This is a genomic window from Prevotella bivia DSM 20514 (assembly GCF_000262545.1).
GTDB classification, from domain to species: domain Bacteria; phylum Bacteroidota; class Bacteroidia; order Bacteroidales; family Bacteroidaceae; genus Prevotella; species Prevotella bivia.
In genome coordinates this window covers 1644482-1982184 of sequence record NZ_JH660660.1, presented here as the reverse complement: position 1 = coordinate 1982184, position 337703 = coordinate 1644482, and the positions used below count along the sequence as shown (strand labels likewise).

Annotated in this window: 260 protein-coding genes, 5 tRNA genes, 3 rRNA genes, 1 other RNA gene and 4 pseudogenes; 150 read left to right on the top strand and 123 right to left on the bottom strand. The window is 39.9% G+C overall.

What is annotated here, in order from left to right; genetic code table 11:
- Nucleotides 1-240 precede the first annotated feature (240 nt).
- On the bottom strand, nt 241-2511 hold the full coding sequence (gene tamL, locus PREBIDRAFT_RS10740) for a translocation and assembly module lipoprotein TamL (RefSeq protein ID WP_004337672.1): 2271 nt from the start codon (nt 2509-2511) through the stop codon (nt 241-243).
- A gap of 85 nt (nt 2512-2596) precedes the next feature.
- Between tamL (PREBIDRAFT_RS10740) and PREBIDRAFT_RS10735 the strand changes: the two genes are divergently transcribed.
- From PREBIDRAFT_RS10735 to PREBIDRAFT_RS10715, 5 genes are all read left to right on the top strand, one after another.
- Nucleotides 2597-3313 (top strand): RNA methyltransferase, encoded by a 717-nt coding sequence (locus PREBIDRAFT_RS10735; RefSeq protein WP_174299190.1) that lies wholly within the window; start codon nt 2597-2599, stop codon nt 3311-3313.
- A gap of 78 nt (nt 3314-3391) precedes the next feature.
- Nucleotides 3392-4417, top strand: coding sequence for a histidinol-phosphate transaminase (gene hisC, locus PREBIDRAFT_RS10730; protein WP_004337667.1), 1026 nt, complete (start codon nt 3392-3394; stop codon nt 4415-4417).
- A 223-nt stretch (nt 4418-4640) separates the two neighbouring features.
- Entirely contained in the window at nt 4641-5399 is a 759-nt protein-coding gene (gene kdsA / locus PREBIDRAFT_RS10725) for a 3-deoxy-8-phosphooctulonate synthase (RefSeq protein ID WP_004337664.1), read from the top strand.
- Complete coding sequence (locus PREBIDRAFT_RS10720) at nt 5396-6370, top strand: KpsF/GutQ family sugar-phosphate isomerase (RefSeq protein ID WP_004337663.1); 975 nt, start codon at nt 5396-5398, stop codon at nt 6368-6370. The genes kdsA and PREBIDRAFT_RS10720 overlap by 4 nt, the downstream gene beginning before the upstream one ends.
- Nucleotides 6371-6420: 50 nt before the next feature.
- Nucleotides 6421-7719 carry a phospholipase D-like domain-containing protein gene (locus PREBIDRAFT_RS10715; RefSeq protein ID WP_004337661.1) on the top strand — a complete coding sequence of 433 codons (1299 nt, stop codon included), beginning with the start codon at nt 6421-6423 and terminating at the stop codon, nt 7717-7719.
- A gap of 156 nt (nt 7720-7875) precedes the next feature.
- On the opposite strand, the gene PREBIDRAFT_RS10710 is transcribed toward PREBIDRAFT_RS10715, so the two are convergent.
- Nucleotides 7876-8478 (bottom strand): response regulator transcription factor, encoded by a 603-nt coding sequence (locus tag PREBIDRAFT_RS10710; RefSeq protein ID WP_004337660.1) that lies wholly within the window; start codon nt 8476-8478, stop codon nt 7876-7878.
- A gap of 33 nt (nt 8479-8511) precedes the next feature.
- A complete protein-coding gene (locus tag PREBIDRAFT_RS10705; RefSeq protein ID WP_004337659.1) occupies nt 8512-9468 on the bottom strand; it encodes a LuxR C-terminal-related transcriptional regulator in 957 nt (318 codons plus the stop codon).
- Between the two features lie 550 nt (nt 9469-10018).
- Here PREBIDRAFT_RS10705 and PREBIDRAFT_RS10700 point away from each other — a divergent pair.
- Nucleotides 10019-11479, top strand: coding sequence for a DUF3843 family protein (locus PREBIDRAFT_RS10700; RefSeq protein WP_004339917.1), 1461 nt, complete (start codon nt 10019-10021; stop codon nt 11477-11479).
- Nucleotides 11480-11683: 204 nt separating this feature from the next.
- Here the strand turns inward: PREBIDRAFT_RS10700 and PREBIDRAFT_RS10695 are convergent, their stop codons facing one another.
- The 6 genes from PREBIDRAFT_RS10695 to PREBIDRAFT_RS10670 form a co-directional block, all read right to left on the bottom strand.
- Nucleotides 11684-12241, bottom strand: coding sequence for a hypothetical protein (locus PREBIDRAFT_RS10695; RefSeq protein ID WP_004337657.1), 558 nt, complete (start codon nt 12239-12241; stop codon nt 11684-11686).
- A 6-nt stretch (nt 12242-12247) separates the two neighbouring features.
- A complete protein-coding gene (gene carB, locus PREBIDRAFT_RS10690) occupies nt 12248-15472 on the bottom strand; it encodes a carbamoyl-phosphate synthase (glutamine-hydrolyzing) large subunit (protein WP_004337656.1) in 3225 nt (1074 codons plus the stop codon).
- Nucleotides 15472-16548 carry a glutamine-hydrolyzing carbamoyl-phosphate synthase small subunit gene (gene carA / locus PREBIDRAFT_RS10685; protein WP_004337655.1) on the bottom strand — a complete coding sequence of 359 codons (1077 nt, stop codon included), beginning with the start codon at nt 16546-16548 and terminating at the stop codon, nt 15472-15474. Before carA ends, carB begins: the two co-directional genes overlap by 1 nt.
- Nucleotides 16549-16598: 50 nt before the next feature.
- A complete protein-coding gene (locus PREBIDRAFT_RS10680; protein ID WP_004337654.1) occupies nt 16599-18488 on the bottom strand; it encodes an amidophosphoribosyltransferase in 1890 nt (629 codons plus the stop codon).
- A gap of 62 nt (nt 18489-18550) precedes the next feature.
- The gene (gene glmS / locus PREBIDRAFT_RS10675; RefSeq protein WP_004337653.1) at nt 18551-20398 is read right to left on the bottom strand and encodes a glutamine--fructose-6-phosphate transaminase (isomerizing); all 1848 of its coding nucleotides are present in this window, start codon (nt 20396-20398) and stop codon (nt 18551-18553) included.
- Between the two features lie 25 nt (nt 20399-20423).
- The gene (locus tag PREBIDRAFT_RS10670; RefSeq protein WP_036861137.1) at nt 20424-21209 is read right to left on the bottom strand and encodes a polysaccharide biosynthesis/export family protein; all 786 of its coding nucleotides are present in this window, start codon (nt 21207-21209) and stop codon (nt 20424-20426) included.
- A gap of 155 nt (nt 21210-21364) precedes the next feature.
- Here PREBIDRAFT_RS10670 and PREBIDRAFT_RS10665 point away from each other — a divergent pair, with 155 nt between their 5' ends.
- Nucleotides 21365-22408, top strand: a complete 1044-nt coding sequence (locus tag PREBIDRAFT_RS10665) for an asparaginase (RefSeq protein ID WP_004337651.1) — start codon at nt 21365-21367, stop codon at nt 22406-22408.
- A gap of 334 nt (nt 22409-22742) precedes the next feature.
- On the opposite strand, the gene PREBIDRAFT_RS10660 is transcribed toward PREBIDRAFT_RS10665, so the two are convergent.
- The 5 genes from PREBIDRAFT_RS10660 to PREBIDRAFT_RS10640 all read right to left on the bottom strand — a co-directional run bounded on the left by PREBIDRAFT_RS10660 (nt 22743) and on the right by PREBIDRAFT_RS10640 (nt 30901).
- Entirely contained in the window at nt 22743-23849 is a 1107-nt protein-coding gene (locus PREBIDRAFT_RS10660; protein WP_004337650.1) for a DUF4876 domain-containing protein, read from the bottom strand.
- A 58-nt stretch (nt 23850-23907) separates the two neighbouring features.
- Nucleotides 23908-25293, bottom strand: coding sequence for a hypothetical protein (locus PREBIDRAFT_RS10655; RefSeq protein ID WP_004337649.1), 1386 nt, complete (start codon nt 25291-25293; stop codon nt 23908-23910).
- 57 nt (nt 25294-25350) lie between these two features.
- Complete coding sequence (locus PREBIDRAFT_RS10650) at nt 25351-26805, bottom strand: hypothetical protein (RefSeq protein WP_004337648.1); 1455 nt, start codon at nt 26803-26805, stop codon at nt 25351-25353.
- 165 nt (nt 26806-26970) lie between these two features.
- Complete coding sequence (locus PREBIDRAFT_RS10645; RefSeq protein ID WP_004337647.1) at nt 26971-28416, bottom strand: hypothetical protein; 1446 nt, start codon at nt 28414-28416, stop codon at nt 26971-26973.
- 64 nt (nt 28417-28480) lie between these two features.
- Nucleotides 28481-30901, bottom strand: coding sequence for a TonB-dependent receptor (locus PREBIDRAFT_RS10640; protein WP_004337646.1), 2421 nt, complete (start codon nt 30899-30901; stop codon nt 28481-28483).
- 788 nt (nt 30902-31689) lie between these two features.
- On the opposite strand from PREBIDRAFT_RS10640, the gene PREBIDRAFT_RS10630 reads away from it, so the two are divergent.
- Together PREBIDRAFT_RS10630 and PREBIDRAFT_RS10625 are read left to right on the top strand one after the other, a co-directional pair.
- A complete protein-coding gene (locus PREBIDRAFT_RS10630) occupies nt 31690-32472 on the top strand; it encodes a hypothetical protein (RefSeq protein ID WP_004337644.1) in 783 nt (260 codons plus the stop codon).
- A gap of 205 nt (nt 32473-32677) precedes the next feature.
- Nucleotides 32678-32962, top strand: coding sequence for a hypothetical protein (locus PREBIDRAFT_RS10625; protein WP_238295903.1), 285 nt, complete (start codon nt 32678-32680; stop codon nt 32960-32962).
- Nucleotides 32963-33133: 171 nt separating this feature from the next.
- Here PREBIDRAFT_RS10625 and PREBIDRAFT_RS10620 read toward each other — a convergent pair whose 3' ends face one another.
- On the bottom strand, nt 33134-35290 hold the full coding sequence (locus PREBIDRAFT_RS10620; RefSeq protein ID WP_004337642.1) for an elongation factor G: 2157 nt from the start codon (nt 35288-35290) through the stop codon (nt 33134-33136).
- Nucleotides 35291-35505: 215 nt separating this feature from the next.
- Here PREBIDRAFT_RS10620 and hemW point away from each other — a divergent pair, with 215 nt between their 5' ends.
- The gene (hemW, locus tag PREBIDRAFT_RS10615; RefSeq protein ID WP_004337641.1) at nt 35506-36657 is read left to right on the top strand and encodes a radical SAM family heme chaperone HemW; all 1152 of its coding nucleotides are present in this window, start codon (nt 35506-35508) and stop codon (nt 36655-36657) included.
- Nucleotides 36658-36691: 34 nt separating this feature from the next.
- On the top strand, nt 36692-37018 hold the full coding sequence (locus PREBIDRAFT_RS10610) for a hypothetical protein (protein WP_004337640.1): 327 nt from the start codon (nt 36692-36694) through the stop codon (nt 37016-37018).
- 55 nt (nt 37019-37073) lie between these two features.
- Here the strand turns inward: PREBIDRAFT_RS10610 and PREBIDRAFT_RS10605 are convergent, their stop codons facing one another.
- From PREBIDRAFT_RS10605 to PREBIDRAFT_RS10595, 3 genes are all read right to left on the bottom strand, one after another.
- The gene (locus PREBIDRAFT_RS10605; RefSeq protein ID WP_004337639.1) at nt 37074-38282 is read right to left on the bottom strand and encodes a uracil-xanthine permease family protein; all 1209 of its coding nucleotides are present in this window, start codon (nt 38280-38282) and stop codon (nt 37074-37076) included.
- A 122-nt stretch (nt 38283-38404) separates the two neighbouring features.
- Nucleotides 38405-39421 (bottom strand): iron ABC transporter permease, encoded by a 1017-nt coding sequence (locus PREBIDRAFT_RS10600; protein WP_004337638.1) that lies wholly within the window; start codon nt 39419-39421, stop codon nt 38405-38407.
- An 18-nt stretch (nt 39422-39439) separates the two neighbouring features.
- Nucleotides 39440-40570: an ABC transporter substrate-binding protein gene (locus tag PREBIDRAFT_RS10595; protein ID WP_004339906.1), complete on the bottom strand. Its 1131-nt coding sequence runs from the start codon at nt 40568-40570 to the stop codon at nt 39440-39442.
- Nucleotides 40571-40684: 114 nt separating this feature from the next.
- Here PREBIDRAFT_RS10595 and PREBIDRAFT_RS10590 point away from each other — a divergent pair, with 114 nt between their 5' ends.
- Both PREBIDRAFT_RS10590 and PREBIDRAFT_RS10585 read left to right on the top strand, forming a co-directional pair.
- Nucleotides 40685-42148 carry an SLC13 family permease gene (locus tag PREBIDRAFT_RS10590; RefSeq protein WP_004337636.1) on the top strand — a complete coding sequence of 488 codons (1464 nt, stop codon included), beginning with the start codon at nt 40685-40687 and terminating at the stop codon, nt 42146-42148.
- Between the two features lie 234 nt (nt 42149-42382).
- Nucleotides 42383-42829 carry a YhcH/YjgK/YiaL family protein gene (locus tag PREBIDRAFT_RS10585; protein WP_004337635.1) on the top strand — a complete coding sequence of 149 codons (447 nt, stop codon included), beginning with the start codon at nt 42383-42385 and terminating at the stop codon, nt 42827-42829.
- A 274-nt stretch (nt 42830-43103) separates the two neighbouring features.
- Here PREBIDRAFT_RS10585 and mnmE read toward each other — a convergent pair whose 3' ends face one another.
- From mnmE to PREBIDRAFT_RS10550, 7 genes are all read right to left on the bottom strand, one after another.
- Nucleotides 43104-44444, bottom strand: coding sequence for a tRNA uridine-5-carboxymethylaminomethyl(34) synthesis GTPase MnmE (gene mnmE, locus PREBIDRAFT_RS10580; protein ID WP_004337634.1), 1341 nt, complete (start codon nt 44442-44444; stop codon nt 43104-43106).
- Nucleotides 44445-44593: 149 nt separating this feature from the next.
- Nucleotides 44594-45469 carry a nucleoside phosphorylase gene (locus PREBIDRAFT_RS10575; protein ID WP_004339904.1) on the bottom strand — a complete coding sequence of 292 codons (876 nt, stop codon included), beginning with the start codon at nt 45467-45469 and terminating at the stop codon, nt 44594-44596.
- Between the two features lie 194 nt (nt 45470-45663).
- Entirely contained in the window at nt 45664-47970 is a 2307-nt protein-coding gene (gltA, locus tag PREBIDRAFT_RS10570; RefSeq protein ID WP_004337632.1) for an NADPH-dependent glutamate synthase, read from the bottom strand.
- 100 nt (nt 47971-48070) lie between these two features.
- On the bottom strand, nt 48071-49360 hold the full coding sequence (gene serS, locus PREBIDRAFT_RS10565) for a serine--tRNA ligase (RefSeq protein WP_004337631.1): 1290 nt from the start codon (nt 49358-49360) through the stop codon (nt 48071-48073).
- A gap of 191 nt (nt 49361-49551) precedes the next feature.
- On the bottom strand, nt 49552-49842 hold the full coding sequence (gene rpmA, locus PREBIDRAFT_RS10560; protein ID WP_004337630.1) for a 50S ribosomal protein L27: 291 nt from the start codon (nt 49840-49842) through the stop codon (nt 49552-49554).
- Nucleotides 49843-49861: 19 nt separating this feature from the next.
- Complete coding sequence (gene rplU, locus PREBIDRAFT_RS10555; RefSeq protein ID WP_004337629.1) at nt 49862-50179, bottom strand: 50S ribosomal protein L21; 318 nt, start codon at nt 50177-50179, stop codon at nt 49862-49864.
- A gap of 743 nt (nt 50180-50922) precedes the next feature.
- Nucleotides 50923-51747, bottom strand: coding sequence for a DUF5715 family protein (locus tag PREBIDRAFT_RS10550; protein ID WP_004337628.1), 825 nt, complete (start codon nt 51745-51747; stop codon nt 50923-50925).
- Nucleotides 51748-51859: 112 nt separating this feature from the next.
- Between PREBIDRAFT_RS10550 and PREBIDRAFT_RS10545 the strand changes: the two genes are divergently transcribed.
- The 22 genes from PREBIDRAFT_RS10545 to PREBIDRAFT_RS10440 all read left to right on the top strand — a co-directional run bounded on the left by PREBIDRAFT_RS10545 (nt 51860) and on the right by PREBIDRAFT_RS10440 (nt 79027).
- A complete protein-coding gene (locus tag PREBIDRAFT_RS10545; protein WP_004337627.1) occupies nt 51860-52813 on the top strand; it encodes a PhoH family protein in 954 nt (317 codons plus the stop codon).
- Nucleotides 52814-52906: 93 nt separating this feature from the next.
- Nucleotides 52907-53857, top strand: a complete 951-nt coding sequence (locus PREBIDRAFT_RS10540; RefSeq protein WP_036861076.1) for a phosphoribosylaminoimidazolesuccinocarboxamide synthase — start codon at nt 52907-52909, stop codon at nt 53855-53857.
- 108 nt (nt 53858-53965) lie between these two features.
- The gene (ubiE, locus tag PREBIDRAFT_RS10535) at nt 53966-54700 is read left to right on the top strand and encodes a bifunctional demethylmenaquinone methyltransferase/2-methoxy-6-polyprenyl-1,4-benzoquinol methylase UbiE (protein ID WP_004337625.1); all 735 of its coding nucleotides are present in this window, start codon (nt 53966-53968) and stop codon (nt 54698-54700) included.
- A gap of 24 nt (nt 54701-54724) precedes the next feature.
- The gene (locus tag PREBIDRAFT_RS10530; protein WP_004337624.1) at nt 54725-55474 is read left to right on the top strand and encodes a shikimate dehydrogenase family protein; all 750 of its coding nucleotides are present in this window, start codon (nt 54725-54727) and stop codon (nt 55472-55474) included.
- Nucleotides 55475-55518: 44 nt separating this feature from the next.
- On the top strand, nt 55519-56682 hold the full coding sequence (locus tag PREBIDRAFT_RS10525) for an AIR synthase-related protein (protein WP_004339898.1): 1164 nt from the start codon (nt 55519-55521) through the stop codon (nt 56680-56682).
- A gap of 59 nt (nt 56683-56741) precedes the next feature.
- The gene (gene prfA, locus PREBIDRAFT_RS10520; RefSeq protein WP_004337622.1) at nt 56742-57854 is read left to right on the top strand and encodes a peptide chain release factor 1; all 1113 of its coding nucleotides are present in this window, start codon (nt 56742-56744) and stop codon (nt 57852-57854) included.
- 40 nt (nt 57855-57894) lie between these two features.
- Nucleotides 57895-58719 carry an orotidine-5'-phosphate decarboxylase gene (gene pyrF, locus PREBIDRAFT_RS10515; protein WP_004337621.1) on the top strand — a complete coding sequence of 275 codons (825 nt, stop codon included), beginning with the start codon at nt 57895-57897 and terminating at the stop codon, nt 58717-58719.
- 168 nt (nt 58720-58887) lie between these two features.
- A complete protein-coding gene (locus tag PREBIDRAFT_RS10510) occupies nt 58888-60111 on the top strand; it encodes an HD domain-containing protein (protein WP_004339897.1) in 1224 nt (407 codons plus the stop codon).
- Between the two features lie 43 nt (nt 60112-60154).
- A complete protein-coding gene (lpxD, locus tag PREBIDRAFT_RS10505) occupies nt 60155-61195 on the top strand; it encodes a UDP-3-O-(3-hydroxymyristoyl)glucosamine N-acyltransferase (RefSeq protein WP_004337619.1) in 1041 nt (346 codons plus the stop codon).
- 9 nt (nt 61196-61204) lie between these two features.
- Nucleotides 61205-62590, top strand: coding sequence for a bifunctional UDP-3-O-[3-hydroxymyristoyl] N-acetylglucosamine deacetylase/3-hydroxyacyl-ACP dehydratase (locus PREBIDRAFT_RS10500; RefSeq protein WP_004337618.1), 1386 nt, complete (start codon nt 61205-61207; stop codon nt 62588-62590).
- 16 nt (nt 62591-62606) lie between these two features.
- Nucleotides 62607-63380 (top strand): acyl-ACP--UDP-N-acetylglucosamine O-acyltransferase, encoded by a 774-nt coding sequence (lpxA, locus tag PREBIDRAFT_RS10495; protein WP_004337617.1) that lies wholly within the window; start codon nt 62607-62609, stop codon nt 63378-63380.
- A 4-nt stretch (nt 63381-63384) separates the two neighbouring features.
- Nucleotides 63385-64293 carry a tRNA (adenosine(37)-N6)-dimethylallyltransferase MiaA gene (gene miaA / locus PREBIDRAFT_RS10490; protein ID WP_004339895.1) on the top strand — a complete coding sequence of 303 codons (909 nt, stop codon included), beginning with the start codon at nt 63385-63387 and terminating at the stop codon, nt 64291-64293.
- A gap of 51 nt (nt 64294-64344) precedes the next feature.
- The gene (locus tag PREBIDRAFT_RS10485; protein WP_004339894.1) at nt 64345-66882 is read left to right on the top strand and encodes a transglycosylase domain-containing protein; all 2538 of its coding nucleotides are present in this window, start codon (nt 64345-64347) and stop codon (nt 66880-66882) included.
- A gap of 17 nt (nt 66883-66899) precedes the next feature.
- Nucleotides 66900-68666, top strand: a complete 1767-nt coding sequence (locus PREBIDRAFT_RS10480) for an AAA family ATPase (protein ID WP_004337614.1) — start codon at nt 66900-66902, stop codon at nt 68664-68666.
- Between the two features lie 68 nt (nt 68667-68734).
- Entirely contained in the window at nt 68735-69214 is a 480-nt protein-coding gene (locus PREBIDRAFT_RS10475) for a hypothetical protein (RefSeq protein WP_004337613.1), read from the top strand.
- Between the two features lie 380 nt (nt 69215-69594).
- Nucleotides 69595-70089, top strand: a complete 495-nt coding sequence (locus tag PREBIDRAFT_RS10470; protein ID WP_004337612.1) for a DUF4112 domain-containing protein — start codon at nt 69595-69597, stop codon at nt 70087-70089.
- A 105-nt stretch (nt 70090-70194) separates the two neighbouring features.
- On the top strand, nt 70195-70581 hold the full coding sequence (locus tag PREBIDRAFT_RS10465; RefSeq protein ID WP_004339892.1) for a DUF1573 domain-containing protein: 387 nt from the start codon (nt 70195-70197) through the stop codon (nt 70579-70581).
- Between the two features lie 366 nt (nt 70582-70947).
- Complete coding sequence (locus tag PREBIDRAFT_RS10460; protein ID WP_004337610.1) at nt 70948-74061, top strand: SusC/RagA family TonB-linked outer membrane protein; 3114 nt, start codon at nt 70948-70950, stop codon at nt 74059-74061.
- Between the two features lie 25 nt (nt 74062-74086).
- Nucleotides 74087-75637 carry a SusD/RagB family nutrient-binding outer membrane lipoprotein gene (locus PREBIDRAFT_RS10455; protein ID WP_004337609.1) on the top strand — a complete coding sequence of 517 codons (1551 nt, stop codon included), beginning with the start codon at nt 74087-74089 and terminating at the stop codon, nt 75635-75637.
- 36 nt (nt 75638-75673) lie between these two features.
- On the top strand, nt 75674-76792 hold the full coding sequence (locus tag PREBIDRAFT_RS10450) for a glycoside hydrolase family 18 (RefSeq protein ID WP_004337608.1): 1119 nt from the start codon (nt 75674-75676) through the stop codon (nt 76790-76792).
- A gap of 20 nt (nt 76793-76812) precedes the next feature.
- Nucleotides 76813-77988, top strand: coding sequence for a DUF1735 and LamG domain-containing protein (locus PREBIDRAFT_RS10445; protein ID WP_004337607.1), 1176 nt, complete (start codon nt 76813-76815; stop codon nt 77986-77988).
- 25 nt (nt 77989-78013) lie between these two features.
- Nucleotides 78014-79027: a hypothetical protein gene (locus PREBIDRAFT_RS10440; protein ID WP_004337606.1), complete on the top strand. Its 1014-nt coding sequence runs from the start codon at nt 78014-78016 to the stop codon at nt 79025-79027.
- Between the two features lie 225 nt (nt 79028-79252).
- Here PREBIDRAFT_RS10440 and PREBIDRAFT_RS10435 read toward each other — a convergent pair whose 3' ends face one another.
- Nucleotides 79253-80758 carry an alpha-L-fucosidase gene (locus PREBIDRAFT_RS10435; protein WP_004337605.1) on the bottom strand — a complete coding sequence of 502 codons (1506 nt, stop codon included), beginning with the start codon at nt 80756-80758 and terminating at the stop codon, nt 79253-79255.
- A gap of 109 nt (nt 80759-80867) precedes the next feature.
- Here PREBIDRAFT_RS10435 and PREBIDRAFT_RS10430 point away from each other — a divergent pair, with 109 nt between their 5' ends.
- Together PREBIDRAFT_RS10430 and PREBIDRAFT_RS10425 are read left to right on the top strand one after the other, a co-directional pair.
- A complete protein-coding gene (locus tag PREBIDRAFT_RS10430) occupies nt 80868-82154 on the top strand; it encodes an MFS transporter (protein ID WP_004337604.1) in 1287 nt (428 codons plus the stop codon).
- Between the two features lie 45 nt (nt 82155-82199).
- Nucleotides 82200-83831, top strand: a complete 1632-nt coding sequence (locus tag PREBIDRAFT_RS10425) for a beta-N-acetylhexosaminidase (protein ID WP_004337603.1) — start codon at nt 82200-82202, stop codon at nt 83829-83831.
- A 161-nt stretch (nt 83832-83992) separates the two neighbouring features.
- Here PREBIDRAFT_RS10425 and PREBIDRAFT_RS10420 read toward each other — a convergent pair whose 3' ends face one another.
- Nucleotides 83993-84655 (bottom strand): tetratricopeptide repeat protein, encoded by a 663-nt coding sequence (locus PREBIDRAFT_RS10420; protein WP_036875615.1) that lies wholly within the window; start codon nt 84653-84655, stop codon nt 83993-83995.
- A gap of 360 nt (nt 84656-85015) precedes the next feature.
- Here PREBIDRAFT_RS10420 and PREBIDRAFT_RS10415 point away from each other — a divergent pair, with 360 nt between their 5' ends.
- From PREBIDRAFT_RS10415 to PREBIDRAFT_RS10405, 3 genes are all read left to right on the top strand, one after another.
- The gene (locus PREBIDRAFT_RS10415; protein ID WP_004337601.1) at nt 85016-85399 is read left to right on the top strand and encodes a hypothetical protein; all 384 of its coding nucleotides are present in this window, start codon (nt 85016-85018) and stop codon (nt 85397-85399) included.
- 35 nt (nt 85400-85434) lie between these two features.
- Complete coding sequence (locus PREBIDRAFT_RS10410; protein ID WP_004337600.1) at nt 85435-86526, top strand: zinc-dependent metalloproteinase lipoprotein; 1092 nt, start codon at nt 85435-85437, stop codon at nt 86524-86526.
- Between the two features lie 119 nt (nt 86527-86645).
- Complete coding sequence (locus PREBIDRAFT_RS10405) at nt 86646-88076, top strand: SecDF P1 head subdomain-containing protein (RefSeq protein WP_004337599.1); 1431 nt, start codon at nt 86646-86648, stop codon at nt 88074-88076.
- Nucleotides 88077-88114: 38 nt separating this feature from the next.
- Here the strand turns inward: PREBIDRAFT_RS10405 and PREBIDRAFT_RS10400 are convergent, their stop codons facing one another.
- Nucleotides 88115-89815 carry a glycoside hydrolase family 10 protein gene (locus tag PREBIDRAFT_RS10400; RefSeq protein ID WP_004339887.1) on the bottom strand — a complete coding sequence of 567 codons (1701 nt, stop codon included), beginning with the start codon at nt 89813-89815 and terminating at the stop codon, nt 88115-88117.
- A gap of 214 nt (nt 89816-90029) precedes the next feature.
- On the opposite strand from PREBIDRAFT_RS10400, the gene PREBIDRAFT_RS10395 reads away from it, so the two are divergent.
- The 6 genes from PREBIDRAFT_RS10395 to PREBIDRAFT_RS10370 all read left to right on the top strand — a co-directional run bounded on the left by PREBIDRAFT_RS10395 (nt 90030) and on the right by PREBIDRAFT_RS10370 (nt 92401).
- Nucleotides 90030-90524 (top strand): outer membrane beta-barrel protein, encoded by a 495-nt coding sequence (locus PREBIDRAFT_RS10395; RefSeq protein WP_004337596.1) that lies wholly within the window; start codon nt 90030-90032, stop codon nt 90522-90524.
- 19 nt (nt 90525-90543) lie between these two features.
- Nucleotides 90544-91152, top strand: coding sequence for a recombination mediator RecR (gene recR, locus PREBIDRAFT_RS10390; RefSeq protein WP_004337595.1), 609 nt, complete (start codon nt 90544-90546; stop codon nt 91150-91152).
- Between the two features lie 10 nt (nt 91153-91162).
- Nucleotides 91163-91612: a hypothetical protein gene (locus tag PREBIDRAFT_RS10385; RefSeq protein WP_004337594.1), complete on the top strand. Its 450-nt coding sequence runs from the start codon at nt 91163-91165 to the stop codon at nt 91610-91612.
- Nucleotides 91613-91620: 8 nt separating this feature from the next.
- Nucleotides 91621-92142, top strand: a complete 522-nt coding sequence (locus PREBIDRAFT_RS10380) for a GNAT family N-acetyltransferase (protein WP_004337593.1) — start codon at nt 91621-91623, stop codon at nt 92140-92142.
- 87 nt (nt 92143-92229) lie between these two features.
- Nucleotides 92230-92303, top strand: a tRNA-Asp gene (locus tag PREBIDRAFT_RS10375).
- Nucleotides 92304-92327: 24 nt separating this feature from the next.
- Nucleotides 92328-92401 (top strand) — tRNA-Asp (locus PREBIDRAFT_RS10370).
- 276 nt (nt 92402-92677) lie between these two features.
- Here PREBIDRAFT_RS10370 and PREBIDRAFT_RS10365 read toward each other — a convergent pair.
- Together PREBIDRAFT_RS10365 and ffs are read right to left on the bottom strand one after the other, a co-directional pair.
- Nucleotides 92678-92751: transfer RNA gene (locus PREBIDRAFT_RS10365), tRNA-Thr, on the bottom strand.
- 4 nt (nt 92752-92755) lie between these two features.
- An RNA gene (gene ffs, locus PREBIDRAFT_RS10835) (signal recognition particle sRNA small type) lies at nt 92756-92852 on the bottom strand.
- A 159-nt stretch (nt 92853-93011) separates the two neighbouring features.
- Here ffs and PREBIDRAFT_RS10360 point away from each other — a divergent pair.
- The 10 genes from PREBIDRAFT_RS10360 (at nt 93012) to PREBIDRAFT_RS10315 (ending at nt 102415) form a co-directional block, all read left to right on the top strand.
- Complete coding sequence (locus PREBIDRAFT_RS10360; protein WP_004337592.1) at nt 93012-93548, top strand: DUF4199 domain-containing protein; 537 nt, start codon at nt 93012-93014, stop codon at nt 93546-93548.
- A 22-nt stretch (nt 93549-93570) separates the two neighbouring features.
- Complete coding sequence (locus PREBIDRAFT_RS10355; RefSeq protein WP_004337591.1) at nt 93571-94527, top strand: glycosyltransferase family 2 protein; 957 nt, start codon at nt 93571-93573, stop codon at nt 94525-94527.
- Nucleotides 94528-94538: 11 nt separating this feature from the next.
- Nucleotides 94539-95027 (top strand): DUF6452 family protein, encoded by a 489-nt coding sequence (locus PREBIDRAFT_RS10350; protein ID WP_004337590.1) that lies wholly within the window; start codon nt 94539-94541, stop codon nt 95025-95027.
- Complete coding sequence (locus PREBIDRAFT_RS10345; RefSeq protein WP_004337589.1) at nt 94984-95670, top strand: DUF6048 family protein; 687 nt, start codon at nt 94984-94986, stop codon at nt 95668-95670. The genes PREBIDRAFT_RS10350 and PREBIDRAFT_RS10345 overlap by 44 nt, the downstream gene beginning before the upstream one ends.
- 17 nt (nt 95671-95687) lie before the next feature.
- Complete coding sequence (locus PREBIDRAFT_RS10340; RefSeq protein ID WP_004337588.1) at nt 95688-96704, top strand: FAD:protein FMN transferase; 1017 nt, start codon at nt 95688-95690, stop codon at nt 96702-96704.
- 4 nt (nt 96705-96708) lie between these two features.
- Nucleotides 96709-97371, top strand: a complete 663-nt coding sequence (locus PREBIDRAFT_RS10335) for a Crp/Fnr family transcriptional regulator (RefSeq protein ID WP_004337587.1) — start codon at nt 96709-96711, stop codon at nt 97369-97371.
- A 75-nt stretch (nt 97372-97446) separates the two neighbouring features.
- Nucleotides 97447-99537 (top strand): M3 family metallopeptidase, encoded by a 2091-nt coding sequence (locus PREBIDRAFT_RS10330; protein ID WP_004339882.1) that lies wholly within the window; start codon nt 97447-97449, stop codon nt 99535-99537.
- Between the two features lie 61 nt (nt 99538-99598).
- Nucleotides 99599-100033 (top strand): deoxycytidylate deaminase, encoded by a 435-nt coding sequence (locus PREBIDRAFT_RS10325; protein ID WP_004337585.1) that lies wholly within the window; start codon nt 99599-99601, stop codon nt 100031-100033.
- Nucleotides 100034-100059: 26 nt separating this feature from the next.
- Nucleotides 100060-101787, top strand: a complete 1728-nt coding sequence (locus tag PREBIDRAFT_RS10320; protein WP_004337584.1) for a S41 family peptidase — start codon at nt 100060-100062, stop codon at nt 101785-101787.
- A gap of 73 nt (nt 101788-101860) precedes the next feature.
- A complete protein-coding gene (locus PREBIDRAFT_RS10315) occupies nt 101861-102415 on the top strand; it encodes a 5-formyltetrahydrofolate cyclo-ligase (RefSeq protein WP_004337583.1) in 555 nt (184 codons plus the stop codon).
- Nucleotides 102416-102458: 43 nt separating this feature from the next.
- Here the strand turns inward: PREBIDRAFT_RS10315 and PREBIDRAFT_RS10310 are convergent, their stop codons facing one another.
- The gene (locus PREBIDRAFT_RS10310; RefSeq protein ID WP_004337582.1) at nt 102459-103121 is read right to left on the bottom strand and encodes an HAD family hydrolase; all 663 of its coding nucleotides are present in this window, start codon (nt 103119-103121) and stop codon (nt 102459-102461) included.
- Between the two features lie 36 nt (nt 103122-103157).
- Nucleotides 103158-103571, bottom strand: a complete 414-nt coding sequence (locus PREBIDRAFT_RS10305; RefSeq protein WP_004337581.1) for a hypothetical protein — start codon at nt 103569-103571, stop codon at nt 103158-103160.
- Between the two features lie 652 nt (nt 103572-104223).
- On the opposite strand from PREBIDRAFT_RS10305, the gene PREBIDRAFT_RS10300 reads away from it, so the two are divergent.
- Complete coding sequence (locus tag PREBIDRAFT_RS10300; RefSeq protein ID WP_004337580.1) at nt 104224-105684, top strand: glycoside hydrolase family 125 protein; 1461 nt, start codon at nt 104224-104226, stop codon at nt 105682-105684.
- A gap of 199 nt (nt 105685-105883) precedes the next feature.
- On the opposite strand, the gene purT is transcribed toward PREBIDRAFT_RS10300, so the two are convergent.
- The 4 genes from purT to PREBIDRAFT_RS10280 form a co-directional block, all read right to left on the bottom strand.
- Nucleotides 105884-107065, bottom strand: coding sequence for a formate-dependent phosphoribosylglycinamide formyltransferase (gene purT / locus PREBIDRAFT_RS10295; RefSeq protein ID WP_004337579.1), 1182 nt, complete (start codon nt 107063-107065; stop codon nt 105884-105886).
- An 80-nt stretch (nt 107066-107145) separates the two neighbouring features.
- Nucleotides 107146-108300: a dTDP-glucose 4,6-dehydratase gene (gene rfbB, locus PREBIDRAFT_RS10290; RefSeq protein ID WP_004337578.1), complete on the bottom strand. Its 1155-nt coding sequence runs from the start codon at nt 108298-108300 to the stop codon at nt 107146-107148.
- Between the two features lie 260 nt (nt 108301-108560).
- A complete protein-coding gene (locus PREBIDRAFT_RS10285; RefSeq protein ID WP_004337577.1) occupies nt 108561-109184 on the bottom strand; it encodes a cytidylate kinase-like family protein in 624 nt (207 codons plus the stop codon).
- On the bottom strand, nt 109169-110563 hold the full coding sequence (locus PREBIDRAFT_RS10280) for an MATE family efflux transporter (protein ID WP_004337576.1): 1395 nt from the start codon (nt 110561-110563) through the stop codon (nt 109169-109171). Before PREBIDRAFT_RS10280 ends, PREBIDRAFT_RS10285 begins: the two co-directional genes overlap by 16 nt.
- A gap of 143 nt (nt 110564-110706) precedes the next feature.
- On the opposite strand from PREBIDRAFT_RS10280, the gene xseA reads away from it, so the two are divergent.
- The 6 genes from xseA (at nt 110707) to dapA (ending at nt 116732) form a co-directional block, all read left to right on the top strand.
- Nucleotides 110707-112008, top strand: coding sequence for an exodeoxyribonuclease VII large subunit (gene xseA, locus PREBIDRAFT_RS10275; RefSeq protein ID WP_004337574.1), 1302 nt, complete (start codon nt 110707-110709; stop codon nt 112006-112008).
- A 4-nt stretch (nt 112009-112012) separates the two neighbouring features.
- Nucleotides 112013-112201 carry an exodeoxyribonuclease VII small subunit gene (gene xseB, locus PREBIDRAFT_RS10270; RefSeq protein ID WP_004337572.1) on the top strand — a complete coding sequence of 63 codons (189 nt, stop codon included), beginning with the start codon at nt 112013-112015 and terminating at the stop codon, nt 112199-112201.
- A gap of 48 nt (nt 112202-112249) precedes the next feature.
- Entirely contained in the window at nt 112250-113821 is a 1572-nt protein-coding gene (locus PREBIDRAFT_RS10265; RefSeq protein WP_004337570.1) for a ComEC/Rec2 family competence protein, read from the top strand.
- 23 nt (nt 113822-113844) lie between these two features.
- Nucleotides 113845-114612: a tRNA pseudouridine(38-40) synthase TruA gene (truA, locus tag PREBIDRAFT_RS10260; RefSeq protein WP_004337568.1), complete on the top strand. Its 768-nt coding sequence runs from the start codon at nt 113845-113847 to the stop codon at nt 114610-114612.
- Between the two features lie 118 nt (nt 114613-114730).
- Complete coding sequence (locus tag PREBIDRAFT_RS10255; RefSeq protein WP_004339873.1) at nt 114731-115675, top strand: DMT family transporter; 945 nt, start codon at nt 114731-114733, stop codon at nt 115673-115675.
- 172 nt (nt 115676-115847) lie between these two features.
- Complete coding sequence (gene dapA / locus PREBIDRAFT_RS10250) at nt 115848-116732, top strand: 4-hydroxy-tetrahydrodipicolinate synthase (protein ID WP_004337564.1); 885 nt, start codon at nt 115848-115850, stop codon at nt 116730-116732.
- Between the two features lie 450 nt (nt 116733-117182).
- On the opposite strand, the gene rlmD is transcribed toward dapA, so the two are convergent.
- Nucleotides 117183-118613 carry a 23S rRNA (uracil(1939)-C(5))-methyltransferase RlmD gene (rlmD, locus tag PREBIDRAFT_RS10245; RefSeq protein WP_004337562.1) on the bottom strand — a complete coding sequence of 477 codons (1431 nt, stop codon included), beginning with the start codon at nt 118611-118613 and terminating at the stop codon, nt 117183-117185.
- A 358-nt stretch (nt 118614-118971) separates the two neighbouring features.
- Between rlmD and ppdK the strand changes: the two genes are divergently transcribed.
- The 8 genes from ppdK to PREBIDRAFT_RS10205 all read left to right on the top strand — a co-directional run bounded on the left by ppdK (nt 118972) and on the right by PREBIDRAFT_RS10205 (nt 130176).
- Nucleotides 118972-121695 (top strand): pyruvate, phosphate dikinase, encoded by a 2724-nt coding sequence (ppdK, locus tag PREBIDRAFT_RS10240; protein ID WP_004337560.1) that lies wholly within the window; start codon nt 118972-118974, stop codon nt 121693-121695.
- A gap of 338 nt (nt 121696-122033) precedes the next feature.
- Nucleotides 122034-124079 carry an excinuclease ABC subunit UvrB gene (uvrB, locus tag PREBIDRAFT_RS10235; RefSeq protein WP_004337558.1) on the top strand — a complete coding sequence of 682 codons (2046 nt, stop codon included), beginning with the start codon at nt 122034-122036 and terminating at the stop codon, nt 124077-124079.
- 90 nt (nt 124080-124169) lie between these two features.
- On the top strand, nt 124170-125183 hold the full coding sequence (locus PREBIDRAFT_RS10230; protein WP_004337556.1) for a DUF4468 domain-containing protein: 1014 nt from the start codon (nt 124170-124172) through the stop codon (nt 125181-125183).
- Between the two features lie 27 nt (nt 125184-125210).
- Complete coding sequence (locus PREBIDRAFT_RS10225) at nt 125211-125441, top strand: hypothetical protein (protein ID WP_004337554.1); 231 nt, start codon at nt 125211-125213, stop codon at nt 125439-125441.
- Nucleotides 125442-127820, top strand: a complete 2379-nt coding sequence (locus PREBIDRAFT_RS10220) for a putative porin (RefSeq protein WP_004337552.1) — start codon at nt 125442-125444, stop codon at nt 127818-127820.
- Between the two features lie 145 nt (nt 127821-127965).
- Nucleotides 127966-128925, top strand: coding sequence for a 1,4-dihydroxy-2-naphthoate octaprenyltransferase (gene menA / locus PREBIDRAFT_RS10215; RefSeq protein ID WP_004337550.1), 960 nt, complete (start codon nt 127966-127968; stop codon nt 128923-128925).
- Nucleotides 128926-128927: 2 nt separating this feature from the next.
- A complete protein-coding gene (locus PREBIDRAFT_RS10210) occupies nt 128928-129572 on the top strand; it encodes an HD domain-containing protein (RefSeq protein WP_004337548.1) in 645 nt (214 codons plus the stop codon).
- Between the two features lie 136 nt (nt 129573-129708).
- Entirely contained in the window at nt 129709-130176 is a 468-nt protein-coding gene (locus PREBIDRAFT_RS10205) for a nucleoside deaminase (protein ID WP_004339871.1), read from the top strand.
- Nucleotides 130177-130378: 202 nt separating this feature from the next.
- On the opposite strand, the gene PREBIDRAFT_RS10200 is transcribed toward PREBIDRAFT_RS10205, so the two are convergent.
- Entirely contained in the window at nt 130379-133075 is a 2697-nt protein-coding gene (locus PREBIDRAFT_RS10200) for a valine--tRNA ligase (protein WP_004337544.1), read from the bottom strand.
- Between the two features lie 148 nt (nt 133076-133223).
- Between PREBIDRAFT_RS10200 and mazG the strand changes: the two genes are divergently transcribed.
- The 7 genes from mazG (at nt 133224) to PREBIDRAFT_RS10165 (ending at nt 138781) form a co-directional block, all read left to right on the top strand.
- Complete coding sequence (gene mazG, locus PREBIDRAFT_RS10195) at nt 133224-134114, top strand: nucleoside triphosphate pyrophosphohydrolase (RefSeq protein WP_004339869.1); 891 nt, start codon at nt 133224-133226, stop codon at nt 134112-134114.
- A gap of 31 nt (nt 134115-134145) precedes the next feature.
- On the top strand, nt 134146-134703 hold the full coding sequence (locus tag PREBIDRAFT_RS10190) for a lipocalin family protein (protein WP_004337540.1): 558 nt from the start codon (nt 134146-134148) through the stop codon (nt 134701-134703).
- Nucleotides 134704-134708: 5 nt separating this feature from the next.
- Nucleotides 134709-135623: a ribonuclease Z gene (locus tag PREBIDRAFT_RS10185; RefSeq protein ID WP_004337537.1), complete on the top strand. Its 915-nt coding sequence runs from the start codon at nt 134709-134711 to the stop codon at nt 135621-135623.
- Between the two features lie 66 nt (nt 135624-135689).
- Nucleotides 135690-136238 (top strand): RNA polymerase sigma factor, encoded by a 549-nt coding sequence (locus PREBIDRAFT_RS10180; RefSeq protein WP_004337535.1) that lies wholly within the window; start codon nt 135690-135692, stop codon nt 136236-136238.
- A gap of 67 nt (nt 136239-136305) precedes the next feature.
- The gene (locus PREBIDRAFT_RS10175; protein WP_004337533.1) at nt 136306-136695 is read left to right on the top strand and encodes a hypothetical protein; all 390 of its coding nucleotides are present in this window, start codon (nt 136306-136308) and stop codon (nt 136693-136695) included.
- A gap of 17 nt (nt 136696-136712) precedes the next feature.
- The gene (locus PREBIDRAFT_RS10170) at nt 136713-137132 is read left to right on the top strand and encodes a hypothetical protein (RefSeq protein ID WP_004339867.1); all 420 of its coding nucleotides are present in this window, start codon (nt 136713-136715) and stop codon (nt 137130-137132) included.
- A gap of 101 nt (nt 137133-137233) precedes the next feature.
- Nucleotides 137234-138781: a glycoside hydrolase family 10 protein gene (locus PREBIDRAFT_RS10165; protein ID WP_004337529.1), complete on the top strand. Its 1548-nt coding sequence runs from the start codon at nt 137234-137236 to the stop codon at nt 138779-138781.
- An 81-nt stretch (nt 138782-138862) separates the two neighbouring features.
- Here the strand turns inward: PREBIDRAFT_RS10165 and PREBIDRAFT_RS10160 are convergent, their stop codons facing one another.
- The 6 genes from PREBIDRAFT_RS10160 to PREBIDRAFT_RS10130 form a co-directional block, all read right to left on the bottom strand.
- On the bottom strand, nt 138863-139201 hold the full coding sequence (locus PREBIDRAFT_RS10160; protein WP_004337527.1) for a TM2 domain-containing protein: 339 nt from the start codon (nt 139199-139201) through the stop codon (nt 138863-138865).
- Nucleotides 139202-139216: 15 nt separating this feature from the next.
- Nucleotides 139217-139600, bottom strand: coding sequence for a DUF2752 domain-containing protein (locus PREBIDRAFT_RS10155; protein WP_004337526.1), 384 nt, complete (start codon nt 139598-139600; stop codon nt 139217-139219).
- Nucleotides 139601-139603: 3 nt separating this feature from the next.
- Nucleotides 139604-139918, bottom strand: a complete 315-nt coding sequence (locus PREBIDRAFT_RS10150; protein WP_004337524.1) for a CD225/dispanin family protein — start codon at nt 139916-139918, stop codon at nt 139604-139606.
- Between the two features lie 88 nt (nt 139919-140006).
- Nucleotides 140007-141608: a dipeptidase gene (locus PREBIDRAFT_RS10145; RefSeq protein WP_004337522.1), complete on the bottom strand. Its 1602-nt coding sequence runs from the start codon at nt 141606-141608 to the stop codon at nt 140007-140009.
- A 789-nt stretch (nt 141609-142397) separates the two neighbouring features.
- Nucleotides 142398-144167, bottom strand: a complete 1770-nt coding sequence (gene rpsA / locus PREBIDRAFT_RS10135; RefSeq protein ID WP_004337520.1) for a 30S ribosomal protein S1 — start codon at nt 144165-144167, stop codon at nt 142398-142400.
- Between the two features lie 113 nt (nt 144168-144280).
- Entirely contained in the window at nt 144281-148747 is a 4467-nt protein-coding gene (locus tag PREBIDRAFT_RS10130; RefSeq protein ID WP_004337518.1) for a translocation/assembly module TamB domain-containing protein, read from the bottom strand.
- A 137-nt stretch (nt 148748-148884) separates the two neighbouring features.
- On the opposite strand from PREBIDRAFT_RS10130, the gene PREBIDRAFT_RS10125 reads away from it, so the two are divergent.
- From PREBIDRAFT_RS10125 to PREBIDRAFT_RS10085, 9 genes are all read left to right on the top strand, one after another.
- The gene (locus tag PREBIDRAFT_RS10125; protein WP_004337516.1) at nt 148885-150243 is read left to right on the top strand and encodes a Na(+)-translocating NADH-quinone reductase subunit A; all 1359 of its coding nucleotides are present in this window, start codon (nt 148885-148887) and stop codon (nt 150241-150243) included.
- A gap of 39 nt (nt 150244-150282) precedes the next feature.
- A complete protein-coding gene (locus PREBIDRAFT_RS10120; protein WP_004337514.1) occupies nt 150283-151443 on the top strand; it encodes an NADH:ubiquinone reductase (Na(+)-transporting) subunit B in 1161 nt (386 codons plus the stop codon).
- Between the two features lie 13 nt (nt 151444-151456).
- Entirely contained in the window at nt 151457-152170 is a 714-nt protein-coding gene (gene nqrC, locus PREBIDRAFT_RS10115; protein ID WP_004337513.1) for an NADH:ubiquinone reductase (Na(+)-transporting) subunit C, read from the top strand.
- Between the two features lie 28 nt (nt 152171-152198).
- Nucleotides 152199-152831: an NADH:ubiquinone reductase (Na(+)-transporting) subunit D gene (locus PREBIDRAFT_RS10110; protein WP_004337511.1), complete on the top strand. Its 633-nt coding sequence runs from the start codon at nt 152199-152201 to the stop codon at nt 152829-152831.
- 2 nt (nt 152832-152833) lie between these two features.
- On the top strand, nt 152834-153460 hold the full coding sequence (gene nqrE, locus PREBIDRAFT_RS10105) for an NADH:ubiquinone reductase (Na(+)-transporting) subunit E (RefSeq protein ID WP_004337509.1): 627 nt from the start codon (nt 152834-152836) through the stop codon (nt 153458-153460).
- Nucleotides 153461-153465: 5 nt separating this feature from the next.
- Nucleotides 153466-154728 (top strand): NADH:ubiquinone reductase (Na(+)-transporting) subunit F, encoded by a 1263-nt coding sequence (gene nqrF / locus PREBIDRAFT_RS10100; protein ID WP_004337507.1) that lies wholly within the window; start codon nt 153466-153468, stop codon nt 154726-154728.
- Nucleotides 154729-154951: 223 nt separating this feature from the next.
- Complete coding sequence (locus tag PREBIDRAFT_RS10095) at nt 154952-155644, top strand: response regulator transcription factor (protein WP_004337505.1); 693 nt, start codon at nt 154952-154954, stop codon at nt 155642-155644.
- A 7-nt stretch (nt 155645-155651) separates the two neighbouring features.
- Nucleotides 155652-157082: a sensor histidine kinase gene (locus tag PREBIDRAFT_RS10090; RefSeq protein WP_004337503.1), complete on the top strand. Its 1431-nt coding sequence runs from the start codon at nt 155652-155654 to the stop codon at nt 157080-157082.
- A gap of 48 nt (nt 157083-157130) precedes the next feature.
- Nucleotides 157131-158141, top strand: coding sequence for a porin (locus PREBIDRAFT_RS10085; RefSeq protein WP_004337501.1), 1011 nt, complete (start codon nt 157131-157133; stop codon nt 158139-158141).
- Nucleotides 158142-158566: 425 nt separating this feature from the next.
- On the opposite strand, the gene PREBIDRAFT_RS10080 is transcribed toward PREBIDRAFT_RS10085, so the two are convergent.
- From PREBIDRAFT_RS10080 to PREBIDRAFT_RS10045, 8 genes are all read right to left on the bottom strand, one after another.
- Nucleotides 158567-160435 carry a beta-galactosidase gene (locus tag PREBIDRAFT_RS10080; RefSeq protein WP_004337500.1) on the bottom strand — a complete coding sequence of 623 codons (1869 nt, stop codon included), beginning with the start codon at nt 160433-160435 and terminating at the stop codon, nt 158567-158569.
- A gap of 241 nt (nt 160436-160676) precedes the next feature.
- Nucleotides 160677-161474 carry a tRNA (guanosine(46)-N7)-methyltransferase TrmB gene (trmB, locus tag PREBIDRAFT_RS10075; RefSeq protein WP_004337499.1) on the bottom strand — a complete coding sequence of 266 codons (798 nt, stop codon included), beginning with the start codon at nt 161472-161474 and terminating at the stop codon, nt 160677-160679.
- A gap of 137 nt (nt 161475-161611) precedes the next feature.
- Nucleotides 161612-163045 carry a DNA recombination protein RmuC gene (locus PREBIDRAFT_RS10070; protein WP_004337498.1) on the bottom strand — a complete coding sequence of 478 codons (1434 nt, stop codon included), beginning with the start codon at nt 163043-163045 and terminating at the stop codon, nt 161612-161614.
- Nucleotides 163046-163064: 19 nt separating this feature from the next.
- On the bottom strand, nt 163065-165545 hold the full coding sequence (locus tag PREBIDRAFT_RS10065; protein WP_004337497.1) for a bifunctional UDP-N-acetylmuramoyl-tripeptide:D-alanyl-D-alanine ligase/alanine racemase: 2481 nt from the start codon (nt 165543-165545) through the stop codon (nt 163065-163067).
- Nucleotides 165546-165707: 162 nt separating this feature from the next.
- On the bottom strand, nt 165708-166142 hold the full coding sequence (locus PREBIDRAFT_RS10060) for a Fur family transcriptional regulator (protein ID WP_004337496.1): 435 nt from the start codon (nt 166140-166142) through the stop codon (nt 165708-165710).
- A gap of 159 nt (nt 166143-166301) precedes the next feature.
- A tRNA-Lys gene (locus PREBIDRAFT_RS10055) sits at nt 166302-166374 on the bottom strand.
- A 63-nt stretch (nt 166375-166437) separates the two neighbouring features.
- Nucleotides 166438-167109 carry a cation diffusion facilitator family transporter gene (locus PREBIDRAFT_RS10050; RefSeq protein WP_004337495.1) on the bottom strand — a complete coding sequence of 224 codons (672 nt, stop codon included), beginning with the start codon at nt 167107-167109 and terminating at the stop codon, nt 166438-166440.
- Nucleotides 167109-167897, bottom strand: a complete 789-nt coding sequence (locus PREBIDRAFT_RS10045; RefSeq protein WP_004337494.1) for a Cof-type HAD-IIB family hydrolase — start codon at nt 167895-167897, stop codon at nt 167109-167111. The genes PREBIDRAFT_RS10050 and PREBIDRAFT_RS10045 overlap by 1 nt, the downstream gene beginning before the upstream one ends.
- 574 nt (nt 167898-168471) lie before the next feature.
- Here PREBIDRAFT_RS10045 and PREBIDRAFT_RS10040 point away from each other — a divergent pair.
- On the top strand, nt 168472-169278 hold the full coding sequence (locus PREBIDRAFT_RS10040; RefSeq protein ID WP_036875608.1) for a gliding motility protein GldB-related protein: 807 nt from the start codon (nt 168472-168474) through the stop codon (nt 169276-169278).
- 171 nt (nt 169279-169449) lie between these two features.
- Here PREBIDRAFT_RS10040 and PREBIDRAFT_RS10035 read toward each other — a convergent pair whose 3' ends face one another.
- Nucleotides 169450-170055 (bottom strand): riboflavin synthase, encoded by a 606-nt coding sequence (locus tag PREBIDRAFT_RS10035; protein WP_004337491.1) that lies wholly within the window; start codon nt 170053-170055, stop codon nt 169450-169452.
- A gap of 943 nt (nt 170056-170998) precedes the next feature.
- Here PREBIDRAFT_RS10035 and PREBIDRAFT_RS10030 point away from each other — a divergent pair.
- Complete coding sequence (locus PREBIDRAFT_RS10030) at nt 170999-171607, top strand: DUF4738 domain-containing protein (protein WP_004337490.1); 609 nt, start codon at nt 170999-171001, stop codon at nt 171605-171607.
- A 33-nt stretch (nt 171608-171640) separates the two neighbouring features.
- On the opposite strand, the gene PREBIDRAFT_RS10025 is transcribed toward PREBIDRAFT_RS10030, so the two are convergent.
- From PREBIDRAFT_RS10025 to PREBIDRAFT_RS10010, 4 genes are all read right to left on the bottom strand, one after another.
- Nucleotides 171641-173389: an LTA synthase family protein gene (locus PREBIDRAFT_RS10025; protein ID WP_004337489.1), complete on the bottom strand. Its 1749-nt coding sequence runs from the start codon at nt 173387-173389 to the stop codon at nt 171641-171643.
- Between the two features lie 76 nt (nt 173390-173465).
- Nucleotides 173466-176054 (bottom strand): endonuclease MutS2, encoded by a 2589-nt coding sequence (locus PREBIDRAFT_RS10020; protein ID WP_004337488.1) that lies wholly within the window; start codon nt 176052-176054, stop codon nt 173466-173468.
- 6 nt (nt 176055-176060) lie between these two features.
- The gene (locus tag PREBIDRAFT_RS10015; RefSeq protein ID WP_004337487.1) at nt 176061-176354 is read right to left on the bottom strand and encodes a glutaredoxin domain-containing protein; all 294 of its coding nucleotides are present in this window, start codon (nt 176352-176354) and stop codon (nt 176061-176063) included.
- A 356-nt stretch (nt 176355-176710) separates the two neighbouring features.
- Nucleotides 176711-177598, bottom strand: coding sequence for an ATPase (locus PREBIDRAFT_RS10010; protein ID WP_004337486.1), 888 nt, complete (start codon nt 177596-177598; stop codon nt 176711-176713).
- A gap of 166 nt (nt 177599-177764) precedes the next feature.
- Between PREBIDRAFT_RS10010 and PREBIDRAFT_RS10005 the strand changes: the two genes are divergently transcribed.
- Nucleotides 177765-180119, top strand: a complete 2355-nt coding sequence (locus PREBIDRAFT_RS10005; protein ID WP_004337485.1) for a mechanosensitive ion channel family protein — start codon at nt 177765-177767, stop codon at nt 180117-180119.
- 591 nt (nt 180120-180710) lie between these two features.
- On the opposite strand, the gene PREBIDRAFT_RS09995 is transcribed toward PREBIDRAFT_RS10005, so the two are convergent.
- Together PREBIDRAFT_RS09995 and PREBIDRAFT_RS09990 are read right to left on the bottom strand one after the other, a co-directional pair.
- Nucleotides 180711-182846 carry a TonB-dependent receptor gene (locus PREBIDRAFT_RS09995; protein ID WP_004337484.1) on the bottom strand — a complete coding sequence of 712 codons (2136 nt, stop codon included), beginning with the start codon at nt 182844-182846 and terminating at the stop codon, nt 180711-180713.
- A 300-nt stretch (nt 182847-183146) separates the two neighbouring features.
- A complete protein-coding gene (locus PREBIDRAFT_RS09990) occupies nt 183147-184052 on the bottom strand; it encodes an IS982 family transposase (protein WP_004339036.1) in 906 nt (301 codons plus the stop codon).
- A 152-nt stretch (nt 184053-184204) separates the two neighbouring features.
- On the opposite strand from PREBIDRAFT_RS09990, the gene PREBIDRAFT_RS11915 reads away from it, so the two are divergent.
- Together PREBIDRAFT_RS11915 and PREBIDRAFT_RS11910 are read left to right on the top strand one after the other, a co-directional pair.
- A complete protein-coding gene (locus tag PREBIDRAFT_RS11915) occupies nt 184205-184372 on the top strand; it encodes a hypothetical protein (protein WP_244864328.1) in 168 nt (55 codons plus the stop codon).
- Between the two features lie 37 nt (nt 184373-184409).
- The gene (locus tag PREBIDRAFT_RS11910) at nt 184410-184688 is read left to right on the top strand and encodes a hypothetical protein (RefSeq protein WP_231093099.1); all 279 of its coding nucleotides are present in this window, start codon (nt 184410-184412) and stop codon (nt 184686-184688) included.
- Between the two features lie 3 nt (nt 184689-184691).
- Here the strand turns inward: PREBIDRAFT_RS11910 and PREBIDRAFT_RS11760 are convergent, their stop codons facing one another.
- The 6 genes from PREBIDRAFT_RS11760 to PREBIDRAFT_RS09965 form a co-directional block, all read right to left on the bottom strand.
- Nucleotides 184692-184865 carry a hypothetical protein gene (locus tag PREBIDRAFT_RS11760; protein ID WP_004339847.1) on the bottom strand — a complete coding sequence of 58 codons (174 nt, stop codon included), beginning with the start codon at nt 184863-184865 and terminating at the stop codon, nt 184692-184694.
- Nucleotides 184866-184879: 14 nt separating this feature from the next.
- Complete coding sequence (locus PREBIDRAFT_RS09985) at nt 184880-187285, bottom strand: hypothetical protein (RefSeq protein ID WP_004337898.1); 2406 nt, start codon at nt 187283-187285, stop codon at nt 184880-184882.
- Nucleotides 187286-187289: 4 nt separating this feature from the next.
- Nucleotides 187290-188960: an AAA family ATPase gene (locus tag PREBIDRAFT_RS10810; protein ID WP_004337897.1), complete on the bottom strand. Its 1671-nt coding sequence runs from the start codon at nt 188958-188960 to the stop codon at nt 187290-187292.
- A 297-nt stretch (nt 188961-189257) separates the two neighbouring features.
- Nucleotides 189258-190091, bottom strand: a complete 834-nt coding sequence (gene dinD, locus PREBIDRAFT_RS09975) for a DNA damage-inducible protein D (protein ID WP_004337896.1) — start codon at nt 190089-190091, stop codon at nt 189258-189260.
- On the bottom strand, nt 190088-190312 hold the full coding sequence (locus PREBIDRAFT_RS09970; RefSeq protein ID WP_004337895.1) for a helix-turn-helix transcriptional regulator: 225 nt from the start codon (nt 190310-190312) through the stop codon (nt 190088-190090). The genes dinD and PREBIDRAFT_RS09970 overlap by 4 nt, the downstream gene beginning before the upstream one ends.
- A gap of 348 nt (nt 190313-190660) precedes the next feature.
- On the bottom strand, nt 190661-191566 hold the full coding sequence (locus PREBIDRAFT_RS09965) for an IS982 family transposase (protein ID WP_004337894.1): 906 nt from the start codon (nt 191564-191566) through the stop codon (nt 190661-190663).
- A 763-nt stretch (nt 191567-192329) separates the two neighbouring features.
- On the opposite strand from PREBIDRAFT_RS09965, the gene PREBIDRAFT_RS09960 reads away from it, so the two are divergent.
- From PREBIDRAFT_RS09960 to PREBIDRAFT_RS09920, 9 genes are all read left to right on the top strand, one after another.
- Complete coding sequence (locus PREBIDRAFT_RS09960; protein ID WP_230583388.1) at nt 192330-193130, top strand: threonine/serine exporter family protein; 801 nt, start codon at nt 192330-192332, stop codon at nt 193128-193130.
- A 25-nt stretch (nt 193131-193155) separates the two neighbouring features.
- Complete coding sequence (locus PREBIDRAFT_RS09955) at nt 193156-193659, top strand: threonine/serine exporter family protein (RefSeq protein ID WP_004337891.1); 504 nt, start codon at nt 193156-193158, stop codon at nt 193657-193659.
- Between the two features lie 15 nt (nt 193660-193674).
- Entirely contained in the window at nt 193675-194583 is a 909-nt protein-coding gene (locus tag PREBIDRAFT_RS09950; protein WP_004337890.1) for a LysR family transcriptional regulator, read from the top strand.
- Between the two features lie 380 nt (nt 194584-194963).
- Nucleotides 194964-198626: an isoleucine--tRNA ligase gene (ileS, locus tag PREBIDRAFT_RS09945; RefSeq protein ID WP_004337889.1), complete on the top strand. Its 3663-nt coding sequence runs from the start codon at nt 194964-194966 to the stop codon at nt 198624-198626.
- Between the two features lie 25 nt (nt 198627-198651).
- Nucleotides 198652-199035, top strand: a complete 384-nt coding sequence (locus PREBIDRAFT_RS09940) for a TraR/DksA family transcriptional regulator (RefSeq protein ID WP_004337888.1) — start codon at nt 198652-198654, stop codon at nt 199033-199035.
- The gene (locus PREBIDRAFT_RS09935) at nt 199035-199706 is read left to right on the top strand and encodes a lipoprotein signal peptidase (RefSeq protein ID WP_004337887.1); all 672 of its coding nucleotides are present in this window, start codon (nt 199035-199037) and stop codon (nt 199704-199706) included. Before PREBIDRAFT_RS09940 ends, PREBIDRAFT_RS09935 begins: the two co-directional genes overlap by 1 nt.
- Entirely contained in the window at nt 199699-200670 is a 972-nt protein-coding gene (locus PREBIDRAFT_RS09930; RefSeq protein ID WP_004337886.1) for a DUF4296 domain-containing protein, read from the top strand. Before PREBIDRAFT_RS09935 ends, PREBIDRAFT_RS09930 begins: the two co-directional genes overlap by 8 nt.
- Before the next feature lie 6 nt (nt 200671-200676).
- Nucleotides 200677-200886 carry a hypothetical protein gene (locus tag PREBIDRAFT_RS09925; protein WP_004337885.1) on the top strand — a complete coding sequence of 70 codons (210 nt, stop codon included), beginning with the start codon at nt 200677-200679 and terminating at the stop codon, nt 200884-200886.
- Nucleotides 200887-200923: 37 nt separating this feature from the next.
- On the top strand, nt 200924-202558 hold the full coding sequence (locus tag PREBIDRAFT_RS09920) for a dipeptidase (RefSeq protein WP_004337884.1): 1635 nt from the start codon (nt 200924-200926) through the stop codon (nt 202556-202558).
- A gap of 176 nt (nt 202559-202734) precedes the next feature.
- On the opposite strand, the gene PREBIDRAFT_RS09915 is transcribed toward PREBIDRAFT_RS09920, so the two are convergent.
- Complete coding sequence (locus tag PREBIDRAFT_RS09915; protein ID WP_004337883.1) at nt 202735-203538, bottom strand: GSCFA domain-containing protein; 804 nt, start codon at nt 203536-203538, stop codon at nt 202735-202737.
- A gap of 680 nt (nt 203539-204218) precedes the next feature.
- On the opposite strand from PREBIDRAFT_RS09915, the gene PREBIDRAFT_RS09905 reads away from it, so the two are divergent.
- Both PREBIDRAFT_RS09905 and PREBIDRAFT_RS09900 read left to right on the top strand, forming a co-directional pair.
- Nucleotides 204219-204413 carry a hypothetical protein gene (locus tag PREBIDRAFT_RS09905; RefSeq protein ID WP_004337882.1) on the top strand — a complete coding sequence of 65 codons (195 nt, stop codon included), beginning with the start codon at nt 204219-204221 and terminating at the stop codon, nt 204411-204413.
- Nucleotides 204414-204450: 37 nt separating this feature from the next.
- Nucleotides 204451-206400, top strand: coding sequence for a hypothetical protein (locus PREBIDRAFT_RS09900; RefSeq protein ID WP_004337881.1), 1950 nt, complete (start codon nt 204451-204453; stop codon nt 206398-206400).
- A 241-nt stretch (nt 206401-206641) separates the two neighbouring features.
- On the opposite strand, the gene PREBIDRAFT_RS09895 is transcribed toward PREBIDRAFT_RS09900, so the two are convergent.
- Complete coding sequence (locus PREBIDRAFT_RS09895) at nt 206642-209155, bottom strand: YfhO family protein (RefSeq protein ID WP_004337880.1); 2514 nt, start codon at nt 209153-209155, stop codon at nt 206642-206644.
- Nucleotides 209156-209260: 105 nt separating this feature from the next.
- Here PREBIDRAFT_RS09895 and PREBIDRAFT_RS09890 point away from each other — a divergent pair, with 105 nt between their 5' ends.
- The 5 genes from PREBIDRAFT_RS09890 (at nt 209261) to PREBIDRAFT_RS09870 (ending at nt 212210) form a co-directional block, all read left to right on the top strand.
- Entirely contained in the window at nt 209261-209956 is a 696-nt protein-coding gene (locus tag PREBIDRAFT_RS09890; RefSeq protein ID WP_036875603.1) for a 5'-methylthioadenosine/adenosylhomocysteine nucleosidase, read from the top strand.
- Nucleotides 209957-209972: 16 nt separating this feature from the next.
- The gene (locus PREBIDRAFT_RS09885) at nt 209973-210452 is read left to right on the top strand and encodes an S-ribosylhomocysteine lyase (RefSeq protein WP_004337878.1); all 480 of its coding nucleotides are present in this window, start codon (nt 209973-209975) and stop codon (nt 210450-210452) included.
- Between the two features lie 80 nt (nt 210453-210532).
- Nucleotides 210533-211357 (top strand): outer membrane protein assembly factor BamD, encoded by an 825-nt coding sequence (locus tag PREBIDRAFT_RS09880; RefSeq protein WP_036863082.1) that lies wholly within the window; start codon nt 210533-210535, stop codon nt 211355-211357.
- A 50-nt stretch (nt 211358-211407) separates the two neighbouring features.
- Nucleotides 211408-211749: a DNA-directed RNA polymerase subunit omega gene (locus PREBIDRAFT_RS09875; protein WP_004337876.1), complete on the top strand. Its 342-nt coding sequence runs from the start codon at nt 211408-211410 to the stop codon at nt 211747-211749.
- An 8-nt stretch (nt 211750-211757) separates the two neighbouring features.
- Entirely contained in the window at nt 211758-212210 is a 453-nt protein-coding gene (locus PREBIDRAFT_RS09870) for a DUF4293 domain-containing protein (protein ID WP_004337875.1), read from the top strand.
- Nucleotides 212211-212379: 169 nt separating this feature from the next.
- On the opposite strand, the gene PREBIDRAFT_RS09865 is transcribed toward PREBIDRAFT_RS09870, so the two are convergent.
- The 3 genes from PREBIDRAFT_RS09865 to PREBIDRAFT_RS09855 all read right to left on the bottom strand — a co-directional run bounded on the left by PREBIDRAFT_RS09865 (nt 212380) and on the right by PREBIDRAFT_RS09855 (nt 217986).
- Entirely contained in the window at nt 212380-212850 is a 471-nt protein-coding gene (locus PREBIDRAFT_RS09865) for a hypothetical protein (protein ID WP_004337874.1), read from the bottom strand.
- 291 nt (nt 212851-213141) lie between these two features.
- Nucleotides 213142-216717: a pyruvate:ferredoxin (flavodoxin) oxidoreductase gene (gene nifJ, locus PREBIDRAFT_RS09860; RefSeq protein WP_004337872.1), complete on the bottom strand. Its 3576-nt coding sequence runs from the start codon at nt 216715-216717 to the stop codon at nt 213142-213144.
- Nucleotides 216718-216798: 81 nt separating this feature from the next.
- Nucleotides 216799-217986, bottom strand: coding sequence for an ATP-binding protein (locus tag PREBIDRAFT_RS09855; RefSeq protein ID WP_004337871.1), 1188 nt, complete (start codon nt 217984-217986; stop codon nt 216799-216801).
- 158 nt (nt 217987-218144) lie between these two features.
- Between PREBIDRAFT_RS09855 and PREBIDRAFT_RS09850 the strand changes: the two genes are divergently transcribed.
- Nucleotides 218145-219239, top strand: coding sequence for a hypothetical protein (locus PREBIDRAFT_RS09850; RefSeq protein ID WP_004337870.1), 1095 nt, complete (start codon nt 218145-218147; stop codon nt 219237-219239).
- A 309-nt stretch (nt 219240-219548) separates the two neighbouring features.
- On the opposite strand, the gene PREBIDRAFT_RS09845 is transcribed toward PREBIDRAFT_RS09850, so the two are convergent.
- Nucleotides 219549-220670 carry a porin gene (locus PREBIDRAFT_RS09845; protein ID WP_004337868.1) on the bottom strand — a complete coding sequence of 374 codons (1122 nt, stop codon included), beginning with the start codon at nt 220668-220670 and terminating at the stop codon, nt 219549-219551.
- Nucleotides 220671-220870: 200 nt separating this feature from the next.
- Here PREBIDRAFT_RS09845 and PREBIDRAFT_RS11755 point away from each other — a divergent pair.
- Nucleotides 220871-220960, top strand: a pseudogene (locus PREBIDRAFT_RS11755) (ABC transporter ATP-binding protein); the annotation flags it as partial.
- Between the two features lie 142 nt (nt 220961-221102).
- On the opposite strand, the gene PREBIDRAFT_RS09835 reads toward PREBIDRAFT_RS11755, so the two are convergent.
- Complete coding sequence (locus tag PREBIDRAFT_RS09835; protein ID WP_004337866.1) at nt 221103-221678, bottom strand: UpxY family transcription antiterminator; 576 nt, start codon at nt 221676-221678, stop codon at nt 221103-221105.
- Nucleotides 221679-221728: 50 nt separating this feature from the next.
- The gene (locus PREBIDRAFT_RS09830) at nt 221729-222427 is read right to left on the bottom strand and encodes a phosphoribosylanthranilate isomerase (RefSeq protein ID WP_004337864.1); all 699 of its coding nucleotides are present in this window, start codon (nt 222425-222427) and stop codon (nt 221729-221731) included.
- A 384-nt stretch (nt 222428-222811) separates the two neighbouring features.
- On the opposite strand from PREBIDRAFT_RS09830, the gene rpe reads away from it, so the two are divergent.
- On the top strand, nt 222812-223462 hold the full coding sequence (rpe, locus tag PREBIDRAFT_RS09825; RefSeq protein ID WP_004337863.1) for a ribulose-phosphate 3-epimerase: 651 nt from the start codon (nt 222812-222814) through the stop codon (nt 223460-223462).
- Nucleotides 223463-223573: 111 nt separating this feature from the next.
- Here rpe and PREBIDRAFT_RS09820 read toward each other — a convergent pair whose 3' ends face one another.
- From PREBIDRAFT_RS09820 to PREBIDRAFT_RS09785, 8 genes are all read right to left on the bottom strand, one after another.
- On the bottom strand, nt 223574-224926 hold the full coding sequence (locus PREBIDRAFT_RS09820; protein ID WP_004337861.1) for a RagB/SusD family nutrient uptake outer membrane protein: 1353 nt from the start codon (nt 224924-224926) through the stop codon (nt 223574-223576).
- Between the two features lie 12 nt (nt 224927-224938).
- Nucleotides 224939-228271, bottom strand: a complete 3333-nt coding sequence (locus tag PREBIDRAFT_RS09815; RefSeq protein WP_004337859.1) for a SusC/RagA family TonB-linked outer membrane protein — start codon at nt 228269-228271, stop codon at nt 224939-224941.
- A 39-nt stretch (nt 228272-228310) separates the two neighbouring features.
- The gene (locus PREBIDRAFT_RS09810) at nt 228311-230929 is read right to left on the bottom strand and encodes a zinc-dependent metalloprotease (protein WP_004337857.1); all 2619 of its coding nucleotides are present in this window, start codon (nt 230927-230929) and stop codon (nt 228311-228313) included.
- 192 nt (nt 230930-231121) lie between these two features.
- A 5S ribosomal RNA gene (gene rrf, locus PREBIDRAFT_RS09805) occupies nt 231122-231234 on the bottom strand.
- Between the two features lie 120 nt (nt 231235-231354).
- Nucleotides 231355-234262: ribosomal RNA gene (locus PREBIDRAFT_RS09800) — 23S ribosomal RNA — on the bottom strand.
- Nucleotides 234263-234715: 453 nt separating this feature from the next.
- Nucleotides 234716-236244 (bottom strand): 16S ribosomal RNA (locus PREBIDRAFT_RS09795).
- The 16S, 23S and 5S rRNA genes sit together here, the layout of an rRNA operon.
- 746 nt (nt 236245-236990) lie before the next feature.
- Nucleotides 236991-239138 (bottom strand): M3 family metallopeptidase, encoded by a 2148-nt coding sequence (locus PREBIDRAFT_RS09790; protein ID WP_004338055.1) that lies wholly within the window; start codon nt 239136-239138, stop codon nt 236991-236993.
- Between the two features lie 466 nt (nt 239139-239604).
- Entirely contained in the window at nt 239605-240105 is a 501-nt protein-coding gene (locus tag PREBIDRAFT_RS09785) for an arginine repressor (RefSeq protein WP_004338053.1), read from the bottom strand.
- A gap of 440 nt (nt 240106-240545) precedes the next feature.
- Here PREBIDRAFT_RS09785 and PREBIDRAFT_RS09780 point away from each other — a divergent pair, with 440 nt between their 5' ends.
- From PREBIDRAFT_RS09780 to PREBIDRAFT_RS09760, 5 genes are all read left to right on the top strand, one after another.
- Entirely contained in the window at nt 240546-241802 is a 1257-nt protein-coding gene (locus PREBIDRAFT_RS09780) for a clostripain-related cysteine peptidase (protein WP_004339817.1), read from the top strand.
- A gap of 271 nt (nt 241803-242073) precedes the next feature.
- Nucleotides 242074-243426 (top strand): ATP-binding protein, encoded by a 1353-nt coding sequence (locus PREBIDRAFT_RS09775; protein WP_004338049.1) that lies wholly within the window; start codon nt 242074-242076, stop codon nt 243424-243426.
- A 111-nt stretch (nt 243427-243537) separates the two neighbouring features.
- On the top strand, nt 243538-244257 hold the full coding sequence (locus PREBIDRAFT_RS09770; RefSeq protein WP_004338047.1) for a Bax inhibitor-1/YccA family protein: 720 nt from the start codon (nt 243538-243540) through the stop codon (nt 244255-244257).
- Nucleotides 244258-244532: 275 nt separating this feature from the next.
- Nucleotides 244533-245003: a transcription elongation factor GreA gene (gene greA / locus PREBIDRAFT_RS09765; protein ID WP_004338046.1), complete on the top strand. Its 471-nt coding sequence runs from the start codon at nt 244533-244535 to the stop codon at nt 245001-245003.
- A 29-nt stretch (nt 245004-245032) separates the two neighbouring features.
- On the top strand, nt 245033-245431 hold the full coding sequence (locus PREBIDRAFT_RS09760; protein WP_004338039.1) for an HIT family protein: 399 nt from the start codon (nt 245033-245035) through the stop codon (nt 245429-245431).
- Nucleotides 245432-245503: 72 nt separating this feature from the next.
- Here PREBIDRAFT_RS09760 and PREBIDRAFT_RS09755 read toward each other — a convergent pair whose 3' ends face one another.
- Nucleotides 245504-246601 carry a mannose-1-phosphate guanylyltransferase gene (locus PREBIDRAFT_RS09755; RefSeq protein WP_004339811.1) on the bottom strand — a complete coding sequence of 366 codons (1098 nt, stop codon included), beginning with the start codon at nt 246599-246601 and terminating at the stop codon, nt 245504-245506.
- 392 nt (nt 246602-246993) lie between these two features.
- Here PREBIDRAFT_RS09755 and PREBIDRAFT_RS09750 point away from each other — a divergent pair.
- Nucleotides 246994-247075: transfer RNA gene (locus tag PREBIDRAFT_RS09750), tRNA-Leu, on the top strand.
- 78 nt (nt 247076-247153) lie between these two features.
- On the opposite strand, the gene PREBIDRAFT_RS09745 is transcribed toward PREBIDRAFT_RS09750, so the two are convergent.
- From PREBIDRAFT_RS09745 to PREBIDRAFT_RS09710, 9 genes are all read right to left on the bottom strand, one after another.
- Nucleotides 247154-247834, bottom strand: a complete 681-nt coding sequence (locus PREBIDRAFT_RS09745) for an MAE_28990/MAE_18760 family HEPN-like nuclease (protein WP_004338036.1) — start codon at nt 247832-247834, stop codon at nt 247154-247156.
- Complete coding sequence (locus PREBIDRAFT_RS09740; protein WP_004338034.1) at nt 247821-248885, bottom strand: DUF262 domain-containing protein; 1065 nt, start codon at nt 248883-248885, stop codon at nt 247821-247823. Before PREBIDRAFT_RS09740 ends, PREBIDRAFT_RS09745 begins: the two co-directional genes overlap by 14 nt.
- Complete coding sequence (locus PREBIDRAFT_RS09735; RefSeq protein ID WP_004338032.1) at nt 248867-249937, bottom strand: DNA cytosine methyltransferase; 1071 nt, start codon at nt 249935-249937, stop codon at nt 248867-248869. Before PREBIDRAFT_RS09735 ends, PREBIDRAFT_RS09740 begins: the two co-directional genes overlap by 19 nt.
- Entirely contained in the window at nt 249934-251127 is a 1194-nt protein-coding gene (locus tag PREBIDRAFT_RS09730; protein ID WP_004338031.1) for a hypothetical protein, read from the bottom strand. The genes PREBIDRAFT_RS09735 and PREBIDRAFT_RS09730 overlap by 4 nt, the downstream gene beginning before the upstream one ends.
- Before the next feature lie 5 nt (nt 251128-251132).
- Nucleotides 251133-253688 carry a DNA cytosine methyltransferase gene (locus PREBIDRAFT_RS09725; protein ID WP_004338029.1) on the bottom strand — a complete coding sequence of 852 codons (2556 nt, stop codon included), beginning with the start codon at nt 253686-253688 and terminating at the stop codon, nt 251133-251135.
- Nucleotides 253688-253978 (bottom strand): helix-turn-helix domain-containing protein, encoded by a 291-nt coding sequence (locus PREBIDRAFT_RS09720; protein WP_004339810.1) that lies wholly within the window; start codon nt 253976-253978, stop codon nt 253688-253690. The genes PREBIDRAFT_RS09725 and PREBIDRAFT_RS09720 overlap by 1 nt, the downstream gene beginning before the upstream one ends.
- Nucleotides 253979-254112: 134 nt before the next feature.
- The gene (locus PREBIDRAFT_RS11825) at nt 254113-254235 is read right to left on the bottom strand and encodes a hypothetical protein (protein ID WP_262497952.1); all 123 of its coding nucleotides are present in this window, start codon (nt 254233-254235) and stop codon (nt 254113-254115) included.
- Nucleotides 254236-254402: 167 nt separating this feature from the next.
- Nucleotides 254403-256028 (bottom strand): chaperonin GroEL, encoded by a 1626-nt coding sequence (gene groL, locus PREBIDRAFT_RS09715; protein ID WP_004338019.1) that lies wholly within the window; start codon nt 256026-256028, stop codon nt 254403-254405.
- A gap of 33 nt (nt 256029-256061) precedes the next feature.
- The gene (locus tag PREBIDRAFT_RS09710) at nt 256062-256331 is read right to left on the bottom strand and encodes a co-chaperone GroES (RefSeq protein WP_004338018.1); all 270 of its coding nucleotides are present in this window, start codon (nt 256329-256331) and stop codon (nt 256062-256064) included.
- Between the two features lie 319 nt (nt 256332-256650).
- Here PREBIDRAFT_RS09710 and PREBIDRAFT_RS09705 point away from each other — a divergent pair, with 319 nt between their 5' ends.
- Nucleotides 256651-257136, top strand: a complete 486-nt coding sequence (locus tag PREBIDRAFT_RS09705; protein WP_004339809.1) for a thioredoxin family protein — start codon at nt 256651-256653, stop codon at nt 257134-257136.
- A gap of 164 nt (nt 257137-257300) precedes the next feature.
- Here PREBIDRAFT_RS09705 and PREBIDRAFT_RS09700 read toward each other — a convergent pair whose 3' ends face one another.
- Nucleotides 257301-258809: a M1 family aminopeptidase gene (locus PREBIDRAFT_RS09700; protein ID WP_004338016.1), complete on the bottom strand. Its 1509-nt coding sequence runs from the start codon at nt 258807-258809 to the stop codon at nt 257301-257303.
- Nucleotides 258810-259329: 520 nt separating this feature from the next.
- Here PREBIDRAFT_RS09700 and nadB point away from each other — a divergent pair.
- Genes nadB through nadC form a run of 3 tightly spaced genes read left to right on the top strand, consistent with a single transcriptional unit; the run spans nt 259330 to nt 262832 of the window.
- The gene (nadB, locus tag PREBIDRAFT_RS09695) at nt 259330-260934 is read left to right on the top strand and encodes an L-aspartate oxidase (protein ID WP_004338015.1); all 1605 of its coding nucleotides are present in this window, start codon (nt 259330-259332) and stop codon (nt 260932-260934) included.
- A 2-nt stretch (nt 260935-260936) separates the two neighbouring features.
- The gene (nadA, locus tag PREBIDRAFT_RS09690; protein WP_004338014.1) at nt 260937-261938 is read left to right on the top strand and encodes a quinolinate synthase NadA; all 1002 of its coding nucleotides are present in this window, start codon (nt 260937-260939) and stop codon (nt 261936-261938) included.
- 39 nt (nt 261939-261977) lie between these two features.
- A complete protein-coding gene (nadC, locus tag PREBIDRAFT_RS09685; RefSeq protein WP_004338013.1) occupies nt 261978-262832 on the top strand; it encodes a carboxylating nicotinate-nucleotide diphosphorylase in 855 nt (284 codons plus the stop codon).
- 85 nt (nt 262833-262917) lie between these two features.
- Here the strand turns inward: nadC and rbr are convergent, their stop codons facing one another.
- Together rbr and PREBIDRAFT_RS09675 are read right to left on the bottom strand one after the other, a co-directional pair.
- Entirely contained in the window at nt 262918-263571 is a 654-nt protein-coding gene (rbr, locus tag PREBIDRAFT_RS09680) for a rubrerythrin (protein WP_004338012.1), read from the bottom strand.
- Between the two features lie 291 nt (nt 263572-263862).
- Entirely contained in the window at nt 263863-266721 is a 2859-nt protein-coding gene (locus PREBIDRAFT_RS09675) for a putative LPS assembly protein LptD (protein ID WP_004339807.1), read from the bottom strand.
- Nucleotides 266722-266866: 145 nt separating this feature from the next.
- On the opposite strand from PREBIDRAFT_RS09675, the gene PREBIDRAFT_RS09670 reads away from it, so the two are divergent.
- A complete protein-coding gene (locus PREBIDRAFT_RS09670) occupies nt 266867-267388 on the top strand; it encodes an isochorismatase family protein (RefSeq protein WP_004338009.1) in 522 nt (173 codons plus the stop codon).
- A gap of 179 nt (nt 267389-267567) precedes the next feature.
- Here the strand turns inward: PREBIDRAFT_RS09670 and PREBIDRAFT_RS09665 are convergent, their stop codons facing one another.
- Nucleotides 267568-269235: a formate--tetrahydrofolate ligase gene (locus tag PREBIDRAFT_RS09665; RefSeq protein WP_004338008.1), complete on the bottom strand. Its 1668-nt coding sequence runs from the start codon at nt 269233-269235 to the stop codon at nt 267568-267570.
- A gap of 1388 nt (nt 269236-270623) precedes the next feature.
- On the opposite strand from PREBIDRAFT_RS09665, the gene PREBIDRAFT_RS09655 reads away from it, so the two are divergent.
- The 5 genes from PREBIDRAFT_RS09655 (at nt 270624) to PREBIDRAFT_RS09635 (ending at nt 280937) form a co-directional block, all read left to right on the top strand.
- Nucleotides 270624-271121 carry a TonB-dependent receptor gene (locus PREBIDRAFT_RS09655; RefSeq protein WP_004338006.1) on the top strand — a complete coding sequence of 166 codons (498 nt, stop codon included), beginning with the start codon at nt 270624-270626 and terminating at the stop codon, nt 271119-271121.
- A 332-nt stretch (nt 271122-271453) separates the two neighbouring features.
- Nucleotides 271454-276556 (top strand): translocation/assembly module TamB domain-containing protein, encoded by a 5103-nt coding sequence (locus PREBIDRAFT_RS09650; RefSeq protein WP_004338005.1) that lies wholly within the window; start codon nt 271454-271456, stop codon nt 276554-276556.
- 17 nt (nt 276557-276573) lie between these two features.
- The gene (tamL, locus tag PREBIDRAFT_RS09645) at nt 276574-278988 is read left to right on the top strand and encodes a translocation and assembly module lipoprotein TamL (RefSeq protein WP_004338004.1); all 2415 of its coding nucleotides are present in this window, start codon (nt 276574-276576) and stop codon (nt 278986-278988) included.
- Nucleotides 278989-279162: 174 nt separating this feature from the next.
- Entirely contained in the window at nt 279163-279375 is a 213-nt protein-coding gene (locus tag PREBIDRAFT_RS09640; protein WP_004338003.1) for a hypothetical protein, read from the top strand.
- Between the two features lie 2 nt (nt 279376-279377).
- Nucleotides 279378-280937 carry a RapZ C-terminal domain-containing protein gene (locus tag PREBIDRAFT_RS09635; protein WP_004338002.1) on the top strand — a complete coding sequence of 520 codons (1560 nt, stop codon included), beginning with the start codon at nt 279378-279380 and terminating at the stop codon, nt 280935-280937.
- A 69-nt stretch (nt 280938-281006) separates the two neighbouring features.
- Here PREBIDRAFT_RS09635 and PREBIDRAFT_RS11905 read toward each other — a convergent pair whose 3' ends face one another.
- The 4 genes from PREBIDRAFT_RS11905 to PREBIDRAFT_RS09615 all read right to left on the bottom strand — a co-directional run bounded on the left by PREBIDRAFT_RS11905 (nt 281007) and on the right by PREBIDRAFT_RS09615 (nt 283269).
- Nucleotides 281007-281162, bottom strand: a complete 156-nt coding sequence (locus PREBIDRAFT_RS11905) for a DUF4113 domain-containing protein (RefSeq protein ID WP_080547860.1) — start codon at nt 281160-281162, stop codon at nt 281007-281009.
- A 158-nt stretch (nt 281163-281320) separates the two neighbouring features.
- Nucleotides 281321-282574, bottom strand: coding sequence for a type II toxin-antitoxin system HipA family toxin (locus PREBIDRAFT_RS09625; RefSeq protein ID WP_004338001.1), 1254 nt, complete (start codon nt 282572-282574; stop codon nt 281321-281323).
- A gap of 3 nt (nt 282575-282577) precedes the next feature.
- The gene (locus PREBIDRAFT_RS09620; RefSeq protein WP_004338000.1) at nt 282578-282895 is read right to left on the bottom strand and encodes a helix-turn-helix domain-containing protein; all 318 of its coding nucleotides are present in this window, start codon (nt 282893-282895) and stop codon (nt 282578-282580) included.
- An 83-nt stretch (nt 282896-282978) separates the two neighbouring features.
- Nucleotides 282979-283269, bottom strand: coding sequence for a hypothetical protein (locus tag PREBIDRAFT_RS09615; protein WP_004339803.1), 291 nt, complete (start codon nt 283267-283269; stop codon nt 282979-282981).
- Between the two features lie 210 nt (nt 283270-283479).
- Between PREBIDRAFT_RS09615 and PREBIDRAFT_RS11820 the strand changes: the two are divergent.
- From PREBIDRAFT_RS11820 to PREBIDRAFT_RS11815, 3 genes and pseudogenes are all read left to right on the top strand, one after another.
- Nucleotides 283480-283587, top strand: a pseudogene (locus tag PREBIDRAFT_RS11820) (transposase family protein); the annotation flags it as partial.
- Nucleotides 283570-283752, top strand: a complete 183-nt coding sequence (locus tag PREBIDRAFT_RS10805) for a helix-turn-helix domain-containing protein (RefSeq protein WP_004337999.1) — start codon at nt 283570-283572, stop codon at nt 283750-283752. The pseudogene PREBIDRAFT_RS11820 and the gene PREBIDRAFT_RS10805, both read left to right, overlap by 18 nt.
- Nucleotides 283740-283958, top strand: a complete 219-nt coding sequence (locus PREBIDRAFT_RS11815; protein ID WP_004337998.1) for a transposase — start codon at nt 283740-283742, stop codon at nt 283956-283958. The genes PREBIDRAFT_RS10805 and PREBIDRAFT_RS11815 overlap by 13 nt, the downstream gene beginning before the upstream one ends.
- Before the next feature lie 267 nt (nt 283959-284225).
- On the opposite strand, the gene PREBIDRAFT_RS09600 is transcribed toward PREBIDRAFT_RS11815, so the two are convergent.
- From PREBIDRAFT_RS09600 to PREBIDRAFT_RS09590, 4 genes are all read right to left on the bottom strand, one after another.
- Nucleotides 284226-285395: a PepSY-associated TM helix domain-containing protein gene (locus PREBIDRAFT_RS09600; RefSeq protein WP_004337997.1), complete on the bottom strand. Its 1170-nt coding sequence runs from the start codon at nt 285393-285395 to the stop codon at nt 284226-284228.
- A gap of 945 nt (nt 285396-286340) precedes the next feature.
- A complete protein-coding gene (locus PREBIDRAFT_RS11290; protein ID WP_004337996.1) occupies nt 286341-286496 on the bottom strand; it encodes a zinc ribbon domain-containing protein in 156 nt (51 codons plus the stop codon).
- 18 nt (nt 286497-286514) lie between these two features.
- Nucleotides 286515-287648, bottom strand: coding sequence for an AAA family ATPase (locus PREBIDRAFT_RS09595; protein WP_004337995.1), 1134 nt, complete (start codon nt 287646-287648; stop codon nt 286515-286517).
- Nucleotides 287649-287775: 127 nt separating this feature from the next.
- On the bottom strand, nt 287776-287988 hold the full coding sequence (locus PREBIDRAFT_RS09590) for a hypothetical protein (RefSeq protein WP_155114402.1): 213 nt from the start codon (nt 287986-287988) through the stop codon (nt 287776-287778).
- A gap of 61 nt (nt 287989-288049) precedes the next feature.
- On the opposite strand from PREBIDRAFT_RS09590, the gene PREBIDRAFT_RS09585 reads away from it, so the two are divergent.
- Entirely contained in the window at nt 288050-288313 is a 264-nt protein-coding gene (locus PREBIDRAFT_RS09585; protein WP_004337994.1) for a type II toxin-antitoxin system Phd/YefM family antitoxin, read from the top strand.
- Nucleotides 288301-288570, top strand: coding sequence for a Txe/YoeB family addiction module toxin (locus tag PREBIDRAFT_RS09580; RefSeq protein WP_004337993.1), 270 nt, complete (start codon nt 288301-288303; stop codon nt 288568-288570). Before PREBIDRAFT_RS09585 ends, PREBIDRAFT_RS09580 begins: the two co-directional genes overlap by 13 nt.
- Before the next feature lie 259 nt (nt 288571-288829).
- Here the strand turns inward: PREBIDRAFT_RS09580 and PREBIDRAFT_RS09575 are convergent, their stop codons facing one another.
- The 6 genes from PREBIDRAFT_RS09575 to PREBIDRAFT_RS09550 are packed head-to-tail and all read right to left on the bottom strand — an operon-like array spanning nt 288830 to nt 298171.
- Nucleotides 288830-289801 (bottom strand): hypothetical protein, encoded by a 972-nt coding sequence (locus PREBIDRAFT_RS09575; RefSeq protein ID WP_155114400.1) that lies wholly within the window; start codon nt 289799-289801, stop codon nt 288830-288832.
- Between the two features lie 21 nt (nt 289802-289822).
- Nucleotides 289823-291193 carry a BT_3987 domain-containing protein gene (locus PREBIDRAFT_RS09570; protein WP_004337990.1) on the bottom strand — a complete coding sequence of 457 codons (1371 nt, stop codon included), beginning with the start codon at nt 291191-291193 and terminating at the stop codon, nt 289823-289825.
- A gap of 37 nt (nt 291194-291230) precedes the next feature.
- The gene (locus tag PREBIDRAFT_RS09565) at nt 291231-292376 is read right to left on the bottom strand and encodes a DUF1735 and LamG domain-containing protein (RefSeq protein ID WP_004337989.1); all 1146 of its coding nucleotides are present in this window, start codon (nt 292374-292376) and stop codon (nt 291231-291233) included.
- Nucleotides 292377-292382: 6 nt separating this feature from the next.
- A complete protein-coding gene (locus tag PREBIDRAFT_RS09560) occupies nt 292383-293426 on the bottom strand; it encodes a glycoside hydrolase family 18 (protein ID WP_004337988.1) in 1044 nt (347 codons plus the stop codon).
- Between the two features lie 52 nt (nt 293427-293478).
- Nucleotides 293479-295041: a RagB/SusD family nutrient uptake outer membrane protein gene (locus PREBIDRAFT_RS09555; protein WP_004337987.1), complete on the bottom strand. Its 1563-nt coding sequence runs from the start codon at nt 295039-295041 to the stop codon at nt 293479-293481.
- 7 nt (nt 295042-295048) lie between these two features.
- Entirely contained in the window at nt 295049-298171 is a 3123-nt protein-coding gene (locus PREBIDRAFT_RS09550; protein WP_004337986.1) for a SusC/RagA family TonB-linked outer membrane protein, read from the bottom strand.
- A 449-nt stretch (nt 298172-298620) separates the two neighbouring features.
- On the opposite strand from PREBIDRAFT_RS09550, the gene PREBIDRAFT_RS09545 reads away from it, so the two are divergent.
- Nucleotides 298621-299244, top strand: a complete 624-nt coding sequence (locus PREBIDRAFT_RS09545; protein WP_004337985.1) for a PA14 domain-containing protein — start codon at nt 298621-298623, stop codon at nt 299242-299244.
- A gap of 235 nt (nt 299245-299479) precedes the next feature.
- On the opposite strand, the gene PREBIDRAFT_RS09540 is transcribed toward PREBIDRAFT_RS09545, so the two are convergent.
- From PREBIDRAFT_RS09540 to PREBIDRAFT_RS09510, 7 genes are all read right to left on the bottom strand, one after another.
- Complete coding sequence (locus tag PREBIDRAFT_RS09540; RefSeq protein ID WP_004337984.1) at nt 299480-300718, bottom strand: D-alanyl-D-alanine carboxypeptidase/D-alanyl-D-alanine-endopeptidase; 1239 nt, start codon at nt 300716-300718, stop codon at nt 299480-299482.
- Between the two features lie 47 nt (nt 300719-300765).
- On the bottom strand, nt 300766-301176 hold the full coding sequence (locus tag PREBIDRAFT_RS09535) for a hypothetical protein (protein ID WP_004339800.1): 411 nt from the start codon (nt 301174-301176) through the stop codon (nt 300766-300768).
- 157 nt (nt 301177-301333) lie between these two features.
- The gene (locus tag PREBIDRAFT_RS09530; RefSeq protein ID WP_036875589.1) at nt 301334-301810 is read right to left on the bottom strand and encodes a hypothetical protein; all 477 of its coding nucleotides are present in this window, start codon (nt 301808-301810) and stop codon (nt 301334-301336) included.
- 152 nt (nt 301811-301962) lie between these two features.
- Nucleotides 301963-303246, bottom strand: coding sequence for a DUF4302 domain-containing protein (locus PREBIDRAFT_RS09525; RefSeq protein ID WP_004337982.1), 1284 nt, complete (start codon nt 303244-303246; stop codon nt 301963-301965).
- Nucleotides 303247-303265: 19 nt separating this feature from the next.
- The gene (locus PREBIDRAFT_RS09520) at nt 303266-304621 is read right to left on the bottom strand and encodes a zinc-binding metallopeptidase (protein ID WP_004337981.1); all 1356 of its coding nucleotides are present in this window, start codon (nt 304619-304621) and stop codon (nt 303266-303268) included.
- Between the two features lie 35 nt (nt 304622-304656).
- Nucleotides 304657-306249 carry a RagB/SusD family nutrient uptake outer membrane protein gene (locus PREBIDRAFT_RS09515; RefSeq protein WP_004337980.1) on the bottom strand — a complete coding sequence of 531 codons (1593 nt, stop codon included), beginning with the start codon at nt 306247-306249 and terminating at the stop codon, nt 304657-304659.
- Between the two features lie 21 nt (nt 306250-306270).
- On the bottom strand, nt 306271-309579 hold the full coding sequence (locus tag PREBIDRAFT_RS09510) for a SusC/RagA family TonB-linked outer membrane protein (RefSeq protein WP_004337979.1): 3309 nt from the start codon (nt 309577-309579) through the stop codon (nt 306271-306273).
- Between the two features lie 603 nt (nt 309580-310182).
- Here PREBIDRAFT_RS09510 and PREBIDRAFT_RS09505 point away from each other — a divergent pair.
- Nucleotides 310183-310560: a hypothetical protein gene (locus tag PREBIDRAFT_RS09505; protein ID WP_036875587.1), complete on the top strand. Its 378-nt coding sequence runs from the start codon at nt 310183-310185 to the stop codon at nt 310558-310560.
- A complete protein-coding gene (locus tag PREBIDRAFT_RS09500) occupies nt 310529-311311 on the top strand; it encodes a glycoside hydrolase family 25 protein (protein WP_004337977.1) in 783 nt (260 codons plus the stop codon). Before PREBIDRAFT_RS09505 ends, PREBIDRAFT_RS09500 begins: the two co-directional genes overlap by 32 nt.
- A 4-nt stretch (nt 311312-311315) precedes the next feature.
- On the opposite strand, the gene trxA is transcribed toward PREBIDRAFT_RS09500, so the two are convergent.
- The 4 genes from trxA to PREBIDRAFT_RS09485 all read right to left on the bottom strand — a co-directional run bounded on the left by trxA (nt 311316) and on the right by PREBIDRAFT_RS09485 (nt 313893).
- Complete coding sequence (gene trxA / locus PREBIDRAFT_RS09495) at nt 311316-311813, bottom strand: thioredoxin (protein WP_004337976.1); 498 nt, start codon at nt 311811-311813, stop codon at nt 311316-311318.
- Between the two features lie 308 nt (nt 311814-312121).
- On the bottom strand, nt 312122-312214 hold the full coding sequence (locus tag PREBIDRAFT_RS11520) for a smalltalk protein (RefSeq protein WP_152901017.1): 93 nt from the start codon (nt 312212-312214) through the stop codon (nt 312122-312124).
- 248 nt (nt 312215-312462) lie between these two features.
- The gene (locus PREBIDRAFT_RS09490) at nt 312463-312936 is read right to left on the bottom strand and encodes an HU family DNA-binding protein (RefSeq protein WP_262497951.1); all 474 of its coding nucleotides are present in this window, start codon (nt 312934-312936) and stop codon (nt 312463-312465) included.
- 501 nt (nt 312937-313437) lie between these two features.
- A complete protein-coding gene (locus tag PREBIDRAFT_RS09485) occupies nt 313438-313893 on the bottom strand; it encodes a D-Ala-D-Ala carboxypeptidase family metallohydrolase (RefSeq protein WP_004337974.1) in 456 nt (151 codons plus the stop codon).
- Nucleotides 313894-314718: 825 nt separating this feature from the next.
- Between PREBIDRAFT_RS09485 and PREBIDRAFT_RS09480 the strand changes: the two genes are divergently transcribed.
- The 7 genes and pseudogenes from PREBIDRAFT_RS09480 (at nt 314719) to PREBIDRAFT_RS09450 (ending at nt 324200) form a co-directional block, all read left to right on the top strand.
- On the top strand, nt 314719-315723 hold the full coding sequence (locus PREBIDRAFT_RS09480) for an IS982 family transposase (RefSeq protein ID WP_036875585.1): 1005 nt from the start codon (nt 314719-314721) through the stop codon (nt 315721-315723).
- Nucleotides 315724-315905: 182 nt separating this feature from the next.
- Nucleotides 315906-317273, top strand: a pseudogene (locus PREBIDRAFT_RS09475) (carboxypeptidase-like regulatory domain-containing protein); the annotation flags it as partial.
- 277 nt (nt 317274-317550) lie between these two features.
- Nucleotides 317551-317748 (top strand): hypothetical protein, encoded by a 198-nt coding sequence (locus PREBIDRAFT_RS09470; RefSeq protein WP_004339795.1) that lies wholly within the window; start codon nt 317551-317553, stop codon nt 317746-317748.
- A gap of 56 nt (nt 317749-317804) precedes the next feature.
- Entirely contained in the window at nt 317805-319148 is a 1344-nt protein-coding gene (locus tag PREBIDRAFT_RS09465) for a radical SAM/SPASM domain-containing protein (RefSeq protein ID WP_004335974.1), read from the top strand.
- A gap of 79 nt (nt 319149-319227) precedes the next feature.
- The gene (locus PREBIDRAFT_RS09460; RefSeq protein WP_231093077.1) at nt 319228-321504 is read left to right on the top strand and encodes an outer membrane beta-barrel family protein; all 2277 of its coding nucleotides are present in this window, start codon (nt 319228-319230) and stop codon (nt 321502-321504) included.
- A 1-nt stretch (nt 321505) separates the two neighbouring features.
- Nucleotides 321506-323719, top strand: coding sequence for a peptidase domain-containing ABC transporter (locus tag PREBIDRAFT_RS09455; protein WP_004339794.1), 2214 nt, complete (start codon nt 321506-321508; stop codon nt 323717-323719).
- A gap of 1 nt (nt 323720) precedes the next feature.
- Nucleotides 323721-324200, top strand: a complete 480-nt coding sequence (locus PREBIDRAFT_RS09450) for a hypothetical protein (RefSeq protein ID WP_004339793.1) — start codon at nt 323721-323723, stop codon at nt 324198-324200.
- A 16-nt stretch (nt 324201-324216) separates the two neighbouring features.
- Here the strand turns inward: PREBIDRAFT_RS09450 and PREBIDRAFT_RS09445 are convergent, their stop codons facing one another.
- The 3 genes from PREBIDRAFT_RS09445 to PREBIDRAFT_RS11285 all read right to left on the bottom strand — a co-directional run bounded on the left by PREBIDRAFT_RS09445 (nt 324217) and on the right by PREBIDRAFT_RS11285 (nt 325597).
- A complete protein-coding gene (locus PREBIDRAFT_RS09445) occupies nt 324217-324636 on the bottom strand; it encodes a plasmid mobilization protein (protein ID WP_004339792.1) in 420 nt (139 codons plus the stop codon).
- Between the two features lie 359 nt (nt 324637-324995).
- On the bottom strand, nt 324996-325307 hold the full coding sequence (locus tag PREBIDRAFT_RS09440; RefSeq protein ID WP_004336957.1) for a helix-turn-helix domain-containing protein: 312 nt from the start codon (nt 325305-325307) through the stop codon (nt 324996-324998).
- A 20-nt stretch (nt 325308-325327) separates the two neighbouring features.
- Complete coding sequence (locus PREBIDRAFT_RS11285; RefSeq protein ID WP_004336955.1) at nt 325328-325597, bottom strand: helix-turn-helix domain-containing protein; 270 nt, start codon at nt 325595-325597, stop codon at nt 325328-325330.
- A gap of 336 nt (nt 325598-325933) precedes the next feature.
- Here PREBIDRAFT_RS11285 and PREBIDRAFT_RS11610 point away from each other — a divergent pair, with 336 nt between their 5' ends.
- The 8 genes and pseudogenes from PREBIDRAFT_RS11610 to PREBIDRAFT_RS09400 all read left to right on the top strand — a co-directional run bounded on the left by PREBIDRAFT_RS11610 (nt 325934) and on the right by PREBIDRAFT_RS09400 (nt 337273).
- Nucleotides 325934-326245 (top strand): hypothetical protein, encoded by a 312-nt coding sequence (locus PREBIDRAFT_RS11610; protein ID WP_162010938.1) that lies wholly within the window; start codon nt 325934-325936, stop codon nt 326243-326245.
- Nucleotides 326246-326361: 116 nt separating this feature from the next.
- A pseudogene (locus PREBIDRAFT_RS09430) lies at nt 326362-326898 on the top strand (IS982 family transposase); the annotation flags it as partial.
- 182 nt (nt 326899-327080) lie between these two features.
- Nucleotides 327081-330266 carry a SusC/RagA family TonB-linked outer membrane protein gene (locus PREBIDRAFT_RS09425; protein ID WP_004339791.1) on the top strand — a complete coding sequence of 1062 codons (3186 nt, stop codon included), beginning with the start codon at nt 327081-327083 and terminating at the stop codon, nt 330264-330266.
- A 26-nt stretch (nt 330267-330292) separates the two neighbouring features.
- Nucleotides 330293-331930, top strand: coding sequence for a RagB/SusD family nutrient uptake outer membrane protein (locus PREBIDRAFT_RS09420; protein ID WP_004336499.1), 1638 nt, complete (start codon nt 330293-330295; stop codon nt 331928-331930).
- Between the two features lie 105 nt (nt 331931-332035).
- Nucleotides 332036-333163 (top strand): alkaline phosphatase, encoded by a 1128-nt coding sequence (locus PREBIDRAFT_RS09415; protein WP_004336502.1) that lies wholly within the window; start codon nt 332036-332038, stop codon nt 333161-333163.
- 145 nt (nt 333164-333308) lie between these two features.
- Nucleotides 333309-334922, top strand: a complete 1614-nt coding sequence (locus PREBIDRAFT_RS09410) for an MGH1-like glycoside hydrolase domain-containing protein (protein WP_036875581.1) — start codon at nt 333309-333311, stop codon at nt 334920-334922.
- Nucleotides 334923-334960: 38 nt separating this feature from the next.
- Nucleotides 334961-335788 carry an ROK family protein gene (locus PREBIDRAFT_RS09405; protein WP_230583440.1) on the top strand — a complete coding sequence of 276 codons (828 nt, stop codon included), beginning with the start codon at nt 334961-334963 and terminating at the stop codon, nt 335786-335788.
- 30 nt (nt 335789-335818) lie between these two features.
- Nucleotides 335819-337273 carry a metallophosphoesterase gene (locus tag PREBIDRAFT_RS09400; protein ID WP_004336507.1) on the top strand — a complete coding sequence of 485 codons (1455 nt, stop codon included), beginning with the start codon at nt 335819-335821 and terminating at the stop codon, nt 337271-337273.
- The last annotated feature ends 430 nt before the right edge of the window (nt 337274-337703 follow it).

The window sequence follows — 337703 nt, the reverse complement described above, 5'->3', positions numbered from 1 at the left end:
CATCAGAAGGATTGAAGTCATTGCTACGTACCAATTGGGACAGGCGAAGAATACCCTGACGCATATCCACAGGAGTGCAACAAACCCGAAAAACATTTGTTTCGTTGAGTACAAACATAAGTTTTTCGGGCAAAGGTAGTAAAGCAAGAATGCTACACAAAGGCGGCTAATATTGGATGCTTACGAAACAGCACTATTACAGCTTTATAACCTGAGTTCGGTATAAATGATTACATTTTACTAGAAAGGTAATCCTACAGCAAAATGGAAAGTAAAATCGCGACGGAAGTTAGGATGCCAAAGCGCATAGTGTTCTGCTGATGTTTCATAAGCAGGATTAATTGCTTTCATACCACCCTCAAAACGGAGAATAAAGTAATTAAAGTTAAGACGTAATCCCAAGCCATAAGCAACAGCTAGCTGCTTGTAAAATTCCCCAAGTTTAAACTGTCCACTAGGTTGTTCATCGTAAGCTCTCAATGTCCAAACATTACCCGCATCAATAAACACAGCACCATCAAACTTCCAAAATAGATGCGTTCGATATTCAGCGTTTAGATCGAGCTTCATATCACCAGTTTGATTGATAAAGTCAATTCTTCCATCAGTACCTTTAAATTTTCCTGGACCTAACTCACGCACACTCCAGCCACGCACAGAGTTAGCACCTCCTGCAAAATAACGTTTCTCAAAAGGTAATACTTTACTATTCCCGTATGGCCACGCTACACCAAAATCGCCATGCAAAGCTAAAGAATTATTCTTATCGAACTGATAAATATAAGTGTAATCGAAATCGAACTTTACATATTGTGCATAGGCTATCTCAATAAATTTCTTTTGTCCTTCGGCGTTACGTTTAAAATTGAAAACACCACTTGTAGCACCTAAAAGATTGCCTGCCGACTCTACCTTTGCTCGCAAAGAATGTGTAGGGGTTTTGTAGCTAATTCCAAGCCCTGCTCCCATGATAAACAAATCCTCGTAATTATACTTTAAGATAGCATTACGATTAGATATATTATCCAAATAGTCCTGCTTAAATGTATCACTTATCCATGGCATATAAACATAACTTAGTTTTAAAACATCAAAGTCATAAGTAAGATGCTTATTGGGGGTTGCCCAGTTATATTTCAACCCTGCAGAGAAAACTCTTCGATGAAATTCGGGACGGTTTTGCAAATCCCAACTCACCGCTAACTCTGTTATAGCCGTACTTCGACGACGAAAGTCTTTACTTAGAAGAGGAGCTAATAAAGTTGGAAATTGTAAACTACCTCGAATACCATACTCTACATAATTCTTATCCTTATAACCTTCTAATCCTGTTATCGCCTCATAAGCTGTGCGTAGCTCTATACTAAACTTCTCGCTACCTCTAAACAAATTTCGGTTTTGATAGGACAACGTAGCTGCTGCACCAAGATCGCCTGCAGTATTGGTTCCTTCTAACTGAAAAGATACTGTATTTGGCTTATTATTGAGTATTTGCACATCTGCTTCAAGATAACGATTAGCGGAAGTCTTATAAGAAAACTTTTTCCCAATAATCAAACTATCAATATGCGGAACCTCTCTAAAATTTATACTAGTATATCGAACAGCCCCTAAACGAGCAAAATTATTATATGTCTTTTGCAAATCAGCCGCAGAAAAATACTTACCTTCCTCAAGTAAAATATTGTCCTCAAGCACATTTTTTCTTAAATGCAAACCTGTAGAATCACCAGGAATAACATTAACCTTATCTATGATATAACGTGGATGTTCTGTCAATTGCTTTGTAGCATTGTCATAATTACGCATCAAGTGAAGTGTAACATTTACATGTCTTGCTCCACCCACAGAATCGGCTGTATAATATATAAAATCCTTGTGAAAATGATAAAATCCCGAATCGTTTAATATTTTAGTCAAACGCTTACGCTCTGCATCAAGCGAAGATACTGTAAATTGAGTAAGTTTATTTTTATAAATCTTTTCATCTAAATGCTTTTCCAACACCTTTGCTACTACAGAGTCTTGAATATCATACGAGAAATGGTCAATAAGATATGGTTCTCCAGGATACAATTTATAAATAGCAGTGAGTTTTTTGCCTCTTATTCGCTTATCAAAACTAACTTTTGCATTCATATATCCCATATTTTGCATAGCCTTCACCAAATCATCACATGACAATTTTGCTTGCAAAGTATCATACAATACAGGTTTTTCACCCATTTTCCTTAATGTGCGATTAATCCATTTTGTTGTATCACGACCAGCAAGCGAATAAGTGCCTAAAGGCACTTTAAACATAGAGAACCATTTAGAATTGCCCTTTTGTCGAACGTATTGTTCTAACTGACTAGCGTCGAACTTCTTAACATCTGACTTTAATTCGACTTTGTCTAATAAGTATTCATGATCTGGAACAAACTTATCTGACGAACAACTCCCTAAAATAATTGCTGCTAACACCGCAACAGACAGATAACATTTGCTGTATTTTCTTACCACCGACATAGATCTCCTTACTAAATTTGCGCAAAGATAATAAAAATATAAGATGTATTTTAAGCAAATGGATAGTTTTTTGTATATTTGCTATATGGTTTCTAAGAATAAAATAAAACTTTATCGATCCCTTGATACTAAAAAGGGACGAGAGAAAGCAAATCTTTTTATTGCAGAAGGCCCCAAAGTAGTAAATGACTTACTACAAGCAGGTTTTGAAGCAGAGGAAATTTTTGAGGACATTGAGGATATTAAAAAAATTACATTCCTGCAACACCCCCAATCTATGTTGGGTGTTTTCAAATTAAAACAAGTCCCAAACTTGCAAGAGGATGTTTTTACTTTTTTTCCTTCTCAGAAATTGTCTTTAGCTTTAGACGGTGTGCAAGATCCAGGAAATCTTGGTACTATTATTCGTATAGCCGATTGGTTTGGTATAGAAAACATTTATTGCTCTCCAAATACTGTTGATTGCTGGAACCCAAAGGTGGTACAAGCCACAATGGGAAGTATTGCACGTGTAAATATTCACTATACTAGTTTACTTGAATTTGTTGATAGCCTTCCTTTAAATTACCCTATATATGCAACTTTGCTTGATGGAAATAATATCTATCAGCAAGATCTTACAGAATATGGTGTTATTGTTATGGGCAATGAAGGTAATGGAATATCAACAGAGCTAAGACAGAAAATCAATCATAAACTCTATATTCCTAACTACCCAGCAGATAGGTCTTCAGCCGAATCGCTAAACGTTGCTATTGCCACAGCTATTGTGTGTGCAGAGTTTAGACGATTACAACATTAGCATCAAAGCACAGAAATATACTTGTATAATATAGTGTATTTAAAACTATTACGACAAGCAATATAAAAGCAAACAACAATGAAACAGCTACAAGAACTAGTTCGTAAAAACATTTGGGAATTACCCACTTACGCAAAAAATAAACAAACAATACATTCTGCAGATATATTTCTTAATGCAAATGAAAATCCATATAACAAACCTTATAATCGGTATCCAGATCCTTATCAAACCGAATTAAAAGCAGAGCTTGCAAAAATAAAATCAGTTCGTTCTGAGCAAATATTCCTTTCCAATGGTGCTGATGAGGCTATTGACTTGTGCTATCGTGTGTTTTGTGAACCTCAAAAGGATAATGTTGTTGCTATAGAACCTACATACTGCATGTATAAAGTATGTGCAGCCATCAACAATGTGGAGTATCGATCAGTAATGCTTAACGAACACTTTCAACTTTCGGCTGACAAACTGTTAGCAGCATGCGATGAACACACAAAGCTAATCTGGGTATGCTCACCCAATAACCCTACAGGAAACAACCTTCTTAAAGAAGAAATAGAGAAGTTAATAACTAGCTTTAATGGTATCATAATTATTGATGAAGCCTACTCTGATTTTTCTAAGCAAGCTGCATTTAGAAAGCGATTAGCTGATTTTCCAAACATAATTGTCCTCAATACGCTCTCTAACTCTTGGGGATGTGCAGGAATACGCCTAGGAATGGTATTTGCACAAGAAGAAATTATAAATCAGTTTAATAAAGTTAAGTTGCCACACAATATTAATATATTAACGCTGAAGCAAGGTATTGAAGCCCTAACTCATCGTTTTGATGTAGAAGATTGGCTAAGAATATTACTCCTGGAACGAACAAGAATGATTAAATCCTTTGCAGAATTACCATTCTGTGAAGAAGTTTATCCTACTGATGCTAATTTCTTTCTTGCTAAAGTCACCAACGCACAAGCCATAAACGATTTTCTTCTGACTAAAGGCATTAAAGTGTGCATAGACACACAATGCAAAAACTGTTTGCGTATTACTATCGGAGCAAAAAGTGAAAACACTGAACTGATAGGAGCATTAAGACAATTTAAAGGCTGAGTGCTATATAAAACAATGCTATAAATAATGAGGAAAATTGTAAACTTCACATGATTTTACTCAAACAGATTTACACCCCTAAGGGAATAGCAAATTGATATTAAAGAAAAGTTAATAACTTGGGGGTTCACCTTATTATATTTACTTTTGCAATCATATTATAAAAATAACTATTTACAAATTATAGTCTGTTAAGGCAGATTATTCATAGATATATTAAAAAATGAGCAAAAAACCAATCTTTGTAGCTGGTCCATGTGTAATTGAAAGCCCAGAACTTCTTTGCCAAGTAGCAGAAGAATTAGTGCGCCTAAATAAGAAATATGGAACAGAGATTATCTTCAAAGCTAGTTTTGACAAGGCTAATCGTACAAGCATCAACTCGTTTAGAGGTCCAGGACTTAAAAAAGGATTAGCTATGTTGGGAGATATAAAACAAAAATATGGTTTAAAAATCCTTACTGACATCCACGAAAGCTATCAAGCTGAAGAAGTTGGCGAAGTTGCAGATGTCATTCAGATACCTGCTTTCTTGTGTCGGCAAACCGATCTTCTCATTGCAGCAGCTAAGACTGGTAAAATTGTAAATATCAAAAAAGCGCAATTCTTAAGCGGCACAGATATGAAATATCCAGTACAAAAGTGCATAGAAAGTGGTGCGAAAGAGGTTTGGCTCACTGAGCGTGGCAACTGCTTTGGATATAATAATCTAATAGTAGACTTCCGTAACATTGCGGATATGAAAGCGATTGTACCAACTGTTGTTATGGATTGTACGCATAGCGTTCAACGTCCTAGTGCAGGAGTTGGCAAAACCATTGGCGATCGTAAATTTGTACCAGCAATGGCTATAGCTGCTAAGGCCTTTGGAGCTACAGGCTATTTCTTTGAGGTACATCCAAATCCAGATCAAGGGTTATCAGATGCCGCAAATATGTTAGAACTAAATAAATTAGACGAGTTAATAGGAAAACTACTATGAGTACTGTAGAAGAAAGATTAAAAGAGGTTAGGAGTTATGCTGCTCAATGCATTAAGGAAGAAACAGAGTCGACATTAGCACTGATAGATCAGCTTGACGAAAACTTTGACAAAGCAGTAGAGCTAATCTATCATTGTAAAGGAAAGGTAATCGTTACTGGTGTTGGTAAGAGTGGAAACATTGGTGCTAAGATTGCAGCGACTCTATCATCAACAGGAACTCCTGCTTTCTTTGTTAACCCATTAGATGCCTATCACGGTGACTTAGGGGTGATGACAAAAGAAGATATTGTGCTTGCACTCTCTAACTCCGGACAAACAGATGAATTATTACGCTTTGTCCCTATCTTGCTACACATGGATATTCCTATTATTGGCATGAGCGCAAACACAAGTTCTCTATTAGCAAAATATTCTACTGTCCACATAAAAGTATGGGTAGAAAAAGAAGCATGCCCTCTAAATTTAGCTCCAACAAGTTCCACTACCGCCGCCCTTGTCATGGGCGATGCTTTAGCTGTAGCACTCATGCGTGTGCGCAATTTTAAGCCAAAAGATTTTGCACAGTTTCATCCTGGTGGATCATTAGGAAAACGCTTGTTAACAACTGCTCAAGATGTTATGCAGGCAGAAGAATTACCTATTATTCCAAAAGAAATGAATCTTGGTGAAGCCATCATTCACGTGAGCAAAGGAAAGCTAGGGCTTGGAGTGTCACTTGACACTGATAATAGAGTTATTGGTCTGATTACAGATGGTGATATTCGTCGAGCAATGGAAAAATGGCAAGCTAAATTCTTCGACAAAACAGTAGAAGACATTATGACAAAACAACCAAAGTCGGTTTTACCTACAACAAAGATATCGGATATTCAAGCCACCATGCAAAAGTATAAAATACATACAGTATTAGTGTGTGATGATCAAAAACAATTGCTGGGCATCGTTGATCATTACAGATGTATGTTCTAAGAGGTATTAACCTTCACAAGGTTAAATAAAAAGAGAGATGTTATAAGTAAATGTTTTTAAAGAAGATAACCATAATAACTAGTATTATCATTGTATCCGTCCTTTTCTCGGTAACAGAGAGTAAGGCTATGATATTGCCCACAGACAGAGCTGACTCCTTGATTGTAAACCAATTAAGAAGTAAAGGAGTACACTTTTCTAAGAACAATTCTGTAGCTTTGCTAAAAAGTGGACAAGAGAAATTTAATGATATGTTTAAGGCTATAGAGCAAGCCAAATCTAGCATTCATTTGGAATACTTCAACTTTCGCAACGACTCTATTAACAAAGAACTTATTAAGCGCCTTGCTGTAAAAGCCAAAGAAGGTGTTGAAGTAAGAGCCGTTTTTGATGGATTTGGAAATGCTAGTAACAATCGCCCGATGACTAAAGCTTACTTGAAGGAAATCAGAAAAATGGGCATTGAAATATATAATTTCAAACCTCTCCAATTCCCTTGGTTTCATTGTATTTTCAATCGCGATCATAGAAAGATAGTCGTAATAGATGGTAAGATAGCCTATACAGGAGGTATGAACGTAGCCGATTATTATATAAAAGGAACGAAAGTAGTAGGCTCTTGGCACGATATGCACTGCCGCATAGAGGGAGATGAGGTAAATACATTACAAAAAATATTTTTTAAAATGTGGTATCTTGTTTCTGGACAGAAACTACAAGGAGCTAAATACTTTAGAGGGATCAGCAATGCCCACTATATTAAAGGGTTAATACCAGACACTTCTGCAACAGCAGGCAAGAAGATGGTAGGAATTATTAATAGAGAGCCACACATAACCAAAGATATTATTCGCTATTTTTATGTAAATGCTATCAATGATGCAAAGGATAGTATCAAACTTATTAATCCTTACTTCACACTTAATCATAACTTAATGAAAGCGTTGAAGAATGCTGTTAAGCGTGGGGTGAAAGTAGAAATACTATTGAGCATTAAAAGCGACATACCTCTTACTCCAGACTGCGGCTTCTATAATGCACATAAGTTAATGAAAAATGGCTGTACTATTTGGCTTTATAAGCCAGGCTTCCACCATACAAAAATTATTATGATAGATGGGCAATTCTGCACAGTAGGCTCTGCCAATCTTAATGCACGCAGTTTGCGCTGGGATAGAGAAGAAAATGCGGTGATTATTGATCCATATACAACAAAGGAGCTGGACATCTTATTTGAAAACCAAAAGAAAGACAGCTTTATTTTAACGCCTGAAAATTGGAAAATATGGCGCACACCATGGCAACGCCTTAGAGGATGGTTTGCACATTTATTAGCACCGCTGCTTTAATTAAGAGTTAAGAGTTAAGAGTTGAGAGTTGAGGTTTGAGAGTTAAGAAACGAAAGGAATTGATTAACAATATAATTTACAGTCCACACCCTCTCTCCATGTATCAAATAATCACAATAAAAAAATTAGCTTGTAATTCTCATTTAAAATAACCTTCTAAATATTATTGATATCTACATAACCATGCATCACAGCATAAATGGTAAGGGCAGAAACACTCTTCATACCGAGTTTATCCATAATATTTTTACGATGTGTAATAACTGTTGTTAAACTAATATTTAACTTTTCTGCAATTTCTTTGTTGATCATTCCTTGGACAATCAAAGATAAAACTTCAATTTCACGGTTACTTAGTATCTTGTTTTTTAAGACTTCTGGAAGGTCTGGTAAATTTTTACCTCCAGGATGTCCATACTGTTCCATTTTTAAGACTGCACGTATCAAGTCTTTCTCAGGTGCATTTAAGCAAAGACTATGAAACCCAGATAGCTGTGAATTAGGATCTTTAGTTATCGTCAATACAATAGTTTTGTGCATATTCTTTGAAAAGAAGCTAAGATTCTCAAGTACCACTGTTTGTGCCACAAAGAAATGGAAGAAAATATCAGAATTAGCTGCTTCAAAGTCTTCAAACGTAGCAAATGTTTCTACCGTCATTATCGGCATAACATTCTGTAAAATTTGTTTCAATCCTAAAACTACCAATGTATTTGGATCTACTATTGCCATCTTAGGGCGTCCATGTTCAATGATCATAGCTCGATTTATGTCTATATATATATATTAAACTTACAACTTTACCTTACGTATATCAACTAAGTTATTTACGATAGCATATATAGTAAGTCCTGCTGGCGAATGTATTTTTAGCTTCTTTGCTATATTTCTTCGGTGAGTGATCACTGTATTAGTAGATATGCAAAGATGCTCAGCTATCTCTTTATTCGACATTCCTTGCACTAAAGCTACAATAACATCTTTTTCACGATCACTCAATGTATCACCACGATCAGGACGCTTGTTGATCATGCAGCTAATATTAGCACTAACATCTTTTTGCTTGATATTTTCCTCTAAACAGCGAATAGCAGGAATAAAGATATTTTCCTCTACTTCAGCATGCTGCTTTAACCACTCCTCACAATTATAAATATTAAACAAAGCAGCCGTTAATTGATTATTATGTTGAGCATCAGAAGGAAGATATTTCAGTATGATAGTTTTCACCTCTCCAAGCTGTTGCTCTGCTTGATCATGATGTTTAGAATAGGTTTCAATGTCATATTCGCCTGTAGCTTGATTATTAAGTAGTGCATCGACATACGGAAACACCGTTTTTTCCTCGTATGACATGTGCTTACTTATAACAAAGGCATATTCATCAAACAACTTAATAATCAACTTTGCTAAATTTTCTGTTGTATCTACTGCGGCTGCTAATTGTCTTTTGATAGCTGGCAATTCAAAGTCGAGATAGTAAACATGGCTTGCACGAAGGTATTGCACTAAGGTAGAAATGGATATTTTGTCGAGATCACTCCACTGGCTATATCCATTAATCGTAAAATTGATCACAGAGAGAAAAGTAAAGGTATCTACGTTTTGATCTTCGCACACTTCTTTCACGGTTTTATCACCAAAACCAAGATTAATACCAAAACGTCCAATACTTTGCAATATATCGTAATTATCGCTGATAAGACTAATCATCTTATCATCTGGCTCATATATTTTATGATTCTTCATTTATTTTTCTACCTGCTTAAAGTTTAAGTTACAAAGTAACAAAAAAAAAGCCATTTATACAACATACAAGTAAGGTATTTATACAACAAATCGCATTACTAATCAATATAAAAACGATAAATCGAATATCGTGGCTCCATTATTTCGGTCTATGAGCATGTGTACATAGTATTTCAGTATATTTAGAAAAAAAATGACAACTATTCTCATTTATATTGCAAGAAGGAGCCTCGCAAAAGCAGATAAAACAAAATATATAAGTGCCTATTTTTCAGCCATATACAAATGCTAAAACAAAACATGACCTTTTACGGCTCAAAAGGTTATGTTTTACTCACTAAAAGGTTACCTTTTGTACCGTAAAAGATAACCTTTTGTGATTATAAAGATCATAGTTTGTTCAACGTAATGCAAATTCCACCTATATAGCTATGATCTTTCTTTACATTTATTGTCCCTATCGTGCGCTCATCAACTTGCTTTAAAAAAATACTTTTGCAATATCCAAGCAAATGATGTATCTTTACGAAAGTTTTTTAATATATAAGCAATGAAACGAACTATTTTTTCAAATGATTTTGCGCCTTATTACCCAATAGGTCTACAGCCATGTCCGATGTATGTAAATGTGGCAAACCGCATACATGAGCTTCTCGTAAAAGAAATGGAGTTTAAATCACCTGATACTGATAAGTTAAAAAAAGAAATTGCTATCAATATAGCTATTTACTATGAGGATAAGATGTCCAACATCGGACTATGGAATACTTTTGTAGAAAAGCATTTAAAGATGTATGGATATCCACTTCCCTTCGTTGATAATTTAGCAGTATTAGACAAGGAGGATGTCAATGCAGATGAAGTAAAACTACTGATATGGATGGTGTTATCAAGATATTTCCAAGATAAATTTCTTAATCCCCTCGCTATTGATGATGATACTACTGCAAGTATCATACGTATTCTTGAAGATGATGATGAAATAGAGATAAATAAGAGTTTATATGACTTCATTTACGACAAGGACACAGCCAATGATTACTTCAAACTCAAAAAGATACTATTTTGGCTTCGTCGATCATATCTGCTTTGTTCACCACTTGCAAATGACAGATATAGCGATTTATATAATTTATTCAATAAAAGAATTTCAAAGAACGAAACTTTCTATTACGTAGAAACAATGTTCTCAATAACGACAGAGATAGGACCGCTGTCGCTACCACCGCATATTTGGCTAGCAGAAATGTACTATGATCATAGTATGGACAGCGAAGCTAGTAAACTGAAAAAACTGAAATACTGTCAACAGGATATATTCTTAATAAAAGAAATCAATACAGAATTTGCAATATTAAAAGACTCACTAGGAAAAGAATACAAGTTGAAGAATAATTTTCCAACTCTTAATCACAAAGACCTATATGTAACCACTTCTCTTGTTCTATATGGTGATAACAATTGGGAGATCAATGGATTTATGTATGAGTCAGATCATAACCAATACAGAAAGAATTGTGAGCATAAGCAGCAACTCGCTGCATCCTATAAACATAATTATCCACATTTCATGAAGCGTACAAAAGGAAAACGAATAGCTTTCTTCGAAAATATTGATCAACTCAAAGATTGGTTGCACAAGATTACACCTAATACAAATATAAATCAAATAGCGCATCAACTACCATCTTGTTCACAAGTTGGATTTATCTCACAGAAAGCAGGAATAATATTTGCTCCTGATATAATTCATGCAATTAAATGTAAAGACAATCCTTACTACAAAAAATGTGATGATCGTCAGATGCGAACAGAGACTATGAATGCAGTTATTAATATAGAGTCTACGCATCCTGAATTATTAAATTACCTTTTAGAAAACAACATGTTGCAAGATGGTGATATTAGCTATAATATGCCATGCAAGTTAGGTAATGAGATTTTTACGCATAATATAGACTTCATAGCACGCAACCACCGAAGACATTATTATCACGATCACGATTATTAAGCAATAAATACGATACGTTCGATGAAGTAAATAATAACTTATCGAACGCATCGTATTCATTTTCATATAAAGTGCTTTCTATTTATTATCTGAGTAATGTGAGTTTTACAGATTTTAAATAGAGAAAGCTATGTATCAGTGTCCTAAGGACTCGTGATACACAGCTTTGGCAATTATTTTAGACCAATAAGTGTTCTTAATGATTTATTTTACCTTTAACTCGCGAAGCATATTAAATTCATATACCAGCTTTCCACTAGTAAAAGTAGTTGTCTCAAGTTTGAATGAGCGATTTTCCTTAATACAAGAAAGAAATGCGGAAGCATTGTCAATAAAAGCTGAGTCGGTTTGTTTAGAAATTCCTGGCTTATAGGTAAACTTGCCTAACATTTTACCATGAGCATAAAACTTAATAACATTGGTAGTGTCATAACTATTACCAGCAAAACGTTCGCCATCACCAAGAATAAGACAAAGATTATCGAGGCGATGGTTACGATATGCCACACGTACAAATAGATGGTTATTAGGAGTGATATTCGATTTTTTCTGCGGTATACTAGAAAGTTTGGCGATGACAGAATCGGTAGAATACTGCCAATCACTAACAACTGTTCCATCTTGCACTTTCACACTATCAAGATTAATAGCTACCATCGTATCTACCCTCGTTGTATCATAATGATCGCCCTTTGAGGAATGAACCCCACAAGCAGAAAACATAATACTTACAAGGAGGAAAATGTATAAAATATGCTTCATACTAAATTAATATTCTCCCCACGCCTTGATGTCAATATCCTCTAGCTTAACAGTACAAAAGGCTTGAATAAAGGCACTTGCAAGGCGGCTATTAGTAATAAGAGGAATATTAAGATCAATAGCTGCACGACGGATCTTATAACCATTAGTTAGCTCACGTGGAGTAAGATCCTTAGGAATGTTCACTACCATATCTATCTTCTTCTCATGCAACAGGTTGAGCGCTTGTGGTTGTAATCCTTCATCAGATGGCCAATAAACAAGAGTATTTGAAATACCATTCTCTGTAAGGTACTTTGAAGTGCCACTAGTAGCATAAAGTTCATATCCATGTTCGATCAACATCTTAGCAGCATCAAGCATTTCTGCTTTCTGCTTAGCTCCACCAGTAGAGAGCAAAACTGTCTTCTCTGGTATACGATGACCAACGGAAAGCATACTCTTGAGGAGTGCTGTTGAAGTATCCTCTCCTATACATCCTACTTCACCCGTAGAACTCATATCAACACCTAAGACAGGATCGGCTTTTTGCAAACGATTAAACGAGAATTGCGATGCCTTAATACCAACGTAATCAAGGTCGAAGAGATTTTTGTGTGGCTTCTCTACAGGAAGTCCGAGCATTACTTTAGTAGCTAGATCTATCAAATTGATCTTTAAAACCTTACTTACAAATGGGAAAGAACGGCTTGCACGTAAATTACACTCAATAACGAGAATATCATTATCGCGTGCCATAAACTGAATATTGAAAGGACCATTAATATGGAGAGCTTTAGCAATTTGACGGCTCACACGCTTAATACGACGCATCGTTTCCACATAAAGCTTTTGTGGAGGGAACTGAATGGTAGCATCACCAGAGTGAACACCTGCAAATTCAATATGCTCAGAAATTGCATAGGCAAGTATTTCACCATCTTTAGCTACTGCATCCATTTCGATTTCTTTTGCATTCTCAATAAATTTGCTTACCACTACAGGGTGATCCTCGCTTACATTAGCAGCCAACTGAAGGAAACGTACAAGTTCTTCTTTATTAGAACAAATGTTCATGGCTGCTCCAGAGAGTACATAAGATGGGCGAACCAAAACAGGGAAGCCTACCCGATCAACAAAGGATTGAATATCGTCCATACTTGTTAATGCACTCCATTCAGGCTGATTAATACCATTATTGGTGAGCATTGATGAGAACTTAGCACGGTCTTCTGCATTGTCAATATCATGCGCAGAAGTTCCAAGAATAGGTACATTCTCCTCGTCAAGATACATAGCAAGGTTGTTAGGGATCTGACCACCCGTTGAAACAATAACTCCGTATGGAGTTTCTGCATCAATAATATCCATCACACGTTCAAAGGTAAGTTCATCGAAATAAAGACGATCACACATATCATAATCAGTAGATACCGTCTCTGGGTTGTAATTGATCATAATAGAGCGATAGCCTTGCTTTCGAATAGTATTGAGTGCTTGCACGCCACACCAATCGAACTCTACCGAACTACCGATACGATAAGCACCAGACCCAAGCACAATGATACTCTTACGATTATCATCAAAAGTAATATCTGAAGCTACACCAGAATAGGTTACATATAGGTAATTAGTGTGAGCAGGATATTCAGCTGCCAATGTATCAATCTGCTTTACTACAGGAAGAATACCTAAATTCTTACGATAACGACGCACAAGCATCATTGCTTTGTGCATATTTATTTCCACATCTTCTAGCCCAATAGCACGAGCCACTTGGAAATCGGTAAAGCCATTTTGCTTAGCTTCTAATAAGAGATCTCGCTCAAGCGTATTAATATTACACTTCTTTAGCTGCTCATCAATATCTATGATATGCTTCAACTTGTAGAGAAACCATTTATCAATTTTGGTAAGCTCATGTATTTGATCAACCGTATAACCTTTATGAAAAGCCTTAGAAATAACAAAGACACGCTTATCTGTAGGCTCATGAAGCGCTGCATCAAGATCATCAATCTGCAACTCTTTATTCTCAACAAAACCATGCATGCCCTGACCTATCATACGGAGACCCTTCTGTATGGCTTCTTCAAAGTTACGACCAATAGACATAACCTCGCCTACCGACTTCATACTTGAACCTAGTTCTTTATCAACTCCACGGAATTTGCTCAAGTCCCAACGTGGAATTTTACAAACGACATAATCAAGAGCTGGTTCAAAAAAAGCAGACGTGGTTTTAGTTACCGAGTTCTTTAATTCAAATAAGCCATAGCCCATACCAAGCTTAGCTGCAACAAAAGCTAAAGGATAACCAGTGGCTTTACTTGCAAGAGCAGACGAACGAGAAAGGCGTGCATTAACCTCAATAACCCGATAGTCTTCGCTCTCTGGATCAAAAGCATATTGCACGTTACACTCGCCAACAATACCGATGTGGCGCACAATTTTTATAGATAAAGCACGAAGTTTATGATATTCTGTGTTGGTGAGTGTTTGTGATGGAGCTACAACGATTGATTCGCCTGTGTGAATACCAAGTGGGTCGAAGTTTTCCATATTACAAACTGTAATACAGTTATCATAACGGTCGCGTACAACTTCGTATTCAATCTCTTTCCAACCTTTCAAACTCTTCTCAACTAACACCTGTGGAGAGAAAGCAAAAGCCTTTTCACATAGCTTGTTGAGTTCTTCTTCATTATCAGCAAAACCACTACCAAGCCCACCTAGAGCGTATGCTGCACGAACAATGATAGGATAACCTAGATCTTTTGCTGCTATACGAGCTTGCTCTATATTTTCACAAGCCTCGCTCTTGATAGTTTTAACCTCTATTTCATCAAGACGTTCTACAAAAAGCTCACGATCTTCTGTATTCATAATAGCAGCAACAGGAGTTCCTAACACGCGTACATTATGCTTTTTAAGAATACCTGATTGCTCAAGTTTTACACCACAGTTAAGAGCAGTCTGCCCACCAAAAGAAAGAAGAATACCGTCTGGTTTTTCCTTTTCTATAACACGCTCAACAAAATAAGGTTGAACTGGTAGATAATATATCTGATCGGCAACTCCTTCAGAGGTTTGAACTGTGGCAATATTAGGATTGATAAGTACCGTAGAAATACCTTCTTCACGTAATGCTTTTAGGGCTTGTGATCCAGAATAATCAAATTCGCCAGCTTCTCCTATCTTTAATGCGCCTGAACCAAGTAGCAGGACTTTCTTTATTGATTCGTCTTTCATTACTTTAAAGTTTCTACAAATTTATCAAACATAAAATAAGTATCTACAGGGCCCGAACAGGCTTCTGGATGGAACTGGGCAGTAAACCAATGGTTCGTCTTATGGCGAATACCTTCATTACTACCATCGTTCATATTTACAAAAAGCTCTTCCCAATCTTCATCAAGAGTAGAAGCATCAACAGCGTAACCATGATTTTGTGAAGTGATATAGCACTTATTAGTGCCTACCAAGCGCACAGGCTGATTATGCCCACGATGTCCATACTTTAGTTTATAGATCGTAGCACCTGCTGCTTTTGACAATAATTGATTACCCATACAGATACCACATATAGGTTTTGTGCTATTATTGATATGTTTACGAATAATTTCAACGGCATCGTTACACATATCAGGATCGCCGGGACCGTTTCCAAGAAAAAGTCCATCATACTCCATTGAAGAATAGTCATAGTTCCAAGGTACGCGTATTACTTCTACTCCTCTTTGAATAAGGCTTCTGATAATATTAGCTTTCACGCCACAATCCACTAAGATTACTTTCTTACCAGCTCCTTCGTTGTAACGAATGATTTCTTTCGTTGAAACACGATCAACGAAATTGACACCTTCATAATCGGCTTCAGGAATATTGTTAGGTTCGTCATCAAAAAGAATTTTACCCATCATAACACCATGCTCGCGAAGAACTTTAGTTAGCTCACGAGTATCAATACCTGTTATACCGGGGGTTTTTTCGCGCTTTAACCATTCAGAAAGACTTTCCGAAGAGTTCCAATGGGAAGGTTGCTCACTATAATTAGCAACGATTAGAGCTGATGCGTATATCTTATCGCTTTCCATAAAAGTAGGTAAACCATTTTTCTCGATAGAGAAGGCTGGCACACCATAATTGCCAACAAGTGGGAAGGTCATTGTTAATAACTGACCAGCATAAGATGGATCGGTAAGACTCTCAGGATACCCCATCATTGCAGTGTTAAAGACTACTTCGCCAGCTATAGGAGCCTCATACCCAAATGATTGCCCATGAAACTTGGATCCATCACCTAAAACTAAAGTTACTTTCCTCATTATTGTAATATATGTATATATTGATGTTGGTTCTATAATTTGTTATTCTTCTACTTAGAGAAATTCCTCTCATAAAACTTAATAAACGATTGATTAACTAAGCGCATACCCCCAGTTGTTGGATAATTTCCTGTAAAATACCAATCACCTTTGTGATTAGGAATGGCTTCGTGCAATCCTTCGATACTTTGGAATACAAGTTCTACAGGAGTTATCATTCCTTCTGGACGAAGCATTTCTACTATCTTTTGATTGATCTCTTCCACTGTAAATGGAGCATAGATAGCACGCACTGGGTTATGTATTTCGTTTGTAAGTTCCTTACTTGCCTCTATCTTACAAGCATCATACACCTCTTTTAGCAATTGCTCCTTACCTTGCTCTTTGATTAACTCTATTGTGGCACGGAAAACACAAAACTCTTCTAAATTAGGCATATCAATACCGTAAAAGTCAGGATAACGTATTTGAGGGGCACTAGATACAATAACTATCTTCTTAGGATGGATACGATCGAGCATTCGAAGGATACTTTCCCTGAGAGTTGTTCCACGAACGATAGAATCGTCTATCACTACTAAACTATCAACGTAAGGAGTAATACAAGAATAAGTTACATCATATACATGAGAAGCAAGATCATTACGCGAGTTTCCCTCTGTAATAAAGGTACGTAGTTTTATATCTTTCCATGCAACTTTTTCGGTACGTATATCTTGATTTACTATCTTTATATAGTCCTCTAAAGGTGCGTATGGCTTCATATTAGCCAATTGCTTGGCTTTTTCTTGGTTAAGCCATTGCTTACAGCCATGGAGCAAACCATAGAAAGCCACTTCTGCTGTATTGGGAATGTAAGAGAGAACAGTATGTTCGTAATCATAACCTACTTTCTCTAATACTTTAGGAGCAAGTTGCTGACCAAGCTTTTCACGCTCATTATAGATGTCTCTATCTGATCCACGAGAGAAATAGATACGTTCAAAAGAGCATGCTGCACTTTTCTTTGGCTCAAGGATCTGTTGAAGAGAACACTCCCCTTTCCTATTTACTATCAAGGCTTGACCAGGCATAAGTTCTTGAATATCATCACATTCAAGATCAAAAGTGGTTTGAAGAACGGGACGCTCACTAGCAAGTACTACAATTTCGTCATTCTTATAATAAAAAGCAGGACGGATACCCCAAGGATCACGAATGGAGAACATTTCTCCAGACCCTGTCATTCCACAAATAACATATCCCCCATCGAAATGCTCCATCGTTGTTTTAAGGACATTGCTTATTTGAATGTGTTCTTCAATATAATCTGTAATGTCTTGCCCTTCTAATCCTTTGGCTTTAGCTTGAACAAAGTTGCGTTCAACCTCTCTATCTAGCCGATGCCCCATAAGCTCAAGAAGTATATATGTATCGCTATAGAGACGTGGACATTGCCCTTGAGCTGTAAGCATTTTGAATACTTCTTCAATATTCGTCATATTGAAGTTTCCACACATACTCAAGTTCTTAGCTTTCCAATTGTTTCTGCGAAGAAAAGGATGAACATAAGACAGACCACTCTTACCCGTAGTAGAATATCGAAGATGCCCCATATACAACTCACCAGCAAAAGGCGCATTCTTTTCTATAAAAGAAATATCGCTTAATTGTTCTGGGGTATTTTTTTTATAGTGCTTATGCACATTAGAGAAAATATCAATCACCGCATTTTTGCCTTCAGCTCTCTCTCTAAACATATATTCGTTGCCAGGAAGAGATGAAAGCTTCACAGAAGCAATGCCTGCCCCTTCTTGCCCACGGTTATGCTGCTTCTCCATCATAAGATAAAGCTTATTTAACGCATACATCCATGTGCCATACTTTTTTTGATAATACTCTAAAGGTTTGAGTAGTCGGATAGCTGCAACTCCACAATCCTCGTGAATGTTTTTCTCCATCTAAAATGATAATCTTCTATATTTATTATTATGAGTGTATTAAGACAAAAGTCAGTTAGCCGCTATTCAACGGTAACTGACTTTGCTAAGTTTCTTGGTTGATCAACATCTTTGCCTTTACAGACTGCAATATGGTAAGCCAATAATTGTAACGGAATAGTTGCGACTAATGGCTCTAAACACTCTAAGGTGTCTGGCAACTCAATAATAGCATCAGCTATTTTAGACACCGTTGTATCGCCTTTTGACACTAAAGCGATAACATAACCTTGTCGTGCCTTAATTTCTTGAATATTGCTTCGCACTTTTTCATACATTACATTGTGCGTAGCAATAGTAACAACTGGCATATCTGAGTCGATTAAAGCTATTGGTCCATGTTTCATTTCAGCAGCAGGGTATCCCTCTGCATGAATATATGAAATTTCCTTTAACTTCAAAGCCCCTTCTAGGGCTACGGGATAAGTAAAACCACGACCAAGATAAAGGAAATTGCGAGCATAAGTAAATATACGAGCTAAATCGGCAACTTGATTATTGACCTTTAACACTTCTTCTATCTTTGACGGTATATCAGATAACGCTTCAACAATCTTCACATATTCATCACGCTTCAAAGATCCTTTCATATGTCCAAAAGCGAGAGCAAACATTGTTAAGACTGTAACCTGACCTGTAAAAGCCTTTGTAGAGGCAACACCTATTTCTGGACCTACATGGATATAAGTTCCCGTATCTGTCGCACGAGCTATGCTTGAACCAATTGCGTTACATATACCATAGATAAATGCGCCTTTCGATTTAGCAAGTTCCACCGCTGCAAGGGTGTCTGCTGTTTCTCCACTTTGAGAAATAGCGATGACAACATCATCCTTACTCACTACTGGATTGCGATAACGGAACTCGCTAGCATATTCCACATCAACAGGAACCCTACAAAATGTTTCAATAGTTTGCTTACCTATCAATCCTGCATGCCAACTAGTGCCACAAGCAACTATTATAATTCTCTTCGCATTGAGTAGCTGCTCACGATAATCGATCAACGCACTTAGCGTAACATTAGTATGTTCTATGTTTACACGACCACGCATACAATTAGTTAAGCAGCTAGGTTGCTCAAAGATTTCTTTAAGCATAAAGTGTGGGTATCCACCTTTTTCTATCTGACCAAGCTCAATATCTACTGTCTTTATCTCTGGTGAAAGCTTCTCATTAAGAACACTTACAACCTTCAAAGGTTCACCAAGCTTCATAACAGCGATATTCTCGTCATCAAGATATACTACTTGATCCGTATACTCTATAATAGGACTAGCATCAGAACCTAAGAAAAACTCGTTCTCTCCAATACCTACAACTAAAGGGCTTTGCTTACGAGCCGCTATAATAGTGTCAGGATGGCGCTTATCAAGAATAGCAATTGCATAAGCACCTATTACTTGATGTAGAGCTATCTGAACAGCCGTTAGCAGATCTAAGTCTTTCTTTATTTGAATATATTCTATTAATTGTACTAATACTTCTGTATCTGTTTCTGAGCGGAATTTCACTCCTTTATCTTGAAGATTATGCTTTATTTCGGCATAATTTTCAATAATTCCATTATGAATAATAGCTAAATTATTCGATTGAGAATAATGAGGGTGTGCGTTCATCGAAGATGGCTCTCCATGAGTAGCCCAACGAGTATGTGCTATACCTATAGAACCTGTAATATCTTTTTCACTACAAAAGTTTTCTAAATCAGAAACCTTACCTTTAGCTTTAAAGACACTGAGAGTATTGCTTTCATTTATCAATGCAACACCAGCACTATCATATCCTCTATACTCTAGCCGCTTTAAGCCTTTTATAAGTATAGGATAAGCCTCTCGCTGTGTACCTAAGTAGCCTACAATTCCACACATAATATGATGTTAAATATTATATCGTTTACCTTAACAAAGCTATAATAGCTGTTACTAATCCTAATCCAAAGCCAGTATAAGTCATCCACTCCTTTGATGTAGGACCTTGGTTAGACCCCTTAGCTTTGGCCTTATTTGGCTCTACATAAACAATATCGTTCTGCTGTAAATAATAATAAGGTGAATTAATTAGATTTGCATCATTCAAATTTAAACGAACAGAATGTTTCTCTCCTGTTGCATCTTCACGAATAAGCAAGATATTATCACGTCTTCCATATAGCGTCAAATCGCCTGCTTGTGTCAAAGCTTCCATGATATTAATCTTCTCTGTTGCTACAGGAATAACACTAGGCTTACCCACTTCACCTGTTACGGTTACGTGATAACTAGCCATTTTCACTGTTACTACAGGGTTTTCTGTACGTGCTAAGTATGGTTGAACTTTACTTTTAAGCAAATCTTCACACTCATTTTTGGTTAATCCTGCTACATGAACTTTGCCTACAATTGGAAAAGTTATGAAACCATCATTACTTACTAAGTACCCACCTTTTGTAGTGCTTGTTGTTGTACTACCCGTACCTTGTTGCCCATCTATATTGAAAGGAGCAGAAGCATTAGGGTTTACAGTGTAAACACCAATGGTAAGCAAATCTTTAGGCATTATCTTTGCATCATAAAGACCTTTAGAAGGAGTCAAACTAATAGAGTCGATATTGGTCATGTAGGTTACTCCCTTACTAGAGCCACAACTAGCCATAACTGCTATCATAACAACAGCTATGAATATATAAATAATTTTTCTCATTTTAATAGTAGTACAAAAAACTAATATCATATTTTTTATGATGCAAAAATACTACTATTTTTCCACAACCACAAGCTAATAAAGTACTTTTATACCTAACATTGTGATAATATAGAATAAATTACTTACTTTTGCAAAAATCAAACTATAATATTATGCAAAGGACAAACAAAGTTTTACTAATCTACACGGGTGGCACCATAGGAATGGGTAGAAATCCAAAGACAGGTGCTTTAGAACCACTCGACTTTAACCATTTAGTTGAAAATGTACCAGAATTTGAACAGATTTCAACAGAAGTGGATACTTATCAATTTATTCCAGCTATAGATTCATCTGACATGAGTCCTGTATTCTGGGGTAAACTTGTTAGAATTATTGCCACAAAATATGAACAGTACGATGGTTTTGTTATCTTGCACGGTACAGATACGATGTCATACACAGCATCAGCACTTTCTTATATGTTTGAAAATCTAACCAAACCTATTATTTTAACAGGATCTCAATTACCTATTGGGCAATTGAGAACTGACGGAAAAGAAAACTTAATGACTAGCATCGAACTAGCATCTTCATATTATCCCAATGGCAGACCTATTGTTCCAGAAGTATCTATTTATTTCAGTGGGCATCTTATACGAGGAAATAGATCTACAAAACAAAATGCAGAAGAGTTTAATGCTTTTAATTCGTTTAACTATCCTCATCTATGTGAAGCTGGCGTTAACTTCAACTTTAAAACTCAAAATATCTTAACTCCCGATTACGACCTTCCTATGATCCCGCACACTGCAATGGATAATAATATTACAGTCCTATCGCTATTCCCCGGAATGAAGGAAGGTATTTTCGATCATATCCTAGATTTACCCGATCTACATGGTATTGTGATGAGATCATACGGAAGTGGCAATGCACCACAACAAGCATGGCTTATGAAACTTCTAAAACAACTTACAGACAAAGGAGTTACAGTGGTGAATATTAGTCAATGTATTAGTGGTCAAGTAGAAATGAACAGATACGATACAGGATACCAACTAAAGGATGCCAATGTTATCAGTGGATACGATAGTACTGTAGAAGCAGCTATTACAAAACTTATGTTCTTACATGCTAACTATACTGATACCAAAACTATTCGAGAGTATATGAATAGATCAATAGCTGGAGAAATAACAATTCCTCGCGCTTAGTTTTTCCTGTCCGTTATTCAATAGCATCATTGATGCTTTGGATATGTAACAAAGTAACTAAAAAGGGCTGATTCCTAATGAAGGAGTCAGCCCTAAATTTATAGAGTATCAAAAAGTTTTATCGGACAGCAATAATCAAAAATACAGAATATTACTATTAAATTTGTACTATTCATAGGAGTGGATATTTTTCGTTAATACTTTGATTATCAAGTATAGAGATACGAAAAACATTCCACTCCTACAACTTTTTTGAAGAATTTCTTATACCGAACTCAGGTTATTTTATGAAGTTTAGTAAGAGAAGGCTGGCATTTATAATGCTCATGCCTTCTTATTTCGTAGGTACAACTACTTTCTTTACCTCAAAGTCAACCGATGAGTTGTTTGTATCGGATAATCTTTTTCCATCAAAATGTCGAGTAATCATCTTGCCTGCACCTACTTCTAACTTGTCGTCAGCTTTGTCGTAAACGCCTTTCCAACCTTTGTCCAATGTACCCGATATCGGGAATTCTTTTTCTGTAGAAGTTCCGTTAAACCTTACATTTACGGCGTCAACAACCCATTGGTTAGGTAAGAACATGAGAATTTGTGAATGTGAGTGATGTCCACTCTCGTTCCACATAACATAGCGTCCATATTTTGCCGTCGACTCTTCGTTTCCTTTTAGCAACGCTTCATTTACCTTGGCATTGTTCATATTCTCTTTTATCTTCTTGATAGGTTCTGCCAAACGTATCAGCGCAATGGTGAAGTTACGCTCAAATCCGAAAGGTACATACTCATCGTCGTCTTCATCCCATACTCCGACTTTAGATTTGTCCTCTTTCATTCGTTTTTCCTGTTCTTTGTCGTTTTCCTTACAATAGAGGAATGTCATGTGTGGAACATTTTCGGTAGCATTCTGTCCCCATTCAAAGTCGGCTTTGGAAAGGTCGATCAGTTTTTCGATACCTTTATATTTAGCTGGATCTTCGTCATTCTCTTTCAAATACTTCTTGTATCCTTCCGCATGATTGATGGCTCTCATGGCAATAACAATAGTTTTGCCTGCTTTTACGGTATATGGCATGCCACTTTTATCTTTTGGGAAACCAATTATGTTGGAAACGCCAAATGCTTTCTGTCTATAATCGCAATTAGGCTTTTCAAAGTTGACTTTGTCTACGGCGTTGTACTGACATAGTGCCAGAGCCATATTCTCAAGACTTATGTCATGGTCGGTAGGGTTGTAGACGGAAATAAACTTGTCATCCGTTTCTTCAGCTTTATTGCCGTAAGGGTTCTCCACGAAGTCTCCAGCATAGTAAATGTCTTTGATAATCAGGTCTGCGCTTTCTGTCTCAGCGGTATTTTTCTTTTCTTCTGGTTCTCCGTTACGAGTACAGTTTACGAAAAGCGCAATTGTTGCCAATGCGCATAGCATCATCTTCTTCATTTGTTTGTCTTTTTTATATTAATGATTCTTAGTTAATTATTCTTGTACACCTCAACTCTTATTTCTTCTTGGCACGTGCATTAATGGAGTTAACCTTCCAGTATGCGGTCATGTCTAACGGCTTGCCCTTGCTGTCGCGTCTGCTGAGTGACGGCACACCTTTCGTGTAGTTCAGTGCAGAACTCATTTCGGCTACAAATCCCTTTCCGTTGGTACGACGAATCAGTGCACCTTGTAATTGCGAGGGATCGAATGAGGAATTAGAAAAGTCACTACTTGTAAATATCCGATTGCAGACACTTGCTGTTCCTCTGTCGTACCACCATACTTTTTCTTTCTTTTCTTCTGTTCCTTCCATTATGGGGCGTCCTGTTGCATCATATACAGTTACAGAGCTTGGTCCTGTCAGCAAGTCCATTTTCTTCTCTGTCGAAGGGCAAATAGTAAGGAAGTCGACAACCCAATTGTAATTCAGCTCAGCAACATAGAAGCCTCCCATACCAGTTGTGTTATATATCATGTGCCAGTATGCCGTTGGGTATTTTCTGTTCTTTTCCAGTTCTCTTTTCTTCAGCGGATCCGTCTCGTCATTAATTTTGTCCTGCTCGGTTCCATACAAATCATATAGATGATACCAATTGGAGCGAGAGCGTGGCGATTCGTCAGGATAAAATCCGTTTTCGTCTTTGGTATGAGGCTTGGATGCATCGCCATCAGGGAGCTTCACTAAAGCTATGCGCATACTCTGACTTGGTCCCGTAAATGGAAGTTCATTCCCCAAAACAAGGTCACGCATATTTGGAATATCCTTGTTGTCAAATTTGTCGTTAGGGTCATACATTCCGTTTTCCAGTTCATGCTGGTTGCACAATTCAAAGGTTTTGTCCTTTGGAAGTTTGCTGTAGTCGGGCAGAGCCTCCCAGCCATAGTAGTTTTTCTTTGCCTCTTCTTCTGTAGTCTCATTCTCGGCAAGGAATTTCTTCTTGTGATCGCACGCATATTTCACTACGATGACACTGTCACCAGGCTGTATGATATGTGGCTTTTTTGTTACAGGGTCGTTGGGGAAGTACGACATACCTCCAATGCCATAGTATCGCTTTGTGAAATCTCCATTACCTTCTTTTTGGAGTGAATATTGGATACTTGGGTCGACAACATGACAAGCAAGTGCCATATTCTCAAGTGATATCGGTTGGTTGGTAGGATTGTATATCACTAGATAGTTGGCATCCTCGTATCTGCTATATAGGCTTTTGATGCCGTAGGAAGACAAATCCCTATAAGTGCAGTAACCAATGTAAAAGACTTCTTTGAAAATGAGGTGGTCTACTGTTGAATTAGCATCAGTTCTGTCTGGCATATCGCCATTTCTCTGGCATGCTGTGAATAGAGATGATAAAGCCATAAAGGCTAATATCAAGGTATAATTTATTTTTTTCATATCCTTGTTTTGTTTATTTGTTTTGATATTTTTTGTTGTTTATAATAATTGTATGAATTAGAGGAACCAGTTGCCAAAAGCGCCAAAGCCATGCGTTTTAACATTTTGGCTCGCTTCGTATGCTTGTTTTCCTGTTAATCCAATCTCTTTGCCTAAGTAGAAATAATATGGCTCTGCTGGTGATACGTTTGTCGGATCGGAATCGAACCTATTACAATACACCTTGATAGGTATATTAAAGCGTATAAGCTCTTTCCATTCAGGAACCTCAAGGGTCGTATTCTTCGATTGCCAGAAAGGATTATAGAATGGTGCGCAGGCTTTTTCGCTCTTCATCCAATCCCAATATCCAGCATAGTCTAGCTCCTTGTTGGCAATGGTAGCCTTAGGAATATATGCCTTTTTTCCCTTTTGACATTTCATAACTCTTACGGAAAGATAGAATTTGGGCAATATGTATGAAGTACGGCTATATGCTACCGGCTCACCGGAAAAACCTTTTACCATGAAAGGCCATGTGTCTTTCGCTCCAGCCCCATATCGTGGATCTATTTCAGGTCTAAAGTTAGAGGTAGGCTCGTTAGCCTCATAGTAAAAGTTGATATGTCCTTTTAGTCCTACACAGTCCTTGTCATAGGAAACGCATGAATTAGCATCGGTGGCAGCAAGGGGTGGCAGCAACCTAATGTTGTAAAACTCGCGCATACCGTCAGCCATGGCATTCTGATGCCATGTGTCACGGTAGGCATATTCAAACAAATTCTTGGTTGCATTTTGTCTACGCATGAAGATATCGTGACCTAAACTTTCGTTCTTATCTACTCCTTCGAAATAAGGCGATACGACAGGATGCTCACCTACTTTGCCATCTTTCCCATTTTTGTCAGCTTCCCATGTACCTCTACAGTCTTCGATCTTGTATGGGTTACCTTTATCATCTACGTCACTGATGGTAAAGAATATTTGATACTCATCAGAGTGCTTATATATCTCATCGTTAAGCAACTTTCCATCTTTATCCAAGAAGTACAAGCATATACCCCAAAGGTTTTTATCTCCACCTATAAGGCGAATGTAAGGCTGCTGGGGAGTAGGCGCGCCTAACTTCTTTTCAAAAACAGTTTGAATACTCTTTTCCCATTCCACCTTTACAGTAGGAAACTTTTGTGAGTTGTTTTCTACTATGACAAATTCTTCTTGTCTCCATGGCGCTGCTGGGTAAACATAATTGCCATGAAATTTTTCATCTCCGTGTGAGTGTCCCTCTTTGAACATTACTAAGCAGCGAGCCCAGTTGTTGAATGCACCATCTTGGTCGGGATTGTTCATGGCGTCACCAAAGGGAGCTTTTTTCTTCAAGCTGTCAACCATGGCATCCGCACCGCTGTGTGGTACTTCTTTGTGTTCAAGTGGGTTTTCGTTGTAATTGATGTGCATGTTACCAAAGATGAAATCATCACATGATGTACATAGCATCAATATAAGAACGAAACAAAAACTATATTTTTTCATTTTATTATTTTATGTAAATGTCTTGATTAGATAGTCCAGTATAATTGGCACTTTGCTAAATACTCTTTCTCCTCTTAGCCGTGTATGTAAATTTTCCTTAGTTAGGAGAACGTGTCAGCCATGTGAGGAATGATGATGCGCAAATGCCTTCCTTTTAGCTGAAGTCTACATGACGAATATATTCTTACGATTCCTTGACAGCAAATATTGAGGCTTGAAGAAATAATTCTTGATTTCATTCGAATCCATGTCCGGATAGAACTTTTTGAAATCTTCCACGAACTTCTCTTCTCTATCGTTCATATTTGCAATGACACGGAATGTTAAAGGAATGTCAATGTCGTGATTGCTCCATTCTGATTTTATTTCATTAAAATTATAAAGTCCTCTACCTTCTCCATTTCCTAATGTTGGAATTTCAGAACAAGTCTTTGAGTCAGCACCTGGATCATCATTTCCATATTTGGGCCAAATAGAATTCTTTGATTTATCCATTTGTGATACGATGTTGCATAGGCTTATTTGCATAGCAAATTCGGTGTTGGCTTGGCTAAACTGTAGAACTCCCTTGAATCCCATTCTGTCCAAATTGTTTGGACCCGTACCTATTTTCCTACATTGGTGCAGCAATTCCACGAAATCGCCTTGTCTTTGTCTCAGTGCGTTTGTACCATCTGCTACAACGCCACCGTCACCGCTACCCTCTTGATATTCATATCCCAATTGTTTCTCAAATGGGTCGGTATCTCGGTATCGGTATGTAAACAACTTGTTAGCAAGTTTTGCCGCATGTGGCATAGTGAGTGTTTGAAAGAATTTAAAGCCACCTTCTGTCCATGTAGCTTGATTTGTTTTTAGCGTAGGGAATATATTTATCGCTTTGTCTATCAGCGTGCTGTCAAACGGCATACGTTCTGATTTGTTCCCACTTTCAGGTGCAAGCAGTGCGCTGGTCGTGGTGATGTCGCAAGGCTTTAGCTTGTCGCCCTCCATCTCAAAGGTAAGCTCTGGATAGTATGTTGGTTTCTTGTCCAGCGTGTGTGGATAAAAACCTTGCTTACTGTTCTTGGATATGGTCTTACCATCTATAGTGTAGCTGTGTTCCAATACTTCGTTGCCAATGGTAAAGAAGTGTTGGTGTTGTACCAATGTAGAATTGTCGAGATCTGGGTCTCCGTTTTTCTTGTAATAGAACTGTATGAACTCACCGTTTATTTGTTGGTGGTTGGCTCCATAATATGTAAGCTCAAGTCCGTAATAAACGTCATCTGACGCAACTACATCAAAATGGTCGCGCTGGCTGGTAATTTGCATTTGTCCATTGTCGCCCTTACTTATCTCAATTTGTTGCATGAGCGGATAGTCTGTCGGTTTATCCGTGTTCACGCTTATCATGTTGTACGAGTCTTGGTCGTATGTGTTGTCTATACTGTTGTCGGCACCAAAGTTTCCAACTTTTATATTACCACCTTTGAACCCCATTCTAAGTACGGCACTTACTGCATATATCTGTGAGTGTCCCTTGCCATTGTACTCGATAGAAGCAGGAGGAGCTTTTACTACTTTTTTCAAGAAATCATCAACATCATTGGCAGAACATGCGGCAAGCATGCAGCAGCATCCTACAGCTAAAATAGTTGAACGCATTATTGTTTTATATTGTAACTTCATTTTCTTAAAATTTAATGATTGTGCGCAAAGAGTAGTTCACGCCACGCTCGTGCGCATAATATCTAAATCGGTCTGTATATTCCTTATATAATGTATTGAGAATGTTATCGCCTACCAACATTACCTTTATTTCCCTGTTGCTGGGCAGCTTGAAGGCAACATCTGCTGTGAGGCCAAGCAGGAAGTAGGGGTCGGGCGATACTGCCACTAAATCCGTGTTAGGGTCGAAACGTTCTTGTTTTGTAACATAGTTGCCAGAGAGAGAGAACGATGCCTTTATCTTTTTCTCTGCACCGAAGATATGTTCGTAGTTGGCTGACAGTCCATACTTGTCTGATGGCATGAAAGGCAACCAGTTGTCTCGTGTTATGTTGCGTGCAAATATCCATTCGCCCTTTGCTACGATACTGAGTCCTTTAATGGGATTTACTGTAGCTTCTATATCGCCACCATACAGTCTCACATCGTCCTGATCATACATAAACTTGGCATACTTTCCGCTTGGGCTGTTATGAAAACGATTAGCACCATAGCCGATATGGTCGTATATATAACTGTTGATGTGTTGGTAGAACATACTTGGCTCTACAGATATCCATGTATTGCGATACCTTGCGCCTAAGATAGACTTCCAACCACGCTCACTCTTTAGGTTTCTATTGCCCACTACCCAATAAGAACCTTCTTGAAGTCCGACGGCGTAAAGCTCGTTGATGTCTGGTGGACGCCACGACCAACCGATGTTTGCACGCATATCCCAGTTGTCGTTAAACTGATAGTGAGCAGCAAAACTCGAGGTGAAGTTGCTGTAAACCTTGAAGTCATCGTAATAGTCGTACTTGTTCAGCGTGGTGTAACCGCTCACGCTCATTACTCTAAAGTCGTAACGCAAGCCCAATTCGCATTGCAATTTTTCAAAGAAAGTAGCCTTTTGCAACAGGAAACCACCCATGGTGAGAGCGGCAAAGTTTGGTACAAAGGCAGGGTTCTTGGTGCCTGGGAAGTTGTAGTTTATTTGGTATGTGTTTGATATACCTGCAAAGGTGGACATTTTGTAAGGCTTCCATGAAGCACGATATGACAAGTCGCCTTTGTATGTTTTCAATACAAGGTCTTGCATCGGGATGACGCTCCACTCCTTTCTCATACGGTTCTCATACTCCTGTCGCAAATTTTCCTGGAACGACAAAGTCAGATCCAGCGATTGCTTTGGGTTGATGCGATATTTCACCTCGCCCTTCAGCGTGAAGTGTTGTGATTGCTGGAAGGGTATGCCAATTTCATAACTGAATGGTTGCAATGACGACTCTGTTGGACGACCAATGCGGAATCGTTCTTGTAGTTGTGCCAAGTCGGATATTTGGCTGCCAAAATAGATACCAGAACGTTGGTAGAACAAACTTGTAAGCACGGTTGCCGTGATGCGCTTGTTCTCAAAACCACCCATGGCAGACATGCTGATGTTATTGTAGCCCGTGTTGTTCATGATGTATTCTGGCGTATGATAATCACCACCACGAGTATAGTTGCCGTGCAGGCGCATACCGAAATTCTTCCAACCTGCTTCAATGCTTCCCGAGCCGCTTATTCCTCGGGGATTGGTATCATAACCGATGTTGGTAACTCCTTTCACGATAGGCTTGTTATGCCCATAGGGTAGAGGAGCATCGTTGAGCAATACCACACCACCCATAGCACCAAAACCGTAACGAATACATTCGGCACCCTTTACAACCTCTACCATGCTGGCACCTGTGTAGTCAATTTCTGGCGCATGATCGTTGCCCCAACTCTGGCTTTCCAATTTCACTCCATTGTTCATCAATAGAATACGGCTGCTGTGCATACCTTGAATAACGGGTTTAGCCACCGTATTACCAGCACTGATAGAACTCACACCAGGAATAGACTCCAACATTTTTGCCAACGAGGTGGCACCACCTTTTTCGAGTACACTTTGATCCAAAACCTTGGCTTGCTGCATGATGTCGGTGTGTCTCTTTTTAGATGTTACCGTTACTCCACTTAATTGCTGTACGTCTTCCTTTAACTTGATGTTCAGTGTGCGTGTTTTTGCTGACACATAGGAAGTGTAACTCTTATAGCCTACGAATGAGACAGTGACTTTCACATTCTTATCGGTGTTGCTTAACTTCATAATACAGATTCCCGACTCGTTGGTGACGTATGTCTTACCATTGCTATCTTTCACAACGGCTCCTAATATGGGTTCGCCCGTTAGCGCATCTGTAACTTGAAGAGTCACGCTACCTTCCTCGACTTTATCTGTGCTTGCGTACTTGCCGTTGTGTGCCTTTGTGGCAGAGATGCTTAAAAACAGCATCATCAGCATTAGCAAGCATCCCTTGAAAAGAGAGTCTCGAGCCGATAAAATTTTTTGCGTTCGTTGTTCTTTTTTCGACATTTTACTATTTTAATAATTGTTGTTATACTAAAAAAACTTTCGATTTGCAAAGATATTTCAACTTCTCGATACAGAAAAAAAATGAACATACCCAAAAATAGGTATTTTCTTGTTGCTTCTTTTTACGGGCATAACTACTTTTAGTGAAAGCAGATGGTATTGACGAGCTTGTTGACTAAGTCGTTTCCTCTTGTTTGGAATGTGGTCTGAGTACACATTATTTATTTTTATTGTGCCTAAATGCGGGTGTTGTACACATACTTTACCACCTTTGCCCTACTATCTCTTTGTTATAAGACGCAGTGGAGGACAGCCCAGTGTCCGTCATCAAACGATAGAACAACATGTTTATGAATAAGCAATAAAATGAAACCTAACAACCCTCAACTCTCCAATAAGCGTTACCTTGTCCCCTTTGTACTCATCACCTCACTGTTTTTTTTTGAGTGAAGCGATGGCATGCGTGTTATTCGTCAAGGAAAGGGAGAGGTTGCTATGACGGAGGGCGAACTGGCGAAGTTTTTCGGAGTTAGTTGGCAAAAAGTTAATCACAAGGTCAGACTTATAAAACAGACAATGTGTTTGAAGCCTTATGGGATAGAAACTACTGATTATACCCTTCTTCTTCCACTGCTTAGGTATATCTATAAAGAATTCAATAACTGCTATCATTATTTTTAGGTATTTTCAGGCAGATGAAGAAAAAAGTTGTCTACTTACTTGCTTTTTTCATAAAAAGTACATATATTCGCAACGTTTTATTTATAAGACTCTAAAAACTTACAGTTATGAAAGCAAAACAAGCAACCCTTTACACTCTTACTTTCATATTGGCATTATTTGTAGGAGTATTAACATCGTGTTCTAATAATGATGAGGTAGCTGAAATTACTGTTACTAGAGATTACCAAACTGATTCTAAGGTTCTTGCTAAATTTGTTGATATAAATAAAACAGTTGGCGAGTACTATTTGAATGTACATAAAACCTCTTTCAAAGATTTGCTTTCTGATAAGGATTGGCAAGATTTGCAGAGCGTTAATCCTTTAAATAAACAAAGGTTTGAAAAAGAAATAGCAGAATTAAATATGCGATTACAAGCCGCTGCAAATAATCCAAAAACTTCTCAAATAGTATATTCTACGTATAATGAAACTTGGATTAGAAATCTTACACAAGATAGAATAGTGCAAGTTGAAAATACCTTAAAAAGCTCTCTAACAAGGGCAAGAGGTAGTAATCTTGCAACATTACCAATTTTCCCAGGAAGTAAAAGTCAGTGTTATTTCTCTTCAGGAAAGAAAATTATTTCAAGAATTCAATTAAATATCTTCAATGGTAGCTATTTCTTTTTTGACATTCTTTGTAAAAAAGATGCAAAAAAAGACCCCAATCCGAATATGAATGAAAAACTAATAACTCTTTCAGGAATATCAATGCTTCCATATAATTATTTTACTTGGACAGCATATAGCAATGATGCTAATATAAATTGGCAATTTGAAGGACAAGGTTATGAACCCAAAAATGGTGGTCCTATTGCCACTGCTACTTTTGAATCGCACAATTAAATGTTTTTATATATGGGGAGAGATTATATATCCCCCTATTTCTTAACTTAAACAAATGAACTCCACGTATAAGTTATTAGTAATATTTGTTTTCTCCTTCTGTTTAATATCTTGCACTACTGAAGACTATTATACTAGTAATGATGTTGTAGAGAAACTTACAAATAAAATATGGGTAAATATTATCAAGGATAAACCCAAAACGATGTGTGAGCAATATGTTTTTTTAAAGAATGGAACAGGATATCAAGTAGTTCTGGAATATCAAAACAAAGAAGTTGAAAAAGAAAAAAAATCATATTTTCACTGGACTTTTATGTATCCTGACAATAAAGTTATATATATAGATTGGGGATTGTATTGGAAAATAAACTCCTTGTCAGATGTTGTCTTTAATGTAGAGGAAACTTATGACGACCCCTATCAGACCCCTAGTCAACTATATAAAAGAAAATTAGAGATGACCTCTAAAAACAGCATTTTTATGTAGTCTGAGTTATAACGAAAAGCAAAAATGCCTAACGATTATTCTATTAGGCATTTCTTTATTACTCTTGTTTATTATTTTTACTTCAAAAAATAGGGTCAAGTTTCCTTATCTGAAACCCAACCCTATTCGTATCATAAAATCCTTATTAGGACTAAAAGTTAAAGTATTACATTATTCATCTGCCTCTTCTTTAGCATGTGCCTCTATTAGCTTGTCTTGCAAATCATTTGGAACTAACTCATAACTAGAGAATTTAGTAATGAAACTAGCACGACCACCAGTGATAGAACTTAATGTTGTACTATATGAAGAAAGCTCTTTCAACGGAATTTTAGCTTGTAACTTCTGATAACCAGCTTCGGAATCCATACCCATAATTAAGGCACGACGACCTTGAAGATCACTCATTACATCGCCCATATAATCGTCTGGTACAAATACTTCTAGATCGTTAATAGGCTCAAGGATCTTTGGACCAGCAATCTTGAAAGCATCAGAGAACGCATGCTTTGCAGCTAGGGTAAATGATAATTCATTAGAATCTACTGGGTGCATTTTACCATCGTAAACAATAACACGAACATCACGCGCATAACTACCTGTCAATGGACCTTTTTCCATACAATCCATTACACCTTTTAAGATGGCTGGCATAAAGCGTGTATCAATAGCACCACCAACAACAGAATTGATAAACACAAGCTTACCACCCCATGGTAGGGTCTTTTCTTCTCGACTTTTTACATTAAGCTTAAATTCTTGACCATCAAACTTGTAGGTAGTAGGTTCTGGCATTCCTTCTGCGTATGGCTCAATGATCAAGTGAACTTCACCAAACTGTCCTGCACCACCACTCTGCTTTTTATGCCTATACTCAGCTTTAGCCTGCTTAGTAATCGTTTCACGATAAGGAATACGTGGTTCTTTGTATTCAACCTGTAATTTTTCGTTATTTTCAAGACGCCATTTTAAGGTACGAAGGTGGAATTCTCCCTGACCATGTACAATAACCTGACGCAACTCCTTGCTCTGCTCTACTACCCATGTAGGGTCTTCTTGGCGCATCTTTAACAAAGCAGCCATTAGCTTCTCGGTTTCAGAAGTATTCTTTGCCTCAATAGCACGAGAGTATTTAGAGTTAGGATATTTAATAAAATCGAAATGATAATCACAGCCCTTACCATTCAGAGTGTTACCCGTTTTAACATCTTTCAGTTTTACGGTACATCCTATATCACCAGCATTCAATTGATCAACAGGTATACGAGTAGCACCAGCACAAACATATATTTGTCCTAATCGTTCTTTCGATCCACGATCGGCATTAGTCAAGTCATCACCTGTTTTCACACTTCCACTCATTACTTTAAAGTAAGACACTTCACCAATATGTGGCTCCATACCTGTCTTAAAGAAATAAATAGAAGTAGCATTATCAGAATTTGGTTGTACTTCTTCACCGCGTGTATTATGTATCTTAGGCATTTCATCAACAAACGGAACTACATTACCTAAGAATTCCATTAATCGTCTCACGCCCATATCCTTGCCTGCACAAACACAAAATACAGGGAAGATAGATCGTGTAATTAATCCCTTACGAATACCCATACGAAGTTCGTCTTCGGAAAGTTGCTCTTCCTCAAAGAATTTCTCCATCAAGCTTTCATCGTTTTCAGCAGCAGCCTCAACTAATATTTTGTGTAATTCAAGTGCTTTATCTAACTCTTCTTTTGGGATTTCCTCAATAGTTGGTGTTCCACCTTCTGCTTTCCATGTATATTTCTTCATCAATAACACATCAATAAGGCTATTGAAGTTGGGACCAGTCTCTATAGGATACTGTATTTGTACACACTTTGAGCCATAAATATCTTGCATCGTTGTAATGATATTCTCAAAGTTGCACTTATCAGAATCTAACTGGTTAATCAAAAATATTACAGGCTTCTTTAATTTCTCTGTATAACGGAAAATATTCTGTGTGCCTACTTCTGGACCATACTGACCGTTGATCAATATAACAGCTTCATCGGTTACATTAAGTGCTGTTATTGCACCACCTACGAAATCATCACTTCCAGGACAATCTATTATGTTTAATTTCTTATTATTCCACTCGGTATGAAACACTGTTGGGAATACAGAATAACCGTATTCTTGCTCTACTGGAAAATAGTCGCTTACCGTATTCTTACCTTCTATTGTACCACGTCGCTTAATAACAGAAGCTTCAAATAACATACTCTCGGCAAGTGTGGTCTTGCCGCTACCCGCACTGCCAACAAGGGCAATGTTTTTAATTTCATTTGTCTGATAAATACGCATAACAGATTGATTTAAGTAGTTAGTAAAATGTTAAATTATCAGGTTATCAAGCATCAAATCTGCATTTTGCAAATCTAAATACTATCTGTCGCCTAAATTATACATTTTGATTGAAAGAACCAAAAAATAAAAGCAATAAATCACAAAAAATTAAGGCAAATTAGTACATTTGCAATAAATTTTGACTTCATCACATATTATATAGAAAAATAATAATGACAGGACTCTATATCCATATACCTTTTTGTGCTAGTAGATGTATATATTGTGGCTTCTATGCTACACTTACAAAAAATGCAGCGAAAAGAGAAAACGAAAATACACTTACTCAAAGACAAAGATACATCAATGCTGTTTGCAAGGAGATCGGCAAGCAAAAGGCAGAACTTTCTACTATTTATTTTGGTGGAGGAACTCCCTCGCAACTCACATCAGAGGAGCTGGTTCAAATCTTTGAACAAATTAATAAAACCTTCTTACATCACACAAATAATGGAGCTACGCAGCTAAAAGAAATCACAATAGAATGTAACCCAGAAGATATTACAGAGGATTTTGTACAAATACTTAAAACCCTTCCGTTCAATAGGGTATCAATGGGTGTTCAAACATTCTCTGACGAAAGACTTAAATTTCTTCATCGTAGGCATACTTCCTCAAAAATACCAGAAGCTATTCAGCTACTTAGGAGTGTAGGTATCAATAATATCTCAATTGATCTCATGTTCGGTTTCCCCAATGAAACACAAGAAGAATGGATTGCCGATATAGAAAAGGCTATTGCCCTCAACGTAGAACACATTTCTGCTTATAGCCTAATGTATGAAGAAGGTACTGCGCTCTATACCATGCAAAAGCATCAAAGAGTAAAGCAGATAGACGAAGAACAATATCGGGAAATGTATGAAGTGCTTATTGATCGATTAGAAAAAGCTGGCTATGAACAATACGAGATCAGCAACTTCGCTAAACAAGGTTTTCGATCTCAACATAATAGTTCTTATTGGCACAACATACCCTATATTGGTATTGGAGCTGCAGCACATTCTTATGACCTCAATACGCGTCGTTGGAACTATGCCGATCTCACTAAATACATTAACGCCATAGAACAAGATAAGCCTGCTTATGAAGAAGAAACCATTGATGCAAACACGCATTACAATGATAGCATAGTAACGGCACTTAGGACAAAAGAGGGATTAAACATAGCAGAATTTGAAGAAAAGTATAGAAGATATTTCTTAACAAATGCAGCGTCATACATTGAAAATGGGTATCTTCGCAAGAATGATACTTGCTATACGATAACAAGAAAAGGTTTATATATCAGTGATACGATCATGGTTGATTTGATTATAGCATAACATAGAGTTTTAAACGCTTTAAAACACATAGATTATGACAGAACAAGAATTTGAAAATCTTTGGGAAGAAAACAAAGAAAAGATAAGATTAAATAGTGATGAATATCAAGCCATTAAAAAGTCATATTATAGTTGGGGGTTAATAGATTATACGCTATTAATCGGTGGCTTTATTGGATGTGAAGCTCTCCTCCAACAAGTAGTGAAATCTATTATTCTTCAATATATTCTTGCCCTATTAGGTATGCTTAGTATTTGGTTAGGTTGGAGATATTTTAAATCAAGATTGGCAAATGGCAAAACGCTTGAGGAAGTCGATCAAGAATTGAAAGAAAGATACAAAAGAACACTACGCTTATAATAACAAAGAGGATCGCCATAATAGGTGATCCCCTTTATTGTTCATATCCTTTTTTTTATTTATCTGCTTTATTTTCTGAAGGTAAAACAAGATTAAGAACAACGCCAATAATCGCTGCTAGTCCAATTCCACTCATAGAAAAACCACCAAAACTTAATACTGCTCCGCCAATACCCATTGTTAATGTTACGGAAATAATAATAATATTACGTGTTTGGTTTAAGTCTACCCTATGTTGAATAAGATTGTGAATTCCAACAGATGCTATCGTTCCGAATAATAATAGCATAATACCCCCTAATACTGCTGTTGGAATACTTCTTAGCAATGCGCTCAACTTACCAATTACTGAAAAAACAATTGCTGTCAATGCTGCTATACGTATAACTTGTGGCTGAGTAACCCTGGTGATACTCATAGCTCCAGTTACCTCACTATAGGTAGTTACAGGAGGACCTCCAAAAAGGCTCGCAGCAAGACAAGCAAGACCATCACCTAACATTGTACGGTGAAGACCAGGCTCTTTCACAAAGTCTTTATCTGCAACAGCACTTACTACATATACATCGCCTACATGCTCAATAACAGGGGCTATAGCCACTGGTATCATATAAAGGAATGGTTCCAAAGCAAAATGTGGTAGATGAAAATTTGATATTGCAGAAGGTAAAGCAAACCAAGCTGCTTCTTGTACAGGTTTAAAATCGACCTCACCTATAAACATAGCTACAATATAGCCCACAATAATACCACTAATAACTGGCACTAACTTAAACAATCCCTTACCTAAGGTTAACACTAAAATAGCTGTTATCAATGACACAAAAGCTAAAAGCCAATTTGTCTTAGCCATATCAACAGCAGAGCCAGAAAGCGACAGACCTATCAAAATAATAACAGGACCAATAACTACAGGAGGGAAGATCTTATCAAGCAAAGCTTTTCCCTGCCATTTTACCAATACTGACATCACAAAATAAACCAGTGCCACACCTGCAAATGAAGCTAATGTACCTGGCATACCCCACTCTTTTGATGCTGCAATAATAGGGGCTATAAAGGCAAATGATGATCCTAAAAAAATAGGAACCTTACCTTTCGTAATGAGATGAAAGATGAAGGTTCCTATACCTGCCGTAAATAATGCTGTTGAAGGATCAAGCCCCACGAGCAACGGAACTAAGACGGTAGCACCAAACGCAACGAAGAGGAATTGTACTCCCACCAACGTTTTTCTGAAAGTTGTTAAGTTATTTGTATCCATTATATTTAATAAAGAGTAAATTCTTTATGAGGTAGCAAGTATGATATTTGCTAATCGAGTGCAAAATTATAAAATTAATAGGAAGAAACTATCACCTAAACGATAAATATTTTATTAGTCGGCTATTTTCTACTTCGTATTAGAATATAGATAATAACAGGGGCACCAATAATAGGTGTTACCACATTTAATGGCAGAACACCACTCTCTCTTGGAAGAAAACAAAGAAGATTACATAGTAATGCTATTAACGATCCACTTAGAAGTGTTGTTGGCAATAACTTTAATTGGTTTTCCGACTTCAACACCAAGCGTGCCATGTGCGGAACAGCCAAACCTAGAAACAATATAGGACCACAAAAGGCGGTAGTAATTGCCGTTAATATACCTGTTAAGGCTAGCAAAACTGTTCGCATTTTTTTTGTGTTAATACCTAAACTCTCAGCATAAAGAGAACCTAACGACAATATATTTAATGGCTTTATCAAAAGTAATGTCAGAATAATTCCGACAAGGCAAAGCATAGAGAAAGGTAATAACTGATTGGAAGATACGCTACCAAAATCGCCCAACCCCCAAATCATATAGCTTTTTACTCCATCTGCTGTTGAGAAAAAATTTAAAAGCGATACCACTGATGATGCCAAATATCCCACCATAATACCAACTACTAATAACATTGTATTGCTATGCACAAAGTTAGATAATAAGGATATAAGCATTGTTACTACCATCGCCCCTACAAAAGCAGCTATTAAAATAGCAAAAAAGCCTGTAAAAGAAAAACTTGAAACCGAAACAGTGCCTCCTAATAATAACATTACCAAAGCCACACCTAGTGCTGCTCCACTATTAATGCCAAAAACATCAGGTCCAGCCAAAGGATTACTAAATAAGGTTTGTAAGATTAATCCATTTGCAGCCAACACACTACCACATAGCAATGCTGTAATAGCTTGTGGCAATCTGTTTTCTAAAATTATAAAACGCCAACTATCATCTTCCACCTCTACGCCTCGCAATATACTAATTATCTCTAAAAGAGGAATTTCCACAGCTCCAATACAAAGATTGAAACAAAACAGAACTGCTATTCCAACAACAAGAAAAGCATTAATAACTATATTATGTTGCTTCATCACTTAGGCTATAACATTTTACAAACGCTTATAATATCTTAAAGGGGCTATCTTTAAATCTGGATGGAAAAGCTGTATCAAATCTTGCAAAAGCCAATCGGGATGCCAACTCACTTCCTCAAAATAAGGAACTTTGTCTATCTTACAACCATAAACCTCACCTTCACGAAGAGGCTTCAAAATCTTATAATCGGGCGACTCTTGTAGCAATATTTCCTTGTTGCAATTCCCTACATAAGAAAGTATCCAAAAGTCAGCCTTACCAAACTTTGACACAATCGTTTCAAAAGGCAAGGATAAGCTGCCACTATGTTTGTCGCTACTATAGGCATATTTTCCTAAAGCATCTTTATAAAGTAACCCTACACTACTCTCACCGCCAGGTACATACCACACTGAACCTACCTTGCGATCTGGCAAAACACTACGCGAAAGCTTACTCTTCTTTGCTAAGTTATGCAATTTCCAATAATTGGTCTTTACGACATTAAATAATGAGTCGGCTTCTTTTTCCTTACCAACAAGTATACCATAAAACTTCATCCACTCTGCTCTACCCAATGCCGACGTCTCCATATACTCAGCACACTCTATTAACGGAACACCTGCTTTATCTAATCTGCCATACCCCCCACTATTCTCAAAAGGCGAAACGAAGATGGCTTGAGGCTCCAACGTGATTATTTTCTCCACATTAGGTTTCATGCTCTCGCCACAATCTGTAATTTTTCCTTCTGCACCATCAGCCTGTTGGGCACGCTTCTGAACATCAGAGATCAGCATATATTTAAGGTCGGTTACACCTACGATTGATTTTTGAGCTTCCAACATCTCGAACAAATTAGCATGAGCAGTAGTAAAAACCACACAACGCTTCAGTGGTAAGACTATAAGATTTTCTTTGTCAGATACAGCTTTCTTTATAGGAGCATCCGATAAATAATAAGTATGCAAGATTGTATGCTTTTTCCATGGATTATGTATTTCTACCTTAGTAAAATCAGAGTATTTCACTATAGTTAGATGCTTTGCATACTCAAGCTTTAAAGTGTCGCCTTCTTCGACATCACTACTATCAGTATGCTTACGAATATTACAACTCGTCAAAACTAACAACAGAGAAAAAAAATAGAATATATATTTCCACATAATTGAAAAATATTTGTGCAAAAATACAAAAAAACTGTGGCTTATTGAATGTAATAAGTTTTTTTTTGTAACTTAGTCAGCAATTATTACTAACAATACTAAACAGTTTCAATTATGGCAGAAGACATTTCTAATGCACTTTCTAACCACATCAATAAGAAGAAAGTATGGCAACTGCTTGCCATCATTGTGGTTACGACCATCGTTTGGAACCTACCTTCCAATGTTTTCGGTATCGATGGTCTTACAATCGTTCAACAACGCGTTATAGCAATCTTTGTTTTTGCAATCCTTTCTTGGCTCACCGAGTGCATCCCTGCTTGGGCAACATCACTCGCCCTCACAGCTATTATGTGTGTTACAGTATCAAAAAATGCTTTTGGTGTATTCAAAGGAGATAATGTAGGAAAGTTACTAGACTCGACAGAGATAATGGCTTCATTTGCCGACCCTATCATTATGCTTTTCCTTGCAGGTTTCATCATAGCAATAGCCGCATCTAAATCGGGACTTGACACCTTGTTAGCACGAAATCTTATCCGACCATTCGGAAAAAAGAGCGAGAATGTCTTACTAGGTTTCCTACTTATCACAGGATTATTCTCTATGTTTATCTCTAATACAGCTACAGCTGCATTGATGCTTACTTTCCTTGCACCGGTATTTGCTGCACTACCAGCAAACGGTAAAGGTCGTATTGCATTGACCTTATCAATCCCCGTTGCTGCAAATTTAGGAGGTTTGGGAACGCCCATCGGAACCCCTCCTAACCTCATCGCCTTGAAGTATCTCAACGACCCTGCAGGGCTCAATATGAACATTGGATTTGCACAGTGGGCTCTGCTTATGATGCCTACCGTCATCATCTTGTTGATAATCTCTTGGAAAGTTATCCTTCACTATTACCCTTTCACACAGAAAACTATCGAACTGAAGATTGATGGAGCCGTTCACCGTGGGTGGAGAATGTGGGTAGTTATGGCAACCTTCACTCTTACCATACTCCTTTGGGTAATTCCTAAAGAAATTACTGGTATTGATACCAACACCGTCTCTATGATTCCAATGGGTATATTCGCCATCACGGGTGTTATAACAGCAAAAGACCTCCAGAAAATCGACTGGAGTGTTATTTGGATGGTGGCTGGAGGATTTGCCATTGGGCTAGGTATGGACAGTTCAGGATTGGCTGATGCCGCAATCGAGAGTATTCCGTTCGGCTCATGGAGTCCTATATTCATTATGCTGATTTCTGGCTTAATCTGCTATCTCCTCTCCAATTTCATTTCAAACACTGCAACAGCTGCATTACTTGTTCCTATTCTCGCAGTAGTATGCCGTGGTATGGGTAATAAATTGGACGGCATTGGTGGGACAAGCATTGTTTTAGTTGGTATTGCTATCGCTGCATCTTGTGCTATGTGTTTACCTATTTCAACTCCTCCTAACGCCATTGCCTACTCTACAGGACTCGTAAAGCAGAATCAAATGTTGAAAGTAGGATTAAGTTGTGGTCTTATATCGCTCGTTCTAGGCTATGTCCTATTATTCGTCATCGGTCAGATGCACTTAATATAATAAGTCGACACAATAAGTTGAAGGAGTATTTCTTGCTCCCTCGTTATTCGTTTTAACTGTAGAACACAGAGAGCGGTACATGGAAAATGTGCCGCTCCTCTTTTATGTTGTAACCAATTCATAGATAAATAATAAAGCTAAAGTCCATTTTTTCAAACTTCATTGGCTATATCTAGGAACACCGTGGAATAATTTTTGTAAGTTTGTAAGTATAAACAATAAATAAAATACACTATGATACTAGCAAACTTACAAGATGCAGTGCGTTATTACTCTCTGCATCCACGCATGCAAGAGTTATTTGAATATATCAAATCAACCGATTTCTCCAAACTTTCAGCAGGAAGAATTACGTTAGATGACGATGCTCTTTTCATCAATTTAGATGTATCTTCGCTATTAGACAAAGAGCAACAAAAGCTGGAATTTCACAAAAAATACATCGATGTTCAAATCCCATTATTAGTGAACGAGACAATGGGCTGGTCGCCTATTAACAAACTAGGCAAACCCGATATCCCCTACGATGAAGCGCGCGATTGTGGCTTATACTTTAAACCTGCCCAAACCTATTTCACGGTTTCACCTAACGAATTCACAATCTTCTTCCCAGAAGATGCCCATGCACCTATCATTGGTGAGGGGACACAACGCAAACTAATAGGAAAATTGCTGATATAGAGAAGTATAGGTATTATTTGTTCTATCCTTTAACGCATAAAAAATAATGAGCGGTGCATCTATAAAAATGTGCCGCTCATTCCCTTAATACCTTTTTAAAAAAGAAAAACTTATATTTTATCTATCAATAAAGTATCTTTTTAAACGCAAAGCGTCAGCTTTGGAAAATATTTTTAATTTATTTTTGCGTACAAAACTTCACCTTTTATCAGATAAAACCTTATCTATTACTAAATAAACCATAATCTATCACCATTTAAAGATTAGTATTTTACTATTTACCTATGCAAAAATGCTTAAAAATATTATTCAGTGTCTCTTGACTAGAGATCTGTGTACCTGTGATTTCTCCAAGGATAGCGATAACATCTTTGAGATCTTCGGCAACAAGGTCGCCTGAAAGTTCCATACTAAAAGCTGAAAGGACACGAAGGAGAGCTTCGTGAGCTCGGGTGAGGGCATCGTAATGCCGGGCATTAGTAACGATAACAGAGTTCTCTGTAAAAGCAGGAATATTGGCTTTCTGATAGAGTAATTGCTCCAAGTCATGCATGTTAGTACCTTGCTTAGCAGAGATAGAGATGGTAACGAGGGGAGATTGTGTGCTTGTTTTAATAGTATCAATCTTATTTCGCACCACAACAATAGGTTTCTCTCCTACCCTCTCCTTTATTTCATTGTACTCTTCTTGCGTTGGATCTATATCTAATATCCACATCACAATCTGTGCATTATCCAACTCCTTATACGTGCGTTGAATACCCAGTTGTTCTACGACATCTGTAGTCTCACGAATACCTGCTGTATCAATAAAACGGAAAGTTATACCATTTATATCGGTTGTATCTTCTATCACATCGCGTGTGGTGCCTTCTATGTTAGAAACGATAGCACGCTCCTCACCCAACAACTGATTGAGCAAGGTAGATTTACCCACATTTGTCTTGCCAATGATAGCCACAGAAATTCCACGTTTCAAGGCTTGCCCTGTCTTAAAAGATTGAGCCAAAGACAAAACCTTCTCATCTATCTCGTTGGTAAGATCTACTAACTCTGAACGATCGGCAAACTCAAGTTCTTCATGCTCAGAAAAGTCGAGTTCTAACTCAAGGAGTGAAGTAATTTTAAGCAAACGCTTACGCAATGTGGTAAGTTCATCGCTGAAATGTCCTTTCAATTGTGAGAGTGCCATTTCATAACTAGCACGATTAGAAGATGCTATCAAATCTGCCACAGCCTCTGCTTGTGAGAGATCCATCTTGCCATTAAGGTAAGCGCGTTGTGTAAACTCTCCTGGATTAGCTTGCCTACATCCACTCGCTATAAGCGCATGAAGCACTTCTTGTAAGATAAAGGAAGAGCCGTGGCATGATATTTCGATTGCATCTTCACCTGTATAAGAATGTGGGGCACGCCAAAGAGATACCACTACCTCATCAATAACCTTTCCGCTCTGATCAAGGATATTGCCGTAATGGATAGTATTTGCTTTAGCCGATGTTATATCTTTACTAAAAATAGAATTAACAAAGGGTATAGCCTCGGAACCAGCAATGCGAATAATACCAAGGGCACCCCCAGATTGAGTGGCAAGGGCGCAAATTGTATCGGACACTATTGAAATCAATTGAAAAGTGGGAATTGAGAATTGAGAATCTTATCCAATTGAGAGTTGAGAATTATCCGCCCTAGGTTTCCTAGTATTCCTAGAAAATTATCAATGATCAATTCTCAATTTTCAATTGGATAAGATTATCAATTATTTTAAATACGATCTAGCACACGAGTTATAAGACCATCAATGGTATTCTTATAACCACTATTTACTTCTTTTACAAGACGATTAGCAATTACCATACAACAAGTAAGTGCCTTGTGTCCCATTAGCGAAGCAAGACCTGCAAGGGCTGATGATTCCATCTCAAAATTAGTGATGTGCATACCTTTATATTCGAATGTCTCAATCTTTTCGTTTAGCTTTGGATCATGTAAAGGCAAACGTAGTTCACGCCCTTGTGGACCAAAGAAACCTCCACAAGCTATAGTAACACCGCGCACCATATCGTCTTGTGCTATCTGTTCTGTTAATGCTATATCGGCATTTGCCACGTATGGGTTACCCATGTGATCATCCCATTCCACTTGCTTCTTAAACTCCTTTTCAAACTCTAGATCGCACACTTCATTACGACGAGCATAGAAGTTGAGCAAACCATCAAAACCAATACTCTTCTGCGAAGCAATATAAGTACCCACTGGAGTGTTAAGTTGCAAACCTCCACAAGTACCAATACGTACAAGTGTAAGCGAGCGCAATTCGTCTTTTTCTTTACGAGTTTTGAAATCTATATTAGCAAGTGCATCAAGTTCGTTTACTACAATATCTATATTATCACATCCAATACCTGTGCTTAGGGCTGTAATTTGCTTCCCTTTATAAATACCCGTAACAGTACGGAATTCACGACTATTAGCTTCGCTCTCTATCTTTTCAAAGTGAGACGCAACTAAAGCTACACGCCCAGGATCACCCACTAATATTACCTTATCTGCAAGTTCCTCTGGCTTAACATGAAGGTGAAAAATACTACCATCCTCGTTAATAATAAGTTCTGAAGGAGCAAAATATTTCTTATCCATAGGTATAAATTTTATATTATAATTTTCAAAAGTAGTGTAAATAGATGCAAAGAGAGGCAAGCTTTTGCAATATCTCAAGTGCAACCTATCCTTTTACAAAGATAAGAATTTTTATTGAATAAAGCAACAATATACTGTAAACAAAAACGCTTCGAAAAAGGAAAGACCTTATCCGAAGCGTTTATATATTAACTTTACAATATATATTGTTTGCTTAATTGATCAGCCATAGCTTTAGCAGCTTTTCTTCCATCGCCCATCGATAATACTACCGTAGCAGGACCATTTACAATATCTCCTCCAGCATATATCTCTGGGAACGAACTTTGCATTTTTTCATTTACTGCGATCGTATCTTTCCAACCCAACTTTAAGCCTTCAATAGATCTTGGTACTAATGGATTAGGCGATGTTCCGACGGCTACAATAACCTGATCACAATCAATCGTGATCTCCCTACCCGTCTTCTTTGGCGAGCGACGTCCACTCTCATCGGGTTCGCCAAGCTCCATTACATCTAATACAGCTTTAATAACCTTACCTTCAGCATCCATTATATATTCCTTTGGATTATGAAGCGTTAGCAGCTTTATGCCCTCTTCTTGAGCTTGAATAACTTCAATTCTACCTGCAGGCATTTCTAACTCTGAACGGCGATATACCACAGTAACATCTCCACCTAAGCGTTTTGCCATACGACATGCGTCCATAGCCGTATTACCACCACCCACTACTATTACTTTCTTGCCCACATAGATAGGGGTTTCTGCGTCAGGATTGGTAGCATCCATAAGATTTAAGCGCGTGAGAAGCTCATTACTCGACAATACATTGATAGCATTCTCTCCCGGAATATTCATAAAATTGGGTACACCAGCACCACTAGCCACGAAAATACCTTTAAAGCCACGTCGCTTCAATCGCTCTACTGTAAGTGTTTTACCGATGATAACATCTGTAAGAAAATGAACACCTAACTTTTTCAAATAAGCGATTTCTGTATCTACTATCTTATTAGGAAGACGGAACTCTGGAATACCATATTTTAAGACTCCACCCAACTCGTGTAAAGCCTCAAAGACAAAGACCGAAAAACCTTTCTTTGCCATTTCGCCCGCAAAACTCAATCCAGCAGGACCCGACCCCACTACAGCTACCTTAATATTATTCATGGTTACTGTGGGCGTTGCCAATTGGATATTATTTTCACGAATATGATCGGCAACAAACTGCTCCAATCCTCCAATACCCACAGGTTTACTATTCATTTTATTATGAATACAATTTCCCTCACACTGCTTTTCATGAGGACACACACGACCACAAATAGCAGGCAAAGAAGTTGTATTCTTCAACACTTTATACGCTCCAATGATATTTCCACGTTCTATATTTTTTATAAAGGCTGGAATATCATTATTTACAGGGCATCCTTTTACACATGACGGATTACCACAATCCAAACAACGATGTGCTTCTTCAATTGCCATTTCTAAGGTATAGCCCTTTGTTACTTCCTCCATACGAGTGGTAGCACGATAAGTAGGATCAAGCGTAGGTATAGGCACATGCTGTAAAGTCATGCGTTCCTTTGACTTCATTTGTTTTCTAAGTTCGTCTCGCCATTTTGTTCCACGAGCAGAGAGTTCTTCTAAAGTATCATCACACTTTACAATCTGAGGAGCTTTTTTATTAGTGATAGTATGTTTACTCTTCTTCTCATTCAATTTTGAAGCCTTAATCTCACTCGTGCGCTGGATAAGCTCTTCCCAATTGATCATACAACCATCAAACCATGGACCGTCAATGCAGGCAAATCGTATTTTACCTGCTATTGTTATTCGGCAAGCACCGCACATTCCTGCGCCATCTACCATAATTGTATTGAGGTATACCTCATAAGGAACTTGATACTTGATAGAAAACTTTGCCGTTTGTTGCATCAGTTTTTGTGAACCTAACGCAATAATCTTATCCACCTTTCCTTGCTTAAAAATTGTCTCCAAGGAGTCGGTTACTTCTTGATAATCGGCACCAACATTAAGCACTACATCCACCTGCTTTCGAATATCCTCAAGCATCAATATTTTCTCTTCTCTTTCTGCCGACAAAAGAGCAAGAACCCTATTATTAGCTTGCTTTAAAGCTTTCATTATAGGCAAAGCTGTTGCCGATCCGAGCTTGTTACAAACAAAAAGTACTGTACCAAAACTTTCCACTTTAGCAGGCGAGCCTAGTGGTCCTACGATGTCGGCAATAGCGTCTCCCACCGATAATTTAGCTAATCTAGCATTTGAGGGATTACTTGCTTTTACCACAACGGTAACTGAGCCTCTCTCTGGATTTACTTTTGTAACAGTAAGCGGCAATCGTTGGCTTTTATCCTCAACACGGATAATAACAAAATTACCAGCTTTGTAACTACGCGCAATAAGTGGTGCTTCCACTTCAATGCTGAAAACTTGATCTGTTAGTCGATTCTTACTCAGAATTTTGTTCATAGATGTGTAAGGTTTTTATTTTGTTTTTGGTTCGTAATATTCAAAAAAAAAAAATCTTCTCACTATTCCCCTAGAACAGTAAGAAGAATTTTATAGTATTTTAGAAGTTCTTATCATCAAGAACCTCGAAACCACAGTAAGGCACTAGGGCTTTCGGCACTCTTACGCCTTCTGGAGTTTGATTATTTTCAATGATAGCAGCCACGATACGTGGTAATGCCAATGCCGATCCATTCAAGGTATGACATAGTTCTATCTTTTTATCTTCTGTATGACGATAACGACAATGCAAGCGATTAGCTTGATAACTTTCAAAATTGCTTACCGAACTTACTTCTAGCCAACGTTCTTGAGCTGCACTCCATACTTCAAAGTCGTAGCAGATAGCCGATGTAAAGCTCATGTCTCCACCACATAGTTTCAGAATGTGGTAAGGAAGTTCTAGCTTCTTTAGCAAGCCTTCTACATGGTCTAGCATTTCCTTGAGCGAGTCGTAAGAGTGTTCAGGCTTATCAATACGTACTATTTCTACTTTATCAAATTGGTGTAAACGATTGAGTCCGCGCACATCCTTACCATAGCTTCCAGCCTCACGACGGAAACAAGCCGAGTAAGCACAACGCTTAATAGGCAAATCTTTTTCGTCGAGGATTTCATCACGGAAGATATTGGTAACAGGCACTTCTGCCGTAGGGATCAAATAGAGATCATCTACCGTTGCATGATACATTTGTCCCTCTTTATCAGGAAGCTGACCTGTACCCAAGCCTGATGCTGTGTTTACCACCAATGGAGGTTGCACCTCGAGGTATCCGCTCTTGCGTGCTTCGTCCAAGAAAAATGCTTCTAACGCACGTTGTAAGCGAGCCATCTTTCCAATATAGATAGGAAAGCCAGCACCTGTAATCTTAACACCCAACTCAAAGTCGATCAAATTATACTTCTTGCAAATATCCCAATGGCAAAGCGCATCGGCAGGAAGTGTAGGCTTTTCGCCACCTTCTTTTATAACGATGTTACTACTAGCATCTTTACCTTCAGGAACATCGTCGTTGGCAATGTTAGGAATGGTGAGCAACACTTCGGTCATATCTTGTTGGGCTCTGTCCATCTCTTCCTGTAAAGACTTGTCTAAAGCCTTTAGTTCTGCCACCTTATTCTTTATATCTTCAGCTTCAGCCTTTTTCCCCTCCTTCATCAAGCCACCTATTTGCTTAGACAATTGATTTTGCTGTTGCTTGTTATTATCAAGCTTTTGCTGTGCCTCACGGCGTTGAAGGTCGAAACTTAAAACTTTTTCTACAGCCTCACGCGCTCCTGAAAAGTGCTTCTTCTCAAGACCTTTTACTACGCGTTCAGTTTCTTCACTGATGAGCTTTAATGTAAGCATAAATATCTTTTTTATAATTTTACTATGTGAGAGCAAAGATACAAAAAATATTTTTATTACTACCTATATTACTTATATTCCTAAAAAGAGTCTTATTACTATATCCCTATTTATAGATGCATAAATCCCATTCTCTCGCTTGAGAGAATGGGATTATGTTGTTTGTTTGGAATAGTTGTTGTTATTATTGTTTAAGCTTCAGGCTTTGCAGTCTTAGCAGCGTAAACTTCCTCAGAAAGTACAGAGACAGTACTCTTGTTAAACTTTCCCTTGTGGAAGTAAACAACACCGTCAGTAAGCGCGTACAATGTATCGTCCTTACCTTGTGCAACACCTTCACCTGGATAGTGACGATTACCACGCTGACGAACAATGATGTTGCCTGCTATGATTTTCTGACCACCCCAGATCTTAACACCTAAACGTTGTGAAGCCGATTCACGACCGTTCTTAGAACTACCGACACCTTTTTTATGAGCCATTTCTAAAATCCTCCTCTTTTTAAGCGTTAATAGATTTAATTTCTACCTGAGTGAACTGGGTACGATGACCGTTCTTTTTTCTGCAGTCCTTACGACGCTTCATCTTGAAAACGATGACCTTGTCGCCCTTTACTAAAGGATTAACTACCTCAGCTACTACTTTAGCACCACTTACAGTTGGCGCACCTACTGTGACATTACCGTCGTTGTCAATCAACAACACCTTGTCAAACTCAACAGTATTACCAGCTTCCACGTCTTTGATGTGGTTAACGAAGAGCTTCATACCCTCTTCTGCCTTAAACTGCTGACCGTTAATTTCTACAATTGCGTACATTATTATATTATTGTAAACGGGTTTCACCGCTAGGCGGCTGAGCATCTTTCCAGCACTTATACGAGCCCATACGGCATAATTGGTTGCAAAGTTACAAAAACATTGTGGTTTACAACCATACCACATTCCTTTTCTTTCTTATTTATAATAAATTAACGCAACTAAACCTCTGATATACTTTTAGCGTATTCTGATATGTATCTACTTGTAAAGATACGATCATAAGAAGCCCTCATTTTTTCCGATTTAAACTCACCACTTCTAAGCTGCTATCAATATACAGGATTTTTATCATACAGAAATACGTATAAAAACGCACTTATAAAGAAAAAAGAAAGAGAAAAATCTAAAAACATCTAATCTTCAAATCATTAAGCCATTTACAACCCACCTAGATATGTTAAATTACTGTTAATTCTTAGCAATTATCCATATTTTTAACCTATTGCTATTTCACAAAAAAATATGATATAGGCGATTTTTTGTAAAACAATACAGTTTCCCTGCCTTTTCATCCTGTAAATTAGGATTTTTATTCATAAAAAAGACAAGAGCAAACGAACTATTCAGCACCTTTTACCCCATTAAAGAGTACCTTTCGATGCACAATACATCATATTTTACTTTGCAAAAGGTAACCTTTTACCTCAATATCTTTATTTTTATCCTTTTTAACAGCTAAAAGAATAAAATAAAATGTAATAAAACAAGAATTTATGTAATGTTTTTTCACCCACAAAAACCTACCTCACCGTAATATGAAAGCACCCTTGATGACGCTCGTGCTTTACGTAACAACGCTTTTGGGAGCGAAGCGTGTTGAGAACTTCGGCTAATACCCACTTGAGGGTATCATCGCGAACAGGGCGAGTTAGGGCGTAATATTTATTGTAGGCTATGTCGAAGGTGGTGCCATATTGGTGGCAACTATTCTCAGAAGCGTTGCGATTAAAGGAACGAAGCTTGGCGATGTCCTCCTTTGTACGAAGCACAGAGGTTACGAGAATTTTATTAGCAGGAATGCCTTTAAGCTGGAGCGAGTCCATAAAGCTACGCCCTATCTCTTGTAAAAGTACCGAAGCTGTAGGCACTAGATAGGGAATACTGTTATAAAGTTTCTTCACCTCGTAATAGGGATTATAACCCACAAAAACGAGTTCTTGCTTACGATGTTCAGCTTCGACACGATTTTGCACAGGGCTTACACCATTTTGCTTAGCCGATAGAAGCTGAACATCGTTCATATCGGGGAAGCTCGTTTCATAATCAGGCACGCCTATTATCTTATGCTTTACTACAGAGCCGTCGGCATTGAAGAATGCAGAGGGTACTTCGGAGGCATCTACACTACTAGCACGCACAGAACTAGCCTTTGAGGGCTTTCCCTTTCGAGGAGTGAGAAGCGTAGTATGTGATGCAGAATCGCTATTCATGGATATAGCAGCTTGGTAGGGATCATTCCCTTTTGCTACCGATGGAAACACGAGGCGCACGAGTGCTAAAAGCATCGTAATGGCAAAAAATCCAAGAAGAAAACGATTCTTTAGATTATTTGATATTTTCTTCATAAACGCAAAGGTAATAAGAATTGATAAAAAGGAAATTAAGAATTAAGAATTATTTGCTAGTATAAGGATTTTGTAGTAACTTTGCCCTTGCATAAAAATAAAGCATATCGACTTGATAGAGAAGCATATTATCTTAGAGGATATAGACCCTGTTACTTTCTATGGAGTAGGCAACGAACACCTGCTCATGATAAAATCGCTCTTCCCAAAACTACGTATTGTGGCGCGCGATAATGTGATTCGCGTTCTAGGCGATGAGGAAGAAATGGCAAAGATAGAGGAAAGCATTGAGCGTATTCGCCAGCATGTTGTAAAATATAACACGCTTTCCTCTGAAGACATCCTTGACATCATTAAAGGCAAACAAACCAAAGCCGATGCTGTCAAGGATGTTTTGGTTTATTCGGTAACAGGGCGTCCTATCAAAGGACGTTCGGCTAACCAACAAGCATTGATCGATGCTTTTGAAAAAAGCGATATGATGTTTGCTGTAGGTCCTGCTGGTACGGGTAAAACTTATCTAAGTATAGCCCTTGCCGTGAAAGCTCTGAAAGAGAAAACGGTAAAGAAGATTATCCTCTCACGCCCAGCGGTGGAAGCAGGGGAAAAGTTAGGTTTCTTGCCCGGCGACATGAAGGATAAGATCGACCCTTATCTACAGCCCTTATACGATGCACTAGAAGATATGATCCCTGCCACAAAGCTTCAGGACATGCTGGACAAGCGCATTATACAAATAGCTCCGCTAGCCTTTATGCGAGGTAGAACGCTGAGCGATGCTATTGTGATATTGGACGAGGCGCAAAACACCACTCCTGCCCAAATAAGAATGTTTCTCACAAGAATGGGATGGAACTCGAAGATGATCATCACAGGAGATATGACACAGATTGATTTGCCACGTGAGCAAAAAAGTGGGCTTCGGGAAGCATTGAGCATTCTTGGACATACCGAGGGGATTAGCGTAATAGAGCTAGAGGCTAAAGACATCGTGCGCCACAAGCTGGTAACACGCATCGTAAATGCCTACGAAGCATACGATAAAGATAAAGCCGCGAAGAAATAAAAAAAACTTCGCATTTTATATAAAAACAACAAAACAACCCATGGTGTGAAACTTTTTAATAAAGAACACGCCAAACATTTTAATTGCACAGAAATGAAAGCATTAACACAAACCAACTTCAACTTCGAAGGACAAAAGAGCGTTTATCATGGCAAAGTTCGCGATGTTTACAACATCAATGACGACTTAATCGTAATGGTGGCAACCGACCGTATCTCTGCCTTCGATGTGGTATTACCAAAGGGTATTCCCTTTAAAGGACAAGTATTAAACCAAATTGCAGCTAAGTTTTTGGATCAAACTACAGACATCTGCCCTAATTGGAAGTTAGCTACTCCTGACCCTATGGTTACAGTAGGTTTGAAGTGTGAAGGTTTCCGCGTAGAAATGATTATCCGCTCTATCCTTACAGGTTCGGCTTGGAGAGAGTATCAAAAGGGATGCCGCGAGATATGTGGTGTGAAGCTTCCTGATGGTATGCGTGAGAACGAGCGTTTCCCAGAACCCATTATCACCCCTACAACAAAAGCCGATGAGGGTCATGACTTGAATATTTCTCGCGAAGAAATCATTGCACAAGGCATTGTTTCAGAGGAAGATTATAACATTATAGAAGATTGGACAAGAAAAATCTTTGCACGTGGACAAGAAATTGCAGCTAAGCAAGGTTTGATCTTGGTAGATACAAAATACGAATTTGGCAAGCGCGATGGTCAGTGCTACCTCATCGACGAGATCCATACTCCTGACTCTAGCCGTTATTTCTATGCAGAAGGCTATGAAGAGAAGTTTGAAAAGGGTGAGCCTCAACGCCAACTATCAAAGGAATTTGTGCGCCAGTGGCTTATCGAACACAACTTTATGAACGAACCAGGACAAGTAATACCAGAGATTACCGACGAATATGCAGAAACGGTGAGTGATCGTTATATAGAACTATACGAGCATATCACAGGCGAAAACTTCGAGAAGAAGGAATACGATGGCGATATTGCAGAACGCATAGAGAAAAACGTAAAGGCATACTTGGCTGAACGCAAGTAGCATTTGTAGAATAAAACATAAAAGTCTCATAAGGTAAGGAATAATATCCCTCCTTATGAGACTCTACCATTATATATTATAATATATACAAAGAAATATTTTAAAAGAGTGTACGAACAAGAGAAGATAAAGCCTTACGATGGCAATGGTGACAAAGCAAAACTCGTGGAGACAATGTTTGATAACATTGCCCCAACCTATGATAAGCTCAACCACCATCTTTCGTGGGATATTGATAAGGGATGGCGGCGTAAAGCTATTGCACAAATAGCACCTTATAAACCTCAGCGCATATTAGACATTGCCACGGGTACGGGCGATTTTGCCATCCTCTCGGCTAAAATGCTAAAACCTACAAGTCTTATTGGTGCTGACATTTCAGAGGGTATGATGGCTATTGGGCGCGAGAAGGTAAAGCAAGAGGGGCTTTCAGAGGTAATTGCCTTTCAGAAAGAAGATTGTCTGAACCTTACTTTCGAGGATAATGCCTTCGATGCGGTAACGGCTGCCTTCGGTATCCGCAATTTCCAAAGCTTGGATAAGGGGTTGTCGGAAATATGTCGTGTACTTAAAAAGGGGGGACACTTGAGTATAGTGGAACTAACTACACCTGTGTCATTCCCTATGAAGCAACTCTTTCGTATTTATTCTAGCACCATATTGCCCACATACGGGCGTATTATCTCGAAGGATAAGAGTGCTTACGAATATTTAAACAAAACCATAGAAGCTTTTCCACAAGGAGAAGAAATGATGCAAATATTTAAAAAAGCAGGGTTTAGTAAAGCTTCCTTTAAACGACTTACCTTTGGCATTTGCACCATGTATTTAGCTGAGAAATAATATTCACACGAAACAACGCAAAATATGGATAAATATGGACTTATTGGCTATCCATTAGGGCATTCTTTCTCTATTGGGTACTTTAACGAGAAATTTCAAAACGAAGGAATTAACGCAAAGTATATCAACTTTGAAATCCCTTCAATAGAAGACCTTACAGAGATTTTAGCACTCAACCCCGAGTTAAAAGGTCTCAATGTTACTATACCCTACAAAGAACAAATAATACCCTATCTTGACGAAATAAGTCCTGAAGCCAAAGCCATTGGTGCTGTGAACGTGATACGCATAACACGCAAAGGTCATAAAACCATATTGAAGGGATTTAATAGTGATGTGATTGGATTTACACAAAGCATTGAACCGCTACTCATGCCCCACTGGCATAAGAAAGCACTTGTACTGGGTACAGGGGGTGCAGCAAAAGCCATCAACTATGGATTGAAGTCGTTAGGGTTAGATACGAAACTCGTATCGAGAAAGCCAATGTTAGAAGAAATTTCATACGAAAAGATAACCCCCGAAATCATCAAAGACTATAATGTCATTGTGAATTGCACTCCACTAGGCATGTATCCTAATGTAGAAACATGCCCTAAGCTCCCTTACGAGGCAATGAACACTAAAACCATTCTTTACGACCTTATCTATAACCCCGATCAAACGCTCTTTATGAAAAAAGGAGCAGCGCAAGGGGCTACGGTAAAGAATGGACTTGAGATGCTTTTACTTCAAGCTTTTGCCAGTTGGGAGTTTTGGCATGGTAAAGAATAAAAAGAGAAAGTGCTTTTAAAAATATCATAGATAATAAAAAAGACATGGACAATAGATACATGATGCGAGGCGTAAGTGCCGCAAAAGAAGATGTGCATAACGCTATCAAAAATATTGATAAAGGATTATACCCACAAGCTTTTTGTAAAATTATCCCCGATGTACTAGGAGGTGATCCTGAATATTGCAACATTATGCACGCCGATGGCGCAGGTACAAAGTCGGCATTGGCTTATATGTATTGGAAAGAAACAGGAGATATTAGCGTATGGAAAGGTATTGCACAAGATGCGATCGTAATGAACACCGACGACTTGCTTTGCGTAGGTGCGGTGGATAATATTCTAGTATCTTCTACCATTGGACGCAATAAGATGCTTATCCCGGGTGAGGTTATTTCTGCCATTATCAATGGTACTGATGATCTTTTGGCAAGTATGCGCGAAATGGGAATTGGTATCTATCCCACTGGAGGCGAAACCGCTGATGTGGGCGACTTAGTACGTACCATTATCGTAGACTCTACCGTTACTTGTCGTATGAAACGTGCCGATGTTATTGACAATGCAAATATTTGTCCGGGAGATGTTATAGTAGGATTGAGCTCTACGGGGCAAGCCACATACGAAGACAGATATAATGGTGGTATGGGCAGCAATGGTTTAACAAGTGCTCGCCATGATGTATTTGCTAAGTATCTTGCCGAAAATTATCCTGAAAGCTATGATCATGCTGTACCAGAAGAGTTAGTATATAGTGGCAAGTATAGGCTAACCGAAGAGGTGGAAGGAAGCCCCGTAAATGCGGGAATGCTCGTGCTTTCACCTACAAGAACCTACGCTCCTGTTATTAAAAAGATATTAGACGAGCATCGTTCGGAAATTCACGGTATGGTACATTGTACTGGTGGCGCTCAAACAAAGGTACTCCACTTTGTGGGTGAGAATTGTAAGGTAGTAAAGGATAATATGTTCCCAATTCCTCCTTTGTTCAGAGCCATTAAAGAATGTAGTGGTACTGATTGGAAAGAAATGTATCAAGTATTCAATATGGGACACAGAATGGAAATATACGTTCGCCCAGAACTAGCCGAGAGCATCATTGCTATAAGCAAGTCGTTTAACATTGATGCACAGGTGATAGGACATATTGAAGAAGGGAAGAAGCGTCTTACCATTAAATCAGAATTTGGAGAATTTAATTATTAAGATTATGCGTTTATAAGTGCCGTAAAGCGCACATTATTGCTCATTAAAAGAAAAAATATATGCCAGAGAATAATAGCATTTTAGACAAACTAGATGGCCTAGAAGCACGATTTGAAGAAGTTTCTACACTTATTACCGACCCCGATGTTATCGGCGATCAAGCTAGATATGTAAAACTTACTCGCGAATACAAGGATCTAGGCGACATTATGGACGCGCGTAAGCGTTATATAGCTTGCCTTTCTACTATCAAAGAAGCTAAGGATATTCTTGCTAACGAGAGTGATCCCGATATGAAGGAAATGGCTCGAGAGGAGCTGAGCGAGAACGAAACACTACAACCAAAGCTTGAGGAAGAAATTAAGATTTTGCTGGTACCAAAAGATCCTGAAGATGCAAAGAATGTTCAAATGGAGGTGCGTGCTGGTACGGGTGGAGACGAAGCAGCACTCTTTGCTGGCGACATCTTTAATATGTACAAGCGTTTTTGCGATAAAAAGGGCTGGACATTATCGGTTACTGATGTGAACGAGGGTGCTGTAGGTGGATTTAAAGAAATCGACTTTGCAGTGTCTGGTGATGGCGTTTATGGCATTTTGAAGTATGAGTCAGGGGTGCATCGTGTTCAGCGCGTGCCTTCTACAGATACACAAGGACGTATGCAAACATCGGCTGCAACAGTAGCGGTATTGCCCGAAGCCGACAGGTTTGAAGTAAACATTAACGAAGGCGATATTAAGTGGGATACCTTCCGTTCGAGTGGTGCAGGTGGTCAGAATGTAAACAAGGTAGAATCGGGTGTGCGTTTACGTTATCCTTGGAAGAACCCTAATACGGGAGAAGTGGAGGAAATACTAATAGAGTGTACCGAAACACGCGATCAACCTAAGAATAAGGAGCGTGCATTATCACGTTTGCGCACATTTATTTACGACCGTGAGCATCAGAAGTATGTAGATGACATTGCTAATCGCCGTAAGAGTTTGGTATCAACGGGCGACCGTTCGGCAAAGATACGTACTTACAACTATCCTCAAGGTCGTGTTACCGATCATCGTATTGGCTATACCACCCACGATCTTCCTGGTTTTATGAATGGTAATATTCAAGAAATGATCGATGCCCTTACCGTGGCAGAGAATGCAGAAAAGATGAAGGAGGCCGATCTATAAAGGCTTTCTTTAATATTTATCTTAAATACGAAATAGAGATATGACTAGAGAACAACTAGTAGAGCAAATCTTTAAGAAGAAAACTTTCTTATGTGTAGGGCTAGATACAGACATCAGAAAACTCCCTACTTGCTTAGCAAACGAGGAAGATCCTATCTTTGCGTTCAACAAAGCTATCATTGATGCTACTGCACCCTATTGTGTAGCATACAAACCAAACTTGGCTTTCTATGAGAGCTTAGGTATAAAGGGTATGTTAGCATTTGAGAAAACAGTGAAATATCTAAAGGTATCTTATCCTCATCACTTCATTATTGCCGATGCAAAGCGTGGCGATATTGGTAATACTTCGAGCATGTATGCACGTACCTTCTTTGAAGAATACGACATTGACTCACTTACCGTTGCTCCCTACATGGGCGAAGACTCTATTAAGCCTTTCTTAGAATATGAAGGAAAATGGACTATCGTGCTAGCCCTTACCTCTAACAAAGGTAGTCAGGATTTTCAATTATTCGAGAATAAAAATCAAGAACGTTTATTCGAAAAGGTATTAATGAAAACGCAAGAATGGGGCAATGAAAGAAATATGATGTATGTAGTGGGGGCAACGCAAGGAGCAATGTTTAAGGATATTCGTAAACTTGTTCCTAATCATTTCTTGCTAGTTCCAGGTGTTGGCGCGCAAGGAGGAAGCCTTTCTGAAGTATGCAAATATGGTATTATCAAAGAATGTGGCTTATTGGTAAACTCTTCGCGTGGCATTATCTATGCCGATAACACCGAAAACTATGCTAAAGTAGCAGGTGAAAAAGCACACGAGATGCAACAAGAAATGGCACTAGAGCTAGAGAAGCTCGCATAACAAAATAAAATCTATACTTGAGAAAAATAGTTCTGGAGTATAGATTTTTTTTCAAAATTCCTTGATCTTCTTCCTGAAAGTCCTTGAGCTTTTCAGTTAAACACATTGAGCCTTCATGCAAAAGATCTCCACCCTTTCCACTTAAAACTTGCAAAGAACAACAAAAGTATGAGCGAAAGCAAAATTATTATCGACCCTGTGTTTGGTTTTATCAATGTACCCAAAGGATTATTATTGAATATTGTAAAGCATCCTTTTATGCAAAGGCTTAGAAGGATAAAGCAAAATGGGCTAGCTTCAGAGGTTTATCCAGGAGCGCAACACACACGATTTCAACACTCATTAGGTGCTTTTCACCTTATGACACAAGCAATTCTCACACTTGAACAAAAGGGGATTTTCATCTTTGATAGTGAAGCCGAAGCCGTAGAAGCCGCTATCCTTATGCACGACATAGGGCATGGACCCTTCTCCCACGTATTGGAGCATACGCTCATCAATGGTATCTCGCACGAAGACATATCATTGATGATGATGGAGAAGATGAATAAAGAGCAGAACGGAGCTTTAACCCTTGCTATCTCCATTTTTAAGAATACTTATCCAAAGAAGTTTTTACACCAGCTCATTAGTAGCCAACTTGATATGGACCGTCTTGATTATCTTCGCCGAGATAGCTTCTTTACGGGAGTAAACGAGGCGAGTGTAGGCTCGGCACGTATCATCAAGATGCTCAATATAGTGGATGACACACTCGTAGTAGACGCAAAAGGCATCTACTCCATAGAAAATTACCTCACCTCACGCCGATTAATGTATTGGCAAGTATATCTTCACAAAACCACTGTGGCGTCCGAGAAAGTACTCATCAATGCTTTGTTAAGAGCAAAAGAATTGGTACAACGTGGAGAGAAATTATTTGCACCACCTGCCCTTCTCTATTTTCTTGAAAAAAAAGTAGATAAAGAGTATTTCATAAATCATGAAGAAGCTTTTGAAAACTATGTTCTTCTTGATGATAACGACATTTGGACAGCATTAAAAAATTGGCAAAATCTTCCAGATAAGATCTTATCAACACTAGCTAAAAACCTTATCAATAGGTGTCCTTTCAAGGTGGAAGTGAGAGAAGAACCCATCAGCGTGGAAGAACAAACCCATTTGCTAGAAGAAATAGCCCTCAAAGCAGATATAAGTTTTGATGAGGCAAAATACTTTATGAGTGTTGACACACTTCAAAAAGATATGTACAATCCCGATGAAGACCACATTAGTATTCTCTATCCCAATGGAGAATTAAAAGATATTGCAGAGGCGTCTGATCTTTTAAGTACCAGCCTACTATCCAAGAAAATAAAGAAATATTATATGTGTTATCAACGTTTTCAATAAAATTTCTATACCTTTGCATTCCAAACAATCATAATATTTTAGCATGGAATTTTCTGCAAAACAAATTGCACAATTTATTCAGGGACAGATTGAAGGAGATGAAAATGTTACCATCAATGATTTCTGCAAAATAGAGGAAGGCAAAAAAGGAGCTATTTCTTTCTTAGCTAGCCCAAAATATACCCACTATCTTTATACCACTGAGGCTTCAATTGTTTTAGTTGATAAGTCTATCACACTTGATCAGCCTACCACAGCTACACTTATCAAGGTTGATAATGCGCGTGATTGCGTAGCTAAACTTCTACAACTATACGAAAGTATGAAGCCAAAGAAACAAGGCATCGACTCTATGGCTTTCGTTTCCCCAACAGCAAAAATAGGCAAAGATGTTTATATTGGTGCTTTTGCTTACATTGGTGATAACGTCGTTTTAGGCAATGGCACAATGGTATATCCTCATGCTACTATTATGGATGGCACCCACCTCGGTTCTCATTGTATTATTTATCCCAATGCTACTATTTATCATAGTTGCAAATTAGGCAACAATGTAATCATTCATGCAGGAAGTGTGATTGGTGCTGATGGCTTCGGTTTTGCTCCTAACCCAGAGAACAATTGCTATGATAAGATCCCACAAATTGGTATCGTTACCATAGAGGATAATGTAGAGATTGGTGCAAATACCTGTGTCGACCGCTCTACAATGGGAAGTACTTATCTACGTAAGGGTGTAAAACTTGATAACCTTGTACAAATAGCCCACAATAATGACATTGGTGAAAACACTGTAATGAGTGCTCAAGTAGGCATTGCTGGTTCTACAAAGGTAGGACAATGGTGTATGTTTGGTGGACAAGTAGGTATAGCAGGACACATTACCATAGGCAATCAAGTATTCTTAGGAGCACAATCTGGTGTGCCAGGAAGTTTGAAAGATGGACAACAACTCATAGGTACCCCTCCTATGCCTCAGCGCAATTACTTTAAGTCGCAAGCCATCTTCCAACGTTTGCCTGATATGTATAAGCAATTAAACGCTTTACAAAAAGAAATAGAAGAATTAAAGAAAAACAAATAACACACATACATGGAAACAGTAAAGCAGAAAACCCTTAACGGAAGTTTCTCCCTATTCGGTATAGGACTACATACAGGTTTAAACCTCACCGTTACCTTTAACCCTGCTCCAGAGAACACTGGCTATAGAATACAACGCATCGATTTAGAAGGTCAGCCTATAATCAATGCTGTTGCAGAGTATGTGGAAGAAACCCAACGTGGCACAGTACTCATAAAAGGTGATGTACGCGTAGGTACGATTGAGCATGCAATGGCAGCTATCTATGCTATGGGCATTGATAACTGTTTGATACAGGTAAATGGTCCCGAGTTCCCTATCCTTGATGGTTCTGCTGCAATGTATGTGCAGAAGATTAAAGAAGTAGGACTAACCGAGCAGAATGCAGCAAAAGATTTCTATATCATTCGCAAGAAACTTGAAATAAAAGAAGGCGACTCTGTTATCACCATTCTTCCTGACGACGACTTCTCTATCACAACAATGTGCTCGTTCAAGTCAAAGTTTATTAGTAGCCAGTTTGCCACATTAGACAGCATTTCTAAGTTTGATGAAGAAATTTCATCTGCCCGTACTTTCGTTTTTGTACGTGATATTCTTCCTTTGCTTCAAGCCAACTTGATAAAAGGTGGAGACCTCGATAATGCCATTGTTATTTACGAACAACAACTAGAACAAGAAAAACTAGACCAACTAGCCGACTTGCTTCATGTACCTCATATTGATGCCAATAATATTGGCTATATTCAGCATAAGCCATTGATGTGGGATAACGAATGTACCCGCCACAAGCTTCTTGATATTATTGGCGACTTAGCTTTAATAGGAAAACCTCTAAAGGGCAGAATTATCGCTACTCGTCCTGGACACACCGTGAACAATAAGTTTGCACGTATGATGCGTAGAGAACTTAGAAATCATGATGTTCAAGCCCCTATCTATGATCCGAACATAGAACCGCTAATGGACAATATTCGTATCAAGGAGTTGCTTCCTCATCGCTATCCTATGCAGTTGATTGATAAGGTTATCGCTATGGGAGCTACTACAATTGTAGGAGTCAAAAATGTTACTAGCAACGAACCATTCTTCCAAGGTCATTTCCCTGCAGAACCCGTAATGCCTGGAGTGCTACAGGTAGAAGCAATGGCACAATGTGGAGGACTCTTAATACTTTCCCAGCTTGAGGAGCCAGAACGCTGGTCAACATATTTCCTAAAGATAGATGATGTTAAGTTCCGTCAAAAGGTAGTACCTGGCGACACCTTGTTGTTTAAGGTCGAACTTCTCGGACCTGTTCGTCATGGCATTAGCTCTATGAAGGGTTATGTATTCGTTGGCGATAATGTTGTAGCCGAGGCTTCATTTACCGCTCAAATTGTAAAAAACAAGTAATCAAGAATTATATACGATGAATCAAATTAGTCCATTAGCTTTTGTGCATCCAGAAGCAAAACTAGGCGATAATAACATCATAGGACCTTTCTGTTATATAGATAAAAACACCGTTATAGGTGATAATAATAATTTCCAGAATAGTGTTACTATCAACTATGGTGCGCGTATTGGAAATGGAAACGAAATTCTTGCTGGTGCAAGCATTTCTACCAAGCCACAAGACTTAAAGTTCAAAGGTGAGGAAACTATCTGCGAAATCGGAGACAACAACTCTATTCGTGAAAATGTAACAATCTCTCGAGGAACAGCATCAAAGGGGACTACTATCGTCGGAAGCAATAATCTCTTAATGGAGAATATGCATATTGCTCACGATTGTGTTATTGGATCACATTGTATCATCGGCAATTCTACAAAGTTTGCAGGAGAAGTAACCGTAGATGATGGTGCTATCATCTCTGCTGCTGTCTTATGCCATCAGTTCTGCCATATTGGTGGAGGAGTAATGGTACAAGGCGGAAGTCGCTTCTCACAAGATATACCTCCTTTTGTTATTGCAGGCAAAGATCCTATCAAATATTGTGGAGTCAACCTCATAGGCTTACGCCGTCGTGGCTATAGCAACGAACAGATCACAGCCATCCATGATGCTTATCGCATTATCTATAGTGCTGGCACAAAAGAAGAAAACATACAGAAGATTAAAGCCACTATGGAGATAACAAAGGAGATACAATATATTATCGACTTTGTATCTAGCTCTGAGCGTGGCATTATTCGTCAATAATATTTTGAAAAAGAACACTTTAATCGTTATTACCGGACCGACGGGAGTAGGCAAAACTGAAGCAACCCTTCAGATAGCAGAACATTTTAATGCTGTTATTCTTAATGCCGACTCCCGTCAGTTGTTTTCTGAAATACCCATAGGCACAGCCGCACCCACTCCTACCCAACTAGCCCGCGTGAAGCATCTTTTCGTAGGCACATTAAAACTGACCGACTACTATTCGGCTAGTAAATACGAAGAAGATGTTATAAAGTATATGGAGCAAAACCCTGCTCCTATAACAGTTTTATCAGGAGGATCAATGATGTACATTGATGCTGTGTGCAAAGGTATTGACGACATTCCTACTGTCCTTCCAAATATACGCCAAGCCCTTATGTCGCGATTAGCAAAAGAAGGTTTGGATAACCTTTGCATAGAACTTTCCCAACTTGATCCAGCCTACTATGCTATCGTCGATAAACAAAACCCCCGTCGTGTGCTTCATGCTTTAGAAATCTGTCATCAAACAGGGAAAACCTATACTTCTTTTCGCACGAATGGCACTAAAGAACGCCCTTTTAATATTATTAAAATAGGACTAAATAGGGAGCGTGAAGAACTCTATAACCGCATCAACCAGCGTGTTTTAAATATGATCAAAGATGGACTTGTCGAAGAAGTCCTGAAAGTTTATAAATATCGGGAGCTAAATTCGCTCAACACCGTTGGTTATAAGGAAATATTCGAATACCTCGACGGACTTACCACCCTTGACGAAGCCATCTTTAAAATACAAAGCAATAGCCGCCGCTATGCACGTAAACAACTAACATGGTATAATAAAGATAAGGACATACAGTGGTTTACACCCGATAATATTGAAGAAATCTTAAATTATATCTATCAAAAATTAGATACACCAAGATAATAAGTACTTTTGTACTTTACAAGATACTTATCATGTATTATACTTAAACCGATGAAGCGATTTTTCACATTTATCAAAAAAATAATCAGAGGATTTCTAAAATTCTTCCCATGGTACGCACACCTATACAAAGGTAGAGCTTGGTACACTAAGTTTGCTATAGGCATTGTATCATTTATAGTCTCTATTTTCTTATACCTAGGAATGGTCGATATCAACTTTCTAGGTTTGTTTGGTAAATCCCCAGGCTTTATCGACATTAAAACTCCCCCTACATACGCAGCCTCTGAAGTATACAGTGCCGACTCTGTTCTTATCGGTAAATACTTCAAGGAAAACCGCATCCCTGTAAAATATGGCGATGTTACCCCAGACTTTTGGAAAGCCCTCATCAGTACAGAGGACGAACGTTTCTATAGCCATCATGGTGTCGACTTCATGGGCATTGGCGGTGCTTTGAAAGATGCCATCACTCGTAACGATGCACGTGGAGCTTCTACTATCACGCAGCAATTAGCTAAGAATATGTTCCGCGTCCGCACCCAATATTCAGGTGGACTTCTAGGACATATTCCCGGGCTTCGCATGCTTATTATGAAGAGCAAAGAATGGATCATTGCTATCAAACTTGAGATGATCTATTCTAAAAATGAAATCTTAACTATGTATGCTAATACCGTCGATTTTGGTAATAATGCATACGGCATTAAGACCGCTGCACGCACTTATTATAACACCACTCCTGCCAAACTTACCACCGAACAAGCCGCAACGCTTGTAGGTATGTTGAAGGCTACCACCTATTACAGCCCACTACTCCACCCTAAAAACTCGCTAAAACGCCGTAATACCGTACTTTACAATATGGTTACACATAATGAGTTGAGCAAAGATAGATACGACCAACTAACAAAACTCCCCATCAAACTCAACATTCACGTAGAGGAAAACTATGACGGCAAAGCACAATACTTTAGAGGTTATGTAGCAAAATATCTCGAAGGATGGTGCAAAGACAATGGATACGATCTCTATAGTAGTGGCTTAAAAATCTACACCACTATTGATACACGTATGCAAAAACTCGCTGAAGATGCTGCTCGTAAACAAATGAAGCGCATTCAGCACGAGTTCGACCAACATTGGGCAGGTCAAGAGCCATGGCGCGATGAAAAAGGTAATGTTATCCCTGGCTTTATCGAAGGCATTGCCGAACGTCAGCCTTTCTATAAACACCTCGTACAAAAATATCCAAACCATCAAGATAGCGTACTTTATTACTTGAACAAGCCGCATAAAGTAAAGCTTTTCGATTATGAAAAAGGAACGATAGAAAAGGAAATGTCGTCAATGGACTCTATCCGCTACATGGTAAAGTTTATGCACTGCTCTATGGTGGCAATGGAACCTGACACCAGAGCTGTACGCGCTTGGGTAGGCGATGTCGATTTTGATACATGGAAATACGACAAAGTAGTGGCAGAACGCCAACCAGGTTCTACTTTCAAACTCTTCGTTTATTCAGAAGCAATGAACCAAGGCTTAACGCCCTGCGACAAACGCCGTGATGAATATATTTCCATGCAAGTACTAGATAAGAAAACAGGACTCATGCAAACATGGAGACCAACAAATGCCAATGGGCGTTTTTCGGGCGACTCCATTCCGCTTCACTTAGCTTTTGCACAGAGTATCAATTCTATAGCCGTACGCTTAGGACAAGAAATGGGCATTAAAAACATTATCCAAACAGCGCAAGAAATGGGTATTAAGAGTCCTATGGTAGACGAGCCTTCATTGGCTTTAGGTGCTAGCGATGTCAATTTGCTTGAAATGACCGATGCTTATAGCACCATTGCCAACTATGGCGAACATCGCGACCCTGTGGTTATCACACGCATTCTCGACCAAGAGGGCAATGAGGTATATGTTGCTCCTCGCGATCATAATCAGGCTATCACTTATAAGAGTGCTTTCTTCATGCAGCAATTGTTAAAGGCTGGCTTAACCGACCCAAAGGGAACGAGCCGAACGCTTAAACAATATATATTCGACGACACCGATTGGGGTGGTAAGACGGGTACTAGCAACAACCACTCGGATGCGTGGTACATGGCAGTAAGCCCGAAGATTGTAGTAGGAGCATGGGTAGGAGGAGAATATCGAAGTATCCACTTCCGAACAGGTGCTTTGGGACAAGGTTCAAAAACGGCACTGCCTATTTGTGGAGAGTTTATATACAGTCTTATGCGCGATCGTCGCTTTCAGAAGTATCACGCTAAATGGCAGCTCGATCCCGATGAGGATATTGATCCAGCAGCCTACAACTGTAATGCTTATGTTCCTCAAAAGACCTACACCATTGACGATACGCTTAACAATGCAAGAGTTCATCAACAAGACAATAATAAAGAGGAGGTAAATGAGGAGAATATAGATGAGAATGGTATCGAAAATCAGGAACTCCCTGCGCCTGCAGCGCCTAATATGCCGCAACATAATGCTGCTCCAGAGCATCAGAACATGCCACCCGCAGAGAACACACCACCTATCAAACAGATGAAAAAGCCTAAAGTGGAACAAATCTAGTTCATAGGCAATACAAAATGAGCAAATATAATTCAAAAGAAAAAAACATACAAGATATTGATTTGGATAATCCTGAATTGCAAAACGCGCTTCAGATTATCCAATTCACCCATAATTCGCTTTTCCTAACTGGAAAAGCTGGCACTGGAAAATCTACACTTCTGCGTTATATAGCTCAAACAACTAAGAAAAAATGTGTTATCCTTGCACCTACAGGCATTGCGGCTATCAATGCAGGCGGAAGCACACTACATAGCTTTTTCAAACTTCCTTTCCACCCACTCCTTCCCGACGATCAACGTTATTCGGTTCGTCATCTTCGCAAAACCTTAAAATATAATGGTGATAAGGTGAAGCTGCTACGCGAAGTTGAACTCATTATCATCGATGAAATAAGTATGGTGCGTGCCGACATCATCGACTTCATTGATAAGCTCCTCCGTGTGTACACACGCAATATGCGTGAGCCTTTTGGTGGAAAGCAACTTCTACTTGTAGGCGACATCTACCAACTTGAGCCTGTTGTAAAAGAAGAAGACAGACGACTCCTCCAACCTTATTATCCTAGCAACTTCTTTTTCGATGCTAAGATTTTTCGTGAACATCCTTTAGTAAGTATAGAACTTACCAAAGTCTATCGCCAATCAGACCCCACGTTTATCGCTATCCTCGACCATATCCGTACCAATCAGGCTACAGCGCATGATTTTAATATGATAAATAAAAGGGTAACTACTACTACTTCCTTACACAACGAGGACACGCCTTCGCCCTTTACTATCACACTTTCCTCTAAACGCGATACTGTCGATTGGATCAATAATGAAGGGCTTAGCCAGCTCCCTGGCACGCCTACCATGTTTCTCGGCGAGATAAAAGGCGACTTCCCTGAAAGCAGCCTTCCCACTCCTATTGAGCTTAACATAAAACTTGGTGCACATATTATGTTTATCAAAAACGACATTGAACACCAATGGGTCAATGGCACACTAGGCATTATCACTGGTATTGATGAGGAAGAAGGTATGCTGTACGTAAGAACCGAAGAGGGACAAGACCTTCAAGTACAACGTGAACTATGGGAAAACGTACGATATACCTTCAACGAAGAAGAAAAGAAAATAGAAGAAGAACAAATAGGTACTTATATCCAATTTCCTATTAAGCTTGCATGGGCTATAACGGTACATAAAAGCCAAGGACTTACATTCAATAATGTCAATATCGACTTCACCGATGGTGTCTTTGCAGGAGGACAAGCCTATGTAGCACTTTCACGTTGCACCTCGCTAGAAGGTATCACCCTCAAAACTCCACTTAAACACAGCGAGGTATTCGTACGTGCTGAGGTAAACCACTTTGCCCACCACTTTAATGACAACAATCTCATTTCAAAAGCCTTAAAACAAAGCAAAGCCGACCGTGAATATTCCGATGCCATTAAAGCTTTTGACAAAGGCAATTTTGATAGCTTCCTTCAAAACTTTTTCCTAGCAATCCATAGCCGCTACGACATTGAACGCCCTATTATTCAGCGTTATATTCGTCGCAAACTAAACATTATCAATCTGTTACGCAATGAGATAAAGCAGCTCAAAAAGGAACGCAAAGAAAAAGAACAAGTCTTAAAGAAACTCTCCGTAGAATATGTCCTTATGGGCAAAGATTGCGAGCGCGAAGGTATGACCGATGCAGCTATCAATAATTATAAGAAAGCTCTTGAACTATGCGCTGATAATCCAGAGGCAAAGAAGAAACTAAAAAGATTGAATGCTGAAAATTAAAGAATTAAAAAGTTACACCTTTAAAAATATTATCACTTCATCTCCCCATTTTAAGCCCTTCCTCCACTATGCAGAAAAAGAAATTTATCTCCTCACTCCTCATCTTACTTGCTGCCATTCTCTTCATCATAACTTTCAATCGGAAGCGTATTACCTTCGCAGCACCTCTTACAGATACAGTACCAGCCGAAGTATTCTCTCCTACAAAGAAGAAAGACGCTGTAAAGATTGATCTAAAAACCATTACCGCTGTAACCTTTCCCAAGTATAAACTTACAAAACAAACTGTCTTTATTCCCGATTCTATCAGTATAGCAGCCGATGAGGAAAATATGACAAATGGCAATTACATTGCTATCCTCACTCTAGATACCTTGCCTGACAAAAGTTTCATTCAAACTCTAAAAGCAGCGTCCGTAAAAGATACTTGTTGGAAAATCAATGACACTTACATTTCATACGCACGAAAGGAGAAAAATGGTGGAAAATATAACATTAGCTTCTCCACAAAAGGAAAGCAGGTTATTGTAAAATACATCGAGCAATAAACCGAATTAATGTAAAATTATTTCTCGATCTAAAAAACAAATATTAGTAGCTATAGCCACTTTCATAACCTACTTACTATCAACTCCTTACAACTACAAAAATAAAAGATTACCTTTTGAGGTTCAAAAGATAACCTTTTACCCACTAAAAGGTTATCTTTTACATTGTGAAAGGTAACCTTTTGCTATGTAAAAGATAACCTATACCATAAACGTAAAATAATAATCATATTCCTTCTGTTCACAGATAAAATTATTTTCTACCTACAAAAACACAAAAATACTAAAATATTGGATTTTTAAAATACAATCAAAACCTTTTTTCTACTTTTGTAGCAATACACAATAAATAATAGTTTTAGCACGAAAGAGCATGCAATATGAACGAAGAAAAAAGACGAGCAGCACAGCAGCGTATAAGCGAAAGCACTAGCTATAGAAACATGGAGCGCATACAAAAGGTGATGGATCAGTATTACCTTGACGGCATAATAGGACTTTTACCCTTCGGCATTGGAGATGTTATAGCCTCCTTTTGCGCCCTCACGTATGTATGGTTTGCTATGCGCAAAGTAAAAAGCATTCCGCTCACACTAGCTATTATCAACAATTCGCTTCGCGATATACTGCTAGGACTTATCCCTTTTTATATAGGCAACATTATCGACTTTTTCCACAAAGCCAACAAACAAAATATGGCATTGGTACAAGGTTTTGTAGAAGGCGATAAAGCCACTATCCATACTGTTAATAAAAAAGCCATACAAAGCGGCTTATTCATCATTCTTTCAATTGCGCTAATAGCCTTATTACTAAGCATTTTAGCATCACTAACCCTCTATTTATTCCATTTTTTGCAGGGAATTTTCTCCTAATTAATGTAAAATAATTGCAGTGAAATAAACTTTATCTATACTTTTGCATCAAATAAGAAACAAAAGGGAGAAGTTATACTAATTAAGAAAGAAAAAATGTTAGATATGAAAAAAGTAATCCTTATGATGCTATTTGCTGTTCTAGGTTTCACAACAGCTATGGCACAGCAAAACCAAGCTGAAATAAAGTTCGAATCGCTTTCACATAACTTTGGCACATTTAGTACTAGCGTGCCTATCCACAAAACAACATTCCGATTTACCAACGTAGGCAATGCTCCTTTGATTATCAATCAGGTTGTGGCAAGTTGTGGCTGTACAATACCTAAATACGACAAACGCCCTATCGCGCCAGGTCAGAAAGGTACGATTGAGGTTATTTACAACGGCAAGGATCGTTTCCCTGGTAAGTTTAGAAAAAGCATTACAGTTCGCACAAACGGTAAAACAGAAATGACACGCCTTTACATTGAAGGGGTCATGAACGATTAAGTTAAAAATAACACTCAAAACATTCCATAAGCAAGGGGTAACTGTCAAAAACAGTTACCCCTTACTTTTATAGTAATTTTAAACATATACTGACAACAGCTTTAGTATATATAATATAAATAGGTGATAACACCTTACAAAAACTTACTTTGCTATCTTTTAGAATTCCTTTTTAGTTTTCATATCCTTTTTTCTTGGATAATCCAAATTTAAGTATTAAGTTTGTAGACAAGAATAATAACTAAAACCCTCCTCTTAGTAGGAGGTGAAATTACAAAAATGGTGTCAGAGGGCAATCCTATTTTAAGTTAGATAACCTAAAATGCCATAACGTAAATACTCTATTAATAAAAATTTTTTATACTAATGCAAAAAGGTAAGATCCTTCCAGTTAGTGTATTTTTATCATGTTGTTGCTTAACATCATTCGCAAGTAATGTTGTTGGCACATCTAATGCTGCCCGCACGAATTATGTCAGTGCAGCCATAGATGGTAAAAGTTCACTTATTTCTGAAAGCCTAAAGGCTCGTGGTGTTAACGCAAACTTAAAAGTTGCGGGTACTGTCGTTGATGAGAATGGCGAACCAGTTATTGGTGCGTCTATCCGCATTAAAGGCACTCAAAGCGGTACACAAACCGATATTGACGGTAAGTATGTGCTTGATGTGCCTGCCGATGCAGTTTTAATCGTTAGCTACATTGGTTACAAAACCCAAGAAGTCGCTGTAAACGGAGCAACTACACTTGACATTAAGCTTCAGCCTGAAGCTCATCAAATTGAAGAAGTTGTCGTAACAGCGTTGGGTATTAAGCGTTCAGAGAAAGCCCTTTCATACAATGTGCAGAAAGTGGGCGGCGAGGCACTTAACACTGTTAAGAGTGCCAACTTTATGAACTCCCTTTCTGGTAAAGTAGCTGGTGTAAACATCAATGCTTCTGCTGCTGGTATGGGTGGTGCTACCCGTGTCGTTATGCGTGGTCCTAAGAGTATCACAAAGAGCAACCAAGCACTTTATGTTATTGATGGTGTACCTGTAAACAACACTAATAATGGTGAAGTGAGCGGTGGTATATATGGTTCACAACCAGGTTCTGAAGGTATTGCCGACCTAAACCCAGAGGATATTGAGTCGATCAACGTCCTTTCTGGTCCTGCGGCTGCTGCTCTTTACGGTTCGGCTGCTGCCCAAGGTGTTATTATGATCACCACCAAAAAGGGTAAAGAAGGTAAGGTAAGCGTAACGATCAGCAACAGCACACAGTTTGCTAATCCTTTCATCATGCCTGAATTCCAAAATTCTTATCTTAACCGCCCGGGTGAAGTAAAGTCATGGGGTGCTAAGGCAGCATCGCCTTACGGTGCTTTCGACCCTAAGCACTTCTTTAATACAGGTTCTAATGTTCAGAACAACGTATCGTTGACGGCTGGTACAGAAAAAAACCAAACCTATCTGTCTATTGGTACCACCAATGCTAAGGGTATTCTTCCTAACAACAAGTACGATCGTTACAACTTCACTTTCCGTAACACTACATCGTTCTTGAAGGACAACCGAATGACATTCGATTTCAACTTCAACTATATCCGTGAGAACGACCGCAACCTCACTGCTCAGGGACAATATTATAACCCACTGACAGGTCTTTATCTCTTCCCACGTGGCGAAAGCTTTAATGCTATTCGTACTTATGAGATTTTTGATGAGACACGCGGTATCTATATGCAAAACTGGAACTACGGCGATGCACTATCTATGCAAAACCCTTATTGGGTAGCTAACCGCATGGTTCGCACCAACAACCGTACACGCTATATGGTAAGTGGTCAGTTGAAGTACAAGATCTTCGATTGGTTGGATGTTGCTGCTCGTCTTCGCTGGGACGATGCTGCCACAAAGCAGGAAGATAAGCGTTACGCTTCTACTACCAACCTCTTTGCACACTCTAAATATGGCTTCTATGGCTATGATAAGGTAAACGATCAGGCACTTTATGGCGACTTGATGTTCAATGTAAACAAGGTGCTTGGCGATTACAGCATTGGTGCTAACCTTGGTACATCATTCAATCGCACTAAATACGATGTAACAGGTTTCCAAGGTGGTTTGAAGGCTCCTTCTAACATATTCACACCAAACGGTATTGACTATGGCACACCTACCAACGATAACCGTCCTATTTACGACTACTATAAGCATAGCGTTAACTCTATCTTCGCTAACGTGGAATTAGGTTGGAAGAGTATGTTGTTCTTAACCCTTACAGGTCGTAACGACTGGGACTCTGCCCTTGCTGGTACAGACAATCCTTCATTCTTCTACCCTTCTGTAGGTATGTCGGCTGTTATCTCTCAGATGGCTAAATTGCCTGAGTTTATCAGCTACTTGAAGGTACGTGGCTCATGGGCTTCTGTAGGTTCGGCTATATCAGCTAACATTACCTCGCCATGGCGCTATGGCTATAACCCTGCATCAGGTACTTACGAAACAGTAACCTACAAGTTCCCTAGCAACTTCAAGCCAGAGCGTACCGACTCATGGGAAGCTGGTCTTACTGCGCGTTTCTTCAACAACAATTTAACATTGGATGTTACCCTCTATCAGTCGAACACCAAAAACCAAACATTCTTACGCCCTATCACTCCTAGTGAAGGTTTCACAAGAGAATATGTTCAAACCGGTAACGTTCGCAACCGTGGTATCGAATTGTCATTAGGTTACAACCACAAGTGGGGTGATTTCGATTGGAGTACAAACTTCACTTACAGTGCTAACCGCAACAAGATCGTGGAATTGCTAGCCGACGAAAACGAAGTTATCAACCAAGGCGGTTTGAAGGGTGCCGACATCATTTTGAAGAAGGGCGGTACTATGGGCGACCTTTATATGACAACCGACTTTGCTCGCGATCCAGAAGGCAACCCTATTGTAAAAGATGGCAACGTAGTTCAGACAAACCTAGCTAACCCATCATATCGTGGCTCGGTATTGCCAAAGGGTAATATTGGCTTCACTAACGATTTCGGCTATAAGGGCTTCAACTTCGGTTTCGTTATTACAGCACGCTTTGGCGGTATCGTAATGTCGCAGACACAAGCATTGATGGATGCTTACGGTGTTTCTAAGCGTTCTGCTGAAGCTCGCGATAACGGTGGTATCCCTGTTAACAACGGAACTATTTCTGCTGAAAAATATTATTCAGTAGTAGGTGGCGACAATCCTATTTGGTCAGAATATATCTATAGCGCAACCAATGCCCGTTTGCAAGATGTACATGCATCTTATACTTTCCCACGTAAGTGGCTAGGCGGAATGGAGCTAACCCTTGGTTTGAACGCTCACAACCTATTTATGCTTTATAACAAAGCGCCATTCGATCCAGAGTCGACAGCATCAACAGGAACCTATTATCAAGGCTTCGACTATTTGATGCAGCCAAGTCTCCGCACAATGGGCTTCAATGTAAAACTTAAGTTCTAAACCAATAACACTAATTTAGACAAAAATGAATACAAACTATAATATTTCAAAAATACTTGCTGGTGCAGTATGTGCAGGAGCAACACTCTTTGCTATGCCTGCTTGTACTGATGGTTTTCAGGAGGATAACCGCCCTGGTAATAAGCTAAGTATTGACGAATTAAAACGCGATAACTATATCACTTCTTCTTTCATCGTTCAGATGGCTAACGAGGCTTTCCCTGAACAAGAAAATACTTACCAGATGAACGAAGACTTGATCGGTAACTATCTTGGTCGTTATATGACATACGCCAACGATGGCTTTGCAGAAAAGAACTTTGCAAAATTCAATGCTCCTAATGGTTGGGTGCGCTATCCTTTCAAGGATTCTATGCCTAAAACTGTTTCGGCATTCAATGAAATAAAGCGTTTGACAAAGGGTGATGGCGTGATGTACGCATGGGCTTTGATCCTAAAGTCGGCTAACTTCTTACGTTACACCGATATGTACGGTCCACTTCCTATTGGTGCCGATCCTAAAAATCCTAACGCTTATTCATCACAAGAAGATGTTTACAAAGCTATCATAAAGGATCTTAATAGCGCAACAGAAGTCATTAAGGGACAACTAATTACCAACCCTAACCTTACTGTTGCTGCAGAACAAGACAAGGTATATGGCGGTAAGATGGCTAAATGGCTAAAATATGCTAACTCTTTGAAGCTTCGCATTGCTATCCGCATTAGTGGTGTAGCACCTCAAATGGCAAAAGAACTAGGCGAACAGGCTGTAGCCGATGGCGTTATCGAGAAGAACGAAGACAACTTAGAGATAGCTTACAATCCTAACGGTCAGTGGAAAACTTCTGTAGAATGGGGAGATAGCCGCGCATGTGCTGACATCGAAAGCTATATGTATGGCTACGGAGACCCACGCCTATCTAAGTATTTCTCTAACACAAAAACTAAAGGTAAGCGTCCTATCATAGGTTGCCGTGCAGGTGCTAAAATTGGTAACAAAAAGATTGCTGGTGAAAGCTACTCGGCTGCTAATGTAACACAACTTACCAAAGGTGTTTGGATGACTGCTGCCGAAATGGCTTTCTGCAAAGCAGAAGGTGCTATGCTCAATTGGAAAATGGGCGATACTCCTGAAAACTTATATAATCTAGGTATCAAGCTATCATTCGATCAATGGGGTGCTGCCAATGTAGACAACTACATTAACGATGCTACCAAAACAATGGCTAGCTATGAAGATGCCGACATTAACTATGGCGGATCTGCTGGTGCTGTAAGTAATATTACCATTAAATGGGAAGCAGGTAACGATGCTGCTAACAAGGAGCGCTTGGCTGTACAAAAGTGGATTGCAATGTTCCCTGATGGACAAGAAGGCTGGAACGAAATTCGTCGCACGGGCTACCCTAAGGTGTTCCCTGTAGCACAGAACACTGGCTCTGCCCTTAATGTTCCTAATCGTATTCCTTTTGACCAAGAAGAAAGCGTCCAAAACAAGGACAACTATCTAAAGGCTGTTCAGTTACTCAAAGGAAACGACGACTACACTACAAAGATGTGGTGGCAAAAGTAATTTTTATTAAGTACCTAAAAGATACATTATTAGAATATGAAAAGTATTTTCAAAACAATATTATTCTCTGCTTTCGCAGTGGCATCACTTACAGCTTGTAGTGATGCTACTGAGACAGAGATCAAAAACCCTGCTGATCTTACTCACAACAATAAGACAGAAGCTTATTATGAGCAGCTACGTGCTTACAAAAAGACCGATCACCCTGTAGCTTTCGGATGGTTTGGTCAGTGGTCAGGTAAAGGAGCTTCATTAGAAAACTCATTGGCAGGTCTTCCTGACAGTGTGGATATGGTTTCTATTTGGGGCAACTGGAACAATCCATCAGAAGAACAGTTGAAGGATTTAAGATTTGTTCAAGAAAAGAAAGGTACTAAGGCTATGATTTGTTTCCTTGTACTTAACATTGGTGATCAGCTAACGCCAGAACAGCCTAAAGAAGGTCCTGATAGCAAACTCTCTTGGACAGAATGGAGACACAAGACATGGGGCTGGGGTTCATCGCTAGAATCAAAGATAGAAGCTGCTAAAAAGTATGCTACCGCTATTTGCGACATCATTGACAAATATGGTTACGATGGCTTTGATATGGATGCAGAACCTCATTATACTCATTATGGTGTAAACCATCCTTACGAAATGTGGGAAACCGACCCTAAAATTATAAAAGCCTTTGTAGAAACACTTGCAAAGCGTCTTGGTCCTGCTTCAGGTACAGACAAATTGCTAGTGGTAGATGGCGAACCAAATGCGATAGATGCAAAATATGCTAAGTACTTCAATTACTTTATCTTGCAGACCTATTCTGACGGTTATAATGTGCACGGCTTTGATTTCCTCCAAAACAGATTTAACACTCAATATAACCATTTCCAAAGCGAATTAAGCGCAGAAGAAATTGCTAAAAAGATTATTGTTTGTGAGAATTATGAGAGGTTTGCAAGCACAGGTGGTTTCTTTTTCAATCTCCCAACAAGAGAGAGAGTACCTTCATTAAAGGCTTTCGCTTTGTGGAACCCAATGCTCAATGGCATTACATACCGCAAAGGTGGTGTAGGAACATTCCACATGGAGTATGAATATAATGTCGATGGAAAGTTCTATCCTTCTCTTCGACAAGCTATTCAGATTATGAACCCTTCTAAGAGAAACTAATTTTATATTGAAGCATCATTATGAAGAAAAAGAATATATTATATGCGCTAACAGGCTTGGTTACTCTATCGTCTGTTTGCCTCACATCATGTGAAAATGCTGAATACAAACAGCTAACAGATCAGGCATTTATCACACAAACCAACACCAACGGCAACACCATTAAAAGATTGGCTGTTGATGTTGACGGAGTTTCGTCGGATATTAGCGTTCGCCTATCCAACCCAACAGCTAATACCTGCGTATTCAATTTTGTGGACAACTCGGGTGTGCTAAAAGCATACAACGAAGAGAATGGTACAAACTACCAACCTCTCCCCGAGAAATATTATGCGCTTTCAGAAAAAGATTTCACGATCGAAGCAGGTAAGGCACTTTCAAATACAGCTTTCCTAAAGGTTAAAGCCATTCCAGAAGAAATGACGAAGAATGGTGAGAAGTATGCTGTTGCGTTGCGCTTAACAAGCAAAGATGGTGCTAAAGAAGTATTAAACTCTGGAAGTACTATCCTTTATTTACTAGACAAGGTAGTAAAGCAGCCTGTTCCAACTATTACTAATGAAAGTGTTGTTAAGGTTAAACTAGCCAAAAATCAAAATGTAACTTTAAAGGATTGGACACTTGAATACAACGTGCGTATTAGCAAACTTGGTAAGGCTAAAGGTGAGCTAGCTAACCAGTGTATCTTCGGTGCTTGGGCTCCGTCGGGTATGGATGGCGAAATCTATACACGTTTTGGTGATGCACAGGTAGAAGGTAACAAGATACAGATTAAGACTCAAGGCGTTCAGGTAAATACAAATGCTACCTTCGAGCCTAATAAGTGGTATCACATTGCTTTCGTATGCGAAGGTTCTAAACTTACTTTATACGTAAATGGTAAGGCTGATGTAACACTAGATGTACCGGGCAAACCAGTAACCTTAGCTTACGATGATATTAAGCTTGGCAACTCAGACGGTTTACAATCAGATCTAAACATTAGCGAACTTCGCTTATGGACAGTTGCACGTACAGGCAATCAGATTATAAATAATATGTACAACGTTGATCCAAATGCAGAAAACCTCTTCATGTACTTTAAGCTCAATGAAGGTAGTGGTTATAAATTTACCGATATTACCAAAAATAAGCATACAGCTTTCAGCAACACGAATATAAAATGGAGCAAGCCTATCCGCATTGATGGTAAATAAACAACTATTTTAAAACTTAAGAACAATGAAACTTAAAATAAAAGCAATAAACATAGCGATGCTTTCACTCCCTCTCATCGCTGCTTCGTGCCAAAGCGATCCAGAGGTAGGATCTCCACTATATCCTGTCGACAACACGGTAGTAGTAAAAGGCTTTATTGATAACCGTTGCTATTTCCCTAAGAACGAAGCTACATCTGAAGTCATTCAGGCTGGAGAAGGTGGAAGGTTAACAACCTCGGGTGATACAATTAGTTTGTTTGCAGAAATAACAAATCCTACTGATAAAGATTTAACCTTTACCTTAAAGGCTGTTCCTACAACAAGTGAAGGGCTTACAGCTTTAAAAGGAGATGCTGTTTCTTTAAAAACCGCAATTGTAACGATTAAACAAGGTGAGAAAATTTCAGCAAAACCATTTACTTTTTCTATTAACAAAGAATCGGCTTCATTGAAAGCACTTAAAAACAAAGAAAAATCAGAACTTGTACTATCGTTGGAATCAAAAGATGGGCTTGATATTGTACAATCTGCTTCTACTTTTAAGTGGATTATTAGTAAAAAGATTTCTAATATCAATAGTATTGGCACGCTTGAAGGTAAGCAGCAGATTGAATTTGAAAAATATGATTATTTAGATCCTGTCTACAACTGGAAAAGCGACAAACTTAGTGATGGAGATATGAGTGATTCCAATTGTGAAAGATTCGAGATTGACAATCCAAACTCTTATGCACAGTTTAAATTCCATGAACCAACAGAGGTTAGTGGATTAACGCTAATAGTACCTGAATTTTCTAAAATGGGATACCCTGAAGGTACAATGCCTCGTGTTGTACAAATCAAGGCTCTAGTAGATGATAAGTGGACAGATATAGGAGAAGCTATATGCCCCGAGATAAAAAAATCACCTAAAGGATGGGATATTGTGTTCTTCAACAAGGTTAAGACCACACAAATAAACCTTACTTTTACAGATAACTTTAGCAATGGGAAATATCCTTACACAGTTCTTTCTGAAGTAAAATTCTACAAGTAACTTATACACTAACACTAAACAATTATATTCGTTTTAAAGAATAGGCATCTCCTCATCGTGAGGTGAGGAATGCTTTCCTTATAATAGCAATATAAGCGTTTAGAGAGTTAGTAATAAAGAAACTCCGAGTAGAAGGACTTAAAAAGCCTTTTACTCGGAGTTTTTATTTTTGGCACCTCAAAAGGGTGGAATGTGCCTAGCCGTGGGGTAAACGAGCAAAGCGAGTTAGTTTTGATAAACGCCAAAGAAAGCGATGTTCACTTGTCTCCTAGCCTCAAGAACACGTAAACGAACTTGCTTTGCCTCACAAGTAGGAATACGCAACAAACGTTTATAACCGATAGTAGTACCTTCTGCCACTACCCTCCACGCATCCTTTTTAGACGATCTTACTTCGACTACAAACTTTTCTACCCTTTGACCCTTTAAAATATCTTCTTGCAAAGCGATAACATTAAAGCTGATAGGTTGGCGGAGCGTATAGCTTAACGAATAAATATCCTTCAACTGCTTATTCACATAATAGGCACTGGCATCTATCTTCTTTGGCTGCGCTTTCTCTATCTTTACGATGTTCTTACTAGGAGCAAGCAAGTTGGTTTGGAACGTCTTATCTAATAGCTGCTTAAAACCCATTAATGAAGCCACATCTTTTTGACTGATCAATCCTTCTGGTGTGGGAGGAACATTCAAAAGCAAGACTCCATTACGCCCCACGGAAGAATAATATATTTCCATTAGCTCCTTAGGAGTTTTCACTTTATCGTCTTCTGTTTGATGATAAAACCATCCCGGACGTATCGAAACATCGGTTTCAGCAGGATACCATACAAGTGCTTTGGCCTGCATTATTTTTTCCCGACTACCAAGATCGTTTCCCACCATATCGCCTGAAGGTGGGGTTATCATTTCCTTTTGGGAATTGGCTGCTATCTGCTCTTGGCTAAGATTATCCATAGGCACTACACTCCACTCGGTTTCACGCCCTCGCCCACTCTCTGTACCTACCCAACGCACATCAGGACCCATCACAGCAATAACAGCTTTAGGCTGCAACTCGCGTATTATTTTATACCAACGCACAAAATCGTACTCCTGCTTTTTACCATTTGGCCCTTCGCCACAAGCACCATCAAACCATACCTCGCTCACTTCCCCATACTGCGTTAACAATTCCTTGAGCTGACTGACAAAGTAATCGTTGTAAGCTGATGTACCATAAAATTTTGAATTACGATCCCAAGGCGACAAATACACTCCAAACCCCATACCATACTTTTTACAAGCATCGCTCACTGCACGTACAACATCACCCTTGCCATTGAGCCATGGCGATGATTTCACACTATAATCGGTATATGCTGTTTGCCATAGACAGAACCCATCGTGATGCTTACAAGTGAGGATAGCGGTTTTAAAACCTGCATTGCGTAGAGTTTTAATCCATTGTTCGGCATCAAAATTGGTAGGATTAAACAGCGAAGGACTATCTGTTCCCTCACCCCACTCCTTATTGGTGAAGGTGTTCATGCCAAAATGTAAAAAAGCTGTAAGCTCTTGTTGCTGCCACGCATATTGACGAACTGAGGGAACAACACAGGCAGCTTTCTCAATAATCGTGGAAGGACTGTCCTCTGGCGATAGCATCACCATATTTTGTGCTTGCGTATGAAGAGAATACGCTGTTAATAGCAGTGGTAACACACCACTGTAAAAAGGTTTTATATTCATAAGAGTTTTTATTTTAAGTCTATACAAAAGTAAAAAAAGAATTTTGTATCTTTGCAATATCTTTCATAGAAATACAAGCCATTTATAACCTAAAATAAACAAAAAAATAATGAATCAGATCTCTTTTGAAAAGAAGAAAGCGAGTCCGATAACTTGGGTACCTACGCTTTATTTTGCTATGGGCATGCCTTTTGTTGTGCTTAACATGGTATGCACCCTAATGTATAAAGGTATGGGGGTATCTGACACTCAGATAGCTTATTGGACATCCTTAATTATGCTCCCATGGACACTAAAACCTATTTGGAGCCCATTTCTTGAGATATACAAAACAAAGAAGTTTTTTGTGGTAACAACCCAATTGCTATCAGGCGTTATGTTTGCGCTAATAGCCTTTGCATTAGGAGCATCGTCTTTCTTTGCCATAACAATAGCGATGCTAGCAGTGGTGGCTTTAAGTGGTGCTACTCACGACATAGCAGCCGATGGTACCTATATGTCGTTACTTTCAAACGAAGAGCAAGCGCGCTGGATTGGTTGGCAAGGGGCTTTCTACAACATTGCAAAGATAGCTGCAACGGGTGGTTTGGTATATTTGGCTGGTATTTTTATCAAGATGTTTGGTGTTACGAAAGCATGGATGGTGATAATGCTGATCATCGGTGTTATAATGATAGGCTTAGGCATTTATCATTATTTCTTCTTGCCTAAAGAAAACATAGCAGAGAAGAAAGTTGTTACTTTCAAGCAAACTTTAGACGAACTAATCTTCTTCTTCAAAGAATTTTTCCAAAAGAAGCACATTTGGTATTATATTATTTTTATCATTCTTTACCGTTTTGCAGAAGGCTTTGCCATTAAGATTGTCCCCTTATTCTTAAAAGCCTCAACAGATGTAGGCGGCTTAGGTATGAGCGAAGAAGAAATTGGTTTATGTTATGGAACTTTTGGTGCAGCAGCTTTTGTACTAGGAAGTATTCTTGGTGGTAACTACATCGCTAAAAGGGGACTAAAGAAGAGCTTGTTCTCGCTTGCGTTGATCTTTAATATTCCGTTTGTAGCTTACACCTTATTAGCTGTTTACCAACCTAGTAGTTTATGGCTTATTGGTGGAGGTATTGTAATGGAATACTTTGGCTATGGCTTTGGCTTTGTGGGTTTAACCCTATTTATGATGCAACAGATAGCTCCGGGCAAACATCAAATGGCTCACTACGCTTTTGCAAGTGGTATTATGAATCTTGGGGTAATGCTCCCTGGTATGTTGAGTGGTGTAGTAAGCGATGCCATTGGCTATAAACACTTCTTTATCTTCGTATTATTCTGTACCATTCCTGCCTTACTCATAACATGGTTTGTACCATTTACTTACGAAGAGGTGAGAGATGAGAAGTGAGAAGTGAGAATTAGAGTACACTTAAATACTATATAGCAAATAACAATGAAGAAAATTTTATTATCACTAGCCCTAAGCGCATTGGCAGTAACAGGATTTGCTGCTGATGCCGATTACAATGTAATACCTTTGCCACATAGCATTGTGATGACAAAGGGAAAAGCATTTACGCTTAACAGTAATACAACTATTGTTTGCACTTCGTCTGACGAATTGATGCAGAAGAATGCGCAGTTTTTAGCCAACTATATTAACGAATTAACAGGATTAAAGCTAACCGTTTCAAATGTTAAGCCCAAGAAGGGAGGATATATAGAGCTATTACTCAATAAAAGCATTCTAGGCGACGAAGCCTACACCATCGCTGTAAACGATAAGAAGATTAGCATTAGCGGTATGTCATCGGCTGGTGTGTTTTATGGCATTCAAACTTTGAGAAAGTCATTGCCTATAGGCGATGCTACAAAAGAGGCTATCACCCTTCCTGCAGTAAAGATAAGCGATGCTCCACGCTTTAAGTATAGAGGCATGATGCTCGATAGTAGCCGCCACTTCTTCACTATCGACTTTGTAAAGGAGTTTATCGACCTTATAGCACTTCATAATATGAACGTGTTCCATTGGCATTTAAATGATGATCAAGGCTGGCGCATCGAAATAAAGAAATATCCTAGACTCACTGAAATAGGATCAATGCGTAGTGGAACGGTAATGGGACACAACAGCGATGTTGAGGATGGTATTCCCTATAGCGGCTACTACACTCAGGAACAGTGTAAAGAAATTGTAGAGTATGCTCGCCAACGCCATATCACCGTTATTCCTGAAATTGATATGCCGGGACACATGAAGGCTGCGCTAGCTGCTTATCCTAACCTTGGCTGTACGGGAGGACCATACGAGGTAGGTCATAAGTGGGGTGTATATTTCGATGTGCTATGTCTTGGCAAAGAAGAAACTTTCAAGTTTGCAGAAGATGTACTTGACGAGGTTATACAAATATTCCCTTCTAAGTATATTCATATTGGCGGTGATGAAACCCCTACTGAACGCTGGAATGCCTGCGAAAGATGTAAGAAAGTAATGGCTGAACAGAATTTGCCTATTAAGAAGCTACAGGCTTACTTCACCAATCGCATTGAGAAGCATCTTAATAGCAAAGGAAGAGCAATTATTGGCTGGGACGAAATTCTTGACGGAGACATCAACAAGAGTGCCACGATCATGAGTTGGCGTGGTATAGAACCGGGAGAGAGAGGCGCTAAGCTAGGGCATGATGTTATTATGTCGCCTACTAGTTATTGCTATTTCGATTATGCGCAAGCCAAAGATCAGTATTCTGAACCTCAAGCACAACCACATGTAGTAACAGTAGAAAAGGTGTATAGTCTTGATCCTGCACCAGCAACAATGGCAGAAGAAAGCAGAAAGCATATTTTAGGTGCGCAAGCAAACCTTTGGACAGAATATGTTAGCAATCCTAACTTTGCTACCTATATGATCCTCCCACGTATGGCTGCACTAGCAGAGGTGCAATGGATGAACCCAGAGCAAAAGAATTTCGACCAATTTAAGGTGCGTGCTACTCGCTTATCAAAATTATACGATAAGTATGGTTATGTTTATGGAGTCCACCTTTGGCCTGAGAGATATAAGCATAATAGAGAGAACCAGTAAGAGGTGAGAGGTGAGAGGTGAGAGGTGAGAATTGAGAGTTGAGAGTTGAGAATTACCCGTCCTAGATTTCTAGTGTTTCTAGTATTCCTAGACTTTCTAGTATTCCTAGCTCTCCTAGAAAATCTCTCAACTCTCAACTCTCAACTCTCAATTCTCACCTCTCAATTCTCAACCCGATAAGCTATTCCCATTTTCCTGAGCAAGGCAGCATCACGCTTGGCTTGCTCATATTTTTTTTGCTTCCTATACACTTCTATGCGTTGTATAATATAGTCGGTATTATTGGGATCGCGCATAATAGCTTGGGTATAGTCGTATTCGGCTAAGGTTAGCAGTCCACGTTCTTCCTCCATCCCTGCTCTAGCAGCGTATGCCACAGCACTCGTAGGATATTGTTCTATCAAACCATTAATGCCATCCATTGCCTCCGTGTAGTGCTTATCCTTCTGATTGAGTAGTATCAATCCTAATTGTGCCTCAAAATGTCCAGGAACTAACTTCAGCAAATTATTATAATCTTGACGCGCAAAGCCATATCGCCCTAAACGCTCGTTGGCATAGGCACGAAAGAACAAGGCTGCGACATTGTTAGGATAATGGGCAAGAATAAGATCATAATCATCCTTAGCAGAGTTCCACTTTTCAAGCAATAAATACCATGAGGCACGCTTTAAACGGAGATCCACCGAGTCGGTATGCTGCTCTAACGCATGTGTTGCGATAAGCAATGAGTCGCGAAGAGGGTTGGTTTGTGCTTTCGTGGGGTTACAACTCCATGAAAGTAGTACCACCAACGATAATATTATTTTTTTATGTAGATACATCATTTTAAATATGAGCTAAGATTTATCAATAGCGCAAAAGTAAGCAAAAAGGGCGGAAAACTTTCAAAGCATTTCACCCTTTAGAATTAATTTGCTTATCATCTCCGACTTAGACATTTTTTTTATCATTACATAGATAATTAATAATGGTAAGTACAATATCGCCTTTTATATGTATCTTTGCACATCGGAAAAGGAAGAATATATAGACTGATGTAAATAAGCCCATAAGCTTAGGTGTAAAAATAACGTAGAAAAAAGCATATATACATTTTGCTGCAACAAAGAAAGATATTTTTTATGTCATAAAAAAAATCTATCCAATAACAAATATAAAAACATCACAAACACGCAACGATTATGAAAATAAAAGAACTTTTCGAGACTTACGAATTTGGTGAGATCTATCCTAACATAGGCTTAATGTATCCTAATGCGCGCCACTTGCGGAAGCAGTTTGAACACGCTTACAAACTATGTTTGGAGATAAAGCCCGTAACCTCGAAAAAACAAATACGTTATGAGCTGATGCAAGATCCTGACACCAACGAAATGTTTTTTGGATCGGATGATAGTGCTTTCAATGGTCCATGGGACGTATTGTTAGGCAAAGAGTTAAAGCGCGAACCTAATGTTGAACTCACCGAAGACGAAATACTTGCTAATTGCTTGCTTAACATCGTTCTCATAGGCAAACATCCTCGCCAATTTGAAGAAGATTATCAAGCTATTATTGCAAAGTAAGGATATATGGAAAGACTAAGAAATAGCATATACAAATGAATAAGAAACTATTGCTACTTCTTTGCATAGTAGGTTTATTTACTGCCTGCTCAAACTATGCAGACATTAATACGGAAAGTAAACCTATTTCGGGAAAGCACTATACTTTGCAAGAACTTGAACCTATGACTTACAAATTTAAAGTCGTTTTTCATTTTCTACAAAACAACAAGTCTGAACTATCGGCTGTACATACCACACATTTGCAAGCTATCATAGATGCAATTAATAATTTCTATGTGGGCAACACGAATGAAACAAATACAAAGGTAGTATTCGAACTTGCTGATAATGCACCTCAAGGGAAAACGCTTTCTGAAAAAGGTATTACTCGTTATAACATCACAGAAGATTCGATTAGCTATAATGCGCTGATAAACGAAAAACCTGGAGATAAGTTTTATGATATGGGTTGGGATAGAGCAAATTATATCAACATTTATGTATATACCACCAAAGAAAAGAACATCGGTGGTGTGTCTACACTCCCAAAGATGCCTAAGTCGGTGGCAAAAGATGGCGACATTGTAGCTTCTGGCAATGAATATACTTCTTATAATGTATCGGTTACACTGCAAAAAGCATTGCTAGGTTTATGGCTAAAGATTGAGAAAAAATACCCTAATATTAGTCCAGCTAAGGTTATACCTTCTGATTCGAATCCTGTCAATGTGCTTGCCCACGAGCTAGGACATTATTTGGGATTATATCATGTTTTTCATACAAAAGAAGCTGATAACGATTATTGCGAGGACACGAAAGAATATGATCGCAATGAATATATGAAACGAGTTGATGCAGCTCAACCTACTATAGATGCAGCCATAAAAGCTAATGATGCCAAAGCTTATTATGCTGCTATAGATCCTTTATTTATGCGTACTCCTATGAATGGTGGCTCTAGCTTTAGATCGGTAAACATTATGGACTATTATTATACTGATGCCAACAAGTTTACTGCTGACCAAGTGAAACGTATACGACGACATCTCTATTATAGCACCACTATTCCAGGACCAAAGGTTCACCTAGGAACTGGCTCACGTGCAACGATAACAGCACCTAGCAAACCCTACATTATTATTTAATACACAAAAAGTCATATCAACAGATTGTGAAAAGTTGATATGACTTTTTTCTTTTATCATTGCGTTATATTATATTAATGTGTATCTTTGCCACAAGCATTCATTTAATAATCACGACTATGGCAAAAAGGTTATCTACCCTATTACTACTTATTAGTGTCTTTACTACCCTATCTGCTCAACACTCCACAGAATTGGGATTCTATCCTGTTTTCACAACCTTAGAGTTTAGTGAGGTTTTAGAGAAGTTTCCTACTACGATTAAGCAAAAGATCATTTATAGAAACGAAGATACCATTGCCAACACTTCAGACACTATAAGCGCTAACGAGGACGTAATAATAACCGATTCTACCGATAACATTCTTACTTTCTTCTATAGTGTTTTGCCTCGCGATACTGCGCTCGTGGGGCGATATATTCGTGCGCAACAGCTAACGAACAAAAAACTAAAGGGGACAAAGCTATTTTGGCATCCGTCCGACGAATATCCTAGTGAGGTTTATCTCGTGTTAGCAAAGGTAGATAGCGAGTATAAACTGGTAAATCCGATATTAACCAACTTAGAGAAAATTAAAAGTGGAGAGGGAATGTACTCGTGTCATCTCCAATTTGCACATCAAGATGGACTAAAGTGGGCACACCTTACATGGGAGGCAATAGGTAGTTCCATAGCTATCGTTGTGGATAATAAGGTTACCAATTTGCCCATAGTAAACCAAATGATTTCTGGTAATAGAGCCGCTATTGATGTAAGTTCGGAAGAAACAATGAATTGGCTATACGATAAACTTACATCGCTCATCGCTGCCGATCCTTTCCAACCACTTTGGAAACCTGACTATAAAGTGGGCGAAAAATATACCTACAACATCACAGGGACAAAAGCAAAACACATAGGTAAATTTACGATTGAGGTAAAGGAGCGAACCGCAGATGGATGGAAAATGGAAGCTATCCTTAAAGACTTTCATTTGCTAGACGATAATGAAAACATTGCCAAGATGCCTGATGCTGCAGATCTTTTGAAGCTATTTAGGAATACCTTTAATACGTTAATAAACCGTCCTATCACTTTGCGACTTGATAAATATGGAAATTATAACCTTATGGAAACGGAACGACAGCTCAACGAGATATGGGGTAAAAGTATTCAAACGCAAATGGAAACTTTTGTAAAAGAGAAATATCCTCAATACAAGACAATGAAGGAGTTTTTTGCATCAACAGAAGGTAAAGATATGGGTATGGTTATAATCGCATTACTCAGCAATATCAACCCTGCATTATATCATATCCCCTTACAAAATTTATTTGCCTTGAACAACCAAGTGGCACTAGGAAAGCAAAAAGGCGAACTATTTAATCTTGGCGTATTGGCAAATTATACGTTAGCATCGCCTATGCAGAAAGACAATACTTATACTGTTAATGTAAAGGAATCAACCGTTTCGGGTAGCCATAATTATATCGTTACCACTGATGGTTGGGTTGTTAAATTCTCAGCTCCCATTCTAACAGAAGAACCTTGGATAGTAATAAGAGAATAAGAATTACCCATTTACAAGCATTAGATGATCCTATCATTTTAATTGTTCACGAAGAAGAAACCTATATTTGAGGCAAACTTGCTATGGGGATACATTGCTTTGAGCTTATACATACCGTTAGGCAAGCCAATAATAGAAACGGTGTTGCCCTTTGGTGTACCCGATAGTTGTCGAACTATATTTCCTTGTAATGTCTCTACTGTATAATAGCGAGCTTTAAATGCTACCATCTTGCAAGGAAGTTCAAGTGTTATGCCATCATTAGAGAGCATGACACTATGAGTAGAAGTTGTAGTACGACTACGCTCTTGCAAGGCAATACTCTCATTATCAAACCTATCAATAGCTGTTATAGCATAATGGATATTGTGCTGCTGATAAGGATTTTTAAGCGTAAGCATCTTACCACTAAACTTAGCATACACCATGTTTTCAGCCTTAGTAATATCTACGGGGAATGTCTTGCTCGCATAAATATTATAATAAGGTGATATTCCTTCCCATGCAAGCAGTTTGGTATTACTATCCTCTGACATAATCAAGTCATTATCTTTACAATACGAAGGTGCAGCCACAGTTTGTTGTTTACTTTCTAAAGCCTGTGGAAGCGCAGGATAAGCATTAAATTGTTGCTCAAAATCGAGTATTCCTTGCTTATTATTAGTGAGAAAGGCAGAGCGGAAGTGAGCATGTCCTATACCAAGATCACGACTCACATTCATTTGTCGTTTCACCTCATTGAGTTTCCAATTGCCCTCTCGCGGATCAAGAAAATAGGTACCGATACCCGATACGATCTCCTTCGCATGCTTGTTCTCCTCCCAGTCGGCAAGGAAAGGATAATAATTTGTGCCACGGAAATACTGCATAGGATAGAGCTGATCCATCAATCCTTGCCGTAACCACTCTTGCGACTCTTGTGAAAGGCGATCTCTGCCATTATAATTCTTAGATGAATAGTGGTTGAGATCAGCATATTTACCAATGGGCGAACATGACATTTTCACCCATGGTTTGATAGCTTTAACCTGATCGTGAATGGCACGCACAATGTTTGTTATCTGTGCCCGACGATCATCACGCGTATCACCATATCTGCCCGTTGGCGAAGACCAACCGTCAGGATAACGAATATAGTCGAGATGAATACCATCGACATCATAATTTCTTACCACTTCGCCACATATTTGTGCTAAATAGTTAGGTACTTGACTATCCGCAGGATTCAAGTATGCACCAGTAGACAAATAGCGCAACTTGAAACCCTTTTGTACAAGCATTCTAGCCCCCAAAGAGTGTTTACTCCCAGCAGGCATAGAAGCTATCCACGCATGAATAGCCATACCACGCTTATGACATTCATCTACCACAAACTTCAATGGATCGTAACCATTACTAGGGGCTTTCCCCTCTTTTCCAGTAATACATTTATCCCATGGCTCAATAGCAGAGGGATAGATCGTAGCTGCACGCACACGTGTTTGTAGGAGTACAGTGTTAATGTTGGCTTGTTGATATTGGTCGAGCAAAGTTATAAGCTCCTGCTTCTGCCTTTCAATGTTCTCGGGCGATGTAGCATAAGTTTTAGGCCAATCAAGATTAGCAAAGGTGGTGAGCCATACCGCTCTCGTTTCTCGCTTTGGCGATTGAAAGTTGGGGTAATTATTTCTCACGGTTTGTGCCATACTTGATATACTCATAAAGGCTAAAAGGAGAAGAATACTTATTTTGCTGTACATATTTTATTTTTCCATTAAATCTTTTGGAAAATTTGTTCATGATTTTTCCAAAAAGTGTTCTTTTTTTTTGTGTAAACATCTCTATCATCTACAAAGATATATATTTATTTTTGTATTTCATATCTTTTCTCTACCTTTGTCAAGATTAGATATTATACTTAATAATATTCTATCACTAAAATATTTTTAGATTGTCAAAATACAAAAGAAAGTTATGTTGAAAAGATTAATGACACTCATGGTAATTTCCATGTTAACATTAGGAGCATTTGCTCAATTTCAAGAAGGTAAAGGCTATTTGGGTGCTTCGGTTACAGGTTTAAATCTTCACTATAATAGTGCAAATGGCTTAAATATAGGTATTGAGGCAAAAGCTGGTTACCTTGTAGCAGACAACTTAATGGTACTAGGAAGTGTTAGCGCTGAACATAATGGTTCTGATGCTGTGGCAGATCATTTTTCAGTGGGTGCAGGCGGAAGATATTACATCACACAAAATGGTTTATACCTTGGCTTAAATGCTAAGTATATTCATGCTAATCATAACTATAACGATGTTATGCCTGGTGCAGAAGTAGGCTATGCTTTCTTCATTAACCGCTCTGTAACAATAGAACCTGCAGTTTATTACGATCACTCTTTTAACGACTCAAAGTTTTCTACCGTAGGCTTAAAGGTGGGCGTGGGTATCTATTTGTTTGACGATTAAGACAAAAGGCTCCTAAAGGATGCAGCAATATCCTTCATTATTACTAGAGAAAGCTGTTAACGAGTTTTCACAGCTTCCAGGAATAGGTCGCAAAACGGCACTCCGATTAGTTCTCCACCTGCTTCGTCAATCGACGACTCAGGTGGATGACTTCTCTAATGCAATGGTTGAAATGAAGCATAACATTAAGCATTGTAAGGTGTGTCATAACATTTCAGATACAGATATTTGTCCCATCTGCTCGGATGCAAGGCGCGATACAACAGTGGTGTGTGTGGTTGAGAATATTCAAGATGTAATGGCTATCGAGAACACACAGCAATTTAACGGTTTGTATCATGTACTTGGTGGTATTATCTCGCCAATGGATGGAATAGGTCCGAACGATCTCGAGATCGAATCGCTCGTAGAACGTGTGCGTTCTGGAGAAATAAAAGAGATTATTCTAGCCTTGGCAAGTACTATGGAAGGGGATACAACCAACTTTTATATTTCCAGGAAGTTGAAAGAATTTGATGTAAAACTGTCGGTAATAGCACGAGGTATTTCTGTTGGCGATGAGCTAGAATATACTGACGAGGTAACTTTGGGTAGGAGTATCATTAATCGTACCCCTTTTGATAATTAAAGACTTGACAATGGATAGGATTAGACATATTTTATTAGGCGAAGTGGTAGGACTATTGCTAATAGTGCTTGTGATTATAATTCTTTTTGAAACTAACTTTGTTTTGCCTGGAGAGATGTCGGGCATGGAGTGGTCGAACGATCTTGTTGTAACACAGTTTGTTATGCAAATTATCACGCTGGCAGTAATACCCTTTGCTCTCTATATGTTTAAAATGGCATTCGTAAGGAAGCAATTAGCAACGTCTACAGAAAAAGCTACAAAAGCACTATTAGTGTGGGGAACTGTTCGTATAGGGCTGATCTGTATTCCCATAATCTTTAATGCTCTCTATTATTATATCTTTGGCTTTGAAGTGAGTTTTTTTTACTTAGCCTTGATCTTATTACTAAGTATTGTTTTCATTTTTCCTACGAAACGAAGATGTGAGAACGAATGTTGTATAACAGAAGAAAACTAGGGGAAAATATGCAAGTCAGCACAAATGCACAGCGATACACGCTGCGGGCACTTGAGCCAGAAGATTTAGAGCTACTCTATAGTATAGAGAACGATGACTCTATTTGGAAAATAGGAGTATCAAATGTACCATATAGTAAATATGTGCTACGTGATTATATAGCCAATTCGCACAATGATATTTATATGGATGGACAAGTGCGTTTAATGATAGAAAACGAACCTAAAGAAGCAATAGGTTTAGTCGATTTAATAAACTTTAATCCAACACATAGCCGTGCCGAGCTTGCTATCGTTTTGGTAGAAACCTATCGCTATCAAGGAATTGGGCAGGCGGTAGTGAAAGAAATTTGTCGGTATGCAGATGAAATTTTACATTTAAATCAAATTTATGCCATTGTTGATAAAAATAATCAACCCTGCCTACAATGTTTGCAAAGTATTGGTTTTGAAGAAGGTGCAGTATTAAAGCGATGGCTTTATACAAATAGAGCCTATACAGATGCCCTTTTATTACAGTATTTTCTTTAAAAAATAATATTTAAGTCTTGGTAGAATAAAAAAAAAATATTACCTTTGCACACGCAAAAAGGAAATAACATCTTTAACAAATAGTTTGGTGTGTTAGTTCAGTTGGTTAGAATGCCTGCCTGTCACGCAGGAGGTCACGAGTTCGAGTCTCGTACACACCGCTAAAAATGTTTTTCCTTGCACATGGTGTGTTAGTTCAGTTGGTTAGAATGCCTGCCTGTCACGCAGGAGGTCACGAGTTCGAGTCTCGTACACACCGCTGAAAGTACTCTGAAATCAAGTACAGAGATTTTTAAAGAATAGCGTAAATATCATAACTTCAAGGAGTTATGATATTTTTGTTTTGTCCCATTTCATTTTTACAGAGCAGGTGTGGCTACAATAAAATGGCTCAGCTAATATTGTTGGGTTTTAATAATATTAATTAAGCCATAGTTATTATGTTTGTTTTGTTTCTTTACAGACATAATAAACCCCGAAAGTTTTATGTCCAACTTTCGGGGATTCACATTAGAATAAGTGTACATTTTTGAAGAGCCTCTTGTCGGATTCGAACCAACGACCCCGAGATTACAAATCACGTGCTCTGGCCAACTGAGCTAAAGAGGCGGGGTGAGCAAGCGATTCTTATCGCACCGCTACAACCTTCTACCCTTGCTATGTTCCCATCCTGGGGGATTTAAAGGGAGCTGGTCGTAAGAGACTTGCTCATGGTTACAAACAGCGTTTCTGTTTTTGCGAGTGCAAAGATAAACATTTTGTTTGAATTACCAACATCTATCTTAATACTTTTTCCCATTTTAACAAAAAAGCTAATTTTAAACCAAGCTATACCTTATATATAATAATTAAGTTGTATTTTTGCATATATGAAATTAGAAGATTACAAAATTTTAAATACCTACGCTTTATACGATGGTATCTACCTTGGGGTGATATGGACAGCAGCCTTTGTATGCTTTTTTGGGGCTGCATACCTTTCTATCCTTGCCCAGTTTAACACTATGCTTGTGTTATGTACTCCTTTTTTCGTAGCTTACCGCTTGCGTTTGATGCGAGACAATGGCTTAGAGGGGTTGCTTAGTTTTAAGCAAGGTATGCTCTATTGTTTTAGAGTATACATCACTGGAGCACTTATTTTTGGCATCATTCAGTATTTATATTTTCATTTTTTAGACAATGGAAGAATGCTGAACGCACTCCTAACGGTACTACAATCGAAAGATGGCGCTGATCTCATAAAGCTTTATGGCTATAAGAGCGATGAAGTAATCAAACTACTTCCACGCATATTCACGCCGGGAAACATTGTGGTTGTGAGTTTTGTTTACGAAATGATTTTCGGATTTTTCCTCAGTATCATCACCTGTTTGATACTAAAGAAATCACCCTATAAACAGATTTAGAATATAGAATTAAAACAATAGAATGGATATTTCAGTTATCATCCCCCTTTATAATGAAGAAGAAAGCTTACCAGAACTACATGCTTGGATTGGTAAAGTAATGAAAGAAAATAATTTCTCTTACGAGATTATCTTCATCAACGACGGATCTACCGATAAGAGTTGGGATATTATCGAAGGACTACGCTCGCAAGACGACCATGTGAAAGGCATCAAATTTCGTCGAAACTATGGCAAGAGTCCTGCTCTCTTCTGTGGTTTTAAGGCTGCACAAGGCGATGTTATCATAACAATGGATGCCGATTTACAGGATTCTCCTGACGAAATTCCAAGTCTATACACCATGATTATGAAAGATGGCAACGACCTTGTAAGTGGATATAAGCAAAAACGTTACGACCCTCTCACAAAGACTATACCTACAAAGCTTTTCAATGCAACTGCAAGGAAGATAAGCGGTGTGCATAATCTTCATGATTTCAATTGTGGGCTGAAGGCATATAAGAAGGATGTTGTGAAGAATATTGAGGTGTATGGTGAAATGCACCGTTACATTCCTTATCTTGCAAAAGAGGCTGGCTTTACAAAGATTGCAGAGAAAGTGGTACACCATCAAGCTCGCAAATATGGGGTATCAAAGTTTGGCATCAACCGCTTCTTTAATGGTTATCTTGACTTATTGACACTTTGGTTTCTCACCAACTTTGGTAAAAAGCCTATGCACGTGTTTGGATTGATGGGAAGTTTTGTATTCTTCATTGGTTTTATGGCACTGTTATGGCTCACCGTTCAGAAATGCTTCATGCTTGCAAATGGGATATATGGCGACTTACTAGTCAATCATGCTTCATTCTACATAGCACTGATTGCAATGGTTTTAGGATCTCAATTTTTCCTTGCAGGCTTCATAGGCGACTTGATTAGTCGTAGCAATCCTCATCGCAATGATTATCAGATAGAAAAAGAATTAGGTTTATAAACGCAAACACGATGGTGAAGAAAAAACTTACATTAGCTCTATCCCTCCTTTTGTTTCTTGGAGGCTTGATATTGAATGCTTGTGCTGGGTTAGATTGCTCACTCAATAGCGGGGTCGCTACTAAATATGTTGTGAAAGGTGATGCCATAGCCGATACGCTCACGGTATTAGCCGTAAGAGAAGGATTAGCAGATACCACCATATTATATAAGCAGAAAAACATTAAAAGCTTCTCGCTTCCTATGAGTTATAACAACGATCAAGATAAGCTAAAATTTATCTTTACCGACACACTAGGCAATATCAAGACGGATGTTGTAACAATAAAGAAGACAAATGTAAGTCATTTAGAAAGTATAGATTGCCCACCTTATTTCTTTCATACGATTACGGGAATAGAAACGACCAACAATCGTATAGACCATATTGATATTAACGATGCAAATGTAAACTTAGATGGAAAAGAAAACTTTTACATTTATTTTAAGCCTAGCAATTAGTCTGTTAGCAATTCTTCCTTCATCAGTTTATGCGCAGAGAAAGAAGATAGTACAAAAGGCTGCTCCTGATACAATACCTTTTTATAGGGGTATAGCTGTTGGAACTGATTTGGTAGGTTCTGCAATGATAGCATTGGGAGATTATGGACAATATGAGGGTATAGTACGCGTAAACCTAAAAGATAAATACTTTCCTACAATAGAAGTAGGAATGGGAAAGGCTAACAAGCTAGAGGAAACGACAGGCATTCATTACGACACTAAGGCACCTTATGCGAGGGTAGGTATCGACTTCAATGTTTTGAAGGATAAGCACGATATATATCGTGTATTAGTGGGTGGAAGAATAGCCTATACAACATTTAAATATAACTTCTCAGGAGGATCTATTCCTGATCCTATTTGGAAAGAAAAAGTACCCTACTCTGCTTCTGATGTAAGTGCTAGTCAGCTCTGGGCGGAAATAGTAGGTGGCTTAGATGCAAAAATTTGGGGACCAATCCGTATGGGTTGGAGTGTAAGATACAAAGCACGCCTCCATCAAAAGCAAGGCGAATACGGAGCAGCATGGTATGTTCCTGGATATGGACGTGGAGACACCTCTCATTTGGGTGCCACGTTCCATGTAATGGTTGAATTTTAAAGAAGAAAAAGGATAATATGAATAAGAAAAAACTATATTGGCAATTACCATTTTTATTGATACTTATCATAGGTAGTATCTATATCATTGCACAACAAAGATCGGCTCCTTACCAAAAAGACGAGGGCTTTATCTTTGGCACAGTATACCACATTACCTATCAAAATGATAATAATTTAAAACAGGATATAGAAGCAGAACTTGACAAGGTTAATAAGACTTTCTCTACCTTTGATAGTACCTCTATCATCTCACTCATTAATCAGAATAAACCCGTAAAGATTAATGATATGTTCGCTGAAATATTCGATCTATCAGAAGAAATATCAACAGAAACCGAAGGTGCGTTCGACATCACGGTGGCACCATTAGTTAACGTGTGGGGATTTGGCTTCAAATCGGGTCAAAAGCCTACGAAAGAAAAGATAGATAGTCTACGACTTCTTGTTGGATATAACAAGGTGAAACTTTATGAAAATGGAGTAAAAAAGAAGAACCCGAAGATAATGCTTGATTGCTCTGCTGTGGCAAAAGGCTATGGATCAGATATTGTAGCACGCTATCTTAGAGAACAAGGTGTCAAGAATTTCATGGTAGAAATTGGTGGAGAAATCGTTACTAGCGGTTTGAGCGAAAACAGACTACCATGGAAGATAGGGGTAACCAAACCTTCAGATAACAAAACAGATATGAATCAAGAGGTAGAAACGATTTTAAACGTTACGGATAAGGCTATGGCAACAAGTGGAAACTATCGTAATTTCTATTATAAGGGAGGAAAGAAGTATGCCCACACCATTGATCCTAAGACTGGTTACCCTGTTCAGCATTCGCTTCTTTCTGCAACCGTTTTGGCAAAAAATTGTGCTACTGCTGATGCTTATGCAACATCATTTATGGTAATGGGAGTAGAAAAAGCTGAAGCCTTACTTGAGAAGCATCCAGAGTTAATGGCTTATTTCATTTACGCTGGACCAAAGGGAGAATTAAAAACATGGTATAGCCCTTCTATGAAGGATAAAATAGCGCAATAGAACTATGTTACAATTATACGATAAACTCATTACATTACCGTTGTTTATAGGCATCGGTCATGAGGAGTTGTCTCAAATTATAACACATATAAAAATAGGTTTCCACAAGATTGAAGCAGGGAAATTTATCTGTACGGAGAATGATAAATGCGAGCAATTATTAATTGTGATCAATGGATCGTTCTCGGTAACATCCTATTCTAACGACCATCGCTATAGCGTTGAAGAGGAAGTGCATACCCCATTAATCCTCCAGCCTTCTCATTTCTTTGGCTTAACATCTTATTATACAAAGACTTTCAAAACAATTACAAAATGCAATCTGATCTCTTTAGATAAGAAAGAAGTCTTAAAACTACTCGAGCAATCACTGATTTTCCGTCTTAACTATCTTAACCTAATTTCAATAAAGGCGCAACAAGCGAGCAAACTACCTTGGGGACGCAAACCAGAAAATATTGAGAAAGCATTTGTCCAGTTTGTAAGAAATCATTGTATTAGCCAATCGGGACATAAAGTAGTGCGCATAAAGATGATTGATTTGGCCTACGAAATACACGAAAGTAGATTAAATATATCAAAGATGCTCAACAATCTTGAAACACAAGGAAAGTTAAGCATTACACGTGGTATCATTACTATTCCATCATTAGAAAAATTGCGTTAAAAACAAGACCTACTATTAAGGTGTTTCTTTTTTTCTTTCTAACTTTGTAGAAATAATAAAAGAAAGCTAGAAAACATGAATGATAATACAAAAAAAGAAGGAAAGCGCATAAATCCTTTTTTTTTACCCTATAATACTCCTCACGAAACAGCTCCTTTCGACAAGATTACACTTGCCGATTACGAGGAAGCTATGCTTGAAGGTATCAGAAGAGATAATGAACAAATAGAAGAGATGCTCAACGATCCTGAAGAGCCTACTTTCGACAATACAATTATCCGTGAAGATAAGCAAGAAGGCAGAAAACATTATTATGATTTGCTAGGGAGAGTAACGAGTGTATTCTTTAATCTTTTGAGTGCCGAAACCAATGATGATATGGATGCTTTGGCTCAAAAGATGAGTCCTATTCTCACAAAACACTCAAACGATATTAGTCTTAACCCAAAAGTTTTTGAACGCATCAAGTATGTATACGAACATCATCGTGAACTTACTCCCGAAGAAGCTAGACTCTTGGAAGATAGCTATGATGGACTAGTAAGAAGCGGTGCACTATTAAGTGAAAAGGACAAAGACAAACTCCGCAAACTTACTGAGGAGGCTAGTGTGCTTTCACTACAATTCTCTCAAAACGTTTTGAAAGAAAACAAAGCTTATTCCTTACATATTACCGACGAGAAAAAGCTAGAGGGAATACCTGATACTGCATTAGAAGTAGCTAAAGAAGCTGCTAAAGAACATGAGCTTGAAGGATGGGTATTTACGCTTGATATGCCTAGCTATAGTCCTTTTATTACTTACTGCAAGGACAGAGCACTTAGAAAAGAAATTTTCATGGCACGAAATACCATTTGCACAAAAGATAATGAGGAGAATAACCTAGAAATTTGCAAACGATTAGTGAACTTGCGTCGTGAAATGGCTCAACTTTTAGGTTATGAAACCTATGCCGACTATGTTATGAAATATCGTATGGCGGCAAAGGTGGAGAATGTATATAAACTCTTTGATAATCTGCTTGAAGCATATAAGCCCACTGCAATGAAAGAAAGAGACGAGGTCATTGCACTTGCTAAAGAACAAGAAGGCGAAAACTTTGAAATGATGGCATGGGATTCGGCTTATTATTCTCATCAGTTGCAATTAAAGAAATACAACCTCGACCCAGAAGAACTTCGTCCTTACTTTGAAGTAAACAATGTGATCAAAGGAGTATTCGGCTTAGCAACGCGCTTATATGGCATCACATTCAAGGAAAACAAAGACATTCCAGTTTATCACCCTGATGTAAAACCATACGAAGTTTATGATGAAGACGGGTCTTATTTAGCCGTTTTGTATGTTGATTTCCATCCTCGCAAAGGTAAGCGTGATGGTGCGTGGATGACTGAATATCAAGGACAATGGATAGACAAGAAAGGCGAGAACCATCGCCCACATACTTCATTAGTGATGAACCTAAGCAAGCCAACAGATGAAAAACCTGCCTTGCTTCGCTTAGGTGAAGTAGAAACTTTCTTGCATGAGTTTGGACATTCGCTTCATGGCATATTTGCCAACACTCGTTTTGAAAGCCTATCAGGTACAAATGTATGGTGGGATTTTGTAGAATTACCTTCACAATTTATGGAAAATTTTGCTATTGAGAAAGATTTTCTACGCACCTTTGCCTTCCATTACCAAACAGGCGAACCTATTCCAGACGAATTAATCGAGAAGATTGTAGCAAGTCGCAACTATAACGTGGCTTCGGCTTGTCTTCGCCAAGTAAGTTTTGGACTACTTGATATGGCTTACTACACACAAAAAGAAGAATTTACCGAAGATATTATTCCTTTCGAGAAAAAAGCATGGGAGAAAGCCATCATAGGTAAGCAATTACCTGACACTTGTATGACGGTTCAATTCTCTCATATTATGGCGGGGGGATATTCTGCTGGATACTATAGCTATAAATGGGCGGAAGTGTTAGATGCTGATGCCTTTAGCATGTTTAAAAAGAATGGTATCTTTGACAAGACTACGGCTAAAAGCTTCCGAGATAATATTCTCTCAAAGGGTGGAACCGAACATCCGATGACACTTTATAAACGCTTCCGTGGACAAGAACCAACAATAGATGCACTTCTTGAACGTAATGGAATAAAAAACAATAAAGCATAGTTGCCTCTGGCAGCCTATAGGCTTAAAATTTCACTAGCACCAATTGTCAAAACTACAATATATGGATAAAAAACAATATCTTCTTGATTATAGATACTTGCGTATGGCACGTATATGGGCAGAAAACTCCTACTGTAAACGTCGCCAAGTGGGTGCACTAGTAGTGAAAGACAAGATGATCATTAGCGATGGATATAATGGGACTCCAAGTGGTTTTGAAAATGTGTGTGAGGACGACAATAATATAACCAAACCATACGTGCTTCATGCCGAAGCTAATGCCATAACAAAATTGGCACGAAGTGGAAATAACAGTGAGGGGTCTACGCTTTATGTTACAGCATCTCCATGTATTGAATGTGCTAAACTCATCATTCAGGCTGGTATAAAGCGATTAGTATATGCAGAGAAATATCGTTTAACAGATGGTATCGACTTGCTTGAGCGTGCCAACATCGAGGTGATACACATTGATTTTGAGGAAAAACCAAAATAATATTTAATATATAGTTAAGACCGATTATGAGTCAAAACAAGAACAACCGATTTATGCCACTGTGGCTATCACTTTGTGTAGTAATAGGAATACTTATTGGTACTTTCTATGCTAACCACTTTGCCGGTAATCGTTTGAACATCATTAATAGTGGAAGTAGTCGCTTAAACAATCTTCTTCATATTATAGATGATCAGTATGTAGATTCTGTTAATATCAACGAACTTGTAGATAAAGCCATTCCACAAATTCTTGCCGAACTCGATCCTCACTCTGTGTATATCAGCGCAAAGGATGTTCAGACTGCTACCGATGACCTAAAAGGCTCATTCTCAGGGGTGGGCATAGAATTTACTATTCGTGAAGATACTATTCGTGTGCAAAATGTAATAAAAGATGGTCCAGCCGATAATGCAGGTATCCTTGCAGGCGATAATGTGGTAAGCATTGATGGAAAATCATTCGTGGGTAAAGTCGTTACTAACGAGGAAGCGATGCATCGCTTGAAGGGTGCTAAAGGTTCTAAGGTAAAGTTAGGTGTCAAACGATATGGAGGTAAAAACATAAAATATATTACCATTACACGTGGAGACATAGCAGTAAGAAGTGTTTCGTCTGTTTATATGCTCAACGACACCACAGGTTATCTTCGCATAAAGAGTTTTGGCGAACGCACCTATGCTGAGATGCTAGCGGCTTTGCAAAAGCTATATATTCAAGGAGCAAAGAATATAGTCTTTGACCTACGCGACAATGGTGGGGGCTTGCTAGAGTCTGCAGCTCAAATGGCTAACGAATTCTTACCAAAGAACAGACTAATCGTCTATACGCAGGGACGCAAAAGTCCACGCCAAGAATACCGTAGCAATGGCAAGGGAGCTTATCAAAAGATACCTATGGTGGTATTAATCAATGAGGGAACCGCTTCTGCCGCAGAGATCTTTGCAGGTGCAATGCAAGACAACGATCGCGCCACCGTTGTAGGACGTCGCTCTTTCGGTAAGGGATTGGTTCAACAACAAATTCAATTCCCCGATGGTAGCATGATCCGACTTACCATTGCCCGCTATTATTCGCCTTCGGGTAGATGTATTCAAAAGCCATTCAAGCCAGGTGATAATGCAGATTATCAACAAGATATTCTTACACGCTATCAGCATGGAGAATTTTTCTCTCAAGATAGTATCAAGCATGTAGGTCCTGTATTTCATACCACGCTTGGGCGAAACGTTTATGGGGGTGGTGGTATCACGCCCGACATCTTCGTACCAGAGGATACTATTAATTTCACATCTTATTATAAACAAGCAGCAATGAGCGGATTAATCTTACAATATGCTTTCCAATATACGGATAAGAACCGCCCTACTTTATCAAAATACACTGATATGGAAACGCTTGCTAGCTATCTGCATCGTCAAAACTTGGTAGAAGAATTTGCAAATTATGCTAATAACAATGGATTGCGTCGTAGAAACCTTATGATTAAGAAGTCGCACACTTTGCTTGAAAATTACATCAATAGTCGTATCATCTACAATATCTTAGATGAAACAGCCTGGATGCAATATCTCAACTTGGACGATGCTACTGTTAAAGAGGCTTTAGATGTATTCAAACATGGAAATGCTTTCCCAAAGAAACCTACCCCAAAAGCTAAGAATAAGCCTAAACATTATGCTTATTCCACAACTACTCTAGGATGGCACAATAATAACTTAATAGCTTCAAGCAAGCAAATAAAAGTTTGCTAACATAAAAAATGCAGAGATAGTATTAATATTGACTATCTCTGCATTTTTTTACCTAAACAAAAAAACTATCGCAATGGAAACTATTAGCATACAAGAAAAGAAGAAAGCATTACGAAAAGAAATAAAAAGTCGTAAAGCAAACTATAGCAAAGAGGAGCTAAAGACTATCTCAAAACCCATTATAGATAAATTACTAGAAGATGAATTGATCAAAAATGCTCATCTTATTATGGCATACTTCTCTATGCCCGATGAAGTATATACCCACACTTTACTCGATCGGCTTCTGCTTCTAGGCAAAGAGGTTTTACTCCCTGTTGTTATCTCTAAAACCGACATGGAGATAAGATACTATAAAGGCAAAGCAAATATGCAAATAGGAGCTTATGGCATTTTAGAGCCTATGGGAGAAGCTTTTACCAACTTTAAGAAGATTGATACTATCATTGTGCCTGGCGTAGCTTTTGACCATAGTGGCAACCGTATGGGGCATGGTTGTGGTTATTATGACCGCTTTCTTCCTAAAGCTACTCATGCGAAACTCCTCGGTATATGCTTTCCTTTTCAAGTGGTAGATGAAATACCTACAGAGGACACCGATCAGACTATAGACAAACTTGTTTTTTAATACGCTAAAAAATAATAAGCATTCATAGGGATAAATAATATTCCTATCCTACTAACTTTAGCAAATCGCTAAAGCTACTTATAATGTATGTCGCACCAGCAGCTTTTAACTCATCGCGCGTGCCATTGCCATAATCTACACCACACGTAAGCGAACCAGCTCGAACACCCATCAAAATATCAAACTTAGTATCACCCACTATAATAGCCTCATCGGCTTTAATCCCGAAATGCGTTAATGTTTTGAGTACAGGCTCAGGATCGGGTTTGTGCTTTACGGTATCATCCACGCCCAGCAAAAACTGAATATCGTTTTTAAGATCAAACTCAGCAACATAGTTTTCTAACGAACCTCTTCCTCTACTACTAGCTATAGTTACAATATAGCCGCGCGCTGATAATTCTTTTATCGTCTCTATCACACAAGGGAAAGGTACAACAGCTCCCTTTACGTTTAACTGATCAAAGATATTATGATAAGTATCTCTACACTTTTCTGCCTCGGCTTTATCTATATTAAAAAGTGAGATAAAAGCTTGAACAAGTGGTAATCCAATAGTTGATGCACAGGCTTCACGCGAACGCAACGGCAAATGAAGGGCTTCTATTGTGGCTTGAAAGGTATCCAAAATAAGCTGTTGAGTATCGCCCATCGTACCATCAAAATCTAATATAACTAGCTTTATCTTTTTTTCTAATCTATCCATCAACACCCCTTTTTCCGTATCAAACAATCTTTTCTTTTACTTATTTTCTATAGGCTTAATAGTGCCTCTATTAACCACCGTAACACCTTTTACGTGCTTAAATGCTAACATTGCATCATTGATATTCCATATTGTGGGAATCTTGATAGCCACACTGCTAATGCTCTTATAATCATTTAGCAACTCGCATTTATTTTTCTTGATCGCCTTTAGCAAAGGTTTCTTTCCTACCTTAGCATCGTAAGATACAATAAGCGTATTGGGAGTATATTCTGATTGATCATTATGCTTCAATTTTTCTACCCACGAATAAGTATCCTCTTGCTCTTCGCTATCATCAGGTACATCGCCCATAATAGCATCCTTAATAGGACATTGAGCCTTCACCGTTACCGATCCTAGACTTATAAAACCAAAAAGCATAAGTCCATACACATATATTTGCTTCATAATTACTTCTTTTTTAAACATCTAAAATTACAAGACAAAGGTAGGCATAAAATTAGGCTACACCTTAGAAATATACCTTTTTTCCAATATCTTTAATATCTTTGTATAAGATAGGCGGCATTCGGCAAATTGTAAGCAAGCTTACTTTGCACTCATTTGCACTATCTTTGTATAAGATAGGCGGCATTCGGCAAATTGTAAGCAAGCTTACTTTGCGCTCGTTTGCACTATTTTTACAAACTTGCATAAGGCTTCATTAAAACTTTCATAACAGTATTTTACGTACTAATAGGATACTGTTTTAATAGTAATTGCTGACTGTTTTAATGACAGAACATCAGTTATTATTAGAAAAATAAATTAAAAATAGAGTAAAAATAATTTATTTTTGATATAAAAATAAATTAAAAATGGTTTGAAACGATAATCTTTTTATAGTAAGAAGATGATCTTTAGCCACTTAAAAACTTAACACTTACCACTCAAAACTTTATAGCGTAGCCAGGCAACAATGATTTTTATTAGAAAAAATTGACTACCTTTGTAGAAGATAGGCTACACTCGGAATTTTGAAAGTAAGCTTTCATTTTCCGTCGTTTGCACTATCTTTGCATATATTATAATCTATCATTAATATAACAAAAACTGATCAATGAATAAATCATTTCTCGCTGCCGTAGTATGCTCATTTCTTTGTCAGAGCGCAATTGCTCACGAAACTACTACGCTTAAAAAAGCGCTTACGCATACTTGTACAAACGATGCTATCACGACCTATATCAGTAAACGACCTAAAGAAGCCGATCGTTTATTCAAATCGGACGTGATTGATAAGGAGATAAAACGCATCGTAAAGATGCTAAAAAACAAAAAGCTTGCATGGATGTTTGAAAATTGCTTTCCAAATACCCTTGACACCACAGTACATTATACGGTAGATGCTAATGGCAATCCTGACACCTTCGTATATACAGGCGACATTCCTGCTATGTGGCTTCGCGACTCTGGAGCGCAAGTGTGGCCCTACCTACAATTTGCCAATAAGGACAAGCGCATCAAGGACATGATCAAAGGCACTATCCTACGCCAATTTAAGTTTATCAATATTGACCCTTACGCAAATGGCTTTAATCGCATCCCCGACCCAAAGGGCGAGAATATGGCAGATACTGGTATGAAACCTGAATTACACGAGCGTAAATACGAAATCGACTCACTTTGCTACCCTATTCGTTTAGCATACGCTTACTGGAAGACTACGGGCGATGCAAGTATCTTTGGCGAAGAATGGCAAAAAGCTATTAAGAATGTGTTGATAGTATTTCGCGAACAACAAAAGAAAAATGGCAGAGGATCCTACTCTTTCCTTCGCATTACCGACCGTGCTTACGACACACTAAGCAATGCAGGTTGGGGTACTCCTGTTAAAGCAGTAGGGCTTATTGCTTCAGCTTTCCGCCCTTCCGATGATGCTACTACATTCCAATTTCTCATTCCTTCCAATTTTATGGCAGTATCATCGCTCAAGAAGTCGGCAGAAATCCTTACCTCCATTAATAATGATGCCACTACTGCCGCAGAATGTTCGTCGTTAGCAAGCGAAGTAAGCAAAGCTTTAAGCGAATATGCTGTATACAACCATCCAAAATATGGCAAAGTATATGCTTTCGAGGTAGACGGCTTTGGTAATCATCTTCTTATGGACGATGCCAATGTTCCAAGCCTTTTAGCCATGCCTTACCTTGGCGATGTAGATGTTAACGACCCTATTTACCAAAACACACGCCGTCTTGTTTGGAGCGAGGATAATCCTTTCTTCCACCGTGGCAAAGCTGGTGAAGGCATTGGGGGACCACATATTGGCGTGGATATGATATGGCCCATGTCTATCATGATGCGCGCTTTTACATCTACCAGTGATGAAGAAATAAAACAGTGTCTCACCATGCTCCTCAACACTGACGCTGGCACAGGCTTTATCCACGAGTCGTTTCATAAGGACGATGCTAACAACTTCACACGCCCTTGGTTTGCATGGCAAAACACTTTGTTTGGAGAACTTATTGTAAAGCTTGTCAACGAAGGTAAAACAGACCTATTGAATAGCTTATAAAATGACTCTCAATACGACTTAATTAGGAACTACAAATAAAGTGAACCCCGAAAGTTGAATAACACTTTCGAGGTTCATTTCATTTTGCTATATGCTCAATATTTTAAGATAATCCCACTACGTCTATCATAGGAGAAGGTAATGTTTCACAGGAATAAGTTGGGCTTAGGAGTTAAAAGAGTTATAGTTCCGCCAGCTCCTATTTCTTCATATAGGGATCAGTACCGAGTACGGCTTGTGCTACAGCTTTTGTACGCTCTCTCAACTTATCAATATCAGTATCAATATCATCATAGCAAAGAGCTATTCCCATGCGTCTGCCTACATGAGCTACAGGCTTGCCAAAGATGCGAATATAAGTCTTATCTTCTTCATAAGCAGCAGTGAGATTGTAATCTAGCTGTTTATCACTCTCTATAGGTGATAGGATAACTGCCGAACAACCAGCATGCTCTAAGTGAATGGCTGGGATAGGAAATCCCATAGCAGCACGGAAGTGGAGTTCAAACTCACTAAGATTGGTTGTGTGGGCAAGTGTTACCATACCAGTGTCGTGTGGTCGAGGAGAAAGTTCAGAAAAGATTACTTCTCCATCGGTAGTATAGAAGAATTCTACGCCCCAAATACCATAACCTGTTAGCGCACTAGTAACTTCTTTTGCTATGTGTTGAGCCTCTTTTAAAGCAGTTTCAGGAAGTGCAAAGGGTAACCAGCTCTCACGGAAATCGCCCCCTTTTTGCACATGACCGATAGGAGGGCAGAAAAGAGTTTTACCATTCTTTTGGGTTACAGTGAGGAGGGTAAATTCACGATCGAAGTGGATAAACTCTTCGATGATGATCTCCTTAACATCGCCACGTGCGCCCTCCATTGCTGCATGGAAAGCAGGATCAATGTCGTTCTTTTCGTGAATATAACTTTGACCATGTCCGCTAGAACTCATCAATGGCTTTACCACACAAGGAATACCGATTTCGTTTACGGCTACAGTAAATTCGTCGTAAGTGCTAGCATAGCGATATTTTGCAGTGCGCAAGCCCAGTTTTTGTGAAGCAAGATCGCGAATAGCACGACGGTTCATCGTATAGTTAACAGCTTTTGCAGAGGGAACTACTTGTATACCCTGTGCTTCAAAGTCGAACAGTTTCTCGGTTCGGATAGCTTCTATTTCACAGATAATCATATCTGGAGCGTGCTTCTCAACGATAGCTTGTAGCGCATCACCATCTAGCATATTGATAACCTCACGTTCGTCAGCCACTTGCATAGCAGGCGCATTGTTGTAATGATCACAAGCAATAACATATTGTCCTGCACGTTTTGCAGCTATGGTAAACTCCTTTCCTAGCTCCCCAGAGCCAAGTAATAAGATCTTTTTCATTACTTTTATTAGGTTTTATATATTAATAGAAAAGAGCTAGACTGAATATTTTTCACAGTCTAGCTCTTGATTATTTTGTTTTAACGCCCCTTTTGGGTGTACATCATATCGTAATACTTTTGGTAATCGCCTGAAGTAACCTCTTCTATCCACTGCTGATTTTCAAGATTCCATTTGATAGTTTTCACAATGCCTTCAGCAAACATTGTTTCAGGATACCAGCCCAGTTCGTTCTTAATCTTAGTAGGATCGATAGCATAGCGTGCGTCGTGTCCTAAGCGATCGGGTACATGGGTAATAAGAGCATTATTGATCCAATCGATGGTAATATCGCCGTTAGCATCTTTCTCTTGCTTTTTTAATATCTTACGCAAGCTCTTATCAGCTTCCATCATATCGTGGATGGTCTTAATAGTGAGCTTTACGATGTCAATATTCTTCATTTCATTGTGTCCACCTACGTTGTAAACCTCACCTTCGCGCCCCTCACGCACCACCATATCAATGGCTTTGCAATGATCCTCTACATAGAGCCAGTCGCGTACATTTAAGCCCTCTCCATATACAGGAAGGCTCTTGCCTTTAAGAATGTTGTTGATAATTAATGGTATCAGCTTCTCTGGGAAGTGATAAGGACCATAGTTGTTAGAGCATCGTGTAATACTAACAGGCATGTGGAAAGTATCTTTGTATGCCATTACGAAGTGATCGGCACTTGTCTTAGATGCCGAATATGGGCTATGAGGGCAGAGCGGTGTAGCTTCTGTAAAATAGCCTTCAGCACCTAGTGAGCCATACACCTCATCGGTAGATACCTGATGATAACGCTTACCAGCCTTCCATGTAGGATAGCCTTGCGCATCTTTACCTGTTACCCATGCACGCTTAGCGGCATCCATAAGGCATTGTGTACCCAAGATGTTTACAGAAAGGAATAGCTGAGGATCTTCGATAGAACGATCGACATGGCTTTCTGCTGCAAAATTGACAAGGTAATCAATGTCGTGTTCTGCAAATAGCTTATCGAGCAATTGAGCATCACGAATATCTCCCTTTACAAAGAAACAACGCTTGTTGTCAATGTCGGCTTTGATAGTACCTAAATTGCCTGCATAAGTTAGTGCATCGAGAACAATTACTTTGATATCCTCGTTTTGATACTTCTTGTTAAGCAAATACTTAATGAAGTTAGCGCCGATAAAACCAGCAGCTCCTGTAACTAGATATGTCTTCATCTTTTTATAGTATTGTTTTTTATTAAATGTCTTGTCTATTCTCTTGGGGAAGCTTCCTGACGATCATTAGAATAATGCTAGTAGAGAGGGCTACAAATGCTAAGGAAATAGTTATCAAAATATTGGTGCTAATATATCCAAAAACATAGCTCACTACAATACATATAATAATAAATAGCCCGACAATACTCCATATTATAAGGGCTCTTGCACGTGTCATATCTTATATTTTTAGAAAGCTTATTTTATAGATATTCTCCTTATAAATTAAATTTCTTCTGGATCAACTCTGCAATATAGCAAACAGTATTCTCTATACCAAGCAAATGAGAGTCGATACATAGGTCGTAACTTGTAGCATGTCCCCATTCTTTACCCGTGTAGTAATTATAATATTTTGAGCGAATTTCATCACCCTTTTCGAGGATCTTCTGTGCCTTCTCCTTTGTACACTTCGTGCGTTGACAAATGTTCTCAACACGCTTATCAAATGGTGCTGTTATGAAGATATTAATCATATTCTTTTTTTCACGAAGAATATAATCGGCTGTTCTTCCCACGAAAACGCATCGTGGACTCTTTTCTGCAGCTTCTAAAATAGCTTCACTTTGTAGTTGATATAAGCTCTCTTGTGAGAAGTTGTTTTTATAGAAATCATTATCGCCCATCATAGGTAAACGAAAATTGCAGAGCGACTTAAAGAAACCTTTCTGCTCATCGTTTTGTTCGAAGAACTTCTCAGAAAAGCCACTTTCTTTAGCAGCTATATTGAGGATTTCCTTATCATAGAATTGGCAACCAAACCGCTTTGCGAGTAGTTCGGCAACGGCTCTACCGCCACTACCTAGTTGTCTACCTATATTAATAATTAATTCGTTTTCCATAATTCTTTATTGTTAGGGATAGTATTCTTCTGTTGTTCCGCTTTTAATTTTCTTATATTCCATATAAGGATACTTATACTAATAAGCCATGCTGTGGAATCGCTCACAGGCAACGCATACCACACACCATCAAGACGATAGAAAAGTGGTAAGATATAAAGTGCAGGAAGAAGTATTAATAATTGTCTTGATAAGGATAAGAAAATGCTTATCTTTACCTTTCCAATACATAAGAAAAAGAAAGAGGTAACCATTTGTGATCCTATAAGCAAAAACATCATCATATTAATATGGATAGCTTTTATCGAATGGCGAATAAGATCGGGATCTTTTGTAAAGAGGCGCGCACAATAATAAGGGGCAAAGATACTCAATAGCCATCCTGCTGTCATTACTAGTGTAGCACCTATGATAGTAAGTTTCAGCACATAAAGCAACCGATCAATCTGTTGTGATCCGTAATTATAACCTGCTATAGGCTGCATTCCTTGATTAAGCCCTATAACGAACATTACAAAAATAGTTGCAATACTATTTGCAATACCATAAGCACCTACAGCCATATCACCACCATATTTTACCAACTGATTATTCATAAAGATGACGATGATGCACGCACAAAGGTTCATCAAGAAAGGTGAAACTCCCACACTGATAATGTTATTAACCAAACGTTTCTTTAAGCGATAAATACCTTGTTTGAGATGTAATAGTTGTGTCTTATCTGCAAACAAAGACATTTGCCAACAAAGCGCAAGTGCTTGAGAAATAACAGTGGCGAAAGCTGCTCCTTTGATCCCCCAACCTAGCCAACATATAAAGATAGCATCAAGGATAATATTCATTACTACTGTAAAGATAGTAGCCATCATGGCGTGGCGAGGTTTCGATGCAGCGCGCAACACTGCATTCATACTAAAATACATGTGTGAGACGACATTGCCTGCTAAGATAATTTGCATAAAGCTTTTAGCGTATGGTAATGTTGTAGCACTAGCTCCAAAGAAGCGTAAGATAGGCTCAAGGAAGATTAAGCTAATGAAGCCAAAGCTCAAACCAATAATGATATTAAGTATGATCGTATTTCCTAAAAGATTTTCTGCCGTAGCATAGTCTTTTTGTCCAAGTTTTACGCTAATAGATGTAGAGGATCCCACACCAATAGCAGCTCCAAAAGCTGCTCCAAGGTTCATAAAAGGGAAAGTGATGGCTAAACCAGAAATAGCCATTGGCCCAACATACTGACCTATAAAAATACGGTCAATAATGTTATACAATGACGAAGCAATCATTGCAATAATAGCTGGCAAAGCGTATTGAAGAAGGAGTTTCCCTATTGGTTTGGTGCCAAGTTCCAGTGTCGCTTGTTTATTATCCATATTAAAATTGTATGTTTGCAAATTTACTAAAAATAAAGTATTCTTTTCGCTCTACGTTTATTTATTTTTCCCAAGTTCTCACCTTTATAAAAAAAAATAATATACTTTTGCAGTATAGTGTAATGTGATATAATACTCCAAATATGAATATACAAGCTCTCTCTTTAAAGGATTTGAACGAACTTGTATCTGAAGTTATTCGGCTTCAGATACGTGGTTCATATTGGTTAGAGGCTGAATTATCGCAAATGAATGAGAATAGAGGGCATTGCTATATGGAGTTTGTTCAGAAGGATGAGACTTCAAATAATATTATAGCACGAGCTTCAGGAAGATGCTGGGCTAGTACATGGTCGCAAATAAAGCTATACTTTGAGCGGATAACTGGTCAAACTCTTCATGCTGGTATGAAAATAATGGTGCAAGTTTCTCCACAATTCCATGTACAATATGGCTTTTCTTGGATAGTGGAAGACATCAATCCTGAGTTTACAATGGGTGATATGATGCGTAAGCGTAATGAGATTATAGCCCAATTAAAGGACGAAGGGGTTTTCGATTTACAAAAAGAATTACGACTCTCGTCCTTTGCTTCACGCATTGCTATTATCTCTTCTAACACCGCAGCAGGTTATGGCGACTTTTGCAACCAACTAGCCAATAACGAATTTGGATTAACTTTCCAAACCGAGCTTTTCCAAGCCACGATGCAAGGCAATAGGGCTGAAGGAGATATTATTGCTTGCTTGAATGAAATCAATGCACGCGAAGAGGAATTTGATGTGGTAGTAATTATTCGAGGAGGCGGTGCTACGGCTGATTTGAGTAGTTTTGATACGCTTTTATTGGCAGAGAATGTAGCTAACTTCCCCTTACCTATCATCACTGGTATTGGACACGATCGTGATGAGAGTGTACTCGATCTTGTATCTTTTCTTAAAGTTAAGACGCCAACTGCCGCTGCTGCTTTCTTGATCGAGCGATTAAGTAGTACTCTTTCTCGTGTATTAGAAGCAGAAAAAAATATTCATGATTATGTTCATCTCCGTTTAGAAAGGGAGTATAATCATCTCAACAATTTGGCTTCACGTGTACCTTTGCTCTTCTCCGTAGTAAAAACTCAACAAGAGTTTCATCTTGACCGTTTGTTGCAAAAAATGATAACAACAATGACGGCTTATTTACATCAAGAACAGCATAAAGTAGAAATACGTTACAACCAATTACTATCGGGAGTTCAACGCACTATAACAGATAATAAATATCACATCAACTTAATAGAGCAGAAGCTAAAATCGCTTGATCCTGAGATTTTATTAAAACGAGGATACAGTATGACATTAAGCAATGGAAAGGTAATTACCAATGCTAATCAACTAAAAGATGGTGATGTTTTAACAACGAAATTGTCGGAAGGTGAAGTAAAATCAATCGTAAAAAAATAAACAAATGAAAAAGATAAATTATGAAGAGGCTGTAAAGCAGTTAGAAGATATTGTAGCAAAGATGGAAGATGGCGAAATGGATCTTGAATCAATGACCACCCAATTAAAGAAAGCACAAGAACTAGTGAAACTTTGCAAAGATCGTTTAACACAGACTGATAAGGACATTCAAGCACTCCTTAAAAAAGAATAACCAATTAAACTTTGTTAGCTCTAACCTTTATCGTATTTTGTTCTAGCAATGGAAGCACAATTTCTGACGAGTACGCCCTCGCAAGAGATTGATATTCATCTATACCCTATGTTGAGGCTTGTTCTGATGCTCATCATTGGAATAAGTCTAGGTTATAGCTTTTATGCATCTATTCCGTGTTATCTTTGGGCTTTCCTTTTGCTTACTAGTCTACTCACAAGTTTATTTTTAAGTAGGAAGAAGCTAGGGCAAAGTCTATGTGTCTTTGCGCTTCTTGTGTCTTTAGGTGGTTTTTTGGCTTCTTTTTCCTATTCTAAGCTAGGGATAAAACTACCTAGAGGTAAGCGTTTGTACAATGCGGTATTGCTTACCGAACCTATTCAGCATGGTAAAGTTATGCAAGCAGATATGTTAATCCTTACCCAAAAAGTACCATTAAAGATAAAAGCCTCTATCTTACGAGATACCATTACCCAGCATTACTCCACCCTACATTTAGCCGATGGCGTGCAATTATATGGCGAATTGCAACATCCTACTAACTTTATCAACTCCCATTTTGATTATGCCGAATACTTAAAGCTACATGGTTATGGCGCCGAACTCTTTATCTTTGATAGTCAATGGCAAATAGCAAAGGTTAGTTTAGCACCTATGAATATTGTAGATAGAACACTATTGCGGGCAAATGTGCTACGCCAAAAGTATGCTAAACTGCTAAAAACTACACTTAATGAAAGCCAACTAGCGGTAGTTTCCGCTATGATGCTGGGCGATAAATCGTATATTAGTAAAAGTTTAAAAGACGATTATTCCATTACTGGAGCGAGTCATGTGCTTGCTCTTTCAGGATTACATCTTAGTATTATCTATGCCATTCTATGGATGTTATTCACGTCCTTGGGTAATATCTTAACGCTATTCAAGCGAAAAGAGCTTAAAAACCTTTTCCTTCTTCTTACTATTTGGGCTTATGTATTTTTAGTAGGCTTTTCTCCCTCTGTTGTCCGATCTGCTTTAATGCTTTCGGTTTATTCTTTTATTGCTTTGTTAGGGCGTGATAAAATGTCCCTCAACACCTTAGCAGTGGCAGCTTTTTGCATTCTTCTTTACGATCCACTGACACTGTTTGATGTAAGTTTCCAATTGTCGTTCTCTGCTGTAGCTTCCATTCTCTTGTTTTATCCTATTTTCAACGCATGGTTCTGTTCAGATTTCTTCATTAAACATAAATGGTTATTATGGTTTCCTCAGATGGTTGCCATGACACTTTCGGCTCAAATAGGTACAGCCCCCTTAGTGGCTTTCTATTTTTCTAAATTCTCCACTTACTTCCTTCTCAGTAGTTTTGTTGCCATTCCTTGCACCACTATTATCCTTTATGCAGGGGTAACCTTCTTTGCTTTTGTGTGGTTTGCCCCTTTACAGTGGTTGGCTATTGAAGTGTTATCTTTTACAACCATCTTTCTCAACACCTCTCTTCATTGGCTTGCTACTTTACCAAAGGCTAGTATCTCTATTCATCATCTTACAGTTTTACAAGTGATCTTAATCTATTTCATGCTCCTTATTCTCTTAACGCTAATGACTTTCTTTGGGAGGCGGATCAAGTTTAGATAAAAAAATGGTAACTTTGCACACGTATGCAACGTTATTTTATCACATTATCCTATGACGGTAGTAAGTATCACGGTTGGCAAATTCAACCAAACGGATCGTCGGTACAAGAAACTTTAGAAAAAGCCATTTCTGTTTTATTGCGTGAACCTATTGCCATTATTGGTGCAGGGCGCACCGATGCTGGTGTTCATGCTCGTATGATGGTAGCTCACTTTGATTTTACAGGTAGTGTCGATTGTCATCAAATGGTTTATCGCTTAAATCGCCTCTTGCCTCACGACATTTCAGTAAGCAAGATAGAACCTGTAACGAATGATCTTCATGCACGTTTTTCAGCCTCTCGTCGTACCTATCATTATTACTTGCATACACAGAAGAATATCTATCAGCGCCAATATTCTTGCTATATGAGTTATGCGCTCGATTTCGATTTGATGAACGAAGCTGCACAATATCTCATTGGAACAAAAGATTTTAAATGTTTTTGTAAGGCTGGTGCCGATGTAAAAACTACTATTTGCGAACTTACTGAGGCACGTTGGGTTCCTATTCGTGCAGAGCTTTCAATGCCTTTGAGTTCTAAAGAACAACCCACCGATTGGTGCTTTATTATCTCTGCTAATCGCTTCCTTCGCAATATGGTGCGTGCTGTAGTGGGTACTTTAGTGGATGTAGGACGAGGAAAACTATCTCTTGAAGCGTTTAAAGCCATTGTTGATGGCGGAACTCGAAGCGATGCAGGTGAGAGTATGCCTGGCAATGCGTTGTTTTTATGGGAAGTAATATATTAATTGAGAATTGAGAATAGAGAGTTGAGAGTTGAAAATTAAGTCCAATAACATTTACCAATTCGTTAAAATTCTCAATTATCAACTCTCAATTGCCAATTCGTTAAAACGCTCAACTCTAATGTGGATTCTCTTCGCTTTTATTTCAGCCACACTTTTAGGCTTATATGATACCTCCAAGAAAGTATCGTTAAGAAACAATGATGTGATACCAGTATTGTTTCTTAACACCTTATTTTGTTCACTCATCTTTTTACCACTCATCATCTTTTCCTATGCTACCCATTTGCTTGACGGATCTATCTTCCATGTGGCTATTGGAGGCTGGGAAGCCCACAAATGGATAATGCTCAAGAGTGTTATCGTGTTGTTATCGTGGGTATTTGGCTACTTTGCCATTGCTCATTTACCTCTTACTTTGGTAGGACCTATCAATGCTACGCGACCCATTATAACCTTGGTAGGGGCAATGCTCATCTTTGGTGAACGACTCAACGCATGGCAATCGATAGGTGTGAGCTTGTCTATCTTTTCGCTCTTCTTGCTTGCACGAAGTGGAAAGAAAGAAGGTATCAACTTTAAACATAATCGTTGGATATTTTTCCTTGTGTGCGCAGCATTGCTAGGCACTTGTAGTGGCTTGCTAGATAAATATTTAATGACAGCACCTGAAAATGGAGGAGTAGGAATCGACCGCATGTTGGCACAAAGTTGGTATAACTTCTATCAGTGCTTAATGATGGGTACGGTACTCATCGCCTATCTCATCAACAAACGAAAACAGAACACAAGCAAAGATAAACCTCAGAAAACTTTCCAATGGAAATGGACTATTCTCTTTATTTCTATCTTCCTCTCTATGGCTGACTTTACCTACTTTTATGCCCTCTCATTGCCTAGTTCCATGATCTCTATTGTATCGATGGTACGACGTGGGTCAGTCATAGTGTCTTTCCTATGTGGTGCTCTGCTCTTTAAAGAGAAAAATCTGAAAGGGAAAGTTATCGACCTTGCTTTTGTTCTATTAGGTATGATTTTCCTATGGATAGGCTCCTATTCTGTGTAATTTCTAAATTATTCTTGTATTTTAATATAAATAATGAAATACTTGGACGTTTACCGATTAATTACTATATTTGCATCACTGAAGAGCGATATTTACGCAGTTAGCTGTAGATTTGCTCATAGTAAATTTATAGGTACATACAGAAAACATACTCCTTTAAAATTAGGAACGCATGCAAAATATTTTTCATGGACTTGGCATAGCTCTAGTAACACCTTTCAAACAAGATGGAAGTGTGGATTATGCATCCTTAGTTAGCTTGGTTAATTATCAGCTCGAAAGCGGAGCCGACTTCTTTGTTATCCTTGCTACTACTGGCGAAACTCCATGTTTGGAGAAAGAAGAAAAAGACGAAATTACTGCTACAGTTATTAAAACCGTAAATGGACGTGTGCCTATCTTGAAATATTGTGGTGGAAACAACACTGCTGCTGTTGTACGTGAAATACAAGAAACCGATTGGGCGGGTATTGATGGAATCTTGAGCATTTGCCCTTACTACAATAAACCTAGTCAGGAGGGATTATACCAGCACTTCAAAGCGATAGCGCAAGCAAGCGAGCTTCCTATAGTACTTTATAATGTGCCAGGCAGAACAGGTGTTAATATGACGGCAGAAACTACTGTTCGCATTGCAAACGATTTCCCTAATGTAGTAGCAATTAAAGAGGCTTCAGGCAATTTGGAACAAGTGGATGAGATTGTGAAATACAAACCATCCCATTTTGAAGTGTTGAGCGGTGATGATGCACTCACTTTCCCTATGATAGTAAGTGGTGCAGTAGGTGTAATTTCTGTAATCGGTAATGCTTTGCCAAAGGAGTTCTCGCGTATGATCCGCTTAGAATTTAATGGCGAGTTTGAAGCCGCTCGCAATATTCATCATAAGTTTACTGAACTTTACAAACTCCTCTTCGTTGATGGAAACCCTGCAGGCTGTAAAGCTTTATTGAATGATATGGGCATGATTGAGAATGTGCTTCGTCTCCCACTAGTACCTACCCGCATTGAGACAAAACAGAAAATGAATGAAATTTTGAAGGGTTTAAGATTATAAAAACCACCTAGCTTTCACTCAAAGAAAGATCATTATTTGCAAATAATAACCTTTTTTATTTCCCCTCATAAATATTGAAATATAAGAGGGAAATAAAGCGTAAAATCACGGTAGGAAAGATACTGTGTAGTACAAAGTTTTTGGAGTTGGAAAAGTGAAAATAGTTGACACCAAATCGGCACATAACGTTTTGCCTTGTAAAAGGTGATGTTTTACAGTACAAAAGGTCATCTATTCCATAGCAAAAGATTACCTTTTGCCTTGCAAAACATAACCTTTTGTAGGCGAAAAGATGCTCAATGATTTCTGTGTTAGTATTTTTCTAATGTTTAAAACCTCATTCACATTTAGCAGTAAGTTTAGAAAAAGATACAAGAAGAGAAACGCTCTATACAGGCATTATATTTTGCTTGAATAGAGCGCTTCTTAGTTTTTTATTAAGGCTTGTTATTAAGCTAGTCTTTCTTCTAGCAATACAACGTTTTCTACATGAGGTGTATGTGGGAACATATCGACAGGCTGAACGGCTACAACCTTATAATCTACATCAAGTAATGCAAGATCGCGTGCCTGCGTGGCAGGGTTACAGCTCACATAAACGATGCGTTTAGGATGTGCGCCGAGGATTACATTGACCACATCAGGGTGCATACCTGCACGTGGAGGGTCGGTGATGATGACATCTGGACGTCCATGCTCCTGAACGAAACTCTCTGTTAGGATGTCTTTCATATCGCCAGCATAGAAGAGCGTGTTCTGTATCTTGTTGATTTCTGAATTTACCTTTGCGTCCTCAATAGCCTCTGGGACATACTCTATACCGATAACCTTTTTAGCTCGCTTTGCAACGAAGTTGGCAATAGTACCCGTGCCTGTGTAGAGGTCGTAAACTAGCTCTTCACCAGTTAGGTTGGCAAAGCGGCGTGCTACATCATAGAGGTGGTAAGCTTGTTCGGTATTTGTTTGGTAAAAACTCTTTGGACCAACCTTGAAGCGTAAATCTTCCATAGTTTCAAAGATGTGATCATTGCCTTTAAATAAGATGAGATCGAGATCATTGAAAGTGTCGTTGCCCTTCTGGTTATTAACATAAAGCAATGAACTTATTTGAGGAAAGCTGTCGGCAAGGTGTTGCATAAGTCCTAAAGCACGTTGCTCATCGCCCTCTACATCATAATGGAACTGGATAAGTACCATCCATTCGCCCGTATTAGAGTTGCGCACCATAATGTCGCGTAAGAGACCATGTTGTTGGCGTAGGTCAAAGAAAGTAAGATTGTTTTCTAACGCATAATTGCGTATTGAGTTACGAATTTCGTTTTGAAGATTGTCCATAAGCCAACATTTCTCTATAGGATAAATCTTGTCGAATGCACCCGTAATGTGAAAACCAATAGCTCCTTCGGTCAATCCTATACCTTCGGGCATATCTTGTAATTCTTCGGCGGTGTACCAACGCTTATTGGCACAACCAAACTCTAGCTTGTTGCGATAAGCCTTGGTATGAACAGACCCCATAATGGGAGAAAACTCTGGTAGCTCTATCTTGCCAATACGTGTCAGTTGGTCGAACACTTGTTGCTGTTTAGCTTTCAATTGTTCACTATAAGGTAAGTTTTGCCACTTACAACCACCACAAATACCAAAGTGATCGCACATAGGCTTTATGCGCAGTTCACTATATTTTACGAACTTCACCACTGTTGCTTCACAATAGCTATGACGTTTTTTACGCACTTGAAGATTAACAATATCGCCAGGCACAACGAAAGATACAAATATCACCATGTCGTTAACATGTGCTACGCACTTACCTTCGGCTGCTACTGCCTCAATGGTTACATTCTCTAATATAGGTAATGGTTTTCTTTTCCTGCTCATATAAATTCTTTTTCTGTTTGCAAAGGTAGTGCAAACGAGTGGAATATGAAAACTTGTTTTCAAATATTCCCGAGTGCCGCCTTACCTTATATAAAGGTAGTGCAAACGAGTGGAATATGAAAAAAAGTTAGCGTTGAAATATTCTTGACGGCATCCTTATAAGAGGTAAATTATAGCTTTTCTTTGTTTGAAAAGTCTTTTTTTTGCTTACTTATGGACAACTGTGTACGATAACGTGTATAAAATGCAACTTGAACATTACAATATTTGGGTAAAAACTTGCACAAAATCCCTATTATGAGTATATTTGCACAACAGATTGACTAGAATAGACAATATATATAATAATAACTAATTTATGAGCGAAAAAAGAGTTTATACCTTCGGCAACGGTAAAGCTGAAGGTAAGGCGGATATGAGAAATCTCCTAGGTGGTAAAGGTGCTAACCTCGCAGAGATGAATCTCATTGGTGTTCCAGTGCCTCCTGGCTTTACTATCACAACCGATGTATGTAACGAATATTATGAAATAGGCAAGGAGCAAGTTGTTAGCTTGTTGAAAAGCGATGTAGAGGCTAGTGTTAAGCATATAGAAACTTTGATGAAGTCAAAGTTTGGCGACCCTATTAACCCATTGCTAGTGAGTGTTCGTTCTGGTGCTCGTGCTTCTATGCCGGGTATGATGGACACTATCTTAAATCTAGGTTTGAATGATACCGTAGTAGAAGGCTTGGCAAAGAAGACTGGTAATGAGCGCTTTGCTTTCGATAGCTATCGTCGTTTTGTACAGATGTATGGCGATGTAGTGCTAGGTATGAAGCCTGAAAATAAAGAAGATATTGACCCATTTGAGGCAATTATTCAGAAGGTAAAAGCACAGCGTGGCATTAAGTTGGATAACGAAATGACCGTAGACGAGTTGAAGCAACTTGTGAAACTCTTTAAGGAAGCTATTAAGACACAAACAGGTAAGGATTTCCCAACTGATCCTATGGAACAGCTTTGGGGTGCTATCTGCTCGGTATTCGATTCATGGATGAACGATCGTGCTATCCTTTATCGTAAGATGGAGGGTATTCCACAAGAGTGGGGAACAGCTGTTAATGTTCAGGCTATGGTTTTTGGTAATATGGGCGACACTTCAGCAACGGGTGTTTGTTTCTCTCGTGATGCTGGTAATGGTGAAAACATCTTTAATGGCGAATACCTTGTAAATGCTCAAGGTGAGGACGTTGTGGCTGGTATTCGTACTCCACAACAGATTACAAAAGAAGGTTCACTGCGTTGGGCTAAGCAGCAAGGTATTGACGAAGATACACGTGCTGCAAAATATCCTTCTATGGAAGAATGTATGCCAGAAGTATTTAAAGAACTTGATGCTATCCAAAACAAACTAGAAAAGCATTATCATGATATGCAGGATATGGAGTTTACCGTTCAAGATGGTAAGCTATGGTTCTTGCAAACTCGTAACGGTAAGCGCACAGGTACAGCAATGGTAAAGATAGCAATGGACTTGCTACACGAAGGGGAAATTGACGAAAAGACAGCCTTGAAGCGTTGTGAGCCAAATAAGCTTGACGAACTCCTCCACCCTGTATTTGATAAAGAAACACTAACACAAGCTAAGGTGTTGACACGTGGCTTGCCAGCATCTCCTGGTGCAGCATGCGGTCAGATAGTATTCTTTGCAGATGATGCTACAAAGTGGCATGATGATGGTCATCAGGTAATTATGGTGCGTATTGAAACATCACCAGAAGATTTGGCTGGTATGTCAGCAGCAGAAGGTATTTTGACCGCTCGTGGTGGTATGACCTCGCATGCAGCAGTGGTAGCTCGTGGTATGGGTAAGTGCTGTGTAAGTGGTGCAGGTGCTATTGTAATCGACTATAAGCAGCGTACACTAGAGATTGACGGAACTATTTTACGCGAAGGCGATTATATTTCATTAAATGGTTCAACAGGTGAAGTTTACTTCGGTGAAGTAAAAACAAAGCCAGCTGAGGTTACAGGCGATTTTGCCGAACTGATGAATCTTTGTAATAAGTATTCTAAGCTTGTTGTTCGTACCAACGCCGATACCCCTCACGATGCAGCAGTAGCTAGCAATTTTGGTGCAGTGGGAATTGGTCTTTGTCGTACAGAACACATGTTCTTTGAAAACGAGAAGATCAAGGCAATGCGTGAAATGATCCTTGCTAATAATACTGAAGAACGCGAAAGAGCACTTGATAAGCTTTTGCCTTATCAGAAGCAAGACTTCTACGGTATCTTGAAGTGTATGGATGGTATGCCAGTAAATATTCGCCTTTTGGATCCACCTTTGCATGAGTTTGTACCTCATACAATAGAGGGACAGCAGATTATGGCAGAAGAAATGGGCGTAAGTGTGAAGTTTATTCAGGATCGTGTAAACTCGCTATCAGAGGCTAATCCTATGCTAGGTCTTCGTGGATGTCGTTTGGGTAACACTTTCCCAGAGATTACAGCTATGCAGACAAAGGCTATCCTTGGTGCTGCTATCCAGTTGAAGAAAGAAGGATTCGACCCTAAACCTGAGATTATGGTTCCATTAGTAGGTATCGTTAATGAACTTGATATTCAGGAAGCAATTATTCGCAAGACTGCTCAGAAACTATTTGAGAAGGAAGGCTTGGAGATTGAGTTTGAAGTAGGTACGATGATCGAAATTCCCCGTGCTGCACTTACAGCCGATCTTATTGCTAAAAAGGCTCAATACTTCAGTTTTGGTACTAATGACCTTACCCAGATGACCTTTGGTTATAGTCGTGATGACATTGCTAGCTTCTTACCAAGCTATTTGGAAAAGAAAATCCTCGATGTTGACCCATTCCAAGTGTTAGATCAAGATGGTGTTGGGCAACTTATCAAGACAGCCGTTCAAAAAGGTAGAGCAACACGTGAGAGCCTCAAGTGTGGCATTTGTGGTGAGCATGGTGGTGAGCCATCATCTGTTAAGTTCTGCCATCGTGTAGGTTTGAACTATGTAAGCTGTTCTCCTTTCCGCGTGCCAATTGCAAGACTTGCGGCGGCACAGGCTGCAGTGGAAGAATGTTAGGAAACTCCTAAATATCAGCTATTTAGGCGGAGTATCACGTGTTTACGGAGGTATTCCGCCTAATTCTTTTCATAAAACAGCGTGCATTTTGAACATAATCTCAAATCTACACCTATTACAACCAACATTCTTAGTTCCTATTGCCGTTTTGTTTGCCCTATGAGAACACTCGTTAAGTTTGACCCAAATGGGAAATCACTTTTAAAATTAATGAGATATTAACCATTTATGAAAAGGCACCTATTCTCAATCCACGATATTATTCGCTTACAAAAGTATGGGATAGTATCGTGGATTGTGCTTTTCTCAGTTATTCTTCGTAACTTTGTTTTCAATATATGAATTTCGAACTAACATCAAAATATAAGCCTACGGGCGATCAGCCAGAGGCTATAAAAGAACTAACCGAAGGCTTGAAGCGGGGCGATCAGAGTCAGGTTCTGCTCGGTGTAACTGGTTCTGGTAAGACATTTACGGTGGCTAACGTAATTGCTAACGTAAACAAGCCTACATTGATATTGTCGCATAATAAGACATTGGCAGCACAATTGTATGAAGAAATGAAGGGATTTTTCCCCAATAATGCTGTAGAATACTATGTTTCTTACTACGATTACTATCAACCAGAGGCTTATTTACCTACTACTGATACCTATATTGAGAAGGATTTGGCGATCAATGATGAGATCGACAAACTACGACTTTCGGCTGTTTCGTCCTTGCTTTCAGGTAGAAAAGATGTTATCATTGTGTCGTCGGTATCATGTATTTATGGTATGGGTGGACCTGCTGCAATGCAAGAGAGTGTTGTTCATATCAAGAAAGGTCAAATCGTGGATAGAAATGAGTTCTTGCGCAAGTTGGTTGATATTCTTTATGTGCGTAATGACATTGATCTTCAGCGTGGAAACTTTCGTGTAAAAGGCGATACAGTGGATATTGCAATGGCTTATAGCGATAATATCTTGCGTATTACGTGGTGGGATGATGAGATAGATACGATAGAGGAGGTCGATCCGATAGCATTCCACCGCCTAGCATCTTTCGATGCTTATGAGATTTATCCTGCCAATCTTTTTGTAACTACAAAAGAACAAACAGAGCAAGCTATTCGCATGATACAAGACGACTTAGTACTACAAGTGGATCTTTTCAAGGAACTTGGTGAAAGCATTAAGGCACAACGCATTAAGGAACGTGTGGAGTATGACATAGAGATGATAAAGGAGTTGGGACACTGCTCGGGTATAGAGAACTACTCACGCTACTTTGATGGTAGAACAGCGGGGGAACGCCCTTATTGTTTGCTCGATTTTTTTCCTAAAGATTACCTTGTGGTCATTGATGAGAGTCATGTGAGTGTACCTCAAATATCAGCCATGTATGGAGGAGACCGCGCCCGAAAAACCAATCTTGTGGAGTATGGGTTCCGACTTCCAGCTGCCCTTGATAACCGACCTTTAAAGTTTGAAGAATTTCATAATCTGATCCATCAAATTATCTATGTTTCGGCAACTCCTGCTGACTTTGAATTGAGAGAAACCGAGGGAGTAGTTGTAGAGCAGTTGATTCGACCAACAGGTTTGCTTGATCCCGAAATTGATGTTCGTCCTTCTGAAAACCAAATTGATGATTTAATGAATGAAATTCTCATCCGTGTGGAGTGCGAAGAGCGGGTATTGGTTACAACTTTGACCAAGCGTATGGCTGAAGAATTGACAGAATATTTGCTTGATCACGATATTCGTACGGCTTATATTCATAGTGATGTAGCAAGTTTGGATCGTGTGAAAATCATTAATGACCTTAGAGCGGGTATGTATGATGTGCTTGTGGGTGTCAATCTCTTGCGTGAAGGTCTTGATATTCCAGAGGTTTCGCTTGTGGCAATCCTTGATGCTGATAAGGAAGGCTTCCTTAGAAGTCATAGAAGTTTAACACAAACGGCAGGACGTGCGGCGCGTAATGTGAATGGCAAGGTGATTATGTATGCTGATACGATTACGGAAAGTATGCAAAAGACGATAGATGAAACCATGCGACGTCGTACAAAACAGTTAAAATATAATGAAGATCACGGTATTACTCCTACCCAGATTATAAAGGCTATCAAGGATACGTTACCAACAAATGGTGAGAGTGCCATAACTTCTAAGGGTGCAACCATAAAGAATATGCAACCGAAAGCATACGCAGAGCCAACGAATACAGCTGCTTTTGCTGCCGATCCGATTATTCTTCGCATGACAAAAGAGCAACTTGAGAAGAGTATCCAGAACACTACAGCCCTCATGAAGCAAGCTGCTAAAGATCTCGACTTCTTACAAGCTGCTCAGTATCGTGATGAGATATTAAGACTGCAAAAGGAGTTAGAGTTGAAATAGAAAACGTTAAAAGATTTTAGTCCATTTCCTTTTCTTATTTATAATATGTATCTTTGTTCATTAAAACAACTCATTAAAGATCAATATAAAATGAAGAAAATATTAGTATCTATCCTTTTTTGCTTTCCTTTGATAGTGTCTGCACAAACCGTACTTACACCTCAACAAGAGCTAGAACAGGCTCAAAAGCAGTTGGAAGCTGCTAAAGTGGCATTAGAACAAGCCAAGATGAAGGCTGAACAAGCCAAAGCTGCTGCAGAGAAAAAGGCTAAAGCCCATGCTGAAGCGAGAGCTAAGGCTGCAGAGATACAGAAACAGATAGAAGCTACAAAAGCCGAAACTGCTCGTTTGAAACAAGAGGCTGAGCGTGTACAACGCGAAGCTGCGCATCAAGCAGAAATAGTTGCAAAGCAAAGGGCTGAGGCTGAAGCAGCTCAAAAAGTAGCTGATCAGAAAGTGGAACAGGTGGAAGTAACAGAACAGCAAGCTACCTCATCTCATAATGGCTGGATAGAACCAAAGCCTACCATAACTCGCCAACCTGCTACGACGGCAATGAAGGCGGCTAAGGAAGCAGAAAGCAATTATATAAGTGCTAGTGCTGTACCCGAAGTAAATGGCAAAATACAGTGGTCAAAGACCTATCTTATCCCTAGTTTATCGGCAAAAGAACTTTATGATAAGGCTTTAAATTTTCTCAATGTATTAACACAAGAGGAAAATCAACTAGAGAATAGTAAGGTAGTTCTTGTTAATCCTACCGAGCATAGCATTTTAGCAACTATTCACGAAAAACTAGTTTTCTCTTCAAGTCTGCTAGCATTAGATCAAGCTAAATTCCGTTATGCCTTACAAGTAAAGTGTTCAGATGGTAAGGCTACGCTTACGATGAGTCGCTTAACTTATGATTATAAGCAGCAAGACCAAGTAACCCACTATGTTGCAGAGGAGTGGATCAGTAATAGGGTTGCACTTAACAAGAAAGGAACACGTATGTATCCTATTTCGGGTAAGTTTCGCCGTAGCACTATCAATCGTAAAAATCAAATCTTTGAGGGTTTTAAGCAAGCCTTATCTGAAGGTGCTGTGAGCATTTCAGAATAACATTTTAGCATAATCATATATATCCCAATGGAACATAATAAAAGTACAGCGCGTCGTCCTGATCATCGTTTGCGTCCAATGAATGAGCGTGGAAAGTTTTTTGTTACGCGCCAATGGCTCAATAGCATTTTTATGCTTGGAGCATTGATAGGTGGCATTTTCTACTTTGCTACCGACAACACCAATACAGGCATCATCATTATTCTAGTAGCAATGGTCTTTAAGATCATTGAATGTATCCTCCGTTTTATAAAATAAATGAAGAAAATTCTTATCCTCCTTGTAATGTTTATAGGTACTATAGGCATACAGGCACAGATAAATATGAATGGGTTAGACGATGGCTCTTTTACTGCTAACGACTATCAGAATAACAGAAAACTAGGAGTTTCTGATTCTGTTCAGAGTCAGCATAAAGAAATTCCGAGAGGTATTAAGGCATGGACTATTGATGAGCGTTTTGGCGATAAAAAACCAGCAGTGCCCGATACGTTGTCCTATATGTATATGAACACCATCTTTACCACGGGTTTAAGAGGTGAATATAACTCATTAGGCAATTTAGGATCACCTCGCCAAAATCGTATTTTCTTAGATCGAACAGCTACTTCTGAGTTCTTTTTCCTTGATCCTTACGACCAATTTGTAGTGCAACCAAGCAAATTCAAGTTTACCTCAACACTTTCTCCTATTACTATTCTTTCTTATAACACTGCTGGTAATAGATTGCATGGTGAGGATCATTTCAAAGCTTTTTTCGCAGTTAATGCAGGTAAAAAGTGGGGCTTTGGTTTTATTTTCGACTATATTTATGGTTGTGGTTATTATAGCAATCAAAACACTTCCCACTTCAATTATTCTATGTGGGGATCGTATATAGGCGAGCGTTACAATGCTAGTTTGTTGTTATCGCTTAACCATCAGAAGGTAGCTGAGAATGGTGGCATTACTAATGATGCTTACATCACTCACCCAGAGATATTTAAGGATAACTTCTCTACTGATGAAATTCCTACCGTCTTAGCACAAAATTGGAACCGTAACGATAACCAGCACGTATTTTTCAACCATCGCTATAGTCTTGGCTTCTTCCGTAAAGTGCCTATGACGAAAGAAGAGATAGAGGCGCGCAAGTTTGCTATAAAGTCGGAACAAGCTCTGGCAGAGCAGAAAGCTAAGGACAAAGCACGCCGTAAGGCAAAGGCTAATGGTAATGATTTTGATGAGGAGGAATATGACAAACAGCACAAATCGTCTGGTCGTCCTGACGATGCTTCTATTGCTGGCGATGCGCCAACACAGGTTAAAAATGCGTCTGTAGGTGATGACAGAATAAAAGTAAATATGCAGGACTCCACTCAACTGGCTCAGCTTAACAAGCAATCGCTTGAGCGGAAAGATACTACAGAGCAGTGGCTGAAGAGTGAATATGTGCCTGTTACAAGCTTTATTCATACCGCACGCTTTGATAATTACACGCGTATTTATCAAGCATATAAAAGTCCGAAGAACTATTATATCAACGATTACTACAATTATGGTACCACTGCTAACGACTCTATCTATGACCAAACCAAGCATTGGTCGCTCAAAAACACTTTTGCTGTAGCCTTACTCGAAGGGTTTAACAAGTGGGCTAAGGCAGGTTTAAAGGTTTTTGCTTCCCACGAATTGCGCCATTACGAGTTTCCTACTTATGCCACAACAAACAAACTTTCGGTCTTTGGTGGCTATGAAAAGATCAATCAAAGTGATATTTCTATTGGTGGACAACTATTAAAGGAGTCTGGTAAAACCCTACATTATAATGTAAGTGCAGAGACTTGGCTTGTAGGAAAATCGGCAGGACAATTCCATATTGATGGGTATGCCGATCTTAATGTTCCGCTTCTTGGTGATACCGCACAGCTTGCGGTGAATGCCTTTATACACAATGACCGACCATCAATGTACTTCACACGCTATGTAAGTAAGCATTTTGTTTGGGATAACGATCTTAGCAAGCAGTTCCATTCACGTATTATGGCAGAGCTTTCTTTGAAAAAAACCGAGAGTAAGCTCCGTTTTGGCTACGACCTAATAAAGAACTATATCTATTTGGGCTTGCAAAATGACCGCATAGGAAATGGAGATGGATACCTCGTTCAGAACAATCAGGTGAATGTTCGTCAGACGAGTGGTGCTATCAATCTTATAACGCTCCAACTTTTACAAAACCTTCATTGGAGTATCTTCCATTGGGACAACGTGCTTACCTTCCAAAAATCGAGTGATGAAAAAGTGCTTCCAACCCCAATCTTTAATGTTTATAGCAACTTCTACCTTCGTTTTAAGATAGCTCGCGTGTTAAAATGTGATCTTGGAGCCGATATGCGATGGTTTACCAAATATTATGCTCCTGAGTATATTCCTGCTCTTGGTTCGTTTGGTATTCAAGGGACAGATGCTAGCCGTACAAAGATAGGTGGATACCCTGTTATCAATGCGTATGCCAACTTTACGTTGCAACATACTCGCTTTTTTGTGATGTTCTCACATGTGAATGCTGGTAACAGTGGCGACTACTTCTTTACGCCTCATTATCCACTCAACCAGCGTATCTTTAGATTTGGATTGAGCTGGAATTTCTTTAACTAGTATTTCAGAGAATTAAAGGAGTTATCACTCTGCTGTGCTTTAGTTGTGGTTAAAGTCCAATGTGATTTACCATTAAAAATAGCGCACAGAGATAATGTTTTTAGCTCCTTTAATTTCAAACGAAAGATAACTCCTCTATTAGAAAATGCTTGAAGAAAATATTATTCAAAATTCAACCAAGGCATGGATATTAGCTGCCCGCCCAAAAACATTGTCAGGGGCAGCAGTACCTGTAATGATAGGAATAGCTATGGCTTTTCGCATAGTTGGTTGGCAAAACGTGCAGATACTAGCTGCTGCGTTGTGCCTGCTTTTTGCTTTTATCATGCAGGTAGATGCCAACTTTATTAATGATTATTACGACTGTCTTAAAGGAAATGATGATAGTGCAACGCGCCTTGGTCCCAAACGTGCTTGTAGCGAGGGGTGGATTACCTTGCCAGCTATGAAGCATGGCATTATCATAACTACTATATTGGCTTGTCTTTGCGGACTTCCGCTTGTATATTTTGGAGGGTGGCAGATGATTATTGTTGGCATTTTGTGTGTCGTTTTCAGCTTCCTTTATACCACAAAATTATCTTATCTAGGGCTAGGCGATATATTGGTAATCGTGTTTTTTGGTATCATTCCTGTGTGTCTCACTTATTACGTATGTACTCAAACTACTCGTCTTGGATTGAGCTTTCATCCCTCTGTATTGGAAATTCCTAAGAATGTCGTCCTAACCGCTATAGCCTGTGGACTTATCATAGACACCTTATTAATAGTAAACAACTATCGCGACTATGATAATGACAAACGTGATGGAAAGATTACCTTAGTTGTTCGTATTGGTAAAAAAGCGGCAGCTACTCTATATTTCGTTTTAGGACTAGTCGGTGCACACATCACAGCACTCTTAATTTTCAAAGGTTACCGATTATTAGACATCGTTCTTGCATCTATAATTATGCTTATTTACCTTAGTTTACATGCCCGAACTTATCGAAAAATGAAGCGGCTAGAGGGTAAAGAACTTAATAACGTGTTGGGCGAAACAGCCCGCAACATATTTGTCTTTGGTGTCTTAACCACACTTTCTTACGTGATACTTACATTTTAATTATGCAACAAACAGCTAGTTTAGATATAGTTGCTTTCGTAGAGCAGCAAATCTTACCACGATATACTGCCTTTGGTAAGTCGCATGGCTTGGTACATGTGCAACGCGTTATTGCCAATTCTATGAAGTTGGCTCAAGTTGTGGGTGCTGATCTTAATATGGCTTATGTCATAGCGGCTTACCACGATTTAGGTATGGAAGGACCACGTGCTATCCATCATCTTACCAGTGGTAAGATCCTCATAGCTGATGCTAGACTCAAAAAATGGTTTTCGCCAGAACAGCTTCGCATAATGAAAGAGGCGGTAGAGGATCATCGGGCAAGTTCTTCGCGTGCTCCACGTAGCATATATGGTAAGATTGTAGCCGAAGCCGACCGCGATTTAGAACCAGAAGTAGTGTTTCAACGTGCCATACAATATGGTTTAGAACATTACCCAATGCTCAATGATGAGCAGATGTGGCAGCGTTTTTACGACCACATGAAGGAAAAATACAGTAGGACAGGCTATATCAAACTGTGGATACCTAATTCGCCTAATGCCCAAAACCTTGATATTATCTACAAAACTATAGATAATGAGGCCAAACTGCGCAAGGTATTTGATAGGATTTACCCTGTAGAGAAATTGAAAATTGAAAAATGAGAGTTGACAATTTTATTGAATTGAGAATTTTATCAAATTGAGAGTTCCCGTCCTCATCTATAGATAACGAAGCAATACACGCAGTAAGACGTGCTATATGTATGGGAAGAATGAGAAAATAATAACTTGCAATAATATGACAAAAGAAGAATTAATGCGGAGAGCCATAGAACTTTCCATCAACAGTGTACGCAATGGTGGCGGTCCTTTTGGTGCTGTCATTGCTCGTAATGGCGAAATTGTTGCAGAAGGTAGCAATAAAGTAACTATTGACAACGACCCTACAGCTCATGCCGAGGTATCTACTATTCGTATGGCTTGTAAGAAACTAGATTCTTTCGACCTGTCAGGTTGCGAAATCTACACCTCTTGTGAGCCATGCCCTATGTGTCTTGGTGCTATTTATTGGGCACACCTTGATAAGATTTATTATGCCAATGATCGCAAAGATGCTGCTAATATTGGTTTTGACGACGATTTTATCTATCAAGAAATAGAAGTTCAGCCACAGTATCGTAAAAAGCCTTCAGAGATATTATTACAGTCGGAAGCTATTAAAGCTTTTGATCTTTGGCGCAATAAGGACGATAAAACAGAATATTAATACCGCTGTCGTAAATGATAAATATTTTCATCTAAGCAAGGTGGATATATTCTTTTAGAAACGAGATTGTAAGTTCTTATACACCTACCTGTGGGTTATAAGCCTCATAATAAAAGTAGATGTGATCCCCCCGAAAGTTGTTATGTCCAACTTTCGGGGGGATCACATCAAACTCAAAAGATGAGACCTATAGGTCAAGATCTTACCTACGCGCTCTCAACTCTTCAAGACTAGCTTTTAGGGTTGCTATCTTTTCTTCCGAGTCGCTTTGCTTCTTACGCTCTCGTTCGATGACGGCAGCAGGAGCATTAGCAACAAAGTTCTCATTAGCTAGCTTCTTTGTAATGCCCATTAGGAAACCTTCAAGATGCTTGAGTTCCTTTTCTTGCTTCTCTATTTCAGCAGCAACATCAATTAAGTCGCCCACAGGAACGGCAAACGAGTCGGTGCCAACCATAAAGCCTGACGCATCAGCACTCTGCTCTGCCATTACTTCAATACGCTTCAAGTTTGCCATCTTCGTGATGATGCTATTGTAAGCCTCAAAGTTGTTTTGAGCAATAGCAACAAGATCGAGTTCTACTTTTGGAGCAATATTCTTCTGATTACGCACCATACGCACACCACTAACAATCTGCTTCACAAGTTCTATATCATCAGCTAGCTTCATTTCCTCTGCTGTAGGCTCATCTATCTTTAGCTCTATACGCATAATGCTTTCGCCATCCTTATGCTCATAAAGGTGTTGCCATAGCTCTTCTGTGATGAAAGGCATGAATGGGTGAAGCATCTTTAAGAGGTTATCAAAGAAAGCAAGTGTTGCTTCATAAGTTGCTTTATCGATAGGTTTGCCATATTCTGGCTTAATCATTTCGAGATACCAGCTAGAGAACTCATCCCAAAATAACTTGTAAACGGTCATCAAAGCTTCAGAGATGCGATAGTCCTTAAACTGCTGCTGCATCTCGACATTAACAGCTTTCAACTTAGCGTCAAACCAACTAACAGCTATCTTGCTAGCTTCTGGTTGCTCCAAATCGGCTGTTTCCCAGCCTTGAACAAGGCGGAAAGCATTCCAAATTTTATTATTAAAGTTACGTCCTTGCTCACAAAGAGCCTCATCGAAGAGAATATCATTACCCGCAGGAGCTGCTAACATCATACCCATACGAACACCATCAGCACCAAACTTCTCGATCAGCTCCAACGGATCAGGCGAGTTGCCAAGACTCTTACTCATCTTTCTGCCCTGCTTATCGCGTACAATACCTGTGAAGTAAACATGCTTAAATGGGAACTTACCACGATATTCATAACCAGCCATAATCATACGAGCCACCCAGAAGAAGATAATATCTGGACCTGTTACAAGGTCGCTTGTTGGATAATAATAGTTGATTTCTTCATTATCAGGATTGTTTACACCATCAAACACAGAGATAGGCCATAACCAAGAAGAGAACCATGTATCCAAACAATCGCTTTCTTGCTCAAGATCGGCAGCAATAACACTAGCATTAACAGCTTGTGCTAGCTTCAAAGCCTCAGCATCATTCTCGGCAACAACGGTAGCAGGCTTGCCTTCTGCATCTTTAAAGTAGTAAGCAGGAATGCGATGCCCCCACCACAACTGACGACTGATACACCAATCCTTGATGTTTTCTAGCCAATGACGATAAGTGTTCTTATATTTCTTTGGATAGAACTCTATATCATCGTCCATTACTGGAGCGAGTGCAATATCAGCAAAGTGTTGCATCTTGAGAAACCATTGTGTAGAGAGTTTTGGCTCGATAGGCACATTGGTACGCTCTGAATAACCCACTTTGTTATCGTAATCTTCTACCTTCTCCATCAAACTAGCAGCTTCAAGATCCTTAGCTATTTGCTTACGTACGTCCATACGATCCTGACCTACATATAAACCAGCAGCTTCAGAGATTGTACCGTTATCATTGAAAATGTCGATTGTTTCCAAACCATGCTTTAGCCCAAGTGCGTGGTCATTGATATCGTGAGCAGGGGTAACTTTCAAACATCCTGTACCAAACTCGATATCGACGTATCCGTCTTCGATAATAGGGATAACACGGCCCACTAATGGCACAATAACATGCAAGCCTTTTAGCCATGTATTCTTCTCATCCGCAGGGTTGATACACATTGCCGAGTCGCCCATAATTGTTTCAGGACGTGTTGTTGCCACTACAGCATAATAGCCTTTATCGTCCTTGTGCATTACGTTGCCCTCAGCCTTACGACTCACCTTTACTTGATCTTCAGGAGCTATATAATACTTCAAATGATAAAGTTTAGAGTGTTCTTCCTTATAAATAACTTCCTCGTCAGAGAGCGCAGTCTTAGCCTGTGGATCCCAGTTTACCATACGCACACCACGATAGATCAAACCCTTTTTATATAAATCACAGAACACCTTGATAACCCCTTCGCTACGCACTTCGTCCATAGTGAACGCAGTGCGATCCCAATCGCATGAACAACCCAGCTTACGCAATTGCTTCAAGATGATACCACCATGCTCGTTAGTCCAATCCCACGCATGCTTTAGGAAGTCCTCACGAGAAAGGTCGGTCTTCTTAATACCCTGCTGGGCAAGACGATTTACTACCTTTGCTTCTGTAGCAATACTAGCATGATCGGTACCTGGCACCCAACAAGCATTCTTACCTTCCATACGTGCACGGCGCACAAGTATGTCTTGTATCGTATTGTTGAGCATGTGTCCCATGTGTAACACACCCGTAACGTTTGGTGGAGGGATTACAACAGTGTAGGGCTCACGACCATCAGGTTTTGAGCTAAAAAGCTTGTTATCCAGCCAATACTGGTACCATTTCGACTCCACAATTTGTGGATCATACTTGCTTGCTAATTCCATTACGCAGTATATTATTTATTCTTTATTATCATTAAAAACGACACAAAATTACAAAAAAATCATTTAAAAGGTATATCTTTGCATTACATATATGGTGAAAACGATTTCTTTTAACGTTTTTCATCGCTAACTCTTAATATCAAAAACATTGCATACTAAAGAAGAAAAATTATTGGCTTTTGCCCGTTTGCTAGATGTTCAGGAACGTTTACGCAAGGAATGTCCGTGGGATAAAAAACAAACTTACGAAAGTTTGCGTCCCAATACCATAGAAGAAACTTTCGAACTTGCTGATGCTTTGATAAAGAACGACACTCAGAATATTTGCAAGGAACTAGGCGATGTGATGGAACACGTGGTATTCTATTCCATGCTCGGTCAAGAAACAGACGATTTTGATGTGGCGGATGTGTGCAATGCGCAATCGGATAAGCTGATGTTTCGCCATGACTTCATTGACTGGACAGGCTGGAAAATAGATAACCCTAATATGGTAATCGCCCCCAATGGACAGGTGGTGTACAAAGACGAACTAGCAGCAAAGAACAATGCCTTAGTAAATGCTAATGGGAAACCTGCCACAGCAACGCAAGTTGAAAGCACATGGGAACAACGAAAGCAACGTGAAAGAGACGGTAACACATCGGTATTGTCAGGTGTCCCCACCTCGCTTCCTAGCTTAGTAAAGGCTTATCGCATACAAGACAAAGCACGCAATGTGGGCTTCGATTGGGAAAAACGTGAGGATGTGTGGCAAAAGGTACGTGAGGAATTGAACGAGCTAGAGGTGGAACTAGCAAAAGACGATAAGGAAAACTCAACCAAAGAGTTTGGCGATTTTATCTTCTCGCTTATCAATGCGGCAAGGCTCTATCACATCAATCCCGACAACGCCTTAGAGCATACTAATCAGAAGTTTATCCAACGCTTCAACTATATTGAAGAGAAAAGCAAAGAACAAGGCAAAAATATCAAGGATTTAACCTTAGCCGAAATGGACAAACTTTGGAATGATGCAAAGAAACGCTACAAAGAATAAGAATTGCCAACAAAATAAAACTATTATGATAATGAAGAAAATATCTACACTACTATTGAGCTTTGCTGCCTTATTAACATTTATCGCTTGTAATAATAAAAAGTCTCAAAAAGTACTTAGTCATTCAACAGCAGAATTAGAAAACAATGCTGCTAGGGATAGCACTGTATATGGCACGATGGTGGATGGTGGTATGAACTCTATCCTCCTACAAACCGATAAAGGCGATACCATTGAATACCTTATCAATCCCAACGATACAATAGAAGTAGTCAAAGGAGGTAAGCTCAGTGGCGATCGCTTTGCAGTAATAAGCTATACAGAGTATGGCGATCGTTTTGTACGCAGTGCTATCAACATCACTAGCCTACTAGGTACTTGGACAAGCCTTGATAAGAATTTTGAAATAAAAGAAGGGGGAACAGTAACTTCTAAGATACAATCGGAGACCGATCCATGGACATCATGGAAGCTCTTTAATGGAAAGCTAATCTTATCGAAAGATACCTTTGAGATAAACCAACTTGGAGCCGACTCCTTAGCGCTAGAGAACGCTAACGGCATCTTTGTTTATAAACGAGATAAGTAAAAATAGTGGAAAACTTTAAAGTACATATCCTAGGATGTGGTAGTGCGTTGCCTACCATGAAACACGCGTCATCATCACAAGTAGTGGAGCTACGCGATAAACTCTTCATGATAGATTGTGGAGAAGGTACACAAATGCAATTGCGCCGATACCGCATTCACTTCTCACGCATACAAGCCGTATTCCTCTCCCACTTACATGGCGATCACTGCTTTGGCATTCCCGGCATGATCTCCACCTTTGGCATGACAGGCAGAACAGCACCATTACACATTTATGCACCAGCAAGCTATGAGCCTATTTTGCAACAAACACTCCACTTCTTTTGTCAAAGCCTAGAGTTTAAGGTAGAGTATCACCCGCTCGACACTACCAAGCAAGCGGTTATCTTTGAAGATCGTAGTCTTACAGTGGAGACTATTCCATTGCAGCATCGTGTGGATTGCTGTGGATTTCTGTTCCGTGAAAAGCCCACAAAGCCACACATTCGCCGCGATATGATCGACTTTTATGATATTCCAATAAGTCAAATCAATAATATCAAGGCTGGTGCCGACTGGGAAATGCCCGATGGTGAGATTATTCCTAATCGTAAACTTACTTACGCACCCGACCCTATTCGTAGCTATGCCTATTGTTCAGACACTCGCTTTATCCCACAGTTGCACGAAATTGTAACCGATGTAAATACGCTTTACCATGAAAGTACCTACACTGAAGAACATGCCAACAGAGCAAAAATTTATTGGCATAGCACAGCAAAGCAAGCCGCAACAGTGGCAAATGAGGCAAATGTTGGAAAACTTTTGCTAGGACACTATTCGGCTCGTTACGACTCGGAAGAGGCTATTCTCAAAGAAGCACGCGAGGTTTTTCCTGAAAGCTATCTCACAAATGAGGGCGACTGCTTTGATATATAATAACACAACACTTTTTATACCAATAAAACAACAATAATATTCACATCAAGATAGCATACGCAAGATTTGAAAACCCTCAACGATTCTGATCTACTTCCGCTCTTAACCGACCCGCAACAACGCAGTAAAGGTTTCTCTATTTTAGTCAATCAATATAGCCAACCGCTATATTGGAAAATTCGTAGTATCGTTTTCAAACATGAAGATGCAGATGATATTTTGCAAAACACCTTTATAAAGATATGGAGTAGCCTTGAAAAATTTGAAGGGAAATCGAAACTTTCAACGTGGCTTTATCGCATTGCAATTAACGAAACGCTCGACTTCCTACGTCATGAGAAACGCCGAATTCAGGCAAATCAAAACCCTGAAGACGATGCTGTCAATCATCTTATTGCCGACGACTACTTTGATAGCGATAATGGGCAAGCCATTCTTCAAACAGCTATTGCTAGTTTGCCCGATGTACAACGCACGGTATTCACCCTCCGTTACTATGACGAAATGAAATATTCAGAGATGAGCAAAATACTCAACACCTCAGAAGGAGCTTTGAAAGCATCTTATCATATTGCTGTACAAAAGATTACCGATTTTGTTAAGAAGCAAGAATAATTTTCCCCACCCTTTAAACTTATAGCGCTATTAAGCGTCTTTAATATAGAAAAAAAACTTTGAATTTATGAATACAGAACAATATCTTCACGACCGATTTGGAAGCCAACGCCCTTTCACGGTGCCTGATCATTACTTCGATGATCTCACTACTCGCGTGCTTGATAATGTAAGTAGACAAGAATATAAAAAGACAGAACCACTAGCATTTAAACGATCGTCAAATAATAAAGACATCAGAAGCCTACGCCCATTTATGACAGCTGCTATTATGGTAGGCATTGTTTTTATTGCTATGGTCTTGATTAATAAGTCTTTAACAAAGCAAGAAAAAACAAGCACCAACACTTCAAACAATACTTTATCATTATCTAATATAGAGGATAAAGATTTTAATGAAACCGTTGATTATCTCATGCTCGATAAAGACGATGTTTATGCTTATCTAGCAGAATAAAAAGAAAGGACACAAAAATGCTGGAAAGAAATACATTTATCATTTTAATGTTGCTAATATGCACATTTAGCGGCTTTGCACAAAGACACTTTAATCCAGAACTCTTTAAAATTCAGCTTCACAAATACATATTAGAAAAGGTACAACTCTCTAATCAAGAAAAAATAGCATTCTTCCCTATTTACGATCAAATGCTTAACAAAAGGCGTGGCATATTTATGCAATTAAGAGCTATTTACCACACAAAGCCAGTAAGCGAACAGCAGGCTAAGGCGCTTATTGCTAAATCTGATAAGCTAGAAATAGAACTAAAGCATATAGAACAAACTTATCACCAACAACTACTCCGAGTAATCTCAGCCCGAAAGCTCTGCTATATCCTTAAAGCTGAGAGACATTTTCATAGGATGATTTTAAAAAAAATAGCAGAGAAATAATTATTTAAACAAAAAAACCTCCCTTGCCAAACGTAAGGGGGGCTTTTTCGGTTTTATCCCCTAAGCAGAACTATCATCTATATAAAAGATTATTATTAGATATGAGATTAAGAAAACTACAATTATTTGGAACACAGTATCAAAACTTAAAGAAACGCAGATGGCTACTACTATGCTTGCTCGTTGCAACACTTACAGCTATAGCTACACCACATAAACGCGAGTTTCGTGGTGCATGGATACAATGTGTCAACGGACAATTTCAAGGATTGCCCACAAGCGAAATTCAGCGCACACTAACTTACCAACTCAACGAACTACAGAAAGATGGGGTTAATGCCATTATCTTTCAAGTGCGCCCTGAATGTGATGCGCTATACGCTAGCCCTTACGAGCCATGGAGCAAATTTTTAAGTGGGAAGCAAGGAGTAGCACCTTCACCCTATTGGGATCCATTACAGTGGATGATCGAACAGTGTCATCAACGTGGTATGGAGCTACATGCTTGGATTAACCCCTACCGTGCAAAGACAAAAGGCACTACCCTATTAGCACCAAACCATATTGCGGTAAAGAGTCCCGGGCGTGTTTTTGCTTATGATGGACAATACATCATGAATCCGGGCATACCGTCTAATCGTGAGTATATTTGTAAGATTGTTGACGATATTGTGCGCCGTTACGATATCGACGGCTTACATATTGACGACTATTTCTATCCCTACCCCGCTGCTGGACAACAAATTCCCGATCAACGCGAATACCAACAATATGGTGCAGGATTTGCCAATATCGGCGATTGGCGCAGAAACAATGTAAATATTTTTGTAAAACAATTAGCCGATTCTATCCACGCCACCAAGCCATGGGTAAAGTTTGGTGTGTCGCCTTTCGGTATTTATCGCAATGCTCGCACTGCAGCAGGTGGTAGCAACACACGTGGCTTACAAAACTACGATGATCTCTATGCGGATGTTATCAAATGGGTAAACGAGGGCTGGATAGACTATTGTGTACCTCAACTTTATTGGCAAATAGGACATAGCACAGCCGATTACCAAGAACTCATCAAGTGGTGGAACAAGAACGCAAGCAACCGACCATTATATATAGGTGAGGACGTGGAACGATCGGTGAAGTATGCTGATCCCAAAAATCCACAATCTCACCAACAACCAGCTAAGTGGAGACTCAAAGAGCAGGCACAAAACGTACAAGGAACAGTACTATGGTATGCTAAAATGGCTGTCGATAACCCCGGAAACTATGGGCTAAAACTCCGCCACGACTATTGGCGATACCCTGCCCTACAACCGCTTATGCCTTTTATTGATAGAGATGCACCTAAAAAACCTAAGAGAATAAAGGCAAAACACGAAGCCGATGGCTACTACTTAACGTGGAAAGCACCAAAGGGAAAAGGATGGCAAAACGAAGCACACAAGTATGTGGTATATTGCTTTGAAAGAGGAGAAACCATCAATCTCAATGATCCTACTCATATCCTTGCTATAACCTACGACACACGTTATAAGCTCCCATCGCTATCAGGTAATAACAAAAAGGTATTTGTAGTTACTGCGCTTGATCGTATGGGGAATGAAAGTGTAGGAAAGAAGAAGAAAGTAACATTAAAAAACAGATCATAAGAAACAGAAAAAGGCTACTATTTTGTAGCCTTTTTTCTATTATTTAAAACCGTTTAGTAGCCTATTTTTACGGTCTAGATCTTAATAATCTACTCCTGTTTTCAACAGCCAATAGTTTTTCTCACGTGCTTTGTCCATAATTACAAACAAATCATAGAGATACCAAATGAAGAAACCACCACAGGTAATAAGCTTTAAAACCCCTAAACCTATATCACCAACATAAATTCTATCAACACCCAATGTGCCTGCAAAGATAGAAAGTATTAAGGCTATTAGTGGATCTTTCATCACCGCAAAACGTATACGAGCGGTTTGGGCATCCATACCTTCAAGCATATTACGCACTTCTTGCAAAGCTTCCATAGGCAATTTATTGCCATTCAGCATCATAAGCTGATCTATTGATTGTGCATCCATACTGATGTTATTTTATTATATATGTAAGATATTTCGAACAATTAGCCATACAAAAAAGCTAACTACATAAAAACCTACGGCATAGCGATGTTCTATTATAGCTGTCAGCTTGCGTTTAGCTGCTCCCTCTCGCATCACCCACGCCACGCCAAAGAGCGATATATAAGGTAAGGTATAACCTAAATAGTAGTTATATTGTATGGCGCGCGCAAACTCTCCATGAAGTAACGCATGAATAAAACGCTGAATGCCACACGCAGGACAGTCAAGCCCAGTCATCAACTTAAAAGGACATTTGGGCGTAAACCAATAAGCTGTAGGGTTAATGAAATACAAAAAGCATCCCACTGCCAACAACACACCCACGATTACACCTACCCGATAATAGTTGAAACCCACGTATTATAGCCTATCCATCACATGCGAGAAGTTGACAGCCGCATAAATGCTATTGGTAATAATACCAAGGATAATGGCGATAATACTCCATTTCTTTGCATCGGCTGAATACTTATAAGCCAACTCTACTTGCCCCGTTGCAAAATAGGTATTCACCTTAGTAGAAAGGATAATGGCATAAATACCTAATGGCAAACAACAGCATACTGTAGAAAAAATGGCTAAAGCCAAATTGTTCTTTGGAGGAATACTATTCATACGGTTATCAAACGATGATTGTCCCATGGGTTGTTGTGGATTATTAAAATTTTGCTCCATAATATCTCTAGTTTTATAGTTATTAGAAAAATCTAAATGCAAATATACACCTTTTTAACGATTTTACAAACAAAAAGAAACTTTATCTTTAAAAGCCCATTCCAAACCTTTGCCAAAGCTTACCTTCTAACTGCTTCCAATGATTGCTCGTGCGAAGATATACATCGTAAGTGTACTCATTGAGCAACGAAGAAACATCAGCTTTAGCATCCTTAGCAAGGCTAGCTTTAACGTTTTGTTCTAAACTCGACAAACCATTTAAGGCACGAGCTTGCTCGTCAAGCACTGCTTTATTGATCATTCCTTTCGTGCTTTGCCATGCCACAGTGGCAAGTTTGTTAGCTTTACGATATTGCCACATAGCAACATCATCGCCATACACCTTATTACCGCAACGATCGAAAGCAGAAGGCAACTTGGTTGTACCACAGAAAATTGGGATACGAGGCGACTCGGCAGGATTATCAACACTCATCCATACCACACCACCCACAGCATCGGGCAACGCTCTACGCAATTGTGCTACCCAACTATAGCTACACCATGCCACACTCACACCACGATGGAAAGTTACGGCTGTACTGTCAAGATAGTTTAGCGTGCGCATCATGTTACCACCCATCCATGGGTTAGCCACAGGACTTTGTATCGTATCTTTGTAAGCCTTTCCGTCCTTATCTTTCTTTGTTACAACTGCTTTTAGGTTCTTACACATATCATATTGTGTACCCTCGTAAGTAGCACGCAATAGCTCCATTACCTTTTCTACACTCACCTTTGCCTTAGGTACGATAGAATAAGGTAGTTCTCTCATATCCATATTGAAGCGTTCCTCACCTAACAAACTGTTATAGATAAACATTTCACGCTCTAGGAAGTTCTTACCCTTAGCATACTCACAGTTGTAAGCTTTCCAAAAACAAAACTCGCTTTTACCGTCCCATAGTTTGTTTTTGAGGGCTACTTTCTCTACATTGTCAGAACACATAAAGTCGGCACTACCACGCTCTAACTTTCCAATACGTGGAATATTACACGACACAGCCACCTCATCATCGGCTACGCGTTTAGCCACCCAAACGCCACCTATTACGTTCTTACCAGCTCCTACAATTTCCATTTGCCATACCTCATTGCGATCGGCAATAGTGATACACTCGCCGTAATCACCATAGCCATATTGCTTAATAAGATCACCAATTAGGCGAATAGCATCGCGTGCCTTGTCGCAACGTTGTAAGGCGATACGCTGTAATTCCTCAATATTAAACCATCCCTTAGGATTTCGCAATTGTTCGGGTCCCACAAAAGTGCTCTCACCAATAGCCAATTGCTTCTCATTCAGACAAGGATAAGCGGTATTAAGATAGGCATAAGTATGGGCAGCTTCTGGCAAAACACCCATTACCTTCACACCCACCGTATCATTACGGAAAGCCGTATGAAGCGTGCCACGCCATACTGGGTGCATAGCACCTTTAGCATAGTCGCGAGCAGGCTCCATTGTCATCCATGAACGATAATTACCATCGCAAGTGTGAGAGGTAATCACTTCACCCGTAGCCGAAGCCTTCTTTCCCACCATGATACTGGTACACGATTGTCCAACGGTCATATCCTCTGCTGTAATCTGAGCATTTACCGTAAGCGCAGCTATCCATGCCACGCCAAGAGTTATAAGTTTTTTCATACGTATTTATATAATGTTTTTAGTTCCTATTATTTGCGGATGTGCTTTCTTTACAGAAAGCCGTTATCGCTATTTTATCCGTAGATTGCGCTCCACTTCGTTCCGCTTAACCCACAGCTACCGATATTTCACCTTTCAGGTGAGAGAGTGCAGCCTATCTTCTACAAAGATAGTGCAAACAAGAGCAAAGGAAGCTTGCTTACTATTTGCCGAGTGCAGCCTATCTTATGCAAAGATAGTGCAAACGAGGGCAAAGAAAGCTTGCTTACTATTTGCCGAGTGCAGCCTATCTTCTACAAAGATAGTGCAAACGAGGGCAATGAAAGTTTACTTTCAAATTGCCGAGTGCAGCCTATCTTCTACAAAGATAAGCATTCTATTGAAACTTTATCACCTTTTTATCGAAAAAATATGGCATTTCTACTATCAAAAGGTAATCTTTAAAAACAAAAATAATTTATTTTTACTTTGATTTTAATTTATTTTTCCACCAAAAATAAATTAAAAACAAGAATAAAAGCATAGCATTTATCAAAAGAAAGGTCATCTTTTACCACATAAACCATTATTTATCAACATATTATAACATATTGCTACGCTTTAGAAAGGGAATAAAAGAACGATGCAAGTTCCAAAAGATCGTTGCCTTTATAGAACGATTTAAGGGCGTTGGCGGAAAACTTTAGGAATGCTTGTTTCTGTGGTAAGATATCCTTTTTTCAGCATAAAAAAAGGTGTGCTTAGCCAAATGGGCTAAGCACACCTTATTATATATAGGGGGAGTAAGTATTACTTACCGCCTTCCATCTTCTTCTTAAGATCTGCAAGAACATCAAGATCACCAAGAGAAGTACCTGCAGCTACATTGTTAATCTGTGCGGTAGCTTCTTGCTTGCGACCATTGTTACGTGGACGACGTGGTTCTTCCTTAACCTCTTCAAATGTACGAGAGTGAGAAAGAATGATACGCTTTGTATCCTTAACAAACTCGATTACCACGAATGGAAGTTCCTCACCAAGCTGTGCTTGTGAACCATCTTCCTTTACAAGGTGCTTAGGAGTAGCAAAACCTTCACCGCCTTCGTTCAAAGCGATAACAGCGCCCTTGTCCATAGCTTCTGTTATCTTACCAGTGTGAACAGAGCCTGGGGTGTAGATAGTTTCGTACTCGTCCCATGGATTAGCCTCTAGCTGCTTATGACCTAGGCTTAGACGACGGTTTTCCTTATCTATTTCAAGAACAATAACATCGATCTCAGCGCCCTGCTGTGTAAACTCAGATGGGTGCTTTACCTTCTTAGTCCAAGAAAGGTCAGAAATATGGATCAAACCATCAACACCTTCTTCTAGTTCTACAAAGATACCGAAGTTAGTGAAGTTGCGAACCTTAGCAGTGTGCTTAGAGCCTACAGGGTACTTAGCTTCGATAGCTTCCCATGGATCGGCCTTCAATTGCTTAATACCTAGAGACATCTTACGCTCGTCGCGATCAAGAGTTAGGATAACAGCCTCTACTTCGTCGCCTACCTTCATAAATTCTTGTGCAGAACGTAGATGCTGGCTCCAACTCATTTCAGAAACGTGGATCAAGCCTTCAACGCCTGGTTGGATTTCAACGAATGCACCGTAGTCAGCCATAACAACAACCTTACCCTTAACGTGGTCGCCTACCTTTAGCTCAGACTCAAGAGCATCCCATGGGTGAGGTGTAAGCTGCTTCAAACCTAGAGCGATACGCTTCTTCTCTTCATCGAAATCAAGGATAACAACCTTAATCTTCTCATCAAGTGTAACAACCTCGTGAGGATCGCTTACACGACCCCAAGATAGGTCGGTAATATGGATAAGTCCGTCGACACCACCAAGGTCGATGAACACACCGTATGTAGTGATGTTCTTAACAGTACCTTCAAGGATCTGACCCTTCTCTAGGTGAGAGATAATTTCTTTGCGCTGTGCTTCCAACTCGGCTTCGATAAGAGCCTTGTGAGAAACAACTACGTTGCGGAATTCCTGATTGATCTTAACAACCTTGAACTCCATTGTTTTACCTACGAATACGTCGTAGTCGCGTATAGGGTGAACGTCAATCTGGCTACCTGGCAAGAAAGCTTCGATACCGAATACATCAACGATCATACCGCCCTTAGTGCGGCTCTTGATGTAACCCTGAATAATTTCATCGTTCTCAAGTGCAGCGTTAATGTTCTCCCAGCTCTTCTGCAAACGAGCCTTCTTGTGAGAAAGAACTAGCTGACCACGCTTGTCTTCCTGACTTTCAACATAAACTTCTACTTTGTCTCCAGCCTTTAGCTCTGGATTGTAACGGAACTCTGAAGCAGGAATAATACCGTCGCTCTTGTAACCGATGTTTACAATAACCTCTTTCTTATCTACAGAGATTACAGTGCCTTCAACAACTTGGTTTTCCTGAATTTTGTTGAGCGTGTCATCGTAAGCTTTAGTAAGATCGTTCTTGCTAGCATCTACGCTTGTACCATTCTCAAATTCGTCCCAATTGAAGTCATCAAGAGGCTTGACGTTTTCTAAATTTGTCATAAAAATTAATTAATTAATAATTTAATAAAGTTAGACTTTATATGAATAATTCTCTCAAGTAAGGACACGATAAGTCCAAACCGAGCGCAAAGTTAATAATAATAATCTGTAAATCAGTGATTTTGCTTTGTTTTTTTGGCTTTTTTCTTACGTGTACTAAAAAGATCGCGCAAATTGGTAAAATCTTTTTTCAAGATAATGCCAACTCCCTGTGTTGTAAGAGAGTTACGTGTAAAGTATCGGTCGTTTGTTTTATTGTAAAAATGAAGTGCTACATTACCATTTTTAAGTAAAAGATAACGAAGGTCGAAATCGCCTATAAACGAAGAATTATCAGTAGCTACATTATCACGATAACCCACCTCTCCATTAAACAACAAGCGATTATTGAGCAAGCTACCGGAGAAAATACCTTCGTATTCGGCATTGCTAAATCCTTCATTACCAGTGGCTATATTAGCTCCGAAATTCCAATTATTCGACTTTATAACATTGGACAAAACGGTATTAATTTGCTGAGACAATGTACCCGACAGCAAGCTCTGCATTGCCAACGAGGTGCGGTGCTGGGCAGCATCTGTTTGTTGGGCATTATTACTTACTTGTGGATAAAATCTTCCCACTGCAAGCAAATAGAGTGCTTGCTGATGGAGGTCTTCTTCCGAATTGAGTAAAGAATGTACCATTTGTTGCGCATCATTAGAAAGATTTGGGAGATCAATGCCAAAGGACACGCTGGGTGCGCTTGGGGTTCCTTTAATATCGAGCAAACAGTTTACTTTAGTATTATTGGTTGAGAACGATTGCCCTAACTGTAAATCGCTAAGAGGCACAGAGCTGAGCGAATATACACCTTGCAAATTAAGCGTAGCATTAAACGGATCGCCACCAAAGGCAATTGTAGAAGAGGGTTGGAAAACGAAAGTTTTCTTAATGGCATTCTGAATGGTGAGGTTATACAAGCCATGATCCAAGAAGAGATTACCATACATTTGAAAAGCTCCCTTATTATAATAGGTGGCACGGATGCCTCCATAGCCATTGAGGAGAATATTGTCGTGAGACACCTCGTCCATGATTACCTCTAGCGTGAGATTAGGGTTGCAATTAAAGAGGAAATTCATGCGGAGATCACTCGCTGTATTGAAATCACGGAAAACTACGTCCTTGCTTGGCAAAGTAGTAATAATTTCTTTGTTAAGCGAGTCAGGTTTTATCTCTGGTATCAAAACAGAATCTCTTTGAACATTTTTCCATCTAATAAACTTATTTTCCTCTAAAGAAGCCGTTTGAGCAGCATTGTAAATAATATGGGTATTAGGTTCTGGAGAGAGGTTTACATCTAGCGTAGTTTCGCCTGCCCCTCCTGTAATATTGCAAGTACCAGTACCAAAGACAACGCCCCAAAACGACTCCTTAGCTACTTGACGTGGAAAATTGTAACATAATAAGTTGTTGGCTGCAATATTCACATTATAAGTAAGGTTTTTCAAATTTTCGTGCTTCAAACCTCCCGTTACAATTCCTATATTTCCTTTAGCATCTCGAATGGTATCCTTGTCAAAAATAATCTCATTGGGGAGCATTGTAACGTGGCAATTTTCTAGTGTATAGGCTGTTCCTATGGGTTTGATATACATATTGCCATTAGCTCTTAGATCGCCTTCAAGATTAACCTCATCGAGAGGCCCTACCACTTTGCACCAACCTGTAGCAGAGCCGTTTATACGATCCATAAATGAGTCGCAGAAGCTCTGCATAAAGTAGAGTTTTGTGTTATGAGCGTAAATAGGTAGATTAATATAGCTGTTTTTTAGGTCGACATACCCTTTAACATCAGTATAGGAATTATCATCAGCAAAAGCTTTAGCATCAATATAGATAATGCCTTCCTTGTTTTCATAATAGGCGTTGGCTGTAAGCTCGCCCATATCACCATCTTGGAACGTAAAATCTTTCACTACAAGATTGGCTTTAGCAATGGGGTGAGAGAAAACAGACTTAACAGACGCTGTACCAGAAGCTAATCCACCAAAATCGACACTATGAAAATTGACTAAATCGAGAATATAAGGCACATCAATATCCTTGAGCTGAACGATGAGTGAGTCTTCAGGGTTGCCCGAAGTCTTACCATTTACAATAATATGTTGTGTTTTATTTGAAATTTCAAAATGGTCAATAATTAAGTTTTTACGATAATACTCAATATCAGAGGGTTGAAGCATTAGTCGAACGGTGTCAATACTTACATCAGAAGGATGGAAGTGGACACGTGTAGCAAGGTAGCCTCTCTTATTATAAAAGGAAATATCGCTATTCACCTTACCTTTTAAAGTCGTATGTCCCGGTGCAAAGTAATTAATGCTAGATGCAATTTTATCATTGCTTATATCTGCCAAACTATTTATATATATATGTTGCCCTTTAACATTATTGTATTCGCCATCAATAGTGGTAACAAGGCTATTGTTTTTAGTAGCAATCGTAAGTTCAATATTTTTAATTTGATTGCCAGCATAAACCGCATCTCTTGACATAAAGAAAAGATCAAGGATACGTGCTTTCTCATTAAGCCGACCATTGATAACAAGCGGACTATTGAGTTTTAAAGGAATGTTGATATAGTCTTTTAAAGCCTCACAACTATTAATCTGAACATCAAAAACAAAATTGTTATGCTTATTGACAGGCAAATAGCCAAAGCCATTACGAGCAAGGCTAGGAAGGTAGGTATGAACTACGTTTTTGAAACTCTGTACAAGGGTAGAAAAATCGTACAGTCCGCTGATATGAGCATCGCCAAAATCACTCTCAACATCAAGGCTTTTATTTAATATTCCATTGTATGATTTCACTCGTAATCCATTCATTGCAAAGTTTTTACCTTCTCCCACAACTGAAACATTTGACATTTCAAGAAAACCATCTATATCATCAAAACTAGAAGCTGACCCTTTGAGAGAAGACTCGAAACTCATAGTGCGATGCCCCAGCGCATCAGTAAGCTGAAGATTGGCTAGATTAAGATGGGTAGCAACAACTTTTGCATCAACGACTAATTTATTCTTCTTTGCTAAAAACTGACGAATATTAGCAATCATTCCATCAAAAGAGAAAGCGCCATTAGGATCGTGTAAACTCGCTTTTCCTTCAAAACGATCATTCATATACAAACCTTTTATAAATAGGTTCTTATATGAATAATGATTATAATCGAAAAGAGGAATATTAGCATCCACATTCATGGTTTTAAGATCAGTAGTTCCTGCAAGTTGAATATCAGCAGAAACACTACCTAACTTAGGATTACCAGTGATTTGCCCCATATTTATTGACGGAGTATGCAAAACTAATCGAAGAGCTTTTCTACGTAAATTAAGATCTATTTTAGCCTGCCCTGCCCCACTTCTCAGATTACCTTTTACTGCTACAAAATGTTGGGCAGTGTGAATAGTACCACGATAATAAATATCGCCTAAATTCATTACCTGCTTAGGGAGTTTCAAACCGAAAAGACGATCAATAAGCGTAAGAGTTTCTGTATTAATCTTAATTGGGTCGGCCTTGAAATGAATTGTAGGTACATGAGTACTCAGATCCACATATCCCTTAGTTTTTACCAACAAGGATTTATCGGCAGAGGATAGCTGAAATAGGGAAATATCAATTTTATTCCCTTTATATTGAGAAGTAAGAGAGAGTCGGATTTTCTTGTTTAGTTTCTTCAATACAGGAGCAATGGCTTGAAAATCGGAAGCTAGAATATTCGCATTCTTTATTTCAACATTTGCATTAAGCGTAGATCTATCAAGCTTGCCATTTACAAAACGATAACGAGCGTTAGCTTTTGCACCTATCAATTTGCTATTTGGCGTAACTATCTCTAATTGTGATAATTCTGCACACTGCTTATCAGCAAATAGATGAAAGCGTAATTTATCAAGCGTAAACCCACTTTTCTCTTTTAAACTTAGCGATTTAACATCAGCATTGATCATATCGTTCGTAACATGATCGAGAACAATATGCCCTGAAAGGTTTTCTAATTGAAGATGTTTAGGGGTAAACTGCCCAACTTGTTTTGGAGCATCAAGCTGATCGTATTTCAAGAAGCCATTGCGTATAACAAGACTATTAATAGCCAAATCAAGTTTACTTTTTGTTATTTTATCCTTAGATGCCAAAGAATCTAAAACAAATTGATAATTGGCAGGGGCATTAGCATTTGGCTTATTTAATACTGCATGCAAGCCAAATAACTGAGCTGAAGAAATAAAAACAGAACCTGTTTTAATGAGAGGGATAATATCTACTTGAGCAGCTAAACGGGCTGTTGATAACATTTGATGATTATGCTGATCATAAATTACGATATTATCAATAACTATACGATTAAGAAAGCCAAGATCCACTCTTTCAATCCTAACTTTTGTTCCAAGTTTTTCAGAAATAGCCTTAGCGACACTTGTTCCCACGACACGTTGTACTGCTGGAAGATGTAGCAGTACAATAATCACAATATAAACTAATAGGATAGTTTGTATTGTCCACTTTACAATGAGTCTTAGTTTTTTCAATCCAGCAGCAAAGTTACTTAAAAAAAGGCGTTTTGCTCGAAATTATCATTTAGATTTTTTCAGCATGCACTTATTTTTTGGTACTTTTGCATAGTTTAAATATAATATGATTATAAAAATTACTTATATAAAATATTATGGCTAATGTAATTAAGTTACGAAAAGGCTTAGACATAAACCTAAAAGGACGCGCTTTATTACAGAATTTACCTTATACCATAAATCAACCTAGCGAATATGCACTTTCGCCAGAAGATTTTGTAGGGGTAACTCCTAAAGTTGTTGTTCAAGAAGGCGATCATGTTTTAGCTGGACAGTTCTTATTCGTAGAAAAAAAATCTCCTGAAATTGGCTTTGCTTCTCCAGTAAGTGGCACTGTTACTAGCATTGTTCGCGGTGAGAGACGTAAAGTTCTTTTAGTAAAGGTAAAACCAGACGAGACACAACAATCTATTGATTTTGGAACAAAAGACATCAATAAGTTATCGTCTGAAAGCATTTTAAAAAGTATCATTGATGCAGGACTATTTGGCTATATCCACCAATTGCCTTATGATGTGTGTGCTGAATATGGGCAGACACCAAAAGCAATTTTTGTTTCTGCATTAAGAGACAAACCCTTACAAGGTGATTTCGAGTATGAATTAAAAGGACAAGAAGCTGATTTTCAAACAGGATTGTCTGCCTTAGCTAAGGTTGCTAAAGTTTTCTTAGGATTAGGTGCAAAGCAAACTGCTCCAGCACTTATAGGTGCTAAGGATGTAGAAATAAACATCTTTGATGGTCCTTGCCCCGCAGGTAATGTTGGTGTGCAAGTCAACCATTTAGCCCCTGTAAATAAAGGAGAAGTGGTATGGACAATTGATCCTACCGTTGTTCTTTTCATTGGACGCTTGTTTAACACTGGTAAAGTAAACCTTACTCGCAAGGTTGCCATTGCAGGTAGCTTAATGAAGCAAACAGGCTATGTAAACGCCTTAGTGGGTACGCCTATAAAGGATATACTTGTTGACAATGTTGACAAAACTAGAAATGCACGTATATTAAAAGGTAATCCACTAACTGGTACCATCGCAAATGCGGAAAGCGTTGTTGGTGCACTCACATCAGAGATCACTGCTATTCCTGAAGGTGATGATGTTAATGAGTTAGCAGGCTGGATTATGCCTCGTCTCAACACTTTTTCTACTTCACGTAGCTACTTTAGTTGGCTATTTGGAAAGAAGAAAGAGTATGACCTAGACGCTCGTATCAAGGGTGGCGAACGACACATGATTATGAGTGGCGAATACGACAAAGTATTACCAATGGATATTTATGGAGAATACCTTATCAAAGCTATTATTGCTGGTAACATTGATAAACAAGAGCAATTGGGTATCTACGAGGTAAGTCCAGAAGACTTTGCACTAGCAGAATTTGTAGACAGTTCAAAATTAGAGCTTCAAAAAATCGTTCGTGAAGGTCTTAATCTGCTTAGAAAAGAAAATGCTTAATGGGGGATCACCCATTTATTCATAAAACTAACTTTAAATATGAGTTTAAGAAATTATCTTGATAAGCTACGCCCTAACTTTGAAAAGGGTGGCAAGCTACATGCTTTCAAGAGTGTCTTTGACGGATTTGATACTTTCTTATATGTTCCTAATGAGACATCTAAGAGTGGCGTATCTATCCATGACGCTATTGATTCAAAGCGTATCATGAGTATTGTGGTGATCTCTTTAATCCCAGCAATGCTATTTGGTATGTACAATATAGGTTATCAGAATGCGTTAGCAGCTGGTAAGCTAGCAGAGGCTACATGCTTTGGTATGTTCGCTTACGGCTTCCTTGCACTATTACCTAATATTTTAGTGTCTTATATTGTTGGCTTAGGCGTTGAATTTGCTTGGGCGCAATGGAAAGGTGAAGAAATCCAAGAAGGCTATTTGGTTTCGGGTATCTTAATTCCTTTGATTTGCCCTGTAACTATTCCTTTGTGGACTTTGGCTCTTGCTGTTATCTTTGCCGTTATCTTTGGTAAGGAAATCTTTGGTGGCACAGGTATGAACGTGTTTAATGTTGCGCTGCTAGTACGTGCTTTCTTATTCTTCGCATACCCTAGTCGTATGACAGGTGATAGCGTTTGGGTTAATACAAATACGGTCTGTGGTTTAGGCTTCGATGCACCAGATAGCTTTACTATGGCTACACCTCTTGGAGAAATAGCTGGTGGTGCTTCACACATTGCTACTTCTGTCAATGATATGATAATGGGATTGATCCCTGGCTCTGTTGGTGAGACCTCAGTAATAGCCATTGCAATAGGTGCTATCATCTTGATTTGGACAGGTATTGCTAGTTGGAAGACAATGTTAGGCGTATTTATTGGTGGCGGTGCTATGGCTTGCTTATTTAGCTCGACAGGTGCTTCTTCTCTACAATGGTATGAACATTTGGTGTTGGGTGGTTTTTGCTTCGGTGCAGTATTCATGGCTACCGACCCTGTTACATCTTGCCGAACAGAGACTGGTAAATGGATTTTTGGTTTCATAGTAGGTGCAATGGCTATCATTGTGCGTGTGAAGAATGCTGGTTATCCAGAAGGTATGATGCTAGCTATCTTGTTTGGTAACCTTTGCGCACCATTTATTGATTATTGTGTTGTTCAATCTAACATTAGCAAACGTGCAAAACGTGCTAATATAAAATAAGGAGACGTGAAGAATGAAAACAAGTAGTAATTCATACACAATAATTTATTCAACTGTTCTTGTGATTATTGTAGCTTTCTTAATGGCTTTTGTGTTTCAAGCACTAAAACCAGCACAAGATGCTAACGTACAGCTTGATCAGCAAAAGCAAATTCTATTTGCACTTAATCAGGACAGAGATATGACCAATCCACAAGCAGAAAAGCTTTGGAAAGAAATTATCACTGCCGACGACATCATTAACGCTGATGGTCAGGTAACAACCTCTGGTAAGCAAGGTGGAATAGAAGCAGGTTTTAAACTCAACAGTAAAGATGCCAAAGAGGGAAAGCTTGCACTTTTCCGTTGCAATGTAAAGGGTGAGGTAAAATATGTTATCCCTGTCTATGGTAATGGCTTATGGGGTCCTATCAATGGTTTCATCGCCATCAATGCTGACAAGAAAACTGTATTTGGAGCTTACTTTAACCATGAAAGTGAAACAGCTGGTCTTGGTGCTGAAATTAAGGACAACAAGTCATGGCAAGACAAGTTTAAAGGTAAGAAACTCTTTGCCGCTGGTGATGAGAAAAAGATTGCACTTTCTGTTATGAAGAAGATTACCGATCCTCAAACCCAAGTAGATGCTGTAACAGGTGCTACACTTACAAGCAATGGTGTAACAGAAATGTTCCAAGCTGAAAAAGGTAGTCTTCAACCTTATGTTAAGTTCTTGACAAGTAAATAAAACGTGGAATCACAATAATATTAGGAACATGAGTTTATTTTCAAAAGACAATAAAGAAGTGCTTTTCAAGCCACTAAACTTGGACAACCCTATAATGGCTCAAGTTTTAGGTATATGTTCTGCACTTGCTGTTACTTCACAATTGAAGCCAGCTATCGTTATGGGGCTTGCTGTTACTATCATTACAGCTTTCTCTAACGTTATTATTTCAATTATTCGAAACACTATCCCTAACCGTATTCGTATCATTGTTCAGTTGGTTGTTGTAGCAGCCTTAGTAACGGTGGTGAGCCAAATATTGAAAGCTTTTGCTTACGATGTTAGTGTTCAGCTATCTGTTTATGTAGGCTTGATCATTACTAACTGTATTTTAATGGGACGCCTTGAGGCTTTCGCTATGACTAATAAGCCATGGCCTAGCTTCCTCGACGGCGTTGGAAATGGTTTAGGTTATGCTGTTATCTTGTTCATCGTAGGTTTTGTACGCGAATTATTCGGTAGAGGATCTCTTCTTGGTTTTAAGGTAATCCCTCAGAGTTTATACGATGCAGGCTATATGGATAATGGTATGATGTCTATGCCTGCACTAGCCTTGATATTGCTTGGCTGTATCATTTGGGTACACAGAGCTTTTTTCTATAAAGAAGAAGATAAAAAATAATTATGGAGCATTTATTAAGTTTAGCTTTTAGGTCCATCTTTGTGGACAATATGATATTTGCATTCTTCCTTGGAATGTGCTCTTTCTTAGCCGTTTCTAAGAATGTAAAGACTTCATTTGGACTAGGTGTAGCAGTTACTTTCGTATTAGCTGTAACGACTCCTGTCAACTATTTATTACTCACTAAGGTGCTAGGTCCTAACTGTTTAGCAAACGGAGTAGACTTGACCTATTTAAGTTTCATCCTTTTTATTGCAGTTATTGCAGGTATTGTACAAATTGTAGAAATGGCTGTTGAGAAGTTTTCACCATCGCTCTATGGTGCACTCGGTATTTTCTTGCCATTGATTGCAGTAAACTGTGCTATTATGGGTGCATCGTTGTTTATGCAGCAACGTATAGGATTAGACCCTGCTAGCTCACAGTTTATTGGTTCTGTTTGGGATGCCCTCATCTATGGCTTGTTCTCAGGCTTAGGCTGGACATTATCTATAGTTCTCATGGGTGCTATTCGCGAACGTTTAGAGTATTCAGATGTACCAAAACCATTACAAGGATTGGGTATTACGTTTATCACAGTAGGCTTAATGGCTATTGCTATGATGTGTTTCTCTGGTATTAAACTTTAAAGAAGATGAATTTTATAACGACAAGTATTATAGTTTTCCTTGTTACCATTTTGGTGTTGGTAATTCTCTTGCTTGTAGCAAAGAAGTATCTCAGCCCAAGTGGAAAGGTTACTGTTACCATTAATGGTGATACAAAACTAGAAGTGGAACAAGGTAGCTCTATTATGGCTACACTAAACGAGAATGGTGTTTATCTCCCATCAGCATGTGGTGGTAAGGCTAGCTGTGGACAGTGCAAATGTCAGGTAGTAGAGGGTGGTGGTGAAATCCTCGACTCTGAGCGTCCTCATTTTTCTCGCAAAGAAATAAAAGAGAATTGGCGACTAGGCTGTCAGGCGAAAGTAAAGGGCGACATTGCTATCAAAGTACCAGAGTCGGTAATGGGTGTTAAGGAATGGGAATGTGAAGTTATCTCTAACAAGAACGTTTCTAGCTTCATTAAAGAGTTCAAAGTGGCTTTACCAGTAGGTGAACACATGGATTTCGTACCTGGCTCTTATGCTCAGATTCGTATTCCTAAGTATAGCAACTTATCTTACGACTCATTCGATAAAGATCTTATCGGTGAAGAGTATATAGGCGCATGGAAGCATTTCAACTTACTATCGCTTGTGGCTAACAACCCTGAAGACACAGTTCGTGCATACTCTATGGCAAACTATCCAGCAGAAGGTGATATCATCACGCTTACAGTACGCATTGCCACTACCCCATTCTTACCTAAACCACAAGTGGGCTTTATGAACGTACCTACAGGTATTGGCTCGTCTTATATCTTTAACCTAAAGCCAGGCGATAAGGTTATGATGAGTGGTCCTTATGGTGATTTCCATCCTGATTTCACTTCAGGTAAAGAAATGATTTGGATCGGTGGCGGTGCAGGTATGGCACCTTTGCGCAGCCAAATTATGCACATGCTAAAGACGCTGCACACACGCGATCGTGAAATGCACTTCTTCTATGGAGCGCGTGCGTTAGGTGAGGCTTTCTTCTTGGAAGACTTTTGGGAACTAGAGAAAGAATATCCTAACTTCCACTTCCACCTCTCACTCGACCGTAAAGACCCTGTGGCTGACGAAGCTGGCGTAAAATATTATGAAGGCTTTGCTGTAAACTGTATCCGTGATGAATACCTCAAAGATCACGAAGCACCAGAAGATTGTGAATACTATCTCTGCGGTCCTCCAATGCTAATCAAGACTGTTACCGATTACCTAGATAGCCTTGGTGTTGATCAAGAAGCGATCCGCTTTGATAATTTCGGATAAAAATATCAATAAACCAAAAGCGATCAAACCTTTTTATAAAAGGGTATTGATCGCTTTTTATTTTGCATTATCCACCTCAAATTATCCTAAGTTATTTAAGTTTCTCCTTATATAATTGAATAATTACAAATATATAATACCTTTGAAACGTTTTTGCAATATCTTATCCATACATTTGCAAAAAATTTTTATATAAAAGGCATTACTATTATTAAATAACATTATGGAAAATGAGGCGATAAAAATTCTCGTCGTAGATGATGAAAAAGATCTATGTGAGATTCTTAAATTCAACTTAGAAGCAGAAGGCTACATTGTTGATACAGCAAACTCTGGAGAAGAAGCGCTAACTATGGACATAAGCAAGTATAACTTACTTATGCTTGATGTTATGATGGAAGAGATTTCAGGATTTGCGCTCGCTAAGAAGCTTAAAGATGATATAGAAACCAAAGATATTCCTATTATCTTTCTCACTGCTCGCACTACTGAAAATGATATTATTACTGGTCTAAAACTAGGAGCTGATGATTATATCTCAAAACCATTCTCTATTCGTGAAGTAATATTAAGGATAAAAGTTGTGCTACGCAGAAGTTATGATGAAAAACAACCTGAACACACAACTGTTTTGTCTTTCAAAGGCTTAGAACTAAACTTAGACAACAAAACTGTAAGTATAGATGGCGAGATAATCCCCTTTACAAAGAAAGAATTTGAATTACTGCATCTATTACTCCTAGAGCAAGGAAAGGTTTTTTCACGCAACCAGCTTATCAAACTTATCTGGTCGTATGATGTAGAGGTAACATCTCGAACGGTAGATGTTAATATTACTCGAATACGGAAAAAAATAGGAGCTTACGGAAAGTATATCATCACTCGACCAGGCTTTGGCTATTACTTTACAAAATAAAGACAACGTGGCAAGACGACACTACACTGGCAACCAGCTATTTTGGTTTGTTCTCTTACTCTTAATGCTATATTCTACCTGCTTTATTATCTTTCAACATAACAGAGAGAAAGATTTTAAGGTAGATGTCCTCTGCCTCAAACTGCAAGACTACAACAATCAGATAGCAGAAGCAATGATGCAGGAAAGCAGTAATAAAGAACTAACCCTCAATCATTATATCAATGAGCATGCTACAAAATTTTTACGTGTTACCATTATTGATACTACGGGAAATGTCCTTTATGACAATATTCGTAAAGATTATACGAAAATAAAAAATCATGCCAATCGAAAAGAGTTTTATTTAGCAAAACGAAAAGGGTTCGGAGTGGATACCTACCGTCCTTCACAAACAACAGGATTGAAATACTTTTATTGTGCAAACTACTATCCCAAACAAGCCATTGTTGTGCGTTCTGCCCTTCCTTATAATGACGAACTAGCACGCCAACTCACAACAGATCGACATTATATTTGGTTTGCACTCATAATAACCATTATCTTAGCTATAGTACTCTACCGATTTACACATCGGCTAGGGAAAAACATTACTGCACTTAGACATTTTGCGATGAAGGCAGAAAGCAGAGAAGAGATAGATCCCGCCGAACTATCTTCCTTTCCCAACGACGAATTAGGTGAAATATCCGAGCATATTGTAACCCTATTTACGAAACTAGAAAAGACGAGGAAAGAGCAAATTACGATAAAACGCCAACTCACTCAAAACATAGCACATGAGCTGAAAACACCAGTTGCTAGCATTCATGGATACCTTGAAACAATATTAACAAGTGAACGTATCAACGACGAACAGAAAAATATATTTCTAAATAGAAGTTTTGAACAATGCAAACGTCTTGCATCGCTTGTTGATGATCTTTCTACGCTTAACCGACTAGAAGATGCACCTGATTTGCACCACTTTCAAACATTCAATGTTACAGAGGTTGTTAAGAATATTGAACAAGAAGCAGCTTTAAGATTGCAAAACAACTCTATGAGGTTTTACAATTTCCTTCCAAAAGAACTTATTATTAACGGAAATCAAAACCTTATCTATAGTATTTTCAGAAATCTCACAGACAACGCTATCACCTATGCAGGAGCAGATACTACTATCACGTTATCTTATCACAATGGTGTTTACACCTTTGCTGACAATGGTATTGGCATATCAGAGGAACATATTTCACGCCTTTTTGAAAGATTTTACCGCATTGATAAAGGACGAAGCAGAAAACTAGGAGGAACTGGTCTAGGACTAGCAATAGTAAAAAATGCCATCTCTCTTCATGGTGGAAAAATTACAGTATGCAATGTTTATCCACACGGATTAAAATTTGAATTTACATTAAGTCCTAATATTATCGAAGAAGAAGAACAGAGTTCGTAACTTCGTAGTATAATAAAAATCCATTATACTACTATTAAATACATAAAAATGAATAAGAAAAAGTGGTTCTATTCTATGGTTTGGCTCACTTTGGCATTACCATCTTTCGGACAAAAAAAAATTGATAACCAGCCACAAATACATGGCACTTTACGCGGTAAGTATGAGTACCAAACCGAAGATAAAAAAGGGCGTTTTGAAGTGCGTTCTGCAAGAGTAAGCATTAGTGGTAGAGTTCTACCCAAAGTAGAATACAAGGCTGAAATTGATTTATGCGATGAGGGCAAAATAAAAATGTTAGATGCCTATACTCGTCTTGAATTGCTCAATAACCTTCATTTCACAATAGGACAAATGCGCGTGCCTTTTACTATTGATGCTCATCGTTCACCTCATTTGCAATATTTTGCTAACCGTTCTTTTATTGCAAAGCAAGTAGGTAATGTACGCGATGTAGGTTGTATGTTGGCATACAACACAAGAATAGGGTTTCCTATCACACTAGAAGCAGGTATTTATAACGGATCTGGGCTCACCAATCAAAAAGACTTCTGGACGAATAGTATAAATTTTTCTGCAAAGGCTAGCATGTTTCTACCATGTGGATTAAACGTTGTGTTAAGTGCTCAACGTATCAAACCGAGCTGCTCTGTAATGATGTACGATACTGGAGTTTACTATCATAGAAAGGGATTACATTTAGAAGCAGAATATTTGTATAAGCATTACAAGAACAATGCTTTTGAAGCTATGTCATCGGTAGATGCTTTTGCTAGTTATGATATAGAGTTAAAAAAAGGTTTCTTCAAATATATCACACCACTATTACGCTATGATTATATGGGGGATCATAGCGATGGCACACTCAATGAGGAAGGCAAACTTTTTATTACCGATTACAAGCGTCATCGCATTACTGGCGGAGTAACTCTAAGCATTGACAAACCTTTCCTTTCTGATATACGTATTAACTACGAAAAGTATTTCTATGATAAGAATGCCATTCCAAAGGTTTCTGAGAGAGATAAGTTTGTCATCGAGTTTATGACTCACTTCTAAAACACGCTCATATCATCAACAAATATTGGCGTGTTCGATAAAACTTTTATCATCTGATAAAAAATTAGAGCTGACTCCATTTCTTCTAAACTCGTCATTGCATACCCCAAAAGCCGATGGGCAAAAGAACGCTAGCAACGCTCTATTATGTAAAAATATATTCACTTTCGCTACACTATATATAAGCGTTTACATCGCAATACATCACCTTTCACGCATTAAAAGGTGATGTATTGCTCATGAAAAGGTCATCTTTTGGAAGGCAAAAGACGACCTTTTATAATACAATGAATATCATATAGTTACAAGATACAAAAGAAGGCAATAAAGCGGCATACTTTGTCCTCTTTTTTCTTATTACTGCATAATAAACAAAAAAGTAAGCACCTCCTATAGTACTTACTTTTTTATTTAATGAAACATTACTATTTCACAAGCTTTTGCAATACTGGCATCACAACACCTTGCAATTCGCTTTTCTTTTCATCATTCAATTGTTCGAAAACTACAATCTTATTTTCACCTTGCTTTAGAAAGCATCCTGGTAAGTAAAGCGTATGCTGTGGACCAATCCTCCAATAACGACCGAGGTTTACACCATTTACAAAAACGATACCTTTACCCCACTTCTCCATATCTAGGAAGGTATCGCCCACCTTGTCAACGCTGAAACTTCCACTATATAATACTGGTAGCCCACTATTATAACTATTTGAAATATCTGTTAGATCAGGTTGTTTGTCCATTGGCAACTTATACATCTGCCAACTTCCAGTTATCACATTATCGTTGATAGTAATAGGCAGTGTAATACCCTTTGTACTATTCACAATGAACTTACCATAATTAATACGTCCCCAATTCTCTACTAGAATATCAAGTGTAGCATTGAAAGGAATATCAATCTCCATTTCATGCTTACCGAAAACACGGTTAAGCTCGCCTACTCGCTCTCCATTTACATAAATGGTAGCATAATCGGCTAGTCCGGGGATCTTCATCATTCCACTCACAGGCTGATTGAAATGGCGACGATAAAGCACGTACCCAAAACCTTGATCAAGTGCTTCAAATGTCATCGGAGTGTCGTTCTCTACAGCCTTCATATTATCAATCATTGAGAAGAGGTCAACGGTCTTACTCAACTTTATTTGAGGAATAGCAATAACTGGTATTTGAGCAGGTACTTCTGGCACCTTATAACCAACATATTGCTTCATTAAATTGCGAAGAGCAGTATATTTATCCGTTACCCATCCAGCTTCGCTAATAGGCGCATCATAGTCGTAAGAAGTCATATCAGGCTGCAACTTATGGATATTATCGCAGTTAGCTCCTGCCATAAAACCGAAATTAGTACCACCATGAACCATATAATAATTAAAGCTCACCTTATTATCAAGATATTTCTTTGTCTGGGTTACCACACTTGTCGTACTTACCTGCGGAAACTTCTCTGCCCAATGACTCAACCAGCCCGGATAAAATTCTGCCACCATATAGGGTCCTTGCCCTCCGTGATATTCATTTACCACCTTCTTTAGATTGTCAATATTATCCTCACCATTGGCTGTTGGCAGAACACCTTCTATAACTCCTCCCTTGAAAAGCCAGCTACCATCAGAGGTAAACATAGGAATATTGAAGCCAGCATCAAGCAATTGTTGACGAATCTTCGCACTGTACGCCTTATGAGTTTCTAAAGGAATATCGGGACGTTGTGCTACATAAGAACCAAATTCGTTTTCAGCTTGCACCATAATAATAGGACCACCTTTCGTTACTTGCAAATCCCTTACCTGACTAGCTAATTGATTAATATATACCCTACAAGAATCAAGAAATGGCTGATTATCAGTTCTTACAACTAGCCCTTTGGTTTTAGGCAACCACCATGGATAACCTCCAAACTCCCATTCAGCACAACAATAAGGACCAGGGCGAAGTATCACCTTCATACCCTCCTCTGCTGCAGTCTTTACAAACTCACGAAGATTGTGATTACCAGTACTCCAATCCCACACACCAGGTGCCACCTCATGATGATTCCAAAAAACATAAGAAGTTACCACATTCAATCCCATTGCCTTCATCATCTGAAGACGATGACGCCAATAAGGTGCAGGAACACGTGCATAATGCAATTCGCCTGAATAAATCTGTAGAGGTTTTCCGTCATAAAGAAAATTCCCATTGGCAATGACAAAGGAATGCCTAACAGGCTTACCTGCAAAGGATGCTGTACTAACGAGGAAAAGACCTATTAACAGCGCAAAAAAAATTCTTTTTTTCATTTACTTTAAGTTTAGTCATTATGATTATAATAGGGTATTTTATATATTAGACTACTTGAGTTATTCTTTAAAATAAAGTCTGCTGAATAGCTCTTCTCTGTTTTTTTTAAAATCTTTGATATTTTTCAAAGTCATCTTCAGAGATATTTCATTCATTAGCTTTTATTGCCTTACATGCCGAAAGAATATCTATTCTCATTAATGTATCCTTATATAATCCTGATGAAACCAACTTATTTTGTTACTTGCTTTTATCTAAGCCACTACGTTTTGGACGTTTATACGAACGATAGTCGTCGAGTTTTATCTCGATATTAGGCTCCACAAGCGATGTTTTGTGAGGAAGATTAAACTTCATATATTTGATATTCAAGCCACGTTCTATCCATTGATTTTCATAATAAGTATGGATACCAAGAATTTCGCGTGTTTTTTCATCTATCTTCACATTAGCTTTTGCAGCCTCATCAAGATCGTTACTATAAAGGTTTTCTGTGCGATAAAGGATAGGAAGTTTGTTTACCTTTATCATATAAGTGGTATAGGTAAAAAGGAAATTAGAATCGGTCTTTAAGTGGACAATGCCACCATCTACCATAAATCGCTTGTAACGATCCATAAAGAAAGTGGAAGTAAGACGCTTATGTACATTCTTCATCTGTGGATCTGAGAAAGTAAGCCAAATCTCTTGCACTTCATCTTTACCAAAGAAACGATCAATAATTTCGATGCTTGTACGTAAGAAAGCTACATTATCAAGTCCCTCTTCTAAGGCTTGCTTAGCACCAGTATAGATACGTGCCCCCTTAATATCAACCCCTATAAAGTTGATATTAGGATATTCGCGAGCTAGCCCTACGGTGTATTCGCCTTTTCCACAACCTAACTCCAAAACAATAGGATTATCATTGTGAAAATATTGCTCACGCCACTTGCCTTTCATATCAAAGGCAACCTCGCTTATCACACTAAAAGGGTATTGGAAAACATTCTTAAATGTTTCCAATGCTGCAAATTTTTCTAGTTTTCCTTTACTCATAGGTGCAAAGGTAAGATTATTTAATTGAAAATTGAGAATTGAGAATTGAGAATTGAGAATTTTTCTAGGAAGGCGAGGAAGCCAAAAAGAACTAGGAACACTAGAAAAGCCCTAGGACAGAGAAAACTCTCAACAGTTTATTGTCTATTCTCAATTTCCAAAGGATTTTCCTTCTTGGGTGTAATACCCAACGCCTTCAAGCTCTCAAGCTTACGAACCACATTACCCTTACCTGTATTCAATTGCCCCCTTGCCTTATCATAGCGTGTCTTTAACTGATCAATACTAGCACCAATATTTATAAAGGTCTCTGCAAAAAGGGCAAACTTGTCATAAAGATCGTTCGACTGTCGGAGGATTTCTTCTACGTTCTTATTCAAACGATAATTCTGCCACATAGTATGGGTGAGTTGAAGTGCCATCAGCAAATTACTCGGCGACAATATAATAATGTGCTTACGATAAGCATATTGAAGAATAGAAGCATCTGTCTTTATTGCTGCAGAATAGCCACTCTCGTATGGAATAAACATCAGTACATAACCTATACAGCCAGGTACTAAGACATCATAATTCTTAGCTGCTAGCTCATCAACATGAGTACGTACCGATTTTATATGCTCTTTCAGATATTTATCCTGCTCGTCTTTGCTCTCTGCCTTTAATGCAGCTTGATAAGCAGTAAGCGATACTTTAGCATCTATCACTGCACGTTCATTGTTAGGAAAAGCGATGATAGCATCAGGACGATAATTATTACCATCTTCATCCTTCACATTCTCCTGAAGAAAATACTGTTCACCTTTTTTCAATCCGCAATCTTCCAAAGTATGTTCGAGGATCATCTCACCCCAATCGCCTTGCATCTTTGAGTCGCCTTTTAATGCTTGTGTAAGCGAAGCTGCATCATTTCCGATACGCTCGGTTTGCTTCTTCAACTCCTCCACCGCTCGCAAATGATCCTCACGCATCAATTCTATATTATGCTTCTGCCCCTCTTGCAAACGCTTCAGCGACTCCTCAAAAGTGGTTCTTATCTCTGTCTTTGCTTCCGCACTCTCCTTACTACTCTTTGTTACCGTCTGACTGAAAGCTTCTAACCGCTCCTTCAACGGATTGAGCAAGGCGTCTAAACGATCTTTGTCGGCAGTGTTCAGCTTCTGGCGATGTTCTGTCAACATCTGCTCGCCCATATTACGCACCTCTTCTTGTAGAAGCTTCAACTTATTCTCATTTTCCTTCTGTAATTCCTCACGCAGATTGGCTGCATGCTCACGCTCCTGCTCTATACGTTCTTGTGCATTATCCTTAACTGCCTGTAAGGATTTAGCCATAGCCTCTTTTTCAGAGCTTAATCGTACCTCAAATGTTTTCTGCTGGTTCTCTAGCTTTTCTGCCGCAGCCTGCTTAGCATCAGCCAATGATTTGGCTGCATTTTCGCGTACAATACTTAATTGGTTTTGAGCTAACGAGAGGTCTGTCTTTAACTGCCCAAGCTCTTTTGTGTTTTGAGCTTTAAGCCAAAGATAAACGATGAGTGCTCCAAGAAGAAAGGTGAGAATGTAAAACATAGGAGTTGATAATTAAAAATTAATCTTGGAAATAAATTCGCTTTACACGATTACTTATATTCGTGAGAATTTCGTAAGGAATAGTATCAAGAATATCACTAAGGACTGTAACAGGAAGATGTTCGCCAAATATTTCTACGCTATCGCCTTCCTTACAGTCAATACCCGTTACATCTATCATTGCCACATCCATACAGATGTTACCTACATACGCTGCTTTCTGCCCACCTACGAGGCAATAGCCATGGCGATTACCAAGATGACGATTTAAGCCATCTGCATAACCAATAGGGATAGCTGCAATAACACTATCATGCTGAATGGTACCCTTACGTGAATAGCCCACTGTATCGCCACTTGGAACATTCCGCAACTGTAAGATCGTAGTTTTCAATGTTGAGATAGTATTGATGCGCTCATTGGTGCGAGGATTAATACCATAAAGCCCTAATCCCAATCTACACATATCCAACTGCCTGCTGGGAAAATGCTCTATACCAGCAGAGTTATCTATATGGCGAAGTATTTTATGAGAAAAAGCAGCTTGCAACTTTTTACTACCTGCGTCAAATAAAGCAAATTGCTGGGCAGAGAAATCGTCAAAACCATCGCTGTCTGAACCTACAAAGTGGGAGAAAACAGAACGAGGAATAATTGCGTTTTGATGCTTCAATCGGTTAATAAGTTCATCTATATCGCTGATCGGATCAAAACCTAAACGGTGCATACCTGTATCTAACTTGATATGAACAGGGAAGCCTGTAATGCCCTCTTTTTCGGCGGCCTTTACCAATGCATCTAGGATACGAAAGCTATATACCTCAGGTTCAAGATCGAAGTCGAATAGAGTTTTAAATGAAGACATCTCTGGATTCATAATCATAATATTGCTGGTGATACCATTCTTGCGCAAGGTAACACCTTCATCAGCCACTGCCACTGCAAGATAATCGACACGATGATCCTGCAATGTTTTAGCTATCTCGACCGATCCTGCTCCATAAGCATCTGCCTTAATCATGCAAACAAGTTTTGTCTCGGGTTTCATCAGCGAACGATACCAATTTAAATTAGCTACAACAGCATTCAAATTGACCTCTAATACCGTCTCATGTACCTTATTTACGAGCAATTCTGTCAATTGATCAAAACCAAATTGGCGTGCTCCTTTCAGAAGAATCACTTCATCGCGCAATTCTCTGAATGCCTCACTACTAATAAAGCTACCTACTGTTGCAAAGAAATACTTCTTACCAAACTTATTAAAAGCTTTACGTTGTCTGATCAAGCCCTCACCAATTCCGATAAACTTTTCCACCCCACGCTTCTCTGCCAAGAAAGCTACACGCTGATAAAGCGTCTTTTCATCTTCTCCACTTTGAAATATGTCGCTCAATATCAATGTGCGCTTACGCCCTTTATGGTCTGGACGACGGTTCATGAAGTCAAGGGCTATATCTAAAGAGTTGAAATCGGAGTTATAAGAATCGTTTATCAAGGTGCAACCATGTTGTCCTTCTTTCACTTCAAGACGCATAGCTACAGGCTCAAGCTGTGGCATACGTTCTGCCAAAGTTTTTACCTCAACACCTAGATGTAGACAGATAATAGCACTCGTAATAGAATTTTCTACACTAGCATCATCTATAAAAGGAATGGTATAACTTGCTTCTTTGCCTTGCTGCCACACATAAGTAATGGTAGTTGTCAATTCTGCCTTCTTGATTTCTTTCACAAAAAGTGTAGCATTACTATCTTTCTTTGACCACCCTAGAATGGTATTTTTATAATTGAGGGTCTTTATACAACGCACCACTAATTCCTCATCCAATGGATAAACAATAGCATTGGTATCGCGGAATAAGCAAAGTTTTTCCATACATTTTTCTTCAAGACTCGCAAAATTTTCCTGATGGGCTTCACCAAGACTAGTGAATACTCCAATGGTGGGCTGGATAATTTCGCGCAAAGCTTTCATCTCGCCTCTTTCACTGATACCTGCTTCAAACACACCTACTTCTGTTTGTTCATTCAACAGCCAAACAGACAATGGCACACCTATCTGTGAATTATAGCTACGAGGCGAGCGAGTAACGACCTTATTTGGGGATAGCAATTGATATAGCCACTCCTTAACCACCGTCTTACCATTTGAACCCGTAATACCAATCACTGGGACATGAAACTCAGCGCGATGACACGTTGCTAATCGTTGCAAAGCCTCAATGGTTTTAGAAACTTCTAAAAAGTTAGATTGTGGATAAAGCATATCCCAATTTTCAGGAATAGCTTCTACAACAAAATTGCGAACACCACGACTGTAGAGTTCTGGAATATAATGGTATCCATCATTACGCTCAGACTTTAGCGCAAAGAATAAGGTTTCTTCAGGAAAACAAAGGGAACGACTATCAGTCAATAAGAAACTGATATTTGTCTCTACATTACCATAACGACATGCTCCCACAAGGGTAGCCACTTTCTCAATACTATAATTCATTTTCTATGGCGTTTATATATTGTAGTCATCGTTTAACAAGGGTTTAGAAATATGCAGATTGAATAAATTCGTCCTGAAAACATTCAACGTTATATAACTAACCTTAAACCGCTAACATAATACAAAGGTAATGAAATTCTAGATCGAGAGAATAAGTAAGAGCTATTTTTTAGTTTTCTTCGCACATGCAGGACAAATGCCCTTTACTAGATAATTGGCACCCGCAACCTGAAAACCATTCGGGACAACAATAGCAGGAATGGGTGTATTGTAAAGACAGAAAGTGTGTTGGCAACTTTCACAATAAAAATGCACATGCACATCGTCATCCTCGTCATGGCTATGGCGTAAACAGAGCTCGTATGCTGTCATACCATTCCCTTCTTCTATCTGATGAACCAAATGATGCTCTTTAAATAAAGTAAGTGTACGAAATATATTCGATTTATCTATCGTTAACAGTTTTTTTTCAAAGTCTTTTACCGACAAAGGAGCTCCACTCATTGCCAATGTTCTTACAATGAGCACCCTATTTGCTGTAGGACGAATATTATGTTCTAATAGTAAATCTTCTATATTTTCTTTTTCCATCATCATATTTATCTGCCTTTTACGAAATTTGCGTATAGGTGTGCATACGAATTATTAAATCTTAATGTTTTAGTCATTACCCCCACAATTAAGCGTAAAGCCTTAATAATAACGTAACTAGCTGAATATAAACAAGAAAAGGAGTGCAATTGCACTCCTTCTTCGTGATCCGCATGGGGCTCGAACCCATGACCCCAACATTAAAAGTGTTGTGCTCTACCAGCTGAGCTAGCGGATCTCCATTATGCTTCCGTTCTTAAAAGCGAGTGCAAAGGTAATAAGAATTATTTATATATCCAAATTATACACCTAAATTCTTTGTTAAACTTTTCGCCATTCTTTTCAACAAGCCGATTGCCCACATCAAAACAATCACACCTGTTATCATTGCCACAATAGCATCAAGCCACGTAATGTCCCAAATATATGAACAAATAAGCCCGATTATAACGCCTATTTTTACCAACACATCACTCATTACATGCAGATAGGCAGCATGATTATTGGGATTGTTCTCAAAGTGATCCGAATGGAGTACACGAGCACTAATAGAGTTAACCACCAATCCCACAACAGCAATACTTAGTGCTAGCGGCAAATTTTCTATGTGGTGATGCGCTTCCATGTGTTCAAAACCTTCACTACATATAAACACCGACATAAGCAGCAGCAGTAGTCCACTTGTAAATGCCGATAACTGCATAATCTTATCTGCATCGTAAGTATGATTATTCCTTTCTTTTTGCTTACGAACAAAATAATAGGCAAAGAGATTTAAACCTATGAGCATCACATGAGATCCCATGTGGATACCATCGGCTACAAGTGCCATAGATTTAGAGAAATAACCTATCAACACTTCTGCTAACATAACTATAAACGTAAGCACTATAACAAACAGTGTGCGACGTTCTTCTATATAATAAGGTGAAATATTCTTATTACCCATAGCTGTAATTGCTATTCCTCCCATTAATCAATAAGCTTAAAGTGTTTAAAAGCATTTGCAATACCATTATCATCCACCGTTGTTGTAACATAATCAGCAACGGCTTTTACATCGTCATTAGCATTACCCATAGCCACACCAATACCAACGACTTCCAACATTCCTTTATCATTGCCCCCATCGCCAAAAGCAACACAGTCGTTAATATCCACCCCAATATACGCTGCCACCTTTGGCAAAATCATTCCCTTGTGAATACCACGTGACGAAATATCAGTAAACAAGGGATGCCAACGCAACGACTCACAACCTACCAACTTTGGCATAATCAGCTTTTCATCGTCAACGGTGAAGAAAGGAGACATCTGCAAAATAGGCATTTCGAGTAAAGGCTCCACTTTATCATTAAGATCCACAGAATCGACCCCCAAACCTTCCACAAATAGTTCTGTAAAAATATGGCTATAATTATGAATAGCCACCTTATCTCTACCACAAATAGCCAAGGTATAATTACGTGTAGTAGCATCTTCCATCATCCTACGAATATCCTCTTTGGGCAATTCCTTCATAAAAATAACATCATTGCCTACTTGGGCAAGCGCTCCGTTAAATGAAATATAACCATCTATTAAATGTTCTATTTCCTTTAAATTCGTGATAAACGATTTTGGACGACCCGTCGAAATAAAAATTTTAATACCCTTATCCTTAACTATCCTAATTGCTTCAATCGTGGAAGCAGGAATTTTATGTGTCTTGAATGATACCAATGTACCATCTATATCGAAAAATATTGCTCGAACAGCCATAATTTATTTATTTTAAGATACAAAGGTACAAAAAGTTTTTGAAAGCCTTGATATTACCGAAGGCATATTAAAGGTAGTTATTAATAGCTTCAACTTGAATACTATCTCCATCATCAAAATAGATCTTACCGAAATTATTAGTTAATTTTTTTTAGCAATCAAAAAAACACATTCTCACACATCAAACCCTGTGTAATAGCTCCATATTTTTAATATATTTCTATAATTAGCAGGGGGGAAGAAACTTCTTAGAAAAGAGAATTAAGAGAATAATTATAAAATGCCATAGAACAAAACAAAAAGCTATAACATTCATATTTACAAGTATTTATATATTTTCATAAACACCTAAACTTTGGCAATAAAACAAAAGGTAAGATTAGCTACTTATCATAAGAAATAAACGTTATAGCATAGAGCGCAAGATGAATATTATCCGAATAAAACAAAAAAGAATGCAAAAAGAAAAATAAACAAAAGCAAACTTATTTTTTAATTATTTTATAAAAGTACTTGCACAAAAACATATTTTTTAGTACTTTTGTGTCGTCAATTCGTAATTTGTATCTTACTCGTGAAAAAAATATACTTCATATTGCTATTATCGTTACTTGTTTGTGTTGGTTGCCAATTTAAATGGACTGACGACAACAAGAGTGATGATCGGCTCATTAAGATAGAAAGGTTTGATCGGTTAGAATACCGTTATCTAACAGTCGGAGATTACTCTGCCCTACAACAAATGAGTACTGAATTTCCTTTTGAAACAAGAACTTTGATAGAGAAAGTATTAAAGATTGGGCAAATTACCGATCCTGATATAAACTCAAAGTTTCTAAAGTTCTATCAAGACACTACCCTTCAAACCATTATATCTTCTGTACAATCAAAGTATAGCAATATTAACGACATCCAAAAAGAGCTTAGTATTGCGTTTGCAAGGCTAGAACAACAAATTCCTAACCTGCAAATACCAAAGGTTTATACCCAAATATCTGCGCTTGATCAAAGTATTGTTGCAGGAGATGGTAAAATTGGTATTTCGCTTGATAAATACCTTGGTGAAGATTACCCTATCTATAACAAATATTATATAAAACAGCAACGTAAACAAATGACAAGGGATAATATCATCCCCGATTGTCTTATGTTCTACCTTATGAGTCTTTATCCGCTTCGCAATTACGACTTCCGCCCACAGTTTGAACGCGATATTCACATGGCAAAAATACAATGGGTGGCAAACAAAGCCATGAATAACAACTACTATAAGGGAAAATATGTTGACATGGTTTCCAAGTTTATGAAAATAAATCCAAATATCAAATTTGAAGAATTGCTAGAATCGACTGACTTCTCTGGTTTTGCTAATTTGAATTAATAAAGGTCTAAACAGAATATACAATATTAACAAGAACGTTAGATTTGCCAAGAATAACAGGAAAATAACAAAACGGCATTGTTTCAGCTTTTGAAACAATGCCGTTTTGCGTATAAAGGAACAGCCAACAAAAATACATAACAATAGCATACATTTTGAAGCGCATAAAGCTTACTCTGCTATTGCATGCAAACGAGCAATGTATTTACCTAAGATGTCAAACTCTATATTAACAACAGTGCCCACCTTTATATATTTAAAGTTGGTATTCGCTTTAGTATAAGGAATGATCGCCACGGTAAAAGTATTTTCGGTTGGTTCGCATACGGTGAGCGAAACACCATTGACGGTTACCGACCCCTTATCGACCGTGAAATAACCACGTGCTGCCATTGCTTTACTAAAAGGGTACTCAAAGGTATAATAGGTACTACCTTCTGCATCTTTTATCCCCACACACTTTGCCGTCTCATCTACATGCCCCTGAACAATATGCCCATCAAGCCTACCATTCATAATCATAGAACGCTCCACATTGATGTGATCGCCCACTTGTAGCAAACCTAGATTAGAGCGAACCAGCGTCTCCCTCATGGCTGTTACCGTATAACGGTCGCCATCTAAACGAACTACCGTAAGGCATACGCCATTGTGCGAGATGCTTTGATCAATACCTAGTTCGCTTGTGAAAGAACAAGTAAGTGTGAAATGGATATTTTCTTGTTCATGCTCTATAGCTACAATAGTAGCCATTTCTTCTACAATACCTGAGAACATAGTATAAAATCGTTTTAGAAAATGTTTTTATAACGTGATAAAAAAAAAGAGCCGTATCGATGATGTGATGAAAAGTCCGAGTATCAATGATAAGAGAGCTCCTCGTCTTTGTAATCCACTGACCTTGCGGCTTAGTCGTTTTCACGATTTTATGTGGCCCGCCATTAACAAAAGAAGTCATCTCGGGTTTTCTATTTTATTTGATGACTATCCCAATCGAATCGATACGACCCGTTTCTTTAAATTCTTTTTTGTAAGTGCAAAGATAAGTGTTTTTTAGGGTACAACAAAAAAAAATAGTAATAATAGCTTATTATATAGCAAAAAACTATGATTCCTACTAGCCACAAAGCCCACGTAGAGTCAACCCTAAATTCGTATTCAGCAAGAATACTTATCGGACAGTTCTCATTGCCTATTAGTAAAGAAATTAAAATATAAAAACAGGATTTTATATAGCAGCAATAAAATATTGATAGAGGGGGTAAAAGTTGAGCTAAGAAAAAAGCGGACAAAGCGTATCGGCTTACTGCTTGCTTATAAGCTTTGCAACTATCTGACATTCAGCGCCTCGCTAAAGGTCATCTTTTGCATTGCAAAAGATGACCTTTATAGATGTAAACGATCACCTTTTGATGCGTGAAAGGTGATGTATTGCGATGTAAACGCTTATACACTGTATAACGTAAATGAATATATTTTACATTATAGCGCATCACTGCCATACTGTTGCTTTAAAGTTGTAGCTATTGTGTTAAAGCTGATTGATCTACAATTTATAGATTACTACAAAATGGAGATGAAGCGTATTTTACACTAAAATTATATGTTCTTCCCGATAGCTATATTACTCCAAATATGGAATAAGCTTTACTTTTACACTTCAAGTGCTTTCTTTCTTATTTTTTTTGAGTACTTTTGTCATACAATAAGATAACTAACGATGATAAAGAAAGTCATATTACTCTCTGCACTAGGAGTAGCATTCTTCTCCCTTACAGGTTGTAAGAAGGAAAAGCAAACACACGATATTATTACGAAGATTGCTCCAAAGCCACGTATTCCAAAGACCCCAATAGCTTTAAAAGGGTTCAACTATACAAAAACAGTGCAATGGCTTGGCACACAATACACCATAACCATTATTCGACAGGCCGACAAGGATTTACCGCTTGTTAATGATGAAGATGGTAGAAAATACTATGATAATAAAATCTCTGTAAAGATAATGCGCAAAGACGGTAAGGATTTTTATCAAAAGGTATTTACAAAGACCGATTTCGGCAAATTTATCAATACACAATATGACAAAAAAGGTGCGTTGTTAGGCTTTATGTTCGACCGTGTAGACCTAAACACCTTACGGTTCGGAGCTAGCGTAGGATCGCCAGCCCTTGCAAGCGATGAGTATGTACCCATTGATGTGGTAATCGACAATTTGGGGCATATCAGTATGGCTGTAGCGCAAACACTCGACACGGGCAGCGATCAACAAAAAACAAACAAAAAGCCTAAAGATATGATTGAGAGCGCAGAAGAGGATGGAATGTAAGAATTTAGCCAATTAAGAATTTTAGTCAATTACCTACTCTCCTCTCTCACTCAAATCATCATACAACCGTTGAAGATAGGCCTTACCTTTCTTTGTGTAAAGGTCAGTTTCCTCACCTTGCTTTAAGATAAGCTTATTTGAAGTATTATCATAAATGAGTTTATGATCGGGTGTAGCAATGCCCCAAAGATCGGGGAAGGTGAAGAAAGCAAAGTGAGTGCTGTGTGCATCGAGCATATCCTTTGAGAAAAGGAATTGCTGATGAGATAGCCCGAGTTGTGCAAGGAGGGTGGCAGCAATATCATGTTGTGAACCATAAGTGCTAACACGTTGAGGATTTTTGATAGCACCACCTAACCAGAGCATAGGGATTTGATAGCGTTCAAGGGTGAAACTGCTAATATCTTCAGGATAACAACCCAAGTGATCGGGTACAAGAATGATGAGTGAACGATTCCAACGTCCACTCTTTTTTAGATAGCTCACAAAATTGCCTATACAATGATCCGTATAGGCAAAGGCATTCAGCACTTTATTTTTCAAGCGATAATACGGCACATCGAAAGGTTCATGCGAACTGCTCGTTTGCAATACCTGAAAAGTGGGCTGCTTATCGCTTTGCTTTCGCACTTTAATATCGTCTATAAGCCGCTCAAAGACATATTCATCGGGTACTCCCCACTTACTTAGACGATATTTTAAAGGAAAATCGACATCAGAAACAATATTAACAAAGCCCTGACTAGTGAGGTAAGAGCGCATATTAGTAAAGTTGGCATCTCCACCATAATAATACTTCAAACGATAATGATGCTGCTTCAAGACATTGGCTATAGAAGGCAATGCGCTCGCCTTTTTCGTAAACTTCATAATACTTGTAGTGGGCTGAGCAGGGTAACCACTTAACACAGCAACCACACCACGATCGGTTCGGAAGCTGTTAGCATAGAGGTTTTCAAAGAAAATACCCTCTTTCTTCAATTGGTTTAATTGAGGAGTAGCTTCTGTTTGCATCAATTTCGTAGAGAAGCTTTCAAGAATAAAGAGGTAAATATCAGGCTTATCCGTATTAAGCAATGCCTTTGTATCGGTACTCTTCGTGCTTACCATAGTCTTAAAGATGCGTTCCATTTCCGAGTGTTCCATAAAACGGTATTGCTTCGAAAAATCTTCTTCCTTGCTATAACTCTCCATCAAGCTAAAGAGTGGATTAACAGCAGCATGGTTCAACTTCATATTGGTGCTAAAATACACCTTACCTATATTTGTTACCGATACCGACACACCACCACGAATAGGGATAATAAGCACCACCATAAATAAGACCACCACTAGTGTTTGCAACATTTTACAGCGGAGGTTGGCAGTATGAAACTTAGGGATAAAATGTACAAACAGCGTATAAACTGCTCCTGTCAATGCAAATGACACCACAAAACCCAATATTACTGTAAGTATATTCACACTTGCAAAGGCATCGGCAGGCGACGAAAGAAAATAAAACAATGGCGTAGTGTCAAGAGGGAACTTCCAATACGGATAGAGCGCAAGATTGAGACAAAACGAGAAAGAAAAGAGCAAAGCACTAAAAGCTATAGCCATACGCCATAGCCATAGCCATAGCACTGCTTTATTTGAAATCCAAACGCTAACAATCGTGAGCAAACATGGCAACAAAAGAAAATATCCTGCCATAGAGAGATCAAGCGATATGCCATGCCACATTACTTGAACATAATCAGCCACGCCACTATCTTTGAACATGCCATAATTAAAGAGCATGAAGCAAGGCTTTTGCAAAATAAAGAGACAAAGCCAAAGAATGTAATGTAAGAGAAGTCTTTTCACTTTTCAAATATTATAATTCCACCACCGTTATTCCTGCACCACCAAACTGCACATGCTCGTCGCGAAACGATTGCACATTAGGAATAGTACTAAGATACTGTCGGATCATCGTACGAAGAATACCATTGCCCTTACCATGAAGGATGCGCACTTGCCCCACTCCTACAAGGATAGCATCATCTATAAATCGCTGCACGCGAAGAATAGCCGCTTCGGTACGCATACCTCGCACATCAATTTCTTGACGGAAATTATTACGATGCTCGTCTATCGTTTTGCGCGTTTCACGACTATAGCTATAGGCTTGAAACTGTTGCTGTTCTTGCGGTAGAGTAGCAGCATCAATACTTTCAAGACGGTTTAAAGCCATCTTCGAACGCATACCACCAAAGATCACTGTAGCTTGCTTGCCATCAATATTTTCTACCTTACCTACAGAAGTAAGCCCTTTGATCCTAACCTGACTACCTACCACGATAACACCAGCCGTTTTTTGTTTCAAAGCCGCTTTCTGTAAAGCCTCAGCGGCTTCTTTCTGCTTAGAAGATTTCTCTTTGAGATGTTGCTCGTGTCGCTCTTTACGACTTTTAATTTTATCTATCTTCTTTTGAAAATCGTCATCGCTAAGCAGTCCGTGATCCTTTATCTGTGTGGCTCCAGCCTTTCCTTTCTGCGACTTTTTCGTTGCAGACGGTGTTGCTTCCAAAATATTTGCTTCATATTCAGCAAGCTGTTGGCGAATACGTTTGGTTTCTTCTTTTTCGGCTTGCTTCTCACGAATTTCCTTAATAGCATTCTCTATGCGCTTATTGCTCTCGCGGATAATTTCCTCGGCTTGCAACTTCGCACGATTAAGAATTTCTTTACGACTTTGCTCTAGCTGTGCCATGTCCTTTTCGTATTGAGCAATACGCTTTTCTAGTTCCTTCTCGTGTGCGTGAACTGTTTGGCGTTTGCTTTCCCAATAGCGTTTGTCGCGTACAATATCCTGCAAATATTTATCACTCTGGATATAATCAGAACCAACTATCTCTGACGCATCTTGGATAACCTCTTCAGGAATACCTGTTTTGCGAGCTATCTCAATAGCAAAAGACGAACCTGGACGTCCAATAGCAAGCTGAAACAAAGGCTTCATCTCATGGCGATCATAGAGCATAGCACCGTTGATAACACCAGTATGTTCCTTTGCAAAGTGTTTGAGGTTCTGATAGTGCGTTGTTATCACTGCCCACGCTTTCTTCTTCCAAAACTGCTTGAGTACCGATTCGGCAATGGCTCCACCTATTTGCGGTTCGGTACCAGTACCAAACTCATCTATTAAAATGAGTGTTTTATCAGATGCTTGGCGCATCATCATCTTCATATTCATAAGGTGCGAAGAGTAAGTACTGAGGTCGTTCTCAATACTTTGTTCGTCACCAATATCAATCATAATATCATGGAAGATGCCTGCTGTAGAGCGATCGCCAATAGGCACAGACAAGCCACATTGCAGCATATACTGCAACAGTCCTACGGTTTTTAGACAAACCGACTTACCACCAGCATTAGGTCCAGAGATTATTAAGAGGTGATTATCGCTTGTAAGATGAATATCAAGGGGAACAATGCCGTCTTTTCCCAATCGTTGTTTAAGGAGAGGATGATAAGCACGAATCCAATCCACCACAGACGCTGCCTGTACTTCTGGCTCAAAAGCCTCAAAGGTATTAGCTAGTTCTGCCTTAGCACGAATGAAATCAATCTGGGCTAGCAAATGATAACTATCTAATATTTCACGAACGTTAGGACGTACCTTTGTGGCAAAGTCTTTAAGAATATGAATAATCTCACGATGTTCTTCGTTTTCTAGTTCGCGCACTTTATTATTTGCCTCTACTACTTCGGTAGGCTCAATAAAAACGGTCTTTCCCGTTGCGCTCTCATCGTGTACTATACCAGATATTTTCCTTTTCAAACCTGGGGCAACAGGAATTACCAACCTACCATCACGCATCGTGGGGGTAACATCTTTCTCTACTAATCCCTCCGACTGTGCCGACCGTAATATATTATATAATGTACGCGAAATACTATTTTCGGCATGAGCTAGCTCGCGACGAATACGCAACAGTTCGGGTGAAGCGTTATCGCGCATCTTACCAAACTTATCAATAATTTGTGAGATGCGATTGACAAGTAAAGGAAAGGTTGCCACACCATCTACAAGCTTGTAAAGAGCAGGATAATAGCGGCGAATTTCTCCGTTATCGGTTTCATCGCCCCGACTCAAAAAAGCCACAATCGCTATGATTGTCTCCAACGAACGTTTCAGATCGAAGAGTTCTTCTACCTCCATCAGCGTTCCCTCTAAACGGATGCGTGCCACGCTTTCGCGCACATCGAAAAAGTTATTGAGCGGAAACTCGTCTTGTCCTTCTTGAATACCTCGAAATTCTCTTATCTCCTCCAGCCATGTATTGATAGTAGCAACATCGGTAGTAAACGCCATAGCCTCTACGAGTTCCTTACCTAAAGATGACAAGCAGCGAGCACGAAGCATTGCTCGCACTTCGTGAAATCCTATTTTTTGTTCAAAATTATTGGGATAGATCATTCTTACTTAACATCCACTTCCATCAATACTACATGAAGCTCCGCTTGGCTCTACCTCAAGCCCTACTTCTGCAGGATCGAAGGTAATACTGCCATCTTCACGAACAAAGCAAGGAATACAAACATCGCCTATTTTCTTTAATCGATCGAACTCTGGGCGATGATCGCGCAACGCTAGAAACTCCCTAAGATAATGCACATCTTCACCTATATCAATAACCTTAAATTCTGGATTGCTCTCCACAAGCTTGTCTACAACCTGACAATCAGGACAAGTGGGCATACTATAAATCTTTATCATAAGTTGTTTCTCCTTTTTATTTATTACTGCTATATAAAAGTATATTGCAAGTGAATGTAATACTTCTACAAAGGTACAACAATACAAATACTATACCATTTTTTAAATACTTTTTTAAGTTTTCAATCTGTTCTTGAAATATTTTTTAAATAAAGTTCTCCACAAAAACTACATACTACCACTCTCTCTTTCTAAATATTTTTCTAAGACAATCATAAAAAAAATAAACTTTTCTTTGGTGTTACAAAAATAAAACACTACCTTTGTCGTGTTATCCTGAATACAATCTTTTTACCTTAAAAACTAGTACCTATTGAGATTGGATGCCCTCCCGCTGCGAAGCTAAGGGCATTTTTTTATGTTCCTATATGATATTTTACTAACCCTTCCATTGGTGCTGCTAGCACATTTATCAATTTATATCCTTGCTTATCAGCACATTTTTTAAGAATATCCTCATATATTTTCCCCACACTCCCAACAACTGCTATGGGATAATTCCTACTATAATCATAACGCATGATATTATTTTTAAAAAAGGCATCAAAATTTTGTTCTACAATAGAATGTAAAGCATATTCATCTAAATGCTGACGGATAAATTTAGAGATACTAGCAAGATACCTATTAGGCAATGGCTGCCTATAAACACGATCTATTATATCAGCATAAGTTTGATGCGTTTCTGTCAAAAAAGCTTCTTTCACTCGTGTAGGAAGTTGCTCTTTAAAGATAGCATTTAAGAATAACTTTCCTAAAACAGCACCACTTCCTTCGTCCCCAAGAATAAATCCTAAAGGAGGAATATTCTTAACTATTTGCTTACCATCATATAAGCCCGAATTAGCACCAGTACCCAAGATACACGCAATGCCTGCTTCTCGACCACATGCAGCACGAGCAGCAGCCAAGAGGTCGCCTGCTACACTCACAACCCTTACCTTACCTTCACTTGTAAAGCGAGTAAGCGCTTCGCTTATCGTGGCTTCCATCATCGGAATTTTAGTCTCTGTACAGCCCGCACCATAGAAATATACTTCTTCTATAGTGCTTATGCTATTGCTTATTTGAGGGAAAAGTTCGTTTTGAAGGACATTTATAATTTCTTCGTTTTGCTGATAAAAAGGATTCAGTCCTTGTGTCTTTATCCTAACACACGCTGCTTCGCCCTTTATATTACTTCCCCTTTCAGCGCAAAGCGCCCAATCGGTTTTAGTGCTTCCACTATCGGCTATTAGTATCATATTGCTCAGTTTTATAACCACAAAACTACATAAAAATATCCTGTCTCACTAAGTTTCTTATCGCAAATAAAGCCTATATCCTTAATTTTAGAATAATTATACCTCAAACAGGAAGGCTAAAAGTAATACTTTGTTTACCTTTGTAACTTAATAAGACAATACTATTATGCTAAGACGTTTATATATTCTTTGCTTCTTTCTGACACTCTTGTGTTTACCCTCTAAGGCTGTACTTCAAGAAGATTCGCTGAAAAATTCTCTTTCTGTACTTCGTCATGAGCTTATCAAAGAACATCTTGAGCTTACCAAACAGCTCAACACCTCTAAAATGTTCAATGAGCGTGTCATCAGTCAGCTAAAAGAGTTTGGCGAAAGATCATCACAAGTATCGTTAATGCTATATTCCCAAAACAACGATAATGTATTCGACCTTACCTACGCTTGTCAGAAAGCGACAGACCTTTGGCAACATTTCCAAACACAAACCCACCCTTTTTATGAGGTAGTAATAAAAAGTAATGAGGACATAGCACGCTACGACTCGCTCATCAATGTGCTTAGCACAATGTATACCTTTGGTATGACCGAGCGTATGAAGATTGACCGCAATGTGTGCCTAACACTTGCATCTAGCAACCGCCGTATGCTAAAGGAACGCAACGAATACTACCATGAATTTATCCTATATTACGATTATAACAAAGAACAACTGCAATCGCTCAATACCTATGCACAAAAGCGTTATGCTGAAATACAGTCGAGTATCTTTACCAGTAATGGACAGAACTATATAAAGTTTCTAAGTACTTTCCCCTATAAGCTATCACAGCTAAAGAATAGCATCACAGAGAAATATACGCCACAAAATGCTGTTTCATCTCAATGGGATGTGCGCTGGATTAGTATGCTTTTTCTCACCTTTGTATTTTATGGCTTCCTTGCTTTCGTCATCAACCTTATTTTTATAAAATATATCCTCACGCGTTTGTTTGGCTTTAAACGCTTTCAAACCTTACAAGAAGGCTTTTTAATGCGCCGTCGAGACATTCTCATAACTTCCACTGTCATTTGCTTTGGCATCATCACGTTGGGCATTCGCTTCTTTGCTTCCAACGACTTGGTATATATGGCAAGCGGATTAATCCTTGAGTTTGTTTGGTTGGTAGCTGTCATCTTTGGCTCTTTACTTCTGCGTGTAAGCTCGGAAGAGGTAAGATATACCAATCGTCTTTACTATCCCGTTATGCTTGTGGGGGGCATTGTCATCATCTACCGCATAACCTTTATGCCGGGAACACTTGTAACCTTTTCTTTCCCTATCATTCTTGCTATTGCTGCTTTATGGCAAGCTTCTTTACTCTATCGTCATCACTTACGAGTGCCTAAGAATGATCTTTATCTTGCCTATATCTCACAAGCTGTATTCGTATTCGCCCTTGGATGCTCTTGGCTAGGCTATTCGTTTTTAGCCGTACAATTCATTATTTGGTGGATGATGCAGCAAGCCTGTCTGCTCACATTGGGCTGTTTGCGCAATTACCTTGATAGGTATAAAGAGAAAAAAGCCAAAACGCTGTCTATACAAAAACGCTGGTGTTTTAGGTTTGTTTATTCGGTTATCTTGCCTACAGCACTAGTGCTATCCTTCATCGTCTCTATTCTGTGGGCTGCCGATGTTTTTAATCTTGGAGAAGTATCCAAAAATTTATTTAAAATCAATTTCATCAATAGCAAAAACTTTAAAGTTAGCATCTACGCACTGGCACTAGTTGTGGTAATGTGGTTTCTATTCAACTATATTAATAAGACAGTGCGCGATGGGGTGAAACTTTACCTTCAAGCAAAAGATCCTGACACGGCCGCCTCGCGCAGTGTGATGCTTATCAACGTAGTACAAGTGGTGGTATGGGGTGCTTGGCTATTAATATCGCTCAATATGCTTGAAATTAGCAGCACTTGGCTCATCGTTGTTTCAGGAGGTTTGTCGACGGGTATTGGTTTTGCTATGAAAGATATTTTGGAAAATATCTACTATGGCATTTCACTAATGGCAGGACGTATCAAGGTGGGCGACTATATTATCTGCGATGGGGTGCGCGGAATTGTAAGCTCCATTAGCTATACCTCTACCCTTATTGAAGCTACCGATGGTGCGGTAATTGCTTTTCAAAACTCGCAACTCTTCACAAAGAATTATAAAAATATGACCAAGAACCATGGCTACGAACTCGATGGTATGCAAGTGGGAATAGCTTATGGATCAAACCTAAAAGAGGTGAAACAGCTTTTAATAGATGCCATTTCACAGTTGCCATGCGTTAGAAAAAACAATCCTGCATCGGTGGGTGTGAAGAGCTTTGATGATAGCTGTGTTACGTTACAAATCTATGTTTGGGTAAGTGTACTCACGCATTTTGCAGCCGACAGTATGATTATGGAATGTATCTATGAAACACTCAATGCCAACAACATTGAGATACCTTTCCCACAACGTGAGATCACCATAAAGAAGGCAGAATAAGAGAGATGAGAGTTGAGAATTGAGAGATGAGAGCTGAGAATTACCCGACCTATAGGAAGGTAAGACATAGTAACTTGAAAAATATTTATAAAGGATGGACTGTTATAGACTTTATAGCAAAGTTATAACTGTTTAATACACAGGCAATTACAAAAAGATTACCTTTTACTCGGTAAAAGGTAACCTTTTGCTTCATAAAAGGTGATGTATTGCAGTGCAATAGATTATCAATGCAAAAAGCGCATAGAAAAAGATTAGGATGACCATCAAAAGAAAAAGCATTTCCATAACGTTTATTTGAATACTTTTGTTTAACTTTAATCCATCTCCAGCACTAAATGCTGCTTTACAGAGCTGTATATATCGGCTAATCAAGTTGGTTATCAGCATAAACTTTATTGTCTTTTTACATCTATAAAGTTACTGAATTTCAACGAGATAGCCGATTTTGTTATGTTATATTTTGTTACCTAATTATCTCTTTTTTAGAAACCTATCATGTTTTCTTTCTGCCACAATTCCTGTTAGCTTAGGGACGAAAGATTCGCAAACCACAAAATTTTAACAGACTATTGTTTAATGAAAAGTTTTTTAATACTTAAATGTTACTGTCAATGATATTTTACGTCCATCAGCATGTGCATATTCAGCATCTCTTGCCATCAGCATAGAGGTGGTAGTGTAGTAAGTATTGTTAAGTAAGTTAGAGATACCCAAATTAATATCCCAAGAGTTTAGCTTGTACCCTGCTGTAAAGTTGAGCAGATTAAAGCTGCTGATCTTACCTTCACCTTCGTTATATTTTCCGTCATTAATGGGTTTAAAGCGGTCGCGGTTTCCTGAGTGGATATAATGTAGCTGTAAATAAGCATTTTTTACAGGAGAATAATCTATATACATTGCGAATTTAGCAGCAGGTATTGAAATATTAGACATATAACGACTCCATTGCCCATAAGTATCTTTTATCTTACCTTCAAACCATGTAAAGTTAGCCCCAGCTTTTAGGTTATTAAGAAGCTGTGCATCTGCGTTGAGTTCTATACCATATACCTTTTGAGGAGTGCGGTTTACTTCCCAAAAACCTGCTTCATTAATCTTAAGGTCGCTACCTAATTTTGAGTATGTGTAGAAGAATGCACCATTTAGCTGTAGCCAACGATTGATATCAGAATAAGCTCCAATTTCATAGTTATCGGTCTTTACTGGTTCTGTTAAGATTTTAGATAAAACATCTTCTTTAGCAGCACGTAGTGTACGACCTAAATCGAAAATAGAGAAACCTTGAGAATAAGCTATGAAAGGTTGGAACGCACGATATTTATTGTAAGATATACCAGCATTAAATGATAAGTTGTTATACTTGAGATTTCCGCCTTTTACATGTACCTCTGGAGCACTTTTCTTTGTGCGTAATATGTCGTAGTTAGGAACATTAACATCTATAATATCATAACGAGCACCTACCTTGATGTTAAGATCTTTAGAAAGAGTAGTTTTTGTTTGCAAGAATATTGCTTCGTTATTACTTGTAAGGTTAGGTACCCAGTAACGCCCATCAACAAGAGGTTGTGAAGTCTTATCTAAAAGATAATCAAACCCATATACAAGACGTGTAAAGGAGTTGTCAGAGAAGGTTAGTAAGGTGTTAAATTGAGAACGGAACCCAAACTTTTGATCCTTTATAGCAGCCTGACCGCTTGTTTCTTCCCAGCGTGGTTTTTTAGGGTTATGCTTTCTAAAATCGAATATAGTGTATAGACTTGTGCCATAAAGAGAAGCCTCAAAGTCGGTGTTTGCAAACAGTTTTCGAGAGGTAAACTTTAAATATGCATTATGGTTATATCGTGTACCTTCATCAGATGCTTGAGGATCTTTATCGCCCAAAACACCTATTGCAGGAGTTTTGAGATATTCTCCTTTTTGCTGAATTAAAGAAGTATGTTGCAAACTTCTATAAAAATTATACATAAACTCTATACTGTTCTTAGGTGAAAAGGCATAACCTAATTTCACAAGAGCATTTGATGTATAAGTATCTCCAAGCCCATAACGTGGCGAGATATATTCTCCATCTCCATCTATGCTGCTACCTGTTTTAGAAAGAGTTCCACTAACTAAATAGCTAAGCTTATTGATAGAACCATAAAACTGCTGGTTAAAACGATAGCCCATACCATCGCTACCATGGTAGAAATTATATGTAGAACCAGATAAAGACGACTGACCTGCAAATGTTTTCTTAGTTGTGTTCTTTTTTGTAATGATGTTTATTACACCACCTATAGCACCATTACCGTATAAAGAGGTAGCACCCTTTATTATTTCTATATGGTCAATGGCAGAAACATCTAAAGAGCGAATGTCTCTATCAGTAGATCTTAAAGGGGTAGATTGTGGTATTCCATCTATTAAAACAAGAGCACTTCTACCTCTAAGAGACTGAGTTCGTGAGCTTGTAGTGTTGCTTGCTAAAGCCATACCCGGAGTAAGCAAACCTAATAAATGAGATATATCAGTTTCTGCTTTGCTCATTTGTGCTATTTGTTTTTGATCTATAATAGTAACAGTTGTAGCAGCATTAGACTTTATTTCAGGAATGCGTGTTGTACTGATTACTATTTCTTTTAAAAGAAGTGTAGAGTCGACCTTGGTAATATCATTAGCGTAGCTGTTAGTGTATGCTAATGCAGCCATACCAAGAAGTAAATAATTCTTTTTTGTCATGTTAAATTATACTTAATATTTAATACCAAAAAGCGTTCGTCATTAAAATATTTAACGAACGCTGAAAATCTTTTGCAAAGATATATAAATAGTTTGGAAGCGGCAATACCTAAAAATAATGATAAGTAGGATAACATTTTTTATATAGTTAGTGTTTACTGAATAATTTATAACTCTCTGATATTTAATTTTATATAACTTTATTTCTTCGTTTGTTTAACTAGAAAATCGTATCTTTATATAGTTAAATCCATAGCAAGATGAAGTTTTACGCTCCTAAATAACGTGAGTTCGACGAATTTAGAACAGAGCAAGCTGTGTGTCAATAGTCCTTTGTACATTGATACACGGCTTCTTTGGGAACAGACAATAGGCAGCAATAGCACCCAATAAATTGACAATGAAATTGTCAAAGCATCTATGTCTGGAGTGCTCCGCCTGCGCAATATTCTTAAGCTCATCATTCACAGTTTCTATAATGGCTCTTTTTCTGAGTAAGAGTCTGTCAGCAACACTCATCAAAGCTCCTTTCATGTTGCTTTTCAGCTTGGTAATAAGTTGTATTCCATCCACAAACAACCTTTGGAAGAGATTTTTGCTGATGTACCCCTTGTCGCCGACCAGCTTGCCATATATGAAATCTACAAAAGCTTTGTATTCCAAAGGCTTACGGTCATCAATATCTCCCGGTGTTATCATAAAATTGAGAAGCTCTCCTTTCTCATTGCAAATCAAATGCAATTTGAAACCGAAGAACCAACCCATAGAGCATTTTCCTTTTTGGGCTATACCTTTGAAAACCTTGTGAATATGTATTCTTTGGTTCTTGCAGACACGCAGTGGTGTGCTGTCAACAAAACTTATGCCCGTGCATTTGCCCAGCAGAACCTTCTTGATAAACAAGGTTAAGGGGACGGCTACCTCCCTTTCCAATTCTACTATACGGTTATAAGAAACAACTTTTGGAAATAGATGGCGAAGATGCTTACATACTTTTTCAAGATAGAAATGTTTAAAGCAGCGATAACCAGAGTCGTGAAAAAGAATCATTATTAGTATGACTTCTGCCTTTGACATCGTGGAATCTCGATGATACTTTCTTTTTCCAGTAGGCTTTAGCGTATATTTTGCCACCATTGCATCAAAAAACTTGCAGAAATCATCTGCCATACAAAATATTTCAGTAACTTTGTCCTCGGTGATCATAGCGATTTTTGTTTGTAATTGTTTGTAAATCAATACCTTAAAGTTACAACAAATTTCGCTAATCACCAAATTTATAGACACTTATAATTCATCGAACTCACGTTAAATACAAGCAACTTGACCTCGGTTTGCTCCGCTCGTCCCTTGATGAGTTGGACAAGACAAACCGATGGGTGGCTCTCGGTGACCTTCTTCTATGGACAGAACTTGAGAAGGAATACAACTCAAGGTTGGACAATCAGAAGAAAGGTGCAGGGAACAAGCCAGCACGTATGATTCTCGGCGCAATGATTATCAAGCACAAACTAAAACCTAAGTGATGCCGAGACCATCGAGATTATCAGAGAGAGTCCCTACATGCAGTACTTTTGTGGATTGCATGAATTCACCGACAAGCCTATATTCGACCCAAGCCTGTTCGTCACGATACGCAAGCGAATCTCTGAGGAAGAACTAAACAAGATGACAGTCAAACTTCTCGACAAGCAGAAGCGCCTTCTTGTAGAGAAACGCAAGCGTGAGGAAGAAGGCACGAGAAAGTCGTATGCTTGTAACCTCTCTCACAGCAGCACTCCCCAGTTCTGCCATCTCTGTAATCTCCACAAAGTGTTCTCCAATATGATAGCCCTTCTGTGAAGTCTATGCCTGCGCCTTAGCGATGACACGTTCAAAGTTCCAGTATTTGCCATAGCCCATCACTTTCGCCAACTTGCGTGAGTTCCACCATTCTTTGTCATCGGCATCCACCTCTCGAAGTTGTTCAAAAGGAGAATGAAGTTCGGGGATGTTGTTTGTGTTTTGAATTTCTGTCATAATTCATTTCGTTATTACTTCCTAAACTTTATCAATTCCTCACCACTCATAAACATCGGCTGCCCCTCTGCATACTCTTCTTTCTGCTTTGCATCCGCCTCGTATTTCTTCTTGTCAGCTTCGATAATTCCGTGAATGTCAAACTCTCCGAGAGTTATCTCTTCATCGAAGAAATAGCAGAAATACCGCTCATGGCAAGGGTTGAGATACCCTTGGATCTTCATCTGTTCACGAGTCAGCTCACCAGTGTTCTTCACACGAAACGCCTTATACACCTTATTCTCGCCATCCATATATAGGATGACAAACTTTGCGTGCTTCACATATTCGCGACTCTTTACCACACCGCCATGCACGTCCTTACCCAGGCGCACGTTATAGGCATCATCTCGCTTGCCTCCTTTTCGGCTGAATATCCAGTTCAGATGCTCGTAGCCGTTCACGATGCCAACGAGAAACGTTGTCTTGGGATAGTTCTCCAAGTAGTGCATCGTGAGAAACTGCTTTGGTATGACATCGTGCGGACGTGGCTCTACGATTGGCATCTTGTCCTCTGGCAGCGTCCTCGGATCTACGCCAAGCGGACACTTGGCTACATAGAACGCTTGCTTCAACTCGAACATCACGGCTTCGTTCTCGTTAGCGATTTCTTTCATCATCTTCTCACTAAGGGCTGCGTTCTTCATTACCTTTTCGTAGTATTCCCTTTCTTTCTCTGGCTTACGCAGTGCAAGCGAGAAATACTGCTGGTCGCTGCTTTCACGGTTGTCGAATGGGTGATATACTTTGCCAAGCAACGATTGGAAGTTTTCCTTGATGTACACGTTGGGATTCACGTCGCTCTTGGCGGTCATGGCATAGAACTCGAAGTTCTCCTTTAGCATCTGCTGTATCTCTTTGCGGAACATTTTGCGCACTTTATTGCGCCAAGCTACCTTGCTTGACTGGTGATTCCTACCATACAATGCTATCACGAAGAGGAAATTCACGTCGTAGTGTGCAAGCAAGAACGTATCTCTGTCGAAGAGTCTGTTCTCAAACTGCCTACTGAGATAGTATTGTTGTCTGCGCTGCCCTGCTTCCTTGTCGCTATCAATGAGTTTTATGTCGTCTTCGGGCTGGAGCACGTTCTGGTTGGCGGAGATGAAGAAGTTGGGGATGATGTTATAGCCTTCGGTCACGTCGTCGCGCAGCTTCACATGTCCGCTTATGGCTTCCACCTTGCCGTCATTGAAGAGGTCAATGTTCCATTGTATCACGTTCCGTGCGTAGGTAAACTGTTTGTACACGGATTCCTTGCCAAGTGAATTGCCACGCTTGTAATACTTGGAGTCTCCGATATAGTAGATGTTGTCGTCTGTCTCGTTGTTGGTCAGCTCCTGGTATTGGTAGATGTGGTCCACTCGCTTGCCATCGGGCTGATCTTTCAGTTCCTTGGGCAACTTCTGGTCACCGGCTATCAGTTCATCGATGATAGATTCAAACACTATGTGGAAACTCTTCACCAATAGGTATTCCCTTTGGTCGACGTTGAGCATGATATTGTCGGGTCGGTCGAAGAAGGCATAGCAGAGTTCCCATAGCTCCAACGCCTTGTCGGAGAAGTATTTGTACTTGATTTGCTTTAGTCGTCGCTTGCCGTAACCTTTGATGTATCTTGCAAACTTGATGCCTTGTATCAAGGGGAAGTTCACGTTGATTCTCACTGGAAAACCGTATTCGTCGTGCATATGCTGCAAGACGCTATAATAGATGACAAGCAGCTCCTCGTCAAAGTTTATCTGACGTTTCTTATTTATCGGGTTCAGATAGCTCACGTCTTGCCGACGTGTTCCACCGATGCTTTCCTGTATCACGGCTTGGCTTCGGCTGATGGTGCGTGTCCAGTTTATCTTGTTGTAGCCGGAATGGAGATTCTTCACGATGAACATCACAAAACTCTCGTTCCGCTTGTTCCACTCTTGCAGAGTGAGCAGTACATCGAGAAACGTGTTTGCCTTGCGCTTCCTTGTGTGTCCCATCATCGGGGCTTGCTTGTAGAGTACTATGCTCGACTGCCGCTTGCCGTCTTCCACTCGGTCAAACTCATGGTCTCGGAACACGGTGATGGCTCGGTATATCCACACGCTGAGATTGTAGATAAACGTGTGTTCCTCTGTTGTCAAGTCCTTACACTTCTCTGCATTGATTAGGTCCTTAGGCTCGATATGCCCGAACACCTTTTCTTTGCCAAACTCGCCTTCCAGCAATACCTTGGGCAGAATAAACACGCAGTCGTTCACGTCGGGGTCGTCGTTGAAGTAGTAGCCTACATAACTCAAACTGACTTTTCCCTCTACGTCTTGAAGCACACCAAGTCCTTTGAGAACATCGTAGACATCCTCATATTCATATTGGTATTCCTCGATTAGTATGCGCATACGCTTATTCTGTTACTGTATTCACTGCCCAACCTTGGACTTTTGCAAATTTGATAATGAAATCTATGTTGTACTCGTTCCACCATGTCAAAACTTTGTACTTGACTCCATCTGATGATGTTTGTTCTGCACCGAAACATGAGGTGTAACTGCCTGTTATTTCTTCAGTGCGTGCCAATACTCCTTTATATCTATACTTGTTGTCAACAGTATCATCAAATGCCAACTCGCTTTGCAGTTCTGCAAATGTCTTATCTGAATGTTCGCTGATATATTTCATCACGATACTATACCCAAGGTCTTTCTTTGATAGTCGTGATTTACCGTCAAACGAATATTTCGTGTAATCTATTGCGTTGCCATTCTCATCTACTGTTATGAAAGTATCATCATTAGTTTTGATATTTTCTTCGCCTACAATGCCGACAAGGAACGTTCTTATCGCCTCGATATTCACCTTGTTATCGCTGCCATAGAACGCATCGAAGCATATTTCTGCTTCTGGCTCGTCACTGACCTTGAAGAGTGAGATGTCGCCGTCTTTGAACACGTCGTTCCACAGATAGAACAATACTTTGCCGACAAACTTCTCTTCCGATATCTCGCTGCTATCCTTTGGTGGTTTGCAGAAGAAATAACCGAGTTTCTTGTCGTCGCTGCTTGTCTCCTTGGCTATGCGCTTATTGATTTCCTCAACAAACTTCCACCAGTCGCAGTATTCGTTGCCACATCTTATCTTCCAACCCTTGCCAGCATCGGCTATCTTCACGTATCGCCAGTCCCAACGGCGCTTGAAGGCGGAGTCTATGGGGAACAGGCTTTGGTCGCTTGTGTTCATGGTTGCCCATATATATAGATTATTGGGCAATAGCAGCACTCGTCCGTTCTTAATGTCGTCGGACAACGTCTCGCCATAGTTGCTTGTGTAGCCGTCCACGGCATCGTCCACGTCCAGTCCGTTTTCGATGGCATACTCTCCGCCCTCGGCAAACGCTTTCTTTATCTCGTTCTGCAAGTCGGAGTCGGCTTCTATCGGGTAGGTGGAGAATCCATTGTCGCTTCTGTCGAGCAACTGAAACAAATCACCGAATATCTGGGCGCAGTTGCCTCGGTTGATTTCCTCAATCACCAAGAACTGCGGTTCTGCCGTCTCGTTGCCATTGGCATACTTCTGCCATGCACCGAGGTAGGCTTTCAAGAACGCTTGTTTGACAAAGGCATAGGTAATGCGCTTCTCCTTTGCTACCTCAAATCCCTGTACTCCATACACTGGCGTTTCTTCCATAGTCGGCTTATATGCACCGACAAAAGTGGAATAGTCGCTGTCTGGGTGGAACGTGGTGCGAATGGTGGAATATGCTTTGGTCAAGTCGTTTATTTCATACGACTTGCCTGTGCCAGGCGCACCATAAAAGATTTGCTGCAAAGACGAAGAAGGTTTAGCTATCACTTCTTTTTCTTCCAATCCATCTTTCTTCCCATCATCATATGGTGTATTTACATTCGTAATTTCGTTCATAAAGTATGAACGAGCTTTAATAAAACACACATAATGGATTATACTGCCAGACCGCCAGCGTTGGTTCTTGTCATTATCGTGTTTTGCGAACTCTTCATCATTCAAAAGAGTGTCAGCGATATTCTCAACTTCATTAGGAACAGTAATGTCATACATACTTTTTATATGCTTCCAGATTTCTGGTTTATAGTCAAAAAGCCTGTCAACTTCCAGAAATGCCAAAAAACTTTGGACTGCTGTAGGTTGTAAATTGAATCCTTTATCTGTTCTTCGGGATGACCTTGCTATGTTTGAAAGGTAATATGTAAATTCTTCTTTTATTCTTTGTCTGGAATCCATTTTTCTTAATGATTAGTAATGTCTTCTTGCGAGAAGTTTTCCGAGAGGGTAGAAATAACCTCATTGATTTTATCAATTTGCCCTAAAAGCAATTCTTTCTTATTCTGTCCCATCTTATTTTTTCTTTTTGTTCTCCAAAGCCTTTTTCTGTTCACTTGCCAATCTGCGTTCAACCTTCTTTACGTCTTCTGCAGGAGGAAGATTCTCTGGAACTATACCACGCTGTACGAGCATATCACGAACTGCTGTATTGTTGGCAATATGTTCATTGCTAATCTGTGGCTCACCACGCAAATCCTTAGCTTGCACATTTACGCTTGTCATTTCAGCTGCAAAATCTTTTGCTTTGATACTAATAGTGGGGAGGAAGTCTGCTAATGGTCGTTTCTCGGGGATTCCCATACGTAGCTTCAGCGTTGCAGTATTCAAACGAAATAATGCTTGGTCTCCTTTGGAGCGTATCACAGCAAAACTCTTGTCATTCACACCTCGTTCATAAAGTACGCCAGAAAGTTTACGCTCTGTTTCCTGTAGTTTAGCACGTGCCTTAACTCTTTCAACTTCAATAAGACGCTGTTCTATAAGTTCAGCACGACGAGTTTGCACAGCAAAGTAAGTCTGTGCAAATGCGATTTGTGGTTTACGAGGGTCGCCATTTTGAGCGACAAGGTAGCAAGCATAGCGTGTTAGCATAATGTCATCTATCTGACGCTCAGCACCAGAACCGATAACAACCATTTTATTGACGTCAATAAAATGGTCTTCTACATTTTGTCCTACATTTACACACGCTTCCTTGGCTTTGTCTATTACCTTTGTGAAATTTTGCCAAAGTTTATATCCTAACAGAGAACACAAATCTCTTGCACTCCAACATTCTACATCATTGAGAACGCATGACACTTGTTCAAACTGAGAGAACAATGCTTGTATTTCTTCTTTTTTCATTTTGTTTCGTTTTTGAATTCTTCGAACCGCACTAAGTCGGTCAGTTCCACGTCTAATATTTTGGCAATCTGCATTAGATTACCTAAGTCTGGTTGACTTGAATTGGTACACCATTTTGATATGGTTGTTTGGTCTTTACCTAATTGTTCAGCCAACCATTTGTTCGTCCGCTGCTTTTCTGCAAGAACTACTTTTAGCCTATTTAAATTTTTACTTGCCATATAGTAATCGTTTCTCTTGGCAAAGGTACTGCTAATTTCTCTATATAAAGAAAATCCAAATAAAATTTATATCTTATTTTCAACAAAATGAATTAAATGCTATTATTAAGCATACATTTCTTGTTTTTTGCTTAATTAAAATGCATTCATATTTGTACCAAGAAATGCTAATTTGTTGATTATCAATATAGTTTATTTTCGAGAAGGTGAAGTAAGATATAAGAGTTTATAAATACAAAGAGGGATATTAATTAGGTAATATCCCTCTTTTTATATAGTTACATAAAGGGAGCTAAAACAAATGAGAGTAATACAAGTATACATATAATTAACGTGAGTTCGACGAATTTAGAACAGAGCAAGCTGTGTGTCAATAGTCCTTTGTACATTGATACACGGCTTCTTTGGGAACAGACAATAGGCAGCAATAGCACCCAATAAATTGACAATGAAATTGTCAAAGCATCTATGTCTGGAGTGCTCCGCCTGCGCAATATTCTTAAGCTCATCATTCACAGTTTCTATAATGGCTCTTTTTCTGAGTAAGAGTCTGTCAGAAACACTCATCAAAGCTCCTTTCATGTTGCTTTTCAGCTTGGTAATAAATTGTATTCCATCCACAAACAACCTTTGGAAAAGATTTTTGCTTATGTACCCCTTGTCGCCGACCAGCTTGCCATATATGAAATCTACAAAAGCTTTGTATTCCAAAGGCTTACGGTCATCAACATCTCCCGGTGTTATCATAAAATTGAGAAGCTCTCCTTTCTCATTGCAAATCAAATGCAATTTGAAACCGAAGAACCAACCCATAGAGCATTTTCCTCTTTGGGCTATACCTTTGAAAACCTTGTGAATATGTATTCTTTGGTTCTTGCAGACACGCAGTGGTGTGCTGTCAACAAAACTTATGCCCGTGCATTTGCCCAACAATACTTTCTTGATAAACAAAGCGAGTGGAATGACAACCTCCCTTTCCAATTCTACTATACGGTTGTATGAGACAATTTTAAGAAACAAATGACGCAGATGCTTACATACTTTTTCAAGATAGAAATGTTTAAAGCAGCGATAACCAGAGTCGTGAAAAAGAATCATTATTAGCATGACTTCTGCCTTTGACATCGTGGAATCTCGATGATACTTTCTTTTTCTAGTAGGCTTTAGCGTATATTTTGCCACCATTGCATCAAAAAACTTGCAGAAATCATCTGCCATACAAAATATTTCAGTAACTTTGTCCTCGGTGATCATAGCGATTTTTGTTTGTAATTATTTGTAAATCAACACCTTAAAGTTACAACAAATTTCGCTAATCACCAAATTTATAGACACTTATAATTCATCGAACTCACGTTAATTATCTCTTTTTTAGAGACCTGTCATATTTTCTTTCTGCCACAATTCCTGCTAGCTTAGGGACGAAAGATTCGCAAACCACAAAATTTTAACGGACTATTGTATAAAAAGAGTAAAAAGAAACACGCCTCATTTTAGTTTAAGCTGTGCCGCTATCTATAGATACGATTGATATTAGTAGGTATTTTGCTTTTTTCTTACGAATAAATAGTGGGCATAAAGGTTGTAAAATAAGAAAAAGTGTATGTTTTTATCGAAAGAGGTAAAAAAATAGTTTTACAATATATAATATATAGCGATTTATATTTTAAATATTATCATTAAACGAATGATTTTATAGCTATTCTTGAAAAAATGTAACTAAAACAGGCGTGGTTTTACTGAAACACACGACTACTTAATAGCATTTTGTAAAGTTACAGCGATACGCGATAGCTGTTATAGGTATTATCAAATACCAAAGCGTAAATTTATGGTAATTGCGCTATACTTTTGCATCACAAATATATATTACTAATAATTATGGAGTATCAAGCTATGATGTGGATTTCATTGATGGTGTTACTAGGTGTTATCTTTTCAATGTATGAAATAATAAAATGTAGAAAGGAAGCAGGTAAAACAAGGCTATTTGAAATAAGCGATGACTATGTCTCTTATGAGTGGCCAGAGGACTAACTGTGATGTACATACTTCGGCTTTATCACCAGTCCAATATTCTTTTTTAGCCGAATATGCTGCATGGTTGTATGGGTGCGGGGCAACCTGCACCCGTATCCAACACAATGTTAACAGAATAGCAACAGTATGGCATATTAATATAGAATTGACAATTCTTCCTGGTTGCATTCAGTTGGCTGTGTTTGATAAAGATACAGGACTATCCCAAGTGTATATGAAAAAGACACCCGAGACGGGACTTAGTTTTTATAAAAACTCCCAACTTAGCCAACTTTCTTGGGCTATTGCCGATGAGAAGATAACCTTCGACGCAGCACAACGCGTTTTTCATCAGATTGTTTCTACCCCCCTTACTAATAAGTGGGTAGTGATGGTGCTAACATCTTTAGCCAACTTAGGTTTCTGCCGTATCTTTGGTGGCGATGCTATCGCTATGGCAATAGTGTTTGTGGCTACCCTCTTAGGTTATCGTTTAAAGCAAGTACTGCTTGAAGCTCATGTAGATGTGAAACTTGTTTTTCTGCTTTGTGCTTTCTTTTCTGCAGTAATAGGCGCATCGGGGCATATCTTCCATTTAGGGAATAAGCCCGAAATAGCCTTAGGCACTTGTGTGCTTTATCTTATACCTGGTATCCCTTATATCAATAGCATTAGCGACTTGATGGTGGGACAGTATCTGGTGGCTTTCAGCCGATTTATGAATGCGATGGTATTAACGTTTTGTCTCTCTGTGGGATTAGCGGGTGCTATCTTGTTATTGAATTTGAATTTATTCTAAACATAGTCCCTATAACTATCTATATATGGGTTTTACATTTTTCCTCGCTGTGCTAGAAGATGCCTTTTATGCCGCTTTGGCAGGAATAGGATTTGCTAGTATTAGTAATCCCCCTAAGAATGCTTATAAATATTGTGCTGTTCTTTCGGCAGTAGGTCATGCCATTCGTTATGTAATGATGCACAACGAATGGCACTCGTTTAGTCTTGTAGTAGCGAGTTTTGTAGCTGCTTTGGGTATAGGCTTCTTAGCCGTTTATTGTGCTAGGCAAGCCCACTGTCCTCCCGAAACGTTCTCTTTCTTTTCGCTTCTTCCTATGATTCCCGGAATGTATGCTTATCGTACGGTAGAAGGATTGGTGATGTGCTTATTTACAGAGGACGAGCCTTTATTCCATCATTATTTGTACCTTTGCACATCAAACGGATTAACATGCGCCTTCGACATACTTGGAATGGTTTTAGGTGTTACTATTCCCATTTTTATTTTAAATAACATAGCTTTCCGCGTAACGCGTTATCTTGATTAAAGAGTTCTAAACTTTATGGAAATTCGACAAATAAAATACTTTTTGAAAGTTGCTGAGTTGTTAAACTTCTCGGAGGCATCTAAGGCTTTATATATAACCCAAAGCACCTTATCGCAGCAAATTAAGCAGTTGGAAGCCGAGCTAGATGTGGTATTGTTTGAGCGCAATAGCCATGAAGTGTCGTTGACAGAAGCTGGCGATCATTTTAAACGCTATGCTAAAAAGGTAGTTATTGATGCTGAGGACTGCTTACAGAAAATGGCAGATTTAAAAGATGTGATTACAGGCGAGCTAAACATAGGTGTTACTTATAGTTTTAGTCCGCTGCTTTCCGAAACGGTATTAGCATTTATGAAGCTGCATCCTAAAGTAAAACTGAATATTGTTTATAAAACTATGGGCGAGCTGATGGATATGCTGTTACATCGTGAGGTCGATTTTGTTTTAGCTTTTAAGCCCACCGAGAAGAATGATAAAATAGATAGCCACATATTGTTTAACAACCATTTGTCGGTAGTGATGAGTGCTGATCATCCTTTGGCTGGGTATGAAAGTTTGTCGGTGGACGACCTAAAACTCTATGAACTAGCAATGCCAGCCAAAGGATTACAAGCTAGAAGTGCGTTTGATGATGTTATACAAGCCAATAGTCAGAACTTTAAAATCCATTTAGAGCTAAACGATGTGAGTATATTACTAAAACTCATCAAGCAGAGCAAACTCGTTACGGTGCTAGCCGAGTCGACTATTCACGGCGAAGAAGGCGTTGTGGCAGTGCCTTTGCAAGTGGCTGATAGCGATATGGCGGGGTGTATACATCATCTAAAGCAAGCGTATTTAAAGCGATCGGCTTGTGAATTTTACAAACTATTGAGTCAGAGCAGAGCTGTGATGAAATACTCTGCTTTAGCAAAGCTGTTATAGGGTTTTTGGTGAATACTTTTTAAAAACAATAGAAATAAAGGTAAGTCATAAATTAGTTATAATTATTAGTAATAGTGCGTTAAGCAGAAACGTTGGTAGAGTAGTTGTGATAACATACCTCTTTCAATAATATTGTTTTAGTAATAATGGAGGTGCTAGAAGCGTCTAGCACTTTTTTTATTGCTTTCACCCCTTTAATATTTTGTTATTTGTATATACTCCTTTGTTAAGCTAACAAATTAACGCAAATATTCGTATTATTCGTTATTAAATAACAATTTTGTAAGTTTTAAGCAACTCATTCATCTAAATTTGGTCATTTCGTGCTAAAATGTTATCTTTGCAAGATATTAGAAAATAAGATAAAACGAGATAAGATTATGGCAAAGAAATTCGCCGAGCATAAGGGTTTGAACCTTGTGCAAACTAACAAGACGGTATTGGAAGCGTGGGAAAAGAGCGATATTTTCCACAAGAGTATTGATGAACGTGAAGGTGAACCAGCGTTTATTTTCTTTGAAGGCCCCCCTTCGGCTAATGGACACCCTGGTATTCACCACGTATTGGCACGCTCTATTAAAGATACTTTCAACCGTTACAAAACCATGCAGGGCTTTCAGGTTCAGCGCAAAGCTGGCTGGGATACCCATGGTTTGCCTGTTGAGTTAGGTGTAGAGAAGGAGCTAGGCATCACAAAAAAAGATATTGACAACCCTGCTTCAGAGAAATATATCTCTACGGTGGATTACAACCATAAGTGTCGTGAGAATGTGATGAAGTTTACAGCAGAGTGGCGTCAGGTAACAGAGGAAATGGGCTACTTTGTAGATATGGATCATCCCTACATCACTTACGATAACAAATATATCGAAACCCTTTGGTGGCTTTTGAAGCAATTGTATAACAAGAACTTGCTGTATAAAGGCTATACCATTCAGCCTTATTCACCAGCAGCAGGAACAGGACTTTCTAGCCATGAATTAAACCAGCCCGGCTGTTATCGTGATGTAAAAGATACTACGGTTACAGCACAGTTTGGCATTCCTGCCGATGACTGGGCAGAGGTTGTTAAGCGTGCAGGACTTGCAGGTGCAACGTGGGGTAAGCCATATTTCCTAGCTTGGACAACAACGCCATGGACATTGGCTTCTAACACCGCCCTTTGTGTGGGTCCTAAGTTTGAATACGCTATTATTGAGTCTTACAACCCTTATAATGGTAATCCTGTAACGTTAGTAATAGCTACGGCACTTATCTCTGCTTACTTCAAGGCAGAAGGCGAAGTGAAGGAAGGCGCATTGCCAGCTTTTGAACAGGGCAACAAAGTGGTGCCTTTTAAAGTTGTTGGTAAACTAATGGGTACAGCCCTAGAAGGTATTCACTACGAGCAACTTATGCCTTGGGTAAAGCCAGTGGAGAAGATAGGCGACTTAGCACCCGACTTTGTTAATGCTTATGCTGCAGCTCATCCAGAGAAAGTGTTTACGAGCGAGGAAGGTCGCGATAAGTTTGTAGAAATGGCTAGCGAGGCTTTCCGCGTGATCCTCGGCGACTATGTTACTACCGAAGACGGTACAGGTATCGTGCATATTGCTCCTACCTTTGGTGCCGATGATGCTAAGGTGGCTAAGGACGCGCATATCCCAGCCCTCTACTTGATTTCTAAGCAAGCCGAGACCCGCCCAATGGTGGATCTTCAGGGTAAATATTATAATATCGAAGAGCTTGATGCTAACTTCGTAAAGGCTTGTGTCGATGAGGCTAAATATGGTCATCATGCAGGCGACTATGTAAAGAATAGCTACAACCCAATATATAATCCAAACGGTATTTGGGATAAAGAAGCTTCAGAAAAGGCAGAAGACCTGAATATCGTTATTTGCATGGAGATGAAGCAAGAGGGTACAGCCTTTAACATCCAGAAGCACATCCACAACTATCCTCACTGTTGGCGTACCGATAAGCCTATCCTTTATTATCCTTTGGATAGCTGGTTTATCAAAGATACGGCTGCTAAGGCACGTATGGTGGAGCTGAATAAGACCATCAATTGGCAACCAGCAACGACGGGTACAGGGCGTTTCGGCAACTGGCTCGAAAACTTGAATGATTGGAACCTAAGCCGTTCACGTTTCTGGGGTACTCCATTGCCTATTTGGCGTGATAATGCACGTGGCGAGAAATGTATCGGGTCGGTAGAAGAGCTATACAACGAAATAGAAAAGGCGGTTGCTGCTGGCGTTATGCAGAGCAATCCTTTGAAGGATAACGGTTTCGTAGTGGGCGATTACAGTCAGGAGAACTACGATAAGATAGATCTTCACCGTCCTTTTGTTGATGATATTGTGCTTGTTAATGAGCAAGGCGACCCAATGCACCGTGAGAGCGATTTGATAGATGTATGGTTTGATAGTGGTTCTATGCCATACGCACAGCTCCACTACCCATTTGAAGGCACTATCAATAAGGACGGTCTTGAACGTTTGGGCATGACAGAGGACGAATATCGCGAAAAGTTGGTACATTCCACCTACGACGGTATTGCCGTTCCACCAGCATTCTTCCCAGCCGATTTTATTAATGAAGGTGTTGATCAGACACGCGGTTGGTTCTTTACCCTTCATGCTATTGCAACGATGGTATTCGACTCGGTGGCTTTCAAGAACGTTATCTCTACTGGTTTGGTGCTTGATGCTAAGGGCAATAAGATGAGTAAGCACGTAGGTAATGTGATTAGTCCTTTTGAAATGTTGGATAAGTATGGAGCCGACCCTGTGCGCTTCTACATGATGACCAATAGTGAGCCTTGGGACAACTTAAAGTTCGACCCAGAGGGGGTTGATGAGAGTCGTCGTAAATTCTTCGGCACATTATATAATACGTATAGCTTCTTCGCTCTCTATGCAAATGTAGATGGTTATGAAGGAGGAGCAAGTGTGAGTATGTCGACAGATGCACCAGAGATAGATCGTTGGATTATCTCTAAACTCAACTCACTTGTGAAGGGTGTTACTGCTGAAATGGACAATTACGATCCTACGCGTGCTGGTCGTTTGATAGATGCTTTCGTTAATAACGATTTGAGCAACTGGTATGTTCGCCTAAACCGTAAACGCTTCTGGGGTAAGGAGATGAGCGAGGATAAGAAGAGTGCTTATTGCACACTTTATACTTGCTTGATGACCGTTTCACGCTTATTGGCACCATTCGCACCTTTCTATGCTGATGAACTTTACAAAGATCTTGGCGGAAGTTGCGAAAGTGTACACCTTGCTAAATGGCCTACGGTGAGCGAGGCTGAAATTGATCAAGATTTGGAAGAGCGTATGGATATGGCACAGCGCATCACCTCAATGGTATTAGCACTTCGCCGTAAGGTAAATATGAAGGTGCGCCAACCATTGTCGCAAATCATGATCCCTGCTATTGATGAACAACAAAAGCAGCACATAGAAGCTGTAGCCGACTTGATTAAGACGGAGGTAAATGTTAAGGATTTGAAGTTTGTGGAGGGTGCTGGCATCTTGGTAAAAAAGGTAAAGTGCAACTTCCGCGTTATGGGTAAGAAGTATGGCAAGCTCATGAAGCAGGTAGCTGCACGTATGGACACGCTGACACAAGAAGAAATAGCTAGCTTCGAGACGAGTGGTGAATTTAAGTTTGATATTGACGGTGAACCTATCACCGTACTCGCTGCCGATGTAGATATTATCTCTGAAGATATTCCAGGTTGGTTGGTAAGCAATGAAGGTAATCTTACCGTTGCGCTTGAAGTGGAGTTGACCGACGACTTGATCAATGAAGGTTTGGCACGTGAATTGATCAACCGCATTCAGAACCTCCGTAAGGAAACAGGTTTAGAGATCACCGATCGTATAAACATCATTGTAGAGCCTAATGAGAAGATGAATGCCGCAGTGGCACAATTTGCCGATTTCATCAAAACGCAAGTGCTAGCAGATGATATTCAAATAGCTAATAATGATGGCATTGAGGCTGAATTTGATGCGTTCAACCTCCACGTTACAGTAACGAAAATATAAAAATAACCTTTTATTTAAAACTCTTATGGAAATGAAGAAACGGTATACCGATGATGAGCTACTAGAATTTAAGGAGCTAATCGACAGAAAGTTGGAAATAGCAAAAGCCGACTATGAGGAAACGATGAAAGTGCTTCGGAACAAGAATACCAACGATGTTGATGACACATCGCCAACGTATAAAGCACTTGAAGAGGGTAGCTCTAACCAAACAAAGGAAGAACTAGTACAGATGGCACAACGCCAACAAAAGTTTATTCAAGGTTTGCAGGCTGCACTTGTGCGTATCGGTAACAAAACGTATGGAGTGGATCGCATTACAGGCGAACTCATTCCTAAAGAGCGATTGAGAGCTGTTCCGCATGCAACACTTAGCGTTGCATCAAAGGAAGCTAATAAGAATCATTAATGAAGGCAGAAAAGAAAAAGGCTATGATAGCCTTAGCACTGATAGTAGGATTGCTACTCATTGATCAGGCGATTAAGGTAGCAATCAAACTAAATATGAACCTTGGCGAGTCAATCCATATTACGGATTGGTTTCAGCTTGTCTTTGTCGAAAATAATGGCATGGCATGGGGTATGGAGATAGGAAGCAAACTTGTTTTAAGCGCATTCCGCATTGTGGCAGTAGGCGTTTTAACTTGGTATCTATTCAAGCGTATAAAGGTAGGAGCTCGTATGGGATATATCGTTGTGTTGGCTATGATTACCGCTGGTGCAGCAGGCAATATCTTCGACTCGCTGGTGTATGGGCAGATATTTACCGAATCGCTACCTTATTATATGCCTAGTGCTAGCCCCTCGCAAGTGGTGGCATGGGGTAATGGCTATGCACCTATGCTAATGGGAAAGGTAGTAGATATGTTTTATTTCCCACTCTTTCATGGTCATTTTCCTGAATGGTTTCCATTTTGGGGAGGTGAGAAATTTGTATTTTTCTCCCCTGTGTTCAATTTTGCCGACTCTTGTATCTCTGTTGGTGTGTTCCTCTTGTTTATCTTTTATCGCAAAGACTTCAACGGCTGGACACCTAAGCACGATACCATTAAAGCAGAAACAGAATCAGTGCATGAATAGTAAGTGTCATAGAATAGTTTTCGCTTGCCTATGGTCGCTACTCCTCGCTGTAGGATTAGCTTCGTGTAAGCCTTCCATTCCGTCGAAATATCTACAACCCGATGAAATGGAAGATGTGCTTTATGATTACCACCTAGCACAGTCGATGGCTAATCAAGAAGGTGATGCTGCTGTAAGACAAAGTGCTTACGAAAAGGCTGTTCTCAATAAGTATGGCATCACGCAGCAACAGTTTGATAGCTCTTTACAATATTATATACGACATACCGAGCAATTGAAAACTATCTATGAAGATATTTCTAAACGTTATGAAACAGAAGCTCGTTTGCAGGGTGCGTCTGAAAGCGATTTAAACCAGTTTGGAACGATTAAGTCGAAGGGTGATACCACCGATATATGGCGCGGTAATCACACTTTACTCCTCTCGCCATACGCCTTGGTTAATCAGCATAGCTTTGCCCAAAAAGCTGATAGTTCTTTCCATAAAGGCGATCGTTTTGTATTCAGCTATGATGCACAATACATTGCTCAAGAAGGTATGCGCGATGCAATGGCTGTACTTTCGGTTACCTTTAGCAATGATAGCATCGCTACGCAAACACAGCATATCTATTCCGATGGACGTCAAACGCTGACGTTAGAGAATAGCGATACGCTTGGCATTAAGGCAGTGAAGGGATATTTCTTAATGTTGAGAGGACAGCAACCTACTACGACTTTTAAACTTCTTATTCTGAGAAATATTACACTTGTGCGTATGCATGTTCATAAAAATAGTAGTGATGCACAACGCAGCGACTCATTAAGCAGACAAGAGCCTATCCGAACCATTGGCGGTGCGCCTGTATCCTCACCTGACCCTGTCCCCGAACACCGTCCGATAGACAAGAATGGAGACCAATTACAACCTTTGCGCTCGCCACAAGATGCTATGCGCGAAAGGGGCATTCCTCAAACCCGATAGCAGTATATGAACCGACGTATAGCCGCTAATCTCATAAAAACGCCCACAGGGGTAGTTCAGCAAGCCGTTATCGAGCTTGTGGATGGCTATGTATCGCAGATTTATCCACTTGTTGCCGAACAGTCGCACACGGAATGGATAAGGGGAATGGTGGAGATAAAGCAGTGTGCTGACGGTAAGCTCATCGCTTTTTATGGTACTCGAAAACTTGTATAAAACGAGATAATTACTTAAATTTTAAAACATTAATAATATGAAGAAAACATTGCTTTCAGTCTTTCTATTATCGATGACGAGTTATGCTTTGGCATGTACCAACTTCATCGCTACTAAGGGAGCTACTACTGACGGTTCAGTACTTGTTACTTACAACGCCGACGACTACGGCTTGTTTACTAATCTTTGCCATTATGCTGGTGGTACACACCAAAAGGGCGATAAGTATGAAATTATTGATTATGATACACACGAGTCGCATGGCTTTATACCACAAGCCCCTGTAACCTACAACGTTATTGGTAACATTAACGAGTATCAGGTAAGTATCGGGGAAACTACCTACGGTGGTCGTAAAGAAATGGTGGATAAGAAGGGACAGATAGATTATGGAGCATTGATGTACCTAGGTTTGCAGCGCTCTAAAACTGCTCGTGAAGCTATCAAGGTGATGACTTCATTGGTAGAAACATACGGTTATTTGTCAAGTGGTGAAAGTTTTACTATTGCCGATCCTAATGAAGCTTGGATCCTAGAGATGCAAGGTTGTGGTGGCGATGCTAAGAATAAGGTTGTTTGGGTGGCTGTTCGTATTCCAGACGGAATGATCTCTGCACACGCTAATCAGAGCCGTATCGGTCAGTTTTCTAAATATAATACGGAGGTGATAACTTCTAAAAACTGCATTAAGTTTGCTCGTTCTAAGGGCTGGTTTAAAGGTAAAGATGCCGACTTCAATTGGAAGATGGTGTATGCTAAGCCTGATTTTGGTGGTCGCCGCTGGTGTGATGCACGTGTATGGAGCTTCTTCAATCACTTTAAGGATATGAGCCAGTGGTTGCCATGGGCATTGGGCAAAGACCCTAATGCAGAAGATATGCCACTTTGGATAGAACCAAATAAGAAGCTCGATGTAGCTACTATGGCTGCTTGTATGCGCGACCACTATGAGGGTACTGCGCTTGCGCTTGATAATGACATTGCGGCAGGTCCTTGGAACGCGCCTTATCGCCCAACACCTTTGGCTTTTGAGGTAGACGGTAAGAAGTATTTCAATGAGCGTCCTACCTCTACACAGCAAACGGCTTTCTCTTATATCGCACAGTTGCGCTCTTTCTTACCTCGCGAGATAGGCGGCGTTATTTGGTGGGGTAACGATGATGGTAATATGGTGGCTTACGTGCCTATCTATTGTGGTGTAACCACCCAACCAGAGTGCTTCAATACGCCAAATGTAAACGCTGTAACCTTCTCGGATAAGAATGCTTTTTGGGTATGCAATTGGGTGGCTAATATGGTTTATCCTCGTTATGCCCTACTATTCCCTTCCTTGAAAGAAGTACGCGATAATCTTGAAGCATCATTCCTAAAATCACAACCAGAGATCGAAGCAAAGGCTAAAGCGCTCTATGGTACCGATAAGGCTGCTGCTCTTGCACTTCTAAGCGACTATTCACATGCTAAGGCTAGCGAGATGATGGATAGCTGGCGCAAACTAGCTACTTATCTCATCGTTAAGTTTAACGATATGGCTGTGAAGCCTGAAAAGGACGGCAAATTCCTTCTTACTCCAGCGGGTATGGGCGCAACTGTTGCTCGTCCTGGCTATTCAGAGTACTTCAAAAAGCAGCTTGTTAAGCAAACAGGTGATCGCTTTGCACAGCCAGAATAGAGGAACGCTTCTTCTTTGTAAGAATATATTTTTAAGCCAATAATATCTTTTCTTTGGCTTTTAAATCTTTTTATCAGCACTGTATCAAATACAGTTTTATAATCCCCACAATATCTTCACCTTGATATTGTGGGGATTATTCGTGGAAATCATCTCTCATCTCTCAACTCTCAACTCTAAACTCTCAAGGCAGGATATTGCTGCTGTAAGGCTTTAGCTTTGCTTTTTATCTTTTCTAAAAACTGCTGATATTCTAGCGAAGAGGGATTAAAAGGTCGGTGTGCCAACCCTTCCTTAATGGGTCGCCATGCCGCTAAAAACTGAAGCAAGGCAGGCGAGAAGCACGACTGCTGGAGACGCTCCCAGATATATTCCACTGCTTGCGCACTAGGGTGTAACATATCGGGCGCATAGAAGCGGTAATCGCGCAGTTCGTCGTTCACTATTTCGTAAGCTGGAAAGTAGAACACTTGCTCGGGAAAGGCTTTCACAAGGCGGTCGGCAGCAAGGAGTAGTACCGCCTTCGACAGCTGACTCTCATGGTAACCATATTTAGCATAACGAATAGGGCTAACGGTGATAAGCACTTTCACCTCTTTATTATGATATACCAACTTATGATAAGCCTCCGACAGTGCGTCGAAGCACTCCTCCACCGTGAGTTCTTCCTCGGTGAAAAGCCGTTGCGGGCGCTTCTCGCAATTGTCTACGATCTCGCCTGTGGCGTTTTCACGATACACATGGTTAGTACCGAGGGTGAACACAGCCGTATCAAACGCGTCGTCGATACGCTCCACCGTATGGAGAATAGACACAGGATTATACATCACGCCAAAGGGATTGACCTTAGTGCGAAACTTTTCGGCTTGAAATCGCTCACCAATATGGGTCGCAAAACATGACCCCACAAAAAGAATACGCTCTAAAGGATCTAGCTGAAAAGGAGGACGAGGAACGGAAACGACAGTGCGAAAATCCATAATAATATACCTTAATCAATAACTGAATATATATACAAAGCCCTACTACTTATGCACATACCGAGCATCAGCAGCAGGCAAACAACTTATTAGCTTGCTAATGCAAATGTAATATAGTTTTTGCGCTTCTCAAAGGAAAAACGATATAAAACTAATGTGCGTAAACAGCCTTACTAAACTTACGGCAGGAGGAATAAGAAAACATCACGCCAATAGTAGAGGGCGATACTAGCCAAAAACCTTTTTTGTTTTTTATTTGCTTGTTACAGATTTTATTTATAACTTTGCAAGCGAATTATAAAAAACACTAAAAGAATGCAATATAAGCGTATAAATATTCGGGGGGGGCAAATCGTTTAGCTTTTTCAAGCTATTTGCAAACGCCAATAAGCATATACAGCTATTCTTCTACGAAATATGCCGTAGAAATTATTTCTTCAAACATTTTACAAACTACCAAGCGTATACACTGCATACGGCTGGTTACATAGGCTAGCAAGAAGCACCACCAGAGGGCTTTTTGTCTGTGCGTTGCTGTGTTGGCTCACCACACTCCTTAGGTAAGCCCTGCAGACGCACCCTATAGCATATCTTATCGTCAACGTTGCTATTCCAACATTGACGGTAAGGTGGTATTGTGCTATCGATTTTTATTTTAAAATTTTCCAAATAATACAAACATGAAAAAAAAGTATGTTAAGCCACAAGCTATTGAAGTGCCAGTAGCAGTGGAATGTCTTGCCGACTTTGCTACATCAAATGGCGTAAAAGCGTCACAGCCGAGCGACAAAAGTAGTTGGAACAAAGCGTCCGACGACGAGTATGACAATTGGTCTAATACCCAAAACGCTCCTTTAGAAGGAGAAACCTACTAAAAACGTAACAAAAAAACAAAAACTAAAAAGAAAAAAGATGAAAAAGAACATTATCAAGCTAAGGCTGCTTACGATGGCAGCAGCAATTCTGTTATTGGCAGGATGTTCCAACAATAACGACTTTATGGAGAATAAGCCTACCGCAAAGGGGGTAATGCTCACAGTAGTGGCTGGCACCGACAAGCTAGCACTGCCAGGCGATAAGCCTAAGACAGGAACACGCGCCACCCTTACAGAGAGCGATGATGAAGAAAACCCTTGGAAATGGGAAGCCAATGACAAACTCCTTGTGGTAGACGATAAGGGTAATCCGCTCGATGTCCTTACGCTCAAAGAAGGAGAAAACAGTGCTAAGGGACGTTTTGAAGGCACGATAAAGGGTATTAAGGCAGGACAAGCTCTCCGCTTCTTCTACCTAGGTCCTAACACGAGCAAGGATTGCATTAAAAATGGAAAAATAGACTTTGACTTCACGAAGAACACTACCTACACCCGCAACGAACTAAAAAACTATTGTGCCTTGAGTGGCACAGCAAGCGTTATGGTCTCGGGCGATCATGCTTTCGTGAACAACGAGGTGGAGCTGAAGAATGCGTTTGCCGTAGCCCACTTTAGTGTGAAAGGCGAAGACAATAGTACGCTAGGAAACACCTATAATATGCTTGCTATGCATGGTAAGAATGTATTCCTTACAGCATCGGTTGATGCTGCAACAGGAGAAGCTTCGGGCGGATCTCCTACAAGTCCATACCGCCTAGCTACCCATCAGAACGCACACACAAAGTATAACCTTATGTTTGCACCAACGGCATCGACCTCATCGCCTTACGATGTGTATATGCCGCTCGTTCCTGGAGAAACGATTATCATGTTCGACATCTATACAAGCAATAGCTACAGCGACGACCTCGTGGACAATCCCGTAGAACCTATGAAAGGAGCAACAGCGGCTAACTCCTTTGTACAGCCTGTAGGAAAACCTTACAGTAAGTTTACCGTTGATAGTAAGGGTACTCAGGTTTACTTCACCAAAGGCAACCTTCAAAGCTATTTGCCCATACAGCTATATAGCGATAAAATAAAGAAGAATGTAGAGGCTGGCAAACTTTACCATACAGGCAAGGACAAGGCAATATCCGTTACTTGTAAATACACAGTGCAAAAGGGTTCTTATCGTTTTGCAACTAATCAGTGGGATGTTGTAGAACCTACCGATTATACCGATTCTAATGCATATTTTGGAGAATGGAGCTGCGTAAAGGGTCTAGATGGCAAATGGTATGTATCAGGTGAGCGCAATCCTTACTTTGATATGTTCTTTTTTGGCGACCCTGCACACCCTGCCGCAGTGGATACTGACAAGGGCAAATACTTTGCTCCTACTGCTAGCACAGAATATCAAGGGACGGATAAAGATTGGGGTACTACCTATGTTCAAGTGGACAGAAAACCTACATTTACGCTCACATGGGCTCAATGGAAATACCTCCTTGAACAACGTTATTTCAAAAATGCAGGGTTAGACCGTCCTGTAACCACAGCTTGGCTAGACTTAAATGAAAACGGAACACTTGAACGCACAGAGGATATTCCGGGCTTGGTTATCTTCCCTGACGGTATGATCCGTGATAAGGCAAAAAGCTTCTTCTATAATCCTTCACTGCTAATTTTCCGAACTCAGTGGTCATTCGATACTGACACTGATGCCGCAAAACACCTTATGAAACCCGAAGCTGTTACAAAGGAAGGATGTGTATTCTTGCCATATACAGGTTGGAACAATGGGCATCAAACATCAGGCAAAAAAGAATTCTGTAAAACAGAACAGAACTACCGCCACTTTAACTATTGGGGAAGCTACTCAAGTTGGCAAAAAATTGTTGCGCACATAAACATTACTATGGGAGGTGTTGTATCTTATAGAGGAGATTTATGGGATTATCCTTCAGGTAACGCTGTTCGTCTTGTCCAAAAAGTGAACCCATAATGTTATCAAAAGAAAAAGTAGAAATCATTTCCGATAAAATCCAATCCTATTCGAAAATAGGGTAATCCAAAAGAACCCCTGCAAGTTGTTAGCATACTTACAGGGGTTCTTTGTATCAATAAAAATAAATAGGACAAAACAGAGAGGGCTTCCCTGAAGTTGTTCTGACAAGATTAACAAGACAGAGGTCTTCAGAATCCTGTAAATCTTGTCAGTAGAATAAAGTCTTGTCAATCTTTGTCTAAGCCCTACGCTTCCACTCCTTATATCCTACAAAGAGGATCATCAGCAAGAGGACAGCCATAGCAATGTATGCAATGGTCTCGGTAATGGTGATGCTAGTAGGATGGAAGTCGAACACTACCTTATGATTGCCTGCCGACACATTGAGCGCACGGAGGATATAGTTAACACGACCGATCTCCACCTCTTTTCCGTCAATTGTCGCCGTCCAGCCAGGGTAGTATATTTCAGAGAACACCACTACTCCACCCTTACCTGAAGAAACGGTATATTCTAGGTGGTTAGGTGCGTACTTATCAAGGCGCACAAGGCTAGGAGCAGCCTCAACACTCGCTTTACGACCAGCAGGCGACAACACCTCCTTAAACTTAGCATCTGCCACCGCTTGCGTGCGAAGATCTATCTTGCCAAGCGTTTCATACTCGCCATTGGCATCGTTAGCAAAGATAACCTCACTAACAAACCAGCCATTACCCATAGCGTATGGATTGGCGATAGGCATTGTTTGTCCACCCTGCAATGGGAAGATAAAGTACTTCGTATTCAGCATATTTAGCACAGGGAACACCTTATTGCCCTCCACCGCCTTCATATCGCCTTGTGCGTTAGCCACAGCCTTCATGGTTTGCTGCATTTCAGGAACTATATATCTGTCGATTATCTCCTGATAACGGCGCAGTTTAGCAGCATTATAGCCCCCGATGCTCTTATGAAAGAAAGATGTTTCGTTCTCATTAAAGGTGTTGGAAGCAAAGTTGAGTACACGATAATCTTTGCCCTTATCTTGCAAGATAGCATTGTCGGTAGCCGTTTTCTGCTGTGGTTGTTCGCGCTCACTCTTAGGTACAAACATCTCGTCGTTAAGGTAGCGTTTGTCCACCTGCCACATATCCACGAAACAAAGGATAGTGATGGCTATCACCATATAGTCGGCTTTTAGTTTGCCTAGCTTGAAAGCATACAAGAGTGCTAAACCTATTATAATAATAACTACCGTGCGCCAAGCATCCGAAGTAACTAGTGCGGCACGCATAGTGGCGATGTTGGCTAAAATGGTTTGCAAAGTGTTGTTGTCCATACCCTGAACAGCACCCAACATCTGTCGTTCTTGCGAACTAACAAAGGCTCCCATCATATCGGGGAAGAAAGCTATAATAATAGCCACACCCACCGTAAAGGCAATACTTAGATATACAAAGCGTGCCTTTCGCTTTAGCACTTCGGGGTCGTCGATAATCGTTTTTAAAGCAAACACTGCCAACAATGGTATAGTAAATTCGGCGATAACAAGGATACTTGCTACGGTACGGAATTTAGCATACATGGGCATATAGTCGATGAAAAGATCGGTGAAGCCCATAAAGTTATGTCCCCAAGAGAGCAACACCGATAATACAGTGGCTGCCAACAACGCCCACTTCATAGGCGTTTTTACGATAAACAGCCCAAGGATAAAGAGGAACAATACGAACGCTCCTACGTAAACAGGGCCGCTAGTACCAGGCTGTGTACCAAAGTATTGTGGGAAAGAATCGTATAGCTGTGGTATCGAACTTTGTATTTCAGGGTCAGCCTTTGCCATTGCAGTTTTGTTTTGCGACAAAGGTATGCTTGCTCCTCCCTTTGCGTTAGGCACAAGGAGAGTCATCGTTTCGTCAATGCCATAGCTCCATTGAGTAATGTAATCACGATCAAGACCAGAGTTGGTTTGGTTGGCTGCGTTTTTCTTTACCAGCTCGCTCTTGCCACGCATACTCTCCTTTTGGTATTGCCAAGTATGGAAGAGGCTCGACAGATTGATAGCTACGCCAATAGCTGCTGCCACCAAGCATACGGCAGATGCCTTTACAAAACTTGCCACTTGCTGCTCCTTAACAGCTTTCCAAAGATAAGCCAGCACCATAAAGAATACGATGAAAAGGTAGTAATAGGTCATCTGCACGTGGTTGGCCTTAATCTCAAATGCGGTGAAAATAGCCGTAACGAGGAAGCCCCAAAGGTATTTACCACGATAGGTAAGCACAATACCTGCTATCATTGGCGGTAGATAAGCCAAAGCCATAACCTTCCAAAGATGACCAGCAGCAATAATAATTAAGAAGTAAGACGAGAAAGCCCACACGATACTTCCGAGTGCTGCCAACGATTTGCGAAAGCTGAAAGCACGTAGAAAGATATAAAAACCTAGCAAATAAGCAAACACAAACCACACGTTTTCGGGCAACCATAGGTGGTAAGCCTGCATAACCTGAGAAAGGTTATCGGTGGAATGGTACGATGGCGACATTTGATAAGTAGGCATACCGCTAAAAACGGAGTTCGTCCAACGGCTTGTCTCGCCAGTGGCTTCTTTGTATTGCCAAAGTTCTTGCATAGCACCTACACCAGCCGAGGTATCGTGTCGATATAATACCTTTCCCTGTATTACGGGAGCGAGGAAATAGGCAAACGAAATAACTGCAAATAATACCACAACGATGAAGTCGGGTAAAAACTTTTTCCAAGTATTCATATTTAGAATTTTATTTATTGCTAACTTTTTATCAAAACACTGCAAAGATACAAAAATATAGTATGCAACAAGATGCAGCAAGTATCTTTTTCGTACCTTTGCAGTATGAAAATAGGAATTATCGTAGCAATGGACAAGGAGTTTACACAGCTCAAATCCATTCTTGACAACACAAAAACAGAACGTATCAATTTTAAAGATTTTGTCATTGGTATGCTCGGAGAGAAAGAAATTATCTTACAGCAATGTGGTATTGGTAAGGTAAATTCGGCTATCGGTGCAGTGGAGATGATAGATAATTATCATCCCGATCTTATTATCTCTAGCGGCTGTGCTGGTGGGGCTGACAGTAAGCTTGAAGTAACCCAAGTGGTGGTGGCTAAGGAGTGTGTTTATCACGATGCTTATTGTGGCGACGAACAGCAGTTTGGACAGATTATGGGAATGCCTGCTCGCTTTAAAACGAGTCAGGAATATATTGACAAGGCTTTATCACTCAACGAGATGGATGGCAATATTCCTCCTATTTATGCAGGACTAACGGTGAGCGGCGAATGGTTTGTCAATTCGAAAGAGAAGATGCAGAGCATCATCGATCGCTTTCCCGAGGCGATGGCTGTGGATATGGAGAGCTGTTCCATTGCACAGGTGTGCCATATCTATAAAACCCCCTTTGTATCGTTCCGCGTTATCAGCGATATTCCTTTAAAAGATACCAACGCTAGTCAGTACTTCAACTTCTGGAGCAAGATAGCAGAAGGTAGTTTTGAGGTTACGAAACACTTCTTAAAAACGCTTTAAACGAAAATAGAAAAATATGGACAAAATACCTTCTTTCACCATTAACCACCTCTGCTTGAAGCGTGGGGTGTATGTGAGTCGTAAGGATTATGTGGGCAACGAGGTAATTACCACCTTTGATGTGCGTATGAAAGAACCCAACCGCGAACCTGCCCTTCATGTAGATAGTATCCACACTATAGAACATTTGGCGGCTACCTTCCTACGCAATGACGAGGAATGGAAAGAGCGTGTTATCTATTGGGGGCCAATGGGCTGCTTAACAGGCAACTACCTCATTCTGAAAGGCGACTTGCAGTCGAGGGATATTATCGACTTGCTGCGCCGTTGTTTCACGTTTATAGCCCACTTTGAAGATGATATTCCCGGTGCTACCCCACACGATTGTGGCAACTACTTAATGAACAATTTGCCGATGGCAAAGTGGGAAGCGAAGAAATTTTTAACAGAAATATTGGAGAATATCAGCGAAGAAAGCTTGGTGTATCCACGCTAATGTTATTATCTCTAAAAACAGAAGCTAACCTTTTGCGTATTAGCGGAATAATCCTTATCTTTGCAGTTCAAATTGTAAATATGAAGAAAAGCTTTCTTTTATCATTTTGTGTGGCACTTTTATTTTCTAGCTGCGCCCACGAATATAATGCTGTATATAAAAGCACAGACCCGGAATATAAATACGAGTTTGCAAAGGAACTATTTGCTAAAGGCAAGTTTGGCAATGCCATTCCGCTTTTGCAAGAATTGGTAACCATACAAAAGGGAACAGAAAATGGTCAGGAATGTCTGTATATGCTGGCAAAGGCTGAATATGGTATGAAAGACTATGAGGCTGCCTCTGAAACGTTCAGAAAGTATTATCAAAGCTATCCAAAGGGGATATATGCAGAGATGGCACAGTTTAATATTGGACAATGTTTGTATGAAAGTACGCCAGAGCCTCGCTTAGACCAAACCCCTACCATTGCTGCCATTCAGGCTTACCAAGACTATTTGGATCTTTTCCCTGACGGAAAAATGAAGGAAGTGGCACAAAACCGTATGTTTGAGCTTCAAGATAAGCTGGTAAAGAAAGAATTTTTAAACGCAAAGCTTTATTATAATCTCGGCTCTTATTTCGGCAACTGCACAAGCGGTGGCAACAACTACGAAGCCTGCATTATTACGGCTCAAAACGCTATCAACGATTATCCTTATAGCAAACTTCGCGAAGACTTTGCCATATTGATTATGAAGAGTAAGTATGAGCTAGCACAAATGAGTATCGAACAGAAGAAGGTGCAACGCTTCCAAGATGCTGAAGACGAATGTTACGGATTTATCAATCAGTATCCTGACTCTAAAGAGCGTAAAACAGCCGAAGCGTATATCAAGAAGTGTAAGCAATACGCAAAAGATTAAAACTTAGGTAACAAAAAAAATAAGACTTATAAAATATTAGATTTACAAGAATGGATTACAAGAAGTCAAAAGCACCGTTGAACACGGTTACCAGAGATGTTCAGGAACTTTGGAAAGATACTGGCAATATCTACGAAAGTGTTGCTATCATTGCAAAGCGTGCCAACCAAATTTCATTAGAAATAAAGCAAGATTTGAATAAGAAGCTAGCTGAATTTGCCTCATATAATGACTCTTTAGATGAAGTTTTCGAAAACCGCGAGCAGATTGAGATTAGCCGCTACTACGAAAAGTTACCAAAACCAACCTTGCTAGCAACAGAGGAATTTGTAAACAACTGTGTCTACTGGCGCGATCCTTCAGAGGATGCTAAGGAAGAATACGAAGATTAACCCCTCCCATGATCCAGCGTAAACAAACTATCTTCTTGCTATTAGCAATCGTTGCTACACTTGTATGCTTGGCATTACCCATTGCCCACATTGAGGCAAAGGCTATGCTAGCCAACCAAGAGGTTTATAACCTTTGGATAGAGCATGCAAATGGCGAGAAAACGTTTAGTGTATGGGCGTTGTTTGGTATCTTAGCCATTAGCTGCCCTATCAACCTTTTTGCGATCTTCGATTTCCGCAATCGTAAGCGTCAGGCACGTACGTGTATGTTCTCTATGCTATTAATGTTGGGATGGTATGCCGTTTATGGCGTGTTTTATCAGATGCTTGCCAGTGCTGGAATATTTCAAGTAAAGCTTGCAGCTTATCTGCCATTAATAGTTTTCACATTGCTATTTATCGCACGCAAGAGCATTTTAGCCGATGAGGCGTTAGTGAGAGCTGCCGACAGAATAAGATAAAGTGAGGCGAGAGGTGAGAGGTGAGAGTTAAGAGGTGAGAGTTGAGAATTTTTCTAAGAGCACTAGGGATACTAGAAGTACTAGAAATACTAGGCACTCTAGGAGTATTAGGACGGGAAACTCTCAACTCTCACCTCTCAACTCTAATCTCTAATCTCTCAACTCTCAATTATATATCAGCAGCCTTTCCTGCAACAGCTTCCTTCAAAGAGGTAGCAAGATCGCTAGGGTCAATAGCCTTAACAGCAGAAACAGCCTTAGTTAAACTTTGTGCCACAGCACTATCACCAGCCTTGTCAATAATGCTTTTCACAGCTTCATCGTTGTTCTTTACCCATTCTTGAAGTTGAGTAACATATTCCTTTGCTGCAACAGGATTGGTCTTTAACAACGTTACAACCTTAGTTTGTGCGCCTGCAAGAAGTGCTGCAACACCAGCACCGTCCTTAGCAGAAAGCTTTGATGCCAACTGTTTTGCCAACGTTTGAGCATCGGTAGGAGCCTCCGCAACGATAGAATCGGTTGCTGTAGGAACTACTATAGCTGTATCTACCTTATCTGCCAACTTTGCTTTATTACCACAACTTGCAAACGAAATTACTGCAACTGCTAGAGTTGCTACACAATAAACCTTCTTCATACGCTTCCTGATTTTCTTTTAATAAACAATCAATTAAATATTTTGATTCAAAGATATAGATAATAATTTGTATTATCTGCGTCATTTTACAACTTTTAACCACTTTGTACAACAAACATCTGCTTGCAATTCTTTAACAAAAGCATTGAATAATTGCAAAATCCTTTATATCCTTTTAGTACAAAAGAGGGGCAATGGAAAAACATCCATTGCCCCTCTTTTATGTTTATATAGCTTATCTCTCCCACACTAAGGAAGAAGAGATAAGCGGTTTTGCGAGTTTCTTACAGATTAAACTTCCTCACTCCAATCTTCTTTGCTCTTACGGATATAGCTTTGATAACGTAACTTAGCCATATCTTCACAAGCCTTGAATAGCTGGTCGGCTTCTGCTGGATAAGCCTTCTTTACAGATAAGAAGCGAACCTCACTAGCTAGGAATTCTTGGAACTTGTCCCATTGTGGAGCCTTAGAGTCAAGACTGAATGGGTTCTTACCCTCTTCTGCCAACAATGGGTTGTAACGCCATAAGTGCCAGTAACCTGATTCTACAGCGCGAGCCTCCTGAGCCTGTGAACGACCCATACCGCCCTTTACCTTCAAACCATGATTAATACATGGAGAGTAAGCAATGATCAATGAAGGACCTGGATATGCTTCAGCCTCCTTGATAGCCTTGAAGGTTTGTGCGTTGTCGGCACCCATAGCAACCTGAGCAACATATACATAGCCGTATGTGGTAGCCATCAAACCAAGATCCTTTTTACGTACACGCTTACCCTTAGCAGCAAACTGAGCAATAGCACCAAGTGGTGTAGACTTAGAACTCTGACCACCAGTGTTAGAATAAACCTCAGTATCAAGTACTAGGATGTTAACATCTTCACCAGAAGCAATAACGTGATCGAGACCACCGTAACCAATATCGTAAGAAGCACCGTCACCACCGATGATCCACTGTGAACGTTTTACGAGGTAGTGATCCAATATCTGCAATTCCTTGCATACAGGGCAACCAGCCTTAGCACCTTCTGCTATCAATGGCTTTAGCTTAGCACTAGCAACCTTAGAAGCTTCGGCATCATTCATATTCTCGATCCACTCTTGTGCAGCAGCCTTAAATTCTGCTGGTACATGATCGTCTTCTACCTGTTGAGACAACAAGAACTTAATGCGTGAGCGCATCTTCTTGTTACCAAGTGCCATACCAAGACCAAACTCACAGAAGTCTTCAAACAATGAGTTGTTGAAAGCAGGACCTTGACCTTCAGCGTTGGTAGTGTAAGGAGTAGAAGGCACAGAAGCAGAGTAGATAGAAGAACAACCTGTAGCATTTGCAACCATCTCACGATCACCAAACAATTGAGAAACCAACTTAACGTATGGAGTTTCACCACAACCAGCACAAGCACCAGAGAATTCGAACAATGGCTGAGCAAATTGTGAGTTCTTCACATTCATACGTGTGTTAACCAATTTCTGCTTGCTCTTTACCTGCTTTGTAAGATACTGCCACTGTGCAGAGTTATGCTCTGTCTCCTTGCTAGCAGCATTGAAAGGCTTCATAGTAAGTGCCTTCTCACCCTTCTTACCAGGACAAACATCGGCACAGTTGCTACAACCAGTACAGTCGAGTTCTGAAACTTGGATACGGAACTCCATACCCTTCAACTCCTTAGGAGCGATAACAGAGATTGTAGTATCATCGAAGCCAGCCTTTTCCTGCTCGTCAAGAACGAATGGACGGATAACAGCGTGAGGACAAACGTATGAACACTTGTTACACTGGATACAGTTTTCAGCATTCCAAGAAGGAACGAAAGCTGCAATACCACGCTTTTCATAAGCAGCAGTACCGCTATGCCATGTACCATCGACAGTGCCATGATTAACGAAGTCGGAAACCTTCAACAAGTCGCCAGCCTGTGCATTCATAGGGCGACAAACTTCCTTGATGAAAGCAGGAGCATCGTCGGTATCGTTATTATTATCGGTAAGGTTAGCCCATGCAGGGTCAATTTCCAATTGCTTGTACTCACCACCACGATCAACAGCAGCATAGTTCAAATCGACTACGTCCTGACCCTTCTTGCTATAGCTCTTTACGATGAATGCCTTCATCTGCTCAATAGCCAATTCCAAAGGAATAACCTCTGTAATGCGGAAGAATGCCGACTGAAGGATTGTATTGGTGCGGTTGCCCAAACCAATTTCCTGTGCTATCTTAGTAGCGTTGATATAGTAAACGGTAATATTGTTCTTAGCGAAGTAACGCTTTACCTTGTTAGGGATAAAGTCGATCAATTCCTTACCATCGAAGATAGTATTCAACAAGAAAGTACCATTCTTACGCAAACCACGTGTTACATCGTACATATTCAAGTAAGCCTGAACGTGGCAAGCAACGAAGTTTGGAGTCTTTACCTGATAGGTAGAACGGATCTTATCATCACCGAAACGAAGATGAGAACAAGTGAAACCACCCGATTTCTTAGAGTCGTAAGAGAAGTAAGCTTGGCAATATTTATCGGTGTTATCACCAATAATCTTAACAGAGTTCTTGTTAGCACCTACAGTACCATCGGCACCAAGACCATAGAACTTAGCCTCAAAAGTATGCTCACCACCTAGAGGAATTTCCTCTACTTCTGGTAGAGAAGTGAAGGTAACATCATCTACGATACCAACTGTGAAGTGGTTCTTAGGCTCTGGCAACTCGAGGTTGTTATAAACCGAGATGATGTGTGAAGGAGTGATATCGGCAGATCCCAAACCATAACGACCACCAACGATCAATGGCTTAATATCGGCATCGTAGAAGGCTGTCTTAATATCCAAGTACAATGGTTCGCCCTCTGCACCTGGCTCCTTAGTACGATCGAGTACTGCAACACGCTTAACAGTCTTAGGAACAGCAGCAAACAAGTGCTTAACAGAGAATGGACGGAACAAGTGAACAGCCACCATACCCACTTTCTTGCCTTGCTTTACAAGGTAGTCGATAGCTTCCTTAGCAGCTTCAGTAGCAGAACCCATCAAAATAATGATGTTTTCAGCATCTTCAGCACCATAGTAATCGAACAAGTGGTGTTCACGACCTGTGATCTTAGCAATCTCACCTAGGTAGTGTTCTACAACTTCAGCCACACCATCGTAGTACTTATTGCTAGCTTCACGGTGTGTGAAGAATGTTTCAGGGTTTTCAGCAGTACCACGTGTAACAGGACGCTCTGGACTCATTGCACGATCGCGGAAGCGCTTAACATCTTCCATATCGAGCAATGGACGAATATCGTTTTCATCCATCAGCTCTACTTTGTGGTACTCGTGAGAAGTACGGAAGCCATCGAAGAAGTTGATGAAAGGTACAGATGTTTTCAACGCTGAAAGGTAAGTTACAGCAGAAAGATCCATTACTTCCTGAACAGAACCAGAGCAGAACATTGCAAAACCAGTCTGACGACATGCCATAACATCTTGGTGATCGCCAAAGATGCTAAGCGCATGGCTTGCCAATGTACGTGCAGATACGTTGAAAACACAAGGTAAAAGCTCACCTGCAATCTTATACATATTAGGGATCATCAAAAGAAGACCCTGTGAAGCGGTAAATGTAGTGGTTAGAGCACCCGACTGAAGTGAACCGTGAACAGCACCTGCTGCACCACCTTCAGACTGCATTTCCTGGACACTTACTTCCTGTCCCCAAAGGTTTTTACGACCTCTAGCTGCCCAGTCGTCGACATGTTCAGCCATAGGGGATGATGGAGTGATAGGATAAATAGCTGCAACCTCAGAGAACATATAGCTCACATGAGCAGCGGCCTCGTTACCATCACAAGTGATAAACTTTTTTTCTTTAGCCATTTTTTTGTTATTAAATGATTGTGTTATAATGTTTTTGTTGTTATATCGCAGTTCGACACTGTTTCCTCCTTGCATCTGTTTCTAGTGAAGAAAACCAAAAAGCCATAGCGGCACACAGTTGCCAAAACCTATTTCTTTATTATATTGGGCATAATACGTATCGGCGTTCATTCTTATCTTTGCGCCTTTCGCATCGCATATTCTAAACTTCTTATCCGCATCCACAATATAAGTACCCACTTTCTTACTCTCGTTAATAAGATGATGTGCCCAAATATTATTAACAAAAAATATTTCCATTAGTTCCTGACGATCACACTGAACAGGATAAATAGCATGTACCAAATTGGTATTATGCAACATCACCTTAGCAGGCTTTTTAGGAAACGACTGTCCCAACGGATAAACAATATTGATCAGCCTAGCATCGGCTAAATTCTTAATATAGTTCATCACAGTAGCCCTACTCGTATTGATACTATTTGCTAAATTACTTATATTGGGGGCTTTAGGACCTTCTAAAGCCAAAAGATAAAAAAGATCCTTGATCTTAGTGAGATATTTTAGCTCTATTTGTTTAATCAATAAAATATCTACTTCGATCATCATATTCATTGTTTTCAAAAGGTTCTCAGAGAAATTGCGATGCTCTAAAAAGAAAGGATAGAAGCCGTGATGAATATAATCTTGAAAATAATTTAAAGGATTAACCCTTGAAAGTACTTCCCGTGCTATTGTTTCATGATTTGACAAAATATCTTCAAGGGCATAACTCTTAAAGTTGAAGCCTGTTTTCAAATTAAGAAACTCACGAAATGAGAACCCTAAGAGGTTGTAACTTTTTACAATTCCATTCAGTTCTGGGTTTTCCTCCTTCAGGCGCATCACGCTAGAACCTGTAAAAACGATCTTCAAATCGGGATAGCTATCGTAACACTTTCTTAGCTCTGCACTCCAATCAGGCTGTTTAAATACCTGATCAATAAGCAACGTCTTTCCGCCCTTTCTATAAAATTCACCAGCGAAATCGGCTATTCCCCTACCCTGAAAGTAGAAGTTATTCATATTAATATATAGGCATTTATGATCAGCATTAGTGCCAAATGTTTCCTTGGCGTATTGCAGCAAAAACGTTGTTTTACCTACACCACGCGTACCCTTTATGCCTATCATACGATCGTTCCAGTCGATCTTATCCATCAAAGCGCGGCGAACAGGCGCATTGATATGCTCCACCAAATAGGTATGTGTACGGAAGAAAGCATCCATTGTATATCTATTCCTTTTATTTAATCATTTTACCTGCAAAGGTACTATTAATTTCTTTTATTTGCAAACCGTACATTACAAAAAATGTTTTTAAGAAAGAATATATTTTGCTCATTACATTCTTTTCAATTATCTTTGCACATCAATACAAAGCAAAAATGATTTTACACATATTTAACCCAGAACACGACTTAGCCTTAGCCAACAACACAAAGCATTTCATAGCACCTCACGCTGCCCGACAGCTAAAGGCTGATCTAGGCTTTTTGCCTGCACTATGGGCTGAGGATGGCGATTTAATCTTAGTAAACAATCTCGCATCTGCAACAAAGCATTTACAAAGGTTTGCTAAGTTTATAAAGCGGTGTCATCTTGTTTCAGAAGAGCTGCTAGCTGCGATAAAGAGTGATATTACCGAGATAAGACCTTGGGGCTGGAATGAAAGTTTAAAACAGGAATTGCTTAATATGGGATTATCCGAAAAGATAATGCCTACGGAGCAGCAACTCTTTGCGCTCCGACAAATGAGCAACCGACAGTTTGCTCAACCCATTTTATACGAACTCTATCATGGGCTGCCCTATAACAACATCATAGGTAGAACAGCTTATCTCTCAGACCCAAAAGAGATAAGCCCTATTGTTAAAATCGTTAAGAAAGCCATTTTAAAAGCACCATGGAGCAGTAGTGGCAGAGGAATAAGATATATTGATGAGCGTTTGGATAGCCATGCACTCAACTGGGCATACAATACTATGCGCCGACAATGCGGCGTTATGATAGAGCCTTTTTATCACAAAATAAAAGACTTCGGAATGGAGTTTTTCTCCTATGCTGACAAGGTAGTATACCAAGGGCTATCATTATTCCAAACAACGAACGGTGCTTATACAGGAAGCCTTCTACAAACAGAAACGGAAAAGCTTTCTATTATCTCTCAATACATTGATATTCAGCAGCTAACTTATATCACGCTAAAGCTTGAAGAAGTATTATTCAAACATATTAAAGGACGTTATGTAGGAGCTTTTGGAGTGGATATGATGATTGTTCCTAACGATAACAAAGATCAACCTAACCAACCAAAATTCTTCTTACATCCTATGGTAGAGATAAACTTGCGACGAACTATGGGACATGCCGCTCTTGCATTATCACACCATAAAGAATTGAGGGGACGCATTATGCGAATAGAATATGACGGTTCGCACTACCACCTACATTTAAATAAGCCTAGTAAAACAACAGAGTAATATGTTTTTCTTGAGCAAACGCTATTAGCCCATATAGAAAAGTAAGCCATACACCATAATGGCTATAAGTATCAACACTACTAGCAAACCTATTTTAAAATATTTACGCCTACGCTGTCTTTTTAAATGTTCCTTGTTACTAAAAAAAGTATACTGATTATGTGTTACCATATTTTTTCCTTTAAAAGTGCCTCACCACTCTCCCTCTCTGCATTATCCTAGAAAGAAGTTTTAAAAAAAACAATCTTCTTTCTAGGATAAGCCAATGAGGTCTCTTTATATATTAATATTCTTTTTACCTTACTTTCCTTAAAACTTAAATTGCAACTGCACATCAATCATCGAGTAATTTGGCTTTTCCAAACTTCTGTCATGCACGTATGAATAAATGCCACTCACTAAAATATTCTTATTAAAGGCATAATCCAAACCTGCATCATACTGCGTACGTTGGCGTTCAGCACCTTTCGATGGTTGATACATATCATAGCGAACTTTCGCATGCAATTTTTCTTTTATGATAGGTGCTATCACGAGTGCATACACACCCTGCGCCTTATCGCCTAATGTGCTAAGATTACAATCTGTAGCATTCGCATCCTTTGTACTCTCTAGTGGCTTTGCAAAGCCAAAACCTGTCGAGTGAATATATTCTGAACGCACAGTCCAATCGTCCTTAACATAATCTACAGAGAAAGCATAACGACGTTGTGGCAATGATCTTACTCCTGATTGCTTCACACCAGCCTCATCTGTCCATGTACCCTTTCGTGCATACGAACCTCTCCAACCCGAAACACCGATGCGCATACCCTCTATTGGCATTACCCATACCGCTCCTATGATGTTCTTCTGCTGATCGACATCCTTTACATTAATGCCTTGACCGTTAAACACACCCACCTGATAGTGAAGCAAGTTTCTGCCAGCAGCATTCTTTAAAAAATCGCCTTGCACCTGCAAACCTATATCTCTACCATTTGAAGCCTGCATTCCTGACCTATCGCTAAAGCCTACAAGTTTTGATACTACCTGACTATAGCCCTGAAAGCCTTGCGTGATAGGGTGGATAGGATTTTCAAATGAAAATGGATTTTTAAACTGTCCAAACTTCACACGGAAGCACTCATATCTTTGCCACTCTGCAAAAAGATCTACCACACGTGGCGATGCGCCTAAAGTGGCTGTATTACCATTAAACTGTATTTGGGTCTTCCAATACCAATCTTTCATAAACCTACCGTCTAAAGACAAACGACCCATTCTAACATTAAACGAGTTGGCTTTAGCATTGGCTTGACCAGAATATTGATATTGCAAGAGCGCAAAACCAGAAAGCTTTACATTATTAAACCATTTTTGTGCTTGTGCTTGCATTGTCATTGCCAACAATAATGTGCAAAGAGCTATACAGCTTTTTCTAAACTCCATAGTAGATATTTTGTTATAATGTATGTATTGAAGAAATATAAACATTCTTTGCAAAAGTACAATTTATAGGTTATAAAACAAAATAAAAACAAAAGTTTAACAATAACGTGTTATTTCCTTATCTGTCCTAAAGCGTTATTATAAAACAGAATATTCTTACCACCCTCGTTAATTGCCTCTGTGGCATTCTTTAACACAGCACCACCATCGTAATGGTTACCCACAACGAACACGATGCGCAGATAGCCCACAGAACTGTCAAGATTTTCGATGGAAAAATCGTAGGATAATAGGAAAGCGGCAGGATTCATTATCGTTTGCTTTGTAAAAGGTTACCTTTTGCTTTGTAAAAGGTCATCTTTTGCTCACTAAAAGGTCATCTTTTGCTTTGTAAAAGGTCACCTTTTAAAAACATATTAAATATTTTCTCTGTTACACGGTTTCTTCAATTGGCACACAACACCACCGCGACACTTTTAACATGACACCCATACCTGGTACTTCTTTGAGAAGATAATACTTTTTATTAGACCGAACAAGCCTGCCCGTCATTCCTTTCATTGCACCATATTTCACCAAAACAGGATCGCCAGCCTTCATCTGGGCTTCGCGCTCTGAAAGAAACTTTCGGAGCGTTATCTCGGGGTTGCACATCATACGAAAGTCGTACATCTGTTTAGACGGTATGAGGGCAAACTGGGTTACATCGTCCACCTTGCGAATAACATTTATCTTAAAGTTGGCACCAAATACAGCTTTCTTAAAACTAGCCTCACTCATGGTCTGCTTCACAAAAATGAAGTTATGCGTAACAGGACGAAGTTCATGTTTTACCCCACCTTCTGGCTTTTCTATATCCACATACTGCATAGGGACAAAGCACTCATAATCAAGAGCTTCAAAATAGGCTTTTACCTCTTTAAGACGTAACGTAAAGAGCCGCACAGCATACCACGACAAACCATCATCAATGATTTCTTTGGATGAAAAATCAGATTGATCTACCATAATTATTGACAAAAGTAATAAAACTCATTTACATTTGCAACCAATTCTGTTTACACTTCTGCCTTACGCAACTGCGCTATAAAATGCTTTATCTTAGCAGTATCCTTCAGTGCTGGAGCTGTTTCAAACTGGCTATCTAGGTCGATACCTATACATAGCGGATGCTGGATAGCTTGAATAGCTTCGACATCGCGTTCACTTATCTCACCACTCAATAGGAAAGGAGTTTTGCCCTTATAGCCTTTTAGCAAATGCCAATCAAAGCGTTCAGTATTATCGGCTTTGGTGTTGAAGAGAAAATAATCAGCATGTCCTTCATACGGTTTACATTGAGCGAAGTCGGCTTTGGAAACAATCGTTATGGTTTTCATTAGTTGAATACCTGGGTGAATATCAGGATCAAGAGAGCTACGAAGATTATCCATCATGATAGGGCTTTCAGAACCATGAAGCTGTACGATGTCCAAATGGAAATTAACAACACGTGTTACTATCGTTTGAGGCATATCATCTTTAAAAATTCCGCAAAGCCTCACTTGTTTTTCTGCTAATAGCTGTGCCAAGTTAGTCTTTTTCCTATAATCGAGACTGCCAACATCGGGAATAATTCCTGCATGAGTAGACAGTTGGGTAACATAGCGAGGACTATTAGGAATGAAATTCAAACCTATCATATTAGCTCCACTATATACTACACTACTAATATTTTGAGCTTCACGCATACCACACACTTTAATAATTTGTGGCATAAATGGCTTAGTTTTTTTCTTAAATAATTTATTAAATAACATAAACTAAATTTTCTTCATTTACTAAACAAATGTGCTTAGCGATTTTCGCCTAAAGTATCATTTATAACGCAAAGATAATAATTTTATTTGGTAGAATATTCTCTTTCAAATAATTATAAATAAAGTGTTACACATTTATTATTCCATGAAAAGATAAATTGCTTAATATAAAAATATTATGTACCTTTGAAACGAAGAAAGCATAGTATGCTAAAGAAATTTTTGCGTATACCGTCGTATACCGTAAAAATAGCATATTATTGACGATAGAATAAACTTAAATTAATTTGCCACAACCTTATAAAAAGAGGTAGATGGCTAATATAAATCTTTAAACGAACTATGTCTGTTATCGTATCACCGTCATTATTGTCAGCCGATTTCCTTCACCTTGACAAAGACATTGAAATGATTAATAATAGTGATGCCGATTGGCTTCACATGGATGTTATGGATGGTAGCTTTGTGCCAAACATCTCATTTGGATTTCCTGTTATGAAAGCTGTAGGTAAAGCTTTGAAAAAGCCTATGGATGTACATCTTATGATAGAGTGTCCTGAGAAATACATACAGCAAACTGCCGATTGTGGTGCTGCTATTATGAATGTGCATTACGAAGCGTGTGTACACCTACACCGCACGTTGCAAGCTATCAAAGCAGCAGGGATGAAGGCTGGCGTAACGCTAAATCCTTCGACACCCGTAAATGTATTAGAGGATATTATTGGCGATATTGATATTGTGCAGCTAATGAGTGTTAACCCTGGCTTTGGTGGTCAGTCGTTTATTACGCACGCTGTGAAGAAAGTACAAAAGCTAAAAGCACTTATCGAAAAGGAGCAATGCAATACGCTCATAGAAGTAGATGGCGGTGTAAATGGAGAAACAGCTCCACTACTCGTTAATGCGGGTACGGACATTCTTGTAAGTGGTAGCTACATCTTTGGAAGCAAAGACCCTTACGCTACTATTGCTGCACTGAAAGGGTTATAAGCATTTGACAAATTCTACTAAACAAAAAAACGGTGAACTTTTAGCAAGTTCACCGTTTTTTTATGATAAGATTGCTATGATTGGCTTGCAATCACATTACTTGATTTCACCTTAGTTTTTCAACTGAGGGTTAGCACTTACTGCCGAAACGGGAATAGCGAGCGTATAACGTGGATCGTCTTGCAGAAGGTTGTAAGTAGTAGCTTTTATCGTCTTTGTGATTGCAGGACGATTGGTACGACGAAGATCGAACCAACGCTGCCCCTCAAAGGCTAGCTCTAGTTTACGTTGTTGCATTACCTCTGCTAACAATGCAGCACCACTCATAGCATTGATAGCCGACTGCTTAGTAGCATAAAGCGTGCTATTAAGGCGGTTCTTTAGTAAAGCTAGCAAGCGTGTGCGTGCCTCTGCATCCTTATTAAGGTGAGCTGCCGCTTCTGCTGCTATAAGATAAAACTCGGCAGTATGGAAAGAACAACGATACTCGCTACTAGTGTTTGCCTTTAAAGTAGAAAAATAGGGCTTATCCTTTACTGGTTGATAGAACTTCTTATAACGAAGATCATTGATTGTATCGTATTCTGCTATAAACTCTTTTGGAGCACGTGTAGCACTAGCATTGGTTCCTGTATAGAACTGTTCTGCACTAGTAATAGCCTCTACCGACTTAAAGCTAGTAGGAAGTAAAGAAGCAGCATTATTGAAATCTTCTAGCTTATCGTTAGCCTTTAACACACGTTCAGCCGCATCGTATGCACTCTGCCAATCGCCCATATAGAGACGAACACGTGCCTCAAGCGCATCAACAGAAACAGTGGAATAACGATACTTATAACGTTCTTCCCAACTGCTTTGTGTGATAAGTTTACGAGCTTCGGCAATATCGCTGAGTATCTGTGTATAAACCTCACCAACAGTATTGCGTTCTGGGGTCGTTTCAAGATCAGTACTAGTCTTAATAGGTATTGCCTTCGTTTCAGACGCACCACTCTTTGTATATGGTTGACCATAGAGATTGACCAACGTAAAGTGATTATAAGCGCGTAAGAGATAAGCCTCACCCACTAATTGGTTAATATCCGTAGTATTACCTTTTATCTTACCTTGTGCTTCTATAATAGCATTAGCTGTATAGATAGGGCTGTAATATACTTCCCAACCAAATTCGCGTGTACCTGCCAAAGTATTATTATCATTCCAAGTCTGAATGTTGTGATAGTCATTCATATCAGTATCATTGTCGCGCACTACCACAATGTCGGAACGGAAATCAACAACAGCACGATCAATCTGTGGCATTTGATACGCCTCATTGAGCAAAGCACGATAATCGTCAACAGTTGTTGGAATGACTTTTCCCACTGGTTGAATATCGAGATACTTATCGCAAGAACTGAAAGCTGCCACACAAGTAAAGACAGCCACAGCTACGGTAGCTTTGTTTATGATATTTATTCTCATTGTTTTCTCTCTTTAGAAGTTTACATTAAGATTGAAGGTGAAAGCCTTCTGCACAGGAGTAGAATAGAGATTGCTCTGCGACTCTGGGTCGATATAATTGTGATAATCAGAGCTAATCACGAACAAGTTCTTACCTTCTACTGCTATTGTAGCCGCACCTAGTCCTAGCTTACGTACAAATCCCTCTGGTAAGTGGTAAGACAAGCGTAAGTTCTGCATACGTGCATAGTTAAGATCGCGCACCCAAATATCTAAGTTATTATAAACCGAACTTGACTCTAACCAACGGTAATCTGGCAAGTAATCCCCTGTAGGTGATAACAATGCAGGCAGACTAGAAGTGGTATTATCGGGTGTCCAACGATTAAGAATATCAGTATTCGTATTGCGACCAGGGTTCTGCCCCACTACCGCATACGAAGGTGCTGTACGTACTTTAGCACCAAAGTAGAATGCCCAATTCATATTAAGTTCCCAATTCTTATAATTAAAGGTATTCATCAAACCACCTGTATAAGGTGCATCAGAGGTTCCCATATATTTATAGAAAGTACGTTCCTCTGTAGGTTTCACATCAGAAGAATAGAAGCCAATGCCCCACTCGTCTTTCAAACGATACTTCTTATCTATCGTAACACCATTAGGATCGCTCGCATCGGCAAGGAGTATTCTACCTGTTTTAGGATCAATACCCTTTGTTTCGATAGCAAAGATAGCACCTACTGGATAACCTTCAAGACTAGGTGTGGTTTGATTATCAGCAATGCTCATACGAAGCACCTTATTTTGGTTATAAGCAAAGTTAAAGGTGGTGTACCATGAGAAGTTCTTTGTAGCTATATTGCGTGTCTGGAGATTAAACTCTACACCTTCATTTTTCATACTAGCCCAATTGATAGTCATGCTCTGGAAACCATTTTCTAGTGGGAGCATACGTGTGCCTATCAAGTCGGTACCCTTACGAGAATAGTAGTCAAAGCTCATATTGATGGCAGACTTTAGAATACTCCAATCAATACCTACGTTCCATGTCTTTGTTTTTTCCCAGCGAAGTTTATCGTTTGGCGCACCAAGAATATTAATACCTGTCTCATTGTAACCTGGGAGAATACTAATATTAGCGTATGACCCAACAAGATATGGTGAGGTGTTCTTATCAATATTACCCTGAATACCGTATGAAAGACGAAGGGCAAGATTATCTATCCATGTAGCGTTGCTCAAGAATTTCTCACGACTTACACGCCATAAAGCACTCATAGAGTAGATAGGCAACCAGCGATACTTCTTATCAACGCCAAACAAATCGGAACCATCCGAGCGCACACTAGCACCAAGAGTGTAGCGATCAAGCAAGGTGTACGAACCCGTAGCATAGAAAGAAATATAAGCATTGGTTTGCTTGGTAAAATTATTCAAAGGATATTGACGGGCTTGCTTTTCATCCTGAAAAACAAGCGGAATAGAAGTAAGTGTCTGTGGATTATAGCCATAAGCAGTTACGGCATCAGCCTTATACCAGTTTTTACGCCATTCGGTACCTGCCATAAGCTGTAGGAAGTGGATATCGTTGAAGGTATTCTTATATTCTCCCTGCAACTTATAGGTCATCTGCGTGGTAGTGCTATGGTTGGTCTGCATTCTTCCACCTTCAGGTATCACATATTTAGTAACGCCCTTATTTGTATACCTACTATTTTGATAAGCATTACGCATGGTAAAAGTATTCCACCCTGCATACTGTTCGCGCTTACTATTATCGTATTGCAAGCCCAATTGGGTAGTTAACTTCCAATTATCATTAAAACGAAGTTCTGCATCGAAGATAGCGTTGATAGAAGTTGTTGTGGTTTTGTTCTGTGAGTTTGCTCTATCCTCAAATATATTGAAGCCACGTGTCAAATCACGATCACCATTTGCTACAGCATTGTAATCGTAAGCATAAGAACCGTCCTCGTTTTGCAAAATTTGATAAGGATTGGCAATGCGAGAGTAATAAACAGGATTATTCAAACCATAAGTATCCGAGAGGAAAGAGTGGTTTTTACGCAAGTTTCCAAAGAGAGAAAAACCAATCTTCAAGATTTTATTAACTTTATACTGTGTTTTACTTGTCAAATTAAAGCGCGAGTTGCTCCCACCTTGTACATTACCATTCTCATCGCTGTAGCCAACAGAGTTGTAATAAGTTACACGTTCTCCACCACCCGAGATACTAAAGTTATGTTCTTGAGTAAAAGCACTGCGAAAGAGAATATCGTTCCAATTAGTATTTACATTACGAAGTGCATTTATCTTACCTTGCGTAGCCGCTGAAAGTGCATCAAAGCCTTTAGCCTGATAGTTTTCTAGTTCGCCCGCATTTTTAATAATAGCATAAACATCGCCATTACCGCTATACAAAGATACTGGTGTACCATAGTTGTCATAGGTTTGACGAGCCATTTCTAGTTCTAAATTTACTTTCTGGCTAGCATTGAGCAAGTTCAATCGATCACTGCTAATACGAGGTGATATAGATAGACGTGTGTTATAGTTCATCACAGGCTTACCCTCGCGACCACGTTTTGTAGTAATCACGATCACACCATTAGCTGCACGTGCGCCATAGATAGCTGTAGCAGCGGCATCTTTTAAGATCGTAATACTCTCTATATCATTGGGGCTCAAGCCTGCAATTGAAGACTGCCCAATATTAGTAATATCGTTATCAGAATTGCCTGAAAGTTTAGGTATATCTGTTCCCTCTAATGGCATACCGTCAAGCACCCACAATGGATCTTGTGTACCAGAGAGTGAAGCTGTACCACGAATACGGATCTTAGCAGGTGCACCTGGGGTTCCTGACATACTCGTTACCGATACACCGGCAATTTGTCCCGCCAATGCCTGATCAACACTAAGGTTCGATCCCTTAGCAGCTTCAGTTAAGTCTATCTTTGTAATAGCTGCTGTCAAGCGACGACGTTCTACAGTTTGATAACCTGTTACTACAACATCATTTAGTGTTGTCGATTTCGATTTCATCACTACATCATAATGGCTCTTGCCATCCGTGAGCGTAATAATAGCATCTTCATAGCCAATGTATGAAGCCGTTAGCACCTTAACATCTGTAGGAACCTTTATGGTAAAGTTGCCATCTACATCAGTAGTTGTTCCAAGACTCGTTTGGGCTGCTCCCACACGCTTTAGTTCACTGCGAGGTACGGTAATTGTTACACCGATAAGTAGTTCCTTATCCTCTGCCGAGGATATGGTACCTGTTATCTCCTTCACATCAGCAGCCCACAATGTAGTTACTGAAAAGAAAGCAAGAAATAGTAAAAGTGATTTTTTAACCATGTTTCTTGTTGTATTTAAGTGAATAATATATCTGTTTTCTTATTTTGTTCCCAAAGCTGTATTAATGCGCATAATCATATCCGCATAATGATACTTAGTTGCTGTATCAGAGGTATTCTTACGTTTTTCAAGCAAAGTCTTTATACGCAACATTTCACCACGTTTTACAGAGAGAGCATCAGAAATACGAGTGAGCTGAGATCCAGAGAAGTTGAATCTACGAGGACCACTCGAAGCACTTATATCTAGCTTATTCCATGGGCAACCACCTTCGCTCTCAAAAAGCCAAGACATACCAGTAAGTTTCTTATTGATCTTCACGCTCTCACTTTCAGCACCAGCAGTAATCAGGGCATCTAGGAAGTTCTTTTGGAGTGAGCGCTGCATAGCATCAGGGATACCACCACGCTCGGTTACGGCGAAGATGTGCTTGTGGAGCATATCCATTAAATCAACAGTGGTAAAGGCTTTCTTTCCATTCTCATACTCATTTTCCGTCATACGCATAAGACGATTGTTACCTAGCAAATCCCAAAGAATAAATGCTTGGCAGTTACGAAGTATAACGCTAGGGGCATGTTCTTCCATGCCTAGAGGAGTGCTACGCAACAAATAGGTGTAACGCTGAATATCGTTACCAAAGAGCCATGCGGGGAAAGTAAGAACGTTGTCGAGCAAGAATTGAGTAGCTGCACGTTGTTTTTCTTTTTCAACAAAGGTAAATGTCTTATTGCCGTCGCCTACAGTAGTATTCTCTATGTATATACCACCTATATTAGAAAGTACGTGGTAGAGATAAGAGTTCCATTGATTGATCACTGCATAGTAGAGTTTTGATGCAGCTTCATACGACTGCCCCTCCTTACCATTAGTGGTCCATTTAATGATATTAGGCACGATACGCTTTAAGTTAGCAATACCATAATTGGAAGATTTAATAGCATCATTGCCTAAATCTTCATTTTGGGCACGAGGGTCTATACAGTCGCGTACATCTTGGGCTTCACTAAATTTATAGACTGTTGCTGTGTGCTTTGCCAAATACTTATTAAGATAAGGTAACTCTTCCTTTGGTGTGATGTCGCCATACCAGCGGTAAGCATATTCTATAGCAAACATATCATAAGCCCCAAGAGCTGGTGAAAGGTGAGTAACTCCATCGCCTGGTTGTGCTATGTAGTTGAAACGAGCATAGTCCATAATTGACGAGGCGGTATTCTGATGTTCATCGGTAAATGTCTTGCTACGAAGACTCTCTGTAGGGTAAGTCCATGAGGCTATCATATTATGACGCAAACCTAGCGAATGACCTATCTCGTGAGTAGCTACAAAACGCAAACCATCACCAACCAATGCCTCGGGTAGATCATTGAGCTGGGCACGTGGATCAACAGTACTTGTTTGAACCTTTATCCACTCTGTTACGGTTGCCAAAACATTGTGCCACCACATCACATCTGCATGCAACACCTCACCTGACCGTGGATCAAGTAGGGAAGGACCCATTGCATTCTTCTTTTCGCTAGCAGCATATGTAATACTATTGTATTTCATATTATCAAGATCTACCGAATCGGGCAACACTTCTGCATAAATAGCATTTTTGAATCCTGCCTTTTCAAAAGCCTTTTGCCATGCGTTTACACCAGCAATGAGGTAAGGACGCCATGGCTTTGGTGTAGCAGGGTCTATATAAAATACGATAGGTTGTTTCGGTTCTACTAGCTCACCTCTAAGATATCGTTCCTTATCTTCATCTCTTGGCTCCATACGCCAACGCGTAACATATTCTTCTTTGCTAGCCACTTGGTCATAATCCCCATAGCGTTGTAAGGCTGTAGTAAAATAACCTACTCGAGGATCGGCTAATCGCCCACGCATAGGCTTTTCTGGTAATAACATAAGCGATGAACTAACATTCACTGTAATATTCACTGATGTCTTACCTTCAGTAACCTTTGTTGTTAGCTCACTATTGGCTGTTATATTATTATCAAAAGACTTTATACAAAGAATACGTGAAAGGTTTTTGATAGCAGAAGTGCCTAAATTAATATTATCAAAAACATTATTGATAGTGGTTTCTTGTCCATTATAGAAATCACTAACTTTCACAACAACACTGCTGGAATCAGGACTAACTCCTTCCACCTTCAACGCAGCTATTAATGGCGAAATATAGTTATCCTCTACCGACATACTAATAGCATCATTTTTGTCTGCTATTGGCATAGGACGCTGCTGGCGAATATACACCTTCTTAGCCTTCTTATCCCATGAGAAACTTACCATTTGGTTTTCATAGTTCACACCACGGTTCACACCTGCTTCATTCAACTCTGAAGGCACACGCAACAGCTTGTTAGATACTAGGAAATCACGACCCAACAAACGTGTTGGGATTTCAAAAAAATAGTCATCTTGTTTCTGATAAACATTAAATAGCCCCTTGGCTTTTGCCCCATTTGCTGTTATCTTTTGATAATCAGTTTGTGTAGTATCTGAAACTTCTTTCTTTTTCTTCTTGAAAATGGGCATCAAACTGTTAGGCGACATACTCACTGCTTCTGCATGTAGAAAGCCAGTCATTAAACAAGCGATGCTCAAACCTCTTTTCAGAGCTTGAACACGCTGCTTATTGTTGTTGTTAATAGTCATTGTATAATTGTAATCTTAAATTTCTCCAATTTTGCCACAAAGATATAAAAAATAAATGATAATGATTTAAAAGCTGGTAAATATAGTTTTGATACACAACACGCTTCAATTAGATAACCCGCTAATTGAATAACAGCACAAAAAAAAAGTCCTGACTACTTTTCAGTAATCAGGACTTCTACTTGCTATAAAAAAAGGCAGCCTCCTACTCTCCCACATTGCATTGCAGTACCATCGGCGCAAACGGGCTTAACTTCTCTGTTCGGAATGGGAAGAGGTGGAACCCCGTCGCAATAACCACCTAAATAACGGTGACATATTGTAACTAATAAACTATAAGAGTAGAATACTATCTACTGTCCTAGAAATCAACAGCTCAAAGAATGAACCACTGTGCCAATAGGGAATATTACCCTAGAAAGCACCGAAGAAAGTTTCGGGCAATTAGTAGTGCTCGGCTTTGACGTCACCGTCTGTACACCTACACCCTATCAACGTCATCGTCTATGACGACCCTTATGAGGAGTTCTCATCTCGCGGAAGGCTTCGCACTTAGATGCTTTCAGCGCTTATCCATACCAGACTCAGATACCCAGCAGTGCACCTGGCGGCACAACTGGTAAACCGGAGGTCTGTCCAACACGGTCCTCTCGTACTAGTGTCAGCACCACTCAAAACTCCAACGCCCACGATAGATAGAGACCGAACTGTCTCACGACGTTCTGAACCCAGCTCGCGTGCCACTTTAATGGGCGAACAGCCCAACCCTTGGGACCTTCTCCAGCCCCAGGATGTGACGAGCCGACATCGAGGTGCCAAACCACCCCGTCGATATGAGCTCTTGGGGGGGATCAGCCTGTTATCCCCGGAGTACCTTTTATCCTTTGAGCGACGGAGTTTCCATACACATCCGCCGGATCACTATGCCCTAGTTTCCTACCTGCTCGGCATGTCTGCCTCCCAGTCAAGCACCCTTATGCCATTACACTCCATGAGGTCGGTTACCAATCGACCTGAGGGTACCTTTGGAAGCCTCCGTTACGCTTTTGGAGGCGACCACCCCAGTCAAACTACCCACCAAACAATGTCCGCACATAAAGCGCGTTAGACCTCAGACAGCCAAAGGGCCGTATTTCAAGGATGGCTCCACAAACGCTGGCGCGCCCGCTTCAAAGCCTCCGGCCTATCCTACACATCGGATGACCAAGGTCAATGCTAAGCTGTAGTAAAGGTTCACGGGGTCTTTTCGTCCCATCGCGGGTAATCGGCATCTTCACCGATACTACAATTTCACTGAGATCATGGTTGAGACAGCGTCCAGATCATTACACCATTCGTGCAGGTCGGAACTTACCCGACAAGGAATTTCGCTACCTTAGGACCGTTATAGTTACGGCCGCCGTTTACTGGGGCTTCAATTCAAACCGTCGATTTACATCTAAGCTCTCCTCTTAACCTTCCAGCACCGGGCAGGTGTCAGGCTGTATACATCATCTTTCGAGTTAGCACAGCCCTGTGTTTTTGTTAAACAGTTGCCTGGACCTATTCTCTGCGCCTCGTATAGCTAAATACGAGGACCCTTTATCCCGAAGTTACAGGGTCAATTTGCCTAGTTCCTTAACCATGAATCTCTCAACGCCTTAGTATATTCTACCCGACCACGTGTGTCCGTTTGCGGTACGAGTTGCTTAAATATTAACGCTAGCGGATTTTCTCGGGAGTATGATTACCTGTACTATCAACTTTCTCCGAAGAGAAGTTGTACTTTCTATTCTCAGCTCAAGGTGTGGATTTGCCTGCACCTATCAATGCCTAAAATATTAAACGTCCATGTCCGTCAGGACGCGACAGTGTCACTGCTCCGTCTCCACTTCACTATATAAGCAAGTTGAGGAATATTAACCTCATCTGCCATCGCCTGCTCCGTTCGGATGAGACTTAGGACTCGACTAACCCCGGGCTGATTGGCATCGCCCGGGAAACCTCGGTCTTTCGGCGAAAGGGAATCTAACCCTTTTTATCGTTACTTATACCTACATTTGCTTTTCCATAAGCTCCAACAAACCTTACGGTCTATATTCTGCGCCGATGGAATGCTCCCCTACCGATACTTTTTATATACAATACTATCCCGCACCTTCGGTATCTGACTTAATACCCGATTATTATCCATGCACGGACCCTCGACTAGTGAGCTGTTACGCACTCTTTGAATGAATGGCTGCTTCCAAGCCAACATCCTAGCTGTCACGGGGACCACACTTCGTTAGACTAACTTAGACAGAATTTCGGGACCTTAGATGACGGTCTGGATTCTTCTCCTCTCGGGGACGGACCTTAGCACCCGCCCCCTTACTGCACTACTGCAAAACATAAGCATTCGGAGTTCGTCAGGTCGCAATAGGCGGTGAAGCCCTCTTGACCTATCGGTCGCTCTACCTCTTATGCTGATCGTAGCACGCGGCACCTAAATGCCTTTCGGGGAGTACGAGCTATCTCCAAGTTTGATTGGCCTTTCACTCCTACACTCACCTCATCCAGAAGCTTTTCAACGCTTATTGGTGCGGTCCTCCATTCGGTGTTACCCGAACTTCAACCTGGGTAAGTGTAGATCACTTGGTTTCGCGTCTACCCCATCTGACTATAACGCCCTGTTCAGGCTCGCTTTCACTATGGATGCGTGACTGAATCACTTATCCTTGCCAGACATGGTAACTCGTAGGTTCATTATGCAAAAGGCACGCCGTCACAAATTACTTTGCTCCGACCGCTTGTAGGCGCATGGTTTCAGGAACTATTTCACTCTCCTCGCGGAGTGCTTTTCACCTTTCCTTCACAGTACTCGTTCACTATCGGTCTCATGGGAGTATTTAGCCTTACCGGATGGGCCCGGCTGATTCGCGCAGAATTACACGTGTTCCGCGGTACTCAGGATACCACTATGCTAAGTCGCACTTCGAGTACAGGACTATCACCCTCTATGGTTATTCTTTCCAGAATATTCTTCTCGATTGACTTAATACAATGTCGTGGTCCTACAACCCCTATGGCGCATTGCTACGTCATAGGTTTGGGCTACTTCCCGTTCGCTCGCCACTACTAGGGAAATCATTAAATTATTTTCTCTTCCTACAGGTACTAAGATGTTTCAGTTCCCTGCGTTAGCTCTCTTACATTGCAAGAGTAACGTGTCTTCAACACGCTAGGTTGTCCCATTCGGAAATCTTCGGATCAAAGATTATTTGCATCTACCCGAAGCTTATCGCAGCTTATCACGTCCTTCATCGCCTCCATGAGCCAAGGCATCCGCCATGCGCCCTTTCTTACTTTCTTCGCTCGACTCTAATTGCTAGTAAACTAATACCGCAAAAAGAGTATGTAGCTCATACTTTCAGCTGTTGTGTGATTTCTATTAAAAGAAATGGAATTCTTTTCTTAGAAACTATTTATTATAATAATATTATAAAAAACAGTTCATACTTACAGTTTATTCATTGTTGCAATATGTCAAAGATCGTAAAGACTACTCTATAAAAAATAGAGATTTTATAGTCTAATGTGGAGTAGTAGGTCTTGAACCTAGTATATAACTTTCTGTGAGCCTTATTTGGTTTACCAAAATTACTCTTACTCCCTTATTTATATAATACAGATTACTCGCAGTACAAGAAGAAAACAAACCAATTTATATTGATAACAATAATATATTGATAAAAATATATCGGTTACTTTAATCTTGTTGTCAAATGTTTGGCTACTTTAGCAAGGTTTTACATCCTGCTCCAGAAAGGAGGTGTTCCAGCCGCACCTTCCGGTACGGCTACCTTGTTACGACTTAGCCCCAATTACCAGTTTTGCCCTAGGTCGATCCTTACGGTCACGAACTTCAGGCACCCCCGGCTTTCATGGCTTGACGGGCGGTGTGTACAAGGCCCGGGAACGTATTCACCGCGCCATGGCTGATGCGCGATTACTAGCGAATCCAGCTTCGTGGGGTCGGGTTGCAGACCCCAGTCCGAACTGAGAATGGTTTTAAGGATTAGATCGTATTTGCACACGACCAACTATCTGTACCACCCATTGTAACACGTGTGTAGCCCCGGACGTAAGGGCCGTGCTGATTTGACGTCATCCCCACCTTCCTCACACCTTACGGTGGCAGTATCTCCAGAGTGCCCAGCAGAACCTGATGGCAACTAAAGAAAGGGGTTGCGCTCGTTATGGCACTTAAGCCGACACCTCACGGCACGAGCTGACGACAACCATGCAGCACCTTCACAGATGTCCCGAAGGACCTCATTATCTCTAAATCGTTCATCTGCAATTCAAGCCCGGGTAAGGTTCCTCGCGTATCATCGAATTAAACCACATGTTCCTCCGCTTGTGCGGGCCCCCGTCAATTCCTTTGAGTTTCACCGTTGCCGGCGTACTCCCCAGGTGGGATGCTTAATGCTTTCGCTTAGCCGCTAACACTAGGTGCTAACAGCGGGCATCCATCGTTTACTGTGCGGACTACCAGGGTATCTAATCCTGTTCGATACCCGCACCTTCGAGCTTCAGCGTCAGTTGCGCTCCCGTAAGCTGCCTTCGCAATCGGAGTTCTTCATGATATCTAAGCATTTCACCGCTACACCATGAATTCCGCCTACGTTGTGCGCACTCAAGTCTGACAGTTCGCGCTGCAATCTAGAAGTTGAGCTACTACATTTCACAACACGCTTACCAAACGGCCTACGCTCCCTTTAAACCCAATAAATCCGGATAACGCCCGAACCTTCCGTATTACCGCGGCTGCTGGCACGGAATTAGCCGGTCCTTATTCATATGGTACCTGCAAAAGGGAACACGTTCCCCACTTTATCCCCATATAAAAGCAGTTTACAACCCATAGGGCCGTCATCCTGCACGCTACTTGGCTGGTTCAGACTTGCGTCCATTGACCAATATTCCTCACTGCTGCCTCCCGTAGGAGTTTGGACCGTGTCTCAGTTCCAATGTGGGGGACCTTCCTCTCAGAACCCCTACTGATCGTTGCCTTGGTGGGCCGTTACCCCGCCAACAAGCTAATCAGACGCATCCCCATCCATAACCGATAAATCTTTATTCGTAATCTCATGAGATCAAACGAATACATAAGGTATTAGTCCAACTTTCGCTGGGTTATCCCTTAGTTATGGGTAGGTTGGATACGCGTTACTCACCCGTGCGCCGGTCGCCGACATAAATAGCAAGCTATCTATTCGCTGCCCCTCGACTTGCATGTGTTAAGCCTATAGCTAGCGTTCATCCTGAGCCAGGATCAAACTCTCCATTGTAAAATATCATTAGAATGTATATCACTAAAAAAAATAATGATAACGTTTGTATCTATAGCTCGAATGTATCCTAAATTCTAAAGTATCAAGTTTAAAAGCACCCTTGTTAAATAAATCAACGGTTTGTTTTTTACCAATGTGCATAAAAATATGCACTATTGCTTCTTGTACTACTTTGTCTGTTATGTAAATCTTTTCAAAGAACTCTTTCTTGTTGTGCCTAAACGAATTGTGAATGACTCATTTCGTAAAAGCGAGTGCAAAGGTATAGAGTTTAGAACAAAACACCAAACTTTAACAAGAAAAAAGTGAGAAAAAAGTTGGTTTTCTACCTCAAAATAGAAGAAAAGAGGAAATACACATTATAATATATATAAGAGAGAGGAGATATTACAGCGATAAAAGAAATAGTGTAGAGAGGAGAGAGAGGGGGGCTAGAAATAGGCTTTTTGTTAGTTTTTTTCGTGCAAGACTTCTAGTTTAGGAAACAATTTCTTTATTTCTTTTTCAGCAACACTTCTGTTTCGTCATACCAATAAATGATCAAAGTGTCCTTCTTTAGTTTGTACGCTGTAGTTTTCTTTGCCCCATGCCAGTCGGTATAAAGGTATTCTCTATTGAAGAGCAAGCCACCAAGAGCAAACTACAAAAGAATAAGCCAATAATTTGCTTCATTGTAATACGCAAAGTGTCAATGTATAGCCTTAAACTACACACTGACACTTTTAAAAGTTTTATAAAATATATTATTCCAACCCTCTAGCCTTTAAAAGATCCTCTGTGCGAGGTTCCTTTAGACCAGTGAAATCGGTGAAAATCTGCATCAATGGTAATGTGTTGCCACGGCTTAGAACCTTATTACGGAAATCGGTACCTGTTGATAACTTCAATGCGCCACGTTCCTTAAAGGTAGCAGCCACGTTATCAGCCAACACCTCTGTCCATAAATAGCTATAGTAGCCAGCAGCATAACCACCACCCCATACATGGTTGAAGTATGATGTAGAGTAACGTGGAGGAATTTGGCTATCTAACAATCCTACTTCGCTCAAAGCCTTCTGCTCAAAAGCCTTAGCACCATCAGCATTAGGTACTTGCTCTACAGGTAATACATGCCAAGCCATATCTAGGCAGGTAGCAGCAAGGTTCTCACCAAGACTATAAGCTGAATGGAAGTTCATAGAGTTTAACATCTTTTCTTTCAAGTCGGCAGGCAAAATCTCACCCGTTTTGTAATGCTTAGCATAGTGGTCAAGCACTTCTGGAATAGCAGCAAACGACTCATTAAACTGTGATGGAAACTCTACAAAGTCGCGCGCAACAGCAGTGCCACTCAACGTGTTATACTTACAGTTTGACAATATGCCGTGCAACGCATGCCCAAACTCATGGAACATTGTAGAAGTTTCGTCCCATGTTAAGAGTGTAGGCTGACCTTCTGGTGCCTTTGCGATATTCATTACATTATAGATCACAGGTATCTGCCCTCTCAATCGGCTTTGCTTAGCAAACGAACTCATCCATGCACCACCACGCTTTGTTGGGCGGCGGAAGTAGTCGGTATAGAACAACGCCAATTGCTTACCATCTTTGTCCAACACATCGTACACCTTCATATCCTTGTGATAAGTAGGCAAATCGAAACGCTGACGGAAGTTTAAGCCGTATGCTCTGTGTGCAGCATAGAACACACCGTTTACTAACACGCTATCCACATTGAAATAAGGCTTTACATCATCATCAGAGAAATTGAATTTTTCCTTCTTCATCTTAGCAGAATAGAAGAAACGATCGTAAGGTTGGAGCTTAAAGTCGGCACCTTCCTTGCTTTGTGCATACTCCTCAATAGCCTTGCTTTCAGCATCAGCTATAGGACGATACTTAGCTATCAAGCTCTTCAAGAAACTGTAAGCCTTGGTAGTATTACCTGCCATCGTATTGCTTAAAGAGTAGTTGGCATAGTTGTCATACCCCATCAACTTACCTTTCTCTGCGCGCAATTTAGCGATTTCGACAACAATAGGGAAAGCGTTGAACTCGTTTGTTCCATCTACTCGGTGGATAGAAGCTTCAAACACCTTTCTACGTGTTTCGCGATTTGCAATATTGGTTAAGATGGGCTGATTGGTAGTATTGGTAATCACAATACAATAAGGAGCTTTGCCTCCTAAAGCCTCAGCATCCTTCTTACACTGTGCAATATCGGCAGCACTTAGACCAGCAAGGTCGCTCTCATTCTGCAACCAAACAGTAGCAGCATTGGTAGCCTTAGGAATAATGCTACCAAAGTCTTGCTGCAAAGTAGCGATGCGCTTGTTGATTTCCTGCATACGCGCCATCTTTTCTGGCGATAGCAATGCACCCGAACGCACGAAGCCCTTATAGATTTTCTCTGTTAGCTTCTTGTCTTCGCCTGTTAGCTTGTTTAGCTCATGATCGTAAACATACTTGATACGCTTGAAGAACTTCTGATTGAAGCTTAATTCGTTTTCCCAATCGGTAAGCAAAGGAATAACTTTCTCCTCCGCAGCAGCAATACCGGGTGTCTTATTGGCCTCGGTTACACAAAAGAAAATGCTCGTAACACGATCTAAGGTGCGACCGCTTTGCTCGTATGCAAGAATAGTATTTGCGAAAGTAGGTGTTTGCTTGTTATTGACAATGGCAGCAATTTCAGCTCGTTGCTGCTTGATACCTGCCTCAATAGCAGGTAGATAGTCGGTATCCTTTATCACTTTAAAGTTAGGAGCACCATAAGGCAAACCGCTAGGGCGCAACAATGGATTTGTTACAGCTGCCTTTTTTACCTTTTTCTGACCTTTTACAGCAGCGTGGGCTAGTGTTACTGTGCCAGCAAACAACGCTATCAGTAAGGCGTATTGAGTTTTCTTCATCATACTGTATAAAAAATAAAGTTTGTTATTAATGTGCTTATAATCTTATTTTAAGATAGCTTCTTTCTTTTGTTCTGAACATCTTTCGCTAAAAAAAGATCTTCTTTCTACAATTAAAAAATAAACTTGGACAAAGATAAACATAATATTTTAAAGCGCAAAACAATTTATTTTTGTTCTATTTTTAATTTATTTTTAGTTGAAAAATAAATTATTTTTTATCGTGAAATATGACCTTTTTTGCTGTAAAAGGTCATATTTTAACAAATTAGGGGGTAAGAGATTACTTTTTAAGAGATAATACTATTATTCTTTTCGTTCTTATATGGAAAGAGAAAAACTTTATGTTATCCGCTGATATACAACGAAAACTGGTGGTAGTCAAAGCTTTACTTTAACTACCACCAGTTACGAAAACAGTATCTTGTGCTGTTGCTACCTAAATTGCCCGAACTAATACTTCGGCTTATTTCTTTGAAGGATCCACCAAATGGCGTAAACCAGGAATGGCTGAAGCAAATGTGTCGATAACCTCTTCTCTTGATACCCCTTCACGAAGTGCTACAAAAATGGTATCATCGCCAGCAATCGTTCCCAAAACACAACCAAACCCGGCAGCATCAAAGTCGTAAGCCAAAGCGCTGGCATAGCCCGGACGCGTTTTCAAAATAGCCAATTGCCCTGAAATATTGAATGTAAGATAACCGCTGTGTTGTAACATCTCTCCAGCCGTACGTGGACTAGTTACACGCTTATACATTGTTTCGTTTGGCAACACATATACGTATTTACCATTCATAGAAGCTGCCTTAGCTACTTTTAGCTGCTTTAAGTCTCTACTTAATGTGGCTTGAGTTAGCGTATAACCTTCTTTCTTCAACTCTACTAACACTTCTTCTTGTGAACCTAGCTCCTTGCTTGAAATAATAAGTTTTAGAGCCTCTAATCTACTTGTTTTTACCTTCATACTATGGAAATTGTACGTTATTGAGAATGCAAAAATATACATTTGTCAGCAAATTACCAAATTTTATTTGAAAAAAAATTCATTTTTTTGTATACTTAGCTTTCTCTTTTCGCTATACATCGTTTCTTTTAAGGTTTTTCTGCGTATGCTGCTTCAAGCAGTTCTGCTATCTTTAGCATCTATCGTTTTTTTTCATTACCTTTCTTTTTATCTGTTCGCATCTATAAGAGGTGGTTTTGGTACAACCTAAAAACACGATAAATCTTTTTATATTTTACTGTCCATCTTACAGTAAACACCTAATGGGGGGGCTATAACTGCGGAATATCGTTAAATAATCATTATATTAAAAAAACACATAATATTATATTAAAAAAAGAATGTAACTTTGTTTTTCATTATTTATTTGTTTTAAAAATAAAGAAAACGAGATTTACTAAATGAGGAAAATTTTATTCCATTTTACATTGCTACTAACAGTTGTGATGATACTTGCAGGCTGTAGCGATCCTATTATATACACAGGCAACGATGCTGAAACATCGAGCGTTATCATAATGTACCTTCCATGGACAGGTAATGCAAGTGGTTCGGACGAAGGGTTGTATTCGGCACTTGCAAACAACGCAATAGCCTTGGAACAAGGTATCAAGCAGATAGGAGGCATTCCGCAAGGACAGAAAGTAATGGTATTTATCAGCGAATCGCCCACTTCGTCAGAGCTTTATCAGTTGGTAACCAAGGATGGGGTAGTAGAAAAAATACCTGTGAATAATCAATATAGCACTTACGACTTTGGCACACCTGCTGGTCTTAGCAGTTTGCTAAAAGAGATTAAGCACTATACGCATGCCACTAACAGCACTAAGTTTGGACTGATCATGGGAGGGCATGGCTCGGGCTGGACACAAAAAGAGATATGGGAGAAGTACCCCACCCGATCGACAACGGATAGGGCGAAGCGTGATACCCAATCATCGTGGGCACCACCACAGTTTACGATGACACGTTTTATGGGTAGCGTAGCAGACAAACAGTACGCGCTAGACCTCAACGAAATAGCCTCTGCTATTATGCGTGCAGGAGTGAAGCTACAATATCTTATACTTGACGATTGCTATATGGCAAATGTAGAAACGGCTTATACCTTTAGAAATGCTACCCATTATTTAGTAGCGAGTACAAGCGAAATTTTGAAAGAAGGTATGCCTTATAAGATCATGTACCCAGCCTTAAATCCTGAAGCGCCAAGCTTCGTGGGTATGACAAAGGCTTTTGCTACCCACTATAACAACAAGAAAACATACGCTTTAGGGGCTTTATCGGCAATAGACTGTAGCAAGATAGAGGCATTGGCAGAGGAAATGAAGGTGCTGAATGGTAAATATAAAGTGTCGGCAGAGGAAGCAAGCAACATTCAGATCCTTGGTGGTTTCAACCCTACAATATTCTTCGATATGCTTTCTTACGTGAAACACATGAAGCCTACAGTAGCCGAACTGTCATCATTTAAGGCAAAATTGCAAGAAGCAGTTATTGCTAGCACTTGCACACCTACCGTATATAGTGCTATATACGGTATAGATAATTTTATTCCTATTGCAGAAAATTGTGGTCTGACCATATCCGATCCAACGACCCATCCGACAGCATTGAAGGGCTTACAACACACAGAATGGTGGGGAGCTACCCACTAAGGCTAGTAACAAAGGTTTGGAATTTCTCGCAAACGTTATTAGGGCTGACTCTCGGAGTTAGCCCTTTTTGCGGGCTAAATTATTAAAAGAGACAATAAGAACTACCTCGACAAAAAATGAAATAAGTGTGTTTTTTAACTACCAAAAATATAGGAAAAGTGTATTTTTTCGCCATAAAAAAAGCAGGAAAAGTGTATTTTTTGCTTGCTTATTTTATAGGAAAAGTGTATTTTTGCAACAAGAACACAAGGTGTTATCGTAATATAAAGCCATGTTATACAGAAAGATAGAAAGAAATATTATTGATCATTTGCGAAGCAAGAGTAACAAAATACTTATGCTGGACGGTGCACGCCAGATAGGCAAGTCGTATATTATTAGGCATGCAGCCCAGCAAATTTTTAAAAACTATGTCGAGATTAATCTTGTAGAAGACAAACAAGGAGCAGGCTTTTTTGCAAACTGTAACACGACCGACAAGTTTTATTTTCAGTTGAGTATGTTAGCAGGCGAACGCCTTGGTACCAAAGATGACACCATTATTTTTTTAGATGAAATACAAGAATATCCCCATATTATCACGTTGCTAAAATTCTTACGTGAAGACAACCGATATACTTTCATTACCAGTGGAAGTTTATTAGGCGTAACACTATCTGCCGAAGTAGTATCATTACCCATAGGGAGTTTGGAAATATTACACATGTATCAGCTCGACTTTGAGGAATTTTTGATAGCTAATGGTTTTGGAGAGCTAGCCCTAGAGCACCTCCGAACCAGTTTCTTGCAAGAAGAAAGTTTAGACGAAACTGTACACGCACGTGTGCTAGAACTCTTCAAGCTATATCTATTAATAGGTGGGCTGCCAGATGCTGTTCAGACCTATCTTGACACAAAGAATATAGTAAGTGTAAGAAGTTTACATAACAGTATTCACCAAATGTATGTTGCCGATGCCGCTAAATATGATAAGGAACACAAACTCAAGATACGTATGATTTATAATTTGATGCCCTCTAACCTAGAAAGTAAGAAGAAGCGCATTATTTATAAGGATATAGAAAATAAGAAAGGAGCAAGATATGAGACCTATAAAGATGAGTTCGACTATCTTATTTCATCGGGGATAGCCCTAGAGGTAAAAGCTGTATCAAATCCTACTTACCCTTTGATACAATCGGCTACGAAAAATTTGCTCAAGCTATATATCAACGATGTAGGATTATTCACCAATCTCTTGTATGGCAAAAATATTCGGGCAGTACTCAACGATGATGAGTCGGTAAACCTAGGAGCAGTCTATGAGAGTGTAGTAGCATCCGAGCTAAAGGCACATGGTTTCAGCCTTTACTATTATGACAACAAGAAGAATGGTGAGGTGGATTATCTAATTGACGACCAAGACAATTTAGCAGTACTGCCAATAGAAGTGAAGTCGGGAAAAGACTATACCACTCACAGTGCCCTTGACAAACTCATCGCTAACAAAGACTATAGGGTGGACAAAGGTTATGTACTTTCTAATCAGCGCGAGATAAGCAAGAAAGGCGAGATAATTTACTTACCCATCTACTACGTTATGTTCCTAAAACCAAATTTAACAAATGATATATATTTACCATAGATAAAATTAGCAATTATGGTACACCTTTTGTATATTTGCACTATATAGCTCTTTGCTTACAAAAAAGCAGTATGGGCTAAGCGTAAGATTATTAATAAAAAAAGAAAAGATATGAATTTTGACAATTTTTCAGCCCCTAACTACACACGTGAGCAAGAGCTTGCTATGGCGCAAGCTATGCCTATCCTCATGCGCAAAGTATATACGTGGATGACAATGGCACTGATCATTACAGGTATCGCCGCCTATTGGGTAAGCCAATCCGTGGGCTTAATGAACTTAATGTTCTCTAGCCGATTGACCTTCTTCCTACTAATAGGAGCACAGGTAGGTATTGTAATTTACCTTTCAGCACGCATCCACAAGCTATCTCTACAAGCTGCCACCTTATGGTTTATTGCCTACTCGGTGCTAACGGGTGTTGTTTTCGCTCCTATCATCTTGGCATTTACAGGAGCATCGATCGCTAAAACTTTCCTTATCACGGCTGGTACCTTCGGAGCAATGGCAGTAATAGGAACAACTACCAAACGCGATCTCTCAAGAATGGGTAGCATCTTAACTATGGGAATAATAGGACTTATAATAGCTATGGTCGTAAATATCTTTTTAAAGAGTACGATGATGGACTTTATTATTAGTGGTGCTGGCGTACTTATCTTTACTGGGCTTACCGCTTGGGACGTACAGAACATTAAGAAGCAGCTATCACTTGCAGGTAATGTGAGCGAGAGTACACAAAAGATAGCACTGCTAGGTGCTTTAAACCTTTACCTCGACTTTATTAACCTCTTCCTATATCTATTGCGCTTTTTCGGAGATAGGAAATAAGATTTAGACAAAACGATAATAGAGAAGGGCGCTTTGATGAAGGCGTCCTTTTTCTTTGTGGGAAGCGTATAAAATACACAAAAGAGCAGTATATGCACTTTTGATGAGAAAATAATTGGTTATATAAAAAACATTAGCTAACTTTGCAACATCCTATCATAGGGTAATAAGAAAGTATGGGGGATTCCGACAGCAAAGTAATAATGTTGGAATTCTTCTGTTTTTTATATCCACTTTACAATAATTAGAATTAAAATTTAATTAAAGATATAATTATGGCATACATGTCACAAGAGGGCTATGACAAGCTCGTTGAAGACCTTAAACAACTAGAATCAGTTGAACGTCCAAAGGCATCGGCAGCGATTGCAGAAGCAGCCGACAAGGGCGACCTAAGCGAAAATTCGGAGTACGACGCAGCTAAAGAGGCACAACGCCACCTAGAAGCAAAGATCCTTGAAATGAAGATGACCTTGGCAGAAGCTAAGATCGTAGATACTTCGCGTCTAAGCACTGACGCTGTACAGATTATGTCGACAGTGGAAATGACAAATGTTGACAACCAAACAAAGATGAAATATACCATTGTTAGCGAAACAGAGGCCAACATTAAGCAGGGCAAGATCTCTATCAAAACCCCTATTGCACAAGGTTTGCTAAACAAGAAAGTGGGCGATGTGGCAGAGATCACCATTCCTCGTGGCACTATAAAACTACGCATTGACAAGATTTCTATTGACGCATAATAAAAAATATAAAAAGGAGGTAAGAGATTATGACTATCTTTAGTAAAATTGCTGCTGGAGAGATACCAAGCTACAAGTGTGCAGAAAACGATAAGTTTTATGCTTTTCTGGATATTAACCCTGTAACAAAGGGACACACATTGGTAATACCTCGCCGTGAAGTGGATTACATCTTTGATATGGAAGATGACGAATTGGCAGCGTTTCAACTCTTCGCAAAGCGTGTAGCAAAGGCTATCAAGGAGGTATTCTCTTGTAAAAAGGTGGCACAAGTGGTATATGGCTTAGAGGTAAACCATGCACATATCCATCTATTGCCTATGAACGCAGAGCGTGACGCCGACTTTAATCACCATGTAACGGTAGAAGCCGACGAACAAAAAGCTATTGCCGAAAAGATTTTTGCAGCTTTTAAGGCACAGAAGTAAGAGAGAACACGCACAAAAAAGTGGGAAGCCGACGAAGAATTTCGTTAGTTTCCCACTTTTTTATAAAATCGCTTATTTCGCTTTCGCTTTCTCCCTTCGCATTCGCACCTCGTTGATATACTTTTTTATAAACGATGGCGATACATCTTTTTTACAAATAAGCAGCACATTGCCTTCTTCTACCACAATGTAGCCATCTAGCCCTTGAATAACAGCAATCTTATCCTTAGGCATTCGGATAATGTTATTTGTGGCTTCTTCAAAAAACACTTCCGAGTTGAGTACTACGTTCTCATCGTTTTCTGTGCGTGTCGACTCGTACATATTATGCCATGTACCTAGATCTGCCCAACCAAATTTACATTCCATCACATATACATTCGCCTGCTTCTCCAAAATACATTCCTCGAGAGAAATATTATTATAGAAAGCAAAATAATCTTGCATATACTTATCTTCAGCCTCAACATTATAAGGTGAATGCAACGCATCAAAGTGTCGGAGAATAGGAGGAAGGTTCTGCCCAAGTATGATGCGAAGATAGTTCACGCTCGAAATATACATACCAGTATTCCAACACCACTCACCATTCCCCACAAACATACTAGCAAAATCGGCATCAGGTTTTTCTATAAACGCTTGTACCTTATAAATACTTCCTACGCTATCTGCTTCGTTCTTTTGCAAATAACCATATCCCGACTCAAACCTTGTAGGCTCCACACCTACCGTTAACACAGCATCATTGCTGGTAACAAATGAAAAGCCATTACACACATCTTGTTTAAAAGCTTCAACATTAATAACATTATGATCGGAAGGCACTATCAACACATTAGCTTCATGGTTAAGACTCCCTATTCTGTGAATAGCCCAAGCTACACTAGGAGCGGTGTTTCGGAAAATAGGTTCAGCAATTATCTGTGCCTCATCTAGCATAGGCAACTGCTCGCGCACTATATCTATATATGCTATATTCGTGCTTACATAGATATTTTCCTTTGGTAAGATATTGACAATACGATCAAAAGTTTGTTGCAACTGGGTACGTCCCACACCAAAGAAGTCGATAAATTGCTTTGGTATTCTCTCCGTACTATAGGGCCAAAGACGCCGACCTTTCCCCCCAGCTAGAATAATTCCATAGTTATTTAATTCTACTTTTTCCACTTTTCTAGGTTTATAAGTTCCTATTTGCAAAGAGAGCCTGTATGTGCGCAGTATTCATTTTGTTATACCTTGCATATTTTCGTTTACAACTTACAGCATGCTACTCATCTTATTTTTCAAAGATACACCTTAATTTCTAACAAGACAAATCTTTTAAGAAATCACTAGCATTATTTATATCTATTACCCTCCCCCATTATTTCTCTATATATCTCGTCGCACTCTTATCAATAGGAGTATTCATCTCCATCGCATTCCTATCTACCCTTCCACAACATTATCCCTATCAATATCATAAGTTTTTTCTATAAATATCACAATTTTTCGCTCTAAATATTTGACTAATCCATTTTTTATCCCTACCTTTGCACCGCTTAATAAAAAAGCATTAAGCCCAGATGGCGGAATAGGTAGACGCGCTGGTCTCAAACACCAGTGGAGCAATCCATCCCGGTTCGAGCCCGGGTCTGGGTACAATGATAAAAGCTAAGTAATTGATTACTCAATACTTAGCTTTTTCTTGTTTTAGGAATGTTCCCAAATTGTTCCCAATCAGCTTATCTTCCTGTAAGACTTTTTCAATATATAATTTTCCACACATAACAAAACATCATCTATGTATTCCTTAGCCTCTTTACTTAGAATACTTATATCACTGATTGTGTAATTTTTGCCAACCTCAGTAAATGTATACTCTCCATGCGCAAGTTTATTTCTTTTTTCTTTTATTTGTACTAAGCCTCTTCCATCTTTAGGTTCTTGGTAACCAAACTGTTTTGCTATTTTACGAATAGCTTTAGCATCCATATTTCCACTAATTTTAATACAGTCTTCTTTGAAAGAAAGTAAGGAGTGCGCTAATATTTTTTGAGATATTCCCGATATAATCAGATAATTCTGATTTGTATTCTTTATGTCACTAATTTCTTGTCTCAACCACAGTTCTTGTACTTTATCTGATATTTGTGCGAACTCTAATTTGTCGCCATTGATAGAGTTTATTATTGCTTGTATAGAATTTCTTATAGTAGCCTCTATAAGATTATAAAGTAACAGGAATGCATTAGCTTTCAAGATTCGCGCTAGATCGGTATCAATCTGTCTGACAATAGCATTTCCTGCTAAATCAGTACAAGTTAGTTGACAATTGCCTTTGTCAAGCAACGACAGTGCATCTAAATATTTGTCAACCTCAACACATCTCTTTTTGAATTCATCTTTAGTTTTCTTCATAAGTGAGATTTTCTATTTTATCTAACAAGCAATCGCGAACAAACTCAATACGTTCCTTTAATCGCCCAGGATTGTTACTAGCATCAGAAGTGGTTACTTTCTTAAATTCTATGGAGTTAAGCCAATTTCGATCTTTGACAGTTAAATTTGGCTTTTCCAGCAAGGCAAAATGTATGCCAACAGCTAAAGCCTCAAATCTAACTCTTGGAGTAGATTTATCTCTTTCACTCCTCGCAAAATAACATGGTGCCAATTCCTTTTTTGCAAAATTCAACATAGTAAAAAAAGCATTTCTCATTCGTTCTTCGTCAAACGATGATTTATGAGCTTTCACATAATCATCTAAAAAAGAAGACACATCATGCTTAAAACTTAGATAAGACTCAGAGTAGGCAAAGAATCTTAAAGCCAATTCTTCGTATTCTCCCCTATCAGACCTACTCTTAGAAATAGGACACACTTCATGGAATAACTCATTCTGAGAACATTCCACAACAAAATTATAGAACTTGTATTGATAAGCACCTCTTCTCGTTTCACTTGATGTCAATTTGTTAGAACTGGTATTTACTCTATTGAAAATATCTGCTCTAATCTCTGGCTTGGCATTTTCTGTTACAACATGAAATCTAAAATCACGAAGTAAAAATTTATTTTGTCTTGCTGTGCTTAAATCAGAGAATCTTGTACCATTTAAGAAAGTCAATTTTTCTAATCCAGATAATTTAAGTCTTCCATTGCAATATTCTGCTAATGTACGTATTCTTTGTGACCCATCTATAATTTCAAGTTCCGCATCTTTTCCTGAGACAGAAACAAGAAAAGGCATTATGGGTACACCTAGAAAAACAGACTCTATAAATCTTGCTCTCTGATTTAATTTCCAAACAAACTGCCGTTGGTAGGTCGGTACAAAAATCTGACCTTGATCAAATTTGTGTATAATAACTTCAACAGGATACTCCTTTGTATCATAATCATAAGGGATGCTTTCCTGATTAATTTGTTCATCAATATCTTCAATACTGTGCTTTATCTCTCTTTTTGCCATATCTTGTGTTGTTTTAAATGCTCCTTAATACTCTTTGCTATCACCCTACCTAATATAGGTGGAACAGCGTTTCCAATCTGTCGACATATTACAGATGGATGACATATTTCATTTATATCATAGAATTTATAGTCAATAGGAAATGTCTGAAACAATGCTGCTTCTCTTAAAGATATTGCACGGTTCTGTTCTGGATGCCCAAACCTACCATTTCCGAGACCAGTGCATTGAGTTGTCATTGTCGGAGCAGGCTCATTCCATTTCATCCTACCATATACACTCCCGTATGATTTTCCACTTTGTCTCTTAAAACATTCAAGAATCATTTCTTCAGGCCAATCATGCCAACTCCCTCCCTCTTTGGTAAGAGATACTCTTTTAAGATTTAAATCTGACAATTTCCTAGCTCTATGCAATGGATCATGAGAATCTATTTCCCCATCTTTAATAGCCCTCAAATTACCTATTGTATCACGAACAGTAACATAATTGTCCGATGTATGGGTTCCTGCAATAAGATTAATTGCTCCTAATTTAGAAGCTAGCAAAACTAACCTCCTGCGTCTTTGAGGAATTCCATAATCAGGACAGAAGACAACTTGAACGGAGATATGATACTTCATTTTTTTTAGTTCTGTACAGAAATCAGAGAAAACAGAATACTTATCCGTATCCATAAGTTGTGGAACGTTCTCCATAGATACTATTGTCGGCTTTACTGTATGTATTAACCGAGAAAAGGAATAAAGTAGATTGACTTTATCTTTATCCTTGGTTTTTACTTTAAAACTATAAGAAGAAAAAGGTTGGCATGGAGCACAGCCGACCAAGATTTTAAGACTGTCTCCAAATTGTTGATTAATCTCTTTACCAGTGACTTTTGTTATATCTGCAAGATGAAATTTTGCATGATTATTTACTTCATAAGCAAATTTACATGATTTGTCATTATCATATCCAGCAACAACATCAAATCCCTCTTGGAAGAAACCGTTTGACAATCCTCCAATTCCACAGAATAAATCTACGACCTTGATACTTTTTTTTATCATGCTGCATTATATGCTTGGATTAATATTCGCTTTATCTCTGTAAAAGTTATAATAGGATTAATTGACAAGAGTAACCCCGTATTTATAACATAAACAAAAGATTCTTTACGATAATACTTGTCCCCAACTGTTTTTAATGATGCTTCAATGGTATCGGCTTTCGCCAACAGGCATGTAAGTTGATAATCCCGATTTGTTACTTGTGTTTTATTATCAGGATGTGCTTTCGTAAAGTGTTGCGTTGCTGTAAGTTTTATCAAATTCTCTAAATAATGTGCCAGTTGCGGAAACTGAGATTTTGGAAAAATATGATGAATTTGTGTGGCTTCTCCATTTCCCCATTGGTCATGTACTTCACTTTCGACCTGAATCTTCCGCAACAAATTCATAGCTTTTTGAACATAATAAGCATTGTATACTTCTTGCCGTTTTACATCTTGTTGCTCTTGTGCTTCCTGTCGAGTAATGGATTTATCTTTATTCAGGTCTCTCCAATTCTTACGATTATACATCAAATCAGAGAAAGTAAAGATATATTTAGACATATATCCCTTTTCTGTCCCGTTAATCTGATTCTCAACGGCATATACATTCAATATCTTACTAAAAATACGATGAACTTCGACTTCCGTATTTATAGCTGTATTACCTATTACAAAGCGGTCATATCTACTTTTTAACTCTTGGAAGTCTGCATTCGTAGCTTTTCCCTGCAAACATTTATCTTTGAACGCATCAAAATATCGAATGAAACCACTATCCGAAAGAACCTTTTGCAAATAGCAATAGAGAAAATTATATGTATTTCTTTCTCTTTGCGCTATATAGTCAAGAATATCCAGATTAGCAACACGATAATAATTTGTTCCCGATCGCTTTTCTATCTCCAACACATGGGCATAAGCAAGCATTCGGAGAGGCTGTTGTATAAACTTATCATACTCATGACGAGCTTTTGGATTAGTAGGTAATGGCTTATTGAAAATAGCTCTTGCGTTCTTTATGAAGTATTGAGCATCCCAAATATTGGACAAGGTAAACTCATTGTCAACATCTATTGTATTGATAATGCAATCAGCAATAAAGCAAACAACATCAGGAGTACACTTTTGATCCATAAAACGTGCATCTTGTGATTTACGTACATCCAAGTCAAAATTACTAAGATATTTTATTATATTTTCTCTCATTTCATCTATCCTTTAAGTTTTCCAAAAAAGAAAACAGAGTTGTTATCAATATTAAGTGAACGTGTACCTAAATTTCTTGCTATTGCATAGAATTTAGTAAATTTATCCGTGGCATAAAACGACAGATCTTCTTTTGTTATAACCTTATCACTGTTTGCCAAGGTAAGAATTGCAACAGAACCATCGGCAATGCACCCTTTTGGGAGAAAGCATGCTCGTGGGTTATATGTCAAGTTTGGGAGCAGGACACAATTTGTTTTGTTCAGAAACTTACTAACATCCAGCCCTTCTATATTATCCACATAACTGTCATATTCTGGAATATCAATAATTTGATTATCACCAATATTCCTTGACTTGAGAACTCTTACCTGCCCATTCCCTTTTGTCAAAGACTTGGTTATAACTCTATCTCTATATGCTTTGAACACATTGAACTCCATTTTATCTGCAACTTTATCAAAATCTTCGTTACGATATATTATCCAATAAGGAAACTTTGTATCCATAAGGTAGGATTGCAGCTGTATTACAACTTTTTTCGTAATGTAAGATTCTACAATTGTCAGAGCAGGCTTTCGCTGTGTTTCAACAACAAAATTTATAGTTTCAATCTTAACATTCTTGAATCCTTTTTCCCCGAAATCAATGATATGAGAAACTCTTTTTTTACTCATTAGTTGACGAGTTTTATTAAACTCAGGAGCATTTATCAAACTTTTAGGTACAATCAATGATACTACATTTCCAATTCTAATAGACTTTTCTATAAAAAAAGAAAATATGTTATTTGTATCAGTATTGTAGGCTTCTGCTTTATAGACAGATAGTAACTCTTTTTCCTTTGTCAGTTTTTTATAAGGAGGATTTCCAACAACCACATCATATTTTTTCTTAAAACAATAAGTAAGAAAGTCTGCATGAATGTAGTTCATGTGTACATTATTAGGAATATTTACATGATTGATTAGAGCCTTAAGTACTTCAAGGCTGTCATCATCAATATCAACGACATCTATGTTTACAGAGGGAACGTCTGCATACTTTTGAATAAGCATGGGAATAAAATTGCCTACACCAACAGAGGGTTCCAAAATATTGATTTCTGTAAGGCCTTTCGCTTCTGGCAAGTTCTCAACTACTGAAAAACAAATGTCCTGTCGAGTATAATATGCTGCGTTATTATTTCTATTAGCATTTGCTAATTCTGCAATTTTTGATAGTTCGCAGAAACGGTATCTTGTAGATTTATTGATAAAATCTATAAGATTTATTTGACTATTAAGATGCTTCCGCTCTATCAAATCCTTAATATCTTGCTCCGTCATATTGATACGACAGAAAACTTTGTATATTTTATGCGCTATCTGTCTAAATATAATAGTAGGAACGGCTTCGCCCAAATTTTGCCTTATATTCATTTCTTCCTTTTTGAGGAAAGCTTCTTTTTCTTTTATTGGCAATTTGTTCAACTCATTAAAAGGAATATCACTCCATTGAAAAGCTGCAGGAACCGACATCATAAGCATCACTTCACGAATACTGAAAACCCGATTATCCACAGGATGAACAGTATTTTGACTTGCCATAATATCATTACGAGTATGAATGCATGGTGCAACTTTATCCCAACACTGACGTGTATATTTGTCCCCATTCTTCTGAGCATTATAGACTACAATCCCATTCTTTATAGTATGAGGAATCTTGGTTATGTCAGTGTTGTCAAAAGCAGACTGCCCCTCTTTTATATCGGCAATCCATGCTTCCATTCTTGGAGCATATTTTCTAAAATTGTGATAAATATCGGTTTTAGAAATTTCTCCCATAGTTCTTAATGATGGCAAATCACCTATTATCTGTCGCAAAGTTCTCTCAGGCTGCCTGTCAGGAAACACATCATAAGGAGTAATTTCTTTTAAATCTTTTCTTACTCCAATGACCAAAGTTCGTGTCCTGCTAGATGGATTACCATAATCCTTAAAGTTCACAACCTTAAACAGCACATTATACAATCCACCAAGATTCAACTCTATTGCATTTTTAATAGTCTTATCTTGACCATCAACATCTGTACAAATGGATGTAAGAAATGCACGGACATTCTCGAATATGAAAAATTTCGGTTGTATTTTGCTAACCATTTTTATAGATTCAACAACCAAAGAATTCCTTTTCAGTTCATTTTTCTTCTTATGATTTGCTACAGACATACCTTGGCATGGTGGTGTCGCAATGATTACATCTAAATCTTTTACATTAAAATTTCGTTTCCATAAATCCAATTCCTCAAACACTCGTCCTTGTGTTTCTTTTTGGGTCATATCTCCACAAATATATCCACTATCGTATGCACATTTTTGATTGTATTTTTGTATTTTTAGCCTACGTTCAAGTAGTTCCACTGTAGCAATACAATAAAAATTCTCTTGTTTAAAGCCATAACATCCTACACCAGCGCTACTGAACAAACTGACATAGGTTTTCAGTCCGTACGGAGAACGACTTTCTGCAACTATAGTGGGTTCCAGATTTGTTGGACTATATTTTCTTTGTAACATCACACTGTACGTTTTAAGTTTTCTTTGACAACAGATAAAACATTTATAGCAACTTGTTTCTCTGGAGCCACAATATCGGAGACTTTGTCAGCAAGCCATAAGATAATCAAGTCTTCTTGCTTGACATGAAATAGCCCTGACAGGATGCACACCTGTTCTCTTTTAGCTTTTCTTTCTCCTTTTTCTATCTTACAATAAGTCGCCGTATCAATATCAAGTGCCGCTGCCAAATGTCGTTGTGGCAGCTTATATTGCATACGTAACTCTTTTATTCGTTCAGAAAATAGCATATTGCTTACTTGTGTCTTGACGTTATTTGGCAAAATTACAACTTTTATTTGAATAATCTGCGGTTTTCTTATTTATTTTAAGTAGAGGGCATAAGTTTTACCTCTACGATTCTACTGTCACAATTTTACTCTTGTTATTTCTTCTGCATCAAGCTATCTGCCTTTTGCTTCAATTCCATGTCGTAATCATCGGCTTTTTCCTTGATTAACTTGATTGCCTTTTCAGGGCTCAGTAGAAATTTAGTGGGGATATCCATATAGTTTACTTAATCTAAAAATAAAGATTTTTTTATCCGTAACTCTGGCTCAGTAGCCGTAGGTTAAGCAAATCTCATCTATACCCTAACATAAACGCAAAAAGCCAAACCCAATTGCTTGGATTTAGCTTTTGCTTTATTGAGCTTAAAAACTATTCTCAATCAAATTACATCATTCCTCCCATACCAGGGGTCATAGCTGGAGCTGGAGTTTCCTCTGGTTTATCAACAATGATACACTCGGTAGTGAGGAACAAGCCAGCGATAGAAGCTGCATTCTCAAGGGCTACACGAGCTACCTTAGCTGGGTCGATCACACCTGCTGCACGAAGATCTTCGTACTGCTCCTTACGAGCATTGTAACCGAAGTCGCCCTTGCCTTCACGTACCTTGTTTACGACTACAGCACCTTCGCCACCAGCGTTGAAAATAATCTGGCGTAATGGCTCTTCAATGGCACGGCATACGATGTTGATACCAGTTTGCTCATCGTTGTTTTCACCCTTCAAGCCTACCAATGCCTCTTGAGCGCGGATATAAGTAGTACCACCACCTACAACAACACCTTCCTCAGTAGCTGCACGAGTAGCACACAAAGCATCGTCAACACGATCCTTCTTTTCCTTCATCTCAACCTCAGAGTTAGCACCTACATAAAGCACTGCAACACCGCCAGCCAACTTAGCCAAACGCTCCTGCAACTTCTCCTTGTCGTAAGAGCTTGTAGTATTGGTAATCTCGCTCTTGATCTGAGCCACACGATCAGCAATAGCTTGTTTCTCACCACCACCATCAACGATGATAGTGTTATCCTTACTTACCGTAACCTTCTTAGCATGACCCAGCATTTCTATTGTAGCCTTGTCAAGACTCAAGCCCTTCTCTTCGCTGATTACGATACCACCAGTCAATACAGCAATATCTTCTAGCATAGCCTTACGACGATCGCCAAAGCCCGGAGCCTTCACTGCACAGATCTTCAAACCTGCACGAAGACGGTTGACTACCAAAGTTGTCAAAGCCTCTGAATCGACATCTTCTGCAATCACTAACAATGGGCGACCGCTCTCGGCTACTGGCTGAAGAATAGGCAAGAAATCCTTTACCGAAGAAATTTTCTTATCATACAACAAGATGTAAGGATCTTCCATCTGGCACTCCATCTTCTCTGTGTCAGTAACGAAATAGCCTGAAAGGTAACCACGATCGAACTGCATACCCTCTACCACACCGATAGATGTTTCGCGTGTCTTGCTTTCTTCGATAGTTATAACACCGTCCTTAGAAACCTTACGCATAGCATCAGCAAGGAGCTTGCCTATCTCAGGATCGTTGTTAGCTGATACGGTTGCTACCTGCTCAATTTTGTCATAATTGTCGCCAACTAGCTCTGCGTTGTCCTTAATATACGCTACTACCTTGTCAACAGCTTTGTCGATACCACGCTTCAAATCCATAGGGTTAGCACCTGCTGCTACGTTCTTTAAACCTTCGTTAACGATAGCCTGGGTAAGGATAGTAGCTGTAGTTGTACCATCACCTGCATCGTCTCCAGTTTTGCTAGCCACGCTCTTAACAAGCTGTGCACCTGCATTTTCAAATGTATCTTCTAGCTCCACTTCCTTAGCCACAGTAACACCGTCCTTTGTGATTTGAGGAGCACCAAACTTCTTACCAATTACTACATTACGCCCCTTAGGACCTAATGTTACCTTTACTGCGTTAGCTAACTGATCGACACCGCTCTTCAATAATTCGCGTGCATCTTTATTAAACTTAATATCTTTTGCCATAGTTGTTTCTGTATTAAAATTATGATCGTTTGTTTATTCTACTACTGCCAAAACATCGCTTTGACGCATCATCAAGTACTTTTCTCCTTCACTTTCTATCTCAGTGCCTGCATACTTGCCGTACAATACTTCATCACCTACTTTAAGGATCATCTCCTCGTCCTTGGTGCCATTGCCCACTGCCACTACCTTACCGCGCTGTGGTTTCTCTTTAGCTGTATCAGGAATGATAATTCCGCCTACTTTCTCTTCTGCTGGTGCAGGGAGTACCAAAACTCTGTCTGCTAATGGTTTTATTGTCATAATCTTTATGTTTTTAATTGTTCTTTATGCTTATCTATGCCAAAAGCGTGCCAAAGCTATTTCTACAATCCTAAAAAGCGACAAAATGGCAGACACAAGTTGCCTACTTTCTCATTATATATAAATTTAGATGTAAACGGGCGTTCCGAATATCATTCATGTAAGGTTATTGTTTTCCTTAATATAAATTTAGGAAAAAGCATATATACTTTTTTTCAAATAACAAAAAGAGAGGTAAAAAAAGAGATAATTTGCTCACTTCTCTGGAAATGATTAAATTTGCGAATTACAGAAAAGTAAACATTAAAAAGAAACATATATGAAGAAACAAGTTTTATTTCTATTAACAACTGTGATATTTGCACTAAATATCCATGCACAATTGCCCAAAGTATATAATGAAAATATCAATCAGATGACACAGATTGATGAAGCCATTAGCAAGGCTAAACAGGCTAATAAATTTGTGGTATGCCAGTTGGGTGGCAACTGGTGTCCTTGGTGTTTGCGCTTTGCCGACTTCATTACGAAAGATGCAGCCATCAGCAAAGTAATTGCCGACAACTACGTTTATATTCATGTCAACTATCATCCTCGTAAAAGTGCGCCAGAGGGTATGTTGAAACGATTAGGTTATCCACAACGTTTCGGTTTCCCTGTTTTTGTCATACTCAATGGCGATGGAAAGGTGGTTCACATTCAAGACAGCAGTTTGCTAGAAGAGGGTCAAGGCTATAGCCCGAAGAAAGTACTTAGCTTCTTTAAGCATTGGACACCCAACGCTGTTGCAGGAAAGGCGGAATAAAGCTCTCTTTACTCTAAATATAGATGAACATAAATAACCCCCTTTTAAATATTAAAATCCACCATACAAAAGGAATACCCTAGTTTCCTCTATATGGCGGATTTTATATCTTGCCCGCAAGTTTATATCTTAACACGAGTTCGATGAGATTCATAGAGTTCACATTACTGCTGTAAACGCATCTCTATCCAAGAAGCCCATTTAGAACCCATCGTATTTTTAGCTATATTCATCAACTGGACATGAGTACCTACATGACTTTTAGCTAAAGTATGCATAAACTTAAAGAACTTCTCGTCGCCTACTTTTTTCTGCAAGTCATAAAGAACGATGGCTCCCTTATTATAGAAAACCGTATGCGCATCAGGGGCATTTCTGTCTAACTCCATTATTGGACAAACTTTTCTAACACTTTCGCGATATGCTTTGACATAATCCTTGAAAAGAGCATCACCAAAATGATGCTTAATAGCTCGAAGTGAGCTGTATTCAGCAAACGATTCGTTCATCCAATCAAGCCAATTATCTGCGGGAGCATACTGCCACCAGAAATGCCCTATCTCATGTGCCATGAGTTTAAAAAGATCTTCATTAAAGATATAAGCCTCTGCAACAATGAAGTTACGCCTACTGATAGCACCACCAAGATCGGGCAGCAACACTACTTTTAACTCCTTAGTCTCAGGAACAACTTGATAGAGCTTGCTATAATAGTTGAATATCTCTTGACAAGCATTGGCTAACAAATCGACATCAGCTTCTTCAAACGATAAATAATCAATTTCAATGGATTTTCCCTGACTTTTTACAACTCTACTCTTTAGATTTGGTGCAGCAATAAATTCAAAATCAAAACCTTCCCATGGTTGATGCATCACCCATTGCTTGTCTCTTTTGGACATAAGACCAGACCCTGATACTTTAAAATTATCATCTATCTTAAATATTATATCACCCGTAAAATGCTCACTATCTAAATTATGAGGATACCATGGCATATACATAGATAGCATCACAAGGTTGGTATCGCAAGAAGCCATCCATGCTTCCACACTATCAATATGAGCAGTATAGGTAAAATGGATTGTAGCCTTGTCTGAATTGTCTTTATTAACACGAAGTCGCCCTGCCTGTGGCATCCACTGGAATTTACTCTCAGGAGTAAAATCAATATTAGCATCCTTGCCGTTTACCTTTATATCTTTCACAGTACTATATTTCCACAAAGCAAAATCAATATAAGCTTTCTTGTTAAAGTTGACAGTTACAGTTCCATCTACTTTCAAATTCTTTTCCTTTACATTGATGTCTACACACATCTTATAATACTTTGCCTCTGCTGTAATAGTCTTTTCAACATCCTTTTTCTGTGGGCATTGCAAAGTCAATGTATCTTCAACTTCATGCTTTGCTTTGAGTATCTTATTCATAAGCTCATCCCAACGTTTATCCTGATGCATTTGTCTAAATCGAGGATTTACTGTTAAATTATAATATAAATATAAATTTTTATCTGCATACTTCGTAGCTAGTGAGTCAAGGTAGATAAATGAGCTATCTATTTGGTGTTTACCAGCCAATTTATAAGCCATGTCGTAATAATCTCCTTTACGCTGTGCGTATGACATAACGCAGAATAAACTTAAAAATAAAATGGTTAGTAATCTTTTCATAAGGCTTAATCTTTTAGGTTTCTTTTAAGATAAAATAAATAGGATTTACAGCATTTTTTCAGATCTTCCGTCCTATCGTTCTTCTAATTCCTAGTTAATATTTTTCTACTGTAATCAGTTCGAATTTCTATAATCCTATATACGCCAACTCGTTCATCGATGGTAATAACCTACTGCCTCAAGAATTTTATTATACTGTGCGCTTCCCTTTACAGAAAATCCAAGTAGGAGCAACCCTACCATCAATATTTTGTCTCTCATTTTATATAAAATTATGCTTATTTATTATTTTAGACAAAAGTACAAAAATGCTACGAAACACAAAGATAAAACTCTATTTTTCAAACAAATATTTCTAATGGAAAGAGATCGCGTTTTTATCAAATACTTTTTATATAGAAAACTTCTAATCCCCCCAAAAAATATTACCGATTATTCTGATTTTTAAGGAATAAAGCGAAGCATTATTAGAATAAATCTGTAATTTTGTACTGACTTTTATTTAAGATACAGCTAAAAAATGAAACATCAGTTTGACTTCCTTATTATAGGAGGTGGAGTGGCTGGAATGAGCTATGCGCTAAAAGTAGCCAACAGCGGAAAGGGAACAGTAGCCTTGATCTGTAAAACAACGCTTGACGAGGCAAATACGGTAAAGGCACAAGGCGGTATTGCCGCTGTAACCAACCTTTCTGTCGACAATTTTGAAAAGCACATCCATGACACAATGGTTGCAGGCGACTATATTTCCGACCCTGTAGCGGTAGATTTTGTAGTACGTAATGCCCCAGGGGCCATTGACGACTTGCTAAAATGGGGCGTAAACTTTGATAAGTGCGATGATGGCTCGTTCGACCTTCATCGAGAAGGAGGACACTCAGAGTTTCGCATTCTTCACCATGCCGATGATACGGGGTTTGAAATCCAACGTGCGCTAATGGAAGCCGTGCGAGCTAACGAGCATATTACCGTACTTGAGCACCACTTTGCTGTAGAGCTTATCACACAACATAACCTCGGTATGGATGTGCAGCGTACTACTCCTAACATTGAATGTTATGGAGCTTATATTCTCAATCCTGTTTCGGGCGAGGTAGATACTTACCTCAGTCGTGTAACCTTAATGGCAACAGGAGGCACAGGAGCTGTCTATGCCACTACCTCCAATCCTAATGTTGCCACAGGAGATGGCATTGCAATGGTATATCGCGCCAAGGGAACAATTGCTAATATGGAGTTTGTACAGTTTCATCCTACAGTACTCTACAACCCTGCTGAAACCCACCCAGCTTACCTTATCACAGAGGCGATGCGTGGATATGGTGCTGTGCTGCGTCTTCCTACAGGCGAAGAGTTTATGCAGAAGTACGACTCGCGCTTATCATTAGCTCCACGTGATATTGTAGCACGTGCCATTGATCAAGAAATGAAGATCCACGGACTCAACCACGTATGCTTGGACGTTACCCATAAGGATGCCGAACAAACCAAGAAGCATTTCCCTCATATCTACGAAAAATGTTTGTCGATAGGCGTTGACATCACAAAAGACCTTATTCCTGTTTGCCCAAGTGCCCACTATATGTGCGGTGGTATTAAGGTAGATCTGCATGGTGAAAGTTCCATTCACCGCCTTTACGCCGTTGGCGAATGTTCATGCACAGGACTTCATGGCGGTAATCGCTTAGCAAGCAATTCGCTCATTGAGGCTGTAGTATATGCCAAGTCGGCTGCCCAACACGCTATCGAAACGATAGACAATTATCAGTTTAATGAGTCTGTTCCCGAATGGGATGCCGTTGGTATGCTCACCAATGAAGAGAAAGTACTCATTACACAGAGCGTAAAAGAGGTAGGCGATGTAATGAGCAATTATATGGGCATTGTGCGTAGCAACCTCCGCTTGAAGCGAGCATTACGACGGCTCGACTTGCTTTATGAAGAAACCGAAGGACTATTTAAGCGGGTAAAGGCTACACGAGATATTTGTGAACTTCGCAACATGATTAATGTGGCTTATCTCATCGCACGTCAAGCACAAGAACGTAAGGAAAGTCGTGGACTTCATTACTCGCTCGACTACCCTTGGCATGCCTACGACAAGAAAAACTTAAACAAAAAATAACAATGAACACTACGAACAAGAAATGGACTGAAGCAGGCTTTGTGGACGAACCAATAGCCAAAAACATTGATTTAAAAACAGAGATACGACGAATGTGCCAAGAGAAAAAGGCTATTATCATGGCACATTACTATACACAAGGGGCTATTCAAGAGGTTGCCGATTTTGTGGGCGATAGCTTAGCACTAGCACAAAAGGCGGCAACGACTGATGCCGATATTATTGTGATGTGTGGTGTCCACTTTATGGGCGAAACCAATAAGATACTCTGTCCTGACAAGAAAGTGCTAACGCCTGATCTTAATGCGTCGTGCTCGCTAGCCGAAAGTTGTCCTACCGATGCGTTTAAAGCGTTTGTAGAAGCACATCCTAACCATACGGTAGTAAGCTATGTAAACACAACTGCTGCTACAAAGGCACTCACCGATGTGGTGGTAACGAGCAGTAATGCCCAGCAAATAGTAGAGTCTTTCCCAAAAGACACACCGATAATCTTCGGTCCCGATCGCAACTTAGGCGGTTATATCAATCGGATAACGGGCAGAAAGATGCTGTTATGGGATGGTGCATGCCATGTACACGACCGTTTTTCTGTCGACAAAATCATGACTTTAAAAGCCGAACATCCTCATGCTAAGGTGTTGGCTCATCCTGAATGCAAGGCTGAAGTATTGGATATTGCCGATAAGGTGGGTAGTACATCAGCCTTATTGAAGTATTGTATAACCAATGAGGCACAAGAATTTATTGTAGTAACGGAGAGTGGTATCTTACACGAAATGCAAAAAGGCGCACCTCATAAAACCTTTATTCCTGCTCCACCCGATAGCGATGCGTGTGCATGCAATGAGTGCGAACATATGAAGCTCATTACGATGGAGAAACTTTATAACTGCTTGAAGTATGAATACCCAGAGATAGAGGTAGATGAAGCGATAGCAGCACAAGCCGTTAAGCCCATTGAACGTATGTTAGCGATTAGTAAACAAGTGCTTAACAAATAGTGGTAGATAAAAATAACATAAAACAAGGAAAGTAAAATTATGATTTCAGTAGAAGCATTGAACGACCGTTTGATAGATCTCGCTTTTAGCGAAGATATAGGTGATGGCGACCATACTACCTTATGTTGTATTCCTGCCGATGAGATAGGAAAAAGCAAATTGCTTATTAAGGAGAAAGGCATTGTGGCAGGAGTTGCCATTGCAAAGAAAATTTTTGCTCGCTTTGATGATACGCTAAAGGTAACAACACTGATAGAGGACGGAACACCTGTAATGCCCGGCGACATCGTAATGACAGTGGAAGGGTGCGTGCAGAGTTTGTTACAGACCGAACGCCTTATGCTGAACGTAATGCAACGCATGAGTGGAATTGCCACTATGACCCACCGTTATCAACAGGCTTTGATAGATGCTGGCACAAAAACACGTGTCCTCGATACACGTAAAACCACACCCGGTATGCGTATGCTGGAGAAAGAGGCAGTAAAGATAGGTGGAGGAATGAACCACCGCATAGGCTTGTTCGATATGATCTTATTGAAAGATAACCACGTCGACTTCTGTGGTGGTATCCACAATGCTATCTCTCGTGCCAAAGCTTATTGCAAAGAAAAGGGAAAGGATCTGAAAATAGAATGTGAAGTAAGAAACTTTAAAGAGCTAGAAGAGGCTTTAGCAGAGGGTTGCGACCGTATTATGTTCGACAACTTTACGCCAGAAGATACATTGAAAGCGGTAAAGATCGTAGATGGTAGATGCGAAACCGAGTCGAGTGGTGGTATCACTTTCGATACGATGATCCCCTACGCTAAGGCTGGTGTCGATTTTATCTCCTTTGGTGCATTAACACACAGTTGCAAAGGATTAGACATGAGCTTTAAAGCGATGGAATAAAAAAAAGACAACAAAAAAGGCTTCAAGCAGTAATGCTCGAAGCCTTTATTGCATCATAAAAAATTGCTTTTACGCAAACAATAATTTAGAAGTTGTTCTCCTGCAACTGGAAGAAACTCTTTGGATGGCTGCAAGTTGGGCAGAACTCAGGAGCATTCTTACCTACTACGATATGACCACAGTTACGACACTGCCAAATAGCATCACCCTCGCGAGAGAATACAATCTTATCCTCGATATTCTTCAAAAGCTTGCGATAACGCTCCTCGTGATGCTTCTCAATAGCACCTACATGCTTAAACTTAGAAGCGATACCCTTGAAGCCTTCTGCCAAAGCCTCTTTAGCCATCTGCTCGTACATATCAGTCCACTCGTAATTTTCGCCTGCTGCAGCATCTGCCAAGTTGGTTGTTGTTGTTGGCACTACACCACCATGAAGAATCTTAAACCACAACTTAGCATGCTCTTTCTCATTGATAGCTGTCTCAGTAAAGATACCTGCAATCTGCTCGTAACCTTCACTCTTAGCCTTTGAAGCATAGTAAAGATACTTTGTGTGAGCCTGACTTTCACCAGCGAAAGCTGCCTTCAAGTTAGCTTCTGTCTTAGTACCCTTTAACTTTTCAGCATCAATTTCTTCCATCTTGTCTGCCTTTACGTGGCAAATAGGACACTCTGCTAATGGCTCTTCGCCTTCATACATATAACCACAAACGGTACAAATAAATACTTTTTTCATAATGTCTTTGTTTTATAATGTTTTTGTTTTCCTTTTCCTTTTCATCAGGGAAAGAGGAACGTTTTCGTTAAGCCAAATGAGCAGAACCGAGCTTGCTCGAGTTATGCCATGGCGAGAAAACGAAGGATGAAATCCAAGCATTTCCTAAGCTTAAACTATAGCCATTTCGATGGATTGCTCCAAATTTCCTCTTATCAGATGCAAAGATAAGATTTATTTTTGTAATTATTCCAATACTAAAGCCTAATAATGCTCCTTTCAGTTCTATTTTTACAGCGTCTAAGTATCAGCTTAATACCACTGCACATTCTGCGAGAATCCGCTGTGCTTATCATACTTCAGCGCATCGGTAAGCGTAGAGGCATTGGCACGGAAGGTGAAGTTGTATGAGGTGTAAGGGGCTAGCACCACCGAAGCACTCATATTAAAGCAGTGGAGGTCGCGCGAAAGACTAGCGGTGGTCATACTCAGACGGTGATTATCAAAATCGTAACCCGAGGAGAAATTAATATTCCAGCCATCACTGATGCGGATATTACCACTTACATTGAGCGTTTGCGAAAATTTATAGGCATAGCGCATTTTGTCATAGAGAAACTTACCTCCTACATCTTCACGCATCGTAATGCCATAACCGAAGGTGAGCGACCATGGCATATTAAACTTCATATAGCCATCTTCATCTGTTTCGGCTATATTTCCTCCTTTTTGTTTTGCCTTGTGTTTACCTTTCTCTAAAGTGTCATCAATATTGCTCTCGATATTCGTATCCACTCCCTCACCATCGTCGTGGCTATCATTGGGGTTATCGCGTTCTTCACGATTGAAAAGTTTCTTTATCTTTTCAGGGCTAAGGGTGTAAGAGATATTCTGTGAGAAACCTTGAAAACGAGGCATACGCCCAAAGTGTAGCTCCGTATGATTGCTCTGCTGAATACTACCGTCCGAACCCACTTCCCACGCATAGGTAGCAAACCGGGCATTCATAGAGAAAGTGTAGCTCTTTGTTAGTTTAAGACGTAGGCGCATCGTAAGATCCGACCAACGACGTACCTCGGCTGCAGCATTGTACGACATAGCAAAGCCCAACTCGTCAATAATACTTACCTTTTTATAGCCCAACGAGTCTTTATCGCTTCGCACCTTCATCTCCACATTATTACTTACATCCCACGAAAGCAGTCCTGATTTACCCTTGCCGGGAACTCCATAAAGCTGGTCTTGATAAGGCGAATAATCCACAAGCGTTACATTGCCTTTGGCATCGGTTTTTTGGTAACTATCCCAATAGCCGTAACTTCTCGCACCAAAATTAGGTGAATAAGAGAACGAAACAGTAGGAGTTATTACGTGGCGAACGGCTATAATCTTCGAGCCAAAAATCTTCCTATTAGGGATATAGAAGCCATACAGCTTCGTACTCAGACCGAGGTTCAAACTCCAATTATACACGTTATGGAAACCATAAGTAGTATCGGCAACTTCCTTTCCGAGTTTGTTGTCCCATGATCGTGTTACTTTGTTAGAATACATACGATCGGTAAACTGGAACGAAGGGGTAATGTTGATATAATTAAATAAGGTGAAATTGCCCTGTATAGGAATACTATGCTGGAAGGCATTCTTCCAATCCCTGATCAGGTTCGACTTGAATAGTCGGTCTTCTTTCGTATTAATAGAGTTAGAAAGCTGACCCGTATAGCTCATCGAAATCTTCTCATACCATCGCTCTTTACCCACAGCATACTTGCGTTTGAATGGGTAGAAACGCGAGATAGAAAGGTTGATGTCTGGCAAGGTAAGTGCTATCATTGAGTCGCGCATATTCTGCGAGAGGTTGGCAGTGGCACTTAACGATAAGCCTATGTTAGAAAATCCTGTACTATAACTAACAGAAGAGGTACGTGTACTCTGTGTAAGTGTCTGCGGATTATACATACTGTTCAGGTTATTGCGCTCGTAAGAAGAAGAGGCAAAATTGACACTTGCCGAGAGCGAACTGAACGGATTTGCTTTGGCATCTTGACGGTGGCTCCACTGAAGCTTGAAACTCTCCTGCCGAGAATAGTCAGGAAAGCCTTTGTCGCCCAATCGTGTGTCTTGATAACTAAAGAGGAACGATCCCGCATAACGGTAACGCTTGCGGTAGTTTGAAGCCACACTAACACCCCATGAACCTTGTGTATAGATTTCACCCAACAACTTTAAGTCCCATTTATCATTGATAGCAAAATAGTATCCGCCATCGCGAAGATAGAAACCGCGCTCGTATTCCTCACCATAACTAGGCATAATGAGTCCTGAAGAATATTTTTTTGAGAAGGGGAAAAAGCCATAAGGTATCGCCAATGGCAACGGCACATCGGCAACAACGAGGTAAGCAGGGCCGAATACGACATCCTTACTGGGGCGCACCTTTGCTCGCGAGAGGGCTATATAGAAGTCGGGGTGTGGCTTGTCGCAAGTGGTATAACGCCCATGTTGCAGATAAATTACGCCCAGCGAGTCGCGTTTTCCTACCTCTCCGCTAAGGTATCCCTCTTCTTGATGCGTATAAATACCTTTTATTAAGCCCTTCTTCGACTTAAAGTTGAAAGCCATCGAGTCGGTAGTATATTCATCGCTACCCATATTAAAAACTGGTTTTCCCTTAACCCCACCTTCGGCAGTAGAGTCGATCGTACCCATAGCACGAACCAGCGAACTATCCATATTCATCGACACCCTATCGCTCTTGAGCTTCATATTTTCATAATCCACCTTCGAGTTGCCGTAAAGGTAAGCCGTTCCCGTTTTTGCATTATATACGATAGAGTCGTCGGCAGCATAGTTGACTGGCGAGTTAATACCATTCGAACGCATTCGCATAATGCTGTCAGCACGGATAGAGTCGTCTACAGCCTTGTTGTGCAGATAGATAGAACGCTGTAGAGAGTCCATTTGGGTGGTATCTACCGCAGAAGTATCAGCCCTGTGTAGCACTGGCTGCTTACTAGCTTTCCCCCTTGTGGGATAGGTAATGGTGTCGGGGCTCACGGTGTTGGGCTTTGCCTTAGAAGCATTCTTCCCTTTTGGCAAAGGCATATTTATGCTAGCCATAGCAAATACTATGGTAAACATAAACAGGGCTATAATAGTCTTATTCCTCATGATCTTTAACGTGCAAATTTACATAAAAGCAATTGAAGAATAAGGCAGTTTCGTTGTTTTTAACGTTTTTGTAAGCGTTAAGAAAGGGGAAAACATTTTTTTTACTTATCTTTGCTTCCACTATCAATTTAGGAAAGAACGAGATATGGAAAAGAAAAAAATGCTTTTGGTGGTTGATCCTCAGATCGATTTCGTATCTGGCTCGCTACCTGTTCCGGGTGCAGCAGAGGCTATGATAGCCCTTGCTCATTATATTCGTAAGCACGAAAACACCTATGCCATTCGTATTGTAACTGCCGATTGGCATCCTTATCATCACTCATCGTTTAAGGAAGAAGGTGGAACATGGCCTCGCCATTGTGTGCAACATTCTAAAGGTGCTGCGCTTTATACCCCTATTCTCAAAGCTCTTAATGAGGTTAGAGGTGGGTTTACACTCTTGTATAAAGGCGATAGCATCGACAAAGACGAGTATTCCATTATGCAAAACGATAATAGTGCCGGTCTCTTGGGCAGACTTATTATGGGTTTGGGCATAGAGCAAATTGATATTTGCGGACTAGCTGGCGATGTGTGTGTAGCTAGTACTGCCCACGATCTTGAGGAAATGCTTGGCAAGGAAATGGTAAATGTTTTAGAGGAATACGCGCCGAGAATTGAGAGTTGAGAGAAGTTAGAGTTTTGAGAGTGGAGAGTGGAGAGTGGAGTTGGCTTTCTAAAATCTTAACTCTCAAATCTAAACTCTCAACTCTCAAATCTTAACTCTCAAATCTTAACTCTAAAATCTTAACTCTAAAATCTCAAATCTAAACTCTAAAATCTCAAATCTCAAATCTCATCTCTCTCTCACGCTAGTCCTTCTATTTCTCCATTCACATAATCAATGTGCTGAGCTTGTGGCACTTTTGGCAATCCGGGCATACGCATCATATCGCCAGCCACACCGACGATCATTTCCGATCCACCATTGATAACAAAGTCGCGAATGTTTATTTCAAAATCTTTGGCTACACCATAACGAGTAGGATCTTCGCTAAATGAGAATTGAGTCTTTGCAATACATACAGGATACTTATCAAGTCCCCATGCTGTAATACGCTCTAGCTTCTTCTTAGCACTCTTCGATAACACTACCCCCTTAGCACCATAGATATTCTTACATACCTTTTCTACCTTTTCCAATACGGTGTCGTCATCGTTATATACAAACTTTATATCCTTAGCACCCTCGCGCTCAATGGTTTCTACTACTAAGCGAGCCAATTCTTCGGCACCTTCACCGCCCTTAGCAAACACCTCGTTGGTAGCAAAGCCTACACCTTTTTGTTTGCAATGTTCGGCAAGTAGCGTAATATCACTTTCGGTATCGTCGCCATAACGGTTGAGCGTAACGACTACTGGCTGTCCAAAGTGCTGCATATTCTCAATATGCTTATCCAAATTATCAAAACCTTTCACCATTGCTTGGGTAGTTTCCTCTGCTGTAGCCCCATCCTTAATACCACCATGTAGGCGCAAACCACGAAGGGTAGCCACAAGAACCGTTGCCGATGGGTGAATCCCTGTCTTACGACACTTAATATCCATAAACTTCTCTGCACCGAGATCAGCACCGAAACCAGCCTCTGTAATAGCATAATCGCTTACCGACATTGCCATCTTCGTAGCCAAAACACTGTTACAGCCGTGTGCAATATTAGCAAACGGACCACCATGTATAAACGCTGGTGTACCCTCTAAGGTCTGCACCAAGTTAGGCTTGATAGCATCGAGCATCAACACGGTAATAGCACCACCCACGCCCATATCACGTACTGTGAAAGGTTTATCATCGAAAGTGATACCTAGTACCATATTATCAATGCGACGGCGCAAGTCGTCCAAACTCGTTGCCAAGCATAGAGCAGCCATAATTTCACTGGCTGGAGTAATATCAAAACCAGCCTGTTCAGGGATACCATCGGTAGAAGCACCTAGTCCTGAAACGATATTACGCAAGCTGCGATCGTTTACGTCCATCACTCTTCGCCACAAAATTTGCTTTAGGCGGAAGCCTTCACTACGGCGCTGATAGATATAATTGTCGAGCAAAGCGGCTATCGTATTGTTAGCACTGGTAATAGCGTGGAAGTCGCCCGTGAAATGAAGATTGATTTTCTCCATAGGTACTACTTGCGAATAACCACCACCAGCAGCACCACCCTTCATACCGAAGCATGGCCCTAGGCTAGGTTCGCGCAAAGCTAATACCGACTTTTTACCCAAGCGGTTTAAAGCCATTGACAAACCGATACTTACTGTTGTCTTGCCGATACCTGCTTTTGTAGGCGAGATAGAACTTACTAGGACTAAATGGTTTTTAGCTACCTTCGCCTCATCAATAACATCGAGCGATACCTTCGCAATATATTTACCATATTGTTCGATACTTTCGCTGTTGATACCAACAGATGATGCTATTTCCTCTATTCGCTTCATCTTGCATGAGCGTGCAATTTCAATGTCTGACTTCATAGATTTTTTGTTTTTGGTCGGCACAAAGATAGGGATAAATATAATATCAATCAATAGCTTTTTATACTTTTTTCTCCTTTTATGCCCACTTGTTTAACTCGTAGAGTCAACCAGCAAGTGCAAAAATAGTCAATCCTTTTATAAAACTCTTGTTTGGTGTTGAAAACTTGAGTTTTTCACTTCCAATCTGGAGCGCAAAGTGCCGATGCGTTCTCGTATATTCATTTTTCTTTGTTTTGGGTTACAAAAATAGCAAAAGGCAGGGAATTTATCCCAGCCTTTATGCTTAATATTGAAAAAAGCCTTTTGAAAATCAGGTGATTGTTTTGACAACTCCCGTTTTGAATCATTATACTACTCGCAGGACTCATCTATACCCACAAACCTTCCCATCTTAAAATTAAAACTAATAAAACAGGTGTCCCTATTAGCATTTGGAATAAAGTCTCCTCCCATGCGTTCTATATATATCAGTTTGTCTGTAAAAAGTGTAGTTTCTCGACAGTTAGGCTTTCCAAAAACACATATGAATTTAGAGGAGCATTCTCTATATAAAGAATGCTCCTTGATTATTTTTTCAGCAAGTTCTTTACTCCTTAAATTCAAAGTCCCAATACTATCTTTTGTCCAATCTTCGTTTTCTTGATAGGATGTATGGCAAGTGCACGACAAAATCGCAGTTAGGCATAATACATATATAGCAACTTTCATAGTTATGGTTTCTCTAATCCAAAAAATTGTTTAACAACATTCTTCCAAGTCCTTTCTGATGAGTCATGATTAAATATTATATTGGTTGCTTTTCCAATTCTTCCAGAAGTTCTTCCCTGACGTAGAGTCAACCAGCAAGTGCAAAATTACAAAACATGTTTGAAGAACTCTCGTTTTGGTGTAGAAAAGTTTAATTTTTCTCTCGGTGAGGGCTACTCTTTTATTGCACTTCGTTTTGGAACTTGCAACTTTGTGCAAACATTCCTCTGAAGAACTGATCGTTTTGTAATTTAGAGGTAGCAACTATCCTTTTAAAAGAAATTTCTCTTCTTTTTATTTACATTTTTACAGCTACTATGCCCCTACAATAACTACCTACCTTTAAGCACCTCATCTCCCATTCAGCCCTACACACACACCCATATATTTACCAACTTTTGGGTATTGCACCCACAACACACACACCTTAACTTTGCACCTTAAAAAATAAAAACAAGTACATCGTTAAATATTTCAAATTATGTATAGACTGTTATTTATTCTAATTTCTACATTGTTTTCCATTACCACTATGGCGCAAAGCACTGATACTGATGCGATGCTCTTTGGTGATGTGAAAGATCGTGCGACGGGCGAACATCTACCCAACGCAATGATCACTGTAATAAGGTACCAACTTGCGCACGGTTTGCGATGCTTCTGGACACTTCCAGATTGCTCATCTGCCAGTGGGCAAACAAACCATTGTAGCTTCTTACACAGGTTATGCTTCGCAATCGAAAGAAGTGGAAATGAGTGTTGGTAAAGGCACAGAAGTATATTTCAACCTTGATATAGATGCGCTTGAGCTATCTCAAGTGGTGGTAACGGGTACACGCACCGAACACTTTGTAAAAGATGTGCCTATCCGTACCGAAGTACTCACCTCGAAAGCACTACAACGTAAGAATGCGCAAAACCTTTTCGATGCACTAGAGGGTATCCCCGGCGTGAGAGTGGAACAGCAATGCCAGTTCTGCAACTTCTCTGAAGTGCGTATGCAAGGACTCGGAGCAGAACACACACAGGTATTGCTCGACGGCGAACCTATCTACTCTGGCTTGGCTGGCGTATATGGCTTGCAGCAACTTTCTACCAACGATGTCGATCGTATGGAGGTGGTAAGAATATCCTAAGCTACATTCAGGACGAGAAACATCTCGACGATGCTGCCTTTATGTATGCCCCTGTTTATGGTGCTACATGGTATGCGGGCGTGAGTGTAAATATATAAGAAAAACTTCGTCATAAAATCTCTGATATTTAATTAGTTAGAAAAGGTTATCTTTTACTCGGTAAGAGATGACCTTTTGCTTTGTAAAACATCACCTTTTACTCGGTAAAAGGTGATGTTTTTGTATGGCTTGGTGTGTATGGATAAAATTTGCAAGTAAAGATTTCGCCTTTTTGGGATATTTTCCCTATCTTTGTTCCCCAACTAAGGGAAACTTACCCTATCTAAGCGCTTATGAAGAAAGGACTAAAATGGATGCTAGCAGTGGTGCTAACACCTATCGTTATATTTTTATTGCTATTATTGCTGCTTTATATCCCACCCATTCAGAATTGGGCTATAAAGAAGGCTGTTGTACATCTTACTGAAACCACAGGAATGCAAGCCAAGCTCAAGCACGTGAGTCTTAGCTTCCCATTAGACTTGCAGATGGATAGCGTGCTACTCACACGCCCCAACGATACGATTGCTCACCAAACAGATACCGTTGCCGATGTGCAACGACTTGTGGTAAAGGTGCAGCTAATGCCATTGTTTGATGGTAAGGTGGAAGTGGACGAACTCACGTTTAATAAGCTGAAAGCCAATACCACCAACTTTATTGGCGACCTTCGTATTCGTGGCAATCTTGATCGGCTTCACCTTATAAGCCATAACATCGACATCAATGGCGACTCTATGAAAATAGATCAAGCCGACTTTCGTGGGGGTTGGGTAGATGTGGCTTTGGGCGACACGGTGCCAGAGGATACCACGAAGAAGAAATCGCTTTGGCGCATCAAGATCGACAAGCTAAGCCTTGAGCAAACCCGTTTTGCCCTCCACATGCCGGGCGACTCTATGCGCATCAACGCACAGTTTGATAAGGCGACAGCCCTTCGCACGCATCTCCTTTTACATGACGACACCTATAAGATAGGGTCGCTCGACTGGAATGGCGGTGGGCTAGCCTACGAGCTGCCTTTTACCCAAGCACAAAAGACAGGCTTCGATAGCAATCATTTAGCTATGAGCGAGGTTAATATTGGGATCGACTCGTTTGTTTATGCGAAGCCAAATATCAACCTTACGGTAAGAGCAGCCAACTTTAAAGAGAAAAGCGGACTCACAGTGGAGGAATTTACAGGGGCATTTGCCTATAATCAGAAGTCGATAATCTTGCCCAATACGCACATCAAGCTGCCTAACTCACGGCTAGATGGTCGCTTCGCTATGGATCTTAATGTTTTCGACGATACACACCCCGGACGGCTCAGCACGGAGCTACGAGGCTATTTAAGCAAAACCGATCTCAAGCCTTTCCTCTCTGCTATGCCACGGCACATCTACCAAGCCTTTCCAAACGATAGGCTCAGCCTTGGGGGTAGCATTGATGGCAACCTGCAAAAAGCCGCTTTCCGCCGTTTACACCTTGCTATGCCCAGACGCTTCGACCTTACAGCGACGGGCAGTGTGGCAAATATCATAGGCAAAAAGCCGTTCTACAGCAGTTTTAAGCTAAAAGGAAAGGCACAAAATCTCGACTTCATTCGTCCTATGATGCCCCGCAATGTGGCAAAAACCATTCGTATCCCACACGGTATTGGGGTGGATGGTCGGTTCGCAATGGGCAATACGCTTTATACGGGCAATACGCTTATTACGCAAGGAGGCGGATCGGTACTTGCCCACTTTGCGTATAATTTGCAAACCGATAATTATAAAGCCAATATCAAAGCACGCAATTTCCCACTGCAAAACTTCCTGCCGGGGAAGGGACTTGGTACGTTCTCGGGTGCGATAGCCACACATGGGCATGGCACCGATGTGCTGAACCATCGCTCCTCAATGAACCTCTCGGCTAGCATTGCTCGCTTTAAGTACGACAAATATGTGTTAGATGGTTTCGGAGGAAAGATAAATAAGGTGGGCGATAAGCTGTCCGCCGACATCAATAGCACCAACAAAATGGTGGGAGGACGGTTTGCTTTCCGTGGGCGGTTGGCTCAAAACCTTGTAGCAGGACACGTAAAAGGCACGCTTGCTCGTATTGATTTGCAAGCACTTGGAGCTATGAAGGAGCATTATGTGGTATCGGGCTGGACCGATGCCGAGCTACGCTCGAACATGAAGGACAAACATTATTTTAGCGGTCCGCTACGTGGTTTCAAGGTCGTTGAGGAAGGTAAGAAAGGTAGCAGCATGCTTGTGGCAGGCAATGTGCTGGCTACGGCAAATGTTGTGGGTAGCCACATTGATGCAAAGGTGCAGGGGCATGTGTCGGATACCAACTTGAAAGCCCTCCATATCATGGATAAGGCTTACCATATCAATACCGATGCTAATATCCATTATACACAAGACGGGGGCAATCGCTACACTATAAAAGGTAATGTGCAGCGCTTTAACCTCACCGAGCATCGTGGAAAAACAATTGTTCCACTTATGGTGGGCAACTTCAATATGGACATTGCCATGCGTGGTAAGCAGGTGGGCGGAACGCTAACAGGCAACCTTGGCGAAGCCGATTTGTACCAGCTAGGCATTGTGGATAACCCTATGAAAACACGTGGAACGCTAGATGTCTACTTTGCCTCTAACGGTGGTGATGATCTAAAGGTGAAGGGCTTGTTAGGCAATGTTACCATTGATGAGGAAAACAAACGCTATACGCCGGGAGATGTCCTCGTGGATATTGTGAGCTCGCAGGGCAGTTTCAGTGCAAAAGTAGAGGGTGGCGACTTCCATTTGAATACCGCTATGGACAGTGGTGTGCAGCAGCTGGGCAAGAAGTTTGGTGCCATTGCCAACGCTATTAGTCAGCAATTGACGAATAAGCGCATTGACCAAGCAGCCATTCTTCGTTTCCTTCCACATGGACATCTACAGTTGAATACTGGCAAATCCAACTTCTTTAGTCAGCTATTGGCAAACAGAGGCTACCAGTTTACCCACGCCGATATTAACATAATGTCATCGCCCGATCATGGTATAGACGGCACTATCGCCATCGACTCGCTCGCTTATAACGATGTGCGCATGGATAAAGTGAATGTGGATCTGAAGAGCAACGAGGGTAAGATAGGCTATACTGGAACGATAGTAAACGGTGCTAACAACAATTATCCATACACCGCCTTCCTCAATGGTACACTTTACGAACATGGTGTGCGTACCCAAATAGCCATTTGGGATCAACGAGGCAGGGTGGGTATCGACCTTACTTTGCAAGCAGCAATGGCAGATCAAGGTTTACGCTTTAATATCACATCGAAGGATGCCATATTGGGTTATAAGACCTTTGCCGTCAACGACTCTAACTATGTTTATATAGGACGCGACCAACGTGTATCAGCCCATGTAGATATGCTTGCCAAAGACGGTACAGGTGTGAAGGTGCGCACCGATGATGAAGATACCGAAGCATTGCAAGATCTCACCCTCTCTATTAACAAACTAGAGCTAGGCGAAATCTTTAAGTTCTTGCCTTTTATGCCAAATATGTCGGGCGAGCTGAATGGCGACTACCACGTTGTGCAAACCCCATCGCAGCTTAGTGTGTCGAGCGATATGAACATCAAACGCTTTGTGTATGAACATAACCGTATGGGCAATTTGGGCGTGCAAATGGTATATATGCCAAAAGGCGAGAATAGCCACTATGTAGATGCGCTTATTAGCAAGGACGACATCGAAGTGGGTAAGCTTACGGGTACTTACGATAATGCTGGTGAAGGCTATTTAGATGCGGTTCTCGATATGAATAAGTTCCCTCTAAATTATGTAAATGGCTTCATTCCAAACGGCATTGTAGGCTTGCGAGGTGCTGGCTACGGCTCGTTAATGATGCAGGGACCACTGAACAAGCTTGATGTCAATGGCGAGATAAAAGCCGACTCGGCTTATTTGGTGAGCGATCCATACGGTGTAGAGATGCGCTTTGGCAATCAACCGTTGGTGATAGCAAATAGTGCGATAGCTTTTAACGATTTCAAGGTGTATGGTGCTAACAACAAACCGCTGACGATGAACGGAGCACTCGACTTCTCGAATACCAACCGTGTGATGCTAAATATGACACTTCAAGCACAGGATTTCCTACTCATCAATGCTAAGGAAAACCCACGCTCGGAGGCATACGGTAAGGCGTTTGTCAATTTTATCGGCAATGTGCAGGGAGAGGTGAGCAATCTTCATTTAAGAGGTAAACTAGATGTGTTGGGAAGTACCGATATGACCTACATTGTGAAAGAGCAAACCTTGATGAGCGATACACAGCTCAAGGATCTGGTGAAGTTTACCAATTTCAAGGATTCTACAGAGCAAGTAGTACGTCGTCCCGACCTTACAGGCTTTGCAATGGACTTGCGCTTAAATATTGATGAGCAAGCACATATTAAGACAATCCTCAATCCCGAACACACCAACTATATTGATATGATAGGTGGAGGTGGGCTTAACCTAAGTTACGATCCTACCAACGGAGCGCAGTTGCGTGGGCGTTATACGCTCAATAGTGGTGAGATGAAGTACACCATGGATGTTATTCCTTTGCGCACCTTCCATATTCGAGAGGGTAGTTATGTCGACTTCACGGGCGATCCTATGCAGCCTACGCTGAATATCATTGCTACTGAAGCCGTTCGTGCGAGCGTTTCGAGTGGGGAAGGAAATGGTAAATTGGTCGATTTCAATTGTGGTGTGAAGCTCACAAAACAGTTTCCTAAGCCAAGTTTAGAGTTTATTATCGAAGCTCCTGACGATCAAGAAATGGAAAATGCGTTAAAGACAAAATCGTTGGAGGAGCGTTCTAAACTAGCCGTTACGATGCTAGCGAGTGGCTTATACTTCGACGGTGAGAATACATCGAGTGCTAACACAGCAATGAATGGTGCTTTGGCGAGCTTCTTGCAAACACAAGTAAACGCAATAACAGGGCGCGCCCTTAGCTCAATGGGGCTAGACCTATCGGCTAATTTGGAAACGGCAGCCGATGTAAATGGCTCATTACACACCGACTATACCTTCAAATTTTCGAAGCGTTTCTTAAACAATCGTTTGAGAATTATCCTCGGTGGACGTGTGTCGACAGGCTCTACGCTGTCGCGCGATAATGGGGCTTACTTCGATAACTTCTCTTTGGAATATCGTCTTAATAAGCGTGAAACAAAATATCTCAAACTCTATTATGAACGAGAGGCATACGACTGGCTAGAGGGCGATCTCAGCGAGTATGGCATTGGTTTCCTATGGCGACGCAAGTTAGCTCGCTTTAAGGACATCTTCCGCTTTAAGAAAGACAGCGTTGCAACGCCAAAAACTGTAGTAAAAGACTCGTTAGTAAACTTTGTGAAGTGAGAAAAGAACAGAAAATAATGAAATATCCATTCCTAAAAAGAAATGCTATGAGAGGGCTTCCCCTTCTCTTGCTTATAAGTGTTGGGGTGTTTGTGCTAGCAGCTTGTAGCACTACCGCTGGTTTGCGTGATGATCAGCAGCTATATACAGGTATGCTTTCAACAAAATATAACAACTACGAGAAGAACGACCATTTTCTGAACGTGCAAGAAGAACTCGACCTTGTGCTTGCTTCAAAGCCAAATGGTGCGCTCTTTGGTAGTCCGTCTATTCGCTCTCCTTTCCCCATTGGCTTATGGATATGGAACGCTTTTGCAAAGGATACTACCCGTTTTAGTCGTTGGCTAGTAAAAGCCTTTGGCTCTACTCCCGTTACCATCAGCGCCGTTACGCCCAACTTGCGTGTGCAGGTGGGTGAAAACCTATTGAAAAAGCGAGGTTATTTCAATGGAAAAGTTTATTATGAGCCTGTTCCGCAGCGTAATCCCAAGAAGGTAAAACTAAAATACACAGTCGATATGGGGCATCTTTGGACACTCGATAGTATCCGATATGTCAACTTCCCCAACTATATGGACACGCTCATTGTGGCTAGCAAACCATTGGCAGAGATCAATATAGGCGACCCCTTTGATGTGGCTACCCTTGAAAAAGAACGCCAACGTCTTACCACACTGTTTAAGGATAATGGCTATTACTATTATCAAAACAATGATGCTAGCTATCTTGCCGACACTACAGCAATACATGGTAAGGCAAGGATGCGCCTTCAATTAGCCGATTCGGTAGGCGAGCAAGCACTTCGACAGTGGTATATAGGCAACATTACGGTAAATCTTCGGAACGACTTCTTTGAGGAATTAACACAGCAACATAAGTCGCGTAGGTTTACGATTAACTACAATGGTAAGCGTCCTAAGCTCCGTACACGTGTGTTGAATAACGAGTTGAAGATAAAAAAAGGCAGCCTTTACAGCTATGAACAGTATCAAAAGAGTCGTCAAAATCTAAATTCTACAGGTATTTTCCAAGCTACCAATTTCACCTTTACCCCTACCGACTCGACCGATACTTGTAAGGTGCTCGACCTAAAGATTGATGCCGTGTTTGATAAGCCATACGATTTCTCTGTTGAAGCTTATGGTAAGGGTAAGACTAATCAGCGTTATGGTCCAGAACTTGTTCTCGGACTTACCAAGCGTAACGCCTTCCGAGGTGGCGAACTGCTGAATATCAATTTGCATGGATCTTACGAATGGTCGTCGGCGCGTAGTAATGGAGGTAGCACGTTTAGCCTCAACAACTATGAATATGGTGTAGAAACAAGCTTACAGTTTCCCCGTATCCTGAACCCTTTCCGTATGCCTAAGAAGTGGCGACGAGCGCACAGAGCAAAGCAAGTGGCAAAGGCTTTGGCAAAGGGCGAAACATACAGGGCTAAGCCACGTCCTACTTTCTTCTCCACTCCTACTACCCTTCTCAAGGCAGCTTTTAATATTCTCAATCGTGCAGAATACTTCCGTCGGCATGTAGTATCGGGCGAGTTTACCTATCAATGGCAGCCTAACGAGCGCAATATGTTTAGTCTCTCACCACTCATTCTCACCTATGAGTATATGAACACCACTACGCCTACCTATGACGAGCTAGCCGATAAGCAACCTTATCTAAAGGTATCTATGGCAGATCAGTTTATCCCGAAGATGCAATTCCAATACACGTATATGAGTCCAAGCACGTATCAGAACCCTATTAAGTGGTGGACAACGGTGAGTGAGGCTTCTAATATCCTATCGCTCGGATATTTAGCAGCAGGCAAAAAATGGAATGAAAAGGATAAGCAGTTGTTTAAAAACCCATACGCTCAGTTCTTTAAGGTGGAAACCAACTTTACAAAGACATGGGCATTGGCAAAGAAATCTACCATTGCTGCCCATATCAATGCGGGGGTTATCTGGACGTATGGTAACAGCATGGCTGCTCCCTACACCGAGCAATTCTATGTGGGAGGTGCCAATAGCGTGCGTGCTTTCAATGTGCGCGAGATAGGTCCGGGCAAGTATCGTTCGGCAGAGAGAGCTTATTCGTATGTAGAGCAAACGGGCGATATTAAGCTACAAGCTAACGTAGAGTATCGCCCTCATCTCTTCGGATCGCTTTATGGAGCTGTGTTCCTCGATGCAGGTAATGTGTGGTTGATGCACAACGATGAGGATCGCCCTAACGGACAGTTTAAATTTAGGAATATGCTCACACAGGTAGCACTTGGCACTGGTGTGGGACTTCGTTATGATTTGGGCTACTTCATGATTCGCCTCGACTGGGGCTTCGGACTCCATGTGCCTTACGATACGGGCAAATCGGGCTTCTATAACGTATCTTCATTCCGCGATGCACAAGCCCTTCACCTTGCTATAGGGTTGCCATTCTAGGAGAGTGGAGAGTGGAGAGTTGAGAGTGGAGAGAGTTCCATTCCTAGGTTTTCTAGGATTCCTAGGATTCCTAGTACCCCTAGTATTCCTAGTACCCCTAGAATACCTAGTATCCCTAGAAAAATTCTCAACTCTCAATTCTCAATTCTCAATTATTTTCCTACCTTTGTTGTTATGAAAGCAAATATTAATTGGAAGCATTTTTTAGTACTCTTCATCGTGATAGGAGGACTATATTACATTACACACTCTCTTTGGATTACAGGCGGCATTATGGCAATTCTTTTGCTTATCGACGGACTCTTGATGCAATATGAACATAGGAAGCGTGGAGAGCGTGAGATAGAAGAGATTACAAGAAAGCTGAAAGACGAAAAGGAAGATTAAGAATGGAAAAATTAATCGCCTTATACGAGCAGTGGGCAGGACACACCCCTACACATACCGAGAAGCTGCCTGGGGCTGGTAGCAACCGAAGCTACTATCGTTTTACCGACAAAGCGGGGAAAACGGTAATTGGGGTAATAGGTACTAGTCGTGATGAGAACCACGCCTTTATCTATCTTTCTGAGCATTTCACGGAGCGTAAGCTACCTGTGCCACGTGTATTGGCAGTGAGCGACGACGAGTTGCGTTATCTTCAGGACGATCTTGGCGATCGTTCCCTCTTTGAAGCGATAAAGGGTGGTCGTGAAGCAGGGGGAAGATACAACCTTAAGGAGCAGGAACTCTTGAAGAAAACCATACGCGAACTACCTAATATACAGATGCGTGGCGCACACGGACTAGACTTCTCTCATTGCTATCCACAGGCAGAATTTGATCAAGAGGGGGTGCTTTTCGATCTCAACTACTTTAAATATTGCTTTTTAAAGGCAACGGGAGTCGACTTTCATGAACTGAAGTTGGAAGCCAACTTCCGTATGCTTGCTAAGGATCTCACCGCCGAGCCTATGGAGGCTTTTCTCTATCGCGACTTTCAGGCACGTAATGTGATGCTCGATAGAGATGGAAAACCCTATTTTATCGACTTCCAAGGTGGCAGAAAAGGGCCTTATTACTACGATCTTGCGTCATTCCTATGGCAGGCAAGTGCGAAGTATTCGTTTAAATTGCGCCGCCAATTGGTGGCAGAATACTACGAAAGTTTGAAGCAATATGTCGAAGTGCCTAGCGTTCGCCACTTCGTTTCACGTCTTTCCCTCTTTGTGCTTTTTCGCACCCTTCAGGTGTTAGGTGCTTACGGCTTTCGTGGTTATTTCGAGCATAAGAAACATTTCCTTGAGTCGATTCCCGGAGCTATCCAAAACTTGCGTGATCTGCTCGCTATGGAAGGCGCACAGTTTCCTTACACTCACCTTATGGACGTGTTGCAAAGGCTTACCCTACTGCCACAATTTGCACCCAAAGTGGAACCTCAAAAGGAGCGTGCCGATGGTTTTAAAACAGCCGAGAAAGATATTTATGAGGCAAAGGCACAGGACGGTCCTGCCACATTCTCTAAGTATGATGGCAAAGGCCCGCTGGTGGTAAAAGTGTTTAGCTTCTCCTTTAAGAAAGGCATTCCTACCGACGACTCAGGCAATGGTGGCGGCTATGTGTTCGATTGTCGCAGCACGCACAACCCCGGTCGTTACGAGCCTTATAAGAAAATCAACGGACTGACCGAACCTGTTATTCGCTTCCTTGAGGACGATGGCGAGATAACAGCGTTTCTAAAGCCTGTCTATGCACTAGCCGATCACCATGTGGAGCGTTACATTCAGCGCGGCTTCACCAGTCTGATGTTCTGCTTTGGCTGCACAGGCGGTCAGCATCGCTCCGTATATAGTGCGCAACATTTAGCCGAACATCTCCACGAGAAGTTTGGCATAGAGGTACGTATCGTACATCGTGAGCAAGGCATTGAGCAAGTATTGCCCGCCAAATCTTCACACGATACCCACTAAGGCAAGCTATTTCTACCGCAAAAGGGCATTTCCTACCTATCGGAAATGCCCTTTTGCTTATTACCTTCTTCAGACCTTGGAGGTCAGAATCTGAGTGATATCTGTAAGGTAGTTACCGCTACGATGCTCACTCCGTGCATACCACAGCTGATGCCATTCGCCCTCGACGGTCAGATGGAGAGTATTTACGCTGTAACGCTGGTTGATGCTGTCGATGGCGGGCATAAGGAGAAGAGAAAATTTCTGATTGTCCTAATTTTAATTCTTCTTTTTTCGTATTATTGATACAATTTTCATTTGGAAAGAGTATCTGCTAAAAAGGAACTATTATTAAGTTGCTAAGATAGCACGATCATTATATTTCTTACTTAGTATTGATAAAGCTAATGAAAAATGATTCCTTGTTCGTACCTATCTGCGAAATAGCTTATTTCCCTTTTTGTGAATCCTACATCTACTGCCTTGCTCTCCCAATTCATCATGTTCTGAACTACATCCATAATGATAGTCTTTGCTGTGTGCTCATCAAGCATATAAAGCTCATGGGCATTATAAAGGAGATCTAAAGAAGAGGCGTTTGAATTGACATCGACCAACAATGCTTGATACATGTTGTTGGTTGGATTCATGTCGTAGGCAGGAGATAATTCCCAGCCTTCCGTGTTGAGTAAGAAGGCATGATTACGGAAGTGATCATCAGTGTTGCCAATACAGATATTGAAAGCCACACGTCTGTAGAGTTCCTGCAGATTGGCCTCTACATGGTTTCCCCCACCCGATATAATGAAATCAACAATATCGAGATAACCTTTGCCTGTGCGCTCACCATCGCCATCGTTCAATCCAAGCAAAGTCAATGAGGAAGCCATGTGGACTCTCTGGTCTTGATCATTTCTATCAAACCTTCTCGAAAGCAGAATATCCTGACCATTGCCAGCTTTTATCACGTGAGTTTCTGCCACATTGATACCACATTCTTTCGCCATCAGATGAGCGAAATGCTCCCATCGGGAGACATTGATGTCGTCATTGATTGAGGGGAATTTGGCAATATAAAGATGTCCATCGCTCTGTACGCAAGCTTTTGGTCTGGCACCACCCATCGAAGAACCTGGTTGGAAGAGACGTTGTACCCATTTCTTTTCTGGCTCTAAATGTTTGTACTCGCTCTTCTCAATCTCTCTGGCAGCTTGCAAAAGTTCGTCAATATGAATGGTAGGTGGCACACTATAATCTGGTGAGCAGCTGATATACTCACCCGACGATAGATCTTTGAATCGAAACCCACCCATACGCAGCTCATCCTCCACACCTTTGAGATAATCCCAATCAGATAGTGTATGACTTGTTTTCCCTTCTGTCTCCAGTGTGGTACGGAGGTCTATCAATCGTTGTCCCCATCTGTCGGGGAGTGCATCAGAAAAACAGCCAAAGATATGGTTGCCCTGACTGTATTGTACCCCAGGGTAAGGACGAAGGTCTCGCCCGAAATCTATCTTTGGATAGTGTTTGAGCCAGTTTTTATCAAACTCAAAGGAGAAAACATCAGCGCCTCTTAGGTATTCATGCCCAAGAGTACCGATCTTTTCTTCCTTATCCATCCAGTCGAAACTGGCAATCACATCCAACTTTTCCATATCTTATCTTTTTGATGCTCGTTTCTTATTCTTGATACCTAAGTCCTGTACCATGTGGCCCAGTTCATCATCTTTAGCCAAATAGAGTATATCATCTTCGAGCTGCAGCGCATTGAGTACACGCATCACCACCCCGAGCGACACCGTCGGCTCGCCCTTCTCCAAACGTGAGAGGGTAAGCCTTGTGCATTGCGCACGTTGAGCCACCTGATCCATCGTCAGGTCTCGACGTAATCGGGCTAGGCGGAACTGCTCACCCACAATGTTCAACTTCTCTTGCAGCCCTCTAGTCATCCAGTTGGCTTTGGTAAACTTCGTCATAATGTATCTTTTATGGTGCAAAGATACAATAATATGTTTAGTTTATAATACTTTATTCTGACATTTTTAGCTCTCGACAACTATTATCTGGCTATACACAGTGTTGATTCTTTCAAATGACGATTTATATATTCGTTCAGTTTACTGATGTAAGGCTCGTCCCGTGGTATCTCACTTGTGAAAGTCCATTTGAAGTCATCAACATCAATATATTGCGAGTAGAATTTTATTTTCTCCATAAGCTGTTGGGCGGTTTCAGGTATAGTTTCTTTAATCCCTGCATAGAAGAACAAGGATCCGTTCATATCCCAGGCTTGTAGAGCTTGTTTACCTGAACCAAATTCATCCACGAAGAGTTCTATATTAAGGTTCATCCGACATTTCGAGTGATAACATAAATAAAAAGAAGAAAACTACTTAATTTATTGTATATTTGAATATCCACAAACAAATGTACAATTATGAACAGTAGTTTTCTATATCACGCTTGGGGACTTTACAGCCTCGAATGTACTAGAGAGGAATACAAAGATAATACTATTATTCTGAATGTCTAAAGCAAAAAACGGTTATGTGTATGTCCAAAGTGCGGTAAACGCAATTTGGTTAAGAATGGCTACAGGATTCGGGATTTTGTAGGACTTCCTATCGGTGGAAAGAAGATAATCATCCGCATGAAAGTTCAACGTTACAAATGCAAGCATAAAGATTGTGACTATGACCAGCAGGAGAAAATACCCTTTGCCACAGGCAGTCGCTCCTATACCCATCGTTTTGCCAAATATGTAGTAGATCTTCTCCGTGGCATGACATTAAAGGATGTAGCCAACCACTTGAATGTAACATGGGATACGTAAAGGAGATTCATTCCGTCTATCTCGAACGTCACTACAGTCCACCTTCTCTTAAAGGTGTTAGGAACATTGGTATTGACGAGTTTGCCGTAAAGAAAGGTCATATTTACAAGACTATTGTCGTTGATCTTGATACAGGCAGGATTATCTATGTTGGTGATGGTAAGGGAACTGATGCTCTTGATAGGTTTTGGAAAGAATGTCAGTAGAAGCAATTTGAGCAAGGCTAATGAAATACGCAAGGTCAAGATATTCCAGGAGTTTGCAGACAAGATGGTTTCCATAGCAAGGGAGAAACGAGGAGTCGTCAAGGACTTCTTCATATCGAACAATGTCTATGCGTTCGACTCCTCAACAATATCATTGTGCCTTTCTGTATACTGGTGGACTAAACTGCATCATGGGAAAGGAGGAGTGAAATTGCATGAACTGTATGATGTGAAGACGGACATTCCGACATTTTCTGTCATATAAGCCTATTTCTTTGATTTACGCAGTGTGCGTTTTGCCCATAGATAGTAGCCTGTAATAGGTAGGATCACTCCTATAAGTGTAACGAGCAGTCCTAGTATCTTACTAAACAAGCCACCCCAACTACAGACATGGAGCGAATAGATTAGCCCACCTAACTGCTTTGCTGCTTTTTGGTTTTCGTAGCGTTCTGACTTTGTTATCTTGCCCGTTTGGTTGTCAAACGCGTAGTTGTCGCTAGCACGCTGGTTGCCCCAACGGTCGAAACTTACCTTTGCTTCCCCCTCACTCACCTCTATTGTTTTATAGTTTGGGTTGGTTTTCGCTAATTGATCAGCCACTTTTTGCCACGCATGCGCATCGAGCGTACGAGGCTTATCGCCTTTTTCGCCCGCTTGTGCCTTCTCTTTATGCTCCTTTTCGTATTTCGCACCTACAAGCGAATACAAGCCCGAACGCCACCAAGGAAAGGCATAGCAAAGTCCTGTTATCGCAATGATAAGCAGGAAGGTAAGAGCATAGAAACCACCCGCTACGTGGAGGTCGTACCAAAAGCGTCGCCAACCCTTTGTAGCGTTAATACTTAATCGGTTTTTCAGCATACTCGCTTTGCTTGGAAGCCATATCAGAAAACCCGTAATAAAGATGAGCAACACTATGAGAACACTCCAACCTATCACGGCTTTACCCAAGAAAAAGCTATCGTCTTTAGGACGTTTTTGCAATAAGTTGCGGTGTAAGCTTTGTATTGTAGCCATCGTTTCTAGGCGTGTCGCCTTGCCTTTTACCTCTCCTGTGTATTGGTTTACGTACAAAGCTTGCCGCTTTTTGTTAAGATTTACTTTGTAAGCCTGTGTAGGATCGGCAGCAATGGTAAGGCTTTTTAGCATAATAGGTTCTTCGTCGTCTTTAGCTTGCTTACCTTCTGCTTTCTGCTTTTCCTTTGCCGTGTTAGCCGTTTCAAGTGTTGCAAGATGGGCTTGTGCTATAGCCATAACCTTATCAGCAGGCAAAGCCCTTTTCCCATTATGCTCCACCGTGCGCATATCTGCTTGTGCCACTGCCGTTATTTCGTCCTCAAAGAGGAGCATTCCTCCCGTAAAGGAAATGATAACAAACACTATTCCTATAGGGATAGCGAGCCATACGTGAATGTTTTTGAAGATTTTTTTCATAATCTTATTTTGTTTGTAGATGAGACAAAAAGATGGATAGTGCCAGCATTTTATTTTCAGCAAGTGCATCTGAAAGATGCTATATGCGTAGCCGTAGGTTAAGCGCAGCCTATCTTATGCAAAGATAGTGCAAGCGAGTGCAATACAAGCTTGCTTGAATATTGCCGAGCGCAGCCTATCTTATGCAAAGATAGTAAAAATAGTGAGGAACACAAGCAAATAAAGTTTCAGCTTTAAAAGGTTATCAGTTACTAAGCAAAAGATGATGTTTTACTCACCAAAAGATAACCCTTTGCTCGGTAAAACATTACCTTTTACAACGCACTAGCTATCAAGCAGTTTTAAAAAAGTGCATAAATAATCATTTAATAACAGTAATTGCAAAATAAATGTTACAAATAAGCACATTTGCACCACTACAAAGTGTTAATTGAGAAAAAAAACACCAAAATATTTGCAGTATCATTTATTTTGTGTATATTTGCAATACATAACACGTTTAGCACACCATTTTATACAAAAATGATATGCTAGAAAGGTGTATAACAGTAGATCTTTAAAAGTTTTGAATTGTAATTTAGTTTTCATAATACATTATTTTTGATTAGTAAGAAAAAAAAGCAGGCAGTTCGGAACGAATACCTGCTTTTCAAGTAAACCTAAAAAGATGATGCTATAACTATTTTATACAAAGCTTTAAATCTTTTTGTTCTCTTTTAATCGCTAACAAAATTAAGAAGCAGCGACAAAAAAAAGAAAATCTATAAATAGAAATAAAAGTATAGAAAGAGAGCAACATAATAAGAACACAGCGTAAATACATAATAAAAGATCACAACGTTTAAGGATTTATTCATAAAAGGCGTTCTGCTGGGATTAGCAGGACGCCTTTTGCTTTTCTATATTTTTTTACATTTCAGCCTATAGGAACAAACTACCACTCTCCTATTCGGCAATGCCCTGCCGAAGTATATTGTTCGCCGCTAACAAATCACGTTGATGTACTGCCCCACATTCAGGGCAAGTCCACACACGGTCTTTGAGTGTCAGCGTATCATTCTTATAGCCACACATACAAAGCCTGCTTGATGGATAAAACATTCAGGGACGATATTTTTCTTAAATCAACGGGACATTCCGCTGAATCCATATTTTAAAAATAGGGTCGTTGAAAGATATTTCGGAGCCAACAACGTCAATAAACTCCTTTGAAACCATTGACTGTTTAACACTTTGTACATTTGCCGAACTTTCTAAATGATATTTACCGATGATGTTTTTTGTTGTAAGACCTGTAGCCACACCATCGGCAAGAGCTATAAGAAAATTCTTTTGAAGCCTTGTCAGCGATTCTATATCACGCTGAAAGAACACTTTGTTCTGCTCCAGCAGTTCCTCTAATGCTTGGTCTATCAGTTTGTCAACGACAAGCATATCAGTCTTGTACCATACTATCCACGCCATGTGCTGAACATACGAACTTAAACATTCTGTTATATCGCATATATGTTTAGCATTCTCTGGCGAAATCATTTTGCCAGTCGTTTCAAACTGATTGCAGATGAATGACACCCATTCTTCTTTAGGTATTTTCTGAAGGAACATCATATCGGCAAACTTATAGAAAGGACACGAAGTATCGGCAAAGATACCCATCATAAGATGCCGTTTGCTACCGAATAAGCAGTAGGTAACGCTTTGCTGGTGTTGCCATACCGTGCGCAACTTCTTCTGAAAAGACAGAGAGTCTTTAAAATTGACTATCTGCTGAAACTCATCGAAGCATATCACGATGCGTACGCCTTTCTTCTTGGCTATCTTCTCTGGCAAGCAAAGAATCTCAGCACAGGTTTCGTCTTTCTGATTCCACTCAAACGAGATTTCAAAATCGTTGAGTGGGTCGCTACCAAACGAGAACTTTGGCGTAATGTTGGAAAGAAAATTCTTTCCCATTTCCACCCACTCGTCAATCTTTGAGGACGTCTGCTTGATAACCTCTGTGGCAAGTAACTTGCAGAACTCGTATTCCGACTTGCACGCAAATACGTCGACCATAACCATCTTCACCTTTGGATTATTCTCTTCCAACGCCATCACTTTCTTCACAAGCGAGGTTTTTCCCCATCGCCTTGGCGAAATCAGCACAGTGTTAATACCATGCGTCAGGTTAGCCCGTAGTCGCTTGGTATCTTCCTGACGGTCAGTGAAGAATCTGCCTTCAACGGCTTTTCCAAATGCAAAAGGATTATCCATAATTACGATATATTTTTATTACACCGTAAAATTAGTAATAAGTTTCTTACTAACAAAGTTATTACTAAGTATTTTATTACTAAATACAAAAATGCAGAATTATTGAATGGATGCGTCTCACGTTATCCTATACCGCTCCGCCACCTCGCTCCCAAACCTTTCTCAAACTCGCCACCACAAGGTTATTGCGTGTTACCGTACCGATGTGTTCGCCACGACCGAGGTTGCCCCACCATGCAGTGTCGGGGAGCAGCAGGAGGGTGTCGGCTACGGGGTGTGAGGCAAGGGTAAGCGTGAAGAAAGCAAACTTTTTACAGCGCGTACACAAATGGGTACACAAAATATTTGGAAGTTTGGATTTTTGTTTCTATCTTTGCTATGAACATTATAGCAATAGCGCCATGCAGATAGTATCAACAAGAGAATTTAGAGCCAATCAGAAGAAGTATTTTGAGTTGGCGGAACATGAGCCAGTCTTTGTTTCTCGTAAAAATGCACGTCCCATTGTCATTAGCGTTGCCGATGATGACGACTTTCTTTCAAAGGAAGAACTCTTATCTATTCAGAAAGGGCTGGAGGACATCAAAAACGGCAGAACTTACAGAATGCAGGAGGGTGAGAGCCTTACGGACTTCTTAAAGCGCACAGAGGAATGTATCAAATAGAATTTTCGGAAGAAGCTACAAAGGAACTTCTTAAACTGATGAAATCCGATGTACAAGCTTATAAGAAGTTTGAGAGCCTTATTCCTGAACTTCAGGAACACCCATACACTGGAACTGGACATCCTCACCAGCTTCGACACGTGAATGGCATCTGGTCGAGGAAACTTGACAAGAAGAACCGATTGCGTTATACGGTCAATGATACGACAGTGATAGTGTTCATCGTATCGGCTATTGGGCATTATGATGATAAGTAGGGGCTATATTGAGAGTTGAGGGTTGAGGGTGGAGAGAGGTGAGAGAGGAGAGAGGAGAGTTGAGAGTTGCCCGTCCCCTTTTTCCTACAGAGCTGCGAAATATCAACCACCTTAGCGCCAAAAAAAATCCTAGGAGACTTTTAACTGCAATCTCCTAGGATTAATGTATGTGTGTATGTGTTACTAGTGGGGGCAATATGTACTCATTTTCTGTGTTTCTCTGCTAATAAGCACACTTTGCCTCCCCCTAGCAAAGTTTTTATTTCACAATAGGTACATAGAAATAACCTGTATGAATATAGTCAGGATCTACCTTTGATGCGATACCCCAAACATGTTTTCCATCGTTCTTGAGGATTTCTATTTCGACATTGTCAAAGTTTTGTTCTGAAGCACCCCAATCCTTAACAAACTTCACCTTGCCTTGTGTTTTCTTACCAACAGTTAGATCGCCCTCAAAAAAGAAGTGCATATACATTGCATTCCAATAGTCGAATGATATATGTCCTGAAGTAGCACCATAGGAATCAGAAGAATTGTTATAATACTTAGCATCATCCCATACAGTAATAGGATTGACTAACTTCATAATAGCATCTTTCTCTTCCTGCGTAAATGGGATTTTAGAAACGACAACAGTTACTTTAACCGTTTTAGATAACCCCATCATATCGGTAATGGTAATATTAGCAGAACCCTCTTTCAAAGCAGAAAGAATAATATTATCACCTGATACTTTCTCTACTTTAACGATGCCCGTATTATCGCTTACCGCTGTATAGTTACCATTACCCGCAGTAGCAATAATCGTACCCTTTGCACTATTGTGTCCGAGCTTCATACTTAGCTCATAGGTATCCTTGTTTGTAGCAATCTTCATATACATCGATTTCACTTCGATACGCTTGTAATTGCCTGCCTTATCTGAAAGCACCAAACCCGTAATACCCTTTTTCAGCGTAGTAATCTTAATCGTGTTTCCCTCGAGTAGCGCCTTAGCAATAGTGGTATCTTCTGAGAATATTTTATAGTCGCCACCCCCTTTAAGGATATTCATAGAAGCAGCTTCGCCTACACCTGCATTGATATGCGTAGAGTCTAGCTCAAGGGTGGTAGCAGCTTCGGGAACTACTGTTGTAGCAGTGCTATCGTCGTTGTCGTTGCTACATGCCGTAAAGCCCATTGTAAGGGCTATTGCGGCAAGCATTGAACTTATTATTCTTTTATTCATAATCATCTTTTTATTTAGCTTTTACCAATCTTTCTTAAATGGCTTTTCATTGTAAATCAAATCTTCGTTATAAAAAGTACGTGATACGTTTTGCATTACAGTAAGATTATAACGACTTATAGAAGGGTCGAAAGCAAACCACATGGTGCCACCATATTTTTCGCTAACAATTTTGTTAATATTTGACTGATAAATGTAACGGCTCTGCGTACACTCGCTAGAAGCTTGTATCATGCCCGTACGTTTCAAACCAGGATAGTTGCCCGAAAGATCATAGATCTGACCATAGTCTTGAATAGCAAAGTCGATGAACTCGCCTGGCTGCTTGCCTTTGTATGCTGAAAGTTGTGCAGTACCTCCATAAACGTACACTTCTACAAGGCGATCTTTGCCTAGATATTCTTTAAGATAATAGCACAAGCGAGAAGCTTGGTTACTGTATGGACTTTCAAAGCCAGGATAGTTGCCAGGTTTACTATACTCATCATCAAGGAACACGCCATCGAGATCGTAAGCATCACACATAGCCTTCATGTGGCGAGCGAATGCTTTTGCTCCTTCCTCTGTAAGATTGGTGAGAGCAGCACGATCCCAGTTACCAAGAATACCCATAATAACTTTTATGCCCTTTGCACGCAATGGGGCGAGATACTTCTCCTTATAGTTGAGTAGCTGGGTAACATTTTCGTTGTTCTTGTTATAAACCTCACCTGTTTCCTCATTGTAGTTGATATTACCAGCAAAGAGGACTACCTGATCGAAGAAGTATTTTTTGCTATTTTTTAATGTAAAGCAAAGCGCATTCAAAGGATTACTATTATTTACTTCAGGCATAGAAATATTTATGAAAGGCGAGTTCTTATGGCAATCGGGCATCTTAGAAATATCCTTTACCAAAAGTACAAAGTTGCCGTCCTTAGAGGTTTCAACACCCTTTCCCTTTAGCGAGAGTGGAATGGCATAAGTGCCATTCTCTTCAAGTGCAGCATCTGTTTTATAAGCTACCGAGATAGGAGCCGACTTGCTGTTGCCCTTTTCCACCTGCGTAGCTTCGCCTACGGTAACTAGATTTTCGGGCAGTGCCTGATAACTCGTGTTATGCTCCTTGTTGTAAGCTTCCAGCACCGATGGATCGTAAGTTACAGAAAACTGCTCCTGCTTGTCAAGCGTCTGATTAACATTAACATACATATCTATCGTAGCAGCGTTGTTGAACACAACAGAGTCTGCCTTCATATTGCCATACTTATCAGTAAGAAATACCATAGTCTTTGCAGGCGTTTCAAAGCTTTTTTCGCTTACGCTGCCCACATCTACACTGTCTGAGCAAGAGGCTATTAAACCTCCTACACCAAGCAATAGTGATAATAATTTTATATAGTTTGTTTTCATTAGAAATCTTAATTAATTGGATTGAATTATTAAGTTTTTACTTCTCTGGAAGCGATACATTAAACCATTTTAGCTTTGCATTTGCCGTAGCAGTATTGCCATTGCCAGTATAATCTTTCACTTCTGTGCCACTTTGGTCGTCAAGCTTCCAATAGCCCACCAAGCCTTCACTCTTAGGATCAACACTATAGATATTCTTAGCTATTTCCTCCTGCGTACGTACCACGTCCCACACACGAACTTCCGAGATATAGCCATCTAGCTCACGCCCAGAAGAATAAGAAAAACCTATCATAAAGTCGCGATCAGAACCATTGCCTCTAATATCGACAGACCTTAGATTAAGGTTGCCTTCCGACTGTATTTTTCCATCTACGTAAATTATTACCTTATGTGTTTCGCAGTCTAAGGTCATAGCCACGTGTACCCACTTATTGATAGGAAGCCCCTTTGTTGCATCAGGTGCAGGGAAATTGCCTCCACTGCCTGTAGCTAGCTGCAACTGGTTACCCTTACGATCGGCATCACCAATACGAAGTAAGAAGTTGCCCTCTATACCCATCACAGTAGAGATGAGCTTACTAAGGTCGCGTGCTTTGATAAGTGCCTCAAAGGTTACCTTTGTCATATTACTTACACGGTCAGGAGTAGCCCATTTCACGGTGAGATAGTTGCTATTCTCCATATCGGCTACCACATTTATCAATGATCCTGCACGGAAAATATAGTAATAGGTCTTGGAAGAACTCAACAAGTCGATATTATTCGATGTAACCTTTACAGGAAGTACATATACTAAATCGCGATTGAGCGTATTGAGCTGCTGGAAGGTAATCGTTGCATTGGTCGATTTCACACTACCCACAGGAACACTCACCTCGCTTGTTTCTAGCTTATAACACTCTGTAGGTAAGGCGGTAGCATGAGCATAGTAAGCCTTGTTATAAGTATCAACGAGCGAAGGATCGGCAGCAAAAGTAGCCTTTACTTCTGTTTCAGCAGGACGAGCAAGCGAGATATTCAGCGTTTTGCTGAAGTCGGTCATCGTACCTTTTATAATGGTTTCGCTTACCATAGGTTTCGTATCAATGAAGCCCTTGTTAGCGAAGTTTTCCTCATCATTGCTTTGGCATCCTACAAAGAGCAATGCTAAGAGCGGTAGATATTTTATAATCTTTTTCATGTCAGGTTATTCTTTAACGGAAGGATTAATGATAGAGATAGCTTTTCTTACCACTGGATAAGTAAATGCTGAATGATAATAATCGGCATTTATATCGACGAGAGATAGTCCAGCAATATCGTAGTTGGTATGTTCGGTTATAGCCCAGCGAGCAGCACCAAGTGCAGCATATTGGTTGTTAGTCCAATAGCCTGTCTTTGTGTCGGTAGCATCGAGCGAATACATCATCACCGAAGGAATAATTTTATCCATTGGCACACCTTCCACATTGGCAAAGTTGACATTCTTAGCCACTCCAGCAGCAGTAACTTCTTCGTTGCAAGGAATGATAATATATTTTGCAAACGAGAAGATTTCCTGATTGATAACATTCTGTGGCTTGCCTTGGAAGAATAAGAGCTTGTCGGTATGACGTTTTGCCCAGTCGATAGCAATGCCTATGAAGTCGTGTTCCCACGAGGTAAACTCTGCCTTCTCCTTTTCGCTCATATAGTTTTTATACTTACCATTGTAAGCCATTATGATACCGTCGTAGTTGTGCTTAGTGCAAATATCGAGCGATACTTTTACGGTGTCGACTAAGAAGTCGTTGAACACTTTAAAGGTTTTACCTTCATTTTTCTTATCTTCTGCAAAAGCTTTGGCTTTAGCAAGATAGTCGGTTCGGATCGTCTCAAAGTTGATAGCATACAATACCTTTGTACCTTTCACGTTACGCAAGTAGTTCATGCTCTTTAGGCTTTCCTCGTTGATGCTGTTAGGAGCTGTCAATACAAGATAGTCGAGACTATCTGGCACAGCTTTCATCTGTTGTCCTTGCGAGTTAGGCACAAGATGACTATTGTCAAACCATCCTATAGCTATCTTGTGCTTACCTTGCTTGTAAGCACGAAGATTAGCGAGATAGCTTTCATAGAGCGCAGCATTCTGATTATTGATGCCTGGCTCATTGATTGTAACACTCTCCACATCGGTGTCGCACGCTGTCATTGCAAAGAGCGCAGCAGCACAGGCGAAGGAAGATGCTATATATTTTATAATGTGTTTCATATTTTGTTTGTTCTTATGTTACACTAACTTTTTTGTTTATATATCAGATGTTTTACTTCTTCTTTGCAGCCCACCAAACATCTGTAGACAGATTATCGGGACCGCCTAGCATTTCTACCGCCTTGAGATAATTATCGTGGTTATCAGAGCGCTCGGCCTGAGTAAAGGTCTGGCGACGTGCGCCACGACTAAGGTCTACGATACCACCACTCTTATCTACCATTGCAGGCATCAAACGTGGGAAACCCGTACGACGATATTCTGACCACGCTTCGTGTCCCAATGGGAAGTTAGCAATCCATTTCTGGGTTATGATACGCTCTAGGTTAGTATCGAAGCTAGCATTGCTGTCCCACTTAATAGTGATATTAGAAGGTGCATTCGAGAAACCATTATCGCCAGCAGGGTCGATGTAAGCTGCAGGGGTACGAGTATCATTAGCAAGATACTTATCGGCACCAGCAACCTTCCACTGATCGAACGATAGACGAATACCCTCATTGTAGAACTGCTCTGCAGTGCCGCCACCCATATTCCAACCACGCAACACAGCCTCAGCTTTCAAGAAAGCCACTTCGGCAGCATTCATCCATAACAAAGGAGTTGTCATTGTTACGTTATAGTTAGAGTAAGCATGTGCTATATCAGCACCAGGAATGATGATACCACTTCTCAAACCATTATAAGCGTTGTCCTTATCGGCAAAGGTAGTCTTTGTAAACATAGCAGAACGACGAGGGTCGTCATAGCCATTCATAAAGGTAGTGATGTTAGCATTGACACGTGAGTCGCCACCATTGTATTCGTGCATTACCACATAGAATGGGTTTTTGCCAGCAGGGGTCATCTGTGCTGTATCGTCGTTGCCCTTCATAACACCAAGCCCTGTAACAGCACTTTCGCCCTCTTGCTTTGCCTTATCAGGATCCACGTTGACGATACGCAAGGCCATACGTAGCTTCAAAGAGTTAGCAAAGCGCACCCATTTTACTACATTACCGCCAAAGATATGATCGGCTTTACCATTAAAGTTGGCAGTTTGGCGCTCTGTTAGGGTCTTAATGGCTGCATTCAATTCATCGAACATCGCGTAGTAAACAGTCTTTTGATCGTCGTAGGGAGCGTTAAGCTTACCCTCCTTGCCCACGTGGGTATAAGGGATAGGACCAAAAGCATCGGTAACACGTTGCAAGCCGAACACCTTGATAATCTTAGCTACCGCGTTAGGAACAGGGTCGTTCGTAGCCTCAGCTACCTTGCCTGTATAGAGAAACATCGGTGGAATGATGTCTTTAAACAAAGAACTGTTCCACCCCTCATCTGTACAGAAGGTAGAGAAGTTCTTACCATTAAAGCCACTATTGCTATCCGACAAATAGCCACCCCATGTGCCGCCACCCAAGCAATCAATAAGTTGGCAGGTGTTAACATCTGTAGGCATAGCCCAATTCTCTAGGTTAAGCATTGCAGATCTTAGACTATAGCCATCACGTTCCATTTCCTTTTTGGTTACGCCGCCAGGGTTCATATTCATAGCTTCGTAGCCTTCAGTACATGACGTGAGTAGCAAACTAGCAGATACTGTTGTCAGTATGATAGATTTTATTTGTTTCATTGTAGATTTAGAATTTTAGTTTTACATTGAAGCCAATGTTACGTGTACTAGGAGTCATAAACTTGTCGATGCCCTGATAGTAGTTACCAGTGGTAGCTGTTGTTTCAGGGTCGAAAGGAGCTTTACAATAAAGCATCAAGAGGTTACGACCTACTACAGAGAGCGACAATTCGCCAATACCGAAGAACTGGTTCTTCTTGAAGGTATAACCGAGGCTAGCTTCCTGCAAGCGAACGTTGGTTGCGCTGTAGGTGTAATATTGTGGAATACCATCGGCAGAACCAATCACCGAGTACCAAGCCTCTGGATTTAACTTGTCTTCACCATTCACCAATACATATCCTTTGTCGCGAGCAGCAGCTGTAGCCTCTGACACGCCATACTTATCAAGGCTAGCCTGTGTAGCCGAATAAGCAATACCTCCAAAGCGAGCAGATACCATAAAGGCTAGGTTGAAGCCTTTATAGCTGAAGTCGTTACGCCAAGCCATATTGCTCTTAGGAAGAACCGATCCAAGCTTGATGTCGCCCACATTATTATTACGTGCTATGTTACCATTCTTATCTACATAGATCTTACCTTCGCTATCGCGCATCACATCGGTCTTAGAATAGAGGTCGCCCAAGGTGCCGCCTTCTTTTAAGATAAACTTAGCACTGCCAAGACCACCCACTTCCAAGCGATCCTTATTGATGATAGCTCCTGTTTCAGGGTGAACATAGTTTCTTACCAACTCATTAATGCGGTTAGTATTTGCAGAGAAGGTATAGTTTGTCGACCAGCCGAAGTTACCCCATTTATTGCTATAGCCCAATGCTAGCTCAACACCGTGGTTAGAAACATCACCAGTCTGTACGTAGAGCGTGCTATAACCTGATGATACTGAAATCTGTGGATTGAAGGTTTGGTTGTAAGTACGGGTAGCATAGTAGGTGAAGTCGATATTGAAGTGCTTAAACAACTTAGCTTGCAAACCAAATTCCCATGAGTTGGTAGTTTCGGGCTTCAAGTTGTAAAGAGGGTAAATGGCTTGTGTCTTCCACTGCTTGCTCTTCGCATCCCATTCGTATACAGGGTTAGCATACCAACGTGGGAAAGGAATACCTACCGATGCAAACGAGCCACGTACCTTTAAGTAGTCAATCTGGCGAGGCAACGTGAAGGTTTCAGAGATAATCCATGATGCACCAATAGAAGGATAGAAGAAGCTCTTCTTAGTAGAGTGAGGGCCTGCTAGCATAGAAGGCCAGTCGTTACGCCCTGTTAAGGTGAGATAGAACTGATTGTCCCAACCTAGCTCCATACTACCAAAGAGCGATTTTGTTTGATCGTGATAACCACCCTGATCCTTCATCTCGTCCTTTGCGTCGAGCTGATAGATATTGAATACATTAGGAATAAGATCTTCGCGCACGTTACCACGATTACCAAAGGTGTTCTGCTTAACATCTGACAGCGAAGCACCGAGTACAGCCGAAAGCGATAGCTTGTCTTGGAAGAAACGCTTGTTGATGTTCAACATCAAGTCGCCGTAGGTTTGCTTATCCTCGGTTTTCATAAGCACATAACCACCATTGATACCTGCCAATGTGCGGTTAGTGGTAGCAAAATATTTTGTTTCAAAAGTATTGGTAGCGTTGTCGATACGAATACGTGCTCCAGCACTTAGCCAATCGGTAACCTGATAAGTAACGCCTGCATTGAACATATAGCGATACTTCTTATTGGTGCGAAGGTTGCGGTAAGCCACCCAGTAAGGGTTCTGACCTACAAACTCACTAGTTAGGTCGTTCCAATTCTGCACATAGATTTGTCGCTGACTATCCCAACGCTCGTATATTGCCATATCTTCGTAAGCATTGCCACGAGGATAGAGGTAAGCAGTTACTAGTGGATTACCATAAACACCCTGATTGGTCATATTGCGGTCGTTCTGAATGATATAGCTAGCTCCAAGGTCGATGCTTAGCTTATCATTGAGCAACTTGCTTGTGTTACGCACAGAGAAGTTATAACGGTTATAGCTATTATTGGGAATGATGCCGCCAGAATTGAGCGCACTAGCAGAGAAGAAAGTCTGATTACGCTCTGTTCCTGTAGAGAGGGTAAAGCTCTCTGTCGTCATCACGCCCGTCTTTAAGAAGTCGCGTTTAGGATCATAACCATAATAGTTGGCTTCATTGAGAAGTTTTCCCCAACTATAAGAGTCGGCACCAGCATCTTGAAGGCCAGAACCTGTGCCATAACGATTTTGGAACTTAGGCAGGCGGAAAGCTGTAGTAAACTCGGTGGTCTGACTCACTGTTAGCTCTGTCTTACCCGCTTTTCCCTTCTTTGTCGTAATGATGATAGCACCGTTAGAAGCACGGTTGCCATAAAGAGCGGCAGCGGCAGCACCTGTGAGGACTGACATCGACTCAATATCCTCTGGATTGACATCGGCTACGGCTTCGGTAACACCCGTCGACTCGAATTCTGATCCGCCTGTTCCACCTTGATTGAACATCGGAATACCATCAATAACATATAGCACATTGCTGCTCTGCTCAATGCTTCTAGCACCACGCATAACAACCTTTGAAGCTCCACCAGCACCTGAAGAGCTAGCGTTGATATTAACACCTGCCACCTTACCCGATAAGCTATTGATAAAGTTGGCATCTTTGTTTCTCAGCACATCATCGCCCTTCACCTGCTGAACATTGTAGCTCAATGCTTTTTCAGCACGCTTAATACCGAGGGCTGTTACGACCACTTCCTCTAGGTCGTTGGTGTTTGGCTGCATAGTAATAGATAGCTTTTCGGTTGTAGCTGCTACTTCCTTTGCGTTATAACCTATATAGGTAATAACGATGGTGCTACCCACTGGAGCTTTCAAAGAGAAGTTACCATCAATGTCGGTTACAGTTACGGTTTTCGTTCCTTTTACTACTACGGTAGCACCTATTACTGGCGCACCTGTTTCATCAAGAACGACACCTTGAATAGTCTTTTCATTGCCCTGTTGCTGAACATTTACTACAGCATTATGTGTCTCAACTTTCGCTGAAACAGTAGTTGCCTGCATAAGTCCTACACAAAGAGCAGCTGAGAAGGCTAAACGAAGCAGATTACTTTGATCTTCCTTCATAACGCAATTGTTTAGTTTTTTAAAAAAATTAAATAGTTATCTTGTTGTTTTATTTTCTAATCATACACTTTTATCAACCATAAGTATGAATATGGTGTTTTGGCTTTGATTTTACTTCTATCCTAAAACTTTTAGGCTTTTATCTATTGATAGATAAGGAGTTTAGGCAGAACAAAAATAATAAATTTACTTCAATTAACAAAGTTTTTTCAAAAAAACATTTGCTTTCCACGACGTCTACCTCGATCTCGATAACTACGATTATTACCATGATCACGCTCCTTGAAAAACTATTTACAACAGAAAAGTAACAATATCTCTAAAATATGCTATCAATTTCTTGTTTTCGTCTGATAAATGACATAAAATTTTAATACATAATATTTGGGAGAAATAAAATATAAAATTAATTTTGCAACAAAACAAATACGCTAATTTTAGAGAAAGATATGCAGAAATTATTATTAGCTCTTTCATTAGTCTGCTCGTTGGTCTTTGCACAAAAGCAGATGAGTTTTCATAACAGAATATTCAAAATAGCACAAGACAACGACTCTTTAGAAGGAGACACCTGTTTGGCAAAACTCATTACCTCATACGACGAAGCTACCCTACCCTTCCTACCTGCCATTAAGATCTGCCCAAAGGAGCAAGGCGTGGGCTATACTTATTATGAGGGAAAGTGTGAGAAAACGGCGGAGATAGCTAGTATGAAGCAGGTGAAAAAAGGCAAACTGCCCCACTTTAACATTGCTGCTGCCGCTGCAAAGGATCATTTTGCATATATCTTTAAAGCATATATAAAGATAGAGACGCGTGGCGTTTATAAGTTTTACACCTACAGCGACGACGGTTCACGGCTGATGATTGACGGTACAGAGGTGGTAAACAACGATGGCAGACACAGTGCGAAACGTGCCGATGGCAAGGTGGGACTCGAAGCAGGATTTCACGAAATAGAACTGCAATATTTTGAGGATAATATGGGTGAAACGCTGGAAGTGGGCTACGCTTCACGCGAAATACCAGAACAAGTTATTCCGAACAACGTGTTACGGGTTAGGGAAAGGTGAGAGTGGAGAGTGGAGAGTGGAGAGTGGAGAGATCCCCGTCCTAGATCTACTAGTTTATCCTAGTACTCCTAGAAAAAATAATCTTCAATTTGCAATTGGATAAAATTCTCAACTCTCAACTCTCAACCCTCAACTCTCAACCCTCTCAACTCTCTCACCTCTCAACCCTCACTTCTCAACCCTCAACTCTCAACTCTCAACCCTCTCAACTCTCTCAACTCTCAACCCTCACTTCTCAACTCTCAACTCTCAAAATTGCGCGACAGAGCTTTTCTTGCAGTACGTGGGCATCGAGAACTGACATATCGGTGTCCATAATGGAGAAGGCGATGAGATGACCATCGGCAGTACGTGTGTAGCCTGCTAAAGAACTGATGCCGTAAGGATGAGAAAGCGTACCTGTCTTGCCAAGGATCTTTCCCTTCAGACCAGGCTGATAGAGCTGCCGACGAAGGGTGCCATTGGTGCCAGAGAGGGACAACTGACGCTCCATAAGCTGAAACATATCTTTGTGCTGATAGGCATAACGGAGGAAGGTGGTGAGTGCTACGGGAGTGAGCTGATTATGGGTACAAAGCCCGCAACCATCATGAACAACGAGCGACTTGTCGCGCAATTGCAACGTATCGCGCAAGAAACTTCGGAGATATTTCACACCTGCCGCTGTTGGTTCTGCTTTCGGATTAACCCGATAGCCGATAGTATAAAGCAAAGCAGTGGCTTGGGTGTTAGAGCTATGCTGAAACATACGTTGGGTTACAAGATCTATGCAGCGATAGAAACTATAAATGCGGTGAGCACGTTTGGGAGTTGGGGCAAAAATGAGTTGGCTATCTGCTACATTGAGTCCTTGTGCGCGGAGAGCTCTTTTCATTTCGTTTTTCACACTGTTAGCACCTTTATAGAGAATGCCATAGCGAGAGAAAGCAAGATCCCATGGATACCAATGGGCTTCGCTCTTAACAGGATTTTTTAGGAGCAAGTCTAAATATACTTTGCCTGAAATATGCTTAACGCCTTTCTGTCGAAGATGCTTCACAAGTTTGGCTATATCGGCAGGACTAAATTGTGGGTCGAATCCTGCCTTGAGGGCTATATCGCCACGCAGGGTATCGCCAACGAGTTTGCCGTGGGTATAAAAGGAGGTGGGATAATAATAGCGAGTACCTAAGAGGCGCATACCAGCCACAGCCGTAAGCAGCTTCATACATGAGGCCGACGACTGTGCCACGCGTTCGTTGACACCATAGATGGGCTTATCGGCGGTGAGATCGTACACATAAAAGCCGAAATTGCCTTTAGGACGACGGGCGTTGCCAAAGGCTTTGAGGCGCGACTGCATAGCTGTGTCGATAGCTATTTCTACTTTCTTAGCTTCTTTCTTTTTCGCTTTTTTGTCGTTGCCACCGCATGCCGATAAAAAGACAGAACCAGCGACAAGTGCTATTAGAGGTATTAAATATTTCTTTTTCAAAATGTAGCGTGTATGATTATTGTTGTTTTTATTCCTTGCCTTTTTTGTTACTCCACCTTCTCGACCTTAGGCACATTGAGCTCTGCCTTGGGGACTAGGTCGGAGGCTTTAGGAGTTTCGACGTGTGGCGCAACAGCATCTGGAGCCTCATCGGGGACACTAGGCACAATAAGATCCTCTGCACGCAGCCCCTCTTCTTCCTTTTTCATAACTTCCGCTTTCTTGGCGCTTTCTATTTTTTTCTCTACCTGCTCCTTGAGTTTCATCGTGTCGGCATCGGTAACATCAGCTTTCTTCTCTGGCTTAGCTACACCAACAATGTCGCCTTGGGTATTGACCACATATTTACGAGGGGGCGCCATTTCGCGGGTTTCCATAAGATAAGCTAAGAGGATAGCACCAAAAACTAATGATAAGGCGCAAGTAGATACTGTACGTTTGTAAGTGGGACGAGGCATAGTTGATTGAGAGTTGAGGGTTGAGAGTTGAGAGTTGAGAAGAACTAGAAAAACTAGGAGAACTAGGAAAACTAGAAGAACTAGAAGAACTAGAAGAACTAGAAGAACTAGAAGAACTAGGAATACACTAGGGTGGGTAACAATTCGCGAAGAGAATTTATTCCGTAATTTGCACGCAGTAGGGCAAAGGCTGCTGAAGATAGAGGAAAGTGAAGGTAGGCTCGTTATCTTTTACGCACACTACAGTACCCGATTTGTCGGGCTTGCTCATATCGTAGCCCATAGCCTTTACCTGTGCTTCCAACTGTGCCAGAACAGTACGATTGAATACATAGATATATAGCGTGGAGCCATCGACCGCCTGCATAATCAGCGATGAATTGCCTTGCTGAAACTTTGTAGGGAGGAAACTGGCTGTGAGATCCATATTCTTCACATAGTTATGATCCTTACCATAGCTATCCGATGAGATGCCTTTATAAGCATACCCTAGCTTTGCCAAACCTTCTTTGGCGGTGGCGGGGTTCTTCTGTTTGAAAATCTGCGCTGCTGTTTTCATTGATACCACATCGCTCTGTGCGTGTATTGCTAAGCCCATAAAGGTGCTAAGCACAAGTAGCATTAATCTTTTCATTTTGTAGATATGTTACGGATAAAAATTGATCTAAACATTGCAAATATAAATATTATTTTTGATACCTACAAATGAATAACAAAAAAGGGGTACACTTGCAGTATTGCAAATGCACCCCCTTGGGATATTAAAATGTTATCAAATCATATTTTTTAGTCGCCAAAAGGATATTCTACCGCAGTAGCCTTTAAGACAATAACGTTAGCTGAATTATCCTTATCGGTAAGTGTCAACACCGTAGGACGCTTCACATTGTCCGCACTGATGTTCCATTCCTTGGTTACAAATTGCAATTTTCCATCAAGAGTTCCTGCAAAAGCATAAGCCAAGAAAGCATAACCTTGCTTAAAATACCACATACCATCACCACCACCAGTACCTGCAAAAGCGAACTTGATCGCAGTATCGCTTACTGCTTGATAGTTTAGGTGTAGATAGGCAATATAACGAGAAGATTTAAAACCTATACCGAAAGCACCATCTTTGTCCTTTCCTAACCATACAGCAGCTATTACTTCCTCAACTCCTTGCATAACTCTTGGCATCTGATTTAAGCATTGCTTAGGAAGCCCCTTGCACAGTGAAGGATCAACAAACCATTGGTTTTCTGTAATTTGTTCGGTCAAAGGCAAGATAAACTCTTCTAAAGTAACAGTCTTATCCTTCATCTCGGTATATTTGCCTCCAGTTGTTGCAGGATAGCTAAAGCCTGTGAGATCCTTACCATTGATGTTGTAAGTTTTGTAGAAGTGCATACCGTCAGGCTTAATGATGTAAGGCATCAAAACTTCCGAATGAGCACCATCTTTAGTATTGACAAGTGTTAGGGTGTGATTATTACCCCTACCACGCTGTACATCCTTACCGTTGGTGTACAGACTCCACTTATTCACCATAACTTTCTCTACCTCATGCACCTCTGTTAGGTAATTAGCCCACGACTTCTTTTCGTCCATACGCACCATAACCACTGGTGTTTCGTGCTTCTTACCTGTGAGGAAAATGCTATCATTGGTAACGCGCATAATGCGGTATTCCACCTCGCCCATCATACCATCATTATCAGGTACAGGTGCAGCGAACTTATGGTAGATACTATTGTAGGTATCGAAAGAAAGGATAGCTCCCTTACTCTGTGTAAGAGCATAGTGAGAAGTAGCCGTTTCATTGACATCTTCGGTCAGCTCGCTTGCTGCTGTAACATTATTGTTTGCATCAAACTTTAGCAGAATATTATAGCCACCTAAATCTCTCTTACCAAAGAACTCTAAGCACCAGCCATTTTTAGCCGATGTGAGTACTTCTTTTGTTTTTTGTAATTCGGCGCTAATACGCTCTGCCGATGGTTGATCGAACACATCATCTATCTCGTTCTTACAAGAGGTAATAGCGAGCAGAGCCACGAGTGCGAATGCTAAACTATATATTTTTTTCATATTTTTATCTCCTATATGTTTATGGTAACTTGGTTAGATCCATTGTCTCAGCCTCCTTCGACTTCCTTAATACCACTTCGCGTATCTTATCAAGGTCTAAGCCCCAACTATCCTTAAAGTAAGTGCGAATGATAGCCATCTTCTTTAAAATAGCATCCTTACCAGTAGTATCGACAACAGGAAGCTTCTTATATTCAAACACTGGGATCTTGTAATAAGCTGGTACAGGCTTACCTGAATCATCATAAACTGTCTGCCCAGCTTCATTCTTTTCGTAAATAGGGTCGCCAACAGCCTCAGTTACAAGTTTAAGCTTACCTGAAGCATCTGCATAAAGCGGTATTATATTTCCCTCTTCATAGACATAGTATAAAGGACCATGCCCTGCATACATAGGAATTTTTTCAGTACCGTTCTTAAAGTAAAGATAGTTGCCTTTCTGATCCTTCTGATAAACGATGCTACCATTAGCATCCTTTTCAGGAACTAGGAAGCCATCCTTATCGGTAAGATAAGCAGGGTTTCCGTCAGGACCCTCCTCATAGATATAATTTCCTCTCTTATCTTGCTGATAAAGCACGTTGCCTGCTTCGTCAGTCTTTACGATCACACCATGATCTAAGATTTCTTGCCAAGCATCTTCGGTAAGTGTAACGTAAGTAGAATAGAGTTCGGCAATATCTTCGTTATACTCCTTACTAGCATAACCCGTTACAAAGCCTTCCTTAGCTGCATCTTCGTCCTTTAAGTTCACCCAGTCGGCAGCATGATACTTACCCGATGATATGGTTTGGAAATCGGTAGAGTAATTCTTAGTCTGCGTCAAGATGTGCATAAACTCGTGGTGCATAGTATGGAAAAACCAATGATTTAAGTCTAATGGCGTCTTATACTTAGGCTCGTAATGATTGGTCTGATTTATGTAGATATGGGCAGGGTCTAGCTCGTTTACACGGAATAAGGTTACCATGATACCACCTTCAGCCTGTCCTAAAGTAATTTCGCCATTTTCCTTTACCTGTGGCGAACCAACAAGTTGAAACTCACGGAAACATTTCTTTTTTAGGAAGTCTTTACCTGCCACTTCCTCGTATGCATCCATCCATACTTTCTTGATCAAGACAGCCAATGCTCTTGACTTAGCTACATCGGCAGGAATAACATTGAATGGTGAGTGTACCAACTTGTCGACATAACGATAATTGAAATTGATATTATACGGATCGGCATAATTCTTCTGTAGCCATTTATCGAACTCTGCGTCAGCTACCTCATTTTCGATTTTGACGACAGAAGTATCGCTAAGGTTTTCATCACTACAAGCATAGGTGAGTGATAACATACCTGCGAGTAATATTATCTTTGGAAATTTCATATTTTTCTTACTTTAAATTAGGTGAGTAATTGGTCTTATCTAGGGTTAGCCTCTAACCCAGCCTTCAATACATCTTCAGGAAGCTGAAGCGCACCACGCTTATCACCTGCCTTAAAGACGATAGGATCTTCGCCATCACAGAAGTGAGTATATTCAATACCGTAACGCTTCAAGTCCATAAAGCGCAAACCTGTCTTCCAAGTTTCGATACGACGCATGTGCAAAAGCAACTGTATGAAGCTTGTTTGCTTACCTGCTTCTACGGTGAAACCTTGTGGATGAAGCACCTTCTTAATGCTACGCTCACGATCAGTTTTCGGTGTAACAACCGCCTCGGTAAGCTGCTTCATATAGTCGACGATACCCTGCTCTGTCAAAGTAGGACGCTTAGCCGTTCCGTCTCCTCCGAACACTTTATTAGAAACAGCACAGTGTGCGCCTATCCAATAGTTCATATCGCGAACAGCAGCAGCATAATCCTTTTTCAAGATTTCAGCCTCTGCACGTACCAACAAAGTCTCGTCGGTAGAGAAAGCTACGTTTACAATATGTGGGAAACCTGTTTGGTTAATCTTATCGGTAACTTCAAATAGTTCCTGCATCTTAGGCAGATTCACGTTATAAGCACCACCATACAAGCGTTTTGCTTCGTAAAGACAAGTCTTATTAGAGTTAGGATTCTTTCCTTCTACCCAAGGAGCTACTGCCCAAAACGTTTCGTACGTTGCGATTTTCCCGCTGTGTGAATAACGGTCATAGTATTGAATACGTCCCATAAACGAGTAAGCTGTTTGGAGCATAAGGTTAGCCTTTTCGCTAGAGCTGATGTAATTGTTGCAAATATCCTTCAAACCTGCTAGCAACCTATAGTTGTCCATTTGGCGTAAGTTTGCCGTTGGATTTACTCCTATAGCTTCTGTAGCATACTTGATAGCCTTATCATAATTGCCATAATAGAGATTGAAGCGAGCAGCAAAAGCGTAGGCAGCCTTACGATTGAAGTGGTATTTAGGCACAGCTAAATAGCCGTCATCAATCAGAGGGAGAGCAGCCTCTATATCGGCATCAATATTAGCATACAATTCCTTTAAAGAGCCTCGACTAGCTACTTCCTCATCGGCTACCTTTGGATAAGGCAACCCTAGGTAAGTATCCGCCTTAGTAGCATCGTATGCCATACAGAAAGCGTTCGATAGCGAGAACAAACCGTAAGCACGCTCTAATAACGCCTCGGCGCGCAATGGCTTGGTTTCTGCGTTATCGCCTAGCTTGTCGAGAGCTGCTAGTGCTTGGTTAGCAACACCTATTGAATAATAAGTACCATTCCATACCAAATATGGATCATCATTGCCTCGAGTGTTGACATCCTTAAAGAGATACATATCCTGCATAGCAGGGATGTAATCGTATGCTTTACCATTATCGGTAACATCGTCAGAACTCATATACATCAACATATTAGGCAACTTATTGCTAATACCTGTTGTGAGCACCGATTTTATCTTGTCTACACTGTTTAGCTCGGCACGATCATCTGGAAGCGTGTCTAGGTAGTCGTTGCATGAGGTGGTCAGTGCCATTGTTCCTAATGCAAACAAACATATTGTTGTTAGTTTTCTAATTTTCATACTTTATGAGTTTTAGGAAGATTATAATCCAAGGCGTACTGTAAGGGTAAACTGACGAGCCATAGGCACAGCCACACCACCTACATTAAAGAATTCAGGATCTTGTCCGTTCAACTTAGCGTCTGAATAGATCAAGAATAAGTTAGTAGCCTGAAGCTTCAAACTTGCAGTATTTAACATCAACGCCTTTGTCCATGCACGTGGGAAATCGTAAGACAAAGAAATTTCTTTCATACGAATGAAGTCGCCCTTTGCTACACGTGCTGTAGATAGGTTATAAGCATTGTAAGCATAACCTAGACGGGCATTGTTCTGCATTGAGCGTAAATCGGCAATAGCAGGAATAGTAGTGTAAGCCTCGTCGCCAGCCTCTGTCCATCGGTTCTTAAACTCCTTAGGCATAGCGTCTAGGTCAGAGTAGTAAGAAGAGAATGAAGGATCGAGACGCACCTTGTTACCAAAGGCGTAGGTAGCAAAGATGTTTAAGTGCCAGTTCTTCCAAGAGAAAGTATTACCGAGCGAACCAGTGATGGTTGGGTCGATAGGACCTTCATATACTAGGTGAGAAACATCAGTCGACTGGAAGTTAATATCGCCAACCGTTTTTTCGCCATTCTCATTGATAAACATAGGCAAACCTTGCTTGTTCAAGCCTTGGAAGTCCATAGAGAAGAGTGAGCGGTAAGGGTAACCTGCCATTGTGAAACCAGAGCCAGAAATCATCTTCATAATGTTGGCACGGCTATCAAGATCGGTTACTTTTGTCTTTACGTGAGAGAACACAAAGTCGGTATTCCACTTGAAGTTTTTGCCTACAATGTTCTTAGAAGAGATAGAAAGTTCCTCACCATTCGACTTCATTGAAGCAATGTTCATATACCTAGTGATTGTACCAGATGTACCGTTTGTAATCTTTGGACCTATCAAGTCGTAGTTGTTACGCCAATACATATCGAAGGTAACGTTCAAACGGTTTTTTAAGAAACCAAGATCAAGACCTATGTTAAACTCATGCTTCTTCTCATAAGTAAGGTTAGGGTTAGCAAAGTCCCAAACTTCCAAAGCCGACTCCTTATCATTAGCGAATGGACGCCATGGGTTCATACTCTGAATAATTACATTTGCATTGGTAACAGCAGGCTTATCACCTGTTAGCGAGTAAGAAGCCTTCAAAGTAGCGTGTGTAAGTGCCTCCTTAAATGTTTTTTGGAACCAAGGTTCTTCGTGTGCGTTCCATGCACCAGAAACGTTCCATGTAGGCAACCAACGTGCTGATGTAGCCTTACCCAAGCGGTTGCTACCCTCGTAACGCATCGTACCGTTAATGGTGTAACGACCCTTCCAAGAGTAAGTAGCTGTACCGAAGAATGATGCTTCACGATTGTAACCATTACTTAGATAATAGTAAACATCATTTTGCTCAGAAGCCTGCTTAAAATAGTTATAATTATATGCGCCTAAGAAGCCCATATCATATTGCATACCAACACCATTGAAGTAGCTACGTGTACGGTTGGTATTGTTGATTTCCATACCACCGAAGAGGTTTAAGATGTGCTGATCGTTGAAAACATCGTTGTAGCTAACAGTAGCACGAACGTCCCAAGAGTTCATCTTATACTTCGTTTCACGATAGAAACCGCCTTCAGGAAGTACAGACATTGGCAAGGTATTAGGTTTGTCAGGATCAGTGTACAACCAAGGGTTGCGGTCGCGGATCGTAGCATCGTCCATAGCACGGAAAGCCATTGCCATGTTAGAGTTTTCACGGATCTGAGACGCCTGTGTGGTAGAAGAAACCTTGTAAGCACCAAGAAGCGACATCTCTACTGTGCGCACTGGCTTATATTTCAACTCTGCCTGAAGCTTGAGGTCGATAACATCAAAGTCGATAAAGTTGTTAGAAAGCTCGTTGTGAATGTTGAAAGGTGAGAAATTACGTGTGTAATACTCGTTAGGATCCAACGTGCGAGAGCTATTTATAGCGTATGAATAAGGGTTAATATCGAAGTCGCGACTTACCGTACCCGTAACAGCATCCACACTTTGACTGGTTGTACCCGGAGCTCTCTGCTTACGATAAGCGGCATTAGAAATCAAGTTTAAAGATACTTTCTTAGAAAGGTTTACCAAACCATTTACACTTGCGGTGTAACGCTTTACCTTAGAAGCCTCTGTCCAGCCCGGATCGTCCATAAAGCTAAAAGAGGTATATAGCTGTGCCTTGTCGTTACCAGTAGAAAGGCTTACAGAGTGGTTAGCCGAGATAGCTGTGCTGAACAACTCCTTAAACCAGTTGGTGTTACGATATTCAGCAGTGCTAAGATATGCTGCTTGTGCCTCTAGGGTGTTAGCAAGCTTAAAGCCACCTGTAGCAGGGTCGTAAGTGTTCATAAGCTGATACATCTTACCATAGATACCGCTTGAAGAAGCACGGAAAGTGCGGCTAAAGCTGAAAAGACCAGCTTTCTCCATTTCGCGATATACAGACATCTGCTCCTGAGAGTTCATAATGTTGAAGTTGCTATAGCTAGGACGAAGACGCATGGTAAACTCGCCCGTATAGTTTACACGAGTAGTACCTGCCTTACCCTTCTTGGTCGTTACAACGATCACACCACCCATAGCACGCGCACCATAGATAGAGGTAGCCGAACCGTCCTTCAATACTTGGAAACTCTCAATGTCGTCGGCATTCAAACCTGCGATAGCAGAAGAGATCAAGGTAGCTGCATCACCAGACGACAAACGATCGGCATCTACTTCGGTAACGTCTTCCATAATCACACCGTCTACAACCCACAAAGGCTTAGAACTACCATAGATAGAGGTAGCACCACGCACACGGATCTTAGGTGCTGTACCGAAAGTACCCGAAACGTTCTGAACACTCACACCAGCCACACGTCCTTCGAGCGAACGGCTAACGTCAGCGACACCATCGAGTTTAGATTTTTCACCAGAAATTTTTGTCGTTGCACCAGTGAAGAGGCGCTTGTCCATCTTCTGCAAACCTGTTACAACCACTTCTTGTAGGTTAGTCTGATCGCCAATAAGTTTCACTTGCATACCGTCTTTAGCCATAACCGTCTGCGACTGCATACCAATATAGCTAATGATAAGCTTTTTACCAGCTGGGACATCAAGGGTAAACTTACCATCAATGTCGGTTTGTGTACCTGTTTTCGTACCTTGCACTATGACAGAAGCACCAATAACTGGCAGTCCGTCATCTTGTGAAAGCACTGTACCTGTAATCTTGGTCTGGGCTAGTGCCGTTCCTATAAAAAGGAACAATGAGACCAATAGTAAAGATAGTCTTTTCTCCATAGGATCTTTTTTAATAAACAGTAATTTATGATATTATATATAGTATTGTTTGTATCTTGTCCTAAAAAAGCTTGCTGATAATGATGGTTATACCACCGCTAACAAAGCTATCCTTATTTTGTAAAAGGCGTCCGTCATGGTTGCGCTTTAGGTAATGATTGTAACTTCATTCAGAACGTTTTCGTTAAGCCAAATGAGCAGAACCGAGCTTGCTCGAGTTGTGCCATGGCGAGAAAATGAAGGATGAAATCCAACGTTATATTCACTTTTTAGAGCGTAAGGTTTACACAGTTATGCAAATTATGCTTCCATTACTTACGTTTGCAAATTTATATATTTTTTTAATCTACGCAAAGAATTTTCATAAAAACTTACTGTTAAACGTTATTTTTTACGCAAACACTAGTTTGTATTATAAATTATCCGCTTTCTTTGACAGTTTATAAAACTACTGTTTGCGCCAACAATCATTCATTATTGCACAGTATAAAGCAAATGCGCATATTTATAAAAGGGCATTAAACAGAAATTAAATAATGAAGCTTGTGTAAGCTATGCCATATCTTATCTATTATTCGTAACTTTGCAGGAAATATCAGCAATATGGGAAGAAACAAATTTTCGAATGACGAAATAATAAAAATTGGTAAACTTCTACGATTGAAAAATGCTGCCAATCGTGCCAAACAGAAACGCATCCGCCACGATCTCCGCACAACGTTTGAATTTAATATCTCCGATTTCAACGAACCTGGGAAGGCTTTCGGCGAACAAGAACTCTCTAAAGCCATTGAGCGTGGTGCCATCGAGATCCTCGACGATGCCACTATCGCAGCAATGAAAGAGAAGCGAGCACGCGACAAAGCGCGCGATGAGCAGCTCCGCGAACAAGCAGCCATTGAGAGCGGTGAGGCAATCGACTGGCGAGAACAACTGAAGGAGTGGGAGAATGAAAAGAAAATCGAAGCCAGCAAAAGGTAGCAAAAACGTATGGCGCATCATTACCATTATCGGGTTTTGGATAGTGGTGTTGGGAACAATCCTGCTGATAGATCTCAAGCCTTGGCGACATCGTAGCACAGACACCGTGAGCAAGGAGTGGCCCTTCAGAGATCTTACAGAGGGCGATTATGCCGAAGGTTTTGACGGCATCGACATATCGCGCCATCAAGGCAAAATACATTGGGACGAGGTGGAAAACAATACGAGTCTGAAATTTGTTTATATCAAAGCCACCGAAGGTAGCAATATCGTAGATCCGTTTTATAAAGAGAATGTGCGCGAAGCACGAAAACGAGGATTTAAGGTGGGATCGTATCATTTTCTCACGCGCCGCACATCGATGGAACGGCAGGTAGACAACTTCCTCGGCACCATCACTCCTGACGACCAAGATCTCTTACCTGTTGTCGACATCGAAAAGGATGGCACTGAGGGATGGGATCGACCTATCATTCAGAAAAATCTTGCCAAGTTTATCCGCTTGATAAAGGAACGATTAGGAAAATCGCCGATGATTTACACCAATGAGGCATATTATCATCTCTATTTATATCCTGAGTTCAACCACTATCGCCTCTTCATTGCCAACTATTCGCTCGAACCGTCTATGCTCGATACCCATTATGACATTTGGCAGTCGTCGAAGCATGCTCGCGTGCATGGTATTTGGAACTGGACTGACATCAATCATCTCCGAAAAGGCGTAACGCTAGACGACTTGGCGTGGTAGTTATCTAGATGTTGGTCTTTAAGATTTCCTCGAACTGTGGCTTGCTCATCGCACCCGACTGAAGAGTAGGTTTACCATTCTTTGGTACGAAGAGGAAAGTAGGGATAGAGCGGATACCGAAGAGTGCTGCTAGCTCCTCCTGCTTATCTACATCTACCTTATATACATCTAGTTTGCCAGCATATTCATTAGCAAGTTCTTCTACGATAGGTGCTGTAGCTTTGCAAGGTCCGCACCATGTGGCATAGAAGTCGATGAGTACGGGTTTATCACCTTCGAATACCCATGTGTTAGGGTTCTTCTCGTAGTTCATCACCTTTTCTTTAAACATCTGAGCTGTCATTTCCTGTACTTCCATCTTTTTTTCCTTTCCTGAATTGTTGTTATTACTTGTTTTTGTCTCTGTGCTAGCAACCTTCTCTGCCGATTGCTTGGGTTGCTGCTTGCATGAGGCTGTGCCTATGACAAGGGGCAACGCGATTAGTATTGCAGATAGTTTCATCTTTGTTTAATATTTGTATCTTGAAAGATATAAACAAAAGATGTGCCAATCTAAGTGAGTTTTGAGAGTGGAGAGTGGAGAGTTGAGATTTGAGAGATGAGGGTTGAGAGATGCCCGTCCCCTTAGCGAGTTGAGAGTTTTTCTAGGAGTACTAGAATTACTAGGAATACTAGGACGGGCATCTCTCCACTCTCCACTCTCCACTCTCTTAACTCTCTTAACTCTCTCTCCACTCTCTCAACTCTCAACTCTCAACTCTCAACTCTCAAATCTAAACTCTCAACTCTCTCCTCTCTCCTCTCTCTCCACTACCTACACGATGCTATTCCCAGCGTTGTGGCTAAGGCTGTGAGAATAGAGATAGCGATTTGCAAAATTGTTTTCCAAGTTTCTTTTTTCATAGTTGATATATATATAATATTAAAAGGTTAAAAAAATAAGTATCTCTAACAGAAAAAAATAAATAATCACCATTAAGCGGCTAAACCAAAAGTCCTTAATTTGTCGCTTTTAACCCAGACTGGTCATTAGCGTTCTTCGATATTTGCGGTCTGATGACCGATCGGAGGTTAAAAAGGGATCTTCCCTGCCAGCACAGTCTTACTGACATCGCTAGCCGAGAAGATCTTTTTTTTGTTGTGTGCCTAGCTTACACCTGTGGATCGGTGCCACCACCAGTAGAAGGCTTAGTAGCTCCTCCCTCCTTATTACCCGACTGGTAATCGGTAAGCTCTGACACCCTCCACCCTAAGAGCATCGTCTTATAACGGTTCTTGCCATCACCGCGTGCTGTTTGTGGCAAGAAGTTGATGTGAGGATTGTAGATGTGGGCCACAGGGTTGAAATCCTTCAACTTTTCCACACCCTTTGAGCGGAAACCAGCCTTAAACGATCCCAAACCGCTCAACACCACACGCTTACCGTCTTTCAGCGCATAGCCCATCTCGGTTACCAACGCACTGATCACTGCCAAAATATCGCTCTCGGTTACGGTGCAAGTGTTGCTAATGCGACCTGCCAAATACTTAATATCGGCTATGCCTTGATTACAAACGCGAGCGTACCAATAGCCCTTCTTCTTACTGTTCTTACGGTTGTCTTGATACATCTTAAAGTTAATCATAGTGTTAAATAATTGCCTCTCTGGAACACGATGCTCCAGTCTTTCGCGAGGACTAGCTTTTAAAAATTAAAGAAAAAAATAAAAATGTTAGTTGCGCTGCCCCCTACCCTGCTGCAGCAGTGCAGGGAGCGGTTAAAAATGTTTGGATTTCATCCTTCGTTTTCTCGCCATGGCATAACTCGAGCAAGCTCGGTTCTGCTCATTTGGCTTAACGAAAACGTTGGATTTCATCCTTCGTTTTCTCGCCATGGCATAACTCGAGCAAGCTCGGTTCTGCTCATTTGGCTTAACGAAAACGTTGGTAAAAAAATAAATCTTTGTGTGTTTTTCATAGTTTTGTCGATCCGCTGCCTATGCTAGATATAAGCATACCTCACAGCTCGCCGCAGCCATAAAAACCAATTGTACAATCTCACAAATACCGTCATAAGTGCTTTTTATTGTTGAATATAAATAATAATGTGTTTTTATATTTACGTTTTTATATATTTATATTATTACTCACAACCCTATTATCTGGTGGCGGTTCTTATGCCGTCGTGAAATGCTCACATGCAGCCAGTGTTTCTCCTTCGAGTGAATGGGTTCTAAAATAAGCTGATCAAAATCGGTTAGCTCCGTTATAATCTTAGCATACTTCTGACACTGGTGAGCATCCGACACATAAATATCGGCAGCCTCACCAAAGAGGTGCTGCGAGTTTGCCACGCCCTTCACAAGCTTATTGAGCGCTTCGGTGCGATAACCACTCGTTATAAGCACCCTGCCCACTCGCTGCCGCAAGGGTTCTAATACAGTGCGACAGAGAAAACGTAAATTTTTCTTTACATCGCTTGCACTGATATTTGCGCTAGCCACATCTTCGGGTAAGTTGTCTATTCCAAATCTCACCGCAACGCCCGATTGCAACATCTCGCTTAAAGAGAAGTGTTCTGATAATTGTTCAGGTGTATTCATACGCTGTTCTTGTTTTATAAAATAGTATCTTTTTTATTGTGGTAATCATATTGTTTCTGATCACATTGCAAAGATAACATATCGAAAAAGCGATTGCAAGTATTCGGAAATATATTTTTTATTTCATCGCCAACGCTATACACGCAACTATTTGCTACACAACGAATTATAAACAAATAAAAATATTTAGAAAAAACGATTTTTTATAGGCAATGCAAAAAACACCCATAAAAAAGCGTGCAATATTTGTTCGTTTTAACAATTGCGAAAGCTTAACAAATCATAATTAGCTAGTTTGTTATAGCCATTTCACCCTCCAAAAAAGTAGGCGGCAAATACTTGTGTGCGGGTATGGCAGAGCTTTTTCCCCGATAGCCCCCTCCTATCTGTTTGTTATTGATGCTACGAAGAAAATTTGGCGTATAGCTCATTTTGCAGGATGATTTTGAGAAGTATGTATCCTATAGCTCAAATTGCAGGATGATTTTTCCGATGTTTCTTCGTTGAAGCAACTTACATATTGTACCTTTGGTTTGCAGTTTGAAGCGTAGTGAAGCTCTGCTGGGGAGCAACTTCATAAGGAATAACCCGTTGGCGGAATTAAAATAATAGATAAATTTATATGAACGTTTTCGTTAAGCCAAATGAGCAGAACCGAGCTTGCTCGAGTTATGCCATGGCGAGAAAAGGAAGGATGAAATCCAACGATTTCGTTAAGCCAGACGAAGCATACAAAAGATATTGCAAGCGAGAACAAAGAAAGTTTACTTTCAATTTGTCGAGTGCAGCTATATCTTATCCAATGAGTGACAACGAAATTTGTATATGCTCGTGGCGAGAAATCGCACTTTGGAAAAGAAAGAAAAGTTGTACATACAAGAATTTATTTGTAACTTAGTATTGCTCAATACATTAAGTTATAAAATCAGTATGCACAACTTATATACAAATTTCGTAAAAATCCTTGATATATGCAAGCTATTCTCAAAAGATTTAGTAAATGAGCAAGGTAATATTCCATGCCCAGGCGTCGTTCCGAGATTTAGCGACCTTGAAATAGTATCGCTTTCCATAGTAAGCGAGGCAATGGGCATTGATAGCGAATGCCTGTTGTTTGCTAAGTTGAAAGAGTATGGAAAGGAAATGCCGAACCTTATCTCACGCCGCCAATACAATGACCGTAGGAAACTAACCAGCAATCTGTGTGATACCATAAGAAAACGTATGGCACTGGAAATAGATGGTACAGAGGACTACTTCTGTATTGACTCCAAGCCAATCGAGGTGTGCAGACTATCCCGCTCCAAGCGTTGTAAGATGGGCAAAGATGAATACAGAACAGCCCCTACATATGGTTACTGTGCATCGCAAGGCGCATACTACTATGGTTATAAGTTGCACGCTGTCTGTGGATTAAGTGGCGTGATACATTCTTTTGACCTAACAAAGGCTAATGTCCACGATATTCGTTATTTACAAGACGTAAAATATGAATATCATGACTGTTGCATTTTTGGAGATAGAGGCTACATCAGTGCAACGGCGCAACTGGACTTATTTGAAACCGCAAATATCAGATTGGAAGTTCCTTATCGGCACAATCAAAAGAATTGGAAACCTACTTTTATCCCTTTTGCGAAGGCGAGAAAAAGGATTGAAACAGACTTCTCGCAGATGTGCGACCAATTTATGATTTGCCGCAACTATGCAAAGGAAACAGTAGGATTGTTTACAAGAATTATCGGTAAAATCAGTGCCTTTACCGCAATGCAATATTTAAATCACATTAATAATAGACCCATTGGAAGAGTCAAGTATGCACTGGCTTAATTCCGCCAACGGGTAAATACAAGCAACTCATTTATTACGAATAGATTACAATACTATGAAAAAAACAAGAACCATATATATTTTTACCCACTTATGCTAAAAATTTAAGCTACGCTAATTATCTTTGCATAGCAAAAAGAGAAATCTAAATTAATTATAATATCACTATTAATTTCAACTGCATGAAGAAGTTTATTTTTTCAGTAGGCAACAAAAACAAGCTGTTCAAAGTCACCGCTTTAACAGCCTTGACACTGTGTTTGCCTACAATGGCATCTGCATATAATGCAAATGCAAACAAGGTAGAAATGAGTCAGCAGAAAGCTGACAACATTACAGGTACCGTAACCGATACTAATGGAGAACCAGTTGTTGGTGCTACCATTAAAATTGTAGGTAGTAGCAACGGTACTGTCACAGACGTAAATGGTAAATTTACACTCAGCGTTGCAAAAAATGCTGAGCTGCAAATCTCATCTATTGGGTATGTTACTAAAAAAATAACAGTAGTTAGCAATAACTTAAATGTTGTTTTGGCAGAGGATCGTGCTTCCCTTGATGAGGTGGTTGTATTAGGCTATGGTGCTGGTCAACGCAAACAAGACCTTTCTGCCTCTGTAGGTGTGATTAATAATGCGGATAAACTATCCGTTCGTCCAGTCAGCTCTACGGAGGGTATGCTGCAAGGTCAGTTGGCAGGTGTTACTATTACAGCCAATGGAGGTGACCCTACTTCTGCACCAAACATTGTCATTCGCGGACAAGGCTCCATGAATGGCGACAATGTACTGTGGGTTGTAGATGGCATCCCTGGCGCTCCTATTCCTTCTATGAATGATATAGAATCAATTGTCGTACTGAAAGATGCTGCATCGGCAGCCATTTATGGTGCACAATCGGGAGCTGGAGGCTGTGTGTTGGTAACAACTAAGAAAGCCAAAGAAGGAAAAGTGAGCTTGAGCTATGACGGTTTATATGGTTTCAGACAAGCTACCAACCTGCCCAAAGCACTCACTGCAGAAGAGCAAATCAAGCTGGCTAATATCTCGTATAAGGCAGCAGGACTGGATACTCCTATTGGCTGGGATACAAAAGTGAATCCATATATCGCCACCAATCGTACAGACTGGATGGACGAAGTATTTAGAAATGCTTTCTACCAAAGACACAACGTGGTTATCAACACAGGTACCTCCTCGGCAAGAAGCCGGTTGAGTTATGCCTATGACGGCGATGACGGTGTATTGATTGGCACATTTAACAAGAGACACACCATACATTATAACGGTCAGTTCGACATTAACAAATGGATAACCATTACTGAGGATTTCACTTGGCGCAACTCGCAAATGCGCGGAGCCAATACTGCAAATCCAGAAGGTGGTGTCATTATGAACGCATTACACATGCCTTCGAGTGCCAGTGTTTACAATCCAGACGGAACCTATGGCGGCGTTTCAGAGCCTGGTAACGGTTACACCGACATCCATGGTGATGCTATCAACCCTGTGCGCATACTATGTGCCAGCAATGCCCGCAAAAGATTCAGTAAATTCGTATATAGCAGATAATCAGTAAGATAAGAAAGTGTAAAGGATAAAAGGGTTACGAGTTGGAAACGAGCGAGTTTCTTACCCTTTCTTTATTCTGCAATGTCTCAAAGAACACTTAAATAGCTGTTGCAAAGGTATGCATTTCTTGTGAAAAAACGACAGAACTACCGTATTTTACACTTTTTTAGACAAAATATTTGTTCGTTTCGTATAAAAAACATATCTTTGAAATGAGACATTTTAATTTAATGTCAAACCATCTATTTTTAAAATTATGGAAAAGAAAAAACTTGAATTAGAGGTGGTTCATGGAATTGAGAAGGTAAACAGTAATACCTTGAGTCATGTTAAAGGCGGAATTTTTGATCCTCCCGAAGAGAAATGTTGTGATATTCAATTCTCTTGCAACAACAAAGGAGGGAATATATCCACCAAGGGGAATCCTAGTGCTCAGGCACTCTCAGTGCTTTAAATGAATTTGTCCATCAGTTCGTTAATGAACTGATGGATTCTTAAAGAATGAAGGTTATGGGTGATTATACTATTTCAAGATATACCTCTTTGTTTACAACGAAAAGGAATAATACAGACGAGTTTCTTATTTATAGTTCCATAACAAACTGTTTTATAAATGTTAGCGAAGATGTTTTTCAAAAGATAAATCTCGCAAGAAAGAACGGGAACATAAATAAATCTTTGTTTTCTAAGAATACTTTTGAGTTTCTTAAGGAGGCAAAAATAATAGTAGCTCCTACGGCAGATGACGCATTTGTAAGACAATGTGAGATAGACACTTATATAAGTAATTATGCTTCTTCTCATATGTCGTTATCTTTAGCACCAACATCATCATGTAATTTTGTATGTCCATATTGCTATGAAAAATCCAAACCAAATAATACTATGTCAGACAGTACTATAGACAGCTTGATTAAGTTTATTAATGGGCATGAGCAGGTAAAAACAGTAGGAATAACTTGGTATGGAGGAGAACCTTTAGTTGCATTTGAAACGATAAAAAAAATAGTAGAAAGAATAGATTCTGATTGCCGCACAAAATTAATTTCTCAGGATATTGTAACTAATGGATACAACTTTAATGATAAAGTTATAGAGTTCTTTAAGTGTCATCCCCTTAATAGAATTCAAATTACTATTGACGGCCCAGAGGAAGAACATAACAAATTAAGAAAACTCGCTAATGGAAAAGGTACATATAATAGGATAATTAGTAATATCTCTTCTATTATTCAAGGACTTCCTGATACTCATGTAGTAATAAGGGTCAATATTGGTAAAGACAATCAAGACGGGTATTCAATTCTTTGTAAAGAATTGCAAGAGAGATTTCCTAATAAAATATCGGTGTATCCAGGCTTTATTAGAATTCATGATGAGAATCAAACACATTTAGTCTGTGATTCAATGGAGCAAAAAGATGCTATTGCTTTTTATGAAAAATTAGAAAACGAAGGAAGTATTAATATTGACTATTACCCCCATCTTTGCCAAAAGCGTGGATGTGTGGCAACTTGCTCAACTGCTTATGTTGTCGGTCCATTGGGAGAGCTTTATAAATGTTGGAATGATATGGGGAATGAAGAAATGATTGTTGGTAATATTGCCAGCGAAAAGTTAATACGACCGGATCTCTACAATCAATATATGGTAGAAGGGCCATGGATCTCTGATGACGATTGTAAGAAATGTTTTTTCTTACCGATATGTAGTGGAGGGTGTGCATGGCAACGTGTAAGAAACAAATTTCATGGAGGCTTATATAATTTCTGTAGTATTTACAAGGAAGGCGGAATAGATAAATTCTTAAAACTCTATTATAATAAAAGCATAGCTCTGAATAAAAAGTCATAAAGAAAGTATGAATGCACGTTTCTTTTTCTCTCTCATATTTTTTCATTTTAGTATAGTTGTCTTTTCTCAAACATTCTGCATGAAGGGGACTGTAGTTTCTTCAGACACACAAACTCCATTAGAATTTGCAAATGTTACCCTTTCTGACAGGGATGGTAAAATATTACAAGGAACTATCACGGATAGTTTAGGAAGATTCTATCTTATTGTAGACAGTCATGTTCAACCAATAGGAAAGAATCTGACAGTTTCTTATCTTGGTTACGAAAGTCTCAGGCAGCCAGTGGATAAAGAAGATATCGGTGTGATATCACTGAATCCTTCTGTTAAAGCGTTGCAAAAAGTAGTCGTGGCAGGAAGGAGGTCTCCGTTTACAATGAAAGGAGGTACATTTACTACCAATATACAAAAAAGCATTTTAAAAGATGCAGGAAACGCAATGGATGTTTTAAAACAATTACCACTAATAAATATTAAAAATGATATTGTCAACATATTCGGGAAAGGAGAAGCACTAATATACATTGACAACAAGGAACTTCACAGCAATGAGGATTTGCTTAAACTCTCTTCAAAAAAGATAAAAAAAATAGATATTATAACCACGCCTGGCGTGCAATATTCAGCTTCGGTAGGTGCTGTGATAAAAATAACTACAACTACTCCAGATGAAGGCTTTTCTGGGTTAATCAACACGAAAGTCCAAAGAGGAGAAGATTGGAGTGAAATGTTTTTGACCAATCTTTCGTATACAAAAAATGGATTTTCTTTTTTTACAGACTATTCAATGCAGGATTTAAGAATGAAACAAAATCAACAGACAGATGTGGAAATAAACGGATTGTCTCATAATCTGATATATTCAAATAACAAATTAAACTTAAGCAGGAGGACTCACAATCTTGGTATAGCAGCAGAATACAAGGCTTCAGATAAACATTTATTTGGCATCAGATACAATCATTCCTTTCTAGCCGATGGATACTACAATATATTTGGAGAAACAACAGCTTATATAGGCTCGAAAAAAGATGCAGAATACAGTCAAATATCACATTACACCCCGAATGGTAATGGTGGGAATATGAATATGTTCTATAAGGGAAAAATTTCCAAGTGGAGCGTTGACTTTAATGCAGACTACATGTATGGGCAAACAAAGACATTAGCCTCTTACGATAATACCGAGCATGTAAATAGCATACATAATATCGTAAACAGTAATAGCAAGAACGACTATCGATTAAGCGCCTTAAGATTAGAGTTGTCAAGAGTAATTGGCAATTCCTCTGTCTTGTTTGGAGCTGACTATGCAAAAACGCGAAACAATTCATATTACAATAACGATGATAGGGATTTGAAAAACGACCTTCCAGAAACATATACAATAAATAAACAAGATCTATTTTCACTTTTCCTTAATTATAAGTGTAATGCATATGATTTTGATATAGAGATGGGATTGAGATATGAATTTGTCAACCAGCTTTATTACATTAACAGTGTAAAAAAAGCCGATCAGAGCAAAACATATAGCAATTTTTCCCCCACATTTATCATTTCACACTCTTTCTTTAATGAGAAGATGAATATGGCTTTAAGTTACAGGAGGGTTGTAAACAGACCATCCTATTACCAGCTAAGAAGTGACGTTCAGTACAACTCACCATATTCTTATGAGGCAGGAAATCCTTTGTTGCAGAACACGTATATTGATGATATCAGTTATACAGTATCATATTTAGACTTGAATCTCATAGCGTCCTATAAATTATATCATGACAAAATATTGTTTACAATAGATCAATTTGAGGATAAAGCCATCACCTTTTCTCGTTTTACAAATATGGATGGCTTTAAAAAGTTCAGTATCGCATCGGTTTGGGATCCAACGTTCTTTAAAATATGGAATCCTGAGATAGAGGTTGGATTTGAAAAACAATTTTTCAAATTAAATAATGGGAATGCTGTCAAGTCCTATAATAGACCTTACCTCTATGTAAGCTTGTATAATATTATCAGGTTTCCACACACAATTTCTTTTGTAACCCAAGCCAAATATTGGACTTCATACAATTCTGGGATTTCCTGCGAATACAGTGGAATGTTTGTAGATGCATATATACAAAAATATTTTTTTGATAAGACAATGGTTTTAAAAATAGGAGCGGAAAATATTTTTAACACTAACAAAGACAAATGGGAGATGGCATTCAATACAGTAAATTACAAAAAGAATGCCAATAATGATAGTCGATTCATCTACATTTCGTTTATATACAACTTTCATAATGCAAAGAAGTATACAGGAAAAGGAACCCGGAATTCTGAGCGAAATCGTTTGAATACCCTATAAAATGATAAAATTTAGAAAACAATCAGATTCTATGGATTGTGGAGTTGCTTGCCTGGCCATGATTATGTCATGTTTTGAAAAGCAACCCAATGTTAATCAAATTGAGATGTTATGTTCACTTGATAGAAGTGGCGTATCTCTTCTTGGTATCAGCAAAGCAGCAGAAAACCTCGGCTTTAAGACAGTTGGAGGACGTTTGAGTTTTGATACACTTGTTCATGAAGTTCCACTGCCTTGCATTGTCCATTGGAATCAAAATCATTTTGTAGTTGTCTATAAAATAAAGAAGCACAAAAAAGAGAAATACACCGTCTTTGTGGCAGACCCAGGCAAAGGACTTGTAACCTATACGAAAGAGGAATTTTGTGAGCATTGGGTAAGCACCAAGACTGATGGCGAGGAGAAAGGCATTGCCCTACTCCTCGAACCGACGGAACAATTCTACGCACAAAAGACAGAGGAGACTATCCCCACGCATAACCGAGTGAAGTTTCTTTGGAGCTATCTCAAGAAATACAAGCGTTTTTTTACGCAGCTCATTCTCGGTCTGTTGCTCGGATCGCTCCTGCAACTTGTCTTTCCATTCCTCACCCAAGCTATTGTAGATACAGGTATCGGGGGAAAGGACATCGGCTTTGTGTGGTTAGTGCTGTTGGCGGAGACGATGCTCCTCTTCAGCCGTACTGCCATCGACTTTATCCGCTCCAAAATACTCCTGCACATCTCCACACGTATTAATATCTCGCTCATATCGGATTTCTTCATCAAATTGATGAAACTGCCGATGAAGTTCTTCGACACCAAACTGATGGGCGACCTCCTGCAACGCATTGAAGACCATCGACGAGTGGAACAGTTCCTCACATCAAGCAGCCTGAATCTGCTGTTCTCGTTCTTCACCTTCCTTGTCTTTGGTGTCGTCCTTGCTGTCTATAATCTTGGCATTTTCCTTGTCTTCCTCTTGGGGACATCGCTTTATGCAGGTTGGATTATTCTCTTCCTCAAAAAGCGCAGGCAGTTGGACTACAAGTATTTTGAGCAGGCAGGACGCAACCGCAACGTCACCTACCAACTTTTAGGCGGTATGCAGGAAATCAAGCTGCAGGGGTGCGAGCAGCACAAGCGTTGGGAATGGGAGGACGTGCAAGCCGACCTGTTCAAGGTCAATCTGCAATCCCTCAATCTGCAACAAGTACAGCAGGCAGGAAGCATCACCATCAACGAGGTGAAGAACATCCTCATTACCGTTCTTGCCGCCACTGCCGTGATACACGGAAACATGACGCTCGGTATGATGCTGGCGGTGCAGTACATCATCGGACAGCTCAACAGTCCTGTGGAACAACTCATCCAGTTTATCTACTCATGGCAGGACGTAAGCATCAGCCTTGACCGCATGAACGAAATCCACACCGAGACCAACGAGGAAAATGTCGAACGGACACGTACCGCCTATACGCACAAGACCACCGAAGGACATTCCCTCACGATAAAAGACCTATCCTTCAAATATGATATCTACAGTCCGAAAGATATTCTCTCCGACATCAATCTCTCTATTCCCAACGGCAAAGTAACCGCAATCGTGGGAGCGAGCGGAAGTGGAAAGACCACGCTTGTAAAACTCCTTCTGGGATTCTATGAGCCACTGAATGGAAACATCGAGATAGGCAATGCCAATCTGAGCGAATACAATCTCGGTTGGTGGCGGAGCCAATGCGGAGCGGTGATGCAGGAGGGCTATCTCTTCTCCGATACCATTGCGAGAAACATTGCCATTTCGGACGACGAACCCGATATCGAGCGTATCCGCCATGCTGCCCGTGTGGCAAACATAGCCGACTATATAGAAGCCCTGCCATTGGCTTACAACACGATGATAGGACAGGACGGGCAGGGCATCAGTCAGGGACAACGGCAACGCATCCTTATTGCAAGGGTAGTCTATAAGAACCCGATGTTCGTATTTTTGGACGAAGCCACCAACGCCCTCGATGCCAACAACGAGCGAGCTATTACCGAAAACCTCTCGGATTTCTACAAAGGAAAAACGGTTATCGTGGTGGCACATCGCCTTTCCACTGTCCGCAATGCCGACCAAATTGTAGTTTTGGATGAAGGTAAAATTGTAGAGGTAGGTACACACGAGGAACTGACTGCCAAACGTGGTAAATATTTTGCCTTAGTAAAGAATCAATTAGAACTTGGCAACTAATATGAAAGAAGAAAAGAAACCAGAACGGAGCTTTGAACTGCGTAGCGAAAAAGTTCGTAGTATCGTGGGACAGATACCCTCCTCGCTTATCCGTTATGGCATTACCGCCATCGGAATGGTGTTGCTCTGCCTTTTTGCTGTAGCCTATTACCTGCCCTATAAACAAGTATATTCGGGTACGGCTACCATACACAAAACGACAACTACACCAGTGGACAGCACGAATATAACCATCTTGCTTAAGTTTGAGAACAAACGCCCAGACAAAGTGAATGGACAAATAATTTGTCTGCAATCTCCATATAGAACGTTTGTAGGACAGATACAAGACCTTTCTTCCGTCCGTGACACATTGGAGCGCCAGGAAGCACTATGCCGTTTCAAGTCAGCCGACATAAAAACTGTAGAAAACCAAACGGTGGATTTCCAGATAACTCGAACATCGGGCAATCTGCTGCAAAAAATGCTTGGGGACATCTAATTCCATCGCACATTCCTTATCTCTCTCGATAGTCAATGGTTAAACTCACTGCTTTTTCTTGCAAGGCAGTGAGTTCTTGTGTCAAACCGATAAGCTTCCGCAACAATGCCTGTATGCTTTTCTCTGCCGTATAAAGGCGCATCAGTCGCACCACCTGATTGTAGTTCACTCCAATCTTATGTACTTGGGCTGTGAGTTCAGAGAGCTTGCGGTGGTACTCCACGGCGGACTTGTCCACCGTTATCACCTTGAAATGCTCACCCAAAAGCCTTGCACGCACAAACTCTGACTTGGATTTTGAACCAGACCTGTGATAGAGCTCTATCACCCGAAGTTGCTCTTTCGGGTCGGGCAGGCGGACGTGCCAATCGTCCCACTTGTCGGGCATATCACCATACTTTTTCGCTACCCTTTTCCTTGATTTATCGCTTGCCATATTCTCTTGTTTTTGTTCTTCTAATCACGACTTTGGAGTGATTTAATCCCCTTTCGGGGCAAGGGTCTTTGTGGTACAAACGGCAGTTTGTGTCACAAAAACACACCTTGCCAGTATAAAGAAAGAGATAGTTTGTTATGTTCCATAAAGTAACTTTTCTGGGGTGCTTTTGATAGACGAGAGTTCAAAGTTCAAGAAGTAAATCAAGAGATAAGTTTAGACTAATTTCTTGACTTACTGACTTTATGAGCTGACATATTTTTGACTAAAGTTAATTTTAACTTAGGTCGAAACTAATTTCTTGACCAAAGTCACAACTGACCATTTGACTTAAGTCGCGACTGATTTCTTAACTTAACTCATAACTTATCTGTTTGCGGTATTGGATTATAATGCCTTTCAAGCATTGTCTGTATGTCGCTTTGCTTGTATAGTATCTTCCCTCCGATTTTGTAGAAAGGAAGTATTCCTGCATTTCTGTACTCTTGGAGCGTACGTGTGCTGAGCCGTAATTGGCTGCAAACCTCCTCGCCAGTGAGGTAAACCTCTCCGCCTAACATCGGACGGGCTGTAGAACAATAACGTTCCAGTTTCTTCAAAGTACCCTCCATCAACTGTGCAAACATCTGCATTTGAGGGTCTTGCTGTGTAATGATTTCTTTCTCTTCCATAGTTCATTCTGTGTTTGATTTCATTTATGGTTTGCATTCAGTAACTCTGCGATGTCGCTCTCTTTGTAATAACACTTGTGTCCAATCATTGAGAAAGGGATTTTTCCCGTATCTCGATAGGATTGCAGGGTGCGTTTGCTGATGCCGAGCCTGCGGCATACGGCTTCATTGTCGAGCCATTCGTCCGTTTCGGTCGGATTGCCGATAAGCTGTTCAATACTGTGGATAAAGTCTGCAAATTCGGAGCGGTGTCGCTCCCACGCTTTGCGGTCGATGATAATGAGTTTCATTTCCTTGATTTTGTTTTGATTACTTTATTGTTACTCGGCAAACAAACTGTTATGCAGTCCGTTGCCGTATTTCTCGTGTGCAAAAGTAAGTGTTCAAGGGCATCGCTGCAAGGAACGAGGAAAAGCAGGGAAATGTCAGGAAAACAAGAGAAAAAGCAAAGGAAATCAGTCTGCATTATTGCGGTAATGAGATGAGGTGCCGGCTCTTTCCTTTTATCACATAGCAATTATTCTCTCGACAGTTCGATAGTTCGACAAATCGATATGTAGAACTATCGATAGATAGTTTTGTCGATAGATTATTTTGACGATATATAGCTTTGACAACAGATAGTCATGACAACAGATAGTCATGACAATAAATTGTACAAACAACAGATAGTCCGTATTATCGTCAGTCCTATCTATTGTTGGTTGTTACGCCTTGCGTCCAAAGAGCCTGAGTATGCCGTATTCTTGTCGTGCCTATACTCTCTTACGGCAGCCCTGCCCTGCAAGGTTGGGAGAGATGAATACGACCGCACGAATATTGGGAATTGCGATACAGCCATAAAAAAAGGAAAATCCTGCGGTGGAGATTCTTCTCTCCATCCGCAGGACTTGACCTTGTCAGGGCAGATTGGTTGCCGTTGTACCTTTGCACGATAAGAAACGGCATCAGGGACTTTGCGTAAGTATGGCTTACGAAGTGTACGAAGAAAAATGTTGGGGTTATCCGCCTGACTGACCGACTATTGGCAAATGATTGCTCTTGGTGAGCAGCACTATCCCGCTCCAAGCGTTGTAAGATGGGCAAAGATGAATACAGAACAGCCCCTACATATGGTTACTGTGCATCGCAAGGCGCATACTACTATGGTTATAAGTTGCACGCTGTCTGTGGATTAAGTGGCGTGATACATTCTTTTGACCTAACAAAGGCTAATGTCCACGATATTCGTTATTTACAAGACGTAAAATATGAATATCATGACTGTTGCATTTTTGGAGATAGAGGCTACATCAGTGCAACGGCGCAACTGGACTTATTTGAAACCGCAAATATCAGATTGGAAGTTCCTTATCGGCACAATCAAAAGAATTGGAAACCTACTTTTATCCCTTTTGCGAAGGCGAGAAAAAGGATTGAAACAGACTTCTCGCAGATGTGCGACCAATTTATGATTTGCCGCAACTATGCAAAGGAAACAGTAGGATTGTTTACAAGAATTATCGGTAAAATCAGTGCCTTTACCGCAATGCAATATTTAAATCACATTAATAATAGACCCATTGGAAGAGTCAAGTATGCACTGGCTTAATTCCGCCAACGGGTAAATACAAGCAACTCATTTATTACGAATAGATTACAAAACTATGAAAAGAACAAGAACCATATTTTTTTTTACCCACTTATGCTAAAAATTTAAGCTACGCTAATTATCTTTGCATAGCAAAAAGAGAAATCTAAATTAATTATAATATCACTATTAATTTCAACTGCATGAAGAAGTTTATTTTTTCAGTAGGCAACAAAAACAAGCTGTTCAAAGTCACCGCTTTAACAGCCTTGACACTGTGTTTGCCTACAATGGCATCTGCATATAATGCAAATGCAAACAAGGTAGAAATGAATCAGCAGAAAGCTGACAACATTACAGGTACCGTAACCGATACTAATGGAGAACCAGTTGTTGGTGCTACCATTAAAATTGTAGGTAGTAGCAACGGTACTGTCACAGACGTAAATGGTAAATTTACACTCAGCGTTGCAAAAAATGCTGAGCTGCAAATCTCATCTATTGGGTATGTTACTAAAAAAATAACAGTAGTTAGCAATAACTTAAATGTTGTTTTGGCAGAGGATCGTGCTTCCCTTGATGAGGTGGTTGTATTAGGCTATGGTGCTGGTCAACGCAAACAAGACCTTTCTGCCTCTGTAGGTGTGATTAATAATGCGGATAAACTATCCGTTCGTCCAGTCAGCTCTACGGAGGGTATGCTGCAAGGTCAGTTGGCAGGTGTTACTATTACAGCCAATGGAGGTGACCCTACTTCTGCACCAAACATTGTCATTCGCGGACAAGGCTCCATGAATGGCGACAATGTACTGTGGGTTGTAGATGGCATCCCTGGCGCTCCTATTCCTTCTATGAATGATATAGAATCAATTGTCGTACTGAAAGATGCTGCATCGGCAGCCATTTATGGTGCACAATCGGGAGCTGGAGGCTGTGTGTTGGTAACAACTAAGAAAGCCAAAGAAGGAAAAGTGAGCTTGAGCTATGACGGTTTATATGGTTTCAGACAAGCTACCAACCTGCCCAAAGCACTCACTGCAGAAGAGCAAATCAAGCTGGCTAATATCTCGTATAAGGCAGCAGGACTGGATACTCCTATTGGCTGGGATACAAAAGTGAATCCATATATCGCCACCAATCGTACAGACTGGATGGACGAAGTATTTAGAAATGCTTTCTACCAAAGACACAACGTGGTTATCAACACAGGTACCTCCTCGGCAAGAAGCCGGTTGAGTTATGCCTATGACGGCGATGACGGTGTATTGATTGGCACATTTAACAAGAGACACACCATACATTATAACGGTCAGTTCGACATTAACAAATGGATAACCATTACTGAGGATTTCACTTGGCGCAACTCGCAAATGCGCGGAGCCAATACTGCAAATCCAGAAGGTGGTGTCATTATGAACGCATTACACATGCCTTCGAGTGCCAGTGTTTACAATCCAGACGGAACCTATGGCGGCGTTTCAGAGCCTGGTAACGGTTACACCGACATCCATGGTGATGCTATCAACCCTGTGCGCATACTATGTGCCAGCAATGCTTATAACAAAACGAGTGATATGTGGTCAACCACCTCACTACAACTCCATGACATTGTTCCAGGATTGAAGTTTACCAGCAGATTTTCTTTCAACATTGAAAACAACTTCTATAAGGAGTTCAACCCTATGCGTCCTGAGTCTGGTAAGCCACAACTATTTAACGAGATGAACGAATCGGCTTACAGATATAAAAAATGGATGACAGAAAATACGCTGACTTACGATAATGCCTTTGGGAAACACAACCTGGGGCTTTTGTTATCTACAACAGCCAACAAGTTGGTACAACGAGGTGTTAGTGTGTATGCACGTGGTTTCTCGGACGAAACTCCTGCTCTACAATATTTGGCATACGCTGGAACTACCACACCAAAAGACTATCTCATTGGTCCTGATGCAAACGTAGCTTGCATTGCACGTGCTTCTTACTCATACGATGATCGTTATTTCCTAACAGCATCATGGCGTAGAGACTACGCAGGTCGTCTGCCTAAGGATAATAACTATGGCGACTTCCCTGCTTTTACAGGTGCATGGAAAATCTCAAATGAAAGCTGGTTCCCTAAAAATAAAAATCTAAACTTACTGAAACTTCGTGCTTCCTGGGGACGCGTTGGTAATCTTGGCTCCATTGGCTATGGTTACAAAGCTGCACAACTGTCATCATCGGTATGGTCAGAAGGTGCACAGTACGGCGTTACAAGTAACACCTTATGGGGAACCCTCATATATAATGGTACAGCATTAAATCCATCGTTGACTTGGGAAACATCCGAGCAGTGGGATTTAGGTTTGGATGCAACTATGTTCAACAACAGACTGTCTTTAGGATTTGACTATTTCAACAAGCGCACCTACAATCTTATACAACAACAATCTGTAGGTTGGCCATCGACAATTGGACTTGATGCCATGCTTGTTAACTTAGGAGAAGTTAAGAACGAAGGTGTGGAAGTGCAAGCCGCATGGAACGATCAGGTGAACAAAGACTTCTCTTATTATATCAATGGTAACTTTGCGTGGCTGAAAAACCGTGTTACCGACACTGGTACTCATGATGAGAATGGTAATCCAGGCATCTGGGTTGGTGACGTTTACGGACATAATGACTTCAAGACCCTGACGAATCTTTTCCAGACAACGCAAGGACAAGCTCTTAACTCGTTCCACCTCATTAAGACAGACGGTATTTTCCAAAGTGATGAAGAAGCTGCAGCATACGTTGACAAAGATGGAAAACGGATTCAACCCAATGCTAAGGCTGGTGATTTGAAGTTTGTTGATGCGAACAACGATGGAAAGATTGACGACAAAGACCGGCAATATTGTGGTAGTTCTATGCCAAAGACGACCTATGCGCTCACAGCAGGATTTAATTGGAAAGGGCTATCTGTAAGTGCTATGTTCCAAGGTGTGTCTGGCGCTCAGGCGCTCTTTGTAGGAAAGGGCCTCACGCTGAGCGACACAGAGGGTAACTTCAACCGCTGGAACAAGATATTGGATGCGTGGTCTCCTGAAAACAGAGGAAGCGACATTCCACGTATTTCGAAGAACGATCCTAACGGTAACTTCACAACTTCTTCGGATTGGTACTTGGAAGATGCATCCTACTTGCGCTTAAAGAACCTAACCATAGGATACGACTTTACAGACTTTATCCAGAAATGGGGACACCTGAACAATCGTAAAAGCTCGCTCTACGTATATTTCAGCGCAGAGAATGTTTTCACCATCACCAAGTATTCGGGCATGGACCCAGAGGTGGGTGGCTTTGACACGATGAAATATCCTCTGTCAAGAGTATTTTCATTAGGTGTAAAGATTACTTATTAAAACCAAACAGTTAAGAATTTATCATTATGAAAAAATATATTTCAATTATCACTGTTGTAGCTGCTGTGACTTTTACATCGTGCAGCGACTTTCTTGACGTACAGCCAGAGGGAAAGCCAACAACTGAAAACTATTTTGCCAATGACCAACAAGCCATTGATGCCATTGACATGTTGTACGGAAGGTTGCACCAAGAGAATGTTTTTGGCCGTGAATTCTTCTGGGAACAAGGCGGCGGTCAGGATGTTGTATGGGGACGCACGCGAGGCTATGGCACGTTAGCAACCTTGAAATACAGCGGTGACGAAAGTCCATTAAGAGACACTTTCGAGCAATTTTATAACCAAATGGCAAGAGCCAACTGGGTCATTGTAAAGTTACTGAACAAGGAAAAACAAACCAAATTGACTCCAGTAGAGAGCCGCTCGTTAGGTGAAGCTTTGTTTGTACGTGGAATGTGCCACTTCTATATCGCATACCGCTATGGTACTGATAAACAGGGTGTGCCATTTGTACGCTACGAAGATTTTGAAAATGGCTATGACAACAGCATTCCAAAGCAAAGTGCAACGGTCATGGACGATTACAAGATGATTATTGAAGACATGGACAAAGCCATACAATATCTTCCTACGGTTGATCAATACGATGACAATAATAAGGGTCGTGCACACCAAGCTGCTTGTGTAGCTTACAAGGCAAAGACTTACGCATATTGGGCTTGTTGGGACAAGTCACAGTGGAAACATGTTGTTGCTTGTGTTGATGAACTGGAAAACAAATATGGACGCGGTCTTGCTTCTACCTATGATGAGGTATTTACCTCAGACATGAGCAAATTCTATGGGAAAGAATATCTATGGGGTGTGCCTGGCTATGGCGGTCAAACACCTGGTGGAATTGAATTCACAGGCGTTGTTTTGGAAAACAAAGGATGGGGTGTCTATAACGGATGGGGACAAAACAAGCCCTCATACGAGATCTACGAAGAGCTGATGAAAGACGGCAAAGACAACGTACGCTTGAAACGTACTCTGTTAGAGTACAATCAAGAGTTCAAATTCTTTGGAAAAACCAGAAAATTCTTTTCTGCATCTGACGTAGAATCGGGCTTCATGTGCAACAAGTATATGCAAGCATTCGAACCAAAAGACTGTGTAGAGAAAGGAATGGTTAGTGGCAACGGTAACTGGCCCACTACTCGCATCATGTTCCCGTTAATTCGTATGGCAGAAATGTATCTGTTCCGTGCAGAAGCCAACATCATGATTGGCAACGCAGCTGCTGCCGCCAAAGATATTAATAAGGTGCGAAATCGCTCAAACCTCGCTTCACTCGACCACAATCCTACAATGATGGATATCTATCACGAACGAAGATGTGAACTTACCTTCGAGTTTTACGATGCTCTCTATGACTTAAAGCGCTGGCACAAGAGCTGTCCAGAGCTCAAAAACGTTACTGCCAAAGCATTGACTAGTCAACCTCGTGTTCGTAAGTATGACGACCGTTCTAATCCTGAGTCATCCTTTAAGATTGTACCTTATGCAGATTATCAGGATAGGATTACTACCTACGACGACCACCTCATTGTTTTCCCATATCCAAGTAAGGCGATTACCGAATCGAATGGGCAACTAAAGCAAAATGAGGGATACAACTAATTCTATCCGTCGTTAATATAGAAGATAGTCTATCCTTTCCACAAAAAAGGATAGACTATTTTTATAAATATTTTGTACTTTTGTAAATCTAAGAAATTATATTTAATGAAACGTCAAATTCTGCTATTAGTAGCACTATTAGTAAACGCTTACGCGGGCTTGTTTGCACAAAATACCAACATGCAAACATACACCATGGAGCATCCATACAAGGTAGAAAAGCTCAAGGCTCCCAAAGGTAAAAAAGTAAAAAATGTTATTTTAATGATAGGCGATGGCATGTCGCTGATGGATGTCTATTCCGCTTGGGTGTGCAATCGAGGATGCTTATGGCTCGACAATGCACAATACATTGGACTGTCGGCTACCCATTGCACCGATAAACTCATCACCGACTCGGGCGCAGGTGGCACAGCATTGGCAACAGGACACAAAACAAAATACCATGCCGTAGGGGTTGACCCAGAAGGAAAACCGCTTACAACAATCATAGATCTTGCAAAACGAAAAGGCAAAGATGCGGGAATTGCTGTAACATGCCGCTTATGGGATGCCACGCCTGCCGACTTCTGCTGCCATAACATTAACAGGGACAACGAACAAGAAATTATAGCCGACTATCCAACCAGTGGCGTTGACTTTGCTTTTGGTGGTGGAGCCAAATACTTCACAAACAGGAAAGACGGTCGCAACATCTTCGAAGAGCTGAAAAATCAAGGTTACTACATTGCCAAGACGTGGGAGGAATTAGAAAAATGGGAAAGCGGAAAGGTGTTCTGCGTGCCTTACGAGGTGGATACTCCCCTGCCTGATGAGCGTGGTGACTTGCTTGCTCGCGCTACCATGAAAGGCATCAGCTTGATGAATCAAAACAAGAACGGCTTTTTCATGATGGTTGAAGGGTCACAATTAGACGACTATGGACATTTTAATCAACTGGATATGCTCATGAAAGAATTGCACGACTTTGACCGCACCATCGGTGAAGTCATGAAATGGGCTGCCAAAGATGGTGAAACGTTAGTTGTCGTAACTGCTGACCATGAAACGGGAGGTCTTACTTTGCACGGGGGTGATTTAGCAACTGGACGCATTGAAGCAAAATTTGCAAGCACTGGTCACACTGGCGTTATGGTTCCCGTATACGCTTTCGGTCCTGGTGCAGAAGAATTTACTGGATTCATGGACAATACAGAAATATTCTGGAAGATCAAAAAACTAATGCGACTATAATTGAGGCTTGCACTATTCGTCTCAAAAGTCGGTCAATACTCGAAATTATACCTACCAGTCACACAAGATACAAGCAAAAAAAACTGGTATGTACTATCAAGAAATCCTATCGCAAGATAACTTATCAAAGCTTACATCATCAATTATGCTGAAAAAACTTAATCAACTTCTTCTCTTCCTCGGTATTATGTTGCCACTGAACATAATGGCACAAAACCTAATATCGTCGGGGTCTCCTCTGTACAAACTACCTTACAAGAATACCTACGTCATGGAAACGTTAGTGGCAGAGAACAGTTTTCGTACGGCTAAGGTTGAGAAGACCCAACCGGGAACCTTTGCACAAGCCAAAAAAGTGTTGCCATCTCCCTATTGGGAAGGGCACAACAAGGAAATAGAGATGTACTGGAAGGCATGGGAAATAGGGATTAAAAACATCTGTCAGCCGTTAGATGACTCTGGATTTGTAACCAGTTATATCGCTCCAGCCTACAACGGAAACATCTTTATGTGGGACAATGCCTTTATCACAATGTTCTGTCGATATGGTAAAAACTTCTTCCCATTTCAGAAAAGCTTAGATAACTTTTATGCCAAGCAACATCCCGATGGCTTTATTTGTAGAGAGATACGTGCCGATGGTAGCGATTGTTTCGGTCGATACGACCCTACCAGCACGGGTCCCAATATTCTGCCATGGTCCGAATGGCTGTATTATACGCAGTTTGGCGATGACAATAGGCTCAACAAGGTCTTCCCTGTACTGGCGGCATACTACAAGTGGTTAAAGCTAAACCGTACTTGGCGCAATGGTACTTATTGGTCGAGTGGCTGGGGAACAGGCATGGATAATATGCCACGAGTACAAGACGGATACAACACCATCTACAGTCATGGACACATGATATGGTTAGATGCCTGCTTGCAACAAATCATGGTGGCTAAGATTTTGTTGAAAATGGGCTTCTACTTGGAACGTTGGCAAGAGATAGAAACCTTCGAAGATGATATAAAGCATCTTTCACAATACATTAACGACAATATGTGGAGCGACAAAGATGGCTTTCTCTATGACCAATACGCGGATAACAGCCTTAGTACTACACAAGGTATCTATGCCTATTGGGCGCTACATACCGACGTGTTGTCCAAAGACCGGTTGGATAAGCTGGTTGCTCACTTGACCGATACTACCAAATTTAACCGTCCGCATCGCGTCCCTTCCCTCTCGCATAGTCATCCTAAATACAAAGCTAATGGGCGTTATTGGGTTGGAGGCGTATGGCCAGGCACCAATTATATGATCATCTCTGGACTCGTAGACAAAGGATTTCGACAGTTGGCATGGGATATTACCATGAATCATTATAACAACGTACTGGAGGTGTACAAAAAGACGGGTACTTTTTTTGAGTATTATGCACCTGAAAGTAATCATCCTGGCTTCATGGCTCGCAAGGACTTTGTAGGTTGGACGGGGCTTCCTCCCATTGCAGAACTCATAGAATACATCTTTGGCATTCGAGCCAACCATGAACAGAACGCCATTACATTGGATGTCAACCTGTTAGATGCTTATGGTATTGATAAGTATCCTTATGGTCAAGATGGACTTATTTCCTTCAAAGTACAAAAACGTAACTCCAAAGAGGAGAAGCCTAAGGTCACGATTCAAACGAACGTTCCCTTTAAAGTCATCTTACTTTGGAGTGACAAAAAAATAGAACAACAGGTTGGGGTTGGTAAACATTCCCTCTAACACTTTTATTGATATAAAAACTAAGTATGTATCAAACAATGACAACACGTATAGCCATCGACCTTGGTGGTACCAATCTTAGAGCTGCGAGAGTAAGAAATGGGCAAATTGAAGCCTCCCTGCAAGAGCCATGCCTTGCCAACGGAACTCAAAATGAAGTGTTAGAGCAAATCATTCAAATGATAACACGGCTCAACCAGTCATCAGTTGAACGCATAGGCATAGCAGTACCCTCCATTGTAGACTACAAAAAGGGCATTGTTTACCACGTACAAAACATACCTTCGTGGACAGAGGTACATCTAAAGGATATTCTTGAACAACGCTTTAACTTGGAGACAAGGGTGGACAATGACGTGAATTGCTTTGTTGCTGCAGAGAATGTGCTGGGAGCGGGACAACCTTTCAGAGATTTTGTAGGCATCACTTTAGGAACAGGTGTCGGTGCTGGCATCGTTATCAACAATGAGGTGTACCGAGGAGTCCATACAGGTGCTGGCGAAATTGGCTGTATTCCTTATTTAGATAGCATCTACGAAGACTACACCAGCAGTCAGTTGTTCAACAAATGGCACACAACGGGGCAGCAAGAAGCATTGAAAGCCGCACAAGGAGACCAAGCAGCACTCGAAAAATGGCAAGAATTAGGCTTCCATTTAGGAAAGTTATTGCAAGTAATTCTGTACGCATACAACCCTGAAGCCATCATCATCGGAGGCGGCATCTCTTTGTCGCACCCTCTCTTTGAACAATCAATGTATGAGTCAATGCACGAAAAATTCTTGTTCCCGAAAGAAGCCGAAGCCGTTCAAATCATCTTTTCTAAGCTTAAAGACAGTAATATTTTAGGTGCTGCCCAATTATAAAATTTATTCATTTATCCATTCTCACAAATAATGAAAAAGTCACTTTTCTTGTCATTGCTACTGACATTCCTAACCACGTTTAATGTATGGAGTCAGCACTCGTTCCGTTTCCATGATGGAAAGTTTAGGATAGCTCAATTCACAGACATTCACTGGAATGCGAAATCTGCTAATTGCAAGCAAACTTCAGCAATCATTCAGAAGGTCATACAAACGGAAAAGCCCGACATCGCCATTCTTACGGGCGATATTGTAACCGAACAACCTGCCGGCGAAGGTTGGAAATCAATCATCCAAATCTTTGAAAATTCTCATCTGCCTTTTGTGGTTGTAATGGGAAATCATGATGCCGAGGTGATGAGTAAAAAAGAAATATACCAACAGCTTACAGCTTCTCCCTATTACGCAGGATGTATCGGGGCAACCAACATCACGGGGTATGGCAACTGTTCTATTCCTATTTATTCTTCAAATAAGAGCAGCGACCAACCAGCAGCCTTGATTTATTGCATTGACTCCAACGATTACCAGCCTATCAAAGAGTATGGTGCATACGATTGGATACACTTTGACCAGATACAATGGTATCGGACAGAAAGTAAGAAATATACCCAAGCCAATGGTAACAAGCCACTCCCATCACTTGCTTTCTTCCATATACCGCTAGTAGAGTTCAAGCATGTAGTGGCTCGCAACGACTACTTGGGGAGCTATGGCGATGGTGAGGTCTGTTCATCCAATATCAATTCGGGCATGTTTGCTTCTTTCATTGACATGAAAGATGTAATGGGCGTGTTTTGTGGACACGACCACGACAACGATTTCATCGGCATGGAATACGATATTGCCTTAGGTTATGGTCGTGTGAGTGGTCTTGATGCGTATGGAAAAGTAGACCGTGGCGGTAGAATCATTGAGCTATACGAAGGTCAGCGCAAATTTGATACATGGGTACGGACAGCCAACAAGAAAGAGGACACTTTCTACTATCCGTCTGCACTCACTTCGAAAGATGAACGAATCATGAACTATCTGCCTGCGAAACCAGTCAAGCCATCCAAGCAGGGAGTAGCATACACGTATTTTGAAGGTAAGATTAAGCACACCAAAGACATTCACACTTTGAAAAAGGTAGAGAGTGGAACAATGAAAAACTTCTCTATCAGCAACGCAAAGCAAAACGACCATTTTGCTTATATCTTCCGAGCATTCATCCAAATAAAAGAACGTGGCGTATATCGTTTCTACACCTATTCAGACGATGGCAGCAAATTATTGATTGACAACCAATTGGTTGTAGACAATGATGGTGGACACAGTGCTCGAAGAGCTGAAGGAAAAGTGGCACTCGAGTCAGGCTTTCATGAAATTGAGGTTCGATACTTTGAGGACTATATGGGACAGGAATTGCAGGTAGGCTATGCCAGTCGCAATATCATCGAGCGTCCATTGCCCGACAACATCCTGTTCTTGCCACAACCATAAAGCAAACCTCATTCCCCAAGAAAAATGCGTATGAACAAAATTCCCACCATTTGGGCTTGTTCATACGCATTGCATTTTTGTAAGGTCACAGGCAAACGATCCTCCTTTGCTATCTAAACGCTTGATGTCTTCAGCTGTAAGGTCTAATAAGGCATCCTTCTATTGACCGTCATCATTTGCTGTGTTTCGTTATCTACTGTGAATGAAGTTGCGTTCAGATGCCTTGTGATATTTAGGGTCTACTAATTAGCTTTAACTATCTGACAATTAACTATTTATATTGTATAAAATTTGGTAAATTAACCCAAAATGACTACCTTTGGATGTTAAAACACCTTAATTCCGCAGTATTTTTTCTTGTGAGAAAATTTTATATGTTGAGGTGTCTTTTTGGGACTCTATATGTTGATATGAGATGCCTCGGTGTTTC

Coding starts and splice junctions, on each gene's coding strand:
- tamL (WP_004337672.1), bottom strand. CDS start 2,511: ATGTCGGTGGTAAGAAAATACAGCAAATGTTATCTGTCTGTTGCGGTG.
- PREBIDRAFT_RS10735 (WP_174299190.1), top strand. CDS start 2,597: ATGGTTTCTAAGAATAAAATAAAACTTTATCGATCCCTTGATACTAAA.
- hisC (WP_004337667.1), top strand. CDS start 3,392: ATGAAACAGCTACAAGAACTAGTTCGTAAAAACATTTGGGAATTACCC.
- kdsA (WP_004337664.1), top strand. CDS start 4,641: ATGAGCAAAAAACCAATCTTTGTAGCTGGTCCATGTGTAATTGAAAGC.
- PREBIDRAFT_RS10720 (WP_004337663.1), top strand. CDS start 5,396: ATGAGTACTGTAGAAGAAAGATTAAAAGAGGTTAGGAGTTATGCTGCT.
- PREBIDRAFT_RS10715 (WP_004337661.1), top strand. CDS start 6,421: ATGTTTTTAAAGAAGATAACCATAATAACTAGTATTATCATTGTATCC.
- PREBIDRAFT_RS10710 (WP_004337660.1), bottom strand. CDS start 8,478: ATGATCATTGAACATGGACGCCCTAAGATGGCAATAGTAGATCCAAAT.
- PREBIDRAFT_RS10705 (WP_004337659.1), bottom strand. CDS start 9,468: ATGAAGAATCATAAAATATATGAGCCAGATGATAAGATGATTAGTCTT.
- PREBIDRAFT_RS10700 (WP_004339917.1), top strand. CDS start 10,019: ATGAAACGAACTATTTTTTCAAATGATTTTGCGCCTTATTACCCAATA.
- PREBIDRAFT_RS10695 (WP_004337657.1), bottom strand. CDS start 12,241: ATGAAGCATATTTTATACATTTTCCTCCTTGTAAGTATTATGTTTTCT.
- carB (WP_004337656.1), bottom strand. CDS start 15,472: ATGAAAGACGAATCAATAAAGAAAGTCCTGCTACTTGGTTCAGGCGCA.
- carA (WP_004337655.1), bottom strand. CDS start 16,548: ATGAGGAAAGTAACTTTAGTTTTAGGTGATGGATCCAAGTTTCATGGG.
- PREBIDRAFT_RS10680 (WP_004337654.1), bottom strand. CDS start 18,488: ATGGAGAAAAACATTCACGAGGATTGTGGAGTTGCAGCTATCCGACTA.
- glmS (WP_004337653.1), bottom strand. CDS start 20,398: ATGTGTGGAATTGTAGGCTACTTAGGTACACAGCGAGAGGCTTATCCT.
- PREBIDRAFT_RS10670 (WP_036861137.1), bottom strand. CDS start 21,209: ATGAGAAAAATTATTTATATATTCATAGCTGTTGTTATGATAGCAGTT.
- PREBIDRAFT_RS10665 (WP_004337651.1), top strand. CDS start 21,365: ATGCAAAGGACAAACAAAGTTTTACTAATCTACACGGGTGGCACCATA.
- PREBIDRAFT_RS10660 (WP_004337650.1), bottom strand. CDS start 23,849: ATGAAGAAGATGATGCTATGCGCATTGGCAACAATTGCGCTTTTCGTA.
- PREBIDRAFT_RS10655 (WP_004337649.1), bottom strand. CDS start 25,293: ATGAAAAAAATAAATTATACCTTGATATTAGCCTTTATGGCTTTATCA.
- PREBIDRAFT_RS10650 (WP_004337648.1), bottom strand. CDS start 26,805: ATGAAAAAATATAGTTTTTGTTTCGTTCTTATATTGATGCTATGTACA.
- PREBIDRAFT_RS10645 (WP_004337647.1), bottom strand. CDS start 28,416: ATGCTTGCCGCATGTTCTGCCAATGATGTTGATGATTTCTTGAAAAAA.
- PREBIDRAFT_RS10640 (WP_004337646.1), bottom strand. CDS start 30,901: ATGTCGAAAAAAGAACAACGAACGCAAAAAATTTTATCGGCTCGAGAC.
- PREBIDRAFT_RS10630 (WP_004337644.1), top strand. CDS start 31,690: ATGAAAGCAAAACAAGCAACCCTTTACACTCTTACTTTCATATTGGCA.
- PREBIDRAFT_RS10625 (WP_238295903.1), top strand. CDS start 32,678: ATGTGTGAGCAATATGTTTTTTTAAAGAATGGAACAGGATATCAAGTA.
- PREBIDRAFT_RS10620 (WP_004337642.1), bottom strand. CDS start 35,290: ATGCGTATTTATCAGACAAATGAAATTAAAAACATTGCCCTTGTTGGC.
- hemW (WP_004337641.1), top strand. CDS start 35,506: ATGACAGGACTCTATATCCATATACCTTTTTGTGCTAGTAGATGTATA.
- PREBIDRAFT_RS10610 (WP_004337640.1), top strand. CDS start 36,692: ATGACAGAACAAGAATTTGAAAATCTTTGGGAAGAAAACAAAGAAAAG.
- PREBIDRAFT_RS10605 (WP_004337639.1), bottom strand. CDS start 38,282: ATGGATACAAATAACTTAACAACTTTCAGAAAAACGTTGGTGGGAGTA.
- PREBIDRAFT_RS10600 (WP_004337638.1), bottom strand. CDS start 39,421: ATGAAGCAACATAATATAGTTATTAATGCTTTTCTTGTTGTTGGAATA.
- PREBIDRAFT_RS10595 (WP_004339906.1), bottom strand. CDS start 40,570: ATGTGGAAATATATATTCTATTTTTTTTCTCTGTTGTTAGTTTTGACG.
- PREBIDRAFT_RS10590 (WP_004337636.1), top strand. CDS start 40,685: ATGGCAGAAGACATTTCTAATGCACTTTCTAACCACATCAATAAGAAG.
- PREBIDRAFT_RS10585 (WP_004337635.1), top strand. CDS start 42,383: ATGATACTAGCAAACTTACAAGATGCAGTGCGTTATTACTCTCTGCAT.
- PREBIDRAFT_RS10575 (WP_004339904.1), bottom strand. CDS start 45,469: ATGGATAAGAAATATTTTGCTCCTTCAGAACTTATTATTAACGAGGAT.
- gltA (WP_004337632.1), bottom strand. CDS start 47,970: ATGAACAAAATTCTGAGTAAGAATCGACTAACAGATCAAGTTTTCAGC.
- serS (WP_004337631.1), bottom strand. CDS start 49,360: ATGCTTACATTAAAGCTCATCAGTGAAGAAACTGAACGCGTAGTAAAA.
- rpmA (WP_004337630.1), bottom strand. CDS start 49,842: ATGGCTCATAAAAAAGGTGTCGGTAGTTCTAAGAACGGTCGTGAATCG.
- rplU (WP_004337629.1), bottom strand. CDS start 50,179: ATGTACGCAATTGTAGAAATTAACGGTCAGCAGTTTAAGGCAGAAGAG.
- PREBIDRAFT_RS10550 (WP_004337628.1), bottom strand. CDS start 51,747: ATGAAGAAAATATCAAATAATCTAAAGAATCGTTTTCTTCTTGGATTT.
- PREBIDRAFT_RS10540 (WP_036861076.1), top strand. CDS start 52,907: ATGAAAGCATTAACACAAACCAACTTCAACTTCGAAGGACAAAAGAGC.
- PREBIDRAFT_RS10530 (WP_004337624.1), top strand. CDS start 54,725: ATGGATAAATATGGACTTATTGGCTATCCATTAGGGCATTCTTTCTCT.
- PREBIDRAFT_RS10525 (WP_004339898.1), top strand. CDS start 55,519: ATGGACAATAGATACATGATGCGAGGCGTAAGTGCCGCAAAAGAAGAT.
- prfA (WP_004337622.1), top strand. CDS start 56,742: ATGCCAGAGAATAATAGCATTTTAGACAAACTAGATGGCCTAGAAGCA.
- pyrF (WP_004337621.1), top strand. CDS start 57,895: ATGACTAGAGAACAACTAGTAGAGCAAATCTTTAAGAAGAAAACTTTC.
- PREBIDRAFT_RS10510 (WP_004339897.1), top strand. CDS start 58,888: ATGAGCGAAAGCAAAATTATTATCGACCCTGTGTTTGGTTTTATCAAT.
- lpxD (WP_004337619.1), top strand. CDS start 60,155: ATGGAATTTTCTGCAAAACAAATTGCACAATTTATTCAGGGACAGATT.
- PREBIDRAFT_RS10500 (WP_004337618.1), top strand. CDS start 61,205: ATGGAAACAGTAAAGCAGAAAACCCTTAACGGAAGTTTCTCCCTATTC.
- lpxA (WP_004337617.1), top strand. CDS start 62,607: ATGAATCAAATTAGTCCATTAGCTTTTGTGCATCCAGAAGCAAAACTA.
- PREBIDRAFT_RS10485 (WP_004339894.1), top strand. CDS start 64,345: ATGAAGCGATTTTTCACATTTATCAAAAAAATAATCAGAGGATTTCTA.
- PREBIDRAFT_RS10480 (WP_004337614.1), top strand. CDS start 66,900: ATGAGCAAATATAATTCAAAAGAAAAAAACATACAAGATATTGATTTG.
- PREBIDRAFT_RS10475 (WP_004337613.1), top strand. CDS start 68,735: ATGCAGAAAAAGAAATTTATCTCCTCACTCCTCATCTTACTTGCTGCC.
- PREBIDRAFT_RS10470 (WP_004337612.1), top strand. CDS start 69,595: ATGAACGAAGAAAAAAGACGAGCAGCACAGCAGCGTATAAGCGAAAGC.
- PREBIDRAFT_RS10465 (WP_004339892.1), top strand. CDS start 70,195: ATGAAAAAAGTAATCCTTATGATGCTATTTGCTGTTCTAGGTTTCACA.
- PREBIDRAFT_RS10460 (WP_004337610.1), top strand. CDS start 70,948: ATGCAAAAAGGTAAGATCCTTCCAGTTAGTGTATTTTTATCATGTTGT.
- PREBIDRAFT_RS10455 (WP_004337609.1), top strand. CDS start 74,087: ATGAATACAAACTATAATATTTCAAAAATACTTGCTGGTGCAGTATGT.
- PREBIDRAFT_RS10450 (WP_004337608.1), top strand. CDS start 75,674: ATGAAAAGTATTTTCAAAACAATATTATTCTCTGCTTTCGCAGTGGCA.
- PREBIDRAFT_RS10445 (WP_004337607.1), top strand. CDS start 76,813: ATGAAGAAAAAGAATATATTATATGCGCTAACAGGCTTGGTTACTCTA.
- PREBIDRAFT_RS10440 (WP_004337606.1), top strand. CDS start 78,014: ATGAAACTTAAAATAAAAGCAATAAACATAGCGATGCTTTCACTCCCT.
- PREBIDRAFT_RS10435 (WP_004337605.1), bottom strand. CDS start 80,758: ATGAATATAAAACCTTTTTACAGTGGTGTGTTACCACTGCTATTAACA.
- PREBIDRAFT_RS10430 (WP_004337604.1), top strand. CDS start 80,868: ATGAATCAGATCTCTTTTGAAAAGAAGAAAGCGAGTCCGATAACTTGG.
- PREBIDRAFT_RS10425 (WP_004337603.1), top strand. CDS start 82,200: ATGAAGAAAATTTTATTATCACTAGCCCTAAGCGCATTGGCAGTAACA.
- PREBIDRAFT_RS10420 (WP_036875615.1), bottom strand. CDS start 84,655: ATGTATCTACATAAAAAAATAATATTATCGTTGGTGGTACTACTTTCA.
- PREBIDRAFT_RS10415 (WP_004337601.1), top strand. CDS start 85,016: ATGAAAATAAAAGAACTTTTCGAGACTTACGAATTTGGTGAGATCTAT.
- PREBIDRAFT_RS10410 (WP_004337600.1), top strand. CDS start 85,435: ATGAATAAGAAACTATTGCTACTTCTTTGCATAGTAGGTTTATTTACT.
- PREBIDRAFT_RS10405 (WP_004337599.1), top strand. CDS start 86,646: ATGGCAAAAAGGTTATCTACCCTATTACTACTTATTAGTGTCTTTACT.
- PREBIDRAFT_RS10400 (WP_004339887.1), bottom strand. CDS start 89,815: ATGTACAGCAAAATAAGTATTCTTCTCCTTTTAGCCTTTATGAGTATA.
- PREBIDRAFT_RS10395 (WP_004337596.1), top strand. CDS start 90,030: ATGTTGAAAAGATTAATGACACTCATGGTAATTTCCATGTTAACATTA.
- recR (WP_004337595.1), top strand. CDS start 90,544: ATGCAGCAATATCCTTCATTATTACTAGAGAAAGCTGTTAACGAGTTT.
- PREBIDRAFT_RS10385 (WP_004337594.1), top strand. CDS start 91,163: ATGGATAGGATTAGACATATTTTATTAGGCGAAGTGGTAGGACTATTG.
- PREBIDRAFT_RS10380 (WP_004337593.1), top strand. CDS start 91,621: ATGCAAGTCAGCACAAATGCACAGCGATACACGCTGCGGGCACTTGAG.
- PREBIDRAFT_RS10360 (WP_004337592.1), top strand. CDS start 93,012: ATGAAATTAGAAGATTACAAAATTTTAAATACCTACGCTTTATACGAT.
- PREBIDRAFT_RS10355 (WP_004337591.1), top strand. CDS start 93,571: ATGGATATTTCAGTTATCATCCCCCTTTATAATGAAGAAGAAAGCTTA.
- PREBIDRAFT_RS10350 (WP_004337590.1), top strand. CDS start 94,539: ATGGTGAAGAAAAAACTTACATTAGCTCTATCCCTCCTTTTGTTTCTT.
- PREBIDRAFT_RS10345 (WP_004337589.1), top strand. CDS start 94,984: ATGGAAAAGAAAACTTTTACATTTATTTTAAGCCTAGCAATTAGTCTG.
- PREBIDRAFT_RS10340 (WP_004337588.1), top strand. CDS start 95,688: ATGAATAAGAAAAAACTATATTGGCAATTACCATTTTTATTGATACTT.
- PREBIDRAFT_RS10335 (WP_004337587.1), top strand. CDS start 96,709: ATGTTACAATTATACGATAAACTCATTACATTACCGTTGTTTATAGGC.
- PREBIDRAFT_RS10330 (WP_004339882.1), top strand. CDS start 97,447: ATGAATGATAATACAAAAAAAGAAGGAAAGCGCATAAATCCTTTTTTT.
- PREBIDRAFT_RS10325 (WP_004337585.1), top strand. CDS start 99,599: ATGGATAAAAAACAATATCTTCTTGATTATAGATACTTGCGTATGGCA.
- PREBIDRAFT_RS10320 (WP_004337584.1), top strand. CDS start 100,060: ATGAGTCAAAACAAGAACAACCGATTTATGCCACTGTGGCTATCACTT.
- PREBIDRAFT_RS10315 (WP_004337583.1), top strand. CDS start 101,861: ATGGAAACTATTAGCATACAAGAAAAGAAGAAAGCATTACGAAAAGAA.
- PREBIDRAFT_RS10310 (WP_004337582.1), bottom strand. CDS start 103,121: ATGGATAGATTAGAAAAAAAGATAAAGCTAGTTATATTAGATTTTGAT.
- PREBIDRAFT_RS10305 (WP_004337581.1), bottom strand. CDS start 103,571: ATGAAGCAAATATATGTGTATGGACTTATGCTTTTTGGTTTTATAAGT.
- PREBIDRAFT_RS10300 (WP_004337580.1), top strand. CDS start 104,224: ATGAATAAATCATTTCTCGCTGCCGTAGTATGCTCATTTCTTTGTCAG.
- purT (WP_004337579.1), bottom strand. CDS start 107,065: ATGAAAAAGATCTTATTACTTGGCTCTGGGGAGCTAGGAAAGGAGTTT.
- rfbB (WP_004337578.1), bottom strand. CDS start 108,300: ATGAAGACATATCTAGTTACAGGAGCTGCTGGTTTTATCGGCGCTAAC.
- PREBIDRAFT_RS10285 (WP_004337577.1), bottom strand. CDS start 109,184: ATGGAAAACGAATTAATTATTAATATAGGTAGACAACTAGGTAGTGGC.
- PREBIDRAFT_RS10280 (WP_004337576.1), bottom strand. CDS start 110,563: ATGGATAATAAACAAGCGACACTGGAACTTGGCACCAAACCAATAGGG.
- xseA (WP_004337574.1), top strand. CDS start 110,707: ATGAATATACAAGCTCTCTCTTTAAAGGATTTGAACGAACTTGTATCT.
- xseB (WP_004337572.1), top strand. CDS start 112,013: ATGAAAAAGATAAATTATGAAGAGGCTGTAAAGCAGTTAGAAGATATT.
- PREBIDRAFT_RS10265 (WP_004337570.1), top strand. CDS start 112,250: ATGGAAGCACAATTTCTGACGAGTACGCCCTCGCAAGAGATTGATATT.
- truA (WP_004337568.1), top strand. CDS start 113,845: ATGCAACGTTATTTTATCACATTATCCTATGACGGTAGTAAGTATCAC.
- PREBIDRAFT_RS10255 (WP_004339873.1), top strand. CDS start 114,731: ATGTGGATTCTCTTCGCTTTTATTTCAGCCACACTTTTAGGCTTATAT.
- dapA (WP_004337564.1), top strand. CDS start 115,848: ATGCAAAATATTTTTCATGGACTTGGCATAGCTCTAGTAACACCTTTC.
- rlmD (WP_004337562.1), bottom strand. CDS start 118,613: ATGAGCAGGAAAAGAAAACCATTACCTATATTAGAGAATGTAACCATT.
- ppdK (WP_004337560.1), top strand. CDS start 118,972: ATGAGCGAAAAAAGAGTTTATACCTTCGGCAACGGTAAAGCTGAAGGT.
- uvrB (WP_004337558.1), top strand. CDS start 122,034: ATGAATTTCGAACTAACATCAAAATATAAGCCTACGGGCGATCAGCCA.
- PREBIDRAFT_RS10230 (WP_004337556.1), top strand. CDS start 124,170: ATGAAGAAAATATTAGTATCTATCCTTTTTTGCTTTCCTTTGATAGTG.
- PREBIDRAFT_RS10225 (WP_004337554.1), top strand. CDS start 125,211: ATGGAACATAATAAAAGTACAGCGCGTCGTCCTGATCATCGTTTGCGT.
- PREBIDRAFT_RS10220 (WP_004337552.1), top strand. CDS start 125,442: ATGAAGAAAATTCTTATCCTCCTTGTAATGTTTATAGGTACTATAGGC.
- menA (WP_004337550.1), top strand. CDS start 127,966: ATGCTTGAAGAAAATATTATTCAAAATTCAACCAAGGCATGGATATTA.
- PREBIDRAFT_RS10210 (WP_004337548.1), top strand. CDS start 128,928: ATGCAACAAACAGCTAGTTTAGATATAGTTGCTTTCGTAGAGCAGCAA.
- PREBIDRAFT_RS10205 (WP_004339871.1), top strand. CDS start 129,709: ATGACAAAAGAAGAATTAATGCGGAGAGCCATAGAACTTTCCATCAAC.
- PREBIDRAFT_RS10200 (WP_004337544.1), bottom strand. CDS start 133,075: ATGGAATTAGCAAGCAAGTATGATCCACAAATTGTGGAGTCGAAATGG.
- PREBIDRAFT_RS10190 (WP_004337540.1), top strand. CDS start 134,146: ATGAAGAAAATATCTACACTACTATTGAGCTTTGCTGCCTTATTAACA.
- PREBIDRAFT_RS10175 (WP_004337533.1), top strand. CDS start 136,306: ATGAATACAGAACAATATCTTCACGACCGATTTGGAAGCCAACGCCCT.
- PREBIDRAFT_RS10170 (WP_004339867.1), top strand. CDS start 136,713: ATGCTGGAAAGAAATACATTTATCATTTTAATGTTGCTAATATGCACA.
- PREBIDRAFT_RS10165 (WP_004337529.1), top strand. CDS start 137,234: ATGAGATTAAGAAAACTACAATTATTTGGAACACAGTATCAAAACTTA.
- PREBIDRAFT_RS10160 (WP_004337527.1), bottom strand. CDS start 139,201: ATGGATGCACAATCAATAGATCAGCTTATGATGCTGAATGGCAATAAA.
- PREBIDRAFT_RS10150 (WP_004337524.1), bottom strand. CDS start 139,918: ATGGAGCAAAATTTTAATAATCCACAACAACCCATGGGACAATCATCG.
- PREBIDRAFT_RS10145 (WP_004337522.1), bottom strand. CDS start 141,608: ATGAAAAAACTTATAACTCTTGGCGTGGCATGGATAGCTGCGCTTACG.
- rpsA (WP_004337520.1), bottom strand. CDS start 144,167: ATGACAAATTTAGAAAACGTCAAGCCTCTTGATGACTTCAATTGGGAC.
- PREBIDRAFT_RS10125 (WP_004337516.1), top strand. CDS start 148,885: ATGGCTAATGTAATTAAGTTACGAAAAGGCTTAGACATAAACCTAAAA.
- PREBIDRAFT_RS10120 (WP_004337514.1), top strand. CDS start 150,283: ATGAGTTTAAGAAATTATCTTGATAAGCTACGCCCTAACTTTGAAAAG.
- nqrC (WP_004337513.1), top strand. CDS start 151,457: ATGAAAACAAGTAGTAATTCATACACAATAATTTATTCAACTGTTCTT.
- PREBIDRAFT_RS10110 (WP_004337511.1), top strand. CDS start 152,199: ATGAGTTTATTTTCAAAAGACAATAAAGAAGTGCTTTTCAAGCCACTA.
- nqrE (WP_004337509.1), top strand. CDS start 152,834: ATGGAGCATTTATTAAGTTTAGCTTTTAGGTCCATCTTTGTGGACAAT.
- nqrF (WP_004337507.1), top strand. CDS start 153,466: ATGAATTTTATAACGACAAGTATTATAGTTTTCCTTGTTACCATTTTG.
- PREBIDRAFT_RS10095 (WP_004337505.1), top strand. CDS start 154,952: ATGGAAAATGAGGCGATAAAAATTCTCGTCGTAGATGATGAAAAAGAT.
- PREBIDRAFT_RS10085 (WP_004337501.1), top strand. CDS start 157,131: ATGAATAAGAAAAAGTGGTTCTATTCTATGGTTTGGCTCACTTTGGCA.
- PREBIDRAFT_RS10080 (WP_004337500.1), bottom strand. CDS start 160,435: ATGAAAAAAAGAATTTTTTTTGCGCTGTTAATAGGTCTTTTCCTCGTT.
- trmB (WP_004337499.1), bottom strand. CDS start 161,474: ATGAGTAAAGGAAAACTAGAAAAATTTGCAGCATTGGAAACATTTAAG.
- PREBIDRAFT_RS10070 (WP_004337498.1), bottom strand. CDS start 163,045: ATGTTTTACATTCTCACCTTTCTTCTTGGAGCACTCATCGTTTATCTT.
- PREBIDRAFT_RS10065 (WP_004337497.1), bottom strand. CDS start 165,545: ATGAATTATAGTATTGAGAAAGTGGCTACCCTTGTGGGAGCATGTCGT.
- PREBIDRAFT_RS10060 (WP_004337496.1), bottom strand. CDS start 166,142: ATGATGATGGAAAAAGAAAATATAGAAGATTTACTATTAGAACATAAT.
- PREBIDRAFT_RS10050 (WP_004337495.1), bottom strand. CDS start 167,109: ATGGGAGGAATAGCAATTACAGCTATGGGTAATAAGAATATTTCACCT.
- PREBIDRAFT_RS10045 (WP_004337494.1), bottom strand. CDS start 167,897: ATGGCTGTTCGAGCAATATTTTTCGATATAGATGGTACATTGGTATCA.
- PREBIDRAFT_RS10035 (WP_004337491.1), bottom strand. CDS start 170,055: ATGTTCTCAGGTATTGTAGAAGAAATGGCTACTATTGTAGCTATAGAG.
- PREBIDRAFT_RS10030 (WP_004337490.1), top strand. CDS start 170,999: ATGATAAAGAAAGTCATATTACTCTCTGCACTAGGAGTAGCATTCTTC.
- PREBIDRAFT_RS10025 (WP_004337489.1), bottom strand. CDS start 173,389: ATGCTCTTTAATTATGGCATGTTCAAAGATAGTGGCGTGGCTGATTAT.
- PREBIDRAFT_RS10020 (WP_004337488.1), bottom strand. CDS start 176,054: ATGATCTATCCCAATAATTTTGAACAAAAAATAGGATTTCACGAAGTG.
- PREBIDRAFT_RS10015 (WP_004337487.1), bottom strand. CDS start 176,354: ATGATAAAGATTTATAGTATGCCCACTTGTCCTGATTGTCAGGTTGTA.
- PREBIDRAFT_RS10010 (WP_004337486.1), bottom strand. CDS start 177,598: ATGATACTAATAGCCGATAGTGGAAGCACTAAAACCGATTGGGCGCTT.
- PREBIDRAFT_RS10005 (WP_004337485.1), top strand. CDS start 177,765: ATGCTAAGACGTTTATATATTCTTTGCTTCTTTCTGACACTCTTGTGT.
- PREBIDRAFT_RS09995 (WP_004337484.1), bottom strand. CDS start 182,846: ATGACAAAAAAGAATTATTTACTTCTTGGTATGGCTGCATTAGCATAC.
- PREBIDRAFT_RS09990 (WP_004339036.1), bottom strand. CDS start 184,052: ATGATCACCGAGGACAAAGTTACTGAAATATTTTGTATGGCAGATGAT.
- PREBIDRAFT_RS11910 (WP_231093099.1), top strand. CDS start 184,410: ATGCAGTACTTTTGTGGATTGCATGAATTCACCGACAAGCCTATATTC.
- PREBIDRAFT_RS11760 (WP_004339847.1), bottom strand. CDS start 184,865: ATGACAGAAATTCAAAACACAAACAACATCCCCGAACTTCATTCTCCT.
- PREBIDRAFT_RS09985 (WP_004337898.1), bottom strand. CDS start 187,285: ATGCGCATACTAATCGAGGAATACCAATATGAATATGAGGATGTCTAC.
- PREBIDRAFT_RS10810 (WP_004337897.1), bottom strand. CDS start 188,960: ATGTATGACATTACTGTTCCTAATGAAGTTGAGAATATCGCTGACACT.
- dinD (WP_004337896.1), bottom strand. CDS start 190,091: ATGAAAAAAGAAGAAATACAAGCATTGTTCTCTCAGTTTGAACAAGTG.
- PREBIDRAFT_RS09970 (WP_004337895.1), bottom strand. CDS start 190,312: ATGGCAAGTAAAAATTTAAATAGGCTAAAAGTAGTTCTTGCAGAAAAG.
- PREBIDRAFT_RS09965 (WP_004337894.1), bottom strand. CDS start 191,566: ATGATCACCGAGGACAAAGTTACTGAAATATTTTGTATGGCAGATGAT.
- PREBIDRAFT_RS09960 (WP_230583388.1), top strand. CDS start 192,330: ATGAGTGGCCAGAGGACTAACTGTGATGTACATACTTCGGCTTTATCA.
- PREBIDRAFT_RS09955 (WP_004337891.1), top strand. CDS start 193,156: ATGGGTTTTACATTTTTCCTCGCTGTGCTAGAAGATGCCTTTTATGCC.
- PREBIDRAFT_RS09950 (WP_004337890.1), top strand. CDS start 193,675: ATGGAAATTCGACAAATAAAATACTTTTTGAAAGTTGCTGAGTTGTTA.
- ileS (WP_004337889.1), top strand. CDS start 194,964: ATGGCAAAGAAATTCGCCGAGCATAAGGGTTTGAACCTTGTGCAAACT.
- PREBIDRAFT_RS09940 (WP_004337888.1), top strand. CDS start 198,652: ATGGAAATGAAGAAACGGTATACCGATGATGAGCTACTAGAATTTAAG.
- PREBIDRAFT_RS09935 (WP_004337887.1), top strand. CDS start 199,035: ATGAAGGCAGAAAAGAAAAAGGCTATGATAGCCTTAGCACTGATAGTA.
- PREBIDRAFT_RS09930 (WP_004337886.1), top strand. CDS start 199,699: ATGAATAGTAAGTGTCATAGAATAGTTTTCGCTTGCCTATGGTCGCTA.
- PREBIDRAFT_RS09925 (WP_004337885.1), top strand. CDS start 200,677: ATGAACCGACGTATAGCCGCTAATCTCATAAAAACGCCCACAGGGGTA.
- PREBIDRAFT_RS09920 (WP_004337884.1), top strand. CDS start 200,924: ATGAAGAAAACATTGCTTTCAGTCTTTCTATTATCGATGACGAGTTAT.
- PREBIDRAFT_RS09915 (WP_004337883.1), bottom strand. CDS start 203,538: ATGGATTTTCGCACTGTCGTTTCCGTTCCTCGTCCTCCTTTTCAGCTA.
- PREBIDRAFT_RS09905 (WP_004337882.1), top strand. CDS start 204,219: ATGAAAAAAAAGTATGTTAAGCCACAAGCTATTGAAGTGCCAGTAGCA.
- PREBIDRAFT_RS09900 (WP_004337881.1), top strand. CDS start 204,451: ATGAAAAAGAACATTATCAAGCTAAGGCTGCTTACGATGGCAGCAGCA.
- PREBIDRAFT_RS09895 (WP_004337880.1), bottom strand. CDS start 209,155: ATGAATACTTGGAAAAAGTTTTTACCCGACTTCATCGTTGTGGTATTA.
- PREBIDRAFT_RS09890 (WP_036875603.1), top strand. CDS start 209,261: ATGAAAATAGGAATTATCGTAGCAATGGACAAGGAGTTTACACAGCTC.
- PREBIDRAFT_RS09885 (WP_004337878.1), top strand. CDS start 209,973: ATGGACAAAATACCTTCTTTCACCATTAACCACCTCTGCTTGAAGCGT.
- PREBIDRAFT_RS09880 (WP_036863082.1), top strand. CDS start 210,533: ATGAAGAAAAGCTTTCTTTTATCATTTTGTGTGGCACTTTTATTTTCT.
- PREBIDRAFT_RS09875 (WP_004337876.1), top strand. CDS start 211,408: ATGGATTACAAGAAGTCAAAAGCACCGTTGAACACGGTTACCAGAGAT.
- PREBIDRAFT_RS09870 (WP_004337875.1), top strand. CDS start 211,758: ATGATCCAGCGTAAACAAACTATCTTCTTGCTATTAGCAATCGTTGCT.
- PREBIDRAFT_RS09865 (WP_004337874.1), bottom strand. CDS start 212,850: ATGAAGAAGGTTTATTGTGTAGCAACTCTAGCAGTTGCAGTAATTTCG.
- nifJ (WP_004337872.1), bottom strand. CDS start 216,717: ATGGCTAAAGAAAAAAAGTTTATCACTTGTGATGGTAACGAGGCCGCT.
- PREBIDRAFT_RS09855 (WP_004337871.1), bottom strand. CDS start 217,986: ATGGATGCTTTCTTCCGTACACATACCTATTTGGTGGAGCATATCAAT.
- PREBIDRAFT_RS09850 (WP_004337870.1), top strand. CDS start 218,145: ATGATTTTACACATATTTAACCCAGAACACGACTTAGCCTTAGCCAAC.
- PREBIDRAFT_RS09845 (WP_004337868.1), bottom strand. CDS start 220,670: ATGGAGTTTAGAAAAAGCTGTATAGCTCTTTGCACATTATTGTTGGCA.
- PREBIDRAFT_RS09835 (WP_004337866.1), bottom strand. CDS start 221,678: ATGGTAGATCAATCTGATTTTTCATCCAAAGAAATCATTGATGATGGT.
- PREBIDRAFT_RS09830 (WP_004337864.1), bottom strand. CDS start 222,427: ATGCCACAAATTATTAAAGTGTGTGGTATGCGTGAAGCTCAAAATATT.
- rpe (WP_004337863.1), top strand. CDS start 222,812: ATGTCTGTTATCGTATCACCGTCATTATTGTCAGCCGATTTCCTTCAC.
- PREBIDRAFT_RS09820 (WP_004337861.1), bottom strand. CDS start 224,926: ATGAGAATAAATATCATAAACAAAGCTACCGTAGCTGTGGCTGTCTTT.
- PREBIDRAFT_RS09815 (WP_004337859.1), bottom strand. CDS start 228,271: ATGGTTAAAAAATCACTTTTACTATTTCTTGCTTTCTTTTCAGTAACT.
- PREBIDRAFT_RS09810 (WP_004337857.1), bottom strand. CDS start 230,929: ATGACTATTAACAACAACAATAAGCAGCGTGTTCAAGCTCTGAAAAGA.
- PREBIDRAFT_RS09790 (WP_004338055.1), bottom strand. CDS start 239,138: ATGAAGAAAACTCAATACGCCTTACTGATAGCGTTGTTTGCTGGCACA.
- PREBIDRAFT_RS09785 (WP_004338053.1), bottom strand. CDS start 240,105: ATGAAGGTAAAAACAAGTAGATTAGAGGCTCTAAAACTTATTATTTCA.
- PREBIDRAFT_RS09780 (WP_004339817.1), top strand. CDS start 240,546: ATGAGGAAAATTTTATTCCATTTTACATTGCTACTAACAGTTGTGATG.
- PREBIDRAFT_RS09775 (WP_004338049.1), top strand. CDS start 242,074: ATGTTATACAGAAAGATAGAAAGAAATATTATTGATCATTTGCGAAGC.
- PREBIDRAFT_RS09770 (WP_004338047.1), top strand. CDS start 243,538: ATGAATTTTGACAATTTTTCAGCCCCTAACTACACACGTGAGCAAGAG.
- greA (WP_004338046.1), top strand. CDS start 244,533: ATGGCATACATGTCACAAGAGGGCTATGACAAGCTCGTTGAAGACCTT.
- PREBIDRAFT_RS09760 (WP_004338039.1), top strand. CDS start 245,033: ATGACTATCTTTAGTAAAATTGCTGCTGGAGAGATACCAAGCTACAAG.
- PREBIDRAFT_RS09745 (WP_004338036.1), bottom strand. CDS start 247,834: ATGAAGAAAACTAAAGATGAATTCAAAAAGAGATGTGTTGAGGTTGAC.
- PREBIDRAFT_RS09740 (WP_004338034.1), bottom strand. CDS start 248,885: ATGGCAAAAAGAGAGATAAAGCACAGTATTGAAGATATTGATGAACAA.
- PREBIDRAFT_RS09735 (WP_004338032.1), bottom strand. CDS start 249,937: ATGATAAAAAAAAGTATCAAGGTCGTAGATTTATTCTGTGGAATTGGA.
- PREBIDRAFT_RS09730 (WP_004338031.1), bottom strand. CDS start 251,127: ATGAGAGAAAATATAATAAAATATCTTAGTAATTTTGACTTGGATGTA.
- PREBIDRAFT_RS09725 (WP_004338029.1), bottom strand. CDS start 253,688: ATGTTACAAAGAAAATATAGTCCAACAAATCTGGAACCCACTATAGTT.
- PREBIDRAFT_RS09720 (WP_004339810.1), bottom strand. CDS start 253,978: ATGCTATTTTCTGAACGAATAAAAGAGTTACGTATGCAATATAAGCTG.
- PREBIDRAFT_RS11825 (WP_262497952.1), bottom strand. CDS start 254,235: ATGGATATCCCCACTAAATTTCTACTGAGCCCTGAAAAGGCAATCAAG.
- groL (WP_004338019.1), bottom strand. CDS start 256,028: ATGGCAAAAGATATTAAGTTTAATAAAGATGCACGCGAATTATTGAAG.
- PREBIDRAFT_RS09710 (WP_004338018.1), bottom strand. CDS start 256,331: ATGACAATAAAACCATTAGCAGACAGAGTTTTGGTACTCCCTGCACCA.
- PREBIDRAFT_RS09705 (WP_004339809.1), top strand. CDS start 256,651: ATGAAGAAACAAGTTTTATTTCTATTAACAACTGTGATATTTGCACTA.
- PREBIDRAFT_RS09700 (WP_004338016.1), bottom strand. CDS start 258,809: ATGAAAAGATTACTAACCATTTTATTTTTAAGTTTATTCTGCGTTATG.
- nadB (WP_004338015.1), top strand. CDS start 259,330: ATGAAACATCAGTTTGACTTCCTTATTATAGGAGGTGGAGTGGCTGGA.
- nadA (WP_004338014.1), top strand. CDS start 260,937: ATGAACACTACGAACAAGAAATGGACTGAAGCAGGCTTTGTGGACGAA.
- nadC (WP_004338013.1), top strand. CDS start 261,978: ATGATTTCAGTAGAAGCATTGAACGACCGTTTGATAGATCTCGCTTTT.
- rbr (WP_004338012.1), bottom strand. CDS start 263,571: ATGAAAAAAGTATTTATTTGTACCGTTTGTGGTTATATGTATGAAGGC.
- PREBIDRAFT_RS09675 (WP_004339807.1), bottom strand. CDS start 266,721: ATGAGGAATAAGACTATTATAGCCCTGTTTATGTTTACCATAGTATTT.
- PREBIDRAFT_RS09670 (WP_004338009.1), top strand. CDS start 266,867: ATGGAAAAGAAAAAAATGCTTTTGGTGGTTGATCCTCAGATCGATTTC.
- PREBIDRAFT_RS09665 (WP_004338008.1), bottom strand. CDS start 269,235: ATGAAGTCAGACATTGAAATTGCACGCTCATGCAAGATGAAGCGAATA.
- PREBIDRAFT_RS09650 (WP_004338005.1), top strand. CDS start 271,454: ATGAAGAAAGGACTAAAATGGATGCTAGCAGTGGTGCTAACACCTATC.
- tamL (WP_004338004.1), top strand. CDS start 276,574: ATGAAATATCCATTCCTAAAAAGAAATGCTATGAGAGGGCTTCCCCTT.
- PREBIDRAFT_RS09640 (WP_004338003.1), top strand. CDS start 279,163: ATGAAAGCAAATATTAATTGGAAGCATTTTTTAGTACTCTTCATCGTG.
- PREBIDRAFT_RS09635 (WP_004338002.1), top strand. CDS start 279,378: ATGGAAAAATTAATCGCCTTATACGAGCAGTGGGCAGGACACACCCCT.
- PREBIDRAFT_RS11905 (WP_080547860.1), bottom strand. CDS start 281,162: ATGCCCGCCATCGACAGCATCAACCAGCGTTACAGCGTAAATACTCTC.
- PREBIDRAFT_RS09625 (WP_004338001.1), bottom strand. CDS start 282,574: ATGGAAAAGTTGGATGTGATTGCCAGTTTCGACTGGATGGATAAGGAA.
- PREBIDRAFT_RS09620 (WP_004338000.1), bottom strand. CDS start 282,895: ATGACGAAGTTTACCAAAGCCAACTGGATGACTAGAGGGCTGCAAGAG.
- PREBIDRAFT_RS09615 (WP_004339803.1), bottom strand. CDS start 283,269: ATGAACCTTAATATAGAACTCTTCGTGGATGAATTTGGTTCAGGTAAA.
- PREBIDRAFT_RS10805 (WP_004337999.1), top strand. CDS start 283,570: ATGAAAGTTCAACGTTACAAATGCAAGCATAAAGATTGTGACTATGAC.
- PREBIDRAFT_RS11815 (WP_004337998.1), top strand. CDS start 283,740: ATGGGATACGTAAAGGAGATTCATTCCGTCTATCTCGAACGTCACTAC.
- PREBIDRAFT_RS09600 (WP_004337997.1), bottom strand. CDS start 285,395: ATGAAAAAAATCTTCAAAAACATTCACGTATGGCTCGCTATCCCTATA.
- PREBIDRAFT_RS11290 (WP_004337996.1), bottom strand. CDS start 286,496: ATGTTTTATCCATCAAGCAGGCTTTGTATGTGTGGCTATAAGAATGAT.
- PREBIDRAFT_RS09595 (WP_004337995.1), bottom strand. CDS start 287,648: ATGGATAATCCTTTTGCATTTGGAAAAGCCGTTGAAGGCAGATTCTTC.
- PREBIDRAFT_RS09585 (WP_004337994.1), top strand. CDS start 288,050: ATGCAGATAGTATCAACAAGAGAATTTAGAGCCAATCAGAAGAAGTAT.
- PREBIDRAFT_RS09580 (WP_004337993.1), top strand. CDS start 288,301: ATGTATCAAATAGAATTTTCGGAAGAAGCTACAAAGGAACTTCTTAAA.
- PREBIDRAFT_RS09575 (WP_155114400.1), bottom strand. CDS start 289,801: ATGAATAAAAGAATAATAAGTTCAATGCTTGCCGCAATAGCCCTTACA.
- PREBIDRAFT_RS09570 (WP_004337990.1), bottom strand. CDS start 291,193: ATGAAAACAAACTATATAAAATTATTATCACTATTGCTTGGTGTAGGA.
- PREBIDRAFT_RS09565 (WP_004337989.1), bottom strand. CDS start 292,376: ATGAAAAAGATTATAAAATATCTACCGCTCTTAGCATTGCTCTTTGTA.
- PREBIDRAFT_RS09560 (WP_004337988.1), bottom strand. CDS start 293,426: ATGAAACACATTATAAAATATATAGCATCTTCCTTCGCCTGTGCTGCT.
- PREBIDRAFT_RS09555 (WP_004337987.1), bottom strand. CDS start 295,041: ATGAAACAAATAAAATCTATCATACTGACAACAGTATCTGCTAGTTTG.
- PREBIDRAFT_RS09550 (WP_004337986.1), bottom strand. CDS start 298,171: ATGAAGGAAGATCAAAGTAATCTGCTTCGTTTAGCCTTCTCAGCTGCT.
- PREBIDRAFT_RS09545 (WP_004337985.1), top strand. CDS start 298,621: ATGCAGAAATTATTATTAGCTCTTTCATTAGTCTGCTCGTTGGTCTTT.
- PREBIDRAFT_RS09535 (WP_004339800.1), bottom strand. CDS start 301,176: ATGCCTCGTCCCACTTACAAACGTACAGTATCTACTTGCGCCTTATCA.
- PREBIDRAFT_RS09530 (WP_036875589.1), bottom strand. CDS start 301,810: ATGAAAAGATTAATGCTACTTGTGCTTAGCACCTTTATGGGCTTAGCA.
- PREBIDRAFT_RS09525 (WP_004337982.1), bottom strand. CDS start 303,246: ATGAAAAAAATATATAGTTTAGCATTCGCACTCGTGGCTCTGCTCGCT.
- PREBIDRAFT_RS09520 (WP_004337981.1), bottom strand. CDS start 304,621: ATGAAATTTCCAAAGATAATATTACTCGCAGGTATGTTATCACTCACC.
- PREBIDRAFT_RS09515 (WP_004337980.1), bottom strand. CDS start 306,249: ATGAAAATTAGAAAACTAACAACAATATGTTTGTTTGCATTAGGAACA.
- PREBIDRAFT_RS09510 (WP_004337979.1), bottom strand. CDS start 309,579: ATGGAGAAAAGACTATCTTTACTATTGGTCTCATTGTTCCTTTTTATA.
- PREBIDRAFT_RS09505 (WP_036875587.1), top strand. CDS start 310,183: ATGGGAAGAAACAAATTTTCGAATGACGAAATAATAAAAATTGGTAAA.
- PREBIDRAFT_RS09500 (WP_004337977.1), top strand. CDS start 310,529: ATGAAAAGAAAATCGAAGCCAGCAAAAGGTAGCAAAAACGTATGGCGC.
- trxA (WP_004337976.1), bottom strand. CDS start 311,813: ATGAAACTATCTGCAATACTAATCGCGTTGCCCCTTGTCATAGGCACA.
- PREBIDRAFT_RS11520 (WP_152901017.1), bottom strand. CDS start 312,214: ATGAAAAAAGAAACTTGGAAAACAATTTTGCAAATCGCTATCTCTATT.
- PREBIDRAFT_RS09490 (WP_262497951.1), bottom strand. CDS start 312,936: ATGATTAACTTTAAGATGTATCAAGACAACCGTAAGAACAGTAAGAAG.
- PREBIDRAFT_RS09485 (WP_004337974.1), bottom strand. CDS start 313,893: ATGAATACACCTGAACAATTATCAGAACACTTCTCTTTAAGCGAGATG.
- PREBIDRAFT_RS09480 (WP_036875585.1), top strand. CDS start 314,719: ATGCTCGTGGCGAGAAATCGCACTTTGGAAAAGAAAGAAAAGTTGTAC.
- PREBIDRAFT_RS09470 (WP_004339795.1), top strand. CDS start 317,551: ATGGAAAAGAAAAAACTTGAATTAGAGGTGGTTCATGGAATTGAGAAG.
- PREBIDRAFT_RS09465 (WP_004335974.1), top strand. CDS start 317,805: ATGGGTGATTATACTATTTCAAGATATACCTCTTTGTTTACAACGAAA.
- PREBIDRAFT_RS09460 (WP_231093077.1), top strand. CDS start 319,228: ATGAAGGGGACTGTAGTTTCTTCAGACACACAAACTCCATTAGAATTT.
- PREBIDRAFT_RS09455 (WP_004339794.1), top strand. CDS start 321,506: ATGATAAAATTTAGAAAACAATCAGATTCTATGGATTGTGGAGTTGCT.
- PREBIDRAFT_RS09450 (WP_004339793.1), top strand. CDS start 323,721: ATGAAAGAAGAAAAGAAACCAGAACGGAGCTTTGAACTGCGTAGCGAA.
- PREBIDRAFT_RS09445 (WP_004339792.1), bottom strand. CDS start 324,636: ATGGCAAGCGATAAATCAAGGAAAAGGGTAGCGAAAAAGTATGGTGAT.
- PREBIDRAFT_RS09440 (WP_004336957.1), bottom strand. CDS start 325,307: ATGGAAGAGAAAGAAATCATTACACAGCAAGACCCTCAAATGCAGATG.
- PREBIDRAFT_RS11285 (WP_004336955.1), bottom strand. CDS start 325,597: ATGAAACTCATTATCATCGACCGCAAAGCGTGGGAGCGACACCGCTCC.
- PREBIDRAFT_RS11610 (WP_162010938.1), top strand. CDS start 325,934: ATGACAACAGATAGTCATGACAATAAATTGTACAAACAACAGATAGTC.
- PREBIDRAFT_RS09425 (WP_004339791.1), top strand. CDS start 327,081: ATGAAGAAGTTTATTTTTTCAGTAGGCAACAAAAACAAGCTGTTCAAA.
- PREBIDRAFT_RS09420 (WP_004336499.1), top strand. CDS start 330,293: ATGAAAAAATATATTTCAATTATCACTGTTGTAGCTGCTGTGACTTTT.
- PREBIDRAFT_RS09415 (WP_004336502.1), top strand. CDS start 332,036: ATGAAACGTCAAATTCTGCTATTAGTAGCACTATTAGTAAACGCTTAC.
- PREBIDRAFT_RS09410 (WP_036875581.1), top strand. CDS start 333,309: ATGCTGAAAAAACTTAATCAACTTCTTCTCTTCCTCGGTATTATGTTG.
- PREBIDRAFT_RS09405 (WP_230583440.1), top strand. CDS start 334,961: ATGACAACACGTATAGCCATCGACCTTGGTGGTACCAATCTTAGAGCT.
- PREBIDRAFT_RS09400 (WP_004336507.1), top strand. CDS start 335,819: ATGAAAAAGTCACTTTTCTTGTCATTGCTACTGACATTCCTAACCACG.